Source organism: Pseudomonas paracarnis (genome assembly GCF_904063055.1).
GTDB classification, from domain to species: domain Bacteria; phylum Pseudomonadota; class Gammaproteobacteria; order Pseudomonadales; family Pseudomonadaceae; genus Aquipseudomonas; species Aquipseudomonas paracarnis.
In genome coordinates, this window is record NZ_CAJFCN010000001.1 from 227186 (window position 1) to 688558 (window position 461373).

Consider the following 461373-nt stretch of genomic DNA (forward strand, 5'->3'; position numbering starts at 1 on the left):
AGACGCGGTGTGCCATTGACGCGTTGGTGGCCGCCACCCCCAGTTGCCTGGCGGGTAGCTAGCCCCATTCAATCCTAAACACACCGACAATCAACTGTGGGAGGCGTTGCAGTCTGCAGATTGCAGTCAGAACGCGATAGAGGTTTGCACATACACCGTGCGCGGCTCACCCACGTACTTGCCCTTGTTGTTGTCGTCGAACGAGCGGGTGTAGTACTGCTTGTTGAAGATGTTCTTCACCCCCACCGCCACATTCAGATCCGACAACTGCGGGCCGAAGTCATAGGCTGCGCGGCTGCTGAACAGCATGTAGCCGGGGATGCGGCCATTGGCACCGTCGGCGCTTTCGGCCTGGGTGTTGGCATTGTCGGCGAACTGGCTGCTCTGGTAGCTGCTGTCCACATTCAGCTTCCATGGGCCTTCGGTGTAACCCACGCCGAGGGTGCCTTTGTGCTTGGAGGAGAAGGGCACGCGGTTGCCTTTGTTCGGGCCGTCTTCGCGGATGGTCGCATCCACATAGGCGTAGGCGGCGTACACATCAAACCCTGCCAGCGCCGGGCTCAGGCCGTCGAGGGCGTAGTTGATGCTCGACTCGATGCCTTGGTGGCGAGTTTCACCGCGGGCGATCACCGTGTCGTTGGTCTGGTTGCTGTCGTACTGGTTGTCGAAGTTGATCAGGAACGCACCGATTTCCGCGCGCAGGTTGCCATTGTCATAGCGCGTGCCGAGTTCCCAGGTGCGGGCTTTTTCCGGTTTCACTTCGCCACTGTTCACACGGTTTGGCATCTGGCTGTACTGCACGCTGCCGAACGAGCCTTCGGTGTTGGCGTACAGGTTCCAGTCGTCGGTGAGGTGGTAAAGCACATTCAGCGCCGGCAGGGCAGTGTTGTAGTCGCCCTTGTATTTGACGTTGCTCAGGTTGTTGGTCTGCTGGGACTCGATCATCTCGTAGCGAATACCAGGGGTGAGGGTCCACTTGCCGATGTCGATGCGGTCGTCGATGAAGAACGCATTGGCTTCGGTGCCGCCGCGCGTATCGCGGTCGTTGCGGCTGTTGGTGGTGGGGATTTGCTGGTTGGCGGCAATCGGAGTGCGGTAGCGCAGTTCGTGGCCGGCTTCATTGATGTAGCGGTAGCCCACACCCACTTCATGGCTGGTGGGACCCAGGTCGAAGCCCTGGGCGAAGCGCGTCTCCAGGCCGCGCACCCAATATTCCCGTGGCGACAGCGACAGGAAACTGCCCTGGTCCAGGTAACCGCTGCGCAGGGTCTTGGTGAAGAAACTGTTGACCGTGAATTCGCGGCGGTCCTGCTCGTAGCGGTAGCCGACGTTGAACATCGTGCGGCGGCCCCAGAACTTGTCGTAGGGCCGAGTGGACTGATACGGGTCGGCCTTGTAGTCCTTGACGTTCAAACCGCCCGGCATATCGGCCTGGCCTTCGTAGTACTGTGCCATGGCGTTGAAGCTGTTGGCATCGTCCAGTTGGTATTTGCCCTTGAGGATCAGGTCATCGATGCGCGTGTTGCTGTTTTCGCGCCAGTCGCCGCCGCGGGTGCCGGAGTACAAAATCGCGCCGCCCAAGCCGTTGTCGGCAGTGCCGCCGGCCAGCAGGTTGCCGGTGGTCTTGAAGCCGTCGTGGCTGGAGGAGGGGCTGGTCTCGGTCTGCAAACCGCCCTTGACCGTCGGCGCATCCGGGATGGCACGGGTGACGAAGTTGACGATGCCACCGACGTTTTGCGGGCCATAGCGCACCGCACCGCCGCCGCGTACCACATCCACCGCGTCCATATTGCCCATGCTGATCGGCGCAAAGGAGAGTTGCGGCTGGCCGTAAGGCGCGAAGGGCACCGGGATGCCATCCATCAGCACGGTGGAGCGCGACGCCAGGCGCGGGTTGAGCCCGCGAATGCCGAAGTTCAGCGCCATGTCGTGGCTACCGGTGCCGTTGTTGTCCGGGGCGTTGACGCCAGGGATACGGTTGAGCACATCGCGAGCCTGAGTGGCGCCCTGGCGTTCGAATTCTTCGCGGCGGATCACATCACGGGCGCCGGGGTGCTCGAACACATTGGTTTGCGCCGCGTCACCGAGCCAGTCGCCGACCACGTTGGAGGTCTGCAGCTCCAGGGTCGCAGGGGCGCCAGCCGGTTGCAGGCTGTAAGCGTTGTCACCCTCGGCGCGGGCTTGCAGGCCGGTGCCTTCCAGTAGTTTTTGCAAGCCCTCGGCAGCGCTGTAGCTGCCCGACAACCCAGCGCTTTGCATCCCGGCCGTCACGGCGGAACCGAAGGACACCAACACGCCGGCTTCGCGACCGAATTGATTCAGGGCCGCTTCCAGGGTAGTAGGTGCGATGTGGTACGCCTTGGCGTCGGCTGCCATCACCGCCGGCAGTGTGGTCAGGCTGAGGCTGGCACCGAGCAGGAGTTGGCGCAGTGTACGGGCGAGAAGCGTCGGGTGCTGGGGCATGAAGGGCGGTCCTGAGAAGGAAGGATCAAGGTGGCTTTCCTTCTCTGTCACGCCAGGTGCGGAAAACGGCTCACACAAAAGTAAAATAAATTCAGACCCGTGCCTGCACGGTCACCCAATAACGCGTAAAGCGCCGCACTTTCACCGGCAGGCTGATTTCCAGTAGGTCGAGGATGCGTTCGCTGTCGTCCAGCGGGTAGCTGCCGGACAGCAGCAGGTTGGCGACGTGTGGATCGCACTGGAGCTGGCCGCGACGGTAGCGTCCCAGTTCATTGAGGAAGTCTTCGAGGCGCATGTGTGCGGCCACCAGCATGCCGTCGGCCCAGGCGCCGCTGTTGGCGTCGGTGGGGCGTGGGGTGTCCCAGCCTTTGCGGGTGAAATTGACCTGCTGCGCGGCATCGACCCTCAGCGCCAAGCCGTTGTAGCGGTTGGGCATCACCTCGACCTGGCCGGCCAGTACCGCCAGTTGGGTGTGGTCGTTGAACTGGCGCACAGTCAAGCGCGCCGCCTGGCTGCTGAGCAGGCCCTGGCCGGTCAGCACGTGCAACGGCGCCTGGCCTGCACGGGCGGTGAGCAGGATTTCACCTTCAAGCAAGCGCACCAGGCGCTGTTGGCCGTCGAAATGCACATCCACCGCGCTGCCGGTGTTGAGCTGCAACTGGCTGCCGTCGGCCAGTTGTACTGTGCGGCGCTGGCCCACCGGGCTGCGATAGTCAGCCGTCAGCGGCGGCAGGATATGTTGCTGGCGCAGGCTCCAGGCGGCGGCCGAACCGGCACCCACAATCAACAGTAATTTAAGCGCCTGACGCCGGCTGCGGGAGGTAGGCGCGTTCAACGCCGCGTGGGCCAGAGGGGAGGGCACGCCGCGCAGGCGTTGGTTGACGCGCTGGATCTGCTCCCACGCGCGTTGGTGTTCGCTGTGGGCATTCAACCATTGCTGCCAGGCCGCCTGCTGGCGTGGGTTGAGCGTGCCTTGCTGCATTTCCAGCAACCAGTGCACGGCTTGTTCGGCGACTTGGCTGGAGACGTTCATAGGGCGAAGTAGCAGCGCATGGCCGCTTTGGTCAGGTGGCGTTTGACGGTGGCGATGGAGATGCCCAGTTGCGCGCCGATTTGCGCGTAGGTCAGGCCGTCGAGTTGGGCCAGCAGGAAAGCGCGTTTGACCTGCTTGGGCAAGCCGTCGAGCAGTTGGTCCAGTTCCAGCAGGGTTTGCAGGATGATTGCGCGGTCTTCTTCCGACGGTGCCACGTGTTCGGGCATCTGAGCCAAGGCCTCGAGGTAGGCGCGCTCCAGGTCCTGGCGGCGGTAGAAGTTGAACAGCACGCGCTTGGCCACGGTGGTGAGGAAGGCGCGCGGCTCGATCAGCGTTGGCGCTTCCCGGGCACTGAGCACGCGGATAAAGGTGTCCTGAGCCAGGTCGGCGGCGTTTTCCGGGCAGCCGAGCTTGCGTCGCAACCAGCCGGTGAGCCAGTGGTGATGGTCGTTGTACAACACTTCGACGGGGTTGGACGGCTGCAACGCGATCACTCCGCAAGCATTCGACATGCTTTAGAGAACAAGAATTGTTCGCATTGTAGGGCGCATGACAAGGTTCGGCAATCGGCCAAGGCAGGTGATTCATCCGTTCTCTTTTGCTTATGAGAATATTTATCATTAATATTGCGCGCTGATGAACCAGGCGCCTGCCGCATGAAAAGCAAAACCTCATTGCCCGTTTCCTACCGCCTCGCCGTCACCTCGCGCGTGCTGGCGGCGGTGATTGGCGGTTATCTGATGGCCTCCCTGGCCGCCATCTGCCTGGCGCTCTGGCTGCCCACCTCCCGTGCCGATGCGGTGGTCACCGGCATGATGAGTTCCTTTGTGTTCTACCTGCTGGCGGTGCTCTGGTGTTTTGCCTGCCGCACGGCATGGCGCGCCTGGGCAGGGGTGATGGTGCCGAGCGCACTCTTGGCCACCCTGGCCGGCATCGGTTTCTGGATGGCTCGCACATGAAAGAGGGCTTTCGCCAGGCCATGGCCTGGCTGCACACCTGGGCAGGCTTGATCTTCGGCTGGCTGCTGTTCGCGATTTTCCTGACCGGCACCCTGGCCTATTTCAAAGATGAAATAACCCACTGGATGCAGCCCGAAGTGCAGGCCCATCCCCTGGACGATGGGCGCAGCCTCGCCGTCGCGCAAAACTACCTGCAACAGCAGGCGCCTACCGCCGCACGCTGGTTCATTACCTTGCCGAACCGCCGCGACCCCGGTTTGTCGGTGATGTGGCAAGACAAGCTCGAACCCGGCAAGCGCGGTACCTTCATCCAGAAAGTCCTCGACCCCGTCACCGGCCAACCGGTGCAGGCCCGCGAAAGCAAGGGCGGCGAGTTCTTCTATCGTTTCCACTTCCAACTGCAAATGCCTTACCCGTGGGGCCGCTGGCTGTCGACCATCGCCGCCATGGTGATGTTGGTCGCACTGATCACCGGCATCATCACCCATAAAAAAATCTTCAAGGACTTCTTCACCTTCCGCCCGCGCAAAGGCCAGCGCTCCTGGCTCGACGGGCACAACGCGGTGGGTGTGCTGGTGCTGCCGTTTCACCTGATGATCACCTACAGCAGCCTGGTGATTTTCATGAGCATGGTCATGCCTGCGCCCATCGTGGCGTCCTATGGCGACGACAGCCGGGCGTTTTTCAGTGAGCTGTTCCCCGCTACTGACAATGCGCCGGCCCTCGGCCAGCCGGGCAAACTGCTGCCGTTGATGCCGATGTACCAGCAGGCGCGGGAACAGTGGGCGGGCGGGCATGTGGGGCGTGTGGCGGTCAACAACCCCGGCGATGTCAACGCGTCGATCAACGTGTCGCGCGCTGGCTCCGACAGCGTGGTGCATGCCTCCGGCAGTACGTTGTCGTTCAACGGCACCACCGGCGAGCTGTTGCGAGGCAGTGCCGAGCCGTCATTGGCGACGGCCATCGGTGGCAGTTTCTACGGTTTGCACATGGGCCATTTCGCCGGCCCGGTGCTGCGCTGGCTTTACTTTATCTGCGGCTTGGCGGGTACGGCGATGATCGGCACAGGCTTGGTGATCTGGCTGGGCAAGCGCCAGCTCAAGCATGCCAAGGCCTCGGTGATGCCCTTTGAACTGCGGTTGGTGGAAGTGCTGAATATTGCCAGCATGTCTGGCTTGATGATCGCCATCGCGGCGTTTTTCTGGGCTAACCGCCTGCTGCCGGTGAGCTTCACCGCGCGTTCCGACTGGGAAGTGCAGGCGTTCTTTATCGCCTGGGCCCTGAGCCTGTTGCACGCCTTGCTGCGGCGCGGTCGCCAGGGCTGGGTCGAGCAACTGAGCTTCGGCGCGCTGTTGTTTGCCGCCATTCCATTGCTCAACGCCATCACCACCTCGCATCACTTGGGTGTCTCTGTGCCAAGCGGCGACTGGGCGATGGCCGGCTTCGACCTCACCTGCCTGGCCAGTGGCGCGTTCCTCGCCTGGGCAGCCTGGAAGATGCACCATCGCAGCGCGCCGCTACCCAAGGCTGAGCGTGCCCGCGGGTTAACACTCAAGCAGCAGGCCAACTGATGCTTCTAGCGCTATTGATGTGCTACGCCGGGTTCATGGCACTGTGCTTGTCCACCGACCGTCACCACGGCGAATTGCTGCACAGCAAACCCACAGCCATTCGGCGCCTGGGGTTGCGGGTGGGCGGTTGGTTGTTGCTGGGCGTGTCGATCTGGCCGTCGGTGCTGGGCGCCGGTTGGAGCCAGGGCCTGGTGGAGTGGTGCGCGGTGTTGATGCTCAGCGCCTTGCTGCTGGTGTTGCTGTTGCCGTATCGGCCAAGGCTGGCCTTGATCCTGGCGGGGCTCGCCCTGTTGGCCAGCCCTGTTGCGGCGTTCGCCCTCTCTTGAGCCGGCCATGAGGAGCCATCGACCGCAATCTCCTCAGGACACTCCGCACGCGGATGCAGCGGGGGGACGCGCGCATTTCCTGCAGGTGTTTTTGTCCCAGCGCTCGCAAATGGAGGCGTTGGTCAGCCGCCGTGTGGGTTGCCGCGCCACGGCAGCCGACCTGGTGCAGGATTTGTTCCTGCGCTTCTGGCGTCGCCCGCTGGTGCAGGTCGAAGAATTGAGCACCTACCTGCTGCGCTGCGCCGGCAACATCGCCATCGACCACCTGCGCAGCGAAGGCGCGCGAGCACGCAGCAGCGAAGGCTGGCTGCCGGAACAATCTGACCACCAAGGCTGCGAACCCCAGGCAGCGTTGGAGGCGGGCAATGATCTGCGCCATGTGGAAGCCGCCTTGCGCAGCTTGCCCGAGCGCACCCGCCAGATTTTCCTGCTTAACCGCATCCACGGCCGCAAGTACGCCGAAATCGCCAAGGCCATGGGCCTGTCCCAAAGCGCCGTGGAAAAACATATGATGCGCGCCCTCGAAGCCTGCAAGGCCAGCCTTCGCGAACCACCGCCTCCACGCATGCCAGGGAAAGCCCCGTGAACCTCACGCCCACGCCCGCCCAGGAACAGGCCGCACTCGATTGGTTGTGCCTGCTGCATGACCAGCCTAGCAGCGGCGACCAGGCCACGTTCAGCCGCTGGTTACGTGCAGATCCCGCACACGTTGAGGCGTACTCCCAAGCCCAGGTGCTCTGGGAATTAAGCGAAGTACCGGCGCGCCAACTGGCCGATGAGGACGCGCTCGCCTTGCAGCGCTACCTCAATACGATCAACGCCTCCAAACGCTCCCGGGTAGCGCGTTGGTCTGGTGCCTTGGCCGTCGCCGCCTGCCTGCTGCTGATGGTGTCGATGGGCGCCGGTTGGCAGCCGTCACGCTGGGTCGATGAGTGGGGCGCCGATTATGTGACGGCGCCGGGTGAGGTAAAGACCTTCACCCTGGCCGATCAATCCAAGGTCACCCTCGACGCCGACAGCGCCATCTCTGTAGATTTCAGCCAGGGCGAACGGCACATCCAATTGCGCCGTGGTGCAGGTTTTTTCAGTGTGACCCACACCGGCCAACCCTTCGTGGTGGAGGCGAGCGGCGGTGAAACGCGGGTAATGGGAACGCAGTTTGAAGTGCGCCTGCAACCTGACGGCGCCGAGGTCACTGTGCTGTCCGGCCGTGTGGGCGTGACGCCCTCCAAACAGGGCCAGCAACAGGTGCTGACAGCGGGCCAGCAAGTGGCCTATGCCGACGGTATTGCCGACCCTTTGCATGGGGTCGACAGCGCCTCACGCCTGGCCTGGCGCGAAGGTTGGCTCAACTACTACAGGGCACCCCTGGCCGATGTGGTCCAGGACCTGAGGCGTTATTACCCCGGCCGAATTCTTCTGCTTAACGAAAACATGGCCGCCAAACGCGTCAGCGGCAGCTTTCCGAGCCAGGACCCTGTAGCGGTCTTGAACGCCTTGCAAGCGGTGTTGGGCTTTGAACAGCACACCTTGTTGGGCCGAATGATTGTGTTGCGCTAGGCCCGCAGCGCCTTCATCGAACCTTCATCGCAATCGCCAAAACCTGTCACCAAACGGTTACACGTGCCGTGGATCATCCCTGGGTTCCTGAACAAGTGGTCAGGAAGCTCGCATCTGCCCCATACAACACAACAATGTCAGTAAGGGATCTACACGTGAACCACAACACTCTTTATGCCCTGCTCCTCGCATCGGGCCTGGGCGGCTTTGCGCCGCTGGTTTTGGCTGATGATGCCCAGGATGTAGGCTCGGTGAACATCGCCGGCAAGCAAACCCTTGGCAGCGGCCACATGATTCTCGAAGAAAGTGCCAAGGCACGCTCGACGGTGACCAAGCAAGCCATGGACGAAATGTCGGCCACCGCCAACGCCATCGACAAGCTCAAGTACACGCCGGGCATCAACGTTTCCAGTGATGACGCCAGCGGTACCAGTGGCACCAGTTTTACCATGCGGGGCATGAGTTCCGACCAGGTCGGCGTCTCGGTGGACGGCGTGCCGATCAACGATTCGGGCAACTACAGTGTGTACTCCAATCAGTTAGGCGACCCGGAAAACCTGGCCGAAGTGTTCGCCACCCAAGGTTCCTCCGAGGCCGACGGCCCGCACATCGGCTCCAGCGGCGGCAACATTGGCATGATCACCATCCGCCCGACCAAGGACGCCGGAGTTTTCGCCAAACAGATCGTCGGTGCCAACGCCCTGCGCAAGACCTTCGTGCGAGCGAACACCGGGGATGTGGGGGGCCTGAAAACCTGGGTGTCGGCATCCCACCTGGAAGGTGACAAATGGCGCGGCAAGGGCACTCTGCGCAGCGACAAGATCGAGTGGAGCAGCCTGTTCGAAGGGGATAACGGCAACTCCACATTGGCCACGATCAAGTACAACAAGCAGGAAAACTACAACTACAACAGCCTTAGCAAGGCGCAGTTCGACACCGAAGGACGGCGTAAGGATTACGCGCAAAGCCCGGTGTACAAGGCTGGTTTGCTGTCGGCGTCCTACAAGCTCAACCGCAACCCGTTCGAAAGCGTCAACGCCACGCTGACCCAGCGCTGGCAACTGCAGGACAATTTGTCGCTGACGCTCACGCCGTATTACTACTGGGCCAACGGTGGCAGCTTCAGCGGCCAGACGGCTTCCAACCTGGGGCCAAAGTCCGACAAGGCCGGCAACTACGACCTGAGTAACCTGCAATCGGCCAACTATTACCGCCCTTCGTGGACCGAAACCTGGCGCCCTGGCTTCACGGCGAAAATGAAGTGGGACATCAACGAAGAACACAGCCTGGACTATGGCTACTGGTACGAACGCGCACGCCAGCGCCAGACCCAGCCCTTTATCGGTATTAACAACGAAGGTGCCCCCGACGATGTGTGGGGCGACTACAACAGCGGCGGCCAGGTGGTCGACAAAAACGGCGCTACGGTCCAGGGCCGCCACTACTACACCGTCACTCCCGCGCAGAAGCTCTGGGTACAGGACAACTGGCAAGCCACACCGGACCTGAGTTTTGTTGGCGGTGTGGCCTACCAATATGTCGAGCGTGACGGCAACAACCTCGGCAGCCTGTACGACACGCCGGAAAAGCGTAACACCCGCTACCACCAGTTCCTGCCCAACTTCAGCGCCAAGTACCAGGTCGATGAAAGCAACCAGGCGTTCTACAACGTCACCCGCAATATGCGCACGCCGCCCAACTACGTGCTGTACAACAAGGGCGACTCCGTCAGCCTCAAGTCCGAATTGAGCTGGAACCAGGAACTGGGCTGGCGCTACACCGAAGACGACATGGCCTTGAGTGCGACCCTGTTCTACATCAGCTTCAAGGATCGCCAGGTCTCGACCACCGACGCCAGCGGTGACTACATGGTGCTCAACGTCGGCACTGTCGATAACAAAGGCCTGGAGCTGGAATGGAGCGGCCTGTTGCCGCACAACTTCAATTACTACGCGTCCTATACCTACACCCAGTCTGAGCAGAAGGACGACCTGCTCAGCAAGAACGTGCTGCTACCAACCTCGGGCAAGCAATTGGCCAACGTGCCGGAAAACATGTTCAACCTGGTGTTCGGGTATGACGATTCGCGGTTCTACGGCAACATTGCAGGCAAATATGTCGGCAGTTTCTATGGCGATTTGACCAACAAGGAGAAGATTGAAGGCCGTACGGTGTTTGACCTGAACGCGGGTATTTATTTGCCGGTGGATAAGAAGGTCATCAAGTCGGCGGCACTGCGGTTTTCGATGCTCAACGTGTTCGACAAGGAGTACTTGAGTTCGGCGCGTACGGTGGCGTTCAACTCGGCGCCGGTGAACGGGTTGGGGGCGAGCACGGCGTATTACAACGTGGGTGAGGAGCGCACGGCGATGGTGTCGCTGGAAGCCAACTTCTAAGCCCACCCGCAAGCCCAATGTGCAGAGCTGACTTGTGTGGGAGCTGGCTTGCCTGCGATAGCGGTGTGTCAGTCACAGGTATTGAACCTATTACACCGCCATCGCAGGCAAGCCAGCTCCCACATTTGATTGGGTGTTACTTCAGGGCGGCCATGATCGCTTCAGGGTTGTAGTCGCGAATCAAGGTCCCGTTTACATCCACAAACGGAATCCCGCCACCGCCCAGTGCCTCGTACGCCTTGCGCGCCTCGGCATCCTTCTCTATATCGACGGCCTGGTACGGGATACCCTTCTGGTCCAGAAAACGCCGGATCTGCTTGCAGTACCCACACCACTCGGTGGCATAGAGCACCACCCGCGCAGAGGCGCGTACGTGCTCGGGCGCCACCTGGGACGGGTTGAACAGCCGTTCCACCTTGCCCCAGTTCTGGATCGCAACCACCACCAGCAACACCAGCAGGACTTTCTTGAGTACCCCGCCCAGCATCAGTTACGGCGCTTGAGCTGGTCGGTCAGTTGGGTCGGCAGGCCCTTGATGATCAAGGTGCCGGCGGCTTCGTCGTACTCGATCTTGTCGCCCAGCAGGTGCGCTTCAAAGCTGATGGACAGGCCCTCGGCGCGCCCGGTGAAGCGGCGGAACTGGTTGAGGGTGCGTTTGTCGGCCGGAATTTCCGGCGACAGGCCGTAATCCTTGTTGCGGATGTGGTCGTAGAAGGCTTTTGGCCGGTCTTCATCGATCAGGCCCGAGAGCTCTTCCAGGCCCATGGGTTCGCCGAGCTTCGCCTGGCTGCTGGCGTAGTCCACCAGGGTTTTGGTTTTCTCGCGGGCGGACTCGTCGGGCAAGTCTTCGCTTTCGACGAAGTCACTGAACGCCTTGAGCAGGGTGCGGGTTTCGCCCGGGCCATCCACGCCTTCCTGGCAGCCGATAAAGTCGCGGAAGTACTCCGAGACCTTCTTGCCGTTCTTGCCTTTGATGAACGAGATGTACTGCTTGGACTGCTTGTTGTTCTGCCACTCGGAGACGTTGATACGCGCCGCCAGGTGCAACTGGCCCAGGTCCAGGTGGCGCGAGGGCGTCACGTCCAGCTCGTCGGTCACCGCCACGCCTTCGCTGTGGTGCAGCAGGGCGATGGCCAGGTAGTCGGTCATGCCTTGCTGGTAATGGGCAAACAGCACATGGCCGCCGGTGGAGAGGTTGGATTCCTCCATCAGCTTCTGCAGGTGCTCTACCGCCGTGCGGCTGAAGCTGGTGAAGTCCTGGCCACCGTCAAAGTACTCCTTCAACCAACCGCTGAACGGGTGCGCGCCGGACTCGGCATGGAAGAAACCCCAGGCCTTGCCTTGTTTGGCGTTGTAGCTCTCGTTGAGGTCGGCAAGCATGTTCTCGATGGCGGCGGACTCGGCCAGTTCCGTGTCGCGGGCGTGAAGAACTGCGGGTGTGCCGTCGGGTTTTTTGTCGATCAGGTGGACGATGCAATGACGGATCGGCATAGGCTTCTCGGCTGGTTGAAGGGGGAGCGGTTGGCCTCCCCGAAAAGTCGCCCAGTGTACCGCACCCATTGGTCAAGACGTGCCCCGAACGGCATTTTGCACGCCCTGTGACTGGCCATATGCCTTTTTTTCACGGTTTAGAGCGATAAAGCTGACCAAATGGGTATGTTGAGGCGGATATTTCCCCGTCTCTGTGCTAGTTTTGCCCCGTCTTACGCCAAGTCTCGGCGTTAAGCGTGCATTCAGCATTTGTCAGGTCGAACCAATCCCCGTTTCAAGCATCTATAACCCCGATCTCCGTGGTTATGGCCGGGGATGCCAGGCCATGACGGTCGGGCTCGACGGCTGACACTGCACTCTGCAATCCATATGAATTTGATAGGGAAGGAACACCACAATGGCTATTACTAAAGACCAACTGATCGCTGACCTGGCTGAAGCAGTAGACGCACCGAAAACTACCGTGCGTGCTCTGCTGGACCAACTGAGCCAAGTTGTTGCTGATCAGCTGGAAAATGGCGGCGAAATCACTCTGCCAGGCGTTGGCAAACTGAAAGTGACCGAGCGTCCTGCCCGTACTGGCCGTAACCCTTCGACTGGCGCTGCCATCGAAATCGCTGCCAAGAAAGTTATCAAGCTGGTTGTGGCTAAAGGCCTGACCGACGCTGTTAACAAGTAAGACGCAGCAAAAAAACCGTGCTTCGGAGTGATCCGGGCACGGTTTTTTATTGCCTGCGTTTTTATTGTAGAGCGCGGTTATTGTGGCGAGGGAGCTTGCTCCCGCTGGAGTGCGCAGCGCTCCCAGGATTTTGGGGCCGCTGCGCTGCCCAGCGGGAGCAAGCTCCCTCGCCACAATGATTCTTATCGAACCCAGCGCTGGCGCCAGATCTGCTGCTCGTTCTTGGTCTGGAACGTCCAGGCCACAAAGCGGCTCTGCTTCTGCCCCTGGGACATCTCCACTACCTGGCTTTCCAGCACGCCGGCTTTTTTCAGCGCCGTTTCGATCGCCGGCAAGTTGGAGGCTTTGGATACCAGGGTGCTGAACCACAGCACTTTATGCGCAAAGTGCGCGCTTTCGGCGATCAACTGCGTCACAAACCGCGCTTCGCCACCTTCACACCACAGTTCGGCCGATTGACCACCGAAGTTAAGCACCGGCAACTTGCGTTTCGGGTCGGCCTTGCCCAAGGCGCGCCATTTACGCTCGCTGCCTTTGGTGGCTTCGTCCATGGATGCATGGAAGGGCGGATTGCACATCGTAAGGTCAAAGCGCTCACCCGGCTCCAGCAGGCCCAACAGGATCTGCTTGGGGTTGGGTTGCTGGCGCAGTTGGATGACTTTGTTCAAGTCGTTGGACTGCACGATGGCCTTGGCGGCGGACACAGCGATCGGGTCGACCTCCGAGCCCAGGAAGTTCCAGCGGTACTCCATATAGCCAATCAGCGGGTACACGCAGTTGGCGCCCATACCGATGTCCAGCACCTTGACGATCGAGCCCCGCGGGATCTTGCCGTCGTTGACGCTGGCCAGCAGGTCGGCGAGGAAATGCACATAGTCAGCACGCCCCGGCACTGGCGGGCACAGGTAGTCCGCCGGGATATCCCAATGCTGGATGCCATAGAACGACTTGAGCAGCGCCCGGTTGAACACCCGCACTGCATCCGGGCTGGCGAAGTCGATGCTCTCTTTGCCGTAGGGGTTGATGATCACGAATTTGGCCAGTTCAGGCGTGGTCTTGATCAGCGCCGGGAAGTCGTAACGGCCCGTGTGGCGGTTGCGCGGGTGCAGGGTGGCCTCTTTGCGTGGCGCGACGGGTTTGGCCGTGGCGGCGGTTTTAGGCTTCTTGCGCGGAGGTTTGGGCGTAGTGGGGGCGGTCATGATGATTCTGGGTTTGGCTCAAGGTGGCGGTCATTGTCACACATTCCCGGGGACAACTCGGTCAAATGTGGGAGCTGGCTTGCCTGCGATGCAGGCGACTGGGTGTATCAGGCAGACTGAGGTGATGCTATCGCTGGCAAGCCAGCTCCCACAGGGATAGGGTTTTGATTGGGAAATGGTGTCGTTTGCCTGGACAAAAAAAGAGGCCCGAAGGCCTCTTTCTCTACATGGTTTCCCCTTACAGGCTGGAAATCCGCGCGTGTTGCTCCGCCAGCTTGCCCAAGGCCTGTTCAGCCTCGGCCAACTTGGCGCGTTCTTTCTCGATCACTTCAGCTGGCGCTTTGTCAACGAACGCCGCGTTGGACAGCTTGCCGCCCACTCGCTGCACTTCGCCTTGCAGGCGCGCAATTTCCTTGTCGAGGCGGGCAAGTTCCGCGCCCTTGTCGATCAGGCCGGCCATCGGCACCAGCACTTCCATATCACCGACCAACGCGGTGGCAGACAACGGTGCTTCGGCATCGGCAGCCAATACGGTGATCGACTCCAGCTTGGCCAGTTTCTTGAGCAGCGCATCGTTCTCGCTGAGGCGACGCTGGTCTTCGGCACTGGCGTTCTTGACGAACACGGCCAGCGGCTTGCCCGGCCCGATGTTCATCTCGGCGCGGATGTTGCGTGTGCCGAGCATCAGGGTCTTGAGCCATTCGATGTCGCTTTCGGCGGCATCATCGATGCGCGCTTCGTTGGCCACCGGCCAAGGTTGCAGCATGATGGTCTTGCCTTCGATACCGGCCAGCGGCGCCAGGCGCTGCCAGATTTCTTCGGTGATGAACGGCATGAACGGATGCGCCAGGCGCAGCGCCACTTCGAGCACGCGCACCAGGGTGCGACGGGTGCCGCGCTGGCGTTCGACCGGGGCGTTCTCGTCCCACAGCACCGGCTTGGACAGTTCCAGGTACCAGTCGCAATACTGGTTCCAGATGAACTCGTACAGGGCCTGTGCGGCCAGGTCGAAACGGAACTGGTCGAGCTGGCGGGTCACTTCGGCTTCGGTGCGCTGCAGCTGCGAGATGATCCAGCGATCCGCCAGGCTCAGCTCATAGGCTTCGCCGTTCTGGCCGCAGTCTTCGCCTTTGTCCAGCACGTAGCGCGCCGCGTTCCAGATCTTGTTGCAGAAGTTGCGATAGCCTTCGACGCGGCCCATGTCGAACTTGATGTCGCGACCGGTGGAGGCCAGCGAGCAGAAGGTGAAGCGCAGAGCGTCAGTGCCGTAGCTGGCGATGCCGTCGGCGAATTCGTCGCGGGTCTGCTTCTCGATCTTTTTCGCCAGTTTCGGCTGCATCAGGCCCGAGGTGCGTTTCTGCACCAGGGTTTCCAGGTCGATGCCGTCGATGATGTCCAGCGGGTCCAGGACGTTGCCCTTGGACTTGGACATCTTCTGGCCCTGGCCGTCGCGTACCAGGCCGTGTACGTACACGGTCTTGAACGGTACCTGCGGGGTGCCGTCTTCGTTCTTCACCAGGTGCATGGTGAGCATGATCATCCGGGCAACCCAGAAGAAAATGATGTCGAAGCCGGTGACCAGCACGTCGGTGGAGTGGAATTTCTTCAGGAACTCGGTCTGCTGCGGCCAGCCCAGGGTAGAGAAGGTCCACAGGCCCGAACTGAACCAGGTGTCCAGTACGTCGTTGTCCTGTTGCAGCGCGATGTCGGCGCCGAGGTTGTGCTTGGCACGCACTTCGGCTTCGTCGCGGCCTACATAAACCTTGCCCGATTCGTCATACCAGGCCGGAATACGGTGGCCCCACCACAGCTGACGGCTGATGCACCAGTCCTGGATGTCGCGCATCCACGAGAAGTACATGTTTTCGTACTGTTTGGGCACGAACTGGATGCGGCCATCTTCCACGGCGGCAATCGCAGGTTCTGCCAGCGGCTTGGTGGACACGTACCACTGGTCGGTCAGCCACGGCTCGATCACGGTGCCGGAGCGGTCGCCCTTCGGCACTTTCAGGCCGTGGTCGTCGACGCTGACCAGCAAACCGGCGGCGTCGAAGGCAGCTACGATCTGCTTGCGCGCTTCAAAACGGTCCAGACCTGCGTATTCGGCGGGGATCTTGCCGTCGATGCTGTCGTTCAGCGAGCCGTCCAGGTTGAACACCTGGCAGGCCGGCAATACGGCGGCATTTTTGTCGAAGATGTTCAGCAGCGGCAGGTTGTGGCGCTTGCCGACTTCGTAGTCGTTGAAATCGTGGGCCGGGGTGATTTTCACGCAGCCGGTGCCGAACTCAGGGTCGCAATAGTCATCCGCGATGATCGGGATGCGGCGGCCAACCAGCGGCAGTTCGACAAACTTGCCGATCAGCGCCTGGTAGCGCTCGTCGTTCGGGTTAACAGCGACGGCGGCATCGCCGAGCATGGTTTCCGGACGGGTAGTGGCGACGATCAGGTAATCATTGCCTTCAGCGGTCTTGGCGCCGTCGGCCAGCGGGTACTTGAGGTTCCACAGGAAGCCTTTCTCGTCGTGGTTTTCCACTTCAAGGTCGGAAATGGCCGTGTGCAACTTGGTGTCCCAGTTGACCAGGCGCTTGCCGCGGTAGATCAGGCCGTCTTCGTGCAGGCGCACGAAGGCTTCCTTTACGGCTTCGGACAGGCCGTCGTCCATGGTGAAGCGCTCGCGGCTCCAGTCTACGGACGAACCCAGGCGACGGATCTGACGGCTGATATTGCCGCCGGACTGGTCTTTCCATTCCCAGACTTTCTCCAGGAATTTCTCGCGACCCAGGTCGTGACGGTTCTGGCCGGTGGCTTCCAGTTGGCGTTCCACCAGCATCTGGGTGGCGATACCGGCGTGGTCGGTGCCCGGTTGCCACAGGGTGTCGCGACCCTGCATGCGGCGGAAGCGGATCAACGCATCCATGATCGCATTGTTGAAGCCATGGCCCATGTGCAGGCTGCCAGTGACGTTCGGTGGCGGAATCATGATGGTGTACGAGTCGCCCGCACCTTGTGGGGCGAAATAGTTCTCGGACTCCCAGGTGTTGTACCAGGAAGTTTCGATAGCGTGGGGCTGGTAGGTCTTATCCATGCGCGGCGGGACCCTAGTTGGCATTTATTCAGGAAAGCCGGCAAGTATAACGGGGGATAGGGGCGAGGGCGAGGCGAAGACGGTTAAGACCGATGCAGAATTAATGTGGGAGCTGGCTTGCCTGCGATGGCGGTGTTTCAGTCAGCATCTTCGGCGACTGATGCGCCGCCATCGCAGGCAAGCCAGCTCCCACAAGGATGGGGGGGACTTTCAGTTCTGGTATTGGCTGAGCAACCGCTCCATCCGCGCATCCATCCGACGCTTGATCTCGGCTTCGATATGCGGCGCAAAGTCGTCGATCACATCCTGCATGATCAATTGCGCGGCGGCGCGCAGTTCGTTGTCCAGGTGCAGCAGCAGGGCATCGGGGGCTTTTTCGGCGGCTGGGGCGGGTTCAGCAACCACAGGTGCCGGCGCGGCAGGCTTGCCGCCGACCATGTCGAACAGCAGCGGGATCTGTACCTCGCCATCGGCCGTCTCGGTCAGCAGCGGCGGTTGCAGGTTGTCATCACCCAGCAACTGACGGATCGACTCCAGGTCATCCAGCAGGTGGTCGTCTTTTTTCAGCGGGTTTGGAGTGTCCATCATGTACTCAAAGTCGTTGTAGCCGGTGATCTTGCAGAGGATAGCCCTGTTCGCGGTAGAAACGGAAACTCTCCCGCGCGGCCTGACGAATAGCCGGGTCTTCCACCACCACTTCCGCCACACGGGCGAACGCTTGGGCAAAGGCCGGTACTTTCAGGTCGAGGTTGACCAGCAAGTCATGGTGATCGCCGCAGTTGTCTCCCAAGCCCAGCACAACCAGGCTTTCAGGTTCGGATTCGGCGTGGCCGTGGGGCACGAAGCTTTCGCCCTTGAAGCGCCACAGACGGGCATCAAGTTCGTCACGTTGGGCGGCATCGCTGCAGTGCAGGTAGATGCGATGGCCCATACGCCAGGCTTTTTCGGTGAGTTTGCAGGCAAAGTCCAGGCGCGCGAGGGGATCGGCGCTGGGCAATATATAGAAGTCGACTTGGGGCATTGAAAATCCTGGGGTTGGCCTGATGGCCCCTCTGGAGGAGCAAGCTCGCTCCTACAGAGGGGCGCAGGGGCCGCTTAAGCCTTGGCGCGATCCAGCAGGTATTGGGTCAACAGGGGCACCGGACGGCCAGTGGCGCCCTTGTCCTTGCCGCCGCTGGTCCAGGCCGTGCCGGCGATGTCCAGGTGAGCCCAGTTGAAGTTCTTGGCAAAGCGCGACAGGAAGCAGGCCGCCGTGATGGTGCCGGCTTTCGGGCCACCGATGTTGGCGATATCGGCGAACGGGCTGTCGAGCTGTTCCTGGTACTCATCGAACAGCGGCAGTTGCCAGGCGCGGTCGTCGGCGGCCTTGCCGGCGCTGAGCAGTTGCTCGATCAGTTCGTCGTTGTTGCCCAGCAGGCCCGAAGTGTGGGCGCCCAGGGCAACTACGCAGGCACCGGTCAAGGTAGCGATGTCGATCACGGCCTGGGGCTTGAAGCGCTCGGCGTAGGTCAGGGCGTCGCACAGCACCAGACGGCCTTCGGCGTCGGTGTTGAGGATCTCTACGGTCTGGCCGCTCATGGTGGTGACGATATCGCCCGGGCGAGCCGCGCCGCCGCTCGGCATGTTCTCGGCGCAGGCCAGGATGCACACCAGGTTGATCGGCAGCTTGAGTTCCAGCACGGCACGCAGGGTGCCGAACACGCTGGCGGCGCCGCCCATGTCGTACTTCATCTCGTCCATGCCGGCGCCCGGCTTGAGGCTGATGCCGCCGGTATCGAAGGTGATGCCTTTACCTACCAGGGCGTAAGGCTTCTCGGACTTCTTGCCGCCGTTGTATTGCATCACGATCAGGCGTGGCGGCTGGTCGCTGCCCTGGCCCACGGCATAGAACGAGCCCATGCCCAGGTCCTTGATCTTCTTCTCGTCCAGCACGTCAACCTTCAAGCCCTTGAACTCTTTGCCCAGTGCCTTGGCCTGTTCGCCCAGGAACGTCGGGTGGCAGATGTTCGGCGGCAGGTTGCCCAGGTCGCGAGTGAACGACATGCCGTTGGCGATGGCCTGGGCGTGGGTGACGGCGCGCTGGACTTCAGCCTGGGCAGCCTTGATGGTCAGCAGGGTGATTTTCTTCAGGGCGCGGGGTTCGGCTTTCTGGCTCTTGAACTGGTCGAAAATATAGCCGCCGTCCACCAGCGACTCAGCCAGCAGTCGGGTCTTGCCGTAGCTGTCGCGGCCCTTGACCACGATTTCATCGAGTGCCAGCACCGCATCGCTGCCGCCCAGGCCCTTGAGGGTGGTGAGGAGACCGCTGACGATCTTGCGAAACGGACGGTCGCCCAGTTCGGCATCCTTGCCCACGCCCACCAGCAAAACGCGCTCGGCTTTAAGGTTGGGCAGGCTCTGCAGCAGCAGGCTCTGGCCGACCTTGCCGGCCAGGTCACCGCGCTTGAGCACTGCGCTGATAGCGCCGCCGCTCAGTTCGTCCAGTTGCTTGGCGGCGACGCCGAGTGTGCGGCCTTCGCCGACAGCGACCACGAGGGTGGCGGTTTTCAACGTTTCGGGGCTAACGCTTTTTACAACCAATTCCATTTTCGGGTCCCTTATCAAGGTCTGTGAGCCGGGAGCTTGTACTCCGGCTTTAAAGCTCGGCAGCGTTGTAAACCGCCAGCGACAAAGGCCGCAGTTTGAACCTCGCCAGCGGAGCCTGACAACCCTTGGCGCACGCTTTGTGCGTGCGCATGAGTAAGCTCCGTGACAGGCGCGGTCAATCACAGGATAATGCGCCATCTTTTTAGCCGGCCCGTGGTAAACGGGTCGACTCGGTATGCTTGCTTGTTTGGCCGCCTTAGCCTGACAACCCTGGAGTGTCTGGTTTGATTGTCTTCCGTTATCTGTCCCGCGAAGTCCTGTTGACCCTGAGTGCCGTGAGTGCGGTGTTGCTGGTCATCATCATGAGTGGTCGTTTCGTCAAGTTCCTGGCCCAAGCCGCCGCTGGCGCCCTGGATCCGGGCTCACTGTTCCTGATCATGGGCTACCGGATGCCCGGCATGCTGCAGTTGATCCTGCCGCTTGGCCTGTTTCTCGGCATATTGCTGGCCTATGGCCGGCTGTACCTGGAAAGCGAGATGACCGTGCTGTCGGCCACCGGCATGAGCCAGCAGCGCCTGCTGGCCATGACCATGGTGCCTGCCGCCGGTGTTGCCCTGGTGGTGGCCTGGTTGAGCATGAGCCTGGCGCCCCAGGGGGCCATGCAATTCCAGCTGCTGCTGAACAAGCAGGATGCGATGACGGAGTTCGACACCCTCGAGCCCGGTCGCTTCCAGGCGCTCAGCGACGGCTCGCGGGTGACCTACACCGAAACCATGACCGACGACCGTTCCAACCTCGGCGGCGTGTTCATTTCCCAGAAGAACCTCGGCCAGAACCAGAAAGACCGTGGCATTACCATCCTGGTGGCCGACAGCGGTCGCCAGGAAATCCGCCCCGATGGCAACCGCTACCTGATCCTGGAAAACGGCTACCGCTACGACGGCAGCCCTGGCCTGGCGGATTATCGGGCGATCAAGTACGACACCTACGGCGTCATGCTGCCCAAGGCCGAGATCAGTGACGAGGTCACCGACCGCGACGCACTGCCCACCTCATCGCTGTTCGGCAGCCCGGAGTTGCGCTCCATCGCCGAGTTGCAATGGCGCCTGTCCCTGCCGCTGTTGGTGTTTATCGTGACCTTGATGGCCGTGCCGCTGTCGCGCGTCAACCCGCGCCAAGGGCGTTTCCTCAAGTTGCTGCCGGCGATCCTGCTGTACATGGCCTACCTGACCATCCTGATTTCTGCCCGTGGTTCCCTGGAAAAGGGCAAGTTGCCGCCAGCGCTGGGCCTGTGGTGGGTGCACGGGGTTTTCCTGATGATCGGCCTGGGGCTGCTCTACTGGGAACCTATCCGTTTGAAAATGAAGAGCCGTCGTGGCCTGAAGGAGTTGGCCCGTGGCTAAGCTTGATCGCTACATCGGCATTAGCGTACTGATCGCCATCCTCGCGGTACTGGGCATCATCCTCGGCCTGGCCTTGTTGTTCGCCTTCATTGATGAAGTGGGCAACGTTACTGACACTTACACAGTCACGGACGTGCTGAGCTACGTCGCACTGACCGCGCCGCGTCGTCTCTACGACATGATGCCAATGGCCGCGCTGATTGGTTGCCTGATCGGCCTGGGTACCCTGGCCAGCAACAGCGAGCTGACCATCATGCGCGCCGCCGGGGTGTCTATCGGCCGTATCGTCTGGGCGGTGATGAAGCCGATGCTGCTGCTGATGGCGTGCAGCGTGTTGATCGGTGAGTACGTCGCGCCACCGGCCGAAGCCACCGCCCAGGCCAATCGCGCCCTGGCCCAAGGTTCGGGCGATGCGCAAAGCGCCAAGCATGGCCTGTGGCACCGCCAAGGTGACGAGTTCATCCACATCAATGCCGTGCAGCCGGGTGGCCTGTTGATCGGGGTGACCCGCTACACCTTCGACAAAGAACGGCACATGCTGTCGTCCAGCTTCGCCAAGCGCGCGCAGTACAGTGGCGAGCAATGGCAACTGAGCGACGTCACCACCACGCACTTCCGTAACGTGGGCCAGGGCACCCAGTCGAGCACCGAAGTGGTCAACGTGCCGACCGAACAGTGGGATATCGCCCTCAAGCCGGAATTGCTCAATACCGTGGTCATGGTGCCGGAAGCCCTGCCAATCTCCGGTTTGTGGAGCTATATCCACTACCTCAAGGAACAGGGTTTGAACAATGGCCGCTACTGGCTGGCGTTCTGGGTAAAAGTCTTGCAGCCGGTGGTTACCGCCGCCTTGGTGTTGATGGCGATTTCCTTCATTTTCGGGCCATTACGCTCCGTGACCCTGGGCCAACGGGTATTTACCGGCGTGCTGGTGGGCTTCACCTTCCGCATCGCCCAGGATTTGCTTGGGCCGTCGAGCCTGGTATTCGGCTTCTCGCCGCTGTTTGCGGTGCTGGTGCCTACGGCCATCTGTGCCGTGGCTGGGTTCTGGCTGCTGCGCCGGGCGGGTTGAAGCCGCGCTCGCGAACGTCTGCGAAACGCCGCGTTTATCCAGAATAAGCGCGTTATCGTTGGCGATTTTCGCGAGCAAGCTCGCTCCTACAGTTTTAAGCCCCATTAAAGTGGGGCTTTTTTGTATTGGTCAGCAAAGATGACGTCTGGCCTGAGCATCAGGTACAATTCCCGGCTATTTTTCAGCGGGCAATCTGCCTGCAGCCTTTTTGAGTGTTGATCCGTGAGTGATTTGAGTCATATCCGCAATTTCTCCATCATCGCCCACATTGACCATGGCAAGTCGACGCTGGCCGATCGATTTATCCAGATGTGCGGCGGCCTTGCCGAGCGTGAAATGGAAGCCCAGGTACTGGACTCCATGGACCTCGAACGCGAGCGCGGGATCACCATCAAGGCCCACAGCGTCACGCTGTACTACAAGGCCAAAGACGGCATCACTTACCAACTGAACTTCATTGACACCCCTGGCCACGTTGACTTCACCTACGAAGTCAGCCGTTCGCTGGCGGCCTGTGAAGGTGCGTTGCTGGTGGTCGATGCCGGCCAGGGCGTCGAGGCGCAGTCGGTTGCCAACTGCTACACCGCGATCGAGCAGGGCCTGGAAGTCATGCCCGTGCTCAACAAGATCGACCTGCCCCAGGCCGAGCCTGAGCGCGTCAAGGAAGAGATCGAGAAGATCATCGGCATCGATGCCACCGACGCCGTCACCTGCAGCGCCAAGACCGGCCTGGGTGTCGACGAAGTGCTCGAACGCCTGGTGCACACCATTCCCGCGCCGACCGGCAACTACGAAGATCCGCTGCAAGCGTTGATCATCGACTCCTGGTTCGACAACTACCTGGGCGTTGTGTCCCTGGTGCGCGTGCGCCATGGCCGTGTGAAGAAGGGCGACAAGATCCTGGTCAAGTCCACCGGCAAGATCCACCTGGTGGACAGCGTCGGTGTATTCAACCCCAAGCACACCGCTACCGTTGATCTGAAAGCCGGTGAAGTAGGCTTCATTATCGCCGGCATCAAGGACATTCATGGTGCGCCAGTAGGTGACACCCTGACCTTGAGCTCCACGCCAGACGTCGACGTGCTGCCCGGCTTCAAGCGCATCCAGCCACAGGTCTACGCCGGCCTGTTCCCGGTCAGCTCCGATGACTTCGAAGATTTCCGCGAAGCCCTGCAAAAACTGACCCTCAACGACTCGTCGTTGCAGTACACCCCGGAAAGCTCCGACGCCCTGGGCTTCGGCTTCCGTTGCGGGTTCCTGGGCATGCTGCACATGGAGATCATCCAGGAGCGCCTTGAGCGCGAATACGACCTGGACCTGATCACCACCGCGCCAACCGTTATTTTTGAGTTGCTGCTCAAAACCGGTGAAACGATTTACGTCGACAACCCCTCCAAGCTTCCGGACCTGTCGGCCATCGAAGACATGCGCGAGCCGATCGTGCGGGCCAATATCCTGGTACCGCAGGAACACTTGGGCAACGTCATTACACTGTGTATCGAAAAGCGTGGCGTGCAGCGCGACATGCTGTTCCTCGGTACTCAGGTACAAGTGACCTACGATATGCCGATGAACGAAGTGGTCCTGGACTTCTTCGACCGTCTCAAGTCCACCAGTCGCGGCTATGCTTCGCTGGACTACCATTTCGATCGTTACCAATCGGCTAATCTGGTGAAACTGGATGTGCTGATCAACGGCGACAAGGTAGATGCCCTGGCACTGATCGTGCACAAGGACAACGCGCATTACAAAGGTCGCCAACTGACCGAGAAGATGAAAGAACTGATTCCGCGCCAGATGTTCGACGTCGCGATCCAGGCCGCCATCGGCGGGCAGATCATTGCACGGACCTCCGTCAAGGCTCTCAGAAAGAACGTACTGGCCAAATGCTACGGCGGTGACGTAAGCCGTAAGCGCAAACTGCTTGAGAAGCAAAAGGCCGGTAAAAAACGCATGAAGCAAGTAGGCAACGTGGAAGTTCCACAAGAAGCCTTCCTTGCGGTGCTCAGGTTGGATAGTTAGGTCCTATGTCACTAAATTTCCCGCTGTTGCTGGTCATTGCCGTTGCCGTCTGTGGTCTCCTGGCGTTGCTCGATCTGGTGTTCTTCGCCCCGCGTCGTCGGGCGGCCATTGCTTCCTATCAGGGCAGCGTCAGCCAGCCCGATGCGGTGGTGGTCGAGAAGCTGAACAAAGAGCCCTTGCTGGTTGAGTACGGCAAGTCGTTCTTCCCGGTGTTGTTCATCGTGCTGGTGTTGCGCTCGTTTCTGGTAGAGCCGTTCCAGATCCCTTCGGGGTCGATGAAACCGACCCTGGATGTGGGCGACTTCATCCTGGTGAACAAGTTTTCCTACGGCATTCGCCTACCGGTGATCGACAAGAAAGTCATCCCCGTGGGTGACCCGCAGCGCGGCGATGTGATGGTGTTCCGCTACCCAAGCGACCCGAACGTCAACTACATCAAACGTGTGGTCGGCCTGCCGGGCGACGTGGTGCGCTACACCAGCGACAAGCGCCTGTTCATCAACGGTGAGTCGGTGGCCGAGAAGCTGCTGGGCGCCGAGCCGAATACCCTGGGCAGCGCCGAGCTGTACCAGGAAAAACTCGGCGCGGTGGAGCACCAAATCCGCAAGGAAATGAGCCGCTACCGCGCGATGCCGGATGGCCAGTGGAAAGTGCCTGCCGGGCATTACTTCATGATGGGCGACAACCGCGATAACTCCAACGACAGCCGCTACTGGGATGACCCCAACATTCCCAAGGACCTGCTGGGCATGGTGCCCGACGAGAACATTGTCGGCAAAGCCTTCGCGGTCTGGATGAGTTGGCCGGAACCCAAGCTCAGCCACCTGCCGAACTTCTCGCGGGTCGGGCTGATCAAGTAATACAAGCGGCGCTGTGAACACAGCGCCGAATGCTTTTCTGGGGCTTGGACATTTTCCGATGCCCGGTACCCATCAGGATTTGAATTTGAACACTGCGTCAATCGTCGATGGCCGCCGGTGCCATCAACTAGATATGGATAAACCGTGACCGTTTCTCTAAGTCGTCTCGAGCGTCAGCTCGGCTACACCTTCAAGGACCAGGAATTGATGGTCCTTGCCCTCACACACCGCAGCTTTGCAGGGCGCAATAACGAGCGCCTGGAATTCCTCGGTGACGCTATCCTCAATTTCGCCGCCGGCGAGGCGCTGTTCGAGCGCTTCCCCCAAGCGCGAGAAGGCCAGCTGTCGCGCCTGCGCGCACGCCTTGTGAAAGGCGAGACCCTGGCTGTGCTGGCTCGAGGCTTTGGCCTGGGCGAGTACCTGCGGCTGGGTTCCGGTGAGTTGAAAAGCGGCGGTTTCCGTCGCGAGTCAATCCTGGCTGATGCCCTGGAAGCCTTGATCGGTGCGATCTACCTCGATGCCGGGATGGAGACGGCCAAGGAACGCGTTGTCGCCTGGCTGGCCTCGGAAATCGAAAGCCTGACGCTGGTAGACACCAACAAGGATCCCAAGACCCGCCTGCAAGAGTACCTGCAGTCCCGCGGTTGCGAACTGCCACGCTACGAAGTGGTGGATATCCAGGGCGAGCCCCATTGCCGGGTGTTCTTCGTGGAATGTGAAATCACTTTATTGAACGAAAAAAGCCGAGGTCAGGGTGTGAGCCGTCGTATTGCCGAACAGGTAGCGGCCGCTGCAGCACTGATTGCCCTGGGCGTGGAGAATGGCCATGACTGATTCAACCGCAACACGCTGTGGCTATGTTGCCATCGTCGGCCGCCCGAACGTGGGCAAGTCCACGCTGCTCAACCACATCCTCGGCCAGAAGCTCGCGATCACCTCGCGCAAGCCCCAGACCACCCGCCACAACATGCTGGGCATCAAGACCGAAGGCAACGTGCAAGCGGTGTATGTCGATACCCCTGGCATGCACAAAGGCGGCGAGAAAGCCCTGAACCGCTACATGAACAAGACCGCCTCGGCCGCGTTGAAAGACGTCGACGTGGTGATCTTCGTGGTTGACCGCACCAAGTGGACCGACGAAGACCAGATGGTCCTCGAGCGTGTGCAATACGTGACCGGCCCGTTGATCGTCGCGCTGAACAAGACCGACCGTATCGAAGACAAAGCCGAGCTGATGCCGCACCTGACCTGGTTGCAGGAGCAACTGCCGAACGCCCAGATCATGCCGATCTCGGCCCAGCACGGCCACAACCTCGAAGCCCTGGAGCGCGTGATCGCCGGTTACCTGCCAGAAAACGAGCACTTCTTCCCGGAAGACCAGATCACCGACCGCAGCAGCCGCTTCCTCGCCGCCGAACTGGTCCGCGAGAAAATCATGCGCCAGATGGGCGCCGAGCTGCCGTACCAGATCACCGTCGAAATCGAAGAGTTCAAGCAGCAGGGCAAGACCTTGCACATTCATGCGCTGATCCTCGTCGAACGTGACGGCCAGAAGAAAATCATCATTGGCGACAAGGGCGAGCGTATCAAGCGCATCGGCACCGAAGCGCGCAAGGATATGGAGTTGCTGTTCGACTCCAAGATCATGCTCAACCTGTGGGTGAAGGTGAAGGGTGGCTGGTCCGATGATGAGCGTGCGTTGCGCTCCCTGGGCTACGGCGACCTGTAACGGGCCTCGAACACACTGCAAAACTTTGTGGGAGCGGGCTTGCCCGCGATGAGGATGTAACATTCGGCAGAGATGTTGACTGTGACGCCGCCATCGCGGGCAAGCCCGCTCCCACATTGGATCGGCGCTGTTTCACGTTCTGCGAGAGAGCCTCATGTCCGCCTCCCCCCCCAGCCAACTTGCCTATGTCCTGCACAGCCGCGCCTACCGCGAAACCAGTGCGCTGGTGGACTTCCTCACGCCCCAAGGCCGCCTGCGCGCGGTATTGCGCAGCGCGCGGGGCAAGGCGGGCACCTTGGCGCGGCCGTTCGTGGCGCTGGACGTGGAGTTTCGCGGCAAGGGCGAGCTGAAAAACGTCGGCCGCCTGGAAAGCGTTGGCACCTCTGCCTGGCTCAATGGCGATGCGTTATTCAGCGGCCTTTACCTCAATGAGCTGCTGATCCGCCTGCTGCCCGCCGAAGACCCGCACCCGGCAGTCTTTGATCACTACGCTGCCACCTTGCTGGCCCTCGCTGAAGGCCGTCCGCTGGAACCGCTGCTGCGCGCTTTCGAATGGCGTTTGCTCGACGACCTTGGCTACGGCTTCGAACTGGCCAACGACTTGCACGGAGAGCCCATCGCCGCCGATGGCATGTATCGCCTGCAAGTCGATGCGGGGCTTGAGCGCGTGTACCTGCTGCAGCCCGGCCTGTTTCAGGGCACCGAACTGCTGGCCATGAGTGAAGCCGACTGGCACGCTCCCGGTGCGCTGTCCGCCGCCAAGCGCCTGATGCGCCAGGCCCTGGCCGTGCACCTGGGCGGGCGGCCGCTGGTCAGTCGCGAGTTGTTTCGAAAGCCCTGACATCCCCGTGTATGCTGTGCACCGATTCTTTCCCTTTTCAGGAGCGCTTCCGTGACCACCAGCAATCGCATTCTTCTTGGCGTCAACATCGACCATGTCGCCACCCTGCGCCAGGCCCGGGGCACCCGTTACCCTGACCCGGTCAAGGCCGCGCTGGACGCCGAAGAGGCGGGCGCCGACGGCATCACCGTGCACCTGCGCGAAGACCGCCGTCACATCCAGGAGCGCGATGTGCTGCTGCTCAAGGACGTGCTGCAAACCCGCATGAACTTCGAAATGGGCGTCACCGAAGAAATGATGGCGTTCGCCGAGCGCATTCGCCCGGCGCATATCTGCCTGGTACCGGAAACTCGCCAGGAGCTGACCACCGAAGGCGGCCTCGACGTCGCCGGCCAGGAAGCGCGGATCAAGGCCGCGGTGGAGCGCCTGTCGCGGATCGGCAGCGAAGTCTCGCTGTTTATCGACGCCGACGAACGCCAGATCGAAGCCTCCCGCCGCGTCGGCGCCCCGGCGATCGAGCTGCACACTGGCCGTTATGCCGATGCCACCACGCCGACCGAAGTGGCAGACGAACTGCAACGCATCATCGACGGCGTGAACTGCGGGCTCAACGAAGGCTTGATCGTCAATGCCGGCCATGGCTTGCATTACCACAATGTCGAAGCCGTGGCAGCGATCAAGGGCATCAACGAACTGAACATCGGCCATGCGCTGGTCGCGCACGCGCTTTTCGTCGGTTTCAAAGGCGCCGTGGCCGAGATGAAAGCCCTGATTCTGGCCGCTGCCAAGCACTGATAAACAATGAAGATCATTGTGGGAGCTGGCTTGCCTGCGATAGCGGAGTGTCAGTTGACGCATTCGTAGCTGGCCCACTGCAATCGCAGGCAAGCCAGCTCCCACATGATGAGTCGTCGGCGTTTTTGGCATGCGGCAATGCGAAGCCTTACTGTTTAGCCGACGCAGGTGTATCGTATCAGCCCTTTGCGGGCCCTTGGCCTGCGGCAGATACGCGAGGTTGTTGTGTCCCGATCCTTTTCCCGTCGACAAATCCTGGGTGGTCTTGCTGGCCTGGCCGTAGTAGGCGTCGGTGCCGGTGGTGGCTACCGCTACTGGCTGGGGAAAGTCGCTGAGTCCGAGGCAGGGCACGATTACGAGCTGATCGCCGCGCCCCTGGACGTAGAGTTGGTGCCGGGGCACAAAACCCCAGCCTGGGCGTTCGGCCCTTCGGCGCCAGGCACCGAGTTGCGGGTGCGCCAAGGCGAGTGGCTGCGGGTGCGCTTTATCAACCATCTTCCAGTCGCCACTACCATCCACTGGCACGGCATCCGCCTGCCGCTGGAAATGGACGGCGTGCCCTACGTCTCGCAATTGCCGGTGCTGCCTGGCGAATACTTCGACTATAAATTCCGCGTACCCGATGCCGGCAGCTACTGGTATCACCCTCACGTGAGCAGCAGCGAAGAACTCGGCCGTGGCCTGGTCGGCCCGTTGATCGTGGAAGAGCGCGAACCCACCGGTTTCAAGTACGAACGCACCTTGAGCCTGAAGAACTGGCACATCGACGAAGAGGGCGCGTTTGTCGAGTTCAGCATCCCCCGTGAAGCGGCGCGTGGCGGCACGGCCGGGCGTCTGTCGACCATCAATGGGGTGCCCCAGGCGGTCATCGACCTGCCGGCGGGGCAAATCACCCGCGTGCGCCTGCTCAACCTCGATAACACTGTGACCTATCGCCTCAATATTCCCGGGGTCGAAGCGCAGATCTACGCGTTGGACGGCAACCCCATCGAGCCGCGCCCGTTGGGCAAGGAATATTGGCTGGGCCCGGGCATGCGCATCTGCCTGGCGATCAAAGCGCCACCGGCGGGCGAAGAACTGTCGCTGCGCAACGGCCCGGTGCGCCTTGGCACCTTCCGCTCTGTCGCCAATACCGACGCGCCTACCGCATGGCCACCGGCATTGCCGGCCAACCCGGTTGCCGAGCCAGACCTGGCCAATGCCGAGAAACTCAACTTCAATTTCGAATGGGTCGGTTCAGTGTCGGTCAATGTCGAAAACGGCAAGCCGCCGAGCCTGTGGCAGATCAACGGCCAGGCCTGGGACATCACCGACAAGACCTGTGCCGACCGCCCGATTGCCAAGCTGGAGAAGGGCAAGAGCTACATTTTCGAATTGAAGAACATGACCCAATACCAGCACCCGATCCACCTGCACGGGATGAGCTTCAAGGTGCTTGCGTCCAACCGCCACAAGGTGATCCCGTATTTCACCGACACCTACCTGCTGGGCAAGAACGAACGCGCCCGCGTGGCCTTGGTGGCGGATAACCCAGGGGTGTGGATGTTCCATTGCCATGTGATCGACCATATGGAAACCGGCCTGATGGCCGCCATCGAGGTGGCGTGATGCGCCAGATTCGCCCCGCCGCGATTATCGACCGCAGCCGCGACCAGGACTTTATGCGCGAAGCCCTGGCGCTCGCCGCCCAAGGTGCTGCATTGGGCGAAGTGCCGGTGGGTGCGGTGCTGGTGCAGGGCGGTGAAATCATCGGCCGCGGCTTCAACTGCCCCATCAGTGGCAACGACCCCAGCGCCCATGCCGAAATGGTCGCGATCCGCGCCGCTGCTCAGGCGATCAGCAACTATCGGCTGGTGGGCAGCACGCTGTACGTGACGCTGGAACCGTGCAGCATGTGTGCCGGGCTGATCGTGCATTCGCGGGTGGCGCGGGTGGTGTATGGCGCGTTGGAGCCGAAGGCGGGCATCGTGCAAAGCCAGGGGCAGTTTTTTACCCAGGGTTTTCTTAACCATCGGGTGTTGTTTGAGGGCGGGGTATTGGCCGAGGAGTGTGGGGCTGTCCTGAGCGAGTTCTTCAAGGCTCGCCGGGCCAAGCCACCACTCTAAAGAACACTGAAATATCAATGTGGGAGCTGGCTTGCCTGCGATAGCCATCTGTCAGTCAGCCCAATATTGACTGACCCACTGCTATCGCAGGCAAGCCAGCTCCCACCGTTGATCTCCATTTTTTCAGGACGAGCGTTGTGTTATTTGCGCGCGATGATCACCGCCCGCATCGGTGCCGGCAGCCCTTCAATGGTCTTGCTGTGATCCTCAGGGTCCAGGAAATCACTCAGCGACTGATACTTCATCCACTGCGTTCCACGCTGCTCCTCAACCGTGGTCACGCTCACATCCACGCACCGCACGTCACTGAACCCGGCCCGGCGCAGCCACAGCATCAACGCCGGCACCGACGGCAAGAACCACACGTTGCGCATCTGGGCGTAACGGTCTTCTGGCACCAGCACTTGTTGTTGGTCGCCTTCCACCACCAATGTTTCCAATACCAGCTCGCCGCCCTTGACCAGGGTGTCCTTCAACGCCAGTAAATGTTCGATGGGCGAGCGGCGGTGGTAGAACACGCCCATGGAAAATACCGTGTCAAAGCCTTCCAGGTTCGCCGGCAAGTCTTCGAACGGGAACGGCAGGTGCCAGGCCTTGGGCTCGGACAAGTAGCGCTGCACTGCCTGGAACTGGCAGAAGAACAGCCAGTTGGGGTCCACGCCAATCACGCTGTCGGCCCCGGCGCCGAGCATGCGCCACATGTAGTAGCCGTTGCCGCAGCCCACGTCGAGGATGCGCTTGCCTTTGAGGTTCAGGTGCGGCGCGACCCGCGACCACTTCCAGTCCGAACGCCACTCGGTGTCCACATGCACGCCGAACAGATGGAACGGGCCTTTGCGCCAGGGGCTCAGGCCCATCAGCGCCGTGTGCATCTGTTCGCGGGTGGCGTCGTCGCAATCGGTGTCCAGCACCAGGCCGTTGAGCAAATCTACGCTGTTGGGCTGGATCTTCGGCAGTGCATCCAAGGCGCTCTGCCAGCGCTCCAGGTCGCCATGGCCTTTTTCCATCTTGCTATCGAGCTGCGCTTGCAGGCCCTGGGCCCACACGGCCAGGGGAGTGCCGACCAGATGGCGGGCGAGGGGGGACAAATCAATCATGGCAAGGCAATCAACGAGGCAAAGTTAAGACACTGGAACCACGGCACGACTTTCGAGAACCCGGCCGCCAGCAGGCGTTCGCGGTGTTCTTCGAGGCTGTCGGGCTTCATGACGTTTTCGATGGCGCTGCGCTTCTGGGCGATTTCCAGTTCGCTGTAGCCGTTGGCGCGTTTGAAGGCGATATGCAGGTCGGTCAGCAGCGCGTGCTCTTCAACATCGTTAAAGCGCAGCTTTTCCGAGAGGATCAACGCCCCGCCCGGCAGCAGCGCCTGGCGAATGCGCCCCAGCAACGCCAGGCGCTCCTGGGGGGCGATAAATTGCAGGGTGAAGTTCAGGGCCACCACCGAGGCGGGCTTGAATTGCAGGGCGAGGATGTCGCCCTCGATCACCTCCACCGGCAGCAACTCCTGGAACATCGAGTCTTGGCCATTGAGGTATTCGCGGCAGCGCTCGACCATCGCGGCGGAGTTATCCACGGCGATCACCCGGCAACCCTCGGTGCGTACATGGCGACGCAGGGCTTGGGTCACGGCGCCCAGGGAAGAGCCCAGGTCATACAGCACGCTACCCGGTTGGGCAAATTGCGCGGCCAGCACGCCGAGGTTTTCGACGATGGTGGGGTAGCCCGGCACCGAGCGCTTGATCATGTCCGGGAACACCCGCACCACATCCTCGTTAAAGGCGAAGTCCGGCACCTGGGGCAGGGGCTGGGCGAATAGGCGATCGGGTTCTTTGCTCACGGCTGTTCCGGCGACGATGGGGGAAAGGCCGGCATTTTAGCCAAGTTGCTCCTCGGATGCGCGGGTTGTCTGATGGAAAGCCGAGGCGGTGATGCCCCACTGCCCGAGCCAGTAGGTGGTGATCAGCAAATACGGCGCTGCCTCGAACGCCAGCACAAACCGGTTGATGCCGATCAGCGCGTCGGAAACCACAAACGACACCGCACCCACCGCCGCCAGCCACGCTGAACGTTTGGGCACCTCGCTGCCCAGTCGTGCCAACGCACGCCAGAGCATGGCGCTGATCACCAGCGCGTAAACCACCACCGGTATCAGCAGTTCACCGAGGCCGTGGGAGATCAGGATGCTCAGCAAGATTGCGCCTACGCCGAGGGCCAGCACCAGCGGCAGCAGCGCCAAGCGCCGACAGTCACTGAAATAAGCTTTGAGATAAGCCAAATGCGCGAACAGAAACGCGCCCAGGCCAAAGATAAACAGGTCGCCTGGCCAGGCAAGTAACACGTCGCCCACCACGGAAAAAATCAACCCCAGGCTGATCCAGCGTCGATACTCGGTGGGCGGCGCGTCATGCAGCCAACCCAGCAGCGCCAGCACCGGCAGCGGCTTGACCAGCAGGCACAGCAGCGTTGCATGGGTCGCCAGGCCGTAGACAAAGGTGCCGGCGCCCATCAAGGCAAGGATCAGCCAGGGCATATCAGTTCACCGTAATGGCGCAGTCAAAGGTTTCGACAGGTTCGGCCTCTGGCTCCCAGGGTTGCTGGGATGTCAGGCGCAAACGCCCTTGCCCTGCGGCAAACGCCTGGAAGCGCCAGGTGGACTGGCCGCCCCCGCCGATCACGCCGGACTCGGTGCTGCTGTAGACCTCAGGGCTCAAGGCGCGCAACACGCCGCCCGCGGAGTCCTGGATGGCCCAGCGGTAACCGGTGGTGGGGTTGCTGGGCAGGGTGAGGATCAGGTTTTGCCCGTTTTTAAGCTGGAGCGGGCAGGCGCTCTGGTTGTCCACGCTGACGTTTTGCTTGGGGGCACTGGCGCATGCGGCCAGCAGGGCAAGGCTCAAGGGGAGAAACAGGCGGGCAGCGGTCATGAAGGCTCCGTTAATACACGACGAAGGGGGAGCATAACCGAAGATGAGACAAGGTGTGACAAGGTGGGTTTTTGCGTTGGCCGATCGTTCCCACGCTCTGCGTGGGAACGTTGCCTTGGACGCTCCGCGTCCGCTTTGTGACGCGGAGCGTCACGGGACGTATTCCCACGCAGAGCGTGGGAATGATCAGGTCTGGATATTTATCAGAAGAGCACCTTCGCCACATCCGCAAACCGCTTGGCAAAGTGCACCGTCATCCCTTCCTTCAAATAATCCGGCAACTCTTCAAAGCTGCCACGGTTGGGCTCCGGCAAGATCAACTCGTGAATCTTCTGGCGCCGCGCCGCGATCACCTTCTCGCGCACCCCGCCAATCGGCAGTACATGCCCGGTCAAAGTCAGTTCGCCGGTCATCGCCACGCCTTTTTTCGGCGGTTGGTTGCGGGCCAGGGACAGCAACGCACTGGCCATGGTCACGCCGGCACTCGGGCCGTCTTTCGGCGTGGCGCCTTCCGGCACGTGCAAGTGCACGAAGGCCTCGTCGAAGAATTTCGCATCGCCGCCAAACGACTTCAGGTTGGAACTGATGTAGCTGTAGGCGATTTCGGCGGACTCTTTCATCACTTCACCCAACTGCCCGGTGAGCTTGAAGCCGCGATTGAGCGTGTGGATGCGCGTCGCTTCGATCGGCAAGGTGGCGCCGCCCATGCTGGTCCACGCCAGGCCGGTAATCACGCCGGTGCCGGACAGCACTTGCTCATTACGGAATACCGGCATGCCCAGGGAGCTTTCCAGGTCCTTGTTGCCGATCTTGATCACCGACTCCGGTTCATCCAGCAGCTTGACCACCGCCTTGCGCACCAGCTTGCCCAGTTGCTTCTCCAGTTGGCGCACGCCGGCTTCCCGAGCATAACCATCGATCAATGCGCGCAGGGCGCCGTCGGTGATGGTCAGGCTGTTTTTGGCCACGCCGGCTTTTTCCAACTGCTTGGGCCACAGGTGGCGCTTGGCGATGGCGACTTTTTCTTCGGTGATATAGCCCGACAGGCGAATTACTTCCATGCGGTCCAGCAACGGGCCCGGGATCGAGTCCAGGGTGTTGGCGGTGCACACAAACAGCACTTTGGACAGGTCCAGGCGCAGGTCCAGGTAGTGGTCGAGGAATTCGACGTTCTGCTCCGGGTCCAGGGTTTCCAGCAGCGCCGACGCCGGGTCGCCCTGGAAGCTCTGGCCCATCTTGTCGATCTCGTCGAGCATGATCACCGGGTTCATCACTTCCACGTCTTTCAGCGCCTGCACCAGCTTGCCGGGCAGGGCGCCGATGTAGGTGCGCCGGTGGCCCTTGATCTCGGCCTCGTCGCGCATGCCGCCGACACTGAAGCGATAGAACGGCCGCCCCAGGGATTCGGCGATGGACTTGCCCACACTCGTCTTGCCCACGCCGGGCGGGCCCACCAGCAACACGATGGAACCGGCGACTTCGCCTTTGTAGGCGCCCACGGCGAGGAATTCGAGGATGCGGCTCTTGATGTCATCCAGGCCCGCATGGTGCTTGTCGAGCACTTTGCGCGCGTGCTTGAGGTCGAGTTTGTCTTCACCGTATACGCCCCACGGCACCGAGGTGGCCCAGTCCAGGTAGTTGCGTGTGACGGCGTATTCCGGCGAACCGGTTTCCAGGATCGACAGTTTGTTCAGTTCTTCATCAATGCGTTTTTTCGCTTGCGCCGGCAGCACCTTGCCTTGCAGGCGCTGTTCGAACTGTTCGACATCGGCGCTGCGATCGTCCTTGGTCAGGCCCAGTTCCTGCTGGATGACCTTGAGTTGTTCCTTGAGGAAGAACTCACGCTGGTGCTCGCCGATCTTGCGGTTTACCTCGGCGGAGAGCTCTTTTTGCAGACGCGCGACTTCTACCTCTTTGCGCAGCATCGGCAGCACTTTTTCCATGCGTTTGAGCATGGGCACGCAGTCCAGCACTTCCTGCAGTTCAGTACCTGTCGCCGAGGTGAGTGCGGCGGCAAAGTCGGTGAGCGGCGACGGGTCGTTGGGGCTGAAGCGGTTGAGGTAGTTCTTCAACTCTTCGCTGTACAGCGGGTTGAGGGGCAGCAGTTCCTTGATCGCATTGATCAGCGCCATGCCGTAGGCCTTGACCTCATCGGTCGGCTCGCTGGGCTGGTGCGGGTATTCGACTTCCACCAGGTACGGTGGGCGGTGGTGCTTGAGCCAGGTCTTGATGCGCACGCGGGTCAGGCCCTGGGCGACGAACTGCAGCTTGCCGTTCTCGCGGCTGGCGTGGTGCACCTTCACCAGGGTGCCGTACAACGGCAGGGCGGAGGTGTCGAAGTGGCGTGGGTCTTCGGGCGGCGTGTCCATGAAAAACAGCGCAAGGGAGTGGTGGTCGGATTTGCTCACCAACTCCAGGGTTTCGGCCCAGGGCTCTTCATTGACGATCACCGGCAACACTTGGGCCGGGAAAAACGGCCGATTGTGGATCGGGATGATGAAGACCTTGTCCGGCAGGTTTTGCCCAGGCAGGGCCAGGCCAGTATTGGACGAGGGGGCTTCAGCGTTTTCGGGGTCGGCGTAATCGTTGAGGTCGTAATCTGGAAATTCTTGCTGGTCGCTCATGGGGCACCTGCATCAGTAAGTATGCAGGTTAGATGGGGCGGGGTTGCGGTGGTTTCAATGGGGCGGCGTCGTTAGCAACAATTTGCATGAAATAACGGGGGAAGCGCGGAGTGGGGGGGCATGCAAGGGGTGAATGCCCCGTCTCGCGGGAGACGGGGCATCTTGGCAAGTGTTTAGACGCTTACTACGGCTACGGTATTGTTGCCGAAATTGCAGACGAACAAGTACCTGCCATCCTCGCTGCAAGCCAGGCCGGTGGGTTGGTTGAAACCAGGGATACTGCCAACCAGTTCCTCGGTGGTGGTGTCGATGATGCGGACGGTGTTACTGGCGTACTCCGTCACGTAGGCCAGCGGTTTGACTGGGTGGAAGGCGACGCCTCGTGGGGTTGCCAGCCCGGTCAGGGATTTGACGTAGGTAAGGCCATCGTTGTAGGTGTTGTAGATATCAACTTTTCCTAAGTTGGGAACACAGACAAATAGCCGTTCGAGGGTGGCGAACAGTGGGGAGTGGGCGAGGGCACTTGCGATTCCATTATTAGCGACCACGTGAGTGCGAGTGCGAGTGGTGATATTATATCGATGTGTTTGTTCAGTAACTGAATATAACGCAGTGCCTTGTGGGTTGGTTATTATAGCTCTGGAGCTATTTTGTGCGTGGAGATAAGTTTCGTTTCGTTCTGTTTGTGTATTCCAATAGTAAATGGTAGTGGCGCCTAAATGCCCTATAAAGAGTCGCGATCCCCCTGGGTTTAAGCATATTGCTTGGGTAGGACCGCCAAGCCAATAAGGGTAGCGAAAAGTGAAATTACTAGTGTTTAGTATGGGAGTAGTTTGGGTATAGTGCGAGCCTTCAACCGAAAAATACAGGTTCGAGTTCGAAGGATGTAACGCCAAACCATGAATAACACTCCCAACCGTATTCACCGTCCGGGCCGTATTGTTCTCTAGATCAATCACCGAAATCGACGGCGTCCGTCCATTCGCCACACAAACCTTTTTACCGTCCCGACTGGCCACGATATACGTCGGCCCATTCCCCACTTCAATCTCTCGCACAATCTCCCCCGGTGCCTTGCGCGTGCGGTAAGTCGCCTCATTAAAGTATATGGCTGTGTCCAGGCAGTTGGTCCCATCCAACGATATCCAACCTCGGATTCTGACCTGGCTGTTATCCGGCAACTCCCTCAAATAATCGGCCGGTATCAAGTCCAGAGTACGCCCGGCACTGGCTTCTGCCGGGGTTATATCAATGGCACGCCGCAGCGGCAAGTCGGTCGTACTGAACAGGTCAATGCCGACCGCAAGCCCGGCCCGGAAAAACGGCAAGGCGCGAATCTGTACCGAGTTCGCCTTGTTGGTATCGATCACCCCACCCGCGGCCGCAGGCACGCTCAGCAGATTAAGTGTCTGGTCAGAGAACTTATCCACTTCAACCGTGAGTCGTCTAGAGTCCGTCCTGATGTTGTCGCGCAGTACCTCGAAATAAACTTCAAACGACTCCCCGACGTAAGCGCCAACAAAGTTACTCAGGTAAGAGAACGAAATGTAATCATGGCCAGCTTCTGGCTTGCCGGGTTTGCTGGGAATGGCGGGTGTACCCACCCCGTGTTTTCCGACTACACGCAGAGTGACAAGATCACTCTCCAGCATGGGGTACTTGACCCGGAACGTCGTGATGCGAGGAGAGGGCGTCCAGACATTCAGCGGGTCAAGCCGCATGATGCAAGACGACACCGGGGTGGCCTCCAGCAAGGTCGGACATTCGCTGAGCTGTAGCGCCGCCCCCACTTTGACCACCAACGGCAGGGACTTTAGCGGGATGTCCGTAGGCAGTGTGCGGACCTCCCAGTGCAGCGCCATGCTTGCATCTTTGTTAGCCAGGACGATCGCGCGGGCAATGGTAAAGGGCAAGGCCGAGCCATACCACACGCTGGTCACCTTCAGCCATGCTGAGGTAATGCTGCCCCCCGGCTTACTGCCTGTCGCAACCATCCGTACCTCATCATTCAACCAGATGCTCGGGTGGGGATCCACGAACGCTTTGAGGTTGCCTTTGTTGATAAGCTCGTCAAATTGGTGGTCAGGCGGTGGAGCTTCAGGTGATCGTGGTGGAGGGAGTGAGATTGAAATATCACCGACCGGTACAGTCACCGATTGCGAGGGGTTTGCCGCATCGTTGTTGACTAGATAGTAGGCGGTGAAGGTGGAGCCCTCCAATGGCTCAAATGTGCGGTAGTCCAATAAGTAGTCAATATCGCCACCGCTGGAGATTTCGGTGAAGCGCTCGTACACGATGTTGCCGTTGGCTGCTCTGCCTTCAATGATTAGGTCAACTTTGTCACTCAGAGGCAGTTCCGCGCCGGGTACGGTGATATGCACTGGGTTGGTATCAGGCAGCGTCCCCCCCACCAGGCCGTGTACCAGTGGCGCCGGGCGACGGTTATCGACCGGCGTGCCACGCACGCTGTAAATGGCAGCGTTAGAAGGTGTATTGGGCTGCCCTGCGCGAATCCGCTCATAGAAAGCCATTAAACGGCCTTCCGCCAGTTGTTTTACAAAGGGCAATGGCAACGGAATGGATACGCGAACCAGGTTTGGCTGCAGCACTTCATAAGATTCAGTGTGCTTAAGGCTTCCCGTATGAGTCAGCCCTAAATAGGTGACATGTATTTCATCGTTGACCTGCCACCCATGATTTCTTAACGGTACCTCGAAGTTCAGGTCATTGGAGTGCGCGTCCTTATCGATGTATTCCTCGTCTGAAACAGGGTCGTATTCGGACTCGGTAACGTGACCCTCTATCAGTTGCGGGTTGGTGCCCCCGCTCACCCTATTTTGTATGACCCTTGGGATGGAAAAACCGATGGATTGGTTTCCGGCCTTGTCCCTTACATACCACTCAAGAATATTCGGCCCCGGTGTCACTTTCTGCCAGTCGCCGAAATTGATGGTCATAATGATGGGGGCGTTCCCGGAGGCTTCAAAATGGGTCACCGTGTGAGTAACAAGCCAACCGCCAATACTCATATAGATCACATCACCTTCTTTGCGGTGGTGAACCTGATCCACTAACGGGTTCAGCGGGTAATTATCAACGATGACCCTGACGCCTTTTTGCGCATCCGCGGGATTCACGATGCCAAAGGCCTCAATGGTTGGATCTTCGAACGTAACGCGTGCCAGGTTTTCGTTGATAATCGGCGTACTGGCCTGAGGGTCCAGCCCCCCGGGGGCTTTGGTATCCACCCAGATACTGAACGTTTTGGTCCTGTCAGTGGTTCCGCTTAGGCGTCTGACGAAAGCTTGTAGTGTGTTATGGGCCTGGTCGATAAACCTGACGCTCTCTATGGCCAACTTAACGTGTTTGTTTTGCTTTTCATCATCTTCTGTGAGGGTGTAGTGGGCCACTCGTATGCCGTTGAGCTCCAGATAGACGAAATCCCCCTCATCTTGTTGGGCCCACGCAAGGAGGATGCAAATCACCCCGAGGGCGTTGACCGTCAATGCGGCGTTGTTCAGTGCGCCGTCAGTGTTTGGGATGGAAGTAAGGTTGGGGATGATCAGCTCCAGATCGGAGAAGGGTATTTGGGTGCAGCCATTGGGAACAAGTGCATCGGGCAAGCGCCCGATGGAGTCCTGGCTACGTTTTTTGCGCGCTACCGCAGGCAGGCAGGCGAGGGGCGGGGGTAGGATAGGCAGTTGATCGTAGGTCACGGTTGAACACCTCAATAAATGTAAGCAAGACGCGACCCAGGATCCTCCTTAGGTCGAGTGGCTCCTTATTCAGGGCGCTTACGACGCAGGTTGCCTAGCTGTGAGAAATGACAGTGCCGACGAGCGGCGAGGCATGGCTATGCTTATATTTATGTTGTTTTTGTCAAAAATATGACTACGAAATCCTTGTGTTTATTGGGTTTACTTATCCTCAGTCCCAGCTAACCTGCCTAAATAAAATAATCCATTAAAAAGGATGTTTTTTTGACGCCGGTTAGCAGTCGGCAGGGACGCGTATGACACAAGGAAAGCACGGCCAAGAGCGACGAGCACGGCCCGAGGGCGCGGCCATGCACTGGCGCCACACGTTTCAGACCCGCATAGCCGGGGTGCTGGCGCTGTTGTTGCTGGTGGTCGTGGCCGCCACCTATTTTGCCGTGAACGCTGCCACCACTCGGGCGGTGGAGAACCAGGCCGACGTACAGCTGAACACGGGGCGGCAGGTGTTCGAGCGCCTGCTGGACCTGCGCGGGCGGCGCTTGCAGTACGGGTTGGACTGGCTCACCGCCGATGGGCCGTTCAAGCAGGCGGTGGCCGGCGGCCGGACGCTGCCGATCCTGGAGGCCCTGGGCACCCATGGCACCGGGGTCAGTTCCAGCGAAGTGATGGTGCTGGGCCTGGATGACAGGGTCATGGTCAGTACCCTGCTGATGCAGACGCGCGGCCAGCTGTTCCCGTATGCCGATGCCTTGCGCAAGGCGCGGCGCAGCGGCCAGCAAATGTTGATCGTCGCCATGGCCGGGCGCCCCTATTTGCTGGTGCAAAAAGATGTGCTCGGGCCTGTGCCGATCGCACGCGTGGTCATGGGCTTTCCCATGGACACGCAATTCGCCCATGAACTGCGCTCCATGAGCAACCTGGAGGTGTCGTTCCTCAGTGTGCAGGACGGCCATCTCGGTCAGCTGTTCACCACCCACCATGGCAATTGGCGCCCAAGCATCATCAGCCTCTTGCATGGCACGCAGGTCGATCCTGAGGCGAAGATCCAGCTGTTCCATGGCCAGCGTGTGCTCAGCCAAGTGTTGCCCTTGGCCAACAGCGGCGAAGGCGATGAAGTGCGCGTGTTGCTGCAAAGCCCGCTGGACCATGCGCTGGAATCCTTCGCGCCGCTGGACCGGCAGTTCATGGGGATTGCCCTGGCGGTGCTGCTGGTCTCGCTGGCGGTGGCATTATTCCTGGCGCGGCGAGTGTCACGCCCCCTCAATGCGCTGGTGCAAGCCGCTGAACGGATCGGGGCCGGTGACTACCGCACCCCGGTGCGGGTGCGCAGCCACGATGAGTTCGGCCTGCTGGCGCGTGCGTTCAATGCCATGCAAAGCGGCATCGCCCTGCGCGAGCGGCAACTGGCCCACAATGCCTTGCATGACCCGCTCACCGGCCTGCCCAACCGCGCCCTGGCCATGGAGCGCCTGGGCAGCGCGATCAGCGCACGGCGGCCGGTGGTGTTGCTGTACGTGGGGATTGAAAACTACCGAGTCATCAACGAAGGGTTTGGCCCCGAAGGTGTCGAGCACATGTTGTGCGAGGCCAGCCGCTGCTTGTCCAGCAGCCTGTTGGCCAGCGACACCGCAGCACGCATCGCCGGCAGTGAGTTTCTGTTGTTGCTGGAAAACACCGAGATCGACTCAGCCGTGGCCCGCGCCGACCAGTTGCATGGGGCGTTGACCCAACCCCTGCGCATCGGCAATGACGAAGTGCGCCATGAAGTGAGCATCGGCATCGCCGCGTACCCTGCTGATGGGCAGCAGGTGGAAGAGTTGATCAACCGCGCGGCCATCGCCCGGCACGACGCGGCCAACCTGCCGGGGCATTTGCAGATCTACCAACCGGACCGCGACCTCGCCCACCAACGCCAGATCACCCTGATTCGCGACTTGCGCCGCGCCGTGATCGAAGGCGAGTTGTACCTGTGCTACCAGCCCAAGCTCGATCTGCGGCACGGCCATGTGAGCCAGGCTGAAGCCTTGCTGCGTTGGCAACACCCGACGCTGGGGCAAGTGTCCCCCGGGGAGTTCATTCCCCTGGCCGAACGCACCGGTAGCATGAGCGCGCTAACGCTGTGGGTGATCGAGGAAGCCATCCGCCAGATTGCCGAATGGGCGCAGCGTGGGCTGGTTATCCAACTGTCGGTGAATATCTCCGTGAACGACTTGGCGGATGATGACTTGGCCATTCGCGTCACTGCGCTATTGGCCCAATACCACGTGGACGCCGAGCATTTGATTTTTGAAATCACCGAGAGCGCCATCATGCACAACCCGCAGCAGGCCCTCAGCGTGCTGGAGCAGCTGCGCAATTGCGGAATCAGCCTGTCGGTGGATGATTTCGGCACCGGCTACTCGTCCCTCGCCCAATTGCAGCGCCTACCGGTGCAAGAGCTGAAGATCGACCAGTCCTTTGTGCGCAACCTCGACAGCACCAGCGGCGACGGCGTGATCGTGCGTTCCACCATCGAGATGAGTCATAGCCTGGGGCTCAAGGTGGTGGCCGAGGGCGTGGAGTTCGAGCACAGCCTCACCTTGCTCAAACGCTGGAACTGCGACACGGCCCAAGGCTACCTGATCAGCCGGCCGCTCAATGCCTTGGCGTTCGAGCGGTGGATGCGGCGTGAGCAGGTGCCAACCTAGACAGTTTGACTGTGGCGAGAGAGCTTGCTCCCGCTGGAGTGCGAAGCGCTCCCAGGATTTTGGGGCCGCTGCGCAGCCCAGCGGGAGCAAGCTCCCTCGCCACAGGGGGGCTACTTTGGCAGCGTTCAAGCGACCAGGGTTTGCAATCGCACCCACAACCTCTGGACATGCTGATGCTCGGTGCCCAGCGCGCCGATGGACACCCTCACCATCCAGCGCTCATCGAGGAGGGCGGGGGTGACGTAGGCATCGCCTGACTGGTTGAGTTTTTCTGCCCAGGCTCGGGTGTGATGGTCCAGTGCCTGGCCTTGCAAACCCGGCGGCTCATGGCGAATGCACAAGGTTTGCAAGGCGGGCGTGGCCACCAGCGTCCAGTGTTCGCTGGCTTCGATCTGCTCTGCCAGCCAGCGCGCATTGGCCAGGTCTCGCCGCAACCGCGCTTGCAGGCCGCTGACGCCTTGCTCGCGTATCAGGAACCACAACTTCAAAGCGCGGAAACGGCTGCCCAGAGAGATCCGCCAGTCACGGTAGTTTCGCACTTGGCCGTCTGCGCTGGACTGCAGGTAACTCGGGTTGGTGGTCATGATGCGAATCAAATGCTCGGGGTCGCGCACGAAATACACCGAGCAATCGAAGGCCGCGCCCAGCCATTTGTGCGGGTTGAGCACTAGGGAGTCAGCCTTTTCGATGCCATCCCACAAGGCCCGGCATTCTGGCAGGATCATCGCGGCGCCAGCCATGGCCGAGTCTACATGCAGCCACAGGCCGTGGCGTTGGGTCAGGTCGCCAATGGCCGCCAGAGGGTCGATCGCCATGGCGGCCGTGGTGCCGGTGGTGGCAATCACCACGCAGGGCGTGTTGCCGGCGGCCAGGTCCTGTGCGATGGCGTGCGCCAGTGCCTGGGGCGACATTGCATTGTGTGCATCGGTGGCGATGGTGCGGATATGGTTCTGGCCGAATCCGGCCAGGATCGCCGCCTTGTTGACCGAGCTGTGGGCATGGGCTGAGGTGTAGACGATCAGGGGCGCGCCGCTGTTTTGCAGGCCGTTGTGCATCAGCGCGTAATCGGAGCTGCGTTCCCGGGCGCTGATAAGCGCCACCAGCGTGGACGTGGACGCAGAGTCCTGGATCACACCGCTCCACGTGCTGCCCAGGCCGAGCATGTCGCGCAGCCAATCGGTGGTGACTTCCTCGATTTCGGTGAGGGCCGGGCTGGATTGCCAGGACAACCCAATCACACCCAGGCCGGTGCTCAGGCAATCGCCCAGCACTGAGGACAGTTCCACATTGGAAGGGAAGAACCCGAAGAAACTGGGATGCTGCCAATGCAGCAAGCCGGGCATGATCAGTTTTTCGACATCGCCCATGATTTGTTCGAACGGTTCGGCGGTTTCAGGCGGGCTGACCGGCAGGGCGGCTTTGATCTCGCCAGGTTGGGTGGTGGGCTGCACGCCGCGTTGTTCGATGTTCTGTCGGTAGTCTGCAATCAGGTCGATCATGGCATAGCCATGTTGGCGGAATTCTTCGGGGGTCATAGATAAACGTCCATGTGCACGAGCAATAAAAGTATTAGCACCAGAAGTAAAACGGTTCGCCGGCGTTATAGCCAATAAACGACTGCATGCTGACGCGTTTTCCCGAATCGAACCCACAGATGGCGTGGGGGCGGCGGGTATTGATGAGCACCAGTTCGTTCTGGCGTGGGCGGATGCGCAGCGGTTTTTGTAAACACTGTTCGGGCAGTTGGGCACCCTCGAAGCGCTTGACCTCCTCATAGCCAAAGGCTTGGGTATCCCAGATGACCAACTCGCCCCCCAAAGGCGGTGTTTGCAGGTAGATATTGGCGCTGAATTGATGCTGCAGTTCAGCGACTGTGCGGGGCAGGCAATCCACATGGGGCACCGTTTCCGAGAGGTGCGCCGTCTCCGGGAACATGACGCGGATGATCCCGCAAAACATTGGGCGGCCCTGGAACGCAGCGGCTGTTGCACCTTGCGGCCAGAGCGCCTGGAACTGTTCCATCAGCTGTTGAATGGGCGGCGTTTGCGGCGCACAGAGGCTGTCGATAAGGCCGCGCATACGGGCCGCGTCTGCATAATATTTTTCTTGGGCGTCACCGCCGGCGGCCTTGCCGTACGTGGAGTTGAACGGCGTGCCCCAGCGATGCACACCGTAGAAGTGCTGAACGACGCGCCCCTCTTCGTAGGTTTCATGGCCGTAGTGTTCCAGGGTGGCGGTATCGTCGATGGCCTGAATCAACCGTGCGCTGGTGGTTGCGTTGGCAAACTCAGGTACCCGAATGGCAAGCACTTCGCCACTGATGAGTTTTTTCAAACTGGCAGTATTGAGGTGTTCAAGCTCCAGGATTTTTGTGGGGGTGGAAAGCATCGGTTTTGTAGCGACATGGTCCGTCATGCAGTGAAGCTCCCTTTAAAGTTTTATCCGTACGCCTTTTGTATTACGCAGGGCGTGCGCACTAAATTAGTTTTAAAGGGTTGAGGGGAAACGCTGGGGCATTATCAGCAGGCAAAAAAAAGCGGCTGCCCATTCGGGCCGCCGCTTTTTTGTACCGCCAGCGTTGCTTAATCCGGCAGTTTGAACGCCATTACATAGTCACCCTGCTTGGTCCCCAGGGAGCCGTGACCGCCCGCCATGACCAGCACGTATTGCTTGCCGTCCTTGCCGGTGTAGGTCATCGGGGTGGTTTGCGCGCCTGCAGGCAGGCGGCCTTCCCACAGTTGCTTGCCGTTTTTCACGTCATAGGCACGCAGGTACTGGTCCAGGGTGCCGCTGAGGAACGCGACGCCACCGGCGGTGGTGAACGTACCGCCCAGGCTAGGCACGCCCATGGTCAGTGGGATTGGAACCGGCGAGCTATCACGCACGGTGCCGTTCTTGTGCATCCAGATGGTCTGGTGGGTGGTCAGGTCGACCGCCGCCACGTAGCCCCAGGCCGGTGCCTGGCACGGCAGGCCCATCGGCGACAGCAGCGCTTCAAGGATCACACCATACGGAGCGCCTTTGTTCGGCTGCACGCCTTCGGTTTCGCTGACGCGTGGGCCTTGCTTGGCAATGTCGGCAGCTGGGATCAGCTTCGATTTGAACGCCATGTAGCTTGGGTTCACGAAGGCGATCTGGCGCACCGGGTCAACCGAGATGCCGCCCCAGTCGAACACGCCGAAGTTGCCTGGGTATACGATCGAACCTTGCAGGGACGGCGGTGTGAACGGGCCGTCGTAGCGCATGGATTTGAAATCGATCCGGCACAGCATCTGGTCGAACGGGGTCACGCCCCACATGTCGCGTTCTTTCAACGGCGGCGGCATGAAGTTCAGGTCGGACTTGGGTTGGGTAGGGGAGGTGCGGTCGCCCGCCACTGCGCCCTGTGGCACCGGGATTTCATTGACGGGCACCACTGGCTGGCCAGTGGCGCGGTCCAGCACGTAGATGCTGCCTTGCTTGGTCGACGCCATCACTGCCTGCTTCACGCCCGCAGCGGTCTTGATGTCGATCAGCGAAGGCTGGCCGCCCACGTCCATGTCCCACAGGTCGTGGTGGGTGAACTGGAAGGTCCACTTCACGTGGCCGGTGTCGATGTCCAGAGCGGTCAAGCCAGCGGCGTACTTCTCAGACTCATCGGTACGGTCGCCGCCGTACTGGTCGGGCATCTGGTTGCCCATCGGCAGGTAGAGCATGCCGAGTTTTTCATCCACGGCGAACATGGACCACATGTTCGGCGAGTTGCGGGTGTAGGTCTTGCCCTCGGCCAACGGGGTGGTGTCGTCCGGGTTGCCGCTGTCCCAGTTCCACACCAGCTTGCCGGTGTGCACGTCGAACGCGCGGATCACGCCGCTTGGCTCGTCGATGGAAACGTTGTCGGTCACGTGACCGCCGATCACGACCAGGTTTTTGGTCACGGCCGGTGGCGACGTGGAGTAGTAACCGCCTGGGGCGAAGCTACCGATGTTGGCACGCAGGTCGACCTGACCTTTGTCACCGAAGTCTTCGCACATCTTGCCGGTGTCGGCGTTCAGGGCGATCAGACGGGTGTCGGCGGTCGGCACGAAGATACGTTTCGGGCAGGCATTCGGAGCGGCGGCCGGGCTGGCAGTGCCCGTCGGGCTCTGCTCGGAAGCGTAGGCGGCGTCATCGTGGTACGACACGCCACGGCAGGTCATGTGCGCCCAACCTTTGAAGCTCTCAGCACCCTGGGTCGTGATCTTCGGGTCGAAACGCCAGATTTCCTTGCCGGTATCCGGGTCCAGGGCAATCACTTGGCTGTGCGGTGTGCACACGTAGAGCATGCCATTGACTTTCAGCGGGGTATTTTCCGCGGTGGTTTCACCGGGATCGCCTGGGCCAGGGATGTCGCCCGTGCGATAAGTCCACGCCGGCACCAGCTTATGGGCGTTCTCCGGGGTGATCTGTGCCAGTGGCGAGTAACGGTCACCGAAGGCCGAGCGGCCATAGGAGTTCCAGTCGCCATCGGCCTGGGTTGGCGCAGCGCTGGCCATACCCGGCACCGCGTCGCGGTCCAGTTGGCCGGTCTTGACCATTTCACCTGGGTTGGTGAATTGGCTGGCCAGGGCGGTCGCGCCCGCCAGCACCACGGCAACGCTCAGCGCGCCGGTACCCAGCGGGGCCGCTTGGCCACGCAGCAACGGACGACGAAACCACGGCAACAGCATGACGATGCCCAAGGCGAACAGCAGGGCCAGGCGCGGCACCAACTGCCACCAGTCCAGGCCGACTTCCCACAAGGCCCACACGGTGCTGGCGAACAACACCAGTGCGTACAAGCCCAGCGCGGCGCGGCGGGTGGCCAGCAGCAACACGCCGGTCAGGGTGATGCCGATACCGGCGAGCAGGTAGTACAGCGACCCGCCGAGCATGCTCAGCTTGACGCCGCCAGCCAGCAAGGCCAGCCCCATGATCAGCAGCAAGACGCCTAGCAGCCTGGGCAACAGGCGGCTTGGGCTTGAGGCACCATCAGTGCTCATAGTGTGTTTCTCCGTTACGTTGGAATTATGTAACCCCGTGCTTCACTCACTGTAGATGACGATTCGGCTCGGGCTTGGTTCATCGTTATTTTTGGTTTTTTCTGTGGGTAACCGGGTTATCCACAGGCAGGCAATAAACTCCCGAGCGCAGGTCGGATTAAGACAGCGCTGTCTTTGAGCAAAAAGAGATTCGGCAAAAGGAGTCGACCGGGAGCTGAAGCGTTTCAGATTGTTGCGAAGGATAATGCGGCGGGGCGTTTTGAGAAAGGGTGAATCGCAAGATGCATCATTTCAGTTTTGGTAACAGTGACAGATAGTCGCCCCGATCCCGATCAGTCAAGCGAACGCAATGCTCAACGCAACGACGTTCAAATGTGGGAGCTGGCTTGCCTGCGAAGACGTCGGCCCAGCAAACATTGATGTTGACTGACCCAACGCTTTCGCGAGCAAGCCCGCTCCCACAGGGGATTTTCGGTGATGATTAGAAGGTAGTGCGAACGCCGAACTGCACGCTTCTACCTGGCGCCGGCGCGATATCGCGCAGGATCGAGCTGGCATAGCGCACGGTCTGGTTGGTCAGGTTTTCTCCGTTGACGAAGGCCAGCCACTGGCTGCCACCCACATTGAAGCGATACCCCGCGCTGGCGCCGAGGGTGGTGTAGCCATCGGTGCCGCTTTCGTTATCCGGCACACGCCCTTGGCCCGCGGCATGTTCCACGTCGATACGCGCTTGCCAGCGATCCAGTTCCCACAGCAAGCCGCTGTTCAAACGCAATGGCGCAATGCGCGGCAAGGCTTCGCCGGTGTCCAGGTTGGTGGCGCGGGTGTAGTCGCCCGACAGTTCCAGCGCAAACTTGCCGTAGGCGCCTTCGCCGAGCTTCCAGTGATCCTGGGCTTCGAAGCCGGCGAAGCGTGCTCGTACGCCAGAATATTCGTACTCGGGAATACCGCCCGCGTCCTCTTCACCTTCGTCGTTTAGCGTACGGCCAGTGCCGAGCAAACCGATGTAATTGGAGAAGCGGCTATAGAACACGCCAAAGCTGCCCTTGTGGGTGCCGTTGTCAAAGCGCAGCGCCAGGTCGCTGGACACGGCTTTTTCTTTCTTCAGGTTGGCATCGCCCAACTCATAGGTGCCGGTGGCGACGTGGGCGCCGTTGGCATACAGCTCGTAGAAGGTTGGTGCGCGTTCGGTGTAGCCCAGGGTGGCGGCCAGGGACCAGACCGGCGTAAGGGTGTAGACAGCGCCAGACGACAAGCTGCCGGCGGTGAAGTTATTGCTCTTGTCGGCATTGGCAAAACGCTCGTTGCCTTTGGCGTTCGGGTCGACGCTGGTGTGTTCCAGGCGTGCGCCGAGGCTAAGTTTCAGGCGTTCAGTGGCTTGCATTTCTTCGAGGATAAACAGCGCGCCGGCGTTGGTGTCGCTCTGTGGCACGAAAGCTTCTTCGCCCAGGGCCGAGAATTCGTTGCGCGTCACTTGGGCGCCGACCACGCCATCGAACGGGCCAATCGGTTGGTGTCGGGCTTCAACGCGGGCTTCATAGCCTTTGTTCTTGAAGGTGGTGCCGGTTTCGCCGCCTTCGATTTCCCGGTGTTCGTAGTCAGTGTAACCGGCGTCTATTTTCACCGAGGTAAACGGCCCTTGCAGGTTGCGGATCTCGGACGCAAAGGCGTAGTGGTCCTGTTTCATGCGGATGCGCACATCCTGCTCGGCGGGTGAGCCGTAGTTACTGTCGTAATTGCTGTATGACAGCCCGGCATAACCATCGTCCCAGGTGTAGGAACCGCCCACCGCACCGCCGTCCTGGCGCCCATTGCTGTTGCCCAGGCGCCCGTTTTTGCCGGGGCCGTCCTCGCTCTCCGGTGCATGCCGGCTGCGGGCATAGCCTGGGATTTTCAAGTCATTGAACTCGCGCCCATTGGCATCCAGATGCAAAGCGAAGGTACCGTTACCGGCCTCCAACTTGCCCGCGCTGCTGCGGGTGGTGTCGGCACCGCCGTAGCGCAACTCGCCAGCGCCATGGATGCCCTCGATGGCCTCGGTGGGGATGCGATTGTCGAAGGTGTTGACCACCCCGCCGATGGCGCTGCCGCCGTACAGCAGGGCGGCCGGGCCCCGCACGATTTCGATGCGGTCAACGTTGATCGGGTCCAGCGGTACCGCGTGGTCGTAGGACAGCGACGAGGCATCCAGCGCCCCCACACCGTTGCGCAGAATACGAATGCGGTCGCCGTCCTGGCCGCGAATGATCGGGCGGCTGGCCCCCGGGCCAAAGTACGAAGACGACACACCCGGCTGCTTGTTCAGGGTTTCACCGAGGCTGCCTTTTTGTTGCAGGGTCAGGTCATCGCCTGTCAGCACAGTGGTGGGCGAGGCCAGCTGTTCGCTGCCCAGCGGGTTGCCGGTGACCACTTGGGGTGGCAGTTCCAGGGCATGGGCCTGGGAGCCAATCAACAGGGCGGCGGCGAGGGGCGACAAGCGCCAGAGAGAAGGCAGCGACATCGGAGATTCCTGGGCAAAATGACTGATAATTTAAGTTACAATATAACATCTCTTTTTTGTGTAGAAGGGGAACTTTTCCTGGCGGGCTATATTCAATGCGATGCTTCCACCTGCACGCCCCGTCGGCTAAGGTGCGCGGCTGTGTTTCCTCTTTTTGCAAAAGGCCTGGCATGACCGCGACAAGCAACGACCCGCTCCACGGTGTGACCCTGCAACACGTGCTCACCACCCTGGTGGAGCATTACGAGTGGAGCGGCTTGGCCGAGCGCATTGATATCCGCTGCTTCAAGAGTGACCCGAGCATCAAGTCGAGCCTGACTTTCCTGCGCAAAACCCCGTGGGCGCGGGAAAAGGTCGAAGGTTTGTACGTCAAGCTGATGCGTACCAAGCGCCCCCTGGATTGAAAGCATGAAGCGCTTTGTCGCGACGGCAGCCTTGGCCGGTTGGGTGGGGTTGGCGATCCAGCAATACCTGATTCTCTATTCGCGCTGGACCAGTGGCGCGAGCTTGCTGGGCGGCCTGATCAGTTTCTTCAGCTTCTTCACCGTGCTGACCAATACCCTGGTGGTCGTGGTGCTCAGCTACGCGCTGGTCAAGCGCGACTCTGGCGCCAAGCGGTTTTTCCTCGCGCCTCGCATCAGTAGCGCGATTGCCGCGAGCATCGTGGTGGTAAGCCTGGCCTACAACCTGCTGCTGCGGCATCTGTGGAGCCCGCAAGGCTTTCAATTTATCGCCGATGAGTTGCTGCACGACGTCATGCCGTTGTTGTTTGTGGTGTATTGGTGGCGGTGTGTGCCCAAGGGTACGTTGCGGCTCAAACACATTGCCGGCTGGGTGATCTACCCATTGGTGTACTTCGGTTATGTGCTGCTGCGGGGGCATATGCTCGGGCAGTATCAGTACCCGTTCATGGATGTGGACAGCCTCGGTTATCCACAGGTGTTTGTGAATGCCGCAGGGATTTTGGCAGGGTTCATCGTCATCGCGTTGGCGATCATTGGCCTGGACAAGCGCCTCAAATCCCCCTCGATTTAAAGTGAGCACCATTAATGTGGGAGCTGGCTTGCCTGCGATAGCATCACCTCGGTGTACCTGATAAACCGAGGTGCTTGCATCGCAGGCAAGCCCGCTCCCACCTTAATCATTCTTCTTCGCTGCCCTCAGCACGCCAGTAACCCACGGCCTTGAGGTATTCCTCGTTGACCTTGTGCGTATCCAGCAGCACCCGCCGTACCTGGCGCGACAGCTTGGTTTCGGTGGCGACGAAGCTGTACAACGCCCCGCTGGGCAGCGTCAGGTTGCGCACTACATCGAGCAGGTCATCGTGGCCGCGCAGAACCCAGATCACCTCGACTTCGGCTGCGCTGCCGAGCACCTGTTGTTCCGCCGCATCGGCGATTTCAATCACCGCCAGAACCTTGCGCCCGGCCGGTAATTCTTCCAGGCGTCGACCGATGGCGGGCAGGGCGGTTTCATCACCGATCAGCAGGTAGCTGTCGAAGATGTCCGGCACGATCATCGAACCCCTTGGCCCACCGATATAAAGATGCTGGCCGACCTGTACCTGCTCGGCCCAGGTGGAGGCAGGGCCATCGCCGTGCAGCACGAAGTCGATGTCCAGCTCGCCGATGTCCAGGTCGTAACGCCGTGGCGTGTAGTCGCGCATGGCGGGTTGCGGGCCGTCGCCCTTGATGGCGAACGTCGGGCTTTCCAGCGCCGCTTGTTCGGCGGCGTTCTGCGGGAACAGCAGTTTGATGTGATCGTCGCTGCCCAGGCTGATGAAACCTGCCAGTTCCGGCCCACCCAAGGTGATACGGCGCATACGCGGGGTGATATCCACCACCCGCAGTACTTGCAGGCGGCGGCGTTTGATGTCGTGGGTCACGCGATGGATGGCTTGTGTGTTCATTGATCTCTCCCGTCGGCAATAGCTTGGGCGGTGCCGTTGAGCAGCGCCGCGACACGAACGATTTCTTCCGGGCTCCAGTGCCCGTGGTGTGAGTGCAAGGCATGGCGCAGGTTGTGCACCGCCTCGTGGATCTCGGGTGGGCGGTCGTGCCCGCGCAGCGAGCGCTTGCTGACATCGATACGCATGCGCACGCCGTCCAGGGCAACGGCTTGCTCGCTTAAGAAGAGACGACCGGCGTCGGTGATTGTGTAGCGCTTTTTTCCGCCATCGGCGTCGCCGCTGATCAACTCGCTCTCTTCAAGAAAGGTCAGGGTGGGGTAGATCACGCCGGGGCTGGGGCTGTAGGCGCCGTCGAACAAGCCTTCGATGCGGCGGATCAGGTCGTAGCCGTGGCAGGGCTGTTCAGCGATGAGGGCTAATAGCAGCAGCTTGAGGTCGCCTGGGGCGAACACCCGGGGGCCACGGCCACCCCGTTTTTCAAATTCGCCGCGATGATCATGCTTCATGTAGGGCTTCTCTGCTCAGGTTTAGATATAACGTAAGATATATCTTATTTCGTTGGTAGCCTATGGCGACCAACGGTCGTGGCAGCGTGAGACGCAGCCGGAAATCGGAATATGTGAATAGACGAATAGCGTCTTTAGAGTTATAAGTTTAATTAGAGTTGGCGCTCCAATTCAAGCTAAGTGTCGTGAGTTTTTTATCGAGTGTATGTATGGTGTAGTCCAGTTCTTACAGTTGTTTTCAGGTTATGCTTTTACTGCCGTGTAGCCTGTTTCTTACAGCGGATTTTAAAGTTTGGTCAAAGTGCCATGTTTTTCCCGCGCGCCCTGATTACAAGGGCTACGAGCGTGTGAGAAGAAGCCTGCATACCTGCTTTTAATTTTATTGAATGATTGTTTGGCGTTGTGTGGTTCAACTAACCAGCGGCGTAATTCGTTGTTGAGGTGGTACTTGGCAACGAACCAATCAATGTTAATAAATGCAGGTACTGATCATGTTCAAGAAGTTTGCTGTTGCTGTTCCCCTGGCTGTTTTGGCTTTGTCTTCCTCGGTAACAGCTATCGCTGCAGGTGAAGCCAGTCACACCGTCAACCTCAAGGCAAACATCCCGACCACCGTGTTCCACGCACAACCGCGTGACCCGAACTGGGGCCGTGACGAAACCATGAGCTACAACCTGGTCAGCGGCGAGTTGGCTCCGTTGAGCGCCATCTACGATCTCAAGAACACCAACGGTTCGGTACACGCTTACATCGAAGGTGGCCCGGCTGTGTTGTTCAATGGTGACGTGTCGCAGAACATCCCGCTCACCACCAGCCTCAATGGCGTCACGCTGACCGGCACCCCCCAGGAAGTAGTCAATGAAGCCGACTCCACCCCTGGCGTGGGTGCTGAAATGCGCATCGTCGCGGCCAAACCGTCGGCCACCCAGCGTGGTTCCTACACCGCGGTGATGCCGGTGGTGTTCGACGCGGTATTGCCAACGCCTTGAAACCCATAAGTGCCCGCGACGTACGGGCACCCCTTGTATGACTTGCAGGTCGGCTGATTTTTCCTCCTCGGTCTGCCGACCTGATTTTCATTTTTGGCCCTGGCATTCCGAGTATTCCGTTCATGTTTCCGATGACGCCTATCGCGGCAGCGCTTGCGCTGTTGGTGTGTACGAGTGCCCTGGCAGCGCCCGCCACTTCTGGCGCTGCCACCCCCGGCAGCCTGATTTCTCAGGCCCAAGGCTTGCCCGCAGGGTTTGCCGACCATTTTTTTGATGTGCCGCTGGCGGTGCGTGTGGACCTGGACCAACAACTGCTCGGCGAAGCCTTGATCGTGTTGTCTCAAGACGACCGCGTGACCCTTCTGGAATTTACCGATACCGGTGACAGTAAAGTCCCGGCGGCCACCCGCGACACCTGGCAGGCCGTGCTGGAACAAGGCGTGGCGCTGGGCGCCTGCACCCAGTCCTGCCCGCAAAAAATGATCTCGGCGTACTACAACCTCGAAAGCTCGCAGTTGTCGATCCTGACGCAAAACGTCGAATTGGCAGACGACACCCCGCGTTTCTATGACCAACCGGAAGGCGGCAGCCTGGGGTTGATCATCAATAACCAGCTCAATCTCAATGGCAGCCAGCAAGACAGCCTGGGTGGCCGCTATGGCCTGCAAGCCAGCTCCAGCGTGGGTAACTGGAGCCAGGTGTTCAACCTGCAGTTGGCCCGCCAGAGTGGCGATGAGGCGCAAATGCGTCATGCGATCCACGAGCTGTACACCCAGCGCGAACTGCAAGGGCAGTTTTTCCGCCTGGGCCACTTCACGCCGAATTCCGATGGCCTCACCCGTCAACTGCGCAGCTTCGGCGCCAGCCCCGATACGGCGCTGGGTGTGATGTATGGCAGTTCCGACACGTTGGCGATCAATGACGCCAAGCCCAGCGTGTATCCGATCTATGTCACCGCCAGTCGGCAGGCGGCGGTAGAGATTTATCGCAATGGCTTGTTGATCAACACCCAGTCGGTGACGGCCGGCCTGCAAACCCTGGACACCCGGCCACTGCCGGGCGGCATCTATGAGGTCGAAGTGCGCCTGGTGGAAGATGGCCTCACCACCAGCACCAGCCAGGAACTGGTGTACAAGCCCAGCAACTGGCGCAACGCCGACGACCCGTGGCGCTACAACCTGTTTGCCGGGCGCGAGACCAAGCTGTTCAGCAACTGGGATGAGCAGGCCTCCGGCGCGATCACCGCCGGTGCGTCACTCAACTACCTGGTGCATCCGCGCGTGATCCTCGGCCTGTCCGCTCGCCAGGTGCGCGAGCAACTGCAGTACGGCGGCTCGGTGGATTGGACCGTGGCCGGCAATACCAGCCTCTACGCCAACCTGTATCAAACCCAGGAACATGGCACTGACATGGACCTGCAAGGGCTTTACAGTTTCGGTGCGACCAACCTGGTGTTCAGCCATAACCGCAGTTGGCTCGACACTCGCGACACTTACGAAACCCTGCCCGACGGTACACGCCTGCGGCGCAACACCTTCGTCGGCCAGGCGAGCAATTCTGCCCTGTCGGTCAACCACCGCCTCGACGCACAGAACACCTTGAACCTGCGGGTTTCCCACAGCCAAGGCAATGTGGAAGGGGCAGGCGTGGACTTGGGTTGGAGCCGCCACGACAAACTGTTCGGCAGTGATGCCAACTGGCGTTTCTCGGTATTCGACCGACCGGGCAGCAGCGGCACCAACGACCAACGCAACCGTGGCGTCGACGTGACCCTGAGCATGAACCTGGGCACAGACGGCCGGCAGATTTCCGGCAGCGTCGGCACCCGCACCGCCCGCGATGGTGGGCGTGACAACAACGCCTCGCTGACGATTCGCCAGGACCTCACCGACCACGTGCTGCAAAGCGTTTCGGCCACAGCCATAACCGACACCTACGGCGTCGGCTTGTCGAGTATGGCCAGCTTCAGTACCGATGCGCTCAGTGGTGACGGCTTTGTGCAGCGCAGCTCCTTCAACGGTGATTTCAGCGGTGGCTTGAACCTCAACAGCACGTTCGTCGCGGGCGCCGGCAAGATGTTGCTGAGCAGCCAGTACCAGGGCAATGGGGCAGGCATGATCATCGATGTGGAAACCGACCTCGACGAAATTGCCCTGCGCGCCGACGACCTGGGCGGCGGCAGCGCCGTGTTGCGGCCAGGACGCAACTATGTGCCGGTCTCGGCCTACAAGAGCAGCAGCGTGAGCTTCGACTTCGAAGGCAATCACCCGCCGGCGGCCAATATCCAGCCCACCCGTTCCAGTTACCACTTGAACAAGGGCGGTGTGGACTACCGCAAGGTCACCGTGATGAAAACCGTCACCGTACTCGGTCGCTTGCTGGACGGGCGAGGCGCGCCGCTCAAGGGGCATCACGTGATCAACCACGCCAGCCGTGGCGTCAGCGAAGTGGACGGGTTTTTCTCCATGGAGATGAGTTCCAGTTCACCGACCCTGCAAGTGCGCTACCAGAACCAGTTGCTCTGCCAGTTCCGCCTCGACCCGAGGCATACGACCAATGAAAACGATGTGTTGATGATCGGTGATCTGCGTTGCACGCCGGACACGCTGGCTGAAGCTAACCACAAGGCCGACACCGCCGGTTGACGGCGGCTTGGATGGAATTCGATGACTTTTATCACTGCAATAAAAACACTGTTGAGGCCGATGCCCCTGGCACTCGCACTCGGCTGTACGAGCTTGACGGCGCAGGCGTTCGTTGAGGACATCACCGCCGTGTTTCGCCCTGATCCGACGAACCCGATGAGTAACAAGTTCAAGAACACCACGGCTCACAGTGGCGTATGCGCCTGGCACATACCGACGCGATGTGAGGCCCTTAATATCTTCAGTATTCGCAACATGGAGTTCCGGGCTGAATCTGCCACACCGATTGCGGCCGGGCATACCGACCCGCGGCAAGGCGCCTATTTCAAAGTGCCTTCAGCGTGGCGCGACGTGCAGGTGACTCACACGGGCACAGGCGAAAGCGCCACCGTGCAGATGCGTATTGCCGGGGTGGGGACCCGCTGGGATATTGCCTACCCGCCCGGTGTCAGTGCTTGGCAGTATGAGGGCAAACCGTGGGATTTTTATTGGAAGGCCGGCGCCCCGCCGTGTGTGGGGCTGGGCTATCACGCGGCGTGGATCAATTTCGGGCTGTTTTTCTGGAGTGTTCCAGAAAATGCCGGGGCGTGCAGCCTCACGCCGGGGTACGACATTCCATGGCTCAAATACAGCTATATGGAATACGGTTACGAGCTCAGAACGCCCAACCCATTGACCATGACGGCCGGCGAGTATCGCGGGTCGTTGACTTACAGCATGGGGCCTGGCGGTGACTTTGACTTCGGTGACGTGATGATTCCCAGCGACAACATCGCCACCTTCAATTTCACCCTGCAAGTCGAGCACATCCTCAAAGTCACCCTGCCTCCGGGCGGCAACCGTGTCGAACTGCTCCCCGAAGGCGGCTGGCAAGCCTGGCTCAACCGCGGGCGGCAGCCCTCGCGATTGTCCCGTGACCAGACTTTCAGCATTTTCTCCAGTGGGCGTTTCAAGATGACCCTTGAATGCGGCCTGGCGATCGGCAACACCTGCGGCCTGCGCAACGGCGCGGGCGATGAGGTGCCGTTGCAGGTCGCGGTCAGCTTGCCGTTTGGCCTGCACAACCAGCGCGACGAGCCCGTAAACCGGCAGCCGTTACGCCGGGATGGGGTAGGCACCGAGTTGATCCAGTCCGTGCACTACGTCAACAACCGTCCCGGCACGCTGCACTTTCAAGTCGACAAAGAAGACGTGGGCGACATGCTCAAGCATCCCGGGAGTACCTATTCAGGCGTAGTCACCGTGATCTGGGATTCGGAAGTCTAGGCGGGTTTTGCCCGCACATCGGCCCGCTGTCGTGGCGGGCCGCGTTCAATCAACAAGGCGTAATCAACTATGAAACATGCAGTGCTATGGGCCGGGCTTTTCCTGATGTCGTTGACGGCGCAGGCGGGGCCGGCAATCAACGTCGGCGTCGTGTACGACTACCTGGAAGGCGACCGCAGCTCCTACCTCAAGCGGGTATTCAACGGCGGCACCAGTACCGCGTTCATCAAGGTCAATGTGCTGGAGATTATCTATAACGCCGACGGTACCTCCCGGGAAGTGCCGGTCGCCTCGATGACCGACGCCAAGGGCAGCACCACCAATCGCGACGGCCTGATGGCCAGCCCGGCGCGCCTGATCGTGCCGGCCGGCGGACGCCAGGGCACTCGTCTGTTGTACATGGGCCAGCGTGACAAGGAGCGTTACTTTCGTGTGCGCTTTATCCCCGTCGTGCCGGAAAAGGAAGATGACTTTGCGGTCACCGACGCAGAGCGCAGCGAATACAAAAAAGACCTGGCAGCCGGGGTCAACGTCATGGCGGGCTATGGCACGGTGTTCTTCGTGCGCCCCAAGGATACCCGCTTCGATACGCAGATCAGCGAGACCGCCAGCCAGTACACCCTGCGCAATGCCGGCAACAGTACGGTCGTGCTCGATGAGTTCCGGGACTGTTCAGTGGCAAAGAAAACCGACTGTGAACCCACCACCAAGCACCACATCCTGCCTGGCCGCCAGCTGGTATTCGAGAAGAAAGTCGAACGCCAATTCAGCTTCCAGTTGGTTGAAGGCCGGGACAAAAAACCGATGAAGGTCACCCGATGATATTTAGACAATTGACGCGACTAGCGGCGCTGATGGTGCCGTTGACCCTGGGCGGGCAAGCGATGGCGTTTCAGGAACGCCAGAGCTTTGATGTGTCGGTGACCATCCCGATCCACGAAGCCTATGTCTTGCCTTCCGAACCCGACTGGATGGGGCAGGATCAGTTGCTGGCCTGGGACTTGACGACCTCCCGGCTTGGCCGCCTGCGCAAGCATTTCGACGTCAAGAATCTCAATGGCGGCGTTGCGGCACGCCTGGGAGACGTGCCCTATCTGTTGAGCGGCAATGACCGTATCGATTTGCGCGTGCTGTTCAACCGGGTGCCCCTGACCCTGGACTCGACCCAGGTACTCAGCGCTGACGAAGCGGGCATGGGCCGGCGCGTCGAGCTGGATATTTCGGCGATCGAGCCGCAGGGGGGTTACCAGGGCGGGGCCTACTACGGCACGGTGCATCTGATGTTTGATTTTCTTGCGCCTTGAACGCCAGGGCCGCATCAAGCCCGGTTTTTACGTGCTCCGGCCCGGTTCAGCGCAACACGCGTCAGATCTCGCAGCCACTGATTGTGCCGGTACCCCAGCTCATTGAGTGCTGTGTCGTACTGTGTTGAACTCATAGGGTTGCCGGATAACACGCTGTCTTCGTCCAATCCCAGGGCTTGCGCCAGGCCGCGCAGTTTTACCCGCTGGGTTTGCCGATCAATCTCCGGCAGCGTCTGTGACTGGGCGTATTGCGCTTGCAGTGCCTGTAATTCATCGAGTTGGAGGTACTTCAAGTCGAAGGCTGTGTCATTGTTCCATTTGGCGGTGGGGTTGTGCTGCTCAAGGTAACGCTCCCAACCTTTGTCCAACAGCATCTGGTTCACCAGCCCGTCACCCTCTTCCAACCTGGCTACTGCGGCGGCCACCTTTTCGATCTGCGCGGGGGTTACATCGGCGAGAGTGCGGTAAGTCATATGGGTCGATAGCCACGGCAGGTCCAGCCGGTCTGCCAGGGTGCTGCGATAGGCTAAGTGAATGCCGGCCTCGTCGACCTCGCCATGCTCGCCGTCGATGACCTGCGACCATAGCCGTTGCCCCAGCCCGCCCTGATCTTTGGGTTTGAGGCGGTGGGCGATGTCTTCACCAATGGCTTTGCCCATGTAGGCATCGCGCGCGGCTCCGCGGGCCAGCACCACCAGCCTGGCCTCGAGTTCTGCCGGTGTGGTGCTGGTTCGATAGGCTTCGCTGGCGAGTACTTCGACGCCCAGTTTCTGGAATATCAGCGCGCCGGCGTCGGGGCACAAGCCGGGGTAGCGAGTATCCTTGAACACGCGCTCGCGCAGGTCGCTGTCGGCTTCGACCGCCCTCAGCAGGCGCCATACCCTCTGGCTCAGCTCAGGCCGGTTGTTCTGATAGGCCAGGCGGTCTTCCTCGGCCTGGAACTCGTCCGGCTCTTCGAGCGATTTGATCACCTCAAACAGACCTTGAGAGCCGGGTTCCTTTTCAATCGCGTCCCACAGCTGCCGGTGCTGCTCATGCTCCTCAGGCTTGATGTCACTCAGCCAGGGTGCGCTTTCACCTCTAGGCGCGTAGAAGCGCAGCGGGTCCAGCCCCACAGACTCGCGGTATTCAGCGAGCAAGTCCTGAAAGTCCGAGGTGAGCCTGCTCTGGTCCAGGCGGGTACGGGCAATGATGTCGGCATCATCCGAACCTGGGGCGACATGGGGTAACTGGGTGATCGGGTTCTCGCTCAGGTCCAGTTGGAACCCGCGCGCGCGTGAGCGACCGACGAGCCCGACGGGCCAGTCCTTTATTTGCGTATTGCGCAGGTTCAGCAAGGTCAAGGCCGGCATTTGGCTGATATCCGGTGTTTGCCCCAGTGGGTTGCCGGCCATCTCAAGCTGTTTGAGACGCTTGAGCCGTCCAAGTGTTGCAATGGCGGCATCGTCCAGAACCAGGGCATTTGCTTCCAGATGCAAGCGTCGAAGACGTTTGAGCTTGCCCAGGGTCGCAGGTAACTGGGTGAGCTGGTTGTGACTCAGATCGAGGTCGCGCAGATGCGGGAAATTGTCTAGAAAGGCGGCGTGGTGATCGGAAAAATCACAACCACGCAGGTCCAGGTCGCTGATGTGGTTCAGTGGCACGTTAAGGGTGGGCAGTTCGTCGGGCATGGGCGTATTGAACAAGTCCAGAGCGATACCGCCGCGGTGTTCGAAGCTTTCGTCCAGATGCACCGTCAGGCCATTGCTCCAGCCATCATAGAGGCGGGTCGCGACTTGCGCCCGGCGTTTGCGGACTTCCGGCTCCAACAGCGTGCCCGCCCTGGGCGTCGGACCCTTTATGTAGGCGTCGAGCTGATTGAACAACTGCTGTTTTTGCGACTCCATCTGCATCAGCGTTTGCTCGCCTTCGGCTGTGCTCATCGTGATTGATAAGCGTCGAACGCTGTCGTTGCTCATCGCGGGCAGTAACTGTTTGATGCGTTCTTCAATGGTTTTGGGTTGCATGTCATAGCTGTCGACCCGGGACATTTTGCAGGATGCGCCTCCGCCCAGCAGCACCTCGGTTTCGGGAGCGGGCCGCATGCGTAAGGGCGGCTCAGCCAATGCCAGGCGTCGCTCGGCCGGTGCCTGGTTATGTTCGATCACCCACTGCCTGAGCTGTTCACCTTCGCCGACGGTGTAGGGCGGGGCGCGCTGCGGATCCTGCGCCAGGGTCCAGAGCAGGGACTCGTACAGCGTGGTGGCTGGGTTGAGTGGGTTGGCATCGGCGTCGAACACGGTGTAGGTCCCGTCTGCGCTGCGTACCAGTGTGCGGGCCTGCGGCGCGTCGGGTTCACCGACACTGCAGCGCAACGGGCCGGTGGGGCTGTTGTCCCGGATGTCGATGTTCAGATGGCTGAACACGTCGCTGTGCAGGCGCAGGGTATTGAGCACCAACCGTTCGCTGTGCGCCGAGGGTAGCCGGGGAGGGTAAAGCCCTTCGACAGCGCGGCTGGCCTGATGGTCGAAGTCCAACTCCCGTGCCAGGCTTTTGAGGCGCAGGGGCAGGCGCTGTGTGTCGTTCATCACCGTTGTTTCTTCAGGCCAGGCCTGCTTGAGCAACGCGTTCGCACTGCTCAGCGCCAGCTCTGGAAAGTCCTGGCGCAACAGGGCCACGTGTGGGTCGCTGCTGGCTTGGCCCAATTGGTAATGACTTTTGGCGACATGCCCGCCATAGCCCTCTACGTAGTTCGCCAGTTTATTGCGCAGCGCCTGGGCCTGTTGAGCCTGGGGCAAGGTTTCACCCAACAACGTATTGACCTGAGGTTCGTCCAGAAAACCCAGCACGCGCTCGGGCAGCTTGGCAGCCATCACGTCAGCCAGGCTGATGCGCAGAGTATCGGCGGGCGCGGCGTGGGTATCGCCGTATTTGCGCGACTCGCCGCTCAGATCGCTGTTGTGAAACACCTCCAGGGCTTTGCTCGGCGGCCAGCCGGGGAGGTCGGTAACGGCTTGTTCGAACCAGTAGGAATAGGGGGCGAGTGTCTGGCCCGTACGTATTTTCTGGACAGACGCCTGGGCGAAACGGTCTGCGCTAAAGCGTTCGATGCTGTCGGCCAGCAGCGGCGGGGACGGCTGGTTGCGCACATACATGTGGCGCAAATGGTCTGGCTCGCTGCCGCTGATGATACGGATCTGTTCAAGCTGCTCGTTGGTGAGCGCCTGGGTGGCGGGGCTGATGCGGCGCATCAGCGTGTGATCGTCCCAGCTGCGCGGTTGTTCGCCTTCATGTACCCAGGCGCCGTGACCATTGAAGCGCACTTTCGGTTGATAGGCGTGTGGCCGGCGGGGGTGCACGATTCGGTGATGAGGCAACTGCGGGTCCGGTTCTACCTGGTAGTGATGGTCGGCATGGGCCAGCCAGTGTTTCTGGGCATGCTGATACAAACCCTGTGTATCAGCGGCGATGCCTTGGGGCAGGCTGATGGTCTGCTGGTAAGGCGAAAGATCGGGGTTCCACAAGCGCTTATCTCCGCCATCCAGCGTCACCGGGTGCAGGCCCTCGACGAAGGGCGACAGCTTGAGGGTGACAGCCTGGCCGACGGTGCCGGCCCCCGCCCAAATGCCTAGTTGCACAACCGTTTCCACCACGTCCATGACATGCCCGATGGCTTCCAGTCCGTTGCCTTGCGCCCAGTCAACAATACCTTCGAACACATCGCTGGCCACCTGGTAGGCGGTGTAGGCGAGCATCAACTCCCCCAGGAACGGCACGAAGGGGGTGACCACCAGGAGCGCCGCATTGAAAATATCCGAGAGGATCTTGCCCAGGTTATCCCACCAGGCCCAGCGCGCCATCAAGTCGGCGTAAGCGGTGCTGATCGCCACTTCCCGGGTATCGTTGACAATTTTATTGACGTTGACCCGGTACAGGTAGTGCCACAGCGTGTCAGGCTCCGAATGCCCGGAAGGCGCTCGGTTCTCGTGGTCGTCAAAAATGTTTTGCACGCTGAAGTGCAACCGCGGCGTGTCCACCGCGATGGTTTGCCAACTGGGGCCACTATCGGTGCGCTTCTTTTCGTGCCACTGCACCTTGAACAGGCGGCTTTGCAGCTCGGCAAAAAAATGCCCGCGTTGTTTATGGTCGACAAATCGACTGAAAAACTGCCGGTAGGTGGTCTTTGCAGGCGCTTGGCCGTGGGCATCCAGGGTGGCGGTGCTGTCGCGAAGTTGGCGCGTCAACTCATTCATGAATTCAATCGGCGAGGGGTACTCCTTCAACGGGTGCTCCGGGTCTTCAGGAACATAGGCAATCAGGCGTTCGATGTGTTTGTCGCTGCCCTGTGGCGCGGCAATCAGCACGATACCGCTGAGCCGGGCATCCAGCAGGCTGAGGTTGTAGTACTCCACCGGTATGCCGTCCAACGCTGGGTCGGGCTTGTCCTCGACAATATCGAACAGCAGACGTCGGGCGTCCTCCTGGATATGCTGCTGCGACCAGGCGATGCAGGCGGCGTTTTTCAGCGTGGCCTTGTCGCAGGCAATCACTTTGCGCCGTAGCGTATCGGCCTGGACTTGATTGCCGAAGCCAAGGGTGCGCAATAACCGTGTCTGGTATTGGCGGCCTATATCCAGGGTGCGGCACAGATTTTTGAATACTTGCGCGGTCAGGGGCTGGCCGCTGGTATTGGAGGTGAACGTCAGGAGGGGCTGCTGGCCACGGGCGTCGGGCTTGGACAAAAACCCATAGTCGGCAAACTGCTCGCTGGCGGAAAAGTTATGCAGAGCGGCGTCCAGTAACGTTACGGTCCGGCTGGTTACGCCTTTGCGAACGCCAATGACCCACCAGCTTTTTTCGGCCGGGGCATACAGGCGAATGAACGTGTTTTTTACATCAATGTCGCCATATTCACGCAAGGCCTTTTTGAGCAGAGGCTCTGCGAATGAGTACACGTCCTTGATGTATTTGAAGTGTTCATCCAAGGCATTCCTGGCGGTCCACTGCTCGGCCATGGCCTCTGTGGAAACCGTATCTGCGCGCGTGTCGAGCGAGTTGAGTCGGGTATAGACAAAAGGGCTTGCGGCTTTCAGTGCGCGAGCGCGTGTCAGCGTGGTTGCGCAGAGCCAATCTGGAATGGAGCGCTGGATAACATCAAAGTGCATACCCTTCTGGGCATGGCTCGCAGCGTGTGGGGAGGGGCGTTCGAAGAACATGGTTGTGTTGCCTTGAGATGAGTAGTGGGGGGGTCAACCCGATCTACACTAATCACCCTCATGAAACGTTCAGGCATACATAAGCACTACTTGGCCCCTCCCTGGAAAAATCAAACGCAGGGCTCGAGAAATGGGCGTTTTGGATCAATAAGCCAGGAGCAAGCAACAACGGATTACCACTCTGGCGCGGCGCTCATCGAGGCAGGCATGTGCTCTGACTCTCACCTTGCAGATAAGGCATCAATATCGGGGCCATGCCTTTAAGCACTTGTACCGGCAACGCCGAGGTGAACTTGAAGCCCTGCGCCGAACTGCCCGGTACGAACGCAGTGAGTGTGCCGAAGTGGCGCTCGCCGATGTAGAACACGAAAGTGGCGGTGCGGTTGATCGCCTTGGAACTGATGATACGTCCGCCCGAACCGATCGCTTCGATGCGGTTATCGCCGGTGCCGGTCTTGCCGCCCATGGCCAGTGGTGTGCCGTCGGCCTGTTTGAAACTGCCGGCGACGCGTTTTGCAGTGCCGGCGTCCACCACTTGGGATAACGCGCCGCGCAAGGCCGTGGCAACTTCGGAGGGCATGACACGATGCGCCCGGTCGGGGTCGTTGATCACGCGGGTGTCGTACGGTGTACCGGCGGCAAAGTGCAGGCTGTCGATGCGCAGTACCGGGATGCGCACGCCGTCGTTGAGAATGATGCCCATCAACTCGGCCAGTGCGGCAGGGCGGTCGCCGGAGCTGCCGATGGCGGTCGCCAGGGACGGCACCAGATGATCGAAGGGGTAGCCTACGTCCTTCCAGCGTTGATGAATCTCCAGGAACGCTTCGATCTCCAGCATGGTGCGGATACGGCTGTCGCGTGCGCTCTGGTGGCGGCTCTTGAACAGCCAGCTGTACACCTCCTGGCGCTCGAACTGGCTGGCCTTGACGACTTCGCTGAACGTCGCCTCCGGGTGGTTGATCAGGTAGCCCAGCAACCACAGGTCCAGGGGATGCACCTTGGCAATATAGCCCTGGTCGGGCAGGTCGTAGGCGCCGGGGCCGTAGCTGTCATAGAGTGCATCGAGGCGCTTGTCGGTCAGCGTCTGCTCGCCCTTGGTGCCGGCCAGGCGCGCGCGCACGAAGCTGTTGAAGCTGTCGCGGCTGGCCTCCGGCAGCAGATAACGGTGGACCGCGGCCAGGCGGATCGCCGTGGGATGCAGGCTGTCGAGGAAGGTTTCCAGGCGCGCCTGGGTGTCTTTCTTCTGGTATTTCTTCCAGAACTTGAGCAGGAACGTGGTGCCTTCGCGGTCGGCGAATTGCGCCAGGTATTCCTGACGGCGCGGCTCGTTGTCGTCCTTGAGCAATTGCGCGCTGTTGTTGGCACTGGTGTAGGTGGTGTAGCGCACCAGATCGCGCATCAGGCGGATAAAGGGCAGGTTGATCGATTCACGCAGGGCGTCGCGCAGGGTCGGGTTGCGGCCATTGTCTTCGTTGCGAAAGTTATGGAAGCGGTGCAGGCCACCACCGGTGAAAAAGCTCTCGCCCGGGCTTGCCGAATAGGTGCGGTCAAGCGCAGCGTCGAGCATGTCGGCCAGGGATTTGCCGGGGTTTTGTAGCAGGTAATCGACGGCCCAACGGCTGATGCGGTCCTGCTCCGCAACCTCGATTTTTTTCAGTGCCGCAGGTGTTGCGGCGCCGTAGCGCTCATGCAGTTCGGCGACGATTTGCAGGTAAGTGGTGAGCACCCGCAGCTTGGCGGTGGAGCCCAGTTCCAGTTTGCTGCCGTTGTTGATGTCGAAGGGTTGGTCCGTGTTGTCGGTCTGCACCCTTACCCGTGCGCCATCATCGGTGCGCTCGAACAAGGTGAAGCTGTAGCGTACCTGCGGGGTACTCGCCGGGGTGAGCAAGCGCTCGCCGAGTAACCCGACTTCGGCGGCATAGTCAGGGGCGGCAAGGCGTTTGAGGTAGGCGGTGACTTGCTCTTGCAACTGGCCCTGCAAAGTACTGGTGGCCGACAGGTCCAGGCGGTCCAGGTCGTACAGTGGGCGGTCGAGCAGGGCGGCCAGGCGGCTGCGCGCGACGCTGATACCTTTGTTGGTCTCGACTTTTTGCAGGGTTGGCTGCTGCTGCCAATCACGGTAGCTGACCTTGCTTGCCAGCGCCGCCGTCACCCACTCGGCCGGCACCACACCATTTTGCGCCAGCAACCGTAAGTGGCTGTCGGTCAGTTGCACCAGGTCGTCACGGCCCTTGGTCAAGTAATAGGAGGGGCGGCGCTGGGCGAGGATCAGCGAGAGCACTTGGCGCAACGCCAGGCCGCGCGCTGCGAGGCTGGCCGGGGTTTGTGCGGTGTCGTTCAAGGCCCGGTTGACCTGGGCAAACTCGGCGCCGTACCACACCCGCAACCCCTCGGCGATGCCATGCACTTCGCCGTGCCCAGGGACCGCCGACAGGGGCACGCTGTTGAGGTAGTCGCGCACTACGTTTTGCCGTGCGGTGAGGGTGTCGGGCCCGTGCTGGTAGGCGCGTACGCTGGCGGACAGCATCTGGCGGATCTTTTCGCTGCCCGACAGGGTCAAGCCGTCCGGGGAGTGGCGGTACTTCTCCAGTTGCGTCGCCAGGGTACTGCCGCCCGCCGATTGCCCTGGCAGGTGCAACTGACGGGCGACTTGCGACCAGGCAGCCTTGGCAAAGCGCGGCCAGTCCACGGCGGGGTTCGCCTGGGGCGGGTCAGGGTCGAGCAGTTGACGGTTTTCAATGAACAGCAGGCTGTGGACCATCAGCGCTGGCACCTCGTTGAAGTGCTTATACAGCTGAGGCGGATAGTTGAATTGATAGAGCGGTGCGGCGCGGCAGTCGGTGATGGTCAATCCGGCTTGCAGCTTTTCGGCATAGGGAATGAACAGGCCATGGCGGCTGTAGTCTATCAGCGCGTCGGAAAAGCGCGCCTGGGATTCGATCAGATAGTTGCGCTTGAGCAGGCGCGGCAGGAACTCACCCAGGGCGCTGTAGCCCAGGCGCCGATCGAACGGACCGTCGCCGGGGTATACCATGGCATCGCTGGCGCCGGGGGCCACCGTGTAGGTCAGTTGGGCCGCCCACTGGCTGAATGTGCGGGCTTGCCAGTGGGCCGTGTGCATTTCACGGGTGGCGGCAAACCCCAGGGCGATCAGGGCCATTAACAGAATCATCCAGTAGAGCCGGCGCCACGACTGGGCGGGTTTGAGTTTTTTTGCCAGCGGCGTGGCTGACGGGCTGTCAGCTTGCGCCTGGTGTGAGTCGGTTTGCCACAGTGCGCCCATAGTCGATTGACCATTCTTATAGATTGATCGGACTTGTCTGAAGCGTAGACGCTGATTGACTGCACTACGAAGTTTGTAGGGCGCTAAAGATCGAGTCGTCAGACGGGAGGGTAGATAACTACCGCGTCGCCAGGATGGCAGCGGGTAGCGTTCGTGATTTAAACCATCATAGAGCTCTGCCATGACCCTTTCCGACACCGCTTCAGGCTCGCCGCGCCAAGCCACCATTGAGCAAATCCAAACCTTGTTCGGCGAGCCGCCGAGCCTGCTCACAGTCGCGAACGACAGTGTCCAGGCTTATCTGGACGAGCATTTGGGCGCTGGAAAATGGCAGGTTGGCTTGATTTACATCGCCACCCCGACCGATGACGACGACGCGCTGGCCTACCGGTCTTTGCCCGAGTGGGTGCTGCAACGCTTGGCCAGCAGCAAGCCCTTGCTGTTGGTGGCGGACTATCACGTCGTGGTGCAGCGCGTGCGGGAAGTGTTTGTGGTCGGTGGCCCGACCCTCAGCGAGCTGGAGCCGCTGCTCAATCGCTGCGGCGCGGGGTTGTTGGGGGCGTATGCACAGCGCTTGCAAGCCTGGTGGCGTGAGGCGTTGCCGGTGGAGATGACGCGTTGGGGCTACCTGTCGGATGATCTGCTGACGTTGCTGTACGATGCCGGCAAACCACCTGGTTTCAATGACGAGGGGTTTGCCCGGCTGTTCCCCAAGACCCTGCTGCACCCGACGCGGCCCGACCGCGAGTGGAGCGCCCACGGTGAGGCGTTGCGTGTACAGGCGGTGTTCCTGGCCGGCGCGACGCCGCTGATGTTGCCGTTGCTGATCCTCAGCCACGGGCAACAGACGTTGCTGTTCAGCCCGGCCAGCGGTGTTCATCCATTGGGCAGCATTGACGATGTGGCGGCGCTGTTACCGGCCTGTGTGCCCGAAGACGCCGACACTGAGCAGTGGTTTGCCCAGGACGTGGAAAGCGATCCCTTCGATGCGTTGGCCGCCAGTTACCTGGCGCTGCAGCTGCGGGAAATCGATCGCATCGACCGCAACCTGCCCCTGGCGCCGGGCCAGCACCAAGCGTTGCTTGCGTACATCACCAACCCCCACCGCTGGTTTGTTGCGCACCTGAGTGCAGGCCAGCGCAAGCTGCGTGAGGCCCTGCCGTTGTGGCTGGTCCATGCCAACCGTGACGACAGCATCACCTACGCACGTCTGGTCCAGGCGCTGGTGCTGGCCCGTGAGCACAGTGGCGGGCAACATTTTCTGGACGGGATTGATTCAATTCAGGTGTTTGCCGACCGGGCCTTGCGCACTTGCCTGCAAGCCGAACCCGCCACCAAAACAGTACGGCCCGCCGACGTTCAGTTGACCTTCAACCGCGTGATCGCTGCGGCGATTCCAGTCCCAGGGGGCTTTGTCGCCGGTGAAGTCGACCCGGTCACGGTGAGCCTGACCGAGCTGGCCCTGGAAAACCTGGCCGGCTTCCCGCACACCGTCACCGAGATCACCCTCAAGGGTGCCCAAGCCCCCGAGTGGTTGACCTATGGCCTGCTTCAAGGTTGTGTGGAAAAAGCCGATGTGGGCCAGGCCTACCCGGATCTATTGAAGAAAAAACTGCTGGATGACCCGTTGGAACGCAGTCGTCGCTCAGGGTTGTTCACCCGCCAGTTACGGGTGCAACTGCCGATGCTGGCGCTGGAACTGAAACTCAAAGGTGAGCACGGCCTGACTCAGGAAGGTGTCGACCGCGTACAGGCCGCGTTGCAAGCCAGCCTTGCCGAGCGCAAGGTGCAAGGCCAGGCGATGACGTTGTGGCCGCTGGCATTCAAGGCTTCGCCTGAGGCTGCGCAGGATGTGGTCACTAATCACTTCATCATTGGGCCGGCTACCGGGAACGCTGGCGTTCATCTGCTGTACCGGCCCTTGCTCAAGCCGATGTTGCAAGGGTTCGAGTCGATCAAGGCTTTGTTTGACGCCATCAAGGCTAACGGCCCGCTGCAGGATGACGTGCTGACGTGGCTCGCCCCGGCACGCCAGGCGGTATATGCCAACGGCGGCTTCCTTGAACCGCATATCCGCCGCTTTTTACCCGGTGATGAATTTACGCTGTACGAGAAACCTGCCCCGGTCCAGCTCAGCAAACAATTGAACGACGAGGACGCTTGCAGCCTGGTCTTTGAGGGCACGGCCCAGGCCCTGGTGGCTCTGGCTGATCGGCAATCGGTATCGAATGCCGAGCAGCGCTGGGCCAGGCTTAAAGAGGTGGGGTGGCTGCTGTTTGGCAGCGTGCTGCCGTTTGCCAGCGGGCCCTTGCAACTGGGGGGGTGGCTGGTGCAACTGATCGACAGCCTGCAGCAAGACATTCAGGACTTGGCCAGCCAGGATGAACAGGTCAGGAACAAAGCGGTCATGGACGTGTTAAGCAATCTGATGGTTGTCCTTGCCCATCAAGCCACGCCCCATGATCCTTTACCGCCATTGCAGCTGGAGCATCCGGTGTTCGCCCCCCTGGCCCGAGCCACTGCCACCACCAGGGTGCCCACACGTGGCGCACCGCCCGTGACGTTCAGCTCGCCGACCCGTTGGAGTAACGCCCGCGATACCCTGACCGCCGCGCAACATGCACGGGCCCGTACCTTGAGCCTGGGCGCGTTCTCAGGCGGCTGGGACCACGCCGAGTCAAGCGGCCCGCGCCGTGGCTTGTTGCGTGACACCGCTTATTCGCCGCCGCAATGGCGAGCCTTGGTGCGTGGGCATCTTTATCGGGTGGTGGACGAGTCGGGCGCGTGGCGGGTGATCAGCGCCGATGGTGCCCAGAAAGGGCCGTGGCTCAAGCCGTTGGGGGACGGGCATTGGGATTTCGATGGGCGCTTGCGCTTGGTCGGCGGCAATGCCGATGCGGCGATGGAGGCTCAGTTGCAGGCGCTGGAGCTTTCACTGCCACGCCTTGAAGAACAGTACCGTGAGGCTGGACGTTCGCGTGCCAAAGCGGCTGCCGCCATGCAGGTGGCGCGCAAGCTGGTGGTTGAGTCCAAAGATATAATCGACGCCCAACAGCTTGCCAGGCTTGAGCAGCGTTACCAGCAGGAACTGCGCAACAAGGTCGAGTTTTCCGAGAAGGAACTGCAACTGCTCATGCGTCTGCGGGCAATCAAGCCCCGTCCCCGTTACGAGGAAAATCTGTGTGAAATACTCGAGTCGCTGATTCTCACCTTGCGATTGATGGACGCTGACACCCGTGAGCGCATGATCCAGATCAATCGGCGGATCAAACCTTTGTTGGATCTGCTGCAAGACGAAACCGATGACGAAGCCGGCTCCGACCTTAACCGTCAGGCCCATGCCAACCTGAAAAAAAACATGCGCGAACAGGTGACGGCCGAGGACGCAGCTATCAGCAATCGCAAGTTGGAAAGCGCCTATATGGAGCAGTTGAACAGCGTACCGCGCCTGGGCCGTGACAAAGCCCGGGCGCTGGACGCACAGCTGCCTTCGCGCCCCTCCATTCTGGATTTGCAGGCGTTGCAGGTCACCACGCTGTGGGGCATCACCATCGACATTGAAGGGCCGCCCCTGGAAGCAGAGTTTTTCGACAGCTTGAACCGGGTGATCAATCGGGCCCGTTGGGCCAGCCGCTCCCTGGCCGAATTGGAGAACCTGACCACCACTGTTGAGGAGCGTATCGAACTGCTTAAAAGCCTCAGTCATGTCTACGCGGTGACCGACGACCATATTCAGTTCTGGCGAGCCATGGCACCGGACACCTTTGACTTGCCCAACCTGGAAAAGCTGCAGGCGCTGTTGGCCGACCTGCACCAGCAAGCCAATGGGCAACTGGCTGATCTGCTGGCACCGTTGCCTGGCGGCAGACAACCCAGACAACCCAGGCCGCCCAGCGCAGCAGGGACGCGGGTCAAAAAGATCATCCGCACCCGTAACCGGGATGTTTATGTGGCACGCATCAAGACGCCAGCGGGCACGGCAGAGCTGGTGGATGACAAAGGCAGTGTGCTTGCCACCTTCACCGAGGCTGAAGACGGCATATGGGAGCCGGTTGAGCCTGCGCCCCAGCGCACGGCCAACCCACAATTGGGCGCGCTGCTGAACAAGGGCCAGCGATTGTTGGAAGATGTCGATATCGCCATCCTCAAGGTGCAGGCCTTGGCCAGCCAATGCGAGCCTTCATCTCTGCAAGCCTTACTGGCGGCTCAGGCCAACAGCCGGCGGATGGTCGCTGCGGATATCGACAAGAAACTGCTGACCTTGAACCCGTCACGGCTGAAGCCTACCCAGCAAAACACGGCGAGAGTGCGTGCCACCCAGTTGCGTGCCGCCGCGCTGCGGTTGGACGCAGCGGGTGTGGAGGCGCGGGTGCGCGCGAGCAAGCTGAAGTTGAGTCGCGCCGAAGACGTGGACTTTCTGCACGGGCTCAATGAAGTTCGCATCGTTCGCCAAGACGCGCGCGTGCCCATCAAGGACAAAGCCCGGGATTTTATCCAAGTGTATGTCGTGCTGGATACGGACACTGGGCTGCCCCTGTGTTACGCGCATTTTCACTATGAAAACCGCCAGGGGCCGGACGACCACTACACCGCTGCCCACCTTAAGAGCCCTGAACAGGAACGCCTCGGGCGCCAGGCCCAGGCCCAGGCCGAAGCCCAGGCGTTCGCGCGGATTCGCACCGGCCAGACCGGCCGTGTACAGCAGACCCTGGAGATCGAACGGGCGAGCATTTCCAGGCTGTTGGCGCGGCGTTTGTTCTTCAGTGTTGACTGACTGCCAAGGTGGGCTCGCTCGCGCCTGCGGCGGATGAGCGAGCCCAACCGGTAACAGGTTATGCAATACTCTGCGCCGTTTTACCCTGGGAAGGCCGGTTTAGAGGCCTGGTACTTCCCCCGCCCAAGGACTTTTTTACGGGGCATATCGCCAAATTTGTGTGTTTATAGAGTGAAATATCCTACCGCTTGCTTTTTATACTGACGCCCCGCTGACCTGGCCGCCTACGCCCGCCAGGCGGGTTTGCCCACGAGGCAGACCCGGTCAAGCCGGTGTATCGGCCTACACGCTGCTGCACCACAGGCTCGGTGGCTTAATCCAATAACAAAATGAGGTTGTATCCCTATGCCTGTCGGCAAACCACTGCCCCCTGGCGAGACCGCTCAAGGCGGACCGCTCAAACGCGAACTCGGTGAACGGCATATTCGCCTGATGGCGCTTGGCGCCTGCATCGGTGTGGGCCTGTTCCTGGGTTCGGCCAAGGCGATTGAAATGGCCGGCCCGGCGATCATGCTCTCGTACATCATCGGTGGCCTGGCCATTCTGGTGATCATGCGCGCCCTCGGTGAAATGGCGGTACACAACCCCGTGGCCGGTTCGTTCAGCCGCTATGCCCAGGATTACCTCGGGCCGTTGGCGGGTTTTCTCACCGGCTGGAACTACTGGTTCCTGTGGCTGGTGACCTGCGTCGCGGAAATCACCGCCGTAGCGGTGTACATGGGCGTCTGGTTCCCCGACACGCCGCGTTGGATCTGGGCCCTGGCGGCACTGATCAGCATGGGCACCATCAACCTGATCGCGGTAAAGGCTTTCGGTGAGTTCGAATTCTGGTTTGCACTGATCAAGATCGTCACCATCATTGCCATGGTAATCGGCGGCGTCGGCATCATTGCCTTCGGCTTCGGCAATGACGGCGTTGCACTGGGCATTTCCAACCTGTGGGCCCATGGCGGCTTCATGCCCAATGGCGTGCAGGGCGTGCTGATGTCATTGCAGATGGTGATGTTCGCCTACCTGGGCGTCGAGATGATCGGCCTCACCGCCGGTGAGGCGCGCAACCCGCAGAAGACCATCCCCAGCGCCATTGGCTCGGTGTTCTGGCGCATCCTGTTGTTCTACGTCGGCGCGTTGTTCGTGATCCTGTCGATCTACCCGTGGAATGAAATCGGCACCCAGGGCAGTCCGTTCGTGATGACCTTCGAGCGCCTTGGCATCAAGACTGCTGCCGGCATCATCAACTTCGTGGTGATCACCGCCGCGCTGTCCTCCTGCAACGGCGGTATCTTCAGCACCGGGCGCATGCTCTATAGCCTGGCGCAGAACGGCCAGGCGCCAGCTACCTTTGGCCAGACCTCCAGCAATGGCGTGCCGCGCAAGGCGCTGCTGTTGTCAATCTTTGCCTTGCTGCTCGGCGTATTGCTCAACTATCTGGTACCGGACCAGGTGTTCGTCTGGGTGACCTCCATCGCCACCTTCGGCGCGATCTGGACCTGGCTGATGATCCTGCTGGCTCAGCTCAAGTTCCGCAAAGGTTTGAGCCCTGCCGAGCAGGCAGGCCTCAAGTACCGCATGTGGCTGTACCCGGTCAGCTCCTACCTGGCGCTGGCGTTCCTGGTACTGGTGGTGGGCCTGATGGCGTACTTCCCGGACACCCGCGTGGCCTTGTATGTGGGGCCTGCGTTCCTGGTATTGCTGACTGTGCTTTACCATGTGTTCAAATTGCAGCCAACGGCTACCCATAGCACTGCAACGCGCTCGGTTTAACCTGTTGCAACGGCCTGCCGCAGCAGGCGGGCCGTTTTCTTTCAGGGCCGGGTGATTGACGCCCGTATGGCTTGCGTCAGTTGTCGCAGCAGCGAGGCCAACTCCTCCTTTTCATCGTCGATGATTGCCTGGCGCCGGTCCAGGTAGGCGTCCGAGCGTCTGTCCAATTCCTCCCGATTAAGCCTTTCGATTTTGTGGCGCGTGGTGTCCCGAATGGCCGTGAATGGCTCTGGCAGGTGGCGCGTCATGAACTCGATCCAGAAGGGTTCGGTCATCAGCGCTTCGTACGCGGCGTCGGTGTTCTTGAGCGCTTGCAGCCGCTGGCGAGCGCGGGTGACGTCTGCGGCGCTGACCCAGCTGTCGACCGAGTACAGCATTTCCTCGCGACCTACCGGCAGGCTGAACTCCTGAGCCAGCGCTATGCGCAAGTAAAGCTTGATTTCAACGTCGTCCGGGTTTTTGTCAGCGGCACGCAGCGCCAGAATATGTTCCTCGGCGAATTGGTCCAGTTCACGCAGGAAGAATACGCTGATGCTCAGTTCCATCAGTTCGCGGCTGGCTTGCAGAGTGGCGGGTTGCACCTTGGCCTGGTGACGCCGGTGCGCGATTTCCATATCAATGAAGGTCAACAGCGCACCGTCGCCGCAGGTGCCTGCCAGGTAGGTGTTGAGGAAGATTTCATTGCGCAATTCAGTGGAGTTGCCCATGGCCTCCATCAGTTTCCAGACGCGTTCGGTCAGTGCTGGGCGCAGATGCGTATTGCGGTAGGCATAAGCGCTGGTCAAATCCCGGAATACCCGAAAGGCGTCATCGGGCCTGGGCTCTTCGATCTGCAGCAGTTGGTCCCAGAGGGTGCGGCGTTGTGCGTGTTCAGCCTGCGGTATGCCGCTCAACCAATCGGAACAATCTGCCGGGAGGAGTTGATGGACAATTCCGGGTAGTGGCCCACCGGCGGTGTTCCCGGTGCGCAGGCGGTATTCACCTATCAATGCCAGGGACTCGGCATTCAGCGGGTTGTCATGCAAATTGATATTGCGGCTGGAGCGGACCCTTCGATCGGATTGGAACAGGGTCGGCGGTAACGTCGTCAGTTGATTCTCCTGCAGCAGCAGTTGGGTCAGGAGAGGCCTGCTTTCAGCTCCGGCGGGCCATTGATCGAGCTGGGTGTTACGCAGGTTGAGGATTCGTAAACGCTCCATGGCGCTGACGTCCGGAGCCAGGCGCAACGGGTTGTCGTTCAGGTTCAACTCCTGCAACGCCGTCATTTGCCCCAAGCGTTGGCGAGCCTCCTCGGTCAAGGTGATGTTGTTGCCACCCAGATTCAGAATTTGCAGCTGGCGCATCTGGGTGATTTCGACGGGCAGCTCGTTGAGCAGGCAATCGATATTCAGCGTACGCAGATTGGAAAAGCGACTCAGAAAGGCGTTGCCGGTGGGCGGGAAAGCATTGCCCGAGATGTTCAGGTATTCAATGTGTTCAAAGCCCCGTGTTCCCAGGATGAAGTCGGCGTCGGGCAGGTTGTTGTCATCCAGACGCAGGATCATACAGTGCGTATCGAACTGGCCGTGGATATGGCCGCGCCAGGTTTCCCGGCGCCAGGCCCGACGAATGTGCTGGGCCAGGTGGCGCCGCCGGCCCATGTTCAGCCCCAAGGGGTCGGTGGCAGAGTCGTCAATGGGCTGCGGGGTTTCTGCCCACCGGGTCAAACCGTAATCCAGGCTGGCGTATTCGACTCTGCGCCGTTCCAGTTCCAGCAGCAGGGCGGGTTGTGACAGGCCCAGTGAGTCGATCAGATCACCGGCGTGCATCGCATTGAGGCTGGGGTAGAGCGCCTGGACTTTGCTGATCAGGTCTGGCGACCGAAGGGGGCGGGCTGGCCACAGGTTTTGCAGCGAAAGCGGGTACACCACGAACGAGCTGTTTACCTGCATGGGCGGCTGCAGCCATGGCGGAATATGGGGCAGGTCGAGCAACCGTTTGATCGACACCCGCTGGTTGAGCGCCAGGTCGACGATACGCGCCTGCAGCGCCGTTGGGTCCAGCCGGTCAGCCACGCCCAAGGCCTCGCATTCGCGTGTCGACAGCAGCAGGATAATCGCGCTCAACAGGTCACAGGTACTGTCTGCCGGATCGTGGAGTGAACGGCCTTGTGCGTCGAGCGCACGGTAACGCCCACCCTCCCGGATAAGTGAGCGGCGATCGGTGCCGTTCAGATTACCGCCGCTCTCGAGCAGGCGCCCCGGGTCGCGTTCAGAGTGAACATCCAGGCGCAATTGTGCAGGCCAGCCCGGAAGGGTTTTGAGCAAGTGCAGGATGATGGAGTCGCTGTCGGGGTTCATCAGGGTGGTCAGGTACAGGCCTTCATACGCACGGTTGAGGCGCAGGTCGTTGGCGGTCAGCCGGGCTTGTTCGGCCAGGCGCAGGCCGACCTGATCCTTGTCCTGGAGCTGGCGCTGTTCTTTGAGCGTGGCCTGGCCGAGGATGGCCCTGACGGCACTGACGGGCAGATGGGGATGCTGAGCTTTCAGGCGCGTCTCCAGAAGTGTGCCGGGCTGTTCGCTTTGCGTGTAAAACTGCTCGAACAACTGGGCCCGTTCCTGGTAGGCGTACTCGGCGATTTTCTTTGCCAACTTGAACTGGCGTTCTTGCACGGTGCCTGGCAGTTCCCCCAGCAGTGCCTGGACCAGGGTGTCATTGAGTGCCGCATCGTGCAGCGGCGTCGGCCCTCGGGCGTCGGCTTCTGAAATCAAGATCTTCTCTATGGGGTTTTTGACCCTGGCCGGGTATTGCGCCAGTACTTGGCGTTGTCTGCCCACCACTTGCAACACATGGGTCTCAGGCCAGCCCGGCAGCAGGCTCAGCAACATCAATTGCAGGGTCGGGCGGGCGTTGTGGCGGGCTGACGCCGTGCGCATGGCCTCGATGAAGTGCAGGATTTGCCGCTCGATAGCCACCCGCTTACGGGTATCGGCAAGCAGCGGCGGTGGCGGCAGGCCGGCGCTGTGCACTTCACGCAGGGCCCGAGCCGGGGTATCGGTGATGGCGAGGATGCGTGCCGAGGTTGGCCGGTCGATGTGGAGCTCTTGCGGGCCCAGGCGATAGAGCAATGCATGGTCATCCCAGCTAAGCGGGTCTTCGCTGGCCAAGCGCCAGGCACCGTGGCCATTGTGTTCGAGCCGTGGTGTATCGACGCCGACTTTCTGCGGATGCTTGAGCCGCCACTTGAGCACTTGTTGATCGAATGTGATCGGATACAGCGAGCCGTAGAGGGCAATCAACTGCTGGTCTCGCCATTGATAGATGCCCTCGGCGTTGGCCTGCACGTGCGCCGGCAGCAGCACATTCTGTTCGTACTGCCCCAGAGAACCGTTGAGCAGGCTGACACCTTCGGGGCCGCGCCGTTCGCTCATCAGGTCGCCCAGGGTTTTGCGCAGGCCCTTGGCATCGGTGTCGGCGGTCATGCCCAATTGGGTGCGTTCGTGAGGTTGCAGCACCGAGGCAATGGCCAGGTAAAAACTGTCGGTGGTGGGCGATACAGGAATGGTGCCGCCGTTGCGCATGTCATACGCTTCGTAGCGGCCTTCGCCGTAATGGCGCAGTTCAACGGTGGTGTCATCGGGCCCCGTCGAGACATAGGGCCGGGTGATAACGCCATCGACGACCTCGGTCACTACGAAAGCGCGGTTGAGCCGCGTGCGTAGCAGGCTGGATGCAAACTCCCGGGCCCACTGGTCGTTGTCTGGATTGAACGGGCGCGAATGGTACAGGCCGTCGATGGCGGCATCGAGACGCAACGCGATGCGGTGTTGTTCCAGCCCTTGATGGACTGTGGGTGGCAGGGTGGCGTCCTGTAAAAAGCGTGCTTGCTGCTCTGAGGTCAGTGGGTGTTGCTTAAGCAGTTGTGCCAGGTTGGCTGGCGTGAGCGGGGGATAGCGTTCGTGCAGTTTTCGCAGCAATGGCGTGATCGCTACCAGCGGTTGAGCCACCCTGGTGGGTACAAGCGAACGGGCCGGATGGTCCGCAGGCATTTCGTGGCGGGCGTAACCGGCGAAACGAGTCATGGCGTTGAACAGGTCGGCACGTCGGGCCTGGGCCAGGGCGCTGATTTGCAGGCGCAAGCGGGCGATACGCTGGGTATTGTTGAGCAGCGGGCTACCGGCCTTGCCCAATACGGAACCGGCGGGTTGCTGACGCAGGATCAGCTCAAACAGTGCCTGCCTCGTCGTTTCGCTGTCAGCAGGATCATCAAGCCCCGCGTAGCGGCCATCGTCGCGCCGCTTGATATTAATGGCCGTGGTCGTCTGCTCACTGGCGCTGTAGGTTTCGCTCAGATTGCCTTGGCCGTCATACACATTGATTGCCGCGCCCGCCGGCCACTCCGGTAATTGAGTCAGCAGGCACAGCACGGCACCGTCGGCGTGGGGCGGCATGTGGCCGCGTCGATGAAAGGTGTGGATGAGTTGTTCGATCACACGGTCGGCCTGCAGTCGACGCACCCCTTCGGTAAGGTTGACCGGCGTCGGCTGGCCTGCCCAGATACCATCCAGGGTACTGCGGCTGGTGGCCGTGCTGCGCAGCAGGTTTTCCATGGACTCAATGGGCACGGCGGCAGCGCCATTGGGCAGCATGCGTTCGGCCAATTGCACGTTGGACAGGGTGTGTGCGTTTTGCAGGTCCAGCGTCCACGCGTCCAGGTGCGGGGTGAACACAATCGGTGGGGCAAAGCCGCCCTGGTGGTCGTTCTTGAGCACAAAGCGCATCAGGCGGTTGTCGTAGCCCACCTCCACCACGTGTTTTTGCTCGGCCGCTTGAAGCCACACGTACTGTTTGCCCCTGAGCGAATAGATCCCCTGGGCATTGGCTATCTGGCCGTTGAGCAGGTGCTGGTCGAGGATCGCGTAGGGGCTGATGTCGGGTTTCCACAGCGCAGGGCTGCCATCGTTGCGCGTGACTTTGCGCGGGTTGCCCAGTTGCTGGAGCAACTGGTTCATGCGGCGACGATGTACTCGGCCGGCGGTAGAGATCAGCAGGCCGCTGATTGCCAGGTCGGCGACGTCACCTATCGCGGCGGCAAAGGTACTGGCCTCGCCCTTGAGCGCTTCGTTGACGCCCTGCGTGACGCTGTGGGCCAGGCTGCCGAATACCGCCACTTGCATGACCCGGTTCAAGCCGGTGACGCCGCCCGGTACAGGCGTCAGCAACAATTCCAGGACTTCGGCGGCAATCGCGGCGGCGCCATCGATGACGGCTTGCACGTCGCGGTCCGTACGGGTATTGGCCAATGTGGCCAGGTTGGACTGCAATTGTTGCACCATCGAGGCGGTCAAAGTGTCGACCACTGAAACGGGACGCGGGCTCTTGGGCACGGGTGTGAAGCGCAGGTCAGCCAGCGTGTGCTCGGGGAACAGGTAGTGCAGGCTGTCGTACAGAAAAGCGGCAGCGGCAGACAAACCCTCGGGGCGCTCTTGCGCGTACAACAGGCGTTTGAACTCGTTGAGTTCGGTGATCGGCAACTGGCGAGAAAACCAGCCCAGGTCGTGTTTGCGATGGCTTTCTTTGAGTTGCGCCAGAAATTGGGCATGGGCGCTGCGTGCATCGGGATGGAAACGCAGCGCGCCACCGGGGCGGAAAGGGAAGTAGGAGACTACTCCAAGGCTGGCGACCGGAATCAGCAGCAGCGGCAATGGAACAGCGCTGGCGGGCGGCGTGAGGGTGACCTGCGGAAACACACCTGACGGTTTGCTCAGTGCCAATTGCTCAATGTGCTGGACCGTTTCATCCTTGTCGATGGCCTCGATCAACGTGTTGTAAAGCCCAAGGGTCAGGCCAGAGCTGCGGCGATTGCGATAGGCTTCTAGGGCCTCGAAGCGCAGGCAGGCGCGTGCACTGGTGCGCAACAGGGCATGCAGGTTGCCGTCCGGGCGCAACTGCGCATTGAGGGTTGCTTGCAGCGCGCCGCCCAGGTCCAGCTCGCGGGTGATCGCGATAAACGACTCCACCGTCAGCGACTTGTCGTGGCTGCCGGACAGGTAGGAAGCGTCGACGAATGTGTGGCCGGAAGCCTGGCGCGTCTGGGTGGCGAAACTGAAGTTCAGGCACGCGGCTTCCCACAATGACATCGTCGACAGGTGCGGCCGGTATTTCCATTCGTCATACGCCCTGCGAAAGCGCTTGGGGTTCAGGCCGTTGACCGTGCTGGCACGGGGCTCCCACGGGAGGGGCGGCGAGACCGGTTCCAGATAGCGTGTGTGCAGGTAGATTTTTTCTGGATCCTGGCCGCCGACCTTCGCCCTCAGGCGTGCCAGGCCCTGCGCCTTGAAGGTGCTGATCAGGGTGTTGTTGGCGGCTTCCACCGCCATGAGTGCGCGATGTGCCTCGCGCTGCAGCTTCACATACTCACGTTGTTGGGGGGGCGTGAGGCTGGCCAGGGTCTGGGCGACGGTGTCGCGGATCATTGCCAGGGCTTGTTGCCGGTTCCAGGACTCGCTGTCTTGCAAGGTCCCGGATAAACCGTTGAGCAGTAACTGGGTGGGCATGGCGCCATTTCCTTTCACGGTGAGGTGGAAGGGCAATGGAACCATCCCGCTGATGGGCGCCGTGGCTAACTATGTAGCGATGCGGCGCGGGCGGCGGCGCGTTGGTTCAGTTGCTTATTCACGTCCAGCCACCCCGCGAGTGCCGCCATCAGCGCCGCCCCTGCCAGGGCCGTGGTCAGCTTGATCGCCAGGGAGTCGCCGGCCATGGCATTGAGCATATCGGCCAACGGTGCCAACACCACCCCCAGGCAAAACACTTCCAGTGAATAACGCCCCATCCGCGCCAGTTGTCGGGCCAGCCACTGTTGCGTCCAGCCGACATCGGGAAGGAGTTTGGCGGTGACGTAGGCCAAGGCCAGGAAGTGCAGCAGGCGCACGGGGGACAGGTCAGTCTTGCTGATCGGGTACAGCCATTCGCCAATCGCCCTCGGCATCCAGGCGTCGTGCACCTCGGGCCAGCGCCACGACAAGGTGATCACGCAGGTCACCAACACGTAGACCGCAGCGGCCACCAATAGCGGTTGGCGCAGCAGCGGGCGTGCATCGACCGGGCCTGGCGAACGCAAGGCCGACGCACCGCCGAGGATAAACAGGCATTGCCAGGTGACAGGGTTGAAGTACCACACGCCGCCGTTGCTGGCCGGCAGGTTCCAGCCTTGCCAAGGCGCCAGCAGATACACCGCTAACGATATCGCCACCATCAGCGTGGGCGCTCGCACCAGCAGCGGCAGGGTAATGGGCAGGCTCATCATCAGCACGATATACAGCGGCAATGGGTCGGTCAGGTTGGGTTTGAAGCGCAGCAACAGCTCATCGAGCAGGGCCTGCTGGGTGTGAGTGAGGAAATACTCGAGGCCCATCTCCTGCACCAGATCGCGGGTTTCGATATGGCTGTTGGCAAAAATCACGATGCCCATCAACAACGCCAACAGGAAAATATGCACCACGTAAAGCGTCCATACCCGGCGCAGGACCTTCACGCAGGCAAACACGTAGCCGTCGCGCAGCAGGATCTTGCCGTAGGCCAGCACCGCCGCGTAGCCGGCCAGGAACACGAAGATTTCGGCGGCGTCACTGAAGCCGAAATTCTGCACGGTGACATTGGCCAGGGGGTTGTGAGGCACGTGATCCCAGAAAATGAAGATCAACGCCAGGCCCCGAAAAAAATCGATGCGCGGGTCGCGTCCGTTCAGCATGGCAGCGGGCTCTTGAACAAGTAGTTGATTGACGATAGGTGAGCGTGGGCGTCGCCGCACGTAGGGCGGGCGCAGGTTGGCGGTATTTGTAAGCAATTGCAAAGGCTGGGTATTACTGAATGTCTCTAGAGATCAATGATCACCAGGGTGCCCTGGCTGCCTATGAGCACACCGTGGGCAGTGCCGGCTTCCACCAGGTACATCTGGCCGGCGTCCACCCTGATGGCTTGATCACCGATGCGCAGGTGCAAGTACCCGCTGATCACCAACAACCCTTCGTTGTAGTCGTGGGTCTCTTCCTCGTACGCCTGTTCATCCATGCGCAGTACTTTGATCCGCGCCGGGCCAACCTGGCCCAGACGTGTGGATGTCCAACTGTCGGGCAGTTGCGCGGCGATAGCGACGAAGTCCAATAACGGCATGTGAATCTCCTTGTTTCAACGATGCCGTCGGTGGTCCGGTTCAGCAGGCGGCGGGTCTTGTCAGAAAGCGTCCATCAACAAGACCCGGCATGGCTTGGCTTGATGCTCATTGATCTGGGGCACCAACCGGGTGAAGTGCTCGGTCTGGCAGTGCGCATCCAGCGCCGCTTGATCCGGCCATTGCTCGATAAAAATGAAGTGCCCGGGGTCTTTTTGATCGACAAACAAGTCGTAGGCAATGCACAGCGGTTCCTGGCGGGTTTTTTCCACCAGTTCGGCGTACCAGGGGCGCACGGTTTCCACATGTTCGGGCTTGATAAAGTCCTCAGCGATGACTTTCAGCATGGCAGGCGTCCTTCAGGCTGCTGCGGTTTCATGAGGCTCGAAACTGTCCGCCCGCGCCATCTGCCACATGCGCGAATAGAACTCGCCATTCACTTCACCGGTGAGCAACTCCCCAGGCTTGAGGAACACATGCAACTGAGAGAACAGCTTGATCTCCGTCGCCGACATCCGACGTACCAAATGCTTGGCCGACAACTGCGACGGATGCTCCAGCCCGGCGGCGGCGAGCATTTCTGCCAGGGCGTGCAGCGTGTTGCGGTGGAAGTTGAACACGCGCTGGGCCTTGTCCGGCACCACCAGCGCGCGTTGGCGCAGCGGGTCTTGGGTGGCGACGCCAGTCGGGCATTTGTTGGTGTGGCATGACTGCGACTGAATGCAGCCAATGGCGAACATGAAACCACGCGCCGAGTTGGCCCAGTCGGCGCCGATGGCCAGGACGCTGGCGATGTCGAACGCACTGACAATCTTGCCGCTGGCACCCAGCTTGATCTTGTCGCGCAGGTTCAGGCCCACCAGGGTGTTGTGCACGAACAGCAAGCCTTCACGCAGTGGCACGCCAATATGGTCGGTGAACTCCACGGGGGCGGCGCCGGTGCCCCCTTCCTTGCCGTCCACCACGATAAAATCCGGAAGGATGCCGGTTTCGAGCATGGCCTTGGCGATGCCCATGAATTCCCACGGGTGGCCCAGGCAGAACTTGAAGCCCACCGGTTTGCCGCCGGACAGTTCGCGCAATTGGGCGATGAATTGCATCAGCTCGATGGGCGTGGAGAACGCACTGTGGCGTGACGGTGATATGCAGTCTTCGCCCATCATGATGCCGCGCGTATCGGCGATTTCCTGGGTGACCTTGTGCTTGGGCAGGATCCCGCCATGGCCGGGCTTGGCACCTTGGCTCATCTTGATTTCGATCATGCGCACTTGCGGGTTCTGGGCCTGCACGGCGAAGCGTTCGGGGTCGAAACGGCCGTCGCTGGTGCGGCAGCCGAAGTAACCGCTGCCCAGTTCCCAGGTCAGGTCGCCGCCGTTTTCTCGGTGATAGGGGCTGATGCTGCCTTCGCCGGTGTCATGGGCAAAGTTGCCGAGCTTGGCGCCGTGGTTGAGTGCCCGGATCGCGTTGGCGCTCAATGAGCCGAAACTCATGGCCGAGATATTGAACACCGACGCCGAGTATGGCTGTGCACACTGCGGGCCGCCGACCATCACGCGAAAGCTGCTGGGGTCGCTCAGTGGCGCAGGGCGCATGGAGTGGCCGATAAATTCAAAGCCTGACTGGTACACGTCAATCAGGGTGCCGAAGGGTTTGTCCGCCGTTTCGTTCTTGGCGCGCGAATACACCAGCGAGCGCTGGGCGCGGGAGAAGGGCAGGGCGTCGCTGTCGGACTCCAGCAGGTACTGGCGGATTTCCGGGCGGATGGTTTCTACCAGGTAACGGATATTGCCCAGGATCGGATAGTTACGGCGCACCGCATGGGGGCTTTGCAGCAGGTCGACAATGCCGATCAGGCTGAGTACGCCGGTGACCAGCGTGATCGGCCACAGCCATTCATGTTCGATAAAGGGGAGGGTGGCGAGGGTGAAAATGACGCACACAGCAAAGAAGGCGTAGCGGCTTAACAAGGACAGGCTCATACGGTTTCCTTGGGTTCGGACTCTTCAGGTCGATCCGCCATTCTGCGCCTGTCAGGAAACCATAGACAACCTGTGGGAATATTCAGTTTGGCAACGCGGGTGGGACAGACTGGCCTGGGATAGACATCTGTCGGCGCTTGATTCGGTTCAACCCTTGTCAGCATTGATAGTTTCGGGCGGCTCTCAGCATCGGCTTACTAGACGCAACAAGCCTAACCTTATTGCAAAAGGTTCTCGTTTGGATGCTTGATGTTGTGTTACTGTATAACAAATCAACCGCACCCAGACGCCCCGGAGGCCTCATGAAAGCTGGTATCCACCCCGACTACCGCACCGTGCTGTTCCACGACACTGCCGCCGACGTGTTCTTCCTCATCGGTTCCACCGCCGACAGTGATCGCACCCATAAGCACAGCGACGGCAACACCTATCCCTACATCCCGCTGGACGTCTCCAGCGCCTCGCACCCGGTCTACACCGGTCAGCAGCGCAAGACCCAGGCCGAAGGCCGGATTGCCGGGTTCAACAAGCGTTTTGCATCGTTTGGGTCGAGCCCGAAAAAAGCTGACGCATGAGCATGATTCGGCGGCGTGCCCTACGCCGCCGTCTGCCGAATCGGCAGTACTACCCGAAACTTCGTACCCTTGCCTACCTCACTGCTGACGCTGATATCGCCACGGTGTTTCTTGACGATCCCGTAGGACAACGACAACCCCAACCCCGTCCCTTCGCCCACCGGCTTGGTGGTGAAGAACGGGTCGAAAATCTTCTGCACGGTGTCGGGGGCAATCCCACAGCCGTTGTCTGCGACTTCCAGCCACACGTTTTCGCCTTCCACTCCGTTGCTGATGGTAATGGTGCCGCGCTCAGGGCCCATGGCTTGTGCGGCGTTGATCACCAGGTTCATCACCACCTGGTTGAGTTGGGAGGCCAGGCATTCGATTTCCGGCAGCGGCGTGTAGTGCTTGACCACATCGGCCTTGTACTTGAGTTCGCTGGCGACGATGTTCAGCGTCGAATCGATGCCTTGCTGCAGGTTGGCGAATTGCCAGGTCTGGTCGTTATCCACCCGTGAGAAGTTCTTCAGGTCCTTGACGATTTGCACCACACGGCCGATGCCGTCCTTGGATTCGCGGATCAGGATCGGAATGTCGTCCTTGAGAAAATCCAGGTCCAGCTCGTTGCGCAATGCCGTGAGCGGTTCGCGATGTTCTGGCGCCCCGATGTGCGCTTCGCTGCGCTGGTAGGCATCGAGCATCTGTTGCAGCTGCTTGAAGTAGCTGTCGAGGGTGCTGAGGTTGGAGGAAATAAAGCCCACCGGGTTGTTGATCTCATGGGCGACACCGGCCGCGAGTTGCCCCAGTGAGGCGAGTTTTTCCGACTGCACCAGTTGGCTTTCCAGGAGCTTGCGCTCTTCAATTTCCAGTTGCAGCGCTTGGGTGCGTTCTTCCACCAACCGCTCCAACTGCGAGGTTTGCAGGGAAGCGCGGCGCGCCATGTCCCATTTGTTGGCCAGGGTGTTGGCCATTTGCTGGACTTCAATGTTGTCGAACGGCTTTTTCAGGATCAGCAGGCGGTCGTGGGCGTGCAGGCGAAACAACAGGTCATCCCAGGAATAGTCCGAGTAGGCGGTGCACACCACCACTTGCAGGTCGGGGGCGACTTTCCACAGTTCTTCAATGGTCTTGGCGCCGTCCCAACCCTGTGGCATCCGCATGTCAACGAAGGCCAACGCATAGGGGCGCTCTTGCGCCATGGCGCTGGTCAGCAAGCCCAGGCCTTCTTCGCCGCCATAAGCGCCGTGCAGTTCGAATGCCTGGGCTTGAGGTTTGGCCGCGTCGCCAAACAGTGCCGACTCCATCTCATCCAGCGCTTCGGTTGAGGCTTCGTCGGGCATCAGGATCTTGCGAAAATCCTCATGGATGGACGGTGTGTCATCGATCAGCAGGATGCGCCGGTTGGGAGGTTGGTTCATGAGCTGCTTCCGGCAAGGGTCAGGGGGATGGTCAAGGTGAAGACGGCGCCAAGGCCCGGCCCGTCGCTGTGGGCGCTGAGCTGGCCGTTCATTTCCACTGCGGCCAGGGCGCAGCTGTGCAGGCCGAAGCCGTGGCCTTCCTTGCGGGTGGTAAAACCGTGGGTGAAGATGCGTGCCATGTTCTCGGGCGGTATGCCTTCGCCATCGTCCTTCACACTGATCTTCAGGGTCTCATCGCCTACCGATTCCACCGCCAGGGTGATTTGCCGTGGCCGCTCAGACAGTTTGTCCATGGCGTATTTGGCATTGCTGATCAGGTTGACCATGATCAGCAGTAACCGGTGCTTGTCCGCCAATATCTCCGGCACCGGGGCGTACGCCTTCACAACAGTGACATGGTGACGGCTCAGCGCGCCGGCGTTCATGCGCAGGGCGTCATCCATCAAGGCGCTGATATTGACCGGCTCCAGCAAGGTAGACGCACCCGCATAGGATTGCTGGGTCGAGACGATGTCCTTGATGTGGTCCACGCTTTTGCTCAACTGCGCCAGCTCATCGCTCATGCCTTGCTGTTCGGTGGCAATCGCTTCGACCAACTGGTTCAGATAGCCCGGCAGCAACTTGCCCTTTTCATCCTCGGTAAGGAAGGTACCCAGGTCGCCTTGGTGAGCGTTGATCAGTTGCATGGCCTTGCCCAGGCCGAGCGCCTTGCTGCTGCGCAACTTGCGGCTGACCAGGTCGGCGGAGATGTTCACACTGTTGAGCACGTTACCGACGTTGTGCAGCACGTTGGTGGCGATCTCCGCCATGCCGGCCTGGCGGGCGCTGTCCATCAGCTCGCTCTGGGCATCCTTGAGCTGTTGCGTGCGCCGCTCCACCCGTTGCTCCAGGGTTTCGTTGGCGGCCTGCAACGCGCGGTTGACGCGGTTGATCTCGGCGAAGCTGCGCAGCAGGCGCACCGCCAGATAAAGCAGTAACACCACCAGCAAGGTCGAGAAGATCAGCAGGTAGCGATGGTACTGATGATCGATGAGGTCAGTGGCCTGCTGGTCCTGATTGAGGTGAGTGGTCAGGTCATCGAGGTGTTCGGCCACCGGTACGGCGGCAATCCGCTCGAGCAGGCTGTTGACCAGTGGCTGTTCGCGCAGGATCAGCGAAATATGATTGCTGAGAATCTCCACCGGTGCCTGGAACTCGCTGGGCAGGCTCTGTTGGTTGATGGCCAGCTTGCCCAGGCCCACCAGGATATCGGCGGCACGTTCGTCGCTGGTGACTTGGGCGAACTCCAGGCTGCTGAGCAGCAGGTCGTAAGTGTCGGTGGCCACGCTTTGCAGTTGCAGGCGGCCTTCGTCGGTCATGCTGTTGAATTGGGCCTGGATGTCGTCTTCGGCCGTCGGCAAAAAAGCCAATGAGTTACGCAGCACTGCGTTGTGGGATTTGAACTGGTCGACGAGCCGGGCTTTTTCCTCGATGGCCGTCAGGTACGCCGCATGGCTGGCTTGCCAACCGGGCAGGTCGGCAGCGCTGTGGTAGGTGTCGCGGCTCTCCAGTTCAGCGCCGATGCGGGTCATTTCGGTCAGCGGTGTGACCAGTGGGTCGTAGTTGTGGGTGATCGCGATGCGGGCCTTGAGTACTTCGCTGTCCCACTGGGCATTGAGCTGCTGGAGTTGGCGGATCAAGTCGCGCGACTGGGTATAAGTGGCTGTCTGGTCGCGTGAAGACTTGAGGTACAAAAACACCAGGGTGGAGGCCAGGAGCAGGGTGATGAGGCCTAGCAGGATCTGACTGGTGCGTCGGCGTGACAAGGGTCTCATAACGGCTTGCCCGCCCATTCACCGGTCAGGGTCTTGAGAAACTGGATAATCAGGTCCTTGTCTTCCTGGGACGGGTTGCGCCCCAACTGGTACTTGAACATTACGTCAACCGCCTCTTCAAGGGTCTTGGCCGAGGCGTCGTGGAAGTACGGCGCCGTGACGGCCACATTGCGCAGGCTGGGCACCTTGAACACATGGCGGTCCTCTTCATCCTGGGTCAGCAGGTAGCGCCCCAGGTCTGATTCCAGCGGGTTGCCGCGGGCCTTGAAGTAGTCGCCCATCACGCCGAACTTCTGGAACATATTGCCGCCAATGTTCACGCCCTGGTGACAGGCGATGCAGCCGTAATCCTTGAAGCGTTGGTAGCCGTATTTTTCCTGGCGGGTCAGGATATCGGTGTTGCCCAGCACGTATTGGTCAAACCGCGAGTTGGGTGTCAGCAGCGTGCGCTCGTAGGTGGCCAGGGCATTTTGCACATTGGAAGCGGTGACGCCATCGGGATAGGCCTGTTCGAACGCGTTCTGGTAGGCGGGCAGGGCAGACAGGTTGCGCACCACGGTTTTCCAGTCGCTGCCCATTTCCACCGGGCTGATCACCACCTGCTCGACCTGGGCCTCCAGCGTGTCCACCCGACCGTTCCAGAACTGTTTGAAGTTCAGGCTGGCGTTGAACACGGACGGGGTGTTGATCTGCACCGGTTTGCCGTCAAAGCCAATGGAGAATGGCTTGTTGTCGGCGCCGCCGCTGGTCAGTTGGTGACAGCTCGCGCAGGACAAGGTGTTGTTGACCGACAAACGCGGCTCGTTGAACAGTTGGCGACCCAATTCAACCTTGGCAGGGTCCAGTATTGGAACCGCCGGCAAGGGCTTGAGTGCTTCGTCCAGCGGCGCGGCTGACAGCGATGCGGTGCCCAGGCATAACGCGAACATCAGGCCGGAACGGTGGTTTACGACATTGCTCAAGCGAGCACTCCTTGCAGGCCCAGGGCTAATGATTTTATTGATCCGGCATCAGTGTCGCGCTATCCGTTTGCAGCAACTGCACGAAATCTTTCGAAGGCAGCGCCTTGCTGAACAGAAAACCCTGGCCCTCCTCACACTGCTGGGCTTTGAGGAAATTCAGTTGGTCGACGGTTTCCACGCCTTCGGCAATGATGTTCAGTTCCAGGCTCTTGCCCATGCCGATGATAGCGCTGATCAGTTGTTCGTCCTGGCTATTGATGCGCAGGCCGCGCACGAAGGATTGATCGATCTTCAGCACGTCGATGGGAAAGCGCCGCAGGTAGCTGAGGCTGGAGTAGCCAGTGCCGAAATCGTCCAGGGCCAGGCGGATGCCCATGGCCTTGATCTTTTGCAGGGTTTCCACGGTTTCGTCGACGTTCTGCATCAGCACGCTTTCGGTGATTTCCAGTTCCAGTTGGGTGGGCGGCAGGCCGGTGTCCTTGAGGATGGCGGCCAGGTTGTCGACGAAGTCCCGTTGGCGAAAGTCGATCGCCGAGATGTTCACCGACATGCGCAGGGGCGCCAGGCCCATCTCGCGCCAGGCTTGGGCCTGTGTACAGGCTTGGCGCAGTACCCACTGAGTCAGGCGTACGATCAGGCCGCTGTCTTCGGCGACCGGAATGAACTCCGCCGGGCTGACCCAACCCGACTGCGGTCGAAACCAGCGTGTCAGCGCTTCCGCACCGACGATGCGCCCGGTCTCCAGCGCCAGCTTGGGCTGGTAATGCAGCACAAACTCATCGCGGTCCAGCGCCTGGCGGATCGCGCTTTCCAGGTTTTGCTGGTGCTGGGCGCGCAGGTTCATGTCTTCGGTGTAAAAGCTGAGATCCCCCGGGCCGCGTTCTTTGCTGGTGCGCATCGCGGTTTCAGCGTGCTTGAGCAAACCCACGGCATTGTCGCTGTCATCGGGGTAAATACTGATGCCCAGGCTGGCGCTCACACTCAGGTCATGCCCCGCGACATGGCGAGTCGCGCTGACGGCATTGAGTACCTTTTGCGCAATGTGCTGGGTTTGCTGGGGGTGCTGGATATCGTTAAGCAGCACCACGAACTCATCGGAGCCATAACGAAACACCGAATCCGACGCCCGCACCGCCGCCACCAGGCTCAGGCTCACCTGCGCCAGCACCTCGTCGCCTGCCGGATAGCCTAGGGCGTTGTTGATGCGCTTGAAGCGGTCGAGCCCCAGAAACATCACCGCCAGTTGCGTGTCGTGCCTGCGGGCCAAGGCGATCGCCTGGGTCAGGCGGTCGCCCAGCAACGTGCTGTTGGGCAACTCCGTCAGGGCGTCGTATTGCAATAAGTGCGAGACCTTGAGCAGCTCCTGCACGCGTTCCTCGATGGTGCGCTCCAGGCTGATCACCTTGAGGGCCGCGTCCTGGGCCAGTTGCCATTTCCAGGTCAGGGCGCTGGCCATCTGGCGGATTTCCAGGTGGTCGAAGGGCTTTTTCAGGATCAGCAGTTGGTCGTTGTACTTCAGGCGCGCTTCGATGGCCTCGAAGGAATAGTCGGAATAGGCCGTGCAGAGCGCGATTTGCAGGTTGGGGTCCACCTCCCACAACTGTTCGATGGTGTGCAGGCCGTCCCAGCCAGGGGGCATGCGCATGTCGATAAACACCATGGCGTAGGGCGAGTGGGCGTCCAGGGCTTTCTTGACCAGCGCCAAGGCTTCCTGGCCCTGATAGGCCGAGTCCAGGTCAAACGCCTGGCGCACCGGCACCGTGGTGCCGAACAGGGCGGACTCCAGAGTGTCGAGGGAGGGCTCGCCGTACTCGTCGGCACAAAGGATCTTGCGGAAATCCTGGTGGATCGAAGCCGTGTCATCCACGATCAGGATGCGCCGGTTGGCCCGGCCCGATTCCGTCCTCATGGCGCACTCGGCACGTGCAAAAGGCTTGATGGCATGACAATTCCTTCCCTGGTTCTACAACTGAACGGGGCGCGAGCATGCAGTGCAGCATAGTTGAGTTCCCTTGATATCGACGGCCAGTTGGCGTCAAATCAATCGCGCTTTGTATTGCGCGGATTCAATTTAGCCTAACTTCGTTTAATTTGAAGGCAGAGTCGCCATGGATGAACAACTCGCTACGAAGTCCGTTGTTTTGCTGGTCGACGATGAAGAGTCGATCCTTAACAGCCTGCGCCGCCTGCTGCGCGGCCAGCCCTATGACGTGGTATTGGCCACCAGCGGCGCCCAGGCGCTGGAGATCATGGCGACCCGGCCTATCGATCTGGTGATGAGCGATGCGCGCATGCCCGGCATGGACGGCGCCACGCTGCTGGCCGAGGTCCACCGCCTGTATCCCGCCACCAGCCGCATCCTGCTCACCGGCTACGCCGACCTGACCACCATCATCAAGGCGATCAACGACGGGCAGATCCACCGCTACATCAGCAAACCCTGGAACGACGAGGAGTTGCAACTGGTGTTGCAGCAAACCCTCGAGCACCAACGGCTTGAACGCCTGGCCCGAGACCAGACCGAACAGCTCAAGCTGCTCAACGCCACCCTGGAAAAACGTGTGGCGGCGCGTACCGCCGAGTTGCAACAAACCGCCGACATGCTCGACCTGGCCTACGACGAGCTCAAGCGCAGCTACGTGACCGGCACCGAAGTCTTCTCGCTGCTGGCCAACCTGCGCTTGCCCAAGGACAAACAGACCAACCGTGCGTTGATCGAGTTGATCCGCGTGTATTGCGCCGCCCAGTCCATGGACGAATCCAGCACCCGTGACCTGACCATGGCCGCCGCGTTGTACAACATCGGCAAGTTGAGCTGGACCGACAGCATGATGGTTGCACCGTCGGACAAACTGCATAGCACCGACCGCGGTTTGTACCGTGAGTATCCGGGGCAGAGCGAGTCGTTGCTGATGACCCTGGAGCCGATGAAGGACGCGGCGCGGATCATTCGTCATCACCAGGAACGTTGGGACGGCACGGGGTTTCCCGACCACCTCAAGGGCGATACCATCCCGCCCGGTTCACGGCTGCTGAAGCTGGCGGTGGACTTTATCGAATTGCAGAAAGGCCTGATCCTGGAGCGACACCTCAACAGCGACGAAGCGCTGTTGTATATCCGCAAGTACGCCGGGCGCCTGTATGACCCGGCGTTGGTGGAAGATTTTGTGCAAGCCTGCGCCACCTTCCTCAGCGACGTGACCCTGGGCGACCCTACGGTCAAAGTCCTCACCACCCGTGAGCTTGAGGCCGGTATGGTGTTGGCCCGTAACCTCAACGCCGATAACGGCATGCTGTTGCTCAATGCCGGCAAAGTGCTGAACTTGCCGCTGGTGGACAAATTGATCGCGTTCGAAGCGATGGAAGGCGCCAAGTACAGCGTATTTATCAAACAGCCCGAAGAGACCTCGATTCTTTCATGAATGATTCAACCATCCGCATCGCCGCCGCCATCCTCATTGATCAAGCCGGCCAGACCCTGCTGGTGCGCAAGCGCGGCACCCAGGCGTTCATGCAACCTGGCGGCAAGATCGACACAGGCGAACAACCCGTCCAGGCGCTGGCCCGTGAGCTGTATGAAGAGCTGAACCTGCACATCAAGGTAGAGGACGCCACGTACCTGGGCCAATTCTCGGCGCCTGCCGCCAACGAACCGGGCTTCACCGTGCAGGCCGAGCTGTTCCAGGTGCAGATCGACGTTGCGGTGATGCCAGCGGCGGAAATTGAAGAAATCCGCTGGATCGACCCCTCGGGCGATGGCGGCCTGCAATTGGCGCCGCTGACCCGCGATACGATCCTGCCGCTCTACCGCGCGTCGCTGATCGACGCATGATCATTCGCGCGCTGGAGGCTAAAGACGCGCCTGCTTACCGGGCGTTGATGCTACAGGCGTATGGCGCTTATCCCCAGGCGTTCACCTCCAGCGTGGCCGAGCGTGCTCTGATGCCCCTGAACTGGTGGGAAAAACGCCTCGACAGCCCGCTGGACCGTCTGTTTGGCGCCTTCGACGGCGATCAGTTGGCGGGTATTGTCGGCCTTGCGTTCGAGCCACGGGAAAAGGCCCGGCACAAAGTGACCTTGTTCGGCATGTACGTGACCGAGGCTTATCAACAGCAGGGGCTGGGGCGGCAACTGGTGCAAGCGGCACTGGAAGAGGCCCGCCGCCACCCGCGCCTGAAGCTGATCCAACTGACGGTCACCGCCGGCAATGACGCCGCCTTTGCGCTCTACCAGCGCTGCGGTTTCATTCAGTACGGCCTGGAGCCACTGGCGGTGCGGGTAGGTGTCGAATACTTCGACAAGATCCACATGTGGCGTGAATTGCACGTTGACTGAAATTCACTGTGGGAGCTGGCTTGCCTGCATCGCTGGCAAGCCCTGATCCCGGTCAGTTAAGCGAACGCAATACTCAAAGCAACGAAGATCAAAATGTGGGAGCGGGCTTGCTCGCGAAAGCGCGATACCAGTCACTGGATACGTTGACTGACCCACCGCATTCGCGAGCAAGCCCGCTCCCACAGGGGGGGCTGCGTTTAACTGACCGGCATTACTCACACAAGGCCACACACTTGAAGCCCGTTCAACGCGCCGCGCTGACGCCATCCAAGGTGGAAAATGAGGTGTCCTTGGCCGTCAGCAAAAAGTCGCGCATGTAAGGCGCATCGAGCATGTCGGCACGAATGCCCGCATACAAGGTGGCGAACAAACCCTTCTCACCCAAACGCTTGGCCTTCACATACCCGCGCGAGCTGTATTCATGCAGCGCCCAGTGGGGCATGCCGCACACCCCACGGCCGCTGGCCACCAGTTGCATCATCATCACCGTCAGCTCCGAAGTCCGTACCTGGGCCGGTTCAACGTCGGCCGGTTCCAGGAAGCGGGTGAAGATGTCCAGGCGGTCACGTTCCACCGGGTAGGTGATCAGGGTTTCTGTCAGCAGGTCTTCCGGCACGATGTAGGACTTGTTCGCCAACGCGTGCTGGTTGGCCACCGCCAGCATGGCTTCGTAAGTGAACAGCGGCACGTAGGTGATGCCCGGCAGTTCCAGCGGGTCGGAGGTCACCACCAGGTCCAGGTCGCCACGGGCCAGGGCCGGCAGCGGCGCGAAGGCAAAGCCCGAGGCCAGGTCCAGCTCGACTTCCGGCCAGGCATCGCGGAACTGGTCGATGGTCGGCATCAGCCACTGGAAACAACTGTGGCATTCGATCGCCATGTGCAAACGCCCGGCGGTGCCCCCTGCCAGCCGCGCAATATCGCGCTCGGCGCCGCGCAGCAAGGGCAGGGTGGCGTCGGCCAATTGCAGCAGGCGCAGGCCGGCACTGGTGAAGCGCACAGGCTTGGTCTTGCGCGCGAACAACTGCATGCCCAGGCGCTCTTCCAGCTCCTTGAACTGATGGGACAGGGCGGACTGGGTCAGGTGCAGGCGTTCGGCGGCCTCGACCAGGCTGTCAGCTTCGCGCAAGGCGTGAAGCGTCTTGAGGTGGCGAATTTCGAGCATGGCGGCCTTCATGAGTGCAATTTGCGTTCAATGATAATGCATTGAGCTTTGTTCATGTTGGCCGCAGCGTAACGGCGTCAACCCAATGGCAGGAAGTGGGTTTCGGCGATCGACTTGTCGATGTTGCCGCGCCAGATCCTGGTGTCGGCAAAGGCAGCGCCAGCACCCTCTTTGGCGGCTTGCCATTTCATCCCGAGATATTGCTGATGTTGCAGCTTTAAATGTGCTTTGCGAAAACTGTCGAATGCCGAGTTCGGCGCATCGTAATGAAAATGGGCGTACCAGATCGGTTTGTCGGTTTTCGCCTGCTTGCTCGCCTCGTATATTTCATATTCTTGCAGGTAGTCGTCTTGTCCATCGGGACGCTTTTCGCGCATTTTTTGCCGTGTGCCTTTCTTGCGGATTACCACGCGACCTTTGCCCATCAGGTAATCCAGGTAGCCCTCGGTAGGCGTACTGCTTTGCAGGCTGCGCGTGATACGCAACGCTTCACCGGACTTTTCAAGCGCACTGGCTCGAGTGTTCAGTTGTTCGATGATCGGGTTGTTTGCATCCAGGCTCTGCACTTTGCTGGCGCGGGCACGCAGATCGTTGGCCTCGGTCACCAGCATATGTTCAAGATTGATCGGTTCCATGGTTTTGTAGCTTCGCACCTTATTTTCAAAGGCATCCGCCGCCGCCAAGCGTGCACGGGCGTTCGCGAGCAAGGCGTTTACGTCGGTGGGGAGCTTCGGTGGGGCGGCAACCGTTCGGCTTTGGTTGGTGTTCAAGCGAAAGGTGTTGCTGTCGCCAATCTTGTCCCACACTTCAACAGTCGCCCCATCCGCATCGTTGATGATCAATTGCCTCGGCGACTGCTGGCCGGCCGGCTTCTCGATACCAATCAATAACTGACCCTCTTCAGTTTCAAACACCGTTTGGGTGGTGTTCGATGTTGACTGGGAAGCGGGCTTTTTTATCGTGCGCTGGGCTTTTCGTATCAGGCGGGCAAGATCCTTCTGCAGCAGCGCCAGAAAGCTTTGGTCGAAATGGCTGGGCGATTTTTCGTTCCAGGTTATCAAGTCAAGCGACAAGTCTTCATAGACCTTGATGCAGTTTTGCAGGACCCGGTTGCGTTCGACACGGCTGATGTTGGCATCGGGCAACGTCATGTGGCTGGTGACGGCACGATCGAACTTGCTTCTGGCTCGATGCACTGCGGCCTCCAGAAACAGCCAGTCAATGCTCAAGGTGTCTGGCCGCAGGCTGAGCGCTTGCATGAGATTGCTGCTTCTCGTGCTCGCCATGCGCAGGTCGGTAAACCTGTTTTTCCAGGCATCCAAGTAGGTGGAGACCTCCGTGCGCGTGTGCCTGACGGTGATGCGTTTGACCCACGTGCTCATGTCTTTCATCGAGGCCTCTATCCGGTTCAGCTCATCGAGCAAGTCAAGGCGACACTGTCTGATTTCCTGGGTCAGTGCTTGAAGAGCCCCTGGTGTGTGAGATGAGCGGTTCAGTTGGTGGTTGATCTCGATGATTCGATCGATAAGCACACCGGCCCGGTCTTTTGCATTCTGGATCAGGTGGTTCAGGCGGTCCGCTACGATGTGGGCTGTCCGGTTCAGTTCCTCGGAATAGTCGAGGTCGCGAATATGCACTTGACGCTGTTTAGCCGTTTCGAACGATGCATACAGGTGCTTGGCATCGTCGACGTCTCTGGTCAGCGCGATATCCAGGATTTTGCTGTCCGTTAATTTTTGTGGTGATACGTCTGACGGGGCCGGATAGTCACTGGCAAATTTCTTTAGCTTGCTGGTGGTCTCGCTGACCTGACCGTAACAGGCACGGGCCTGGTTTTGCAGGGATTGGCCGAGTTCGAGGCGCTGCATATTGACCTCAAGCGCGTCTGCAGGCAGTTGCCGAGCGACGGTTGCTGGCACGTTGGCCCGCGCCCGCGATGCGTCACGTCCTGTGCGCCTGCTGCCGCCGCCATAACCCGTGAGGTGGCCGCCATGCAGTGCCGAGTAAGTGTCCCACTGCAACGCGTGGTCCAGGGCAACGGCCGGTGAGTAATACTTGCCCTTGGCGACCAGACGCATCTCGTGAGCCGTTGGATCAAACTTGACGTTGTAATAGCGCCCCTCACTGAGGATGAAATGCTCGCCAGAGGTGTGGCGCAGGGTATGGCGATAAGGCCCGGTATGTACCGGTTGCAGGCTGTCGATACTGAAGATATGCGGGTGTTCGTAACCGGCAAAACGCTGGCGTGCGGTTGTGCGCTGGTGTGTTTTGACAGAGCGCCAAAAGTTTGGGCGTCGCGGATGCTTGAGCTGGTGGGCGGCGCTCAATCGCCGGGCCGAACTGCCGCGTGAGCCGGGCACGGCCGCCAGCGCCAGGGTATCCATCGCCGCGTATACCAGGCACTCGAACACCGAGGCTAATTGTTCGATGCCATGCCCGCTGTCACCGCGCCTGAAGGCAGCTACGGCTTGGTACAGGCTGGTGGTGGCGTCTGCCAGGGACACTGCAGTGCCGATGAAGGGTACGAACGACAGAGCGATTTTAATGCCGTTGAACACCTTGCCGCTTTTGAGAGAATATTTTTCGTGGGCCAGGTCATCATTGGATCGCGCATCATTACGATGCGCTTCCAGCAAACGGCCCATCTGAGCATTCAACTGATGGGCGGCCAACGAAGTGGTGACTGGCCAGGGGAGTCCGGCCTGTATCATCGCGTCGTAGCCTTTACCGGTGGCATGGTCGATACGACCCAGGTGTGCTCGCACATCACCCTTGATTGCGCGACCCGCCACGTATAGCGCCATGCTGTCGAGACGGCAGAGTTCGAACAGGGCAATGCGCGCCTGCTCAAGATTGGCATAACGGCGCAGGTAGCGTTCGTCAGGCGCGTCCGGAAGGTAAAGCAAGGTGCTGCCCGAGTTTTGTTCCTCGATGAATGTGATGCCCGACAGGGTAATCTGGCTCTCCTGCCGGGTGTCCGCACCACCAACACTCAGATGAGCCGGCAGCAGACGGATGCGCTTCGCGCTGGCGTGCCAGGCGGCCTGGGTATCGGCGTCGATGGCAGTGTTCAACACCTGTACTTCGTCGGCGCTGATGTGGTTCTGCATGTGCGCCAATATGCCCTGCGTTTTGAGCATCAGGCGCAAAGGCTCCACCAGGCATTCGCGGCGGTAGAGTTTTTGATGGATGGATTCGCCCTGGGCGCCCTTGAACGCGTCGAGGATGCGGACTTCGTACTGTTTAGCCAGGTCAAGGCCGGTAACTAGATTCTTCAGGTAGCTTTTTGTGATGCCAGCCTTGAGGGTGTCACGCTCCTCGACATCGTCGGCTGTCACCTGGACAGTCACGAACCCCAGGCGCTGGCTCAGTTCGGCGTCGATGTTGCGTAGCGCCAGGTCGTCCAACGTCATCTGGCTGCGCCTGGCACTGGGTACATCAATGATTTTGACCGGAGTACCCGGTGCGGCGCCGGCAATGATGTCGCGTTTATGCTCCACCGAGTCAGGCAGTTCCAGTTGAAGAGTAAAGCCTTTGCGGATGGAAAAATCCTTGCGTATACGCGCATCGAGCTTGTGCCTGACGAACGCGTCACGCGGTGGCAGGGAGCGCTCCAGCAGCGTCTGGGCATTGTTCAGCGCCGGTATATAGGCGCGTAGCAGGGCCTTGAATGCCTCGCGTTTTTCAACGGGTTGAGTGATCAGCCATGACGGCAGTCGTTCGGCCAGCAGCCGCGCATTATGTTGTTCGACAAGTAGCAGAAACGCCGCCTCACGCGCCGAGTTTTCGGGCGCCAACAAGCCAGGCAGCGTTTGCTCCACCCGTTGCTCCAGTTCACCGACGCGCTGTGACGCGTGTTCATCGGCTGACCACGTCTGGCGCACGCGGGCGGCCTGTTCTTCAAAGGCGGCCTGTTGACTGCTCAAGCTGTAGTCGAATGGGTCCTGGGTCAGTGTCGTGAATTGCAGCGCCAGTTGTTGATCCTCGGGCTGAATGCCAAATATCCCATCCTCCAGTGCCTGGCGCGACGAGAAACGCTGCAAACCACCGTCCCTGCCGGGCCAGTAAATGATATGCACGCCTTCACGTGTCCCGGCCGTGGATTCGTCCTGGGGTGGAAGGAAAACCAGTGGCCCGTTGAGTTCGGTGCGGGAAGGCGTTGGATTCCCGGCCTGAGTGACCGACAAGGTCAATGCGACGACATCCGGCGAGGGTGCGGCCAGGGCGTTTTCGATCAGTTGCAGTTCGTCCTCACTTAGTTGATCGAGGGTTCTCTGGATACGCGCTTCGGTCTTGACCCCCTGCAAACGTGCCTGGTACAGCGCGGTGTAGTGGGTGTTGAGCGTGTCGAAATCCAGGGGCGCTCGGTTGAGCATGGCCCGCGCCGCCGCTTCGGCAGCGTGTTGTAGCGCCTTGAGTGCGTCCAGTTGTTGCTTGAATGACTGCCAGCGCTCACTCGTTGGTGTGTCGTTGCCCAACAGGTTTTCCAGGGCGCGCCGTTGGTGCTCGATCAAAGCTTTGCGTTGGCGGGTATCGACACCGTTATGCAGCCGGCCGAATTGGGGAACGGGTGGGGTGCTAGTGGTGCCGACGGCCGATTCCGGGTGTTCAGGCTCCGAGGCAAACAGACAGCGGGTTTTACGCATGTCATCAAGCCGGTCGACGTGCTGGAGGGCCAAGTAAGCGTTGTGGATCTGTACGTTCGCAAGCGGGCTCAGCGCGTCCTGATATTGCGCCTCGGGCAATTGCTTCAGCCAAAGGGTGATGCCCGTTTCCAGCGGGTTGTGGCTGGCCTTATAGTCGATCCTTGCCAAAGGATCGACCTCGGTGATGCCGAACAGCGCTGGCTGTCGGTCGAGCAGCCAGCGTTCCAGGTCTTCGCGTCTGCTCAATACCTTCCATGTCGGAACCTGAGTGGGCAGGTACAGCAGTTGACTGGCCGGCGTTTCCGTATCGAGGCTCAATACCCAGGCACCAGGCAGGGCGATGGCTGGGGCGTCGTGGGGCTTGAGAAATAGGTGTTCGGTGTAGCGGCGAGGTGTCTGCGCTGTAGCAGACTGCGAATGGAGCAGTGAAAACACGGGATCGAGGACTTCGGCATGCACCTTCCCCGAGGCGAGTGACCGCTCAGCGCTGGCTTCAATGTGAATCCGGTACAGCTCCAGCACCCGCTTGTAGCAAGTTACCGGCGAGCGGGGCGCTCGCTCTGTACGCCAGTAGCGCAGCCAGTGGTCATCCAGGCTTTGTTCCAGGTCCAGGCCCTTGAGCTCGTCGAGCAGCATCGCCGCGGTGTAGCGCGACAACGCGTGGGACTGCGGCAGGTTGAGCACACGTGCGTCCGGCACCTGCGCTGTATCAAGGGCCGGATGCTGTTGCATATAGAGGCAGGCATCTGTCAGGACAATGCGGCTGCGCCCACGTCGCTCGGTGGCGGGAAACTCCAGTGCCACGCGCTCGCCGTCCAATTGAAGCTGCGCTTGGAGCATCCGATTGATGGTGTCGCGCACCGTCGGGATACCCTCCATTAGCACGAGCAGCTCGGCGCGGCAGTTCTGCAAGCGTTGCGTGGCATCGGCGAGCAGGTGTTCGTCGATGGCCGGTTGCATCAGTGGGTGTGTCGCAGGAGGTAGGGCAATGGAAGAAGGCATGGGGCGGATTCGCTCTATCTAAAAGGCCAAAGCCCTATTAGAGATCGACATGCCAAGTGGGCTGCGGCACATAGCTATCGACATGACCGCTGGGCACTCTTCATCAAACTGTCATCGAACTGTGGCAGCGCGCTTGAACAAACTTCATCAGACTCGCGCTCTACTGGGGTTCTGCGTTTTGGTGTTTTTCATGCGTGCGTTGTTTTTAGTGGCCGCTCTCCTGTTCGGCCTGCCGTCTTTTGCGGCTTCTCGGTGTGATGTCAATGTCCCGACCCAAACGGTCGACCTGGCTCAGGTGAGCATCGCCTATCAAAGTATCGGCCGTGCGTCCGACCCTGCGTTGCTGCTGGTGATGGGGCTGGGCGGGCAGTTGATTCACTGGCCGGATGAAGTGGTGGTGGCCCTGTGCGAACAAGGCTTTCGGGTGATTCGCTACGACAACCGCGACGTCGGCCTGTCCACCTGGCGGCAGGCGCCGGCGAGCGCCAACCTGACCTTCGAAGTGCTGCGCTACAAGCTCGGTTTGCCGGTGGCGGCACCCTATACGTTGACCGACATGGCCGACGACGCGCTGGGCTTGATGGATGCATTGCAGGTGCAGCAATTTCATGTCCTTGGCGCAAGCATGGGCGGCATGATCGCTCAACACCTGGCGGCCATGGCGCCACAGCGTGTGGAAAGCCTGACCCTGATCATGACCAGCTCCGGCGCCGAGGGCCTGCCCGCACCGAACGCAGCCCTGGTGCAATTGCTGTCGCGGCGCAGCGCGCCCAATCGTGAGGTGGCGCTGGAGCAACAGGCAGACTTGCTCGCGGCGTTGGGCAGCCCGGATATCAAGGACGATCGCCAGGCGTTGCTGCACCAGGCGGCGCTGTCCTATGACCGCGCCTTCAACCCCGAAGGCGTGAAGCGCCAGATCATGGCGATCCTGGCCGAGCCGAGCCGTGTGCCCTTGCTCAACCAGCTGCGGGTGCCGACCCTGGTCGTACACGGCACCGCCGACCCGTTGTTGCCGGTAATGCACGGCGTGCATCTGGCCGCGCATATCCAGGGCAGCCAGTTGAAATTGATTCCCGGCCTGGCCCACCGTTTTCAGGAAGCGTTCAAGGCGCCCTTGCTGGCGGCGGTGTTGCCCTACCTGCAAGCCCATCGCCAGGATGCCGCGCACTGGGCGCAGATCGATTTGAGCGAGCCTTCGAAGGTGCTGTGAAGGTGGTGTATCGTGCAACCTTTATGTATGCGCATGACTGCCCGCGAGGTTGCCCACCATGAGTACCCCCCTGAAAATCGATTTCGTCAGCGACGTATCCTGCCCCTGGTGCATCATCGGCCTGCGCGGCCTGACCGAAGCCCTCGACCAGCTCGGCAGCGAAGTGCAGGCCGAGATTCATTTCCAGCCGTTCGAACTGAACCCGAACATGCCCGCCATCGGGCAGAACATCGTCGAGCACATCACCGAAAAGTACGGCTCCACGGCGCAAGAGTCCCAGGCTAATCGTGCGCGTATCCGCGACATGGGCGCCGCATTGGGCTTTGCGTTCCGCACCGACGGCCAGAGCCGTATCTACAACACCTTCGACGCGCACCGCCTGTTGCATTGGGCCGGGTTGGAAGGTTTGCAATACAACCTCAAGGAAGCGCTGTTCAAGGCGTATTTCAGCGATGGCCAGGACCCTTCCGACCACGCGACCCTGGCGATCATCGCCGAGAGCGTAGGGCTGGACATTGCGCGCGCCGCCGAGATTCTTGCCAGCGATGAATACGCCGCCGAAGTCCGCGAGCAGGAACAGCTGTGGGTTTCTCGTGGGGTGAGTTCGGTGCCGACCATTGTCTTCAATGACCAATATGCGGTGAGCGGTGGGCAACCGGCGGAAGCCTTCGTCGGCGCGATTCGCCAGATTATCAACGAATCGAAATCCTGAGGCCGAGCACGGAGCAAAATGTGGGAGCTGGCTTGCCTGCGATAGCGGACTGTCAGTTGCAAATGGGCTGGCTGACACACCGTTATCGCCGGCAAGCCAGCTCCCACACGTGATACTCATTGTTTGCAAACATGGCGCTCATCCGAGCGCTGGCCCATCCCTTGCATTACACCCCTAAAGCCCAACCGGCCTGCGGTTGGGCGCTGCCATTAGGGGTGAAACTTACCTTGAACATTCTAGACCTTGACCACAGCCTCACCGGCCAGGCACCGATTGCCCGGCGGTTGGCCAGCGGTCGGGCCACGCGCCTGGACCTGCTGGACCTGGGCCCGAAATTGCGTTTGTGGTCCACCGAAAAAACCTGGAAGCGTTTCGTCGAGCGCCTGGCCCAACGGCCACGGCCCCGTGACGCGCGCCCGGAAATCCTGTTTGTCGGTTCCGGCGATTATCACCACCTTACGCCGGCGTTTTTGGCCGATCTCAAAGAGCCCGTCAGCCTGATTCACTTTGACAACCACCCCGACTGGGTGCGCTTTGCGCCCAAGCGGCACTGCGGTTCGTGGGTCAACCGGGCGCTGAAGATGCCGGCGATCCAACGCATCGTCACCCTCGGCCCGTGCAGCGATGACCTGCATAACCCGCAACTGCGCGGCGGCAACCTTGGCGCCCTCAAGCGCGGGCGTTTGCAGTTGTTTCCCTGGCAGCATCCGCCGTCCAAGGTCTGGGGCCGGGTGGGGGACGGCGCCGGCCACCAGCAACAGGAAAACCACCTGCATTGGCGCAACCTGGCGGACCTGGATTGGGCAGCCTTCCTCGACCAGATGATTGCCAGCCTGCCCACCGAGGCGATCTGGATCACCATCGACAAAGATGTGCTGGCCAGTGAAGACGCCGCCACCAACTGGGACCAGGGCGGCATGCGCCTGACCCATTTGCTCCAGGCCCTGCGGGCGTTGGCGGCGGGTAAACGCATCATTGGCATCGACATCTGCGGTGAGTTCGCCACACCGGCGTTCAGCAACGCGTTCAAGCGCTGGGAAGCCAAGTCCGACCAGCCGCCACCGGAGCGCTGGAGCCCGCAAGACTTGCAGCGCAATGCTGCAACCAATGAAGCCTTGATCGACCTGTTTGAGGAGCTGTTCCCGTGACCCTGACCGTGGTGTTGTTACTGGCGTTTTCCATCGTCCTCGATGTGATTGGCCAGCTGTGTTTCAAGTTGGGCGTGGACCGTTTGCCCCAACTCGATGGCGGTTTTCGCCTGCGTGCGTTCTGGGGCCAGGTGTTCAATGCGCCGCTGCTGTGGGCCGGCGTCGGCGCCTATGTGATTGAGTTTTTTGTGTGGCTCGAAGCGCTGTCCCGTGCGCCCTTGAGTCTGCTGTTTCCGCTGGCGGCGTTGGCCTATTGCCTGGTGGTGTTGGCGGGCAGGGTGGTGCTCAAGGAAACCGTCAGCGGACGTCGCTGGCTGGGCACATTGGTGATCACTTTGGGTGTGATGTTGGTAGCAATCGCGGGGAACCAGGCATGACAACGCAAACAATCAATACCGGCTGGCTGCATGGGCGGCTTGGCACCCTGGTGCTGTGGGCACTGCTGATCGCCACCGAAAGCGCCGGGCAGTTGTTCACCAAGGTGGCCGGCGATCAATTGGGGCCGATGGACTTCAGTTGGCAATGGCTGGCGGACGTGGCGCGCAACCCGGGGATTCTGGCGGCGATTGCCAGCTATCTGGGTGCGTTTTTTGTGTGGATGCTGATCCTGCGGCGTAGCAGTTTGTCCCTGGCGTTTCCGCTGAGTTCGCTGGTGTTTGTGGCCGTATTGCTGGGATCTTGGCTGGGGCTGGGCGAGCACATCAGCGTGCTGCATTGGGTGGGCGTGGTGGTGATTATCGGTGGTATCGCGCTGTTGGCTGAAGGCGAAGAACACTGAAGTTAGTGCTATGAAACACAGGCTCAATGTGGGAGCGGGCTTGCTCGCTAATGCGGTGGGTCAGTTAAGTAGCGGGTGACGGACACACTGCTTTCGCGAGCAAGCCCGCTCCCACAATTTTGCTCCCGTGTAATTCAGTCGAAGGTGTAGCTGATCGCCGTCTGCACCTGGCCCTGATTCACATGGCCAGCCTCCTTGACGATGCTGCTCTTGGCCGCCGACCCCACCAGGTGTACCCAGCTGGCGCTGGTCAGCAGCGACCAATGGGGCGCCAGGGGGAAGGCGAAGCTTTGGCTCAGCGTCACATTCTGGAAGCCCCCGCTCGCGTTATAGGGCCGCAAGCCTGAAGCGACGGCTTCGTTGTTGTCCACGCCGAAGAAGGTATTGGTCTGGCGCGCATCGGCAAAATGCGCAACCAGGCTATTGCTGCCGATAATCCCGCCACCCACGGGGTAACCCAGTTCGCCGCCGATTTTACCCAGGGCGCCGCTCTGGGAATGCCCGCCGCCCACGGCCTGGCCCAATTGCGCATAGACCCGCCAGAAATTGGCCGGGGCGTATTGGACGAAGCCGCCCACCTCGGCCATGTCCGACACGTTGCGCAGGCCCTGCAATTCGCCGTTGGAAGTACGCCCCGGAAGGTAGTTGATATAGGGGCCAGCGGTCAGGCCGTGGGTATCCAGGGCGCTCCAGGTGAGGCCGTCATCGGTACTCAGGCTGACGTCGCCCCAATCCAGGTCCAGGTAAGGCACAGGCCGGGTTTCGTAGCGGCTGGCGCTGGGGTCGTGGGGCTGATAGCTGAGGCCCGCGCCCACGTCGCCCGTGATGCCTTCTGCCCACGCGGCACTGCAAAGGCCCCACCCTCCAAGTAAACCGGTGAATACAGCAGCAGCGAGCTTGGACATGGAGACGTTTCCTGAAGGTGGGCAGGCGCGCATGAACGCGCAAACCGACGCGCCTGCGCAAGCACTCATGTTGTTTGTAGCAAGCTACAAAAATTGTAGCTCCTGCGACATATATCGCTGCGCATTTCGCGCTCACCCCCAGCCCTGCGGGGTTTTGGCCAGTTGGCACAGTCCCTGCTCTATCCCTTGGCAAGCGCAGACAGCGCGCTCCTCCAAGGCCCTTTACCTAAAGGAAAGGCAGATGATCAACTGGCATATCGTGTGTGACTTCGACGGGACCATTACTCCCACGGATGTCATCGACAACGTCCTCCAACGCTTCGCCGGCCCCGAGTGGGAAACCATTGAGCAGGAATGGCTGGATGGGCATATCGGTTCACGCGAATGCCTGAGCCGCCAACTGGCGCTGATCAAGGCCACCCCGGCTGAACTGCTGGCGTACTTTGACAGCGTCGAGATCGACCCGGACTTCCCGGATTTTGTCGATCACGTCATGGGCCTGGGTGCTTCCATCGAAGTGGTCAGCGATGGCATCGAGCAGGGCATTGCCCGCATCCTTTCGCGCAACTACGTGACCTTGTTGCCGATCCTCGCCAACCGCCTGCGCCAGGTCGACCAGGACAGCTGGCGCATCGACTTCCCGTATGCCAGCGATGCCTGTCGCGCCGCTGCCGGCAACTGCAAGTGCAAATCCACGCCGCGCAACAAGCGCGTGCTGGTGATCGGCGACGGCAAGTCCGACATGTGCGTGGCCTCCACCGCCGACTTCGTGTTCGCCAAGGGCAGCCTCGCCGACTACTGCGTCGCCCACCAGATTCCTCATGCGCGCTTCGACAGCTTTGCGCAAGTGCCGGCGTTGCTGGCCAAGCTGCCACAAGGCCTCGCCGCCAACGCCACCACCTTCAACACCTCTTCTGACAATCAGGAACTCTTCCATCATGTCTGATATCCGTATCGCTACCGCTGAAGACCAGGTGCTTCTGGATAAAGAAGCCAAGTATTGCTCCTACGGCGACACCGTTCACTACATCGAGCCGCCGCGTATTTTCAGCCGCTGCGAAGGCTCCTATGTGTGGGACACCGAAGACCAGGCCTACCTCGACCTGCAGATGTGGTACTCGGCCGTCAACTTCGGCTATGCCAACCCGCGCCTGAACAACGCGCTGAAAAAGCAGATCGACACCCTGCCGCAAATCGCCAGCCAGTACCTGCACAAAGGCAAGATCGAGCTGTCGGAAATGATCGCGGTCGATGCCAAGAACAAGTTCGGCCTCGACGGCCGTGTGCACTTCAACGTCGGCGGTTCGCAGTCCATCGAAGATTCCCTGAAGGTGGTGCGCAACGCCAGCAACGGCAAAAGCTTGATGTTCGCCTTCGAAGGCGGCTACCACGGGCGCACCCTCGGCGCCTCGTCGATCACCTCTAGCTTCCGCTATCGTCGTCGCTACGGCCACTTTGGCGAACGCGCCAATTTTATCCCATTCCCTTACCACTTCCGTGGCCCTAAGGGCATGACCAAGGAAGAGTACGGCAGCCATTGCGTGCAGCAGTTCGCCCGCTTGTTCGAGACCGAATACAACGGCGTGTGGGACCCTAAGACCAACCAGTGCGAATACGCAGCTTTCTATGTCGAGCCGATCCAGGGCACCGGCGGCTACGTGATCCCGCCGATGAATTTCTACCGCGAGCTCAAGCACGTCCTGGACCAGCACGGCATCCTGATGGTGTCCGACGAAATCCAGATGGGCTTCTATCGCACCGGCAAACTCTGGTCGATCGAGCACTTCGATGTACAGCCGGACGTGATCGTGTTCGGCAAGGCGTTGACCAATGGTCTCAACCCATTGGGCGGTATCTGGGCCCGTGAAGAGTTGATCAACCCGAAGGTGTTCCCGCCAGGTTCGACTCACTCCACCTTCGCCTCCAACCCGTTGGGTACCGCGGTGGGCCTGGAAATGTTCAAGATGACCAGCGAAGTCGACTACGGCGCCATGGTCATGGCCAAGGGCAAATACTTCCTGGAAGGCCTGCAAGACTTGCAAAAACGCTTCCCCATCATCGGCGATGTGGACGGCCTGGGCCTGGCGCTGCGCTGCGAAATCTGCGGCCCGGATGGCTTCACCCCGGACAAGGCGACCCTGGACTACATGGTCGAAGAAGGCATGAAAGGCGACATGCTGGTAGACGGCCAGAAGCTCGGGTTGATCCTCGATGTGGGCGGTTACTACAAGAACGTGATCACCCTGGCGCCGTCCCTGGAAATCAGCTACCCGGAAATCGACCTGGGCCTGAAGTTGCTGGAGCAACTGCTGGTGCGAGCGACCACGCGGTGAATGCTCAAGGGATCGACCTCGGTGAAGGCACTGCCGGTTTCGTTCTCGGTGATGGTCCGGTCGGGATCCTGTTGATCCACGGCCTGACCGGCACACCGACCGAGTTGCGCCAGGTCGCCAAGGGCCTGGCCAAGGCGGGCAACTGCACGGTGTATGTGCCCACGCTGGCCGGGCACTGCGGCGACAACAGCGACTTGCAGGCCACCGGCTGGCAGGACTGGTACGAAGGCGTGCGCAAGACCTTCGTACAGGTCAAGCAACGCCACGGGCAGGTGTTTGTCGGTGGCTTGTCCATGGGCGCGGTGATGTCGATGTATGTGGCGTCCGAACACCCAGGGCAAGTCGCCGGGTTGCTGATGTATTCCACCACCTTGAAGTACGACGGCTGGAGCATCAACAAACTGGCGTTTCTCACGCCCTTGCTGATGAAGATTCCGTTCGGCGTGCACATTTGCAGCTTCGAAGAGAAGCCGCCCTATGGCATTAAGAACGAGCGCCTGCGGGCCATCGTCGAGCGGCAGATGAAGGAAGGCGAGAGCAGCGAGGCGGGGTTGCTGACCATGGAAGGCATCACCGTGCGCGAGCTGCACCGCATGAACGCGGTGGTCAAGAAACGCATGCCCCAGATCAAGGTGCCGGCGCTGGTGCTGCATTCCATCGAGGACGACATCACCAGCCGCTGGAACGCCGATTACGTGGAGCGCCACCTCGGCGGGCCGGTGACCAAGATCCTGCTGGACAACTGCTACCACATGATCACGGTCGATTTGCAGTACCGCCGGGTGATCGAGTTGAGTGCCAGGTTTGTCGAGCAGCACGCAGTTCTAAAATCAACGCAGGCCCCTGTGGGAGCTGGCTTGCCTGCGATGGCATCACTGAGGTCTGCCTGACGTACCCAGGCGCCTGCATCGCAGGCAAGCCAGCTCCCACATTGGATCGAGAAATAAGGGCAATCTGTGATAACCACCCAAGCCTACCCGACCATCCGGGCTATCCAGCGCGATGCCTGGAACGATTGTTTTCCCGGTGCCCTGGAGGATTGGGACTATTACCTGGCCGTGGAAAACGCCGCGATCGATGACTTTCAGTGGCGTTACCTCGCGGTCTTCGAGGATCAAACGCTGGTGGCCGTGGCTGCCGCGTTCATCACCCATTATCGCCTCGACACTACGCTGTCGGGGGCCGGCAAACGCTTGACCGAGCGCCTGGAGCGGCTGTGGCCGGGCGTTTTGCAACTGGCGTTGTACGCCATCGGCTCGCCGGTGGCTGAGCGCTGTGATGCCGGTGTCGCCAGCCATGTGGCCGAATCCCGGCGCCCGTTGCTGTTGCAGCAGTTACTGGCGGCTGCGCGCAGCGATGCCAACGCGCTCGGTATCGGCTTGCTAGCGGTCAAGGATGCGCCCACCAACGACCCGCATTGGGCCCAGAGCTGCCTTGCCGCAGGCTTTCAAAGCATGCCCAGTTTGCCCACGGGGGTGTTGCCCCTGCCTTATGGCTCGGTGGATGCCTACCTGGGGTCGCTGGGCAAATCCACGCGCAAGGACCTGCGCCGCAAACTGCGCGCACCAGGGCCGCGGGTCGAGTGGCGGCGCAATATCGATGACGTGCTGCCCGAGGTCATGCGCCTGTACGAGGCCACGCTCGCGCGCGCAGACTTGCAGTTCGAACGCCTGCCCGCCGGTTACTTCACGGGGGTGCTCGAACACCTGCACGAGCGGGCGGTCTGTGTTCTGTACTGGGTGGACGAGCGCCTGGTGGCGTTCAACCTGATCCTGCTGGATGAGCATCGGCTGGTGGACAAGTTCTTTGGCCATGACCTTGCGTTCAGCCGCGAGTACAACCTGTACTTCCGTAGCTGGTTGACCAATGTCGACTACTGTATTGAACACCGTATTGCGCTGTACGAGTGCGGCCAGGCCGGGTATGCCAGTAAACTGCGCCTGGGGTGCGAGTTCGAGGGCAACAGCCTGTTCTTCCGCCACCGTAACTGGCTGGTCAACGGCCTGCTCAAGCTTGTAAAACTGTTTATTCGACCGGATCGTTCCGACCCTGCCATGGCTGCTGCGATAAGCGAAACCTGATGATTACCAAGACCCGCCAGAAAGCCCGCCCCTTTGCCATCTCGCGTTGGAGCGTCCAGCGCAAGCTGGTGCTGGCGTTCTGGCTGGTCAGCGTGATTCCCACCATGATCGCGGCTGAGCTGGCCGCCACCACGTTGTCGCAGATTTTCGACAGCAACGTGCGTATCTGGCTGCAAGAGTCGACCAAGATCGTCAAGGACGAAATCGGCGACATCCTTCACGACAACGCGCGCATGGCCAAGCTGTTCCTGCGCTATACCAGCCCGCCGTCGTCCAAAAATGCCGAAAAGCATGACCGGCTCACCGCCGACATTGCCGATGCCACCGATATCGACGTGGTCGCACTGATTCGCACCAGCGACCGCAAAGTGATGTTCAGCACGGCCGCCGATGACATCGTCAGGCAGATCAACCTCACCAGCAACGCGGTGCTGCAAACCGTGCAAGTCGCCGGCGTGAGCACGGGCCTGGTGGTGTCGACCTTCGAAACCAGCCGTGACGGCGTTGATTACTTGTTGCTGGTCGCCACTTACCTGGACAGCAGTTTCCTCACCAGCGTGGCCGATGTGCATTCCCTCGACCTGCGTCTGTATTTGGCCAACCCTGCCGGTTTTTCCGAAATATTTTCCACCCAGCGCTTCGCCAATCATCCCTCGCGCATCCCCAAGAATGTCGAGGCCTACCTGCGCAGCACCAAGCAGCCCAGCGAGCAGTTCACTAACCAGTACAGCGGTTTGTATTGGCCGATTTTCAATGACGCCGGTGAGTTGCAAGGCGTGATCTTCAGCGGCCTGCTACGCCATACCAGCCTTGTGGGGTTGGTGAACCAGAGCAACCTGTTCGTGCTGATCTTCCTGGTCAGCTCGGCGCTGTCATTGGCGGCTGGGTTGTTGGTGTCGCGGCGCCTGACCAAGCCTCTGCGCGATTTGTCCCAGGGCGTGGATGCGGTGATCTCGGGCAGTTATGCACACCGTGTGGTGGTCAGTGGCGGTGACGAACTGGCGCAATTGAGCAGCACCTTCAACCACATGACCGAACGCCTGGGCGAGTTGCATCATCTGGAAGCCCAACTGCGCCGGCGTGACCGCTTGCATGCCCTGGGTGAAGTCGCCATGGGCCTGGCTCACGAAATTCGCAACCCATTGGGCATCATCAAGACCGCCACCCAACTGTTGCATCGGCGCGCTGACCTGGCGGAAACCGACAAGCGTCACCTGGAATATGTCATCAGCGAGGTCAGCCGCATCAACGAGCTGATTACCGAGTTCCTCGATTTCGCCAAGCCCAACCCGCCGATACGCGTGCAGCAACCGGCACGCGCCCTGGTGGAAGAAATCCTCGGTTTCTGCGGCCCGGAGCTGAGCAGCCATCGCATTGACGCGCAGATCGACGACCAGGCGCCTGGCGCGACGATCTACGCCGATGCCAAGCAGCTCAAGCAGGCCTGTCTCAACCTGATTCTCAACGCCATCGACGCGATGCCCGACGGCGGGCGCCTGACCCTGGGCATTCGCAGCGTGGGCGACAACACCGTGATCAGCATCGCCGATACCGGCGAGGGCATCCCTGCGGACATGGTGGAGCGTATCTTCACGCCATTCGTCACCACCAAGGCCTCGGGCACAGGCCTGGGCCTGGCCAAAGTCTATTCGATCATGGAAAGTCACGACGGCAGCATCGAATGCGCCAGTGAGAAAGATGCCGGCGCGACCTTCAGCCTGTACATTCCGGCTGACGGTGAAGACGACGGTGAAGATGAGGAAGGGCATGACGCATAACGTATTGGTGGTCGACGACGAGCCCAAGCTCTGTGATCTGCTGACCCAGGCCTTGAGCCAGAACGGCATCCAGGTGTTCAGCGCGGGCAATGGCCTGCATGCGCTCAAGGTGCTGGGGGAGGAGGACATCGACCTGGTCATCAGCGACTGGCGCATGCCGGGCATGGACGGGCCGGCGTTGCTGGCCGAAATCAAGGTGCGTTATCCGACCTTGCCGGTGATCGTGATGACGGCCTACAGCACGGTGAAAAACGCCGTGCAGTCGATGCGTAACGGTGCCTATGACTACATTGCCAAGCCGTTCGACATCGACGAGCTGGACATCACCGTGGCCAAGGCCCTGCAATTTCGCGACATCATGCGCGACAACGCGCGCATGCGCGCCGAGCTGGACGAGCATGCGCAGTTCGACAGCCTGGTGGGCGATAGCCCGGCGTTTCGCCAAGTGCTCCAGGCGGTCGATTCGGTGCGCGACAGCAACGCTACTATCCTGCTGACCGGCGAAAGCGGCACTGGCAAGGAAATGGTCGCCCGCGCCATCCACAAGCATGGCAGCCGTGCCGACCAACCCTTCGTGGCGGTCAATTGCGCGGCCATCCCTGAAGGCTTGCTGGAAAGCGAGATGTTTGGCCATCGCAAAGGCGCGTTCACCGGCGCCGTGGCTGACCGGGTAGGGCGCTTCATGCAGGCCGACAAGGGCACGCTGTTTCTGGATGAGGTGGGTGATATGCCCTTGGCGTTGCAGGCCAAGATTCTGCGCGCCTTGCAGGAGCGGGTTATCGAACCGGTGGGCGACCCCCGCGAGCGCAAGGTGGATGTACGGGTAATTGCCGCCACCAACAAGAACCTGCTGGATGCGGTGGCAGCCAAGGAGTTTCGCGAAGACTTGTATTACCGCCTGAATGTCTTCCCGATTCCGTTGCCGTCGTTGCGCGAACGTGTGGAAGACATTGCGCCCCTGGCGCGCCACTTCGCCCACACCCTGAGCGCCACCACGGGCAAGCGCATCACCGGTTTCAGCCCCGAGGCCTTGCAGGCCATGGCGGCGTATCACTGGCCGGGCAACATCCGCGAGCTGCAAAACTGCGTGGAGCGCGCGACCATCGTGGCGGCTTCATCGGTGATCGAAGATATTGATTTGCCGGGGTATCTGTTTGCTTCCAAACCAAGCGAGGGCGATGTGACCGCGATCCTCAGCGACGGGCCGGGCGTGCCGCGGGATCTGGATGCGGCGCTGGCCGAGGTGGAGAAAGCCTACATTCTTGCAGCGTTGCAGGAGAGCAATGGGGTGCAGGCCGCAGCGGCGCAGCGGATCGGGATTTCCGAGCGCAGCTTCTGGTATCGCCTGAAAAAGCTGGGGATTCAGGTAGACAAGATCGTGCGCTGATCTGAGTGTGGGAGCTGGCTTGCCTGCGATGATCGCTCCCACGCTTCGCGTGGGAGTGCCTCTGGTGACGCTCTGCGTCACGCGCGTGGACGCGGAGCGTCGTTGGCTGCATTCCCACGCGGGAGCGTGGGAACGATCTGCCGCGTTGTGTCAGGTGTGCAGGCGTACCCACACGCTGACCAACACCGTCGCGGCCATCAACCAGGCCACGGCGGCGACTGCCAGCGATGCCTCCAACCGCAGCCGATCGACCATTACATACAGCGTCGCCAAATACACAAAGTACGGAATGATCGACCACATCCCGAACAAGATGGTGGTCTTCAAATCCGCAACTGTTCGGCCTTTGCCGACGATGTAATGGGCGATCAGCGCAAAAGTGGGAAACAGCGGCACCAAGCCTGCGATGTAATAGTTTCTGGTCTTGGCCAGCGCCGCCAGGATCAGCACCACTGCGGCGCCAAGTGCAGCCTTCAAGAACAGATCCATCAGTGACTCAACCCGTATTTCTTGACCTTGTCGAACAGGGTGGTCTTGGCCATCCCCAGTTCCTGGCTGGCCTGGGTCAGGTTGCCGCCGCTGCGTTGCAGGGCATCGTTGAGCAGGTTGCGCTCAAAGGCTTCCACCGCCTCGGTAAAGGCAACCCCTTGGTTGCCGCTGCCGGCGCCGCTTTTCTTGAAGGCGGGCAGGCCCAGGGCGAAGCGTTCGGCGACGTTGCGCAGCTCGCGCACGTTGCCCGGCCAGTCGTGGCTCATCAGGCTGGACAGGGTCTGGTTGTCCAGCTCCGGCACGGCGCGGTCGAAGCGTAGCGACGATTGCTGCAGGAAGTGTTCGAACAGTTGCAGGATGTCTTCGCGCCGCTCGCGCAAAGGCGGCAGTTCCAGGGTGACGACATTGAGGCGGTAGTACAGGTCGCTGCGGAACTGGCTGGCGCGGCTCAACTCGTCGAGGTCGGACTTGGTGGCAGCGATTACCCGACAATCCACTGCCACGCTCTGGTTCGAACCCAGGCGTTCCAACGTACGTTCTTGCAGCACCCGCAGCAATTTGATCTGCAGGTTGATCGGCATGCTCTCTACTTCATCGAGGAACAGCGTGCCTTGATGGGCATGCTCGATCTTGCCGATGCGACGTTTGCCGGCGCCGGTGAAGGCGTTGGCCTCGTGGCCGAAAATCTCGCTTTCGAAGAGGTTCTCCGGCAGGCCGCCGCAGTTGAGCGCGACGAACTGGTGGGTATGGCGTCGGCTGAAATCATGCAGGCAGCGCGCGACCAGTTCCTTGCCGGTGCCGGTTTCGCCTTCGATCAACACGTTGGCCGAGGTGTCGGCGACGTTGGCGATCAGTTCACGCAGGTTTTGCATCGCTGGCGAGCGGCCGATGATGCGGCCTTCCAGCGAGTCGCGCTCGGCCAGTTGCCGGCGTAACGACCAGACTTCCCGCGCCAGGCCGCGCTGTTCCAGGGCGCGGCGTGCCACGTCCACCAGGCGTTCGGGCGAGAAGGGTTTCTCCATGAAGTCGTAGGCGCCGTTACGCATGGCGCCCACCGCCATGGAGATATCGCCATGCCCAGTGATCAACACCACCGGCAGGCTTTTATCCATGGCCTTGAGGCGGGTCAGCAGTTCCAGGCCATCGATGCCCGGCAGGCGGATATCGCTGATGACGATGCCAGCGAAGTTCTCGCCGATGCGCTTGAGCGCTTCTTCGGCGCTGCCCACGCCGACGCTGGTGATGTCTTCGAGCGCCAGTGCTTGCTGGCAACCGAGCAGTACGTGGGGGTCGTCTTCGACGATCAGGACGGTAAGGTCTTGGGCTTGTGTATTCATGTCGACTCAGCTCGTTGAGCGCCCACCAATGGCAGGTTAAGGACAAAGGCGGTACCACCATTGGCCGGATGTTCCACGGCAAGGCTACCGCCGGTAGCGGCCGCGAGGCTTGCGGAAAGGGTCAGGCCCAGGCCCAGGCCTTGTTCGCCGGGCTTGGTGGTAAAAAAGGGTTCGAACAAATGCTTGCGCGCCTCGGGGTCGATGCCGTGGCCATTATCACGCACCAACAGGCGGTATTTGCCATCGCCGCTCTGGCCTTCCAGCCACAGTTGCGGCACCGCTTGGGCTTGCATGGCATCGAGCGCGTTACCGATCAGGTTGACCAGGATCTGCTCCAGGCGGGTCTGGTCGATCTGCAATTGGGCGTTGGCAAAGTCACGGTGCACGGTCAACGGCAGGCTGTCCAGGCGCGCGCCGAGCACCTGGAACGCGGCGTCCACGGCCTTGCCGAGGCTGGCTTCGCCCTGGTCGTCGCCGCGCCGAGCAAAGGAGCGCAGGCTGGCGGTGATGCGGCCCATGCGGTCGATCAGTTCGTTGATGGTCTTGAGGTTGGTGCTGGCGGTGTCCAGGGCGCCGCGCTCAAGGAAGCGTACGGTGTTGCCCGACAGCGTGCGCAAGGCCGCCAGCGGCTGGTTCAGTTCGTGGGCGATGCTGGTGGACATCTGGCCGATGGCCGCGAGTTTGCCGGCCTGTACCAGTTCGTCTTGGGCGCGGCGCAAGGTTTCTTCGGCCTGGCGTCGTTCGCGAATCTGGCCCTTGAGCCGTTCGTTGCTGGCGCGCAGGTCGGCGGTGCGTTCGGCAATCCGACGCTCAAGCTGGCTGTTGGCTTCCTGCAAGGCTTCCCGTGCGGCGAGGCGGGTGGCGATGACCTTGCGTCGCTCGTTCCAGGCAATCAGCAGGAAGGCGACCAGGCCGAAGGCGACGGCCACCAGGATGCCCTGGTTGATCGCGGCGCGGCGCAGGTCGTTGAGCGGGGTGAGCAGGGTGAAGTTCCACGGCGTGTCGTTCAGCGGGCGGGTCTGCGCCAGGTAGCTGACCGCGTGCTGGTCGTTGACCACTTCGGTGTTGGCCGGGAAGGTCAGTTTCTCGGTGCCTTCGTTCAGGCGCTCACGGGCCAGGGGTTGCAGTTCATTGAGCGTCGCCCAGTAATATTGCAGGCTGTGGGCCAGGCGGTCCTTGGTGTCATCGCTCAGCGGGCGTACGGCCTTGAGGCGACGCGCCGGGTCGCTGGAAAGAATAATGATGCCGTTCTCATCGCTCACGAAAGCTTCGAGGCGCGCACGTTGCCAGCGCTCTTCTAGCGCTTCGAGGCGTACCTTGACCACAGCGACGCCGATGATCTTGCCGTGCTCTTCCAGGCCATGGGCCAGGTAATAGCCGGGTTCGCCGTTGGTGCTGCCGATGCCGTAGAAACGACCGGGCTGGCCGCGTACGGCGTTCTGGAAATAGGCGCGAAAGGACAGGTCCTCACCTTGGTAACTGTCGGCATCGCGCCAGTTACTGGTGGCCAGCACGCGGCCGGTGGTGTCCATCACGTAGATGGCGCGGCTGCGACTGCGGCGGTTCAGGCCTTCGAGGTAGTCGTTGACCGTCTTGCGGGTTTCCTGGTTCGGGTCGGCGAGCAGTTGGGAAACACTGGACTCCAGTTCCAGCAGGCTGGGCAGGTAGGTGTACTTGCTCAGTTCGCTTTCGACGGTGCGGGCGTGCAGCTCCAACTGGCGTTCGCCGTTGTCGCTGAGGGTGCGGATGCCGTAGTAGTCACTGACCCAGAAGCCGATATAACCCAGGCCGACCATCAGGGCGATGATCAACGGCGGCAAGAACAGTTGGCGTATCAGACGAGGCTTCACGGCAAGTGATGGCGGCGCGGCGCGATATTGATTGGGGTCGCATTTCATCACAGATGCCTTGGGTCAGCTACTTCTCGCCAGTGTAAGAGCGGGCTTGTGTGGGAGTCGGGCTTGCCCGCGATGCAGGCGCCTCGGTGTAACAGTTGCACCGAGGCGATGCCATCGCAGGCAAGCCAGCTCCCACACAAGCCCGGCTCCTACAGGACGAACGGTGTTGCTTTTAGTGCTGCAGGATTTTCTCGAGGAAGTGCTGCGCACGCTCGGAGCGTGCGCTGATGTCGCCGAAGAACTCTTCCTTCGGGCAGTCTTCGATGATCTTGCCGGCGTCCATGAAGATCACGCGGTCGGCCACTTTGCGCGCAAAGCCCATTTCGTGGGTCACACACATCATGGTCATGCCTTCGTGGGCCAGTTGCACCATTACGTCGAGCACTTCGTTGACCATTTCCGGGTCCAGCGCCGAGGTCGGTTCGTCGAACAGCATGACGATCGGGTCCATGGCCAGGGCGCGGGCAATCGCCACACGTTGTTGCTGGCCGCCGGAGAGCTGGCCAGGATGCTTGTGGGCGTGAGCCGACAAGCCCACGCGGTCGAGCAGTTGCAGGCCCTTCTTGGTGGCTTCTTCCTTGCTGCGGCCCAATACCTTGATCTGCGCGATGGTCAGGTTTTCGGTGATGGTCAGGTGCGGGAACAGCTCGAAGTGCTGAAACACCATGCCCACGCGCGAACGCAGTTTTGGCAGGTTGGTCTTCGGGTCGGCGATGGAGGTGCCGTCGACGACAATGTCGCCTTTCTGGAACGGTTCCAGCGCGTTCACGCATTTGATCAGGGTGGATTTGCCCGAGCCGGACGGCCCGCACACCACGATCACTTCGCCTTTTTTAACCTCAGTGCTGCAATCGGTCAGCACCTGGAAGTCGCCATACCACTTGTTGATGTTCTTGATAGAGATCATACGGCAAACCTTTTTTGCAGACGCTTGACCAGCAGCGAGGCGGAAAAGCTGATGATGAAGTAGACGACACCGGCAAAAATCAGGAACTCGTTGGAGCGGCCGATGATGTCGCCGTTGGAGCGGGCGGAGTTGAGGAAGTCCACCAGGCCCACGGTGTAGACCAGGGAGGTGTCCTGGAACAGGATGATCGACTGTTGCAGCAGCAACGGCGTCATCTTGCGGAACGCCTGGGGCAGGATGATCAGGCGCATGGTCTGGCCGTAGGTCATGCCCATGGCTTGTGCTGCCGCCATCTGGCCCTTGGGAATCGACTGCACGCCGGCTCGTACGATTTCGCAGAAGTACGCAGCCTCGAACATCATGAACGCCACGACGCAGGAGGTGAACGCGCCGATCGGGGTGTCTTCGCCGGTGATCCAGCGCAGCACGAACGGCACCGCCAGGTAGAACCAGGTGATCACCAGCAGCAGCGGGATCGAGCGGAAGTAGTTCACATAGGCGCCGGCCACGCGGGACAGCAGTTTATTGGACGACAAGCGCATCAGGGCCAGAATGGTCCCGATGATGATGCCGCCGACCACACCCATGACCATCAGCTTCAAGGTCATGACCATGCCGTTCCACAGGCCCGGGATGGCGGGGATGATGCCGCTGAAATCGAAGTCCATTATTTGCCCCCCACGGAGATCAGGCCGGGCACTGCGACTTTCTTCTCGACCACGCGCATCAGCAGCATCAGGCTCATGTTCAGGGTGAAGTAGATCAGCGTGGCCAGGGTGAAGGCCTCAAACAGGTTGGCCGAGAACTCGGCGGTCTGTTTGGTTTGCGCCAGCAGTTCCATCAAGCCGATCAAGGACGCCACGGAGGAGTTCTTGAACACGTTGAGGAATTCCGAGGTAAGCGGCGGAATGATGATGCGGTAAGCCTGGGGCAGCAGCACGTTCCAGTAGATCTGCGGCAGCTTGAAGCCCATGGCGCGCGCCGCGGATTCCTGGCCCCGTGGCAGCGCCTGGATACCGGTACGCACTTGCTCGCACACACGGGCGGCAGTGAACAGGCCCAGGCACACTACGACACTCAGGTAGGCCGAAGTGGTCGGGTTCAGGTCTTGTTTGTACCAGTCCTGCAGGTTCTGCGGCAGCATGTCCGGTACCAGGAAGTACCAGATGAACAGCTGAACCAGCAGCGGCACGTTACGAAACAGTTCCACGTAGCAGGTCGCGATGCCCGATACGAGGCGGTTTGGCACCGTGCGCATGACCCCCAGAATGGAGCCCAGCAGCAAGGCGATAATCCATGCCACGACAGCAATGGCGATGGTCCAGCCCAGCCCGGAGAGGTACCAGTCGAGATAAGTCTCGCTGCCCACGCCGGTGGACTTGAAGAACACGCCCCAGTCCCAGTTGTAATTCATTAGGGTCTCCCCTCGAGATCGATCGATGTACAAGCACCCGCTTGGGGAAGATCCGTTCCCGCCTGACGTTGAACGCCAGGCACACACGATCGGCTCGAAAACCGCCAGGTCGAGTGTTCCAAGTTAAAACCAGCAGGTAATTACAGACGCCTGAGGGAGGGTTGGCTCCCTCAGGACATAAGCTTAGTCAGGTATCAGATTTTTACTTCTGGCGCTGGTTTGTCGCTAGGGTTAGCGATCAGCTCCTTGACCTTGTCGCTCATCGGGAAGTTCAGGTTCAGGCCTTTCGGTGGGATCGGGCTTTCGAACCATTTGGCGTAGATCTTGTTGATCTCGCCGGACTTGTACAGGGCGACAATGGCGTCATCCACGGCTTTCTTGAAGTCCGGGTCGCCTTTGCGAACCATGCATGCATAGGCTTCGAATGACTGCGGAGTGCCGGTGATAACCCAGTCATCGGGCTTCTTGGCCTTGGCTTCTTCACCGGCCAGCAGGGCGTCGTCCATCATGAATGCAACGGCACGGCCGCTTTCGAGCATCTGGAAGGATTCGCCGTGGTCTTTGGCGGAGATAACGTTCATGCCCATCTGCTTGTCGGCGTTCATCGCCTTGATGATGCGCTCGGACGTGGTGCCGGCGGTGGTCACGACGTTTTTGCCTTTCAGGTCGGCAAAGTCAGCGTAGGACGGCTTGCCTTCCTTGTCTTTCTTGACCAGCAGGCGGGTGCCGATTTCGAAGATGTTGACGGTGAAGTCAACTTGCTGGGCGCGTTCGGCGTTATTGGTGGTGGAGCCGCACTCCAGATCCGCGGTGCCGTTCTGGATCAACGGGATACGGGTTTGCGAGGTCACCAGGTTGTACTTGGCTTTGAGGTCGGGTTTGTTCAGGTCTTTTTTCAGTTGCTCGACAACGGCCAACTGGATGTCGTGGGAGTAGCCCACGGGTTTGCCCGAACCATCCGCGATGTAGGAAAACGGAATGGAGCTGTCGCGGTGAGCGAGAGTGATGGTGCCGGAGTCGTTGATTTTCTTCAGTGTGCCGGTGAGTTCGGCGGCAAAAACTGGAGTGCTGATCAGAGCAGCAGCGATAGCTGCGCCCAGGATATGGGGAACGATGCGCATCAATACTTCCTCGACATTTGTTTTTTTTATGAAGCCAGCTGAACGGCTCTCTTGTACAGCAACTGCCCGTGACGGCTCCTAAGGCGCCTCAGGCAATCGTTGAAGAGTGTAGAGCATGAGTCGTGCCATACCGAAAATAAAAGGATAACTGCATGATTTATATGGAAATTAACTTTTTGTTTCGATGATATTTTCGGTCTTTGATCCGGCAAACCGAATAGAGTTGAGGGGCACGTTCGGAAAACCGAATAGTCTGTAGGAGCGAGCTTGCTCGCGAAAAACGCAAAAACGCCGCGTTTATGCTGAATAAACGCGGCGCTCTCTAGTTTTTCGCGAGCAAGCTCGCTCCTACAGTCAGGCGGTCAGGCCGCTTCGATCTTGCTGCGGTTCTGCTCGACCTTGGACAAATAGCGTTGCAGGTTTTCCTGCTCCTGCTCGGTGGTGAACAGGCCAAGCTTGGTACGGCGCCACAGCACGTCCTGCGGTTGCGTCACCCACTCTTCGGCGCACAGATAGTCGACTTCGCGGCTATACAGGCCGCCACCCAGGTGGTCACCCAGATCGGCGAGCGTTTGCACGCCCTCCAGCAAGCGCCAGGTGCGGCTGCCGTAAGTGGTGGACCAGCGGCGGGCGATCTCGCTCGGTACCCAGTCGAACTTGGCGCGGATGGCGTCAGCCAGGGCTTCAGGGGTGGTCATGTCTTCACCGCCGGGCAGGCTGGCCGTGGCGGTCCAGCTAGGGCGCATCTGGGTGAAGTACGGCGCCAGTTGGGCCATGGCCGACTCGGCCAGTTTGCGATAGGTGGTCAGCTTGCCGCCGAATACCGACAGGATCGGCGCTTCGCCGGTGCCGCCGGACAAGGCCAGGGTGTAATCGCGCGTGATGGCCGATGGGTTGTCGGACTCGTCGTTGCACAGCGGGCGCACGCCGGAGTAAGTGTGGACGATATCGTCACGGCTCAGTTGTTTCTTGAAGTGCGCATTGACCACTTTGAGCATGTAGTCGGTTTCGCCTTCGGTGATCGCCACTGCAGCCGGGTCGCCGGTGTATTCGCGGTCGGTGGTGCCGATGATCGTCAAGTGGTTCAGGTACGGAATGGTGAAGACGATGCGCTGGTCTTCGTTCTGCAGGATGTGCGCGTGGGCGCCTTCGTACAGGCGCGGCACGATCAGGTGGCTGCCTTGAATCAGGCGGATGCCGTAGGGCGAATCCAGCTTCAGGTCGTCCTTGATGAATTTGGCCACCCAAGGGCCGGCAGCATTCACCAGGGCGCGGGCGCGGATCGAGAACAGGCTGCCGTCGGCACGCTCCATGTTCATTTCCCACAGGCCGTTACTGCGATGGGCGCTGACGCAACGGGTCTGCGTGTGGATGTGCGCGCCTTTCTCGCGGGCCGCCATGGCGTTGAGCACGACCAGGCGAGCGTCATCGACCCAGCAGTCGGAGTATTCGAAGCCTCGGGTAATTTCACTTTTCAGCGGGCTGTCGGCACCGAACTTGAGGCTTTTGGAGCCTGCCAGTTTTTCGCGCTTGCCCAAGTGGTCATACAGGAACAAGCCAGCGCGAATCATCCACGCCGGGCGCAAGTGCGGGCGGTGCGGCAGCACGAAGCGCATTTGCTTGACGATGTGTGGGGCTTTGCCTAGCAGCACCTCACGTTCGGCCAGGGCTTCGCGCACCAGGCGGAATTCGTAGTGTTCCAGGTAACGCAGGCCGCCGTGGATCAGCTTACTGCTGGCCGAGGAGGTGTGGCTGGCCAAGTCATCCTTTTCGCAAAGGAATACCGACAAACCGCGACCGGCTGCGTCTGCCGCAATCCCGACGCCATTGATCCCGCCACCAATTACGGCAACGTCATAGACTTCGGCAAGCGGTGGAGCAGGCAAGGTGGAAGGGTTCATCGGCTGGCCTCGCGATCTTTTCGTCTTGGAATTCGAACATTAATGTTCATTTGCGAAAATGGTAGCTGATAATTGCGGGCACAGCCACCCGACTTCGATTGAAAAAACTCATCGAAGGGCGGAGAAAGGAAGAATTATGAACAAAGGTGAATGTATGGGTGTGAGTGAGGCCGTCATCGCGGGCAAGCCCGGCTCCCACATTTAATCGCATTTCAAACTGTGGGAGTCGGGCTTGCCCGCGATGACGCCTGAACAGGCGCTAAACGACTTCCAGCCGCACCTTGTGCTCATTCAGCACTTGCACCAAGGCCGGCACCGGCTGCTGGTCAGTCACCAGGCAGTCCACCAGGCTGATCGGCCCCAGGCGAATCATGGCATTGCGCCCGAATTTGCTGGAGTCTGCCGCCAGAATCACTTGCCGCGCATTGGCGATGATGGCCTGGGAAACCCGCACTTCTTGGTAATCGAAGTCCAGCAGGCTGCCGTCCTCGTCGATCCCGCTGATGCCCACCAGGGCAAAGTCGACCTTGAACTGGTTGATGAAGTCGACACTGGCCTGGCCCACCACGCCACCGTCACGGCGTACATTGCCGCCGGTGAGCAACACATCAAAGTCGTCCTTGGCGCTGAGCATGGTGGCAACGTTGAGGTTGTTGGTGATGATTTTCAGGTGGCTGTGATTGAGCAGCGCACGGGCGATGGATTCGGTGGTGGTGCCGATGTTGATGAACAGCGAGGCATGATCGGGAATCTGCGCGGCGATGGCTTCACCGATGCGTTGCTTCTCGTCGCGCATCTGGTCGGCACGCATGGCGTACGCGGTGTTCTCGACACTGGAGTCATAGGCTGCGCCGCCGTGGTAGCGGCGCAACAGGTTGGCGTCCGCCAGCTGGTTGATATCGCGGCGGATGGTTTGCGGGGTGACAACGAATAGCTGCGCCATTTCCTCGATACTGACGTAGCCGCGTTCGCGGACCAGTTCGAGGATTTGTTGTTGGCGGGGAGGCAGATTCATGGGGCGTCCTTTGGGCTGCCATACAAAAGTGGCCCATGATGACGCAGGAATCCGCTCCCTGCCAGTTACAACCTGCCGTAAGCCAGCGCTTGGCTTATTCGGCGCCTTCGTGCGGCTCCCAGTCACGGGTGCGGCTCACGGCTTTTTGCCAGCCGGCATAGAGTTTTTCTTTGGCCGCTTCATCCAGCTGTGGTTCGAACTCGCGCTCGATCACTGCTTTGCCGCGCAACTCGTCCAGGCTGCCCCAGAAGCCACACGCCAGGCCGGCCAGGTAGGCTGCGCCCAAGGCAGTGGTCTCACGCATTTGCGGGCGTTCTACCTGGGTGCCGAGGATGTCGGCCTGGAATTGCATCAGGAAATTGTTGGCAACCGCGCCGCCGTCCACGCGCAAGGCCTTGAGGCGTTCGCCCGAGTCCTGTTGCATGGCGTCGAGGACGTCGCGGGTCTGGTAGGCAATCGATTCCAGGGCTGCGCGAATAATGTGGTCTACGCGTACGCCACGGGTCAGGCCGAACAGTGCGCCACGGGCATACGGGTCCCAGTAGGGCGCGCCGAGACCGGTGAAGGCCGGTACCAGGTACACGCCGTTGCTGTCCTTGACCTTGCCGGCAAAGTATTCGGTGTCGTGGGCATCGTTGATGATCTTCAGCTCGTCACGCAGCCATTGCACGGTGGAGCCGCCGTTGAAGACCGCGCCTTCCAGGGCATAGGCCACCTCACCGCGCGGGCCGCAGGCAATGGTGGTGAGCATGCCGTGCTTGGATTTCACCGCCTTGTCGCCGGTGTTCATCAGCAGGAAGCAGCCGGTGCCGTAGGTGTTCTTGGCCTGGCCCGCCTCCACGCACATCTGGCCAAACAGGGCCGCTTGCTGGTCACCGGCAATGCCGCCGATAGCGATGCCGCTCTTGGTACGGCCGTAGATTTGCGATGATGACTTCACTTCAGGGAGCATTTCCCGTGGGATGTCGAGAATCTCCAGCATCTTCGCATCCCACTCCAGGGTGTGGATGTTGAAGAGCATGGTGCGCGACGCGTTGGTGTAGTCGGTGACGTGGGTCTTGCCGCCGGTGAATTTCCAGATCAGCCAGCTGTCGACGGTGCCGAACAGCAGTTCGCCATTGCGCGCACGTTCGCGACTGCCTTCGACGTTGTCGAGGATCCACTTGAGCTTGGTGCCGGAGAAGTACGGGTCGGTCACAAGGCCCGTGGTGTCGCTGATGTATTGCTCATGGCCGTCGCGCTTGAGCTGCTGGCAGATCTCGGTGCTGCGACGGCACTGCCAGACGATGGCGTTGTAGATCGGGCGGCCGGTGATCTTGTCCCAGACCACCGTGGTTTCACGCTGGTTGGTGATACCGATGGCGGCCACCTGGTCATGGTGCAGGCCGGCCTGGGCCAGCGCCTCAACCATCACCGCGCTCTGGGTGGCGAAGATTTCCATCGGGTCATGTTCAACCCAGCCCGCCTGCGGGTAGTGCTGGACGAATTCACGCTGGGCGGTACACACCACGTTGGCGTCACGATCGAAGATGATCGCCCGGGAACTGGTGGTGCCCTGATCAAGGGCAATGATGTAGTTCTTATTCTGAAGGTCGGTCATGTCAATTGCCTTGGACGAAATAAGGAAGTCAGAAATCAGCCTGGGCCGCGAAGGGCAGGGGACCAGGGCTGGCGCTTTCAGGAAATACGAGTCTTGCCGTTGACAGCCGTGTCAGGTGTTTCTTCAGCGATAGCCGGTGCTGCGCTCGGCAGATGGCGGGCAATCAGCCCGCGATAGGCCGCAGCACCCAGGCATGCGCCGACAATCGGGGCGAAAATCGGCACCAGGAAGTAAGGAATATCTCGACCGCCAGTAAAGGCCATTTCACCCCAACCGGCGAAAAAGGTCATCAGCTTGGGGCCGAAATCCCGTGCCGGGTTCATCGCAAAGCCGGTCAGGGGGCCCATGGCGCTACCAATCACCGCGATCAGCAAACCGATCAGCAGGGGGGCCAGGGGGCCGCGTGGCAGGCCGTTCTTATCGTCGGTGAGGGCCATGATCACGCCCATCAGGATGGCGGTGATGACCATTTCCACCAGGAATGCCTGGGCCGTGCTCAGCAGCGCATGAGGATAGGTGGAGAACACCGAGGCCAATTCCAGGCTGGCTTGGGAGCCGCGGACCATGTGGTGGGTTTGTTCGTAATCGAAAAACAGATTGCTGTAGAGCGTGTACACCAGGGCGGCGGAGCAAAAGGCGCCGGCGACCTGGGCAAGAATATAGAAGGGCAGCTTGCGCTTTTCAAAATCGGCAAAGATGCACAGGGCGATACTGACCGCGGGGTTGAGGTGAGCCCCGGAAATACCGGCACTCAGGTAGATCGCCATGCTCACGCCGACCCCCCAGATGATACTGATTTCCCACAAGCCAAAGCTCGCACCCGCGACCTTGAGCGCGGCGACGCATCCTGTGCCGAAGAAGATCAGCAGCGCGGTGCCCAGGAATTCGGCCATGCATTGGCTCGAAAGTGAAGGCTGTTGAAGAGCAGTTGTCATGGAAAACCTCAATTGTTGTTCTTGTCTTGCGCACGGCCTCAACGGGCAGTTGCGCGATATTCACCACGAGAAGGATCCCCATCCTGGATCGCGGCTTACTGCGGAGTACCAGAGGATTATTCCTACGGTATTCGGAAACGAAAAAATATAGACAAGAATGACCGCTGTCAAAGGTCGAAAGTGAACCATTGGTCATTTCCGAACTATTGGTGTGATGAATGATCATGGCCAAGGCGCGTTGCTTAAGCGGTAATAGGTCTGTGCTAGAGCGTTTTAGGTAGGCTTGGCCTAGAATTGGCCATCAGTTTGCCCGCCCGGAGCCGCTATGACCCCTGCATTGGACCTGTTGAAAAAAGTTCGCGCCGAACATCGTGTGCATAGTTATGAACATAATCCCAAGGCAGCCTCGTATGGGCTGGAGGCCGCGGAGAAATTGAGCCTGGACCCGGCCCAGGTGTTCAAGACGCTGCTGGCGAGCAGTGAGAAGGGTGAATTGTTGGTGGCGGTGGTGCCGGTCGTCGGAAGTCTGGACTTGAAAGCCCTGGCTCACGCTGCGGGTGTGAAGAAAGTCGAAATGGCTGACCCGGCAGCGGCGCAGCGCTCCACGGGTTATCTGCTGGGCGGCATCAGTCCGTTGGGGCAGAAAAAGCGGCTGCGCACGTTTATCGATGAAACGGCGCAACCCTTTGCAACGATTTTTGTCAGCGCGGGCAGAAGAGGCCTGGAAGTTGAATTGCCAGCGGCGGTGCTGGCAGAACACACCCAGGCCAAATTCGCACCGATCGGTCGGGCCTGATAATCATCTTTGAAGTCTATGAGGATCAAATGTGGAAGCTGGCTTGCCTGCGATAGCATCAACGCGGTGTAACAGATAACCCGAGTTGTCTGTATCGCAGGCAAGCCAGCTCCCACAGTTTGATCCGGTTTTATCAGTGAGCGACGCTGTGGCGGCGCACGCCTGACTCAACGGCAGGAATCTGCGCCGCTGTGCTGCCGGATGCCTGGAACACCACCAAATGTTCAGCCGCCACACGGATCCCCACCTCTGCGCCCACTTGGTGATCGGCATGGCTGGGGAAAATCGACTCTAATTGCGCGCCGGTCGGCAGCTGTAACCGGTACAGCGTTGAGGCGCCGAGGAAGGTCTTGCCGACGATCCGGGCTTTCAACGCGCTGTCCGGCGCATACACGATGTCGTCCGGGCGCAGCAGCACATCCACTGCTGCACCGGTCGGCAAGGTATAGGCTCGGTTTCCGCGCAAGTCGCCCAGTTCAGTGCTGACCGATTCCGGTGAGTTCAGCCGCCCACGGATGAAATACCCCTGGCCGATGAAACTGGCAACGTAAGGCGTCTGCGGTTCGTGATAGAGGTTGTAGGGTGTGTCCCACTGCTCTAGTCGGCCTTCCTTGAAGACCCCGACGTGATCGCTGACGGCGAAGGCCTCTTCCTGATCATGGGTCACCAGGATCGCGCTAGTGCCGCGTGCCTTGAGGATGTCGCGCACTTCATGGCTGAGCTTGCGGCGCAGTTCCCCATCGAGGTTGGAAAAGGGTTCATCCAGCAACAGCAGCTGCGGCTCCGGCGCCAGGGCGCGGGCGAGGGCGACGCGTTGTTGCTGGCCACCGGAAAGCTCATGGGGGAAGCGCTTGCCCAGGTTCTTCAAGTTGACCAGTTCCAGCAACTCGGCGACCACGCGCTCTTTTTGCGGGTGTTTGCGAATGCCAAAGGCGATGTTGTCAGCCACGCTCAGGTGCGGGAACAATGCGTAGTCCTGGAACACCATGCCGATGCGACGCTTCTCCGGCGCGAGGGTGAAACCGGCGCGGGAGATGACGTCGCCCGCCAGGCTGATTTCGCCTTCATGCACCGGCTCAAAGCCTGCGATCGCGCGCAGGGTAGTGGTCTTGCCGCAGCCCGAAGAGCCGAGCAGGCAACCGATATCACCGGCGTTGAGGTGCAGGTTGAGGTTCTGCACCACCCGCTGGTCTTGATAGCCGCATGCCAGATTGCGCAGGTTCAGCAGTAATGGCTGGCTCATGCGTGGTGGTACGACGGCGGGACGAGGAATTCGAGCAAGGCTTTTTGCGCATGCAGGCGGTTCTCGGCCTGATCCCACGCGACTGAGCGCGGATCGTCGAGCAGGTCCTGGCTGATTTCTTCGCCCCGGTGGGCGGGTAGGCAGTGCATGAACAGCACGTCCGGCGCGGCCAGGTCGAGCAACGCGCGAGTCACCTGGAACGGCGCGAACCGGGCCAGGCGCTTGGCGGTTTCGTCTTCCTGGCCCATGGAGGTCCAGACGTCTGTGCTGACCAGGTGCGCGCCGACCACTGCGTCTTTTGGATCGCGCAGCAGTTGCACACGGCCATCGGCCTTGGCCATGAACTCGGCGCTGGGCTCGTAGCCTTCAGGGCAGGCGATACGCAGGTGGAAGTCGAACTGGATCGCCGCTTCTATATAGCTGTTGCACATATTGTTGCCGTCGCCGATCCAGGCCACGGTCTTGCCTTGGATCGAGCCACGGTGTTCGAGGAAGGTTTGCATGTCGGCCAGCAACTGGCAGGGATGCAGGTCATCGGACAGGCCGTTGATCACGGGCACACGGGAGTTGGCGGCAAATTCGGTCAAGGTGCTGTGGGCGAAGGTACGGATCATCACGGCATCGAGCATGCGCGACATCACGATGGCGCAATCGCTGATCGGCTCACCACGGCCCAACTGGGTGTCGCGCGGTGACAGGAAGATGGCCTGGCCACCCAGCTGGATCATGCCGGCTTCGAACGACAGGCGTGTGCGCGTCGAGGACTTTTCGAAAATCATCCCGAGCACCCGGTTTTTCAACGGCTCAAACAGTACACCGCGGTTACGCAGGTCTTTAAGCTCAATGCCGCGACGGATCACGCTGACCAGCTCTTCGGGCGTGCAATCCATCAGGGAGAGAAAGTGCCTTGCGCTCATCATTAACTACCTTTTGCAACAGACCGCAGATACTCAAAGCCTTGTTTATTGCGACAACGGGCGAGACCTGCGGCGAAAGCCGCACGGGGCGACGAAATAGGGGAAGACGCGATATTGACATTAAATGTCGCGTTTTACCAATAGGGCTACGGCTTTAGGGATGTTCAAGCAGGGCGCTGGCGCGCGTTTGAAGACGATTTCCTGACAGCAGCGAGCCATTTGTACACTGGCGTCCAGGCCTTTTGCAATGCGCGGGGGCGGGCTTGGGCCAGGCCGCGTCGGTTTCAGCGCCTGCTGGCAAGGTTTCTGAAACATTTGCTCATGCTTAGCCATGCCCTGGCCTATGCCTGTCGATTCACAACGCGAAGGTTGCTGGCGCCCCAAGTGGTCGCGGCCCATAGTTGAGCCAAAGCCCCTATAAAAGAGACTGGCCATGACCAAGACTCTCCACCACCGTGCCTGCCACCTGTGCGAAGCCATCTGCGGCCTCACCCTGGAAACCACCCAAGGCGAAGACGGTCGCCTGGCGATCACCTCGATCAAGGGCGACCCTCTGGACAGTTTCAGTCGCGGCCACATCTGCCCCAAAGCCGTGGCCCTGCAGGACATCCAGAATGACCCGGACCGCCTGCACCAACCCATGCGGCGGGTGGGCAGCGAATGGCAGCCGATTGGCTGGGATGAAGCCTTTGCCCTGGTGGCCGAGCGGCTTGCGGGTATCCAGGCGCGGCATGGGCAGAACGCGGTGGCGGTGTATCAGGGCAACCCAAGCGTGCATAACTATGGGTTGATGACCCACAGCAACTACTTTCTAGGGCTGTTGAAGACGCGCAATCGCTTTTCCGCGACCTCGGTAGACCAGTTGCCTCATCACCTCACCAGCCACCTGATGTACGGCCACGGCCTGTTGTTGCCCATCCCCGACATCGACCAGACCGACTTCATGTTGATCCTCGGCGGCAACCCGCTGGCCTCCAATGGCAGCATCATGACCGTGCCCGATGTGGAAAAACGCCTCAAGGCCATCCAGGCGCGGGGCGGAAAAGTGGTGGTGGTCGACCCGCGGCGCAGCGAGACGGCAGCCATCGCCGACCAGCACGTATTCGTACGCCCCGGCGGCGATGCGGCGTTGTTGTTTGGGGTGCTCAACACGTTGTTCACAGAAGGGCTGACACGCGACAGCCATTTGCCGGTGGAAGGCCTGGATGATGTACGCAAGGCGATTGCCGGCTTCGATGCCGAGGCCATGAGCCGCCAGTGTGCGGTGCCTGCCGAGCAGATCCGCCAGTTGGCCAGGGACTTCGCCGGCGCTGACAAGGCCGTTTGTTATGGCCGCATGGGGGTCTCGACCCAGGCGTTTGGCACGCTGTGCCATTGGCTGGTGCAACTGATCAACCTGGTGACCGGCAATCTGGACCGCGTCGGCGGCGCGCTCTGCACCAGCCCCGCGGTGGACCTGGTGGCCTCCACCAGCGGCGGCCATTTCAACCGCTGGCAGAGCCGCGTGTCCGGACGCCCGGAGTACGGTGGAGAACTGCCGGTGTCGGCGCTGGCCGAAGAAATGCTGACCGAGGGTGAAGGGCAGATCCGCGCCCTCGTGACGGTGGCCGGCAACCCGGTGCTGTCCACACCTAACGGTCGCCAATTGGAGCAAGCACTGGACGGGTTGGAATTCATGGTCAGCATCGACCTGTATATCAACGAGACCACGCGTTATGCCGACCTGATCTTGCCCTCCACCTCGGCGCTGGAAAACGATCACTACGACACCACCTTCAATCTGTTTGCGGTGCGCAATGTCACGCGTTTCAATCGTGCCATCCTGCCCAAGCCTGAGGGGGCGTTGCATGACTGGGAGATTTTTGTCGGCTTGGCCAAGGCGTTTGCGGCGCACACTGGCGCGGTGCTCAAGCCCACCCTGCCACCGGCACAGATGATCGACTTCGGCCTGCGTGCGGGCGCCTATGGTGACGCATCCAGTCATAAACTGTCGGTGGCCATGCTGGCGGATCATCCCCATGGCGTGGACCTGGGGCCGCTCAAGCCCAACCTCGGGGCACGTTTGAAAACCGCGGATGGCAAGGTGCAAGCGGCACCGGCCGTGATCCTGGCAGACCTGGCGCGTTTCACCGCGCAGCCGTTGCCGGTGGCCGACGAACTGCTATTGATTGGCAGGCGGCATGTGCGCAGCAATAATTCCTGGATGCATAACTATCACCGGCTGGTGAAGGGTAAGCCACGCCATCAACTGCTGATGCACCCCGATGATCTGGCTAGCCGTCAGTTGAGCGATGGCCAGCGGGTGCGGGTGAGTTCGCGTATCGGTATGGTCGAAGTGGAAGTAGCGGCCAGCACGGACATGATGCCGGGTGTGGTCAGCTTGCCTCACGGCTGGGGCCACGGTCGCCCGGGCGTGCAGATGAGCATCGCGAGCAACCAGCCGGGGGCGAGTGCCAATGACTTGACCGACGAGCGGCAATTGGATGAGTTGTCGGGTAATGCGGCGCTCAATGGCGTACCGGTGAAGGTGGCGGCGGCCTGAGCATCCTGCTGGATTTTTGCGTTACAATGCGCCACCGTGCCGACCCGTGAGTCGCAAAGTTCCTGCAGAGGTGTTCCATGGATATCATCGAAACGATCAAAGAGCAGATTGCCAACAACACCATTCTGCTTTACATGAAAGGCGCTCCAAACGCGCCTCAGTGCGGTTTCTCCGCGAAAGCGTCCCAGGCAGTCATGGCATGTGGCGAGAAGTTCGCTTACGTGGATATCCTGCAAAACCCCGAGATCCGCGCCAACCTGCCAAAGTACGCCAACTGGCCGACTTTCCCGCAGTTGTGGGTAGCCGGTGAGCTGGTTGGCGGTAGCGACATCATCACTGAAATGGCAGCTGATGGTTCGCTGCAAGCGCTGATCAAAGACGCAGCGCAAAAAGCAGCAGTCAAGACTGACGCCTAATTGGCGAACAATAAAAAAGCCCCGCTTCTCACAAGAGAGCGGGGCTTTTTTTGAGCTTTTCTTTAGGAGCGAGCGCAGTTATTCGCCCATCTGCGATTGCAGGTAATTCTCCAGGCTGACCTTGTCGATCAGGCCCAACTGGGTTTCAAGCCAGTCGATATGCTCTTCCTGATCTTCCAGGATATCTTCCAGCAGTTCACGGCTGCCGAAATCGCCCTTGGTTTCGCAGTGAGCGATAGCGGCTTTCAGATCGCTGTGGCTCTTGCGCTCGAAGCCCAGGTCGCTGCTGATCATTTCCTGGGTGTGCTCGCCGATGTTCAGCTTGCCCAAGTCCTGTACGTTCGGCAGGCCTTCCAGGAACAGGATGCGCTTGATCAGCGCGTCGGCGTCCTTCATGGCCTTGATCGACTCTTTGTATTCACGCTTGCCGAGCTTTTCCAGGCCCCAATCGTCGTACATGCGCGCATGCAGAAAGTACTGATTGATCGCGACCAGTTCATTGGCAAGGATTTTGTTGAGTTGCTGGATGACTGAGATGTCGCCTTTCATGACTGGGGTCCTGCCCTGTAATAGCTGTGTATAGGGCGGAGTCTGAGCGGTGAAAATCCTAGTGTCAAACCTAAGTTATTGAATAATAAATGAAAATTAATCGGAATAAGAATGTTTGTGTTCCGCGTCTTGGCGCTAACTATTTGAATTGATGGCATAAAAAAACCGGACACTAGGTCCGGTTCTTCAAAACATGCCTATTCAGGCGTGTTTAAATTCTGCTGGGTAGGGGAGCGCGGCCTGGGCTGTTTGCAGCTGCGTCAGGGTTTCCCGTACCACTTGCTTGGCCAGGCAAGCACATTTGCCGCACTGGCTGGCAACGCCGGTGGTTTCACGCACTTCTTTGTAGCTGCAGCAACCTTCATAGATTGCTTCGCGGATTTGTCCGTCGGTGACGCCAGTGCAGAGGCAGACATACATAAGTGAGAACCGTCGCGGGTTTATGGCTTAAGTGCGATGGATCTTAATGTTAACGAGAATGATTGTCAAAATAGTTTCAGCAGCAATCCGGGGGGAATTGCCCGTGCGCTGACGAACGGTTTTTTCGGTGTATGATGGTCGGTCTTCACGAAGCGTGATTGCGTCATATTTCTGTCTGTTTCCACAGGCAGACTCGACCGGTCCTTTTACTTCAATCGTCACCCCTATATCAGGAGATATCCAATGAGCGTACTCGTCGGTAAACAAGCCCCGGATTTCGACGTACCAGCCGTCCTCGGCAATGGCGAAATCGTAGACAGCTTCAAGCTGTCTGAAGCCATCAAAGGCAAATACGGCCTGGTGTTCTTCTACCCGCTGGACTTCACCTTCGTCTGCCCTTCGGAGCTGATCGCCCTGGACCACCGCATGGACGATTTCAAGGCGCGCAACGTTGAAGTGGTCGCGGTTTCCATCGACTCCCATTTCACCCACAACGCCTGGCGCAACACCGCCATCAATGACGGCGGTATCGGTAAAGTCAAATACACCATGGCTGCCGACATGAAGCACGACATCGCCAAGGCCTACGACGTTGAGTCCGAAGGCGGCGTGGCGTTCCGTGGCGCGTTCCTCATCGATGACAAGGGCGTTGTGCGCTCGCAGATCATCAACGACCTGCCGCTGGGCCGTAACATGGAAGAGCTGATCCGCCTGGTCGACGCGCTGCAATTCCACGAAGAGCACGGCGAAGTCTGCCCTGCCAACTGGAAAAAAGGCGACAAAGGCATGAACGCTTCGCCAGAAGGCGTTGCGGCTTACCTGACCGAGAACGCTGGCAAGCTGTAAGCCAACGTCACGGTAAAAAAAACCGGCCTGAAAAGGCCGGTTTTTTTATGCGCGGGATTTGACTTCAGTCGTTGAAGTCTTCCCAGCCGCCCATCTGCTTCCAGCGGTTGACGATGCCGCAGAACAGCTCGGCGGTCTTCTCGGTGTCGTAGCGGGCCGAGTGGGCTTCACGCCCGTCAAAGTCGATACCGGCCGCCTGGCAGGCTTTGGCCAGAACGGTCTGACCGTAGGCCAGGCCGGCAAGCGTTGCGGTGTCGAAACTGGAGAACGGATGAAACGGGTTGCGCTTCATGTCCAACCGCGCCACGGCGGCGTTCAGGAAGCCCAGGTCGAAACTGCTGTTGTGGCCGACCAGGATCGCACGTTTGCAGCCATTGGCCTTCAATGCCTTGCGCACGCCACGGAAGATGTCGGTCAGCGCCGCTTCTTCACTTACCGCCATGCGCAGTGGGTGGTCGAGCTTGATCCCGGTGAATTCCAGGGCAGCGGCTTCGATATTGGCGCCTTCAAACGGCTCGACGCGAAAGAAATGGGTGTGCTCCGGGTACACAAAGCCCTGTTCGTCCATGCCGATGGTGGTTGCGGCAATTTCCAGCAAGGCATCGGTGGCGCAGTTGAAACCACCGGTTTCTACGTCGATGACGACCGGCAGATAGCCGCGAAAACGCTCGGCCATCGGATGGCGCGAGCCACCACCGCCGTGCTCTTGTTCGTCGTCGTAATGGTCTTCACTCACTTGCTTTCCTCCAGCAGGCGCCAGCGCAGTGTTTCACCGGCGCGCAGCGGGATAACGGTCAGCTCGCCAAACGGCAGGCTGGCAGGGGCGGTCCAGTCTTCACGAACCAGGGTAATGCGGTCGGTATTCGCCGGCAGGCCGTAGAAACGCGGGCCGTTGAGGCTGGCGAAACCTTCGAGCTTGTCCAGAGCATTACGTTGTTCAAACGCTTCGGCGTACAACTCGATGGCGGCAAACGCGGTGTAGCAGCCGGCGCAGCCGCATGCGGCTTCCTTGGCGTGCTGGGCGTGGGGCGCCGAGTCGGTGCCGAGGAAGAACTTCGGGTTGCCGCTGGTGGCGGCATCCAGCAGGGCTACCTGATGGGTGTTGCGTTTGAGGATCGGCAGGCAGTAGAAGTGCGGCCGAATCCCGCCCACCAGCATGTGGTTGCGGTTGTAGAGCAGGTGATGGGCCGTGATGGTCGCGCCAACGTTGGCCGACGCCTCGCTGACGAACTGCACCGCATCGGCGGTGGTGATGTGTTCAAACACCACCTTGAGCGTGGGGAACAGCTCGACCACACGACGCATGTGTTCATCGATGAAGATTTTTTCGCGATCGAACACGTCCACATCGCCACGGGTGACTTCCCCGTGGATCAGCAATGGCATGCCGACCTCCGCCATGGCTTCGATTGCCGGCAGGATCTTATCGATGCTGGTCACGCCGGAATCGGAGTTGGTGGTCGCGCCTGCCGGGTACAGCTTGGCGGCGTGCACGTAACCGCTGGCCTTGGCTTCACGGATTTCTTCAGGCTGGGTGCGGTCGGTGAGGTAGAGCACCATCAACGGTTCGAAGCGGCTGCCGGCCGGTCGCGCAGCGAGGATGCGCTGGCGATAGGCGTCGGCTTCTGCGGCATTGCGCACCGGAGGTACGAGGTTAGGCATGATGATGGCGCGGCCAAACGTGCGCGCGACATCGGCCACGGTTTGAGGTAACGCAGCACCATCGCGAAGATGAATATGCCAGTCGTCGGGACGCAGCAGGGTCAGGCGGTCGGACATTGGGGATTCCAGGCGGGTCAATCTGGTGGGAATGCTACCGGAAAAGACTCTTGCAGGCACTCGCTATCAAGTTTTGCCGGATGCTACCGATATCTCCGGGTATGCCTTAACGATGTATGACGCTTTGAAGTGTTGTAGAAACCAGTGGAGCCTCCCGTGCGCCAGTATTATCTAGCCCTGCTCAGTGTGTTCGCCAGCCTGCCTGCGGCTGCCCTCACGTTCCAGACACGTCTGGAGAATATTGAGTGGAAGGTAGAGGGCGATCAGTTCGAGTGCCGCCTGACCCAGCCGATCAGCGATTTCGGTTCCGGTGAATTCGTACGCCGGGCCGGCGAACAGGCGACGTTTCGTCTGAAAACCTATGGCGGCACCCTTGGCGCCGGCTCGGCAACCTTATTGGCCGCGGCCGCGCCGTGGCAGCCGGGCCGAGGTGATATCAACCTTGGAGCCGTGCGTGTCGGCAGCGGCGACGTCCTGTTCAATAGCTCCCAGGCCCAGGCCGGCCGCCTGTTCACGGGTTTGCTTGAAGGGCGCAGCCCGACCGTGCGGCATTACGGGCGTCAAGGCGGCTACTCGGAAATTCGCCTGCTGCCTGTGAAGTTCAACAAGGCGTACAACGATTATCAGGTGTGCACCACCAAGCTGCTGCCCATGAATTACGACCAGGTCAAACAGACTGAAGTGGGCTTCCCCGGTGGTGGTATTGAGCTGGACGCGGCGGCCAAGAAGAAGTTGTCGGTGATCCTGGCATTCATGAAAGCCGATCCCACGGTCAATCATGTCGAGTTGAACGGTCATTCCGATAACAGTGGCAATCGCCTGACCAACCGTGACGTCTCACGGCGCCGCGCCCTGGCGGTGATGGACTACTTCAAGGCCAACGGCATTCAGGAATCGCAAATCACGATGCGCTTCCATGGCGAAAGCTACCCCTTGGCGCCCAACACCAATGCCGCCAACCGTGCGCGTAACCGCCGTGTGAATATTCAGCTGGAGCGCGTGGCTGCCCCCGAGAAACCGGCGCCCCAGACCATTGCGCCAAGCAACCCGGCGGCTACCTCATAAGGGCGACCATCGGTCGCCCACTCGACATAATCTGTCGCTTTATCTTCATTTGCTGTCGCGCCCCTGTAATTTCACGGTTTTGATCGGTAGAATCGTCGCCTTTCCGTACAACCCCGTGGAGTGATGGCATGGCCGACGTAAACAAGGTCGTTCTCGCGTATTCCGGCGGCCTGGACACTTCGGTGATCCTCAAGTGGCTGCAGGATACTTATAACTGTGAAGTGGTGACCTTCACCGCTGACCTGGGTCAGGGTGAAGAGGTCGAGCCTGCACGTGCCAAGGCGCAAGCCATGGGCGTGAAAGAGATCTACATTGACGACCTGCGCGAAGAGTTCGTCCGCGATTTCGTCTTCCCGATGTTTCGCGCCAACACTGTCTACGAAGGTGAGTACCTGCTGGGTACCTCCATCGCACGTCCACTGATCGCCAAGCGCCTGATCGAGATCGCCAACGAAACCGGCGCCGACGCCATTTCCCATGGCGCCACCGGCAAGGGCAACGACCAGGTCCGTTTCGAACTGGGTGCGTACGCACTCAAGCCAGGGGTGAAAGTCATTGCGCCGTGGCGGGAATGGGACCTGCTGTCCCGTGAAAAGCTGATGGATTACGCTGAAAAGCACGCCATCCCGATCGAGCGCCACGGCAAGAAGAAGTCGCCGTACTCAATGGACGCCAACCTGCTGCACATCTCCTATGAAGGCGGCGTGCTGGAAGACACCTGGACCGAGCACGAAGAAGACATGTGGAAATGGACCGTCTCCCCGGAGAACGCTCCAGACAAGGCGCAGTACCTGGAACTGACTTACCGCAACGGCGACATCGTTGCGCTGGACGGCGTTGAAATGACCCCGGCCACCGTACTGGCGACCCTGAACCGTATCGGCGGTCAGCATGGTATCGGCCGTCTCGACATCGTCGAGAACCGTTACGTGGGCATGAAGTCCCGTGGCTGCTACGAAACCCCAGGTGGCACCATCATGCTGCGCGCCCACCGCGCCATCGAATCCATCACCCTGGACCGCGAAGTCGCTCACCTCAAAGACGAGCTGATGCCCAAGTACGCCAGCCTGATCTACACCGGTTACTGGTGGAGCCCTGAGCGTCTGATGCTGCAACAGATGATCGACGCCTCCCAGGCTCATGTGAACGGTGTTGTGCGCCTGAAGCTGTACAAGGGCAACGTGATCGTCACCGGCCGCAAGTCCGATGAGTCGCTGTTCGACTCCAACATCGCCACCTTCGAAGAAGACGGCGGGGCCTACAATCAGGCGGACGCGGCAGGCTTCATCAAGTTGAACGCACTGCGCATGCGCATTGCTGCCAACAAGGGCCGCTCGTTGTTCTGAACCGTGCGCCTGTCGTGAAAAATGGCCCCTTATGCAAGGGGCCATTTTTTTTGCCTGGATTTTAGATGTCGCACTGTTTATTAGCGTTTAGCGTGTGTTTAAGGTTTTTTCGTAACTTGCGCAATTATTTACCGGTTTATCTTTTTTTAAGGCTGAAACATTTTTTACATCTGGGGAGGAACTATGTCTGACAGAAAATTCACTCATGTAGTTGCAATGGAGATGTGAGTTGTTGAATTTTCTGTAGGAATTGCGGAAGTGTTGAAATATGTTAAATGGAACTAATGCGGACGGTTTTTCCGGGTCGGTTTGCGGGCGTCATTGCGACAAGCAAGGGGCATTTCCTGAAAGTCTTGTGCGGCACGTTTACCTTCAGGGGCTCATGCCCCAGACATTTCACTCAAAATATGTGCGCGCCGGGAAAGGTCTGAAAGCAACCATAAAGCTACATGCATCTAAGTTGGCGAGTTTTTGTAGGTTAATTCCTATCTTCTTGTGGGTTGGGTCTCTGCCTGCTCTTGCTCGGGGTGGAATGCTATGCCAACTAGTAATCGACTAGGCTATTGTGTTTGCTCTAAATAATTCGAACAGCGAAATTGGACTTTCTCATGAATAAAGTGCTGATCGTGGATGATCATCCCGTCATTCGTCTTGCTGTGCGCATGCTAATGGAGCGTCATGGTTATGAGGTCGTTGCCGAGACTGATAACGGTGTCGATGCGTTGCAACTTGCACGGGAACATATGCCGGATATTGTGATACTGGATATCGGAATCCCCAAGCTCGACGGCTTGGAAGTTATTTGTCGGCTGGCTTCGACCAAGCAAGCCGTCTCGTTCAAGGTGCTGGTGCTGACGTCCCAGGCGCCTGGCCATTTTTCCATGCGCTGCATGCAGGCGGGTGCCGCCGGCTATGTGTGCAAGCAGCAGGATCTGACAGAGTTGCTCAGTGCCATCAAGGCGGTGCTTTCCGGCTATAGCTATTTCCCGAACCAGGCGCTCAACTCAGTGCGGTCAACCATGGGCAATGCCAGTGAAGCCGACATGGTCGAACGCTTATCGGGGCGGGAGATGATGGTGCTGCAGCAACTGGCCCGTGGCAAAACCAACAAGGAGATTGCCGATGGCATGTTCCTCAGCAACAAAACCGTCAGTACCTACAAGACGCGCTTGCTGCTCAAGCTCAATGCCAGGTCCCTCGTGGACTTGATCGAACTGGCCCAGCGCAACGGCCTGGTCTAGGAGGATATTGCATCTCTTGAATACCCGTGTAACCGGCAGAAAAAAGCCTCCGTCAGGGAGGCTTCCGGCCGCCAACGGCTCGATCAGAGATCGAAGTCGTAATCGGCCAGCTGTTTTTGCAAGCGTCGCTCTTCCAGAAGATTGTCGATAGTGCGGCGTTTGCTTAAATTGGTCTTGGCCACCTCTGCCACAGGTGCCTCTACCACATCGTCATCCGACTCAACGAGGTCGTCTTCCACTTCCAGTTGTTCGTTGCCAGCGCTCATAAGGTCAACTCCAGGCTAAGACTGCCGTTGGGGCTCCTTATAGCGATAATCCGCGAACGGGTAAAAAAGATTTTTTCAATCGCCTGATCACAAAAAGCAATGATCGCTCAATCGTCGGAGGTCTTGTCCTTGTATTCGCACAAGTCTTCGATACGGCAGCTGCCGCAGCGCGGCTTGCGGGCCTGGCAAACGTAGCGTCCGTGCAGGATCAGCCAATGGTGGGAGTCGAGCAAATAGGGCTTGGGCACGAACTTCATCAATTGCTTTTCCACCTCAACCACATTCTTGCCCCGTGCAATGCCGGTTCGGTTGCTGACGCGGAAAATGTGCGTGTCCACCGCCATGGTCAACTGCCGAAACGCCGTATTGAGCACCACGTTCGCCGTTTTGCGGCCCACGCCTGGCAAGGCTTCGAGGGCTTCGCGGGTTTGTGGCACCTCACCCCCATGCAGCTCCAACAACAGGCGGCACGTTTCGATCACATTCTTGGCCTTGCTGTTATACAGGCCGATGGTTTTGATGTATTCGGACAAGCCTTCCACACCCAGGGCGTAAATCGCGGCGGGTGTATTGGCCACGGGGTACAACTTCGCCGTGGCCTTGTTAACGCCTACGTCTGTGGATTGAGCCGATAGGATCACCGCAATCAGTAATTCGAACGGTGAGGAGTAGGCCAGTTCGGTTTTCGGTTCCGGATTGTCTTCGTGAAACCTGCGGAAGATTTCCAGGCGTTTTGCGGCATTCATAGGGACAGGCGTTTCCTTGCAGGCGGTCGGCGTGATGTTAGCAATACACAGCGCACTGGGTCAGCCGTTGGCCTCGGCATCTTGCAGCGTTTGCTCGGCAGCATTCAATGCGGCTTTCAAGGTTGCCAATTGATGCTCGTCGGCATGGTGATCCTGAGCCTTTTTCAACGCTGCACGGCGCATGGCCAGCTGGATTTGTGCGCGCTTGAACTCGGCGCTTTTAGTGGTCGTCTTTGGTGGCTGCGGTGAGCTGTTGGCCTCCAGTGCGGCAAGCGCCTGCTCGGATGCCTCGAACTGTCGCTGCAGCATAATCAATTGCGACTGTTGCTCAAAGGTCGGCGGATGCCCAAACGCTTTCAAGGATTTGTGCAACTGAGCGCGACTCATGGCGACGCTGCTTTTGGCCTGCTTGATCGCAGCGTCCTGAGCGGCCTGAGTGTTATCAACCGGTGCCACCTCCATCGGCGCTGTGCGCTTGGCTCGTGCCAGGCGTTCGGCGAGCTTGTAGGCTTCTTCACGTTGCAGGCGGGCGTTACGTTGCTCGAAGCGCCGCCGCGCCCGGTTGCGTTTGCGGTCGCGTACACGCCGTTCATCATCGTTGCTGGCCAAGTCACCGACGATAGGCAGAACGTCAGCAAGTGGGCGCATCTCGATACAGTCGACAGGGCAAGGCGCAACGCACAGGTCGCAACCGGTGCACTCGTCGACAATCACGGTGTGCATCAACTTGGCGGCACCCACAATGGCGTCCACCGGGCAGGCCTGGATGCATTTGGTACAGCCGATGCATTCGGCCTCGCGGATATAGGCGACTTGCGCAGGCGCATCTCCACGGCTGGTGTCCAGCTCCAGTACCGGCAGGCGCAGCAGTTGCGCGAGCCCGGCAATGGTTTCCTGCCCACCGGGCGGGCACTTGTTGATGGCTTCGCCTTTAGCGATGCCTTCTGCGTAGGGCTTGCAGCCCGGGTGCCCGCACTTGCCGCATTGAGTCTGCGGCAGCAGCGCGTCGATACGTTGAATGAGGTTCATGCTGTGATCATAGCGTTGATGCCCGGTCCAGGGAGGAGGGCAAGCTGAGAAGCCCCGCTGTAGCAACAGCGGGGCATTTTGCAGAGGTTACTTGATGCGTTGACCCGGCTTGGCACCGCTGTCCGGGCTCAGCAGGTAGATTTCTTCGCCGCCAGGGCCCGCAGCCATCACCATGCCTTCGGAAATGCCAAACTTCATTTTTCGTGGCTTGAGGTTGGCGATCATCATGGTCAGGCGACCATCGAGCTTGGACGGGTCCGGGTAAGCGCTCTTGATGCCGGAGAACACGTTGCGCTGTTCGTCACCGATATCCAGCGTCAGGCGCAGCAGCTTGTCGGCGCCTTCCACGGCCTCGGCCTTGATGATCAGCGCCACGCGCAGGTCCACGGCAGCAAAGGCGTCGAAATCGATTTCCGGGGAAATCGGGTCCTTGACCAGCTCGCCATTGCCCGCCGGCGCGGATTGGCCGGTATCGGTCTGGCTGGCCACCAGGTCTTCTTTCGAAGCATCGGTCATGGCCTGGACTTTCACCGGGTCAATCCGGGTCATCAAGGGCTTGAACGCGTTCAACTGATGATTACCGAGCAAGGTGGTGTGATCGTTCCAGCTCAACGGCGCCACGTTGAGGAACGCCTCGGCATCGGCGGCCAGCAATGGCAGCACCGGCTTGAGGAAGATCACCAACTGACGGAACAGGTTGACCCCGGTGGCGCAGATCGCCTGAACCTCCGCTTCCTTGCCTTCCTGCTTGTTCAGCGACCATGGCGCCTTGTCGGCGATCCAGGCGTTGGCGCGGTCGGCCAGGCCCATGATCTCGCGCATGGCGCGGGCAAAGTCGCGGGCTTCATAAGCGTCGGCGATGCTCGGCGCGGCGGCCAGGAAGGCGTCGGTCAGTTCCGGTGCGGCGTTCTCGGCTACCAGTACACCGGCGTTGCCCTTGTGGATGAACCCGGCGCAACGGCTGGCGATGTTGACGACTTTACCTACAAGGTCCGAGTTGACCTTCTGTACGAAGTCTTCCAGGTTCAGGTCCAGGTCGTCCACACCACGGCCCAGCTTGGATGCGTAGTAATAGCGCAGGTATTCCGGCGACAGATGGTCCAGGTAGGTGCGCGCCTTGATAAAGGTGCCACGGGACTTGGACATTTTCTGGCCGTTGACCGTCAGGTAGCCGTGCACGGCGATGCCGGTCGGCTTGCGGTAGCCCGAGCCTTCAAGCATTGCCGGCCAGAACAGCGCGTGGAAGTTGACGATGTCCTTGCCGATGAAGTGGTACAGCTCGGCGGTGGAGTCCTTGCCCCAGAACGCGTCGAAGTCCAACTGCGGGGTGCGGTCGCACAGGTTCTTGAAGCTGGCCATGTAGCCGATCGGCGCGTCCAGCCATACATAGAAATACTTGCCTGGCTCGCCCGGAATCTCGAAGCCGAAGTACGGCGCGTCGCGGGAGATGTCCCACTGCTGCAGGCCACTGTCGAGCCATTCGGAGAGTTTGTTGGCCACGGCGTCCTGCAAGGTGCCGCTGCGCGTCCAGGTTTGCAGCATTTGCTGGAAATCCGGGAGCTTGAAGAAGAAGTGCTGCGAGTCCTTGAGCACCGGCGTGGCGCCGGAGATCGCTGACTTGGGATCCTTCAAGTCGGTCGGTGCGTAGGTCGCACCACATTTTTCGCAGTTGTCGCCGTACTGGTCTTCGGTGCCGCATTTCGGGCAGGTGCCCTTGATGAAACGGTCGGCCAGGAACATTTTCTTTTCCGGGTCGAAATACTGGGTCACCGAACGTTGGTCGATGTGCCCGGCTTCCTTCAACCGCAGGTAGATCTGGCTCGACAGCTCGCGGTTTTCGTCGGAGTGGGTCGAGTGAAAATTGTCGAAGTCCACCAGGAACTCGGCAAAGTCGGCGCTGTGTTCAGCCTGCACATTGGCGATCAGCTGTTCCGGGGTGATGCCTTCCTTTTCGGCGCGCAACATGATGGCCGAACCGTGGGCGTCGTCCGCGCAGACATAAATGCATTGATTGCCGCGATGCTTCTGGAAGCGCACCCACATATCGGTCTGGATGTACTCAAGCATATGGCCAAGATGGATCGAACCATTGGCATAGGGCAGGGCGCTGGTGACGAGGATCTTGCGTGGCTCGGACATGGGGCTCGGCTACTTGATGAAACGGAGGTCGGCCACTATAAAGCGCCGGGAAATTTATTTCACCCCGTGACGCTGTTTCAGAATCTTCCGTACCTTCGAAAGCATGCCGTTCGGCGGCTGGAACGGTTAGGATAGCCGCCTGTTTCAGTCAGTCTTTTTTTCGGGAGTAGCCCATGAGCGCCGTCAATCGCGCAGCGGTGGAAGCCGTTCTTCGCCAGTACACCGACCCCTATTTGAACCAGGACCCGGTCAGTGCCGGCTGTGTACGTGCCATCGAGGTCCAGGGCGACCAGGTGTCGGTGCAGTTGCAACTGGGTTATGCCGCGGGCCTGTTCAAAAGCGGTTGGGCGCAGATGCTGCAAATGGCTATCGAGGGCCTCGACGGTGTGGGTTCGGCCAAGGTCGACATCCAATGCGTGATCACGCCGCACAAGGCCCAGGCGCAGATCCCGGGTCTGGCCAACGTCAAGAATGTGGTGGCGGTGGCTTCCGGCAAGGGTGGCGTGGGTAAATCCACCACCGCGGCCAACCTGGCCCTGGCCTTGGCCCGGGAAGGGGCGCGCGTGGGCATTCTCGATGCCGATATCTACGGGCCGAGCCAGGGCGTGATGTTCGGCATCGCCGAAGGCACACGGCCGAAGGTCAAGGATCAGAAATGGTTTGTACCGATCGAGTCGCTGGGTGTGGAAGTGATGTCCATGGCGTTTCTCACCGATGACAACACACCGATGGTCTGGCGCGGGCCGATGGTCTCCGGTGCGTTGCTGCAACTGGTCACACAAACAGCTTGGGGCGACCTCGACTACCTGGTGATCGACATGCCGCCAGGCACCGGCGACATTCAACTGACCCTGGCGCAGAAAGTGCCGGTGGCCGGTGCGGTGATTGTCACCACGCCTCAGGACCTGGCGCTGCTGGACGCCAGGAAAGGTGTGGAGATGTTCCGCAAGGTCAACATCCCGGTGCTGGGCGTCGTGGAAAACATGGCGGTGCACATCTGTTCCAACTGCGGGCATGCCGAGCATCTGTTCGGTGAAGGTGGGGGAGAGAAGCTGGCTACTCAATATGGCGTTGAACTGCTGGCATCGCTGCCATTGGCGATGGAGATTCGCGAGCAGGCCGATGGTGGCAAACCTACCGTCGCGGCAGAGGCCGATGGGCAGATCGCGATGATCTATCAGGAATTGGCCCGTCACGTCGGTGCGCGGATTGTTTTGCAGGAAGCGACGGCGCCGGCAATGCCGACCATTACCGTGAGCGACGATTGATTAGGCTTTAACGGTTACGCGAAAAGCCTGACGATCCGTGGTGCTCTCAGGTTTTTCGCGAGCGAGCTCGCTCCTACAGGTGGGGCGCCAAAAGGGCTTGTTGCTACTTTGCGCAATGCACGTGTAAGCATTCGCTTACTTTTTCGTAAGTGTTTGGTTTTTTTAGCGGTTGCGTACGTCTTGAATCGACGAAGCTATTATCTATCTATTTGAAAAATAACGATTATTTTCATGCTGGCGAGCGGCAACGTTTGTCAGCCCGCCGTGGGGATCGCGTTGAACTTCCCTTGGAACGCTCTAACATCAGCCCTGTGTCCACGGATTGGCACAGCCATCAAGGAACGATGGTTTGAAGGAACGTCGCAGGATGCGATTCATCAGGATGATGAAAAGGAATACAGGGACTAGGGAAAAAATGTGGGCGGGTCATACCGCCCCTTTTTTTGCCTGTAGAAAAGTGAACCCAGGCACCCGAACGCAAAAAAGGCCCTCAAGGGCCTTTTTTTGTTGGGCAGTGGCGCTTTAGCGCTCTAGTTGCTCAATCTTGTTGGGCTTGCCATCCCATTCGGCGGCGTCCGGCATCGGATCTTTGCGCTCAGTGATGTTTGGCCAGATGTCTGCCAACTCGACGTTCAACTGAATGAATTGCTCCATGCCCGCAGGCACTTCGTCCTCGGAGAAAATCGCGACGGCCGGGCATTCTGGTTCACACAGGGCGCAGTCGATGCACTCATCCGGGTGGATAACCAGGAAATTCGGGCCTTCGTAGAAGCAGTCCACCGGACAGACTTCTACGCAGTCGGTGTACTTGCACTTGATGCAGTTGTCGGTGACGACGAAGGTCATTTCTAATTTTCTCCTCAGGCGGCGGCAGCGAAACCCCTTGTGGTGGGGTTCGCGAGGTTTGAGAGCGATAGTCTGCGGACCAGGCTAAAAGCCCGCAGCATCCCAAACCGCGCGAGATTCTATCAGCTTGCAAGCGTCTGCGTTATATCCGAGTCTTCAGTGCATATAACATTTCGAGCGCTTTACGCGGCGTCAAGTCATCCAGGTCAAGCTTTGCCAACTCATCCAGCACCGGATGGGGCAGGCTGGCGAACATATCGCTCTGATGCGGCGCGGCAGGTTTCTTGCTGGCCTTGGCCGGGCTGGCGACCACGGTTTCATGGGGCAGGGCCGTGGTTTCCAGGCGGCTGAGGTGTTCGCGGGCACGGGTGATCACCTCGTTCGGCACACCGGCCAACTGCGCCACGGCCAGGCCGTAGCTCTGGCTCGCAGGCCCTGGCAGCACATGGTGCAGGAACACGATGCGCTCGTTGTGCTCGGTGGCATTGAGATGCACGTTGGCCACCAGCGGCTCGCTTTCCGGCAACACCGTCAGCTCGAAGTAGTGCGTGGCGAACAGCGTGTACGCACGCAAATGCGCCAAGCGTTCGGCCGCGGCCCAAGCCAGGGACAGGCCGTCGAAGGTGCTGGTACCACGACCTACTTCGTCCATCAGCACCAGGCTGCGCTCGGTGGCGTTGTGCAAAATGTTGGCGGTCTCGCTCATTTCCACCATAAAGGTCGAACGGCCACCGGCCAGGTCATCGCTGGAGCCGATCCGCGTGAAAATGCGGTCCACCAGCGACAACTCGCAACTGGCTGCGGGTACAAAGCTGCCGATATGCGCCAACAGCACGATCAACGCGGTCTGGCGCATGTAGGTGGATTTACCACCCATGTTCGGACCGGTGATCACCAACATGCGGGTATCGTCGTCCAGCGACAGGTCATTGGCGACGAACGGCGTGGTCAGCACCTGCTCTACCACCGGGTGACGGCCTTGCACGATGCGCATGCACGGTTCGCTGACAAACCGTGGGCAGTTGAGGTCCAGGTTCAGCGCCCGTTCGGCGAGGTTGCTCAACACATCCAGCTCCGCCAGGGCGGCGGCGGTGTCTTGCAACGGCGCCAGGCGGCTGATCAGGTCCTCGAGCAAGGCTTCGTACAGCATCTTTTCCCGCGCCAGGGCGCGGCTTTTGGCTGACAACGCCTTGTCTTCGAACTCTTTGAGCTCTGGGGTGATAAAACGCTCGGCGCCTTTGAGGGTCTGGCGACGTTGATAGTCGATAGGCGCAGACTCCGCCTGCTTGCTCGGCAACTCGATAAAGTAGCCATGCACGCGGTTGTAGCCGACTTTCAGGTTAGCCAGGCCGGTACGGGCTTTTTCGCGGGCTTCCAGGTCGATCAGGAACTGCCCGGCGTTTTCGCTCAGGGATTGCAGCTCATCCAGCTCGCTGTCGTAGCCGGTTTTCAACACGCCGCCGTCACGAATGATCGCGGGCGGGTTGTCGATGATGGCTTTTTCCAGCAGTGCCGCGAGGTCCGGGTACGTGCCGGCAGTCACTGCCAGCTGTTGCAGGTGCGGCGTGTCCAGCTCGGTCATCGCCACTTGCAACTGCGGCAGGGCGCTCAAGGCATCACGCAGGCGCGCCAGGTCACGGGGCCGTGCATTGCGCAAACCGATCCGTGCCAGGATACGTTCGATATCGCCGATTTCTTTCAGTTGCGGCTGCAGCTTTTCAAAGCGATAGCCGTCGAGCAGGCAAGTAATAGAAGACTGGCGTGCTTGCAGCACGGTCAAGTCCCGCAGCGGACGGTTCAGCCAACGGGTCAGCAAACGGCTGCCCATGGCGGTCTGGCAACGGTCTACCACCGATTGCAGGGTGTTATCGCGGCCACCGGCCAGGTTGGTGTCCAGTTCCAGGTTGCGACGGCTGGCGCCATCAAGCACCACGGTATCGTCCAGACGCTCATGGCGCAGGCTGCGCAAGTGCGGCAGGGCGGTACGCTGGGTTTCCTTGGCGTAGCTGAGCAGGCAGCCGGCAGCGCCGATAGCCAGGGTCAGGGTTTCGCAACCAAAGCCTTTAAGGTCCTGCACCGAGAACTGCTGGCACAGACTTTTCAGTGCCGAATCACGTTCAAAATCCCACGGTGCACGACGTTTGGTTCCCCGACGCTTCTCGGCGGGCAAGTCCTTGGGCCAATCATCCGGGATCAACAACTCCACCGGATTGATACGCTCCAGCTCCGCCAGCAGGTTTTCCCAACCCTTGATCTCCAGCACGCTGAAGTTGCCGCTGGTGATATCCAGCACCGACAGGCCGAACAGACGCTCATCGCCCAACACCGCCGCAATCAGGTTATCGCGACGCTCATCCAGCAACGCCTCATCACTCACCGTGCCTGGGGTGATGATGCGCACCACCTGGCGCTCCACCGGCCCTTTGCTGGTGGCCGGGTCACCGATCTGCTCACAGATCACCACCGACTCGCCCAGCTTGACCAGCTTGACCAAGTAGCCTTCCAACGAGTGATAAGGAATCCCACACATCGGAATCGACTGCCCCGCCGACTGCCCGCGCGCGGTCAGGGTAATGTCCAGCAGCTTGGCGGCCTTCTTCGCGTCTTCGTAGAAGATCTCGTAGAAGTCGCCCATGCGATAGAACATCAACTGATCAGGGTGCTGGTTTTTCAGGCGCCAGTACTGCTGCATCATCGGGGTGTGGGAGGACAGGTCTGAAGTGTTTTTACTCATTGGGTAGTAGGCAAATTCGTTGAAAGTGATGGGGCAAAGGGGGCGCTTGGCCCAGCATTTTTTGCGATGGCGGCAAGGTTAACACGCGAGGTCGGGGGTTCGCAGGTCGCAAACGGATAGGTAAAAAAGCAAAAGCGGTGCCGCCCCGATATCCACCACTAAAGGAGCGGCGCCGCCACAGGTTAGCGGTTACCCGCCTTTTCTATTTTCGCGGCTTACTGGGTATTAACCGGCGAATCCAACACCTTCACCCCATCATCAACCACCGCCTCGACCATTTCCTGCAAATCATGCGAAGCCCAGGCGTAACGGTCCGTCTCCATGGTCATCGCCGCATCTTCTGCGAGCAGCTTGGCGACGTGGAGAAGATTGGAGGTGTGGTGCAAGGCGTTTTGCAAGGAGACACCGCTGTTAACGCGTGAACCTGCTCTGGCTTTTCAGAAAGTTGTGTTTATGAAGAATTGTTTAAGTTGCGCTCGCAGGTCGTGCCTTCGCGAGATTCTTTCCGGGGCGAGCGTTTTTGAGCGGGTGAATATAATTTCGAATAATCAGGGTTTTAGAAAAAACATCCGCACTAAAAAGAATCGTTGATGTGATTTTTATTAGCTTCCTATCATTTTTTTCTGGCTCTCTATTCCAAAAAGGTCTTTTGTCGAAAAATTCGGAGCATGTTTTATTGCTCACAGATGTAACAAATTGTTTCATTTTTTTGCCGTTTTTCGGTATCGACAAGGGGGCTTTCTGTCGGCGAACAGGTGAGTTCCGTTCGTTGCGACGCAGTGGGTTAAGCCTGGGACATTGATGATTTTGCGTGTGTCTGTTCGGCGCACTGCAAACAAGGGATTTGACAATTATCGAGGCTTGAACCCATGAATCATGTGATCAACTCCATACTGGAAAATGCATCAACTCGCCCCTCAATCGGCCATACCAACCCCGCGCTACTGCATGACGTCCTATGGCGAGCCCTGGAGCACGCACTCAAGGCCAACACGGATGATGCTTCCCACACCCCGCATGCCCGTGCCTGTCTCAGGATCTATGCTGAAATCGATACGCTGTCGTATCTGGACAAGGGTGATTCGAAATTGGCCGCAGCTCTGGGCAAGGCGTTCTTCGAATCGCGCTCCAGCAAAGACGTCGAGGCATTCTGGAAGTTGTTACTGATCAAGCAACTGCTGTTCGAATTGTCGGTCAGGGGTGTGGCGACCCAGATTGCTTCGCAAGCCAGTCTGCCTCGTCAGTTGCTCACGCTCGATCCGCAGTTGATTGCAGCGCCTGCGGGCGTGAATATCAGCCTGGGAGTGCTGTGCAAAGAAACCGACCAGCTCAAGCATTCCGTTGTGCTGGTCTTGCAGAAACTGGCACAGCACGTCGAGGATCGTGGCCTGAAAAAGCCTCAAGTCACTGCGCAGCTTCTGCTGGAGTTGTACAACGCCGTGTGGTCGGGCAGTAATGGCACCGATATCGAGTCACAGATTTTTTACGCCGACAGTGTGTATGACGCGTTGCCCGACGTGCATCACGCCCTGGGCCTGGCGCCGCAGGAAAAATGGCTGACATTGTTCACCTGGTTATACGGCGACAAGGATGGCCGCCCCTATGACACCAACCAGCACACCGAAACCCTGGTGGTGGCGCTGGAAACGGCGCTGCGCAATCGCTACATCGCTGATATCGACAGTCTGATCAAGGACGGCGGCGCACGGCATCGCCTTGAAGAGATTCGTGCTCGCGTGGGCAAGGATCATCCCGAGCATTTCAAGCGTCCCGCCGAACTGATCGACGCACTGAGCAGCATCCGTTTTACCCAGCCCGCCGCCATCGACCGTCTGCTGCTGCGGGTGCATGCGTTTGGCTTTCACTATCTGGATATCGAGTTTCGTGAAAACGCCGAGATGTTCAGCTGCGTGGTCGATGAGATCCTTTCCAGTCAGTGGCTGGAAACCATCGGCCTGGGCCAGGGCCGGCACTATCACGAGCTGGATGAGCGTGCGCGTCAGGCCGCCCTTGAGGTCGCGCTGGAGGGCGGGGCGGCCCGGACGCCCGCTGCCCTGTGGCAGGAGTATTTGCAACGCACGACGCCGATTTACACGCGGAAAGTCGAGCAATATGCCGGCCAGGATTACATTGCGCTGATGGAGCAGGATGCGAGCTATATCCGCATGCACGATGCGCGCAACGCGGTGGAACGGTTTGAAATGATTGACCGTTATCGCGACCGGATGAAAATCCACGGGATCGCCGAGTACACCTCGGCCCTCAGCGCGCTGGAGGTGCTGTTCCTGATGAAAGCGGCCCAGGTACGGGACGGGATTGACATCGCTCTGCAACCTGAAGACCTGGCAGGTGCCGAGCGCACGGTGGCCACGGTGCATGAGGTGTACGAAAACCCGGTGTACCGCCAGCACCTGGCAACGCGCGGCAACCGCCAATACATCACGTTTGGCCCCAGCGACACGGGCAAGCAAGGCGGCAAGGCCATGCACAAGCTGAACATGGCGATTGCCAACCAGCACAAGTTGATCGCGGCCCGTTATGGCATCGAGGTGGTCGTCCACGTCATCATGGGCGGGGAACACGCACGGTGTAATGGGGTGATCGCCGAGACCTTGCAGGAGTTCGGCGCGCTGGAGGGCCCGGAAACCCGCTTCATGCTGGCCGGCTGCGCGGAGATGCGCGCTCATCTGCTGACCCGCAACCAGTCCGTCAACTTTCTCAGCCAGTTGTACCGTATGCACGCCGAGCCCAAGCCGCAGCCGTCCGAGGAGGTCATTGCCGGCAGGGTTCAACGTTGGGGGGGCGTGGTGCGCCGCTACCAGGCGACGTTCTTCGAGCATCCGGCGCTGCCTTCCCTGCTGCGGGACCTGGCACGATTCGATGTGGTCAGGGCCACCGCCAAAGGCACCCGGCCGCCTTCTCGTATCTTCAACATCAAGGTGTTCGAGTCGCGTCCCGATGCCATTCGTGCGATTCCCTGGACCCGCGCCTTGCTGGCCGGTGGATTGCACAGCGAACTGATCGGCGTCGGGCAGTTTGCGCAAGAGCCGGCAACTTGCTTGTCCAAGGCCTTCAACGAGGATGAGAGCTTTCACACCTACGTCAAAGGCATGGCCTACGCCATTGCGCGAACCGACCTCAAATGCGCCTGGCTGACCCTGACCGGCAGCATCCCGGAAAAGGCCCACATCCAGAGGCTGGCGCAAGCCTTGAAGGCCGAAGCCGTCGGTACCGCCGAACAGCTGCTGGCCAGCCTGCACCTGGAAGTGATTGAAGGTAAGCGCTTCGTGTACAAAGCCACCAACGGCACCGAGCCGGCGGATCCATGGAAAATCAAGGAAGGCAGCTTGCTCAACCTCTGGCCCAGCCTCAGGGCCGAGGTCTATCTCAAGGAAAAGAACTTGCGAATCTATCGCTTGTTTCTGCTCTACGCCAAAAGCAATCCCGCGTTCATCCAGTCGTCATCGCTGAATGATTTCTACAGCGGGTTCCTCGCGGCCGTGAGTACCGATGCAGGTTTGGTCGATCCCGCAAGCGCCCACCATTTCACCTGGTGATTAACCCCGATGCCCAGGGCAACCTGGGTATCGGCAGGCGCTACCCTCCAAGAGGATCAACTGTATGGCATTTACCACCTTGATACTGGATGCCCCCGGGCCGCCGTTACTGTTTGAGGAAGTCGATCGCTTTCTTGAACTGGGCCTGGGCGTCACCCTCAACCTGCATTATTTCGCGGACAAAGAGCGCATCCGGCAGCACTACGGCACGCGCATTCACTATGCCGAGATCAACTGCCATGACGAACCTGGCTTTATTGCCGCCGTGAGTCAGGCCGGGGGTTACAGCGTGTTCAAGACGCGCCTGAACATCCCGTTGGGCGCTGGCCTGATCCGCGCTGCCACCTCGCCGGCGTTGGCCACGCCACTGCGCGCCCTTGCCCAGGCGGGCACAGGGATCAATCATATTGATCGGCTGGCGTGCGAGCAGTGTGGCGTGGCGATCCTCAACACACCGGGCTCCAACGCGACCGCTGTTGCCGAATACGTCGTGGCCCAGGCGCTGTTTCTGTCGCGCGACCTGGATGACTACAACGCTGAAACGCACAACGGCCATTGGGCAAAAGGCTCCTTGGCACCTGCCTGCGAATACGCCGAACTGACGCTTGGGCTGGTGGGCACCGGCAGCATTGCCCGGCAGGTGGCGCGCAAGGCTGCGGCGCTGGGCATCAAGGTGATCGCCACCGGGTCCGAACGTTTTACCGAACCGGTGGCGCACAGCCTTGGGCTTGAACGGCGGGCAGGTCTTGAACAGTTACTGGCCGAGGCGAACATCGTCTCGATCCACGTACCGCTCACCCCGCAGACCCGAGGCTTGTTCGGCACCGCCGAGTTCCAGCAGATGCGCCAGGGATCAATCCTCATCAATACCGCGCGCGGCGGGATCGTCGACGAACACCGGTTGGCCGCTTTCATGCGCCAGTTTCCCAGGCATATCAAAGCCGTCGCCATCGATACCTTTGCCCTTGAAAAAGACCGCTTCGACTCGCCATTGACCGCTATTGCCAATGCGCAATTGACGCCGCACATCGCTGGCAATACCACCACGGCAATCCGGACGGCGTCACGCCAGATCGTCGACAATATCCACGCATTCAGTGCCGACGCCACCGCGCGTTAACCCACAGGACACAAGGAAGGCCACATCATGCAAACCTCTATTGTTACCCGCCTCGACGCCCTGAGTTGCACCGACCTCAGCGATGCGATGGACCGCCTGAAAATCGTTTGCCAGTGCACCGACATCATGCCTCTGGACCGGTCGTTCAACCTCACAGGCAAAGCCTGGACCCTGCGCTACGGCCCTATTGGCCTGGACGGCGGCTCGGTGGGTGACTACATCGACGACCTTGAGGCTGGCCAGGTGGTAGTGATCGACAACCAGGCGCGGCTCGACACCACCGTGTGGGGCGATTTACTAACCTCTACCGCCGCCCGTAAGCAGTTGGCCGGGACGGTGATTGACGGTATCTGCCGCGATGTCGACCGTGCGTTGGAGCTTAACTACCCGATCTTTTCCCGGGGGAACTGGATGCGCACCGGCAAGGATCGCGTGCGTGTCGAAGCGATCCAGGCGCCCGTTACGCTGGGTGGCGTGCGGGTACAACCCGATGATTGGTTGCGCGGCGACGCTGACGGCCTGGTGGTGATTCCGGCCGGCTCACTGAGCGAAGTGCTGGAGGTGGCCGAAGAAATCCACCAGGCCGAAGAACATATTCGTACGGCTATCGAGGAGGGCGTTCCTTTACGCAAAGCTCGCGCCGATTACGGCTACCACGCCTTGCAGACTCCGCGCCGCTGACTGGCCGACGACAGAAGCCGCCGCGGGTGCGGCTTCAGTTGATGCTGGTCGGGGTGGTCAATAGCACCGACCCGGTTAAGCGGGACCGGGTCTTGCGCAATACAGACGTGGCGGAAATCCGAGGTGTTGGCCGCAAGATGAAACTCCACCTCGGTGCGATTTTTGCAGCCGGTCGCTGCTGGATAAGCTCGGCAAAAACTAAAAAACCGATCAGTGCCTTGAAGATGATTAACTGACTTTTGCGTGCTCACACCTTAATGCCGGATAGAGAGAAGTCAGGGTATGAGTACGACCAGACTATTTGGATTTACGCCCACTAGCCGGAAACAACCCTCTGATCACCCCAAGAAACGCCGCAAACAAGTTGATTGAAGTCGCCGTAGTGATGGCAATCAACACATTGTCCGAGAACGGCGCTTTACCCGAGTAATACGTCGACCAGCCATTCCACACCAGCAGGACCCCCCAGAAGATCACCCCGCACGCAGCGAACCAAAACGCACGTCCCGCATATTTCTTGCGCAGTTGCCTTTCAGCCTTCTGGTCTTTGAGGTTCTGGCTTCTTTCATCGTCGGTGCCTATGGCTTGCTCGCCACCGGCTTGGGTGTCCTGGTCAGGCCCTGCCACGGGGGGCAAGGTGAGTTCCAGGTTGTCGAGTTCTTCACTCACGGATGCGGCTCTTTGGGTGAATGAGTGTGGCCATGTCTTCCCAGTCGATGGCCGAACCGTCGGCGCCCTTGAGGGCCCAGGCTGTGCCGTCCTCGTGGGAGAGGTTGGACAGTTGGGTGCCAGACCACTTGCCGTATTTGTTGATGATCCGGTCAATCAAACGATGGGTGTAGGTATCGCTCTCAGGCACTCTCGGTGTCACGAAGACAATGTCTTCGGCGTCGGGCTTCAGGTTGCTGAGCAACGCGGTCACCGGGCGATTACCGTAGGATTTTAACTCATGGTAAAGCGACGGAATGACCGGGCCATATTGCCAGCGGGCGAAGTGATCATCCATGAGGGGCTGATCCCGTTCGCGCAAATGCCAGGACTGCGTATAAAACAGCAGTTTTTGCAGCTTCATGGGCGTCAGGCCCGAAAGCTTGCCTTCCTTCGCACGTTCAATGAAGGCGTTAGCGACAGCTAGCGCTGAATAAGCCATGAGCACCTCCGTCGTTGCTGGCTACGTTGTCAAAGAGTTTTATACATAGGCCTTGAGTTGTCGACATGCAAGGTGTTGATCGGCAGCAATACCAAGCTGTCGGAATAATAGAGTGTCGATAACTGGTTGTATATACAGTGTTCTGATTCGAATTAAGTGAGGTCCAGATGTTTAATGCATAAATATGCAAATTAGCATTTGCCAACCCCCCAAACTCCCGTCACTATCCGCGCTATGCAAAAACGCAACGTTTCTATCGTCTTAAGAGAGCTGCTGGACCGCGACCGGATCTCCCCCACGGAGCTTCACCGACGCACTGGCGTGCCTCAATCCACACTGTCCCGGATCCTCAGCGGCAAGATCGTTGATCCGTCGGATAAACACATCTCCCGTATCGCCGAGTATTTTCGCGTGAGCACTGATTACCTGCGCGGGCGCGCAGCAGTGGGCGCTTTGCGCGATGACGGGCGCGACCCGATGCATTCGGAACTCAAGGACATAAGCCTGTGGGACGACGACACCCCCGTCAATGATGACGAGGTGTCGATCCCCTTTCTGCGCGAGGTTGAATTGGCTGCTGGATCAGGAAGATTCGTCATCGAGGAAAGCGAAAAGGCCAGCCTGCGGTTCGGCAAGCGCAGCCTGCGGCATAACGGTGTGCAGTTCGACCAGGCCAAGTGCGTGACGGTGCGCGGTAACAGTATGTTGCCGGTGTTACGAGACGGCGCCACGGTGGGGGTCAATGCCGGCAAGAGCGGCATTGGCGATATCGTCGATGGTGACCTGTATGCCATCAATCACAACGGCCAGTTGCGGGTTAAACAGCTCTACCGCCTGCCTTCCGGTATCCGCCTGCGCAGCTTCAATCGTGATGAACACCCCGATGAGGACTACAGCTTCCAGGATATCCAGGACGAGCAGATTAGCATCCTCGGTCATGTTTTCTGGTGGGGTATGTACGCCCGCTAACTCCCACTCGTAAGAAGAAACCCGCCCATGTGCGGGTTTTTTTTCACCCGCAGAAAACCGGCAAACCCCAAGCCAGTAGGCCTTCTAATGCATATGCGCATTTCCGCAGCAAAAATAAATGCATTTGTGCATTGACTGTATATGCATACATGCATATTCTTCATCTCAAGCCAGCCAACAAGGCCTGGTGGAGGCGGCAAGGATGCTGCCAAGGAAGACAAGGAAGGCACGCAACATCGGCAAGGACGCCATCGAAGCGATGGCAGGGATGCCAGGCAACACCGGCAAGGATGCCGACGCTCTTTAGTTTCACCGCTTCAACAACAGGCAGCGATGAACCGGCCTTAACGGTTCAGAGGGTTGGCAACTGACCCGGGTGTGCAGCGTAAAGCACCAGAAGCAGTTATCCGGCAGACAGGGATCGTGGTCGGAAAAACATCGAGGAAAGGACCGTACCGCGCCAGTAGCGCCGAAAGTCCGAGGACATCATTACTGAAAAGCCCGGGCGACCGGGCTTTTTGGAATGCCTACCTACTCAAGCATTTGTAAATGAAATACGGACTATCTATTGCTCAGCCAGGAGGCGTGACATGACAAATGAACAGCAAGCGTTAGCGGAAATGCCTATCTGGCTGGTGATCGTATTGGCAGTGATCGGCGGCGTATCCGGCGAGATGTGGCGGGCCGACAAGGAGGGCGCCCGCGGTTGGTCACTGATCCGCCGTCTGGCCCTGCGTTCCGGGGCGTGCATGGTTTGCGGGGTTTCCGCCCTGATGCTGTGCTACGCCGCCGGAATGTCGATCTGGACCGCCGGCGCCATTGGTTGCCTGACCGCCATGGCCGGTGCCGACGTGGCCATCGGTCTTTATGAACGGTGGGCAGCCAAGCGCATCGGGATCAACCAAGGCTCCCGCCAGGACCCGCAGTAATTGTTGCAAGGACGCTACTTAAAATGACGCTTATCGAAAAGCCATCCCAACTGCCCCAGGCCATCGGCGCGGTGCTGCACGCGGCCTTCCCCGACATCAAGGTCGGTAGCCACCAGGACTTTAAGGGCGACGCCGAAAAAACCGGTGTGCAGGTCACGGTCGAAGGCAATGGCCCGGGCATTCGCTCTCGCGAAGGGCGCAAGGCTCACGTGCTGAGCATTTCACTGAGGGCCATGGTCGCCCCCGGTGCATTGCCGTTCGATGCCTGCGACCTGGCCAGCCAACTCATGGACCTGGTGTTGGATAACCGTTGGAACCTGCCCCAGACGCAGTGCGATTTGCCGGCGAATATCGTCGCCGCTCCCGCTGCGCGCACTTCCGTGGAAACGGACTACGACACCTGGACGGTTTCCTTCACGCAAACCCTCTATCTGGGGCCGGTGTTACTCGACGATCCCACAGGCCAACCGCTATTTGCCTGCACTTGGGACGTCTCCAACATCGACGACCCAACCCAATACCAGCCACTGGCGGAGTAGCCCATGTTCGACGCGCTGTTACGCATGCAATTGGGACCGATCGTCGAACGCCTGGCTGAGATGGAGTCCCAGCTTGAGGACCTCTACCGCCGCGCCGAGAGCTTCTGCCGGATCGGCATCTGCCAGCACGTCGATGCGGCCAGCAACACCTGCAAGGTCAGCCACGGTGACCTGCTCACCCCGGCGATCCGCTTTTTCAACCCCAGTGCCGGTGCACAAACCGAAACCCGCATCCCCACGGTGGGTGAGCAATGCCTGCTGCTCAACTACGGCGGGGGGGAGGGCGGTGTGCAATCCGTGGCCCTGTTCGGCCTCAACAGTGATCGCTTCCCGCCGGTCTCCAGCGTGGCAACGCTGACCCGGCGGCGCCATCAAGACGGCACCCAAAGCGACTACGACGATGCCAGCCATACCTTCAACTGGGTCAACGGCCCAACCACCGTCAGCGGCTCCCGTGAACAGGTCGACATTAAAGTCGGCGCTGCCAGCCTGACCATGAATGCCCAGAGCATCACCCTGCAAATCGGCGGTACCAGCCTGTTGCTGGATGCCGGCGGCGCGCACTTCAGCGGCCCGGTGGTGGACCATCAAGGACGCGTCATCAGCCCCCGATAAGGACACCCCATGCTCGGAATCGATAGGAACACCGGGGCGGCCGTCGACGACTGGCTGCAATTTGTGCAGCGCGCCACCCGCGCGCTGACCACCCCCATCGGAACGCGGCAAAAACGCCCGCTGTACGGCTCACTGATCCCGCAATTGCTCGGCCAGAACCTGGGCGATGACTTGCTGATCCTCGCCCAAAGCCACGCCGCCCAAGCGTTCTACAACATTCATAACGGCATTGGCGATTTTGACCCTCAGGTCATTGTCGCTACCCGCCAGGGCGCCGGCCTGCTGCTGCGGTTTGCCGGCACCTGGAAAAACCGCCAACAATCCTTCGAGGTCGTGACATGAGCATGCTGATCCCCGGCCAGAACCAACTGGCGGAACCGGCCATCATTAAGGTCGATGAGTTCGAACCGTTGCTGGCCGAATTCAAAGCGTTCGTCATCGACTACGTCGCCACTCGCGCGCCGCAAAGCGCAGCCAAACTCCAGGTCAGCCTCGACAACGAAAGCGAACTGCTGACCCTGGCCCTGGAAGCGTTTTGCGTGCGCCTGCAAACCCATGAGCGCAAATACAACGCGCGCATCAAGCAGATGCTGGCGTGGTGGGCCACCGGCAGCAACCTGGATGCGCGCCTGGCCGATATGGGCCTGGAACGCCAAGTGCTCGACCCAGGCGACCCGGCGGCTTTCCCGCCGGTGCCGCCCACCTTGGAAAGCGACGACGACGCCCGCCTGCGCTACTACTTGGCACCCCACGCCCCAGCGGCGGGCTCGCGCATGCAGTATCGCCGCGAAGTGTTCACCTTGGGCGAGCGCCCAGCAGTGAAAGTACAAAGCGCGACGCCCGGTGTGGTCACGGTCACCTACACCTTCGACCCCGACGGCTACGCGGCCCAGGTCAAGGACGGCAACGCTCGCCGCACCGCACCGGGGGAAGTCATGGTCACCGTGCTTTCCAGGGAGGGCGACGGCACGCCATCTGTCGACTTGCTTGACGGTGTACGTCGACATTTCGCACGGCCGGATGTACGGCCAGAAACCGATCTTGTCAGCGTCCAAGGCGCGCAGATTCAACCCTATAAAATTCGTGTGGTGGCCAAGATCAACGCCGGCCCGGACTCGGGGCTGACCCAAGTGGCCGCGCAGAAACTGCTGCAAGACTACGCCGAGTCCTGCCACCGTCTGGAAGGTCGGGTGGACCCCAGCTGGATCGACTACGCCATCCACAGTGCCGGGGCCGCGCAACTGCACATCCTCGAACCGCTGGCGCCGATTGTCAGCACGGCGTTCCAGGCCCCGTATTGCACGGGCGTCGAGGTGGAGGTGCGCACACTATGAGTGAACCCAAAGCGAGTTTGCTGCCCGCCAACAGCTCACCGCTGGAAAAGGCGTTGGACTTGGGCTTCGGCACATTGCTTGAGCGTGTCGCCCCGCCGTTTCCGGCGCTGATGAACCCGCTGTATACCCCTAGCGAGTTCCTGCCTTACCTGGCCGCCGACCGTGGCGTCAGCGAATGGGATGCCGAGGCCAGCGAAGCGGAAAAACGCCTGACCGTGGCCTTGTCCTGGCAGATCCAACGCCAGGCCGGCACACCCAAGGCACTGAGCCATGCGGTGGAGTCATTGGGCTTCACGCCGAATATCAGCGCCTGGTACCAGCAACGTCCGCTGGGCGTGCCTTACACCTTCGACGTGCAGGCGATCATCGGGCGCAGTTGGTCCAGCGGCGACCACAACCGGCTGATCCGTCGCATCAACGCGGCGAAAAGTGAGCGCGATCAGGCGACGATTACCATCGTGCATGAAACCGAAGGCCAGCTCGCGCTCACGCAAGTGCTCGACGCGCCTTTAAGCGACGGCGAGTTCTACCTGAACGGCGCATTGCCGGACCTGGCGCTGGTGGCTCGCCTAAACAGTGCCGGGGTTGCCCAGCACTACACCATTAACGATTACGACCTCAGGGCGCAGCCATGACAGATGAAATCACGCGCCTGGTGCGCTTCACCTCCAAAGGTTTGGATGAAGTGCTGCAGGCAAAGAACCAAGGCCTCAAAGGCGAAATCACCCACATCGGCGCCGGCACCGGCCGCTACAACCCCGACGGCACGGAAGTGGCCTTGCGTGACGAGCGTCAACGGGTGGCCATCGTCGATTACGAAGACCTGGGCGAGCGCCAACTCAGGATGGCCGCGCTGTTTGATGGCGACGGTGAGTATGAGATTGGCGAGTTCGGGTTTTACCTCGCCAGTGGCACCTTGCTGGCGGTGTATTCCGTGGCGGGGAAGTTGCTGACGTATAAAGCGGCGGCGGCGCGGGTGCTGCAGAAGTTTACGCTGGATGTTTCGCCTTTGCCGGCGGATAGCGTGACGATTGTGGTGGGGAATGACAATTTGAATGTGTTATTGACTGATGAAATTGCGGCCTTATCGGCCGCGAGCATAGACAATATGGCACGCGGTGTAGGGGTTCTATTTCGGGTGATGGAAGTCGAAAAGAAATAGGGCGTTTTTAATTGATTTCATATGACGCTCATCAGGCGTTTAGGAGCATCCATTTGAGTACTGAACAGCAACTTGCTGCCGTCGTTAGTGCGGCAAACAACTTAACTAACGTTATTACTGGAAAAGTCGGAGAAATTGACAAGGCGATAGCTAATGCCCGCTTGGCGTATGACGCACAATTGGCGGAGTTGAAAAATAGACTCCCAAGGTTAGCGGTCACCAAGAACTTCAATCTTTCCCCCAACGCCGACGGAACACTGATTGAAAATTGGGGGATTCATGCTGAAGTGACGCCCACTAAGCTGCGAACTATTACCCCTGTTTCTCAAGCGGCCGGACGCCCGCAAGCTGATGTGGATTTCATGCTCCAGGTGCAGGCAGATGTGCGGGAACAATATCCAAGCTTTGAAATCAGGGCGAGCGACTATTGGCGCACGTTTGTATATCTGTGGCAAATGAAGTGGTCGGTGTCAGACGTTAGTCCTTGGCTTGCGTTCCCATACACGGTCGATATGGCGCTCGCGAATGGCTCTGGTGCAGTACCGCAGAACTCCTACCTGACGGTAGGCGCCTTCGTGCGTCTTTTGGAAGGTAACGTGTCTGGAGCATGGAGTAATGGCGTTGAAAAAGGTAAATGGCGCTGGTGTTCCAGTGTTATTTCTCCTACTGAACTTTTTGGGAGTTATTACCATCTGCACCCAATGCGCACCTCTTCCACTGGCGTTGTTGAGGTGATGCTGGCAGGGGCTTGCACAGGCGTTGTAACCAACCCAGGTGATTGGGGAACGATGTTGGCTCTAGGCTAAGGAGAAAATATGAAACCGCTATTTGTACCTGCTGAACTTCATCCGATTATCAAGTGGGAAATGATCCGTAAGGCAAGGGATCAAGACTTGTCGGCGAGTGATTATGCTGCAATGCCAGACTATCCGATGCTCGAAACCCATAAGCTCATATTCGCTGAGTATCGTAAAAAACTGCGTGATATTCCAGATCAGGGAGAAGATCCAGACGCAGTGCTCTGGCCATCCAAACCCGATTTCCTGAAATAACTGATTACCGCGAAAGCGGTTTTTTTTCGCCTCCCCAAAGCCCCTCCCCGCAGGGGCTTTTGCATTTCCCACCCGGAGATTTCCACCCATGCCCACCCGCCAAACCTACACCGTCCTCATCCCATTCCCCATCGGCAACGGCCATTGGTCTACCGCCGGTGAGGAGCTGGAACTGCTCGACGTCGAAGCATCCGCCCTGCGCACCGCCGGCCGTCTGGAACTGACCAGCGTCCTCAACTCCACCCCCAAGAAGGCTGAATAACCATGGCAGAAGTCCTGAACTTCGAGCACAACGGCATCACTGTGAATGCCACTGAATCCCCCGAGGCCATGGGTGGCCTTGGCGATAACGTCATCGGCCTGGTCGGCACTGCGCCGAATGCCCATGCGTCGATCCCCAAAAACGCGCCGTTTCGCATCAACAGCTTCACCGCCCAGGCGCTGCTGGACCCTACCGGCACTGAGTCGGGCACCTTGTTCCAGGCGGTGTACCAGATCCTCAAAGTGGTCAAGGTGCCGGTCTATGTCGTGATCGTCGAAGAGGGCGCCACCCCGGCCGATACGATCAATAATGTGATCGGCGGCAACGACCCGGTCACCGGTCGCAAGCTGGGCCTGGCGGCCCTGAGCAGCGTGCCTGAAGACCTGACCATCATCGGCGCTCCAGGCTTTACCGGCACCAAGGCCGTGGCTGGTGAGTTCGCCTCCTTCGGCAAGCGCATCAAGGCCCGTGTGGTACTGGATGGCAAGGACGCGTCCGTTGCCGACCAAGTGACCTACAGCGGCGAACTGGGCGGGGCCGACCTCGGCTTCGACCGTTGCCTGCTGGTGCACAACATGCCGTCGGTGTACTCCAAAGCCGCGAAGAAGAACGTGTTCCTGTCGCCATCCTCGCTGGCCATCGCCGCATTGGCCAAGGTCAAGCAGTGGGAGAGTCCAGGTAACCAGGTGACCTTCGCCGAGGACGTTTCCCGCGTGGTCGAGTACAACATCCTCGACACCTCCACCGAAGGCGACCTGCTCAACCGCTACGGCGTGAGCTACTACGCCCGCACCATCCTCGGCGGCTTCTCGCTGTTGGGCAACCGCTCCATCACCGGCAAGTTCATCAGCTACGTCGGCCTGGAAGATGCCATCAGCCGCAAGCTGGTCAAGGCCGGCCAGAAAGCCATGGCCAAGAACCTCACCAAGTCCTTCATGGACCAGGAGGTCAAGCGTATCAACGACTGGCTGCAAACCCTGGTGGCCGACGAAACCATCCCCGGCGGCAGCGTGTACCTGCACCCGGAACTGAACAGCGTCGAGAAGTACAAGAACGGTACCTGGTTCATCGTCATCGACTACGGCCGCTACGCGCCGAACGAACACATGGTTTATCAACTCAACGCCCGCGATGAAATCATCGAGCAGTTCCTGGAGGACGTTCTCTAATGTTTACCAACCGAGTCAGACAGGCCATTGCGGCCACCCTTCAAGGCCTGCCGTTGTCCGCAACCGTGGAAGAATTCACCCCGCCGAAGATCGAGTTCGACATGGAGGCCATGTCCGGCGGGCGCTTTATCGCCGAGGAAATGGCCAAGAGCGGCAAGGTGCTCAATGCCAAGCTGGTGCTGCAAGGTGCCGGCCCGCAAATCATGCTGGCCCTGGGCGTGCGCATGGGCGACGACATTTTGCTGAACGTGCGTGAAGCCGGCCAGGATCAAGACGGCAAGACCTATTTCACCTACCACACCGTGGGCGGCAAGCTCAAATCCCTGGAGGAGGCGAAGCTGAAAATGGGCGACAAGGCCACCACCACGCTGGAGCTGTCCTGCCGTACCTACAACCGTCTGGAAAATGGCATTTCGGTGATCGATATCGATGTGCGCACCCAGAAGTTCGTGCTCAACGGCGTCGACATCCTTGGCGATGCCCGCCGCGCCGTGCTGATGCCTTAAGGGCCGGCGCAATCTGAAGCGAGCACGGTCAAGGTGGGAGCTGGCTTGCCTGCGATGCAGGCGACTCGGTATCTCTGGAGCATCGAGTGGATGCCATCGCAGGCAAGCCAGCTCCCGCAGGGGCCGTGCTCAGGTTTAGATTTTTTGCACTTTTCAACACCGCTCAACAAGGAATTCCCCATGGCCTGGATGCCACCGTTGCACATCCTGCTGTCCCCGATCACCGCCGACACCGGTGCAATGATCGAGCAGGTTCAACTCAAACCGTTGTTCTATGCCGCGCAAAAAGACGCGCTGGCCCGGGCCGGTGATGACGAGGACGACCAGTTCTTCGAACTGGCGAAACTCGCCACCGGCCTGTCGGAAAAAGAGCTCGACCAACTCAAGCGCCCGGACTACGTGAGCATTGCGCAGTACGTACACGAAATGTCGACACGCCCGGCCTCGTTCTTCCTGAAAGAACAGGACGTGACGACCCACGACCAGCCTGTCCACCTGCTATTACCCCTGGAAGCCGCCGGCCGAAACCTGTCGGAACTGCCCCTGGAAATGCCCGCCCTGCGCGCTACCAAGGTGATGAAAAAACTCGCCACTAACAAAGAGCGCGCCGAGTTCATCACCGCCCATTGCACGGGCCTGATGATTCCCGATCTTGCCGGCCTGACCGTGCCCGACTGGACCGAGCTGCAGGAGCGCATCGACGATTTTTTAAACAAACCGGCGGACTTCTTTCGGAGCGCGACATCGAAGTGATTCTCGATGTAGTGCCGCTGGTTTACTCGGTGAACGAAGCGGAAATCCTCGATTGGGAAGCCGGCAAAGCATTGCGCCGCTACGACATCGCAATCAGTCGTCTTGGCGTCAAACAGGAGTAGAGCGCAATGGCAGATAGTAATCATGGAGCAGGGTCAGCCATTGCCAAGGACGGCGTGATGACTCAGGGCGCCCTTCAGATGGCAGGAATGCAGGCCAGTCTCAAACCTATCACTCAAGCGCTGCCGAGCCCGCTTGAGGTGGCCCCGGGGAGTGCGGCGAGTTTGGCCCTGGCATTGGCCGATGCCAGCTTGCAGATCAAGCATCTGGCGGACGGGCAGGTACGGTTGGTCGATACGCTGGAGCTGTTCAACGTCTCGTTGCTCAAGGTGATGGACGCCCGGCAAGCTCAAACTGCCGGGAACGCAGAGGGCACGAAGACCGTCGCGGCTACAGACAAGCGTACACCCTCGCAGGCGCTGGACGCCGCGATGACTGATATTGATCAACTGTTGATGTTTGCCCGGCATGAGCGCAAGGCATTGCGTGAAGCCAACCTTGCCATGGCGTCCGAGCCGGTGGTAGCTGCCAGTGGTGCCAATGCCGTCGACCTCGCGAAGGTCGAGTATGCCGCCGCCCGTTCCGGTATCGGCAGTGATCGTAAGGACGCTTCGGGCAATATCGACCCCGTTGGGCGCCGGGCAGACCTGCAGCAGTTCGCTCGCGACGCTGCGATCATGGCGACGGCGTTCAAGATCGACGTCAAAAATGCCGGCGAAATCATGGGCGGCTGGCGCGAGTCAATGCACCTTGATCGCGCACAAGCCTTGGACCTTGCCGACGCAACAAACGTGCTGGGCACCCAGGTATCGCTCAAGGCCGAATCGGCGGATATCGGCGCTGTTGTGCAACTCCAGGGCGCTGCCGCGAAGGCTGCGGGCATGAGTCCCGAACAGGCTGCAGCGCTTTCGGCGGCGTTGTTGAGCGCAGGTAACAGCAAGGCTGTTGCTGGTGCCGGGCTGGAAAAAATCAGCACCGTCCTGGCTAAAGGCGACAACGCCTCTGCAGGGCAACGCAGTGCCTGGGCAGAGCTCAAGCTTGATCCAAAAGTACTCGCGGCGGGCATGAAACAGGACGCCCCACAGGCCGTGCTTACGGTGCTGGAGGCGCTCAAGTCGCAACCTGCCGAAAGGCAGGCGGTGCTGGCGACGCAGTTGTTCGACGGCAACCAGACGATTCTGAGCCTGGTACCGGTGATCGACAGCGTGAAACAGGCCTTTTCGCTGGTCGCAGAAAAATCCACCTACGCCACTTCGACGCTGGGCGACCAAGGTTCGGTGCTGCGTTCGGCCGCGGTTCGTGCGGACTCTACTTACGCGCGTCGGCAAGCCTACGAGGCCAGTACCACACGCTTGAGCACCGCCTCTGATACAGCGCTTGCCCCCGTTGTAGATGCCTCGCTGACCGCAATGAACGGCCTGGTCAGTGGCGTGGCTTGGCTCGCGGAAGGCCTGCCCAAGGCTGCCGCTGCCGTCGCCCTGGCGGGGGCGGTGCTGATCCCGGTGGTTTCTGGTGTTTTCGGTGCCGTGAAGGACAAGATTTTCGAAAAGGTCGCAGGGAAAGTGCTCGGAGAGGGGCCGGCAGCAGGGAATAAAACCACACCGCCGGACAGCCAGCGCAAAGCCCCGAGCAATGACGAGCACAGCGGTAATCGCCCGCCTGCTTCCGGCCCTGGCATCTCTGGCAAAGCGGCGAAGGTGAGCAAGCTGGCCAAAGGGGTCCCCCTGGGTTTGGTGGTGGCCCAGGCCGGTGTCGAGATGACGCAAGGCGCGATGACCGGAAACCTGGGTCAAGCGGTTGGCACTAGCGTGGGCTCTATCGGCGGCGGTGTTGCCGGCGGTGTCGTCGGTGATGTGGCTGGGATGGCGATAGGCCGAGCGGTCGGCACGCTGGCGGGAGCTGTTATCGGTTCGGTCGTTCCGGGTGCCGGCACAGTGTTGGGCGGTGTGATGGGCGGCGTCGCCGGGGGCGCAATCGGTAAGGTAGTCGGTGGTGCCGTGGGCACTTTCGTGGGCAGTGACGTCGGTGCGTGGCTGGCTGAAAAAGTGATGGGGGCGGGCGATCGCCTGCCATCCCCCACAGAGGTCAGCAAAAACCTCAACGCCCCTCAAGCCGACAACCGCCAAATCAACTTCGCCCCGCAAATCACCATCACCGCGCCTGAGCAAGCCAGCCATCAACAACTGGCGGCGCTCGTGGTGCAACAGATCGAAGCGCAATTTACCCCGCTGTCGATGGACAACCTGCTGGCGACCCGACGCGGCGCAGCACTCACCGATGGAGCTGTGTGATGCGACAACAGATGGTCTTGGGTACTTTTATTTTCGGGCTGTCCCGTGGGTTCGCCTACGACACGCTTGATCGTGGTAGCAGCGGGGGCTGGGTCAGTCTCGACATCATTGCCGGCAAACCTAAATCCAGCCAGGTCGGCCAGGGGCTCGAAACGCTGGCATTGGGCGGCAAGGCTGCGCGTGCCAATGGCATGGCGCGCCTGGATGAGTTGCGCACCCTGCAGGCCCTGCGTGCGCCGTTGCCTTTGGTGGACGGGTTAGGGCGTAACTGGGGGCTATGGACCATCCAGTCGATCAGTGAAAAACAAGCCAGCGTGATCGACGACGGGACGGCCATGGTGATCAATTGGACATTGTTACTGGAGGAGTTCGTCAATGCGTAGGGTTCGAAGTATTGCCGGCGACTCGGTGAACCTGTTGCTCTACCGCGAACTGGGGCGCAGTGACGACGCCGCAGAAGAAGCGTTGTGGCGCTTGAACCCGGAGTTGGCCGAACAGGGCGCGGTACTGCCGGCGGGCGTCAGCGTGCTGGTGCCCGAATTGGACGCGCAACCAGTTGCGAGCCGGCCGGTTTCCGCCTGGGATTAAGGAGCCATCATGGCACTCGGATTTACACCTGTAGTGGAGCTATACGGAGCCAATGCCGCGTTATTCAACGAGCGGCTCTTGGAGTGGGAACATACCGACGCAGCGGGGTTTGTATCTGATCAACTGAAGCTGACCCTCGATATCGAGGGGCTTGAAGGGCTGCCCGATCTGGGCGGCAAAATTGGCCTGCGTATTGGGTACCTGGAATCGGGCCTGGTGGATAAGGGCGTGTTCAATATCACCCAGCGCACGCCCTCGATGTTCCCATTGCGACTGGTGCTGGTGGCCACGGCGGCACCGTTCGACGAGCACGAATTCAAACAGCGCCGCACCGCCAGCCATGGTCCGATAACCCTGGGTGCGCTGTTTCGCCAACTGACCACCCGATACGGTTTTTCACCGCGTGTGGCGCCTGAACTCGACGGTGAGCCGATCGCGCACATCGATCAGACCAATGAAAGCGACATGGCTTTTCTGACGCGCCTGGCCAAGCGCTTCGATGCGGTGGCCAAGCCTGTCGATGAGCTGTATGTACTGGGGCGCAAAGGCCAGATCAAGACGCTGTCGGGCAAGGCATTGCCGGATGTACGGTTGTCGATCACCCATGATAATCGCCCAGGTGACCGCGCGTTCATCAGCGCCAGTTTCACCGAAACCAGCCGTGCCAAATACAACGGCGCGCAAACGTCATGGTGGGACGCGGCAGCCGGAAAACAGCGTGTCGTCAAGGTGGGCATCGCACCCTTCAAAGTGGTGACACAGCGCTACCAGAGCGAGGACGAAGCACGCTCGGCGGCGCAGGGAGAGATGCGGCGGGTGGGGCGCGAAGGGTTGCAGATTGATGTGGTCTGCCCTGGTAATCCTTCGTTGGCTGCTGAAGGCCTGTTGCTGCTGGATGAGTCGTGGCCGGGGTTCATGCAAGGGCGCTGGTCGATTAAAACGGTGACATCCAGGGGCGAGCGAAAAGGTGGCTATCGGAGTACGGTCCAGGCCAGCGGTTTGTCGGTGTAGATCCTTCCTTAGAGTAAAACCCATGGTAATCACACATGCTCAGCTTCTGGGTGTCATGCCTGGAGCCCGCCTTCGCGCGGGCATTTTTTTAACCTTTCTAAATGCGGCCTTTGCGGGGCATCAGATCAATACGGCCCGTCGCGTCGCCGCCTTCCTCGCCCAAATCGGCCACGAGTCTGCCCAGTTGCAGTACGTGCGCGAATTGGGCAGTGATCAATACTTGAGCAAATATGACACCGGCGTCTTGGGCGCGCGCCTGGGCAACACCCCGGAAGCGGACGGAGATGGACAAAAGTATCGCGGCAGAGGGTTGATCCAGATAACCGGCCGCCGTAATTACCTTGCGTGCAGCCAAGCACTGTTCGGCGATGATCGCCTGCTGCTCCAGCCGCAACTGCTGGAACAACCGCAATGGGCCTGCGAGTCCGCCGCCTGGTTCTGGCAAAGCAACGGCCTTAACGAACTTGCCGACAACGATCAGTTCACCACCATCACCCGTCGGATCAACGGCGGCCTCAATGGCCTGGACGACCGTTTGCAGTTGTGGGCGCGGGCGAAGGCGGTGCTCTGCGTTTCTTAGGTGCGTTTCGCCTGATCGGTGCGCGCCTGCTCATGGCGCATGTGTGGCAGGTGCAGGCCGTCGCGCATTAGCCTCTTGATGCACTCTGTACCTTGCATGGCCGATAGGCTCCTGTAGGGTAGGCGAACCCCCGCCCACTCCTGGAGACGACCGTGAAGGAAATCACTCAACTGGCTGCCGAACTGGGGCGCCGTTTGCAGGTGCTCAGTGCCCACGTGACCACTGCCGAGTCCTGTACCGGCGGCGGCATTGCCGAAGCCATCACGCGAATTCCGGGCAGCTCGGCCTGGTTCGAGGCGGGCTATGTCACCTATTCCAACCGGCAGAAGACCCGACAGTTGAATGTGCCGGAAAAACTGTTCGTCAAGGTCGGGGCTGTCAGCCAGGAAGTGGTGGAGGCGATGGCCCGCGGTGCGCAGGAAAAAAGCCTGGCGCGATTTGCCGTGGCGGTCAGCGGTGTGGCCGGCCCCGATGGCGGTTCGCCGGACAAGCCGGTGGGCACCGTTTGGCTGGCCTTTGCCGTGGGCGACGAGGTGACCGCCGAGCTTGCGCACTTCCCCGGCAACCGCGACGAGGTCCGCCGACAAACGGTAAAAGCCGCGCTGGAGGGCTTGTTGCGACGAGCTGCAGCAGAAATAGACAATCAGGGGTAGGCGATCACCGATCTTTGTGGAACAATACTGTCTACTTATACAGGTGTTGGCCGTCAGGCCTTATTGATTACGTGAGGACTTTAATGGACGACAACAAGAAGAAAGCCTTGGCTGCGGCCCTGGGTCAGATCGAACGTCAATTCGGCAAGGGTGCCGTAATGCGTATGGGCGATCACGACCGTCAGGCGATCCCGGCTATTTCCACTGGCTCTCTGGGCCTGGACATCGCGCTCGGCATTGGTGGCCTGCCAAAAGGCCGTATCGTTGAAATCTACGGTCCTGAATCTTCCGGTAAAACCACCCTGACCCTGTCGGTGATTGCCCAGGCGCAAAAGATGGGCGCTACCTGCGCGTTCGTCGACGCCGAGCACGCCCTGGATCCTGAATACGCCGGCAAGCTGGGCGTCAACGTCGATGACCTGCTGGTTTCCCAGCCGGACACCGGCGAGCAAGCCCTGGAAATCACCGACATGCTGGTGCGCTCCAACGCCATCGACGTGATCGTGGTCGACTCCGTGGCGGCCCTGGTGCCCAAGGCTGAAATCGAAGGCGAAATGGGCGACATGCACGTGGGCCTGCAAGCCCGCCTGATGTCCCAGGCGCTGCGTAAAATTACCGGTAACATCAAGAACGCCAACTGCCTGGTGATCTTCATCAACCAGATCCGTATGAAGATCGGCGTGATGTTCGGCAGCCCGGAAACCACCACCGGTGGTAACGCGCTGAAGTTCTACGCTTCGGTCCGTCTGGATATCCGTCGTACTGGCGCGGTGAAGGAAGGTGACGAGGTTGTCGGTAGCGAAACCCGCGTCAAGGTCGTGAAGAACAAAGTGGCCCCGCCATTCCGTCAGGCTGAGTTCCAGATTCTCTACGGCAAGGGTATCTACCTGAACGGCGAGATGATCGACCTGGGCGTACTGCACGGTTTTGTCGAGAAGTCCGGTGCCTGGTATGCCTACAACGGCAGCAAGATCGGTCAGGGCAAGGCCAACTCGGCCAAGTTCCTGGCAGACAATCCGGATATCGCTGCCACGCTTGAGAAGCAGATCCGCGACAAGCTTCTGACCGCAGCGCCGGACGTGAAAGCGGCTGCCAACCGCGAGCCGGTAGATGAAATGGAAGAAGCCGACACTGACGTCTGAAGCAAACGATGACTGTTGTACTGGATACACTCGTCGCCGTTCGGCGCACTGCGATGGACCTGCTCGCTCGCCGCGAGCATGGTCGAGTCGAGCTGACACGTAAGTTGCGTCAGCGCGGCGCAGAGCCAGAGATGATCGAAACAGCCCTCGACCGGTTAACGGAAGAAGGGCTGTTGTCGGAAGCCCGTTACCTTGAAAGCTTTGTGTCTTACCGCGCACGTTCCGGTTACGGCCCTGCGCGGATTCGCGAGGAGTTAAGCCAACGTGGACTGCAACGTGCCGATATTGACCTTGCGCTACGTGAGTGCGGTATCAATTGGCAGTCGCAGTTGGAAGACACCTGGCGTCGCAAATTTGCGGGGCATCTTCCGATTGATGCCAAAGAACGTGCGAAGCAAGGTCGCTTCTTGAGTTATCGCGGGTTTTCGATGGACATGATCAGCCGCTTGTTGAGCGGCCGGGATATGGACGACTGAACGCCAAAAAACAAAAGGCCCACTATGAAAATAGTGGGCCTTTTTTTTTGCCTGCAAAAAATCACGCTGTCTCTGGCGTCATCCGTTGCTGGGCCTTGCCCTGAGCCTCTGCCCAGTTCTCCGGCAGGTTGATGTAATCCACCAACTCCCGCAATCGCCCCTGATCGCGACCGTTGAAATTGAACACCAGGCGCGTCAAATGGCTGAATCTCGGTTCGTCATGGTCTTCGCCCGTATAGGCGAGTTGCTGGAATTCGCCACTGAGCCGCAGGCTGGCAAACGCTTGCTGCATATGGGCGAGGGCGCGCTCACTCAGGGGATGATTCATGCGCACCACAAACTCACGCTTAAGCCAGCGGGTGGAGTGGAAGTTGGCGTAGAACTGGTTGATTTCGTCTACGGCCTCTTCGGCGCTGTAGACCAGGCGGACCAGTTTGAGGTCGGTGGGCAGGATATAGCGATTGGCTTCCAACTGACTGCGGATGAAATCCAGGGCGCCTTGCCAGAACCCACCGCCCGGCGCATCCAGTAGCACTACCGGCACCAGTGGGCTCTTGCCGGTCTGGATCAGGGTCAGCACTTCCAATGCCTCGTCGAGGGTGCCGAAACCGCCAGGGCACAACACCAGCGCGTCGGCTTCCTTGACGAAGAACAGCTTACGGGTAAAGAAGAAGTGGAATGACAGCAGGTTGTCGGTGCCATCAATGGTTGGGTTGGCATGCTGTTCAAAGGGCAGGGTGATATTGAACCCCAGGCTGTGCTCCAGGCCCGCACCTTCGTGGGCCGCGGCCATGATGCCGCCACCGCCACCGGTGATGACCATCAGGTCGGACCGTGCCAACGCCGCACCTACCTCTCGGGCTAGCGCATACAGCGGGCTTTCCACTGGCGTACGCGCCGAGCCGAATACCGTGACTTTGCGCCGGCCCTTGAATTGTTCGAGCACCCGAAAGGCATGGTCCAGTTCGCGGATGGCCCGCAGGGTGATCTTGGCGTTCCAGCGATCACGGTCGTCCTGGGCCATGCGCAGGACGGTGAGGATCATGTCTCGATAAAGGGAGATATTCGGGCTGTTGGGGGCGATCAACTGAATTTGTGCGTCGACCTGCTGGGTGAGGTCGGTCCCGTTTTCTTCAAAATGACGAAGCAACAAATCATTCGATTCATAAGGCATTCAATTTCTCCTTCTCTACAGGGCCTGGGTAGTCGACGAGAACGTCGCCTGGGCCACGACACTGCTTGTGTCGCGGCATGCCGCAGGAGGGCAGGCCTTTTTTGCCCTGAAAATGTGACAGAACAGCGTTAAAAACTGTGGTGGGCGGGCATCTGGGATGCGCTGATCATGGGCCGAAAAACCCTTGGCTGGCAACCGCTTATTGATGGCTCATTAGGCAGTTTAGTCGTTGACAGCAAACGCAGCGGGGGCGTGCGCGCCGCTGGGCAGCGGCGCGGGAGGGGCAAGCAAAGGTTACTTTTTCTTCTTCGTCGGAGCCGGGCAATCGGCCTCTGCGAACTTGACCGAGGCCACCGGGCGATTGGTCTTGTTCTCGGTGATTTCATAGCGCATCACTGCGCCCTTGGCCATCAGCTCGCGGTAGCCCGGGTTGGTGCATACACTGCGGCCCAGCTGGAAATACACAGCCTTGGGGTTGGCGCGCATCTGTTCGGCACGGTCAGGCAACACGCTGAGGTGATCGATCAGTTGCATCCCTTCAACGGTGTAGGCGACTTCCAGGGTTTTTTCGTCGATTTCCCGGGGCAGGTCCTTGTTGCTTTCGGCCGCGACGCTTTGCAGCTTCTTGTTCATTTGAGCCTCCAGCAGCGAGGCCGCGTGGGCGCCCATAGGCAAGACCAGCGCAAGGGCGACGGATGGGGCAACAAGGCGCAGCATGGAACGCAGCATGAAACTCTCCTGATTCGGTTACTGGTGCATAGACCAGCCACTGGGCTGTGCGTTCAGTGGCGCGCAATTATAGGTGAGCCCTTGCCACTACAGCCAGGCGTATCGCTGGTAAACTGCGGGACTTCTGTTTTTCACGAGTTTGTTCCGTGTCGATTTCTTCTACTTCGCCGCGTGCCCGATGAGTCACGCCGTCTCCCGTTTGCGTACCCAGCGTCTGGCGCGTGCCGTCAGGCCGTTTCTCAATCGGGGTTCCCGTGCTGAGCGCTGTCCCGGCTGTCGGGTCATTCCTGAGTACTGCCTGTGTGCCTGGCGGCCTCAGGTAGAAGCCAAGTCCGCCATGTGCCTGTTGATGCATGACGTTGAACCGATGAAGCCCAGTAACACGGGCTGGCTGATCGCCGATGTCATACACGACACCACCGCGTTTGCCTGGTCGCGTACCGAAGTCGACCCCGAGTTGCTCAGGTTGCTGGCCGACCCGCAGTGGCAACCCTACATCGTATTTCCCGGTGAATTCGTGGCGCCGCAACGGGTGGTCAGTGAAGTGCGCGTGGAGGAGGGCAAGCGCCCACTGTTCATCCTGTTGGACGGCACCTGGAGCGAAGCGCGCAAGATGTTTCGCAAAAGTCCCTATCTGGAACATTTACCGGTGCTGAGCCTGGCGCCCGAACAGTTGTCACGCTACAAACTACGGCGCTCCAAGCGCGATGACCATTTCTGCACCGCCGAGGTGGCGGCGCTGTGCCTGGAGCTGGCCGATGACCTGGCCGCCAGCGAAGTGCTGGATGCCTACCTTGATGTGTTCAGCACCCATTACCTGGCTGCCAAATTCCAACTGTCATTGGATGCGGAGGACACCGTGCATACCCGCCTTGCACCCTACATCCCGGCGGGATAACCAGACGACGTTTGCATGATGGCACTGTAAGCCCGCAACCCGCTAAAATCCCCACGGGCGTAGTGCTTGACCCTCCAGGCTACGCTGGGCATGCTGTGCGCCGATTGGGCGCAACCGTGAATTATCGACGTCGTTTCATGTGTTTTTGACGTTGAGCGGGCCCTGTGGCGATCGCTGCCTGGCCGTCGCCTCGTGTATTGGTGAACCCTGAACCCATCAGGGCTCCCATAAAAAACAGGATCATTTAACCAATGGCCACATACGAAATCCTGATTGCCGATGACCACCCGCTGTTTCGCAGCGCACTGCATCAGGCCGTAACCCTGGGCCTTGGCCCCGATGTACGTCTGGTCGAAGTGGCCAGCATTGCCGAACTGGAAGCCCGCCTGACTGAAAAATCCGACTGGGATCTGGTGTTGCTCGACCTGAACATGCCGGGCGCGTACGGTTTCTCCGGGCTGGTGCTGCTGCGCGGCCAATACCCGCAGATCCCCGTGGTGATGGTGTCGGCCCAGGAAGAAGCCGACGTGGTGGTGCGCTCCAAAGAGTTTGGCGCCAGCGGCTTCATTCCCAAGTCCAGCGCGATGGAGGATATCCAGAAAGCCGTGCGCACGGTGTTGGACGGCGATGTGTCCTGGCCACCCCAGGCGTTTGAAGAAATCAATGTGTCCGATGAAGCCAAGGCCGCCCGCGATGGCCTGGCCAGCTTGACGCCCCAGCAGTTCCGAGTATTGACCATGGTCTGCGAAGGGTTGTTGAACAAGCAGATTGCTTACGAATTGAGTGTGTCGGAAGCGACCATCAAGGCCCACGTTACGGCGATTTTCCGTAAGTTGGGCGTGCGTACGCGCACTCAGGCGGCGTTGCTTTTGCAGCAACTCGAGTCCATCTCGCAACATTAAGTTACAGCCGCTTCACGCTTTTTTGACTTTGCGTGATCTAGCTTCCCCACTTCTTTGGTTCAGTTGCCTACATCTATGTCGCCTTTCAAGGGTCAAACCGGTATCAAACGTATCTTCAATGCAGGGGGCTATTCCCTGGATGGCCTGCGTGCGGCTTTCACTGGCGAGGCGGCATTCCGCCAACTGGTATTGCTGAATGTCATCCTGATTCCCGTGAGCTTTTTCCTGCAGGTCAGCCGGGTTGAACGGGCGCTGCTGATTGCAGTGTGTTTGTTGGCGCTGATCGTCGAATTGCTTAACTCAGCGGTAGAAGCGGCCATTGACCGTATTTCCCTGGACCGCCACCCGCTGTCGAAAAACGCCAAGGACATGGGCAGCGCCGCGCAATTCGTGGCACTGACCATGATCACACTGGTATGGGCGGTGATCCTGATCTGACGATCACGCGATACTCGGCAGCACGATCTCGTCGCTGCGCTGCACCCCAGCGGTGAAGGCGCGGCACAGTTCGAGAAACTCGCGCATCGCCGAGGTCTGGTACTTCTGCTTGTGCCAGATGAAGTAGAACTGCCGGGCCAGGTCCAGGTCCGGGGTTTCTACCGGCACCAGGCTGCCACGGCGGAAGGCATCGCGCAGCGCCAGCCGCGAAATGCAGCCAATCCCCAAGCCCGACTCCACTGCCCGTTTGATCGCCTCGGTGTGTTCCAGCTCCAGGCGGATATTCAGCGCGCTGCGGTGATGACGCATTGCCTGATCAAAGGTCAGTCGCGTGCCCGAGCCCTGTTCCCGCAGGATCCACGCTTCGTGGGTCAACTCGTCCATGGTGGCCACGCCACGCTTGGCCAAATGATGCTGGGGCGCACAGAACACCACCAGCTCATCTTCTACCCAGGTCTGCACCTCGATATCCGGGTGGCTGCAGTCGCCTTCAATTAGACCCAGGTCAATTTCGTAGTGGGCAACCTGATGCACGATATGGGCAGTGTTCTGCACATGCAGCTTTACCTGGCTCTCGGGGTGTTGCTGCATAAAGCTGCCAATCAGCAGTGTCGCCAGGTAATTGCCTATGGTCAGCGTGGCGCCGACCGCCAGGGAACCGAAGCCTGACTTGCCGTTGAGCAGGTCTTCGATCTCCTTGGCCTGGTCCAGCAATGCCACCGCCTGGGGCAACAGCTGGTGACCGAGGGCGTTGAGGCTCAGGCGTTTACCGGCGCGGTCGAATAATTGACAGCTGGATTGACGCTCCAGCTCGGTGATTGAGGTGCTGGCGGCGGATTGAGATAAGGCCAGAAGGCCAGCAGCGCGCGAGACGCTTTCCTGCTGGGCGACGGCGACGAAAACTTGCAGTTGACGGAGAGTAAATCGCATATCGATATAACCGATAACCCTTATCTTAATAATCCAGTTAACAGATATTGTCGCCGCCATTAGAATGCTGTGCAATTGCGCATCCTTACCTTTGGCGCAGACCCATTTCCAGGAGTCCCCCGTACATGAGCAACATGAACCACGAGCGTGTCCTCAGTGTTCATCACTGGAACGACACTCTGTTCAGCTTCAAGTGCACCCGCGATCCGGGCCTGCGCTTCGAGAACGGTCAGTTCGTGATGATCGGCCTGCAACAGCCCAACGGCCGCCCGCTCATGCGCGCTTACTCCATTGCCAGCCCGAACTGGGAAGAGCATCTGGAGTTCTTCAGCATCAAGGTGCCCGATGGCCCGCTCACTTCCCAGTTGCAGCATCTGAAGGAAGGCGACGAGATCATCATCAGCAAAAAACCGACAGGCACCCTGGTGCTTGACGATTTGAAGCCGGGCAAGCATCTGTACCTGCTCAGCACCGGTACTGGCCTCGCTCCATTCATGAGCGTGATCCAGGACCCGGAGACCTATGAGCGTTTCGAAAAAGTCATCCTGTGCCACGGCGTGCGCTACGTCAACGAAGTCGCCTACCGCGAATTCATCACCGAGCACCTGCCGCAGAACGAGTTCTTCGGTGAGGCCTTGCGTGACAAGTTGATCTACTACCCGACCGTGACCCGCGAGCCGTTCGAAAACGAAGGTCGCCTGACCGACCTGATGCGCAGCGGCAAACTGTTCAGCGACATCGGCCTGCCACCGATCAACCCCGAGGACGACCGCGCCATGCTGTGCGGCAGCCCAAGCATGTTGGATGAGACCAGCGAAGTGTTGAACAGCTTCGGCCTGAAAGTTTCGCCACGGATGCGTGAGCCGGGTGATTATTTGATCGAGCGTGCGTTCGTCGAGAAGTAATACAGAGTCAGTAACACCAGCGATCCAAAAAGTGTGGGAGCTGGCTTGCCTGCGATAGCATCACCTCGGTTCAACTGAACCACTGAGGTGTCTGCATCGCAGGCAAGCCAGCTCCCACATTTGGTTTTCGCCCTATTTAGCCGAAACCACTTCCAGCACACAAATCATCCCCGGCTCCGGGTAGTGCCAGCGCACATCCACATCCCAGAACCGCACACCGTATTCCCGTTCTGAGGTAGGAACCTGATACGCCGGCCGCGGATCCTGTGCCAGACACTGTTCAATCAACTCCACCAACGGTTCACCAAGGCGCTGTGCATGGCCTTGCGCCTGTTGCAGTGCAGCCTTGAGCCATTGCACGCCGATCAGCGCGGGCGCATTGCTGGCGATGCCGTTGGTGGCCGCATCCACGATATCGGCATACGGCACATACGGCTTGATATCCAGCACCGGCGTGCCATCGAGCAAATCTATGCCCGATATCCACAACCGCCCCGGTTCCACCTTGTCCAGCTTCACCACCGACTGGCCGATGCCATTGGGACGATGGGTTGCGCGGGTGGCAAACACACCCATGGACGTATTGCCGCCCAGGCGTGGCGGGCGCACTTTCAGGCGTGGCTTGTCTTCCAGTGCCTGATGAAACAGAAACAGCAGCCACACATGGCTGACCTGCTCCAGCCCCTGCACCGCCTCACCCTGGTCGAACGGCGCCACCAGCTCCAGCACGCCACGGGCAGCCGGTGCCAGTTGCGGTTGGCGCGGGATGGCGAACTTCTCCTTGAAACAGGAGCGTACGAAGCCGACGGGCGAGACCTGGTAACTCATGGGCTTAGGCACGGACCCGCAAGGTCAGGCCCTTGAGGAAGTTACGCAGCAACTGATCGCCACAGGTGCGGTAGTTGGTATGACCAAACTTACGGAACAGCGCGCTCAGCTCTGGCTTGGACACCGGGAACTCCGCCGCCTTGAGGATTGCATGCATGTCGTCTTCCTTCAGTTCGAAGGCCACACGCAGCTTTTTCAGGATGATGTTGTTGGTCACCGGGGTTTCGATTGGTTGCGGCGGGCGGCTTTCGTCCTTGCCGCGCTTGAAGATTACCAGACCATCGAGAAAGTGGGCCATGACTTCATCCGGGCAGAACACAAAGCCTTCTTCCTCATCTTTCTTGAGGTAGGTCAGCAGGTCTTCCTTGGTCACGTCCATGCCGCCGAGCTTGATGATCTCGACCATCTTGTTGTCGCTGATGTCGAGCATGTAGCGCACGCTGCGCAGTACGTCGTTGTGAATCATGGTGGGCAATCCTGGTATTCAACTGATGACACCGCCGGAATCAGGCGGTGTCGGGAAAAGGGAACGGCTTAAAACTTTTCTTTGCCGGACAGGTAACGCCATTGGCCCACTGGCACCTTGCCAATGGACACGCCGCCGATGCGGATGCGGCGGATGGCGATGACTTTCAGGCCAACGGCTTCGCAGAACAGCGCGATCACGCCGGGTTGCGGGTTTTTCAGCGCAAAGCGCAGGCGGTTCTCGTTCTGCCAGCTGGCTTTGACGGCAGGCAGCTCTTTGCCTTTGTAGGTCAGGCCGTGGTTCAGGCGGTTAAGGCCGTGGGCAACCATGTCGCCTTCGACTTCCACCACGTATTCCTGCTCGATCTTGGCGGCATCGGCGGTCAACTTGCGCAGAATCTTCCAGTCTTGGGTGAACACTAGCAGGCCACTGGCCTTAGCTTGCAGGTCGGCGCTGGCGCTCAGGCGCAGGAAATGCCCCTTGAGCGGACGCTTGCCGAAGCGGTGTTCTTCAGAGAGGGTTTCGGCGCTGATCGAGGCCATGGCGGTTTCAGCATCCATGCCTGCGGGGGCGTGCATCAGGATGGTCACCGGCTCTGGCGCGGTGGCTTTAGCTTCCGGGTCCAGCTCGACCTTCTCGTCAGTGACCTTGAACTGCGGCTCGTCGATCACTTCGCCGTCCACCGAGACCCAGCCGCCTTCGATAAACAGCTCAGCCTCCCGACGGGAGCAACCGACCAGTTCGATAAGGCGTTTGGAGAGGCGTATGGGGTCAGTCATGACAAGGGCCGTAACAAAAGGGGGCCACTATTGTACCTGCCTGGCGCCGGTTAATCCCGGCCCCATTTCAGCCCATGGGCCATAACAATTACTTAACTGACGCAACACGGGCCAAATGTGGGAGCTGGCTTGCCTGCGAAGGCGGTATACCAGCACCGGATGGGTAGACTGACCCGACGCCTTCGCGGGCAAGCCAGCTCCCACAGTTCATGCATTACGGGCCTGTTGCTGCTGGCGCAGACGCAGGTGCAGCAATGGATAAGGCTGCCCAAGCCCATCATGTTCTGTTCGCCCGATTACCTCGAAGCCTTGCTTGAGGTAAAAACCCAGGGCCTGGGGGTTCTGTTCGTTGACGTCCAGTTCATCGGCGTTCATGTGTTCGATCGCGTAGCCCAGCAATTGCCGGCCCAGCCCCTGGCCACGGTAGCGCGGGTCGATAAACAGCATTTCCACCTTGCCCGCCGACACCCCGGCGAAGCCGGTAATGTGCTGGCGCACGTCCTTGGTGCAGATCAGCATGACCGCATCGAGATAGCGGCTCAGCACCAGGTTTTTCAACATGTCGATATAGCTGTCCGGGAGGAAGTCGTGGGTGGCGCGTACCGAGTCCTCCCAGATCTGCACCAGGCGTGCGTAGTCGCTGGTTTTAGGTGTGTGAATCACCGAATGCTGACGCATACCCGCTGTCCCTTGCTGTATTCGGGGTTGATGGACAATACGATAGACCTAAAAAAGCCCCGCATCTTCTCAGAGGCGAGGCTTTTTTATCACCGTGCGATCAGTCGCGCTTTTCAGCCCACAAGTCGTACTCGTCGGCGTCGGTCACGGTGCACCACACTTTGTCACCCGGCTTCAGGCCGCTGGCATCGTCGATAAACACGTTACCGTCAATTTCAGGGGCGTCGAAGAAGCAACGACCCACCGCGCCTTGCTCGTCGACTTCATCGATCAGCACTTCGATTTCCTTGCCGATGCGCAGTTGCAGGCGTGCCGAGCTGATCGCCTGCTGGTGCGCCATGAAGCGCTCCCAACGGTCTTGCTTGACGTCGTCCGGCACCACGGCCAGGTCCAGCAGGTTGGCCGGAGCACCTTCCACCGGCGAGTACTGGAAGCAACCGACGCGGTCCAGCTGCGCTTCGGTCAGCCAGTCCAGCAGGTACTGGAAGTCTTCCTCGGTCTCGCCGGGGAAACCGACGATGAAGGTGGAGCGGATGATCAGCTCCGGGCAGATCTCGCGCCAGTTCTTGATGCGTGCCAGGGTCTTGTCTTCAAACGCCGGACGTTTCATCGCCTTGAGCACTTTCGGGCTGGCGTGCTGGAACGGGATGTCCAGGTACGGCAGGATCTTGCCGGCGGCCATCAACGGGATCAACTCGTCCACGTGCGGGTAAGGGTAAACATAGTGCAGGCGCACCCACACGCCCAGGCTGCTGAGGGCTTCGCACAGCTCGGTCATGCGGGTTTTCACCGGCGCGCCGTTCCAGAAACCGGTGCGGTATTTCACATCGACGCCGTAGGCGCTGGTGTCCTGGGAGATCACCAGCAGCTCCTTGACGCCAGACTTGACCAGGCGCTGGGCCTCGTCGAGCACATCACCCACCGGGCGGCTTACCAGTTTGCCGCGCATCGACGGGATGATGCAGAAGCTGCAGCTGTGGTTGCAGCCTTCGGAAATCTTCAGATACGCGTAGTGGCGTGGGGTCAGCTTGATGCCTTGAGGCGGCACCAGGTCGATCAGCGGGTTGTGATCCTGGCGTGGCGGCACCACCTCGTGCACAGCGTTGACCACTTGCTCGTACTGCTGCGGACCGGTCACCGCCAGCACACTCGGGTGCACGTTGCGGATATTGCCTTCTTCCACCCCCATGCAGCCGGTCACGATGACCTTGCCGTTTTCCTTGATGGCTTCGCCGATCACTTCCAGGGATTCGGCCTTGGCCGAGTCGATGAAGCCGCAGGTGTTGACCACCACCACATCGGCGTCCTGGTAAGTGGACACGACGTCGTAGCCTTCCATACGCAATTGCGTGAGGATGCGCTCGGAGTCGACAAGCGCCTTCGGGCAACCCAGGGAAACAAAGCCAACCTTGGGGTTGGCTTTTGCGATGGTGGTGGACATGTCTAACCTCGGTATTGAATGACGCTGCCGGTCGTGCACGACAAGGCAACGGATGGGCGCTTGGTGCGCCTCTGATCAAAAAGTGCGCAATTCTATCGGTGGGCAACGCACTTGACCAGCTTTATGCAGGGAAATGCGACGAGTGCTGCGCCGGGTCATCCCCATAGCCACTGGCGCGCGCTTAAGCCCGGATGTCTTGTTCGGTTCGGTGCGATACCACTTTAGACATGCCCACACCTAACGCCTGGAGGACTTTAAGCAAAGTGGAGAGCTTAGGATCGCCGCCGACGCCGATGGACCTGTAGAGGTTTGCTCTATTGAGTCCTGTGTTCTGCGACAAGCTGAGCATCCCACCACGGGCTTCCGCCACTCGACGGATAGCGACAAGGAAAGCGTCCTCGCCACCGGCTTCATCTATTTCCTCAAGCGCGACAGATAAATATTCGAGGGCGAATGCTTCGTCGTTGCGAAGCATTTCCAGAACGCTATCTTCGTGCGGGCGGGTACGAATGGTCATTTTTGCTGCACCTTGTAAGATTTCCAGAGAGCCTTGGCCTGATCGATATCGTTCTGCTGTCTGGCCTTCGAACCACCGCCCAATAGGAAAATGATTTTTCGATCCTGGACGGCGTAATACACGCGAAACCCCGAGCCGAAATCGAGCTTCATCTCAAAGACCCCATCACCCACTGGCTCGGTAACGCCAAAGTGACCAAGGGACGCTCGATCCACTCTGGTGGTGATTCTTGCTTTCGAACGCGTGTCCTGCACTGTATCCAGCCAAGCCTGGAAGATATCCACGCCGTTGATTGACAGTACGTGTTTCACTTCGTACATGAGGAGTGTACCTTAAAAGATACAGTCCGATAGTTGAGTTTTTATATCGACTGCGCGCCCTGCGAATGCACGATTGACTGATCAGGTAATCCGGCCAAGGCGCTCCTGCTCACACCACCCAGGCAGCACGACTGAGCCGGGGCAGGAATATACGGTTGGCCGTAAATGTGATCAATGCAGGCAAAAAGGCGCCAAAGTGCTGCTGTGCCCGCTATGACTGATTGCCTAAAACGACACCCCGTTCACTTGAACGGGGAAATACGACGAGTGCTGCGCTATGCTTCGCGCCGTTGCGCACGGGTAAAGCCCTTGGGTCAATAAAACGTCTGTTACGAGAAGTAAAACAGCGCATGCTAGGGTCAGCTTAGAAGCGCTGTTTATAAAAGACCTCAGGTCAAAGGGCAGGAGTGGTTGATGGGTCAGGCAAGTAGTCAGGCAGCAGGTGCCGAGCATTCAAAAGCCAAGCCGATTGGCATGCTAGTGGCGGCGGTCGGGGTGGTTTATGGCGATATCGGGACCAGCCCGCTCTACACCCTTAAAGAGGTGTTCAACGGCGGTTATGGGGTGCAGGTCAACCATGACGGTGTCTTGGGGATCCTTGCGCTGATCTTCTGGTCGCTGATCTGGGTGGTGTCGATCAAGTACGTGCTGTTCGTGCTGCGTGCCGACAACCAGGGCGAGGGCGGCATCATGGCCCTCACCGCGTTGGCCCGGCGAGCTGCCGGCAAGCACACGAAATTGCGCAGTTTCCTGGTGGTGTGTGGCCTGTGTGGCGCGGCGTTGTTCTACGGCGACAGCATGATCACCCCGGCAATTTCGGTGTTGTCGGCCATCGAAGGCTTGGAACTGGCGTTCGACGGCCTGGAAAAATGGGTGGTGCCCATTGCCCTGGTGGTGCTGGTGGCGCTGTTCCTGATCCAGAAACACGGCACCGACCGCATCGGCAAGCTGTTTGGCCCGGTGATGGTGACCTGGTTCCTGGTGTTGGGCGGCCTGGGGGTGTACGGCATCCTGCAGCAACCCGAAGTGCTCAATGCACTGAACCCGGCATGGGGTGTGCGCTTCTTCATGGTTCACCCCGGTATTGGCGTGGCGATCCTCGGCGCGGTGGTGCTGGCATTGACCGGCGCTGAAGCGTTGTACGCCGACATGGGCCACTTCGGCCGCAAACCCATCGCCCGCGCCTGGTTCCTGCTGGTGCTGCCGGCGCTGGTGCTCAACTATTTTGGCCAGGGCGCGATGCTGCTGGGCGATCCGGAGGCGGCGCGCAACCCGTTCTACCTGCTGGCGCCGAGCTGGGCCCTGGTCCCGTTGGTGGGCTTGTCCACCATGGCCACGGTGATTGCTTCCCAGGCGGTGATTTCCGGCGCGTTTTCGTTGACCCGCCAGGCGATCCAGTTGGGTTACATCCCGCGCATGCATATCCAGCACACCTCCAGTGCCGAACAGGGCCAGATCTACATCGGTGCGGTGAACTGGTCGTTGATGGTCGGTGTGATCCTGCTGGTCCTAGGCTTCGAATCCTCCGGTGCCCTGGCCTCGGCCTACGGCGTAGCTGTGACGGGCACCATGCTGATGACCACCATCCTGGTGTCGGCGGTGATGCTGCTGCTGTGGAAATGGCCACCGGTGCTGGCCGTGCCGCTGTTGCTCTGCTGCCTGTTGGTGGATGGCCTGTTCTTCGCAGCCAACGCGCCGAAGATCCTCCAGGGCGGCGCCTTCCCGGTACTGGCGGGGATCGTGCTGTTTGTGCTGATGACCACCTGGAAGCGCGGCAAGCAATTGCTCGTCGGCCGTCTCGACGAGGGTGGCCTGCCGTTGCCGATCTTCATCAGCAGCATCCGCGTACAGCCGCCCCATCGCGTTCAGGGTACGGCAGTGTTCCTCACCGCGCGGCCCGACGCCGTGCCCCATGCTCTATTGCATAACCTGTTGCATAACCAGGTGCTGCATGAGCAGGTGGTACTGTTGACCGTGGTTTACGAAGACATTCCACGGGTGCCAGCGGCGCGACGCTTCGAGGTGGATGCCTACGGCGAAGGCTTCTTCCGCGTGATCCTGCACTTCGGGTTCACCGATGAGCCGGATGTGCCTGAAGCGCTGAAACTGTGCCATCTGGATGACCTGGACTTCAGCCCGATGCGCACTACTTACTTCCTCAGCCGTGAAACGGTGATTGCCTCGCGCATCAAAGGCATGGCCCGTTGGCGCGAAGTGTTGTTTGCCTTCATGTTGAAAAACGCCAACGGCAACCTGCGGTTCTTCAAACTGCCGGTCAACCGTGTGATCGAGCTGGGTACCCAGGTCGAGATGTAAGGCGCTGCCTACCGGGAGCCGGCAATCGGCTCCCGCTTTCCTTCTGAACCCTGTGCAAACGATGGTTGTCGACTAGGCTGGTAGGAGCGAGCTCGCTCCTACAAAAATGCCTATGAAGCCCAGAAGAGGTGCGCCATGAGTCAGCTGCTCGAACCTTATACCCTGCGCCAATTGACCCTGCTCAACCGCATCGCGGTTTCACCCATGTGCCAATACTCCAGCGACGATGGCCTGGCCAATGACTGGCACCTGGTGCATCTCGGCAGCCGGGCCGTGGGTGGCGCCGGGCTGATTTTTACCGAGGCCACGGCGGTGACCGCCGATGGCCGTATCACCGCCCAGGACCTGGGCCTGTGGAACGACGCCCAGATCGAACCGTTGCGGCGCATCACCCGTTTTATCGCGGCCCAGGGCGCGGTGGCTGGGATCCAGCTGGCCCATGCCGGGCGCAAGGCCAGCACCCATCGGCCATGGATCGGCAAACACGGTAGCGTCAAGCCGGAGGAGGGCGGCTGGGTGCCGGTGGGGCCCTCGCCGATTGCCTTCGACCCCAATCACACCCAGCCCAAGCCACTGGACGAAGGGCAGATCCAGCAAGTGATCGCTGACTTTGTCGCCGCCGCCAAGCGCGCCTTGACCGCAGGCTTTGAGGTGGTGGAAATCCACGCCGCCCACGGGTATCTGCTGCACCAGTTCCTCTCGCCGATCAGCAACCAGCGTCAGGACCACTATGGCGGCTCCTTCGAAAACCGCATTCGCCTGGTGCTGGAAGTGACCAGGGCCGTGCGTGCCGTGTGGCCAGAGGAGCTGCCGCTGTTTGTGCGCGTGTCGGCCACCGACTGGGTGGAAGATGGTTGGAACCCGGATGAAACCGTGGAGTTGGCGCGCCGCCTGAAAGACTTGGGCGTTGACTTGATCGACGTGTCCTCTGGCGGCACCGCTGCCAATGCCGAGATTCCCACCGGCCCCGGCTATCAGACGCGCTTCGCCGAGCGAGTGCGCAAGGAGTCGGGCATGGCCACCGGCACGGTTGGCATGATTACCGAACCGGCCCAGGCCGAGCATATCCTGCGCACTTGCCAGGCCGACATCATCTTCCTGGCCCGGGAACTGCTGCGCGACCCGTACTGGCCTTTGCATGCCGACGATGATCTGGGTGGGCGCAAGGCCATCTGGCCCGCGCAATACCAACGGGCCACCCACCGCGACCAGCCGATTCATGAGTCGGATCTGCGCGATTGATCCTGCACACGGCCCTACCGGACCCACCCTGACACGGTGGGTTTTTTCTTGCTCGCGTTTATAGGAAGGCTGATCCTTGGCGGTTGTTAAGCAGGAGAAGCTTATGCTGGTGGAACGCGCGTTAACCGAAGACGATATCCCTTTGCTGGCAACCATCGATCGTACGGAGCTGATCCCGGCGTGCTATCGCATGGACTGCGGCGAACTGGTGTTGTATGCCACACATCATGATATGCGCGGCTGGCCCGAAGGCGAGGCTGAACAGGATGCGGTGGCGCTGCGTGCCTGCCTCCAGCGCGGCGGGTGGTTGTGGGGCGTATTCGACGGCCCGGTGCTGGTCGCCGCAGTGGTGGTGGACAATCGGTCCTTCCATCACCAGGGCTTGCTGATGCGGCAGTTGAAATTCCTGCATGTCAGCCATAGTGCCCGCGGTACTGGCCTGGGCGGTCGGTTGTTGGCGCTGGCTTGTGAGCACGGCCGGCAAGTGGGGGTCCAAGCGCTCTATATCTCGGCGACGGAGTCGCGTAACACCGTGGACTTTTACCTGCGCCATGGTTGCCATTTGTTGCAGCAACCCCACGCTGAGCTTTATGCGCAAGAACCGCTAGACATCCACCTGTATCGACCCCTGCGTGAGTAATGGCTGTAGGCTTTTATTACCGACGTTATTTTTTTAAGTTAATACTCTAAAAAAATCCCACGAATGGTGAGATAGTTTCTACGCTAAGGGTAAGCCCGACTCCTGGCCCAGGGAGACAGGCGGTTGGTCCGCGAAGCCGTTGCGCTTCCCGGGAGTTGGGAAATGGGCACCAGGAGTGTTTGACTGATATCAGGAGTAGCGGTCCATGGCCAAGTCCTATGGCGTAGCGGGTGCGGTGGCGTCTTTTCTGAGTCGCCGGATGTCCTTGCGGGGTCGAAGGTTGAGTTCAGATGAGATGGAGTTGCTGGTGCAATACCGGGCGCTGACCGAGAGCGATCAGGTGGCGATGCGCTATCTGATTGGCGCGATGAAAAGCGTGTCGCGATTCTGAGCCAAATCCGATCATTCCCACGTTATTGCGTGGGAATGATCGTGCAGTGTGGCATCAGGTGTATTTGCGTTGCTCTGGGGCAGGTGGGAAGTACTGATACAGCCAGGTTTCACTGAGGGTGCGGTCCTGGGTTCGTATAAACAGGCGCAATTCGACGGGTTCCACGCTGTCGCTGGTGGGGTACCAGTCGAACAGGATGCGGTAGCCCTTGATGTTGTCCAGCACCAGCACGCTGAAGTCCTTCACCTCACCATGGGAACAGGTCACCACGGGTTCGATGCCGGTGCCCGCTGGCAAGCGATCCAGGCCGCCGCCCTTGAAGTCCACGGCGAAACGCCGCGCCCATACCTTCGGATAATGCTCGCCGGGTGCCCAGCCTTCGGTAAAGCCGCCCATGCCGGAACGGGTCGCATCGACCTGTGCCAGCGGCGTGCTCACTGGCGGCAGTGCGCTCCAGTACAGCTTGTAGCCGTAGTTGAGCGAATCACCGGCGGCCACAGGCTTTTTCGGGGTCCAGAAGGCCACGATATTGTCCAGGGTTTCGCCAGTGGTGGGGATTTCCAGCAAGTCGATGGAGCCTTCGCCCCAGGCCGTGGTCGGTTCAACCCACAGGCTTGGGCGTTTGCTGTACCAGTCGACGGTGTCCTGGTAGCTGGCGAACTCATGGTCGGTCTGCACCAGGCCGAAGCCTTTGGGGTTGGTGTCGGCGAACGCGTTGAATTGCAACTTGGCCGGGTTGTTCAGGGGGCGGCAGATCCACTCGCCGTTGCCGCGCCACATGGCCAGGCGGTCCGAGTCGTGGATTTGCGGGTGGATGGTGTCGCACATGCGGCGCTCATGGGTGCCGCAGCTGAACATACTGGTCATGGGCGCGATGCCCAGTTGTTCGATGGCCGTGCGCGCATTGATGTGCGCGTCGATCGCCATCACCACTTGGTTGGCCTGGCAGTCGATATCGAAGCGGTAGGCGCCAGTGGCGCTTGGCGAGTCGAGCAGGGCGTAGACCACAAAACGCGTGGCGTTCTTGTCCGGGGTTTCGAACCAGAACTGCGTGAAATCGGGGAACTCCTCGCGTTTTTTCGCGTAGGTATCAATCGCCAGGCCACGCGCCGAGAGGCCGTACTGGCCGGTGGAATCCACCGCACGGAAGTAGCTGGCGCCCAGAAACGACAGCACGTCATGGCGGTCCAGCTCCGGTGCCTTGAACAGCTTGAAACCGGAGAAACCCAGGTCGCCGGTCAATTGCTGGGTGTCCACCGTGGTTTTTTCATAGTTGAACAACGACGGGCGAAAATGCACTTCGCGGGCTTCACGGGTCTTGGGGTCGACGCTGTGCATGCGCACCGGCGTCTTGAAGCCCATGCCGACGTGGAAGAACTGCACGTCCAGTTGGCCGTTCAACTCTTTCCACAGCGAATGGTTACGGTCATAGCCGATGGCGTTGAAATTCTGCGGGGTCATGGTAGCCAGGGTCGGCGGCAGCACCTGCTTAGTGTCCTGGTAGCCACGGGTGGCCAATTGCTTGGCCTGGGCCTTGAGCGATTCGAAATCGAACGCCACGGCCTTGCCATCGGCAGCCCGATTCCCGGCCCAGGCCTGCGCGGCCAGCAGGCCACTGGCCGACAAACCGGTGTAAGCCGCAATGGCCATGGATGCTTTGAGCAAATTCCTGCGGTGCATAGAGACAACCTGTCGTGAGCAAATCCCGCGCCGTTCCTGGCACGTAGCGGATCAGAAATAACGGTTCGGACATGCCTTCGGCCAAACGCAACGGACAATAAACAGACGCCGGATAGCTTAAGCGGTTCGATGAACAAGGAAAATTGATTGATGGCGGGATGATGGCGTTGCATATGCAACAAGACATTTCCAGCATCGCAGTAGAACGTTACATCTGGAAGCACTCTAGATCGCGGCTTTTTGGCACTTAGTTTTACGCTGAAGGCCTATTGGTCCTACGAACCCAAGTGTCTGGAGGCTACGAATGAATACCCGTGGATTGCTCGATCAGTTGCTCAAGTCTGGCCAGGACATGTTGCAAAAAAAGGCCGGCGGCCAACGCAAATCCAATGACAAGGGCGCCCTCGGCGGCTTGCTCAGCGGTGGCGGGCTCGGCAGCATGCTCGGCGGTGCAGGCGGCGGGGCCCTGGCGGCGGGAGCCATGGGCTTGCTGCTGGGCAACAAGAAGGCGCGTAAATTCGGTGGCAAAGCGCTCACCTACGGCGGTCTGGCCGCACTGGGTGTGATTGCCTACAAGGCTTACGGCAACTGGCAAGCCCAGCAAGCCAGCGCGCCCCAAGGCGAGCCGCAAACCATCGACCGCCTGCCAGCGGCCCAGGTCGAACAACACAGCCAAGGCATTCTCAAGGCATTGGTGGCCGCGGCCAAGGCTGACGGCCATGTGGATGAGCGCGAGCGTGCCTTGATCGAAGGCGAGTTTACCAAGCTGGACAACGATCAGGAGTTGCAACACTGGCTGCACGCCGAACTCAACAAACCCCTGGACCCCACCGACGTCGCCCGCGCCGCCAGCACCCCGGAAATGGCCGCCGAAATGTACATCGCCAGCGTGATGCTGGTGGACGAAGAAAACTTCATGGAAAAAGCCTACCTGGACGAACTGGCCCGCCAACTGAAACTTGAGCCCGGCTTGAAGCTTGAGTTGGAAAAACAAGTACGGCTTAACGCATAAACAAGGCCGCACGCCAATCAAAAATGTGGGAGCGGGCTTGCTCGCGAATGCGGTAGACCAGTCACTCTATTTCTGGCTGACTCACCGCATCCGCGAGCAAGCCCGCTCCCACTTTTGCATTCTGTGCACTGCACATCAAAAGCCTTGATAAAAGCGCGCAGCCGCTCAGCTATACTCCCCTCCATTTGAATGGCCCTGCGAGGAATTACTGTGAAGAACTGGACCCTGCGCCAAAGGATTTTGGCGAGCTTTGCGGTAATTATCGCGATCATGCTGCTGATGGTCGTGGTCTCGTATTCGCGCTTGCTGAAAATCGAAATCAGCGAAAACTCAGTGCGGGACGATGCGGTGCCCGGGGTGTTTTTCAGCTCGATGATTCGCAGCGCCTGGGTCGACAGCTACCTGCAAACCCAGGAGTTGGTCGGAATCCACGAGAACCAGGGCATTTCCGAAACCGACAAACAGGATTACAAGTCTTTCGAAGCTCGGCTTGAGCAGCATATGGCCAGCTACGCGGGGACGATCAATATCACCCAGGATCGCACCGAATTCGATGCCTTCGAAAAACTGCACCAGAGCTACAACCAGATTCTCGCCCAGGTTTTGGCGGCCCATCAGAGCAATAACGCCGCCGAAGCACTGAGGTTGTTCAACGAGCAACTGACCCCCGCCTGGACAGCAGGCCGCATGAAGCTCAATGACATTATCAATGAGAACAAGCAGGTCGCCGACAACGCCACCGCCGCCATCGATGATGCGGTAGCGGCCGCGAAGATCAGCATGGGCGTCTCGCTGTTGCTGGCGATTCTCGCCGCCGCGCTGTGTGGCCTGTTGCTGATGCGCGCGATCATGGCGCCGATGCAGCGCATCGTTCAAATCCTCGAAGTCATGCGCACCGGTGACCTGAGCAAGCGCCTGAACCTGGAGCGCAAGGACGAATTCAACGCGGTTGAAACCGGCTTCAACGACATGATGACCGAGCTGACTGCCCTGGTGTCCCAGGCGCAGCGTTCATCGGTGCAGGTCACCACCTCGGTCACCGAGATTGCCGCGACCTCCAAGCAGCAACAGGCGACCGCGACAGAAACCGCAGCCACCACCACCGAAATCGGCGCCACTTCCCGCGAGATTGCCGCCACGTCCAAGGACTTGGTCCGCACCATGACCGAAGTGTCCACCGCCGCCGACCAGGCCTCGGTGGCTGCCGGTTCCGGCCAGCAGGGCCTGGCCCGCATGGAAGAAACCATGCACTCGGTGATGGGCGCCGCCGACCTGGTCAACGCCAAGCTGGCGATCCTCAATGAGAAGGCCGGCAATATCAACCAAGTGGTGGTGACCATCGTCAAGGTGGCCGACCAGACCAACCTGTTGTCCCTGAATGCGGCCATCGAGGCTGAGAAAGCCGGTGAGTACGGGCGCGGCTTTGCCGTGGTTGCCACCGAAGTGCGCCGCCTGGCCGACCAGACCGCTGTGGCGACCTACGACATCGAGCAGATGGTGCGTGAAATCCAGTCGGCGGTGTCGGCGGGGGTGATGGGCATGGACAAGTTCTCCGAGGAGGTGCGCCGTGGCATGTCGGAGGTGCAGCAAGTGGGCGAGCAACTGTCGCAGATCATCCATCAGGTACAGGCCCTGGCGCCGCGGGTGTTGATGGTCAACGAAGGCATGCAGGCCCAGGCCACCGGCGCCGAGCAGATCAACCATGCGCTGGTGCAATTGGGCGATGCCAGCAGCCAGACCGTCGAATCCCTGCGCCAGGCCAGCTTTGCCATTGATGAACTGAGCCAGGTTGCGGTCGGTCTGCGCAGCGGCGTCTCGCGTTTCAAAGTCTGATGAGTGAGCTCGCGGCTAAACGCGGTGCCGTCCCGGCAGCGAAAAAGGCATTGTTTCTGGTGTTTCGCATCGGCAACGAACGCTTTGCCCTCAAGGCCACGGAAGTGGCCGAGGTGCTGCCGCGCCTGGCGCTTAAACCTATCGCCCAAGCGCCCTTATGGGTGGCGGGTATCTTCGCCCATCGTGGGGCGCTGGTGCCGGTCATCGACTTGAGCGCCCTGACGTTCGGCACTTCGGCCCAGGCGCGTACCAGTACGCGCCTGGTGTTGGTCAATTATCAGCCGCAGCCTTGGAGTGAGGCGCGTTGGCTAGGGCTGATCCTGGAACAGGCCACCGACACCCTGCGTTGCGACCCCGCCGAATTTCAGCCCTATGGCCTGGACAATCAGCAGGCGCCATACCTGGGGCCGGTGCGCGAGGACGCACAGGGCTTGATGCAGTGGATTGGCGTCGCGGATCTGTTGACCGCGCCAGTGCGTGCCTTGCTGTTTTCCGCCGAGTTGAGCCTATGAGCAATGACCCGCGGTTTTTCGCGTTCTTGAAAGAACGCATCGGCCTGGACGTCGCTTCGGTGGGCGAGGCGATCATCGAGCGCGCGGTGCGCCAGCGCTGCCAGTCGTCCCAGTCGCCGTCGGCGGAGGCTTACTGGCAACACCTGCAAACCTCCCATGACGAGCAGCAGGCGCTGATCGAAGCGGTGATCGTCCCCGAGACCTGGTTTTTCCGCTATCCCGAATCCTTTGCAACCCTGGCTCGCCTGGCCCAGGCACGCTTGGCCGAGATCAACCAGATGCGCGCCCTGCGTATTCTCAGCCTGCCGTGTTCGACCGGCGAAGAGCCCTATTCGATTGCCATGGCCTTGCTCGATGCGGGGTTGGCGCCCCACCAGTTCAAAGTGCAAGGCATGGACGTCAGCCCGCTGTCGGTGGAGCGCGCGCGGCGGGGCGTGTATGGCAAGAACTCGTTTCGCGGCGCCGATCTTGAGTTTCGCGACCGCCACTTCACTGAAGACGCAGGCGGTTACCGCATCGCCGACCGGGTGCGTGAACAAGTGCGCCTGCAAGTCGGCAACTTGCTGGACCCGGCACTGCTGGCGAACGAGCCGACCTACGATTTTGTATTCTGCCGCAACTTGCTGATCTACTTCGACCAGCCGACCCAGAAACAGGTCTTTGATGTGCTCAAGGCATTGACTCACGTGGACGGTGTGCTGTTTATCGGCCCGGCCGAGGGCAGCCTGCTGGGGCGTCACGGCATGCGCTCCATCGGTGTGCCGCAGTCCTTTGCCTTCAGTCGGCATGTAGAACCGGCCCCGCCGGTTGCACCTGTGGTCAAACCGACGCCCGCGCCGCTACCGCAGCGCAGGGCGGCGCCGATACCGCTCAAGCCGCGGCCGTTCAGCACCGTCAGCCCCAACGTGCCACCGGTCAAAGTGATGCCTACCGATGCCGGGGATTTGCTCAGCCAGATCGCAACCCTGGCCAACGAGGGCAAAAGTGCCGAGGCCCGAGCGGCCTGCGAGCGGTATTTGAGCAGTCACCCGCCGGCCGCCCAGGTGTTTTACTGGTTGGGGCTGCTCAGCGATGTGGCTGGCAGTGCCCTGGAGGCCCAGGGGTATTACCGAAAAGCTCTGTATCTGGAACCGCAGCATCCCCAGGCCCTGATGCACCTGGCCGCGTTGCTCGAGTCCCAGGGTGACAGTGTCGGCGCGCGTCGTCTTCAGGCACGCGCCGCCCGTAGCGAGCGAGCTGACAGTGAGACCAAACGATGAGTAGCCCTGACGCGCTCGACACCGCAGGCCTGGACCTGACGCTGACCGATACCCAAGCCATTGACGACTGTTGGAACCGCATCGGTATTCATGGCGACAAGTCCTGCCCGCTGTTGGCCGAGCATATCCACTGCCGCAATTGCTTGGTGTATTCCGCCGCCGCCACACGCCTGCTCGACCGCTACGCACTGCAACAAGACGACCATCACGCGCAGGCAGCTGCCGAAGCGGATAGCGATGTGGTCACCCGTTCGCTGTTGATGTTCCGCCTCGGCGAAGAATGGCTCGGTATCGCCACCCGTTGCCTGGTGGAAGTGGCGCCGTTGCAGCCGATCCACTCGCTGCCGCACCAGCGCTCCCGAGCGCTGCTGGGCGTGGCCAACGTACGCGGGGCGCTGGTGGCGTGCCTGTCGTTGGTGGAACTGCTGGGCCTGGACAGCACCAGTGCCGGCGCCAGCGGCGGGCGGATCATGCCGCGCATGCTGATCATCGCTGCCCAGGACGGCCCGGTCGTCGTACCGGTAGATGAAGTAGACGGCATCCACGCCATTGATGAGCGCACCTTGAACGCTGCGTCGGTGTCCGGCACCCAGGCCAGCGCACGCTACACCCAAGGCGTGTTGCAGTGGAAAGGCCGCAGTCTGCGCTGGCTGGACGAAGCGCAATTGTTGTCCGCCGTGACCCGGAGCCTCGCATGACCCCCGACCAGATGCGCGATGCCTCGCTGTTGGAACTGTTCAGCCTGGAAGCCGATGCGCAGACCCAGGTGTTGAGCGCGGGCCTGCTGGCGCTGGAACGCAACCCGACCCAGGCCGACCAGCTCGAAGCCTGCATGCGCGCCGCGCATTCACTTAAAGGGGCGGCGCGGATTGTCGGCGTGGATGCCGGGGTCAGCGTGGCCCACGTCATGGAAGACTGCCTGGTCAGTGCCCAGGAAGGCCGCCTGTACCTGCAACCTGAACATATCGACGCGTTGCTGCAAGGCACCGACCTGCTGATGCGAATCGCCACGCCGGGCAATGACGTGGGGCCGGCGGATATCGAGGCGTACGTAGCGCTGATGGAGCGCTTGCTCGATCCCTCGCAGCCGATTGCCACGCCCGTGCCAAATCCCGAGCCCATCCCCACGCGGGTTGACGCATTGCTGCTGGAGCCCGAGCTGGAGCCCGCGCCGGTCAGCAGTGAAGCGCCGCGCCAGAGCAAACGCATGACTGAAGGCGGCGAGCGCGTGCTGCGGGTGACGGCCGAGCGCTTGAACAGCCTGTTGGACTTGTCCAGCAAATCCCTGGTGGAAACCCAGCGGCTCAAGCCGTACCTGGCCAGCCTGCAACGCCTCAAGCGCATTCAGAGCAACAGCTTGCGTGCACTGGATGCCCTGGATGGCCAGCTAAAATCCCTGGATCTGAACCTGGAAGCCCAGGAAGCCCTGGCCGATACCCGTCGCCTGCTGAGTGAAGCTCAGGCCCTGCTGGCGGAAAAAAACGCCGAGCTGGATGAGTTCGGCTGGCAGGCCGGCCAGCGCGCCCAGGTGCTCTACGACACCGCGTTGGCCTGCCGCATGCGGCCGTTTGCCGATGTGCTGGCCGGGCAGGTGCGTATGGTGCGTGACCTCGGTCGCAGCCTGGGCAAGCAAGTGCGCCTGGAGATTGAAGGCGAAAAGACCCAGGTCGACCGTGACGTGCTGGAAAAACTCGAAGCGCCGCTCACCCATTTATTGCGCAATGCCGTCGACCACGGCATCGAAACCCCTGAGCAGCGCGTGCTGGCGGGCAAGCCGGCGGAGGGCTTGATTCGCCTGCGCGCGTCCCATCAGGCCGGGTTGCTGGTGCTGGAATTGAGCGATGACGGCAACGGTGTCGACCTCGAGCGCCTGCGCGGCACTATTGTCGACCGGAATTTGTCTCCGGTGGAAACGGCTCTGCGCCTGAGCGAAGAGGAGCTACTGACCTTCCTGTTCCTGCCGGGGTTCAGCCTGCGGGACAAAGTCACCGAAGTGTCCGGGCGCGGTGTGGGCTTGGACGCGGTGCAGCATATGGTTCGCCAGTTGCGCGGCGCAGTGGTGCTGGAACAGACGGCGGGGCAGGGCAGTCGCTTCCATCTTGAGGTGCCGCTGACCCTGTCGGTGGTGCGCAGCCTGGTGGTGGAAGTCGGCGAAGAAGCCTATGCGTTTCCCCTGGCGCATATCGAACGCATGTGCGACCTGGCCCCCGACGACATCGTGCAGTTGGAAGGCCGCCAGCACTTCTGGCATGAAGGCCGACACGTCGGCCTGGTTGCCGCCAGTCAGTTGCTGCAGCGCCCGCCGGGGCAGACCCCTTCAGATACCTTGAAAGTGGTGGTGATCCGCGAACGCGATGCCGTGTACGGGATTGCCGTGGAGCGCTTTATCGGCGAGCGCACGTTGGTGGTGTTGCCGCTGGATGATCGCCTGGGCAAGGTCCAGGACATTTCTGCCGGGGCCTTGCTCGATGACGGCTCGGTGGTGTTGATCGTCGATGTCGAAGACATGCTGCGTTCAGTGGACAAGCTGCTCAATACCGGCCGCCTGGAGCGCATCGCCCGGCGCAACCAGCAGGCCACCGAAGCGCCGCGCAAGCGCGTGCTGGTGGTGGACGACTCACTGACGGTGCGCGAGCTGCAACGCAAATTGTTACTCAACCGGGGTTATGAAGTTGCCGTGGCGGTCGATGGCATGGATGGCTGGAACGCATTGCGCTCCGAGGACTTCGACCTGCTTATCACGGATATTGATATGCCTCGCATGGACGGTATTGAATTGGTCACACTTTTGCGCCGTGACAGTCGCCTGCAATCATTGCCGGTGATGGTGGTTTCCTACAAGGATCGTGAAGAAGACCGCCGCCGTGGCCTCGACGCCGGGGCCGACTATTATCTAGCCAAAGCCAGTTTCCATGACGACGCCTTGCTCGACGCCGTGGTTGAACTGATTGGAGGCGCCCGGGCATGAGGATTGCGATCGTCAATGACATGCCCCTGGCCGTAGAGGCCTTGCGCCGTGCCTTGAGTTACGAGCCCGCCCACGAGGTGGTGTGGGTAGCCAGCAATGGCCTGGAAGCGGTGCAGCGTTGCGCCGAGCTGACCCCGGACCTGATCCTGATGGACTTGATCATGCCGGTGATGGACGGCGTGGAAGCTACCCGCCAGATCATGGCCGACACGCCATGCCCGATCGTGATCGTCACCGTTGACCGCCAGGCCAACGTCAGCCGTGTATTCGAAGCCATGGGCCACGGCGCCCTGGATGTGGTGGACACCCCGGCACTGGGCGTGGGCAACCCCAAGGATGCGGCGGCGCCCCTGTTGCGCAAGATCCTCAATATTGGCTGGCTGATCGGCCAGCGCGGCACGCGGGTGCGTGCCGAAACCCCGCCGCAGCGGGTCACCGGCAAGCGTCAACGGCTGGTGGCGATTGGTTCTTCGGCCGGTGGGCCGGCGGCCCTGGAAGTTCTGCTCAAGGGGTTGCCCCGGGATTTCCCTGCCGCCATCGTGCTAGTGCAGCATGTGGACCAGGTGTTTGCCGCTGGCATGGCCGAGTGGCTGAGCAGCGCTTCCGGCCTGCCGGTGCGCCTGGCCTGTGAAGGCGAGCCGCCTCAACCCGGCGTGGTATTGCTGGCCGGCACCAACCACCATATTCGCTTGTTGAAAAATGGCACGCTAGCCTATACCGCAGAGCCGGTGAACGAGATTTACCGGCCATCGATCGACGTGTTTTTCGAAAGCGTCGCCAGCCACTGGAACGGTGACGCCGTCGGTGTCTTGCTCACGGGCATGGGGCGCGACGGCGCCCAGGGCCTCAAGCTGATGCGGGAACAAGGATATTTGACCATCGCCCAGGACCAACAGAGTTCGGCGGTGTATGGCATGCCCAAAGCGGCGGCGGCGATTGATGCCGCTGTTGAAATTCGCCCACTGGATAGAATTGCGCCCCGATTGCTGGAGGTCTTTGCAAAATGAACAAAAATCTCCCGCCGTGCTGGCTTGCAGGTAGTAATTCAGGTGACTGCACATGAATGATTTACAGCTCGACGACTTCAAGACCGACGAAAACGCCGCCATGGTGTTGCTGGTCGACGACCAGGCCATGATCGGTGAAGCCGTGCGGCGTGGCCTGGCCCATGAAGAAAACATCGACTTCCACTTTTGTGCCGACCCGCACCAGGCGATTGCCCAGGCGATCCGCATCAAGCCCACGGTGATCTTGCAGGACCTGGTGATGCCGGGCCTGGACGGCCTCACTCTGGTGCGCGAATACCGCAATCACCCGGCCACCGCGAATATTCCGATCATCGTGCTGTCCACCAAAGAAGACCCGCTGATCAAGAGCGCGGCCTTTGCGGCCGGGGCCAACGATTACCTGGTCAAGCTACCGGACAACATCGAGTTGGTGGCGCGCATCCGCTACCACTCGCGCTCCTACATGACCCTGTTGCAGCGCGACGCGGCCTACCGCGCGTTGCGCGTCAGCCAGCAACAGTTGCTGGACACCAACCTGGTGCTGCAACGCCTGATGAACTCCGATGGCCTGACCGGGCTGTCCAACCGCCGCCACTTCGACGAATACCTGGAGTTGGAATGGCGCCGCGCCATGCGCGACCAGACCCAACTGTCGCTGCTGATGATCGACGTGGATTTCTTCAAGACCTTCAACGACAGCTTCGGCCACGTCGAGGGCGACGAAGCCCTGCGCAAAGTCGCCAACACCATCCGTGAAGCCAGCAGCCGCCCTTCGGATTTGCCGGCGCGCTACGGCGGCGAGGAGTTCGCGCTGGTCCTGCCCAACACCTCACCGGGCGGCGCACGCCTGGTCGCGGAAAAGCTGCGCATGGCGGTAGCGGCGTTGAAAATCCCGCACATCGCCCCGGCTGAAGGTGCCAGCCTGACCATCAGTATTGGGCTGTCGACGTTGACGCCTGTCCAGGGTACCGATTGTCGGCAGTTGATCATGGCGGCGGACAAGGGGTTATACACGGCCAAGAATAATGGGCGTAATCAGGTGGGCATCGAATAATCCCAAGCGCCGGGCGCCTCTGTGGGAGCAGGTAAGCCAGCTCCCACATTTGATCGCTATCTGGCTATGGATCCTGTACAAACCACCGCCTTTTCGGCCAAGCGGACTGCCGTTCGCAGCCGTTTGCCGTTATACTCGCCGGCTTTCAAAAGTTCGCCAACGAGTGCTGCCCGCCATGGAAATCAACCCGATCCTTAACACCATCAAGGACCTGTCCGAGCGCTCCGAAACTATTCGGGGGTATCTTTGACTACGATCAAAAGCATGAGCGTCTGACCGAGGTCAATCGCGAGCTTGAAGATCCGAGTGTCTGGAACAAACCTGAGTACGCCCAGGAACTGGGGCGCGAGCGCGCTGCGCTGGCACAGATCGTCGATACCCTCGACGAACTGAACACCGGCCTGGGTGATTGCCGCGACCTGCTGGACATGGCCGTCGAAGAAAACGACGAAGGCGCAGTGGGCGATGTTGTCGCCGAGCTGGCCCGTCTCGAGGAAAACCTCGCCAAGCTTGAATTCCGCCGCATGTTCAGCCATGAAATGGACCCGAACAACGCCTATCTGGATATCCAGGCCGGTTCCGGTGGCACCGAGGCCCAGGACTGGGCCAACATCCTGCTGCGCATGTACCTGCGCTGGGCCGACAAACGCGGTTTCGACGCGACCATCATGGAACTGTCCGCCGGTGAAGTGGCCGGTATCAAGGGCGCGACCGTGCACATCAAGGGCGAATACGCCTTTGGCTGGCTGCGCACCGAGATCGGCGTGCACCGCCTGGTGCGCAAGAGCCCGTTCGACTCCGGCAATCGTCGCCACACCTCATTCTCTGCGGTGTTCGTCTCGCCAGAGATCGACGACAAAGTGGAAATCGAGATCAACCCGGCCGACCTGCGGATCGACACCTACCGTTCCTCCGGCGCCGGTGGTCAGCACGTAAACACCACCGACTCGGCCGTACGTATTACCCACGTACCGACCAACACCGTGGTCAGCTGCCAGAACGAACGTTCCCAGCATGCCAACAAGGACACCGCCATGAAAATGCTGCGGGCCAAGTTGTACGAGCAGGAAATGCAGAAGCGCAACGCCGCTTCCCAGGCGCTGGAAGACACCAAGTCGGATATCGGCTGGGGCCACCAGATCCGTTCGTACGTGCTCGATGCCTCGCGGATCAAGGATCTGCGCACTAACATCGAACGCAGCGACTGCGACAAGGTACTCGACGGCGATATCGACGAATACCTGGAAGCCAGCCTGAAATCCGGCCTCTAATACCCTCTGTGGGAGCGGGCTTGCCCGCGATCCCCCGCCGAAGGCTGGGGGCAACGAACCTGATGGAATATTTAAAGACATGAGCGACCAACAACTCGACCCGCAAGCCCTGCAACAGGAAGAAAACTCCCTGATCGCCCTGCGCAAGGAAAAGCTTGCTGCCGAGCGCGCCAAGGGTAACGCCTTCCCCAACGACTTCCGTCGCGACAACTACTGCGATGCCTTGCAGAAGCAATACGCGGACAAGACCAAGGAAGAACTGGCAGAGGCTGCGATCCCGGTCAAGGTGGCAGGTCGCATCATGCTCAACCGTGGTTCGTTCATGGTGATCCAGGACATGACCGGTCGCATCCAGGTCTACGTCAACCGCAAGACCCTGTCCGAAGAAACCCTGGCCTCGGTGAAAACCTGGGACATGGGCGACATCATCGCCGCCGAAGGCACCCTGGCCCGTTCCGGCAAGGGCGACCTGTACGTCGAGATGACCAATGTGCGCCTGCTGACCAAGTCCCTGCGCCCGCTGCCAGACAAACACCACGGCCTGACCGACACCGAACAGCGCTATCGCCAGCGCTACGTTGACCTGATCGTCAACGAAGACGTGCGCCAGACCTTCCGCGTACGCTCGCAAGTCATTGCTCACATCCGCAGCTTCCTGATGCAGCGTGACTTCCTGGAAGTGGAAACGCCGATGCTGCAGACCATCCCGGGTGGTGCCGCAGCCAAACCGTTCGAAACCCACCACAACGCGCTGGACATGGAAATGTTCCTGCGTATCGCGCCGGAGCTGTACCTCAAGCGCTTGGTGGTGGGCGGCTTTGAAAAGGTGTTCGAGATCAACCGCAACTTCCGTAACGAAGGCGTCTCGACCCGTCACAACCCTGAATTCACCATGTTGGAGTTCTACCAGGCCTACGCCGACTACGAAGACAACATGGACCTGACCGAAGAACTGTTCCGCGAGCTGGCACAGCTGGTGCTGGGCAGCACTGACGTGCCGTACGGCGACAAGGTGTTCCACTTCGGCGAGCCATTCGTGCGCCTGTCGGTGTTCGACTCGATCCTCAAGTACAACCCCGAGCTGACCGCTGACGACCTCAACGACATCGACAAGGCCCGTGCCATTGCCAAGAAAGCCGGCGCCAAGGTGCTGGGCTTCGAAGGCCTGGGCAAGCTGCAGGTGATGATTTTCGAAGAACTGGTGGAGCACAAGCTGGAGCAGCCGCACTTCATTACCCAGTACCCGTTCGAAGTGTCGCCGCTGGCCCGTCGCAACGACGACAACCCCAACGTCACCGACCGTTTCGAGCTGTTCATCGGTGGCCGCGAAATCGCCAACGCCTATTCCGAGCTTAACGACGCGGAAGACCAGGCCGAGCGCTTCATGGCCCAGGTGGCCGACAAGGACGCCGGTGATGACGAAGCCATGCACTACGACGCCGACTTCGTTCGGGCCCTGGAGTACGGCATGCCGCCGACTGCCGGTGAGGGTATCGGCATTGACCGTCTGGTGATGTTGTTGACCAACTCGCCGTCGATCCGCGACGTGATCCTGTTCCCGCACATGCGGCCGCAAGCGTAACCGTAGCGAAATCCGAAGCCGCCTTTTATAAGGCGGCTTTTTTATGTGACCTGTTCAAGTGGTGCTCGTCAGTGATCGTTCCCACGCTCCGCGTGGGAATGCACCCTGTGACGCTCCGCGTCACCTCTAAAGGAAGAAGTGTGGTGAACCGCGTAATAGCTCAAGAAGGTGCCGCCGGCATTGCTGCTGCCGTGGCTGAAAGCGTTCAGTACCAGGGCCGCAAGGCCAGCCGACGGGGCAGCGAGCAACGCCGGCAAGACATTCTCGATGCGGCCATGCGTATCGTCGTGCGCGATGGCGTGCGGGCCGTACGTCACCGGGCAGTGGCGGCAGAGGCGGGGGTGCCGCTGTCGGCCACCACCTATTACTTCAAAGACATCGACGACCTGCTCACCGATACCTTCGCCCAGTACGTGGAACGCAGCGCCGCTTTCATGGGCAAACTGTGGGTGCGCAACGAAGGCCTGTTGCGCGAGATGGTCGCCTATGGCGATGGCAGTCCGGAGTCGCGCTCGCAACTGGCCGATGATATCGCGCGCCTGACCGCTGACTATGTACTGCGCCAGCTGACCAACCGGCGCGAATACCTGATGGCTGAGCAGGCTTTTCGCCAGGAAGCCCTATTGAACCCGCGGCTGGCCGAACTGGTACGCTCCCATCAACAGATCCTGTTGCAGGGTACCGGGCAGTTTTTCCAGGTATTGGGCTCCCGTGAGCCGCAGCAGGATGCCAAGGTGTTGACGGCTATCATCAGTCGGATGGAATATCAGGGCCTGTTGGGCGGCGCAGAGCCTCTGACCGGTGATGAGATGCTTGAAATTCTCAAGCGTTACATGCACCTGGTATTGGCCTCGGTCTAGCCCTGTGCGCAATCTGCTTTGGGGGAGCTGGGCTTGCTGCTGAAGCCGTGCGCTACCTGCGCGTGGGCCAATAACGTTTAAAGAGGAAGCACCGGGTGGACGATTACCAGCAGACGATACGCACCTTGTCCGATCGCATTGTGCTGGCGCAAACACCGATCCGCGTTCTCGATGCGGTGAAATGGGACGAAAACATTCGCCAGGGATTTCTCAAGGCCAAGGGCAACGCGATGCCTGCCGTAGACCGTGATTACTACCTGAACCGACCGCTGTCGTTCGACTCCAGCGCGGTGAAGCTGGAATTCCAGAACATCGAGCGCGACATCACCCGTCGCCTTGGACAATTCAGCCCGGTGGGGCAGATCATGCGGCGCATGTGCCGCGAATACCGCATGGTGGTGCGCATGCTTGAAGCGCGCGGCACCGAGGACTTCGGTCTGATTTCCCAAGAGCTGTACGGCGCCGCCTCCGATGCGTTCCACGCTGGCGACCCGACCCTGGCCGACCTTGGTCTGATGCTCTCCGATTACCTGAACAACATTGATGGCCGGGGTGACCTCAAGGACGAAGCCAAGACCCTCACCGCCAAAGATGCGGTCAGCCTGCTGCAAACCCGTCTGAACAAAGTGTTTGGCGAAGCGGAGGAGACCATCCGCGTATTCGAGTCCGATGGCATTGTCGCCGACGCAGCGGCGGGCGCTGACTACATCAAGATCCGCGCCGACGCGATGTTCAACGACCGCGACGTGCGCGCTTTGGAAGTGCATGAGGGCCTGGTGCATGTGGGCACCACCCTCAACGGCCAGAACCAGCCGATCTGCACGTTCCTGTCCAAAGGCCCGCCGTCGTCCACCGTCACCCAGGAAGGCCTGGCGATCCTGATGGAAATCATCACGTTTGCCTCCTACCCCAGCCGCCTGCGCAAACTCACCAACCGGACACGCGCCATCCATATGGTGGAGGAGGGTGCCGACTTCCTGCAGGTGTTCGAGTTCTTCCGCGAGCAAGGCTTTGAAATGGCCGAAAGCTATGGGAATGCCAGCCGGGTATTCCGTGGTTCGGTGCCCACCGGTCTGCCATTTACCAAGGATTTGTCCTACCTCAAGGGCTTTATCATGGTCTACAACTACATCCAGCTCGCTGTACGTAAAGGCAAGCTGGAGCAAGTGCCGCTGCTGTTCTGCGGCAAGACCACCCTTGAAGACATGCGTACCCTGCGCCAGTTGGTCGACGAAGGCCTGGTGGTGCCGCCCAAGTACCTGCCGGAGCAGTTTCGCGACATGAACGCGCTGGCGGCCTGGATGTGCTTCTCCAACTTCCTCAACCACTTGAGCCTGGACCGGATCGAGGCGGATTACTCCAATATCCTTTAACTGACGAAACCGGATCAAAATGTGGGAGCAGGCAAGCCATCTCCCACATTTGATCTGCACGGGTCTTCAGAACTTTCGCGAGGCTTCAACGGATGAGAATCCTCGGCATTTTATGCCTGCTACTCACACTGAACGGCTGCAGCTCCTTGCTGTTCTACCCCGAGCCCGGCCTGCCCTTCACGCCGGAAAAAGCCCATCTTCCCTACCGCGACGTCACGCTCACCACCGCAGATGGCGTGAAACTGCACGCCTGGTGGCTGCCGGCCAAACCCGGTGTACCGCTCAAGGGCACCGTCCTGCATTTGCACGGCAATGGCGGTAACCTCGCCTGGCACCTGGGGGGCAGTTGGTGGTTGCCGGAACAGGGCTATCAAGTGCTGTTGCTGGACTATCGTGGCTATGGGCTTTCGGAAGGCAAGCCATCGTTGCCGGCGATCTACCAGGATATCGACGCCGCTTTCAGCTGGATCGACAAGGCGCCTGAAACCCAGGGTCAACCGCTGATTATCCTCGGCCAAAGCCTGGGTGGTGCACTGGCAGTGCATTACCTGGCAGCCCACCCGGAGCGCCAATCCCAACTCAAGGCGCTGGTATTGGACGGCGTACCCGCCAGTTATCGTGACGTAGGACAATTCGCCTTGAGCACTTCCTGGTTAACCTGGCCGTTGCAGGTGCCGCTGTCATGGCTGGTGCCTGACGGCGATAGTGCGATCAAGGCCATGCCAGGGCTGACCGGCGTGCCCAAGTTGCTGTTCCACAGCCTGGATGACCCTATCGTGCCGGTGTCCAATGGCATCCGCTTGTATCAGGCCGCCCCCCCGCCCAGGGTGTTGCAACTGACCCGTGGCGGCCATGTGCAGACCTTTGCCGACAAAACCTGGCAAACCGTCATGCTGCGTTATCTGGACGACCCGCAGCACTTCAACGGCTTGCGCCGCCTGGGAGAAATCCCGAATTACCCTGTTCCTAAAGTTGATTCATCAGAGAGCCCGCAATGAGCGAAGAACGCAATATGATCCCGCTGATTCTCACCGGCATCGGCACCATCATCGGCACCGTAGGCTGCCTGTGGTACTACGGCTACCTGCACTTCGCCAAGCCCGAAGATGCGTTGCTGCTCAGCGACTTCACCATGCTCAAGACAGTGCCGGGCGAGGATTACAAGATCTCCCTGACCCCGGCTGCGCAAGTGGCGCAGTGCGTTGACGGCGTGTTGGTGATGTTTGATACCGAACAGAAAGGCTTGAGCGGCGTGCTGGTCAATAACAAGAAGCAGGCCGTGCGTTGCATGGGGCAGGAAACCCCGCAGTTGCAACAGTGAGCCCAAAAACCATCCGGTGTGCAGCTTAGTTGCTCAAGGGCTTTCGAGCCTTTACAGATTGGAACCATCTTCATTCGTACGCCACAGATGAGGTACTGATTGGCCTGGCTGATCAGCGCACTTTATTTCATCAATCTGGAGTACGAGTTTTATGAATGGTATTGGCGCAGCACCTTCAATTGGCGTCGGCAATTCGGGAGGTTCTCAGGGGGCTTCGCAAGGTCTTGATCAGCAAATCCAGCAACTTCAAGAGCAAATCCGCGCTAAGCGCGGTGAAGGTTCGCAAGGTTCTGGTTCCGGTGGTTCCCAGGGGGGTGGAGGCGCTCAAGGTTCCGGAGCAAGCCAAGGCGCTGGTGGGGGAGAAAGCATTGAAGAGCTGCTTGAAATGCTGAAGCAACTGCTGGAAAAAAAAGCGGCTCAAAGTGGCCAAGCCGGTGAAGGTGGCTCAGCTGGCCAAGGCCAGATTCAGGCCGGCGGTGGCGAGAATCAAGGCTCAGTCACCTACTGATAGGCAACCCTTAAAAACCTGTCAGTTATCGACAGGTTTTTCATGTCAGCGGCATTGCACTTATCGGCGTACCGGGGGCGTGTAACGAAATTGTTTGGAACCTAATTGCGTCAGGTACCACAAAGGGCGATGTAACTTACGCACAGTGGGGGCGGGAAGGCAGTGATAAGAATTGATGCGATATGCAATATGCTGGCTATGGCCAGGGCGCATCAGGCGTTGGAGCGGGCGGATGCGCAAGAACAGGCGCGTAATCAGTTGGCAGGTTGCTCATCTGATACCTCCCGTCATAACAAAAAGATAACGCCGCCGGATGAAGATACTGATCGCATGATCAAGTTTCCCTAGTCAAAAAAACCACCGTTTCTGGTGGTTTTTTTGTGGCAATCGCATCACCTTCGGATACCTCAATGACTAAAGCTTGAATACGCTTTCATGAATGGCAACGAAAAAGCCCCGCCTGAAGGCGGGGCTTTTTACCAGACCAATGATCAGTTAGCGACGGAAGACCGTGGCTTGACCGGCTGGTTGTCGTTGGAGATTGTCACCTCAACGCGACGGTTCATGGCGCGGCCGGAAACGCTGCCGTTATCGGCAACCGGATATTCCTTGCCATAGCCCTGGGTCACGATGCGCGAGATATCCACGCCTTGTTGAGCCAGTGCACGTTGAACGGAAGCGGCACGACGCTCCGACAGGCTCTGGTTGTACGAGTCAGAACCGGTGCTGTCGGTGTAGCCTTCGACGATCACTTTACGGTCTGGGTTGTCGCGCAGGAACTGAGCCAGCTTGGTGATGTTCACCAGGCCGCTGGATTTCAGGTCGGACTTGTTGGTGGCGAACAGCACGTCACCGAAAGTCACCAGGGTGCCACGATCGGTTTGCTTGGCGTTCAAGCTGTTTTGCAGTTGCTTGATCTGCGCATCACGCGCGTCCAGCAGGGCACGGGCGCGTTCGTCACCGGCATTTTTCAGCTTGGCTTCGGATTCGCGCAGGACGATGGTGTCCTTGGCCACTTCAACGCGCTGGTTGGTCAGGTATGCGAGTTGGTCGACTTTCTTCTCGTCTTCTTTGTCGCGGTAGGCCTTGTCAGCCTTGTCCAGCCAGTCGCTGGCGTCTTTGGTTTCCAGCGCAGCCAGCTTGGTGGCTTGTGGGTTGGTTTGCAGGGACGAGAAATTGGTCCGCGCATTTTCCAGGTTCGCGTTCGGCGGGGTGGAGCAGGCCGCCAAGGCAACGCTCATCGCCAGCAGGGCAGGGATCATCAATTGTTTACGCATAGTCGTGTCGTCCTTTCAATTCGATATCAGGTGCGATGCAGTCAAGTGGCAGCGGCTTACTTCTGCATGATTGCAGCCGGGCGCATGCCTTCTTTACGCAGTTCGTCAACAGCCTTCTGGGAATCCTTCACAGCCTGTTGAGCCTTGGCAGCCTGGGCTTTACGCTCAGCGACGCGAGCATCCCACTCGGCTTGTTCAGCCAGTTGGCGAGCTTTGTCGTAGTTCTTGTCGTGCATGGCAATCTCAGCTTCTTTGAGCTTGTCCTGGGCCGACTTCATTTCCACCGCCGCATACTCGGTACCGCCGGCGCTGACTGCGCTGTTGACGGCCGATTGGGTTACGGCGTACTGCTCGGTTGGAGGGTTGCCGGCGCAGCCCGCCAGAACGAAGCTGGTGCCGATTGCCAGCGCGGCCAATTTGAGCCCGCGCAGGTGGTTAAACGAGGATTTGGCAGTGCTGGTGTTCATCGTCTTCAACTCCATTGGATAACTCCTGAAAAACATCAAAATCCATCGGGGCGTATCGATTTCGGGCCCGTCGGTAAAGCACATGGCGTCCGTTCAAACGACCGTTCCACAAGTGATGGCTACTGGCTGTGACCGGAGGCTTTTTTCAAAAGTTCAGCGGATATGGCGATTTGCCTAAAAAAATATCTGACTGACTGGTCAATGTTTAAAAAATGGAACTTTCGCGGCGGGCAGCGGTACCTCCGGGCCTGTAAAAGGCCCGGAATACGTGGGTTTAATTGACGTCAATAAATGTTTATCAGTGTTTTTGTTCGTCAGCAACGGCTGATAAATCATGCAAATGGCGACGGGATAACGTGAGAAAACGTGGGGTGGGGCCGACGTCTTCATACAGCGGATCACCCTCTTCGTCGGTGGCAATCACCTGCTGGCCCTGGATGTAGGGAAAGCTGGCTTCCAGCTCTTCCAGTGCGGCGCCGATCAGCTCGCCGAGCAGTTCTTCGACGTGGCGCTTGGGGTACATCTCGGCAATGGCCGCCAGCCGGGCAGCGGCTTCTACATCCAGATGAATGGCGTATTCAGTCTTGGTCAAACGACCCTTGGCGGTTTCTTCCCAATGCTGGGCCAGTTCTCGAATTTTCATGGCTACCTCAATAAAGCCTGCGATGGCAGGCGGTGATGAGTGACCAGCCGCCTGCGTGAAAATAACGCGGCGACTCATCGTTGAGACTAGCTGTAAGCGCCAAGGTTTAAAGTCGTTCGCGTTCGGCCTTGTCAGAAACCGACGTCGGCGGCACTCTGAAGCACCTGCGCGTCCCGGATTTCTGGCTGGAGATTGGCTGATGAGTGATATCGATGCACGCTTGCGTGAGGATGTTCACCTGCTGGGTGAGCTGTTGGGCAACACCATTCGAGAGCAGTACGGCGAGGCTTTCCTCGATAAGATCGAGCAGATCCGCAAAGGCGCCAAGGCCGACCGCCGTGGAGCCGTTTCGCAAAATGCCGCTGGTGATGAACTGAGCGCCAGCCTCAATCAGTTGCAGGAGGAGGAGTTGCTGCCCGTGGCGCGGGCCTTCAACCAGTTCCTCAACCTGGCCAACATTGCCGAGCAATATCAGTTGATTCATCGGCGCGATGAATCGCAATCTTCGCCGTTCGAATCCCGCGTCTTGCCAGAATTGCTGGCCCGTCTGCAAAGCGAAGGGCACAGCAATGAATCCTTGGCCCGGCAGCTGGCGCGGCTGGACATCGAGCTGGTGCTCACCGCCCACCCCACCGAAGTGGCCCGCCGCACGCTGATTCAGAAATACGATGCCATTGCCGCGCAACTGGCCTTGCAGGATCACCGCGATCTCACCACCGCCGAGCGCGAGCAGATTCGCGAGCGCTTGCAACGCTTGATCGCCGAAGCCTGGCACACCGAAGAAATCCGGCGCGTGCGCCCCACGCCGGTAGATGAAGCCAAATGGGGCTTTGCGGTGATCGAGCATTCGCTGTGGCACGCCATTCCCAATTACCTGCGCAAGGCCGACCAGGCCCTGCACGCCGCCACCGGCTTGCGCCTGCCCCTGGAGGCTGCGCCGATTCGCTTTGCTTCGTGGATGGGCGGCGACCGTGACGGCAACCCCAACGTCACCGCGCCGGTCACCCGCGAAGTGCTGCTGCTGGCGCGTTGGATGGCGGCGGATTTGTATCTGCGTGACATTGATCAACTGGCTTCCGAGCTGTCGATGCAACAGGCCAGCCCGGCGTTGCAAGCCAAAGTCGGCGACAGCGTCGAACCTTATCGTGCCTTGCTCAAGCAACTGCGCGAACGCCTGCGCGCCACGCGCCAGTGGGCCCACACCTCGTTGACCAGCACCACCCCGGCGCCGGCCGAGGTGTTGCAGGACAACCGCGACCTGCTCGACCCGCTGCAGCTGTGCTACCAGTCCCTGCATGAATGCGGCATGGGCGTGATCGCCGATGGCCCGCTGCTCGACTGCCTGCGCCGTGCCGTGACGTTCGGCCTGTTCCTGGTGCGCCTGGATGTGCGTCAGGACTCCAGCCGTCACTCGGCGGCCATGACCGAAATTACCGATTACCTGGGCCTGGGGCGTTATGAGGACTGGGATGAGGATGCGCGTATCAGCTTCCTGACCCAGGAACTGACCAATCGGCGGCCCTTGCTGCCGGGTTACTTCAAACCCTCGGCGGACACTGCCGAGGTATTGAATACCTGCAAGGAAATCGCCGCCGCACCGGCGGCGTCATTAGGTTCGTATGTCATCTCTATGGCGGGCGCCGCGTCGGATGTGTTGGCGGTGCAACTGCTGTTGAAAGAGTCGGGCGTACAACGGCCGATGCGCGTAGTGCCGTTGTTCGAGACCCTGGCCGACCTGGACAACGCCGGACCGGTGATGGAGCGTCTGCTGCAATTGCCGGGTTACCGCGCACGCTTGCAGGGCCCGCAGGAAGTGATGATTGGCTACTCGGACTCGGCCAAGGACGCGGGCACCACGGCCGCCGCCTGGGCGCAGTACCGGGCGCAGGAACGTCTGGTGGATATCTGCCGCGAGCAACAGGTGGAGCTATTGTTGTTCCATGGTCGCGGCGGCACCGTTGGTCGTGGCGGTGGCCCGGCACACGCGGCTATCCTGTCGCAGCCGCCGGGCTCGGTGGCGGGGCGTTTCCGTACCACTGAGCAGGGCGAGATGATTCGCTTCAAATTCGGTCTGCCGGATATCGCTGAGCAGAACCTCAATCTCTACCTGGCGGCGGTACTGGAAGCGACCCTGTTACCGCCGCCCCCTCCCGAGCCTGCCTGGCGTCATCTGATGGACGAACTGGCGGCAGACGGTGTCAGCGCTTACCGGGCCGTGGTGCGGGAAAATCCGCAGTTCGTCGAGTACTTCCGCCAGTCCACGCCGGAGCAGGAGTTGGGCCGTTTGCCCTTGGGCAGTCGCCCGGCCAAGCGCCGTGCGGGCGGGATAGAAAGCTTGCGCGCCATCCCATGGATCTTTGGCTGGACCCAGACGCGTCTGATGCTACCCGCCTGGCTCGGCTGGGAAGCGGCACTGAGCAAGGCGCTGGAGCGCGGTGAAGGTCAATTGCTGGGGCAGATGCGCGAGCAGTGGCCATTCTTTCGCACGCGCATCGACATGCTGGAAATGGTGCTGGCCAAGGCCGATGCCGATATCGCCCGTCTTTATGATGAGCGTCTGGTGCAGCCGGACCTGCTGGCATTGGGTGCGCACTTACGCGACCTATTGTCGCAGGCGTGTGACGTGGTGCTTGGCCTGACCGGCCAGTCGCAGCTGCTGGCCCATAGCCCCGACACCCTGGAGTTCATCCGCCTGCGCAACACCTACCTGGACCCCTTGCACCTGTTGCAGGCCGAGTTGTTGGCACGTTCCCGTCAGCAGGAGGCTGCGCAAGACAGCCCTCTGGAACAGGCGCTGCTGGTGTCCGTGGCCGGTATTGCGGCCGGTTTGCGCAACACCGGTTGAGGTTTTTTGCGTGCACTCAATGGCTTGCGGATAAACCACGACGACCGCCCGGAAACGGGCGGTCGTCTTTTGAGCAGGCGGGTTGCGCTCAGGCACACCCTGGCGCTGACGCATGTGCGGCGCGGGTTTCTCCTACTTTTGGCGGCTTGTATGGTGAGGGCCCGCTGTGTATCTTGATCAGCCTTTGGCCGTTTGATCGGCCTAGAACCACATTTTTACGAGATTGGCCCCACGCGGCGAATCCGAGCGTCATCTCTATAAAAAATTGAGGAGCACATCGATGCGCGTCATTCTGCTGGGAGCTCCCGGGGCCGGTAAAGGTACTCAGGCAAAGTTCATCACTGAAAAATTCGGCATTCCACAAATCTCCACCGGCGACATGCTGCGTGCGGCCGTCAAGGCTGGCACCGAGCTGGGCCTGATCGCCAAGAGCGTGATGGACAGCGGCGGCCTGGTCTCCGATGACCTGATCATCAACCTGGTCAAGGAACGCATCAGCCAGGAAGACTGCAAGAACGGTTTCCTGTTCGACGGCTTCCCACGCACCATTCCCCAGGCTGAAGCCTTGGTGAAGGCGGGCGTGGAGTTGGACGCCGTGGTCGAGATCGCAGTTGAAGACGAAGAGATCGTCCAGCGTATCGCTGGCCGTCGCGTTCACGAAGGCTCGGGCCGCGTGTACCACATCGTCTACAACCCGCCGAAAGTCGAAGGCAAGGACGATGTCACTGGCGAAGACCTGGTGCAGCGTAAAGACGACACCGAAGAAACTGTGCGTCATCGCCTGTCGGTCTACCATTCCCAGACCAAGCCCCTGGTGGACTTCTACCAGAAGCTGTCCGCAGCCCAGGGCAAGCCGAAATACAGCCACATCCCTGGTGTGGGCTCGGTAGAGGCCATCACCGCCAAGGTGCTGCAAGCACTGAGCTGATCCTGTGATCGGCGGCACAGACAACGGCCCGCTTGCGGGCCGTTGTTGTTTATACTGGCGCACTTTTTTCCGACTTGGACACCCACACCGATGAGCACCCTGCTGGCCCTGGACACCGCGACTGAAGCTTGCTCCGTTGCCTTGCTGCACGATGGCAAGGTCACGAGCCACTACGAGGTGATCCCGCGCCTGCACGCGCAGAAATTGTTGCCGATGATCAAGCAACTGCTTGAAGACGCCGGTACCACCCTGGCTGCCGTGGATGCCATCGCGTTCGGCCGTGGCCCCGGTGCATTCACTGGCGTGCGCATTGCCATTGGCGTGGTGCAGGGCCTGGCCTTTGCGCTGGAGCGCCCGGTGCTGCCGGTGTCCAACCTGGCGGTACTGGCCCAGCGCGCGTTGCGTGAGCACGGGGCGTCGCACGTGGCAGCGGCAATTGATGCGCGCATGGATGAAGTTTACTGGGGTTGCTACCGTGAGACCGCAGGCGAAATGCGCCTGGTCGGCACGGAAGCGGTGCTGGCCCCCGAAGCGGCGCAACTGCCCGCTGACGCCAGCGGCGATTGGTTCGGTGCCGGTACGGGCTGGGGTTATGGCGAACGCATCAAGGTGACCTGCGCCGAACAGGACGCGGCGATGTTGCCCCACGCCGAAGACCTGCTGGCGTTGGCACGTTTCGCATTCGAGCGCGGCGAGGCGATTGCGGCGGACCAGGCAGCACCGGTGTACCTGCGCGATAAAGTCGCGCAGACCAAGGCCGAACGCGGGATTATTTGACGCCAAAAATGTGGGCGTTACGCGGCAAATTTCGCCAATCGTCAGAATTTGCCTGGGTTTTTAAACCTTTTACAAATTATGTGTTCTAGTTATCACCAGAGCATTTGCGCGCCATGGAAAGTGCCGCTAAATTGCCATCATTGATACCGAGTCTGCATGTATGCGTATAGACGGTTTTTCCTCACAGTCGTACCCCCTCAAGCGTAAGCCGCGCAAGGCGAGCGTGACGGTAGACGAGTCCGTCGAGGATTCACCGGACTTCATCGAAGTACACACCGATACGCCTTCCAAAGCTCAAGGCGCCTCGAGCGCACGTATCAGCGGCGTTCCTGCCCGTCAGCAAGACATGGTCTTTCCCCGTTCCATGAGCAAAAGCGTTGCCACCGCCCTGGCCAGCTACCTGACCACTGCCGGCTTTGTCGAATGGGATATGGAAGTGCTGGGTCTCGATATCCATATCTGATGCGTTTGCCTTATTACATCGGCTGCCCGTCCTGGAGTGAAAACGCCTGGCGCGAGTACCTGTATCCCGTTGAGGCACGTTCCAGCGATTACCTCGGGCTCTATTCCCAGGTCTTCAACGCCGTTGAGGGCAATACCACTTTTTACGCTCGCCCCTCGGCCGCCACTGTGCAGCGCTGGGCCGAAATCATGCCTGATGATTTTCGCTTCACCGCCAAATTCCCCGGCGATATCAGCCATGCTGGCGATTTGCGTGAACAGTTGCCGGCGGCAGAAAGTTTTGTCGGCTTGATGAGCCCGTTGGGTGAGCGCGTTTCACCGCTGTGGCTGCAGCTCTCGAAGAGCTTTACGCCGCCACGCCTGGCGGAGCTGGCTGGATTTCTCGATGGCATTGATCGGCCGCTGGCCGTGGAGGTGCGTCATGAACAGTTCTTTGCCAAGGGTGATGCTGAGCGCATGCTCAACCGCCTGTTGCGCGATCGCGGTGTCGAGCGCATCTGCCTCGATCCCCGTGCACTGTTCAGTTGTACTTCTACCTCGGAAGCGGTGCTGCATGCCCAGTCAAAAAAGCCCCGGGTGCCACCGCGCCCGGCGGCCCTGACGCAGTTTCCCCAGGTGCGCTTCATCGGGCATCCGGACCTTGAGGCCAATGACCCGTTCCTGATTCCCTGGGTGGAAAAGATTGCCACTTGGATCGAAGAGGGCCGCACGCCCTATATGTTCCTGCACACGTCGGACAACCGTCTCGCGGCACAGCTGGCGCTGCGCTTCCACGCCAAGCTGATGGTGCGCCTGCCAGGGCTACCGCCGCTGCCTGCCTTGCATCGAGAACCCGTGGCGGAGCAGCTCGGACTACTTTGAGGGTTGAGCCGTGGGTGTGGTCAAGACATTGAGTGTGTTGCTGTTGTTGGTGGGGGCATTTGCGTTGGCTGTCTGGCGCGGTTGGGTGCCGATGCCGCCTGAATGGAACCCCTGGGCGCCCTTGGATGTGCGAGCGAGCCCCAACCTGTTGACGCGCTACAAGCTCAGTCGTTTGCAGGATGATCCAGCGCTGTGTGACCAGGTGTTGAACACCTCTGGTCTGCGCGTGAGCCGCCAGGCTGATACACCGACTGATGCAGCGTGCCCCTTGCGCAGTGTCCTGCGCGTGCAGGGCGCTGACGTGGCCTTGAGCAGCAGCTTTCTTGCCAGTTGCCCGCTGGCGGTGGCGTTCGCCTTGTTCGAGCGACATAGCCTGCAACCGGCGGCCCAGGCCGTGTTTGGCCAAGCGGTGAGCCGCGTCGAGCATTTGGGCAGTTTTGCCTGCCGTAATATCTACAACCGTGCCGACGGTCGACTCAGCCAGCATGCGTCGGCCAATGCCCTGGATATCGCCGGTTTTCGCCTGGCGGATGGGCGCAGCATCAGCGTGCTCAAGGATTGGCCGGGCCAGGGCGACAGTGCGCGTTTCCTGCGCTTGGTACGCGATGGCGCCTGTGATGATTTCAACGTGGTGTTGAGCCCGGACTACAACGCCGCCCATCGCAACCATTTCCATCTGGACATGGGGCGTTGGTGGGTGTGTCGCTAAGGTTCAGGCGGCCAGGCGCAGGTTGTGGGTCACCAGCGGGCGCGCCCAGTAGTAATCGAAATCCAGGGCCTTTTGCTGCGCCAGCAGTTCTTCTTCGGGGTACGGCGTGGCGGCCGGTGGCAGCAGGTCCAGCTCGAATTCGGCAATCGGCAGGTGCAGTGGGCGTGGTTGTGGCGCCGGGCCCGGCGCGGGTAGCGGTTGGCCGGCGTTCAGCACAATGGGGCGCACCCACTCGCTCTCAAACGCTTGTTGGCGTTGCTGGACGATGACTTCTTCTTCCGGGAACGGCGTCGCGGCCGGTGGCAGCAGCTCGGTTTCGAACTCGGCAATTGGCAGGAAGAGCGGTTCCGGCGGGGCGATCTCGGTGTCTTTCACATCGCACTCACGCTGGGTGAGGATCTGCGCCAGCAGGTCGGCGCCTTCGCGGGGTTCAACCGCCGGGTCTGCCGGGGCAGGCGTCTTGGCGGCGAGCGCGTCCGACGTTTCACCGAGCTGCTCGGCCAACGCACGGGCGAAGAAGTCCTGCCACACATGACTCACCCCGGCCAGCGCTTGGGTATTGCGCAGGCCGTAATGGTTGTGGGTCGGCAGTACACCGATGGAAAGGGGAAGAATGTCTGACATTTTTCTCGGTCGACGCTCAGCTCTGGCAAAATACCTGACTGTGATTTTTATCGGCCGTTGTTTGCCGATCCTTAATATTTTTGAGCGTGGCGATTGATGAACGAACAACCAGCGGCCAGCCGCATCCAGGTCCAAGCCTTGGCTGACAGCTTCCAGGCCCGCGCTGAACAGTGGGCTTCGCTGCTGGGGTTGCCTCTGCAGGTGGCCGATGCGGATTTTTCCCTGCAAGTGGGGGAGCACGGCTTGCAGTTGCAACAGCTTGGGCCTGATGCGCCAGGGCCGGTGCGGGTCGACTTTGTCGAAGGCGGCGCGGCGCATCGGCGGTTGTATGGTGGCGGCAGCGGGCAGATGATCGCCAAGGCGGTGGGCATCGCCCAGGGCGTGCGCCCGCGGGTGCTGGATGCCACGGCTGGCTTGGGCAAGGACGCGTTCGTGCTGGCCAGCCTCGGGTGTGAGATGAGCCTGATCGAGCGCCAGCCGCTGATCGGCGCCTTGCTCGAAGATGGTCTGGCCCGCGCTGCCGAGGATTTTGACGTGGCGCCGATTGTGGCGCGCATGAAGCTGCTCAAGGGCAACTCCATCGACGTGATGCTCAACTGGCAGGGCGAGCCGCCTCAGGTGATCTACCTGGACCCGATGTTTCCGCACCGTGAGAAAACCGCCCTGGTGAAGAAGGAAATGCGCCTGTTCCGCCCATTGGTGGGCGATGACCCGGATGCCCCGGCGTTGCTCGCGGCGGCTCTGGCCCTGGCCAGCCATCGTGTGGTGGTCAAGCGTCCGCGCAAGGCACCCTGCATTGAGGGGCCGAAGCCGAGCCATGCGCTGGATGGCAAGTCCAGCCGCTACGACATTTATCCCAAGAAAGCGCTCAAGCCGTAAGCTGCAAACAGCAGCACTTATCTCCCAGGTGCGGCGAGATCCAACTGTGGGAGCTGGCTTGCCTGCGAAGACGGCCTGACAGCCGATGCCTATCTCTCTGGCGCGCCGCAATCCAAATGTGGGAGCTGGCTTGCCTGCGATGACGGCCTGAAAGCCGACACCTGTCTACCTGACGCCCCGCTATCCAAACTGTGGGAGCGGGCTTGCTCGCGAAGGCTGCCTGGCAGTCAACACAGTTGGATTGTGTACATATCCATTCCTGCGGTAACGGCCACCTAGGGTTCCGCTCTGACAGCGGCTCACTTTTGAAAAGCGCAAAAGTAAGCAAAACGCTCTTGCCCCACCACTCGGCACCTCGCCTGGGCTCGGTGTGCCCATAATCCGCCAGTGAGTTGGGGGGCCGCCGCCACGCGCCATCCATGGCGCGGGGCGGCTAAACCGGCATCCCTGCCGGTTTACCCCCCAAATCCCTGTCGAATTCCGGCCAGCGTGGTTTGACGGGGCGCTTAAGATCAAAATCAAAAGCAGATCAAGAGCAGATCAAGAGCGACTCGCTTCGCATCGTGGTTACCGTCGGTTGCTACCGCCTATGCGGTGCTGTCGAGCCCCGTGCTGCGATAGGCCCGCATAAACAACTGCACCACGTCCTGCACATGCTCTTCGGCCTCTTGCGCGCTCAATTGTCCGCCGCAGCCATACAACAAGCGAAAGTTCGCCGTGCCCTTGAGCAGGCAAAAGAAGTGTTCCGCGGCCTTGAACGGTGTGTCGATGCTCAAGGCACCGCTCTGGTGAATCTTGCCGAGCAAGCGCTCCATGCCTTGCAGCATGCGCATGGGGCCGGCGTTGAAGAAGATCTGGGAGAGTTTCACGTCCTGATTGCCGGTGGTCATCATCAGGCGATGCAGGTTTACCGACTCCTCGCTGTTGATCAGCCGATGAAAGCCGCGTGCGATGTTGAGCAACACCGTCTCGACGGGCATGCCTTCGGGAAGCTCGAAGTACATCACCGGCAATTGCTCTTCACATTTGGCCACTACCGCCGCGGTGAACAGCGTCTCCTTGTCGGTGAAGTGGCTGTAGACCGTGAGTTTCGATACGCCGGCCGCCAGGGCGACGGCGTCCATGCTGGTGTTTGCATAGCCCTTGTCCAGGAACAGCGATTTTGCCGATTCGAGGATTGCCTGGCGTTTTGCCATGTCCTTGGGGCGCCCGGGGCTTGCGGTGTTCAGAGGATTGTCGGACATTTTCACCTTTAATACTGGACTGGTGAGTTTGGTATTAATAACATACCGGCCAGTATAATTATTCCAAGCTCTATTTGCGAAAGGTCCTTCAGCATGCGCAGCGCTTTCCTGCCCCTTGCTTTGCCTGTCAGCCTGATCTTCCTGTTGGCCGCTTGCGGCCATGAAGAAGCGGCCCAGACCACCGTGCGCCCGGCCATGGTGGTGCAACCGCAGCCGTCGGCGCAGGCAATGGACAGCTACCCCGGTGAGGTGCGTGCCCGTTATGAGCCGGACCTGGCCTTTCGCATCGGCGGCAAAGTCAGCAAGCGCCTGGTGGAGGAGGGCGAACGGGTCAAGGCCAACCAGCCGCTGGCCGAACTCGACCCCCAGGACGTGCGCCTGCAACTGGAGGCCACCCGCGCCCAAGTAGCCGCCGCAGAGGCCAATCTGAGCTTGGTACGTGCGGAGCGAGATCGCTACAAGACCTTGATGGACCGTCAGATGGTCAGTCGGTCGCAGTACGACAATTCCGAAAACCTCTACCGAGCCGGTGAAGCACGCCTGAAGCAGATCAAGGCCGAGTTCGATGTGTCCAGCAATCAGGCGGGCTACGCCGTGCTGCGTGCGCCTCAGGATGGGGTAGTCGCCAAGCGTGCCGTCGAGGTGGGGCAAGTGGTTTCCGCTGGCCAGACGGTGTTCACCCTGGCCACCGATGGCGAGCGTGAAGTCTTGATCAGCCTGCCCGAGCAGGGCTTTGGCCGCTTCAAGATCGGCCAGCCGGTGTCGGTGGAGTTGTGGAGCCAGCCAGAGCAACGCTTCGCCGGGCGCATTCGTGAACTGTCTCCTGCCGCCGACCCCAAGTCTCGCACCTTCGCCGCGCGCGTAGCCTTCACCGGCGGCAAAGTGCCCGCCGAACTGGGCCAAAGCGCACGGGTTTTCATCCAGGTCGACGGTGTCATTCCCCTATCGGTACCGCTGTCTGCCCTGAGTGCCGAGAACGGTGCGTCCTACGTTTGGCGTGTAAAACCGGACAACACCCTTGAACGCACCCCTGTACGCATTGGTGCGTTTGGCGAAAACACCGTGCCGGTACTCGAAGGCTTGGCCGCCACCGATTGGGTGGTGGCCGCAGGCGTGCATGTGCTCCATGAGGGCCAGTCAGTGCGCCCGGTGGATCGCTCCAACCGTGTAGTGAATCTGGCGGCCAAGGAGTAGTCCCCATGGGTTTCAATCTTTCCGAATGGGCGTTGCGTAATCGCCAGATTGTACTGTTCCTGATGATCCTGCTGGCCGTGGTTGGCACCTTGTCCTACACCAAGTTGGGACAAAGCGAAGACCCGCCCTTTACCTTCAAGGCCATGGTGATCAAGACCAACTGGCCTGGAGCCACGGCCCAGGAGGTCTCGCGCCAGGTCACTGAGCGAATCGAGAAAAAACTCATGGAGACCGGTGAGTATGAACGCATCGTGTCGTTCTCCCGTCCTGGTGAATCCCAGGTCACCTTTATTGCCCGTGATTCGATGCGTTCGGCGCAGATTCCTGAGTTGTGGTACCAGGTGCGCAAGAAAATCAGCGACATCCGCCACACCTTGCCGCCGGATATCCAGGGGCCGTTTTTCAACGACGAGTTCGGCACCACCTTCGGCAATATCTACGCCCTGACCGGCGACGGCTTTGACTATGCGGTGCTCAAGGACTACGCCGACCGCATCCAGATCCAGCTGCAACGCGTCCCGGATGTGGGCAAGGTCGAGCTGCTCGGCCTGCAGGACGAGAAGATCTGGATCGAGCTGTCCAACCTCAAGCTCGCCACCCTCGGCTTGCCTCTGGCTGCGGTACAACAGGCGTTGCAGGAGCAAAATGCGGTGTCCACCGCCGGCTTCTTTGAAACCCCCACCGAGCGCGTGCAACTGCGCGTTTCGGGCAACTTCAAGACAGTAGAGGAGATCCGCAACTTTCCGATACGCGTGGGGGATCGCACCTTCCGCATCGGTGACGTGGCTGACATCCATCGAGGCTTCAACGACCCACCGGCACCGCGCATGCGCTACATGGGCGCAGATGCCATCGGCCTGGCCGTGGCCATGCGCGACGGTGGCGACATCCTCGTACTGGGCAAGGCCCTTGAAGCGCAATTCGCACGCCTGCAAAAGAACCTTCCGGCAGGGATGGAGCTGCGCAAGGTGTCGGACCAGCCGGCAGCTGTGAAGACCAGCGTCGGCGAATTCGTCCAGGTATTGGCTGAAGCGCTGGCGATTGTTTTGCTGGTGAGCTTTTTCTCCCTCGGCGTGCGCACCGGCATGGTCGTCGCCCTGGCGATTCCGCTGGTACTGGCGATGACCTTTGCCGCCATGTATTACCTGGGCATCGGCCTGCACAAGATTTCCCTGGGCGCCTTGGTCTTGGCCCTGGGCTTGCTGGTGGATGACGCGATCATCGCCGTGGAAATGATGGCGATCAAAATGGAACAGGGCTACGACCGCCTCAAAGCCGCGAGTTTCGCCTGGACCAGCACCGCATTCCCCATGCTCACCGGCACCCTGATCACGGCCGCAGGCTTCTTGCCGATTGCCACCGCGCAATCGAGCACTGGCGAATACACCCGTTCGATCTTCCAGGTGGTGACCATTGCACTGCTGGCCTCCTGGGTGGCGGCCGTGGTGTTTGTGCCCTACCTGGGGGAAAAACTCCTGCCCGACCTGGCGAAGATTCATGCGGCCAAACACGGCACCGACGGCCCGGACCCTTACGGCACACCCTTCTATCAGCGTGTAAGGCGTCTGGTGGAGTGGTGCGTGCAGCGGCGTAAAACCGTGATCGTGCTGACCCTGCTGCTGTTTATCGGCTCGGTTGCACTGTTTCGCTTCGTGCCGCAACAGTTCTTCCCGGCTTCCGGTCGCTTGGAGTTGATGGTCGACCTGAAACTGGCCGAAGGCGCTTCCCTGAGCAACACCGCCGAACAGGTCAAGCGCCTGGAGGCGTTGCTCAAGGAGCATGCCGGCATCAATAACTATGTCGCCTACGCGGGCACCGGTTCGCCACGGTTTTACCTGCCACTGGACCAGCAATTGCCCGCTGCCAGCTTCGCCCAGTTTGTGGTGCTGGCTAACACCATCGAGGAGCGAGAAAGCCTGCGCACCTGGCTGATCGAAACCCTCAACGAGCAATTCCCCGCCCTGCGTTCGCGGGTCACGCGCCTGGAGAACGGCCCGCCCGTAGGCTACCCCGTGCAGTTTCGTGTGACTGGCGAGCACATCGAAGAAGTCCGTTCGCTGGCGCGCAAAGTGGCGGCCAAGGTTCGCGAAAATACCCATGTGGTGAATGTGCATCTGGACTGGGAAGAACCGAGCAAAATCGTATACCTGAATATCGACCAGGACCGTGCCCGTGCCCTGGGTGTGAGCACTGCCAACCTGTCGAAATTCCTGCAGAGTTCCCTGACCGGCGCCAGCGTCAGCCAGTATCGGGAGGACAACGAATTGATCGAGATCCTCCTGCGCGGCACGGTGCATGAGCGTAGCGAGCTGTCGCGCCTGCCAAGCCTGGCCGTGCCCACCGACAATGGTAAAAGCGTGGCGCTGTCGCAAATTGCCACCCTCGAATATGGATTCGAAGAAGGCATCATCTGGCGTCGCAACCGTCTGCCCACAGTGACCGTACGGGCCGATATCTATGGCAAGGAACAGCCGGCGACCCTCGTGCAGCAGATCTTGCCGACGCTCGCCGATGTGCGAGCCGAGCTGCCGGACGGCTATCTGTTGGAGGTGGGCGGTACGGTTGAAGACTCTGCGCGGGGGCAAAACTCGGTGAAGGCCGGCGTGCCGCTGTTTATCGTGGTGGTGCTGACCTTGCTGATGCTGCAACTGCGCAGCTTTTCGCGCACGGCCATGGTCTTTCTCACCGCACCGTTGGGGCTGATCGGCGTGACCTTGTTTCTGTTGGTGTTCCGCCAACCCTTCGGTTTCGTCGCCATGCTCGGCACCATCGCGCTGTCGGGCATGATCATGCGTAATTCGGTGATTCTGGTGGACCAGATAGAACAAGACATCAAGGCCGGCCTGGCACCCTGGCAGGCAATTATCGAAGCCACCGTCCGACGCTTTCGCCCGATTGTGCTGACGGCGCTGGCAGCGGTGCTGGCGATGATTCCGTTGTCGCGCAGTGTGTTCTTCGGGCCCATGGCTGTGGCGATCATGGGCGGGTTGATCGTGGCGACGGCGTTGACACTGTTGTTCTTGCCGGCGTTGTACGCGGCTTGGTTCAGGATCAGGAAGGACGTGGAGTAAATCTGTGACTGTTTTTGGGTGGGCCCAATGGGAACCTTTTTTTCAGGCTTGCCACAGATAGTTACCTGTTCGCAGGTACTTTATTCGGTGGTTTTTATCACGTGGATAACATTTCCAGAACGTTCATAGAGGCGAAATAGATATGCTCCTACAAGCAGTGGGAAACTTTTACTCGGTGATTGGTATGATACTGGGCGGCGGTCAGATGGGCGGCGCTTGCGCCAAACATTCACATAATGACTCCGTCAGTCGGCGTGAGCTTTCGGACGCGCTCAAATCGTTCAAATACGATCATCCCCAGCCCACCACTAATTTTACGATCAACAACAGCGTTTCCAACGCGAACAGCAATGCGAATACCAACGCTCAAATCGGCCGTTGAATGCGCTGAGTTCTGATATTCAGCCATTGCAAACACTCTGCACCCGCAGAGTGTTTGCCGCGTTACGTCCCGGTACAAGTCGCTGGCGAAGGCTTAAAGTGCCCCAAACACCTTCTTGGCCAAGCTGGTGGCTGCCGCCGCCGGGTTCTTGCGAATGGTTTCTTCCTGCTGCGCAATCATCTTGAACAAACCATCCAGCGCCTGCTCGGTCACGTAGTTTTCGACGTTGGCGCTCTTGGCATCCACGGCGCCAAAGGCTGCGGCCTTGCCGGCCAGAGCGTTGTACTGCTGAGCCACGCCGACTTTGTCGGTGGCGGCCTTGACGATGGGCAGGAACTTGGCGCGAATTTCTTCACGGCTGCTTTTGTTCAGGTACTGGGTGGCGGAGTCCTGGCCTCCACTGAGAATGCCCTTGGCGTCGGTCACGCTCATGTTCTTCACGGCGTTGACCAGAATTGGCTGGGCCTGGGTCACGGCGGTTTCTGCGGCCTTGTTCATGCTGGTTTCCAGTTGCGTGACCTGGTCACCCATACCAAACATTTTAAGCTTGTCCGCGACTTTGCCGAGTTTGCCCGGCAGGCCGATCTTCACGTCCGGGTTGTTGCTGAAACCACCGGGCGTCCCGAGTTGTTTCACAGCAATCTGTGCACCTTGGGTCAAGGCATCCTTGAGGCCGCCGCTGGCGTCACCCTGGGACAGGCTGCCCAGATCCAGGGCCATGGCGTTGGCGCCGAACAGCAAGCCAGCACACAGGGCGGTGAGGCGAAGAGATTTGCGGAGCATGGGCGCTTCCTTATGAAGTGGGAATGATCAATGTGCGGCCGCATCTACCCGCAGGCGCAGCGGTTGTGGGTCCTGGCCGTTGAGTTGCACGGTGTGCCGCTCGGTGGTGATAAACAGTAGCTTGCCGTCCAGCTCGATGCGAGCGCTGACCGAATAGGTGTGGCCCGGTTTGACCTGAGCCGGGTCATAGCTCAGGTGAAACGGCAGCGGCACCTGGCCTTTGACCGGGCCTTTCTGTTCGGCGAGGGTCACGGCCGGGGCGTCCATCAGGGACACGTCCTGCAGGCTGACACTCAAGGTGGCGGCCGGCGGCAGGGCGATGCGTTGCAGGTAGAACACTTCGCCGTCCAGACTGGCCTTCGGGGTTGGGGTCATCGAGTGGCAGGCTCCGAGCAGGGCGGTCAGGCCCAGAAGGATGAGTTTTTTCACGGTGCAACTCCTTTTCAACGGCGCCGGAATCCGCCCGACGCCTCGTTCAATTTAGCGGTTTTCTTCAGGAGGGGCGGCAACCGGTTCAGGCGCGGTCTCGGTTGCGCCGTCCACGCGGTGCAAGGCCACCTGGCGGATCGACAGGCGAATATCCGCCGGCAACACGCGTTTGGCCGCACCTTCTGCCAGTTCGCCGAGCAGGTCGTGATAGCCCAGCTTGCCGGCTTCATCGCGGCGCAGCACATCTTGCTCCAGCAACGTCTGGATGAAATGTCGGAAAAGGCTCTTGTCGAAGAATTCCGGAGCGTTGAGGCCGTGCAGGATTGACAGGCGCTGGGCCATGATCGTGCACAGGTCTTCCAGCTCTTCGGCGCTGATACTGTTCTGGCCGCTGTTGAGCAGCAACGAGATCGCCATGTAGAAGCGTTGCAGGGTCTGGGCGATGCTCTTGGACAGCAGCGTCAGCAGCACAAAGTGCCGCGAACTCGGCGCCGGGCGCAGGTACACGGCGTTTTCGAAACGCAGCAGGCCTTGTTCGACAAACGCGTCCAGCCATTGATCGACCACGTTGTCCAAGTCGTCCAAGGACCAACGAATAAACAGTTCCGATTGCAGGTACGGGTAAAGCGCGTGGGTGTAGCGCAGGATCTGTTCGCGGCTCATCCGCGAGCTGCTCTGGAAGAAGCTCGCCAGCAACGCCGGCAGGGCGAAGATGTGCAGCACGTTGTTGCGGTAGTAGGTCATCAGGACGGCATTCTGCTCATCCAGATAAACGATTTTGCCCAGGGCGTCACTCTGCTCGGACAACAGGTTCATGTCCTTGACGTGCTTGATCAGCGCCAGGCCATCGCCTTCCGGCAGGGTGGTGTAGGGCGAGTAGGGCACACGACGCAACAGCGCCAGGTACAGGTCCAGCTGGCGGGCCATGGCCTGTTCATCCAGCGCCAGGCGGGTGGTGGACAGCAGGGCCAGCGCCACCAGGTTCACCGGGTTCACCGCAGCGGCTTCGTTCAAATGACGCGCCACCTGTTCGCCGAGGCGATTGGTGGTTTCGTTGAGCCAGGCCGGTTTGTAGTTCGGCCCCAGTTCCTGGGCGCGCCAGTCCGGTTGCTCGGCGTCGAGGAACTCTGCCAGCTTGATCGGTTCGCCAAAGTTGACTGCCACTTGGCCGAAGCGCTGCTTGAGCGCGCCGACCACTTTGAAGATATCGAAGATCGACTCTTTCTTCTTGCTGGCGCCACGCAGTTCGCCCAGGTAAGTGCGGCCTTCGAGGACACGCTCATAGCCGATATACACCGGCACGAACACGATAGGCATGCGCGAGGAGCGCAAGAAGCTGCGCAGGGTGATCGCCAACATCCCGGTTTTCGGTTGTAGCATGCGCCCGGTGCGCGAGCGGCCGCCTTCGACGAAGTACTCCACCGGGAAGCCCTTGGTAAACAGGGTGTGCAGGTATTCGTTGAACACCGAGGTGTACAACGGGTTGCCCTTGAAGGTGCGGCGCATGAAAAACGCACCGCCACGGCGCAGCAGGCTGCCGATCACCGGCATGTTGAGGTTGATGCCGGCGGCTATATGCGGTGGGGTCAGGCCGTTCTTGAACAGCAGGTAGGACAGCAGCAGGTAGTCGATATGGCTGCGGTGGCAAGGCACGTAGATCACCTCGTAGCCTTGGGCCACCTTTTGCACGCCTTCGATGTTATTGACCTTGATGCCGTCGTAGATCTTGTTCCAGAACCAGCTCAAGACCACTTCCAGGAAGCGGATCGCGGTGTAGGTGTAGTCCGAGGCAATTTCGTTGCCATAGCGCAGGGCCAGGGCCTTGGCTTTTTCCGGCGAGATTTTTTCGCGTTCGGCCTCATCAGAAATGGCCTGGCGCACTAGCGGCATATTGACCAGGCCCTTCACCAGATTACGGCGGTGGGACAGGTCGGGGCCGATCACCGCCGTCTTCAGGTTACGAAAGTGCACACGCAAGATGCGCTGGGCCATGCGCACGGTGCGTTCGTGGCCTTTATTGTGCTCGATCAATTCGCGCAGGTTGATAGGCGCGGAGAATTGCACACGGGTCTTGCGCCCCAGGATCAGGATGCTCAACAACCGGCGTAGACGCCCGGTGACCGCCCAGCTGTCGGCGAATAAAAGCTTCCAGGGGCTGGACTCGCTTTCGGGGGATTGGCCCCAGAACACACTGACCGGAATGATTTGTGCATTCTCTTCGGCGTGTTCGGTGAGGGTATTGACCAGCCGCGTCAGGGTGGGTGGTGCGCCACGCTTGTCCTGGCGCCCAAGCCAATCCGGATCCGGCGTGAGGTAGAAGAACGCCGCAGGCTCCATCAACGGCCCCACTGACACTGGCAGCACCGGGCGTGGCAGGCCGGCCTTGGTGCACTCGGCGTCGACCACTGCCAACTCGGTGAGGGAGGGTGATTGCAGGACGTAGAAAACCGGCCGGCTGCGGTCCAGGTTAAGGGTGAGGGACGACTGGTTGATCGTCTCTGAGCGAACCCAGAGGTACAACAGTCGGCGCAAGGTGCCAAACACCAGACGGCGGAACGGGGAGCGGGTCATAGGCGAACTGCTTCAAGTGGAAAAAACCGAGCAGGCGCTCGGGCGGGTAGTGTGCCGTATTCGCCGAAAATCGGCAAAAAAGCAGCGATGTAAAGTTGAGTTGATGGTTTTTGAGCCTGTCTTATACTCGGCAGTTCAATGCGAGCGACTCAACAATAAAAAAACCAGTGGGAGTGAACAGATGACAACGCGTGAAACCGGCAATGTGAAGTGGTTCAACGATGCAAAGGGCTACGGCTTTATCCAGCGTGAAGATGGCAAGGATGTGTTTGTGCACTACCGCGCCATTCGCGGTGAAGGCCACCGCTCGTTGGCCGAAGGCCAGCAGGTGGAATACGCCGTGGTGACCGGCGAGAAGGGCTTGCAGGCGGAGGATGTGGTCGGCCTGTAACAACTTGGTCTTGATAACCCAATCAACTGTGGGAGCTGGCTTGCCTGCGATAGCATCACTGTGGTCTGACTGATAGACCAAGGTGTCTGCATCGCAGGCAAGCCAGCTCCCACATTGATTGGGTTGGCAATGGGCTGTCAGGCGGTTTTCCAAGTGATCTGTTCTTCACCGTCTACGCTGATGCGAATCCAGGTGTCGGCACTTTCCTCACCCTCTTCTTCAACCCAGGTGCCCGGCGCGCAGCGCACTTCAACGTTCAGCGCGGCAAACGCGGCGCGGGCGCAGGCGATGTCGTCGTCCCACGGGGTCTGGTCGCTTTCCAGGTACAGGCTGTTCCATTTGCCCACCGCCTTGGGCAGCCAGGTCACCGGCACGCTGCCGGCCTTGCACTTGTAGGTCTGGCCTTTCTGGACCCAGTCGGTGCACGGGCCCAGGGCGGCGCCCAGCCAGGCGGCGATGGCCTTGTGATCGACGTCGGCGTCCTTCAGGTAAATCTCAATATCGGGTTGGCGCATGGATGTTCCTCGTTGCGGGATTCGAAAATCCATTCGCGGGTGGGTGAACGTCAGTCATTGAAGCACGAAATAATCGTAACGCATCGACACCGTGACCTGCAGCGGCTCGGCCGCCTCGATCACCTCGTGGCGGCGCTCGGCACTGGCTCGCCAGCCGTGGGGCGTCATCGCCAGCAGGTTGGCGCGGTCCTGGGCTTCGGCCAGGCTCAGGGTGAATTCCAGTGTTTCACTGTGTGCCAGGTGCATGCCATTCGGCACCAGGGCCAGATGTTTATCGTCGGTATACTCGCGTACCTCGTCGTAAAGACGCTCGCGCAGTTCCATCAAGTGGCCGCTGGTCGGGCCGACCTTCATCAAACCGCCGCCGGGACTGAGCAGGCGCTTGGCCTCTTGCCAATCCAACGGGCTGAACACGCTGGCGAGGAACTGGCAGCTGGCATCGGCCAATGGCACGCGGGCCATGCTGGCGATCAACCAGGTCAGCGCCGGGTTGCGTTTGCACGCGCGCTTGACCGCTTCCTTGGAGATATCCAGGGCATAGCCATCGGCGTGGGGTAGGGCCTGGGCAATTTGCGCGGTGTAGTAACCCTCGCCACACCCAATGTCGACCCAGCGCTGCGGTGCACGCTCGGCGGCCAGTTCGGCCAGGCGCTTGGCCACCGGGGCGTAGTGCCCGGCGTTGAGGAAGTCGCGGCGCGCCTCGACCATGGCCAGGTTATCGCCTGGGTCGCGGCTGTTCTTGTGCTGCACCGGCAACAGGTTCAGGTAACCCTGGCGCGCGCGATCGAAACGGTGCCCGGCCGGGCACGCCACGCCACTGTCCACCGCATTGAGCGGTGCGCTGCAAATGGGGCAGGCAAGCATCAGGCGAGCAACTTGATCAGGGTCTGGTAGTAGATTTCGGTCAGCACATCGAGGTCGCTGGCCAGGATGCGTTCGTTGACCTGGTGGATCGTCGCGTTGACCGGGCCCAGCTCGACCACCTGAGTGCCCAGCGTGGCGATAAAGCGCCCATCGGAGGTACCGCCGCTGGTGGATGCCTTGGTCTCACGCCCGGTGATCGCCTTGATACTGGCAGATACCGCATCCAGCAGCGCACCCGGCTCGGTGAGGAACGGCAGGCCCGATAGCGCCCAGTCCACATGCCAGTCCAGGCCATGTTTATCCAGGATCGCCGCGACCCGCTGTTGCAGACCCTCGACGGTGGACTCGGTAGAGAAGCGGAAGTTGAATACCGCCGTCAGGTCGCCGGGGATCACGTTGGTGGCGCCGGTACCCGAATTGAGGTTGGAAATCTGGAAACTGGTCGGCGGGAAGAAGGCGTTGCCGTCATCCCAATGCTCGGCAGCCAATTCAGCCAGGGCCGCCGCAGCCAGGTGGATCGGGTTCTTCGCCAGATGCGGGTAAGCCACATGGCCCTGTACACCGCGCACGGTCAAGGTGGCACCGAGGGAGCCACGACGGCCGTTCTTGACCACATCGCCCACCAGGGTCGTGCTCGACGGTTCGCCGACGATGCACCAGTCCAGGCGTTCCTTGCGCGCGGCCAGACGTTCGATCACCGCCTTGGTGCCATGGTGCGCCGGGCCTTCTTCGTCGCTGGTGATCAGGAAGGCGACCGAACCCTTGTGGTCCGGGTAGTCGGTGACGAAACGTTCCGCTGCCACCAGCATCGCCGCCAGGCTGCCTTTCATGTCAGCCGCGCCACGGCCACAGAGCATGCCGTTTTCATCGATCAACGCGTCGAACGGGTCGTTCTGCCAGGCCTGTACCGGACCGGTCGGCACCACGTCGGTGTGACCGGCAAAGCACAGCACCGGACCTTCATGCTTGCCATGGGTGGCCCAGAAATTGTCCACATCTTCGATGCGCATCGGTTCAAGCGCAAAACCGGCGTCGCCCAGGCGCTGCATCATCAGCTTCTGGCAATCGGCGTCGATCGGCGTGACCGACGGGCGACGGATCAGGTCGATGGCCAGTTGAAGGGTCGGCGAAAGGTCGGCATGGGCCGTCATGGGGGGAACTCCGGAAAGCGTGTGATGGGCGCAGGACGAATGTGGAAATACAGAGCCTGGAGCGACGCAACTCCAATGTGGGAGCTGGCTTGCCTGCGATAGCATCGCTGCGGTGTGCCTGTCAGACCGCGGCGTCTGTATCGCAGGCAAGCCAGCTCCCACATAGAATTGGGCCAGGCCAAGTCTCACAAACGGCCGTTATCTTATAGCAAAACGGCGGCCAAGGGCCGCCGTTTAGTGCATCGCGTGACTTTTTACGCCGCCGGCGCAGCCTCAGGCGCCGTCGAAGGTTTGGGCAGCGACGACAAGAACGCCATGATCAGCGCCGCCACGTACGGCAGCGACTGCACCAGCAACATCACCACCCAGAAGCGAATGTCGTTGCTCGGCAGGCCTTGCACCAGGTAGATCCCCAGCGCCGCGCCCCACAGCAGCAGCATGATGAACATTTCTTCGCGGGCTTCGGAAATGGCCACCCAGAAGCCGTGGTTATCGGCGTTTTTCGGCGTGCGAAAGAACGGAATGCTGGTGGTGAAGAAACCATACAGCACCGCCTTGGCGATGGTATGGGACAACGCCAAACCGGCCAGGGCCGCGCAGAACGCATCTTTCAAGTTCACGCCTACCGCACGACGGTAGAGGAAGATGATCTTGCCGACCTTGAACACGAACAACGCCAACGGCGGGATCGCGAAAATCAGCAATGGCGGGTCGACCCGAGTCGGCACGATGATCATCGCCGCAGACCACAACAGGGCGCCGACGGTAAAGAAGATGTTCATACCATCGGCCACCCACGGCAACCAGCCCGCGAGGAAGTGGTAGCGCTGACCGCGGGTCAGCTCGGTGTCCTTGCCACGTATCAGGCTGGCGGTGTGGCGCTTGATGATCTGGATCGCGCCATAGGCCCAGCGGAAACGCTGTTTCTTGAAGTCGATAAAGGTATCCGGCATCAAACCCTTGCCGTAGCTGTCGTGGTAGTACGCCGCCGACAAGCCTTTCTCGAACACACGCAGGCCCAGTTCGGCGTCTTCACAGATGCACCAGTCGGCCCAGCCCAGCTCTTCGAGCACCGAGCGGCGTGTCATGGTCATGGTGCCGTGCTGGATGATCGCGTCGCGGTCGTTACGGGTGACCATACCGATATGGAAGAAGCCCTTGTATTCGGCGTAGCAGAGCTTCTTGAAGGTGCTTTCGTTCTGGTCGCGGTAATCCTGGGGCGACTGCACCACGGCGATTTTCGGGTCGGCGAAGTGCGGCACCATGTGCTTGAGCCAGTTGGGCGATACGCAGTAGTCCGAGTCGATCACCGCGATCACTTCGGCATCCTTGGCGGTGTGCGGGATCAGGTAGTTCAGCGCGCCGCCCTTGAAACCGGCCAGGGGCGCAACGTGGAAGAACTTGAAGCGCGGGCCCAGGGTTTCGCAGTAGTCGCGTACCGGCTCCCACACTGCCGGGTCCTTGGTGTTGTTGTCGATGATCAGGACTTCGTAGTCCGGATAGTCGAGGGCGGCCAGGGCGTCGAGGGTCTGTTTGACCATTTCCGGCGGCTCGTTGTAGCACGGCACATGGATCGACACTTTCGGGCGGTAGTCCGAATCGCCTTCCACGGGCAGGAATTCACGCCGACGCTTGTGGGTCCAGACTGCTTCCGCCAGCTCATGGGCTTCGGTCAGCAACACAATGAACACGCCCAGGGCGCCGAGTGCCAGCAACACCCCGACCGTCACGCTGAACCAGGTGCTGTATTGCTGGCTGTAGTCGTAGCCGATCCAGACCAGCACCGACCCGCACAGGAACGCAATGAAGGTCAGGAAGGTACGGCCCCGCTGGCGCAGGGCCGAGCCATCGATCATCAACAGGGTCAGGGACAGCAGCGCAAGCACCACTGAACCGATGGCCAGTACCCGCCATTGCGGAATCGCCACCACCGGGCCGTCAAAATTGAATTTCTGCTGGCGCGCGGCGTTGAATACACCCCAATACGCACCCGCCGAACCTTCATCGCTGACCTTCCACGGCTGGTCGAAGGCCTCGATCACGAAGTAGTTGTAACCCTGGCGATTGAGCTTGTTGACCAGTGTACGCAGGTAAATCGCCTGGTCTGCCGGCGACGATTCATTGCCGCCGCGCATACGGCCGTTGCTCGGCCAGCCCACTTCCGACAGCAGCAGTGGCTTTTTCGGGAAGGCTTTCTTCAGGTCCTTGGCGCGGTCCAGGACGTACTGGCCGGCCTTGTCCATTGGGATGTATTCCCAGAACGGCAGGATGTGCGCGGCGATCAGGTCGACGTGCTTGGCCAGTTGCGGGTTCTTTTCCCAGATGTGCCATTGCTCGGAGGTGGTCACCGGGACTTTCACGGCGGCGCGCACGCGGTCGAGCAGCACGATCAGGGCTTCGGGGGTGATTTCTTCCCGGAACAACGCTTCGTTGCCCACCACTACGCGCACGACACTGCGCGAGGTGTTGGCGATCTCGATAGCGCGCTGGATCTCCCGCTCGTTACGCTCAAGGTCCGGGCTGATCCAGATCCCCAGGGTCACGCGCAGGCCGAACTCTTCGGCCAGCTTGGGAATATCGCCCAGGGGGCCGTCCACCGAGTAGGTACGGATGTTGTCCGTCAGCTTGCTCATGATCGCAAGGTCCTGACGCATCTGTTCGTCGGTAGGGTACTGGCCTTTCTGCGGGTACTGGCCTTGCTGGAACGGCGAGTAGGAAAAACCGGAGATCTGATCGGGCCAGTTGGGAGCGGTGACCGGGCGGTTGATCAGCGCCCAGAAACCGGTGAACAGCGCGGCAATCGCCACCACCACCACCAGGTTGAGTCCAAATTTACGCGATGCCATGGTTATGTCGGGTTCCAAAGGGTGCGGAACGAAAGAGGTGTCGGCCTACGCCGAACGGCGCGCATCCTACACCGGCCCTTCCCTGAGCGTACAGCAGACAGAGAAAAGCCGGACGTTAGTCTGCGAAACTCCATCTAAGTTCTTCACTTGTAACTTGTAGCTTAAAACTTGCTGCTGCGTAGCCCTATAATGCGCGCCGGTTTTTGGGGTAATGATGATGAGTACAGAAGATCCGCGGTTTGCAGGCGTTGCCCGCTTGTACGGCCTTGAGGGCCTGGAACGCTTGAAAGCGGCCCATGTGGCGATTGTCGGCGTCGGCGGCGTGGGTTCCTGGGCGGCAGAAGCGATTGCCCGCTGCGGGGTGGGTGAGATTTCGCTGTTTGACCTGGACGATGTCTGCGTCAGCAACAGCAACCGCCAGTTGCATGCCCTGGACAGCACCGTGGGCAAGCCCAAGGTCGAAGTGATGGCTGAGCGCCTGCGCGGCATCAACCCCGATTGCACCGTGCACGCGGTGGCAGACTTCGTCACCCGCGATACCATGGCCGAGTACATCACGCCGACTATCGACTGTGTGATCGACTGCATCGACGCGGTCAACGCCAAGGCGGCGCTGATTGCCTGGTGCAAGCGCCGCAAGATCCAGATCATCACCACCGGCGGCGCCGGTGGGCAGATTGACCCCACGCTGATCCAGGTGTGTGACCTGAACCGCACCTTCAATGACCCGTTGGCCTCGAAAGTGCGCTCTACCTTGCGCCGCGATTATGGCTTTTCGCGCACCGTGACTCGTCATTACAGCGTGCCGTGCGTGTTTTCCACCGAGCAACTGCGCTATCCCAAGCCCGATGGCAGCATTTGCCTGCAGAAGAGTTTTGTCGGTGATGGCGTGAAGCTGGACTGCGCGGGCGGGTTTGGCGCGGTGATGATGGTCACAGCCACGTTCGGCATGGTGGCGGCCACCAAGGCGGTAGACAAGATCGTGGCGGGAGTGCGCAGGCCGTCGGAGCGCATCAAACCCAGCTAAATCTCATTGCCGAACATAGATCCAAATTGTGGGAGCTGGCTTGCCTGCGATAGCGGTGTGTCAGCCACTGAAAATACTGACTGATTCGCCGCTATCGCAGGCAAGCCAGCTCCCACATTATTTCTGTGTACGCGTCAGGTCTCGCATGCGTTGCAGTACGGCATTCAAGCCATTGCTGCGCGACGGCGATAACTGGCGCGACAAGCCCAGTTGATTGAACCAGTCAGGCAGGTCAACCGCTTGCAGTTCATCAGCCGACAGCCCATTGACCCGCGCCAGCAGCAACGCCACCAACCCACGAATCATCCGCGCCTCGCTGCTCGCCGTAAACTGCCAATGGCCGTCCTGCAAGCGCCCCACCAGCCACACCAGGCTTTCGCAACCGTGCACCAGATTAGCGTCGACCTTTTCGTCATCAGCCAGGGCGGGCAAGCGTTCACCCCATTGCATCAGCACCCGGGCGCGCTGCTCCCAACTGCCAATGGCCTGGAAGGCTTGCAGTGCGGCGTGTGCCCCCAGCGGCAAGCTCATCGCAGCATGTCCAGCGCCTGGTCCAACGCTTCAAAAAAGCGCTCCAGGTCGTCGGAATCGTTGTAGAGCGCCAGTGAAACGCGGATGGCGCCTGACAGATTCATCGCCTTCAACAGCGGCATTGCGCAGTGGTGACCGGCACGCACAGCAATGCCTTGCTCGGTCAGCAGGTGGGCGAGGTCGGCGTTGTGCACGCCCGCCACCACAAAACTCACCAGCGCCACCTGCGGCGATCCCAGCACGCGTACGCCATTGCGGGCCTTAAGCCCACGCAGCAGGTAGTCATGCAGGGCGGCTTCGTGGGCGATCACCGCCGAGGGATCCAGTGAACTCAGGTAATCCAGGCTCGCGCCCAGGCCGATCACACTGGCAATCGGAGGAGTGCCGGCCTCGAAACCCAGTGGCGCGGGGCGAAAGCTGGCGCTGTGGTAGTCGGCCTGTTGCACCATCTCGCCGCCGAACTGCCAGTGGCGCAGGTGGTGCAGGGCCTCATTACGGCCGTACAGCACACCCACGCCGTCCGGGCCGTAGAGTTTGTGGCTGGAAAACACGTAGAAGTCGCAGCCCAGGGCCTGCACGTCGTGACGGCCATGGACGATGCCTTGGGCGCCGTCCACCACCGTGAGGGCGCCGTGTGCCTGGGCCATCGTCAGCAAGGCTGGCAGCGGCTGCCAGGCACCGAGCACGTTGGATAACTGGCTCACCGCCAGCAAGCGTGTGCGTGGGCCAACCAAGCTGGCCGCGGCGTCCAGGTCGATGACGCCGTCATCGTCCAGAGGCAAGACCACCAGTGTGAGTGCGCGGCGTTTGGCCAATTGCTGCCAGGGCAACAGGTTGGCGTGGTGTTCCAGGGCGCTGATGGCAATCTCATCGCCCGCATTGAATAAGTGCTCCAGGCCATAGGCCAGGAGGTTTAGCGCAGAGGTTGCGCCGTGGGTAAACACGACCTGCCCGCTGTCACCTGCGTTCAACCACTGCGCGACCTTGCTGCGGCTGTCTTCGAACGCCTGGGTCGCATGGGCTCCGGGCAAATGCTGAGCACGGTGCACATTGGCTGCGCCATTGGCGTAGTAATGACTGATGGCATCCAGCAGGGCTTGGGGTTTTTGCGTGGTCGCGGCGCTGTCCAGATAGGTCTGGTCTTGCCGTTGCAGGGTGGCGATGGCCGGGAAATCGGCGCGCCAGGGGGAGGGCACAAGCATGGTTATCAAGACTCGTATAAGCGAGCCGCCCCCGAAGGTGCGGCCGCTAGTGGCATCGAGTGGCTGCTTAGTTGTGAGCGTGCAGCGCTTCGTTCAGTTCGATGGCCGATTTGTGGGTTTTGCACTCCACGGCACCGGTCTCGGAGTTACGACGGAACAGCAGGTCTGGCTGGCCAGCCAACTCACGCGCCTTGACCACCTTGACCAGTTGGTTCTGCTCATCCAGCAGGGCAACCTTGGTGCCGGCGGTGATGTAGAGGCCCGACTCCACGGTGTTGCGGTCGCCCAATGGGATACCGGTACCGGCGTTGGCGCCGATCAGGCAGCCTTCGCCCACCTTGATCACGATATTGCCGCCGCCCGACAGGGTGCCCATGGTGGAGCAACCGCCGCCCAGGTCCGAGCCCTTGCCGACGAATACGCCCGCCGATACGCGGCCTTCGATCATGCCCGGGCCTTCGGTGCCCGCGTTGAAGTTGACGAAGCCTTCGTGCATCACGGTGGTGCCTTCGCCTACGTACGCGCCCAGGCGGATACGAGCAGCGTCAGCGATACGCACGCCAGCCGGTACGACGTAGTCGGTCATTTTCGGGAACTTGTCCACCGAGAACACTTCCAGCAGGTCGCCACGCAGGCGCGCTTCCAGTTGGCGCTCGGCCAGTTCATTGATGTCGATAGCGCCCTGGCTGGTCCAGGCCACGTTCGGCAACTGCGGGAACACGCCGGCCAGGCTCAGGCCGTGGGGCTTGACCAGGCGATGGGACAGCAGGTGCAGCTTGAGGTAGGCCTCAGGCGTGGAGGTCAGCGCTGCGTCTTCGGCCAGCAAGGTCGCGACCAGCGGGGTGTGGCTTTCGGCCAGGCGGCTGAGCAGGGCGGCCTGGGTAGCATCGACGCCTTTGAGCGCGTCGGCCAGTTGCAGGGCCTGGCTCACGGTGAAGGTGATCGCCTGGTTGCCTTCGGTGTAACCGAGGATCGGTGCGATGGCGGCAACGATTTCAGCCGACGGGTTGAGCAAGGGCTGTGCGTAAAACACTTCCAGCCAAGCACCTTGGCGGTTCTGAGTGCCGACGCCGAAGCCCAGGCTGAACAGGGAATTGGACATGCTGTTACCTCTACAAAAATGGAAGGCTGGCCTACTTGAGGGCCGCCGAATAACTATCTGGCTTGAAGCCAATCAGGGTTCTGTCACCGAGATCGAGCACCGGGCGCTTGATCATCGAGGGTTGTGCGAGCATCAATTCAATGGCTTTCGACTGATCGAGATCGGCTTTGCGTTCGTCTTCGAGTTTGCGAAAGGTGGTGCCCGCACGGTTCAAAACCACCTGCCAACCGTGCTCGTTGCACCATTGGGTCAAGTGTTCGCGGTCGATACCGGCTGTTTTGTAGTCATGGAACTCATAGCTCACCCCGTGCTCATCGAGCCAGGTGCGCGCCTTTTTCATGGTGTCGCAGGCTTTGATGCCGAAAAGGTGCAAGGTTTTGCTTGAAGCACTCAAGGAATTGCCCCCCTTTGGACGTATGAAAATGAAAGATCGCCGATTATGCCACGACCAGCGGGTTTCGGCGCCGCTCGTCAACAGCGTGCGACTTTTGCGCAAAGTGCCAGTGCGCAGCATAGGCGAGTAACATAGCCAGGTAACATAGCCGGGTAATATGGCACTTCAACGGCCAGTTGTTGCCTGATGTGTCGTTGCAAGTCGATTGTCCGGGAAACCCGCGTTATGCAAACCGCCTACACCGTTCTTATCCTGCTGATGCTGGTCAGCCTTTCGCGCCTGGTCGGGCGCATCATCCCACTGCCGTTGCCCCTGGTGCAGATCGCCGCCGGCGCCTTGCTGGCCTGGCCCACGTTGGGGCTGCATGTGGCGCTGGACCCGGAGCTGTTCCTGTTTCTGTTCCTGCCGCCGCTGCTGTTTTCCGATGGTTGGCGCATGCCCAAGCGCGAGTTGTGGCGCCTGCGTGGTCCGATCCTGACGTTGGCGGTGGGGCTGGTGCTGTTCACCGTGGTGGGCGCTGGTTACTTTATTCATTGGTTGCTGCCCTCGATCCCCTTGCCGGTGGCCTTTGCCCTGGCAGCGGTTTTATCCCCGACGGACGCCGTGGCAGTGTCGGCCATTTCCCAGAACCGTTTGCCCAAGCCGCTGATGCACATGCTCCAGGGCGAAGCCTTGATGAATGACGCGTCGGGCCTGGTGACCTTCAAATTTGCCCTGGCCGCGGCGTTGACCGGGGTCTTTTCCCTGGCGGATGCCAGCCTGACGTTTGTACTGGTGGCAGTGGGTGGGTTGGCGATCGGCGTGGCGCTGAGCTGGCTGGTCGGCCGCCTGCGCGCCTGGATGATCGCGCGCGGTTGGGATGACCCGGCGACCCATGTGGTGTTCATGTTGCTGCTGCCCTTTGCTGCGTACGTACTGGCTGAACGCCTGGGCGCGTCCGGCATTCTCTCGGCGGTGGCGGCGGGCATGATGCAAAGCTGGCTCGACCTGCTGCCGCGCCAGACCAGCACGCGTTTGCTCAACCGCAGCGTCTGGTCTCTGCTGGAGTTTGCCTTCAATGGCCTGATTTTCCTGCTGCTCGGCCTGCAACTGCCGGACATCATCAAGGCTGTGGTCAGTCATGAAACCACGCTGTGGCCCACCTTGATGTATCGCTGCCTGGATGTGGTGGCGATCTTCCTGGTGCTGGTGGTATTGCGCTTTATCTGGGTGCAGAGCATCTGGCGGCTGTCGGGGTTGCTGCGCAGGCTGCGTGGCAAAAGCGCGCTGACCCTGGTGCCGACGGCCCGCTCCTGCTGGTTACTGACCGTCGGCGGTGTTCGCGGAGCGGTGACCCTGGCGGGCGTCATGTCGGTGCCCTTGTTGCTGGCGCCGGGCCAGGATTTCCCTGAGCGTGACCTGCTGATCTTTATCGCTGCCGGGGTGATCCTGCTGTCGCTGGTCGCTGCCTGCATCGCGCTGCCGTTACTGCTGCGTGGCGTCGAAAAAGGCCCGGATGAAAAACGCCACAACGAAGTGCGCGAGGCCTGGAAAAAGACCGCCGTGGCTGCAATCCATGCACTGGAGGCCCAGGAACCCGCTGAAGCCGAAACACCGGACGCCGCTCAAGCGGCACTGGCCACCGAGCTCAAGGCGCGGCTGATGGCGGAGTATCGTCATCAGTTGGATGTGTTTAATGATTCGGCTGAAGCCCAGGCGCTGGCGCTGCAGATGGACCAATTGGAGCGCAAGCTGCGGCTCAAGGCCCTACGCGCGCAACGGTTGGAGTTGTACAGCTTGAGCCGTCATCACCAGATTGGTGATGACGTGTTGAGGGAGGTGTTGGCGGAGTTGGATATGAGCGAGGCGAATTTGGGTCACATGAAGTGACCGGTAGGCCCTTAACGGCGACGCTGGATAAAGTCGCGAATCCGCTCAGCCGCTTCCACGCATTCGGCTAACGGCGCAACCAATGCCAGGCGCACACGCCCCGCGCCAGGGTTAAAGCCGTCCACTTCGCGCGACAGGTAAGAGCCCGGCACCACCGTCACATGTTCTTCCACGAACAAATCGCGGCAGAAAGTGGCGTCGTCACCCTCTACATTCGGCCACAGGTAAAAGCCGCCGTCCGGGCTTTGCACGTCCAGCACCGGCTTGAGGATCGCCAGCACCGCGTCGAACTTCTCGCGGTACAGGTCGCGGTTGGCCAGTACGTGGGCTTCGTCCTGCCAGGCCGCAATGCTTGCAAGCTGGGTTTGCACGGGCATCGCGCAGCCGTGGTAGGTGCGGTACAGCAAAAAGGCCTTGAGGATCTCGGCGTCGCCGGCCACGAAGCCTGAGCGCAGGCCTGGCAGGTTGGAGCGCTTGGACAGGCTGTGGAACACCACGCAACGCTTGAAGTCCTGGCGCCCCAGCTCGACGCAGGCGCTGAGCAGGCCCGGCGGTGGGGTTTGCTCGTCGAAGTACAACTCGCTGTAGCACTCGTCGGCGGCGATGACGAAGTCATATTCGTCGGCCAGGGCGATGAGTTTTTTCAGGGTGTCGACCGGGATCAGCGCGCCGGTCGGGTTGCCTGGGGAGCACAGGAACAGGATCTGGCAACGTTTCCAGATGTCGGGGGAGACGGCGTCGAAGTCCGGGTTGAAGCCATTGCTGTCCAGGCACGGCAGGTAATGCGGCTTGGCCCCGGCCAGGAACGCGGCGCCTTCGTAGATCTGGTAGAACGGGTTGGGGCTCACCACCAGCGCGTCGTCGCCACGGTTGACCACGGTCTGGGTGAAGGCAAACAGCGCCTCGCGCGTACCGTTGACCGGCAGGATGTTGCGTGCCGGGTCCAGCCAGCCCTTGGGCACGTTGAAGCGACGTTCGCACCAGGCGCCGATGGCTTCGCGCAGGGCCGGAATACCCAAGGTGGTGGGGTACACCGCCATTTGATCGAGGTTATTGCTCAAGGCCTCGGCAACGAAGGCCGGTGAGGTGTGCTTGGGCTCGCCGATGGATAGCGCAATCGGGCGCTTGTCCGGGTTCGGCGTCACGCTGCCGAGCAGAGCGCGCAGTTTCTCGAAGGGGTAGGGCTGCAACTGGTTAAGGGCGTTGTTCATATAAGCCTCTGTCACGGTGAGCGCGGATCCTGTGGGAGCTGGCTTGCCTGCGATGGCCTCACTGCGGTCGACCTGACGCACCGAGGTGTCTGCATCGCAGGCAAGCCAGCGCCCACATGACTCCTGTTCACAAAGTTAAGAATTCAAATGGTCAGGCGCGTCAGCTCGACGCCGGGTTCCTGGCTCACGCTCAATTGCTCCACGATCGCCGCTTGCAAACGCAGGCACAGCTGCGGGTCGGACAGCGGCTGGTTATCGGCATCGGTGATAAAGAACACGTCTTCCACACGCTCGCCCAGGGTCGCAATCTTGGCGTTCTGCAACGACAGGTCGAACTCCAGGAAAATCCCGCCGATGCGTGCCAGCAGGCCCGGGCGATCCGGTGCGCTGAGCTCCAGCACCGTCACCGGTCGCTGTGCGTCGTTGGAGATGGTCACCTGGGGCGCAAAGGCAAAGTGCTTGAGCTGGCGCGGCACCCGGCGCTGGATGATGGTGGGGTAGTCGTCGGGGTTGCGCAGGGCTTCGGTAAGACCTTCGCGGATCTTTTTCACCCGCGCCGGGTTATCGCCAATTGAGTCGCCGTCGGTGTCGAGCACGATGTAGGTGTCGAGGGTGAACTGGCTGCTGGAGGTGATGACCCGGGCGTCGTGGATGTTCAGGTTGAGCTGGTCCATGGCCGCCACGGTCACGGCAAAGAAGTCGTGCTGGTCGGGGGCGTAGATGAAGATCTGCGTGCCGCCTTCGAATTCGCGCTGGGTGGTTTCCTTGATCAGGACCAACGGGCCGCCATCGGCGGGTTGCTGCAGGATCGCGTCGCTGTGCCAGGCCACGTCGCCGGCGGTGTGGCGCAGGAAGTAATCGTCACCCAGTTGCGACCAGAGTTGCTCGACGTCGTCCGGGTCGTTACCGCCGCGCACCAGGATATCCAGGGCTGCGCTTTGGGTGCGGCGGATCTGCTCTTCGCGGTCCACCGGGTTCTCCAGGCCACGGCGCAGGGCGCGCTTGGTCTCGGTGTATAGCTGGCGCAACAGGCTGGCGCGCCAGGAGTTCCACAGCGTCGGGTTGGTGGCGTTGATGTCGGAGACGGTCAGCACATACAGGTAATCCAGGCGGGTTTCATCGCCGACGATGCCGGCAAAGTCGTGGATCACCTGCGGGTCGGACAAGTCCTTGCGCTGGGCCGTGGTCGACATCACCAGGTGGTTCTGCACCAGCCAGACAATCAGGCGGCTGTCCCACACCGGCAACTGGTGGCGCTGGCAGAAGGCTTCGGCATCGACCGCGCCGATCTCCGAGTGGTCGCCATGCCTGCCCTTGCCGATGTCGTGGTACAAGCCGGCCAGGTAAATCAACTCGGGCTTGGGCAGCTTGGCCATCAGCTTACTGGCCAGCGGGAATTTCTCTGACACCTGGGTGTACTGCAACTTACGCAGATGCTTGATCAGGTTCAGGGTGTGGGCATCGACGGTATAAATATGGAACAGGTCGTGTTGCATCTGCCCGACGATAAAGCCGAACTCCGGCAGGTAGCGCCCGAGAATGCCGTAGCGGTTCATGCGCCGCAGGTTGCGATGGATGCCGATGCGGCACTTGAACAGCTCGATAAACAGGCTGGTGTTGCGGATATCGTTGCGAAAGTCGTCGTCGATCAGGTGACGGTTTTCCCGCAGCAAGCGGATGGTGTCAGCGCGCACGCCTTTGATCTCCGGCTGCTGGGCCATCAACACAAAGATTTCCAGCATGGCGAACGGTGTGCGGCGGAACACGTTGTCGTTACGCGCTTCGATATAGCCGTCATGCAGTTGGAAACGCGCGTTGATCGGCTGCGGCGGCGCTTCGTCTTCGGGAGCCAGGATCACTTCTTCGAAGTGCTGGATGATCAAGTCGCTGAGCTGAGCAATGCTCATGACCACCCGGTAGTACTGCTGCATGAAGCTTTCAATGCTGGTCTTCGCATCTTCGCCTTCAAAGCCCAGAAGGGTAGCGATAGAGCGCTGGTGGTCGAAGAGCAGGCGGTCTTCGGAACGACCAGCCAGCATGTGCAGGGCGTAGCGCACCTTCCACAGGAACTCCTGGGACGAGGCCAGCAGAGTGTTTTCGCTCTCCACCAGAAAGCCTTCGCCAGCCAGGGCGCGCAGGTTCAGCGTGCCGTATTGGCGGCGCGCTACCCACAAAATCGTCTGGATATCCCGCAGCCCGCCCGGTGAGCCTTTGACGTTGGGTTCCAGGTTGTATTCGGTGTCGTTGTACTTGTGGTGCCGGGCTTTTTGTTCGGCGCGCTTGGCCAGGAAAAAGTCTTTGCTTGGCCACATGTGTGCGGTGCTGGTGACTTCGAGCATGCGCTGGCGCAGGCGCTCGGGGCCACAGATGGTGCGGCTTTCCATCAGGTTGGTGACCACCGTCAGGTCCGCACGGGCCTCTTCCGCGCATTCGTCCACCGAGCGTACGCTCTGGCCGACTTCCAGGCCGATGTCCCACAGCAACGTCAGAAAGCGCTCGATGGAATCGCGAAAGGTCTCGTGATCGGCTTTGTCCAGCAGGATCAGCAGGTCAATGTCGGAGTAGGGGTGCAGTTCGCCGCGACCGTAGCCGCCGACCGCCACCAGGGCGATATCGGCGTCGAAACTCCAATTGAACTGCTCCCAGGCCTTTTGCAGGATGTTATCGACGAACCAGGCGCGGTCTTCGATCAGGCGGCGAATATCCCGGCCACTGCGAAAGCGCGCATCGAGCACCTCGCGGGCTTGGCGGATGGCCTTCTTGAAGGCGGCGATGGGGCTTGCCTTCAATGCCAGCTCGGCCTGGAACTGGCCACGGTCGAAGAGTTCGGGATCCACCTGGGGCATCGATCGGCTTTCCTTTCTATCTATCAGTCAGTCACAACACGCTGTGGGAAAACCTGGGCAGCCTTCAGGCCGAAACGCGTGGGATGGTGTCGTCGGCGCGCAGGGTGAAGATCTCATAACCGGTGTCGGTGACCAGCAGGGTGTGTTCCCACTGGGCCGAGAGCTTGCGGTCCTTGGTGATGGCGGTCCAGCCGTCGCCCAACACCTTGGTGTCGGCCTTGCCCTGGTTGATCATCGGTTCGATGGTGAAGGTCATGCCGGCCTTGAGTTCCATGCCGGTGCCCGCACGGCCGTAGTGCAGAATCTGCGGCTCTTCGTGGAACACTTTGCCGATACCATGGCCGCAGAATTCGCGCACCACCGAGAAGCCGTTCTTTTCCGCGTGCTTCTGGATCACTTCGCCAATGTCACCCAGGCGGCAGCCGGGTTTGACGATCTCGATGGCCTTGTACATGCATTCCTGGGTGACCTGGGACAGGCGCTCGGCCCACACTGGCACGTTACCGACGTGGAACATGCGGCTGGTATCGCCGTGGTAACCATCCTTGATCACCGTAACGTCGATGTTCAGGGTGTCGCCGTCTTTCAGTGGTTTGTCGCCCGGGATGCCGTGGCAGACCACGTGGTTGATCGAGGTGCAGATCGACTTGGGGAAACCTTTGTAATTCAGCGGGGCAGGGATGGCTTTTTGCACGTCGACTATATAGTCGTGGCAGATACGGTCCAGCGCTTCGGTGGTGACGCCGGGCTTGACGTGTTCGGCGATCATTTCCAGCACGTCGGCAGCCAGTTTGCCGGCAACGCGCATGCCTGCGATGTCTTCGGCGGTTTTCAAGGTAACGGTCATACAGGCTCTCTCTAGCGCGACGCGCTGAAATCAATACGGTTCACGGGGGCGCGACAAAGGGTTACAACATTCGCGCAAGTCCCAAAAAACGCGATTCTAACAGACGATGCTGGCAAATCATGCGCGTCTGGTGATCGCTTCTCTCTATGAGGTAGAGGCATGTTGGCTGTATTCAAGGGCTTACGCAAAGGCGGCGACCGGCAAATGTGATTGCGGGTTTCGTTTTTGCCGATGCTGTGGTATAAAATGCGCCGCTTTCCGGGGATACCCCGCAAAGCTTAAATCCACACACGTGTCGACACGATGACCTGGGTGCCGGAGGCCTTGATGCCGCTGGTTGGTCATTGGGATACGTGGAGGCCAAACCCGACTTATTAAGGAACTATCATGTCCCAAGTCAACATGCGCGATATGCTGAAGGCCGGTGTGCACTTCGGTCACCAGACCCGTTACTGGAACCCGAAAATGGGTAAGTACATTTTCGGCGCGCGTAACAAGATTCACATTATCAACCTTGAAAAAACCCTGCCAATGTTCAACGAAGCGCTGACTTTCGTAGAGCGTCTGGCCCAGGGCAAAAACAAGATCCTGTTCGTCGGCACCAAGCGTTCCGCTGGCAAGATCGTCGCTGAAGAAGCAGCACGTTGCGGTTCTCCGTACGTCGATCACCGCTGGTTGGGCGGCATGCTGACCAACTTCAAAACCATCCGTGCTTCCATCAAGCGTCTGCGTGACCTTGAAGTACAAGCCGAAGACGGTACTTTCGCCAAGCTGACCAAGAAAGAAGCGCTGATGCGCTCCCGTGACCTGGAAAAGCTCGATCGTTCCCTGGGTGGTATCAAGGACATGGGCGGTCTGCCTGACGCACTGTTCGTGATCGACGTTGATCACGAGCGCATCGCGATCACCGAAGCCAACAAGCTGGGCATCCCGGTTATCGGCGTAGTCGATACCAACAGCAGCCCGGAAGGCGTTGACTACATCATCCCAGGCAACGATGACGCAATCCGCGCTATCCAGCTGTACATGGGTTCGATGGCTGACGCTGTAATCCGTGGCCGCAACCACGTTGCTGGCGGTACCGAGCAGTTCGTTGAAGAAGCTCCGGTAGCTGCCGCTGAGTAACTGACGCCCTGGCGTTGACTCAGTAAGCAAAAAGGGGGCTTGGCCCCCTTTTTGCCACCTCGAAAACCATTTGTCGGCAGCGCAGCTACATTATTTGTAACGTGCAGCGGCCTACAACGGAGATTCGGGAAGAATTGATCGCCCGTTTGATCGGGTGGAATGGTTGAAAACCTATCCAAGAGGATTTTGAAATGGCAGAGATTACTGCAGCGTTGGTTAAAGAACTGCGTGAGCGTACCGGCGAAGGCATGATGGATTGCAAAAAGGCCTTGACCAAGGCCGGCGGCGACATCGAAAAAGCCATTGATGACATGCGTGCTTCCGGCGCCATCAAGGCTGCCAAGAAAGCAGGCAACGTGGCTGCTGAAGGCGCTATCGCTCTGAAAGAAGACGGCAAGTCCGCCGTTCTGCTGGAAGTGAACTCCCAGACCGACTTCCTGGCTCTGCAGGACGACTTCAAGGCATTCGTGGCTGCCAGCGTTGAAAAAGCGTTCGCCGAGAAAATGACTGACGCCGCTCCGCTGATCGAAGCTCAAGAAGCTGATCGCCTGGTACTGGTCGGCAAGGTTGGCGAAAACGTCAACATCCGTCGCCTGGTTCGCGTTGAGGGTGATGTGGTTGGTGGTTACCTGCACGGTAACAAGATCGGTGTTGCAGTTGTTCTGAAAGGCGGCGACGTTGAGCTGGCTAAAGACATCGCAATGCACGTTGCTGCGAGCAACCCTGAGTTCCTGCTGCCTTCGGAAGTTTCGGCCGAAGCGATCGAGCGTGAAAAAGCTGTGTTCCTGCAGCTGAACGAAGAAAAAATCAAAGGCAAGCCAGAAAACATTGTTGAGAACATGGTCAAGGGCCGTATCAGCAAGTTCCTGGCCGAAGCAAGCCTGGTTGAGCAGGCGTTCGTCAAGAACCCTGAAATCAAGGTTGGCGAACTGGCCAAGAAGGCCGGTGCTGAAATCGTTTCCTTCACTTACTTCAAAGTAGGCGAAGGCATCGAGAAGCCGGTCGACAACTTCGCTGAAGAAGTTGCTGCCCAGCTGGCTGCCGCCAAGCAATAAGACAGTTCCAAACTGTCGCCGAAAGAGGCTGCCCGCTCACGCGCGCAGCCTCTTTTCAAATGGGAAGGCCAATTTTATTTGGTTTCCTCTCGGAACTGGCTTACAAAGCCGTGTTCCGATGGCGCTGTGACAGCGTCCAGCTAGAGTGAACGCAAGCCGTAAACGGCTCGCCAAGAATTTTTTAAAAAATACGCCGCAGGAGAGATTCGCAATGGCTCAGCAGGGCAGTGGTTATCAGGCTCGCTATAAACGCATTCTACTCAAGCTCAGCGGCGAGGCCCTGATGGGCTCGGAAGAGTTCGGGATCGACCCCAAGGTGCTTGACCGCATGGCGCTGGAAGTCGGCCAATTGGTCGGTATCGGTGTGCAGGTCGGCCTGGTGATTGGTGGTGGCAACCTGTTCCGCGGTGCGGCACTCAGTGCTGCCGGTATGGACCGGGTTACCGGCGACCACATGGGCATGCTGGCCACTGTGATGAACGCCCTGGCCATGCGCGACGCCTTGGAGCGCGCCAATATCTCGGCCATCGTGATGTCGGCTATTTCCATGGTTGGCGTGACCGATCATTATGATCGCCGCAAAGCCATGCGCCACCTGAACTCCAAGGAAGTGGTGATCTTTGCCGCTGGCACAGGTAACCCGTTCTTCACCACCGACTCGGCCGCATGCCTGCGTGCTATCGAAATCGATGCCGACGTGGTGTTGAAGGCGACCAAGGTGGATGGCGTTTACACTGCAGACCCATTCAAAGACCCGCATGCCGAGAAGTTCGATCATCTGACCTACGATGAAGTACTGGATCGCAAGCTGGGTGTCATGGACCTGACCGCTATCTGCCTGTGCCGCGACCACAAGATGCCGCTGCGCGTATTTAACATGAACAAGCCCGGCGCCCTGCTGAATATCGTACACGGCGGCGCAGAAGGGACTCTGATCGAGGAAGGCCAACAATGATCAACGAAATCAAGAAAGACGCCCAGGCGCGTATGCAGAAATCCCTGGAATCCTTGAGCCATGCCTTTGGCCAGATCCGTACTGGCAAGGCGCACCCAAGCATCCTGGGCAGCGTGATGGTGCCTTACTACGGTTCCGACACCCCGCTGAGCGGTGTAGCCAACGTGACCGTGAAGGATTCGCGCACCCTGCAAGTTGTGGCCTTCGAGCGCAACATGCTCGCGGCTGTCGACAAGGCTATCCAGAGTGCCGGCCTGAACCTCAACCCGACCAACCTGGGCGAGTTGCTGCTGATCTCCATGCCAGCCCTGACCGAAGAAACCCGAAAGGGCTTCACCAAGCAGGCGCGCAGTGCTGCTGAAGATGCGCGCGTTGCCGTGCGTAACATCCGCCGCGATGCGCTGGGCGACCTGAAGAAACTGGTCAAGGATAAGGAAATCAGCGAAGACGAAGAGCGCCGTGCCGTCGCTGATATCGACAAGCTGACCAAGGACGCCGAAGCCCAGATTACCAAGGCGACCGAAGAAAAAGAAAAGGACCTGATGGCCGTATAAGGGGTCAGGACGCCTTCATGGAAAAGACCAAGCAGACTGTGCCCTCCGTGGTGCCGCGCCATGTCGCGATCATCATGGATGGGAATAATCGCTGGGCGAAAAAACGCTTTATGCCGGGTGTTGCCGGGCATAAAGCGGGTGTTGACGCGGTAAGGGCGGTGATTGAAGTGTGCGCCGAGGCCAAGGTCGAAGTGCTGACCTTGTTCGCGTTCTCCAGTGAGAACTGGCAGCGGCCCGCCGATGAGGTCAGTGCCTTGATGGACCTGTTCTTCAAGGCCTTGCGTCGTGAGGCCAAGCGCCTCAATGACAACAACATCAGTCTGCGCATCATTGGTGATCGTTCGCGGTTCCATCCGGAGCTGCAAACGGCCATGCGCGAAGCCGAGGCCATCACTGCCGGCAGTAACCGTTTTGTACTGCAGATCGCAGCCAACTACGGTGGCCAGTGGGATATCGCCCAGGCTGCACAGCGGCTGGCCCGCGAAGTGCAGGCCGGCCATCTGCGCCCGGACGACATCACGCCCGAACTGTTGCAAACCTGCCTGGTGACCGGCGACCTACCGTTGCCGGACTTGTGCATTCGTACCGGTGGCGAGCATCGCATCAGCAATTTCCTGCTGTGGCAGCTGGCCTACACCGAGCTGTACTTCTCCGACCTGTTCTGGCCGGACTTCAAACACGATGCCATGCGTAATGCACTGGCCGATTTCGCTTCCCGTCAGCGTCGTTTCGGTAAAACGAGCGAGCAGATCGAAGCTGGAGCCCGGGTTTAAATGCTTAAACAACGAATCATCACGGCGCTGATCCTGCTGCCGATTGCCTTGTGCGGTTTTTTCCTGCTCGACGGTTCCGGCTTTGCGCTGTTCATCGGCTTGGTCGTGACCCTTGGGGCGTGGGAATGGGCGCGCCTGGCAGGTTTCGTCAACCAGTTGCCGCGTGTGGCCTACGCCGCCGTGGTCGCGCTGTTGTTGTTCTTCATGTACATCCTGCCGGACATCGCGCCCTGGGTGCTGGGAGCAGCAGTGTTGTGGTGGGCGTTGGCGACGTTCCTGGTACTCACCTATCCACGCACCAGTGGCCAATGGTCCAGCGTGGCCTGCAAGCTGGTGATCGGCCTGGCGATCCTGTTGCCGGCCTGGCAAGGGCTGGTGGAAATCAAGCGTTACCCGCTGGGCAACGAATTGATCCTGGCTGTAATGGTGTTGGTATGGGGTGCTGATATTGGTGCCTACTTCTCGGGTAGAGCCTTTGGCAAACGCAAGCTGGCCCCGGCCGTAAGCCCCGGCAAGAGCTGGGAAGGCGTATACGGCGGCCTGGCCTTGACGCTGCTGATCACCTTGGTGGTCGGTGTGGTGCGTGACTGGCCGGTAAAGGAAGTGCTTCTGGCCTTGCTGGGGACGGCTATTGTCGTCTTCATCTCGGTGGTGGGCGACCTTACCGAGAGCATGTTCAAACGCCAGGCGGGCATCAAGGACAGCAGTAACCTGCTGCCAGGCCATGGCGGTGTGCTTGACCGTATCGACAGCCTCACCGCTGCGCTGCCTATTTTTGCCGTGCTGTTGTGGATGATCGCTTCGTGAGCCGCCTGCAGCAGGTTACGGTGCTGGGCGCGACCGGCTCGGTCGGGCTCAGTACCCTTGACGTCATAGCGCGTCACCCCGATCGCTATCAAGTTTTCGCCCTGACCGGCTTCACGCGTTTGCGCGAGTTGCTGGCCTTGTGCGTGCGTCACTCGCCGCGCTTTGCCGTGGTGCCTGAGGCGGCTGCGGCTCGTAATCTGCAGGAGGATCTGCGGGCTGCCGGGCTGGCTACTCAGGTATTGGTCGGCGAGGCAGGGTTGTGCCAGGTCTCGGCCGATGCGGACGTGGATACCGTCGTGGCGGCGATTGTCGGTGCAGCCGGTTTGCGCCCGACCTTGGCGGCAGTCGATGCTGGCAAGAAAATCCTGCTGGCCAACAAAGAAGCCTTGGTCATGTCCGGCGCACTCTTTATGCAGGCGGTGCGTAAGAGCGGCGCGGTGCTGCTGCCTCTGGACAGCGAGCACAACGCCATCTTCCAGTGCATGCCCGGTGATTTTGCCCGCGGCTTGAGCCAGGTCGGCGTGCGCCGGATTTTGCTGACGGCATCGGGTGGCCCATTCCGCCAGACTCCGTCGGCCGAGCTGGACCATGTGTCTCCCGATCAGGCATGCGCTCACCCGAACTGGTCCATGGGGCGCAAAATCTCCGTGGATTCGGCGAGCATGATGAACAAGGGCCTGGAGTTGATCGAGGCATGCTGGCTGTTCGATGCGCGGCCTGACCAGGTTGAGGTGGTCATTCACCCACAAAGTGTGATCCATTCCCTGGTCGATTACGTGGATGGCTCGGTGTTGGCGCAGTTGGGTAACCCGGACATGCGCACACCGATCGCCAACGCCTTGGCGTGGCCTGAGCGGATTGATTCCGGCGTAGCACCGTTGGACCTTTTTGCAATTGCGCGCCTGGACTTCGAAGCTCCGGACGAGCAGCGTTTCCCTTGTTTGCGCCTGGCGCGGCAAGCGGCCGAGGCGGGTAATAGCGCCCCGGCGATGCTTAACGCGGCCAACGAAGTGGCCGTGGCGGCGTTTCTTGAACGGCGCATCCGCTTTCCGCAGATCGCGAGTATCATCGAGGACGTCCTGGCGCGTGAGCCGGTAGTGGCAGTGAATGACCTGGAGGCGGTGTTTGAGGCCGACACCAAGGCCCGAGCCCTGGCCGGGCATTGGTTGGATCGCAATGCGGGTTAGGCCGCGGGCAGGTTTGAGTCTTCAGGCATTGGATTGAAATGCGGAGAAATTAGATGAGTGCGCTCTACATGATTGTCGGCACCCTGGTTGCTCTGGGTGTGTTGGTGACCTTCCACGAATTCGGCCACTTCTGGGTGGCGCGTCGTTGCGGCGTCAAGGTATTGCGCTTTTCCGTCGGTTTCGGCATGCCGTTGTTGCGCTGGCATGATCGCCGCGGCACTGAGTTTGTCATTGCTGCTATCCCGTTGGGCGGCTACGTCAAGATGCTCGATGAGCGCGAAGGCGAAGTGCCTGCAGACCAACTGGACCAATCCTTCAATCGCAAGACCGTTCGTCAGCGTATCGCGATTGTCGCGGCGGGGCCGATTGCCAACTTCCTGTTGGCGATGGTGTTCTTCTGGGTTTTGGCCATGCTGGGCAGCCAGCAGGTGCGCCCGGTCATTGGCGCGGTCGAAGCCGACAGCATCGCGGCCAAGGCGGGCCTGACGGCAGGGCAGGAAATTGTATCGATTGATGGCGAACCCACCACAGGGTGGGGCGCGGTCAATTTGCAGTTGGTGCGTCGCCTGGGTGAAAGCGGCACCGTCAATGTGGTGGTGCGTGACCAGGACTCCAGCGCCGAAACCCCGCGGGCATTGGCGCTGGACCATTGGCTCAAGGGCGCCGATGAGCCCGATCCGATCAAATCCCTGGGGATCCGCCCTTGGCGTCCGGCCTTGCCGCCGGTGCTGGCCGAACTCGATCCAAAGGGGCCGGCCCAGGCTGCTGGCCTGAAAACCGGTGATCGCCTGTTGGCCCTTGATGGTCAGGCGCTGGGTGACTGGCAGCAGGTGGTCGACCTGGTGCGTGTGCGCCCTGATACCAAAATTGTGCTGAAGGTTGAGCGCGAGGGTGCTCAAATCGACGTCCCCGTGACCTTGTCGGTGCGAGGGGAAGCCAAGGCGGCCGGCGGATACCTGGGTGCCGGGGTCAAAGGTGTCGAATGGCCGCCATCGATGGTGCGAGAGGTCAGTTTCGGGCCTTTGGCCGCGATTGGCGAGGGTGCGAAACGCACCTGGACCATGAGCGTGCTGACCCTCGAATCCCTCAAGAAAATGTTGTTCGGTGAGCTCTCGGTAAAAAACTTGAGTGGACCGATAACCATTGCTAAAGTGGCGGGCGCTTCTGCCCAGTCGGGTGTCGCGGATTTCCTGAATTTCCTGGCTTATCTGAGTATTAGCCTTGGGGTTCTGAATTTGCTGCCCATTCCAGTATTGGATGGGGGGCATCTGCTGTTTTATCTGGTCGAGTGGGTGCGTGGTCGCCCCTTGTCGGATCGGGTGCAGGGTTGGGGGATACAGATTGGTATCAGTTTGGTGGTCGGGGTGATGTTGTTAGCCCTGGTCAACGATCTGGGACGTCTGTAACGCTTCGCTGAATTGCGAATCTGCCGCATTTTGCGGCAGTTTGTTTATTGCCAGTTGGAATAAGAAAGGACTTCATGAAACGTCTGCTGCTAACTGCGGTTCTCACCGTATTGATGATCGCCGAAGTTCACGCCGAGTCCTTCACCATCTCCGATATTCGCGTCAACGGCCTCCAGCGGGTTTCCGCGGGTAGCGTCTTTGGTGCCTTGCCGTTGAACGTCGGGGAACAGGCGGATGATCGTCGCCTGGTGGAATCCACTCGTGCGCTGTTCAAAACCGGGTTCTTTCAAGATATCCAACTGGGTCGCGAAGGTAACGTCCTGGTCATCACGGTCGTCGAGCGACCTTCCGTCGCGAGTATCGCGATCGAAGGTAACAAGGCCATCTCCACTGAAGACCTGATGAAGGGCCTGAAGCAATCGGGCCTGGCCGAGGGCGAGATCTTCCAGCGCGCAACCCTTGAGGGTGTGCGTAACGAGTTGCAACGCCAGTACGTCGCCCAGGGCCGCTACTCCGCGACCGTGGAAACCGAAGTGATCCCCCAGCCTCGTAACCGTGTGGGCCTGAAGGTCAACATCAACGAAGGCACCGTGGCCGCCATCCAGCACATCAACGTCGTGGGCAACACCAAGTTCCCTGATGAAGACCTGGTCGACCTGTTCGAACTCAAGACCACCAACTGGTTGTCGTTCTTCAAGAACGATGACAAGTACGCCCGTGAAAAACTCTCCGGTGACCTGGAACGCCTGCGCTCTTACTACCTGGACCGTGGCTACATCAACATGGACATCGCTTCGACCCAGGTGTCCATCACCCCGGACAAGAAGCACGTCTACATTACCGTCAACGTCAACGAAGGTGAGAAGTACAAGGTTCGTGACGTCAAGCTCAGCGGTGACCTGAAAGTGCCTGAAGACCAGGTCAAGTCCCTGTTGCTGGTGCAGAAGGACCAGGTGTTCTCGCGCAAGCTGATGACCACTACCTCTGAGCTGATCACCCGCCGCCTGGGTAACGAAGGCTATACCTTCGCCAACGTCAACGGCGTGCCGACCCCGAATGATGAAGACCACACCGTGGACATCACCTTCGTCGTCGATCCGGGCAAGCGTGCCTACGTCAACCGCATCAACTTCCGAGGCAACACCAAGTCTGCGGACGAAGTGCTGCGTCGTGAAATGCGTCAGATGGAAGGTGGCTGGGCTTCGACCTACCTGATCGACCAATCCAAGACCCGTCTTGAGCGCCTGGGCTTCTTCAAGGAAGTCAACGTCGAAACCCCGGCCGTACCGGGTGTGGATGACCAGGTTGACGTGAACTACGCCGTTGAAGAACAAGCCTCGGGTTCGATCACTGCCAGTGTCGGTTTCGCCCAGAGCGCCGGTTTGATCCTGGGTGGTTCCATCACGCAGAACAACTTCCTGGGTACCGGTAACCGTGTGTCCATCGGCCTGACCCGCAGCGAATACCAGAGCCGATACAACTTCGGCTACACCGACCCCTACTGGACTGCAGACGGTGTGAGCCTGGGCTACAACGCCTTCTACCGCACCACCGACTACAAAGACCTCGATGTTGACGTTGCAAGCTATGCGATCGACAGCCTGGGTGCTGGTGTCAACGTGGGTTACCCGATCAGCGAAACCTCGCGCCTGACCTTTGGCCTTACCGCCCAGCAGGATGAGATCAAGACCGGTGTGTACACCGTGGACGAAATCTTCGACTTCACCCGTCGTGAAGGCGACAAGTTCCTGAACTTCAAGGCGTCTGCCGGTTGGTCCGAGTCGACCCTGAACAAAGGCGTACTGGCAACCCGCGGCCACTCCCAGAGCCTGACTGCGGAAGTCACCACGCCGGGCAGCGACCTGTCGTTCTTCAAGCTCGACTACCGCGGCCAGTTGTTCCAGCCGTTGAGCGATAACTACACCATGCGCCTGCACACAGAGCTGGGCTATGGTGACGGTTATGGTTCGACCGATGGCTTGCCGTTCTATGAAAACTACTATGCAGGTGGTTTCAATTCGGTACGCGGTTTCAAGGACAGCACCTTGGGTCCGCGTGGTACGCCAAGCCGCGGTGTTGACCGGACTGGTAACCAGGGCACTGTCGCTGACTCGGACAACGACCCGCTGCCATTCGGTGGTAACGTGTTGATCCAGGGTGGTGCGGAGATTCTGTTCCCGCTGCCGTTCGTCAAGGACCAGCGTTCCCTGCGTACTTCGGTCTTCTGGGACGTGGGTAACGTGTTCGACTCCAAGTGCGAACAGATCAAGAACCCAAGTGGCTTGAAGTCCAACACTCAGTGCAACGACGTAAGCCTCAGCAACCTGGCGAGCTCCGTGGGCGTGGGTGTGACCTGGGTGACTGCGCTGGGCCCGTTGAGCTTTGCTCTGGCCATGCCGATCAAGAAACCGGATAACGCTGAAACCCAGATTTTCCAATTCTCCCTCGGCCAGACGTTCTAAGCGTCTGACCTAAGATAACGACAACGGATTCTGTAGGAGTACATCGTGCGTAAGTTGACTCAATTGGTCTTGCTGGCCACTGTGCTGGTCACCACCCCGGCCTTCGCCGAAATGAAAATCGCGGTCCTGAACTATCAGATGGCCCTGCTGGAGTCCGATGCGGCCAAGCGATATGCCGTGGATGCCGAGAAGAAATTCGGTCCGCAACTGACCAAACTCAAGACGCTGGAAAGCAGCGCCAAGGGTATCCAGGACCGCCTGGTAGCCGGTGGCGACAAGATGCAGCAAGGCGAGCGCGAGCGTCTGGAGCTTGAATTCAAGCAAAAGGCCCGTGACTACCAGTTCCAATCCAAGGAGCTGAACGAAGCCAAGGCTGTGGCCGACCGCGAAATGCTCAAGCAGCTCAAGCCTAAATTGGACAGCGCTGTGGAAGAAGTCATCAAGAAGGGTGCCTTTGACCTGGTGTTCGAGCGTGGCGCCGTGATCGACGTCAAGCCTCAATACGACATCACCCGCCAGGTGATCGAGCGCATGAACCAGCTGAAGTAAACCATGACAGCGACTATCAAGCTCGGCGAGTTGGCCGAGTTCCTGGGGGCCACCTTACGTGGCTCCAAGGAGAAAGAAATCACTGGGCTAGCCACCTTGCAGGAGGCTGGCCCAGCTCAGTTGAGCTTCCTCGCAAATCCTCAATACCGTAAATACCTGGTCGACTGCCAGGCCGCAGCCGTGTTGCTGAAGGCCGCTGACGCCGAAGGGTTTACCGGGGATGCGCTGGTGGTGGCCGACCCGTACCTGTCGTACGCCAAGGCGTCGCACCTGTTCGATCCCAAGCCGAAGGCGGCTGGCGGTATTCACCCGTGTGCCGTGATCGCCGAGGATGCCCAGGTTGACCCTGCCGCCAGCATCGGTGCGTTTGCCGTGATCGAGAGCGGGGCGCGTATTGGTGCTGGTGTCACCGTGGGTGCCCACTGCTTTATCGGTGCACGCTGTGAAATTGGTGCCGATGGTTGGCTAGCCCCCCGCGTGACTCTCTACCACGATGTGCGTATTGGTCAACGTGTGGTCATACAGTCCGGTGCTGTTATCGGCGGCGAAGGCTTTGGCTTTGCCAACTCCAAAGGTGTCTGGCACAAGATTGCCCAGGTCGGTGGCGTACTGATCGGCGACGATGTGGAGATCGGTGTGAACACTGCTGTGGATCGCGGAGCCTTGGCCGATACCGTGATCGGTAACGGTGTGAAGCTCGATAACCAGATCCAGATCGCTCACAACGTACAGATTGGCGATCACACCGCCATGGCCGCCTGCGTGGGTATTTCCGGCAGCACCAAGATCGGCAAGCATTGCATGCTCGCCGGTGGCGTGGGGCTGGTGGGGCATATCGACATTTGCGACAACGTCTTCATCACCGGCATGACCATGGTGACCCACTCGATCACAGAGCCAGGGGCCTATTCATCCGGTACCGCGATGCAACCTGCGGCCGAATGGCGCAAGAGTGCCGCGCGTTTGAGGAAGATCGACGACATGGCACGACGTATCAAACAGCTTGAAAAGCGTGTCGGGGACGTGACCCCTGGCGGTAATGCTTCATCAGAAGGCTGATACCATTTCCATATCAAGTGTGCGCGGCCGCTAGACGGCCTCCTTGATTTGCTAGCGGGGCGTGCGCCTGGTGCGCCCGCCCCCAATCTTTATTACAGGCTTCCCCCCGAAATGATGGACATCAACGAGATTCGCGAATACCTGCCTCACCGTTACCCGTTCCTGCTGGTGGACCGCGTAGTGGACCTCAACGTCGAGGAAAAGCGCATTCGTGCCTACAAGAATGTCAGCATCAACGAACCATTCTTCAATGGTCACTTTCCTGCGCATCCAATCATGCCAGGTGTGTTGATCATCGAAGCCATGGCCCAGGCTGCCGGTATCCTTGGTTTCAAAATGCTCGACCTCAAGCCTGCCGACGGCACGCTTTACTATTTCGTGGGTTCGGACAAGCTGCGTTTTCGCAACCCGGTCACCCCGGGTGACCAGTTGATCCTGGAAGCCAAGTTCATCAGTTGCAAACGCCAGATCTGGAAGTTTGAATGCCAGGCCTCGGTAGATGGCAAGCCGGTGTGCTCTGCCGAGATCATCTGTGCGGAACGCAAACTATGAGTTTGATTGACCCTCGCGCAATCATCGATCCGTCGGCCGTACTGGCCGCCGACGTTGAGGTCGGCCCTTGGTCGATCGTCGGCGCAGGTGTGGAAATCGGCGAGGGGACTGTCATCGGGCCGCACGTGATCCTCAAGGGTCCCACCCGAATTGGCAAACACAATCGTATCTACCAGTTTTCCTCGGTAGGCGAAGACACCCCGGACATGAAGTACAAGGGTGAAGAAACACGCCTGGTCATCGGTGACCACAACATCATTCGTGAAGGCGTCACCATTCACCGCGGCACCGTGCAGGATCGCGCCGAAACCACCTTGGGTGATCACAATCTGGTCATGGCCTATGCGCACATCGGCCATGACAGCGTGATCGGCAACCATTGTATTCTGGTCAACAACACTGCGTTGGCAGGCCATGTGCACGTTGATGACTGGGCGATCCTCTCCGGTTTTACCCTGGTGCATCAATACTGCCACATCGGCGCCCACAGCTTTTCCGGCATGGGCACCGCCATCGGCAAGGATGTCCCGGCGTTCGTGACGGTGTTCGGCAACCCTGCCGAAGCCCGTAGCATGAACTTCGAGGGCATGCGTCGTCGCGGTTTCAGCGAAGACGCCATCCACGCCCTGCGCCGTGCCTACAAGACGGTTTACCGCCAAGGGTTGACCGTGGAACAGGCCTTGGCCGAGTTGGCCGAGCCTGCCACGCAGTTCTCGGAAGTCGCGGTGTTCCGTGACTCCATCCAGACCTCGACTCGCGGCATCACTCGCTGATCATGGCCACTCTGCGTATTGCGCTCGTGGCCGGTGAAGCTTCCGGCGATATCCTGGGTGCCGGCTTGATGCGGGCGCTCAAGGCCCAGCATCCGGCGGTGGAATTTATCGGGGTCGGTGGCCCGTTGATGCAGGCCGAAGGCCTGACCTCCTACTTCCCCATGGAGCGCCTGTCGGTCATGGGGCTGGTGGAAGTCTTGGGGCGCCTGCGTGAGCTGCTGGCTCGCCGCAAGCTGCTGATCAAGACGCTGATCGAAGAAAAACCTGACGTCTTTATCGGCATCGATGCGCCGGACTTCACGCTCAATATCGAACTCAAGTTGCGCCAGGCCGGGATCAAGACCGTGCATTACGTCAGCCCATCCGTGTGGGCGTGGCGCCAGAAGCGTGTGTTGAAAATCCGCGAAGGCTGCGACCTGATGCTGACCTTGCTGCCATTCGAAGCCCGGTTCTACGAAGAGAAGGGCGTGCCGGTGCGGTTTGTCGGCCACACCCTGGCTGACGCCATTCCCTTGCAAGCTGATCGTGCGGCTGCGCGTGCCGAGCTGGGCTTGCCCGATGGCCCCTTGGTTGCGTTGATGCCAGGCAGTCGTGGCGGTGAGGTGGGGCGCTTGGGAGCGCTGTTTTTTGATGCCGCCGAACGTCTCCAGGCGCAAAAGCCGGGGATCCGCTTTGTACTGCCCTGTGCCAGCCCACAACGCCGTGCCCAGATCGAAACCCTGCTGGAAGGTCGCAGCCTGCCGTTGACGCTGCTCGATGGCCAGTCCCACCTGGCCCTGGCAGCCTGCGATGCGGTGTTGATCGCCTCGGGCACTGCCACGCTTGAGGCCTTGCTGTACAAGCGGCCGATGGTCGTGGCCTATCGCCTGGCGCCACTGACCTTCTGGATCCTCAAGCGCATGGTCAAGAGCCCTTACATTTCCTTGCCCAACCTGCTGGCCCAGCGCCTGCTGGTCCCGGAGTTGTTGCAGGACGATGCAACGCCCGAAGCGCTTGCGCAAACCCTACTACCCTTGATTGACGGCGGCGAAGAGCAGACCCGTGGTTTCGACGATATTCACCGCACGTTACGCCGTGATGCCTCGAACCAGGCGGCCGACGCCGTGTTGACCTTGATCGGCCATAAACAGGAAACCTTATGACCATGCAAATGGGCCTGGATTTCAGCCTCGTTGCCCAGGCCCACGAACTGGTGGCGGGTGTTGACGAAGTCGGGCGCGGTCCGCTCTGTGGCGCAGTGGTTACGGCGGCGGTGATCCTTGATCCGAACCGCCCGATCCTGGGGCTCAACGATTCGAAGAAGCTCACCGAAGCCCGTCGCGAAAAACTCTATGACGAAATCTGTGAAAAAGCCCTGAGCTGGCATATCGCCCGGGCTGAAGTCGAAGAAATCGACGAGCTGAATATCCTGCACGCCACCATGCTGGCGATGCAGCGTGCTGTGGAAGGGCTGCACATCACCCCGAAAATGGCGATGATCGACGGTAACCGCTGCCCTAAACTGACAATGCCGTCCGAAGCGGTGGTCAAGGGCGATAGCAAGGTTCCGGCCATTGCGGCTGCCTCGATCCTGGCCAAGGTCAGCCGCGACCGTGAAATGGCCGCGTTCGAATTGATCTATCCCGGCTACGGCATTGGTGGCCATAAAGGCTACCCGACCCCCGTTCATCTGGAAGCTCTGGCTCGGCTCGGCCCCGCCCCGATCCATCGCCGCTCGTTTGCCCCGGTGCGCCAGGCTTATGAGGCCCGTGAAAGCCTGATCGAGGTTTAGCAGCAAGGCTGATGTTTTTACCCAGGCCCGGTACAATCCGGGCCTTGTTGTTTTCATGTATCAAGACAGGATCACTATGCCGGCTTCATTCGTTCATCTACGCCTGCACACTGAGTACTCCCTGGTCGACGGCCTGGTACGGATCAAACCGCTGGTCAAAACCCTGGTGGGCATGAACATGCCTGCGGTCGCGGTTACCGACCAGAACAACATGTGTTCCCTGGTCAAGTTCTACAAGAACGCCATGGGCGCCGGCATCAAGCCGATCTGCGGCGCCGACCTCTGGCTGTCCAACAAAGACCCGGATAACCCCCTGAGCCGCATCAGCCTGCTGGCGATGAACGGCGTGGGTTATCGCAACCTCACCGAACTGATCTCCCGTGGCTTTATCGATGGCCAGCGTAACGGCTCGATCATCATCGAGCGCGAGTGGGTGGCCGAAGCCAGCGAAGGCCTGATCATGCTCTCGGCGGCCAAAGAGGGCGAAATCGGTATCGCGCTGCTGGGCGGCAACCCTCAGGAAGCCGAAGTGCTGGCGCGTGAGTGGATGCAGGTGTTCCCAGGCCGGTTCTACCTGGAAGTCCAGCGCACCAACCGTCCCAACGATGAAGAGCATCTGCACGCTGCCGTCGCCCTGGCCGATAAGCTGGGTGCGCCGCTGGTGGCGACCAACGATGTGCGCTTTATCAAGAAAGAAGACTTCGAAGCCCACGAAACCCGCGTGTGCATCGGTGAAGGCCGGGCCCTGGATGACCCGCGCCGCTCGAAGAACTACAGCGAAGAGCAGTACCTCAAAAGCGCCGAGGAAATGGCGGAGCTGTTCAGCGACTTGCCCGAGGCCCTGGAAAACTCCGTCGAGATCGCCAAGCGCTGCAACATCGAAGTAAAGCTGGGCAAGCACTTTTTGCCCAACTTCCCGATTCCCGATGGCATGACCATCGACGAATACTTTCGCAAAGTGTCGTTCGATGGCCTGGAGGAACGCCTCAGCGTCCTGCTGCCCAAGGACACCACCGAGGACTACGAAGCCAAGCGCCAGGTGTATGTCGATCGGTTGAATTTCGAGCTGGATATCATCATCCAGATGGGGTTCCCCGGCTACTTCCTGATCGTAATGGACTTTATCCAGTGGGCGAAAAACAACGGCGTGCCGGTAGGTCCGGGCCGGGGGTCAGGTGCTGGCTCGCTGGTGGCCTACGTACAGAAGATCACCGACCTTGACCCGCTTGAATATGACCTGCTGTTCGAACGGTTCCTGAACCCGGAACGGGTATCCATGCCCGACTTCGACGTCGACTTCTGCATGGATGGTCGTGACCGCGTCATTGAATACGTGGCCGAGAAATACGGCCGCAACGCAGTAAGTCAGATCATCACCTTCGGTTCTATGGCCGCCAAAGCGGTAATTCGCGACGTGGCGCGGGTGCAGGGCAAGTCCTACGGTTTGGCCGACCGCCTGTCGAAGATGATCCCGTTCGAAGTCGGCATGACCCTGGAAAAAGCCTACGAGCAGGAAGAAATCCTGCGCGACTTCATCAAGGTCGATGAAGAAGCCGCCGAAATCTGGGACATGGCGCGCAAGCTCGAAGGCGTGGTGCGTAACGTCGGTAAACACGCTGGTGGCGTGGTTATTGCGCCGACCAAGCTCACCGACTTTTCGCCGATCTATTGCGATGAAGAAGGCGACGGCCTGGTCACCCAGTTCGACAAGGACGACGTGGAGGCCGCCGGCCTGGTGAAGTTTGACTTCCTCGGCCTGCGGACCCTGACGATCATCGACTGGGCACTCAAGACCATCAACCGCGACCGTGCCAAGGTCGGCGAAGAACCGCTGGATATCGCGTTTATCCCGCTGGACGACAAACCGACCTATAGCCTGCTGCAAAAAGCCGAAACCACGGCGGTGTTCCAGCTTGAATCCCGGGGCATGAAGGAGCTGATCAAAAAGCTCAAGCCCGACTGCCTGGAAGACTTGATCGCACTGGTGGCCCTGTTCCGTCCGGGCCCGCTGCAATCGGGCATGGTGGATGACTTCATCAACCGTAAACACGGCCGCGCCGAGCTGGCTTACCCGCACTCCGACTACCAGTACGAGGGCCTCAAGCCCGTACTGGCGCCGACCTACGGCATCATCCTGTACCAGGAACAGGTGATGCAGATCGCCCAGGTGATGGCCGGCTACACCCTCGGCGGTGCGGACATGCTGCGTCGCGCCATGGGTAAGAAAAAGCCCGAGGAAATGGCCAAGCAGCGCGGCGGTTTCATTGAAGGTTGCGCCACCAACAACATCGATGCCGACCTGGCCGGTAACATCTTCGACCTGGTAGAAAAATTCGCCGGTTATGGCTTCAACAAATCCCACTCCGCCGCCTATGGCCTGGTGTCGTACCAGACCGCCTGGTTGAAAGCCCACTACCCGGCACCGTTCATGGCGGCGGTACTCTCGGCGGATATGCACAACACCGACAAGGTCGTGACCTTGATCGAGGAAGTGCGCACCATGAAGCTGCGCCTCGACGCGCCGGACGTGAACGCTTCGGAGTTCAAGTTCACGGTGAACGACGAAGGCCGCATCATCTATGGCCTCGGCGCGATCAAAGGCGTGGGCGAAGGTCCGGTGGAGGCCATTACCGAAGCGCGTCAGGACGGGCCGTTCAAGGACCTGTTCGATTTCTGCGCGCGGGTGGATCTCAAGCGCATCAACAAACGTACCCTCGATGGCCTGATCCGCAGCGGCGCACTCGACCGTCTTGGCCCGTATTTTCATGATGAGCCCAAGGCTTACCAGGCCAATATCGATCGTAACCGGGCGGTGCTGCTGACCGCCATGGAAGAGGCGATCAAGGCCGCCGAGCAGACCGCTCGTACCCATGACAGCGGCCACGCCGACCTGTTTGGCGGGCTGTTCGTCGAAGAGGATGCGGATGTCTACGCGAATCACCGCAAGGCCAAGGAGCTGACTCTGAAGGAACGCCTCAAGGGTGAAAAAGACACCTTGGGCCTGTACCTCACCGGTCACCCGATTGACGAGTACGAAGGCGAAATCCGCCGTTTTGCCCGTCAGCGCATCATCGACCTCAAACCGGCGCGGGATACCCAGACCGTCGCCGGTATGATCATCGCCCTGCGGGTGATGAAAAATAAGAAGGGTGACAAGATGGGCTTCATCACCCTCGATGACCGCTCGGGCCGCATCGAAGCGTCATTGTTTGCCGACGCGTTTCACTCCGCCCAATCGCTGTTGCAGACCGACGCCATGGTGGTGGTGGAAGGGGAGGTCAGCAATGATGACTTCTCCGGTGGCCTGCGCCTGCGCATCAAGCGCGTGATGAGCATGGAGGACGCCCGCACCAACCTGGCCGAAAGCCTGCGCCTGAAGGTCAAAACCGAAGCGCTTAAAGGCGATCAGCTACGCTGGTTGGGTGACCTGCTAAAACGCCATCGTGGCGCATGCCCGGTGACCATGGAGTACACCGGCAGCGATGCCAAGGCCATGTTGCAGTTTGGTGAGACGTGGCGAATTGATCCCGCTGATGGCTTGATTCAAGCTTTGCGTGACCAGTTCGGGCGAGACAACGTCTTCCTCCAATACCGTTGACGGTCAGATAGATCTGATCTCGACTAAACATTTAATCTCGACCTAAACGCGCCTCTCCCTTAAGGTAGGGCGCGAATAGACAACCGGCTGGCCAGGCACCCCTTGGCCGTCGACCCAAGACGGACGCTTATGAACCCGAATTTTCTTGATTTCGAACAGCCGATCGCTGACCTGCAAGCCAAGATCGAAGAGCTGCGCCTGGTCGGCAATGACAATTCGCTGAACATCGGTGATGAAATCGCTCGCCTGCAAGACAAGAGCAGCACGCTCACCGAAGACATCTTCGGCAAGCTGACCAGCTGGCAGATCGCGCGCCTGGCTCGCCACCCGCGCCGTCCCTACACCCTGGACTACATCGAACACATCTTCACCGAGTTCGACGAGTTGCACGGCGACCGTCATTTCTCCGACGACGCAGCCATTGTGGGCGGTATCGCTCGCCTGGACGACCAACCGGTGATGGTGATCGGTCATCAGAAAGGCCGTGAAGTGCGCGAGAAAGTACGCCGCAACTTCGGCATGCCGCGCCCGGAAGGCTATCGCAAGGCGTGCCGCCTGATGGAAATGGCCGAGCGCTTCAAGATGCCTATCCTGACCTTCATCGACACGCCGGGTGCCTACCCGGGTATCGACGCCGAAGAGCGCAACCAGAGCGAAGCGATTGCCTGGAACCTGCGCGTCATGGCGCGCCTGAAAACCCCGATCATCGCCACTGTGATTGGTGAAGGTGGTTCCGGCGGTGCCCTGGCCATTGGTGTCTGCGACCAACTGAACATGTTGCAGTACTCGACCTACGCGGTGATCTCGCCGGAAGGTTGTGCCTCGATCCTGTGGAAAACCGCCGAAAAGGCGCCGGACGCTGCCGAAGCCATGGGCATCACCGCCGATCGCCTCAAAGGCCTGGGTATCGTGGACAAGGTCATCGCCGAGCCACTGGGCGGCGCCCACCGTGACCCGGCTGCCGCCGCTGCGACCATCCGTGCCGAGTTGGGGTCGCAACTGGCGATGCTCAAGAAGTTGGATAACGAAGCGCTGCTGGCTCGTCGTTATGAGCGCCTGATGAGCTACGGCCTCTAAGCCGACGCTGTACCCAATGTAGTAGCCGGCTTGTGTGGGAGCTGGCTTGCCTGCGATAGCATCACCTTGGTATCACTGATACACCGAGGTGCCTGCATCGCGGGCAAGCCCGGCTCCCACATTTGCTTTGTGTATGCTGACGAACGTATTCAAGCTTTGCGGCGGTGACGTGTGATGAAACCAACCCTGCCGGCCACACTCCTGCACACCCTGGCCCCCTGGCGCAACGCCCCGGCCTGGCATATCGCGTTCTCCGGCGGTCTCGACTCCACCGTCCTGCTGCACCTCCTGGTCTCACTGGCCAACATCGAAAATCTGCCTCCTGTCAGCGCCGTCCATGTCCACCATGGCCTGCAAGCTGCTGCCGAGGCGTGGCCTGCTCATTGCCAATCGGTCTGCGACAGCCTGGGCGTACCCTTGCGCGTCATGCGTGTGCAGGTGAGGCCCGGCGCGAGCCTTGAACGTGCGGCGCGCGATGCGCGCTACCAAGCGTTCATGCAAATCATGGGGGCAGGGGAGGTGCTTTTCACTGGCCAGCATCGCGACGATCAAGCCGAAACCCTGCTGTTTCGCCTGCTGCGTGGCGCCGGTGTGCGAGGGTTGACGGCTATGCCTGAGCATCGCCCGTTGGCCCAAGGCCGCTTGGTGCGGCCGTTGCTGGCGTGCACCCGTAGCGAGCTGGAAGCCTACGCCCATCAGCATCAGTTGCAGTGGATCGAAGACCCCTCCAACGTTGATTCCCGGTTTTCCCGCAATTACTTGCGTCACCGTGTACTCCCTGCCGTGACGGAGCGCTGGCCCCAGGCCATCACCCACCTGGCTCGCACGGCTGAACACATGGCTGAGGCTCAGGGGCTGCTCGACGAATTGGCGCTGATGGACCTGCAGCGCGCCGATCAGCCTTCTGCGTTTCCCTGGTTGCCTCTGCAGTCCCTGGCGCTTGAACCATTGCGTGAATTGTCCGATGCCCGCCAGCGTAACGCCCTGCGGCATTGGCTCATGCCACTGACCCGTTTACCCGACAGCGATCACTGGGCCGGTTGGCATGCCCTGCGCGATGCCAAGCGTGACGCACAGCCTCTGTGGCGCCTGGCCGACGGCCAAATGCAGCGTAGCGGTGAACGCATCTGGTGGTTGCCCACAACATGGTCGGAGTTTTCCGACGCATCGGTGAACTGGCCCGATCCGCAAAATCCACTAGAGTTATCGGGTAATGGCCAACTGAGATTTATCGGCAAGGCCCCCGAAGGCCCGCTGCAGGTGCGTTATCGCCAGGGTGGCGAAATCATCGACGTACCGGGCCGAGGCCGGCGCGATCTCAAGCGTCTGCTGAATGAAAGCGGCATGCCGGGCTTCGTCCGTGGCAGATTGCCGCTGGTCTATCGGGGCGAGCAATTGCTGGCTGTGCCAAGCGTTGCGGGGGCATGGGCCCGGTCGATGGGTGAGGTGCAATTGGATTGGTTGCCACAGACCTGCGATCAAGATTTGAGCTGATAGCGCCTTTCCGGTAGACTACGCTCCCTTCTTGATACAACTTCTGTGGATTCGCCTGAATCGCAGTCGTTGCCGATTACCAAGCAGTCTTTGCTGGGCGATTCCAAAAAATGTGTAGCGATCAACGTACCGGTGTTTCATTGCTGGTCTGTCACAACGCGGCGGTTTTTTTGAAAGGTGCACTGTGATTAATGCAGGTGATCGGGGGCTTCGGCCTTCCTTCGCTTTCCCCGGCGGCTCGGACCGCTTTAACGCAGACTTCTAGGGTTTTTCATGACGCGCTACATATTCGTCACGGGCGGTGTTGTTTCTTCATTGGGGAAAGGCATTGCCTCCGCTTCATTGGCGGCCATCCTGGAGGCGCGGGGACTTAAGGTCACCATGCTCAAGCTGGACCCGTACATCAACGTCGACCCGGGCACCATGAGCCCGTTCCAGCACGGTGAAGTGTTCGTCACCCACGACGGCGCCGAGACCGACCTGGACCTGGGCCACTACGAGCGGTTCATCCGCACGACCATGACCCAGAACAACAACTTCACCACCGGCCGTGTCTACGAGCACGTGTTGCGCAAAGAGCGCCGTGGTGACTACCTGGGTGCAACCATCCAGGTGATCCCGCACATCACCGACGAAATCAAGCGCCGCATCATCAAGGGTGCAGGCGATGCCGACGTGGCCATGGTCGAGATCGGTGGCACCGTGGGTGACATCGAGTCCCAACCGTTCCTCGAGGCCATCCGCCAGTTGCGTTTCGAAGTCGGCGCCAAGCGCGCGATGCTGATGCACCTGACATTGGTGCCGTACATCGCCACTGCCGGCGAAACCAAAACCAAGCCTACCCAGCACTCGGTCAAGGAACTGCGTTCCATCGGCCTGCAGCCGGATGTGCTGGTATGCCGCTCCGATCACCCGATCGATATTTCCTCGCGCCGCAAGATTGCGCAGTTCACCAACGTTGAAGAACGTGCGGTGATTGCCCTGGAAGACGCCGACACCATCTACAAGATCCCGGGCATCCTGCATTCGCAAGGCCTGGATGATTTTGTGGTCGAGCGTTTCGGCTTGCAGTGCGGCGGTGCAGACCTGTCCGAGTGGGAAGCGGTTGTCGACGCCAAGCTCAACCCAGAGCATGAAGTCACCATCGCCATGGTCGGCAAATACATGGAACTGCTGGACGCGTACAAGTCGCTGATCGAAGCCATGAGCCACGCCGGTATCAGCAACCGTACCAAGGTCAACCTGCGCTACATCGACTCCGAAGACATCGAGAACCAGGGCACCGCGCTGCTCGAAGGTGTTGACGCTATCCTCGTTCCCGGCGGTTTCGGCCTGCGTGGTGTGGAAGGCAAGATCACTGCCGTGCAGTACGCCCGTGAAAACAAGGTGCCGTACCTGGGTATCTGCCTGGGCATGCAAGTGGCCGTTATCGAGTTCGCCCGTAACGTGCTGGGCTGGAAAGACGCCAACTCTACCGAGTTCGATCACAGCAGCGGCCATCCGGTCGTGGGTCTGATCACCGAGTGGGAAGACGCCACTGGCGCGGTTGAAACCCGTACCGAAACGTCCGACCTGGGCGGCACCATGCGCCTGGGTGCACAGGATTGCCTGCTGGAAGCTGGCTCGCTGGTACACGACTGCTACGGCAAGGACGTGATCGTCGAGCGTCACCGCCACCGCTATGAAGTGAACAACAACCTGCTGCCGCAGATCAAAGAAGCTGGCCTGAAAATCTCCGGCCGCTCCGGTGATGGCAAGCTGGTTGAAGTGGTCGAGGCACCGGATCATCCGTGGTTCGTGGCGTGTCAGTTCCACCCGGAGTTCACCTCGACGCCGCGCGACGGTCACCCGTTGTTCAGTGGTTTCGTCAAAGCAGCACTGACGCAACATCAGAAGAAGGCGTAAACCTGATGGCCCAGAAGATCATTCGCGTAGGCGACATCGAGATTGCCAACGACAAGCCCATGGTGCTGTTCGGCGGCATGAACGTGCTGGAAAGCCGTGACATGGCGATGCAGGTGTGTGAGGAGTACGTGCGGGTCACCCAGAAACTGGGTATCCCTTACGTCTTCAAGGCCAGCTTCGACAAGGCCAACCGTTCGTCCGTCACCTCCTATCGCGGCCCGGGCCTTGAAGAAGGCATGCGGATCTTCCAGGACATCAAGCAAGCCTTCGGCGTGCCGATCATCACCGACGTCCACGAGCCTGAGCAGGCTGCCGTGGTCGCCGAGGTGTGCGACATCATCCAGTTGCCGGCCTTCCTGTCGCGCCAGACCGACCTCGTAGTCGCCATGGCCAAGACCGGCGCGGTGATCAACATCAAGAAAGCCCAATTCCTCGCTCCTCAGGAGATGAAACACATCCTGAGCAAATGCGTGGAAGCGGGTAACGACCAGTTGATCCTCTGCGAGCGGGGTTCGAGCTTCGGCTACAACAACCTCGTGGTGGACATGCTCGGTTTCGGCATCATGAAACAGTTCGAATACCCCGTGTTCTTCGACGTGACCCACGCGCTGCAAATGCCCGGTGGTCGTTCGGACTCCGCTGGCGGGCGACGTGCCCAGGTGACGGACCTGGCCAAGGCGGGCATGAGCCAGTCCCTGGCGGGCCTGTTCCTTGAAGCTCACCCGGACCCGGACAACGCCAAATGTGATGGCCCATGCGCCCTGCGCCTGGACAAGCTGGAGCCATTCCTGGCCCAACTCAAGCAGTTGGACGAGCTGGTCAAGAGTTTTCCGACGGTAGAGACCGCGTAACTGGCATTTCTCCGGTAGAATTTCCCACGCTTTACGCTCAGGCCCCCGGGCCTGAGCCTTGTCGTCTGCAAGCCTGCCCCGTTGTTCCACCCTTGCGGTCGGTCAAAAGATTTCCTTCAGCTGCGTCGTTTTCGTCAACTTTGGAGTGTTTACAACAATGGCAAAAATCGTCGACATCAAAGGTCGTGAAGTTCTCGACTCCCGTGGCAACCCCACCGTCGAAGCCGACGTGCTTCTCGATAACGGCATCATCGGCAGCGCCTGCGCGCCGTCCGGTGCTTCCACCGGTTCGCGCGAAGCGCTGGAACTGCGTGATGGCGACAAGAGCCGTTACCTGGGCAAGGGTGTACTCAAGGCTGTGGCCAACATCAACGGTCCGATTCGTGACCTGTTGCTGGGCAAGGACCCGCTGGACCAGAAAGCCCTGGACCACGCGATGATCAAGCTCGACGGCACTGAAAACAAAGGCAGCCTCGGCGCCAACGCCATCCTCGCAGTGTCCCTGGCAGCTGCCAAGGCGGCTGCGCAGGACCAGGACCTGCCGTTGTACGCACACATTGCCAATCTGAATGGCACCCCGGGCGTCTACTCGATGCCGGTGCCGATGATGAACATCATCAACGGTGGCGAGCACGCAGATAACAACGTCGACATCCAGGAATTCATGGTACAGCCGGTTGGCGCCAAGTCCTTCTCCGAAGGCCTGCGCATGGGTACCGAGATTTTCCATCACCTCAAGGCTGTACTGAAGGCTCGTGGCCTGAGCACTGCCGTGGGTGACGAAGGCGGTTTCGCGCCGAACCTGGCCTCCAACGAAGACGCACTGAAAGTCATCTCCGAAGCCGTGGCCAACGCTGGCTACAAGCTGGGCACCGACGTGACCCTGGCCCTGGACTGCGCCGCCAGCGAATTCTATGAAGACGGCAAGTACAACCTGTCCGGCGAAGGCCAGGTGTTCAACTCCGAAGGCTTCGCTGAATACCTCAAAGGCCTGACCCAGCGCTACCCGATCATCTCGATCGAAGACGGCCTGGACGAGTCCGACTGGGATGGCTGGAAAATCCTCACCGACAAGATCGGCGAAAAAATCCAGCTGGTGGGTGACGACCTGTTCGTGACCAACACCAAGATCCTGAAAGAAGGCATCGACAAGAAGATCGCCAACTCGATCCTGATCAAGTTCAACCAGATCGGCACCCTGACCGAAACCCTGGAAGCCATCCAGATGGCCAAGGCCGCGGGCTACACCGCCGTGATCTCCCATCGCTCCGGCGAAACCGAAGATTCCACCATTGCCGACCTGGCCGTGGGTACTTCGGCGGGCCAGATCAAGACCGGTTCCCTGTGCCGTTCCGATCGCGTGTCCAAGTACAACCAATTGCTGCGCATCGAAGAGCAGTTGGCAGGTAAAGCCAAGTACAACGGTCGCGGCGAGTTTCGCGGCTAAGCAGTAAATGGTAAAAAGTCGGCGGATTGCGTCAGAAATCTCACGTCAGTGTGAATTTCGGCGCTAATCTGCTGACTGACAAGCGCAAGCCTGGTTTTTCCAGGCTTTGTGCTATCAGTTGCTGCAAAAGGTTTGCATGACTGTCTTTTTTAACTGGATACCCGGATTTCGATGCGCAGTCCCAATTGGTTGTTCCTCGTCTTGCTCTTGTTGCTGGCTGGCCTGCAGTACCGCCTATGGGTCGGTAATGGCAGCTTTGCGCAGGTGGAAGAACTGACCCAGCAAATTGCCGACCAGCGTGCCGAAAACGAACGCCTGCTGGAGCGCAACCGTGTCCTGGACGCTGAAGTGCTTGAGCTGAAAAAAGGCACGGAGACCGTTGAAGAGCGGGCTCGTCATGAGTTGGGCATGGTCAAGGAGGGCGAGACCCTCTACCAGTTGGCCCAATGAGCCACGATTTACCGGCCTTCTGGGCCGTGATTCCTGCCGCGGGCGTCGGTGCCCGTATGGCCGCAGACCGTCCCAAGCAGTACCTGCAACTGGGCGGGCGCACTATTCTCGAACACAGCCTCGGCTGTTTTCTCGACCACCCACGCCTCAAGGGCCTGGTGGTCAGTCTTGCAATTGACGATCCTTATTGGCCCACCTTGGCATGCGCCACTGACCCGCGTATCCAGCGTGCCGACGGGGGCTCGGAACGTTCCGGCTCGGTGCTCAATGCGCTGCTGCAACTCAACGCCCTGGGCGCCAGTGATGACGACTGGGTGTTGGTGCACGACGCTGCGCGGCCTAACCTGAGCCGTGATGACCTCGACAAATTGTTGGCGGAACTGGCTGACGATCCGGTAGGCGGCCTGCTGGCGGTGCCGGCGCGCGACACCCTCAAGCGTGTCGACAAGCATGGCCGTGTGGTGGATACCGTTGATCGCAGCCTGATCTGGCAGGCTTACACGCCGCAGATGTTCCGCCTGGGCGCCTTGCATCGCGCCTTGGCCGACAGCCTGGTGGCCGATGCGGTGATCACCGATGAAGCGTCGGCCATGGAATGGTCCGGGCAGGCGCCGCGCCTGATCGAAGGGCGTTCGGACAATATCAAGGTGACTCGGCCGGAAGACCTGGAGTGGTTGAAGTTGCGCTGGGCTAACCGGCGGTAACCTGTCAGACCGGGTCTGCTTCATCGCAGGCAAGCCAGCTCCCACATTTGATCGCTGCCACATCAAACAACACGTCCAACTGTGGGAGCCGGGCTTGCCCGCGATGAGGCCGGTGCAGACCACCTCAATTCAATGCTTGTACTCGGGCCTCTGCGCCAACCCCACCTTCAAAAAGTCCACCAGCTTCCTCACCTTCGGCGACAAATGCCGCTGCTGCGGATACAACGCCCACACCGCAGTATTTGGCGGTTGATGAGCCTCCAGCAACGACACCAACGCCCCGCTGTGCAGATGCTCCAGCACGTAGTAATCCGGCAACTGGCACAAGCCCATGCCTTGTAACGCCGCATCCAGCACCGCTTGCCCGCTGTTGCAGCGCCAATTGCCTTGCACGCGCTGGGAAAATTCCCGCCCATCCTGGGCCATTTGCCAGATATCCGAGCTGCCAATCAGGCAGTTATGCCGGCTCAACTCCGACAAACTGTGTGGCCGACCGTACCGTTCGAGGTAGGAGGGCGACGCGCATAGGTACATGCGTCGAGGTGCCAGGCGGCTGGCAACCATGCGCGAGTCTTGCAGGCGTCCCAGGCGGATGGCCAGGTCGAGGCCTTCATGCACCAGGTCCAGCGAGCGGTTGGTCAACTCGATGTCCACGCGCAGTTGCGGATAGTGCGCCATGAATCGTGTCACCAGCGGCACGATAAAGCGTTCGCCATAGGCCACGGCGCAGGTCATGCGCAACATGCCCTTGGGTTCGCTGGTCAGGTCGCCCACCGCCCGCAACGCTTCCTCGCGACCGTCCTGCAGGCGTTGGCAGTGCTGCAGGAAGGTCTGACCGGCTTCGGTCAAAGTCACCTTGCGCGTACTGCGGTACAGCAATCGGGTTTGCAGGCGTTCTTCAAGGCGCGCCACTTGCCGGCTGACATGGGATGAAGACACCCCCAACCGTTCGGCCGCCGCCGTGAACTGGCTGCATTCGGCCACCGCGACAAACTCGTCAATGCCTTCCCAGCGGTTCTCCAGCATGGTGATTGTCCCTGTACAGCAATAATGTTTTGCTTTAGTCCGAATTATTCATCAATAGGTGATGATTTACACTCACCGTCTCAGTTTTTAACCCGATGGAGAAACCCGGATGATCAAGTCCCGTGCCGCCGTAGCCTTCGAGGCCAAGAAGCCCCTTGAGATTGTTGAAGTGGATGTCGCCATGCCCAAGGCTGGCGAGGTGCTGCTGCGGGTGGTCGCGTCCGGCGTGTGCCACACCGACGCCTACACCTTGTCGGGGGCGGACCCGGAAGGCATCTTCCCTTCGATCCTCGGCCATGAAGGCGGCGCAGTGGTGGAAGCCATCGGCGAGGGCGTAACTTCGGTGGCTGTGGGCGATCACGTGATCCCGCTGTACACCCCGGAATGCGGCAAGTGCAAGTTCTGTCTGAGTGGCAAGACCAACCTGTGCCAGGCCATTCGCGCCACGCAGGGCAAGGGCTTGATGCCGGATGGCACCACGCGTTTCTCCTACAAGGGCCAGCCGATTTTCCACTACATGGGCACCTCGACGTTCTCCGAGTACACCGTGCTGCCGGAAATCTCCGTGGCCAAGATTCCTAAAGAAGCGCCGTTGGAAAAAGTCTGCCTGCTCGGTTGTGGTGTCACCACCGGCATCGGTGCGGTGATCAACACCGCCAAGGTCAAGCCGGGCGACACCGTGGCCGTCTTCGGCCTGGGCGGTATTGGCCTGTCGGCGATTATCGGTGCAGTCAAGGCCAAGGCCGGTCGCATCATTGCTATTGATATCAACCCGGCCAAGTTCGAAATCGCCAAGCAACTGGGTGCCACCGATTGCATCAACCCGAAAGACTACGACCGCCCAATCCAGGACGTGATTGTCGACCTGACTGACGGCGGCGTGGACTTCTCTTTCGAGTGCATCGGCAATGTGCAACTGATGCGTGCGGCCCTTGAGTGCTGCCACAAAGGCTGGGGCGAGTCAGTGATCATCGGCGTGGCCGGTGCTGGCCAGGAAATTGCCACTCGCCCATTCCAGCTGGTCACCGGTCGCGTCTGGCGTGGTTCGGCGTTTGGTGGCGTGCGCGGTCGTACCGAATTGCCAAGCTACGTGGAAATGGCTCAGTCCGGTGAAATTCCGCTGGATACCTTCATCACCCACACCATGGGCCTGGAAGATATCAACAAAGCGTTTGACCTGATGCATGAAGGCAAGAGCATTCGTACCGTCATTCACTTCTGAGGTCGGCCATGAGTCTGGAGAACCTGTCATGCCAGAAGAGCTTCGGCGGCTGGCATAAACGCTACAAGCATCATTCCGATGTGCTCGGTTGCGACATGACCTTTGCCGTCTACCTGCCTCCGCAAGCGGAGCAGGGCGGCAAGCTGCCGGTGTTGTATTGGCTGTCCGGTTTGACCTGTACTGACGAAAACTTCATGCAGAAGGCCGGCGCCCAGCGCATGGCCGCCGAGTTGGGCTTGATTATCGTCGCGCCGGACACCAGCCCCCGTGGCCCCGGCGTGCCGGGCGACCCGGACAATGCCTGGGACTTCGGCCTCGGCGCCGGCTTCTACCTCAATGCCACCCAGGAACCCTGGGCCAAGCACTATCGGATGCATGACTACGTGGTGCAGGAATTGCCGGCACTGGTGGAGGTGCATTTCCCTGCGTCGGATAAACGCGGCATCAGCGGCCACTCCATGGGCGGTCACGGTGCGCTGGTCTGTGCGCTGCGCAACCCTGGACGTTACCTGTCGGTGTCGGCATTTTCGCCGATCAACAATCCGATGGACTGTCCGTGGGGCCAGAAGGCCTTTTCCCGTTATTTGGGGGAAGAGCGCTCGAAGTGGCGTGAATGGGATGCCTGCGTGCTGATCAGCGAAGCCTCGGAAAAGTTGCCGCTGTTAGTGGACCAGGGCGATCGCGACGATTTCCTCGCCGTTCAGCTCAAGCCCGAAGCCCTGCTGCAAGCAGCCAAGGCAGCCAACCATCCGCTGGAACTGCGCCTGCAGCCTGGCTACGACCACAGCTACTTCTTCATCGCCAGCTTCATCGAAGACCATTTGCGGCATCATGGTCGTGCTTTGCTCGGTTAATCTGAGGCAAAAGTAGGTAGAATCACGCCCTGAATTAAATCGGGGCGTTTTTTTATGCGTATTGGCCACGGCTACGATGTGCACCGTTTCGCTGAAGGCGATTTCATCACCCTGGGCGGCGTGCGTATTGCACACCACCATGGGTTGCTGGCTCATTCCGACGGCGACGTGGTCTTGCACGCCTTGAGCGATGCCTTGCTCGGCGCGGCTGCATTGGGCGATATCGGCAAGCACTTCCCGGACACCGATCCCACCTTCAAGGGCGCGGACAGCCGTGTGTTGCTGCGCCATGTGGTCGGCCTGATCCATGTCAAGGGCTGGAAGGTTGGCAACGTCGATAACACCATCGTCGCCCAGGCGCCGAAAATGGCCCCCCATATCGAAGCGATGCGCACAGCGATCGCCGCAGACCTGCAAATTGAATTGGATCAAGTCAACGTGAAAGCCACCACCACCGAAAAGCTCGGGTTTACCGGTCGTGAAGAGGGCATCGCGGTGCACTCCGTCGCCTTGTTGCTGCGCGCATGAACGACCTGCAACTGCTGGGCCCGAGGGCCTATGGCGAGGCCCTGGGCAGCGCGGTACTCAAGGCCACAGCCGAAGACTTCCAGGTTGATGAGGTGCTGGACATCCCGCTGACCGGCGACGGCGAGCACCTGTGGCTGTGGGTGGAAAAGCGCGGCTTGAACACTGAGGAAGCGGCACGGCGTATCGCCAAGGCTGCTGGGGTGCCATTGCGCACCGTCAGCTATGCCGGGCTCAAGGACCGTCAGGCCCTGACCCGCCAGTGGTTCAGCGTGCAATTGCCCGGCAAGGCCGACCCGGACATGAGCGGCGCAGAAAACGACACCCTCAAGATCCTGAAAACCGCCCGTCACAAACGCAAGTTGCAGCGTGGGGCTCATTCGGCCAACGGCTTCACCTTGCGCCTGACCCAACTGGTCGGCGACACCGCTGCCATCGACGCACGTCTGCAGTTGATTGCCCGGCACGGCATCCCCAATTATTTCGGCTCCCAGCGTTTTGGCCACAACGGCGGCAACGTGGTGGATGCTCGCGAGTGGGCCGCCCGCAAGGCCCTGCCCGAGCAGCGCAACGTGCGCTCGCGCTTGCTGTCCACCGCTCGCAGTTACCTGTTCAACCAAGTGTTGGCGGCTCGTGTCGCCGACGGTTCATGGCAGCGAGCCCAAGTTGGCGATCTGCTGGCGTTTACCGACAGTCGCAGTTTTTTTCCGGCCGGGGAAGCTGAGTGCAGTGACCCGCGCCTGGCGATTCTGGACCTGCATCCCACCGGCCCGCAGTGGGGCGAGGGCGATTCGCCGGCGAAAGGTCTTACATACGAGCTGGAACAATCTGTCGCCGCTGGCGAAGCTGACCTACGTGATTGGCTGGTGAAGGCGGGAATGAGCCAGGAACGTCGCATTCTGCGACTGCCCATTGGCGGGTTGACGTGGCATTATCCCGGGCCTGACATTCTGCAATTGGAATTCGTCCTGCCGGCCGGATGCTTCGCCACTGTCTTGGTGCGCGAGCTTGTTGATCTGGTGCCGGTGGGGCAGACGGACAGCCCATGCGTATTCTGATATCAAACGATGACGGTGCCACCGCACCCGGTCTTGCCGCGCTCCATGCTGCGCTGCAGGATTACGCCGAGTGCGTGGTGGTTGCCCCCGACCAGGACAAGAGCGGCGCCAGCAGTTCGCTGACGCTCGACCGTCCGCTGCACCCGCGGGTCCTGGCCAATGGCTTTATCAGCGTTAACGGCACCCCCACCGACTGCGTGCACCTGGCGATCAACAGTCTGCTGGAGCACCAGCCAGACCTGGTGGTCTCGGGGATCAACCTGGGCGCCAACCTGGGTGATGACGTGCTGTATTCCGGTACCGTGGCGGCCGCCCTTGAGGGGCGCTTCCTGGGCCGCACCGGCTTTGCCTTTTCCTTTGCCTCGCGGCAATTGGATAATCTGGCGACGGCGGCGTATTACGCGCGCAAGCTGGTGGAGGCCCATGGCTCCCTGGACCTGCCGCCGCGTACGGTGCTCAACGTCAATATCCCCAACTTGCCCCTCGACCATATTCGCGGTATCCAACTCACGCGCCTGGGCCATCGCGCCCGTGCTGCGGCGCCCTTGAAGGTGGTCGACCCACGCGGCAAGGAAGGATACTGGATCGCCGCGGCCGGTGACGCCGAAGATGGCGGCGAGGGCACGGACTTTCATGCGGTGATGCAAGGCTATGTCTCCGTTACCCCGTTGCTGTTTGATCGCACCTTCAGTGATGCCTTCAGTGGCCTTGATGGCTGGCTGGAGGGACTGCGTTGATGGCTCGTGAACAAGACGACTTGTTGCGCCGCGGCATCGGGATGACCTCCCAGCGCACCCGGGAGCGGTTGATCCAGCGTCTGTATGAAGAAGGCTTGTCCAACGCACAGGTGCTGGAAGTAATCCGACGCACGCCGCGGCATCTGTTTGTCGATGAGGCGCTGGCACATCGCGCCTATGAAGACACAGCGTTGCCCATCGGCCACAACCAGACCATCTCTCAGCCCTATATGGTTGCGCGTATGAGCGAGCTATTGCTGGCGGCGGGGCCGTTGGACAAGGTGCTGGAGATTGGTACCGGTTCTGGCTATCAGACGGCCGTGCTGTCGCAATTGGTAGAGCGAGTGTTTTCGGTCGAGCGCATCAAGGTGCTACAGGACCGGGCCAAAGAGCGTCTGGTGGAGCTGAACCTGCGCAACGTGGTATTCCGCTGGGGCGATGGCTGGGAGGGCTGGCCGGCGCTGGCGCCCTACAACGGTATCATCGTCACCGCCGTGGCCACCGATGTGCCGCAAGCCTTGCTGGATCAATTGGCACCTGGCGGGCGGCTGGTCATCCCAGTGGGCTCCGGCGAAGTGCAACAGTTGATGCTTATTATCCGTGAGGACGAAGGTTTTTCCCGGCATGTACTCGGTGCCGTGCGTTTCGTCCCCTTGCTCAACGGCCCGCTGGCCTGATCATTTATTCGCGGGCAGTGAATTCTGTAAGCGGGGATGTGTCTTACGGCGGGGTCTATTGAATCAACACACCTGGCAGCCACGATTAAACATGATGAATTTTTCCTTTCAGTCAGGTGCCAGTAAAAAGCCAATGCCCAGTTATACTTGCGTCATATTTCAAGCCTGATCCAGGCGTTAACGTTCAGCCACCACAAAGGGAGCGGCGGGTGAGTCTCACAGGTCCTGCGCAGCGAATGAGTAAAACAAGCTTTCAGCGACTGGTGCTTGGCCTTGTCTTGAGTTCCTTATTGGCAGCCTGCTCGAGCACGCCATCCGGCGGTGCGCGGGTCGTTGACCGTACCAACGCAACCCCCCAGAGACCTACGGTCACCACTGGCCAATACGTGGTGCGCAAAGGCGACACCCTGTTCTCGATTGCCTTTCGTTACGGCTGGGACTACAAGGCGCTGGCCGCCCGTAACAACATTCCTGTGCCGTATACGATCCATCCGGGGCAGACCATTCGTTTCGATGGTCGCTCAGGTTCTGCACCTACGGCAGTTGTGACAAAGTCGGGATCTTCGCCATCGTCCTCGAGCAAGACCACCATCATTACCCGGCCTGCAGGCAGCGCCGCGCCTACGGTTGCGAGCAAGCCGGCACCCGCGCCGTTGCCACCCGCCGGGCCTGCGCCGACCGGTTGGGGATGGCCTTCAAACGGAGTGTTGATTGGAAAATTCTCTTCAAACGGTAGTTTGAATAAAGGCATTGATATCGCCGGGGATTTGGGACAGCCTGTTTTAGCTGCGTCTGATGGGACAGTGGTGTACGCCGGGAGTGGTTTGCGGGGCTACGGCGAGCTGGTCATCATCAAACACAGCGATACCTACGTCAGTGCCTACGGTCATAACCGCAGGTTGTTGGTTCGGGAGGGGCAGCAGGTCAAGGTCGGACAGACGATTGCCGAAATGGGGTCAACGGGCACAGACCGGGTGAAACTGCACTTTGAGATTCGCCGCCAAGGGAAGCCTGTAGATCCGCTGCAATTCCTGCCCCGTCGTTGATGTGTTGCACAGCCTGTTCCCTCACGTAGAAGGAACAGGCTCCAGCGTTGCCAAGGATAGAGGCGTCGCTTGAGCTTGAGGTCGAACTCACCAAAGGACTATAACAATGGCTCTCAGTAAAGAAGTGCCGGAGTTTGACATCGACGATGAGGTTCTCCTTATGGAGGCCGGTATCGATTTGGAAACGATGTCAGATAATGAAGGGGTATCACCACCTTCAGTTCGCACCAAATCCAAGAATGCTGCCGCGTTGAAGCAGCACAAGTACGTTGACTATACGCGGGCGCTCGACGCGACCCAGTTGTACCTCAATGAAATCGGCTTTTCCCCTCTGTTGACCCCCGAAGAAGAAGTCCATTTTGCGCGTCTGTCGCAAAAGGGCGATCCGGCTGGGCGTAAGCGCATGATTGAAAGCAACCTGCGCCTGGTGGTGAAAATCGCCCGACGCTACGTCAATCGTGGGCTGTCCCTGTTGGACCTGATCGAGGAGGGCAACCTGGGCTTGATCCGGGCTGTGGAAAAATTCGACCCTGAGCGGGGCTTCCGTTTCTCCACCTATGCCACCTGGTGGATTCGCCAGACCATCGAACGGGCGATCATGAATCAGACCCGCACGATCCGGTTGCCGATCCATGTGGTCAAGGAGCTCAACGTCTACCTGCGGGCGGCGCGTGAGCTGACGCAAAAACTCGATCATGAACCTTCGCCTGAAGAGATCGCCAACCTGCTGGAAAAACCGGTAGGGGAGGTCAAGCGCATGCTCGGCCTTAACGAGCGTGTCTCTTCGGTCGATGTCTCGCTGGGGCCGGACTCGGACAAGACCCTGCTGGACACCCTGACCGATGATCGTCCGACGGACCCTTGCGAGCTGTTGCAGGACGATGATCTTTCCCAAAGTATTGACCAGTGGCTGTCAGAGCTCACGGACAAGCAGCGTGAAGTGGTGATTCGCCGCTTCGGCCTGCGCGGTCATGAGAGCAGCACCCTGGAGGATGTAGGTCTGGAGATTGGTCTGACCCGTGAGCGGGTGCGGCAGATCCAGGTAGAGGGCCTCAAGCGCTTGCGCGAGATCCTGGAGAAGAATGGCTTGTCGAGTGAGTCGTTGTTCCAATAACGATTGGTAGGGCAGCGATGACAAAACGCCCGATGCATGTGAATGCACCGGGCGTTTTGCTGTGCTCTGATCGTTCCCATGCTCTGCGTGGGAATGCAGCTCTGGACGCTCGGCGTCCCAAAGCGCGACGCCGAGCGTCACAAGAGGCGTTCCCACGCAGAGCGCGGGAACGATCAGGCATAAAAAAACCCCGCTTTTAAGGGCGGGGTTTTTTCGACTAAGTCAGTACAAGTTAGATAACTTGAACTTCTTCAGCTTGCATGCCTTTCTGACCGCGGGTAGCGATGAAAGAAACCTGTTGGCCTTCTTTCAGGCTTTTGAAGCCGTCGGATTGGATAGCTTTGAAGTGAACGAACAGGTCGTCACCGGATTGTGGAGTGATGAAGCCGAAGCCTTTTTCATCGTTGAACCACTTAACGGTACCAGTTTGGCGATTAGACATGGTGTATCTCCTTGGACAAAGTTAACTGCGACTCAGGAAAAGCCCTGGCCGAGACTGAGTGCAAAGAGCAGGAAAAATTCTTGGAGATGGTTGGATCGAAATTCAACATATCGTGTAGAGATTCTCAGTGACACAAGCAGCACAGTGGCGCCACCTTAACCCTTTTTCCGGAACGTGCCAATGGTATTTCCGAAGGTTTCTCTATTTTCGTGACTGGCGGTGGTATTTACAGTCATTGGCGCCTGCCGTCCGGGTCCCGGCCACGCTCGCTATGGCTTATAACCGGCCGTGCATTGATCAAGAAAACCCGTACGGCCTTTGAACCCCAACGCCGGCCCCGGTAAGATGGCCCACAGATTTTTTTCGCCTCGCTATTCAGGACACCGCCATGAGCATCAAATCGGACAAGTGGATTCGCCGCATGGCGCAGGAACACGGCATGATCGAGCCGTTCGTCGAACGTCAGATTCGTGGCGAAGGCGACGAGCGCGTGATTTCGTACGGTGTTTCCAGCTATGGCTACGACGTGCGTTGCGCCGATGAATTCAAGGTGTTCACCAACATCAATTCGGCGATCGTCGATCCAAAGAACTTCGACGAAAAGAGCTTCGTCGACGTCAAGAGCGACGTGTGCATCATCCCGCCCAACTCTTTCGCCCTGGCGCGCACCGTGGAATTCTTCCGTATTCCGCGCGACGTGTTGACCATCTGCCTGGGTAAAAGCACCTATGCCCGCTGCGGCATTATCGTCAACGTCACACCGCTCGAGCCGGAGTGGGAAGGCCACGTGACCCTGGAATTCTCCAACACTACCACCTTGCCGGCGAAAATCTACGCCAACGAAGGCGTGGCACAGATGCTGTTCCTGCAGTCCGATGAGGCTTGTGAAGTGTCTTACAAGGACCGTGCGGGCAAGTATCAGGGCCAACGCGGCGTCACTCTCCCACGCGCTTGATCGAAAGCGCCTTCGGGTAAAGGGAATTTGTCTGCAGAAAGTGACTCTATCTAGGTGTACTGCTTCGGCGCGTGTGAAACGCGCCGGGCCATACTTGAGGAGTACCTTATGAAGATCGACCCGCGAATCAGCGCAGAACTCGCCCGGCTTGAACCCAACCAGATTGGTGTTCTGGCCTGGTCCTTGATGGCCAACCCCGCGCACGCGGGGGGCATCCCTGGTCAACCCGAACCTGATTACCCACAGCCTACCGAACCGGGTGAGCCGACCTTACCGGACGAGCCGCCACCCGCGCCCGTTGCCTGATCCCTGAGCAGGCCTTATCGATCATTGAATCGGCCAGACCTGGTGATCGCCGATCACATAGATTCGGCGGTCTGGGGCCTGCTCCACGGCATAGCCCCCTGTAAACGCGCCAAAGGCTGGCAGCAGGCTTACCCGCCCGCCGACCTGGAAGCACGGCAGGCGTAGCCGTTGGCGCCCTTTACCGCGCAGGTGGTACACAGGATGCACATGCCCCGCCAGTACATGATGGCTGGCATGGGCGTCGGGTTCATGTTGCAAGGCGAAAGGGCCCGTCAGCAGAGGCTCCGCGACCACGTCGATGCCCAAGTCCAGTGGTGGGTCGCCGGCACGTTTGTCGTGATTGCCGCGAATCAAGATCAAGGCCAGTGTGCGATTGCGCTCACGCCAGGCCCGGATTGCGTTCAGGGTGGCGCTGGCGTGAGAGCCGGGGCCGTGCAGGAAATCGCCGAGAAAGATCAACTGTTCGCAGGGTAGGGCCGATAACAGCCTGTCCAGGCCTTCCAGGTTGGCCGTAGTCGTGCCCTGTGGCACCGGCTGCCCCAGGCTGCGATAGGCCGACGCCTTGCCAAAATGCGCGTCGGCGATCAGTAAACATTTACGCGCGGGCCAGTACACAGCTTTCTCCGGCAATAGCCATAGCTCTTCACCTTCTAGCGTCAGTGGGTAATGCATCAGCCTTGCCCTTTGTCGGCGACTTTTTCCAGGTCCTTGACCATCCGCGCGATGCGCTCCGAGAGTTTTTCCGAGCTCATGCTTTCGCGCATCCGTTCTACCAGCAGCGGAAAGGCCAGGGGCGTGGGCCGCTGGATCCTGTGCAGGTCCAGCTTCAGCGTCGACAGATGATTCAGCGTCTGTTCCAGTCGGCGAATATCCAGCTCGTCCCGCAGAACTTCTTCTCCTGCCTGGGCCAGCAGCAGATTTTGTGGGTCATATTGCTTGAACACTTCAAAGAACAAACCACTGGAAGCCTGCACTTGTCGCGTGCTTTTTGGCGCGCCGGGATACCCGGCAAATACCAGCCCGGCGATTCGCGCAATCTCGCGAAAGCGGCGCAGGGCCAGTTCGCCGGCATTGAGGCTGGCGACCACATCCGCCAGCAGGCCTTGGGGGCTCAGCAACCTTGTATTCAACAACTGGGGCCACTGCACCTCGGTGGCGCTCAACAGCTCCAGGCCATAATCATTCACCGCAATCGAAAAGGTCAGCGGCTGCTGCTGGCTGACCCGCCATGCCAGCAAACTGGCTAGGCCCAGGTGTACCTGGCGGCCAGCGAATGGGTACAGAAACAGGTGCCAGCCCTCTCGCGACCGCAGGGTTTCAGCCAGCAAATGCTCGCGGGTCGGCAGCCCGGACCAGCGCAATTGGGTATGCAGCAACGGTTGCACCGCCTTCATCTCTGGGCCGTCGAAGTGCCCATGCGCGGCGGCATCAAAACGCTCGACCACCGCCTGGGCCAGTTCGTTGGAAAGGGGCATGCGCCCGCCATTCCAGCGTGGCACGGCGGCTTTTTTCGCGTTGCTGCGGCGTACGTAAGCGGTCATGTTTTCCACGCGCACCAATTCCAGCAACCGCCCCGCGAACAAAAATCCATCCCCCGGCTTGAGCCTTGCAATAAAGCCTTCCTCGACACTGCCCAGGTTCTTGCCGCCGCCGCCTTTGCTCCAGAACTTGAGCTGGATGCTGGCGTCACTGACGATGGTGCCCACGCTCATGCGGTGGCGGCGTGCCAGGCGGGCATCCGGAACGCGCCAGATGCCGTGCTCATCGGGCTCCACCCGGCGGTAATCCGGATAAGCGGTGAGTGACAGGCCACCATGGCGCACAAACCCCAGGGCCCAGGCCCAGTCCGCTTCGGTGAGGTCGCGATAGGCCCAGGCGCCGCGCACTTCGTCCAACAGTGCCGCCGGAGTAAACCCGCCACCCAAGGCCATGCTGACCAAGTGTTGGACCAGCACATCCAGCGGCTTGTACGGTGATTCCCGCGCTTCGATGCGCCGTTGGGCGATCGCATCCTGGGCGGCTGCGGCTTCCACCAGCTCCAGGCTGTGGGTGGGCACCAGCGTTACCCGTGAGGGCCGCCCTGGTGCGTGGCCGGAGCGCCCGGCGCGTTGCATCAGCCGCGCTACGCCCTTGGCGGAGCCGATTTGCAGCACCCGTTCCACCGGCAGGAAGTCAACGCCCAGGTCGAGGCTGGAAGTGCACACCACTGCCTTGAGCTGTCCATCCTTCAACGCTCGCTCCACCCAGTCCCGGGTCTCTCGCGATAACGAACCGTGGTGCAGGGCAATCAAGCCGGCCCAGTCCGGACGAGCGCCCAGAATCGCCTGGTACCAGATCTCGGATTGCGCGCGGGTGTTGGTAAACACCAGGCAACTGCTGCTGGCCTCTACCTCGGCGACCACTTGCGGCAACATCTTCAAGCCGATATGCCCGGCCCAGGGAAAGCGCTCGGTGACGGGCGGCAGCAAGGTGTCGACCTTCAGTGCCTTGGCCGTTTGCCCCTGTACATTGATGCCGCCGCCCTGTGGGGCCAGTACCTCCAAGGCGTGGGCCTGATTACCCAGCGTCGCGGAAATACCCCACACCATCAACTCAGGATGCCAGCGCCGCAAGCGTGCCAGTGCCAGTTGCAACTGCACGCCACGCTTATTGCCGATCAGTTCGTGCCATTCATCCACGATGACCATGCGCAGGTGCGCCAGGCTGGTTTCACTGTCGGCACGGGCCAGCATCAGGGTCAGGCTTTCCGGGGTGGTGACCAGGGCGGTGGGCTGGCGGCGGGTCTGGCGTGCGCGTTCGCTGCTGCTGGTATCGCCGGTGCGCAGGCCCACGCTCCAGGGAATCTGCAGGGCCTCCAGCGGTGCTTGCAGGGCGCGTGCGGAGTCGGCGGCCAGGGCGCGCATCGGCGTGATCCACAGGACGGTCAGCGGCTGGGCAGGCGGTTTGCGCTTGCTTGTAGCGGGCGGGCGGGTAATGGCGAAACGGTTGAGTGCGGCAAACCACAAGGCATAGGTTTTACCCGCCCCGGTGCTGGCATGCAGTAACCCCGACTGGCCGGCCTTGACCGCGGCCCATACCTCTTTCTGAAAGGCGAATGGCTTCCAGCCTTGGGTGGCAAACCATTGCTTGGCGAAGTCGTGGGTTTTTGCCATGCGGCAGCGGACGCTCTGGAGGGGTTAGTTCAAAGACCCTTCAAGCAGTGCTGACGTTCCAACTGTAGGCGCGGGCTTGCCCGCGAACAAAGCCCAGGCGCCGCGTTTAATCTGGAGGCCCGCGTTATCGTTGACGATTTTGGCGAGCAAGCTCGCGCCTACTTCAAATTGCCACTCAGAAACTGCTGCAGGCGTTCGCTTTTCGGATTGCCCAGCACATCCTCCGGCAAGCCCTGCTCCTCCACCAGACCCTGGTGCAGGAACAGCACCTGGCTTGAAACCTTGCGCGCAAAGCTCATCTCGTGGGTCACCATGATCATGGTGCGGCCTTCCTCGGCCAGGCCCTGGATCACCTTTAACACTTCGCCCACCAACTCCGGGTCCAGCGCCGACGTGGGTTCATCGAACAGCATCACCTCCGGCTCCATGGCCAGGGCGCGGGCGATGGCGACACGCTGCTGCTGGCCGCCGGAGAGGAATGCCGGGTATTGATCAGCCACCCGCGCCGGCAGCCCGACTTTGTCCAGGTAGCGGCGGGCACGGTCTTCGGCGTCCTTCTTGCTGCAACCCAGCACGCGGCGGGGGGCCATGGTGATGTTTTCCAGCACGCTCATGTGGCTCCACAAGTTGAAGTGCTGGAACACCATCGCCAGCCGTGTGCGCAAGCGTTGCAGCTCGGCGTCGTCAGCCACCCTCATGCCCTGGCGATCGCTGACCATGCGGATCGCTTGGCCGTCCAGGGTCATGGCGCCATCGTTGGGGGTTTCCAAAAAGTTGATACAGCGCAGGAAGGTACTCTTGCCTGAGCCACTGGCGCCGATCAGGCTGATCACATCACCGGTCTTGGCCTTGAGCGACACACCTTTGAGCACTTGATTGTCGCCATAGCTTTTGTGCAGGCCTTCAACGGTCAGTTTGTACATGGGGCATGCATCCTCAAGGCGAAAGTAGATAACCGCTGCGGTAGGCCTGTGTGCCGGCGACATGGCAGATCACCATGCCGGCCGTGGCCATGCGGCGTAGCGAACGGGCGTAAAGCAGCCCGGCGTGCTGGCAGTGCACAGGCGTTACGCGGTCTGTAATGGGGTCGATGATGTCGGCGACCCATTGCCCGGCCTCCAGGTATTGGCCTGGCAGGGCGTTGAATACCAGCAAGCCACCCACCGCCGTGGTCACCGGCTCCACCGCCGCCAACGGCGTAGCCGGGTAGGCCAGGGCAGGCAAGGGGGCTGCATTGTCGCGAATGGCGCCGAAGTGGATCAAATAATCAATGATGGCCTGGCAGTCCAGCGCGGCGAGGCCGTGGTTGACATCGCCCTGGCCACGCAGCTCGACGGTCACCGACAAGCTGCCCATGGGGATCGGGTAGCGTTCGCCGAAGCGTTGCTGCAACTGCCACCACACCAGGGTGAAACACTCATCAAAAGACTGCCCGCCGGAATCGGTGGCCAACAGGTTGGCCTGCGAACCCAGGTAGCGCGCCAACGGCTCTACCTGTGGCCAGGCTTCGGGCGTGGTGTACAGGTGCGTCACGGCTTCGAAGTCGCAATGCAGGTCCAGCACCACGTCGGCATCACAGGCCAGGCGTTGCAGCACCAGGCGTTGGGAGTGCAACTGGGTCTGGGCGGTGTGCGCGGCCAGGGCGTGGGACAGTGCGCTGCGGATCAATTGGGCATTGCGCTGGGGATCATCGCCCAGCAGGTCTTCGACCTGGTTACCGACGTCTTCGCTGAGATCGACGAACAGGCGATTGAAGTTCTGCCCGCTTTCCAGTTCGTAGCGGCCCAAGGGGATATCCATCAATACCTGTTCCAGGCCCACCGGGTTGGCGACGGGCACCAGCACGATTTCGCTACGCAAGCGCCCGGCCGTTTCAAGTTCTGCCAGGCGCGCCTTCAGATGCCAGGCCACCAGCATGCCCGGCAATTCATCGGCATGCAGGGAGGACTGGATGTACACCTTGCCTTCGGGCTGCTGCGGGCCGAAGTGAAAACTGTGGATCTGCCGCGCCGTGCCGGGCACCGGCGCGATCAAGTCATGTAGCTGATGGTGCATGCAAACTCCTTAGTGGCTCGGCCCGAGAAAGGCCAGCCAACGGCGTTCCGCCAGGCGAAACAGGCCGACCAGGGCAAAGGTCACCGTCAGATAGATCAGTGCGGCAATGCCAAATGACTGGAAGGTCATGAAGGTGGCGGAGTTGGCATCCCGGGCCACTTTGAGGATATCCGGGATCGTCGCGGTAAAGGCCACGGTGGTCGAGTGCAGCATCAGGATCACCTCGTTGCTGTAGTAGGGCAACGAGCGTCGCAACGCAGAAGGCATGATCACGTAGGCGTACAGCTTCCAGCCGCTTAGGCCATAAGCCTTGGCCGCCTCGACTTCGCCGTGGGCCATGCTGCGGATCGCCCCGGCGAAAATCTCGGTGGTGTAGGCGCAGGTGTTGAGGGCGAAGGCGAGGAGGGTGCAGTTCATCGCATCGCGAAAGAACGCATCCAGCACCGGTTGTGCTCGTACGGCGGCAAGGCTGTAGATGCCGGTGTAGCAGATCAGCAGTTGGATATAGAGCGGCGTGCCACGAAACAGGTAGGTGTAGAACTGCACGGGCCAACGCACCAGGCGCTTGCGCGAAACGCGGGCGATGGACAGCGGGATCGACACCAGAAAGCCGATGACCAGTGAGGCGCTGAGCAGCCACAAGGTCATGGCCAGACCGGTGATGTGCTGGCCGTCGCTATAAAGAAAGGGGCGCCAGTATTCCTGCAATAGCTCGATCATCGCACGGCCTCCCGGGCGCCTGCGGAGTAGCGACGTTCAAGTCGGCGCAAGACAAAGTTGGACGCGCTGGTGATCAACAGGTAGATCAGCGCCGCCAGCACCAGGAAATAAAACAATTGATAGGTGCTCTTGCCAGCGTCCTGGGCGGCTTTTACCAAGTCTGCCAGGCCGATGATCGACACCAGTGCGGTGGCCTTGAGCATCACCATCCAGTTATTGCCGATGCCCGGCAGCGCAAAGCGCATCATCTGCGGGAAGGTCACATAGCGAAACCGCTGCCCGCGCTTGAGCCCGTAAGCGGTGGCGGCTTCGAGTTGGCCACGGGGCACGGCGAGGATCGCACCGCGAAAGGTTTCGGTGAAATACGCACCGTAGATAAAGCCCAGGGTGATCACCCCGGCGCTGAACGGGTCGATCTCGATGTATTCCCATTCCATAAAGTCGGTAAAGCCACTGAGCCAGGTTTGCAGGCTGTAGAAAATCAACAGCATCAGCACCAGGTCCGGTACCCCGCGAATCAGGGTGGTGTAGAGCTGGGCGGGGATACGCACAATGGCCAGGCTGGACAATTTGGCGCTGGCGCCGAGCAGGCCCAGCACTACGCTGACGGCCAGGGACAGCACCGACAACTTGATGGTCATCCAGGTGCCTTGCAGCAACAGCGGGCCGAAACCCTTCAGGCTGAATGCGCTCAGCCCGAGGGTTTGCAACAGATCTTCGAACATAAATCAGGACCTATGGCGATAAAAAAGCGCCCCACCCGAAGCAGGGCGCCCCAGGCATTATTTGCCGCTGTACAGGTTCAGATCGCCAAAGTGTTTCTTCTGGATAGTGGCGTAGGTGCCATCATCGTGTAACGCTTTGATACCTTTATCCAAAAGCGCCTTGAGTTCAGTGTTACCTTTTTTGATACCGATGGCGGTTTTCGACGGCAGCAGCGGGTCGTCGATAGCGGCGCTCACTTCATAGCCAGCACCGGCGGGCGACTTGAGAAAGCCCAGTTCGGCTTGCAGCATGTCCTGCACGGAAGCGTCGAGGCGCCCGGAGGTCAGGTCGGCGTACACCTGGTCCTGGTTGGCGTAAGCCTTGGTGGTCACCCCGGCTTTATCCAGTACGGCCTTGGCGTAGGCTTCCTGGATGGTGCCTTGCTCATAACCCACGGATTTGCCCTTGAGAGATTCTGGCGTCGAATAGCCAGCGCCTTTCTTGAACACCAGCGAAGTCGGGCCGGAGAACAGCTCGGAGGAGAAGTCGATGGCCTTCTCGCGCACTGGAGTCACGGTCATCGACGAAATCACGCCATCGAATTTATTGGCTTTCAGGCCCGGGATCATGCCGTCGAAGTCACTTTCGACCCACTTGCACTTGACCTTCAGCTCTGCGCAGATCGCATTGCCCAGGTCGATATCGAAGCCCACCAGGCTGCCGTCGGCGGCCTTGGATTCGAACGGTGCGTAGGAAGGGTCGACACCAAAACGCAATTCCTTGTATTCCTTGGCTGTAGCAACACCAGCAGCCATGCACAGAGCCAGTGCAGAAAGGGTCAGCAATGCTTTTTTCATTAGGTAATCCCTGGAAACCAAGATAAGCGCTTGTGGCGCGATTAGGACTGTTACTGAACGGTGTCAGACCCACCACAAGTAGCAATTTCTGCACCATAGTTCCGGATGGGCTTTTTAAACGGTGGGGTAAGGCAGTTCCAAGTGTAGGCGGTGCCCAAAAATGGGCATGGAATTTCCAGTGCACCATTCTGGATCTTTCATTTATCAAGAAGGTGGGAGGTGGATCAGGCCAACAGGTCTTGTAGCGTGGCCAGGTTGTCCGCTTCCTCCACCGCCTTGTCCTGGCGCCAGCGCAGCATCCGCGGAAACCGCACCGCAATTCCGCTCTTGTGCCGCTTGGACAGAGCAATCCCTTCAAAACCCAGCTCAAACACCATGCTCGGCGTCACGCTGCTGACCGGGCCGAACTTCTCCACTGTGGTTTTGCGCACAATGGCGTCGACCTTGCGCATTTCCTCGTCGGTCAGCCCGGAATACGCCTTGGCGAACGGCACCAGAGTGCGCTCGCTGCCTGGCGGGCCGTCCCATACCGCAAAGGTGTAGTCGCTGTAGAGGCTGGCGCGCCGGCCATGGCCGCGCTGGGCGTAGATCAACACGGCGTCGACGCTGAAGGGGTCGACCTTCCACTTCCACCACAGGCCCATGTCCTTGGTGCGGCCCACGCCGTAGAGGCCGTTGCGATCCTTGAGCATCATGCCTTCCACGCCCAGGCTGCGAGAGGCTTCGCGCTGTTCGGCCAAGGCTGCCCAGGTCTTGCCTTCCAGCAAGGGCGAGGGCAATAACACCGGTTGGTTGCACGCAGCGATGACCTGTTCCAATTGGGTACGGCGTTCGGCTTGGGTGTGGTTGCGCCAGTCGTCGCCCTGATACTCCAGCAGGTCGTACGCGAGCACCGCCACTGGCGCATCCTCAAGGACTTTTTTACTCAAGGTTTTACGGCCAATGCGCTGTTGCAGCAGCGCGAAGGGTTGCACCGAGTCTTTCCACACCACGATTTCGCCATCAATCACCGTACCATCGGGCAGGCCACTGACCAGGCTGTGGAGTTCAGGGAAACGTTCAGTCAGCAACTCTTCCCCGCGAGACCAGACCCACAGGCGGCCCTCGCGCTTGACCAGTTGTGCGCGAATGCCATCAAACTTCCATTCCACCTGCCAATCGGCGGGTGAACCGAGCAGGGTGTCGAATTGCTCCACCGGTTGCGCCAGCCCGTGAGCCAGAAAAAACGGATAGGGTTGCCCGCCACGTTGCGCGTGCTCGTCGGATGATTCGGCGGCAATCAGCTTGAGGTAGCCTTCGGCTGTGGGACGGTTCGACAAATCGGTGTAGCCCACCAACCGCTGCGCCACGCGCTTGCTGTCGAGGTCGGCCATGGCAGCGAGGGCGCGGGTCACCAGCAGTTTGGATACGCCCACCCGAAAGCTGCCGGTGATCAACTTGATGCACACCATCAGGCTCGGTTGGTCCAGTTGCGCCCACAGCGCCGGCAGCCGGTCTGCAAGGTCCAAGGGTGGCAGACCGCGCAGGGGCAGCAGTTTTTCTTCCAGCCACACGGCCAGGCCGTCTTCGGATGTGTAGGTGGATTCTGGCAGGAGCAGTGAGATCGTCTCGGCCAGGTCACCTACGGACTGGTAGCTCTCTTCGAACAGCCAGGGTTCGATGCCGGCCGCTTCGGTGGCCATGTCCCGTAGCAGGCGCGTCGGCACCAGTTGCCGCGGCCTCCCGCCGCTGAGAAAGTACACCGCCCAGGCCGCATCGGCTGGCGGCGCCTGCAGGAAGTAGGCTTGCAGAGCCGCAAGCTTGGCATTGCTGGAAGTGGTGGCGTCGAGGTTGGCGTACAGCTCGGCGAAGGCTTTCATGCAGTAGCCTCTTCTTCGTCATCGCCGTATTCGGTGCTGAAGCCTTGGGCATCCAAGCCCTTTTCCCGCAGGTGACGCACCAACACACCGACCGAACCATGGGTGACCATTACCCGTTGTGCGCCGGTTTGTTCGATGGCCCACAACAAGCCGGGCCAATCGGCGTGGTCCGAGAGCACGAAGCCACGGTCCACACCGCGTCGCCGTCTGGTACCACGCAAGCGCATCCAGCCGCTGGCGAAGGCGTCGCTGTAGTCGCCAAAGCGGCGCATCCAGGTACTGCCTCCGGCGGAGGGCGGGGCGATGATCAGGGCTTGGCGCAGCAGTGGGTCGGTCTTTTTGAAGTCGCCGGCATACAGGGTCTCGGGGATGTAGATGCCCGCTTCGCGGTACACCCGGTTCAACGGCTCGACCGCGCCGTGGCTGAGGATCGGGCCGATGCTGGCGTCCAGCCCATGGAGAATGCGTTGGGCCTTGCCGAAGGAATAACAGAACAACACGCTGGCTTTGCCGCTGGCGATATTGGCCTTCCACCAGTCATTGATCCCGGCAAAAATCTGCGCCTGAGGCTGCCAGCGGTAAATCGGCAGCCCGAATGTGGATTCGGTGATAAAGGTGTGGCAACGCACCGGTTCGAAGGGTGCGCAGGTGCCATCGGGCTCGACCTTATAGTCGCCGGACGCCACCCAGACCTCGCCCTGGTATTCCAGGCGCACCTGGGCCGAGCCCAGAACATGCCCGGCTGGATGAAAACTCAAGGTCACGCCGTGATGCACCAACCGTTCGCCGTAGGCCAGGGTTTGCAGGTTGATGTCCTGGCCCAGGCGCCAGCGCAGGATACCTTCGCCGGGGGCGGCGGCCAGGTAGTGTTGATTGCCGGTGCGGGCGTGGTCGCCGTGGGCGTGGGTGATGACTGCACGTTCTACTGGGCGCCAGGGGTCGATGTAAAAATCACCGGCAGGGCAGTAGAGGCCTTCGGGGCGGGCGATGACAAGGTCCATGGGGGTGCCGGGGCGGTGGGCTTGTTAGTTATGAGGCGGGGCTGGGTGCAGAAGTTCTATCTGAATGCAGGTAGTGCAAAGGTGGGAGTTGGCTTGCCTGCGATGACGGTCTGAAAGCCGACACCTATCTACCTGACACCCCGGCGATCCTACTGTGGGAGCTGGCTTGCCTGCGATGGCGGCCTGACAGCCGAAGCTGTTATCCGTGTACTTATCCATTTCTGCGGTAACGGCCACTTAGGGTTCCGCTTTTACAGCGGGTCACTTTTGGAAAAGAGCCCCAAAAGTAACCAAAAGGGCTCTTGCCCCACCACTCGGCACCTCGCTTGGGCTCGGTGTGCCCGTAATCCGCCAGTGATTTGGGGGGCCGCCGCCACGCGCCATCCATGGCGCGGGGCGGCTAAACCGGCATCCCTGCCGGTTTACCCCCAAAATCCCTGTCGAATTCCGGCCAGCGTGGTTTGACGGGGCGCTTAAGATCAAAATCAAAAGCAGATCAAGAGCGACTCGCTTCGCATCGTGGTTACCGTCGGCTGCTATCGCAGCAAGCCACACAGCGTTATCCGGTTTCGTCAAGGAAGCCCGGTTACTTACCGGGCGTCAGGGTCAACCTTGTCTTGCCATACACCTTTTCAAAGTTCTGCGGCTGCATCGGAAAGCTCAGGTATTGCGCCTTCAACGACGGGTCGATGCCGCTGACATAGTTCGGGCTGGCCGGGTTGCCGGATTGGCCGATGCCGCCCTGGCCCATCATCGGTTCCGCCTGGCCGAAGTCGATGATCATGCGCAGCGCCGACACCTGGGTCGCGTTGAAGTCCTGGCCCCAGCTATAGGGCGCCGGGTTCAAGGTGTTGTGGTCGCCACCGCTGGCAAAGGGGCCGCGGAGGACCTGGTCGCTGGTGTTTTTCCATGTGGTGCTGTGCAGTTTGCCCCACTGCCAGGCCTTGTGGTCGGCGCCCAATTGGCTGTCGCCGGTAGCGATGGCGGCGGCCAGGGTACGGGCCAGGATCGCGGGTTTGTCTTCTTTTTGCGGTGTACGCGTGTCATCCCAGAACGGGCTGTCTTCACGGCCCAGCAGATGGTCGGCGATGGCCGAGTAGGACAGGCTGGCGTTGCTGACGAAGGCTTTCCAACTGGCGCTGTTTTCCGGGCCGAGTTTGTCGAGGAAGATTTGCCGGGCGCTTTCTTGCAGAAACAGTTCATAGATCGCCGCGTCAGCCGAGGTGGTTGCCAGCCGACCATCGAAGGCCATCAGGCGCTCCAGTGCTTCGCGGGCCTTGGCACGCTCCGCTGCCGGCAGGGCCTCGATGGCCTGCTTGAGGGGCTGGGCCATGCCGGGTGCCTGGAACATGCCCTTGAGCTTGGCGGCGAAGAGGGTGGTCTGGTCGTATTGCATGGCAATCAGGCTGCGGCTGTCATGCTTGCCGGCGTTCGCCAGTTGCGCCAGGCGTTCGCTGCGCTCCGGTGCATCCCAGGCGTTGGACAGTTGCATACCGTAGCCACGCGGCGCGGTGCGCTGGTTGGCGGTGCCGATCCAGCCTTGGGCCGGGTCCTGGTCGTACGGGTGCAGCATCGCGTCGGCGTAGCCGTCCCAGTCAAAGCGCGTGTCCCAGCCCGGCGATGGCAGCAGGCCTTCGCCTTCGCGGCGGTTGGGGAAGCGGCCGGTAACCTGCCAGCCGATGTTGCTGGCGTCGGCGAAGATCATGTTCAGGGCGATGGCGCGAATCTCGCGGGTAGCATCCGAGGCCTTGCCGGCGTTTTGTGCGCGGGACAGGTCGAAGAACGCATCCAGGCTCTTGTCGTCCTTGAAGTCGGCGGTTTGCAAAGCCAGGCCTAGACCGCTGGTGAGCGCCTGGCTGCTGTTGAGCAGGGCGCCGTGGCGGGTTTCGTACACCACTTCGCGAATCGAGCGCTGGCCCTTGATGAAGAAGGTTTCGTTGCGCACGCCGGCCGGCAGCCATTTGCCGTTGTTCTCGTAGTAAAGCGCGTTGCCCTGGCGTTTGACCTTCTCGAGGAACAGGTCCTGGGTGTCGCCCTTGACCGCGCTCATGCTCCACGCGACCTTGCCGTTGAAACCCGACAGCAGGGTCGGCAGGCCGGCAATCGAAGCACCGACAGCCTGGTATTTGGGCGCACGAATCTGCACGTAGTTCCACGGCGACGGTGCTTGTGGCTGCGCGGCGATGTCGTTGGCCAACAGGCTCTTGCCGCTGCGGCTGCGTTGCGGGCCAATGGCCCAGTTGCTTGAGGTGGTGACGCCCAGGGCATTAAGGCTGCGCAATTGCTGGCCCACCGTCTCTAGCCCGGCGAGGCCGGTGATCTGGCTCAGGTTGACGCCTTTGAGCTTGTCGGCTTCGGCCAGCGGGACGGGTTCGTCCGGTGCGCTTGGGGTGAGCCAGGCGAGTTTGTCGACGCCGACCTTTTGCGCCAGCACCAGGGCCGAAAGCTCCTCCTGCAAGTTGCTCGACTGGCTGAAATTGAGCAGGCAGAACAGCAGCGCCGAATCTTCCGGCTTCCAGTACTCGGGCTTGTAGCCGCTCTGGGACAGGTCCGTCGGCAACTTGTCGCGATAACGGAACAGGTAGGCGTTGACGCCTCGGGCATACACTTCAAAGAAGCGTTTGAGGCGCGGCGACGAGGCGTTGTACAACTCGCCAGCGTTTTTCTTGAGGTTGACCGCCCGCATGAAACGGTCGACGTCCAGCACTTGCGGCCCCGACATTTCCGCCAGACGGCCCTGGGCCAGCAGGCGCAGCGTGACCATCTGGGTGATGCGGTCGCTGGCGTGCACGTAACCGAGGCTGAACAGTGCGTCGTGGAAGGTGTTGCTTTCGATCAGCGGCATGCCTTGGGCATTGCGGCGCACCGACACATTCTGTGCCAGGCCCTTGATTGGCTGCACGCCAGCAACGGGCGGCAGGGTGTCCTGGGTGTTCTGGAGCTGGCAACCGGCCAGGCCCAAGGCACTGACCACTGCCGCGGCAACGCCGAACCGGGGAAGAAAATGTAAGAGGGCTGGCGAGGCCATGGCAAAGCTCCTGCGGGGGGTAGCGTCAGTAAAGGCGCTACGTTAGTGAGCGCGGCGAAACGACGCAAGCGGGAGTTTTGGGTTAAGCATTAGAACTTGAGTCAGGCGCAGACCTGTGTGGGAGCGGGCTTGCTCGTGAAAGCAGTGTATCAGTCAGTGTCTGTATCAACTGACGGAACGCGTTCGCGAGCAAGCCCGCTGCCACATTTGATCGCCTGCAACCTTGGATCAAGGCTGGGGCGGGGGGCCGCCGGCATTTTGATCTTCAGTACGGTTTAAGCGCCGTGGCACTTCTTGAATTTTTTCTCGCTGCCGCACGGGCAAGGATCGTTGCGACCGACGTCCTTCAACGCATTGCGCACCGGCTCTTGATGAGCGTGGCCGCAGTTCGGGCCGTGGACATGGCCGTGGTCGTGATCATGGTGGTCGTGATCGTGGTTGCAGTCAGGACCATGGACATGAGGTTGCTGTGTCATCGATGTTGCTCCGGAATAAAATCGCCGGGGATTATCTCGCCATTGTGTGCCACCTGCACGTCATTACCGATGAATAATCCGGTTTTCAGTTCGCCTTCCAGGCGATAAGGCACGGGCTCGTCGGGATTTTTCAACATCTGCACCACCTCGCGCACCTGCGGCCAGAGGTTGGTGCGCACCGAGACCTTGAAGAATTTATGACCGCGTGGCGGTACGGTCAGCCACTCGTTGGACTCGCCTTCGGTCAACACCAGGTTGCCCAGGCTGACCTTGTAGACCAGGCCGCGCACGGTCAGGTCGGCGTCGTCGCGGTTGTCCACGCGAAAGTACAGCTTGAATTTCTGTTCCAGCAGCTTGGCCCGTACCACTTCGACCTTGACCAGGGAAACGTGGGGTGGCGGCGCGTCGTCTTCGAACCAGGACGCGCAGCCGGTCAGGCCCAGGGTCAACGCCAGTATCAAGCTATACATCCGAAGCATGGCATTATCCCCGTCGAGTCATTAGAAGTAGCTGGAACAGCACTTCTTGAATTTCTGCCCACTGCCACACAAACAGGCATCGTTACGTCCGGCCTTCACTTCTACCGTAGGGTCGATGAAGTACCAGCGCCCTTCATTCTGTACGAAAGAAGACTGCTCGCGGTGACTATGTTCACCGGTAGCGTCATGCCAGCGCGCAGTAAAGGTGACAAAGGCGTGTTCCGGCTGGCCGCCGAACACCTCGGAGCTTTCAACCTCCAGCCCCAGCCAGGTGCTCTGGGCACTCCAGGCGGCAATGGCGTCGCGGTCCAGGCCGGCCTGTTGCGCAGGCAGCGTAGTGGCGACCAGGTAATCGACCAGGCCCAGCACATAGGCGCTGTAGCGCGAGCGCATCAACGCGCTGGCACAGGGGGCCGGGTGACCGGCGTGATAATGGCCGCAGCAGGCATCCAGCAGATTGCCGCTGCCACACGGGCAAATGGATGTACTCATCGGTTACCACCAATACTTTCCGAAGTTTTCCGGGTTGGCCCAGAAGCGGGCGTTGAGCCAGTCCGGCACCTGTTTATAGTCAAGCAGATCATAGGTAAACAGCGTGAGTACCTGATCATCGCGTTGGAAGCGTTCACCGGCTTGCAGGGCCAGGGAGAAAAAGTCGGTGTCCTTCCAGTCGCAGGCACTCAGGTCGACCAGCACCGCAATGCGGCTGGCGTTGAGGTTACGAATGCCACCGAGCAAGGTCAGGCCTTGGGGTTTGGGCAGGTGCTCCAGGCAGTCGACCACCAGCGCGAGGTCAAAACGCTGCACCGCGAGGTCTTCCGACAACGGCCCTGGCGCGGCATAGAACACCTCGGTGTCCGGGTGCGCAGCTTTGAAGGCATCCAGCGCCGGAAATTGGCTGGCGCCCACTAACAACAGGCGTTTTGGCCTGTGAAGGTCCAGCAGGGCCGCCAAGGCGTGTTGGGGCGTACGGGCAGAAATTCCAGCGGTCATTGCAGATCCTCGCATCAAGACCGTAGAGACTAGCGCGGCTAGGCGCGTGGGCCTAGAGCGCGACGGTCGATACCCACCGAGGCAGAACTGAAGTTTTTTGATCCTTCACTGGCAAATCGCCGGTAGAAGTCGTTACTGTGCGCTCAAAGAAAAATTTGAAAACACTCAGGAGCCCCATGATGCGTAAGGTTTTTCTGCTGGCCCTGTTGGTCAGCCCCGTTGCCCTGGCCCAGAGCGTCAGTGTCGAAACCAATTCCTTGATGCGCCTGCCCAGCAGCACCAGCGTGTTGCAGCTTGAACGCCTGGACGTAGCGGACTACGGCACCTTGCTGATTCCGGCCACTATCAGCCAGGTCACGGTGGATGAGCTGCACTTGGGGCGCGACGCACGCATCACCATTGTGCCCGGCAATACCGCCTTGCAAATGCAAGTGCGCGAGGCGCAGTTGGAGCACGGTAGCCAGATCACCTCACGGGGCGCCCCCGGCACCCACGAAAAACCCGCCAAAGCTGGGCGTGACCTGACCTTGCGCATTAACTCGCTGACTGCCCAAGCGCTGTCGGTGGATGCCCGTGGCGGCGCTGGCGCCCAAGGATATGCGGGCCTGGACGGTGCCAACGGCGTGGACCCGGGTTGCACCTGGGGCTCAGCCGGGCGCGGCTTTAATGGCGATAACGGCGGCGATGGCCGGCCAGGGGCGGCGGGCGCCCAGGTACGCCTGGAGTTGCCGCAGGCGTTCCCGGCTGAACAGATCAAGGTCTGGGTCGATGGCGGGCCGGGCGGCCTGGCTGGGGTGGCGGGTAAACCCGGCAAGGGCGGGCAATCCAAGGGCTGCCTGGTGTACCGCGCGGACGGCGGCGAAAAGGGCCGGCCAGGGTTGGAAGGGCAACCGGGGCCGGCTGGGCCTGCGGGGTCTGTGACTATCCAGCGGCTCTGAGTCGCCTGGCCTGACGCTATTGCGGGCAAGCCCGGCTCCCACATTTGGAATGCATTCCAGTGTGGGAGCCGGGCTTGCCCGCGATAGCGGTGTAAGGCTCGCCTCAGAACATCGGCCGAGCCGAAGCCACCGCCACCACCACCAACCCCACGATCAAATTAATCCCCACCAACCTGCGAATCTGCCCCAGCGCAGCCGCGCCCGCCGGCCAATTCTCAGCCGCCACCGCGGCCTTCAGCTCCGGGAACTTCAACGCCTGGATGCGGATAAACAACGCCGTCATCACCAGATACAACCCCATCATTACCTGCACATAACGCGGCGCGGTCTCAAAACCACTGAAACGCAGTTGCAGCAAACCAATGCCGCTGATCGGCAAAAGCACCACCGCCACCCATACCCATACAAAAAAACGTTGAAACACATTTGCCCATAGCTTGAGCCGGGCAGGGCCCTCAAGCGCCGCCATGGCGGCGGGGCGCAGGATCATCCAGGCGAAAAACATGCCGCCGACCCAGATCAATGCGGCCAGTACATGCAGGGTATAAGCGAGGCTAAACGCGGTCATTGTGGTACTCCGTTCTGCGCGGGATTAATTAGCGGGGTATGATAGCGGCCGATCCGAACCACTGAAAATTTATCCAGCGTTTTTTGCGCCCGACTATCCATGATCAGCACTGAACTCAAAACCACGATCCAGGGCGCCTATTCGCGTTTTCTCGAAGCCAAGAGCTTGAAACCGCGCTACGGCCAACGCCTGATGATCGCCGAAGTGGCAAAAGTCCTCGGGGATATCGACACCGACGACGAAGGCCGCCGCGAGGGTGAGCCTGCGGTAGTGGCCGTCGAGGCCGGTACCGGTACCGGCAAGACCGTGGCCTACAGCCTGGCTGCGATCCCTACGGCCAAGGCTGCTGGCAAGCGCCTGGTGATCGCCACCGCTACCGTCGCGCTGCAAGAGCAGATCGTCTACAAAGACTTGCCCGACCTGATGCGCAACAGCGGCTTGAGCTTTACCTTCGCCCTGGCCAAGGGCCGTGGCCGCTACATGTGCCTGTCCAAGCTCGACGTATTGCTGCAGGAAGGCCACGCCCAAACCGCCACCGCCTCCTTGTTCGAAGAAGAAGGCTTCAAGATCGAGGTGGATGAGGCCAGCCAGAAGCTGTTTACCAGCATGATCGAGAAGCTGGCCGGCAACAAATGGGACGGCGACCGCGACAGCTGGCCCACTGCCCTAGAAGACTCCGACTGGGCGCGCCTGACCACCGACCATAGCCAATGCACCAACCGCCATTGCCCCAACTTCGGCCAGTGCGCGTTCTACAAGGCGCGCGAAGGCATGGGCAAAGTGGACGTCATCGTCACCAACCACGACATGGTATTGGCTGACCTCGCCCTGGGCGGCGGTGCGGTACTGCCCGACCCCCGCGACACCCTCTACGTCTTCGACGAAGGCCACCACCTGCCAGACAAGGCCATTGGCCATTTCGCCCACTACACCCGTTTGCGTTCCACGGCCGACTGGCTGGAAACCACTGCCAAGAATCTCACCAAGTTGCTGGCCCAGCACCCGTTACCCGGCGACCTGGGCAAGTTGATCGAGCAAGTGCCGGAGCTGGCGCGCGAGATCAAGACCCAGCAGCAATTCATGTTCAGCGCCTGCGAGCAGGTGGCGGACTTCAAGCCCGGTGAAGACGTCGAAGGCCGAGAGCGCCCGCGCCACCGTTTTGTCGGCGGGATGATTCCCGAGCACATGCGCGAAATGGGCATCGAGCTGAAGAAAGGCTTTTCACGCCTGACCGACCTGTTCACCCGCCTGACGGATTTGCTCAAGGAAGGCATGGATGGCGAGGTCAATATCGGCATCGCCAGCAACCAGGCCGAAGAGTGGTATCCCTTGTTCGGCAGTTTGCTGTCTCGTTCCCAAGGCAATTGGGAGCTGTGGACCGCCTTTACCGTCGAAGACCCGGAAGACAACCCGCCCATGGCCCGCTGGCTGACGTTGTCGGAAAGCGGTGCGTTGTTCGATATCGAGGTCAACGCCAGCCCGATCCTCGCCGCTGAAATGCTGCGCCGCAACCTGTGGAACGTCGCCTACGGCTGCCTGGTAACCTCGGCCACGCTGACGGCCCTGGGCACCTTTGACCGCTTCCGCATGCGCGCCGGCCTGCCGAAAAAAGCCGTCACCGCCGTGGTGCCCAGCCCGTTTCATCACGCTGACGCCGGCGTGCTGCGGGTGCCAGACCTCAAGGCCGACCCACGGGACGCGGCGGCGCACACGACGGCGATCATTCGCGATTTGCCGTCTCTGGTGGAAGGCTCCCGCGGCACCCTGGTGCTGTTCTCGTCGCGCAAACAGATGCAGGACGTGTTCGACGGCCTCGACCGCGACTGGCGCAAGCAAGTGTTTATCCAGGGCAATCTGTCCAAGCAGGAAACCCTGAACAAGCACAAGGCGCGGGTCGACGGTGGGGATTCCAGCGTGTTGTTTGGCCTGGCCAGCTTTGCCGAAGGCGTGGACTTGCCCGGTGCCTACTGCGAACACGTGGTGATAGCCAAGATCCCATTCTCGGTGCCGGATGACCCGGTCGAGGCCGCACTGGCCGAATGGATCGAAGCCCGGGGCGGCAACCCGTTCATGGAAATTTCGGTGCCGGATGCTTCACTGAAGCTGGTGCAGGCCTGCGGGCGTCTGCTGCGTACCGAAGAAGACCGCGGCACCATCACCTTGCTCGACCGTCGCCTGGTTACCCAGCGCTATGGCAAGGCGATCCTCAATGCCTTGCCGCCGTTCAGGCGCGAAATTTCTTAAGCCACCGTGGGCGGATTCGCCCACTCTGTGGTCTATCTCATCACTATCATCAGGCCAGTCATCGGCCGTTTGGGAGAACCTTGTTCGTATGATCCGCACGCTGCCCGCTCTTTTTGCCCTGCTGTTCGCTGCGCCTTTGATGGCGGCGCCCGAGGGGCAACAAACGCTGTTCAACTTCGTCCGGCCTGCCGATGTGGTCAAGGTGGCGACCCAGGACGCCAGCCTGCCGCAATACAACGCCGAACAAACCCCCGAAGGCGAGGTGCTGCGCCGCATCACCTTCAACCCAGCGGCCGAGCCGAGCCTGGTGCTCAGCCCGCAGACGGGGACGTGGGATTGGTCGCAATCGAGCGCCATGAGCCTGCGTATCCAGAGCGCAATGAACTGGGCGCTGACCCTTTACGTCAAGGTGCAGAGCGCCGACGGCAAGACGCTCGTCAGCCGCATCGACCTGCCGGCCGGCCCGGCCCAGACGTTGCTCGTCCCGCTGCAAGCCAACGCTCCCCTGAGCCAGGGTATGAAGGCCGGCCCGCCGATGCCGATGACGGTGGATGGCCAACGGGTATTGCTGGCCGCCAGCGCCGGCGAAATCGACCGCAGCCAGGTGGTCTCGGTGACCCTGTCGATGCTCAAGCCCAATGCCGCCCAAAGTATCCTGCTGGAGCGCTTTGGCGTGCAGGACAGCGAGCCAGTATTGAAGGCTGCCTACACTGAACTAGTGGATGCCTATGGCCAATCCAACCGCGCGCGCTGGCCGGAGAAGGTCAGCAACGACGAGCAACTCAAGGCATCGGCCGCCAAGGAACAACAGCAGCTCAAGACCTGGCTGGCCGAGCGGGACAAGTCCTCCCTGGATCAATACGGTGGCTGGAAGAAGGGCCCGGCCTTCGACGCCAGCGGCTTTTTCCGCACCCAGAAGCGCGACGGCCGCTGGTACCTGGTGACGCCGGACGGGCATCCGTTCTACTCCCTGGGTGTGAACACCGTGGCGCCGGACAACAGCCAGACCTACGTGGCGGGGCGCGAGTGGATGTTCGCGGCGCTGCCCAAGGCCGGCGAACCCTTTGACAAGTACTACGGCAGCGACGACAGCCGCACCGGCAACGGCGCCGGCGAAGGTCGCGGCTTTGGCTCGGGGCGTTGGTACGATTTCTACGGCGCCAACCTGCAACGCACTTACGGCGGTGACGCGTTGGACCAGCCACGCTGGGTGACCCATACCCTCGATCGCCTGCAAGCCTGGGGCTTTAACACCGTCGGCAACTGGAGCGATCCGGACCTGGCCACTGCCGACCGCGTGCCGTACACCTTGCCGCTGTCGATTGTCGGTGACTATGCCAGCATCAGTACCGGCACCGACTGGTGGGGCGGTATGCCCGACCCGTTCGACCCGCGTTTTGCCATGGCCACCGAACGCGCCGTGGCCATCGCGGCCCGCGATCATCGTGACGACCCGTGGTTGATCGGTTTTTTTGCCGACAACGAATTGGCCTGGGCCGGCCCCGGCGAGGATGCAAAATCCCGTTACGCCCTGGCCTACGGCACCCTGCGCATGACCACCGACGTGCCGGCCAAGCGCGCCTTCCTCAAGCAACTGCGCGATAAATACCGCAATGAAGAGGGCCTTTCCAAAGCCTGGGGCATTCAACTGGCCGGTTGGGAGCTGATGGAAGATCCCGGCTTTGAGCCGCCGATGCCCAGCCCTGAACACCCGGAGATCGAAGCCGACTTCAAGTATTTCCAGAAGACCTTCGCCGATGCTTACTTCAAGACCATTTCCGACTCGTTGAAGTGGCACGCGCCCAACCAGCTGTTGCTGGGCGGCCGTTTTGCGGTGAGCACGCCGGAAGCGGTCGCTTCGTGCGCGCAGTATTGCGATGTGCTGAGCTTCAACATGTACACCTTGAAACCCCAGGACGGGTATGACTTCGCCGCCCTGCGTGCGCTGGACAAACCGGTACTGATCACCGAATTCAACTTTGGCTCTGCCGACCGTGGCCCGTTCTGGGGCGGCGTGACGCAACTGGCCCGCGAAGAAGACCGCGGCGCGGCGTACTCCACCTTCCTCAAACAGGCGGTGGCCGAGCCGTCGATTGTCGGGGTGCACTGGTTCCAGTACCTGGACCAGCCGGTCACCGGGCGTCTGCTGGATGGTGAAAACGGCCATTTCGGCCTGGTCGGCATCACCGATGTACCCTTCCAGGGCTTTGTCGAGACGGTGCGCAAGAGCAACCTGGCCGCGCTCGACCAGTTGGGCCGTGAGGCGCAAAAAGCCAAGGCCACCCAAGCGATGCGTGAAAGTGAAGCCGGCAAGCCGGGGCGCGACGGCAAAGGCGCGGGGCAGGGCGCTGGGCATGCCGGTGGACACGCTGGAAACGGTCATTGATTCATCGTTGACGGGTTCACAAAACCCACAATGGCTGAAAGAATGGCGACCAATTTTCATGGTGTTTTCCGAGGGGACTTAGGTGCAGATTCAGGGTCATTACGAGCTGCAGTTCGAAGCGGTGCGCGAAGCCTTCGCCGCCCTGTTCGATGATCCTCAGGAGCGTGGTGCCGGGCTGTGCATCCAGATTGGCGGGCAAACCGTCGTCGACCTGTGGGCCGGTACTGCCGACAAGGACGGTGCCGAAGCCTGGCACAGCGATACCATCGTCAACCTGTTCTCCTGCACCAAGACCTTCACGGCAGTGACTGCCCTGCAACTGGTGGCCGAAGGCAAGCTCAAGCTCGATGCGCCGGTAGCCGAGTACTGGCCGGAGTTTGCCGCTGCTGGCAAGGACGCGATCACGCTGCGCCAGTTGCTCTGCCACCAGGCCGGGCTGCCCGCCATCCGCGAAATGCTGCCCACCGAGGCCCTGTACGATTGGCAATTGATGGTCGATACCCTGGCGGCGGAGGCCCCGTGGTGGACACCGGGCCAAGGCCATGGCTATGAAGCGATCACCTATGGCTGGCTGGTTGGCGAACTGTTGCGCCGCGCCGATGGGCGCGGGCCGGGGGAGTCGATTGTGGCGCGGGTGGCACGCCCCTTGGGGCTGGACTTCCATGTGGGCCTGGCGGATGAAGAGTTTTATCGCGTCGCCCATATCGCGCGCAGCAAAGGCACTATCGGTGATGAAGCCGCGCAACGGTTACTTCAAGTAATGATGCGCGAGCCTGCGGCGATGACTACCCGCGCATTTGCCAACCCACCGTCTATTCTGACCAGCACTAATAAGCCCGAATGGCGGCGCATGCAGCAGCCTGCGGCGAATGGCCACGGTAATGCGCGCAGCCTGGCCGGGTTTTATAGTGGTTTGTTGGACGGTAGTTTGCTGGAAAGCGACATGCTCGAACAATTGACCCGCGAGCACAGTATCGGGCTGGATAAAACCTTATTGACCCAAACCCGTTTCGGCCTGGGCTGCATGTTGGATCAACCGCAGTTGCCCAATGCCACGTTCGGCCTTGGGCCACGTGCATTCGGGCATCCCGGGGCAGGGGGATCAGTCGGGTTTGCCGACCCTGAACATGATGTAGCCTTCGGTTTCGTGACTAATACCCTGGGGCCTTACGTACTTATGGACCCGCGGGCCCAGAAGTTGGTCGGAATATTGGCCGGTTGTCTATAAACCCCTTGCTGTTTCACAATTTTTTGTTACAAAGGCAAGTATAAAAAAGATGCTGAACGACATGTTGTAACTTGAATGTTCTTTTAGCGTCTGTTTAACGGGTCCCGCGACCCCCCTGGTTTTTTCTCATTTTGTGGATATCTCATGTTATCGAACAAGTCTTTGGCACTGGCGCTGTGCCTCACTATTACGGGTTGTGCACAAACTCCACAAAATGATGCCGAAGCTGGGCATTGGTGGTCATTTGGATCTGACAAAGCTGCAACCAAGGATCCAGTGGCCCAGACCGACGCCAAGCCGGATGCCAAACCCGACGCCAAGCCGGCCGCTGGTGCCAAGCCTGTTGAACCTGTCACCGCTGCTGCCGCTACCCCGGCCGCCAAAGCCGACACCGGTTACAGCTGGTGGCCGTTTTCCACCAAGACCGCCGAAGAAAAAGCCGCCGACGCCAAGGCTGACCTGAAAGCCGACCTCAAGGCGGCAACGCCGGCCTCTGACGCAGCGCCTGTCGTCGCCAAGACCGACAGCGAGCCGCGCTGGTGGTGGCCGTTCGAAAGCAAGCCAAAGCCTTTGGCCAAGGTCGATGTGACCAACGTACAAATGCCTGACCCGAAAGTCACCCAAGCCTGGCTGGACGAATACGAACCACGCCTGCGTGCGGCCATCAAGGACAGCAACCTGCAACTGGAGCGCCGTGACAACACCCTGGTAGTGATTGCTCCGGTAGACGGTTCCTACAACCCGAAGCGCCCGGCCATGTTACTGCCGGTGACCCTGGGCCCGTTCACGCGGGTGGCCAAGGCTGTTGAAGCTGACCCGAAGACCGCCGTACTGGTGCTGGGCCACGTTGATGCCACTGGCAGTGCTCCCGCCAGCCAGGCGTTGAGCAAGGAGCGTGCGCAGTCCATCGCCTCGATTTTCAGCCTGAGTGGTCTGAAACAGGATCGCTTGATGCTGCGTGGCATGGGCGACCTTATGCCGCGTGCCGCCAACGACAGCAATCAGGGGCGTGCGCTGAACCGTCGCATGGAAATCATGTTCACTCAGCGTACAACGATGTTGGCACTGCTGAGCAAGTACAACTCCGGCAAGACCCCGCCCGTAGCCGAAATGGTCGCGGTGCAGAATGTGCCTGCACCAGCACCGGCGGCAAAAGCGCCTGCCAAAAAGGCCACGACCAAGAAAGCGGCGGCCAAGCCAGCGGCTAAAAAGGCTGCGGCCAAGCCGGCTGCCAAGAAGCCGGCTACTGCAAAAGCCAAGGCGGCACCCGCTTCGAACGACCAGGCGAAAAACTGAGCTGTTGAACCACAAGGATAAAGCCGCATGACCCAGGCACTGGCCGATATGCGCCGTGACTACACACGGGACGGTTTGAGCGAGGCCCAGGCCCCGGACGAGCCGTTTGCGTTGTTCCACCAATGGTTTGCTGATGCGGTGAAAACTGAACAGCCGCCAGTGGAGGCCAATGCCATGACGCTGGCGACGGTGGATCAGGACGGTCGCCCGCACTGCCGCATCCTGCTGCTCAAGGGCCTGGATGCACAGGGCTTTACCTTCTTCACCAACTATCAGAGCGCCAAGGGTGAACAACTCGCGGCGCGGCCGTTTGCGGCCATGACCTTCTTCTGGCCAACCCTGGAGCGCCAGGTACGCATTGAAGGGCGCGTGGCCAAGGTCACGCCTGAAGAGTCGGATGCTTATTATCAGGTGCGCCCATTGGGCAGCCGCCTGGGCGCCTGGGCCTCTCCGCAGAGCAAAGTCATTCGTGATCGCGAAGAGCTGCAGGCGCTGCTCAAGGCCACTGAAGAGCGTTTCAGCGATACCCAGCCCGATTGCCCCGAGCATTGGGGAGGGTACCGTTTACTGCCTGAGCGAATCGAGTTCTGGCAAGGCCGGGCCAGCCGCCTGCATGATCGCCTCAACTACCGTTTGCAAGACGGCCAATGGTCCCGCGAGCGTCTGGCGCCCTGAGCGTCACCTTTCGTCATCCCACCTGAATCAACACCGTTGCGTCGAAGTCTCTGTTCAAGAGACTTCGGACGCTTTCGGCTGTGCGGCTACACTGATCGAGCCGGTTATGGCATCGTTCCGTACCCTGGCTTGGTTACCGTTCGTCGAGTTCTCTGGTGCTGGCAGTCTGTACTCAGGCTGAATGAAAGCAAGTTTCTGCCTGGTGCGCCGTGACACGCGCCAAGCCACAGCGTTTAATGAATACCTGTCCTTTGGAGTTGATGCTATGCGTAAGTCCGTTTTACTAGTTGCCTGCTTTACCACCCTGTCGTTGCTGCTGGGTGGCTGCGCCTCGAGTCTGACCGGCGACTCGTACTCTCGTGATGAGGCGCGTCGTGTACAGACCGTTCGCATGGGCACCATCGAATCCCTGCGTCCGGTGAAAATCGAAGGCACCAAAACCCCAATCGGCGGCGCCGCGGGCGCAGTCATCGGCGGCGTTGGCGGCAGCGCCATCGGTGGCGGCCGAGGCAGCATCGTTACTGCTGTGATCGGCGCAGTTGCGGGCGGCCTGCTGGGCTCGGCCACTGAAGAAGGCCTGACCCGTACCCAGGGCGTGGAAATCACCGTGCGCGAAGACGACGGCAGCATGCGTGCTTACGTACAAGCCGTGCAGGAAAATGAAATCTTCCGCATTGGCGACCGCGTACGCATCATGACCGTCGACGGTACCAGCCGCGTTACTCGCTAAGCCTTAAGCTTCAGGCGAAGAAAAACCCCCAACCGGGTGACCGGTTGGGGGTTTTGTTTGTAGGAGCGAGCAAGCTCGCTCCTACAACTGACTGACTTCAATCATGCAACGACGGCTTTCTTGCGACTTGCCATCGCCGTCACCGCATACCCGATAAAGGCCGCCAGGATCGACCCGGTCAGAATCCCCATGCGATCTTCACCGGCAAACTCACTGGCGCCTGGCACAAACGCCAGGGAGCCGACAAACAGGCTCATGGTGAAGCCGATCCCGCACAGAATCGCCACGCCCATTACCTGACCCCAGTTGGCGCCGCTGGGCAGTGAGGCGATGCCGGTTTTGATCGCCAGCCAGGTGAGGCCGAACACACCGACGGTCTTGCCGATCAAGAGACCGGCGGCGATGCCCATGGGCACGGAGTGGGTGAAGCTCTCCAGGCTGACACCTGTCAGAGAGACCCCGGCATTGGCAAACGCGAACAGCGGCAGGATGGCGTAGGCCACCCACGGGTGCAGGGCGTGTTCCAGGCTCAGCAGCGGTGAGGTTTCGGCATTTTTGGTGCGCAGTGGAATGCAGAACGCCAGGGTTACACCCGCCAAGGTCGCATGCACACCGCTCTTGAGCACGCACACCCACAGGATCAGGCCGATGATCATATACGGCCCCAGTTTGATCACGCCCAGGCGGTTCATCGCAATCAGCGCAATCAAGCACGCCCCCGCGCCCGCTAGGGATGCCGTGGACAAGTCAGCGGAATAGAACAAGGCAATGACGATGATGGCGCCAAGGTCATCAATGATCGCCAGGGTCATCAGGAACAGTTTCAGTGACACCGGTACGCGCTTGCCCAGCAGGGCCAGCACGCCCAGAGCGAAGGCAATGTCGGTGGCCATGGGGATCGCCCAGCCAGCGAGGGCGGCCGGGTTGTCCTTGTTCAGCGCCCAGTAGATCAGCGCCGGCACCACCATGCCGCCGATGGCCGCTGCGCCAGGCAACACCACTTGCGAAGGCTTGGACAGGTGACCATCGAGCAGCTCACGCTTGACCTCCAGGCCGATCAACAGGAAGAACAGGGCCATCAAGCCATCGTTGATCCAAAGCAGCGCCGGCTTGGCGATTTTCAACGCGCCAACCTGAGCCACCACCGGCGTGTCGAGAAAGGCGTTGTACAGGTGCGACAACGGTGAGTTGTTGATAATCAGCGCCAAAGCGGCAGCGGCGATCAACAACAGACCACTGGCGGCTTCCAGCTGGAAGAAACGGGTGAAAGTGCTACGCAGAGGCAAGGGATGCTCTCCAATCCAGGTTCAATAGGTGGGTACCCTAACCCGTACCGTTAGTTGTTAAAACAAAAGTTATATTCTTATTTGTTATAAGGGATGGGCCGGGGCATCGGTGGGCTAAAGACTAGCAATTGTGTGTCCAATTGCGTCGTCACTGTATCTGTGTGAAGCGTGGGAAACATCCTAAGATCACCGCTGAAAACCTTTAGAGAACCCACCATGAGCGACCACCGTACCTGGGCCCGCGAAGCCATTCGTATCATTGAAGCGGACTTCCAGCGGAGCGCCGATACCCACCTGATCCCGCTGCCATTACCGGGTTTGCCAGGCATCGAGTTGTACTTCAAGGATGAGTCCAGCCACCCCACCGGCAGCCTGAAACACCGGCTGGCGCGCTCGCTGTTCCTGTATGCGCTGTGCAATGGCTGGCTCAAGCCGGGCGCCCCCGTTATTGAAGCGTCCAGCGGCTCTACGGCGATCTCGGAAGCCTACTTCGCGCGCTTGCTCGGCTTGCCGTTTATTGCCGTCATGCCCGCGACCACGTCCCAAGAGAAGATCGCCCAGATTGCCTTCTACGGTGGCAAGAGCCATCTGGTCCAGGACCCGACGCAGATCTACGCCGAATCCGAACGCCTGGCCCAGGAAAGCGGGGGGCACTTCATGGACCAGTTCACCTACGCCGAGCGTGCCACCGACTGGCGGGCAAACAACAACATTGCCGAGTCGATCTTCCAGCAGATGCGCTTTGAGCAGCACCCGGAGCCGAGTTGGTTGATTTCCAGCCCTGGCACCGGCGGCACCACCGCGACCCTGGGCCGTTATGTGCGTTATCGCCAGCATTGCACCCGGGTGCTGTGTGCCGATGCCGAACGCTCGGTGTTTTTCGATTTCTACCAGAGTGGTGATGCCAGCCTGCGCCTGGACTGTGGCTCGCGGATTGAAGGGATTGGTCGCCCGCGGGTGGAGGCATCGTTTCTGCCCGCGGTGATTGACGCCATGGTCAAAGTGCCGGATGCAGTGTCCCTGGCGGCCATGCATTACCTGGCTGAGCGTTTGGGGCGACGGGTTGGCGGGTCCAGCGGAACCAACCTGATCGGTGCGCTGATGGCGGCGCAACAGATGAAAGCGGCGGGGGAGTCGGGGTCGATCGTTGCGATCTTGTGCGATGGCGGTGAGCGCTATGCCACGACCTATTACGATCAAGCGTGGCTGGCGGGGCAGGGCTATGAGCTGGAAGGGTTGATCGCGGCGGTTGCGGCGAGTGTCGAACGCGGTGAGGCGCTACCCGCTAACATCCTGCGCGCTAATATCTGACACCCCACTATCCAACTGTGTGCGGGCTTGCCCGCGAAAGCGGAGTGTCAGTCACTGAATTTTTAACTGCACCACCGCTATCGCAGGCAAGCCAGCTCCCACACTGGTCGTGTATTGCCCCCAGGATCAACGCCCGGCACAGATCCCCTGTGGGAGCGGGCTTGCCCGCGAAAGCGGCGTGTCAGTCACCGAGTCTTTAACTGCACCACCGCTTTCGCAGGCAAGCCAGCTCCCACACGGGATTTATGCTGGCCGTCAGCGTGCTTCAGGCCTCGATGCCGAGCATATCCCGCGCCAACGCCTCGGCGATCCGAATCCCGTCGACACCCGCCGACAGAATCCCACCGGCATAGCCTGCGCCTTCACCGGCCGGGAACAAGCCTTTGACGTTCAGGCTCTGCATCGACTCGTTGCGGGTAATGCGCAGTGGGGACGAGGTGCGGGTCTCGATGCCGGTCAGCACCGCATCGTGCAGCGAGTAGCCTTTGATCTGTTTCTCGAACGCTGGCAAGGCTTCGCGGATGGCTTCGATGGCGAAGTCCGGCAAGGCCAGCGCCAGGTCACCCAACGACACGCCGGGTTTGTAGGACGGCTCCACGCTGCCCAGCGCCGTGGAGGGTTTGCCAGCGATGAAGTCGCCCACCAGTTGCGCGGGGGCCTCGTAGTTACTACCGCCGAGGATGTAGGCGTGGGACTCCAGGCGTTCCTGCAACTCGATACCGGCCAGCGGGCCGCCTGGGTAATCCACCTCGGGGGTAATGCCTACCACGATGCCAGAGTTGGCATTGCGCTCGTTACGCGAGTATTGGCTCATGCCGTTGGTCACGACGCGATGGGGCTCCGAGGTCGCAGCCACGACGGTGCCGCCCGGGCACATGCAGAAGCTGTAGACCGAACGGCCATTCTTGGCGTGGTGCACCAGTTTGTAGTCCGCTGCGCCCAGCTTGGGGTGGCCAGCGTATTTGCCCAAGCGTGCGGCGTCGATCAGCGACTGCGGGTGCTCGATACGGAAACCCACCGAGAATGGCTTGGCTTCCATGTACACGCCACGGTCGTGGAGCATGCGGAAGGTGTCACGGGCGCTGTGGCCCAGGGCAAGAATCACATGCTTGGAGAGGATCTGCTCGCCGCCGTCGATGACCACGCCGTTCAACTGGCCGTCTTCGATCAACACGTCGGTGACCCGTTGTTCGAAGCGCACTTCACCGCCCAGGGCGATGATCTGCTCGCGCATGTTTTCTACCACGCCGGTCAGGCGGAAGGTACCGATGTGCGGCTTGCTGACGTAGAGGATTTCTTCCGGCGCACCGGCCTTGACGAACTCGTGCAGTACTTTGCGACCGTGGAATTTCGGGTCCTTGATCTGGCTGTACAGCTTGCCGTCAGAGAAGGTACCGGCGCCGCCTTCACCAAATTGCACGTTGGACTCTGGGTTGAGCACGCTTTTGCGCCACAGGCCCCAGGTGTCCTTGGTGCGTTGGCGCACTTCCTTGCCGCGCTCGAGGATGATCGGCTTGAAACCCATCTGTGCCAGCAGCAGGCCGGCGAAAATCCCGCAGGGACCAAAACCTACCACGATCGGCCGCTCAGCCAGGCCTTCCGGCGCCTGACCCACCACCTTGTAGCTGACATCCGGTGCCGGGTTGACGTTGCGGTCGTCGGCAAACTTGAGCAGCAGCGCGGCTTCACCCGTCACGTTCAGGTCGACGGTGTAGATGAAGCACAGCTCGGAGGTCTTTTTGCGCGCATCGTAGCTGCGCTTGAACAGGGTGAAATCGAGCAGGTCATCACTGGCGATGCCCAGGCGCTGCACGATGGCCGTGCGCAGGTCTTCTTCGGGATGGTCGATGGGCAGCTTGAGTTCGGTGATTCGTAACATGACAGGATCCGGTAGGCGGCGGGCAAGAAGGCCGGCTGTTTTGCAAACCGGCGATTATAAGCCCCAATGGCAAGTTTCCGTCAGGTTAAAACAGCACAGGGGCTAATCAGTCGTCCCGCGAGCCGCCGAACGCCGCGCAACCACGCTGCACCTGGCCGTTCACGCGCAGCTCGGCGCTCATGTGCTGCAGGCTGCCGCTCACACTGTCGACGCAGCGCTGGGGCGCCACCCATAGTTCGATGTGCTGGTTATTGGCTTCGGTCATCAGGTTGAAGCGGCCGTCGCCCAGTTGTTCCTCGACGTACGGCACTGCCAAAGGTGGCTGGCCTTCGCGCTCCAGCACCATGCCCTTGGCCGTGACGTTCATCGCCCAGGCGGGTTTATGGCCGTTGGCCCGCAGGATCATGCGCTTGAAATCCGGGTCAGAGCACGCTGAAGTCGAGCGTTCGACGCGATACAGCTGTTGCAGGTCCACTGAACCCTGGGTGCCGCTGGCGACCCCGGAAAACTTGCCACGCAGGTCGGCAAACAGTATGCCCTGCTGGCCAGCCAGCGAGGCGGCTTCCTGCAGGACGCTGGTGCCGCCGGTATCGTTGACCACGTAGCTACGCTGGTCGCCACAGGGCTGGAACAGCAGTTTGCCGTCCACCGCCGTCAACTCACCCTGCATACGGGTCAGCCCGACAGTCGATGGCTTGGCCGGCTCGCTTTCGAACAATTGGCAGGCGGCGAACACAGGAAGCAAGGCAAACAGGGCGAGGGTACGGGCGGCGCGCATTATCGGGTCTCCAGGCAAGTGCCGCCACGTTACGCAGGCTGGCCGTGCATCACAAGCCCGCTTGCCAGCTTCAGGCGTTTCTTACGGATCTCACCCTCAACCTACGATAAAGGTCTGACCGGTTTGCAGGCCCTCGACGCTTTTGGCGTAAGCCAGTGCCACATCGGCGGCCGGGGCAGGTTTGTAGCCACGGAAATAGGGAGCATAGCTGCCCATGGCTTCCAGCAACACCGTCGGGCTGACCGAGTTGATGCGCAGGCCGCGTGGCAACTCGATGGCCGCCGCTTTGACGAAGGCGTCCAATGCACCGTTGACCAAGGCCGCCGAAGCACCGGTGCGGATCGGGTCACGGTTCAGAATGCCGCTGGTGAACGTGAACGAAGCACCGTCGTTGGCGTGTTCACGGCCGATCAACAGCAGGTTGACCTGGCCCATCAGTTTGTCACGCAGGCCCAGTTCGAAATCGCTGTCGTTCATGTCTGCCAGGGGCACGAAGTTGACGCTGCCTGCCGCGCAGATCAGCGCGTCGAACTTGCCGGTCTGCTCGAACAGCTTACGGATCGAGTTGCTATCGCTGATATCCACCTGGAAGTCACCGCTGGTGCGGCCGATGCTGATCACTTCGTGGCGCTGGGCCAACTCTGCCTTGACTGCTGAACCGATGGTGCCGCTGGCACCAATCAATAGGATTTTCATCGTGCTGTTCCTCTGGGGCTGACTCCCTGCAGGAGCGAGCTTGCTCGCTCCTGCAGGGGTTGGGATTTGCATTCAGTCTAGTGTGGCTTTTTAGCTGGATAAACGCGCTAATAGGCAACCTTTGGTTTTCAAATGGAAACAGTCCATGAGCGAAATGGATGACTTGGCGGCGTTCGCCGTGCTGATCGAAGCCGGCAGTTTCACTGTGGCGGCCGCACAATTGGGCTGCAGCAAAGGGCAGTTGTCCAAGCGCATCAGCCAGTTGGAAGCGCAGTTTGCCGTGGTTTTGCTGCACCGCACTACGCGCAAGCTGAGCCTTACTGCTGCCGGCGCGGCGTTGCTGCCCCAGGCACAAGCATTGGTGGTGCAGGTGGAACGCGCGCGCCAGGCCTTGGCGCGGCTCAAAGATGATTTGGCCGGCCCTGTACGTATGACTGTCCCGGTGTCGTTGGGTGAAACCTTTTTCGATGGCTTGTTGCTGGAATTTTCCAAGCAATACCCGCAGGTGCAGATCGAGCTGGAGCTTAACAACAGCTACCGGGACCTGGCGCGCGATGGCTTTGACTTGGGCGTTCGCTCGGGCGCCCTCGAGAATGAACGCCTGGTAGCCAGGCCTTTACTGGCCTGGCATGAGATGACCTGCGCCAGCCCGGCCTATCTGGAACAGCATGGCGAGCCGCAGACCCCGGCGGACCTGGCGGCGCACAGCTGTTTGCTCAACAGTCATTACAGTGGCCGCGAGGAATGGTTGTACCACCAGCAACACGAATTGCTGCGGGTAAAGGTGAGCGGCACCTTCGCCTCCAACCACTACAACCTGCTGAAAAAAGCCGCCTTGGTCGGCGCCGGTATTGCTCGCCTGCCGTCCTACGTTTTACCCACGGAGCTGGCTGATGGCCGATTGCGCTGGCTGCTGCGCGACTATCAGACGCGCAGCATGCCGATGTACCTGGTGCATCCCTACCAAGGCGGCCTGCCACGGCGTACCCAAGTGTTGGCCGACTACCTGGTGGACTGGTTCAAGCGCAGCGGCGAGGCACTGGATCGACTTCAGCGATAACGACGGGCAATCAGGTGGTCGATGGACAGCCAACCTGGGCCTTTGGCAAGCAACAGCAATAACAGCGCAAGCCAGGTGCCATGAGTGGGATAGGCGTCGGGGTAGACGAACAGTTGGATGGTCAGGGTCATGCCGATCAAGGCCAGGGCCGAAAAGCGCGTGGCGAACCCCAGCAGGATCAATACCGGAAAAAAGTGCTCGGCAAAGGTTGCCAAGTGCGCGGCCACCTCGGGCGACAGCAGAGGCAATTGGTATTCGCTGCGAAATAAAAACAGGGTCGAGGCGGCAAGTTTGGGCTCACCCCATTGGAAGGTGCCGCTGATCAGGTCAATGGCAAAGCCTTCGACCTTGGTCTGGCCAGACTTCCAGAACACCGCCGCAATGGAGAAGCGCGCGATAAAGGCGATCAGGCTGTAGGGGATTTTTTCAAACAGTGCGACGGTTCGCTTTACCAGGCAAGGAGCGGGAATGTTCATGGCAATACCTCGGGTTGCAGATGCAAATGAGTGATGGCGTCGTGGCTGATCAACAGCGTGAGACATTGGTGCAAATCGAATTCGGTGGAGGCTTCCAGGGCATCAGCGATGGCCATTTCCAGCCCGGCGCCTTGGTTGAGGCGGTTGATAAAGGTCACAGACCCGCGGTCGATGGCGAACACCTTGACCGCTAAGCCTTGGCGCACGACCAGCGCGCCTTGGGCATACCAAGGGTGCAAAGTGGCGATAGCCCCGTCGACCTGATGCGCCGCCCAGACCGATACCACCGCGTAGGAAGATTCCAGCGTGGCAAGTGACGGATGCAGTCGTACACGCAGTTGCCCCAGTTGCGCGCAGCCTTGCAGTTGCCGAAGTACGCTGTGCTGATCCAGAACCTGGCAATCCGCCGCGTGATAAGCGCGAACCCTCAAGCGTTCCAGCCGGGCGACATCGGCCAGGTAGGGCACGCTCGAGGCCGGTTCGAAACCTTGGATAAAGTCAGAGAACGTGCTGCCGTACTCACTGATCAACGGGCTGGTGGGCGGATGAGCCTGGGCATACAGGCCGGCCATGGCGCGGAAAAATTCATCGCCGACCAGTTGCCGGGCCACCGGGTAGGCGGCCGCCAAAGCATTGATCAACGCGCTATGGACATTGTTTCGATACACCGCAAAGCGGCTCGTCGGCTCAGCACCGTTGCTGCTGAACACGCCCTCGGGGCAGGTTGCTTGCGGGGCCAGTAAAGCCTCGGCGAATGTTTGCTGAATACTCATCTGTCCACCTGCGACAAATACCATTCGGCCTGCCGGGCCTCTGTTTGCAGCACGCTGAACGCGGGCACCTGGTTATCCCGCTCGATCAGCGTCGCCACCGCTCCGGTTCGCGCCAGTACCTGTGCGTACAGCTGCCACACGGCGTTATCGATCGGCGCGCCGTGGTCGTCGATTAGTAGGCGGTCGCCCAGGCTGTCGGTGTCTTCGGCAAAACCGGCCAGATGAATCTCACCCACCGCGTGCAATGGCAGGGCATCGATGTAGGCCAGCGGGTCGCGCTGGTGATTGATGCAGGACACGTAGACGTTGTTGACGTCGAGCAGCAGGCCGCAACCGGTCCGGCGGACGATCTCGCTGATAAAGTCGGTTTCGTCCAAAGTAGAGCGCTGGAACTGCAGATAAGTAGACGGGTTTTCCAGCAGCATCGGGCGCTTGAGCGTGCTCTGTACTTGGTCCACGTGTTCGCATACCCGCTCCAGAGTGCTGGCGTCGTAGGCCAGGGGCAGCAGGTCGTTGAGAAACACCGGGCCGTGGCTGGACCAGGCCAGGTGTTCGGAAAAAGACTGGGGTTGGTAGCGTTCGATCAGCGTGGCCAGGCGTGCCAGGTGCTCGCGGTCCAGAGGACCTTCGCCGCCAATAGACAGGCCGACGCCGTGCAGTGACAGGGGGTACTGCGCACGAATCAACCCCAGGTAGTGATGAAACGGGCCGCCGGCCACCATGTAGTTTTCGGCGTGTACTTCGAAAAAACCGATGTCGGGGCGGGTCTCGAGCACCTCGGTGAAGTGCTCGGTCTTGAGCCCCAGCCCGGCCCGATAGGGAAGGCCGGGCACCTGAGCCGGTGAGACCGCGTGTTGGGCTGTAGGCGTCATCATCAGTACTCAGGCTGCGCGGGGTTCAGGATTTGGCGGTGAAGGCCGCTTCCTGGCCAAAACCGGTCGGCGAGGTGGTGCTTGGGGTCTGGGTGCACGTGCCGGCGGGGACCAGCTTCCAGGCATTGGCCTGGTCTTTGGTTTTGGAGGTGCCAGCGCAGGAAGTGCCGGCGCCCGCGGCGCAGTCATTCTTGCCGGCTTCAGCCACGCCGAAGCATTTCTGCATGTCGTCGGCCGCGTGGGCGGTGGTGGTCAGGGCGGACAGGCTCAGGGCAGACCCAAGGGCCAGGACGAGGGTGGCAGCGGACAGTTTGGTGGTCATGGTGTGTCTCCAGCAGTGGTTGAATGCGCAGGCTTGATTGCCTGCATGCACCACTAGAGAAAGGGGGAGGGAATTCGTTACAAAGCCATCGAAAAAAACTGCAAAACAACACCTATTTAATGGCTTATACAAAGAAAATGTGGGAGTCGGGCTTGCCCGCGATGCAAACGCCTCGGTTCTTCAGATACACCGGGGTGATGCTATCGCAGGCAAGCCAGCTCCCACACAAGCCAGCTCCCATTTAGAACTTGCTCTTTCTTAGCCGCCGAGGTACGCCTCCCGCACCTTCGGATCCGTCAGCAATTGCTCGCCAGTGCCCTGCATCACCACCCGGCCATTCTCCAGCACATAGGCACGGTCAGCGATTTTCAGCGCCTGGTTGGCGTTCTGCTCCACCAAAAACACCGTCACACCGTCCTTGCGCAGTTGTTCGATGATGTCGAAGATCTGCTGGATGATGATCGGTGCCAGGCCCAGGGAAGGCTCGTCCAGCAACAACAGCTTGGGCTTGCTCATCAGCGCCCGGCCGATGGCGAGCATTTGCTGCTCGCCGCCGGACATGGTGCCGCCGCGCTGGCTGAAGCGTTCCTTGAGGCGGGGGAACAGGTGCAGCACCTTGTCCATCTGCTCCTGGTAATCGCCCTTGTCGGTAAAGAACCCACCCATGGCCAGGTTCTCTTCCACGGTCAGGCGCGAAAACACCCGACGGCCCTCCGGCACCACCGCAATGCTCTTGCGCATGATCTCGGCGGAGTGCTTGCCCACCAGTTCTTCACCCATGTAGCGGATGCTGCCACTGTAGGCTTGCGGCGAACCGCACAAGGTCATCAGCAAGGTCGATTTGCCAGCCCCGTTGGCGCCGATCAGGGTCACGATCTCACCCTGGCGTACTTCGACGTTGACGCTGTGCAGGGCCTGGATCTTGCCGTAGAAAGTGGAAACGTTTTCGAATTGCAGCATTTTACGCTTCCCCCAAGTAGGCTTTGATCACTTCAGGATTGTCGCGGATCTGCTCCGGCGTCCCATTGGCCAGCGGCGTGCCCTGGTTGATCACCACGATGTGGTCGGAGATGCTCATGACCAGTTTCATGTCGTGTTCGATCAACAGCACCGTGGCATTGTTTTCCTCACGCAGCACACTGATCAGCGCCTTGAGGTCTTCGGTTTCCTTGGGGTTCAGGCCCGCGGCAGGTTCGTCGAGCATCAGGATGCGCGGGCGGGTCATCATGCAACGGGCGATTTCCAGGCGACGCTGCTGGCCGTAGGCGAGGGTGCCTGCCGGGCGGTTGGCGAACTCGGTCAGGTTGACCTTGTCCAGCCAGTACGCCGCGTATTCCATGGCCTCGCGCTCGCTCTTGCGGAACGCCGGGGTCTTGAACAGACCTGCGAAGAAGTTGGTGTTCAAGTGACGGTGCTGGGCGATCAACAGGTTCTCGACCGCCGTCATGTCCTTGAACAACCGCACGTTCTGGAAGGTACGCACCACGCCCTTGCGAGCGATCTCGTGACCGGCCAGGCCCTGGATCGGCTGGCCGTCCAGCAGGATGCTGCCGCCGCTCGGCTTGTAGAAGCCGGTGAGGCAGTTGAACACCGTGGTCTTGCCGGCGCCGTTGGGGCCGATCAGTGCTACCACTTGTTTCTCTTTGACGGTCAGGGCCACGCCATTGACCGCTAGCAAACCGCCGAAGCGCATGCTCAGGTTTTCGACTTTCAGGATCTCGCGGCTCATTTGCGCAGCTCCATGTGTGGACGTTGCATGGGCAGCAGGCCTTGAGGGCGCCAGATCATCATCAGCACCATCATGGCGCCGAACATCAACATGCGGTATTCGCTGAACTCACGCATCATTTCCGGCAGCAGGATCATCACGATGGCCGCCAGGATCACGCCCAGTTGCGAGCCCATGCCACCCAATACCACGATGGCGAGAATGATCGCCGACTCGATAAAGGTGAACGATTCCGGCGTCACCAGGCCTTGGCGAGCGGCAAAGAAGCTGCCGGCAAAGCCTGCGAACGCAGCGCCCAGGGTGAACGCGGATAGCTTGATGATGGTCGGGTTCAGGCCCAGGGCGCGGCAGGCGATTTCATCTTCGCGCAACGCTTCCCAGGCGCGCCCGATGGGCATGCGCAGCAGGCGGTTGATCACGAACAGAGCCGCCAATGCCAGCAACAGCGCGACCAGGTACAGGAACACCACTTTGCTCACCGGGTTGTAGGCAATCCCGAAGTACTCGTGGAAGGTCTGCATGCCTTCGGCGGCGGTGCGGTCGAACGACAGCCCGAAGAACGTCGGCTTGGGAATGCTGCTGATACCGTTGGGGCCACCGGTGATATCGGTGAGGTTACGCAAGAACAGGCGAATGATTTCCCCGAAGCCCAGGGTCACGATGGCCAGGTAGTCACCGCGCAGGCGCAGCACCGGGAAGCCCAGCAGGAAGCCGAACGTAGCCGCTGCCATACCGGCCAGTGGCAGGCAGATCCAGAAGCTCCAGCCCAGGTAGTGCGAGAGCAGCGCGTAGGTGTAGGCACCCACGGCGTAGAAGCCCACATAACCCAGGTCGAGCAGGCCGGCCAGGCCCACTACGATGTTCAGGCCCAGGCCCAGCAACACATAGATCAGGATCAGGGTGGCAATGTCGACCGCGCCGCGCGAGCCGAAGAACGGCCAGATCAGCGCCGCGATGATCAACCCGATGATGATGTAGCGCTGGGTGCGCGGCAGGGTCAGAAATTGGCTGACCTTGGGCGACACCAACGGGCCACGGTTGCCCTTGAACAAGGCACCGACCTGCTGCGTGAACAGTACACGCAGGAACATCAGCACCGAACACAGGGCGATGATGGTCAGGGTCACTGGCCCGGTGCCGTGCACCTCCAGGTTGATGCCGACAATGCTCAGCTTGAGGCCGAGTACCGGAAAGGCCACGGCCCATACCAGCAAGGCGCTGAAAAACGCCGATTTAAGATATCTGCTCATACTTTCTCAACCTCCGGACGGCCCAGGATGCCGGTCGGACGGAACAACAACACCAGAACCAAAAGGCCGAACGCGACGACGTCCTTGTACTGGTCACCGAAGATATCGGCGCCAAAGGCTTCGGCCACACCCAGCACCAGCCCGCCGAGCATGGCGCCCGGAATGCTGCCGATGCCGCCCAATACCGCTGCGGTAAAGGCCTTGAGGCCCACCAGGAAGCCGGCGTTGGGGTTGATCACGCCGTATTGCATGCTCAGCAACACGGCCGCCACGGCCGCCAGCGCAGCACCAATGACGAAGGTCAGGGCGATGATGTTGTTGGTGTTGATGCCCAGCAGGTTGGCCATCTTGATGTCTTCGGCGCAGGCCCGGCAGGCGCGGCCCAGACGGGAGCGAGAGATGAACAGCGTCAGGCCCAGCATGGCCACCAGGGTGACCACGAAAACCAGAATCTGCATGTACGAAATCAGCACTTCTTGTGCGCCACCCGGGCCGAAGGAGATGCTCCCCGGAATCAGGTTGGGAATGGACTTGTCCTTGGAGTCCTGGGACAGCAATACGGTGTTCTGCAGGAAAATCGACATGCCGATGGCAGAAATCAGCGGGATCAAACGGTTGCTGCCACGCAAGGGACGGTAGGCAACCCGCTCGATGCTGTAGCCATAGGCACTGGTCACGATGATCGACGCCAGGAACGCAGCGGTCATCAACAGCGGCAGGGAGTGGATCCCCATCATGGCCAGCCCGGCAAGGGCGATAAAGGCCACGTAGGAACCAATCATGTACACCTCGCCATGGGCGAAGTTGATCATTCCAATGATGCCGTAAACCATTGTGTAGCCAATGGCTATCAAGGCATAGGTGCTGCCAATGGTCAGGCCATTAACCAGCTGTTGGAAAAAATGATAGATCTCAGGCATTACAGCGCTCCTAAAAACCCGATACGCATTTCACTGGTGGAGTCATTTCCGGCTCGGTGCCCTGTTCTGTGACCAGGTTGCACAAAGCGTTTGCCAGCGAACCGCTGGTGACGGTTTTAAGATTTTCAGGTGAGCCAGCGCCCGGATCGCGGGTGACATGGCCCATAAACCTCGTAAAACAAAGCCCACTGCTTGCACAGTGGGCTTGTTGACCAGTAACGCCTGGCTTACTGAGGGGAAACTTCGGTTTTTGGTTTACCGAAGTGCCATTCGTAGACCACGAACTTGAAGTCCTTCAGGTCGCCCTTGGCGTCGAAGCTCAGGTCGCCCGTAGGGGTCTTGAAGGTACCGGCATGGATGGCCTCGGCCACTTTGGCGGTGTCTTCGCTCTTGGCGGCCTTGATACCGCCGGCAATGACCTCAACCGCCGAGTAGGCCGGGAACACGAACGGACCGGTTGGGTCCTGCTTGTTCTTGGCGAACTCTTCAACGATGGCTTTGTTGGCCGGGTCGGTGTCGAAGGACTTCGGCAGGGTCACCAGCAGGCCTTCGGATGCACCTTGGGCGATTTGCGAGATGGAGTCGTTGCCGACGCCTTCCGGGCCCATGAACTTGGCGTTCAGGCCTTTTTCCTTGGCTTGGCGCAGGATCAGGCCCAGCTCAGGGTGGTAGCCGCCGTAGTAGACGAAGTCGACGTTGGCTTGCTTGAGTTTCTGGATGATCGAGGAGAAGTCTTTGTCACCGGCGTTCAGGCCTTCGAAGACGGCAACCTTGGTGCCTTTTTCTTCAAGGGTCTTCTTCACGGCGCTGGCGATACCTTCACCGTATTGCTGCTTGTCGTGCAGGACGGCGACGATTTTCGGTTTCACGTGGTCGGCGATGTAGTTGCCGGCTGCCGGGCCTTGTGCGCTGTCCAGACCAATGGTGCGGAAGATCAGCTTGTAGCCACGGGAAGTGATTTCAGGGCTTGTGGCGGCCGGGGTAATCATGATGACGCCTTCGTCTTCATAAATATCCGACGCTGGCTGAGTGGAGCTGGAGCAGAGGTGGCCGACGACGAACTTGACGCCATCATTGACCACTTTGTTGGCAACGGCCACGGCTTGCTTTGGATCGCAAGCGTCGTCGTATTCCTTGGCCTCAAGCATCTTGCCGTCTACGCCGCCCTTGGCGTTGATGTCTGCGATGGCTTGCTTGGCACCCATGAATTGCATGTCGCCGTATTGCGTCACCGGACCGGTCTTGGGGCCGGCGATGCCGATCTTGATGGTGTCGGCTGCGAACGAATGGCCGGCAACCCCAGCCAGGACCATAGCGGCAAACAGTTTGGAAATCTGCTTAGTAGCCTTATTCATAGTGCTCCACTCTTACTGTTGTATTTTTTATAGTTCTAGCGGCCTTGTGAGCTGCAGAACCGGATTAGATATCGCGGATATCCCCCCGGCATTGCCCTGGCAACTGTACCGGTACAGTGTAGAGCGCCGGTTGATCGCTTGAAAAGCTGGCAGCTGGGGGCAAAACCTGGGTGTGTCGCTTAAGTGAAAGAAAAAGACAGAATTGCGCCGGGTTGCTGATAGCTTTCAAGGCATTCCGTGGCTTTCCTGGCAGTTTCAATCGCTACTTCATTTGCTACTGGGTTTTTCTGCCTGAGCGACGGGGCTATGATTGCGCCGATTTTTTACTCAGGTGAATTCCCATGACGCAAGAACCAAGCACCCTCTATGCCAAGCTGCTCGGTGAAACCGCCGAAATTTCCTGGAAGGAGCTTGAACCGTTCTTTGCCAAGGGTGCCCTATTGTGGGTCGATGCCGGCCTGGATTTGATCGAGGCCGCCGAAGGAATGGCCGAAGACAACCGTGACAAAGTCGCCGCCTGGCTGGCTGCAGGCACCCTTGGCGAGGTGTCTGCGACGCGGGCATTAGACCTGGTGGAAGGGGATCCAAGCTTATGGGCTGTAGTGGTCTCGCCGTGGATCCTGATCCAGGAAAGGGCGCGGTAATAATGGCGCGCACGAAAAAGGTGCGTATTTTTCACGGAGTGAAGTGTGTAGCCGAGTAACCGCTCAACGCGTGATGGCACCTTGCCGTAGAGAAAGGTCACAGCCGAGGGTGACGTAAGCGTCACGGGAACAGTTGAGGGCAGAAGGAATGAGTGGGGCAATTGTTTCCGGGTATGACGCGGCGTGAAGAGAAGCAACGATCACACCACCACTCCCCGTGCCCGGGTCTCAGCGAATCGGCCTGACAATAGAAGGCGAGCCGATACGCCCTGGCGCCGGGTCTTTTGGCTGCGCAGCGTCGTTGCCTTCCACGCTTGGCAGATATAACGGATTGCGCATGGCAATGCCCTGCATCACGCCGATGATGTCATCGAAAGGCACCGCCGGGCTGAGCAGGTAGCCCTGGATGTAGTCGCAGCCATGCTTGAGCAGCAGCTCGAACTGCGCCTGGGTTTCCACGCCCTCGGTGACCACCTGCAAGTGCAGGGTGTGGGCCATGCCAATAATCGCCTGGACAATTTCACTGTCTGCGGTGGACTTGGGGATGTCCTGGATAAACGAGCGGTCGATCTTCAAAGTGTTGAGCGGCAAGCGCTTGAGGTAAGCCAGCGACGAATAGCCGGTGCCGAAGTCATCAATGGCCAGCGACACACCCAGGGCGCGGATCTGCCGCAACAGCGCCAAGGTACTGCTGATGTTGCCCATCAACGCGTTTTCAGTGACTTCCAGTTCCAGGCGGTTGGTGCCTATGCCGGCGAAGCGCAGGGCGTCTTCGATTTCATCGGCCAGTTCGTCACGCGCCAGGTTCAGCGCCGAGCAATTCACGGCCATGATCAGCTCGGTGTAGCCCCGGTCAGACAACAGGCTCAGGTCGTGACAGGCCTGACGCAATACCCAGTGGTCCAGCTCGGCGATCAGTCCGTTGTTCTCGGCGATGCCGATAAAGCGGTCCGGGGCCAGTAGCCCGTGTTGGGGGTGCTGCCAGCGCACCAGGGCTTCCAGGCGTGTGACCTTGCCCAGTTTCATGTCAAAGATCGGTTGATAAAACAGCACCAGCTGGCTGCGCGTACGCAAGGCGGCGCGCAGTTCTTCTTCCAGTTGCAGCTCAAGAAAGGCACGGGTTTTAAGGTTGGAACTGAAGAAGTTCAAACAATTGCGCCCCGCATCCTTGGATTGGTACAGCGCCAGGTCGGCGGTTTTCAGCAGCTCTTCGCAGGTGTGGCCGTCCTCGGGGAACAGGCTGATACCGATACTGGTGGTCATCACCATGCGTCGGCCGGCCAGTTCGATGGGCTCTTTCATCTTCTGCATGATGCGCTGGGCCATGTGCCGGGCTTCGTCGCGGTGATGAATATTGACCAGGATGCAGAACTCATCGCCGCCAAAGCGTGCCACTACATCTTCATGGCTGCGTATCGAGCCCTTGATATGCCCGGCGAGCACTGTGAGCAACTGGTCGCCCGCGTCATGGCCCAGGCTGTCGTTGATACGCTTGAAATGGTCGATATCAAGGAAGATCACCGCCAGCATGCCTTGGCTGCGGGTTTTTTGCGCGACTTTTTCCGCAAAGATCTGATTGAAACCACGGCGGTTAAGCAGGCTGGTCAATGCGTCGAAGTGGGCCACTTGTTGCAGCGAAGCGCGGGCCTGGTCGAGTTCGCTGAGCAGCGCGTTGACCCGACGCAGGTCACGCTCCTTGTGTTGCAACTTCTTGTCGGCCAGGGCTGCGCTGATGCTGCTGCCGATTACCAGCAAGGTGATCATGGCGACCGACAGGCCCAGTTGAATCGGGTTGTTATCCGCCGGTAACGAAAGATCCGCGCCACTGGGCACCAGCATTTGCATAGCCGCCATGCCGGTGAAGTGCATGCTCAGAATCCCGGCGCCCAGCACCAGGCTGGCGGCGTATTTGAGCAGTTGGTGAAACACGCCGGCACCGTTGCGCAGGTAACTGGACAGCAACAATGCGGCCAGGCTGGCGCCCATGGCAATCGCCACCGAGGCCAAAAACAGCCGTGTTTCGAAGTACACCTGGGCCTGGGAGCGCATGGCTGACATGCCCACGTAGTGCATCAACGCGATACCCAGCCCCATCCACACCGAAGCCACCAGGTACTGATGAAAGCGCAGGTGGGTATGACTGAGGGTCTGCATGGCAAGCAACGAGGCGATCAGGGCGATCAGCAGCGAGGCGAACGTCATGATCAGTTCGTAGTGAATGGCGATGGGGGCCTGGAAGGCCAGCATGCTGATGAAGTGGGTCGACCAGATGCCGCCTGCCAGGCAACCGGCACCCAGCCAGCGCCAATGGCGGCGGGCGGTGGGGTCTTCGACATGGCCCACACGTTCGGCCATGTCCAGGGTACCGAAACCCGCCGCGCAGGCGACCAGGTACGCCAGCAGCACCAGAAACGGGTTATGACTGCAGTTGAGCAATAAATGCCCGCTGTCTGGAAGGTCGGTAAAAAAATGCTGCCCCAGCCATTCCATAGCTTATCCCGTCACAGAGCCATGTCACTGCCAGCGGCGATGACCTATGAGGTCGAGTATAGAAGTCTCTCGAGATTTGCCATGAGTAATGGCGTTTTGATCTCAAATTATTTTGATATGCCGTCCATAGCGTTTGGTGCTAAGCGCTGATGGGCAGGTCGAGTTCGAAGTGCGGGGCCTCCAACGGGGCCAGGCCGAATGCGGCACGGGCGGCGTCGCAATCGACATTTTGCACGCCCTGGCTCCAGGACGCCTCGAACTCGCGACACACGCTGGAGCGCTGCTCATAAATTGAGCAGCTGGTGGCCTGTCCGACTTCACCTTCAAGGCTGCAACACCGTGCCGGTTTGCGGTCGGTGCCGATCATCGCCACGCGGCTGGGGTTGATCTGCACCACCAGGTCATCGGGCACCGTGCCCCCGGACGAGGCGCACTCACCCCAAAAGAAGGACACGCGAAAGTGTGAACAGCAGGCACCGCAATTCAGACACGGACTGGCTTCGGACATGGGCGTCATCAATAAGAAAGTAGGGTGGGGGTGTTACAGGAAGGCTCGCCATTCTATCCGTGCCATGGCCGTTGGGAAGGGGGGTACGCACTTATATTTTCGTGGGACAAATCCCCGTGTTGCCGGCTGAAATCATGCCCTATCAGCTTTACGAATCATTACAGACAACCCCGCCTTACCTGACTATGTTGCAGGTACCGGGCAGGATGCATCGGGCATCACAGCTCTCATAACAATAAAAGAGACGGACCCATGCAGAACTCGACCCAAGCGGCGAATGCCTGGCGCATTCTGTTCCTGCTGTTCCTGGCCAACCTGTTCAACTTCTTCGATCGCACCATCCCCGCGATTATCATCGAGCCGATCCGCATGGAATGGCACTTGAGCGACTTTCAGCTCGGTATCATCGGCACCGCCTTTACCATCGTCTACGCCATTGCCGGGCTACCGCTCGGGCGCCTGGCCGACACCGGCTCACGCAGCAAGTTGATGGGCTGGGGCTTGTTCGCCTGGAGCGGGCTGACGGCGGTTAACGGCATGGTCGGCAGTTTCTGGACCTTCCTGCTGGTGCGCATGGGCATTGGCATCGGCGAAGCCAGCTATGCACCCGCGGCCAATTCGCTGATTGGCGACCTCTTTCCCGCCCACCGCCGTGCCCGAGCCATGGGGATTTTCATGCTTGGCCTGCCGTTGGGCCTGTTGCTGGCGTTCTTTACCATCGGTGCGATGGTCAAGGCGTTCGACAGCTGGCGCGCGCCCTTCTTTATCGCAGCGGTGCCGGGGCTGATCCTGGCGGTGTTTATGTTCTACATAAAAGAACCCAAGCGCGGCGCGGCGGAAACCGTGCAGGTCTCCCAGGCGCGCGTCGACCGCCCGATCCGCCGCGTGCTGGCCGTGCCGACCTTCCTGTGGCTGGTGCTGGCCGGGCTGTGCTTTAACTTTGCCACCTATGCGTGCAACTCATTCCTGGTGCCGATGCTGCAACGCTATTTCCTCATGCCGTTGCAGGACGCGGCCGTCGCGACGGGCGTCATTGTCGGCCTGACCGGCTTGGTGGGCCTGACGCTGGGCGGCTGGATTGCCGACAAGATTCATCAGCGGGTCGCCAATGGTCGATTGTTGTTTGCCGCCTTCAGCTTGATCATCTCCACGGGCACCACCGCCTGGGCATTGCATGCCGGGCGCGTCGAAATCGGGGTGTTTGTCGCGCTGTTCAGTGTGGGCTGGTTGTTTGCCTACAACTTCTATACCTGCGTGTATACCGCGATCCAGGACGTGGTCGAACCGCGTTTGCGCGCGACGGCGATGGCGCTGTTCTTTGCTGGGCTGTATTTGCTCGGCGGTGGCATGGGGCCGGTGGTGGTTGGGGCGCTGTCCGATCACTTTGCCCATTCGGCGATGTATGCGGCCGGGGCGCAGCAGATGACCGAGGCTTATAAAGCGGTGGGCTTGCATGACGCCATGTACCTGATTCCGGTAGCGCTGTTCTTGACCATGCTTTTTCTGTTCCAGGCCTCGCGCAGTTTTGTGCGTGATGCCAAGCGGATGAAGGAAGGGTTGAGTGCGGTTGAGGTGCCGGCAACTGCGGTAACGGCGTGAGACCGAGTGATCGTTCCCATGCTCTGCGTGGGAACGCCGCTCTGGACGCTCTGCGTCCGCTTTAAAGTCGTGACGCAGAGCGTCACATGATGCATTCCCACGCAGAACGTGGGAACGATCTCTAAAAAGGCCCGCACTAAGCGGGCCTTTTACGTTCAGCGGTTTATCAACCTGCCACCAGCACCCGAATCGCTTCCAGTCGCAGTGCCGCTTTATCGAGCATGGCCAGGCCTTGCTCGCGCTGGTTGCGCAAGGCGACCAGCTCGCTGTCACGCACGGTCGGGTTGACCGCTTGCAACGCGGTCAGGCGCGCCAGCTCTTCGTCAGTGTCTGCCGCGAGGCGACGCTTGGCTTCGGCGACACGCTCGGCGTGACGCGGGGCGATCTTCTCTTCACCGGCGTTGATGCGCGGGGTGAGTTGGTCGCGCTGCGCCTGCACGAATTTGTTCGCGCTGGCCCGTGGCACGCTTTCCAGCTGGTCATTCAAGGTCACGAACGACACGCGGCCCGACAAATCATTGCCGTTGGCATCCAGCAGGCAGCGCAAGGCGGCCGGTGGCAGGTAGCGGCCCAGTTGCAGGGAGCGCGGGGCGACCACTTCGCTGACATATAGCAGTTCAAGCAATACGGTGCCTGGCTTGAGCGCCTTGTTCTTGATCAGCGCCACGGCGGTGTTGCCCATGGAACCGGACAGCACCAGGTCCATGCCGCCCTGCACCATCGGGTGTTCCCAGGTGATGAACTGCATGTCTTCGCGCGACAGCGCCTGGTTACGGTCGTAGGTAATGGTCACACCTTCGTCGTCGCCCAGGGGGAAGCTGGCGTCGAGCATTTTTTCGCTGGGCTTGAGGATCAGCGCGTTTTCCGAATGGTCTTCGCTGTCGATGCCGAACGCGTCGAACAGGGTTTCCATGTAGATCGGCAGGGCGAACTGGTCGTCTTGTTCGAGGATGTCCTCGACCAGGGCATCGCCTTCGCCGGCGCCGCCGGAATTGAGCTCCAGCAAACGGTCCCGACCGGTGTGCAGCTCCTGCTCCAGACGCTCGCGCTCGGCGCGGGCTTCGTCGATCAGGGCTTGCCACTCGCCGTCATCGGCGGCTTCCAGCAAGGGCAGCAGGCGCGGGCCGAACTGATGCTGCAAGGCGTTACCGGTCGGGCAGGTGTTGAGGAAGGCATTGAGCGCTTCGTGGTACCACTGGAACAGGCGTTCTTGCGGGCTGGTTTCCAGGTACGGCACGTGCAGTTCGATCACGTGTTTCTGGCCGATCCGGTCCAGGCGCCCGATGCGCTGTTCCAGCAGGTCGGGGTGGGACGGCAGGTCGAACAGCACCAGGTGATGGGAAAACTGGAAGTTGCGGCCTTCACTGCCGATTTCCGAGCAGATCAGCACCTGGGCGCCGAACTCTTCATCGGCAAAGTAAGCGGCGGCGCGGTCACGCTCGAGGATGTTCATGCCTTCGTGGAACACCGTGGCCGGGATGCCGGAGCGCACGCGCAGGGCGTCTTCCAGGTCCATGGCGGTTTCGGCGTGGGCGCAGATCACCAAAACCTTGGTGCGCTTGAGCATTTTCAGCTGGTCGATCAGCCACTCGACCCGCGGGTCGAAGCGCCACCAGCGGTTCTCTTCCTCGACATCCGGTTGCGCCTGGAAGCTGACTTCCGGGTACAGCTCGGCGTGTTCGCCCAGGGGCAGTTCGAGGTATTCGTCCGGGTTCGGCAGCGGGTAGGCGTGCAGCTTGCGCTCAGGGAAGCCTTGCACCGCGGCACGGGTGTTGCGAAACAGCACGCGGCCGGTACCGTGGCGGTCGAGCAGTTCACGCACCAGGCGGGCACTGGCTTCGCTGTCGCCATCGTTGACGGCGGTGAGCAGGGCTTCACCTTCGTCACCGAGGAAGCCTTGAATGGTCTTGTGCGCGGTTGGCGACAGGCGGCCCTTGTCCAGCAGCTCCTGCACGGCTTCGGCCACCGGGCGATAGTTTTCGCTCTCGGCGCGGAAGGCTTGCAGATCGTGGAAGCGGTTCGGGTCCAGCAGGCGCAGGCGCGCAAAATGGCTGTCCTGGCCCAGTTGTTCCGGGGTGGCGGTCAGCAGCAGCACGCCTGGAATTACTTCGGCCAGTTGTTCGACCAGCGAGTATTCGGCGCTGGCCTTGTCTTCGTGCCATACCAGGTGGTGGGCTTCGTCGACCACCAGCAAGTCCCAGCCAGCGGCGAACAGCGCGTCCTGGGCCTTCTCGTCGTCCACCAGCCATTCCAGCGCAACGAGTGCAAGCTGGGTGTCTTCGAACGGGTTGGTGGCATCGCTTTCGATAAAGCGCTCTTCATCGAACAGCGCAACCTGCAGGTTGAAGCGGCGGCGCATTTCCACCAGCCATTGGTGCTGCAGGTTTTCCGGAACCAGGATCAGTACGCGGCTGGCACGGCCCGAAAGCAGTTGGCGATGGATCACCAGGCCCGCTTCGATGGTCTTGCCCAGGCCCACTTCGTCCGCCAGCAACACGCGTGGCGCGATACGGTCAGCGACTTCGCGGGCGATGTGCAGTTGGTGGGCAATCGGTTGGGCGCGTACGCCACCCAGGCCCCACAGCGAGGACTGCAACTGGCGGCTGGTGTGTTCCAGGGTGTGGTAGCGCAGCGAGAACCACGCCAGCGGGTCAATCTGCCCGGCGAACAGACGGTCACTGGCCAGGCGGAACTGGATGAAGTTGGACAGTTGGGTTTCCGGCAGGGTGACCTGCTCGTTCTGCCCATTGAGGCCGTGGTAGACCAGCAGGCCATCGACGTCGTCGACTTCCTGTACGGTCATTTTCCAGCCTTCGAAATGGGTGATGGTGTCACCCGGCGAAAACCTCACGCGAGTGAGGGGCGCATTCCGTAGCGCATACTGGCGAGTGTCGCCAGTGGCCGGATAGAGCACGGTCAACAAGCGGCCGTCCTGTGCCAGAACGGTGCCTAACCCCAGCTCTGCTTCGCTGTCACTAATCCAGCGTTGCCCCGGTTGATACTGCTGCGCCATGCTGCCTGACTCCCGCCGTGAAAAAGCCGACTATGTTAACGGAACACGGCCCGGCGCCCAAGAACTCTGACAAAAACTACGCTGTTTGTACGGGCCGGCGGAAATTGAATCGACGGATGGCGGGCACTTGAGAGTGTCGACTGAGTCACAGCTTGGCACGCGGGTGCTCAAGTCGCCCTGCCACCCGCCGACAGCCTGTTGATCAGGAGAATAATTATCATGCTGCCACCCATGCTGCCCGTCAGTGTTGTGCCGGTCACGTCGCAACTCGACCCGGCACGCCAGAAGCCGGATATTCCGCCGGTGGTGCCCGTTCAACCGGGCTCCAACGAGAGCACGATCGACCTGAAAAAAGGCGATGCCGAGCAATCGACCTTTCTGCTGCGCGAAGAGCAGCGTCGCCAGCAGGAGCAGCAGAAACGCCGGCGCGAAGCCGACGACGACGCGGAGCAGCATTTGCCGATTCCCGGCGACTTGCTCAACGCTGACAACACCGTGCCCGTGGCGCCGCTGATCGAAGACGCGCCGCGCCAGGGCCTGTGGGTGGATATCGAGGTCTAACCGTTCAGTTCGCGCAGGGCCTTCACCAGCAGCTCAATATCGTCATCGGTGTTGAGCGGGCTGACGGAGATGCGCGCAACGCTGCTCAACCCACGTGCTTGCATGTCCAGCGGGGTGTAGGCCACGCCATTGGCGCCGATGTTGATGCGCTTTACCCCCAGGCGTTGTTTGAGTTCAAAACTATCCCAGCCGGCCAGGTTGAACGCGATCAAGCCTGAATGCGTGCTGCCCAAGTCGTGCAAGCTGATCCCCGGTATCTGACGCAGTGCTTCGCGGATTCGCGCGCTGGTCTGCAAGACTCTTTGCCATACCCGCTCAATCCCCAGTTGATTGATCTCGTGCAACGCATTGCCCAGGCCGGCCAGCAGGGCGAAAGAGACTTCGCTGGTTTCAAAGCGCCGGGCGTCGTTGCGCAGGTCGAAGCCTTCGGCGGTCCAGGGCGCTGAAAACACGTCGCGTTGGGCCGGGTTCAGATGCGGCAGAAAATCCGGCCTGATATACAGCAGCGCGGTACCGCGAGGCCCGCGCAGGTGTTTGCGGCCGGCAGACTTGAGCACATCGCACTGCAACGCTTGCACATCCACCGGCAGTTGGCCGACGGCTTGGCCCGCGTCGATGAAGTAGGGGATGGCATGCCGCCTGGCCACATCGCCGATGGCCTGGGCCGGGTTGATCAAGCCACCGTTGGCCGGCAGCCAGGTGAGGTCAATCAGCTTCACCTTGGCATCCAGCATCGCCTCCAACGCCACCGGGCAGGCCGCGCCGCTGGCATCGCACGGGATGACCTCCACCCGCGCCCCGGCTTGAATGGCCAGTTCCATGCTCGCCAGGTTACCGCCCCATTCGTGGCGCCCCACCAGAATTCGATCACCCGGCTGCCAGGGCCCCAGCGCCTGGAAGGCCAGGCTCCAGGCCGTCGAGCCACTGCTGGCGAAGGCAATCGCTGAGGCGGGCGCATTGAGCAACTGCCCAGCGGCGCGGCGGGCCTTCTCCACTAAGATGGCACCCTGTTCTCCGGCCTCCATCGGGCCGTCGCGGGCTTCGCGTTGCAGCTGTTCGATGATGGCGTCGAGCGTCGCCTGGCTGGGCAAGGAGGCTCCAGCATGATTGAAGTGCACGAGGCCGGACTGGCAACCGGGCGTGGCTTCTCGCAAGTGCTGGATTTGCAGCGGGCTCATGGCTGCAGCTCGAAAATGGCGTCCACTTCCACGGCGACACCAGCCGGCAGACTGCAAACCCCTACGGCGGTGCGCACGTGCCGGCCCTTGTCGCCGAGGGCGTTGACCAGCAGGTTCGAAGCGCCATTGGCGACCAGGCTTTGGCGCTGGAAGTCGGCGCTGCTGGCAATGAACACGCCCAGGCGAAGGATGCGCACCACCCGCGACAGGTCATCGCCCAGCGCATCGCTTAATTGCCCCAGCAGGCCCAGCGCTGCCAATTCCGCCGCTTGGGCGCCATCTTCATCGCTGAGAGAATCGCCCAGCCGGCCAATGTAGGCGGGTTTGCCATCGATCATGGGAATTTGTCCCGAGATGAACAGCTGGTGTTGGCTGATCACATGATTGATGTAGTTGGCTGCGGGTTGGCTGTGCGTAGGCAGTGTCAGGCCGAGGGCGTGTACGCGCTGGCGGATGGAGTCAGTCATGGTGAAATCCTCTGGTGTCAGAAGGTTCCAGCATGTTGGTGGTGGCGAGGGGCGACAAACGGATAGATCTCAACCGACGTATCTAAAAAACTCACGCGTCGGCACACGCTTGCTTCAACCACTGACTGAAGCATTCAGCCGCCTCACTGAGCGGACCTTGAGGGGCGATCAGCCAATAGCCGATGTCGCTGTGATAGGGCGGCCTGTCAAAGGCCTCCACCAGGCTGCCGTCGTGGAGCCTGCGTTCAATCAGGCGATGGCGGCCCATGGCGATACCCTGGCCGGCCACGCTCGCTTCGACCACGATGTTGTAGTCATGCAACATCACGCGGGGGTGATGATCGAGGTTGATCTGGTAATGGGCGGACCAATCGGTCCACTCGAAAGGGCGGTGCGAGGTCGCCATCAACAACGGGCCTGTGGCGACCTGTCTGGCCTTGAACGCCGGGCTGCATACCGGTGACAGGGTTTCGGTCATCAGGCGTGTGGCGAGCACGTCGGGCCAGTCGCCCTTGCCGTAGCGGATGGCCAGGTCAACTTCGGCCGTGGCGACGTTGGCCAATTGAATCGCGGGCAGCAATTCCACCTGGATATGCGGGTGGCGCTGTAGAAACTCGGCCAGGCGCGGCGCCAGCCACAGCGTGGCAAAGGACGCCAGCAAGCCGATACGCAATACACTGGCGCACGGCGCTCCCCGCTGGCTGCGTGTTGCAGCGGCGATGGCGTCCAGGGCAGGGCGTATTTGCGCGTAGTAATCTTGCCCGGCCAACGTCAGGTCGATCGCACGGGTTCGCCGGATAAACAGCGGCTTGCCCAAGTGGTGCTCGAGCTTATGTACCTGGTGGCTCAGCGCACTTTGGGTCACCGACAACTCGTCAGCCGCCTTGATAAAACTCAAGTGCCGTGCCACGGCCTCGAAGGCGCGCAGGGCCAGCAGCGGTGGAAGGTCGTTGTGCAAGGCCACCTGGATGCACCTCCTGGGCAGGGTAGAAAGTGCCGATTTTGGTCGATGGCCTGCATTTTGTCGCCCGCTTAATTGCCGTCGGGCGGGGCAGGCCGCATTATTGAGGCATTCTCGCCACGACGTAAGCCAAGCCATGAGTGATGACGACAAGCTGATCGACCTGAACGCCGAACGTGCCAAGCGCGTTCACGACCTTAATGACAAGCGCCTGAATGAAGTGCGCCAAGCCTTTGAGCAAGCCATGCCCTTGGGCAAGCCCAAGAAGAAGTCGAAGAACAAGCCGAAAAAACGTTGAAACGTCCTGCCTCTATTGATGCAGGTCAGTTATTCCCCTTCTTTACGCCCCGTTGTGGGCGACATTGATCCTGGTCAATTTCCCACTGTGCCTTCTCTATTAACTTAGCCCTATCGCAACAGGGCAAGTGCAGGAGGCCGGTCATGTTTTTCGATAATGTGGTTTTTGCCGGAGTGCTGACTGTTAGCCTCATGGTGCTGTTTTTTGTAGGGTTTGGATTTTTTATCTGGAAAGACGCGAACAAGCGTAAAAAACCTTAAGTCTTTCCGGGTTACATGAGCACGCAAGGCATTTTGGGCGACTTCGGTCGCCCTTTTTTTTGGCTGTGACGCTCCGCGTCACCCGTGCGCCAGTGGGAGGCGGAGCGTCCGTGGCGGCATTCCCACGCAGAGCGTGGGAACGAACGATCATAAAAAAAGGTGCGACCCTCGCGGATCGCACCTTTTTTTATTGCCGGCTGGCTATCAGTTGCCCAAAGCCTTGGACGCCAACCAGAACAACCCGGCCGAGAGGCCTACGGTCGCTGGCAAGGTCAATACCCAGGCCATCAGGATGGTCTTGACGGTGCCACCTTGCAGGCCGCTTTTGTTGGCAACCATGGTGCCTGCCACGCCAGAAGACAGGACGTGGGTGGTGGACACTGGCAGGGCGAAGATGTTGGCGAAGCCGATCATGGTGGCCGTGGTGATTTGCGCCGACATGCCCTGGGCATAGGTCATGCCTTGCTTGCCGATCTTTTCACCGATGGTCAGCACCACGCGCTTCCAGCCCACCATGGTGCCCAGGCCCAGGGCCAGTGCGACCGCGAGGATCACCCAGAACGGGGCGTACTCGGTGGTGGCGGTCAGGTCTTTGCGCAGCTTGTCGAGGTCGGACTTCTCACGGGAGTCCAGGCCTGGCAGCTTGCCGACCTTTTTCGCGGTGTCATCCAGGCAAAGCAGGTAGCGACGTACCTCGATGCGGTGGTCGGCCGTCAGCGAGTGGTAGTCCGAGACGCCCTTGAGGGTGCCCAGCAGCGCGTTGATCGTCGGTTCGGTCTGCTGCGGGTTGCAGCGGAACTTGCCCGGCAGGTCATCCTTCACGCTTTTGCCCAGGGCCAGGAATTCACCGAGGGTCTCGTGGTTGCGCTGGTAGAACTGGTTCAGGTGCAGGGTGGCGTCGCGGGTACGTTCGATCTGGTAAGTGGTGCTGCCCAGGTCCAATACGAACTGCGCCGGCACGATACCGATGAGCACCAGCATGATCAAGCCGATGCCCTTCTGGCCATCGTTGGAGCCGTGCACGAAGCTCACCGCCATGGCCGAAATCACCAGGACGAGGCGGTTCCAGAATGGCGGGTGCTTTTTGTCGTCAAGCTTGCGGCGCTGGTCCGGGGTCTTGTGCATCTTCGACAGCGGACGCCACCACTTCAGACCGATCAGTACCAGAGCGGCGACCAGAAAGCCCGCCATCGGCGAGAATACCAGGGACGCGCCGATATCCACGGCCTTCTGCCAGTTCACACCGTCAGCCAGGGGGATGTCGTTGATCAACGCGTTGGCCAGGCCGACACCAAGGATCGAGCCGATCAGGGTGTGGGAGCTGGAGGCGGGGATACCGAAGTACCAGGTGCCCAGGTTCCAGGTGATCGCTGCTGCCAACAATGAGAAGACCATTGCCAAGCCATGGCCGGTGTTCACATTGATCAGCAACTCCACCGGCAGCAAGTGCACGATGGCGTAGGCGACACCGACACCACCGAGCAATACGCCGAGGAAATTGAACACCCCGGAGAAGAACACGGCCAGGTGTGGCGGCATGGCTTTGGTATAGATGACTGTGGCCACCGCGTTAGCGGTGTCATGAAAGCCATTGATGAACTCGAAGGCGAGGACAAAGGCCAGGGCGAGCAACAGGCTCACTAGAACCCAAGCATCCAGTCCGCTGAATAAATCGATCATGAAGGTTTTCTGACCCGGTCGTAAGGGGGCGCGATTATGCCAGAAAACATCAGTAATCGATGCATTAGCTGCTCATCGGTAACAATCTTCCTGGAAAAAAACGCGGCAGGACGCACGCATCCCAGGGTTTTCGGGGCTTTGGCAAGTCTTTGATTTATAAAGCGCAGGCCGCAGAAGGCGGGCTTTAGTCATGAAAATGCCATACCTGAAACATTTGTATGAAATTTCGTAGGTGGCTGTAGGTTACTGACCAGTGGACGCTAAAGCGGGTGCCCTCTGCCAGTACTTCACCGGCAGAGACAGCACGACCCTTAAGGCTCGAACCGAAGCGCTTATGGCTCCTCGGTCTTGAGCTCCTGCTCGATCTTTTGGATTTCCTGGGCAAATGCCTGGTCTAGCAGGCTGGCGCGTTTACGCCATGGCTTGCGTTCCGGCTCGGGTTGCGCGGCGTAGGTGGTGACTTCCCCGCCGTAGACATCCTTGTAACGTTGCTCCTGGCGCTCAAGTTCCGCGCGCAGTTCATCTTTCGTCACAGTATTACCTAATTGAGTTGAGTTGAGTTTATTGATTGCGCAGCGTCATGCCTGAAAGTCGTGCTCGGGCGATTCCAAATGGAACAATAAAACGTTCAAATGGGTAAATAGGCCTGAGGGCAGTTCTTTTAAGCGAGTACTTGTGTCCGGCCCTGCATACAACCCGCAACGCCCGGTGAGCTCCACTCCCGATACATACCGGGCTGACCTCTGCACAGGTTGCATTATAGCGGCGCATTTGAATAACACTATCATCATGAAGTTAAAAAGCGTCAACGATGTGTCAGAGGTTTGTTACATGCTGGCGTGGGTATTTGTGAACACCGTCATCATCCTGGCAGGGTAAATGCCCCTGCTTTATAGATGCATCAGGCAAATCTGAAACCATGGCCGCGAGGTGTGCGCCAGCGCCGGCCAAATTGCGATAATCGCATGGTCGTTCGATAATCGCCCAATGTTGCCGACGCTGACTTGTGCAGGGCAACCGGCACGGCTTGTAATAGCCGCCAACCCTCCCGTGGTGATAACAAGAGAAGGCCCCTTGAAATGAACGATCAATTGCGCAACTCCTTTGCATCAGTGGCGCCGCCGATCGTGGCTTCACCGGCCAAGCGCATCCAGGCATTCACCGGTGATCCGGATTTCATGACGTCCCTGGCCCGTGGCCTGGCCGTGGTGCAGGCATTCCAGGAGCGTAAGCGTCACCTGACCATCGCTCAGATCAGCCATCGCACGGAAATTCCCCGCGCCGCCGTGCGCCGTTGCCTGCACACCTTGATCAAGCTCGGCTACGCCACCACGGATGGGCGCACCTACTCGCTGTTGCCCAAGGTACTGACCCTCGGTCATGCCTATCTGTCGTCCACACCGCTGGCTGTTTCGGCCCAGCCTTACCTGGACCGCATGAGCGAGCAACTGCATGAAGCCTGCAACATGGCCACCCTGGAAGGCGATGACATTCTTTATATCGCCCGTTCCGCCACCACCCAGCGTCTGATCTCGGTTGACCTGTCGGTGGGTGGGCGCTTGCCTGCATATTGCACGTCCATGGGCCGCATTCTGCTGGCCGCCCTCGACGACGCTTCGCTGCAGGATTATCTCGACCATGCCGACCTGCAAACCAAGACCAGCCGCACCCTGACCACGCCGCAAGCGTTATTGGAATGCCTGCAACAGGTGCGTCAGCAGGGCTGGTGCATTGTCGACCAGGAACTGGAGCAGGGCCTGCGTTCCATCGCGGTGCCGGTGTATGACGCGTCCGGCCAGGTGTTGGCCGCGCTTAATGTCAGCACCCATGCCGGGCGGGTCAGCCGCAGCGAGTTGGAGCAGCGCTTTTTGCCGAGCATGCTCAGCGCCAGCCGTGAGCTGAGTGCGCAGCTGTTTGCCTAAGCTGTTCGGTGACCGCACAGATCCCGGCTGGCTCGATTGACGGTGTTTCCCTTGGCTTATTAATGTGCGGCAGCGCTCTGAGGAGCTGCCCAATAAGAATGATGACCCCAGGTCGTCAGCCCGCCATCGGTGTGGAATAAAAATAATGAATCAGCCTTCTGTCGGTACCACCCTGGACGTACAGTCCTTTATCAACAGCCAGCCACTCTCGCGGTATCAGTGGCGCGTGGTGATCCTGTGTTTCCTGATTGTCTTTCTCGACGGCCTCGACACCGCCGCGATGGGCTTTATCGCGCCCGCGCTGTCCCAGGACTGGGGCATCGACCGCGCCAGCCTCGGCCCGGTGATGAGCGCCGCGTTGATCGGCATGGTGTTTGGCGCACTCGGTTCCGGCCCCCTGGCCGACCGCTTTGGCCGCAAAGTCGTGCTGGTCGGCGCGGTGTTGGTGTTTGGTGCGTTCAGCCTGGCGTCGGCCTACAGCACCACTGTCGACCAGTTGCTGGTGCTGCGCTTTCTCACCGGCCTGGGCCTGGGCGCCGGCATGCCGAATGCCACCACCTTGTTGTCTGAATACACCCCCGAGCGGCATAAATCCTTGTTGGTGACCAGCATGTTCTGTGGCTTCAACCTCGGCATGGCCGGTGGTGGGTTTATTTCGGCCAAGTTGATCCCGGCCTTCGGCTGGCACAGCCTGTTGCTGATCGGCGGCATCCTGCCGTTGATCCTGGCTGGGGTGCTGCTGGTATGGCTACCGGAATCGGCGCGTTACCTGGTGGTGCGCAATCGCGGCACCGACAAGGTGCGCAAGACCCTGGCCCCTATCGAGCCAAACATCGTTGCCCAGGCCTCTCACTTCAGCGTACCGGAGCAAAAAACCGTCAAGGCCCGCAATGTGTTCGCGGTGATCTTCTCGGGCACCTACAGCGCTGGCACCTTGCTGTTGTGGCTCACGTACTTCATGGGCCTGGTGATCGTTTACCTGCTGACCAGTTGGCTCCCCACCTTGATGCGTGACAGTGGCGCGAGCATGGAGCAAGCCGCGTTCATCGGCGCGCTGTTCCAGTTTGGTGGGGTATTGAGCGCGGTGGGCGTGGGCTGGGCGATGGACCGGTTCAACCCGCACAAAGTGATCGGCATGTTCTATCTGCTGGCCGGGGTGTTTGCCTACGCGGTGGGGCAGAGCCTGGGCAACATCACGTTGTTGGCCACCCTGGTGCTGGTCGCCGGGATGTGCGTCAACGGTGCGCAATCGGCGATGCCGTCGCTGGCGGCGCGTTTCTACCCCACCCAAGGCCGTGCCACCGGTGTGTCGTGGATGCTCGGCATCGGCCGCTTCGGCGCGATCCTGGGGGCGTGGATGGGCGCAACCTTGCTGGGCCTGGGCTGGAACTTCGAGCAGGTGCTCACCGCATTGGTGATACCGGCGGCCTTGGCCACGGCAGCGGTAATGATTAAGGGCATGGTCAGCCATGCCGATGCGACCTGAAACCGATCACTACCCCTGTGGGAGCTGGCTTGCCTGCGATAGCGGTGCTGAATCCACTCGCGCCATCGCAGGCAAGCCAGCTCCCACATTGACCCTGTTCCTTGCGATGGTTAGTTAAGCAACAATCGGTTCGATAATCGAACGCTCAGTCGATTATCGGATTGTTTGGCCTATTTCCCCGGCTTAATCTTCTAGCACTTCGGCGCCACCTCAGCGCCTTTTTCGATCAACACCGGGAGCCCAACCCCATGGCTGAAATCCTCACCCTGCGTGATGCGGTCAAGCGCTTCGTGAACGACGGCGATACCGTCGCCCTCGAAGGCTTCACCCACCTGATCCCTACGGCCGCAGGCCATGAAATCATTCGTCAGGGCAAGAAAGACCTGACGCTGGTGCGCATGACGCCTGACCTGATCTACGACCAGTTGATCGGTGCCGGCTGTGCGCGCAAGTTGATTTTCTCCTGGGGCGGCAACCCGGGCGTGGGTTCCCTGCATCGGCTGCGCGACGCGGTAGAGAAACAATGGCCGCAAGCGCTGGAGATCGAAGAGCACAGCCACGCCGACCTGGCCAATGCCTACGTCGCCGGTGCCTCCGGCCTGCCGTTCGCGGTGTTGCGGGCCTATGCCGGTTCCGACTTGCCCAAGGTCAACCCGCTGATCAAGACCGTCACCTGCCCCTTCACCGGCGAAGTGCTGGCGGCGGTGCCATCGGTGCGTCCGGACATCACCGTGATTCACGCGCAGAAAGCCGATCGCAAAGGCAACGTGCTGCTCTGGGGCATTCTGGGGGTGCAAAAGGAAGCGGCGCTGGCGGCCAAGCGCTGCATCGTCACCGTCGAGGAAATCGTCGACGACCTGAATGCGCCGATGAACAGCTGCGTGCTGCCGACCTGGGCGCTGACGGCGGTGTGTCACGTACCCGGTGGTGCCCATCCTTCCTACGCGCACGGCTACAACGAGCGGGATAACCGCTTCTACCAGGCGTGGGACCCGATTGCCCGCGACCGCGGGACCTTTACCGCCTGGATCGACGAATACATCCACGGCACTGCCGACTTCAGTGAATTCCAGGCCAAGCTGGCCGCCGCGCAGGAGGCTAAGTAATGGCTTATTCCACCAATGAAATGATGACCGTCGCCGCCGCACGCCGCCTCAAGAACGGCTCGGTGTGCTTCGTCGGCATCGGCCTGCCATCCAAGGCGGCCAACCTGGCGCGCCTGACGTCCTCGCCGGATGTGGTGCTGATCTACGAGTCCGGCCCGATTGGGGCCAAGCCCAGCGTGTTGCCGCTGTCCATCGGCGATGGCGAGCTGGCGGAGACCGCCGACACCGTGGTGCCCACCGGTGAGATCTTTCGCTACTGGCTGCAGGGCGGGCGCATTGATGTCGGTTTTCTCGGCGCGGCCCAGGTCGACCGTTTCGGCAATATCAACACCACCGTGGTCGGTGATTATCACCAGCCCAAAGTGCGTTTGCCGGGTGCCGGTGGCGCGCCGGAAATCGCCGGTTCGGCCAAGAGCGTGTTGATCATCCTTAAGCAATCGTCCCGTTCGTTTGTGGACAAACTGGACTTCATCACCTCCGTCGGTCACGGCGAAGGTGGCGACTCACGCAAGCGTCTGGGCCTGCCCGGCGCCGGCCCGGTGGGCATCATTACCGACCTGTGCATCATGGAGCCGGAGGAGGGCAGCCATGAGTTCGTGGTCACTGCACTGCATCCCGGCGTGACCCGCGAGCAAGTGGTCGCCGCCACCGGCTGGGCGATTCGCTTTGCCGACCAGGTGAGCACCACCGCTGAACCCACCGAGACCGAACTGACCGCCCTGCGTGACCTCGAAGCACGCACCGCCGCCGCCCATGGCCAAGCACCGGGAGAAGCCTGATGCGCGAGGTTTATATCTGTGATGCCATTCGCACGCCCATCGGCCGTTTCGGTGGTGGCCTGTCCACGGTGCGCGCCGATGACCTGGCGGCGCTGCCGATCAAGGCGTTGATCGAGCGTAACCCGTCGGTGGACTGGAGCGCCGTAGACGAAGTCTTCCTCGGCTGCGCCAACCAGGCCGGTGAAGATAACCGCAACGTGGCACGCATGGCGTTGCTGCTGGCGGGGCTGCCGGAAAGTATTCCCGGCGTGACGCTTAACCGCCTCTGTGCCTCGGGCATGGATGCCATCGGCACCGCCTTTCGTGCGATTGCCTGCGGTGAAATGGAGTTGGCGATTGCCGGTGGCGTCGAATCGATGTCCCGTGCTCCGTTTGTGATGGGCAAGGCCGACGCGGCGTTCTCGCGCAACATGAAGTTGGAAGACACCACCATTGGCTGGCGCTTTATCAACCCGCTGATGAAGGCCCAGTACGGTGTGGATGCCATGCCGCAGACCGCCGATAACGTGGCCGATGACTATCAGGTTTCCCGCGCCGACCAGGACGCTTTCGCCCTGCGCAGCCAGCAACGCACCGCCGCTGCCCAGGCCGCCGGGTTCTTTGCCGAGGAAATCGTTCCGGTGCGGGTCGCCCATAAAAAAGGCGAAACCCTGGTGGAACACGATGAACACCCACGGGACACCACGTTGGAAGCCCTGGCCAAGCTCAAGCCGGTCAACGGCGCGGACAAGACCGTCACTGCCGGCAATGCCTCGGGCGTCAACGACGGCGCCGCCGCGCTGATCCTCGCCAGCGCCGAGGCCGTCAAGCAACACGGCCTCACCGCCCGCGCCCGTGTGCTGGGCATGGCCAGTGCCGGAGTCGCCCCGCGGGTGATGGGCATCGGCCCGGTGCCGGCGGTGCGCAAACTGGTGGAGCGCCTGGGGTTGGCGGTCACCGACTTTGATGTGATCGAACTCAACGAAGCCTTCGCCAGCCAAGGCCTGGCGGTGCTGCGCGAGCTGGGTATCGCTGACGATGCGCCCCAGGTCAACCCCAACGGCGGCGCCATTGCCCTCGGTCACCCCTTGGGGATGAGTGGTGCGCGGTTGGTGATGACGGCCCTGCACCAATTGGAAAAAACCGGCGGCCGCAAAGGCCTGGCGACCATGTGCGTGGGCGTCGGCCAAGGCCTGGCCCTGGCGATTGAACGCGTCTGATAACTAAAAGAGGATTGCTCCATGAGTGACAAGCCCGGTTACCGGCGCCCGCAAGCGGGCACTCAACCTGATTACCTGCACCCGGCCTACCAGTCGACGAATCTGCGTTCGCCTTCACAGCCTTTGGTGTTCCTGCCCCATTCCTTGTCGGAAATCACTGGCCCGACCATGGGCGCCGAACGTATCAATGAGAAGGACAACGACCTGACAGCCCAGCATGAGGGCGAGCCGCAAGGCGAGCGCATCATCATTCATGGCCGTGTGCTGGACGAAAACGGCCTGCCAGTGCCGGGCATCCTTGTGGAGATCTGGCAGGCCAATGCCGCCGGCCGCTACAACCACAAGCGCGACCTGCACGATGCACCCCTGGACCCGAATTTCACCGGCACCGGGCGCACCGTCACCGACGCCGACGGCTGGTACCAGTTCCAAACCATCAAGCCCGGCGCCTACCCGTGGGGCAACCACCACAACGCCTGGCGCCCGGCGCATATCCACTTTTCGCTGTTCGGCCCCAGCGTGCTGACGCGTTTGGTGACGCAAATGTATTTCCCGGGTGACCCGTTGCTGGAATACGACCCGATCTACAACTGCGTGCCGGATACCAGTGCCAAGCAACGCTTGATCGCTCGCTTCGACCTGGAAAAAACCATTCCTTCCTATGCCCTCGGCTACCGCTGGGACATCGTCCTGCGCGGCCGCGACGCCACGCCGATGGAGAAATGAGATGACACTCAACGCGACCACGTCCCACACCGTCGGGCCGTATTACCACATTGGCCTGACCTGGCTGAACCGTGAAGATCTGACCGTCACCGCTACCCTCGGCGAACGCGTGGCAATCAGCGGCCAAGTGGTGGACGGCAACGGTGATGTCGTCAACGATGCCATGCTGGAAGTCTGGCAGGCCAATGCCGCCGGCAAATATGCTCACCCCGAAGACGAGCAGGACAAAGCGCTCGACCCGAACTTCGAAGGCTTTGGCCGCGTGCCGGTGGATGCCGAAGGGCGTTTCCGCTTTACCACCGTCAAGCCGGGCAGTGTGCCGGGGCTGAAGGGCACCACCCAGGCGCCGCATTTGGTGGTGCTGGTGTTTGCCCGTGGGTTGGTGAAGCACTTGCTGACGCGGATTTATTTTGACGGTGAGGCCTTGAACGGCGATGACCCGTTGCTGGCGTGTGTGCCGGCAGAACGTCGGGGCACCTTGATTGCCCAGGCGGATGCGGCAGGGGTTTATCAGTGGAATGTGATTTTGCAGGGCACAGATAAGGAAACGGTGTTCTTCGACTATTGAGTTGGCTGTAGGGCCCCATCGCAGGCAAGCCAGCTCCCACCTTGAATGTGTTCACAACACAAAATGTGGGAGCCGGGCTTGCCCGCGATGAGGCCCTCTCAGGCTCCACCTATCCAAAAGTCTGCTTGCGGAACAGGGTTGTTGCAAAGTATGTCTAGGCTATAACCGTTCCCACTGAGTAAAAAAACATGACAACAAAAACCAGCCACTACACCGGAGAAGAACGCAGCAAAAGAATCTTTGCGATTGTCGGTGCGTCCTCCGGCAACCTGGTCGAATGGTTCGACTTCTACGTCTATGCCTTCTGCGCGATTTATTTTGCTCCGGCGTTTTTCCCCTCGGACGACCCCACGGTGCAGTTGCTCAACACCGCCGGGGTGTTTGCCGCCGGGTTCCTGATGCGACCGATCGGTGGCTGGTTGTTTGGCCGGGTGGCCGACAAGCACGGGCGCAAGAACTCGATGATGATCTCGGTGCTGATGATGTGCGGCGGCTCCCTGGTCATCGCCTTTCTGCCGACCTACAACGCCATCGGTGCCTGGGCGCCAGCGTTGCTGTTGGTGGCGCGGCTGTTCCAGGGCTTGTCGGTGGGCGGCGAATACGGCACCACGGCCACTTACATGAGTGAAGTCGCGCTCAAGGGCCAGCGTGGCTTCTTTGCTTCGTTCCAGTACGTGACCCTGATCGGCGGCCAGTTGCTGGCGGTGCTGGTGGTGGTGATCCTGCAACAGATCCTCACCGAAGAAGAACTGCGCGCCTGGGGCTGGCGCATCCCGTTTGTGATCGGCGCTATAGCCGCCGTGATCTCCCTGCTGCTGCGTCGCACCCTGAAAGAAACCACCAGCAAGGAAATGCGTGAAGACAAGGACGCCGGCAGTATCGTCGCGCTGTTTCGCGACCACGGCAAAGCCTTCATTACGGTGCTGGGCTACACCGCCGGCGGCTCGCTGATTTTCTATACCTTCACCACCTACATGCAGAAGTACCTGGTGAATACCGTGGGCATGCACGCCAAGACGTCGAGCTACATCATGACCGGCGCGCTGTTTCTGTACATGTGCATGCAGCCGTTGTTCGGCATGTTGGCCGACAAGATTGGCCGGCGTAATTCCATGCTCTGGTTTGCCGGCCTTGGCACGCTGTTTACCGTGCCGATCCTGCTGACCTTGAAAACCGTGACCAGCCCGTTTTTGGCGTTTGTGCTGATCACCCTGGCCTTGGCGATTGTCAGCTTCTACACCTCCATCAGCGGCCTGGTCAAAGCGGAGATGTTCCCGCCCCAGGTGCGTGCATTGGGCGTGGGCCTGGCGTATGCGGTGGCTAACGCGGTGTTTGGCGGTTCGGCAGAAGTGGTTGCGCTGAGCCTCAAATCCATCGGCATGGAAAACACCTTTTATTGGTACGTCACCGCGATGATGGCGGTGGCCTTCCTGTTCAGCTTGCGCCTGCCGAAACAGGCGGCGTACCTGCATCACGATCTGTAAGGGATGAGTTATGACGCTGCGCACGAGCAATCAACTGTTCGACGCTTATTTCACCGCTGACAGCATGGCCGAAGTGTTCTGTGACCAGGGGCGTTTGCAGGGCATGCTGGATTTCGAGGCCGCACTGGCCCGGGCGCAGGCCCGGGTCGGGTTGATTCCTCAGGCCGCTGTCGCACCGATTGCCCAGGCGTGCCTGGCGTCGCTGTATGACGTGGACGCCCTTGGCAGCGCGATTGCCATGGCGGGCAACTCTGCGATTCCATTGGTGAAGGCGTTGGGCAAGTTGATCGCCAGTGAGGACGCCGACGCCGAGCGTTATGTACACCTGGGCGCAACCAGCCAGGATGTGATGGACACCGGCCTGGTGCTGCAACTGCGCCGTGGGGTGGAATTGATCGAAGCCGACCTGGCTCGCCTGGGGGAGGTGTTGGCCGCCCAGGCCCAGCGTTATGCCACCGTGCCGTTGGCCGGGCGCACCTGGTTGCAGCACGCGACGCCGGTCACCCTGGGAATGAAAATCGCCGGTTGGCTGGGCGCGGTGACGCGCAGTCGCCAGCGCCTGGCTGAATTGAAACCGCGCCTGCTGGTGCTGCAATTTGGCGGCGCCTCGGGCACCTTGGCAGCGCTGGGCGAACACGCCATGCCCGTGGCCGAAGCCGTGGCCGCCGAGTTGCAACTGGGCTTACCGGAACAACCCTGGCACACCCAGCGTGACCGCCTGGTGGAGTTTGCCAGCCTGCTTGGCCTGATCGCCGGTAGCCTCGGCAAGTTGGGCCGCGATATCAGCCTGTTGATGCAGACCGAAGCGGCCGAGGTGTTCGAGCCTTCGGCGCCGGGCAAGGGCGGTTCGTCCACCATGCCGCACAAGCGTAACCCGGTGGGCGCCGCAGTGCTGATCAGCGCGGCCACCCGCGTACCGGGCCTGGTGGCAACGATGTTCAGCGCCATGCCTCAAGAGCACGAACGCAGCCTGGGCTTGTGGCACGCCGAATGGGAAACCTTGCCAGAGATTTGCCGCTTGGTGTCCGGTGCCTTGCACCAGGCAATTCTGGTCAGTGAAGGGCTGGAGGTGAATGCCGAACGTATGGCACACAACCTCGACCTGACTCAGGGCCTGGTACTGGCCGAAGCGGTGAGTATCGTGCTCGCCCAACGCTTGGGCCGCGACACTGCGCACCATCTGCTGGAGCAGTGCTGCAAACGTGCGGTCGCCGAGCAGCGCCATTTGCGCGCGGTACTGGCGGATGAGCCGCACGTCACCGCCGAGCTGTCGGCGGCTGAATTGGACCGCCTGCTCGACCCGGCCCATTACCTGGGCCAGGCGTCTACCTGGGTCACGCGTGCGGTGACCGAACATTTTGCTTTGACTGCCTGAGGAGACCGCTGTGGCTTTTGTACAACTCGCCGAGGGCGAACTGCATTACCAACTCGAGGGGCCCGCCGACGCACCGGTACTGGTGCTGTCCAATTCCCTGGGTACCGACCTGCATATGTGGGATATCCAGATTCCGGCCTTTACCGAGCATTTTCGTGTGCTGCGTTTCGACACCCGTGGCCACGGCCAATCCCTGGTGACCGAGGGGCCTTACAGCATCGAGCAACTGGGGGCAGACGTGCTCGCACTGCTGGATGCGCTGGATATCCAGAAGGCGCATTTTTGCGGATTGTCCATGGGCGGCTTGATCGGCCAATGGCTGGGCATTCATGCCGGCGAGCGCCTGCAACGCCTGGTGGTGTGTAATACCGCGGCCAAGATCGGCACGCCCGAGGTGTGGAACCCGCGTATCGAAATGGTCCTGCGTGATGGCGCCGCCGCGATGGTGGCGCTGCGCGATGCGTCCATTGCGCGCTGGTTCACCGCAGATTTCGCCGCTGCCAACCCGCACCAGGCCAAGCAGATCACCGATATGCTCGCGGCCACTTCGCCCGAGGGGTATGCCGCCAACTGCGGCGCCGTGCGCGATGCGGATTTTCGTGAGCAATTGTCCTCGATCAAGGTGCCGACCCTGGTGATTGCCGGCACCGAAGACGCGGTGACGCCGCCAGCTGGCGGCCGTTTTATCCAGAGCCATGTGCAGGGCGCCGAGTACGCCGAGTTCTATGCAGCGCACCTGTCCAACGTTCAGGCCGGTGCTGCGTTCAGCGACCGGGTGATCGAATTTCTGCTGGCCCGCTGAGGAGCTATTTGTGGACGAGAAACAACGTTACGCCGAGGGCCTGCAGGTGCGCCGCGAAGTACTGGGCGATGCCCATGTCGACCGCAGCCTCAATGCCCTGACCGAGTTCAACAGCGAGTTCCAGGAAATGATCACCCGCCACGCCTGGGGTGACATCTGGACCCGTCCCGGCCTGCCTCGGCATACCCGCAGCCTGATCACCATCGCGATGCTGATCGGCATGAACCGCAGTGAAGAACTGAAGCTGCACCTGCGTGCCGCCGCCAGCAACGGCGTAACCCGCGCCGAGATCAAGGAAGTGCTGATGCAGAGTGCGATCTACTGCGGGATTCCGGCAGCGAATGCGACGTTTCATTTGGCTGAGTCAGTGTGGGATGAGTTGGGTGTGGAGTCCCGCCAACAAGACTGAATGTGAAAGGCGATCACCTGTGGGAGCTGGCTTGCCTGCGATTGCAGCGACGAGGTCTGACTGGGGACCGTGTTGTCTGCATCGCAGGCAAGCCAGCTCCCACAGCGGATCGTCACAGGTTTAAGGTATTAGTGGGAATCAGCATCCCACAGCCAATTCCACACCCCAGGCAGATGCACCGGCTCGTTCACAGCCTTGACCGTACGGGCCAGCGCTGCGCGTTCCAGCGCGGCGTGGTCGGTATAGAACGGCTCGGCTGCGGTCTTCAAACCGTTGACCCGTGCGCTGTCCATCAGAATCTGCAAGTACTCCTGCATATGCCGCGCGGTGTAGCGGTTGATGTCATGGAAGGTCACCACTACCGGGATCACACCCTCCACTGTCGGTAGTTCACCCAAGGCGATGCGTTCGCGTACCACCGACAGTTGCCGATACAGGTTGGCGCGCCGACGCGGGCTGGCGTTGAAGCCCCAGATCTTGCCGTCATTGGCACTCAAATCCGTCAACAGTACCTGCATGCCGTGGCGTTGGTAGGCGGCGAAGGTGCGCTTGTCGTAGTTCCAGAAGGGGGGGCGTACCAGCACGGGGGGCGCGCCCGTGATGGCGGCAATGTCTGCGGCGCCTTCGGTAAGGGTGTGTTCCAGGGTGGCGTCGTTCAGCCAGCGATGATTGGTGTGAAACGCGGTGGCCGTGTGGAAGGCCAGGATATGGCCAGCGGCGAATTCTCGTTCCATGGTCTTGCGGCCTCGGGAACTGCCGCCTGCGCGAGCGGCTTCGGTCTGCAGGAAGAACACCGCCTTGATCCCCGGCAGCACCGGGTTGTTGGCCAGGTCCGCCACTACCGAACGGCTCGGATTGTTGTAGCCCGAGGCGCTTGGGCCATCGTCGAAGGTCAGCAAAAAGCGGATCGGCGCCTGGGCCAGCAGGCGTTGTTCGGTCTGTGGTGTCAGGGCGATGGGTGCGCTGATACAGCCCCCCAGGCTCAAGACCAGGGCAAACAAAGCGATTGCTGTAGCGAAGGATTTCATGCCGTGCAGGGCCCGAGTAAAGGCCGCTGCTGGGGGGATCAGCAGCGGCAGGCGCGCACCATACAGTAAGTGCTATGCCGGTTTACAGCAGACTGATCGGATAGCTGACGATCAACCGGTTCTCATCGAACTCGTTGTTGCTGTAGTCCCTGCGCATGCTCGAATTGCGCCAGCGCACGTTGAGGTTTTTCAGCGTGCCGCTTTGCACCGTATAGCCTACTTCGGTCTCGCGGCCCCACTCCTTGCCGTCGGTGATGGTGCCGGTGTGCACGTTGCTGCCGCTGATATAGCGGTTCATCAGGGTCAGGCCTGGTACACCGAGGGCGGCGAAGTTGTAGTCGTGGCGAACCTGCCAGGATTTTTCCTGTGCGTTGTCATAGCTGGAGTTGTAGCTGTCGTTGGCCAGGGTGCCGCCGCTGGTGCCGTTGACGCGCATCCAGGCACTGTCGCCGGTGAGTTTTTGCAGGCCGACGTAGAAGGTGTTGCCACCGTACCTGGCCGAGAACAAACCGGACCAGGTTTTGTTGTCCAGGTCGCCGGCGCGGGCGCTGCCGTCGTCCTTACCGTAAAAGAAGCCCAGGTTGGCGCCCAGGGTCCAGTCGCCCACAGGCTGGCTGTGGATCAGATTGACGAACTGCTGGCTGTAGATGTCCTTGAGCTGGGCATTCCACACGCCGACTTGGGTGCGTTTGTCGTTGAACGCGTATTCGGCGCCCTGGAAGTTGAAACGGTCGGAGGTGAAGGCGGTTTTGCCGAACATCGACATGTCGCTCATGCTGCCGTCGTCCCGCGGGCTATTGGCGCGGAATTGGCCGCCATAGAGGGTCAGGCCGTCGATTTCCTTCGAGGTGATCTGCCCGCCACGCAGGGTCTGTGGCAGGGAGCGGCCATCGTCGGAACGCAGGATCGGCAGCACCGGCATCCATTCGCCCACCTTCAGCTCGGTCTTGGAAAAGCGCGCCTTGAATGCCACGCCCAGCCGGCCAAACTCATCGGCTGGCCGGCCGTCATGGTCCAGCGGCAGCAACTGCGTGCCGCCTGTGCCACGCCCGCCATCGAGCTTGAGCGAGTACAAGCCCAGCACATCCACACCAAAACCGACTGTGCCTTGGGTGAACCCGGACTTGGCGTCGAGAATGAAACTTTGCGTCCACTCCTGCGCGCCACCCTGAGCCTTGGTCGGGTTGGTGTAGTTGCGGTTGAAGAAGAAATTACGCAGGTTGAGGTTGGCGCTGGCGTCTTCGAGAAAGCCGTGATCCTGGGCGAGAACGGGCAGGGCAGAACTGGCGACAGCAGCCGCCAGCAACAGCTGGCGCGGTTGGAAAGTGCTCATGGTGTGAACCTGTTGTTATTGGGTTTATGCAGGTGGCGGCCATGGTGCGCGGCGGTGCGGGGGCGATGAAAGTAGGGGAAGGTGGGTTGTGGGCGATGATCGAACGCAAGTTGTAAGGGCAACAATGCAGGCATAAAAAAACCGCTTCCGGCGAGGGAAGCGGTTTTCACACCCGCGCTATCAGAACAACTTCAACGGCGGTGCTTGTTCTTTCAACGGCTCGTTCTTCGCAGTCTGCTCGTTCCAGCCACCGCCGAGGGCCTTGTACAGGTTGACCTCGCTGGTGAGCTGCGCCAGGCGGTCGGTGATCAGCGATTGCTGGGCACTGAACAGTTGGCGCTGGGCGTCGAGGAAGGTCAGGTTGCTGTCGACACCAATGCGGTAGCGACGCTCGGCCAGGCGGTAGTAATCCTGGTTAGCCTCGACGAAGCCGCGCTGGGCATCCAGTTGCTGCTTGTAGGTCGCACGCGCGGCCAGGCCGTCGGAGACTTCCTGGAAGCCGGTCTGGATGGCCTTCTCGTAGTTGGCCACGTTGATCTCTTTCTGGATCTTCGAGTAGTCCAGGCTTGCGCGCAGGCTACCGGCGTTGAAGATCGGGATGTTGATCTGCGGGGCAAACGCCCAGGTTCCCGAACCGCCTTTGAACAGGCCACCCAGGGTAGGGCTGGCAGTACCGGCGCTGGCGGTCAGGCTGATGCTCGGGAAGAACGCCGCACGGGCCGCGCCGATGTTGGCGTTGGCGGCCTTGAGGTTGTACTCGGCTTGCACAATGTCGGGACGACGTTGCAGCAGGTCCGATGGCAACCCGGCCGGCACTTCGCTGAGCAGGTCATCGGACAGCGGCTTGCTGGCGATATTCGCCGGCAGGCCGGTGCCCAGCAGCAGGGTCAGGCTGTTTTCGTCCTGGGCCACCTGGCGGGTGTAACGCGCCAGTTGCACACGGGCGTTTTCCACCGAGGTGCGTGCCTGGCTGAGGTCGAGGGCCGAGGCCACGCCGACTTCATTGCTGCGCGAGGTGAGCTTGTAGCTTTGCTCGAACGCGGCCAGGGTGTCCTGGGTCAGCTTGAGCAGCTCCTTGTCGGCCTGCCAGGTCAGGTAGGCATTCGCCACGCTGGCCACCAGGCTGATTTGGGTGCTGCGACGTGCTTCTTCAGTGGCGAAGTACTTCTGCAGCGCTTCTTCACTGAGGCTGCGCACGCGACCGAACAGGTCCAGCTCATAAGAGCTGATCCCAAGGCCCGCCGAGTACTGGCTGGCGATGGTCGATTCGCCGGTCTGCGACAGCTTGGCCGGGGTGCGCGAACGGCTGCCGTTACCGGTGGCCGACACGGCCGGGAATAGGTCGGCACGTTGGATCTGATATTGCGCCGCATAGGCGTCGATGTTCAGCGCCGCGACACGCAGGTCACGGTTGTTCACCAACGCGGTCTGGATCAGCTGTTGCAGGGCAGGGTCATGGAAAAACTGCTTCCAGCCTTGCTCGGCAGCGGCCTGGCTCGGCGCCTGGGCCGACGAATACGCCGGCCCCTGCGGGAACTGCGCGGCCACCGGCGCTTCGGGGCGCTGATAGTCAGGTATCAGCGAGCAGCCACTGAGCACGAATGCGGTGACGGCTAGGGAAAGTAGCGACTTGCTCATTGGCCAGCCTCTTTAGGAGTTTCAGTAGTGTCTTTCTTTTTGCGTTCGCCAGCGGCGGACACGGTTGCGTAGAACAGCGGCACCCAGAAGATCGCCAGCACAGTGGCCGTGATCATACCGCCGATAACGCCGGTACCGATTGCGTGCTGGCTGCCTGAGCCGGCGCCGGTGGAGATTGCCAGCGGTAGTACGCCGAGCATGAACGCCAACGAGGTCATGATGATCGGGCGCAGACGCATACGGGACGCTTCGATAGCCGCCTCGACGATGCCTTTGCCTTGCTCGTGCAGTTCCTTGGCGAATTCCACGATGAGGATGGCGTTTTTCGCCGCCAGGCCCACCGTCACCAACAGGCCCACCTGGAAGAACACGTCGTTGGACAAGCCGCGCATGCTGGTGGCGATCAGTGCACCGATCACACCCAGTGGCACAACCAGAATCACCGCAATCGGAATCGACCAGCTTTCGTACAGTGCTGCCAGGCACAGGAACACGACCAAAAGCGACAGTGCGTACAGGGCTGGCGCCTGGGAACCGGAAAGGCGCTCTTCGTACGACAGGCCTGTCCAGGCATAACCGACACCGGCCGGCAGTTCTTTGGCAATGCGTTCGACTTCGGCCATCGCATCACCGGTACTGTAGCCCGGTGCCGGGGTACCGAGGATTTCCATCGCCGCTACACCGTTGTATCGCGAAAGCTTGGGCGAACCATAGATCCACTGGCCCGACGAGATAGCCGACAGCGGCACCATTTTCCCGTCGTTGCTGCGCACGTACCATTTGTCCAGATCTTCGGGCGACATACGGCTGGCGGCGTCACCTTGTACATACACCTTCTTCACGCGACCACGGTCGATGAAGTCGTTGATGTAGCTACCACCCAAGGCAATGGCCAGGGTCTGCTGGATATCGGCGAGGCTGATGCCTTGGGCACTGGCCTTCTCGTCGTCAACGGTCAGCTCGTACTGCGGCTCATCGTTCACGCCGTTAGGGCGTACGCCGGCCAGCACCTTGCTTTGTGCCGCAGCGCCCAGGAACTGGTTACGTGCAGCCATCAGCTTGTCGTGGCCGACGCCACCCTGGTCTTGCAGGAACACGTCAAAACCGGTGGCGTTACCCAGCTCCAGCACCGAAGGCGGCACGATGGCAAATACCATGGCGTCCTTGAAGGCCCCGAAGAAGTAACCCTGGGCACGCTTGGCCACTTCGAACACCGACTGGCTCGAATCCCGCTCGTCCCACGGCTTGAGCATCACGAACGCAAGACCCGAGCTCTGGCCACGGCCAGCAAAGTTGAAGCCGTTCACGGTAAACACCGATTTCACTGCCTTGCCTTCGCCTGGCTCGCCTTCCTTGTCGTTCAGCAGGAAGGCGCGCATGTCGTCGACGACTTTTTGCGTGCGCTCAGCCGAAGCACCGACCGGTGTCTGCACCTGGGCGAAGATCACACCCTGGTCTTCCTCAGGCAGGAACGCGCTTGGAATACGGGTGAACATCCAGATCATGCCGGCCAGGATCAGCGCGTACACCAGGAATGCCGGGATCTTGTGCTTGATCATGCCGCCCACGCCGCGCTCGTACTTGAGTACGCCACGGTCGAAGGTGCGGTTGAACCAGCCGAAGAAGCCGCGCTTGGGCTGGCCGTGTTTTTCCGGATCAATCGGCTTGAGCATGGTGGCGCACAACGCCGGGGTGAAGATCAGGGCAACCAGCACCGACAACGCCATCGCCGAAACGATGGTGATGGAGAACTGCCGGTAGATCACACCGGTAGAACCACCGAAGAACGCCATCGGCAGCAGTACCGCCGACAGTACCAGGGCAATACCCACCAGGGCGCCCTGGATCTGGCCCATGGACTTGATCGTTGCTTCCTTGGGCGACAGGTGCTCCTCAGCCATTACCCGTTCGACGTTTTCCACCACGACGATGGCATCGTCCACCAGCAAGCCGATGGCCAGGATCATGCCGAACATGGTCAAGGTGTTGATGGTGAAGCCGCACGCCGCCAGGATCCCGAAGGTGCCCAGCAATACCACCGGTACGGTCATGGTGGTGATGATGGTGGCACGGAAGTTCTGCAGGAACAGGAACATCACCAGGAACACCAACACAATCGCTTCGACCAGGGTGTGAACCACACCGGAGATCGATTCGGTCACGACCGGCGTGGTGTCATACGGCACCACCGCCTTCATGCCTGGCGGGAAGAACGGCTCCAGGGACTTGACTGTTTCGCGGATGGCCTTGCCAGTGTCCAGTGCGTTGGCACCGGCCGCCAGCTTGATCGCCATACCCGAAGCCGGCTTGCCGTTGAACTGTGCACTGATGCTGTAGTTCTGGCCGCCCAGTTCGATGCGCGCGACGTCACCCAGGCGAACCTGGGAGCCGTCGGTGTTCACCTTCATCAGGATCTTGGCGAATTCCTCGGTGCTTTGCAGGCGCGTCTTGCCGATGATCGTGGCGTTCAGCTGGGTGCCGGGCAGGGCAGGCAGGCCGCCCAGTTGGCCGGTGGCCACCTGCACGTTCTGGGCCTTGATGGCATTGCTGACGTCCACTGGCGTGAGCTGGTAGTTGTTGAGCTTGGCCGGGTCGAGCCAGATACGCATGGCGTACTGCGAACCGAACACCTGGAAGTCACCCACCCCCGCGGTACGGGAGATCGGGTCCTGGATGTTGGACACGATGTAGTTGGAGAGGTCGTCCTTGGTCATGCTGCCGTCTTCCGACACCAGACCGATCACCATCAGGAAGTTCTTCACCGACTTGGTCACACGGATACCCTGTTGCTGCACTTCTTGCGGCAGCAGTGGGGTGGCCAGGTTCAGCTTGTTCTGTACCTGGACCTGGGCGATATCCGGGTTGGTACCCTGGTTGAACGTCACGGTGATGGTCATGCTGCCGTCGGAGTTACTGTCCGAGGAGACATAACGCAGGTTGTCGATACCGTTGAGCTGTTGCTCGATGACCTGCACCACGGTGTCCTGCACGGTTTGTGCGGACGCACCTGGGTAGGTCACCTGGATATCAATGGCCGTTGGCGCAATGGCCGGGTATTGGTTGATGGGCAACTTCAGGATCGAGAGTGCCCCGACCAGCATGATCACCAGGGCAATTACCCAGGCGAAAATGGGACGGTCGATAAAAAATTTCGACATGGATTACTCCCCTTGACCAGCAGCGGCAGCAGGCGCTGCGGCAGTACCGGCGGGTTTAGCGTTGGAGGCTTCCGTGACCTTCACCTCGGCGCCTGGCTTGACGTACTGCAAGCCTTCGGTGATGACGCGATCACCGGCATTGAGGCCTTTTTCCACCAGCCAGTAGGCACCGGCGGTACGGTTGGCAACCAGTTCACGTTGCTCGACCTTGTTGTCCTTGTTCACGATCAGCGCCGTCGGAATGCCGCGCAGGTCACGGGTCACGCCTTGTTGCGGAGCCAGGATGGCCTTGCTGTTCACACCGGCCAGCAACTGGGCGTGTACGAACATGCCCGGCAGCAGCACGTGGTCAGGGTTCGGGAACACGGCGCGCAGGGTCACGGAACCGGTGGTCTGGTCGACCGACACTTCGGAGAACTCGAGCTTGCCGTCCTGGGCGTAGGCCGTGCCGTCTTCCAGGGTCAGCTTGACCTTGGCAGCGTTGTCGCCGGCTTTTTCCAGTTGGCCACTGGCCAGGTCGCGACGCAGCTTGAGCATTTCAGCTGAAGATTGCGTGACGTCGACGTAGATCGGGTCCAGTTGCTGGATCACCGCCATGGCGTCGGCCTGGCCATTGCTGACCAGTGCGCCTTCGGTGACCGAAGAACGGCCAATACGCCCGGAGATCGGCGCGTACACCTTGGTGTAGCGCACGTTGATCTGGGCGGTTTGAACGTTTGCCTCGGCAGTCATGCGGTTGGCAACGGCGGTGTCGTATTCCTGACGGCTGACGGCCTGCTCCTCGACCAATTGCTTGTAGCGATCGGTGATGGATTTGGTCTGGGTCAGGCTCGCCTGTGCGCTTTTGAGCGTGGCTTCATACACCGACGGGTCGATCTGGTAGAGCTGTTGCCCTTCCTTCACGTCGGCGCCTTCCTTGAACAGGCGCTTGAGAATGATGCCGTTGACCTGCGGCCGAACTTCCGCAATGCGGAAGGCCGTGGTGCGGCCTGGCAGCTCGGTGGTCAGGGTATAGGCTTGCGGTTGAATGGTGACCACGCCGACCTGAGGGGTTTGAGCGGGCGGTGCCGCTTCTTCCTTTTTACATCCGCTGAGCAGCGATGCCAGGGCGACGGCAGTGACCAGAGCGGTAACAGCTGGCTTAAGTTGCATGAAGATCCTCGGGTCAGGCGCGCAGAGTGCGCACAAGAAGTGTGGAAGGGTAAAAAACAAGCCGTGAGTGGATAAGTAGCTTGCTACGCAATATACTTACGTTCATGGTTGTTTGTAAACTCTTGACAGGCTTCGCGCAATGCTGACAAAGCACCGCTGCAAGCCTCGATTCTAGTACGTTCGGCGCCCATGACGGCGTCGTCCCACAATTATTCAGATGATGGTCAAGTACCATCCACAGTGTCCTGATTGAGGTTTTACTGCCATGGTTCGTCGCACCAAAGAGGAAGCTCAGGAAACGCGCAGCCAGATTCTCCAAGCCGCCGAGCAAGCCTTTTATGAGCGTGGCGTGGCGCGCACCACCCTGGCGGACATCGCCGCGCTGGCAGGGGTGACGCGCGGGGCTATCTATTGGCATTTCAGCAATAAGTCCGATTTGCTCCAGGCCCTGCTCGACACGCTGCACGAACCGCTGGACGAACTGGCCCGGGCGAGTGAAAGCGAGGATGAAGCCGACCCGCTCGGCTGTATGCGCAAGCTGCTGATTCATCTTTACCACGAAGTGGCCCTGGACCCGAAAACCCGGCGCATCAACGAGATTCTGTTTCATAAGTGCGAGTTCACCGATGAAATGTGCGACATGCGCCGCCAACGCCAGACCCACAGCCTGGAATGCAACCTGCGTATCAGCCTGACGTTGCGTAACGCGGTCAATCGCGGGCAACTGCCTGAAAATCTCGACACCACCCGTGGGGCTGTCTGCATACATGCCTTCATCCACGGTTTGATCGGCCAGTGGCTGCTGGTCCCCGATAGCTTTGAACTGCACCAGGACGCCGAGCGCTGGGCTGACATAGGGCTGGACATGCTGCGCCTGAGCCCCAGCCTGCGCAATTGAAACAAAATGCGTAATTGCAACCCGTTGTGTCAACAGTAAAGCCTAAGGACGGTCAATCGTCCTTCTGGCTGATTTGTGGGGTGACTTTATATACGGCCTGGCGAGCGGTTGATAGGTAGCCGGCTAAGTATTTTGTAGCGATATTGTTGCCGTTCTGTGAAGCGATGTTTCCAGGGGACTACAGACAGGCACAAATGTAGGAGGGGGACTTGCCTCTGATACTGTAGGAGCGAGCAAGCTCGCTCCTACAGTATTTGCGGATGACGTTAGATCGGCAGCGTCGGGTAGTCGATGTAACCTACCGGGCCTTTGCCATAGAAGGTCTCCGGATGCGGCTCGTTCAACGGCGCATCAGCCTTCAGTCGCGCCGGCAGGTCCGGGTTGGCGATGAAAGGAATACCGAAGGCCACTGCATCCGCCTTGCCCGCCGCCAGCCAGGCATTGGCGCTGTCTTTGGTGAAACGTTCGTTGGCGATGTACGCGCCGCCGAAGGCTTTTTTCAGCTGCGGGCCAAGGCTGTCTGCGCCTTCTTTTTCACGGGAGCAGATAAAGGCGATACCGCGCTTGCCCAGTTCGCTGGCGACGTAGGTGAAGGTCTCGGCGAGGTTGTCGTCGCCCATGTCATGCGCGTCAGCACGCGGTGCCAGGTGCACGCCCACGCGGCCGGCGCCCCAGACTTCGATGGCGGCGTCGGTGACTTCCAGCAACAGGCGCGCACGGTTTTCCAAAGAGCCGCCGTACTGGTCGGTGCGCTGGTTGGTGCTGCTTTGCAGGAACTGGTCGAGCAGGTAGCCGTTGGCGCCGTGGATTTCCACGCCGTCGAAGCCTGCGGCCTTGGCGTTCTCGGCGCCGGTGCGGTAAGCGTCGACGATGTCGGCGATTTCAGCGGTTTCCAGGGCGCGCGGGGTCGGGTAGTCGGCCAATGGGCGAACCAGGCTGACGTGGCCTTTAGCCTGAACCGCACTCGGAGCCACCGGGGTTTCGCCGTTCAGGTAGGACGCGTGGGAGATGCGGCCCACATGCCACAACTGCAGGAAGATCTTGCCGCCCGCGCCATGCACGGCCTTGGTGATGTTGGCCCAGCCGCGCACCTGGTCGTTGGACCAGATGCCGGGGGTGTCCGGGTAGCCCACGCCCATCGGTGTCACGGAAGTGGCTTCGCTGAGGATCAGCCCGGCGGAGGCGCGTTGCACGTAGTACTCGGCCATCAGCGCATTGGGCACGCGGCCGGCATCCGCGCGGCAGCGGGTCAGCGGCGCCATGATGATGCGGTTCGACAGTTGCAGGTCGCCCAGTGTGATCGGATCGAAAATAGTCGTCATGGGAAAAACACCTTCTCTTTCAAGTTGATCAGTGGGTCGCGGGGGCCAGGTCGGCATTGGCGCCCTGACGGAAAGTGATCAGGGTCACCAGCAGCGCGAGGATGGCCAGCGCCGCGGCGGCCAGTGGCACGCGGGTCAGGCCGAAACCGTGGGCAATCACGCTGCCACCGACCCAGGCGCCGAGGGCGTTGCCAATGTTGAAGGCCCCGATGTTCAGGGTGGACACCAGGTTCGGCGCGGCCTTGCCGAAGGTCACCACGTTGATTTGCAGCGCCGGCACGGCGGCGAACGAAGCGGTGGCCCACAGGAACAGGGTGATTTCAGTCGGTATCACCGCAACGCTGGTCCAGCTCAGCACCGTGCAAACCACCGCCATGCTGATGAACACGCCGATCAAGGTGGCCGCCAGGCGCTTGTCCGCCAGTTTGCCGCCGATGATGTTGCCCACGGTGAGGCCCAGGCCGATCAGCAGCAGCGTCCAGGTCACGCCTTTGGGCGACACGCCAGTGACATCGCCCAGCAGCGGCGCGACGTAGGTAAAGAGGGTAAACATGGACGCGGCAAACAGCGCAGTCATGCTCAGTGACAACCAGATACCGGCGCCCTTGAGGGCGGCCAGTTCGGCACGCATGTCGAGTTTTTCTTCGTCACGCTTGGCGGGCAGGAAGCGAATAAGGCCGATCAAGGCGATCACGCCAATCACGGTCACGGCCCAGAAGGTCGAGCGCCAGCCGGCTTCCTGGCCCAGCGCCGTACCCAGGGGCACGCCCAGCACGTTGGCCAGGGTCAACCCGGTGAACATCAGCGCCACCGCCGACGCACGTTTGTTGGCCGGCACCAGGTTGGCCGCCACCACCGAACCAATTCCGAAGAAGGCTCCGTGGCACAACGCCGTGACCACACGGGCAAACATCAGCACGTTGTAGTCGCTTGCCAGGGCGCAGAGCAGGTTGCCGATAATGAAAATACCCATCAACGCTACCAGCGCCGCCTTGCGTGGCAGCCTGGCGGTGGCCAGTGCCATGAACGGTGCGCCGATGGCCACGCCCAAGGCGTAACCGGTGACCAGCCAGCCGGCGCCGGGAATTGACACACCCAGGTCTGCCGCCACATCGGGCAGCAAGCCCATGATGACGAACTCGGTGGTGCCGATGGCGAAGGCGCTCAGGGCCAGTATGAGTAGCGAGAGGGGCATGTACGTGTCCTTGGTGATTACGGTGCGCTGAGTTCGGTAATGAGCGCAGTGAGAAAGGCTTGGATCACTTCCTCATTGCGCTTGAAAAAGTGCCACTGTCCAGCCTTCTGGCTGCTGATCAGACCCGCACGTTGCAAGGTGGCCAGGTGGGCCGACACCGTCGACTGGGACAAGCCGCAGCGCTGGTCGATCTGCCCGGCGCAGATGCCGTATTCGTGGTTGTGCAATTGCTCGGGGAACTGCACTTTCGGGTCTTTGAGCCAGGTGAGGATGTCTCGTCGTACTGGGTGCGCCAGGGCTTTTATTATTTCGTCGAGGTCGATGGACATGGCAGGGTGCTCGGTGTCGTAAAGCGTTATATCGCGATAAGGCGAACTTTAGATCGTAATATCCCGATATACCAATATAATTTTGATCTGAGGCCAGGTCGAATCGGTATATCGGGTTATAACGATATATTGGTGGCAGTGGTAGACTGCGCGGCATGAATTATCTCGCACATCTGCACCTGGGCGGCCAACTTCCTGCGCAATTGCTGGGTAGCCTTTATGGTGACTTCGTCAAAGGCCGCCTGCAGGGCCAGTTCAGCCCGCAAATCGAAGCGGCGATCCAGTTGCATCGTTCCATCGACCGCTTTACCGATAGCCATCCGCTGGTGGGCGAGGCCTTGTCGCGCTTCAGTCTGACCCGCCGGCGCTATGCCGGGATCGTCCTCGATGTGTTTTTTGACCATTGCCTGGCGCGGGATTGGGCGCTGTATGCCGACCAGCCTCTGGAGCGTTTCACGTCCCAGGTGTATCAGGTGTTGGCGGCTGAACCCGCGTTGCCGGGGCGGCTGGCGCAGATTGCGCCGTATATGGCCGCGGATGATTGGTTGGGCTCGTACCGCGAGTTTGCGGTGATGGACCAGGTGCTGCGCGGGATTTCGCGGCGGCTGACGCAGCCTGAGGAGTTAGGATATGCGATGCAGGAGTTGCGGGTTTTGTATGAGCCCCTGAGTGAGGACTTTCGGCTGTTCTACCCAGAGTTGCAGAAATTTGCACAATCTCAACTGACTACATGAGATCTGAATGTGGGAGCTGGCTTGCCTGCGATAGCGGCCTACCTGTTGAGAATGCTGTGGCTGACCCACCGCCATCGCAGGCAAGCCAGCTCCCACATTTGGATTGTGTTCACATTGCTTCAGGCTGCGAATGCAGGTCGAGCAGCCACTTGCTCTGCTTCCGGCACTGGTCCAAACAACGCCTTCTGCACCGCTTGCTGCGCCTGATACGCCAACGCCGCACGTTCCTGCCCAGTGCAGGCAATCGGCTTGAGCACATGAATCTCTACATCGCCCTGGTCATTGGAAAACAAGCGCATCAGGTGCGAGAGCAAATCATCATCGCCAATAAAGGGCGCCAGCGGGTCGACCTGGCCGTCGCGCAGATACCGAATCGCCACCGGCTGCAGCGACACATCCGCATCGATCGCGCTGGCCAGCAAGCGCCCGTGGAACGTGCGCAGGCCGCGACCGTCGGTGGTGGTGCCTTCGGGGAACATCAGCAAGGGGTGCTGTTGTTCCAGATGACGGGTCATCTGCTTGCGAATCAGTTGGCTGTCACCTGAACCGCGACGAATAAACAGGCTGCCAGCCTTGGCCGCCAGCCAGCCCGCCACCGGCCAGGTACGTACTTCGGCCTTGGACAAAAACGACATCGGCGCCACCATGCCCAGCAACGGGATATCCGTCCAGGACACATGATTGCTCACCCACAGCATCGGCGTTTGCGGCAACTCGCCATGCACCGTCACGCGAAAGGGCAGGGCGTTGGTCAGCCGTGCCATGAAGAAGCGCGACCAACGCTGGCGCCGCACCATCGAGTTAGCCACCCCCAGGCGCTCGAACAGGCCGAACACACTGGCCATGCTCAATCCCAGCCCCACCACTAACAGCACGCGGGCGATGCGCCCGTAAATGCGCAGGCGGTTCATCACATGGCCGCCTTGAAGTGGCGCGCGTAACGCGGGCACAACTCGTCGCGCTTGAGCAGGATAAACACGTCGGCTACCTGGAAGTCTTCATCCCAGCACGGCTCGCCGCAGATCTTCGCGCCCAGGCGCATGTAGGCCTTGAGCAGCGGCGGCATTTCGGCGATGACGTTGGACGGCAAGTCCAGGGCCGGCAGCGGTTTTTTCGGTTCGGCGCGCAGGTGTTCGTTGCACAGGTAGCGCTCGCGCAAGCGCTGCATGATCGCGTGGGCCTGGATGCCGCCATCGTGCATCGGGATGCTTGCGCAGCCCATCAGGTAGCTGTAGCCACCCTGGTTGAGTACCTCGGCCAACTCGCCCCACAACACCGCGATGGTGCCGCCATTGCGATAGGCCGGGTCGACGCAGGTGCGGCCAATCTCCAGAATCGGGCCCTGCAAGTGCAGCAGGCCATGCAGGCTGAATTCTTCTTCGCTGTAGAACCGGCCCAGGGTGCTGGCGGCCTGGTGGTCGAGCAGACGGGTAGTAGCGACGAGTCGACCGCTGTTCAAATCCCGCACGCCGATATGGCTGCAGTGAACATCATAGTCATCCATGTCCAGACCCAGTTCCGCGCCTTTCAGCTTGGCGTTGAACTCGCCGCTGAACACGTTGAACCGCAGGGCCTGGGCTTCCTGCAATGCCTGTGCGCCTACCAGGCGTTCGGCTTGCAGACGGCGTTCATTGCCTTTGTCGCTGATGCGGGCGATCTGAGTCATAGCGAGTCTCCGGGTGCCGGCCAGGTTGCGGCCAGTCGACTTTGTTGTCCAAAGTCAGGCTATGTAGCCTCGGTGTCAGCTCCATGAAGTTACGGTGACGGTTGGATGACAGCCCCCTTGTCGCAAATCTGTCACTGGCGTGAGCTAGGCTCGCGGGCTTGAATGCCCCCTTGAGTTTGCGTCCATGGTCCGAGGCCTGTTGTGCGTTGCCCTGCTGTTTGTCACCCTTAATGCCCGCGCTGAAATCTGGCCTGATAACGAGTGGGCCCTGGGCACAGCCCTCGCCGGTCCCGCTGTCGATGCCCTGGACGCCTACGCTTTCCCACCCCGCGACGATGTCACCCGCACCGGTATTCGCACCGATGCGTTGCTGGTCATTCGTGACGGCCAAATCATTTATGAACGCTACGCCGCGCCCACCACTGCCAGCACGCCGCACCTCACCTGGTCCGTCAGCAAAAGCCTGATGGCTACCGTGCTGGGCGTGGCCTATGGGCAAGGCCGCTTCAAACTCAGCGACCCCGCTGCACGTTTCTACCCGCCGATGAAGCAGCATCCCAAAGTGAGCATGGCCGACCTACTGCACTGGGCCTCGGGGTTGGATTGGCAGGAAGACTACGAATACGCCCCGTTGAAATCTTCGGTGGTGGCGATGCTCTACACCCGTGGCCACACCGACATGGCGCAATTCGCAGCGGATACCGATGCGGTCGCCGCCCCTGGCCAGGCTTTCCGTTATTCCAGTGGCGACAGCAATATCCTGTCCGCCGCGCTCAAGGGCATGCTCGGCCACAAGGCCTACATGACCTACCCGTGGGACGCGCTGTTCCAGCCCCTGGGCATTCGCGACGCAACCTGGGAAACCGATGCTGATGAGACGTTTGTCGCGTCGTCCTATGCCTACCTCACGGCCCGGGATCTGGCACGAGTAGGGCTACTGATGGCGCGGGATGGGCGCTGGGGCGAGCGGCAACTGCTGCCCAAGGACTGGGTCGCCTTCAACCGCAGGCCCTTCGACCACTACAAAGCCGGCCAGGATGAAGCCGTGCCGGGCGGCCATTGGTGGCTCAACACCGGCGCCCCCCAACCCTGGCCCGACGCACCGGCCGCCACCTTTGCCGCGCTGGGGCACTGGGGCCAGGCGCTGTTTGTGCTGCCCGATGAACACCTGGTGATCGTGCGTTACGGCGATGATCGGGATGGTAGTTACCGGCATAACGAACTGCTCAAACGAGTGCTGGCGGCGGTGCGCTCATGATGCGTCGTCATCCGTTCATCAGCGTTTTACTGGTGTTGTTTATCGCACTCTTGGGCTGGGTTTGGCACGAGCGCGTCAACCTGCAAGCCTTCCCTGACATCATCGCGGCGTACACCGCCAAGGAGTATTGCTCGTGCCGGTATGTGGCCAACAACCCTGCGCAGTATTGCCTGGGGTATGTGAAGCAGTACGTGCCAACCAGTGCGTTCACTGACTCGCCGGAACGCAGTGAAGTCACGGCAAGCGGTTTAGGGCGTACGCAGACGGCGCGGTGGTTGGGCGACCGTCAAGGCTGCCGCCTCAACCCCTGACACACCCAAATTCCCCTGTGGGAGCTGGCTTGCCTGCGATAGCGCCAGGTCAGTCAACATCACGGGTGCCTGTGCCGCCGTCATCGCAGGCAAGCCAGGTCCCACATTTAGATTATCTGCGTGGGTTCTCGGAAAAAGAACCGGCCCTGAGGTTCCACAGAGTGGAACCACCTTTGATTGTCCTCACGCGCACATCGCGCTTAGCTGTCGATGTGTCGCCAACAAGAACGGGACCACCCGCCTGTGAGGAGAATCACCATGCGCCCGCACCAGCACATCCTGGATTGGCTCAGTGACGTTGCCAGCGACTTGCACGCTGTGCGTCACGATATCCACGCCCACCCCGAACTCGGCTTTGAAGAGAACCGCACCTCAGCACTGGTCGCGCAGTCATTGCGGGAGTGGGGGTATGAGGTGCATACCGGCATCGGCAAGACCGGTGTGGTCGGCGTGCTGCGTAACGGCAGCAGCTCGCGCACGTTGGGGATTCGCGCCGACATGGACGCCTTGCCCATCATCGAAAATACCGGCGCGGTCTATACCAGCCAGCATGCCGGCTGCATGCACGCCTGCGGCCATGACGGCCACACCACCATGTTGCTCGGTGCCGCGCGTTACTTGGCGGCGACGCGGCAATTGGACGGCACTTTGAACCTGATTTTCCAACCCGCCGAAGAAGGCCAGGGCGGTGCCGAGGCGATGTTGGCGGATGGACTGCTGGAGCGCTTTCCTTGCGACGGGTTGTTCGGCATGCACAATATGCCGGGTTTGCCGGCGGGGCATCTGGGCTTGAGAGTTGGCCCGATGATGGCGTCCCAGGATTTGCTTACCGTGATCCTCGAAGGTGTCGGTGGCCACGGCTCCATGCCACACCTCACTATCGATCCACTGGTGGCGGCAGCCAGCATGGTCATGGCTCTGCAAACGGTGGTGGCGCGCAATATCGATACCCAGGAAGCCGCCGTGGTCACCGTCGGCGCCTTGCAGGCCGGCCAGGCGGCCAACGTGATTCCCCAGCAAGCGTTATTGCGCCTGAGCCTGCGCGCACTCAACCCCAAGGTGCGTGAACAAATGCTGGAACGGGTCAACGCGATCATCCAGACCCAGGCCGCGAGCTTCGGCTGCACGGTGCAGATCGAACACCGCCCGGCCTACCCGGTGCTGGTCAACCACGCCGAAGAAACCGAATTCGCCCGTCAGGTCGGCGTGGCCTTGCTCGGTGCCGACGCCGTGGACGGCAACACCCGCACGCTGATGGGCAGCGAAGACTTCGCCTGGATGCTGCAACGCTGCCCAGGCAGTTATCTGTTTATCGGCAACGGCGTGTCGCGGCCGATGGTGCACAACCCCGCCTATGACTTCAACGACGACATCCTGCTGACCGGCGCAGCCTACTGGGGCGCGCTGGCCGAGAGCTGGCTCAAGCCGGCCTGACGACCTCTTTTTTCTGCCGCTGGACCCTTTCCCTGATCGGTTGAATGGAGTGTTCCTCATGCAGACTGCAAAACCTGGTGTTTCGCGCACCCGCCAAGTGGTGGCGGCGGTGATTGGCAACGCGTTGGAATGGTATGACTTCATCGTCTACGGCTTTCTCGCCAGTATCATCGCCCGGCAGTTCTTCCCCTCGGAGGACGAATACGCCTCGCTGCTGATGGCCCTGGCCACCTTCGGCGTGGGCTTTTTCATGCGCCCGGTGGGCGGCATCCTCTTGGGCATCTACGCCGACCGCAAAGGCCGCAAGGCGGCGATGCAGTTGATTATCCGGTTGATGACCGTGTCCATCGCGCTGATCGCCTTCGCGCCGAACTATGCTGCCATCGGCATGGGCGCGCCGTTGCTGATTGTGGTGGCGCGGATGCTGCAGGGGTTTGCTACCGGCGGTGAGTACGCGAGTGCCACGGCATTTCTGGTGGAAAGTGCACCGGCCCATCGCAAGGGATTGTATGGCTCCTGGCAACTGGTGGGGCAATGCCTGGCGGTGTTCGGTGGGGCAGCGATGGTGGCGCTGGTCACGCATTTCTTTTCGCCCGAAACCCTCGACTTGTGGGGCTGGCGCCTGCCGTTTGTGCTGGGCTTGCTGATCGGCCCGGTGGGGTTGTGGATTCGTCGGCACATGGAAGACCCGGAAGAGTTCATCGAAGCGCGCAAGCAAGCCACTGGCCCGTCGCCGAGCCTCATGCAAGTGCTGCGTGAGCATCGGCGCAGTATTCTGGTGTCGATGGGGCTGGCCTGCGGCGCGACGGTGTCGTTTTATGTGGTGCTGGTGAACATGCCGACCTTCGCTCACAAGAACCTTGGCCTGCCGCTGGACCAGGTGCTGATGGTGCAGATGTTTGCGGTAGCGCTGATGACTGTGGTGATTCCGTTGTCCGGCCTGCTCTCGGATCGATGGGGACGGCGGCCGGTGTTGATGGCCTTCACCTTGGCGTTCTTCGTGATGGTCTACCCGTTGTATGTGTGGGTGGCCGCCGCGCCGTCTATCGAGCGCCTGCTGGTGATGCAGGTGATGTTGTGCACGGCGATTGGCGGGTTCTTCGGGCCAGCGCCGACGGCATTGGCCGAGCAGTTCCCTATCGAGGTGCGCTCGACCGGTGTGTCGGTGGCCTATAACGTGGCGGTGATGGTGTTCGGTGGTTTCGCGCCGTTGATCGTGACCTGGCTGAGCAAGGTACTGGGCACGCCGGTGGCGCCCTCGTTTTATGTATTGTTTGCGTGCGTGCTGACGCTGCTGGGCACTTACTGCATGCGCGAGGCACCTCGTGCGAGCAAGCCGCTGCCGTTTTCCAGAGAGGTGAAGCCTTGAGTATTGTTGATTGGGATGCCACTGAGCTGTCGCGGGCCGTTCATGGGCGGCAGGTGTCGTGCGAAGAGGTGATGCAGGCGTACCTGGCACAGATTCAGCGCTTTAACCCTGGCGTGAATGCGCTAGTGTCGTTGCGCGACAGCGAGGCCGTGCTGGCCGAGGCGAGGGCCTGCGATCGTGAGTTGGACCAGGGCCACTCCCGTGGCTGGATGCATGGCATGCCCCAGGCCATCAAGGACCTGGCGGCCACCCAGGGTTTGCGCACCACCCTGGGCTCACCGCTGTTCGCCGAGCATGTGCCGGGCGAGGACGCCATCAGCGTGGCGCGGGTGCGGGCCAGTGGCGCGATCATCATCGGCAAGACCAACGTGCCGGAGTTCGGCCTGGGCTCCCACACCTACAACACGCTGTTCGGTACCACCGGCAACGCCTATGACCCGCGCCTGGCGGCCGGCGGCAGCAGTGGCGGAGCGGCGGTGGCCCTGGCGCTACGCATGCTGCCGGTGGCCGACGGCAGCGACATGATGGGCTCGCTGCGCAACCCGGCGGCGTTCAACAACGTGTTCGGCTTGCGCCCCTCCCAAGGGCGGGTGCCCCACGGGCCGATGCCGGAACTGTTTGTGCAGCAACTGGGCACCGAAGGCCCGATGGGGCGCAGCGTGACGGATGTGGCGCGGTTGCTGAGCATCCAGGCCGGTTACGACCCCCGCACGCCGCTGTCATCCCAGGCCGATCCGACGGTGCTTGGCCAGCCGTTGCTGCATGACTTCAAGGGTGCGCGCCTTGGTTGGCTGGGGGACTACAACGGTTATCTGCCGATGGATGATGGCGTGATGAGCCTGTGCGAAGCGGCGCTGGATGATTTCGCCAGGTTGGGCTGTGAAGTGCACAGCTGCCAACCGGACTTTTCCATGGCGCGCCTGTGGCGCTGCTGGTTGGTACACCGCCATTGGCTGGTGCACGGCAACCTCGGCGCGGCCTATGCCAACCCGCAAAAACGCGCACTGCTCAAAACCGAAGCGCAATGGGAAGTGGAGGGCGGCCAGGGCTTGAGTGCTCAGCAGGTTTACCAGGCGTCGGTGGACCGCAGTGAGTGGTACCGCGCCTTGGGCAAGCTGTTCGAACGTTACGATTTCCTGCTGTTGCCCACCGCCCAGGTGTTCCCTTTCGATGCACAACAGCCTTGGCCACGCCTCGTCGGCGGGCGTGAAATGGACACTTATCACCGTTGGATGGAGGTGGTGATCGGCCCGACCCTCGCCGGTTTGCCGAGCATGAGCATTCCGGTGGGCTTCAACCCCCAGGGCTTGCCCATGGGCCTGCAAATCATTGGCCCGGCCCAGGCCGACAGGGCCGTGCTGCAATTGGCCTACGCCCATGAACAACTGACCCAATGGGTACAATGCCGGCCACCGGCGTGCCTTGCAACGACCCGTTGAGCGCTGACCGGGCCTGTATCTTGCTGTGAAAAAAGATCATCCACCGGCAACAGGGAGATCGAACATGGAGACAGGCACCGTACGCTCGGTTGAACGCGCACTGGCAATTGTCGAGTTGCTGGGCGAGCACCAGGCCCTGGGGCTGGAAGAGTTGCACTACCTCACGCGCCTGCCCAAGGCCACGGTGTCGCGCATGTTGCTAACCTTGCAGGAACAGGGTTGGGTCTATCGGGGCCTGAGTGATCGACGTTACCGCCTGCGTGCCCGGCGCTTGTTCGGCGATACCCAGCAACGCTTCAAGCGCCAGGTGGTGGAAAGCGCCGCCCCCTGGTTATTGGAGCTCAGCGAGCGCACCGGGCTGGTGGTGGATTTGTCGTGCTTCGATGGTGAGCGCCTGGAGGTCATGGAGAGTGCGATTCCCAGTGTGTTGCGCAAGCTGTACCCGAACAACTGCCAGATCGTCGGCCAGTATGCCAGCCTGTTCCATTCCGCGATGGGCAAAGCCTGCTTGACGCAATTGCCGGCCGAAGAAGTACATCGCCTGGCAGGCCGTAATCATGTGGCGGCAGACGAGCACTATCGCGCATGCGAGCAAACCCAGCACCAGGGCTTTGGCCAGCGTACCGAGGGCTATTGGGAATATCCTGTGCGTTTGCCGTTCCTGATCCGGGCGGTGGCGCTGCCGGTGCGCGCCAATGGCCGCCTGGTGGGGAGCATGGCGCTGCATTGGCCAATGCATCAGGCGCCGGTGGAGCGAGTGTTGAATTTGCATATGGGCAGCCTTGAACAGGCGGTGTGCGAAGTGCAGCGAACGCTGGATTAAAAACACCGCAAAACCCTGTGGGAGCTGGCTTGCCTGCGATGGCGGTGTGCCAGGCGAGAAATGGTTGACTGATACACCGCCATCGCAGGCAAGCCAGCTCCCACATTTGAATTTGCGCCGGTTGTGAGATTGCGCTTAAGGTTCGCCCAGGTTTTTTGCCCCATGAGTCTTTATGTTCAATGTCAAACCTCTGGTCTTCGCGCTGCTGACCTGTGCTGCCGTGCCCGCCCACGCCGACTGGTACCTGGATAACGAATCCTCACGCCTGTCCTTCGTCACCACTAAAAACACCGAAGTGGCTGAAGTCCAGCGCTTCCTGGTATTGCATGGCAAGGTCGACGCCAAAGGTGCGGCTCGGCTGGAAGTGGAGCTGGACTCAATCAACAGCGGCATCCCGCTGCGCGACGAGCGCATGCGTAAAGAGCTGTTCGAGATCAAGACCTTCCCCGAAGCGCAGATCAGCGCGCAAATCAATCTGCAGCCCATCAATGACCTGGCATCCGGCGCGCAGTTGGAATTGCGCCTGCCCTTGAGCGTCACGCTGCACGGCAAGACCCAGACCTACAGCGCCGAACTGCTGGCCACGCGCCTGGATGAGCGGCGTTTCCAGGTGGTAACCCTGGAGCCCGTGGTGCTGCATGCCGAAGATTTCGACCTGGCGCCCGGTGTGGCTACCTTGCGCAAGGCGGCGGGGCTCAAGTCGATCAGTTTGTCGGTGCCGGTGGGTGCGGTGCTGATCTTCACGGCGCGCTGACATGAGCGGCGCGGTGTTCCCGTGGCGCAGCGCCAATCAGTTCGAATTGCTGATCGACGGGCCGAATTTCTTCCCGCAGATGCTGGTGGGCATCGCCCGGGCTGAGCAGCAGGTTGACCTTGAGTTGTACCTGGTCGAAGCCGGGGCCTGCGCCGAGGCCATGGTGCAGGCACTGGTGCTGGCCGCTGAACGCGGCGTGCAGGTGCGTTGCCTGTTTGACGATTACGGCAGCCTGGCGTTTACCCTTGGGCTGCGCAAGCGCTTGACCGACGCAGGCGTGACGCTGCGCTTTTACAACCGCCTGAATTGGCGGCGCTGGATGCGCAACCTGTATCGCGACCATCGCAAGCTGCTGCTGATCGACCAGCGCATTGCGGTGGTCGGCGGCACCGGTGTCACCGACGAGTTCTGGACGCCGGGGCAAGACAGCGCCGACTGGCATGAAGTGATGGTGCAGATCAGCGGCCCGCTGGTGCTGGACTGGCAGGCCCTGTTCGACCGGCAATGGCACGCTAACGCCGCGCGCCGTGAATGGAAACCGGCGACCCATTTTGGTTTGCCCCGCTTACCCAAGGTGCCCGCCACCGGGCCGGGGCTGGGTCGCGTGGCGTATGCCGATGCGCGTCAGCACCGTGACATTCTGCAATCGTTGATTCGCGCCTTGAACAGCAGCAAATCGCGTATCTGGCTGGCGACCCCATACTTCCTGCCCACCTGGAGCGTGCGCCGTGCCTTGCGCCGGGCGGCTGGGCGTGGTGTGGATGTGCGTCTGTTGCTCACCGGCCCGCGCACCGATCACCCGTCGGTGCGTTACGCCGGGCACCGTTATTACCCGCGTCTGCTGCGTTCAGGGGTGCAGATCTTCGAATACCAGCCGTGCTTCCTGCACCTGAAGATGGTGCTGGTGGACGATTGGGTGAGCATTGGCTCGTGCAATTTCGACCACTGGAATTTGCGCTTTAACCTGGAAGCCAATCTTGAAGCGCTGGACCCGGGATTGACGGCGGCGGTGGTGGGCAGTTTCGAAGCGGACTTTGCCCAGAGCCAGGCGGTGAGTCTGGAGGCATGGAAGGCGCGGCCATTGTGGCGGCGGGTAAAGCAGCGGGTGTGGGGCTGGATTGATCGGTTGGTGGTGAACCTGCTGGATCGGCGCGGCTAGTCGGGCCAACTCAATCAACTGTGGGAGCTGGCTTGCCTGCGATAGCATCACCTCGGTACACCTGACAAACCGAGGTGCCTGTATCGCAGGCAAGCCAGCTCCCACAAAAGCCAGCTCCCACCCAGACCGTGTTGACAGCTTCAGATCAGAGCAGTTCGAAGGTTTGCTGCTGCACATCCTGGGAATCCAACCCGATCTGTACATTGAACTCACCGGGTTCGGCTGCGTACTTGAGCTGGGTGTTATAGAACTTCAGGTCGTCCTCGGTGATGGTGAAGTGCAGCGTGCGTGCTTCGCCGGCCTTGAGCATGACCTTCTGGAAGTTCTTCAGCTCCTTGATCGGGCGGATCATCGAACCGGCCACGTCCTGGATATACAACTGCACAACCGTTTCGCCATCGACCTTGCCGGTGTTCTTCACGGTGACGCTGGCGTCGAGCTTGCCGGTCTTGTTCAGCGTGGTGGACGACAGTGCCATGTCCGACAGGCTGAACGTGGTGTAGCTCAGGCCATAGCCAAACGGAAACAGGGGACCGGTGGTGTCATCGAAGTACTGTGAGGTGTAGTTGCCCGGCTTGCCTGGGGTGAATGGCCGGCCCACGGTCAGGTGGTTGTAGTAAGTCGGAATCTGCCCCACCGAACGAGGGAAGGTGATCGGCAGTTTGCCCGACGGGTTGTAGTCGCCGAACAGTACATCGGCGATGGCGTTGCCGCCTTCGGTACCTGCGAACCAGGTTTCCAAGATGGCATCGGCCTGTTGGTTCTCTTCGAGAATCGACAGCGGACGGCCGTTCATCAACACCAGCACCAGCGGTTTGCCGGTGGCTTTGAGGGCCTTGATCAAGTCGCGCTGGCTTTGCGGGATGTTCAGGTCGGTACGGCTCGACGATTCGTGGGACATGCCACGGGACTCGCCCACCGCCGCGACGATAACGTCGGCGTTGTTCGCCGCCTTCACCGCTTCATCAATCAGCACCTGGGCAGGGCGCGGGTCATCCACCACTTCCGGGGCATCGAAGTTGAGGAAGTTGAGGTAGTCGAGCACCGCTTTGTCGCTGGTGATGTTGGCGCCACGGGCATAGATCACTTTGCCTTTTTCGCCGATCACGGCGTTCATGCCGTCGAGCAGGGTCACCGACTGCGCAGGCCGGCCGGCAGCAGCCCAACTGCCCATCATGTCGATGGGTGCCTTGGCCAGCGGGCCGACCAGGGCAATGGTCGCGGATTTTTTCAGCGGCAGGGTGTCGTTGTGGTTCTTGAGCAACACCAGGCTGCGGCGCGCAATGTCGCGGGCCTCGGCGCGGTGCAGGCGGCTGTCGGCGTAGGTGTCGACCGGGTCATCCTCGGCCTTGCCGATGCGCAGGTATGGGTCCTTGAACAGGCCCATGTCGTACTTGGCACCGAGCACTTCGCGCACGGCGTTGTCGATGTCGCTCTGCTGGATCTCGCCGGACTTGAGCAGCCCCGGCAATTCCTTGCCGTACAGCGAGTCGTTCATGCTCATGTCGATGCCGGCCTTGATCGCCAGCTTGGCGGCTTCACGCCCGTCCTTGGCCACGCCGTGCTTGATCAGCTCGAAGATCGCGCCGTGGTCGCTGACGGTCAGGCCCTTGAAGCCCCAGTCCTTGCGCAGCAGGTCGTTCATCAGCCAGGTGTTGGCCGTGGCGGGCACGCCGTTGATCGAGTTGAGCGCCACCATCACGCCGCCGGAGCCAGCCTTGATCGCTGCGTGGTAGGGCGGCAGGTAGTCCTGGTACATCTTGACCGGGCTCATGTCGACCACGTTGTAGTCGCGCCCGCCTTCCACCGCGCCATAGAGGGCAAAGTGCTTGACGCTGGCCATGAGGCTGTCGGCATTTGCGGGGCTGGTGCCCTGGAACGCCTTGACCATGACTTCGGCAATGCGTGACACCAGGTAGGTGTCTTCACCGAAACCTTCGGAAGTGCGGCCCCAGCGCGGGTCGCGGGAGATATCGACCATCGGCGCAAACGTGATGTCGAGGCTGTCGGCGGCGGCTTCCTGGGCGGCGATGCGCCCGGAGCGGCCAATGGCGTCCATGTCCCAACTGGAGGCCAGGGCCAGGCTGATCGGGAAAATGGTGCGGTGGCCGTGGATCACGTCATAGGCGAAGAACATCGGGATCTTCAAGCGGCTGCGCATGGCCGCGTCCTGCATCGGACGGTTTTCCGGGCGGGTGATGGAGTTGAACGTGCCACCGATGCGACCGGCGGCGATTTCCTTGCGGATCAGCTCGCGGGGCATTTCCGGGCCGATACTGATCAGGCGCAATTGGCCGATCTTCTCATCCAGGGTCATTTGCTTGAGCAGGTCGCTGACGAAGGCGTCCTTGTCGTTAAGCGCAGCAGGCTTTGTTTCTGCCCATACGGGGTGGCTGGCCAGAGTGGCAACAAGGCCGAGCAAACACAGCTTTTTCATGAATATCCTTTTTCGGCGACTGCGCAGCATTCAGAGAGATGCTGTCGGCCAAAATGTGGGGAACGTCTATTGTTGTTCGGGGGTTGTTCAGATAAATGCAGCACACTCTGAACTCTTTTTCGCGCTGGGCATCTTTGTAGCTGATTGGCTCGAAGCATTCCAGTGGTGGCGGATTATGCCCCAAGCGCGTGGTTTATAGGGTTAGTCGTCACATTCCATCAGATCGGGCAGGAGAAACACTATGCAAGCAGCACACACTTATCGCTGGGGCTTCAAGGCTGCGGCGCTGTTACTGATCAGCAGCGTGCTGAGCGGTTGCGGCATCAACAACATCCCGACCCTGGACGAACAGGCCAAGGCCGCCTGGGGCCAGGTGCAGAACCAGTACCAGCGCCGTGCCGACCTGATCCCCAACCTGGTGGAAACGGTGAAGGCGTATGCCGCCCACGAACAGGAAACCCTCACCGCGGTGATTGAAGCGCGGGCCAAGGCCACCTCGATCCAGGTGGATGCCAGCACCCTGGACAACCCCGAGAAGCTCAAGCAGTTCCAGCAAGCCCAGGATGGCCTGAGCGGCGCACTCAGCCGTTTGATGGTGGTGTCCGAGCGTTACCCGGACCTGAAGGCCAACCAGAACTTCCTGGCCTTGCAATCGCAACTTGAAGGCACCGAGAACCGTATCGCTGTGTCTCGCCGTGACTTTATCCAGGCCGTACAGGCTTACAACACCGAGATCCGTACTTTCCCGGGCCGCCTGTGGCACAGCGTGATGTACAGCGATTTGCCGATCCGCGCCACGTTTGAAGCCACCAGCGCCGATGCCGATAAAGCGCCGCAAGTGAAGTTCAAATAAGGCTGCACTGAGGTGTCGATGCGTTTATTACGGATAGGCCTGGCGCTGTGGCTGTTGGCCTGCGTGGGCGTGGCCCAGGCGGCACTGAGCTTCCCGGCGCTGACCGGGCGGGTGGTGGACAGCGCGCAGATGATCGACCCGGCGGTGCGCGAGCAACTGACCCAGCAATTGCAGGCGCTGGAGCAGACCTCGGGCGACCAGCTGGTGGTGGTCACCGTGCCCGACCTGCAAGGCGTGCCTATTGAGGATTACGGTTATCAACTGGGCCGCCAGTGGGGCATTGGCCAGAAGGGCAAGGACAACGGCGCGCTGTTGATCGTCTCCCGTGATGACCGCCAATTGCGCATCGAAGTCGGCTATGGCCTGGAAGGCGTGCTGACGGATGCGCAATCCTGGGTGATCATCAACCAGGTGATCCTGCCCAAGTTCAAGGCCGGCAATTTCAGCCAGGGCATCAGCGACGGCGTGGCCGCGATGATCCAGGTGGTGGGCGGTGAGCCCTTGGCGGTGCCGGCTCATGTGGCGGATGCGAACTTCGCCATGGATAATCCCGGGTTTTCCATCGGCCTGTTTATTCTGCTGATCGGCGTGCTGTGGCTGTGCAATCGCATGGGCTTGCCGGTGGGCGCTATCCTGCTGGCGATTCTCAACAGCAGCGGGCGCGGCGGTGGTGGGGGCGGCGGTGGCGGTGGTTTCCGCGGCGGTGGCGGTGGTTTTGGCGGTGGCGGGGCTTCGGGCAGCTGGTAATGACAATAACGAGAATAGAGCATCTACAACCATGGCATTACTGACTGAACACGAGCAGCGCCAAGTCGCCGAAGCGATCGCCCGGGTCGAGAAAACCACCGACGCGGAGTTGGTCACCGTGCTGGCGGCGCGCGCCGACGACTACGCCTACATTCCGTTGCTGTGGGCGAGCTTGATCGCGTTGGTGGTGCCGGGCGTGGTGCATTACCTGTCGGGTTACCTGACCATGTACACCTTGCTGGTGGCGCAGTGGGCGACGTTCATTGTGCTGTGCCTGGTGTTCCGCTTGCCCAAGGTCACTACTCGGCTGATCCCGCGTTCGGTACGCCACTGGCGTGCGTCCAACCTGGCGCGGCGGCAGTTTCTGGAGCAGAACTTGCACCACACGCTGGGCAGCACCGGGGTGCTGATTTTTGTCAGCGAGGCTGAGCGTTATGTGGAGATCCTGGTGGATGAGGGGATTTCCAAGCGCCTGGATGACAGCAATTGGGACGCTATTGTCCAGGCGTTTACCCAGCAGGTGAAACAGGGGCAGACGCTGGCCGGGTTCATCGCCTGCGTTGAAGCCTGTGGCGAGTTGCTCAAGGTGCATGTGCCCGTTACTCACACCCGCAACGAACTGCCCAATCGCCTGGTCGTACTCGAATAACTGCTTTCTGTGGGAGCCGGGCTTGCCCGCGATGGCATCGCCTCGGTTTGCCTGATTAACCGAGTGGCCTGCATCGCAGGCAAGCCAGCTCCCACACAAGGCAGCATCCTTATTCGGGTTGATTGACCGTTGATCAAATAACCCCGTGCCCTGAACCCCCATCCCGCCTAAAATGCCCGGCATTCTTTACCCGAGGCGTTTTTGTTCATGTCCGTCACCGCTCAACCTGCCCGCCCTGCGCCGGATCATCATGCCCAGTTCATCGAACTGTTGAGCGCAAGCCTGGCCCAGAACGCTTTTATCAAGCTGGTGCTGGCCAAGTACGTCGGTGAGGAAGCCGAGTTGCAGCGGCTGATCATCAAGCCGGTAGTCGTCAAGGACCGGCCATGCCTGTCGTTCGTCTATCGCTACAAGACCCGCGATATCACCAAGAACTTCCCCTTGGACGACGGCGTTGCGGCGATCGGCGAGCTGTTGCCCAGCGCGTTCAAGAACGCGCACTTGCTGGCGCTGACCGACGAAGCCCAGTTGGAATACAGCAAGAAGAACAAAAGCTCGCTGTTCAAAAGTAAACCGCAGCAACTGCGCGAGGCGCCTTCGGCTGAGCATAACCGCGAAAAAAATCGCTTCCTCGACCTGAGCCGGCCGTTCCTCGCCGATCTGGGCGTGACCGACGCCAAGCAGACGCTGATCCCCTCGATGTCGCGCAAGTGGAAGCAGATCAACAAGTTCATCGAAGTGTTCAGCCATGCGCTGACGTCGTCGCCGTTGCAGCTCGACCGCCCGGTGCGTGTCGCCGATTTCGGCTCGGGCAAGGGCTACCTGACCTTCGCCATTCACGATTACCTGCGCAATACCCTCAAGGCCGAGGGCGAGGTCACCGGTGTCGAGTTGCGTGAAGACATGGTCACCCTGTGCAACAGCGCCGCCGCACGCCTGGAACACCCGGGGCTGGTGTTCAAATGCGGCGATGTGCGCAGCGTGGCGCCCAGTGAGCTGGACGTGATGATTGCCTTGCATGCCTGCGACATCGCCACCGACTACGCGATCCACACCGGCATCCGTTCCGGTGCGTCGATCATCATGTGCTCGCCGTGCTGCCACAAACAGATCCGCCTGCAGATCCAGAGTCCGGCGTTGCTCAAGCCGATGCTGCAATACGGCCTGCACCTAGGCCAGCAGGCAGAAATGGTCACCGACAGCCTGCGTGCATTGTTGCTTGAAGCCTGTGGCTATGAGACCAAGGTGTTCGAGTTCATCTCGTTGGAACACACGAACAAGAACAAGATGATCCTGGCGGTCAAACGTGCCGAGCCTGTGGACAACGCGCAGCTATTGGCAAAAATCCAGGAGCTCAAGGCGTTCTATCACATCACCGAGCACTGCCTGGAAACCCTGCTGCGCGGGGATGGCTACCTGGCTTGAAATGGGCGCGGTTCCCTGTGGGAGCTTGCTCCCGTGACGGCCCCGGCGGCCAGCGCATATCTACCTGACGCCCCACGATCCAAATGTGGGAGCTGGCTTGCCTGCGATAGCGGCCTGACAGCCGACGCCTATCTGCCTGACAGCCCACAATCCAACTGTGGGAGCGGGCTTGCTCGCGAAGGCGGCCTGGCAGTCAACACCGTTGGATTGTGTGTATATCCATTCCTGCGGTAACGGCCACCTAGGGTTCCGCTCTGACAGCGGCTCACTTTTGAAAAGCCGGAATGCCGGCCCAGACAAAAGTAAGCAAAACGCTCTTGCCCCACCACTCGGCACCTCGCTTAGGCTCGGTGTGCCCGTAATCCGCCAGTGATTTGGGGGGCCGCCGCCACGCGCCATCCATGGCGCGGGGCGGCTAAACCTGCCGGTTTACCCCCCAAATCCCTGTCGAATTCCGGCCAGCGTGGTTTGACGGGGCGCTTGAGATCAAAAGCAGATCAAGATCAAGAGCGGCTCGCTTCGCATCGTGGTTATCGTCGACCGTTACAGCGTTGTGTAGATACTTTTGGCTATCGCAGGCAAGCCAGCTCCCACAGTTGGAATACGTGCGTGCTTAGAAGAAACGCGTCACGCTGATCTTCGCATCACGCCCTTTCGTGTACGCCCGGTCGCCGCTCAAGGCCGGGCGGAAGTTTTTGTTGAACAGGTTGTCTACCGTGAAGTTCACCTCGGTGCCTTTGAGGTACGCCTGCTGCGGTGTCCATTTGGCGAACAGGCCCTGGGTGTTGTAGCGCTTGTTGCCGTACTGGTCGTAGAACAGATCGCCGACGCTGGAGCCCGGGCCGCCCGAGTATTTGTCGCTGGGCAGGCGGTCGGTGGCGCCGATGAACTGGCCCATCCAGCCCACCTGGGCATCCCAGGCCGGGATGTGGGTACCCAGTACCAGCACCCATTTGGTCGGCGGGATGTCCCGCGCTGCCACGTCCGGGCCCCAAGGGTTGGTGTAGGCGCCTTGGTGCTGGCCCTTGGCATAGGCGAACGACACCGAGCCAAACAGGTAGGTGGAGTTGTAAATCGATTCGAGCTCAACGCCCTTGATGGTCAGGCTGCCGATATTGCGGTAGTTGGACATCGGCCCAGGCGGGCAAGCTGAAGCGATGCTGCCGCCATTGACTGCCTGGTTCTGGCAGCCCACGCCGGTGGCCTTGAAGATCTCGTCTTCGACCTTGTTGTGAAACAGGGTGGTGCGCAGTTGCAGGTTATCGTCCTGGGCGATCAGGTTGTCGAAGCTGGTGATGTTGCCCAGGGTGATCGAGGTGATGCGCTCCGGGTCCAGGTCGACGCTGGTGGCGGTGCGACTGCCCACGCCCTGCACTTCGTATTGTTCGTCGATCACCGGGGCGCGCCAGGTCTGGCTCCAGTTGGCGAACAGCCCCACGTTCGGCGTCACGGTCCAGAACAGCGCCAGGCGTGGCGACCAGCCTGTGTAGGTGCGGTCGCTGTAGTCGTGACCCACTGCCGGGCTGGGGTTGTTGTAGTAGGGCGCATCGTTGCCTTCGCCGCGGTTGCGCACATGGTCATAGCGCAGCGACGGCGTGATCGTCACGTCGCCCAACGTCACCGCGTCCTGGATAAAGAAGCTGTTGGTATCAACTTTGCCGTGGGGCATGAAGCCTGGCTGGAAGTGCCCGTAGTTGTAGCGCGGCGTGTTGTAGGTGGCGCCGGGCATCCACATTTCGGTTTCGCGGGTGTGCTTGCGGATTTGCCCGCCAACCGTCACGGCATGCTGCAAGGGGCCGGTGTCAAACAGGCTGACGTTGCGGATGTCCAGGAGCTTGTCGGTGTAGGCGGTGTCCATCTTGCGCCCGCCGGTGGCCAACTGGAAAAACGCCGTGGCGTCACGCTCATCGGTCTGCTCGGTGTTGGACTGTGAGTACTTGACGGTCAAGTCCACCAGCGGGTTGTCCAGCGGCTGGTATTCATACTTGCCCGACCAGGTGGTGTCGACCGTGTCACGGTGGGCGAGGAAGCGCTTCAACGCGCCTTCGTAGCCGTAGCGGTCGATGTTGAACTGGGTTGGCGGCGTGGGGTAACTGGCGGCGGAAAACGGGGTCCAGCGGTTGCTGTGGGAGCGCGAGTATGACAGCCCGACACTGTGCTCATCGGTAAAATGCGCGTTGACCTTGAACAGCTTGCCGTCCACATCCTGGGCGCTGTTGGGCAAGCGCTGGGGGTTGATCGGGTACTCATTGTTGTCGTTGGGCAATTTGGCGGCCACTTTCATATCGCCGCCGTCGCGTTGGGTCAGGTAGGCCAGCGCATCGAAACGGCCGTCGTCGGTACGGCCATACACGGCACTGCTGTAGACCTGCTCATGGTCGTTGCTGGAGTAGCCATATTTGAGCATCGCACCGCTGTTGCGGCCGTCCTTGAGCAGGTCCGGGGCGTCCTTGGTGACCATGTTGACCGTGCCGCCGAAGCCGCCATTACCGGTGAACGGCGAGTTGGGACCTTTTTCCACTTCGATGCGCTTGATCAGCTCGGGCTCGATAAACACCGTGCCTTGCTGGTAACGCTCAAAGCCTGTCTTGGTGGCACCGTCAACGGTCAGCGGCACGTCTTCGGCATCGCCGAAACCGCGGATGTTGATGGTCTGGCCGCCGGGTTTCAGCGAGCCGCCCTGGCTGACACCGGGCAAGGTCTGCAACAGGCTGGGAATGTTATTGGACTGGTAACGGTCGATGTCGGCCTGGGTCAGGGTGGAGCGGTTGACGGTGCTGGCGTTCACCTCGTTGCCGGTGCCGATCACGCTCAAGGTGTCCAACTGGATTGCGCCACCGGTGGTGGTGGTTTTACCCTCATCGGGGCGCACCACGTAGGTACTGCCGACCTTGAGCAGGATGAGTTCACCGTTTTTGAGCAGGGAGCGGATGGCCACTTCCGGGGTGTAGTCACCGTTAAGCGCCGGGGCCTGCACATTCTTGAGCAGGGTTTCATCGAACAGCAGCTGGATTTTCGCCTGCTGGGCCACCTGGCTCAGGGACGTGGCCAGCGACTGGGCAGGCAGGTGCAGCTTGAATGACTCGGCTTCGGCGCTGAGGCTCAAGGCCAGGCACATAGCCATGAGTGTCGGTCGAAGAAACAGGTGCGAAGCGTGACAAGGCGCGCGAAACATGAAATCCCCCGGAGCGGCTAAATAGCCAAAAAGGTGTGCGTATCAAACACGGACAGGAGGAAGACGGGGCAGGCAAAAAAAACCACACATGCGAATGCAAAATATTCTCATGTGTGGTGTTGCCGCCTATTTGCTTGGCTCGATTCTCATGATGCCGTCCGCCGAGAGTACGGTTTTCACCGGCAACAGCGCGGGCAAGGCATTGAGCAGGGCGTCCGGGTCATTCACATCCAGGTTGCCCGAAACCTTGAGTTGCGCCACGGCCTTGCTCACCTGCAACGACGCCTGTGGACGGTACAGGCTCAGTTCGTCGATCAGGCTGGCCAGCTCGCGATTGCGAAACGACAAGTGCCCGCTGCGCCAATCGGCGACCTCTTCGGCGCTGAGGCTTTGCGGTTGCACGGTGCCTTTGGCGTAGTTGTATGAGGCCCGTTGCTGGGCGCCGAGCAGGGTGGCGGGGCTTTTGCCATTGGGCGCGAAAGCGACCTGGCCATGGGCAACGCTGACCACCAATTGCTGCTGCCCTCGGCGCACATCGAAAGCAGTGCCCACCACCCGTACGCTCGACTCGCCGGCTTGCACGTAGAGGGGGCGTTCCTTGTCGGCGGCCACTTCGAGGTACAGCTGACCTTTGTCCAGGTGCAGCACCCGTAGATGGGCGCTGAAGTCCACGCGGATATGGGTGTTGGCATTCACATACAAGGTACTGCCATCCGGCAGATTCAACGTGCGCATGCCCTTGGCCTGGGTGGCAACCTGGCTGTGATACAGCTCGCGCGGTGCGCCGATAGAGGTCGCCAACACGGCGCACACCAAGGCAGCGGCCACCGCCAGGGCAGGGCGCCACAAAGCGGGCTTGCGCTTGGGCAGTGCCAACGGTTTGTTCAGTTGTTGCAACTGGGCGAGGTCGGCCCATAACTGTTCGAATTCGGCATAGGCGCGCGCATGGTCGGGCACCGCCTGCCAGGCAGCAAAGGCTTTACGGTCGGCGCGGCTTACTTCGTTGCGGTTGCGTGCAAACCAACTGGCGGCCTGGGCATCGATGGAATCGCTCGCTTGGCTGTCCAGCGCGTTTGTGTCGCTCGGGCGGTTCATTCTGGCTGCTCCGTGCCGGTGTCGGGTTGAAGGCGTCGCTTGCAGTGCAGCAGGGCAAAGGCGATGTGCTTTTCCACCATGCTGGTGGAGATGCCCATGCGCGTTGCGATCTGCGCCTGGCTCAAGCCTTCGAAGCGGTGCAGCATAAGGGCTTCTCGCCGGCGGGGCGAGAGTTCGGCGAGGACTTCTTTCAACTGTTCCAGGCGTTGCAGGCGAAGGGCGGCGGCCATGGGGTCGTTGTGCTCGTCGGTGACCGGCTCGGCATCCATTTCGGCGTGATCAGGGTGGACGGTTTGCCGTACCTTCTGTTTGCGCCAGTGATCGCGCAGCAGGTTGCGCGCCATCTGGAACAGAAACGCCCGTGGCTGCTCGACCTTGGCACGGTCGCGGTAGCCCAGCCATTGGGTAAACACATCCTGGGCCATGTCCGCCGCGTCGCTGGCGTTGTCCGTGCGTTTACGCAGGAAATACAGAATGTCTGCATAAAACCCGCGACAGGCATCGGCCGCCGACGGGTCGGGCTGGGGACGAGACATGGATACCCTTCTTGACGAAGTACGACGTGGAAAAGTCGCGAATGATATCGAGAATTATTGTCATTTGTCTCCAGCTAAATAGATCTCCCGTGTTTGGCTGGAAAAAATTGGGGCATGGCCTTTAATCCTACAAGTTTGGGAGCGATATCCCACTCAAAGGAGAAAGTCATGGCTGGATGGTATGAGTTGAGTAAAAGCAGTAACGGGCAGTTTCGTTTCGTGCTTAAGGCGGCGAACGCAGAAACCATATTGACCAGCGAGCTTTACACCACCCGCGGTGCTACTGAAGCCGGCATTGCTTCAGTGCAGACAAACAGCCCACATGATGAACGTTATGAGAAAAAAGTGGCCAGCAACGGCCAACCGTTCTTCAACCTCAAGGCGGCCAATCATCAAGTGATCGGCAGCAGTGAGCAGTACACCTCTACAGCCGCACGAGACAATGGCATTGCCAGCGTCAAGACCAATGGTTCCAGTGTCACTATCAAGGACAAGACCTGACAGTTGTGCAAGAAGACCTGCACCCGGCTCGCGAGAGCCGGGCGTTTTTATACCGATGACAGCAACGCTTTGAGCTGTCCGATCCCTGCTTCGCCCAACGGGAACACCGGCAAGCGCGGATGACCCACCTCCAACCCGGTCAAGCGCAACCCGGCCTTGATCGTCGCCGGCAGCCCGCCTTTGAGGATGAATTGCAGCAAGGGCAACTGTCGGTAGAACAGCTCCCGCGCCTTGTTCAAATCATCGGCCAGTACGGCCTGATACAAGCTCAGGTTCAGTTGCGGGATCAGGTTCGGCGCCGCGGTGCACCAGCCTTTGGCGCCAGCCGCGAAGGCTTCCAGCGCCAGCGGGTTGCAGCCGTTGTAGAACGGCACGTCACTTTGCAGTTTCAACTGGTGCATGCGCTGGATGTCGCCAGTGCTCTCCTTGACCATCGTCACGTTCTCGACCTGCTTGAGGATGCGCAGGATCAGCTCCACCGACATGTCGGTGCCGCTGGTGGCCGGGTTGTTGTAGAGCATGATCGGCACGCCGATGCTGTCGCCGATGGCGGCGTAGTGAGCGAGGATTTCCGCCTCACTGAGTTTCCAGTACGAGGCCGGCAGCACCATGACCACATCGGCGCCGTGCTCTTCGGCATAGCGGGCGCGGCGTACGGCTTTGGCGGTGGTCAGGTCGGACACGCTGACAATGGTCGGCACGCGCTTGGCGACTTTCTTGATGCTGTAGGCGCTGACTTCATCCCACTCGGCATCGCTCAGGTAAGCGCCTTCGCCCGTGCTGCCCAAGGGCGCAATGGCGTGGACGCCGCTGTTGATCAAGCGGTCGATGGAGTGCCCGAGGGCGTCGAGGTCAACGCGTTGGCCGTCGGCACTGAAGGGGGTGATGGTGTAGCCGATAATGCCGTGAATGGTTGGGTTGGACATGGGAAAAACTCCGGTTGAAAAGGGGGACAATCAGTTCAGGCAGTCGGCGTGCTTGCGCAGGTTTTGCCGGGCGTAGTAGTTGAACGCGGCGCCGTGGCGTTTGGGCTTGGAGATCCAGTCATGGGCCTCGCGCCCCAGCTCCGGCAGGATCGGTTTGACGCTGCCCGCAGACATCGCCAGCAACTGCAACTTGGCAGCCCGTTCGATCAGTTGCGCAATCACGCAGGCTTCTTCGATGTTGGCCCCGGTGGACAACTGCCCGTGGTGCGAGAGCAGGATGGCGCGCTTGTCGCCCAGGGCCGTGGTGATGATTTCCCCTTCTTCGTTGCCCACCGGCACGCCGGGCCAGGCCTCCAGGAACGCGCAATCTTCGTACAGCGGGCAAAGGTCCATGTGCGACACCTGCAACGGCACTTCCAGCATCGACAGCGCGGCAATGTGCGTGGGGTGTGTGTGGATGATGCAGTTTACATCCGGGCGGCCGCGGTACACCCAGGTGTGAAAACGGTTGGCGGGGTTGGGAATGCCATGGCCTTCCAGTACTTCGAGGTCTTCGTTGACCAGCAGCAGATTGCTGGCGGTGATTTCGTCAAAACCCAGGCCCAGTTGCTGGGTGTAGTAGGTGCCGGGCGTCGGCCCACGTGCGGTGATCTGCCCGGCCAGGCCGGAGTCGTGGCCGTACTCGAACAGGATTCGGCAGGTCAGCGCCAGCTTTTGCCGGTCGGTCCACGTATTATCTGCCAGGCTGTTTTGCATCTGGCTCAGTGCTTGCTTGACCAGTTGGTCTTTTGGGAGTGCTAATGTCTTGGCCATATTGATGTCCTTTGGATGGTTCAATGGACGTCGGATTTGCTGGTCGCCCGCTGCTCGCAAGGTCGTTGGGTGAGTGCAAATGACACTAAAGATGCTATATGACACTTTGTGTCATTGGCAAGCCTGTCTCATCGCTTTCTGCATGGATTAACCGCAGCAAATGTCTATCCGCTTGAAAATATTAAGAAAAAAGCTTGGCGTAACCCTGGAGGCCCTGGCCGAAAAATCCGGGATGACCAAGAGTTACCTGTCGAAAGTCGAGCGCGGGCTCAATACGCCCTCCATCGCCGCGGCATTGAAACTGGCCAAGGCTCTGAACGTGAAGGTCGAAGAGCTGTTCAGCGAAGACAACGTCAGCCTCGACAGCTACAGCCTGGTGCGCAGCCATGAGCGGCCCGACACCTCGCCGGGTTATGCGGTGCTTGCCCACCAAGTCAGCGAGCGCAGCCTGCTGCCGTTCATCATTTATCCGCCGGCGGAGTTCACCGACAAGACCTTCAAGGAGCACTTGGGAGAGGAGTTTTTATTCGTGCATGAAGGCCAGGTTGAGGTGGATTTCATGAGTGAGCGCGTGCTGTTGGCGCGCGGCGATGCGCTGCATTTCAACGCGCAGAAACCCCACCGGATTCGCTCGGTGGGAGAGGTGCAGGCGCAGTTGCTAGTGGTGGTGCACAGCGCTGAGGAATGAGGCTGATCCCGACTTGAAATGCAGTCAATGTGGGAGCTGGCTTGCCTGCGATAGCGGTTTATCGGTGCCCGATCTGTCGCTGACCCACCGCCATCGCAGGCAAGCCAGCTCCCACATTTTGCTCAGCGTTCCACAGGGACGGACAATGCCGGATTACCCAGTGGGTGCGTACGCGCTGTAAAGAACCTCAGTTCCACAGCAGAGCCCTCGAACAACTCCAGATACCGCCGCTTCTGCTGGCGAATAAACCCATCGCTGCGCCCCGACACCGAGATCGCCAGGGTGTTGATGCTGGCCTGGCCGATAGCATCCACCAGGTGTTTATCCTGCGGCCCCAAGTCATGGCCGAAGATGCACAGCGCGCCTTCATGGCTCAACAGCTGTTCATAACAGAACGACAGATAATCCGAACTGCGGATACTTTTGAGTTTCTCCTCCACCTTGCCTTCACTGACAAACAGCGGCACATCGTCGAGGGTCTTGATCGTGTTGTTGATGGCAAAACTGCTGAGCAGGGTGCTGTCGGTGGACGGCAATTTGCGCGCCGTGCCGTCGAGGTTGCGCACCAGGTGCAGGCCGCCGTGCAGGTACAGGATGCGGGTGGCGTCGGTGTGCGTATTGCGCAGGTCGAAGCTTGAGTCGGCGCTGCGAAACAGGTCGTCAATGCCCGGTGCGTGCAGGGTCGCCCAATAGTTGAGCAAGTCGTAGTTACTGGTGAAGACGGTGGCGTAGGTGGTCAGCTCCGCGTTGATCGTCGTCAGCGTCGACGGCTGCACCAGGCGCCAGGGAATGTGCACGGTATGAATGGTGTTGATCAGCGCTTCCTTGATCGCGTAGTAACGGTTACGCGGCGCCGCCGAGCTGACCGCCAGGGCCTTGTTGACCCGGCTGGTGGTTTTCAAGGCGCCCAGCGCTTGCTCGAAACTGCGGGTCTGCAAGGCGTCGAACACGCTGAGTTCGGAGGCGCTCAGGGGTTTTTCTTCGACGGTACGGGCGTTTTCGAACAGCGAGTCGTAGGCAAAGTCTTCCCAAATCGTACGGCTGGCGCCGTTACCGATCAGTATCCCGCTGAAGTCGACGGCAGCGCGCAGGGCACTCCAGTCTTCAAGGTGGGCGTCAATATCCTGGAAATCCTTCATTGCGGCGGGTCTACTCGAAATCGGCTGGGGGGTGACTTTATCACGAGCCGGCATTGATCCTGATCAAGATGCGCCACGCGGTACAGGTTGATTCTGTCGGCATAAAGCCTTTGAGGATTGATCATGAGCAGCACGTTCTTCATCCCCGCCGTCAACATCATGGGTATCGATTGCCTCGACGAAGCGATGACCGCCATCCGCAACTACGGCTTTGACAAGGCGTTGATTGTGACCGACGTGGGCCTGGCCAAAGCCGGTGTGGCCGGCATGATCGCCGAGAAGCTGGCGATGCAGGATATCGACTCGGTGATCTACGACGGCGCCAAGCCCAACCCCAGCGTGGAAAACGTCGAAAAAGGCCTGGCGTTGCTGCAACAGAGCGCCTGCGATTTCGTCGTGTCCCTGGGTGGCGGTTCGCCCCATGACTGCGCCAAGGGCATTGCCCTGTGCGCCACCAACGGTGGGCGTATCGGCGACTATGAAGGCGTCGACCGATCGAGCAAGCCACAACTGCCGCTGGTGGCCATCAATACCACCGCTGGCACGGCCAGCGAGATGACGCGTTTTTGCATCATCACCGACGAAAGCCGCCACGTAAAAATGGCCATCGTCGATCGCAATGTCACGCCGTTGCTATCGGTCAACGATCCGGCGCTGATGGTCGGCATGCCCCAGGGCCTCACTGCCGCCACGGGCATGGATGCGCTGACCCACGCCATCGAAGCCTACGTGTCCACCGCCGCGACACCGATCACCGACGCCTGCGCGATCAAGGCCATCGAGTTGATCAGCGCCAACCTGCGCCTGGCGGTCCGCGACGGCACTGACAAGGCCGCACGGGAAAACATGGCCTATGCGCAGTTTCTCGCCGGCATGGCCTTCAACAATGCGTCCCTGGGTTTCGTGCATGCCATGGCTCACCAATTGGGCGGCTTGTACGACCTGCCCCACGGCGTGTGCAACGCCGTGCTATTGCCCCATGTACAAAGCTTCAACGCCAGCGTCTGCGCCAAACGCCTGAGAGACGTGGGCCGCGCCCTTGGTGCGGATATCAAGGGCATCACCGCCGAGGAGGGCGCCCAGGCTGCCATCGCGGCGATTCGTCGGTTGTCCCAGGACGTGGAAATCCCTGCGGGCTTGCGTGAGCTTGGCGCTAAGTTGCAGGACATTCCATTGCTGGCCAGCAATGCGTTGAAAGATGCCTGCGGGCTGACCAACCCACGGCGGGCGGACCAGCGTCAGATTGAGGAGATCTTTCGTAGCGCGTTTTGATCCGAGCTGCAGCGGGCAAGGCATACGCATGTGCCGCCCGCCAACGCCACACACAACACCGCCAGCGGCCACGCCTGCTGGCTCACCAGTAGGCTTGCCGCACCGCCGATCATGGCTGCCATCAACTGATGCACAAAACCGCCGAGGGCCATGGCGTAGGGGCCGCTGATGGGGGCCTCATCATTGGCGAGAGATAAACTGATAGGGTAACTGATCGACTGCCCCAGCACCGCCACGCAATAGGGCAACCACAGCAGCACCGCGAGCCCACTGGCAAGCACGCTGCCTAGCAACATGGTCGCCGTACCGAGCAGTACCAATGCAACGCCTGCACGCATCATTCTCAAGCGACCTGTGCGTGCAACGAAGCGATTGACCATTAACGCACCTGCCAGGTAAGCCCCACTGATCGGCCAACCCAGCCAGCCGTATTCCATTGCGCTCCACTGAAAACCTCCCTGAAAAATCAACGGTGCGCAGGTATTGAATGCAATGATCACCCCATAGCCCAAACCGCCGGCCAGTGCGGCGTGCAGAAAGGGAGGATGTCGCGCAATCGCGTTGTAAACACGCCAAGCGCGGACCGGGGAGCCAGCTTTTGCTTGCGTCGCAAATACCACCCGCTGCAACACCCCTATCAAAGCGACAGCCCCGATTGCCAACGTATAGAAAATTGCCTTCCAGCCAAACGCCATTTGCAATAACGAACCCACGAATTGGCCAATACCCAAGGCGACCACGAAGGTCATCCCCAGCCACGATAGTCCTTTGGCCAACTGTGCACCGTTGAAGTTGTCGCGCACTAATACCCGTGCCATGACGGACATCCCACCAGCCCCCAAGCCTTGAAGCAGGCGTAAGGCTAGAAATGACTCAACATTGAACGCTGATGGGATCGTCGCACTCGCCAGGGCATACACCGCCAAGGCTGCAAGTAACACCGGTTTTCTGCCAAGTCGCTCAGCCAGACTACCCCACAGCAGCATTGGCAAGGCCATGCCCACCAGATACACCGCTAGAGCCAGAGCAACATGCTTTTCGACGGCTAAAGCTTGCGCGATTGCTGGGACTGCGGGCAGATAGCTGCTGATACCGGCTTGAGCGAGGAAGGCAGCACTACAGGCGAGGAGGAGAGCGATATTGCTTTTCAATAAAAATCGTCCTATATCCTAAGTAAGGAAGAAACTGCTAGTTCGGCATCGTTTACACAGTTTTTAATCCGTTTCAGTAATCGTGGCCATTAATGAACGTCCCCATTAGGTAGCTTCTGACTGGGAGTGCAAGCTGGTGCTGGTTTTTGAGGCCGTGGTTAGTTGGGTTAGCTGTGCGCAAAACGACTCTATCGTTGTAGGGGACATATCTGCTCGGAGCGTTATGCGTACGGCTGATTTTCCTTTTGGCACTACCGGAAAAAATACAGCAGATGTAAAAAAGCCAATGTCCGAAAGTCGGGTGGCGAGCTCATTCGCTTTTTCAGCTTCTCCACAGTTAATTAAGCGTATGGCAGTCTGGGTGCCGTGCTGCTCTGTATATATTAATTTGTCAAATAGTTGAATGTTAAATTGAAGTTTTTCTTGAAGCTCGTATAGCTCTTCAGTCTGGTGTATTTTTAGCGACGCCAGCCCAGCGCCAATAGCCGCTGAGTTCAGACTTTGCGACCAGTTGCTCGGGCCACCATAACGGTACATCAGACTTTTTTGTCGTTCGCTGCCAAACATGATCAACCCGCCGCTAGCACCGAAAGACTTTCCTAAGGACGCGACTATTAATGTCTGATCGTCTTGCGCATGCACAAATGGCCGGATGTAACCACGTCCTCCCTCTCCGAATGCCGACAGCGCATGCGAGTCGTCCATATAGAGAAATAGCCCATAACGAGCTTTTAAGTAAAGTAAACCGTCAACGTCCGCAACGCCGCAGGGTTTTGGCCTCCCTTATTCCCTGCATCGCACCTTCTATTATGGCCGGGTGGTGATCGAGCCCAACATATGAGGTTGTGCAGAAGTGATGGAAGTCGCGCCCATATTGATCTGTCAGGTAATTATTACTTTTGACGGTGACATTGAGCTCGCATATTCGCCCGCTCTTTGCCGAGTGCCAGTCCGTTTCGGCCAATGCTATGAGTTTTTTGTAATTTGAGAATTTGTGTGTGAGTGATGAGTTTTCCATTTCTCTAGCGTCCTTTGGGGGGGGCTGGAAAACACTATCGGGAAAATTTTGATTCGATAAGTCAGACGATTCCCAGGCACGATAGTCCGGATGGAGTATTTCGTGTAGGTCCATTCCTGCTTTTAGGATGGCACAGTAATGTCATTCGATAGCTGCCTACAATGTCCTGGTGTGTCAATGGACCTGAAGGGGGGTGATATCATGCGATTTAATGGGGTTGTGCGTCAGTAAATTAGGTAAGGTGCCGGCGTGCAGGGCGGATGTGCCGGTAGCCTTCAAGAGGCTCGTCTATCGACTCGCCAAGTCAGTGGGATGAAGGAATATTTGATGAGAGTTCTGTTATTCGGCGCCACCGGCATGGTGGGCCAGGGTGTGCTGCGCGAGTGCCTGCTGGCGGCCGATGTGCAGGAAGTGGTAGCCGTCGGCCGCACGCCCCTGACTCAGGAGCACGGCAAGCTGCATCAGGTATTGCACAACGACATGCTGGATTTCCAACCCCTGGAAAACCTGCTGCAGGGTTTTGATGCCTGTTTCTTTTGCCTCGGCGTTTCGTCGGCGGGCATGAAGGAAGCGCGCTACACCCACCTCACCTATGACCTGACCCTGGTGGCGGCCAGCACCCTGGCGCGGCTCAATCCGCAGATGACCTTTATCTATGTGTCCGGCGCCGGCACGGACAGTTCCGAAGCCGGCAAGTCGATGTGGGCGCGGGTCAAGGGCAAGACCGAAAATGCCTTGCTGCGCTTGCCGTTCAAGGCGGTGTATCTGTTCCGCCCGGGGATCATCCAGCCGTTGCACGGTGTGCGTTCGAAGACGCCGTTGTACCAATCCTTCTATAGCGTGCTCGGGCCGGTGCTTTCGTTTGTGCGGCGACTGAAACCGGATTGGGTGGTGAGCACCGAGACCGTCGGCCGTGCGATGTTGCAGGCGGCCAGCCAGGGCGCGCCGCAGCCCGTGGTGGAGCAGGCGCAGATCAATCGCCTTGCGGCTGAGCGCCGCTGAACTGAATCAGCGCAACGCCGCTGATCAGCAGTAGCGCGCCCAACACCCGGGAGGTTGTCAACTGACGTTCCACCAGGCCGAACAGGCCGAAATGGTCCAGCAGCAATGACGCGAGAACCTGCCCGGCCATGGCCAGCGCAATGAAGCCCGATGCGCCGAGCTTGGGCAGCAGCATCAACGCCAATGAAATAAAACACACGCCAAAGGCACCGCCGGCCCACATCCACAACGGTGCCTTGCTGATAAAGGCCAGGCTCGGCAGGGGTAAACGCAGCGCCACAATCACCGGCAGCAGCACGATGATGCTCACCAGTAACGAAGCCAGGGTGGCCCACAAGGGATGGCCGAGGCCGCGCCCGAGGTTGGCGTTGATCGCACTCTGAAACGGCACCACCGCGCCGGCGAACACCGCCAGCGCTAACAAACCTACCCAATGCAACACAGTCATCTCGACGCTCCCAAAGGTTTTGCTGGACTCTAGGGTATTCGTCGCGCAAATTTAAATTCCGAATTATTATGCCGAGCATGCAGCTGATGAATGATCTGCGTCGCATCGACCTGAACCTGCTGGTGATCCTCGACGCTTTGCTCAGCGAGCAACACGTCACCCGCGCCGCCGAGCGCCTGCACCTGAGCCAGCCGGCGGTCAGCCATGCGTTGGCGCGGCTGCGCGATATGCTGGGCGACCCGCTGCTGATGCGTCAGGGCGGCACATTGGTGCCAACCGCCCGAGCCATGGAATTGGCGGCGCCATTGACCGAAGCCCTGGCCCAGGTGCAGGCCTTACTGGCGCCGAATCGTTTTGACCCCACTTCTGCCAAGCGCCGCTTTCGTGTGGCGATGTCGGACTACAGCGCGGCGATATTCCTGCCCGGCCTGGTTCGCCTCCTACGCCATGAAGCGCCCGGTATCGACTTGCAGGTCATCCAGGCTAGCCGCGAAGGCATGGTTGAGGGTGTGCTCAATGGCGATCTCGACCTGGCTGCGGGCGTATTCCCCGACATGCCCGCCGAAATGCGGACTACGCCGCTGTTCGAGGAGCATTACACCTGCCTGGTCGACCGCGATAGCCTGGCGCCCGCCGGGGTGCTGGACCTGCCGGCCTATCTATCGCGCCCCCATGTACTGTTGGAGATGCGCGGCAGCGGCACGCCGGAAATCGAACGGGCGCTGACGGCCATTCGTGAACGCCGCCATGTAGCCATAAGCCTGCCGCACTGGGGTGTGGCGCCTCAGTTGATCCAGGGGACGGACCTGATTCTGACGGTGTCGTCCCGGGGTTTGATAAATATTGACGCTCGGCAATTGCTGGCCGTGCCTCCGCCGTTTCATATTCCGTCGTTTGCCTTTGAGCTGGCCTGGCATACGCGGCGGGGTGGGGATGTGGGGTTGCAGTGGTTGATTGGCAGGGTGGTGGGTGTATTGTCCGCAGACCCACGATAACGCGAGAACACCTAGATGCTCAGCGGTTTCAACCACCTGACCCTGGCCGTCACCGATGTGCCGCGCAGCGTCAGTTTCTATCACGATCTGCTGCGCCTGCAGCTCGACGCAACCTGGGACAACGGTGCCTACCTCTCACTGCCTGGGCTTTGGCTGTGCCTGTCGCTGGACCCGTTGCGCTCGACTGCTCCGGCGGTGGATTACACCCACTATGCCTTCACTGTCGATGCTGCTGATTTCACTCCCTTGGTCGAACACCTGCGCGCTGCCGGGGTACAGGAATGGCGAGACAACCGCAGCGAAGGCGCATCGTTTTATTTTCTCGATCCCGACGGCCATAAGCTGGAGGTTCATGTCGGCGATCTGGCCTCGCGGCTGCAAGCCTGTCGCGCCCAGCCCTATGCTGGAATGAAGTTTTACCCACCGCGCTGAAACATGCAGAATCAATCACCTTTTAGCGTCTGTCGGAGCGTCTATCCATGACCCCATCCTTGCTGCTCGCCGTGCTGGCTTCGGGTTTTATCTACGGCATTACCCCAGGCCCCGGTGTCCTGGCCGTATTCGGCATCGGTGCGGCTCGTGGCCGGCGTGCCGGGGCAGGATTCTTGTGCGGTCATTTGCTCGGCGATGTGGTGTGGTGCAGCACGGCGCTGATTGCCATCGTCGGTGCGCGGGAAGTCGGCAGCAGTGCCTTTGACGTACTCGGTGTACTCAGTGGAATGTATTTGTTCTGGCTCGGCTGGCGTGCGATCCGCACCCAGCGGCGCAATAGCGATGCCCCTCAGGGCGCGGCGCGCCATCCGTTCTGGCACGGTATTGTGTTTGGCTTGACCAACCCCAAGGCCTACCCGGTCGCCGTGGCGACGTTCACCGCGTTACTGTCCAGCCGAGCCGAGTTGTTGACTTGGTCGATGTTGCCGACGTTGATTCTGCTGAGCTTTATCGGTGGCTTGCTGGCCTACGCGATCCTGATCGGCGTGGTGGGTGCCCAACGGGTGCGCACGCTGTATCAACGCCATGAAATCCTGATCACCAAGCTCTGCGGCGTGATGTTTATCGGCTTCGCCCTCAATGCCCTGGCGCACGCATTGCCGGGCCTGTTCGGCAGCAAAGCGGCCTGAGGCGACGACGACCGTTCGTCGCACAGGTAAGTTTTTTCTAAACCTTTACCGCCGTGAAAATTCGAATTCAGGGCGGGTTGTATGCTCCCGCGCCTATTTTTGCCCTGGAGGAACCCATCATGAGCCGCATGGCTACCCGGTTACGCACCGCCAGTTTCGCGATGCTGCTGGGCCTCGGCGCCAGCAGTGCTTTCGCCCAGTCGCCTGCAGAATTCATCGAGCAGGCTTCGGCCAAAGGCATGGCCGATATCGAAACCAGCCGCATGGCCCACGCCAAGACCTCGTCCCAGGAAATCAAGGACTACACCATTGAGGTCATCAACGAGCGCACGCTGGCCAACCAGCACTTGGCGGCGATCGCCAAGAAGCTTGATTTGCCAGTGGCCCCACGGGAGAAGATCGTTGATAAGGCCGAAACCCTGATGCCTGAACTCAAGGACGGCGATTCGTTTGACGCTGCCTATACCGCGCAGCAGGTCAAGGAGAACGAAGACGCCATCGCCCTGTTCAAGAAAGAAGGCGCTGCGTCGGATGTGCCAGAGATAAAGGCACTGGTGGATGAGACGCTACCCAAGCTTGAAGAGCGCCTGCAAAAAGCCAGGGCCCTGGCCTCGACCTACGGTAAGGGCCATCAAGGCGACGGTTGAGGCGACTACTGGAAATGAAAAAACGGCGGTTGGAGAGGATCCAACCGCCGTTTTCATATCAACAGGACTGTGGGTTTTTCTGCCGTGCTTTTAGGAGCGAGCCTACGGTATCTCAAGGCGGCGAGCGCAAGACTGGGTTTTTACCTGGATAACCCCTATGACCGCATATGCCACCTGCGACCTGCGCACACTTTATCACCTGACCGAAGATCACTATTTTTCTGCCACCTGCGGCCTGCATCGCCGTTATAGCGCGGCTATCAACGCTTATTTCGTTGACGTATGTTCTGGCCTGTATGACTTGTTATTTATTCGCGTGGGCAGCGCTCCATTGGGCGAAGCTTTTGCTGCCCCGTTGGGCTTGATCCATGGTTCCGTCCTTGCAATACGCATTGTGGTTCATGAGGAAAAGGTCGCTGAGCTACGCGAGGCGCTCTGCGCAATCGGTTTCCAGCCTGCTGAACAGACAACCGCGATGGTTCTCGAGCTGTCGCGTTTTATTCCAAGGATGAGCGAGGGGACTCTACAGGTCTGCCTGACGCGGGATTTGAACGAATGGGCGGGTCCAGTTGGCAGCGCATATTCGATGCTTCCCGAGGTCGTTGTGAACTATCAGGCACGGCACCAGAGGGCGCTTGATGCGGGTGAGGCCCTTTACCACTTCACCCTGTCCGCCGAGGGGCGTGTGAGCTGTTCGTTGACGTTGTCACTGTGTGAAGGCGAGGCCCGTCTGAATGATGTCGGCACGCTCAAGGGCTTTCGTGGAAGAGGCTATGCCACTTGCCTGATTCAAGCTGCCCTGCTTCACGCCTCGAGCCTGGGGGCTCACCGATGTTTTCTCGAGGCCTCGGCGGAGGCCATCTCGCTGTATCAACAGTTGGGCTTTGCACGTTTGTTCGAGTATCAGGCTTTCACTCGCGGAGCGCTCGCTGACCGGTAATCAAAAAGCCATTTTTGCCTGGCTGCGATCCTCAAGCGTCAGTAGATACTGCTTGGCCTCAAGCCCTCCGGCAAACCCGGTCAGCCCGCCCGAAGCCCCCACCACTCGGTGGCATGGCGCAATGATCGAGATCGGGTTGCGCCCATTCGCGGCCCCGACTGCGCGCACGGCTTTGGGGTTGCCGATCTGCTCGGCGATCTGGCTGTAGCTGCGGGTTTCGCCGAAGGGAATGGTCAGCAGTGCCTGCCAGACCTGCTTCTGGAAGTCAGTGCCGGCGAAATCCAGCTCCAGTTCGAACTGGTTACGCGTTCCGGCAAAGTATTCCTTCAATTGGCGTTCGGTTTCTCGCAGCACCGGGCTGTCGTTGGCCTCAATCAATTCACCCAGGCGTACGCGATTGGCGCGTTCTACTTCCCAGAGGATGGCGCTGAGTTTGCCATCGCGCGCCACCAGGGTGAGTTCACCGACAGGGGAAGGCATGAGCTTGTACTGGTAGGTCATGAGCTGTTTCCTTGAAGGGCGTTGAGGGGGGACGACGCCACTGTAGTTCCACCAAGGGGTTAGGGAACTACGTTTCTTGCGGTCAAATTCTTCGCCCCATTAGAAATTCCAGTAAACCCAGTTGGAATAATAGGGGTACCCGTAGAGCCAGGCGATAATGTAAAGGGCCTTGAGTACTGACGCGGTACCTAACATGAACATAGAAATGACGTTGAGCAGGGTGACAAACAAAGCGAACACAGCCACGCGTGGGGTTGCGTGACGCCAGGCAAACCTCACGCCATACGCTGACGCGGCAATCACTCCTAACTCCAGCAAAAATCTAAGGGGGAAGGGGAAGGGCAGCCGTACAAACGAGATCAGCAGCGGCAAAACCAACACCCAGCCGACTACTTGGCGCAGGATGATGTTGGGTGTGGTTTTTTGGGTGTCCAGCATTGCCATATTCCGAACTCTGGGCCGATGAGCCTACATTATCGCGCGGTGTTGCCGGCCTTGCCGTAAGACTTTGCTTAGGCGTACCTACCGCTCCTGCTGCAATACCTGGAGCGCTGCGGATGCCAGAAAAGAAATCCCGAGCAGCTTTTTTTCCTGTGGATGATTCAACACAAGGTGCTTCACACCCTCAGGCTCGACTGCCGAGGACCAGATGGGCGCTGCAGAACAAATTTCAGACATAAAAAAACCGGTCACCAAGGACCGGTTTTTTGTGCATCCTGCGTCAGAACCTTCCTGACGCCAGCGCAAATCTGAGTGGAGCGGGTAGAGGGAATCACCCAAAGCAGCCAACCCATTGATTAATAAAGATTTTTTCTGGTTATTCAAACCAGAAGTGGCCTCTGAATGTACCACATCACCCCTCTTGGCGAAAGGCATAAATCCACCGCCTTCTGCTGGCAGCTACCGACAGCCACTGCGATCAGGAAGGGAGCGCTTTTGCGATCTGCAGTGCCCAACTTGGCCGGAGTCGTCCCGAACAACGACAGCAGCAGTGCCTCGGCGGGCAACCCGCCAGGTATAGCGCCACACTGGCGATGATGGGGTTCTCGATGGCTTTTGCAAAATCCTCCGCCTGTTCGGACATCGTCGCGCTGAAGGCAAAAATCAAGAGCATGAACAGCACGAACCCCGCCCTGCAGATGTCAACCGTGCGCGCGAACAACCGCCGCCACGGGTGATGCTGCCCGCCCAGAAAGGTCTTGCTCTGATCGACGGGCGCGGAAGGTTTTGGGGCGTAGTCGCCGGACGTGGGCGATGGGGCGTTGGGATCTTCGCACGTAGGCCATGGGCTGTTCCTGTTCCTGTTCTTGTTATCGAATCGCGATGCTGCTTTTCAATCGGTTGTGCGCTGCCATCGCCTTCTGGTGGTCGCCCTCGATGTACGAAAGCGTGATCAGTGCTTTTTCAGCGCCCAGCGGCACGTGATACTGGGTCACTCTCATGGTCTCAGCCGGATTGGCAGTTGATGTGCGTGCGTAGCGAATAATCAAGGCGAGCTGGCCGCCAAGTGGCTCCACGGCAACGCTGGCGCGCCCCACTTCTTTCACACCGTTCTTTGCCAAACCCGCCCACATCATCGGGGCCTCTTCCCGCCAGGTATCAGCCAAGTCCTTCAACACCTGCTGCTTGTTCGCTTGGACTTCCTGCCGCACATCGGCCTGAGTGATTGGTGGCTCCATAGGAATGAACGACACCCTCACCATCGTTCGTGACGGCGTAGGGTAGGACTGCGCCGCAAGTGAGGCAATGTGCTGAGTTGGAATCCCGATGAGCTTCTCTCCAAACTCCTTGACGCGCTTTCGCTGTTCCGCATCGCTGATTGTCCAGTCGCTCGGAATTTCGAGTTGCACCCTACCTTTGACGTTGAGCTTGGTATAGCCCGCCGTCTGCGCGGCGACCGGCAGGGCGACCATAGCCAGCAAGCAGAAGCACAGGAAAAAAAATGACGCTCTTGCTGTTTTCATCATCAGTTCTCGGTGAGCAGGCTGTTCAGTAATTCCTGCTGGACGGCTTGCAACTGGCCACGGCTGCGCGCAGAGCCGCTGCCTTCATAGACGTTGATCGACAGGGGAAGGGAATTCAAGAGCGTGATGGCGCTGATTCCCGTGACCGGTCGGCTGGTGTCTCCAATGCTCATGCTCATCTGCATGGAGAAATAGACCGCGTTTCCATCCCGCCCAATCGGCTCGAACTTCATGTCGGACAGGTTGATGTCGCTGTTCTCGAACGATGCCTTCAGCCGTTGATTGAGTTCGGCGGCGTTCACCCGTGGACTCGACTTGGAAAGGCCGGAAAGGAATGCCTCACGCGGCATCTCGATTCGCTGGAAGTTCCCCTTCGGGCCGATAAGCTGAATTTGCAGCCAGTGATCCAGCATGTCCCTGCGCCCCTTACGGTAGTCCTCCAGTTCGGAGCAACGGACTGCCGCATGTACGAGGCGGGAGCCTTCGCCGAGGGAGCGCCGTGCCAAGTCCATCAGCTCCACTTCGCGCGCCGACTTGCCCGGCGTGCAGTAGCCGATCGGATTCGAGAACACGGCCTGCTGGCCGAGCACGTTCACCGATTCCGTGGCGGCGCTTCGCTGGACAACTGCCTCTTGAACAGGCGGCTGCCTCGGTGGGACTGGCGCGGGTACGGGCGGTTGATAGGCGGAGGCGACCGTGGTGGGTGGTTGCGCAACCGAGGCCGTCGTCGAACGGGTGGACTCGTGCTTGGTCGCGTTGACGAAAATGATGAGCAGAAGCCCGATGCCCAAGCCGATGCCGATGCCGACCATCCACTTGCCAGTGGTCACATCGGAAGAGCTGTCGCTCTTTTCTTTGGGCGGTTGAGGCGCTGCGGGTGCGGCAGGAGCTTGCTCGGCCCGCGCGGGGGGAGGTTCTGGAGGCGGTGGCGCGCTCGGCGGCGGGGCGACTTCCGGCGCGGGCTTGCTGGCAGGACGGCTGTCTTCGACATCCGAGACGAGTGTCGAGAGACCGGAGAAGCCTGTAGCGTTTCCCTTTTGTTTGTCGTCAGCAGCCACGGCTCCTCATCCCCATCTCACAGCCGCAGCTTGGTGTAAACGGCTTCGACCATGCAATCGTCGCCATCTTTGAAGCGCAGCCGCCCGAAGCCGGAAGGTGCAATCGTCAGGTAGGCCTCCTCTCCCAGCGCGAGAGACAGGCAGCTCGAAGTCTTGATGTAGGAATTCGTTCCGAAGACCTCATACCAGTCATCGTCCTCGCGGCTGACCGTCACCACGTATTTGCCCGGTTCCTGCTCCGACACGCCAAAGACCGCCTTCACGTCGCACTTGTCCTTGCTGTCGAAGAAGATGACCTCGCCGCCATAGCCCGACGTCTTGAAGATCGCATCCTCGGAGTAGGCATAGACGTAGCAGTGGCGCGTCTGGATGATGATGTCCTTGCCGTCCACCTTGTAGACGTTGCTGCTCTTGCGGGTCAGATTCACCTCGTAGTTCTCGGCCAGAGCAGGCGCGGCATGAAGGGACATCAATGCGGCAAGCGTCACCAGAAGGGTCTTCTTCATCGCCATCGCCTATTGGGATTGGAAGCTCGACAAACGGCTCTTCACGAGCTCAAGCTTGGCCTTGTGAGCTAATGGCCTGTTCGGGTCTTTGTCGTAGGCCGGAGCGGATTCCAGCATCGCCTTCATCACCGGATGAACGAGTTCCAGTTGAAACGCCTCGTCATCAAGGATGCGGTGAATGTGTGCCATTGCTTCGCGCAACGCCTTGTCTTCCTTGTTACCACCGAACAGGCTTGATAAAAATCCCATTCTCGACCTCCTCAGCCATTACTGAACATGAACAGGATCAATCCAATCGAAATTGCGATATGCAGATAGTCGAATGGGCGGAGCGGCCCCTTGCCCAAGAATCTGTAACCAACGCCCGTAGAGATCACTCGATATCGTGCAATCGGAAAAATGGGAATGCCAAAGAACACGAAGTAATAGGTCGCCATGCGCGACCCATCAGGCTTCGGGTCGGTTCCTCCATAAATCGTGGTACCGATCCCGTTGATTGTTCGCAGTGAGGGTGCCTTCTTGATCGGCTCAAGGTCTCCCAGGCTATCGTGATTCTCCCGAACGACGATCAGGTTCTCGTTCAGTTTCTTCCTAAGCTCCGTATCTGAAGCGATCTCCAATGCTTTTTGCAGAAGAGATATGCAAGGCACCCACTTAGAAGTCTGATTCCCAAAAGCAATGGCGCATTGCATGATACCCGCCGCGAGAATGTTCTGAGCTTCACGATACGTCGGGGAGTTGGTCTTGATCTGCGCGGCTCTCAAGAGGGACATGCCTTCAGTCAGTAATCTTTCGCCGTCGTTGTTTGCTGTACTTGGACAGCGATCAATACTCTTAAGCACTTCCGCAACAAGATTTTGGATTGGTTCAATTGCAGCCGATTCGTTTCGACGCTGTCGAATGTCAGCAAGGGCTTCTGCATCTTCCCCAACCTTCTCAGAGACGTCCGGCACCTCGGCAAAGATTTCCTGCACCAAACTTGTGAGCCGCTGGGCCTCCTTCAGCATGTCGTGTTCGTTAAACAGATCGATGGCAAGGCTGCGAATCTCGTAGGCCAAGTCACGACTCGCTTTGTGGTCGATGCCGCGCGCCTTCGAACTCAGTTGAATGGGCTGGGCGATCTTGTCCCAATTGCGCGCAACGGCATCCAGCTTATCCACGTAGGGCTTGACGGCGGATTCGCCGGAGCCAGCATGGTCTCTGGCCGCCTTGATGAGCTTGTGGACGTTCTCAGCCTCCTTGTGCAGAACGCCTTGAGTTTCCACCTCGTAGCTGTCCACAAGGTCGTCGATCAGCCCAGGCGCATGATCCTCACCGCCGGCGGTCACGCCATCCACGGTTTCGGTCATCACTTGGATGAGCGTCATCGGCGGTAGCCTGTCGAGCGCATCTTTGATGGCAGTCCGGTAGTACCGCTTGCGCTCGGTCAGTTCGGCCTCAATTTGATCAAGCGAATTGACCTCGGGAAAACGGGATGCGACGCGATCCTCATTGATGTCGCGTAGAACCTCTTCTGGGGTCAGCTCCTCGGCGAGGTAGGCTGTCTCCACAATGAACTCGGCCAAGTCGTCCGCATCGTGCTTGCCATCTACTGCTTCGAACGCGGCAGCCAGCAGATTCAGGTGCGCGAGCGTTGGCAGGCCCGATTCCTCTCGGATGGCCATCGGGTCGTTGAGCAGGCCCCCGACCAACTGGGTCGCCTTGCGCGGCGAAACGCCGGGAAGCCATGCGATCTCCACACCCAAGCGGGTGCGCGGATTCGTCAAGTCGGAGCGCGCCTTCTGGCAAACGTCGTGAGCGAGTTCCAGCGACTTCTCTTCCGCCAGTTCAACGATGCGCCTGCGGTCGTCGCGGGTCGTCACGCCCAAAACCGCGAATGCCGACTGATGCAGCGCGGTCGTGGTGAGACGGGGTTCCGGTTTGACCGGCGGTGGTGGTGGCGCAACCCGCTGCCGGGCTGCCGGAGGAATGGGCGGATGCTGGCGAACCGCTGCGGGTGCTTGCGCAGGATCTGCTGGTTGGGGCTGCGCACCGAGCATCGCCAGAAGTTGCGGGTCTTTCAGCGCATCAAGCGCCTGCACGAGTGCTTCACGCGGCACGGACAGCTTCTTGCCATTGCGCAACTCGTGGCTGTATTGCGCGAGTTGATCTTTGGACGACACGTGATCGGACAGGGCGAGCGAAACGGCGTACTCGCTGTTCGCGCGCGGGGCAGCATTGCAGCTCCGGCAGGCAACCAGTGCGCCGGACTTCGCGGAACCACATTTGAAGCAGATTGCCATTGTCATATCGAAGCTCTATCACCTGCCTAATGCGCGAAGCTCCGCGACTACACATTTGTTGTAGCTAGCGGCGCCATTGGATTTTTTCAGGATGCAAGCCTGCTGTATCGCAGATCGTTCTGCATAGGCCAATTTCGACAGATCTGGCAGCCGTGGCGCGTTGGCCAATTCATTGAGTTGAGCGGCTACGCATCTGTTGTAACTGGCAGCACCATCAGACTTTTTCAGGATGCACGCCTGCTGTATTGCAGATCGTTCTTCATAGGCCAGTCTCGACAGGTCTGGCATCCGTGGCGCGTTGGCCAATTCATCGAGTTGGGTTGTTACGCATCTGTTGTAACTGGCGGCACCATCAGACTTTTTCAGGATGCACGCCTGCTGGATCGCCGATCGTTCTGCATAGGCCAATTTCGACAGATCGGGCAGCCGTGATGAATTGGGTAGTGCCGGCGGAGAAGATTGCGTCGAAGGAGTGGTCTCGGCCGTGGTTTGGCGCGAAGGCGCACGCTGAAGCTGAAGCAGCAACGCTTGATCTGCCACGCCGGTCGCGGCCAAGCCTCTGTCCTGCTGGAAGGCAATGACGGCGGAACGTGTGCCTCGCCCCATCAGCCCGTCAGCGGCGCCAGCTTTGTAGCCAAGCTCGTTGAGCTTGCGCTGGATGGCTTGCACGGTTGCGTCTGGTGTTGGGCGCGACGGCGTTTGGGGCGATAGCGCCCCTGTGGGACTGCGAGCAAATCTGCTCCTCCCCTCGGATTGAAGCTGACTCCGGAATGGCTCAATGTCTCGTTGAGCGCTATTCAAATCATTGCGCCCTCGATTGTTGGTCTGATATTGAAATGAACTGCAACGGCTGTTGTAGTCGGCCACCATCGCGTTGAAGCGAGCCACATCGGCATCGATGTAGTTGTTGATGGCCGACTTCGCGCCGTCCATGCGGATGTCTTCGGCCAAGCAATAGCGAATTTGCTCCCTTGAGAGCACGAGATTTTGTCCGACTGGCGGCTTGGCTTCCGTCGGCCGCGATGGAGCTTGCTGTGACGTGGAAGGGCTCGGATACGCCTGTGGTGCGGACTCAGCCGATGATGCAGGCCCAGAATCGTCTTCCTTGACAACAATGGTCTTGACGTGAACGAACTGGTCGTTCTTCAACTCATAAAAGTGAGCGCCGTATTTTCCGCCTTCATTTATCAACCCTGCAAGAACAAGAAGTCGACTATTTTTTTTGAAAATTACACGTTCGCCTTCACCTTTCCAGCAACAAGCAGTTCCAGGAAGAGCAACCACACGTCCTGTTCGAGAACTGACTGCAACCCCCATCGAACAAGACGTACCACAGCCCCAGGTAGACAAAACGTACTCGCCTGCAAAATTAACAGGTTGCGACTGCGTGCCACGAATTCTGGTTCGGAAATTTTTATCAAAATCACTCACCAGATTTACACTCGCACGCGGCCCATCATATGGTTCAGATAAATAATCGCTAAATTTAGGAGGCTCTGATTCAGAAGACTTTTTGGAAACCTCATCCTGATCAAAATTCGATGCCTGTTTTGATGGGTCATACACCGGGGTCGTGGATGTCCCTGTGTTATCTGAATGACTGGCCAGCCAAATAATTACACCAATGACAGCAATAATGCCAAGCAACCATTTACCGCCGGATGAGTCGGAAGACGGTTGGGCAGGCGCTTGGTGCGTCTGGTGTTGAGTTGGTGGCGGCTGTGGTTGAGTAGGCTGCGGAGCCGGGCGCGGGGCGCTAGGTGCAGCAGTAGGTTCCTTCTTGGCAGCAGGGGGCGGCGTCGTGTCCACATCGGACACGAGCGAGGAAAGGCCTGCGAAACCTTTGCCTTCTCCGTTCTTCGGTTTTTCTTCTCCCCCCGTCACTATCATCTCCCCTTAAACAAATCCGATGCGTCGTTTGGTTTCGCTACCCTCGCGCTCCCGTGCCGGTGATGCACGCATGGCGGACAACAGGCTAGCCTGATCCAGTTTCTCCTTGCCGGATCGTGCGGCCAGTCGCGCGCCTTCGCGCACCACAAAGGAGACGTCGGACAGCGGTCTGCCCGCCAGTTCCTTCGCCAGCGGCTTGGCGTCCACGTCCGATTCCTTCGGCAAGGAGGACAGCAGTTTGTCCAGCAGCGACTGCACTTCGACCTCGCTGGCGAAATCCACCTTGATCACGTGATCGAAGCGCCCACGGCGCTGGATGGCCGGGTCGATCATCTCGATGCGGTTGGTCATGGCGATGATCAACACGTCGTTTTTCACTGCCTCCGGAATACGGCGCAGGAACTCGGCCACTTCCTCGACGCGGTGATGACCCGACCCCATCTCGCGGTCGGCAAGGAAGGCTTCCATCTCGTCGATCACCAGGACGGACGGCGCGTTCTCCATCGCCTTGTCGAACACCTGCGCAACCTTCTTGCTGGTCTCGTGGATGTAGGGGCTGGCGACGCTAGATGCGTCGATCTGGAAACTGGGCCAGCCAAGGAAGTCCACCAGCCGGTCGACCGCGAAGGTTTTGCCGCAGCCCGGAGGGCCGTGCAGGATCACTGCCGACGGGAACTCGATGCCGAGTGCCTTGTAGCGGTCGCGGTGCAGGATGATGTCGACGATGTGCTCGTTGAAGAAGGCCGCCAGTTCGGGACGCCCGGCGAGCTCGAAGACCTTGTTGGGTTCCGGCTCGGCCCGTTTGAGTTGCTCCACCTTCTCGACTGGGGCGGCTTCCGTTTTCTCGGCAGTGGTCGCAGGCTTGCGCTCCAACGGGATGATTTCTGCGACCTCGAAGCCCGCCGCCTGCACGACATCCTTCAAATGGCCCGCACCGAGCCAGCTCATGGACTGACGCAACCGACGAAAGGATGTGGCCGGGATGTTCGTGCCACCCGTCAGCCAGTAGCCGAGCACCACATCGTCGCCGGCTCTGGAACTGATGCTGTAGGTGGGCAGCAGCCGCGTGATCTTCTCGACATACAGCGCGTCTTGCAACGGCGATTCCGCATCAATATCGCGCGTTGCCTTCAACGCCAAAGCGAAGGACAGCGCTTCGGATTTATTGTCGGGAGACTTCCCCTCGCCGACCGGGCAAAGCGTCTGGCTCGGCGCGCTGGAGATTGACCGAAGCTGGCGGTCGCCGAACTGCGCGGCGTTGAGCGTGCCGTCTTCAATCAGACCCGCGACCAGCCAATGCTGCGCCAGCGCATCCAACACGACGAGCGCCCGCCCGCCACCCATCGTTTCGTAGATCTGCCAGTCCACGCCCTCGAACAGCGCGGCGCGTACTTTCGCACCGTCTGGCAGCTTGAATCCGATGGGAAGCCATGCGTCGAGGGCCATGAGATCAACTCCGAACGATATTGGCGCCGGCCATCATGTCATCGTCTCCCGCAGAGCCAACTTGAATCGAGAAGAGTTGGCCAACTACTGCGCGCAACTTGTCGATATCGTTGGCCTTGATGGCTTCGGTTCCCATCGCCACAAGCTGCGCATGCTCTCTGGCGTCAGAGAACAGGTAGCTTGCTTGCGCCATGCGTTTGAAGTGGTCGATCACGAACCAGTCCTGACGCCACAGGATCATGAAGTTACGGCTGCGCAGATCGTCTAGGTGCGACTCGAAGTCGCTGCTGTTGTTTTCGAGCGCGCGCTGTGCCGTTTTGACCAAGTTGTCGAAGGACGTGGCTTCGGTGGGGCGGGCGTGCTGGCGCACAACCTTCTCGAAGAAATCGACCGCCCTGTCCAGTTCAAGCTGGCGGATGTCCTTCAGGTGCTCCTTGCGGGTCAACGCCAGCAGGCGCTTGGCCTCCTGCACGTTGTCCATTGCCTGCTTCGCCGTTTCCGGATCAGCCTCACCCGACTCAATGGTGCTGGCCTGCTCCAGCTTCTCGCGGGCCTGCTCAAGACGCGGGTCGTCCACTTTGGACGCCATCTCTTCGAGGCGCTCCAGCGCGTGCTCCGACTGCTCCTGAATATTCCTTGCCTGATTGGAGTAGTCGAGCTTGCCTTCCTGACTGGAGTAGAAGTTGCGACCGCTCTGGAACGAGCCGCTAATGGAGGGAACTGAAACTTCCAGCTTGATGTTGCCGGAGTCGAGCACTTCGAACTCGCAGACCATCTCTGCGCCAGCGGCGATGACGCCGTCGTCGAAGTCCGTGCCCTTGATCTCGAACATGCCAATGAAGCGGTTGTCGTTGATAGGGTCGGAGATTTCGCCTTCCCACAGCTTGAACTTGATCGACCCGGCGCTTCCGGCCTTGAGGGATTCACCCGCCTTGAATGACTTCTTGCCCTTCTTGGGCAACTGGTCGCCTTCACGCACGAGGTAGTCCAGCACCAAACGCCCGCCGACCTTGTCGCGGGCTTCCACGCCAACGGAGTGAGACGCAGGAATCGCGTCAATGCTGGCGGCCGTGCGGGCGATGACGATCTTGTCTTCGCCCAGGGCAATCGGAGCCCCATTCGAGTCGAACACGAACACCTTGAAAATGTTGTCGCCTGGTTTGGACAGGCTGAGTTCAAGACTTGCGCCATCCTTCAGCGCGACACGCCCCGACGACCAACCCGTATCAAGGCTGTCGATCTGAAACTCGATGCCGGCAGGCGCACGCGACAACTTGGCGACGATCTTGGCCTTGTGATCCGGCGTGCGTGCGATGTAATTGAACGAAAGGTCGAGCGCGCCACCGGCGCTGAGTGCGCCGCGAGAACTCTTGCGGCCACGACTTTGCGAAGCCCAGTCAATGGACTCGGCAAATACTGCCGCACCTTCGGCAACGGCGGTCATCGGGTTCACGTCGGTGGATGGCGCAATGCCAAGCTCGAATGCGACTTTGTCACGCAAGTTTTTGTACTGCGCTGGCCCACCCACAAAGACAATCCGCTCCACGTCGTGCGAGCTAAGGCCTGCCTTTTCGATGCTCTCGCGGGTGGCTTGAATGGACTCGTCGACCTTGGATGCAATCAAGCCGTCGTACAGGTTCCGGGTGATCTGAATGTCAAGGTAGATTTCCTCGCCAGCCTGATCACGTACACCGAGCTCATTCTCGGCAAGGCTGATGACAGATTCTTCGCTTTGCGACAGCGCAATCTTTGCCTTTTCGGCAGCCCAGGTCGCAATGGTGCGCAACGATTTGTACTGCGGGTTGGTCGCCAGATCTTCCGGCAAATCAAAGTTGTCGAGCAGCCATGGTTTGACGACGTTGTCGAACAGAATGCGGTCAAAGTCGCGCCCGCCGCACATGGCTATGCCGCCGTGGGCAAGCAAGTTCACGCGACCGCCGATGCTCTCCGCGATGGCGACATCCAGCGTGCCGCCACCAATGTCGTACACGACAAAAATGCCGTCGTTCTTGCGCTGGCGCATGACGCTCATCACCGCAGCGACCGGCTCTTGCATCAACGCAACCCGCCCGAGCCCGGCTGCATCAGCGGCAGCCATCGTGGCGTCCTTCTGCATCTGGTTGAACGCGGCCGGAACTGTGATGACAGTGCCGGTGTCGCCATCGCCACGAATCTCCTCCGGCAGGTAGCCAAAGAGTGAGCGCAACACCTCGGCGGAACATTCCTCCGGCGTCATCATGAGGTTGACCGCAGGCAGCTTCACGGGCGTGCTCGTGCCCATGAGTCGCTTGAACAGAACCGCCGCGTTGTCGGGATTCTTGGCAGCGCTGTTGTAGGCACGCGAGCCGACGTACTTGTTGCCGCGCCGGTCGATGAAGATGGCGGACGGGGTAACGTCGTGCTGTTCGGGACTCTTGTAGAGGTGAATCTTGTCCCCATCGAACGAGCAGATGGCACTGTTGGTCGTGCCGAGGTCGATACCGACGTATTTCATGCTTCCACCTTCCTGAGCATTACCGTGCCTTGCTTGCGCAGCCCCTTCGGCCCCATGATGATCGGCTCCAGCATCTGCTCGACGAGCAACACATCGTCCGGGCCGAAGTCACCCAAGTTCAGGGCAGAAGCCGCCATCCCTGCGTCGTAGGGTTGCCCCTCGACATTGACCAGCTTCAGACCGTTCGAGTCCAGGCTTTCCTCGACCTTCTTCTGGAAGTAGCGGATCTGGTTGATGTAGCGGCCTGACTCGCCCGCGTCGAGCTTGCCGACCACCTTTCCGAACAGACGCGAGAAGCGCCAACTCTCGACAGCGATGTCGATCAGCGATTGCTCCATCTGTTCAGTGCCTTCGGTCTGCTGAGTCATCAAGCCCTCCTGTGAGTTACGTCTTGTCGGCTTTGCCGACTTCTTGCTGCCGTTGAATCCATTGATTGATCTCAGCCTTGGAGAAACGCCACGTTCCACCAACTTTGAACGCGGGAATCTGCTTGGCGGCAGCCAACCGATAGATCGTCCTCTCCGTGACCTTCAGGAAGTCAGCGACCTGCTTGAGGGTGAGAATCTTCCCCTCGTCAGCACTGGATGTCATGGTTGCAACCAATCGTGAGAAACGTGTCTAGGATAGTACAAAATTTTCATACCCGCACCATCTTGGTGCCATGCGACGGGAATTTTTAGCAATAAGGACTGATCGTGATCTTTTCGCCACTGACGCACCTCATACCAACAACCTCAAACGAGCATTCGGCAACGCTGTCAGATGCCTCCGAAGAAACTCCTGCAGACGATCTGCGATTCGCGTTTGAGGATCGAACCGCAGACCGTTCGCTACCCACGACAGCGAGCAAATGCGCCTATGCCCAACGTGCGTTTGCCAAACAGGGAAATGGTGTAATAGACGATACACGCCCCAGCCCGGTCTTGATCAGCCCCCGGGAGATCATCACCGCCACCGCGATCAGCCAGATCAGCGAGCTGCTGAAACTGCTCAGGGCATCACGGATAGCGGTGCCCGGGTCCTCACTGGTAACACGAGCGGCGGCGACCAGCACAACTCCCAGGATGGATAGCCCGCCCCGTGGAGCACTCGTGATGATCAGCAAAAACACAATATGCCTCTGGTATGACACTGCTGCACTGGAGGCAGCAACCTTCTATGCCGACACCTTCCCGGATAGCAGCGTAGGCAACATCTACCACGCCCCAGCTGACTACCCGTCAGGCAAAGAGGGTGATGTCCTGACCGTCGAATTCACCGTCATGGGCATCCCCTGCATCGGCATCAACGGCGGGCCGGTATTCCCCTGCGCTCGAACCGCTCCGAAACAGGGTTCGCTTGCCCCTGGGGCCTATGCAGGTGCGTCACGATTTCGTAGGGGCCGTCGTCCAGTGGTCGCATGCTGACTCCCCATCCATGGGCGTGCTTGATACGCGATTGTGCGGATACCCCGACACCGTAGCCGGCAGAAACCCATAGCGCCATCATCTCGAAGGAAGTCACGTACTGAAGATTCTGCTGGTCAGCCGCCTGGAGTGAGAGCAGCCGACGATCCAGCGAAGAACACGCCTCATCCCTCCAGCGAAAGATCGGGTAGTTCTGGAGGTCGGCGATGGTGAGCGATGCCTGCTCAAGCAAGGGAAACCTCAGCGGTATCGCAACGGCCATGTGCTCAATCCACAAGGGCTGGGTTTCCAGGGCTGGATCGCTCGCTCCTTGAAGCGACATTCCCACGTCGTAGCGGCCTTCACGAAGTCCATCAAGCAGCTCGTCACCTGCCACCTCAAAGAACGCGATGCTGACCTCGGGTTCTTCCGCTCGTTGCAGCGCGAGCAGCGCCGAGAGCTGAGATGACGATACGCCTGGCGCAATCGCAAGCCTGAGGTGGGCGGGTTGGCTGGTGATGTTGTCCACGGAGAACCTACAGAAGCGACGAAGCAGGTCAAGGGCAAACCAGCATCATAGTAAAGAGAGAAGTTTAACGTCTATATGTTTAACGTGGTTAATTTAAGAGGATTGTTTGACGCTTCTGTTGATGCAGAAGCTTACTATTCAGCCAGGTCGTCCACCTGGCACACCCACATATGAATCCGAACCAGCATTAGCTTTCGGGCGGGCCGTGCGTGCCGCTCGCGTCGCGCAGGGGGTCGCTCAAGACGATTTTGCGTATCAGGCGGGAATATCGCGTTCGCACATGGGCAAGATCGAACGCGGGGAGCATGTGCCGACGCTGCCTTTGATACTGAAAATTGCTGCCGCGCTCGGAATCAGCGCCAGCGAGTTGATGGCGGCGACTGAAAAGAACCTCAACTCTGGCAGTGAGCCGCCAGGCTCGCCATAACAGCCCGAGCTTCAGTAGCAGCTCTTGCCGCCCGATCAATCGCCCGAGTGCTCGTGCAGGCGCGCGATGAACCGCGCAGCCGACACCGGCAAATCCTCGCTGACGGGCCGAAGCAAGTAGGTCGTGATGACTGCGGAATCCATGGCCAGGGGGCGGATCACCACATCGGAGCGCTGGCTCGCCGCGACCCTGGTTGCCCTGATGAAGCCAACTCCGTAGCCCGCACCGACCAGGGTAAGCATCATGTCCAGCGAAGACACATGCTCGGCGACGTCAGGCTCACGCTCCAGCGGCCGCAGGAGCCGCGCCAATTCACGGTAGTAGCCTTCGTATAGCTGTGGATCGCATAAGACCAGAGGGTAGCTCGCGAGCTTGTGCAGCGGAACGGTCTTATGCGAAAGCAAGGGGTGCCGGGCGGGCACCGCGACCACCAGCGAGTCGTGCCAGAGTGGCTCAGTCAGGATGTCATCGCCGACCTCCGCAGTGTGCGCGAAGCCGATCGAGAAGTCGCCCGAGCGTAGCCCGCGCAACTGCTCGGCCAGCGGCACTTCGGACAGGCGAATTTCGATCTCTGGCTCTTCCTCGCGACAACGGGCCAGGAGGCCTGACAGCCGGGGATCGATTGCGCCGTCGGAGATGGCGATTCGAAGGCTTCCGCTCAGGCCCGACGCGACCGCCCGGACATTTTCCTGAGCCAATTTCAGCGCGGCCAACACCCTGTGCACGTCTTGCAGGAACGTTGCGCCCGCCTCGGTAAGCGCCGTACCCCGGCGGTTGCGCACGAAGAGCACCGCGCCCAGGTCGTCCTCAAGCTCCTTGATGGCGCGGGACAAGGGTGGTTGTTCGATATGCAGGCGCTCGGCGGCCCGTGTGAAGTGCAGCTCCTCTGCGAGAGCCACAAAGCAGCGAAGGTGTCGCAGTTCCATGGGCCGTGCTCCTGTTCCATATCAAGGATCTATTCGCATCAGTTTTCGTCCGCGATGGCCTGCTGGATGCACCCCATTCCACGCCGTTCCTGGTGCGCTCCGCTGGGCTGATCGCCTACTCGTCCGTGACAGATCATTCATTTGCGCCTCAAAAAATGGTTATCATAATGCAGCGTACTAGCAAACTCGCTTGGATTCATAGACGTCTTTTCAAGCAGCTCATATACTTTCTGCAGAAATCTGCATAAGCATTCGCTAACCCGAACGAGCCAACCAGGATGCCCCACGAACAGCTTGCCGATCTAACCCAGCCACAGCGTGACCGGCTCGCGTTCGTGGAGTTGCGCGTGCGCTTCATTGGGGAGATGCGCCGCCAGGACTTGGTCGCGCGGTTTGGTATCCAGTCCGCTGCTGCGTCCAGGGACCTGGCGCTGTACAAGGAACTCGCCCCCGGCAACATCGACTACGACGGCAAAGGCAAGTTCTACGTCCTCGGTCCGAGCTTCCAGCCGATCTTCGATTTCCCGCCCGAGCGAGTGTTGTCGTGGCTGACACAGGGGTTTGGCGACGGTGAGCCGATGCACATCAAGGCCTGGGTGGCCAGCGAGAGCCCGTCCCGGCTCACCCACCCTGACCTGGACATCCTGGCGAGCGTGACCCGTGCCATCCACTATGAATGCCCGATGGGGATCGAGTACCACTCCATCTCCAGTGGCCGCACCGTGCGGGAGATCGTCCCGTTCGCGTTGATTGACAACGGCCTGCGCTGGCACGTCCGTGCCTTCGACCGCAAATCGCAGGAATTCCGGGATTTCGTCATCACCCGGATCAAGCGTCCGGTGGTGCGCAAGGGGCAGCCCGTGGCGCCCCATGAAATGAACGATCAGGACATTCAGTGGACTCGGATCGTCGAGCTGGAGCTGGTTCCCCACCCAGACCAACCCCGGCCAGAAATCACCGAAATGGACTACGCCATGCAGGGCGGCGTGCTGCACATGAAGCTGCGCGCCGCCACCGCCGGCTACATCCTGCGCAAATGGAGTGTGGACTGCTCCTCAGACCATAGCCTGCGCGGCCCTGAGTACCGGCTTTGGTTGAAGGATCACCTCGCCATCTATGGCGTGCGCAATGCGGTGCTGGCGCCGGGGTATGCGCCGCCAAGCGCAGAAACGTCGACTGATGACTGAACGGAAACGACCATGAAGCTGATCCAAAACACCGGAACACAGCGCGTCATCGACTTGATGAGGCCCAACCTCAAACACGGCAACCGACTCGACTGTGTAACGCCTTCGTTTTCTCTCTACGCCTTCGCGGAAATCCAGGAGGCGTTGTCCGCTCTGGATCGAGTCCAATTGATCGTGCCTCCAGATAACGAGGCGCTCGAACTCCTGGGCACGGAGGGCGACCGCGCTGCGCGCAATCGTCTGCAGGCACGTTGGCTGGCCAATCAGTGCGCGAAATGGATCAGTGAAAAAGTAGCGCTCCGGCGGGCATCGAGGTCGGTGCCACAGGGGGCTGCTGTCATGCGCGGCCCGGACGGGGCACCTGCACAAGTGGTTCTGGGCTCCTTTGCCTTCAACACATCTGGCCTTGGCCTGACGCCAGGCAATCCATTGAACCTGATTCAGGCGTCAGAAACGGCCGAGGAAGCCGCGCAGCTCGCCCAATGGTTCGAGCACCAGTGGGCAGCCTTGCGAACTGCTGCTTCAACCGACTCCGAGGGTCAGGGAGAAGAGCACGAATCCGTTCTTGAGGCGTTGCGAGCCCTTGGCGAACACCGTGACCCGTTCACTATCTACACCTTGATGCTGCACCGCCTGTTTCAGGACAGCGGTGACGAGATGGACGAGGAGCGCATCGTCAAGTCTGCCACTGGCATCCGTAATACCGTGGTGTGGAAAAAGCTCTTCAAATTTCAGCGCGACGGGGTGGTGGGTGCCATCGACAAGCTGAACCGCTTTGGCGGCTGCATCATCGCCGACAGTGTAGGGCTGGGTAAAACCTTTGAAGCACTGGCCATCATCAAGTATCACGAGCTGCGCAACGACCGCGTTCTGGTGCTGGCGCCCAAACGCCTGCGCGACAACTGGACGCTCTACAAGGCCAACGACAAGCGCAACATCCTTGCGGCTGATCGGTTCAACTACGACGTGCTCAACCACACCGATTTGTCGCGCGATGGCGGCCTGTCGGGTGACATCGACCTGTCTCATGTGAACTGGGGCAACTACGACCTGGTGGTGATCGACGAGTCGCACAATTTCCGCAACAAGGCCACGCACAAGGGCAAGGAATCACGCTACGACCGCCTGATGCGACGCATCATCCGTGAAGGCGTCAAGACCCGCGTGCTGATGCTCTCGGCCACGCCGGTGAACAATCGCCTGGCCGACCTGCGCAACCAGATTGCCTTTGCCACCGAAGGTGATGACACCGCCCTGTTGGAGCATGGCATCGTCAGTATCGAGGCCACGACCCGCAAGGCGCAGGCGCAATTCAATCGCTGGCTGGCGCTGGACGAAGCTGAAAAGACCCCCAGTCAGTTGGTAGAAATGCTGGGGTTCGACTACTTCACCCTGTTAGACCATCTCACCATTGCCCGCTCCAGGCGGCATGTTGAGAAGTACTACGGCACCAGCGAGACCGGCCGCTTCCCTGACAGACTGCCGCCCATCAACATCAAGGCCGACGTGGACCTTGCGGGCGAATTCCGTGCCATCCGCGACATCAACCAGGAAATCCGTCGGCTCACGCTCGCCAGTTACGCGCCGCTGCGCTATGTGCTGCCCCACAAGCAGGCGGCCTACGACGCCAAATACAGCACCCAGGTGCGTGGCGGCGAAGGTTTCTTCCGCCAGGCGGATCGCGAGGAAAGCCTGATCCACCTGCTGCGCGTGAACGTGCTCAAACGCATGGAAAGCTGTGTATCGGCCTTCACCCTGACCGTGCAGCGCCAACTCAAGGATGTAGAGAACACACTGGCACGCATCGAATCCCATGCCGAAGCACTGGAGGAAATCGACATTGCCGACGTCGATATCGACGACCCGGCGTTCGAGGCCTTGCTGGTCGGTCGCAAGGTCAAGGTGCTGCTGGGCGATGTGGATCTGATCCGCTGGAAGCAGGATCTGCTGGAAGACCGCAACCGCCTGGCGACCCTGCTGGCGGCAGCGCGCCAAGTGGATGCCGCACGTGATGCCAAGCTAGCGGCCTTGCGCGACATGATTGCCCGCAAATGTGCCGAACCCATCAACACCCACGATGGCAAAGCCAACCGCAAGATCATCGTGTTCACGGCCTTCTCGGACACGGCGCACTATCTCTACGCCCAACTTGCCTCCTGGGCCAGGGATACGCTGGGCATGCACGCGGCGGTCGTCACCGGCAGCGCCGGCATCCAGGCCACGTTGCCGGGCCTGCGCAAAGGCATGGGCGATGTGCTTTCGGCCTTCGCGCCGCGCGCCAAGGAACGTCCGCAAGAGATGGCGGATGAAGGCGAAATCGACCTGCTGATCGCCACCGACTGCATCTCCGAGGGGCAGAACCTGCAAGACTGCGACTGGCTGATCAACTACGACATTCACTGGAACCCGGTGCGCATCATCCAGCGCTTCGGGCGTATCGACCGCATCGGCTCGCCCAACCAACGCATCCAGCTGGTGAACTTCTGGCCCAACATGGAGCTGGAGGAATACATCAACCTGGAACAGCGCGTCAGCGGGCGCATGGTGCTGCTCGATATCTCGGCCACCGGCGAAGAAAACCTGATCGAACAGCAGTCCGGCAACGCCATGAACGACCTGGAGTACCGGCGCAAGCAACTGCTCAAGCTGCAGGACACGGTGATCGACATGGAAGATCTGTCCACCGGCGTGGCGATCACCGACCTCACCCTGACCGACTTCCGCATCGACCTCGCGCAGTTCCTTAAAAGCCACCCCGGCAAGCTGGACACCCAGCCGCTGGGGGCTTTTGCGGTCACCACCACGCTGGATGCCGACATTCCCCCTGGCGTGATCTTTTGCCTGCAAGCCTGCGGCCCGACGGCAAAATCCGCCGCGTCGTCCGACTACCCGCTCGCGCCGCACTACCTGGTGCATGTCGGCGATGACGGCCACGTATTGCTGCCCTACCCGCAGGCCAAGCGCATCCTGGATCGCCTCAAGCGCCTGGCGCTGGGGCGAGAACGGCCGGATGACAGTGCCTGCGCGCGCTTCGACAAGGCGACAAAAAGCGGTGAGGACATGCGCCACGCCCAGAAGCTGCTCGCGGCGGCCGTGGCATCCGTCGCCGGCAAGCATGAGGAACGGGCCGTTGCCAGCCTCTTCACACCTGGCGGCACGCACGCCATGAAGGGCGAGTTCGCTGGCAGTGACGACTTCGAGGTGGTGGCATTTCTCGTCGTGCTGCCCGATGAGCAAAGTATTTGATTACAAGGACCCGCATGAGCTTTCGCACCGCCGAACCCGCATTGAAAGATGTCCTCGATGGAATCGCATCGGGGCAGATCCAGCTTCCGGACTTCCAACGCGGCTGGGTGTGGGATGACAACCATATTCGGTCGTTGATCGCGAGCCTCTCGCTGTCCTACCCGATCGGCGCGGTCATGTTTCTGGAAGCAGGTGGGGTACCGTTCAAGCCCCGACTGTTTGCCGGCGTCAACCTGCAGCCTGCGCCTACTCCAAAGACCCTCGTACTTGATGGTCAGCAACGCCTGACCTCGATGTACCTGGCGCTGCGCAGCGGCCAGCCCGTGCCGACGCGCACGGAGAAAGGCGCGAACATTCGCCGCCTGTATTTCCTTGACATGGCCCAATGCCTGGACGAATCGGCAGACCGCGAAGAAGCCGTTCTCTCGGTGCCGGAGACGCTGCAAGTCACGTCCGATTTCGGTCGCAAGGTTGAGCTGGACGTCAGCACGCCAGACTTGCAATACAGCCAACGCCTCTTCCCTGTGGCATTGCTTTTCGATATTCAGGGTTTCATGGCTTGGGAAAGCGGCTTCAGCGCCCATCACCAGTTCGCAGCGGAAGCGATGCAGTTCATGCAACGATTCCGCAACGACATCTGGCTACGCTTCCAGCAGTTCAAGGTTCCCGCCATCGAACTGACCCAGGACACGCCACGCGAAGCCGTGTGCCAGGTGTTCGAGAAGGTCAATACCGGCGGCGTGACGCTCACCGTTTTCGAGCTGATGACGGCCACCTTCGCAGCCGATGAATTCAATCTGCGTGACGACTGGGAGGCCCGGCGGGATCGGCTGACCGCCAAGCATGACGTGCTCAAGGCGGTGGATGGCACCAGCTTTCTCACCGCAGTGACTCTGCTAGCCAGTTATCAAAGGCACAAGGCACAGGGCACGCCCGTCAGTTGCAAGCGCGCCGACGTGCTGCGGCTGCCGTTGGCGGATTTCAAGGCGTTCGAACCCGCGCTGGAGCAAGGGTTCAAGCGCGCAGCAGAGTTGCTTGCAGAAGAAAAAATCTTCGACGACCGAAGCCTTCCCTATGCCACACAGCTCATACCGTTGTCGGCCATCTGCGCTCACCTGGCAGACCGCACGACGCAACACGGCGTCAAACAGAAGCTGCTGCGCTGGTACTGGAGTGGTGTGCTTGGCGAACTGTACGGTGGCGCCAACGAAACCCGTTTTAGCATGGACATCCAGGATGTGGTCGCCTGGGTCGAAGGCGGCAGCGAACCGCGCACGGTCCGCGATGCCAACTTCGCACCGACAAGGCTGCTCTCCCTGCAAAGCCGCCTCGCTGCGGCCTACAAAGGGCTGGCCGCCTTGCTCATGAAGCACGGTGGCCGTGATTTCGCCAGCGGCACGCCCATTGATCTCAATACCTACTTCAACAACGCCATCGACATCCACCACGTCTTTCCCCGCGCCTGGTGCGAAAAGCAGAAGCTGCCCAAGGAAAAGTGGAACAGCGTGGTCAACAAGGCCCCTCTGGCTGCTGGCACCAACCGCTTCATCAGTGGCGATGCCCCCAGCGTCTACCTCGCCCGTATCCAGAAGGCCAAGCAGGTTGCCCCCGACAGTCTCGATGAGTTCCTGACTTCGCATGTGATTCCGGTACAGGCACTTCGCTCGGACGACTTTGATACTTTCATCCGCCAACGCGCTGCTGCGCTGTTGAAGCTCATCGAACAGGCCATGGGCAAAGCCATTGCCGGACGCGACAGCGAAGAAACCATCAAGGCCTTTGGCGCGGAACTGTCGTCATGAACCGGACGGATGTCGTTGCAGCACTGTGTCTTCCCGACAGCGCACGGGTGGATCAGCGCGTCCCCAAGAAGCTGTTGCTGGAGAACGGTGCGCCCACGGCATCCGACAAGCGCCTGATCACGGACGCCATTGAAGAAATCCAGTGGCTTGCCGCACTCAAGCCCAACACCATTGGCGTACCCAGCTACCGGGACGCGCAGCGTGAATACCTGGAAGTCACCGTGCTTGGCTTGACCCTGCGTGGCACCGTCAAGCCCGCCAGTCTCGCTCGCCTTGCCGAATTGATGCATCGGGCCGTGCCGTATCCCGTGTTGCTGCTTGTGCAAGGCCAGGCACTGACCCTCTCGCTGGCGCACAAACGCTGGGCGCAGAACGAGGCAGGTAAGGTCGTGCTCGACGGCGACCCCGTGTTGGCCTCGCTGCCCCACGCAACCGAAGATACCGCCGCAGTGGAAGACGCAATAGCCCCCGAAATCGAGCGCGCCTTCGTGCAGTCCCTGTCGATTGCACGCCAACCCCAGACCACGCTGCATGCCCTTTATCAGGGTTGGATGGAGCGCGTGTGGGCCTTGCAGGCGGCACGGCTGACGGGAACCTACCAGGCTGACACAACCCCGGAACAAGCGGCTGCCCGCTGGCAGGCGCTGGCTGATTGTGAGCGGCTGGAGAACGAGATCGGCCGCCTGCGAGCGCAAGCCACCAAGGAAAAACAACTGGCGCGCCAGGTAGAACTGAACCTGACGCTCAAGCGCATTCAGGCCGAACTGGCCGCTGCGCACCTAAAACTTTGAAGATTGAACCAATGACGGAAAAGACCATGAAAAAAATCACGGCAGCCAGCCCCGACGCCCAGTCCGCCGACCTGGTGGCGGCAAATATCGAACAGCTCAAGGCGCTGTTTCCTGAGCTGATCACCGAGGGCGCGGGCGGCGTGGCCGTGAATGTGGACGTGCTCAAGGCGCTGGTGGGTGATGCCAGCGTGACCGACGCCGATGAGAAGTACGGCCTCAACTGGCACGGCAAGCGTCGTGCCCGCCAACTGGCGCTCACGCCCAGCACCGGCACCCTGCGCCCCTGCCCGGAAGACAGCGTGGATTGGGACACCACCCAGAACCTGATGATCGAGGGCGACAACCTCGAAGTGCTCAAGCTGCTGCAAAAAAGCTATGCCGGCAAGGTCAAGCTGATCTATATCGACCCGCCCTACAACACCGGCAAGGATTTTGTGTACCCGGACAATTTTCAGGACAACATCAAAAACTATCTGGAATTGACCGGGCAGGTGGACGGCGGGCAGAAAATCAGCAGTAATACCGAAGCCAGCGGGCGGTTTCATACCGACTGGCTGAATATGATGTATCCACGCTTGAAGGTGGCGAAAGCCATGCTTCATCCGGCGGGAGCAGTCATGGTGTCCTGTGACGACAATGAATTGTCTCGACTCCTGATTGTGATGGATGAGCTGTTTGGCGAAGAAAATTTCGTTGCTCAAGTAATTTGGCAGCGATCAAAGAAAGGAGACGCCAAACTCATCGCAGCTGTGCACGAGTACATCGTCTGCTATGTACGTGACAAGTCGGCAGTTCTTGAGCAAGGCGTGTGGCGGCGACCGAAGGAAGGGGCAGATGAGGTGCTGGCGAAGTACGCAGAGCTAAAAATTGCGCTGAACTCAGATCATCAGGCAATCAGAACCGCCCTGATGGAGTGGTATCGTCAACTGCCAGATGGCGATCCACGAAAGTCGCACAAGCATTACAACTGGTCCGATGATCGGGGCTTGTACTTTGCGGCTGACTTCGCTGGCCCGGATGATGGACGTGAATCACGCCCCCGACACGACATATTGCATCCGACAACGGGTCTGCCGTGCAAAAAACCATCCACTGGTTGGCGATGGGACGAAGAGAAGACGAACTGGGCATTGACCCAAGTGCCTCCACGCATTCACTTCGGGCCAGACGAAACCACGATTCCGACTCGTAAAAGCTATCTTTTTGAGATTGATAGCGAGCCGTTCTCGTCCGTTTTCTATCGGGATGGCCGCTCGGCAACGCTCGAAGTAGAAGATCTCGTTGGCAAAGGATGGTTCCAGTTCCCAAAAAACACCGATGTACTGGCTGAGCTGATCGAGTTGACTACGAATGCCGACGACATTGTTCTTGATTTCTTCGCCGGTTCGGGTAGCACAGGCCATGCGGTTTACAAGGTGAACGCGGCTCATGGATCAAAGCGGCGATTTGTACTGGTCCAGTTGCCAGAACCAACAGGTAAAGATCAGTTCAAAACCATCGCGGACATTACCCGGAAGCGGTTGCGGGAGGCCAGTGCCAAGATCGGAAAGGCTGGTGATCTTGAGGCTGGCGACACCGGCTTCCGCGTCTTCAAGCTCGATACTTCCAATATCCGCGCCTGGAACCCGAAGCCGGATGATCTAGAAGCCACACTGTTCGACCATCAGGATCATCTGCTCGAAGGTCGCAGCGAGGCTGATGTGCTTTACGAACTGCTGCTCAAGCTCGGGCTCGACCTGTGCGTACCCATCGAAAAGCGCAGCATCGAAGGGCTTGATGTGCATGCCGTGGGCGGCGGCGTGCTGCTGGCTTGCCTGGCCGAAAAGATCACCCGTGAGCAGGTGGAGCCACTCGCCCAAGGCATCATCACCTGGCACAAGGAACTGGCACCCGCCGGTGACACCACCTGCGTGTTCCGCGACAGCGCCTTTGCCGACGACGTTGCCAAAACCAACCTCGCCGCGATTCTGGAGCAGCACGGCATCCAGAACGTGCGTAGCTTGTAAGGGAGGTTCGCCATGAAACTTCACTTCGAGCCGAACCTCGACTACCAGATGCAGGCCATCGAGGCCGTGTGCGATCTGTTCCGTGGTCAGGAGGTCTGCCGCACCGAATTTACGGTGACGATGAAGGTGCCGATGCCGGTGGGGCTGGACCTGCTTCCCGGAACCCAGCCTGAGCAAATGACGCTGGGCATGGCCGAGTCCGACCTTGGCGTTGGCAACCGCTTGACCCTGCTGGACGATGAACTGCTCAAGAACCTCGCGGACATCCAGTTGCGCGGTGGCCTGCCGCCTTCCGGCTCGCTGACTTCCGGCGACTTCACGGTGGAAATGGAGACCGGCACCGGTAAGACCTATGTATACCTGCGCTCGATCTTCGAGCTGAACAAGCGCTACGGTTTCAGCAAGTTCGTGATCGTGGTGCCCTCGGTGGCGATCAAGGAAGGCGTCTACAAGACCCTGCAAATCACCGAGGAACACTTCAAGGGGCTCTACGCGGGCGTGCCCTTCGATTACTTCCTGTACGACTCGGGCAAGCCCGGGCCGGTGCGCAATTTCGCCACTAGTTCCAACATCCAGATCATGGTGGTGACGGTGGGCGCCATCAACAAGAAGGATGTGAACAACCTCTACAAAGAGACCGAGAAGACGGGCGGCGAGAAGCCCATCGACCTGATCAAGGCCACCCGGCCGATCATCATCGTGGATGAACCGCAAAGTGTGGACGGCGGCCTTGAAGGACGCGGCAAGGAAGCGCTGGATGCCATGAACCCGCTCTGCACGCTGCGCTATTCCGCTACCCATGTGGACAAGCACCACATGGTGTTCCGCCTGGATGCCGTGGATGCTTATGAGCGCAAGCTGGTCAAGCAGATCGAGGTGGCGTCGGCCACGGTGGAGGATGCGCACAACAAGCCTTTCGTGCGCCTGGTGAAGGTGGAAAACAAGCGCGGCCGCATCAGCGCCAAGGTCGAGCTGGATAAACAGACCGCCACTGGCGTGCAAAGGACTGAGGTGACGGTCAGCGATGGCGACGACCTTCAGCAGAGCGCCGATGGCCGTGCGATCTACGCCGATTTTCGGGTGGGCGAGATCAATACGGCCAAGGGCGAAGCGTTCATGGAGCTGCGCTGCCCCGGCGGCGAAGTGTTTTTGCAGCCGGGTCAGGCCCACGGTGATGTGGATGCGCTGGCCGTGCAACGCGAGATGATCCGCCGCACGATCAAGGAGCATCTGGACAAGGAAAAGCACCTGCGTCCATTGGGGATCAAGGTGTTGAGCCTGTTCTTCATCGACGCGGTGGACAAGTACCGTCAGTACGATGCGGACGGCCAGCCGGTCAAGGGCGTGTATGCGCAGATGTTCGAGGAAGAATATCGCCGTGCCGCCAAGTTGCCGGCCTACCAGAGTTTGTTTGCCGAGATCGACCTGGAGTCCGCCGCCGAAGAAGTGCACAACGGCTATTTCTCCATCGACAAGAAGGGCGGCTGGCTTGATACCGCCGAGAACAATGCGGGTAACCGGGAGAATGCCGAACGCGCCTACAACCTGATCATGAAAGAGAAGGAGAAGCTGCTGTCCTTCAGCACGCCGCTGAAGTTCATCTTCTCCCACTCCGCCCTCAAGGAAGGCTGGGACAACCCCAACGTGTTCCAGATTTGCACCTTGCGCGACATCCAGACCGAGCGCGAGCGCCGCCAGACCATTGGTCGCGGCCTGCGCCTGTGCGTCAACCAGGATGGCGAGCGGGTACGGGGCTTCGAGGTCAACACCCTGACCGTGGTGGCCACGGAAAACTACGAACAGTTTGCCGAAAACCTGCAGAAGGAAATCGAGAAAGACACAGGCATCCGCTTTGGCATCGTGGAGCAGCACCAATTTGCCGCCATTGCCGTGACTGGCGCTGATGGGCACGCCGCACCGCTGGGCATCGAGCAATCAAAGGCACTGTGGGAGCACCTGAAAGCCGCCGGCCATATAGATGCCAAAGGCAAGGTGCAGGATTCACTGAAAACGGCGCTGAAGAACGGCACCTTGGAACTGCCGGACGAGTTTGATGCGCAAAAGGCCCAGATTGCTGAAGTGCTGCGCAAGGTGTCGGGCCGGCTCGATATCAAAAATGCCGATGAACGCAGGCAAGTGCCGCTGCGCAAGGGCAAGGATGGCAAGGCCGTTTATCTGAGTGACGAGTTCAAGGCACTGTGGGACCGCATCAAGCACCAAACAACGTACCGCGTGCAGTTCGATAACGCCAAGTTGGTGACGGATTGCATCGCAGCCTTGCAGAAGGCCCCGGTGATTGCCAAAGCACGACTGCAATGGCGCAAGGCCGACATCTCTATCGGCAAGGCGGGTGTCGCCGCGACGGAGAAAGCGGGCGCGGCGACCGTGGTGCTGGACGAGGCGGATATTGAGCTGCCGGATTTGCTGACCGACCTTCAGGATCGCACCCAGCTCACCCGGCGCACCATCGTCAGCATCCTGACGGGAAGCGGTCGCCTGAACGACTTCAAACGCAATCCGCAGCAGTTCATCGAATTGACTGCCGAAACCATCAACCGCTGCAAGCGCTTGGCCCTGGTCGATGGCATCAAGTACCAGAAGCTGGGTGACCAGCATGTCTATGCGCAGGAGCTGTTCGAGAAGGAAGAGCTCACCGGCTATCTCAAGAACATGCTGCTGGATACCCAGAAGTCGATCTACGAGCACGTGGTGTACGACTCGACCACTGAGCGGGATTTCGCCGATGGGCTGGAGAAGAACGACGCCATCAAGCTCTACGCCAAGTTGCCAGGCTGGTTCAAAGTGCCCACGCCGCTGGGCACCTACAACCCCGACTGGGCCGTGTTGGTGGAAGAAGACGGCACTCAGCACCTGTACTTTGTGGTGGAAACCAAAAGCAGCCTGTTCACCGACGACCTGCGCGACAAGGAAAGCGCCAAGATCGAATGCGGCAAGGCGCATTTCACGGCGCTGGGGGTTGGTGAGAACCCAGCCCGGTATGTGGTGGCGCGCTCGGTTGACGATCTTTTGACCGAGGCGGCAAAGGGGTAGGTCCTGCCGTCGCGACGGCACGATAAGTTTTCGTCATGCACACGAGCGGACACCGTAGCTTTGAATAAAGGAGTTTTTATATGAGCAATATCCCATTCGACCCGTCGAAATTCACGGCACCGAAAGCGAAGCCTCTACCAGTCGTGCTTCTTCTCGATGTCAGCGGCAGCATGAGCGGAGAGAAAATCCGCAATGTGAATGATGCCGTTCGCGATATGTTGGATACGTTCAGCGACACCGAGAACGGTGAAACTGAAATCCATGTTGCGATCATCACTTTCGGTTCTCAGGTAGCGCTGCATCAGCCGCTTGCCAGCGCCAGCGATATTCATTGGCAGGACCTTTCAGCTGGCGGCATGACTCCGCTTGGCACGGCATTGCAAATGGCCAAAGCGATGATCGAAGACAAAGATGTCATTCCTTCGCGTGCGTATCGTCCAACGGTCGTATTGGTCTCTGATGGTGGGCCTAATGATGCGTGGGAAAAACCTCTGAACGCGTTTATTAGCGACGGACGCTCTGCAAAATGTGACCGTTTGGCAATGGCGATAGGCGCTGATGCTGACGAGGCGGTACTTGGGAAATTTATCGAAGGCACCTCGAATCGCCTCTTCTACGCAGAGAACGCCAAGCAGCTACGTGACTTCTTCAAGTTTGTCACCATGTCGGTGACCATTCGCACGAAGTCACAGACGCCAAATAATGTACCTGAAGCGAGCACCATTGACATCCAGCCGGCCACAATCGAAGCACGCCAGGATAAACAGAACTCTGTGACACAAAGTTCTTCGACAGAAGATGGAGGGTATTGGTAATGGCACAAGCAATCGGCGATCCAGAAGAACTTGAGCGCTTCGCATATTCGTTACAACAATTTATTGATTCGCTCAACGATGCTGTCGGCAATCTTAACGGTGCCTTTGCTTCACTCGGAGACACCTGGCAAGACGAAAAGCGGGTGCGATTTGAGGAGGATTACAACGCGCTCGTTCAGCAGTTGCAACACTTCAACGACAACGCGTCTGAGCAGGTTCCATATCTGGCAGCGCTCGCGGCGCGGCTGCGGGATTATTTGCAAAGCTAAGGGCAGCGAGGTCGCAATGGCACAAGTTTCAATTGGGCAAGTGGAGAATTTGGAAGACCTCGTGCGCGATCTGCAGTCAGTGCGCGAGGCGCTAGAGGCCGCATGCCGCGAACAAATTGCTGTTGCGGAGCAGAAATGCGCAGAGGCTCGTGAAGAAGCGCAGAACAGCGCAAGCATGTTGGAAAGTGCCATCCAGCAGGAGCAAGCCGCCACGCAAAATGTTGACGGCGCTGAGCAAGCGCTCGATAGCAGTCAGAGCTCGCTTTCTTCCGCCGAGTCTGCGCTATCTGCTTGCCTTGCTCAGCCGCACGATGACGATGGACGTTGCCCGGACTGCTCCGGCGAGGACTCTGCCGTGGCTGAAGCAGAAGCCGCTGTTGAGCAGGCTCAGAGCATGCTGGAGCAAGCAAGAGCAGAGCTTGAGGTGGCGAAAGGAGATCGCATATCCATGGAGCAGCGCGTGGATCTTGCGAATCAGGCCGAGGCGATGGCGGAACATACCCTGGAGCAGACCCTACAAGCATGCAATGCGCACTTGGCAACTGTCGATCAGGCGATTGAAGCTGGCACTGCACGCTTGATATCCGCGCAACAAGCACTGGATGCTTATCTCGCGACAAACCCGTCCGCTGCGCAATTCCATGCTTGGTTGAAATGGGACCCTGCCAAAGATGGCCGCCCTGTGACTCCGGATATGTTGCGAGACCGCATGAACCTATCGTCAGAGCAGAGACGATTGCTTCAGGAATATCTTTACGACCGTGATCCAGCGTATCGCAAGCAGGTCGATAAATTTCGGAACCAATGGGTAGCCGCCAAGGGTGATGCAGAGCGAAACATCGTCGCACGTAAGGCACGGATACACCTGAGCGGTGAATTCGGGGAGCAGATAGTTCGGCACGCACTTGCGCCACTTGGCGGCCGGATCGAGACGCAAGGGCGAACCTTTGTGGGCGATAACGGACGCTACACAAAAACAGATTTGATAGTCACTGACTTGCGGGTTCCGGTCATTCTGGGACGTGGTGAGGGCATGGGGGCTCCTGTGGGAGGCTCGATGGCATTCGAAGTGAAATGCGGCAAGGCGGAATACCTCTATTCGCAGAAAGATCACATGATTTTTCAGGCCGAAGGGCACAAGCAAGCAGACGCGCAATGCACTCTTTGCTCACGAGACATCCACGATTTGCCAGAAGAAAAACAGAAAGAACTGCGCGATGCCCTGCGCGAAGCTGGCTCACCGATGGTGGGAATGTTGCCAAGGAAAAATGAAATAGATCAGTCCTGTCTTGATTTCATCCGCCAAAACGAGGAGGAGCAACCATGAAAATACGTTTCGCAATTATTAGCCATGACCTTCTCGCGCAAGTTCGAGCTGAGGTTGATGTTCTCCTGCGTGCAGTCAATGTCGGAAATATGGACGGTGTGGATGCGTCCACCGCACGCCTCTTGGAGCTGACAGTTAATTGCAGATCGATTGAGTTGTCCGAGCAAGAGTGGCGCGCATTTCTAAGCGAACTCAGGGCCAAGAGCCCGGAGTTCGAATCGAGCTACCTTTTGCCTGGGACTATTTGCGCACCCCTGTTTCCCAAAGTCTCGGTAGCTGACCACTATGTTCTCGAACTTCCAATCGATGGTGATATGGAAGAGGAGGAAGCTGATGTTTGATGAGGCTTTTGGAATGGCTGCGATGTGTGCTGGAAAATTTCGCGAGGGAGTGCGTGATACGTTCGGCGCGTCCATTGTTGCCGATGTACTTGATCCGATTCTCAAGGAAGTCGATTCACTCTGCATTTTCAATGCTGCTTTTCAGCAACAATCGCTCGCCATTGATCGAACTTTGAATGACGTTCGCGAGCTTCAATTCAAAGACAGCGGGTGGAATCAATGAGTGGAAGCGCAAAGGATTTTCAGAGCATCATTTCCAAGCTACACAAGGCAGTTGCGGACTATCAAGAAGGTTGTGCGCGCATCGACCGCGAATTCGATACCACCAAAAAAGCATTAAGCGAAGACCAGGAACGCAATCGAAACATAAGGAGGTCGAATTGGCAGGCAGGTTTTTCCAAAGAGTGGGAAAGAAATGCAACTGCTATAGCGAACGCAAGCTCGCAGCTCAGACAACAACAACCTGCCTTCGTGGATTTTTGTGTAGATAAGCCATTGATGGCATCAGAAATTCCAGCAGGTCTTGTGCTTGGCACGGAGCAAGTCTCTTTTGAGAAGCTATCTTGTCAGGCCCCTAAATTCATCTCATTCCCCTTATCCAGTGCTCTTGTTTTTTCACAAGGCGATGCAGAGCAGAAACGCCTCGTGCATTGTCTCTTGTTACGGTTGCTGCAGGCTTTGCCAGTAGGTCAAGTAGAGTTGACACTGATTGACCCCCTGCAGCAGGGGCAATCGGTCGAGCCGTTCCGGCCATTGCTGAAGGTAGAGCAATTGGTGCCGCAAGGTCATGTTCTTACTCGTTCGGATGAAATCGAAGCTGCGCTCGGAAAGCTGACGGACGAAATTGAGGAGTTGATCCAGCAGCGGTTCAATGACAAGGCATCCAACTGGTCGGAATACAACGCGATCAACCCCGGCAATTCATTACCTTACAAGGTGGTGGTGCTTTTTGATGTGCCAGAGCAGATGTCGGAAAAATCTCTCTGGTTTCTTGGCCGCATTTTTGAAAACGGTCCACGCTGCGGCGTGCTGCCCATCGTTGCAATTGATGAGCAGCGCATGGAAGACCGGCGATATGAAAAGCTCAACGCCACGCTGAAAAACTCAACCATGCAACTGAATGATCTGTTGCAACGCGCTGGGGCTGGCGAGCTGTCATTCACATACCAGCCGGAGCAATGGCCGCGACAGGATGTGCTGGATGGCTTTCTCGCAAAGCTCGTTGAAGATTGTGCTGCTAAGACGCGCTTCAAGAAAACGATGCCTGATCTCTGGACGAGCTTCGGCAAGGGTGAGACGACTCTTGCTGGCTTTGATATTCCCATCGGCTGGACGACCACAGGCGACTTCGCTCCCCTGAGACTGGGCGCGACGGACTCCGAGCATCATGTACTGCTTGCGGGGAAGACAGGCTCGGGAAAATCCAATCTGCTCCATGTTTTGATTCACACGTTATGCGAGAAATACCCGACCGAGGAGCTTGATCTTTATCTACTGGATTACAAGGAATCGACTGAGTTCAATATTTACGCAACTCCCCCAGTCCCACAAGCCCGCCTTGTCGCTACGGAAAGTGACCCTGAATATGGCGTCACTGTATTAAGGCATCTTGTGGATGAACTGGAAACGCGTGCACGCATATTCAAGTCAAAAAATGTCAACGATTTCAGCGAATACCGAAAATCAAGCGGGATACGGTTGCCACGCGTCCTGCTAGTCATAGATGAGTTCCAAATTCTGTTCTCAGAAAGTCGCCAGGTGGCAGAAGCTGCTGAGCAGTTGCTGTCGAAGCTCTTGAAACAGGGGCGCTCGTTCGGTATTCACATCCTCCTGGCTACTCAGACTTTGAAAGGCATCAACGCACAGTCAATCGGAAGCATCATCACCCAGTTGGGATGCCGTATTGCACTGGCTTGTGGGCAGGAAGACTCCGCAATGATCCTCGGGGGCGGGAATTGGGCAGCCGCAGAGCTGCGCAGCCCACCTGAAGGCATCATCAACAATGCTAATGGTGCCAAATCCGGCAATGTGAAGTTCATGATTCCATTCGCCGGAGAAAGTGAGCATCGACGTGATTTGTTGACGAAGTTGATAGCGCGTACATCTCTTTCTGGGGTGGCTGAAAAAACCAAAATCTTCAGCGGTGCATTCCTTCCGCAGATACCGTCTCCCTTTGAATATCAGACAGCTTGTGCGCATGAAGAAGCTCTTCTTTTGGGCGAAAACCTCGCATTCGATTCAAAACCGTTGACGGTATCACTTACTCGTCGATCCGCGTTCAATGTTCTATTCAGCGGCTACAATGACCACATTCACGATGGACTCCTGTCCGCTACGCTTTTTAGTCTGACTTTCGTCGATGGCTTTGATGAAATCGTGTACTTCAACGCGCGCGGGATCCCCCCAGGAGGAGGATTCTCAGCCGCAGCGCAGATGCTCGGTGCACGCCTCAAGATATTCGACGATATATCCGAGCTACCACTTCAAGCGATATCAGACGATATTGGGAATCGCCGCGTAGCATTGATTATCGATGGCCTGGATTCCGAGAAAGTACTACAGCCAGCCCCAGCGTTTAGATCGCCCAAGCCTGGCGAACCACCTACCCCGGCTGACTTGTTAAAGCGTCTCGCCGAGGACGGCCCAAGAAAGGGGACGTTTGTATTTATTTTTGTTGACCGTTGGCAGCGCTGTGCCAGTGCCTGCAAAGACCTTTTCTCCTTTTTCGAATTGCGCGTGGCGTACTGCATGAATGAAGACGATGCCGGATCGCTTGTGAGTGGCGGTGTTGGTAAGTTCAAAGGTATTGAAAAACCGAGCCGAGCTGTATTCGTAAACAAAATGACGAATGACATCACATGGTTCCGGCCATATGTTCAGGAAAGCACTCAATGAAGAGATTTCTGCTCACGTGGTATGGAATCACCGATTTTCGCGCGTCTCTGGGGTTTGAGAATACCGACGGCCCTATTGCGAGCGCCCTTGCGGGCGCGTCCTACTCGGACATCATTATCCTGGGTTACACCCGGACGGATAATGATGCCAGCGAATTGATCGAGGCACAGAAGACGTTCACGCTTGAATTGGCGTCAATACGAAGCATGGGGCAAGAGAAAGACTGGAAGCTTACTAATCAGTTTGTCTCCAGGTTCGCCAATACCTCTGTCGCACATGAACATTTTGAAGCCTGGCTGAAAAAGAAAGCCGCCGCCCTGGGCTGCAACGCAAGGATCCGTTTAAATAGCGAGAAACTTTACCAGCTCAACGACACCGAAGGTATTTACGCTAGCGCAATGCGGGCGCTGGATGGGGTTGAACAGGAGCCAGGTGAAAAGCTCGTCACGCTCTATCTCAGCCCAGGAACTCCGGTGATGGCCTTTGTCTGGGCGCTCGCGGCGCTGAGCTACCCTGAGCTCAAAAAAAGACTCATAGCATCGTCCATCATTGGCAAAGCACCTGAAGTCATAGCGTTGCCTGCTGAGTGGCTTGAGCGACACAGCTCAAAACAGGCTGCGATCCGAGGCATCTCCAACGGGTTCGATGTGACATTCCATCTTTTTGGTGAGCAACGGATGCCTGCCTTGTTGAGCATCCGGCAATTTGAGTCGGCGCATCACATTTTTGTCAACTCAAAAGACTTCCCTGCTGCATGTATGCAAACCTTTATTGGCTCTCGGGACCTGCATGAACTTACCGTTGACCCCTGGGATGATCGCGCTGTTCACGAACAAATCACCGAGCTGGCAAAGCAATTTCCAGAAAAAACACGAATTGGAATCAATTTAACTGGCGGCACAAAATTGATGTTTGCTGGCGCGCTCTCTGCTGCACGTGAACTGGGCGCTGTTCCGTTTTATTTTGACAGCAAGAATCGTCGCGTCATATTCATTGACAGTGTTCGGCGCGAAAAAATCAGGCAGATTGATTCAATCGAGACATTTTTGCACCTGAATAGCGATGGTTTGGAGATTGCAGGCAGTTCCTTCATGAAGGATATATCGCCAAGTCGCCAACTTCTGACCGAGACCCTTTGGCTGCATCGTGACAAGGTGCGTAGATTTTATAGAGAACTGACCGACTATAACAATGCATTCAGGCCATTCGAGATTTGTCGTGACGGCTTCAATTTCAAGCTGGATGACATGGAGGCAGTATCCGTCCAGGGCTACGGATTAGATCTGAGATTTGAGAAATGGCCTGATTTCGCCAAATACCTATCTGGCGGCTGGTTCGAGGAGTTTGTTTATTTGCAGTGCAAACCCTACGAGGATGCTGGAGTCATTCAAGACTTGCGCATCAATGTCAAGCTGAACTTGAATTTAGAAGAGTCAAAAGGCTATTCGAGCTTCGGTGTTGAATACAACGAGCTGGACATCACATTCACCGACGGTTATTCGCTTTATATCGTGGAATGCAAGGCGGGCAATGTAACGCAAGAGCAGATTATGAAGCTGCAGAACCTTGTGCGCTTCTACGGAGGAATTGAAGGTCGCGGTATCGTTGCCTGCTGTGTTCTCCCAAATACTGAGTCGGTCAAGAAAAAAATAAAAGATGCCAGGCTGATGCTTTGGAGTGGTGCATCATTTTCTGAGCAGATAACGGCAATGATGAACAGCATCACTGAGCGGGCTGAAGCGAGTGAGGCAACGCCATGATGCTCCATTTGGTTTGCGACATCTCCGGCAGCATGAGTGAAGGAGGCAAGCCCTTCATCCTGCGAACCTTGGCCACGACCGTGGCGCAATGGGTGCGGCATGGGTATGGACAGGCGGAAATCCGCCTTTGTGCTTGGAGCAGCGAGGCACGCAGCATCCCGAACTGGAGCGTCACGGACGATCTCCCGGTGGAAATGCTGGTTTGCCATGGAAGCACCAATGGCGAGGCGCTGGTTCAACTGTTGGGTAGCGAGCCGGATGGAAAGGTTCTGATTCTCACGGATGGATTCTGGACAAGAGACGGCGTGAAGACTCTGAGCCGCTGGCAGGAAGGCCTACCGCCGGATACGCTGCGCGTCATCCAAATCGGCGCGGATGCCAACCCGCATCTTTCCAAGGGGCTCAAAGGCGCAAAGGTGTTTGCCGCAGAAGAAGTGCTCGCCGTACTCGATAACTGGCTGCAGGCGGATGAGGAATGGGCATGACGCTTTGGAAAAGTTTTGGGGCAAGCGTTCGCGGCCCGAGCCATATCGCCGAAGGTTTGCCAAATCAGGATGCATGGGCGAAGTTTCACCATGTTTGGGGTGATGGCATCGTCGTGTCCGACGGGGTTGGCTCCAAGCCCTTCTCCAGCTTCGGCAGCCATGCTGCCTGTCTCGCCGTCGAGTTCGCAGCCCGGGCTTGTTGCACCAGTGGTGAAATCGAACACAACGCGCTGTTTAGCAACATCCAAGCTAACTGGCTGAGGCTTGTCGCTCCGCTGGAACCTCGCGATTGCGCGGCCACCTGTCTTTTCGCACTACGCCTGGATGGCGTAATCCACCTAGGGATGCTTGGCGACGGACTTGCCGCTATTGCCAAGTCCGATGGATCAGTCGTTTCGCTGTCGGAAAACAAGACACAAGGCTTCTCCAATATCACCATTGCGCTGTCCTCCAAGGTCTCCGCCAAAGACTGGCAGTATTTGTCGCTGCCGGGGGAGCAGTGCATCGCAGTATTGCTCTGCACTGATGGGGTGGCTGACGATTTGGATAACGCTGACGGGTTTGTGAGCAGTTTCGCCGAAACGCATCGAACCCTCGCGCCGGTAAGTGCCAACCGGCGCATCCACGAGATGCTCGAAAACTGGCCCACGCCCAAGCACAGCGACGATAAAACCCTCGCCTGCCTGTGCAGTGAGGAGGTTGCAGATGAGTAACGCCGAACACCAGGCTCTGAAGCCACTTGTGGATGAATACGACAATGTTCATCAGATGGCCGATGAGCTTGCGCGCGGTGGACAAGGCGTGGTCTATCGCACCAAGGATGCGGATTTGGCCGTCAAGCAGCCGCTGGACGCAGCCGGCCAGCCGGACAAAAACGCCAATCTGCGCGAGCGCTTCCAGCACGTCCGCCTGTTGCCCATACCACGGCGCATCCCCGTTTCCCTGCCACTCGCCATCCTGCGCGACGAGCCGGGCTATGTGATGCGTCTGTTGAGCGGCATGAAGCCCTTCGCCAGTTTCGATTTGGACGGCAGAAGCAAAAAGAAGCTGGAAGATCAAAGCCAAGCCTTGCCCCAATGGCTGACGAAGATTCCTGACAAGGACCTGGCGCTGCGACTGCTGCATTACGCACAAACTGGCTCCACCCGCCGCCGTTCGCTCGCGCTTGCCAAGTGCGCTGCCATCCTCGCCCGCCTGCACAGCGCGGGACTGGTCTATGGCGACATTTCCACCAACAACGCTTTCATTGGCGAAGACGACACCACCGATGTCTGGCTCATAGATGCCGACAATATGCGCCTGGAGTTACCCAGCGGCGACGTGTCCGTCTATACGCCGGGCTACGGTGCACCGGAGGTAGTGCTGGGCCGTGACCAATCCCGCCCGCGAACCGACTGCTGGGCTTTCGCTGTGATGACATTCAAGCTACTGGCGCTTTGCCACCCTTTCATTGGCAAGAAAGTACTGGAGCCCGAAGATGAAGAAGACGGCTGGGATGCCGACCCTGCGCCCAATGGCACTGCCACCGATCTGAACGAACAGGCATTCGCTGGTTTCTTGCCTTTCGTGGATGACGAAGATGACGATTCCAACGAAGGAGTTGGAGGCCTGCCCCGAGTATTAGTCGCAACAGAAGGATTACGCCGCCTGTTTCAGGAAACTTTCGGTGCAGGACGTGAACTGCCGCACCGCCGCCCGACAATGGCGTTCTGGATATTGGAGCTTGCGAGGGCGGCGGATCAGTCGCTGGATTGCCTCGAATGTGGCATGAGCCATTTCGCCGATGAATACGCGCAATGCCCGTATTGTGGCGCGGCGCGCCCGGCTTTCATTCGCGTCAAAACGCCACGTTGGGAAATCCTGATTCCTGGTGGTGCCACGGAGTTCAGATTGCCGCAGCGGCTTTTTCACCCGTTTTCATTCGAGTATTTCGATAACACAGCATACGAAGCCATGCTGAACTTCGCGGCCAAAACCGCAGTCCCCGTGCGGGGCACGCTGCCTTTCCCGGACAACCTCACCTTTGAGTTCGTGGAGGCCTGCAAATGAAGTTTCAGGACATTCCTGTCAACATCATAACTGTCCGCATCAAGCGGTCTGACAATGTCGAAGCCCTGCAAGAGCAGCCAGTATTCTCGGTAGAGGCCAGCCTATCCCGCGCAGATGAATTTGAAATCCGCCTGAGAGACGCGGTTGTTTTCGTTCGCCCCGTCGCGGCTGTTGACATCCGCCGCCTCAACGCTGAACTTGCCAGTGGGCGTTCCCTGCTTGCACAACTTGAAAACCCTGCCGCCGATGGCAGCATCGAGCTGAAGATCGGTTTTTTCACCGGCGTCTGCCTGGAAATGGGCGATGTTGAAATCGGTGTGGATGAGTATGTGCAAGAAAAGATGCGGACGAAGGGCGAGGCACTTTACAAGAGGCTGGGCGAACTTTGCTGCTTCCAACTGGGAAACGACGCATTTTTCTTCCTGACTGCTGGCCCGGCGATTGATGAAGAACTGAAACCTGTCGGCGAGGACACGCCACGCGATGCAGCTGCGGAGCCGACCCGAATAAACGCTTTCTGTGTTACTGGCGAAGGTATCCGCTTCATTGCCACCGAAAAAGCAATGCCAGGCGGCCAAACCATCTACATCGCCACACGCATAACCAGGACCAAAAAAGAACCCGACCGCGCCCTGCGCCTCGCCAAAGGCCGGCTGCGTTTTGCCGATTGGACACAAGCAGGGCAAGTGCAAACTCTTGCCAAAGCGCAAATGCGCGCTCTTACCCAAGACGACAACAGCTACCTGAAAAAGTGGGATGAATTTGGTGACATGGAGGGCGAATTGCTGCTCAAGCAAGCGCGCGAAGTGGGGGCTTTACAATTCACAGAGATGGCTCAGGAGCGGGATGGAACCGTCACGGTTCGCATTTCACAGGCACTTGACTCTGCATTGAAAGCGCTGGGGAACGGTGCCGTACCTGAAGTCGAGTTGGTGGATGAACTGCCGGACTATTTGAAAGATGAACGCTTGAGCTTCAAGGATTTTGCAAGTGGAATTGAGCAAGCGGAGAAGATCAAGCAGGGCGACGGAAATCGCGAGCAACGTGAAGGAAAGACCTACCTTGATGTCGTCGGGTTTGACCAGGAAACCCGTGTACTTACGCTCAAAATCGAGGCTCTGCCCAAGGAATCCGGCACGCTCATCCTGTCGCTGGCCGGTGAAACCACCCAGATCAAACGGCGTATGGCGGCCCGTCAAGCCATTCTGGAAGGCCGTTCCGCCAATCCACAGCTTGGGCTATTGATTGAGGAACAGGGGCAAATCACACAAGTCCGCCCGCCGCAAAAAGTCCAGTCACTCACCGCATTCGTTCGCAACAAGGTCTTTCGCAATCCGCCAACCGTCATGCAGGAAAGGGCTATTGAGGTTGCGCTGAATACGCCAGATCTCGCGCTTATTCAGGGGCCGCCGGGAACGGGAAAAACCACCGTCATCGCCGCCATTCTGGAGCGGCTGAACGAGATGGCCGACAAGCGCGGCGCGAACATCAAAGGCCAAGTGCTGCTGACCGGCTTTCAGCACGATGCGGTGGAAAACATGATCGAGCGGCTCTCGCTCAACAGCCTGCCCGTGCCGAAATTCGGCAAACGGTCTGGCGCGACGGAAGACGATCTCAGCACCTTCGAGCGCAATCTTGAAGCCTGGTGCAGCTCGCTTGCCACCGAACTGCGCGAGCGCAATCCCCAGATTGCGGAAGCCGAGCAGGAGCGGGAAATAAAAAACCTGTGCCTGCAATATGTCCAAGCCCCGTCACGCGCGCTCGCCGCCAACCTTGCTGGGAAAATCACAGCGCTCGGCAGTGTAATTCTTGGCGAAGACGGCGCTCGGCGGTCGGCGAATTTGGCGAAAAAGCTCGCGCACGAGGAAAACCTCAACGATGGCTCCACCCAATGGCTTGATGCAGCGCGCCGTCTGCGTGTTCGCCATGAAAGCTTTTCTGACGACGGGCCAGAAAGGGCGATGGACGCACTGGATGACCTGCGTGATGTGCTTGAAGAAGACGAACGCAAACTGCTGGACAAAGCCAGTCTGTGGCGCAATGAAGATGGCCCAGCGCCATTTTTGGACAACCTGGTCGCGTTGAAAAAGAGGCTCTTCGCCCGGTTCACCGCTCCACCGATTTTTCGCGTGGAAAAGCAGAACGACGCAGTGCTTGCATTGGCAGAATTCGCCATACAACGCATCAAAAACGCCGAGTATTCGGCTAAGGATAAAAAATCTGCTGCGCTGGCCGAGTTTCTGGCCGAACTGGAAGGCAACCCCTATGGCATGGTAGATGCCCTGTCCGAATACAGTTTTGCCTTTGCCGCCACCAGCCAACAGAGCGTCAATCGTGATATGCAAAAGCGCAAAGGGCTTGTCGGGCGCGACGTCAATGAAAACCAGAAAGGCATGGAATACGAATATGTCATCGTGGATGAAGCCGCTCGCGTTTCACCCCGCGACCTGATGGTTCCGATGGCGCAAGGCAAGCGCATCATTCTGGTGGGCGACCATCGGCAGTTGCCGCATATCATTGATGAGGAGGTAGCACGCCAAATGGAGGCTGGCGAGGCAGCATCGGCCGACGAACCGGCACAGAATGAAACTGACTGGCTCAAGAAATCCATGTTCCAGTATCTGTTCGCCACCCGCTTGAAAACGCTGGAAGACGGCGACGGTATCTCCCGCCGTGTCACGCTCGACAAGCAGTATCGGATGCACCCACTGCTCGGCAGCTTTATCAGCCGCAATTTTTATGAACGCTTCGATCCGACGGAACAATTCGGCTCTGGACGGCCTGAAAGCGATTTCGCCCACAACCTGCCCGGCATAAACGGTAAACCTGCTGTGTGGCTGGACGTGCCAGCGGCGAAAGGCAGACACCAGCGCAGCGGAACCAGTTGGACGCGCCCGGCAGAGGCCACCGTTATTGCCCGCCAATTGCAGGCGTGGATGAGTTCAGATGCAGGCAAAGACCTCTCGTTCGGCGTGATTTCGTTCTACAAGGCGCAGGCCGAACTCATCAAGAGACAACTCGGCAGCATCGCGGACGACGAGAGAAAACTCCGCGTCGGCACGGTGGACTCATTCCAGGGCATGGAGTTCGATGTCGTCTTCCTCTCAATGGTGCGAACCTTGCCGCATAACTGGAAATCCAAGAGCGATGACCGTGAAAAGCAGGCCACAGGGTTGTTCGGACACCTTTGCCTTTACAACCGCCTGAATGTCTCGATGAGTCGTCAGAAGAAGCTACTGGTGGTCGTTGGCGATACGGGTTTGCTGCAAAGTGAACTCGCGGCGGACTTTGTGCCGGGACTGGTGGATTTCCTTCGACTATGCCGCGAGCAAGGAGTGGTGCTGCCATGCTGAAGCTCCTTGATTACGGTAAACCTGCCCCCTTCGGAGGGATCATCGGCAGGCCTCGCCACCTCGCGTGGCCGGTGAACGTATACCGCGTGACCTTGCCCAGAGTTCTTGACGATGGCGATGGCTTGAACGCATTTGAACGCGTCATCCTGAAACTGCTTGAAACTGTCGGCTTGATGAACGCCGATGCGCTGGCGGATGAAACCCGCATTCCAGTCGATTTGGTCAAGAGCGTTCTGCTCCGTTTGCAAGACAAGGACTTGATTGACGACCACCATGCCATCATTGAGCGGGAGCGCGAAGAAGAATGTGCCCCGGCATTCGTTACCGCGCTTTTGTTCCGCGAACTCGCCACTGGAAAAATTCTGCCCTTCCTGCATTGGCTGGACGACAGAAACCCCATGCGGAAAAAGGAAAACGAGGACAAAGACTTCCGGATAATCCGCTGGGATGGTGTCCAAAGAAAAGCGATACCCGCGCCGCGTGATGTAATCAGAACTTTGCGCGCAATGAAAAAGCGCTCGTCTGCGTTCGGCAAGGACACCAAGATGCCCGTAGTCCAGCAGATCACGATAGTCGCCGAGCCCGACCTGCTTCACCTTGACTGCCCTATCGCCATCCAGAAAAGCGATGGCGAATTCCGCATCGCCGACCCATTCGGCAACGGTTTTTCCTTGATTCTCGAAAAATCGTTCGAACAGTTGCTTGAGCAGGAGGAAAGCCTGACCACGTGGCTGCATGGTTGGAAGCAGTCATTGAGCACTCCTCGTCCAGAAAAGCAGGATGCCACGGTCAAAGAGCCGTTCGACAACGATGCCAACCGGCAACGCTACCCGAAGCTCGTCGCCAATTTGCGCCCCTTGCGGAATAGCCCGTTCCGCTCCATCGCCCAAATCCATGCCGCAATCGAATGGGCGCTGTTCTATACCTGCTGCCGCAGACCGGTTGATTCCGTTATTGCAAGGCTGAAATTCACTACGCAAGACCAACACGCAGCCCTGCTTGAGCAGGCCGCGAAAGCCCTCGGTCTTGAGCAGCCGCCGATTGGCTTCAGGCCGATTCGGGAAGGTAAGCTGCGGGAATTTGAGGACGGCGGCGCGTTCCAAGAGACGGTTCTTGCCATAGCTTTGCTTCAAGCGCAAGACGACGCTTTGCATCCCTTGCGCCGTGTTGCGGCCGCGTATTCAGACCTCATCACTCGCCTGTTCGCTATCAACGCCAAACGCAACGAGAAGGGCCACGGCAAGGGCGGCGCAGACGCACCGCAGCAGGCACTAACTGACGATTCGTTCATGCGCGAAGTCGTTCATGCGCTTGTGCCAGGCATCGTGTTTACCGACACGCCTCCTACCGCGCCAGACAAGGACGAGCAGGGTGATGCACTGCTGGATGCCCGCACTAGCATTCAGGAGGAGTTCGGCCACCAGTTGTTCAACCGCCTGGGCGCAAACTTGCAAGACCGGCTGGTTCACGCGGAACGTTTTTTCCAGTCTTGCCATGACGGGGATGACGCTTTGGCCTATGTCCGCGACCTTTATGCCGCAATCCAGTCATCATTTGAGAGAGCTTTGACAGGCAGGCTGCCGTCCGATACCAGTGACGCGCAGCTCAAAGACACGGCTGAACGCAAGGCTGTTGAGGCTGGTTTCTGCGAAGGCTTGTCGGAGAGCCTGCGAACCGTCAAAACATCGGCTGTGCGCCAGGCATTGCAAGGCGGCAGCCAAACGCTCGGGGCTTGCGTTCTTGCATGGCTGCTGGTGAGCGATGCTGATGAACTTGCCGCAATTCATGACACGCAGCCGTCCTTGATCGGCGATATGGCAAACCTTATCGCTCGGCGTGGGCATGGCAACGAGCCGCTGCCATTGCCCAAAGAGAACATCGCACAGCTTCGCAAAGCTGCTTTCACAACTATCAGAACACTTATGGAATCTTGAAAATGAACAGCCCCGTCCAACCCGACACCGAAGCCCAGCGGCTTGCCGATTTGAACGCGCGTGAGAGCTGGATAAACACCAAGGAAAGCGAAATCGCCAGCCGTGAAACCGCCGTGGCTACACGTGAAAGGGATGCGACTGCAGAGCGTCAAGTCATCGAGCAAGACAAGGCCAAGCTGGCGCAGCGCGAGCAGGCCGTCACGCAGGCTGAGCAAAAGTGTGATGCAGGTTTTGCCGATGAACGAGCCGCGCTGAATGATGAGCTGCGTGAAAAGCGCGCCCAGGGCGAAAGAGCAATTGCCGAGATGCGAGAGAAAAACCTTTCAGCGTTGGAGGTTGAAATTTCCGAGCTGAAAGCAAAGCGACTGGGTGCGGTTGCCCATGCCGAAAACGCCGAACGGGAGCGCATTCGGACAGAAATCGCCCAAGAGCGCGATGCATGGACAAAACAACAGGGTGACGCTCGAAAGCAGTTGAATGCAGAGCGCACGGAATTTGAGAAACAAAAAGGCGCACTCTCCGCCTTGCAAAGCGAAGTCGAAGGAAGACAGGCAGAGCTTGAGACTTCAGAGCGGACACTCGAACGCAAAGAACAACGGCTGGAACAGCAGAACCAGAGGCGCAGCGAGCAACTGGACGATGAGGTTGAGAGGCGTGTTGAGGATCGCCGAAAATCGCTAGAGGCTGCTCTGCAATCTGCCAAAGAGGAAAACATTCGACTGCGCGAGGCGTTTAAAACTCAAGACGAACTTCTCGGCGCGTTCGAACAGTTAAAGTTGCAACTTGGTGGCAAAGACCCTGCTGAAATTCTGCGTGCGCTGAACAGCCAGGCTGACGAACTCAAACGCCTACGAGAGGAGCTTGCTACCCGACCTACTGAGGAAATGCGCGAGCGGTATCAAGCCCTTGAATCAGAAGCCAAAAATCAGAAAACACGGGCAGACCAGTTAGAACGGCAACTTTCCACCAATGAGGCTGCGGTCGCTGAAATTGGCGAGCTGCGCCGTCAAGGCTCGGAGCTCAACGCCGAAAACAAATCTCTGGCGCAAAGGGCATCCATCTTCGAGGGAGCAGCCAACGAAGCGCAAGCCGAACTCAAGCGTTTGCGTGCAGCTTATGAGCGCCCTGCTGAAGTTACCGCTCGCTACAAAGAAATTGAGATGCCGCACATCAGTGTGGATAAGGTCAAGCAGCCGGTGCAGCACGAGATCGATGAGCTAACTTGGCTCACTGGGATTGGTAATGCTTGCGATACATACGGACTACATTTCAATCCACGTATTTTGAAAGCTTTTCATACAGCTCTCAAAACAGCGGAATGGTCGCCGCTCACTGTCCTGGCAGGGGTTTCCGGAACCGGAAAATCCGAACTGCCGCGCCTCTACTCGCACTTTGGCGGAATTTATTTCGAGCCGCTGTCTGTCCAGCCTAATTGGGATTCGCAGGAATCCATGCTGGGCTTTTTCAATTCCATAGACAATAAATTCGATGCACAGCCGGTGCTGCGTTTTCTCGCGCAAAGTCAGATATCAGGCCGCGAACAATATGAACAGCGCATTAGACGTTGGCAGAGTATGTCGCCAGATCAGCAAATAGCACTTGACCCTGAGAAGGACAAAGAGCTGATTGAAGCGTTGAAACAAGCAGATTATCCAGGATTGCAGGACGCAGTGTGTCTTGTTCTGCTTGATGAGATGAATCTGGCACACCCTGAGCTTTATTTTGCAGAGTTTTTGAGCAAGCTAGAACTGCGGCGTGGCAGAAAGGGTGATGATGTTCCGTTCATACCGGTGAAAATTGGCGCCGGCATGGAACCCTATAAGCTTCCCCTCGGTCGTAATGTACTCTGGACAGGGACGATGAACCAGGACGAAACCACCAAGTCCCTTTCGGACAAGGTGCTTGACCGTTCCATCATCATCAACTTTCCGCGCCCGACGGAACTCAAACGCCGCCTGAAGCTTGCTCCACTTGATGACAAAAATCGAGGCCCGGCGCTACACAAAACGTCGTGGCAGAGTTGGCTAGCACAGGGCAGCAACTTCTCCGACGATCAAGTCAGCCCGTTCAAAAAATTCATTGAAGCAATCAATGCTTCTTTAGCGGTTACAGGCCGTGCCCTCGGTCACCGCGTTTGGCAATCCATTGAATACTACATGGCCAATTACCCGGATGTCCGTGCTGCACGCGATAAAGATGCGCTTGCCAGAGCTATGCATGTCGCCTTCGAGGATCAACTCGTGCAGAAGGTCATGCCCAAATTGCGGGGTATTGATACACGCGGCAAGAGCAAGACAGAGTGCCTGGACAGGATTCGTGGACAACTCGTTACAGGAATCGGCAGTAACTCATTCAATCTGACAGAGGATTTCGACCTTGCCTGTGATCTTGGCTATGGTCAGTTTATTTGGCAGTCGGCAAATTACCTAAACGTCGGTGACACGGAAACCAATGATAGATCCACGGCCAGTCGAGACTCGGACAATGCTGAATTGCCACACTCCCTTTTTATGAAAGATGAACCAGATTCAGACAAGCGTCATAAAATGTGGAACTTAAAGACACCAGAGCAACGAGATGAGCTGCGCGTGAAACTTGAAGAAAATGCCAGAGCAGGAAGGATTCACGCCAAGCAATGAGTATTACTCTAGAAAAAATCTATACCGACTTCCGTGCCAAAGAAAAACTTGCCAAAAAACTGCTTGAGCAAATGAATTGGTTTGGTTCAATCACGGATTTCGATCCTAAGACCGGCGCGGCTCTGCCGAAATCCTTGTCAGGGTTCCTCGCCAAAGTCGCACAGCCAGAAGCGAGTGAGATAACCCGTGACCGCCTTTGGCGCATAACGGAACACTGCCGCGCTTCTGTCGAGCGATTATTTCATTCTCTCAACGAAAGTCCTCGCCGCGAACACGCTCTACTGCCTGTTCATGCTGTGCGTGAACTGGATGCCAACAGTTTTATTAAGCTGAGTAATCGTCCGGGTCGTACCATTCGGGAAAAACTGGCAGGTAACCCCTACATACAGGCTGTGCGTCGTTTTCAATCCGTCGACCTGCCGGAAAATCGCTTGCTGAAAACCTTTGCCATTCGCCTTGCGGAAATGCTTGATTTACGCGGTGATTGTCTCGGTCAAGAGGATGAGCTTCTATCAAAAATCTACTTATGGTTGCGTTCTGATGAGGCGCAAGCCATCGGCAATTGGGAAAATCTGCCACCTAACAACACGCTACTAGCACACCGAGATTACCGTCACGTGTGGGATGCATGGCGCTGGCTGCAAACCCTCGATGAGGACATCACCAGCGACCTTTCTCAACTGGATGTCCGCGAGAAAACCATGCGCCTTTGGCAGCAATGCGCGCAAATGTGGCTTGATGGAAAGCATCTTTTTGCTGAGATACCGTTACTATTCGATTATGAAAAGTTTGAGATTCTTCCGTGGACTTCCAAGCCACCTTTGTTCAAGGAAGTGAAGTACAAGATGCCCCGGCATTTGCGACAAAGCGCGAGTGCCGAACCAATTTGTGTTGATATCACAGCCCTGCATCCCCGCTATGCCAGTGGTGACGGAAAAGGAGCGCAGTCGCTGGCGGCCCCCTTTCTTTGGCAGAGGTGGCAGCGCGAAAATGAAACCGTTGACATCGAACTCTTTGGTTCCGATGCCGTTTGGCTGAATCCCGATGCGACCACCATTTCTGCGCCAGATCTGTTTTTCGCCAAAGACAACGCCACTGAGCTTTTTGACCCCGCCGCCCGCGCGTTCACTACTCGGCTACGCGAAGAGTTCAAGAACGATACACTCATCTGGCTTGCGCCTGACTTTCTCAACGATTTCGAGCTTGAAGTCATCCGTCGCAACCTCAACGCGCGTTTCCCGAATGCCGAGCCGTTGCCGCGAAGTGTGGCGGCCGTGTTCGCTCAAGCTGACCCGGCCAAAATCACGGGCGAGGGTTACGCCATCATCGTCGTTGATTCCATTGGCGGCAAGACGACCGCCACCAAGCTCATCGCCAAGCGCGACAAAGACCTGGCGAAACGTCTTCCCATCACCAAAGGCTTTTATTGGGAGCGTTGCCCGCCGGTTGTTATCCCTGGCGAGGAAGCAGAAAGGCTAGGTGGCAGCGGCTACGACATCATCACGCTGGATGCCAACGGGCGGTGGCACGATGCGATCCGCCCGGCAAAGCCCCCATTCATTGAGGCAGCACACCTGAAGGGTATTCCAAACATCGGGAATTTCGCGTTCTGCATCAATTTGATGGAAAGCCCCGTTATGGGCGGAATCCATCTACATGCTTTACAACAACAGGTGGCTGATATTCCACTTTGGCGCGACCAGATTCCTGAGCTTTCAGTCAAAGTGATGAAGGATGGACATCAGCAACGATTCCACCTGGTTTTGCGCGGAACGACAGTCAAACCCATTCGGGGTAAACCCGTCACCATCCCGGTTGATGAATTCTTCACACTGCCCGCTGGCAGGCCGCATTACTCGTTTCCGCTCTATGTCGGCGATAAGGGTGACGACTTCGGTTTCTCTGCTCGTCTCGATTCATCCGCCTTCCCATTGGAAAACAAGGTTGACTGCGAGTTGAACCTGACCTTTGAATACGGCGCGGATGATCCCTATAAACTCGTCTTCACACCGCGCGACAAATCTTTCCCACCCATCCGCGCTACCTGGCGACGCACGGAAGAAATCACCGATGCCCCTGCGCCGGAATATCCGCAGCCAATGACTTGGGCGGAGTTGCAGCGGTTTCCGAAGCAAGACAGTAATAAAACCTCTGATCTGTTGGACTGGGTGGAAAGGGCAATTGAACAGCTTGACCGTGATTTTTACATCCGCCCCAAACAGAGGACGACTGGCACGGTAAACAGAAAGTGGCTGACCGACAAAATAGGCGGGCAGTTTACCTTTGCTACATGTAAATCCACCGATGAGTCTGTATTCATTCATCAGAACAGTTTTGTTCATGAACTGAGCTACGCCGACTTCACTGAGGGGACAGAAATTTCATTCGAGCTTCAGGAGCGCGATGGGAAATTCTCTGGCTGGAAAGTGGCAGGGCCGAGATACAAAGATGAAGTGCGTCTGAAAAACTTTGACGAAGAATCAGCAAAAAATCTGGTTGCCAGTATACGCAAGAGACTTTACTTTCCTGTCATTCAGGTTTGGCGCGATGGGCGCTCGACTGGAGACCGTGAATGTCCGAAAGGGTTTGCCGACGCAATAAAGGCCAGAGGAGAACACCTCGTTGCCCTGCTGAACGAGAGTGGCATTCCTGAGCAAGTAAAGAATGAAATTCGATTTCTAATGGCCTGTATGCACAAGGATGCGCCTGAAAATTGCGTTCAGTGGATAACCGGGCAGGTTGAGGGTCAGAAAATTCGTGACCTGCGAGCCGTCGGCTTCGCGCTTGGTGATGTTTCGCAGCAATGGCAGAAAGATTTGCTATCTCAGCTCGTTGCGAATCCGTCAAATGACGCGCTCAGTATTTTGGCCTATGCCATCTGGCGAGAGCAGCAGTTTGTTGAGAAATTCAGCCTCGCCAACTTGCAGTCCATTCTGAATGCTCTGAACATCATGCTCAACATCAAGCAATATCCGCCCCGGAAAGACGAGTGGACTGCTCGCAACTGGATTCGCGCCACGACAGAACCGCTTGAACTTCTGCTCGGCCTGCTTCGCACCCGTGCATCATCCACCCCCGAAATCAAGATTCTCCTTCAGCCGCATCAAAAAATCACCAAGGAATTGGCCAAGAAAATCGAGCGAGTGACAGAAATTGTCACACTGTCCAACATCAAGCTCTTCTCCCGTGTGAAAATCAACATCCAGAAACCCTCAGGCGACCGCACCCCCGATCTGCTCTACGCGCTGCGCCTGTACCTCACTGGTGACGATGGTGCGAACGCTATTCACATATCTAGTGTTTCTGATGGAAATACTGATGAGACCATTTAATTTTGATAGATGATTTTCATATCTTGATCTTCATAGGCCGGGAAATTTCATTGAAAATAGATATGGGTTATTTGGAGGCGTAAATTCGAAAACCATTTCTGGTTTGATAAGTAAATAGCCATGTAGCTTCCTCGATTTTCTGGCGCCTGTGACTTCGCAAGTCCAGATGTTCAGGCCACTTGGTTGCTTGCGATGCAATTGCAGTCGCTCGAAGCGCTTCTGCACCCACTGCCAATCCTGCAGGTTCTCCTGTTTGGCCAGTTTGCCTACCTGCGGGTGTTCCTGCGCATAGCGCTGGAACACGCCAGGGCTGACCAGGTAGGCGGTGTCGCTCACGGTATGCACCAGCGCTTTCGCATCGTTGATGATGAGCCGCCGCGTGGCGATGCCATGTTTCAGCCACGCCATGAAGTGCTCGCCGGATGGCTGTGTCGCCGAGGACGTGAAGGCCGGTGACGAAGGCGCAGCGGCGGCCAAGGGCGGCTGGGTCGCATCGGGGAGAGCTGCGGGTACTTCGTCCGGGGCGGTTTCCACATCCTGCTCGGTGGTTGACGAATCCCCCATTCCCACCATCGCCAGCATGTCCGCCATGACGTCGGGGCTGGCCTGGGCCTTGGGTGGAGAGGCCGAGACGATGCCACTACCTTCCGCTGGCGGAGCGTTTTGGTTCTCGGAGGCGGACGCTGCGCCGTCCGCAGAAAGCGTGGCCGCTGCCTCGGCAGCTTCGCCCGCCAGTGCCGCGTCGGTCGTCACCGTCCCGGCAAAGGGCGCTGGTCGCTCACCAGATTCCCAGATCAGCGCGGGTGCCAGCCGTAGCAACGTAAACAAGTGGGTCCAGCCGGTGGAACTGGTCACGGTAGCGCGCCAGATCGCTTTGCCGTCCGGCGTGGGCTGCAACATGCCGTGATCCTGCAGCACGTTGAACACGGCGGTGTTGTTTGCCGGGATACCGTCAACGCCCTGCGACAGCAGGTGCGCGCGCAGCTTGTCGGAAACTGTCTTGCTCACCAGCCAAAGCGCGCCATCGGTGAGCCAGCCATCGGAGGCTTCGGGCTGGTTCAGCTTCAGCTCCTCCTTGAGCAGGTAACGCAGCCCTTCCAGCAGCTTGCGTTGCAGCGCGTGCTTGGGCGCGGCCATGGCACGTGTGGGGTCGCCGCCCAGTTCCTGGGCCACGGAAGCACGGTCGGCCTGCACCACCAATTCGCCCAGCACGCCAGCGTGCTCGTACTGCCCGGCCAGGACGTAGAGCAGCGGTGCCCACAGCGACGGATAGCAGCTGAGCCAATCCAGGACTTCACGGTCAAGCAGTTGCCGGTAGAGCAAGCCTGTCGCGGCGCTGTGGAGCCGGTACTCGCGATCGTCACGGTAGCGGAAGCGGTATGGTTGACGCAGCGGGCCGTGCCACGGATGCCAGGTATTGCCGTCGGCTAGCTCGACGTGCAGATCGACAGCGATCTTGCCGACGTCGTGCAGTAGCGCGGCATAGGCAACTGCAGCGGTCCAGGCTTCCTCCTGCGCCGCTTGGTCCTCAGGACTGGCGCCAATGGGCAGCAGATGGGACTGCCGCAGCTTCAGGCTGTAGGCGACGATTTCGAGACCGTGGTCGAGCATGCCTCCCGGGTAGGCATGGTGATGCGCCTCGGAGGCCGGGAAGGCCTGGACCAGCTCGGCGTAGCGTTCCAGGGGCGTGCGGTACAGGGTGGCGAATTGCCTGCGCGAGAGCGAGGTTCGCTGCCAGATGTGTTCCAGCAGCTTCTGCCGGCGCGGTGTCGCCAGCAGCGATGCGGCCGATTCCGGTTGCAGCAGCCCTTTCGGGAGATCGGTGACGGGTGCTGGCGACGGAGCGGCAGCGACCGGAGGCCGTTTCCGCTGGAACAGAGAGAGCATGTGGGTGTCCTGGTGGCGGGCAAGCGGGCGGCCTTTTCGCCTTTTCGGGTAGGGCCTTTCCCCTTGCACCCCATTCCCTTGCCATTTCGGCCCTTTACAGCCTTTGGGTATAGGGCGACGGGTGCCGGCCGTCCACCTCCAATACGAGTTGCGGCAGGCCGGATTGATGCAGGAAGGCTGGCTGTTTACGCCTTACGATGGACCGATTCTTGGACTCGGGAGAACGCCGTGAGACCTCAGATTGACAAAGTAAGGGAATTTCCTTACCGTGCGGGTATCGCAATCAGGAGAGCCACCATGCCTGCCATTCACGAAGTTGCCACGCTGACCTCCAAAGGCCAGATCACGCTGCCCAAGTCCATCCGGCAGGCGCTGGGGGTGGATACGGGCGGCAAAGTTGCGTTCGACCTGCGCGGCGGCGAAGTCGTCGTGACCCGCGCTGATGCCGAGCACGAGGACCCTGCCATTGCCGCGTTTCTGACCCTGCTGGCCCGCGACATTGAAGCGGGCCGAAATGTGCGTGGCCTGCCCGAGGATCTGGCTCGCACCATGCTGGAGCACGCTGGGCACAAGGTGGACCTGGGCGATGATTTCGATGAGGACGTGGAGATCTGATGCAACAGCATGGCTGGTCACTGCTGTTCCACGACAACCTGATCGAGCAGATGATGAAGCTGCGCGCGGCCGTGCTGCGCGCCCAAGAGAACGACCCGGAAGGGTTCGGATCGAACGCCAACGTCAAGTTCTTCCGGGCCTTGGTCCAGTTGATGCAAGACGTGGTGCCGAGTGATCCGGCGCGCGACGAATACCGCCAGGGCAACACCATGGGATCGGCCTATCGCCACTGGCGGCGGGCCAAGCTCGGAAGGCGATACCGACTGTTCTTCCGCTACGACTCGAAGGCCAAAGTCATCGTGTACGCCTGGGTCAACGATGAGCAGACTCTGCGGTCTTCGGGAAGCAAATCAGACCCGTATGCCGTGTTCGAGAAGATGCTCGGGCGCGGGAACCCGCCGGACGAATGGAGCGCATTGGTACAGGCAAGCAAGCAGGATTGGAGCAAACTGGAGTAGCGATTTCACATGTAGCAGGTGACGACCATGAGCACGACGACCCGCATCAGCACCGCAGAACGCCTCGGCCGCAGCTTTGGCCGTGGGTGGCGCGCCTATGCGCGTGGCGAACGGCGGGCGTCGAACTGGTTGGTATCCAAGGGCGTGCCGATGGCAGGTGCCACCGTGCTGCTGTGGACGGTCAAGCTGGTTGTGCTGGGATTGCTGTTCTATGCAGTCTTCTGGATGGCGCTGCTACTGGTGTTCGTCATGGTGGTTGCCTGGATGGCGCGCAATGCCGACTTGAACGATGAACTGCCCGAACCAGAATGGCGAAACGGGCCTGCCGGATTCGGCCTGTACACCTACGATGGTTTTCGCATTGACCCTCATGTCCAGGACGATTAGCTGTGCTCACTTCTTCGGCACCGCGCTGATTGCGGTACTTCCTCCCTTTCCGCCAGCGGCCTTGGCATCTCCGGTAGCTCCAGCCAGGCCTTGTAAGACGTTACCGGCGCGAACGCCCGCCCAAGCCAGGGCCATGATCCAGAACGTAGGCAGCACAATAAACATCGTTCCCGTGACGAACATCAGGAGCATGTCGCCAAAGGCGTTGTTCAGCCCCACCAGCGGGTCGAAGTTGCTGTGTGGCCGGTTCCAGCCGAAGCCCCAGCCGTAGAGCGCATCGAGGATGGTGCTGTCGATCCAGCGCGCGAGCTGGAACCAGAAATCGACGAAGAATAGCGCGAACTGCACGACGCTCACGGTAACGACGGTCTTCAGGTCGTAGGTGCCCACGACCAGCACCAGCGGGATGCAGATGACCAGCGCCATCTTGAGCAAGGCGAGCACCATAGGCAGCGCCTGGCGCACCACGTCCATGGCGGGAAACGCGGCAATCGCGCCGAAAGCCATGCCGACGTCGCCCGTGGCCCGCGTTACGATGTTCGGCAGGGTCTTGTCGATCTGACCGCCGTAGTCCGTATAGACGCTGCCCTGGTTCAGTTTCTGCTGCCTCGGCGAGGCGATGGTGCGGATCACCGAGTCGTCCACATCGGCACGGGTCAGGAATCCGGCCCAGCCCGCCAGGCGATTCAGCAGGCTTGGGTTTACCTGCCCCAGCAGGCGTGCACGCAGGCCATTGCTGCCATCGGCCCACCACTGCCTGCAGGACGGATAGCCGCCACCGCTGGCCACCTGCGCAAGCCCAGCATCACGGTTGCTGTCGTAAGGCCAGTCATCGCGTGGTGTGCTGGAGCGGTAGGTGTCGTAGTAGCCGCCCGTGTCAGTGAAGAAGCGCGAGCCGATCCAGGTCACGTCGTGCATCTGCGCCTCATCGAGGTTCGGGCGCTGCATGAAGAGTTTGGCGCGCGCCGGTCCGTAGCAGTCGCGCGAGAAATCCGCCACTTCCTGAGCCAGCACCGGGTTGTCGATGCGGGTCGCGTCGATCTCCATGCGCATCTGCCGCAAGTCGGTGCCGCAGGGAATCGCCGCCACAGAGGCACCGGTCACTGCTCGCGAGAGTGTGTGCATAAAGGCCCACCAGACGGGCACCTTCGCCGACTGGTTGTTGATAGTGCTGAAGGACTGCGACCAGCCGGTATCGGTGGGCTGCGGCACGCTGACCTGGCATTGGGCCGAGCGCGAGCTGTCGTAGCGGATGGTGTTGAGATCCACGTCGATGAATGGGATGCCGGCGAACATCACCACCACGATGGCGACGAAGACCCGGTTCTCGATGCGCGCAGCCGAGAGCACGCCCTTGTTGCCTTCGTCGGCGCCTTCCGCGCGGGCCTTCAGCCACTCCTGCACGATGATGGCAATGAAAGGCAACGCGAATACACCGCTCGCCACCAGCACGGCCCAGATGCCGTTATGGACGATCCACGACACCAGCGTCAGGTAGTACTCCAAGTAGTCGGTGGTGAAAAGCGTCATGACCCCGATCTCCCCTCAAGCGGCCTGCAGCAACAGGCTGGCTTCCAGCGCCACAATGGCGGCGACGCCAGCGATCTCGCTGCGCAGCAGTCGCCGCCGCGCCTGCCTATCCGCCCCGCGTTGGGCCTCACGCGCCAGCAGCCGGCGACGCATCCAGACCCAGCCGTAGGCGGTTGCGCCATACAGGCACAGCCGCCACACCAGGAAGTAGCCCGCCGTGGCCGTCAGCCAGCGCTCCCAGTTGTCAATGCTGCCGACGAGAAAAATGCCGACGATGTTGGCGCCCACGGCAGCGGCGACGAGCACCACCGTCCACAGCAATGCCTTCGCCGCGCGCCGATTCAGCAGCCAGCGCGGGCGCAGCCAACTGGCGCGCGTCGGGTTCATGGGTTGCCTCCCGGATTGCCCTTCTGGAGCCGGTCAAGGCGGTCGGGAATGGGATCGCCTTCGTAGATGCCACGCGAGCCAGCCGCGCGCGTGCCGTGGCGCTGGATGATGGCCATGGGGGAGTTGTTCGCCAGCTCGCGGCGCAGCTCCAGCTCGGTCTTGAGGTTGCGGATTTCCTGGTCGAGCGTGTCGCTCTCGTGGTTCACGGCCTCGACCGCCAACTGGTTCGCCGCGACGTTGGGCTCCTTCTTGCCGGTCAGCAGGGTGCGCTGGAGCAGCAATGCCTTCTCCAGCACCGACGCCAGCGCGACCTCCGAGGCCAGGCGCCGCGCCAGCAGGTCTTGATCCGGCTCGTCGCGCAGCGCCTCGATGACGCCGCGTGTGATGGGCAGCGAGGTGCTGCCAGCCGCACGCAGGTTCTCGAAGGTGGTGTTGCGCGTTCCCGAGACCAGTTCCTGCAAGGCTTCCAGCTTTGCCTCGTACTCCTCCTGGATCAGCGGCGTCAGCCCGACGCCGGGCACCGTTTCGGTCTTGGTGCAGGCATCGCAAGTGCGCTGCACCTGTTCGCCGAGAACCCGTGTGGCCCATTCGGTCGCCTGCTGTGGCGAGGTCCAGGTCTGGCAAGACAGACTCGCGCAACTGGCGGCAGCGATGGACGATGTGTCGGTCACGCTGCGGCCGTTGACCAGGTTGTAGCCTGCGCGGGTGACGTCGCCGACCACGCGGATGGCCGACTGGCCTGCGCCGCCCGCATTGCTACCACCCACCCAAGGCACGCCGTCGTTGCCGCGGCGCGTCTCCGCCTGTTCAATTGCCGACACGGCATCCGTGCTCGACACCGCATCGCGCAGTGCCATGCCTTCGGCCATCTGGCTCCAGCCGAGTTGTCCGCCCGCCGTGTCAGCCATCTTCTCGGCCATGGCACGGCAGGTCAGCTTGGAGCGGTCGAAATCCAGGCGCGCCTGCAGCACGCCGTTGGTCAGCAGGTTGTACAGGCCGGGATCGGCGCGCTGGATGATCAGCGCAGGCAGCGATGCCACCGCGCTGGTGGCGCTCTGGATCACGTTGCTCATGATCTGCTGAAAGCCGTTGGTGACGCCGTTGAGCTGGTTGCGCAGCGTGGTCTGGATGCTCATGTCGCCGCAGATCAGGTTGCTGTTCCAGCCCACGCCAACGCCGATCGAGCGCATGCCGGCCGCGCGGCCCATGGACACCGCGCTGCCGCCGCCAATCGAATACATCACTTCGTCGCCGATCACGGAGCCGCCGGTCTGAAATCCGGCCTGCGCCCACGCCAGGCCGCCGCCAAGAACGAGTGCGCCAGCCAGCAGCCCAGCCAATACCGTGGGACGCAGCAGGCGGCACGCCTTGGTGGAGAGGTTTGTCAGTTCAGGACGCTTCATCGCCGTACCCTCATTGGAAATCGACGCTGCCGAGGAATACCTGGCCGCGACGTTCGCAGCACGCATAGGGCCGCCACAGCGCCCAGGCGTAATCGCCCTGCTGCGCCTGGGTCAGGAAGCCGCTGCGCGGGAACACCGTGCAGGACGAGGACAGGACGGGCGTGAGTTCCTGCCACTTGCCCGTCGAGGCATCGCCTTCCATCAGCGCGCCGGCAGGCCAGTAACCGGGCCGCGAGTTGGCGAGCAGCGGCTGATAGACGTGAATCTGCCCACGGCGCGTGACGACATCGCCGGCGCGCTGGGCCACCACGGCGCCGGCCTTGTGGTCGTCGGCCTGGTGCAGGAAGCCGCCGCGCGGATAGACGTTGCCCCACAGGTTCATCGTGGTGCGCGCGCCGACCTCGCGCCTGCCCGGAATTAGTGCCTCCGGGTAGGCCATCTCCGGCACGTTGTAGCGCCAGGCCAGTGTGTCCAGGGTGCTGAGCAGATACGGCATGAACGCCGTGCCCGCGCCCTCGCAGAAGTAGCCCGACGATGAGACGAACTGGTTGAACACCTCGACGCCGGGATGGCCGATGACGTCCGCGTTCTTGAACTTGGCGAGATTGTTTTCGTGGTCTTCGTTGGTGGTGCCGTCCCCGCCGGCCTGCGCGGATGGGTTGGGCGCGCTCATCGCCCGGACTTCGACCCAAGGGTTCTCGCCGGTGTTGCTGTAGCTGGAGACGACCGCATCGGGGATGTAGTGGCGGACCTTGATGGATGTGCGCACCGTGCAGCCCGTCCAGGTGCAGTAGAGCCAGTAGCAGATGCCGACGACGCGGTATTCGAGGCAGTCCGGCGATGCCACTGAGCCAACGATGGTTGCGGTGTTGAGGGCGTAGCTGCCCGTGGCGCTGAGCAGCAGCACTGAGACCACGCCAGCACGCAGGCGGCGCATCCGCTCGAAGGGTCGGGTCATGGCTGCGGCCTCCGGTGTTGCTCGATGCGCGCGACGGCACGGGCCACGTCCGGCTCGCCATAGACCACGTAACGCTGATCCACCACGACCGCCGGGATGCTGGTGACGCCCAGGCTCCATGCGTCGGCGACGCCCTGGTATGCGGAAGCAATGCGGCGCTGGAGGTCGGCACCGCCGTTGTTCAGACGGCGCTTGACGATGGCCGTGGCCTGCTCAGGATCGGCGGGCAGCTGTGCGGAAAGCTCGGCTTCGATGCGCGGGCCTTCATCCAACTCGATCAACCGCTCGCCACCCATGGTCTTGACCGGGTGGCGGCTGTCGGTGACGACCACCACATCGGCGGCGAAGGTGGCTGGGCTGAAAACGGCCAAGGATGCCGGCAGTGCAACGGCCAGGCCAAGGGTTCGCCAGCCGGATGCGAAGCGGAATAAAGATGCTGGCATGTCGCGTGCCCTGGAAGTTGATCAGAGCCATAGTCGAACGCGAACCCGCTGCCGCCCCAACAAACAATGCGCATCGCGGGCACCCCGCATACCTGTTCGGTGCTGCCGCATGGAAAAAAGCGGAGGCCGAAGCCCCCGCTGTGATCAGTGAACCACGGGCCTTCCTACAAAAGACCAGACTCGGCGAACGAGTACGGTGTGCCCTGACCAATCACGAAATGGTCAAGTACCCGCACGTCGATAAGCGCCAAGGCCGTCTTCAACTGCTCGGTCAGCAAGCGATCCGCATTGGATGGCTCGGTGGTGCCCGAGGGGTGCTGATGGGCGAAGATGACCGCAGCGGCGTTCAGTTGCAAAGCGCGTTGCAGCACGACACGCGGATAAACCGAGGTCGCATTGATCGTTCCATGGAACATCGGCTCCACGGCCAGCACGTCGTGCATGCTGTTCATGAACACGACGACGAATATCTCATTGGGCTCGGCGACCAGCTTCAAGCGAAGGTAGTCCCTGACCGCAGCGGGCCGTTCAAGACGTGGCCCTGCTTTGAAAACCCGTCGCTCCAGCAACACGATGGCTTGCTGGACGATCCAGTCCTCGTTCTGAACAGAAATATCGGAAAGCGACTCCAGGCAGGAGTCATTGATGACGACAGACATGGCGAACCTCCAGGCAGGGAAATCGGAGGGCGCACATGCCCCTGGAGGGCAGGCCCTCCAGGGAATGGAACAAGGTGCATCCATCACCGCAGCAGCGGTGATCGTTCGCGGCCAGGATGCGGGGCGAACGGGTAGCGGTCAGCGCAGCGTGCTGCGCCGTAGCCTCAATGACCGCGGGCTACCTGGGCATGTCGCCGACGACGTCGGCAGGCATTTCCGTAGTGGGTGAAACGACCGAATCCTCAGCTGCCAGCATGTCCATGGCCGACAGCAGTGCATCGCCTTCGATAGGCCCCTGCAGCAGGATCGCCTGGCTGGTCTGGCGATCGTGTAGTCGCAGGGATGGCGTCGCGGTCACGCCGCCCTTGGTGGCTTCCTCGGCCTGAGCGCGAATCAACGTTTCGGGCCGCTCGCTGGCCAAACACTGCTCGACGGCTGGGTTTAGGCCGGGATAGCGCAGGCCCTCGGGCAAGCCCAGGCCGTCACTGCGCGTGTGCGCATAGACCCATTCAATGGCCTGCCAAAAGGCCACATGCCCGCCACTTTCGGCGGCGCACTCGGCCAGGCGTGCCTCGGCAGAGGCGGCCGGTTCGTGCGCGGCCAGCGGCTGGTGCTGCCATTGCAGGGCTACGTCCGCGTTGGCGCCCACCCAGCGTTTGAGTTGCGGAAAGTACTCCCGGCAGAACGGACATTCGAGGTCGGCATAGAGCGTCAGCGTGAACCGGCCCTGCGCGTTGCCCATTTGCCAGGGCGGCCCGGCCACCTGCGCGGTACTGACCGGCGCGGGAGCCAACGACGCGGGTTCGCTGGGTGCGCGGGACACGAGCCAGATCAGCAGCAGCGCGATCAATCCAGCGGCCAAGAACCAGGGCCAGCGCTTGCGCGAGCGCCGATGGCGGAGCGCCTGGACTGGCATCGGAATGGAAGGATGTTTCGGTTTCACGGCAGTCTCCGGCGGCTATTGCGGCAGGCCCAAGGCCGGCGACTCGATGCCGCGCGCCTGGTCGATCTTCTCGGCCACCTTGAAGGCCGCGTCGAGTTCACTGATGCCGTGCTGTTGCATGAGTTGGTAACGCTCGGCTTTCTCCTCGGGTTCGGTCTGCGCAAGCGCGAGATAGAGGCTCGGTGGCACGGCCCGAAACAGCACTTCCAGGCTCTTGGAGAGGATGACGCCCTCGGTGAACTTCCCGGCTTCCTTGCGCGCCGAAAGCATCAGCGCCTTCTGCGCAGGCGAGAGTTCGCGGAACCGGGCGATCTTCTCCACCTCATCGGGCGGCATCGACAGACAGATCCACCACTCGATCATGTTGAGCATGGGCTCTGCGGCGCGCGGCAAGTCGTCGATGTTTTGTGTGGCGAGCCAGAACCAGGCCCCCAACTTGCGCCACATCTTGGTGATCTTCACCACGTAGGGGGCGAGCAGCTGGTTCTTGGTGATGATGTGCCCTTCGTCGGTGACGTTGATGATCGGGCGGCCCAGGTACTGATCGCGCTCGGCGATGTTGTTCACCGTGCTGATCAGGCTGATGTAGGCAATGGAGAGCTGAGCGTTGTAGCCCTCGCGGGCATAGGTCGCCAGATCGACCAGGGTGATGTCGGCTTCGGGCCACGGCGAACCGTCACGGTCGAACATTTCACCGTCCGTGCCTTGGCAGAACATGTCCATGGCGTCGGCCATCTCCAGCAGTCGCACACGCCGCATTTCCGGCAGCGTCGAGTCCTGGCTGCGCGTGCGCAGCGCGTTGCGCACATCGCGCGTGAGCACGGTGCGCTTCTCGTCATCCTTGCTGTGGCAGTGCTCTGCGGCATCGAGGATGCACTGGCGGATCAGTGAGCGGTCGGCCCGCGTCATCCGGGCTTCTTCCTTGTCTTCGCCGCCGGTGATCATCAGCCTCGCGGTGATCTCCAATTCGCCCAGCACGTCGCGCTGCTCATCCGCCTCCATGGCCACAGCATCGGGTGGCAGGTCTTCATCCAGCGCATCGGCATCGAGCGTCTGCACGTCGCTGGGCGTCTCGATCAGCCGCCGCGCATCCGCGAATGGCGCCAGGGTAACGCCCGAGCCCGGCGCGAGCTTGACCCGGTTCACGGTCAGGCCCAGGCGCCGGGCAAAATCGCTGAACAAGCCGAAGCTGTTGCCGGCCTCGACAATGAACAGCCGTGGCCGGTAGATCGCCGTGACCTGATTCAAGAGGTTGTTGAGGGTCGCCGACTTGCCCGAACCCGTCGGGCCGAACAGAAACAGGTGGGCATTCATCTGCCGATCCAGGCGGTTGAGCGGATCAAAGGTGATCGGCCCGCCGCCGCGGTTGAACATCGTGATGCCGGGGTGCCCCGTACCCTGGGCGCGGCCCCACACGGGGGAGAGGTTCGCCGCGTGCTGGGCGAACATCAGTTGGGTGTACCACTTGCGCCGATCCTGACCGGGGTTGTAGCAGCACGGCAGCCAGCGCAGGTAGCTGTTCAGCGGGGCCACCTCGTCATCCTCGCGCACCGGCTGCAAGCCAGCGTTGAGCATGACGTTCGCCAGGTCCAGGCCGCGTCGATCCAGTTCCGTCTCATCGCGCCCGCGCAGGTAGAACGCCAGCGTGCCGCGATAGAGCTTGTGCGCGCTGCCGATCAGGGAGCGGGCTTCATGCACGTCCTTGAGCGTCTGCTCCGACGCCAGGGTTTCGCCGACCGCTTTCTTGGCCAGGTGGTTCAAGTCCGCTTCAAGGACATCCTGCGGCGTGGCGACCATCGTCAGGCAAAGGGTGGTGTCCTCGGGCATCTGGTCGAACAGCGTGTTGATGGCGTCGCCTTTGCGGGTTTCGCCGGTCAGGTGCCCCGTGCCCGGCGGCATGCGCAGGCGGTCGGTGATCAGCACGCGGTGCGGCATGCCGTCGAAATGCCAGGTGCCGTGCGCCACGTCGGAACGCGGCTGGCCGAAGAACAGCCGCTGGCTGAAATCCCGCCCGCTCGCCAGTTCGATCTCGCCGTCCTCGCCGGCCTCCGTACTTTCGGGGTAGCGCGCCAGCGCATAGAAGCGCTCCCGGTCTTCGGCCCCAGGCCCGAGCAACGTGGGACGCGGGTTGAACCAGCGCAGCAGCCAGTCGTGAACATCCGCAGCCACCATGCGCCTGGCCTGAATGCCGGCGTTCGCCAGTCCGCCGCACAGGCGGTCGCAGACGATATTGAGCATCTGCTCGGGCGTCTGCCCGCGGCGGCTGTTTTGCCCTTGGCCGGTCACGCGGCGATAGACCACCATGCGCACGCGTCGGGTCTGGCCGCGCCAGCGCAGCCGCGTGACCACCGTGTCCTCGAACAGGCCGCCCGGCTTGGCTACCGCGCGCAGGTGGTGACCGAAAAAGCGCAGGTAGAACTCGGTGAACGCCGTATCACGGGCGCGCGGCTGCACATAGTCGCGCAGGGTCTGCATGTACTGGTCGAAACTGGGCTCGTCCTGAGCGTAGAGCTGCAGCACCCAGGGGTTCTCGTCCAGTTCATCGAAACTGTCCTGCAGCGCGTTTTCCAAGGCATCGCGGGCCTGCGCGAGCCAGCCGGGTTCCCGGCCCTCGGTGCCCAGCGGCACCAGCTCGTAGAACGCCGCCACTGATTGCCCGTCTTCCAGCAACATGGCTTTCGACTGCGGCAGGAACTCCACCCAGGGCAACAGTTCCACGAACGACGGCGCGACCTCGTACAGCGTCTGCTCGTCTGCCAGGGTCGCCGGCCTGCGGCCTTGCACCGTCGCGCCGGGTTCGGGGATGCCGGCCTGGCGCAGTGCCTCGACGTGGCGCTGCCAGCCGTCCGGCTGCTCGTCAGCGCCAGCGCCGGACGCGTCCAGCTTCGGTGCGGCCAGCTTCGGCCAGGGGAGTCTCCAGCGCATCAGTAGTCCTCCACGCGCTCGCCTGGCATGGCGTACTGCACGCGCTGGTACAGCGGGAACACGGTCGTATAGCCCGGAATCGGCACCGGGTCGGTGCCCGCCAAATGGGGATACACGTACATCACGAGGTCGGGGTTGGGCAGGCGCTGGAACTGGCGATAGACCTCGTTGCGCGCCGTGCGCGTGTAGCGCATCTGCTCGGCAGGTGCGGCCTGCACATCCATCTCGGTCAGCGGCCTGCGCAGGCTCTGGCGTACATCGAGCAACTGCCTGCGCGCCACCTGGCCGGCGCCACCGCCGCCGTCACCGGCGTTCTGTTGCCAGATGTCCATCATCGTGCTGTCGCCGTGGGTCAGCAACTTTTCCTTGCTGGTGGCGCAGCCGCCGAGCAGCGCGACGGCCAAGGCCAGCGCCAGGCCTTGAGCCCAGCTATTCAAGTTCGAGAGCATGGCTGTCTCCTGCGCGGTGATCGACCTTGCGGCCTTCTGGGTCGAAGTCGATGGCGAGCGGCTTTTCGAGGTGGACGGCGACCTTGGCACCGGGCTGCACATAAACGGCAGCGAAGGCCTGGCCGTAGAGCTTGTTGACCCAGCTCGACATGTCCTGGACGCCACTGGCGAGAATCCGCCCCACGGCCTCCTGGCCGCTGATGCCCACGCTGCCGATGGAGCCGTCGGCGCCGACATAGGACGCCCTGCCGTTGTCGGATTCGATGAGTGAGGCCACGCCAGCGCCAGCCGCCGTGATCAGCGCCTGGGTGCCAAGGTACTGCTGCGCATTGCTGCGCCGCTCGCCGCTGACACAGGGAATGCCGTGCGGGTCGCTGATCCAGCCCAGGCCGTCACGTTGTTGGTTGTTCTGCTGGTTGCCCTCGCGATCCTCGGGAATGGTGCGGATGGTCCCGTCATGGAACACGAAGGTGATGCTGCGCACCTGGCCGCGCACGCACGAGAGCGTCCAGTCGCCCGATGCGGTGCCGGAGAACACGGCTCCGGCCACATCGGGAATGTCGATACCGTTCGCGGTCAAATTGTCAGGCCCGACCAAGACCTTGAAGGGGTATGGATCGTTCACCGTGCCGTCGATCGGCACGCGGCCAATCAGCGCCGTCATTGCCACCGACCCCATCAGCGTCGAGTTGGTCGGCACGGTATAGACGGGCGTCGCGCTCTTGACGCCAGCGGCGCGTGCGCCCGCGTTCGCCACGGTTTGCGCTGTGGTTTCCAGCGTGCTCTGTGCGGAACCGAAGCTGGTGGGGAAGCTTATGCCGCCATTCGACCTGCCGCGCCCGTCGCTTTGTTTCGCGTCGTCGGGCTCCACCCAGCGCATACCGCCTTCCATGCCGGCCTCGTCGCCGTCACGTAGGCCCAGCCCCACCGGCAAATCGGCATGGCCACCGCCACGTCCGCCGATGCTGTCCAGGCGCTGCTGCAGGTCGGCGAGCAGCCCCTCGGTCTGCTGGCGCGTGCTGGCCGCCTGCTGCTGGTCACGGCGCAGGTCGGAGCGTTCGGATTCGAGGGCCGAACTGATGCGCTGGTCGATGGCGCCCTCGCGCTGGCGCAGTCGCTGATTCTCCTCGCGCTGCGACCTGTTGTCGGACAGCGCGGTCTGAAGCTCGGTGCGCAACTGCTTCACCTGGGCAACCAGCGTCGCCACGGTGTCGCGCGGGGTATCGCCCTCGATGCCCAGCGCCTTCATTTCCTCCGGCGTGAGCCTGCTGCTGCCATCTGCGGTGGGCGGCGCCGACGCACCGCCACCGGAGAACAGCCGGATGGCGACGAACAGCACCAGCAGGGCCACGGGGATCAGCAGCCACTTCAGGAGACCGTTACTGCGCATGGCGGGCCTCCCTGTCGTCGCTGGCTGCTGCTTTGGGCTGCGGGAGATGCACAGCGGGGTCGAAGCGATGGATCGCCGGCAGCAGCGATTGCGCGAGGCCGTGCCCGCGCGTCACCAGGTACAGGACGGTGGTGTCCTCGGGGGTTCCGCGCGGGCCAAGCGCCTCGTGCTGGAAGGTGGCGGTGAGAAAGTCACCTTGCAGCACGCGCGGGTCGAGGCTGATCCAGTCGCTGCTGTTGTTGGTCAGGCGCACGGCAGTGACCCACTGGTCTTCCAGACGCCACGACGCGAGCGCCACAGCGCGCACCGGCAAGGTCGGCATCAGCGTGCCGAGGTCGAGGTCGCGGCGCAGGTTGACCCGCATGACGCCTGGCAAGGCTTCCACGGTGCGCAGCGGCGCGTAGAGGTTCTGTGCGGCAAAGCGTGTCAGCACGACGGGAATTGGCGTTTCGCGTCGCGCCATACGGGTGTCAGATTGATTCTGGGCGCGCGCCTGGGGCGCATCGACACCGTCAGGCTGATCGCCATAGCGCGCTGGTGTGCTGTTGCCCTCGACGATGCGCACCGGTTCCAGCTCGGCCTCGCCGTCCTTGGGCGGCTCCGCCGCAATGTCGAGCAGGATCAACGCGCCCGTGTCGGCGTCCTGCAATTGCAGCCGTGTGGGCTCGATCGGCTCGTTGGCACGCAGGTATATCGCGCCACCTGCGCTCTGCACGCGCAGTCGCTCACCGACGCCCGCAGGCACGCCCACGCGGACGTTTCGGTCGATGAACACGATGCGCTCCTGGCCGACCTTCAACGGCACCGCCAGCGGCATGCGCTCCCAACGCAGGATCTCCACAGCATGGGCTACAGGTGCTGCGACCACGGCCAGCAGCCCCAGCAGCGCGAACACAGGATGCTTCATGGGCTTCATGGGCTTCATGAGGAATTACCTCCTTGAGGCGCTTGCGGCGTCAGGCCACCAGGCACCGGGCGCGTCGGCTCCGGTGCGCTGATGCGCTGGGGCGTGCCCTCGTAGCAGTCGAGCACCAGGCCGAACGGGTTGCGTGCTGGATCGACGTCCACCCGTGCGACCTTCACGGGGTAGCGCACCAGGGCGCGCTTGACCTGCTCGGCGCCGTAGTACTCGTCGGCGCTGATGTCCAGCGTCACCACCCAGTCGCGGTCGGAGATCACACGCACGCGCGCCGTGGGGTTGTCGCCATAACTGCGGCCGGGGATTTCGTAGATGCCGCGCACCCGCTGGCGCAGTTCGCCCGTGCTGCGGCGATAGTCGTAGTCCGCCTTGAGGAATGCCTGGCAGGACGGGGTGAGGTACGGCGAGAGCGTATGGAGGTTGCGCTGGTAGTCCTCTTCGCCATTTGTGGGCCAGCGATTGAGTGTCTGGAACACGTAGAACGTGAACGCATAGACCGATTCAGGCGGTACTTCCCACCACTTGCGGGTACTGCCGGAGCGCAGGTCAGGCGGAACGTGGATGGTCAGATCACGCGGTGCGCTCCACCATCCTCCGCCCATGACCAGGGCGACGATGACCAGCGCGCCAGCACCCAGGCGAAGCGTCTTGATGTGCGCCTGCAGGTGGGTGATCTCGTTCTTGAAACGGCTCATCGTGCGTCCCCGTGCGTGCCCCTGCGGGTAGTCCAGAAGCCAGAGCGCGAGATCAACACATGGCCGCCCACCCAGCCGGCCATCAGCGGATGGCGCGTGGCGATGCGCCACTGCAACTGCCGGTACAGCCAGGTGTCGGGACGCCCACGCTTGAGGCGGCGCAGGATGCCGCCGCCGATGAACACGCCCAGGGCCACGCCCAGGACAACAAAGGTCGGCGCGATGGCAATCGTGCGGAACACCCAGGACAGCGGCACGCCGACCACCAGGCCGGCAGCGCCGGACAGGCCGCAGCAAATCCACAACTCGTCGGCGGTGAGGCCGCGCACGACCACCGGGTGCCTGTTGAGCCGGTGTGGAAGGAACGTGACCGTCCCATCGGCACGGACATGCTGTTGCTCGGACATGGCCCGTCCTCGCTTACAGGATGCCGGTGGCTTCGGTGAGCAGCCAGATGCCGATCACGAGCAGGACAGCGCCGATGGCGACCGTGAGGCCGAACTGGCCCCAGGTCTTGCGGCCGGTGTGGATTTCCGCGTAGGTGCCGTAGGCGTGGTAGCACACGCCAATAAACATCGACGCCACCACCAAGAGGGCCACGAGCATGATGATGTCGTAGCCGTAGTTCCTGATCGTGTCCATGATGCCGCTGCCGGCGCCGCGGGTCGGGTTTTCCAATTGCGGCAGACCTTGCGCGAACGACAGCGCGGGCAGCGCAACGGTACCCAGCGCCACAGCGGCGCGTTGGGCAAAACGAGTAGAGAGGATGCGGTTTTGCATGGTCAAACCCTTCAGGTCAGGAGAGGAGGAAGAAGGTCAGCACGAGGTACATCGCGATGAAGCGGATGCAGACGCCGAGGAACTGGCGTTGGTTGAGGCGGTTCTCGGCCCACCCCACGTAGGCCGTTCGGATGGCCCAGACGCCCCAGACGAGCAGAACCGCGAACACGACGCCGACCAGGACGGTCGCCATCGCGGCCGGCGCGATGCCGCTGTTGGCTTGAAATGCCGAGACTTGGGCACCGTTCATGGTCTGCCCTGCGCAGTCGTCGGCAGCGATGGCGGGGCGGCCCGCTCGGTGCGGTACTCGCCAGCCAGTTCGAAAAGGTCGCGCGGCTGGGCGCGCGACGGTGTGAGATAGGCCTGGATGCCGGCGCGCACGCGCGCCAGGTCAGCCAGCAGTTGCGGGTAATCGAAGTGATAGCGCTCGCCCGGCTGGATGGGAACCTGTGCAGCGCCGCCCGCGACGGTGCGCTCCAGCGCATCGAGCTGGCGCAGCGCAGCGACCAGCTCCTGGCGCTGTGCCGGGGATTCGGCCAACGCCATCGAAGACTGCCCCAGCAGCAGGGCAGTCACGAGAAAAGTGGGCACGCCGCGATACGCGGCGCGCAGCCAGATCGGAGCCAACATCGCGCCATTCCTGTGTGATCAGCAATGGCTTGATCGTGGCGATCAGAGGCGTATCAGGCCGCAAACAATAAGAACCTGCGGATGACCGGATTGATGGCCTAGAGATACTTCTTGAAGCTCCCTGCAGTCAGGCTCACGGCCAGCCCCAGCAAGCCGGCGCTGGGCAGCAGGATCAGCAGCGGATGCACCGAGATCGGTAGCGCCAGGTACGTCACCCAAGGCAGCACGGCCAGCGGCATCAGACTGGCTTTCGCTCGGTGGTAGATGAAGCCGGATTCGCGGCCCGCGCCGAACCGGCGAACGTCACGCCTCACCAAGCCGTCGATCAAACCAACAAACGCTGCTGTGAAGATCAGCGGCAGCGTGAGCGCCAGGACCAGCAGGCGCACGAGGAAAGTAAGCGTCGTGAAGGCTGCGGCGATCAAGTAACTCTCCGTCCAGACATAGACCTGACTGATGAAGTAGCGGAAGTTCCGCGCTTGCCCCTGGCTGGGCGCACGGGCGCGCTCGGCGGTCTGGCTCATGCGCTCCAGCAGCCCCGATCGCACGAACACCCATTCGTAGCCAGTGTCCACCAACTCATGCGCCGTGCGCCCCGGCTCCTGCACGACTACGCTGCGCGTGAAGTGGTTGGACAGGTGCCCCAGCTCGTACTGCAACATTTGCTGAGAGTGCTGCCAGCCTTGATCCTTCCAGAACAGGTGCATGCCGATGCACTCCATCAGGATAGAGAACAGCAGCGAGCCGACCAGCACCCCGAGCAGCCGGAACGGCAAGGTAATGGTGCCGACGATCAGGCCCTGGCGACGGTTCTGCTCACGCTGCGCAGTCGAGGCGGCGTCGCTCATGGCGCGGCCTCTTCGCTGGCCGTGTCGCCCGTGTCGGTGATGGGTGTGGCGATGGCCGCCTCATCGAGCAGGTCGTTCGGCAAGGCCGCGTCCTGCAAGACCGGGGAGCTGGTGAACTCCCACCACTGCGTGGCCTCGCTGTAGCTCTGGCGCATGTGTCCGGCCAGTTGCTGCAAGTCCGCCGGCATCACTTCATCCGGGTCTGGCGCGGGCAACGGCATGCGAACCTTCCAAAGCTGGCCACCCTGCAGCAGCGCGAAGCACTGGCCTTTGGGCAGGCCGACGACGTGCGATGGCTCGATCATCGGCACGCTGGACATGCTGATGCGATCCTGGGTGTTTGACGTAAAGTCTGTCGCTCCACGAATGTCGGAGCTGTCGGTCGCGCCGCTGACGATGGTGGTCGTATAGACCTCGACCTTCGGCAATTGCCGGGTCAGCAATTCAGCGGTAGCCGTCTCGCGCACGCGCAGCATGAACAGGTTGTTGAAGTTGCCGATCACCTGACCGGCCTTCGCGCGGTTGCCGATGCGGGCCTCGATGTCCGAGAGGGTCTGCGTGTACGCGGTGACTTGCAGTCCAGCGCCGCCGCCCTTGTTGATCAGCGGGACGAACTCGTCGCCCATCAACTCGTTGAACTCATCGGCATGGACGTTGATCGGCACGCGCGTACCAGCCGATGCGCCCGGCAGGCCGTCGTCGATCCCGTGCTTGTAGATGTGGCCGGCGACCGAAACCAAGTCGGAGAACATGGAATTGCCGACCGCCGCAGCGACCTCGGCATCGGACAGCGCATCGAGGCCGACATAGACCACGGCGCGCTTTCGGATCACCTGCATCCAATCGAAGATCGGGCGTGGGTCGGCCAGGTCGGAGTAGTTCGGAGCCAGAAGCTGGGCGATCTTGCCGCTGGTGAGCTTCTCCAGCAGCGGCAGCAGCGATGCGACGATCTTGTCGAAGTAGGTCTTGTCGTAGCGCACTGCCGAGCGCAGGCCGTCGAGCACCGGGTCGTAGTTGCGCGCCTGCGAGAGGTACTGCTCCAGCGCCACCACGCGCTTTTCGCGCCCGATCATGTTGCGCGGGATGTTCTTCTCGTTGAGCTTGGCCTCAATCTGGACGATCACCTCCCATGCCTTGGGCTCGGTCTTGGCGAAGTAGTGCTGGGCATATTCGATGAACAGCGCGTCAATGTTGATCACATGGCGCTGGATCAGCATGTAGTCCGGGCGCTGCCCCAGTTCCACCAGGGCGCGGGCGATGATGTTGACGAAGCGCCACGCAAACTCGCGAAATGCCGCGCTGTTGCCTTCGCCGGAGAGTTGTCCTGCAACACGGGTGGCCACCTCGCTGATGCGCCCAAAGCGGCCCACGGCGTTGTAGCGCGCGGAAATGTCCGGCCAGCCCAAATGGAAGACATAGAACTCGCCATCGCGGCCCGCACGCTTGGCCTCGACGTACACCCGTTTCAAAAGATCGGCGTCGCCCTTGGGGTCGATGACGATGACGACCTCGTGCTCGCCGTCGGCGTTCTTGCGCCGGATGTCCTGGGTCACGAACAACTCGGCCAACCGCGTCTTGCCCACGCGCGTGGTGCCCAGCACCAGCGAATGCCCGACGCGCTCACCCAGCGGCAGGCTGACGTCCACCTCATCGGGTTCGATGCCGTGCAGGCGCGGCAGGCCGCCCACAGGCGGCAGCGGGCGCACCGGGTTGAAAGGCACATCCCAGCCCGTGAGCGCAGGCAGCCGGGACAGCGGGAACGGCGCGAACTCCAGCCGTTCCTCCAGCCTGCGCGCCAGCCGGTAAGCCGGCGTTGGTTCGACGTAGCGGCGAAATTCCGGTCGGTACGTCTGCATCAGCCTATGGGTGTGTTTCTGCTCCCACAGAAACCCCCGCCCGACGAACAGACGCTGCTGGCTGACCGGCACGTCCTTGCTGGTCATCACGTAGCGCGGCAAGCGGCGAATGTTACGCCGGTAGCGCAGGATGACGCGGGCATCGCGGTAGCGAATGGCACCGTAGGCGCAGAACGCCAGCGCACTGCCGACGCCCATTGCGGGGCTCAGCGCGAGCGACCACGGGGCCACCAGGGACAGAAACGCGGCGCCTGCACACGCCGCGACGGTATAGAACTCCACCGCTGGGCGCAGCAAAACCTCGACCGGCTGTTTCCCCGACATGGCTTCATTGCTCGATGCCGGTGGCTGTGATCAGCACCGGGTAATGCCGCAGACCCAGGCGCTCGGCCAGGTCGTCGCCGGCCACAGGCGCAAGGGGCATGCCGGGCACCAGGGTGCGCAGCCGTGCCAGGCCCTGCACGGTCTCGACGTTAACCACCAGACCCACCGCGCCGCGCTCGCGCAGCGATGTTGCCTGGCTGCGCAGCCAGGCGTGGGACGCCGCGTCGTCGCCGACGACCACGAAAGGCCGCAGGCCCGGTGCCTCGATCACCCGCCGCGCGACGGTGCCAGGCGTGAGCTTGGCACTGCGCACCGGCAACATCGCGGCCTCGTCCATGGGCGTGGCGGGCACCGGGAGCATCGGGATGGGCGGTCGGGCCGGGGCATCGGCGCGCGGCTGAAGGTTCAGAGCCTCGTAGTACGGCAGCGCCGACGTGCCGCCACGGTCTTCGACCACAATCAGCGGCTCTCCGGCACGCGAGGCCAGCGGCAGAGCCGCCAGCAGCACGAGCAGGCACTTCAGTGTGAGGTTGGCCAGAGGGAACTTCGTCATGGGGATGTCTCCAGGTGCGCGGCGAGGGCCGCAGCGATTGGGCGCGTGCCCTGCACACGGGCAAGGTGGCGCGACACGCTGCGCCGATAGCGGGCGGCAGGCTCTCCGCCCGCAGGACGGTGGTAGCGACCGATTGCCAGTAACCAGTCCTCGCCAGTGGTGTGCTGCTCCTTCAGGATTTCAGCGGCGATGGCGAGGTTGCTGTATGGGTCGAGCAGGTCGCACGGGCTGGCGTAGCGCTGCTGGTGGTAGCCGAGGTTGATCTGACCCAGGCCCGCGTCGATGCGCGTGTGCGACGTGGAGCGCATCGCCTGCTGCAAACCGGCGCAGGCGTCGGCACGGGTGGCGAAGCGGTGAGACTGACCGGCGACGTTGAGCGACCACGGCCACGGGACGATGCGTCCATTGCGTCGGATGCCGCTCTCTTGCAAGGCCACGGCGTAGAGCACCGACGAGGGGATGCCCGCGCGCTGTGCGGCAAGCTGGTAAGCCGGTGGCGGAAGCTCCTGGGCATGGGCGGCGCAGGCGCACAGGCCCGCCGCGATCACCAGTGCGCGCAAGCACTGCGAAACGGAGGTGGCCGCTACGGCTGGCGCTGCCATTGACCGTTCACCTCGCGCACGACCGCAGGAAGGTCTCCGGGCAAGCTCAGCGACAGCCACCGCCCGCCATCATGGTTGAGCGTGATGCCACCGCTGCGCACGCGCGCCGGATCGACGTTCGCGCGCTTGGCCCAGTCGCGGATACGTGTGTCGTCCTGGCGGCTGCCGACCATGTACAGGTCGAACTCGGTACCAGAGGATTGCAGGCGCTGCACGATTTGCCCGCAGGCCGCGCAGCCGTCCTTGATGAACACTGCCGTGCGGCCTGAACCGCGCAAGGGATTGGCGCTTGTGCCGGTGTCGGACTTGTCGTCAGGCAGGTTCACCCGCTGCATGCCGGGATTCAGGCGCTGCCAGGCCTCGTCGTAGGCACGCTGGTAGGCGAGCAGCTTCTCGACACGGCGTGCCTCGATCTGCACCTGCAGCTCTGCGTAGCGGAGCCGTTCCTCGTCGGTGCGCGCCTCGATGCCCAGGGCGGACAGCGGGTCCAGGTTGGGCGAGTAGATGCCCAGCGGCCCGTCCATCAGTTCGCGATAGCGCGCCCACTCTTGCGGTTGCAGGCCCCAGTTGCTTGCCACACGGTCGTTCAAGGCGCGAGTGACCAGCGGACGCTCCTGGCTCTGGGTATTGCCGGCGGGAGCCGTGTCCGGCTGCTGCGCCCAGGTGGGCAACTGGGCAGACGCGAGCAGAAGCGCGGAAAGGATGATAGCGGGCTTCATGTCGTGTCCTCAGCTCAAGGGATCGCCACGCGACGGGTCTGGTCGCCGGCCTGAAACACGGCGGAGTTGCCCTCGACCGCCTGAAAGCGCCATGGGCCGAGCGAATCGCCGGGCAGCAGCACCTCAAGCTGGTTGGGCGTGTAGTACCCGGCGCTCGGCGCAACGGACAGGCTGCGTTGACCAGCGCGAAGCTCGGCACCGACGATGCGAAATGGCAGTGGCGGCGGTTCTGGTTTGGCGGTGGGCCTGCTCGGTGAGCGCGGCTGAGCGGGTGCTGCGGCGCGCGCAACGGTCTGGCGCGTCTTGATTTGCTCGACCTCGGTGCGCAGCGCCTGAAGGTCTTCGGCAGCGGCATAGCCACTCAGCGTTTTCTCGACCTGAGCAGCGCGCGCTTCCAGGAGTTCGCGGGTGTCTTTGAGGTCAGCCGCCGTTGCGACGGCTGGACGCTGCTGGATGGCCCCAATGGCCTCGGCCAGGCTCGCCGCCTGCGCTTCGAGACGTTGCAGGCGGGAATCAAGCCGCTTCTGGTCGGCCTGCTCGTTCACCGCCTGGTAGCCGAGAGCGACGAAAACGCTAAGACTGATCAGCCAGAGCCACATCAGGCTTTGCAACACCACGGCGGTGATCGGGCGGCGGGGAGACTGCGCGGCATTCATGGCTGGCCCCCCGAAACCGAAGGCATCAGCGGAAACGTCTGCACCGCCTCGGCAGCAGACGGCTCGTGTGCGTGCTCGGCGGTCGCACTGCCTCCAGGCTGCTCAAAGCAAATCTGTCGTGCCCGTTCATCCGCATGCAGTTCCCAGGCCGGACCAGCCAGGGTGAGCAGCGCATCGCGCAAGGTCATGGGGCCAAGATGCAGGTGCGCCGCCGGCAGCGGGAGCGCATACAACTCGGTCACGGCGCGAGGCGTCTCGCAAAGCTGGTAGCCGCTGCGTTTGAGCACATGCCGCAGGCCATCGCCCACCGTGGTGCGGGTGTCCTCGGGCATGGACACGTCGATGGTCTGCAACAGCAAGTCACGCTGCGCCGCCGTGGGTGCCAGCTCGACCAGCGTGTAGCGGCCATAGCGCACGACGGGAATGAACTCGGGTGCCTCGGGTTCGAGAGCGGAGGAGACGCCTTCTATGGCGTCTGGCACCAGCGGCGCGGTGGTGGTCGCGCAGCCGCTGGCCAGCGCTGCGGCCAGGAGACCAGCGCCGACCAGACGTCGGGATACATAGGTTGCGGGCATGGCATCGGCTCTTCTGTTGCGATGCCGATACCTTGGCGGCACGGTGCCGTGCGGTCAGCCAGGAATGCGAACTGGGTGGTGCCCGGTTTCAGGGGCGACCCGGATGCCTACTGCGTATCGTCCAGGCGGTACAGACGCACCCGTTGTTGCGCACAACCAGTAGCTCATGGATCAATAGGCGGATTTGCAGTTAAGCCGCAATATGGGACGAAAAACGGTGTACTTCGCGAATCAATTGCAGGGTGGCTGCCGTAGCACGCCAAAGAAAAAACGCAGCCCCGCCCACGAAGAACGCGAGTGGGGCTGCAAGTTGTGAACAATAGAAAGCCGGCGGCGCTAGGCCGGCGATGGCGTGGAAATCAGGCGGTGACCAATTGCCGGGCCAGTGCGACCTCGACGGAATCACCGTCCTGATTCAGAACATCCAGCCCCGATTCGGGCACGTCGCCCGAGGTGGACTGCGAGACCATGATCTTCTTGGCCATCAGTTCCAGGCAGGTCATCTGCGAGGAACCGGCATAGCCGAGGTAGATCACGCGCACGGGCTGTTTCTGCCCGATGCGCCAGGAGCGGCGTGCTGCCTGTTGGA

At 60.3% G+C, this 461373-nt stretch carries 408 protein-coding genes and 3 pseudogenes (2 of these 411 only partly in view); 220 read left to right on the plus strand and 191 right to left on the minus strand.

The genetic code is table 11. From position 1 onward, the window contains the following. Positions 1-62: the 3' end of a LysR family transcriptional regulator gene (locus JMV15_RS01065; protein WP_038449017.1), read on the plus strand. The gene continues 811 nt to the left of window position 1, outside the view; the window shows 62 of its 873 coding nt (coding positions 812-873); the start codon falls outside the window, past its left edge; its stop codon occupies positions 60-62. A 64-nt stretch (positions 63-126) separates the two neighbouring features. Here the strand turns inward: JMV15_RS01065 and fecA are convergent, their stop codons facing one another. The 3 genes from fecA to JMV15_RS01080 form a co-directional block, all read right to left on the minus strand. Beyond that, positions 127-2463, minus strand: coding sequence for a TonB-dependent Fe(3+) dicitrate receptor FecA (gene fecA / locus JMV15_RS01070; protein ID WP_038449019.1), 2337 nt, complete (start codon positions 2461-2463; stop codon positions 127-129). A gap of 91 nt (positions 2464-2554) precedes the next feature. Continuing rightward, the gene (locus JMV15_RS01075) at positions 2555-3496 is read right to left on the minus strand and encodes a FecR domain-containing protein (protein WP_020301215.1); all 942 of its coding nucleotides are present in this window, start codon (positions 3494-3496) and stop codon (positions 2555-2557) included. Further along, the gene (locus tag JMV15_RS01080; RefSeq protein ID WP_014717061.1) at positions 3493-3981 is read right to left on the minus strand and encodes a sigma-70 family RNA polymerase sigma factor; all 489 of its coding nucleotides are present in this window, start codon (positions 3979-3981) and stop codon (positions 3493-3495) included. Before JMV15_RS01080 ends, JMV15_RS01075 begins: the two co-directional genes overlap by 4 nt. A gap of 171 nt (positions 3982-4152) precedes the next feature. On the opposite strand from JMV15_RS01080, the gene JMV15_RS01085 reads away from it, so the two are divergent. The 6 genes from JMV15_RS01085 to JMV15_RS01110 all read left to right on the plus strand — a co-directional run bounded on the left by JMV15_RS01085 (position 4153) and on the right by JMV15_RS01110 (position 10308). Continuing rightward, positions 4153-4455 (plus strand): DUF3649 domain-containing protein, encoded by a 303-nt coding sequence (locus JMV15_RS01085; RefSeq protein WP_014717062.1) that lies wholly within the window; start codon positions 4153-4155, stop codon positions 4453-4455. Then, the gene (locus JMV15_RS01090; protein ID WP_038449021.1) at positions 4452-6026 is read left to right on the plus strand and encodes a PepSY-associated TM helix domain-containing protein; all 1575 of its coding nucleotides are present in this window, start codon (positions 4452-4454) and stop codon (positions 6024-6026) included. Before JMV15_RS01085 ends, JMV15_RS01090 begins: the two co-directional genes overlap by 4 nt. Further along, on the plus strand, positions 6026-6352 hold the full coding sequence (locus JMV15_RS01095) for a DUF3325 domain-containing protein (protein WP_019817655.1): 327 nt from the start codon (positions 6026-6028) through the stop codon (positions 6350-6352). The genes JMV15_RS01090 and JMV15_RS01095 overlap by 1 nt, the downstream gene beginning before the upstream one ends. A gap of 7 nt (positions 6353-6359) precedes the next feature. Continuing rightward, entirely contained in the window at positions 6360-6938 is a 579-nt protein-coding gene (locus JMV15_RS01100; RefSeq protein ID WP_014717065.1) for an RNA polymerase sigma factor, read from the plus strand. Further along, on the plus strand, positions 6935-7912 hold the full coding sequence (locus tag JMV15_RS01105) for a FecR family protein (RefSeq protein ID WP_032903315.1): 978 nt from the start codon (positions 6935-6937) through the stop codon (positions 7910-7912). The genes JMV15_RS01100 and JMV15_RS01105 overlap by 4 nt, the downstream gene beginning before the upstream one ends. A 155-nt stretch (positions 7913-8067) precedes the next feature. Further along, positions 8068-10308, plus strand: coding sequence for a TonB-dependent receptor (locus tag JMV15_RS01110; protein WP_020301211.1), 2241 nt, complete (start codon positions 8068-8070; stop codon positions 10306-10308). 136 nt (positions 10309-10444) lie between these two features. On the opposite strand, the gene JMV15_RS01115 is transcribed toward JMV15_RS01110, so the two are convergent. Both JMV15_RS01115 and yejK read right to left on the minus strand, forming a co-directional pair. Then, positions 10445-10795 (minus strand): glutaredoxin family protein, encoded by a 351-nt coding sequence (locus tag JMV15_RS01115; RefSeq protein WP_020301210.1) that lies wholly within the window; start codon positions 10793-10795, stop codon positions 10445-10447. Then, entirely contained in the window at positions 10795-11799 is a 1005-nt protein-coding gene (gene yejK, locus JMV15_RS01120) for a nucleoid-associated protein YejK (protein WP_014717069.1), read from the minus strand. Before yejK ends, JMV15_RS01115 begins: the two co-directional genes overlap by 1 nt. Before the next feature lie 397 nt (positions 11800-12196). Between yejK and JMV15_RS01125 the strand changes: the two genes are divergently transcribed. After that, positions 12197-12478 carry an HU family DNA-binding protein gene (locus JMV15_RS01125; RefSeq protein WP_003188840.1) on the plus strand — a complete coding sequence of 94 codons (282 nt, stop codon included), beginning with the start codon at positions 12197-12199 and terminating at the stop codon, positions 12476-12478. A 182-nt stretch (positions 12479-12660) separates the two neighbouring features. Here the strand turns inward: JMV15_RS01125 and rlmF are convergent, their stop codons facing one another. The 5 genes from rlmF to JMV15_RS01150 form a co-directional block, all read right to left on the minus strand. Further along, positions 12661-13677, minus strand: coding sequence for a 23S rRNA (adenine(1618)-N(6))-methyltransferase RlmF (gene rlmF, locus JMV15_RS01130; protein ID WP_038449024.1), 1017 nt, complete (start codon positions 13675-13677; stop codon positions 12661-12663). 238 nt (positions 13678-13915) lie between these two features. Then, a complete protein-coding gene (locus JMV15_RS01135; RefSeq protein ID WP_038449026.1) occupies positions 13916-16762 on the minus strand; it encodes a valine--tRNA ligase in 2847 nt (948 codons plus the stop codon). A 210-nt stretch (positions 16763-16972) separates the two neighbouring features. Continuing rightward, positions 16973-17347 carry a hypothetical protein gene (locus JMV15_RS01140; RefSeq protein ID WP_003188844.1) on the minus strand — a complete coding sequence of 125 codons (375 nt, stop codon included), beginning with the start codon at positions 17345-17347 and terminating at the stop codon, positions 16973-16975. Between the two features lie 7 nt (positions 17348-17354). Continuing rightward, positions 17355-17783, minus strand: coding sequence for a DNA polymerase III subunit chi (locus JMV15_RS01145; protein ID WP_014717072.1), 429 nt, complete (start codon positions 17781-17783; stop codon positions 17355-17357). Between the two features lie 74 nt (positions 17784-17857). Then, positions 17858-19348 carry a leucyl aminopeptidase gene (locus tag JMV15_RS01150; protein ID WP_038449029.1) on the minus strand — a complete coding sequence of 497 codons (1491 nt, stop codon included), beginning with the start codon at positions 19346-19348 and terminating at the stop codon, positions 17858-17860. Between the two features lie 284 nt (positions 19349-19632). Here JMV15_RS01150 and lptF point away from each other — a divergent pair, with 284 nt between their 5' ends. From lptF to tadA, 10 genes are all read left to right on the plus strand, one after another. Beyond that, a complete protein-coding gene (gene lptF / locus JMV15_RS01155; protein WP_003188848.1) occupies positions 19633-20751 on the plus strand; it encodes an LPS export ABC transporter permease LptF in 1119 nt (372 codons plus the stop codon). Further along, positions 20744-21823, plus strand: a complete 1080-nt coding sequence (gene lptG, locus JMV15_RS01160) for an LPS export ABC transporter permease LptG (protein WP_003188851.1) — start codon at positions 20744-20746, stop codon at positions 21821-21823. Before lptF ends, lptG begins: the two co-directional genes overlap by 8 nt. 222 nt (positions 21824-22045) lie before the next feature. Continuing rightward, positions 22046-23845 carry a translation elongation factor 4 gene (lepA, locus tag JMV15_RS01165; protein WP_003188853.1) on the plus strand — a complete coding sequence of 600 codons (1800 nt, stop codon included), beginning with the start codon at positions 22046-22048 and terminating at the stop codon, positions 23843-23845. A gap of 5 nt (positions 23846-23850) precedes the next feature. Beyond that, positions 23851-24705: a signal peptidase I gene (gene lepB / locus JMV15_RS01170; protein WP_003188855.1), complete on the plus strand. Its 855-nt coding sequence runs from the start codon at positions 23851-23853 to the stop codon at positions 24703-24705. A 144-nt stretch (positions 24706-24849) separates the two neighbouring features. Then, entirely contained in the window at positions 24850-25539 is a 690-nt protein-coding gene (gene rnc, locus JMV15_RS01175; RefSeq protein WP_003188856.1) for a ribonuclease III, read from the plus strand. Continuing rightward, positions 25532-26434 (plus strand): GTPase Era, encoded by a 903-nt coding sequence (era, locus tag JMV15_RS01180; RefSeq protein WP_005785147.1) that lies wholly within the window; start codon positions 25532-25534, stop codon positions 26432-26434. Before rnc ends, era begins: the two co-directional genes overlap by 8 nt. Positions 26435-26588: 154 nt before the next feature. Next, a complete protein-coding gene (gene recO, locus JMV15_RS01185; protein WP_019817662.1) occupies positions 26589-27275 on the plus strand; it encodes a DNA repair protein RecO in 687 nt (228 codons plus the stop codon). A gap of 51 nt (positions 27276-27326) precedes the next feature. After that, positions 27327-28070, plus strand: a complete 744-nt coding sequence (pdxJ, locus tag JMV15_RS01190; protein WP_003188860.1) for a pyridoxine 5'-phosphate synthase — start codon at positions 27327-27329, stop codon at positions 28068-28070. Between the two features lie 225 nt (positions 28071-28295). Next, the gene (locus tag JMV15_RS01195; RefSeq protein ID WP_038452078.1) at positions 28296-29678 is read left to right on the plus strand and encodes a multicopper oxidase family protein; all 1383 of its coding nucleotides are present in this window, start codon (positions 28296-28298) and stop codon (positions 29676-29678) included. Further along, positions 29678-30175 carry a tRNA adenosine(34) deaminase TadA gene (gene tadA / locus JMV15_RS01200; RefSeq protein WP_019817664.1) on the plus strand — a complete coding sequence of 166 codons (498 nt, stop codon included), beginning with the start codon at positions 29678-29680 and terminating at the stop codon, positions 30173-30175. The genes JMV15_RS01195 and tadA overlap by 1 nt, the downstream gene beginning before the upstream one ends. A 140-nt stretch (positions 30176-30315) precedes the next feature. Here the strand turns inward: tadA and cmoB are convergent, their stop codons facing one another. The 6 genes from cmoB to JMV15_RS01230 all read right to left on the minus strand — a co-directional run bounded on the left by cmoB (position 30316) and on the right by JMV15_RS01230 (position 39436). Then, positions 30316-31272 carry a tRNA 5-methoxyuridine(34)/uridine 5-oxyacetic acid(34) synthase CmoB gene (gene cmoB, locus JMV15_RS01205; protein ID WP_020301206.1) on the minus strand — a complete coding sequence of 319 codons (957 nt, stop codon included), beginning with the start codon at positions 31270-31272 and terminating at the stop codon, positions 30316-30318. Continuing rightward, complete coding sequence (cmoA, locus tag JMV15_RS01210; RefSeq protein WP_014717080.1) at positions 31269-32012, minus strand: carboxy-S-adenosyl-L-methionine synthase CmoA; 744 nt, start codon at positions 32010-32012, stop codon at positions 31269-31271. The genes cmoB and cmoA overlap by 4 nt, the downstream gene beginning before the upstream one ends. A 36-nt stretch (positions 32013-32048) precedes the next feature. Next, positions 32049-32705, minus strand: coding sequence for a lysoplasmalogenase (locus JMV15_RS01215; protein WP_014717081.1), 657 nt, complete (start codon positions 32703-32705; stop codon positions 32049-32051). Between the two features lies 1 nt (position 32706). Next, the gene (locus JMV15_RS01220; RefSeq protein ID WP_014717082.1) at positions 32707-33096 is read right to left on the minus strand and encodes a protease inhibitor I42 family protein; all 390 of its coding nucleotides are present in this window, start codon (positions 33094-33096) and stop codon (positions 32707-32709) included. Positions 33097-33299: 203 nt separating this feature from the next. Then, positions 33300-35720: an endopeptidase La gene (gene lon, locus JMV15_RS01225; RefSeq protein WP_201491228.1), complete on the minus strand. Its 2421-nt coding sequence runs from the start codon at positions 35718-35720 to the stop codon at positions 33300-33302. Between the two features lie 173 nt (positions 35721-35893). Beyond that, the gene (locus JMV15_RS01230) at positions 35894-39436 is read right to left on the minus strand and encodes a YncE family protein (protein WP_038449035.1); all 3543 of its coding nucleotides are present in this window, start codon (positions 39434-39436) and stop codon (positions 35894-35896) included. Between the two features lie 350 nt (positions 39437-39786). Between JMV15_RS01230 and JMV15_RS01235 the strand changes: the two genes are divergently transcribed. Further along, positions 39787-42123, plus strand: coding sequence for a putative bifunctional diguanylate cyclase/phosphodiesterase (locus tag JMV15_RS01235; RefSeq protein ID WP_201491229.1), 2337 nt, complete (start codon positions 39787-39789; stop codon positions 42121-42123). A 125-nt stretch (positions 42124-42248) separates the two neighbouring features. On the opposite strand, the gene JMV15_RS01240 is transcribed toward JMV15_RS01235, so the two are convergent. From JMV15_RS01240 to JMV15_RS01255, 4 genes are all read right to left on the minus strand, one after another. Continuing rightward, positions 42249-43658, minus strand: coding sequence for a pyridoxal phosphate-dependent decarboxylase family protein (locus JMV15_RS01240; protein ID WP_069868287.1), 1410 nt, complete (start codon positions 43656-43658; stop codon positions 42249-42251). Between the two features lie 34 nt (positions 43659-43692). Then, positions 43693-44538 carry a 2OG-Fe(II) oxygenase gene (locus tag JMV15_RS01245; RefSeq protein WP_019817672.1) on the minus strand — a complete coding sequence of 282 codons (846 nt, stop codon included), beginning with the start codon at positions 44536-44538 and terminating at the stop codon, positions 43693-43695. Positions 44539-44705: 167 nt separating this feature from the next. After that, on the minus strand, positions 44706-47123 hold the full coding sequence (locus JMV15_RS01250; RefSeq protein ID WP_014717088.1) for a glucose/quinate/shikimate family membrane-bound PQQ-dependent dehydrogenase: 2418 nt from the start codon (positions 47121-47123) through the stop codon (positions 44706-44708). A gap of 481 nt (positions 47124-47604) precedes the next feature. Next, on the minus strand, positions 47605-49623 hold the full coding sequence (locus JMV15_RS01255) for a TonB-dependent receptor (protein WP_073453826.1): 2019 nt from the start codon (positions 49621-49623) through the stop codon (positions 47605-47607). 170 nt (positions 49624-49793) lie between these two features. On the opposite strand from JMV15_RS01255, the gene JMV15_RS01260 reads away from it, so the two are divergent. Next, the gene (locus JMV15_RS01260) at positions 49794-50027 is read left to right on the plus strand and encodes a VF530 family protein (RefSeq protein ID WP_003188882.1); all 234 of its coding nucleotides are present in this window, start codon (positions 49794-49796) and stop codon (positions 50025-50027) included. A 4-nt stretch (positions 50028-50031) separates the two neighbouring features. Beyond that, entirely contained in the window at positions 50032-50658 is a 627-nt protein-coding gene (locus tag JMV15_RS01265) for a Pr6Pr family membrane protein (protein WP_014717090.1), read from the plus strand. Positions 50659-50764: 106 nt separating this feature from the next. Here the strand turns inward: JMV15_RS01265 and JMV15_RS01270 are convergent, their stop codons facing one another. Together JMV15_RS01270 and JMV15_RS01275 are read right to left on the minus strand one after the other, a co-directional pair. Next, positions 50765-51532, minus strand: a complete 768-nt coding sequence (locus tag JMV15_RS01270; protein WP_020301197.1) for a siderophore-interacting protein — start codon at positions 51530-51532, stop codon at positions 50765-50767. Then, positions 51529-52038, minus strand: coding sequence for a PadR family transcriptional regulator (locus JMV15_RS01275; protein WP_014717092.1), 510 nt, complete (start codon positions 52036-52038; stop codon positions 51529-51531). Before JMV15_RS01275 ends, JMV15_RS01270 begins: the two co-directional genes overlap by 4 nt. A gap of 491 nt (positions 52039-52529) precedes the next feature. Here JMV15_RS01275 and JMV15_RS01280 point away from each other — a divergent pair, with 491 nt between their 5' ends. The 5 genes from JMV15_RS01280 to JMV15_RS01300 all read left to right on the plus strand — a co-directional run bounded on the left by JMV15_RS01280 (position 52530) and on the right by JMV15_RS01300 (position 58242). Beyond that, entirely contained in the window at positions 52530-53027 is a 498-nt protein-coding gene (locus JMV15_RS01280) for a CS1 type fimbrial major subunit (RefSeq protein WP_172832672.1), read from the plus strand. A gap of 122 nt (positions 53028-53149) precedes the next feature. After that, positions 53150-55672 carry a CS1-pili formation C-terminal domain-containing protein gene (locus tag JMV15_RS01285; RefSeq protein ID WP_201491230.1) on the plus strand — a complete coding sequence of 841 codons (2523 nt, stop codon included), beginning with the start codon at positions 53150-53152 and terminating at the stop codon, positions 55670-55672. 60 nt (positions 55673-55732) lie between these two features. Then, positions 55733-56938 (plus strand): hypothetical protein, encoded by a 1206-nt coding sequence (locus JMV15_RS01290; RefSeq protein WP_231125700.1) that lies wholly within the window; start codon positions 55733-55735, stop codon positions 56936-56938. 69 nt (positions 56939-57007) lie between these two features. Beyond that, positions 57008-57760 carry a hypothetical protein gene (locus JMV15_RS01295; protein ID WP_014717096.1) on the plus strand — a complete coding sequence of 251 codons (753 nt, stop codon included), beginning with the start codon at positions 57008-57010 and terminating at the stop codon, positions 57758-57760. Then, positions 57757-58242: a CS1 type fimbrial major subunit gene (locus JMV15_RS01300; RefSeq protein ID WP_014717097.1), complete on the plus strand. Its 486-nt coding sequence runs from the start codon at positions 57757-57759 to the stop codon at positions 58240-58242. The genes JMV15_RS01295 and JMV15_RS01300 overlap by 4 nt, the downstream gene beginning before the upstream one ends. 14 nt (positions 58243-58256) lie before the next feature. On the opposite strand, the gene JMV15_RS01305 is transcribed toward JMV15_RS01300, so the two are convergent. Beyond that, complete coding sequence (locus JMV15_RS01305; RefSeq protein ID WP_235991925.1) at positions 58257-63236, minus strand: dermonecrotic toxin domain-containing protein; 4980 nt, start codon at positions 63234-63236, stop codon at positions 58257-58259. Positions 63237-63630: 394 nt separating this feature from the next. Continuing rightward, the gene (locus tag JMV15_RS01310) at positions 63631-66720 is read right to left on the minus strand and encodes a transglycosylase domain-containing protein (protein ID WP_201491232.1); all 3090 of its coding nucleotides are present in this window, start codon (positions 66718-66720) and stop codon (positions 63631-63633) included. A gap of 181 nt (positions 66721-66901) precedes the next feature. On the opposite strand from JMV15_RS01310, the gene JMV15_RS01315 reads away from it, so the two are divergent. Both JMV15_RS01315 and JMV15_RS01320 read left to right on the plus strand, forming a co-directional pair. Beyond that, complete coding sequence (locus JMV15_RS01315) at positions 66902-71494, plus strand: coiled-coil domain-containing protein (RefSeq protein ID WP_201491233.1); 4593 nt, start codon at positions 66902-66904, stop codon at positions 71492-71494. 345 nt (positions 71495-71839) lie between these two features. Further along, positions 71840-73258 (plus strand): amino acid permease, encoded by a 1419-nt coding sequence (locus JMV15_RS01320; protein ID WP_014717102.1) that lies wholly within the window; start codon positions 71840-71842, stop codon positions 73256-73258. A gap of 41 nt (positions 73259-73299) precedes the next feature. On the opposite strand, the gene JMV15_RS01325 is transcribed toward JMV15_RS01320, so the two are convergent. The 5 genes from JMV15_RS01325 to JMV15_RS01345 form a co-directional block, all read right to left on the minus strand. Continuing rightward, the gene (locus tag JMV15_RS01325) at positions 73300-79794 is read right to left on the minus strand and encodes an NEL-type E3 ubiquitin ligase domain-containing protein (protein WP_201491234.1); all 6495 of its coding nucleotides are present in this window, start codon (positions 79792-79794) and stop codon (positions 73300-73302) included. Positions 79795-79859: 65 nt separating this feature from the next. Then, a complete protein-coding gene (locus tag JMV15_RS01330; protein WP_102666051.1) occupies positions 79860-80990 on the minus strand; it encodes an OpgC family protein in 1131 nt (376 codons plus the stop codon). Positions 80991-81115: 125 nt separating this feature from the next. Then, on the minus strand, positions 81116-81412 hold the full coding sequence (locus JMV15_RS01335; RefSeq protein ID WP_014717105.1) for a cupin domain-containing protein: 297 nt from the start codon (positions 81410-81412) through the stop codon (positions 81116-81118). A 60-nt stretch (positions 81413-81472) separates the two neighbouring features. Next, on the minus strand, positions 81473-81757 hold the full coding sequence (locus tag JMV15_RS01340; RefSeq protein ID WP_014717106.1) for a putative quinol monooxygenase: 285 nt from the start codon (positions 81755-81757) through the stop codon (positions 81473-81475). 12 nt (positions 81758-81769) lie between these two features. Then, positions 81770-83389 (minus strand): FMN-binding glutamate synthase family protein, encoded by a 1620-nt coding sequence (locus tag JMV15_RS01345; RefSeq protein WP_201491235.1) that lies wholly within the window; start codon positions 83387-83389, stop codon positions 81770-81772. A 302-nt stretch (positions 83390-83691) separates the two neighbouring features. Between JMV15_RS01345 and JMV15_RS01350 the strand changes: the two genes are divergently transcribed. Beyond that, on the plus strand, positions 83692-83964 hold the full coding sequence (locus tag JMV15_RS01350; protein WP_014717108.1) for a type B 50S ribosomal protein L31: 273 nt from the start codon (positions 83692-83694) through the stop codon (positions 83962-83964). Positions 83965-83984: 20 nt separating this feature from the next. On the opposite strand, the gene JMV15_RS01355 is transcribed toward JMV15_RS01350, so the two are convergent. The 4 genes from JMV15_RS01355 to JMV15_RS01370 all read right to left on the minus strand — a co-directional run bounded on the left by JMV15_RS01355 (position 83985) and on the right by JMV15_RS01370 (position 90049). Then, positions 83985-85364, minus strand: a complete 1380-nt coding sequence (locus tag JMV15_RS01355) for an ATP-binding protein (RefSeq protein WP_014717109.1) — start codon at positions 85362-85364, stop codon at positions 83985-83987. Beyond that, positions 85361-87178, minus strand: coding sequence for a DAHL domain-containing protein (locus JMV15_RS01360; RefSeq protein WP_060767101.1), 1818 nt, complete (start codon positions 87176-87178; stop codon positions 85361-85363). The genes JMV15_RS01355 and JMV15_RS01360 overlap by 4 nt, the downstream gene beginning before the upstream one ends. Continuing rightward, positions 87175-88107, minus strand: coding sequence for a cytochrome-c peroxidase (locus JMV15_RS01365; RefSeq protein ID WP_408003961.1), 933 nt, complete (start codon positions 88105-88107; stop codon positions 87175-87177). The genes JMV15_RS01360 and JMV15_RS01365 overlap by 4 nt, the downstream gene beginning before the upstream one ends. Before the next feature lie 67 nt (positions 88108-88174). Then, entirely contained in the window at positions 88175-90049 is a 1875-nt protein-coding gene (locus JMV15_RS01370; RefSeq protein WP_020301183.1) for a putative bifunctional diguanylate cyclase/phosphodiesterase, read from the minus strand. A 199-nt stretch (positions 90050-90248) separates the two neighbouring features. Between JMV15_RS01370 and JMV15_RS01375 the strand changes: the two genes are divergently transcribed. From JMV15_RS01375 to JMV15_RS01385, 3 genes are read left to right on the plus strand one after another with little or no spacing between them, the layout of a single operon-like run. Continuing rightward, positions 90249-91562, plus strand: a complete 1314-nt coding sequence (locus tag JMV15_RS01375; protein ID WP_014717113.1) for an HD domain-containing phosphohydrolase — start codon at positions 90249-90251, stop codon at positions 91560-91562. After that, positions 91559-91972 carry an NUDIX hydrolase gene (locus JMV15_RS01380; RefSeq protein WP_103451499.1) on the plus strand — a complete coding sequence of 138 codons (414 nt, stop codon included), beginning with the start codon at positions 91559-91561 and terminating at the stop codon, positions 91970-91972. The genes JMV15_RS01375 and JMV15_RS01380 overlap by 4 nt, the downstream gene beginning before the upstream one ends. Next, positions 91969-92475: a GNAT family N-acetyltransferase gene (locus JMV15_RS01385; protein ID WP_014717115.1), complete on the plus strand. Its 507-nt coding sequence runs from the start codon at positions 91969-91971 to the stop codon at positions 92473-92475. The genes JMV15_RS01380 and JMV15_RS01385 overlap by 4 nt, the downstream gene beginning before the upstream one ends. 244 nt (positions 92476-92719) lie before the next feature. Here the strand turns inward: JMV15_RS01385 and metR are convergent, their stop codons facing one another. Further along, positions 92720-93637: a transcriptional regulator MetR gene (metR, locus tag JMV15_RS01390; RefSeq protein ID WP_014717116.1), complete on the minus strand. Its 918-nt coding sequence runs from the start codon at positions 93635-93637 to the stop codon at positions 92720-92722. 77 nt (positions 93638-93714) lie between these two features. Beyond that, a complete protein-coding gene (locus JMV15_RS01395) occupies positions 93715-99285 on the minus strand; it encodes a dermonecrotic toxin domain-containing protein (protein WP_235991926.1) in 5571 nt (1856 codons plus the stop codon). Between the two features lie 190 nt (positions 99286-99475). Between JMV15_RS01395 and JMV15_RS01400 the strand changes: the two genes are divergently transcribed. From JMV15_RS01400 to JMV15_RS01420, 5 genes are all read left to right on the plus strand, one after another. Then, positions 99476-100495, plus strand: a complete 1020-nt coding sequence (locus JMV15_RS01400; RefSeq protein WP_019817689.1) for an alpha/beta fold hydrolase — start codon at positions 99476-99478, stop codon at positions 100493-100495. Positions 100496-100553: 58 nt separating this feature from the next. Then, positions 100554-101207 carry a DsbA family oxidoreductase gene (locus JMV15_RS01405; protein ID WP_014717119.1) on the plus strand — a complete coding sequence of 218 codons (654 nt, stop codon included), beginning with the start codon at positions 100554-100556 and terminating at the stop codon, positions 101205-101207. Positions 101208-101434: 227 nt separating this feature from the next. Then, complete coding sequence (locus JMV15_RS01410; protein WP_032872911.1) at positions 101435-102355, plus strand: arginase family protein; 921 nt, start codon at positions 101435-101437, stop codon at positions 102353-102355. Continuing rightward, entirely contained in the window at positions 102352-102732 is a 381-nt protein-coding gene (locus tag JMV15_RS01415; RefSeq protein WP_014717121.1) for a DMT family transporter, read from the plus strand. Before JMV15_RS01410 ends, JMV15_RS01415 begins: the two co-directional genes overlap by 4 nt. Next, on the plus strand, positions 102729-103133 hold the full coding sequence (locus tag JMV15_RS01420) for an EamA family transporter (RefSeq protein WP_014717122.1): 405 nt from the start codon (positions 102729-102731) through the stop codon (positions 103131-103133). Before JMV15_RS01415 ends, JMV15_RS01420 begins: the two co-directional genes overlap by 4 nt. Positions 103134-103267: 134 nt before the next feature. Here the strand turns inward: JMV15_RS01420 and JMV15_RS01425 are convergent, their stop codons facing one another. Further along, positions 103268-104038, minus strand: coding sequence for a MipA/OmpV family protein (locus JMV15_RS01425; RefSeq protein ID WP_020301179.1), 771 nt, complete (start codon positions 104036-104038; stop codon positions 103268-103270). A gap of 241 nt (positions 104039-104279) precedes the next feature. Here JMV15_RS01425 and JMV15_RS01430 point away from each other — a divergent pair, with 241 nt between their 5' ends. From JMV15_RS01430 to JMV15_RS01455, 6 genes are all read left to right on the plus strand, one after another. Next, positions 104280-104984 carry an MtnX-like HAD-IB family phosphatase gene (locus JMV15_RS01430; protein ID WP_020301178.1) on the plus strand — a complete coding sequence of 235 codons (705 nt, stop codon included), beginning with the start codon at positions 104280-104282 and terminating at the stop codon, positions 104982-104984. After that, on the plus strand, positions 104977-106371 hold the full coding sequence (locus tag JMV15_RS01435) for an aspartate aminotransferase family protein (protein WP_003188936.1): 1395 nt from the start codon (positions 104977-104979) through the stop codon (positions 106369-106371). The genes JMV15_RS01430 and JMV15_RS01435 overlap by 8 nt, the downstream gene beginning before the upstream one ends. Continuing rightward, complete coding sequence (locus JMV15_RS01440) at positions 106368-107261, plus strand: alpha/beta hydrolase (protein WP_014717125.1); 894 nt, start codon at positions 106368-106370, stop codon at positions 107259-107261. Before JMV15_RS01435 ends, JMV15_RS01440 begins: the two co-directional genes overlap by 4 nt. A gap of 66 nt (positions 107262-107327) precedes the next feature. Beyond that, positions 107328-108452, plus strand: a complete 1125-nt coding sequence (locus JMV15_RS01445; RefSeq protein ID WP_197865022.1) for a GNAT family N-acetyltransferase — start codon at positions 107328-107330, stop codon at positions 108450-108452. Further along, positions 108452-110230: a sensor histidine kinase gene (locus tag JMV15_RS01450; protein ID WP_032903293.1), complete on the plus strand. Its 1779-nt coding sequence runs from the start codon at positions 108452-108454 to the stop codon at positions 110228-110230. Before JMV15_RS01445 ends, JMV15_RS01450 begins: the two co-directional genes overlap by 1 nt. Continuing rightward, positions 110220-111617 (plus strand): sigma-54-dependent transcriptional regulator, encoded by a 1398-nt coding sequence (locus JMV15_RS01455; protein WP_014717128.1) that lies wholly within the window; start codon positions 110220-110222, stop codon positions 111615-111617. Before JMV15_RS01450 ends, JMV15_RS01455 begins: the two co-directional genes overlap by 11 nt. A 150-nt stretch (positions 111618-111767) precedes the next feature. Here JMV15_RS01455 and JMV15_RS01460 read toward each other — a convergent pair whose 3' ends face one another. The 11 genes from JMV15_RS01460 to JMV15_RS01510 all read right to left on the minus strand — a co-directional run bounded on the left by JMV15_RS01460 (position 111768) and on the right by JMV15_RS01510 (position 124234). After that, positions 111768-112106, minus strand: coding sequence for a GlpM family protein (locus tag JMV15_RS01460; RefSeq protein WP_014717129.1), 339 nt, complete (start codon positions 112104-112106; stop codon positions 111768-111770). Further along, positions 112106-113443: a two-component response regulator AauR gene (gene aauR / locus JMV15_RS01465; RefSeq protein WP_014717130.1), complete on the minus strand. Its 1338-nt coding sequence runs from the start codon at positions 113441-113443 to the stop codon at positions 112106-112108. The genes JMV15_RS01460 and aauR overlap by 1 nt, the downstream gene beginning before the upstream one ends. Then, positions 113440-115341 (minus strand): two-component sensor histidine kinase AauS, encoded by a 1902-nt coding sequence (aauS, locus tag JMV15_RS01470; RefSeq protein ID WP_014717131.1) that lies wholly within the window; start codon positions 115339-115341, stop codon positions 113440-113442. Before aauS ends, aauR begins: the two co-directional genes overlap by 4 nt. Positions 115342-115513: 172 nt before the next feature. After that, positions 115514-116248: an amino acid ABC transporter ATP-binding protein gene (locus tag JMV15_RS01475; RefSeq protein WP_003188952.1), complete on the minus strand. Its 735-nt coding sequence runs from the start codon at positions 116246-116248 to the stop codon at positions 115514-115516. Further along, entirely contained in the window at positions 116245-116916 is a 672-nt protein-coding gene (locus JMV15_RS01480) for an amino acid ABC transporter permease (RefSeq protein WP_003188954.1), read from the minus strand. The genes JMV15_RS01475 and JMV15_RS01480 overlap by 4 nt, the downstream gene beginning before the upstream one ends. Further along, complete coding sequence (locus tag JMV15_RS01485; RefSeq protein ID WP_014717132.1) at positions 116916-117662, minus strand: amino acid ABC transporter permease; 747 nt, start codon at positions 117660-117662, stop codon at positions 116916-116918. The genes JMV15_RS01480 and JMV15_RS01485 overlap by 1 nt, the downstream gene beginning before the upstream one ends. A gap of 194 nt (positions 117663-117856) precedes the next feature. Then, positions 117857-118783: a glutamate/aspartate ABC transporter substrate-binding protein gene (locus JMV15_RS01490; RefSeq protein WP_005785249.1), complete on the minus strand. Its 927-nt coding sequence runs from the start codon at positions 118781-118783 to the stop codon at positions 117857-117859. A gap of 362 nt (positions 118784-119145) precedes the next feature. Continuing rightward, the gene (glpD, locus tag JMV15_RS01495; RefSeq protein WP_020301173.1) at positions 119146-120684 is read right to left on the minus strand and encodes a glycerol-3-phosphate dehydrogenase; all 1539 of its coding nucleotides are present in this window, start codon (positions 120682-120684) and stop codon (positions 119146-119148) included. 259 nt (positions 120685-120943) lie between these two features. Further along, on the minus strand, positions 120944-121699 hold the full coding sequence (locus JMV15_RS01500) for a DeoR/GlpR family transcriptional regulator (RefSeq protein WP_003188962.1): 756 nt from the start codon (positions 121697-121699) through the stop codon (positions 120944-120946). A gap of 94 nt (positions 121700-121793) precedes the next feature. Further along, positions 121794-123299, minus strand: a complete 1506-nt coding sequence (gene glpK / locus JMV15_RS01505) for a glycerol kinase GlpK (RefSeq protein ID WP_014717135.1) — start codon at positions 123297-123299, stop codon at positions 121794-121796. Between the two features lie 77 nt (positions 123300-123376). Then, positions 123377-124234 (minus strand): MIP/aquaporin family protein, encoded by an 858-nt coding sequence (locus JMV15_RS01510; RefSeq protein WP_201491237.1) that lies wholly within the window; start codon positions 124232-124234, stop codon positions 123377-123379. A 325-nt stretch (positions 124235-124559) separates the two neighbouring features. Here JMV15_RS01510 and ybaK point away from each other — a divergent pair, with 325 nt between their 5' ends. Continuing rightward, complete coding sequence (gene ybaK, locus JMV15_RS01515) at positions 124560-125030, plus strand: Cys-tRNA(Pro) deacylase (RefSeq protein ID WP_069868300.1); 471 nt, start codon at positions 124560-124562, stop codon at positions 125028-125030. 133 nt (positions 125031-125163) lie between these two features. Here ybaK and JMV15_RS01520 read toward each other — a convergent pair whose 3' ends face one another. Beyond that, a complete protein-coding gene (locus JMV15_RS01520; RefSeq protein ID WP_014717138.1) occupies positions 125164-126273 on the minus strand; it encodes an ABC transporter ATP-binding protein in 1110 nt (369 codons plus the stop codon). After that, entirely contained in the window at positions 126270-127190 is a 921-nt protein-coding gene (gene argF / locus JMV15_RS01525) for an ornithine carbamoyltransferase (protein WP_014717139.1), read from the minus strand. Before argF ends, JMV15_RS01520 begins: the two co-directional genes overlap by 4 nt. A 433-nt stretch (positions 127191-127623) precedes the next feature. Between argF and JMV15_RS01530 the strand changes: the two genes are divergently transcribed. Together JMV15_RS01530 and grxD are read left to right on the plus strand one after the other, a co-directional pair. Then, complete coding sequence (locus JMV15_RS01530; protein WP_014717140.1) at positions 127624-129732, plus strand: molybdopterin oxidoreductase family protein; 2109 nt, start codon at positions 127624-127626, stop codon at positions 129730-129732. A gap of 77 nt (positions 129733-129809) precedes the next feature. Beyond that, positions 129810-130148, plus strand: coding sequence for a Grx4 family monothiol glutaredoxin (grxD, locus tag JMV15_RS01535; protein WP_054898038.1), 339 nt, complete (start codon positions 129810-129812; stop codon positions 130146-130148). Positions 130149-130226: 78 nt separating this feature from the next. Here the strand turns inward: grxD and bfr are convergent, their stop codons facing one another. Both bfr and JMV15_RS01545 read right to left on the minus strand, forming a co-directional pair. Further along, the gene (gene bfr, locus JMV15_RS01540; RefSeq protein WP_012722487.1) at positions 130227-130697 is read right to left on the minus strand and encodes a bacterioferritin; all 471 of its coding nucleotides are present in this window, start codon (positions 130695-130697) and stop codon (positions 130227-130229) included. A gap of 201 nt (positions 130698-130898) precedes the next feature. After that, on the minus strand, positions 130899-131117 hold the full coding sequence (locus JMV15_RS01545; protein ID WP_003188977.1) for a bacterioferritin-associated ferredoxin: 219 nt from the start codon (positions 131115-131117) through the stop codon (positions 130899-130901). A gap of 243 nt (positions 131118-131360) precedes the next feature. Between JMV15_RS01545 and JMV15_RS01550 the strand changes: the two genes are divergently transcribed. Beyond that, on the plus strand, positions 131361-131963 hold the full coding sequence (locus tag JMV15_RS01550; protein ID WP_003172097.1) for a peroxiredoxin: 603 nt from the start codon (positions 131361-131363) through the stop codon (positions 131961-131963). A gap of 64 nt (positions 131964-132027) precedes the next feature. On the opposite strand, the gene rnt is transcribed toward JMV15_RS01550, so the two are convergent. Beyond that, positions 132028-132699, minus strand: coding sequence for a ribonuclease T (gene rnt / locus JMV15_RS01555; RefSeq protein WP_003188980.1), 672 nt, complete (start codon positions 132697-132699; stop codon positions 132028-132030). After that, positions 132696-133742, minus strand: coding sequence for a dihydroorotase (gene pyrC / locus JMV15_RS01560; protein WP_014717142.1), 1047 nt, complete (start codon positions 133740-133742; stop codon positions 132696-132698). Before pyrC ends, rnt begins: the two co-directional genes overlap by 4 nt. 156 nt (positions 133743-133898) lie before the next feature. On the opposite strand from pyrC, the gene JMV15_RS01565 reads away from it, so the two are divergent. The 3 genes from JMV15_RS01565 (at position 133899) to JMV15_RS01575 (ending at position 137394) form a co-directional block, all read left to right on the plus strand. Further along, complete coding sequence (locus JMV15_RS01565) at positions 133899-134807, plus strand: flagellar protein MotY (protein WP_019817696.1); 909 nt, start codon at positions 133899-133901, stop codon at positions 134805-134807. Between the two features lie 128 nt (positions 134808-134935). Continuing rightward, positions 134936-136153, plus strand: coding sequence for an argininosuccinate synthase (locus tag JMV15_RS01570; protein ID WP_003188984.1), 1218 nt, complete (start codon positions 134936-134938; stop codon positions 136151-136153). Between the two features lie 608 nt (positions 136154-136761). Beyond that, entirely contained in the window at positions 136762-137394 is a 633-nt protein-coding gene (locus tag JMV15_RS01575) for a response regulator transcription factor (RefSeq protein WP_003188986.1), read from the plus strand. Between the two features lie 83 nt (positions 137395-137477). Here the strand turns inward: JMV15_RS01575 and JMV15_RS01580 are convergent, their stop codons facing one another. The 4 genes from JMV15_RS01580 to metG all read right to left on the minus strand — a co-directional run bounded on the left by JMV15_RS01580 (position 137478) and on the right by metG (position 141574). Beyond that, positions 137478-137660: a PA3496 family putative envelope integrity protein gene (locus tag JMV15_RS01580; protein ID WP_014717144.1), complete on the minus strand. Its 183-nt coding sequence runs from the start codon at positions 137658-137660 to the stop codon at positions 137478-137480. Positions 137661-137767: 107 nt separating this feature from the next. Beyond that, complete coding sequence (gene nth, locus JMV15_RS01585; protein WP_003188989.1) at positions 137768-138406, minus strand: endonuclease III; 639 nt, start codon at positions 138404-138406, stop codon at positions 137768-137770. A gap of 60 nt (positions 138407-138466) precedes the next feature. Next, entirely contained in the window at positions 138467-139435 is a 969-nt protein-coding gene (gene rsxB / locus JMV15_RS01590) for an electron transport complex subunit RsxB (RefSeq protein ID WP_201491238.1), read from the minus strand. A gap of 87 nt (positions 139436-139522) precedes the next feature. Then, positions 139523-141574: a methionine--tRNA ligase gene (metG, locus tag JMV15_RS01595; protein ID WP_060767092.1), complete on the minus strand. Its 2052-nt coding sequence runs from the start codon at positions 141572-141574 to the stop codon at positions 139523-139525. 173 nt (positions 141575-141747) lie between these two features. Between metG and apbC the strand changes: the two genes are divergently transcribed. Then, positions 141748-142842: an iron-sulfur cluster carrier protein ApbC gene (apbC, locus tag JMV15_RS01600; RefSeq protein WP_014717147.1), complete on the plus strand. Its 1095-nt coding sequence runs from the start codon at positions 141748-141750 to the stop codon at positions 142840-142842. Positions 142843-143364: 522 nt separating this feature from the next. Here the strand turns inward: apbC and fdxA are convergent. From fdxA to JMV15_RS01615, 3 genes and pseudogenes are all read right to left on the minus strand, one after another. Further along, complete coding sequence (gene fdxA / locus JMV15_RS01605) at positions 143365-143688, minus strand: ferredoxin FdxA (RefSeq protein ID WP_014717148.1); 324 nt, start codon at positions 143686-143688, stop codon at positions 143365-143367. A gap of 142 nt (positions 143689-143830) precedes the next feature. After that, positions 143831-146422, minus strand: a complete 2592-nt coding sequence (mutS, locus tag JMV15_RS01610) for a DNA mismatch repair protein MutS (protein ID WP_038449077.1) — start codon at positions 146420-146422, stop codon at positions 143831-143833. A 215-nt stretch (positions 146423-146637) separates the two neighbouring features. After that, positions 146638-146841: pseudogene (locus JMV15_RS01615) on the minus strand (DUF3077 domain-containing protein); the annotation flags it as partial. Positions 146842-147291: 450 nt separating this feature from the next. On the opposite strand from JMV15_RS01615, the gene JMV15_RS01620 reads away from it, so the two are divergent. The 3 genes from JMV15_RS01620 (at position 147292) to JMV15_RS01630 (ending at position 151780) form a co-directional block, all read left to right on the plus strand. Further along, positions 147292-149979 (plus strand): phosphoenolpyruvate carboxylase, encoded by a 2688-nt coding sequence (locus tag JMV15_RS01620; RefSeq protein WP_038449079.1) that lies wholly within the window; start codon positions 147292-147294, stop codon positions 149977-149979. Between the two features lie 64 nt (positions 149980-150043). Next, positions 150044-151099 carry an NAD(P)-dependent oxidoreductase gene (locus JMV15_RS01625; RefSeq protein ID WP_038449082.1) on the plus strand — a complete coding sequence of 352 codons (1056 nt, stop codon included), beginning with the start codon at positions 150044-150046 and terminating at the stop codon, positions 151097-151099. A gap of 27 nt (positions 151100-151126) precedes the next feature. Further along, positions 151127-151780: an RraA family protein gene (locus tag JMV15_RS01630; protein ID WP_038449083.1), complete on the plus strand. Its 654-nt coding sequence runs from the start codon at positions 151127-151129 to the stop codon at positions 151778-151780. 297 nt (positions 151781-152077) lie between these two features. Here JMV15_RS01630 and JMV15_RS01635 read toward each other — a convergent pair whose 3' ends face one another. Next, entirely contained in the window at positions 152078-152449 is a 372-nt protein-coding gene (locus JMV15_RS01635) for a hypothetical protein (protein ID WP_014717155.1), read from the minus strand. Then, positions 152442-152930, minus strand: coding sequence for a Panacea domain-containing protein (locus JMV15_RS01640; protein ID WP_014717156.1), 489 nt, complete (start codon positions 152928-152930; stop codon positions 152442-152444). Before JMV15_RS01640 ends, JMV15_RS01635 begins: the two co-directional genes overlap by 8 nt. 225 nt (positions 152931-153155) lie before the next feature. On the opposite strand from JMV15_RS01640, the gene JMV15_RS01645 reads away from it, so the two are divergent. From JMV15_RS01645 to recX, 23 genes are all read left to right on the plus strand, one after another. Next, positions 153156-153899, plus strand: coding sequence for a LexA family transcriptional regulator (locus JMV15_RS01645; protein ID WP_172832690.1), 744 nt, complete (start codon positions 153156-153158; stop codon positions 153897-153899). A gap of 590 nt (positions 153900-154489) precedes the next feature. Continuing rightward, positions 154490-154828 (plus strand): phage holin family protein, encoded by a 339-nt coding sequence (locus JMV15_RS01650; protein ID WP_005785384.1) that lies wholly within the window; start codon positions 154490-154492, stop codon positions 154826-154828. 23 nt (positions 154829-154851) lie between these two features. Next, positions 154852-155367, plus strand: coding sequence for a hypothetical protein (locus JMV15_RS01655; protein ID WP_014717158.1), 516 nt, complete (start codon positions 154852-154854; stop codon positions 155365-155367). A gap of 3 nt (positions 155368-155370) precedes the next feature. Then, the gene (locus tag JMV15_RS01660) at positions 155371-155982 is read left to right on the plus strand and encodes a phage baseplate assembly protein V (protein ID WP_038449087.1); all 612 of its coding nucleotides are present in this window, start codon (positions 155371-155373) and stop codon (positions 155980-155982) included. 9 nt (positions 155983-155991) lie between these two features. After that, positions 155992-156324, plus strand: a complete 333-nt coding sequence (locus JMV15_RS01665) for a phage baseplate protein (protein ID WP_014717160.1) — start codon at positions 155992-155994, stop codon at positions 156322-156324. After that, positions 156321-157316: a baseplate J/gp47 family protein gene (locus tag JMV15_RS01670; protein ID WP_014717161.1), complete on the plus strand. Its 996-nt coding sequence runs from the start codon at positions 156321-156323 to the stop codon at positions 157314-157316. The genes JMV15_RS01665 and JMV15_RS01670 overlap by 4 nt, the downstream gene beginning before the upstream one ends. Then, complete coding sequence (locus JMV15_RS01675) at positions 157313-157951, plus strand: phage tail protein I (RefSeq protein ID WP_014717162.1); 639 nt, start codon at positions 157313-157315, stop codon at positions 157949-157951. The genes JMV15_RS01670 and JMV15_RS01675 overlap by 4 nt, the downstream gene beginning before the upstream one ends. Beyond that, on the plus strand, positions 157948-158478 hold the full coding sequence (locus JMV15_RS01680; protein ID WP_014717163.1) for a tail fiber protein: 531 nt from the start codon (positions 157948-157950) through the stop codon (positions 158476-158478). Before JMV15_RS01675 ends, JMV15_RS01680 begins: the two co-directional genes overlap by 4 nt. 53 nt (positions 158479-158531) lie before the next feature. Beyond that, entirely contained in the window at positions 158532-159284 is a 753-nt protein-coding gene (locus JMV15_RS01685) for a hypothetical protein (RefSeq protein WP_020301162.1), read from the plus strand. A gap of 9 nt (positions 159285-159293) precedes the next feature. Beyond that, positions 159294-159530: a phage tail assembly chaperone gene (locus JMV15_RS01690; RefSeq protein ID WP_014717165.1), complete on the plus strand. Its 237-nt coding sequence runs from the start codon at positions 159294-159296 to the stop codon at positions 159528-159530. Positions 159531-159618: 88 nt separating this feature from the next. Continuing rightward, a complete protein-coding gene (locus tag JMV15_RS01695; RefSeq protein ID WP_003189022.1) occupies positions 159619-159792 on the plus strand; it encodes a hypothetical protein in 174 nt (57 codons plus the stop codon). Positions 159793-159794: 2 nt separating this feature from the next. Then, positions 159795-160961, plus strand: a complete 1167-nt coding sequence (locus tag JMV15_RS01700) for a phage tail sheath protein (protein ID WP_014717166.1) — start codon at positions 159795-159797, stop codon at positions 160959-160961. Beyond that, the gene (locus JMV15_RS01705) at positions 160961-161467 is read left to right on the plus strand and encodes a phage major tail tube protein (protein ID WP_014717167.1); all 507 of its coding nucleotides are present in this window, start codon (positions 160961-160963) and stop codon (positions 161465-161467) included. Before JMV15_RS01700 ends, JMV15_RS01705 begins: the two co-directional genes overlap by 1 nt. 180 nt (positions 161468-161647) lie before the next feature. Then, entirely contained in the window at positions 161648-162220 is a 573-nt protein-coding gene (locus JMV15_RS01710) for a phage tail assembly protein (RefSeq protein ID WP_014717168.1), read from the plus strand. Then, a complete protein-coding gene (locus JMV15_RS28545) occupies positions 162217-162342 on the plus strand; it encodes a hypothetical protein (protein WP_014717169.1) in 126 nt (41 codons plus the stop codon). Before JMV15_RS01710 ends, JMV15_RS28545 begins: the two co-directional genes overlap by 4 nt. A 6-nt stretch (positions 162343-162348) precedes the next feature. Next, positions 162349-164571 carry a phage tail tape measure protein gene (locus JMV15_RS01715; protein WP_038449089.1) on the plus strand — a complete coding sequence of 741 codons (2223 nt, stop codon included), beginning with the start codon at positions 162349-162351 and terminating at the stop codon, positions 164569-164571. Beyond that, positions 164571-164954, plus strand: a complete 384-nt coding sequence (locus JMV15_RS01720) for a phage tail protein (protein WP_014717171.1) — start codon at positions 164571-164573, stop codon at positions 164952-164954. Before JMV15_RS01715 ends, JMV15_RS01720 begins: the two co-directional genes overlap by 1 nt. After that, positions 164947-165159 carry a tail protein X gene (locus tag JMV15_RS01725; RefSeq protein WP_014717172.1) on the plus strand — a complete coding sequence of 71 codons (213 nt, stop codon included), beginning with the start codon at positions 164947-164949 and terminating at the stop codon, positions 165157-165159. The genes JMV15_RS01720 and JMV15_RS01725 overlap by 8 nt, the downstream gene beginning before the upstream one ends. Positions 165160-165168: 9 nt before the next feature. After that, positions 165169-166170 (plus strand): contractile injection system protein, VgrG/Pvc8 family, encoded by a 1002-nt coding sequence (locus JMV15_RS01730; RefSeq protein ID WP_032872893.1) that lies wholly within the window; start codon positions 165169-165171, stop codon positions 166168-166170. A 22-nt stretch (positions 166171-166192) separates the two neighbouring features. After that, a complete protein-coding gene (locus tag JMV15_RS01735) occupies positions 166193-166750 on the plus strand; it encodes a glycoside hydrolase family 19 protein (protein WP_014717174.1) in 558 nt (185 codons plus the stop codon). Between the two features lie 152 nt (positions 166751-166902). Then, positions 166903-167403, plus strand: a complete 501-nt coding sequence (locus JMV15_RS01740) for a CinA family protein (protein ID WP_014717175.1) — start codon at positions 166903-166905, stop codon at positions 167401-167403. Positions 167404-167486: 83 nt separating this feature from the next. After that, a complete protein-coding gene (gene recA, locus JMV15_RS01745; protein WP_014717176.1) occupies positions 167487-168545 on the plus strand; it encodes a recombinase RecA in 1059 nt (352 codons plus the stop codon). An 8-nt stretch (positions 168546-168553) separates the two neighbouring features. Next, a complete protein-coding gene (gene recX / locus JMV15_RS01750; protein WP_014717177.1) occupies positions 168554-169021 on the plus strand; it encodes a recombination regulator RecX in 468 nt (155 codons plus the stop codon). 61 nt (positions 169022-169082) lie between these two features. Here recX and JMV15_RS01755 read toward each other — a convergent pair whose 3' ends face one another. Both JMV15_RS01755 and JMV15_RS01760 read right to left on the minus strand, forming a co-directional pair. Then, a complete protein-coding gene (locus JMV15_RS01755) occupies positions 169083-170195 on the minus strand; it encodes an LOG family protein (protein WP_014717178.1) in 1113 nt (370 codons plus the stop codon). Between the two features lie 294 nt (positions 170196-170489). Next, positions 170490-170924: a PA3611 family quorum-sensing-regulated virulence factor gene (locus tag JMV15_RS01760; RefSeq protein WP_014717179.1), complete on the minus strand. Its 435-nt coding sequence runs from the start codon at positions 170922-170924 to the stop codon at positions 170490-170492. 178 nt (positions 170925-171102) lie between these two features. Here JMV15_RS01760 and JMV15_RS01765 point away from each other — a divergent pair, with 178 nt between their 5' ends. The 3 genes from JMV15_RS01765 to JMV15_RS01775 all read left to right on the plus strand — a co-directional run bounded on the left by JMV15_RS01765 (position 171103) and on the right by JMV15_RS01775 (position 173162). Further along, positions 171103-171822, plus strand: a complete 720-nt coding sequence (locus JMV15_RS01765) for a tRNA-uridine aminocarboxypropyltransferase (protein WP_014717180.1) — start codon at positions 171103-171105, stop codon at positions 171820-171822. Positions 171823-172073: 251 nt separating this feature from the next. Beyond that, complete coding sequence (gene erdR / locus JMV15_RS01770) at positions 172074-172724, plus strand: response regulator transcription factor ErdR (protein WP_003189050.1); 651 nt, start codon at positions 172074-172076, stop codon at positions 172722-172724. A gap of 75 nt (positions 172725-172799) precedes the next feature. Next, complete coding sequence (locus tag JMV15_RS01775; RefSeq protein WP_019817716.1) at positions 172800-173162, plus strand: diacylglycerol kinase; 363 nt, start codon at positions 172800-172802, stop codon at positions 173160-173162. 3 nt (positions 173163-173165) lie between these two features. Here JMV15_RS01775 and JMV15_RS01780 read toward each other — a convergent pair whose 3' ends face one another. Continuing rightward, positions 173166-174092 carry a LysR family transcriptional regulator gene (locus JMV15_RS01780; RefSeq protein ID WP_003189054.1) on the minus strand — a complete coding sequence of 309 codons (927 nt, stop codon included), beginning with the start codon at positions 174090-174092 and terminating at the stop codon, positions 173166-173168. Positions 174093-174217: 125 nt separating this feature from the next. Between JMV15_RS01780 and fpr the strand changes: the two genes are divergently transcribed. Beyond that, on the plus strand, positions 174218-174997 hold the full coding sequence (fpr, locus tag JMV15_RS01785; RefSeq protein WP_003189055.1) for a ferredoxin-NADP reductase: 780 nt from the start codon (positions 174218-174220) through the stop codon (positions 174995-174997). A 132-nt stretch (positions 174998-175129) separates the two neighbouring features. Here the strand turns inward: fpr and tsaA are convergent, their stop codons facing one another. The 7 genes from tsaA to JMV15_RS01820 form a co-directional block, all read right to left on the minus strand. After that, entirely contained in the window at positions 175130-175825 is a 696-nt protein-coding gene (gene tsaA / locus JMV15_RS01790) for a tRNA (N6-threonylcarbamoyladenosine(37)-N6)-methyltransferase TrmO (RefSeq protein WP_038449092.1), read from the minus strand. Positions 175826-175829: 4 nt separating this feature from the next. After that, a complete protein-coding gene (locus tag JMV15_RS01795) occupies positions 175830-176291 on the minus strand; it encodes a YehS family protein (RefSeq protein WP_005785469.1) in 462 nt (153 codons plus the stop codon). 68 nt (positions 176292-176359) lie between these two features. Beyond that, positions 176360-177070 carry an rRNA pseudouridine synthase gene (locus JMV15_RS01800; RefSeq protein WP_032903270.1) on the minus strand — a complete coding sequence of 237 codons (711 nt, stop codon included), beginning with the start codon at positions 177068-177070 and terminating at the stop codon, positions 176360-176362. A 207-nt stretch (positions 177071-177277) separates the two neighbouring features. After that, positions 177278-177748 (minus strand): GNAT family N-acetyltransferase, encoded by a 471-nt coding sequence (locus JMV15_RS01805; RefSeq protein ID WP_020301153.1) that lies wholly within the window; start codon positions 177746-177748, stop codon positions 177278-177280. Positions 177749-177848: 100 nt separating this feature from the next. After that, complete coding sequence (rimO, locus tag JMV15_RS01810; RefSeq protein WP_003231334.1) at positions 177849-179189, minus strand: 30S ribosomal protein S12 methylthiotransferase RimO; 1341 nt, start codon at positions 179187-179189, stop codon at positions 177849-177851. Between the two features lie 181 nt (positions 179190-179370). After that, entirely contained in the window at positions 179371-179706 is a 336-nt protein-coding gene (locus tag JMV15_RS01815) for an addiction module antidote protein (RefSeq protein ID WP_014717185.1), read from the minus strand. Next, on the minus strand, positions 179703-180026 hold the full coding sequence (locus JMV15_RS01820; protein ID WP_102666028.1) for a type II toxin-antitoxin system RelE/ParE family toxin: 324 nt from the start codon (positions 180024-180026) through the stop codon (positions 179703-179705). Before JMV15_RS01820 ends, JMV15_RS01815 begins: the two co-directional genes overlap by 4 nt. A 414-nt stretch (positions 180027-180440) precedes the next feature. Between JMV15_RS01820 and JMV15_RS01825 the strand changes: the two genes are divergently transcribed. The 4 genes from JMV15_RS01825 to JMV15_RS01840 all read left to right on the plus strand — a co-directional run bounded on the left by JMV15_RS01825 (position 180441) and on the right by JMV15_RS01840 (position 184615). After that, the gene (locus tag JMV15_RS01825; protein WP_014717187.1) at positions 180441-182342 is read left to right on the plus strand and encodes a potassium transporter Kup; all 1902 of its coding nucleotides are present in this window, start codon (positions 180441-180443) and stop codon (positions 182340-182342) included. A gap of 135 nt (positions 182343-182477) precedes the next feature. Continuing rightward, positions 182478-183584, plus strand: coding sequence for an NADH:flavin oxidoreductase/NADH oxidase (locus JMV15_RS01830; RefSeq protein ID WP_130174751.1), 1107 nt, complete (start codon positions 182478-182480; stop codon positions 183582-183584). 103 nt (positions 183585-183687) lie between these two features. After that, complete coding sequence (locus JMV15_RS01835; protein WP_201491239.1) at positions 183688-184224, plus strand: GNAT family N-acetyltransferase; 537 nt, start codon at positions 183688-183690, stop codon at positions 184222-184224. A gap of 205 nt (positions 184225-184429) precedes the next feature. Then, positions 184430-184615, plus strand: a complete 186-nt coding sequence (locus JMV15_RS01840) for a hypothetical protein (RefSeq protein ID WP_014717190.1) — start codon at positions 184430-184432, stop codon at positions 184613-184615. 54 nt (positions 184616-184669) lie between these two features. Here the strand turns inward: JMV15_RS01840 and JMV15_RS01845 are convergent, their stop codons facing one another. Continuing rightward, positions 184670-186295, minus strand: a complete 1626-nt coding sequence (locus JMV15_RS01845) for a glucan biosynthesis protein D (RefSeq protein ID WP_054897106.1) — start codon at positions 186293-186295, stop codon at positions 184670-184672. A gap of 304 nt (positions 186296-186599) precedes the next feature. Between JMV15_RS01845 and JMV15_RS01850 the strand changes: the two genes are divergently transcribed. The 15 genes from JMV15_RS01850 to JMV15_RS01920 all read left to right on the plus strand — a co-directional run bounded on the left by JMV15_RS01850 (position 186600) and on the right by JMV15_RS01920 (position 202855). Next, the gene (locus JMV15_RS01850) at positions 186600-187307 is read left to right on the plus strand and encodes a tellurite resistance TerB family protein (RefSeq protein ID WP_060767079.1); all 708 of its coding nucleotides are present in this window, start codon (positions 186600-186602) and stop codon (positions 187305-187307) included. Between the two features lie 210 nt (positions 187308-187517). Beyond that, a complete protein-coding gene (locus JMV15_RS01855) occupies positions 187518-189140 on the plus strand; it encodes a methyl-accepting chemotaxis protein (RefSeq protein ID WP_014717193.1) in 1623 nt (540 codons plus the stop codon). Continuing rightward, a complete protein-coding gene (locus JMV15_RS01860; RefSeq protein ID WP_014717194.1) occupies positions 189140-189652 on the plus strand; it encodes a chemotaxis protein CheW in 513 nt (170 codons plus the stop codon). The genes JMV15_RS01855 and JMV15_RS01860 overlap by 1 nt, the downstream gene beginning before the upstream one ends. Next, positions 189649-190911, plus strand: coding sequence for a CheR family methyltransferase (locus tag JMV15_RS01865; RefSeq protein ID WP_201491240.1), 1263 nt, complete (start codon positions 189649-189651; stop codon positions 190909-190911). Before JMV15_RS01860 ends, JMV15_RS01865 begins: the two co-directional genes overlap by 4 nt. Next, positions 190908-191609, plus strand: coding sequence for a chemotaxis protein CheW (locus JMV15_RS01870; protein ID WP_201491241.1), 702 nt, complete (start codon positions 190908-190910; stop codon positions 191607-191609). Before JMV15_RS01865 ends, JMV15_RS01870 begins: the two co-directional genes overlap by 4 nt. Next, positions 191606-193879: a hybrid sensor histidine kinase/response regulator gene (locus JMV15_RS01875; protein WP_014717197.1), complete on the plus strand. Its 2274-nt coding sequence runs from the start codon at positions 191606-191608 to the stop codon at positions 193877-193879. The genes JMV15_RS01870 and JMV15_RS01875 overlap by 4 nt, the downstream gene beginning before the upstream one ends. Then, positions 193876-194886, plus strand: a complete 1011-nt coding sequence (gene cheB / locus JMV15_RS01880) for a chemotaxis response regulator protein-glutamate methylesterase (protein WP_003189079.1) — start codon at positions 193876-193878, stop codon at positions 194884-194886. Before JMV15_RS01875 ends, cheB begins: the two co-directional genes overlap by 4 nt. 52 nt (positions 194887-194938) lie before the next feature. Then, on the plus strand, positions 194939-195940 hold the full coding sequence (locus JMV15_RS01885) for a response regulator (protein WP_014717198.1): 1002 nt from the start codon (positions 194939-194941) through the stop codon (positions 195938-195940). A gap of 175 nt (positions 195941-196115) precedes the next feature. Beyond that, positions 196116-197211 (plus strand): peptide chain release factor 2 gene (gene prfB / locus JMV15_RS01890; RefSeq protein ID WP_096001736.1). Its coding sequence is split into 2 segments (ribosomal slippage): positions 196116-196187 and positions 196189-197211, totalling 1095 coding nucleotides; the frame shifts between segments, so codons are not numbered across the junction. Between the two features lie 79 nt (positions 197212-197290). Further along, the gene (lysS, locus tag JMV15_RS01895; RefSeq protein WP_003189082.1) at positions 197291-198793 is read left to right on the plus strand and encodes a lysine--tRNA ligase; all 1503 of its coding nucleotides are present in this window, start codon (positions 197291-197293) and stop codon (positions 198791-198793) included. Positions 198794-198936: 143 nt separating this feature from the next. Then, entirely contained in the window at positions 198937-199653 is a 717-nt protein-coding gene (locus tag JMV15_RS01900; protein WP_014717200.1) for a TetR/AcrR family transcriptional regulator, read from the plus strand. Between the two features lie 95 nt (positions 199654-199748). Continuing rightward, entirely contained in the window at positions 199749-201026 is a 1278-nt protein-coding gene (locus tag JMV15_RS01905) for a flavohemoglobin expression-modulating QEGLA motif protein (RefSeq protein WP_102666024.1), read from the plus strand. A gap of 92 nt (positions 201027-201118) precedes the next feature. Next, positions 201119-202024 (plus strand): alpha/beta hydrolase, encoded by a 906-nt coding sequence (locus JMV15_RS01910; protein ID WP_014717202.1) that lies wholly within the window; start codon positions 201119-201121, stop codon positions 202022-202024. Beyond that, a complete protein-coding gene (locus tag JMV15_RS01915; protein ID WP_003172217.1) occupies positions 202021-202347 on the plus strand; it encodes a hypothetical protein in 327 nt (108 codons plus the stop codon). Before JMV15_RS01910 ends, JMV15_RS01915 begins: the two co-directional genes overlap by 4 nt. Before the next feature lie 151 nt (positions 202348-202498). Continuing rightward, on the plus strand, positions 202499-202855 hold the full coding sequence (locus JMV15_RS01920) for a hypothetical protein (protein ID WP_014717203.1): 357 nt from the start codon (positions 202499-202501) through the stop codon (positions 202853-202855). Positions 202856-203346: 491 nt separating this feature from the next. Here JMV15_RS01920 and JMV15_RS01925 read toward each other — a convergent pair whose 3' ends face one another. From JMV15_RS01925 to JMV15_RS01935, 3 genes are all read right to left on the minus strand, one after another. Beyond that, positions 203347-204132 carry an OmpA family protein gene (locus JMV15_RS01925; RefSeq protein ID WP_003189093.1) on the minus strand — a complete coding sequence of 262 codons (786 nt, stop codon included), beginning with the start codon at positions 204130-204132 and terminating at the stop codon, positions 203347-203349. Positions 204133-204188: 56 nt separating this feature from the next. Next, positions 204189-204614 (minus strand): DUF4398 domain-containing protein, encoded by a 426-nt coding sequence (locus tag JMV15_RS01930; RefSeq protein WP_003189094.1) that lies wholly within the window; start codon positions 204612-204614, stop codon positions 204189-204191. Positions 204615-204897: 283 nt separating this feature from the next. Next, positions 204898-205242 carry a hypothetical protein gene (locus tag JMV15_RS01935; protein ID WP_014717206.1) on the minus strand — a complete coding sequence of 115 codons (345 nt, stop codon included), beginning with the start codon at positions 205240-205242 and terminating at the stop codon, positions 204898-204900. A 199-nt stretch (positions 205243-205441) separates the two neighbouring features. Here JMV15_RS01935 and ppc point away from each other — a divergent pair, with 199 nt between their 5' ends. The 6 genes from ppc (at position 205442) to JMV15_RS01965 (ending at position 211824) form a co-directional block, all read left to right on the plus strand. Continuing rightward, positions 205442-208087, plus strand: coding sequence for a phosphoenolpyruvate carboxylase (ppc, locus tag JMV15_RS01940; protein ID WP_201491242.1), 2646 nt, complete (start codon positions 205442-205444; stop codon positions 208085-208087). A gap of 280 nt (positions 208088-208367) precedes the next feature. Continuing rightward, positions 208368-209015, plus strand: coding sequence for an adenylate kinase (gene adk, locus JMV15_RS01945; protein WP_003189104.1), 648 nt, complete (start codon positions 208368-208370; stop codon positions 209013-209015). 90 nt (positions 209016-209105) lie between these two features. Beyond that, positions 209106-209792 carry a tRNA (adenosine(37)-N6)-threonylcarbamoyltransferase complex dimerization subunit type 1 TsaB gene (gene tsaB, locus JMV15_RS01950; RefSeq protein WP_014717208.1) on the plus strand — a complete coding sequence of 229 codons (687 nt, stop codon included), beginning with the start codon at positions 209106-209108 and terminating at the stop codon, positions 209790-209792. 160 nt (positions 209793-209952) lie between these two features. After that, positions 209953-210255, plus strand: coding sequence for a hypothetical protein (locus JMV15_RS01955; RefSeq protein WP_034126521.1), 303 nt, complete (start codon positions 209953-209955; stop codon positions 210253-210255). Continuing rightward, entirely contained in the window at positions 210255-211115 is an 861-nt protein-coding gene (locus tag JMV15_RS01960) for a DUF72 domain-containing protein (RefSeq protein WP_019817731.1), read from the plus strand. Before JMV15_RS01955 ends, JMV15_RS01960 begins: the two co-directional genes overlap by 1 nt. 10 nt (positions 211116-211125) lie before the next feature. Continuing rightward, complete coding sequence (locus tag JMV15_RS01965) at positions 211126-211824, plus strand: extensin-like domain-containing protein (protein ID WP_014717211.1); 699 nt, start codon at positions 211126-211128, stop codon at positions 211822-211824. Positions 211825-211827: 3 nt separating this feature from the next. On the opposite strand, the gene JMV15_RS01970 is transcribed toward JMV15_RS01965, so the two are convergent. Further along, positions 211828-212448 carry a hypothetical protein gene (locus tag JMV15_RS01970; protein WP_032903259.1) on the minus strand — a complete coding sequence of 207 codons (621 nt, stop codon included), beginning with the start codon at positions 212446-212448 and terminating at the stop codon, positions 211828-211830. A gap of 96 nt (positions 212449-212544) precedes the next feature. On the opposite strand from JMV15_RS01970, the gene JMV15_RS01975 reads away from it, so the two are divergent. Next, positions 212545-213327 (plus strand): class I SAM-dependent methyltransferase, encoded by a 783-nt coding sequence (locus JMV15_RS01975; protein ID WP_014717213.1) that lies wholly within the window; start codon positions 212545-212547, stop codon positions 213325-213327. A 587-nt stretch (positions 213328-213914) separates the two neighbouring features. Here the strand turns inward: JMV15_RS01975 and JMV15_RS01980 are convergent. Beyond that, on the minus strand, positions 213915-214571 hold the full coding sequence (locus JMV15_RS01980) for a TetR/AcrR family transcriptional regulator (RefSeq protein WP_014717214.1): 657 nt from the start codon (positions 214569-214571) through the stop codon (positions 213915-213917). A gap of 93 nt (positions 214572-214664) precedes the next feature. Here JMV15_RS01980 and JMV15_RS01985 point away from each other — a divergent pair, with 93 nt between their 5' ends. The 3 genes from JMV15_RS01985 to JMV15_RS01995 all read left to right on the plus strand — a co-directional run bounded on the left by JMV15_RS01985 (position 214665) and on the right by JMV15_RS01995 (position 219218). Then, positions 214665-215765, plus strand: coding sequence for an efflux RND transporter periplasmic adaptor subunit (locus JMV15_RS01985; protein WP_102666731.1), 1101 nt, complete (start codon positions 214665-214667; stop codon positions 215763-215765). A gap of 5 nt (positions 215766-215770) precedes the next feature. Next, on the plus strand, positions 215771-218836 hold the full coding sequence (locus JMV15_RS01990; protein WP_020300957.1) for an efflux RND transporter permease subunit: 3066 nt from the start codon (positions 215771-215773) through the stop codon (positions 218834-218836). Positions 218837-218978: 142 nt separating this feature from the next. Further along, positions 218979-219218, plus strand: a complete 240-nt coding sequence (locus JMV15_RS01995) for a hypothetical protein (protein WP_019817869.1) — start codon at positions 218979-218981, stop codon at positions 219216-219218. A 93-nt stretch (positions 219219-219311) separates the two neighbouring features. Here the strand turns inward: JMV15_RS01995 and JMV15_RS02000 are convergent, their stop codons facing one another. From JMV15_RS02000 to plsB, 3 genes are read right to left on the minus strand one after another with little or no spacing between them, the layout of a single operon-like run. After that, positions 219312-220001, minus strand: coding sequence for a DUF4197 domain-containing protein (locus JMV15_RS02000; protein ID WP_003189124.1), 690 nt, complete (start codon positions 219999-220001; stop codon positions 219312-219314). Positions 220002-220028: 27 nt separating this feature from the next. Continuing rightward, positions 220029-220430 (minus strand): YbaY family lipoprotein, encoded by a 402-nt coding sequence (locus JMV15_RS02005; protein ID WP_014717218.1) that lies wholly within the window; start codon positions 220428-220430, stop codon positions 220029-220031. 51 nt (positions 220431-220481) lie between these two features. After that, complete coding sequence (gene plsB / locus JMV15_RS02010) at positions 220482-223001, minus strand: glycerol-3-phosphate 1-O-acyltransferase PlsB (RefSeq protein ID WP_201491243.1); 2520 nt, start codon at positions 222999-223001, stop codon at positions 220482-220484. 181 nt (positions 223002-223182) lie between these two features. Between plsB and JMV15_RS02015 the strand changes: the two genes are divergently transcribed. Next, a complete protein-coding gene (locus JMV15_RS02015; RefSeq protein ID WP_003189131.1) occupies positions 223183-223392 on the plus strand; it encodes a cold-shock protein in 210 nt (69 codons plus the stop codon). 137 nt (positions 223393-223529) lie between these two features. Here JMV15_RS02015 and JMV15_RS02020 read toward each other — a convergent pair whose 3' ends face one another. The 4 genes from JMV15_RS02020 to JMV15_RS02035 all read right to left on the minus strand — a co-directional run bounded on the left by JMV15_RS02020 (position 223530) and on the right by JMV15_RS02035 (position 228768). Then, on the minus strand, positions 223530-223907 hold the full coding sequence (locus JMV15_RS02020) for a hypothetical protein (RefSeq protein WP_014717220.1): 378 nt from the start codon (positions 223905-223907) through the stop codon (positions 223530-223532). 54 nt (positions 223908-223961) lie between these two features. Further along, entirely contained in the window at positions 223962-224771 is an 810-nt protein-coding gene (locus tag JMV15_RS02025; protein WP_019817867.1) for a putative RNA methyltransferase, read from the minus strand. Then, entirely contained in the window at positions 224771-225922 is a 1152-nt protein-coding gene (dapE, locus tag JMV15_RS02030; RefSeq protein ID WP_005785553.1) for a succinyl-diaminopimelate desuccinylase, read from the minus strand. The genes JMV15_RS02025 and dapE overlap by 1 nt, the downstream gene beginning before the upstream one ends. A gap of 254 nt (positions 225923-226176) precedes the next feature. Next, on the minus strand, positions 226177-228768 hold the full coding sequence (locus tag JMV15_RS02035; RefSeq protein WP_201491244.1) for a glycosyltransferase: 2592 nt from the start codon (positions 228766-228768) through the stop codon (positions 226177-226179). Positions 228769-228985: 217 nt separating this feature from the next. On the opposite strand from JMV15_RS02035, the gene tcdA reads away from it, so the two are divergent. Further along, positions 228986-229795, plus strand: a complete 810-nt coding sequence (gene tcdA / locus JMV15_RS02040) for a tRNA cyclic N6-threonylcarbamoyladenosine(37) synthase TcdA (protein ID WP_019817865.1) — start codon at positions 228986-228988, stop codon at positions 229793-229795. Positions 229796-229912: 117 nt separating this feature from the next. On the opposite strand, the gene JMV15_RS02045 is transcribed toward tcdA, so the two are convergent. The 4 genes from JMV15_RS02045 to JMV15_RS02060 all read right to left on the minus strand — a co-directional run bounded on the left by JMV15_RS02045 (position 229913) and on the right by JMV15_RS02060 (position 232970). Continuing rightward, positions 229913-230326 (minus strand): SufE family protein, encoded by a 414-nt coding sequence (locus JMV15_RS02045; protein WP_019817864.1) that lies wholly within the window; start codon positions 230324-230326, stop codon positions 229913-229915. Beyond that, positions 230323-231528, minus strand: a complete 1206-nt coding sequence (locus JMV15_RS02050) for an aminotransferase class V-fold PLP-dependent enzyme (protein ID WP_019817863.1) — start codon at positions 231526-231528, stop codon at positions 230323-230325. The genes JMV15_RS02045 and JMV15_RS02050 overlap by 4 nt, the downstream gene beginning before the upstream one ends. A 67-nt stretch (positions 231529-231595) precedes the next feature. After that, positions 231596-232630, minus strand: coding sequence for a 2,3,4,5-tetrahydropyridine-2,6-dicarboxylate N-succinyltransferase (gene dapD / locus JMV15_RS02055; protein ID WP_014717226.1), 1035 nt, complete (start codon positions 232628-232630; stop codon positions 231596-231598). Between the two features lie 31 nt (positions 232631-232661). Continuing rightward, a complete protein-coding gene (locus JMV15_RS02060) occupies positions 232662-232970 on the minus strand; it encodes an arsenate reductase (protein ID WP_229999207.1) in 309 nt (102 codons plus the stop codon). 279 nt (positions 232971-233249) lie between these two features. On the opposite strand from JMV15_RS02060, the gene JMV15_RS02065 reads away from it, so the two are divergent. Beyond that, positions 233250-234893, plus strand: a complete 1644-nt coding sequence (locus tag JMV15_RS02065; protein WP_014717228.1) for a Na+/H+ antiporter — start codon at positions 233250-233252, stop codon at positions 234891-234893. An 11-nt stretch (positions 234894-234904) separates the two neighbouring features. Here JMV15_RS02065 and dapC read toward each other — a convergent pair whose 3' ends face one another. The 3 genes from dapC to map form a co-directional block, all read right to left on the minus strand. Further along, positions 234905-236104 (minus strand): succinyldiaminopimelate transaminase, encoded by a 1200-nt coding sequence (gene dapC, locus JMV15_RS02070; protein WP_020300963.1) that lies wholly within the window; start codon positions 236102-236104, stop codon positions 234905-234907. Between the two features lie 143 nt (positions 236105-236247). After that, positions 236248-238950 (minus strand): [protein-PII] uridylyltransferase, encoded by a 2703-nt coding sequence (locus JMV15_RS02075; protein ID WP_014717230.1) that lies wholly within the window; start codon positions 238948-238950, stop codon positions 236248-236250. A gap of 64 nt (positions 238951-239014) precedes the next feature. After that, complete coding sequence (map, locus tag JMV15_RS02080; protein ID WP_003189156.1) at positions 239015-239797, minus strand: type I methionyl aminopeptidase; 783 nt, start codon at positions 239795-239797, stop codon at positions 239015-239017. A gap of 387 nt (positions 239798-240184) precedes the next feature. On the opposite strand from map, the gene rpsB reads away from it, so the two are divergent. The 23 genes from rpsB to ispD all read left to right on the plus strand — a co-directional run bounded on the left by rpsB (position 240185) and on the right by ispD (position 266351). Further along, positions 240185-240922, plus strand: a complete 738-nt coding sequence (gene rpsB / locus JMV15_RS02085) for a 30S ribosomal protein S2 (protein ID WP_003189158.1) — start codon at positions 240185-240187, stop codon at positions 240920-240922. Between the two features lie 191 nt (positions 240923-241113). After that, on the plus strand, positions 241114-241977 hold the full coding sequence (gene tsf, locus JMV15_RS02090; protein WP_019817860.1) for a translation elongation factor Ts: 864 nt from the start codon (positions 241114-241116) through the stop codon (positions 241975-241977). A 211-nt stretch (positions 241978-242188) separates the two neighbouring features. Beyond that, positions 242189-242932: a UMP kinase gene (gene pyrH, locus JMV15_RS02095; protein WP_003189161.1), complete on the plus strand. Its 744-nt coding sequence runs from the start codon at positions 242189-242191 to the stop codon at positions 242930-242932. Further along, the gene (gene frr / locus JMV15_RS02100) at positions 242929-243486 is read left to right on the plus strand and encodes a ribosome recycling factor (protein ID WP_003189163.1); all 558 of its coding nucleotides are present in this window, start codon (positions 242929-242931) and stop codon (positions 243484-243486) included. The genes pyrH and frr overlap by 4 nt, the downstream gene beginning before the upstream one ends. A gap of 17 nt (positions 243487-243503) precedes the next feature. Then, on the plus strand, positions 243504-244259 hold the full coding sequence (gene uppS / locus JMV15_RS02105) for a polyprenyl diphosphate synthase (RefSeq protein ID WP_003189167.1): 756 nt from the start codon (positions 243504-243506) through the stop codon (positions 244257-244259). Then, entirely contained in the window at positions 244260-245066 is an 807-nt protein-coding gene (locus tag JMV15_RS02110; protein WP_014717231.1) for a phosphatidate cytidylyltransferase, read from the plus strand. Next, positions 245063-246253: a 1-deoxy-D-xylulose-5-phosphate reductoisomerase gene (gene ispC / locus JMV15_RS02115; RefSeq protein WP_014717232.1), complete on the plus strand. Its 1191-nt coding sequence runs from the start codon at positions 245063-245065 to the stop codon at positions 246251-246253. The genes JMV15_RS02110 and ispC overlap by 4 nt, the downstream gene beginning before the upstream one ends. Positions 246254-246306: 53 nt before the next feature. Then, a complete protein-coding gene (rseP, locus tag JMV15_RS02120; RefSeq protein WP_014717233.1) occupies positions 246307-247659 on the plus strand; it encodes a sigma E protease regulator RseP in 1353 nt (450 codons plus the stop codon). Between the two features lie 74 nt (positions 247660-247733). Further along, the gene (bamA, locus tag JMV15_RS02125; protein ID WP_014717234.1) at positions 247734-250121 is read left to right on the plus strand and encodes an outer membrane protein assembly factor BamA; all 2388 of its coding nucleotides are present in this window, start codon (positions 247734-247736) and stop codon (positions 250119-250121) included. 45 nt (positions 250122-250166) lie between these two features. Beyond that, the gene (locus tag JMV15_RS02130) at positions 250167-250670 is read left to right on the plus strand and encodes an OmpH family outer membrane protein (RefSeq protein WP_003189173.1); all 504 of its coding nucleotides are present in this window, start codon (positions 250167-250169) and stop codon (positions 250668-250670) included. Positions 250671-250673: 3 nt separating this feature from the next. Continuing rightward, the gene (gene lpxD, locus JMV15_RS02135) at positions 250674-251729 is read left to right on the plus strand and encodes a UDP-3-O-(3-hydroxymyristoyl)glucosamine N-acyltransferase (RefSeq protein WP_201491245.1); all 1056 of its coding nucleotides are present in this window, start codon (positions 250674-250676) and stop codon (positions 251727-251729) included. A gap of 111 nt (positions 251730-251840) precedes the next feature. Beyond that, complete coding sequence (gene fabZ / locus JMV15_RS02140) at positions 251841-252281, plus strand: 3-hydroxyacyl-ACP dehydratase FabZ (protein ID WP_003172281.1); 441 nt, start codon at positions 251841-251843, stop codon at positions 252279-252281. Continuing rightward, positions 252278-253054 (plus strand): acyl-ACP--UDP-N-acetylglucosamine O-acyltransferase, encoded by a 777-nt coding sequence (gene lpxA, locus JMV15_RS02145; protein ID WP_014717236.1) that lies wholly within the window; start codon positions 252278-252280, stop codon positions 253052-253054. Before fabZ ends, lpxA begins: the two co-directional genes overlap by 4 nt. Positions 253055-253056: 2 nt before the next feature. Beyond that, a complete protein-coding gene (lpxB, locus tag JMV15_RS02150) occupies positions 253057-254196 on the plus strand; it encodes a lipid-A-disaccharide synthase (RefSeq protein WP_014717237.1) in 1140 nt (379 codons plus the stop codon). 2 nt (positions 254197-254198) lie between these two features. Further along, positions 254199-254825, plus strand: coding sequence for a ribonuclease HII (gene rnhB, locus JMV15_RS02155; RefSeq protein ID WP_162471687.1), 627 nt, complete (start codon positions 254199-254201; stop codon positions 254823-254825). Between the two features lie 76 nt (positions 254826-254901). Continuing rightward, entirely contained in the window at positions 254902-258423 is a 3522-nt protein-coding gene (gene dnaE, locus JMV15_RS02160; RefSeq protein WP_003189180.1) for a DNA polymerase III subunit alpha, read from the plus strand. Between the two features lie 129 nt (positions 258424-258552). Continuing rightward, positions 258553-259500: an acetyl-CoA carboxylase carboxyltransferase subunit alpha gene (locus JMV15_RS02165; RefSeq protein ID WP_003189182.1), complete on the plus strand. Its 948-nt coding sequence runs from the start codon at positions 258553-258555 to the stop codon at positions 259498-259500. A gap of 174 nt (positions 259501-259674) precedes the next feature. After that, positions 259675-260994 carry a tRNA lysidine(34) synthetase TilS gene (tilS, locus tag JMV15_RS02170; protein WP_201491246.1) on the plus strand — a complete coding sequence of 440 codons (1320 nt, stop codon included), beginning with the start codon at positions 259675-259677 and terminating at the stop codon, positions 260992-260994. Positions 260995-261267: 273 nt separating this feature from the next. Beyond that, positions 261268-262899 carry a CTP synthase gene (locus JMV15_RS02175; protein ID WP_003189189.1) on the plus strand — a complete coding sequence of 544 codons (1632 nt, stop codon included), beginning with the start codon at positions 261268-261270 and terminating at the stop codon, positions 262897-262899. 5 nt (positions 262900-262904) lie between these two features. Continuing rightward, positions 262905-263750, plus strand: a complete 846-nt coding sequence (gene kdsA, locus JMV15_RS02180; protein WP_003189190.1) for a 3-deoxy-8-phosphooctulonate synthase — start codon at positions 262905-262907, stop codon at positions 263748-263750. 157 nt (positions 263751-263907) lie between these two features. Continuing rightward, complete coding sequence (eno, locus tag JMV15_RS02185) at positions 263908-265197, plus strand: phosphopyruvate hydratase (RefSeq protein WP_003189193.1); 1290 nt, start codon at positions 263908-263910, stop codon at positions 265195-265197. Between the two features lie 171 nt (positions 265198-265368). After that, a complete protein-coding gene (ftsB, locus tag JMV15_RS02190; protein ID WP_003189195.1) occupies positions 265369-265647 on the plus strand; it encodes a cell division protein FtsB in 279 nt (92 codons plus the stop codon). After that, the gene (ispD, locus tag JMV15_RS02195) at positions 265644-266351 is read left to right on the plus strand and encodes a 2-C-methyl-D-erythritol 4-phosphate cytidylyltransferase (RefSeq protein WP_014717241.1); all 708 of its coding nucleotides are present in this window, start codon (positions 265644-265646) and stop codon (positions 266349-266351) included. The genes ftsB and ispD overlap by 4 nt, the downstream gene beginning before the upstream one ends. A gap of 129 nt (positions 266352-266480) precedes the next feature. On the opposite strand, the gene JMV15_RS02200 is transcribed toward ispD, so the two are convergent. Beyond that, positions 266481-267377, minus strand: a complete 897-nt coding sequence (locus JMV15_RS02200) for a LysR substrate-binding domain-containing protein (RefSeq protein WP_019817856.1) — start codon at positions 267375-267377, stop codon at positions 266481-266483. 109 nt (positions 267378-267486) lie between these two features. On the opposite strand from JMV15_RS02200, the gene JMV15_RS02205 reads away from it, so the two are divergent. From JMV15_RS02205 to rpoS, 8 genes are all read left to right on the plus strand, one after another. Continuing rightward, the gene (locus JMV15_RS02205) at positions 267487-268599 is read left to right on the plus strand and encodes an S-(hydroxymethyl)glutathione dehydrogenase/class III alcohol dehydrogenase (protein ID WP_014717243.1); all 1113 of its coding nucleotides are present in this window, start codon (positions 267487-267489) and stop codon (positions 268597-268599) included. A gap of 8 nt (positions 268600-268607) precedes the next feature. Beyond that, positions 268608-269453 (plus strand): S-formylglutathione hydrolase, encoded by an 846-nt coding sequence (gene fghA, locus JMV15_RS02210; RefSeq protein WP_014717244.1) that lies wholly within the window; start codon positions 268608-268610, stop codon positions 269451-269453. A gap of 54 nt (positions 269454-269507) precedes the next feature. Then, complete coding sequence (gene ispF, locus JMV15_RS02215; protein WP_201491247.1) at positions 269508-269981, plus strand: 2-C-methyl-D-erythritol 2,4-cyclodiphosphate synthase; 474 nt, start codon at positions 269508-269510, stop codon at positions 269979-269981. Further along, on the plus strand, positions 269978-271036 hold the full coding sequence (gene truD, locus JMV15_RS02220; protein WP_032903247.1) for a tRNA pseudouridine(13) synthase TruD: 1059 nt from the start codon (positions 269978-269980) through the stop codon (positions 271034-271036). The genes ispF and truD overlap by 4 nt, the downstream gene beginning before the upstream one ends. Further along, positions 271024-271773 carry a 5'/3'-nucleotidase SurE gene (gene surE, locus JMV15_RS02225; RefSeq protein ID WP_014717247.1) on the plus strand — a complete coding sequence of 250 codons (750 nt, stop codon included), beginning with the start codon at positions 271024-271026 and terminating at the stop codon, positions 271771-271773. The genes truD and surE overlap by 13 nt, the downstream gene beginning before the upstream one ends. 41 nt (positions 271774-271814) lie before the next feature. After that, the gene (locus tag JMV15_RS02230; protein WP_169850588.1) at positions 271815-272450 is read left to right on the plus strand and encodes a protein-L-isoaspartate(D-aspartate) O-methyltransferase; all 636 of its coding nucleotides are present in this window, start codon (positions 271815-271817) and stop codon (positions 272448-272450) included. 209 nt (positions 272451-272659) lie between these two features. Then, positions 272660-273496 carry a peptidoglycan DD-metalloendopeptidase family protein gene (locus JMV15_RS02235; RefSeq protein WP_032893170.1) on the plus strand — a complete coding sequence of 279 codons (837 nt, stop codon included), beginning with the start codon at positions 272660-272662 and terminating at the stop codon, positions 273494-273496. Positions 273497-273602: 106 nt separating this feature from the next. Continuing rightward, a complete protein-coding gene (gene rpoS / locus JMV15_RS02240; RefSeq protein WP_003189214.1) occupies positions 273603-274610 on the plus strand; it encodes an RNA polymerase sigma factor RpoS in 1008 nt (335 codons plus the stop codon). A 232-nt stretch (positions 274611-274842) separates the two neighbouring features. Here rpoS and JMV15_RS02245 read toward each other — a convergent pair whose 3' ends face one another. Continuing rightward, a complete protein-coding gene (locus tag JMV15_RS02245) occupies positions 274843-275052 on the minus strand; it encodes a cold-shock protein (protein WP_002554837.1) in 210 nt (69 codons plus the stop codon). Between the two features lie 388 nt (positions 275053-275440). On the opposite strand from JMV15_RS02245, the gene dcd reads away from it, so the two are divergent. Both dcd and JMV15_RS02255 read left to right on the plus strand, forming a co-directional pair. After that, a complete protein-coding gene (dcd, locus tag JMV15_RS02250; RefSeq protein WP_003189215.1) occupies positions 275441-276007 on the plus strand; it encodes a dCTP deaminase in 567 nt (188 codons plus the stop codon). A 108-nt stretch (positions 276008-276115) separates the two neighbouring features. Beyond that, positions 276116-276313 (plus strand): hypothetical protein, encoded by a 198-nt coding sequence (locus JMV15_RS02255; protein ID WP_005785769.1) that lies wholly within the window; start codon positions 276116-276118, stop codon positions 276311-276313. A gap of 21 nt (positions 276314-276334) precedes the next feature. On the opposite strand, the gene pdeM is transcribed toward JMV15_RS02255, so the two are convergent. The 14 genes from pdeM to JMV15_RS02325 form a co-directional block, all read right to left on the minus strand. Then, the gene (gene pdeM / locus JMV15_RS02260; RefSeq protein ID WP_201491248.1) at positions 276335-276985 is read right to left on the minus strand and encodes a ligase-associated DNA damage response endonuclease PdeM; all 651 of its coding nucleotides are present in this window, start codon (positions 276983-276985) and stop codon (positions 276335-276337) included. Beyond that, entirely contained in the window at positions 276985-279465 is a 2481-nt protein-coding gene (locus JMV15_RS02265) for a ligase-associated DNA damage response DEXH box helicase (RefSeq protein WP_201491249.1), read from the minus strand. Before JMV15_RS02265 ends, pdeM begins: the two co-directional genes overlap by 1 nt. Positions 279466-279623: 158 nt before the next feature. Continuing rightward, positions 279624-280388, minus strand: coding sequence for an ABC transporter ATP-binding protein (locus tag JMV15_RS02270; protein WP_014717251.1), 765 nt, complete (start codon positions 280386-280388; stop codon positions 279624-279626). A 13-nt stretch (positions 280389-280401) separates the two neighbouring features. Continuing rightward, on the minus strand, positions 280402-281520 hold the full coding sequence (locus JMV15_RS02275) for a succinylglutamate desuccinylase/aspartoacylase family protein (protein WP_072434311.1): 1119 nt from the start codon (positions 281518-281520) through the stop codon (positions 280402-280404). Between the two features lie 9 nt (positions 281521-281529). Further along, complete coding sequence (locus JMV15_RS02280) at positions 281530-282240, minus strand: ABC transporter permease (RefSeq protein WP_003189226.1); 711 nt, start codon at positions 282238-282240, stop codon at positions 281530-281532. Further along, positions 282237-282965: an ABC transporter permease gene (locus tag JMV15_RS02285; RefSeq protein WP_014717254.1), complete on the minus strand. Its 729-nt coding sequence runs from the start codon at positions 282963-282965 to the stop codon at positions 282237-282239. Before JMV15_RS02285 ends, JMV15_RS02280 begins: the two co-directional genes overlap by 4 nt. 57 nt (positions 282966-283022) lie before the next feature. Beyond that, entirely contained in the window at positions 283023-283802 is a 780-nt protein-coding gene (locus JMV15_RS02290; protein WP_014717255.1) for a transporter substrate-binding domain-containing protein, read from the minus strand. A gap of 224 nt (positions 283803-284026) precedes the next feature. After that, the gene (locus JMV15_RS02295) at positions 284027-285661 is read right to left on the minus strand and encodes an ATP-dependent DNA ligase (RefSeq protein WP_032903242.1); all 1635 of its coding nucleotides are present in this window, start codon (positions 285659-285661) and stop codon (positions 284027-284029) included. Further along, positions 285658-286662, minus strand: coding sequence for a ligase-associated DNA damage response exonuclease (locus JMV15_RS02300; protein ID WP_014717257.1), 1005 nt, complete (start codon positions 286660-286662; stop codon positions 285658-285660). Before JMV15_RS02300 ends, JMV15_RS02295 begins: the two co-directional genes overlap by 4 nt. 586 nt (positions 286663-287248) lie before the next feature. Then, a complete protein-coding gene (locus tag JMV15_RS02305; protein WP_201491250.1) occupies positions 287249-289690 on the minus strand; it encodes a penicillin acylase family protein in 2442 nt (813 codons plus the stop codon). 275 nt (positions 289691-289965) lie between these two features. Next, positions 289966-290166 carry an SEC-C metal-binding domain-containing protein gene (locus JMV15_RS02310; protein WP_003189235.1) on the minus strand — a complete coding sequence of 67 codons (201 nt, stop codon included), beginning with the start codon at positions 290164-290166 and terminating at the stop codon, positions 289966-289968. After that, positions 290163-290645, minus strand: coding sequence for an LEA type 2 family protein (locus tag JMV15_RS02315; RefSeq protein WP_014717259.1), 483 nt, complete (start codon positions 290643-290645; stop codon positions 290163-290165). Before JMV15_RS02315 ends, JMV15_RS02310 begins: the two co-directional genes overlap by 4 nt. Positions 290646-290666: 21 nt before the next feature. Continuing rightward, positions 290667-291137, minus strand: coding sequence for a YchJ family protein (locus JMV15_RS02320; RefSeq protein ID WP_003189238.1), 471 nt, complete (start codon positions 291135-291137; stop codon positions 290667-290669). Between the two features lie 3 nt (positions 291138-291140). After that, positions 291141-291638: a DUF6231 family protein gene (locus JMV15_RS02325; protein ID WP_014717260.1), complete on the minus strand. Its 498-nt coding sequence runs from the start codon at positions 291636-291638 to the stop codon at positions 291141-291143. Positions 291639-291817: 179 nt separating this feature from the next. Between JMV15_RS02325 and JMV15_RS02330 the strand changes: the two genes are divergently transcribed. After that, positions 291818-292576: a collagen-like protein gene (locus tag JMV15_RS02330; protein ID WP_019817848.1), complete on the plus strand. Its 759-nt coding sequence runs from the start codon at positions 291818-291820 to the stop codon at positions 292574-292576. Positions 292577-292679: 103 nt separating this feature from the next. On the opposite strand, the gene JMV15_RS02335 is transcribed toward JMV15_RS02330, so the two are convergent. Further along, positions 292680-293144 carry a CopD family protein gene (locus tag JMV15_RS02335; protein ID WP_014717262.1) on the minus strand — a complete coding sequence of 155 codons (465 nt, stop codon included), beginning with the start codon at positions 293142-293144 and terminating at the stop codon, positions 292680-292682. A gap of 99 nt (positions 293145-293243) precedes the next feature. Between JMV15_RS02335 and dinG the strand changes: the two genes are divergently transcribed. The 6 genes from dinG (at position 293244) to JMV15_RS02365 (ending at position 301703) form a co-directional block, all read left to right on the plus strand. Continuing rightward, on the plus strand, positions 293244-295388 hold the full coding sequence (dinG, locus tag JMV15_RS02340; RefSeq protein WP_130175126.1) for an ATP-dependent DNA helicase DinG: 2145 nt from the start codon (positions 293244-293246) through the stop codon (positions 295386-295388). A gap of 88 nt (positions 295389-295476) precedes the next feature. Beyond that, positions 295477-297774 (plus strand): beta-galactosidase, encoded by a 2298-nt coding sequence (locus JMV15_RS02345; protein WP_038449331.1) that lies wholly within the window; start codon positions 295477-295479, stop codon positions 297772-297774. Between the two features lie 82 nt (positions 297775-297856). After that, positions 297857-299002 (plus strand): EstA family serine hydrolase, encoded by a 1146-nt coding sequence (locus tag JMV15_RS02350; protein WP_014717265.1) that lies wholly within the window; start codon positions 297857-297859, stop codon positions 299000-299002. Positions 299003-299146: 144 nt separating this feature from the next. Then, positions 299147-300298, plus strand: coding sequence for an OmpA family protein (locus tag JMV15_RS02355; RefSeq protein ID WP_081339057.1), 1152 nt, complete (start codon positions 299147-299149; stop codon positions 300296-300298). Positions 300299-300325: 27 nt separating this feature from the next. Then, a complete protein-coding gene (pdxH, locus tag JMV15_RS02360) occupies positions 300326-300973 on the plus strand; it encodes a pyridoxamine 5'-phosphate oxidase (protein WP_038449335.1) in 648 nt (215 codons plus the stop codon). Positions 300974-301238: 265 nt separating this feature from the next. Then, complete coding sequence (locus JMV15_RS02365; RefSeq protein ID WP_003189251.1) at positions 301239-301703, plus strand: outer membrane lipoprotein; 465 nt, start codon at positions 301239-301241, stop codon at positions 301701-301703. A 101-nt stretch (positions 301704-301804) separates the two neighbouring features. Here the strand turns inward: JMV15_RS02365 and nhaA are convergent, their stop codons facing one another. Further along, positions 301805-302989 (minus strand): Na+/H+ antiporter NhaA, encoded by a 1185-nt coding sequence (gene nhaA, locus JMV15_RS02370; protein WP_019817842.1) that lies wholly within the window; start codon positions 302987-302989, stop codon positions 301805-301807. A 216-nt stretch (positions 302990-303205) separates the two neighbouring features. Between nhaA and JMV15_RS02375 the strand changes: the two genes are divergently transcribed. Then, complete coding sequence (locus JMV15_RS02375; RefSeq protein WP_014717269.1) at positions 303206-304300, plus strand: PLP-dependent cysteine synthase family protein; 1095 nt, start codon at positions 303206-303208, stop codon at positions 304298-304300. A 265-nt stretch (positions 304301-304565) separates the two neighbouring features. On the opposite strand, the gene JMV15_RS02380 is transcribed toward JMV15_RS02375, so the two are convergent. The 3 genes from JMV15_RS02380 to JMV15_RS02390 form a co-directional block, all read right to left on the minus strand. Further along, a complete protein-coding gene (locus JMV15_RS02380) occupies positions 304566-306179 on the minus strand; it encodes an NAD(P)/FAD-dependent oxidoreductase (RefSeq protein ID WP_014717270.1) in 1614 nt (537 codons plus the stop codon). A 106-nt stretch (positions 306180-306285) separates the two neighbouring features. After that, complete coding sequence (locus tag JMV15_RS02385; RefSeq protein WP_014717271.1) at positions 306286-306957, minus strand: COG3650 family protein; 672 nt, start codon at positions 306955-306957, stop codon at positions 306286-306288. A 96-nt stretch (positions 306958-307053) separates the two neighbouring features. After that, positions 307054-307653, minus strand: a complete 600-nt coding sequence (locus tag JMV15_RS02390) for a short chain dehydrogenase (protein WP_019817840.1) — start codon at positions 307651-307653, stop codon at positions 307054-307056. Between the two features lie 145 nt (positions 307654-307798). On the opposite strand from JMV15_RS02390, the gene JMV15_RS02395 reads away from it, so the two are divergent. Next, on the plus strand, positions 307799-308713 hold the full coding sequence (locus tag JMV15_RS02395) for a LysR family transcriptional regulator (RefSeq protein ID WP_019817839.1): 915 nt from the start codon (positions 307799-307801) through the stop codon (positions 308711-308713). Here JMV15_RS02395 and JMV15_RS02400 read toward each other — a convergent pair. The 9 genes from JMV15_RS02400 to JMV15_RS02440 all read right to left on the minus strand — a co-directional run bounded on the left by JMV15_RS02400 (position 308704) and on the right by JMV15_RS02440 (position 316410). Then, positions 308704-309189: a DoxX family protein gene (locus JMV15_RS02400; protein WP_014717274.1), complete on the minus strand. Its 486-nt coding sequence runs from the start codon at positions 309187-309189 to the stop codon at positions 308704-308706. The genes JMV15_RS02395 and JMV15_RS02400 overlap by 10 nt on opposite strands. Next, positions 309186-309962 (minus strand): HvfC/BufC N-terminal domain-containing protein, encoded by a 777-nt coding sequence (locus tag JMV15_RS02405; protein WP_014717275.1) that lies wholly within the window; start codon positions 309960-309962, stop codon positions 309186-309188. Before JMV15_RS02405 ends, JMV15_RS02400 begins: the two co-directional genes overlap by 4 nt. Then, a complete protein-coding gene (gene bufB, locus JMV15_RS02410) occupies positions 309959-310837 on the minus strand; it encodes an MNIO family bufferin maturase (protein ID WP_014717276.1) in 879 nt (292 codons plus the stop codon). Before bufB ends, JMV15_RS02405 begins: the two co-directional genes overlap by 4 nt. Positions 310838-310859: 22 nt before the next feature. Next, positions 310860-311156, minus strand: a complete 297-nt coding sequence (locus JMV15_RS02415; RefSeq protein WP_014717277.1) for a BufA1 family periplasmic bufferin-type metallophore — start codon at positions 311154-311156, stop codon at positions 310860-310862. Between the two features lie 258 nt (positions 311157-311414). Next, positions 311415-312116 (minus strand): ABC transporter ATP-binding protein, encoded by a 702-nt coding sequence (locus JMV15_RS02420; RefSeq protein ID WP_003193540.1) that lies wholly within the window; start codon positions 312114-312116, stop codon positions 311415-311417. Between the two features lies 1 nt (position 312117). Further along, positions 312118-312885 carry a high-affinity branched-chain amino acid ABC transporter ATP-binding protein LivG gene (gene livG, locus JMV15_RS02425; RefSeq protein ID WP_003193538.1) on the minus strand — a complete coding sequence of 256 codons (768 nt, stop codon included), beginning with the start codon at positions 312883-312885 and terminating at the stop codon, positions 312118-312120. Continuing rightward, positions 312882-314135 (minus strand): high-affinity branched-chain amino acid ABC transporter permease LivM, encoded by a 1254-nt coding sequence (locus JMV15_RS02430; RefSeq protein WP_014717278.1) that lies wholly within the window; start codon positions 314133-314135, stop codon positions 312882-312884. The genes livG and JMV15_RS02430 overlap by 4 nt, the downstream gene beginning before the upstream one ends. Further along, the gene (gene livH, locus JMV15_RS02435) at positions 314132-315055 is read right to left on the minus strand and encodes a high-affinity branched-chain amino acid ABC transporter permease LivH (protein WP_003193535.1); all 924 of its coding nucleotides are present in this window, start codon (positions 315053-315055) and stop codon (positions 314132-314134) included. The genes JMV15_RS02430 and livH overlap by 4 nt, the downstream gene beginning before the upstream one ends. A gap of 227 nt (positions 315056-315282) precedes the next feature. Then, a complete protein-coding gene (locus JMV15_RS02440) occupies positions 315283-316410 on the minus strand; it encodes a branched-chain amino acid ABC transporter substrate-binding protein (RefSeq protein WP_038449342.1) in 1128 nt (375 codons plus the stop codon). Between the two features lie 341 nt (positions 316411-316751). Between JMV15_RS02440 and JMV15_RS02445 the strand changes: the two genes are divergently transcribed. After that, positions 316752-317054 carry a DUF2288 domain-containing protein gene (locus JMV15_RS02445; protein ID WP_201491251.1) on the plus strand — a complete coding sequence of 101 codons (303 nt, stop codon included), beginning with the start codon at positions 316752-316754 and terminating at the stop codon, positions 317052-317054. 228 nt (positions 317055-317282) lie between these two features. Here JMV15_RS02445 and JMV15_RS02450 read toward each other — a convergent pair whose 3' ends face one another. Continuing rightward, positions 317283-319544, minus strand: coding sequence for a putative bifunctional diguanylate cyclase/phosphodiesterase (locus JMV15_RS02450; RefSeq protein WP_201491252.1), 2262 nt, complete (start codon positions 319542-319544; stop codon positions 317283-317285). Between the two features lie 139 nt (positions 319545-319683). After that, a complete protein-coding gene (locus tag JMV15_RS02455) occupies positions 319684-320052 on the minus strand; it encodes a YkgJ family cysteine cluster protein (RefSeq protein WP_014717283.1) in 369 nt (122 codons plus the stop codon). Positions 320053-320304: 252 nt separating this feature from the next. On the opposite strand from JMV15_RS02455, the gene JMV15_RS02460 reads away from it, so the two are divergent. After that, positions 320305-321651: a spinster family MFS transporter gene (locus tag JMV15_RS02460; protein ID WP_038449346.1), complete on the plus strand. Its 1347-nt coding sequence runs from the start codon at positions 320305-320307 to the stop codon at positions 321649-321651. 166 nt (positions 321652-321817) lie between these two features. On the opposite strand, the gene rapA is transcribed toward JMV15_RS02460, so the two are convergent. Further along, entirely contained in the window at positions 321818-324664 is a 2847-nt protein-coding gene (gene rapA / locus JMV15_RS02465) for an RNA polymerase-associated protein RapA (RefSeq protein WP_014717285.1), read from the minus strand. A 219-nt stretch (positions 324665-324883) separates the two neighbouring features. Between rapA and JMV15_RS02470 the strand changes: the two genes are divergently transcribed. Continuing rightward, positions 324884-325225: a hypothetical protein gene (locus JMV15_RS02470; protein WP_014717286.1), complete on the plus strand. Its 342-nt coding sequence runs from the start codon at positions 324884-324886 to the stop codon at positions 325223-325225. On the opposite strand, the gene JMV15_RS02475 is transcribed toward JMV15_RS02470, so the two are convergent. The 3 genes from JMV15_RS02475 to JMV15_RS02485 form a co-directional block, all read right to left on the minus strand. Next, positions 325222-326403 carry an aminotransferase class V-fold PLP-dependent enzyme gene (locus tag JMV15_RS02475; RefSeq protein ID WP_038449349.1) on the minus strand — a complete coding sequence of 394 codons (1182 nt, stop codon included), beginning with the start codon at positions 326401-326403 and terminating at the stop codon, positions 325222-325224. The two genes, JMV15_RS02470 and JMV15_RS02475, sit on opposite strands and share 4 nt — an antisense overlap. Continuing rightward, positions 326400-326870 carry a RidA family protein gene (locus JMV15_RS02480; RefSeq protein ID WP_038449351.1) on the minus strand — a complete coding sequence of 157 codons (471 nt, stop codon included), beginning with the start codon at positions 326868-326870 and terminating at the stop codon, positions 326400-326402. The genes JMV15_RS02475 and JMV15_RS02480 overlap by 4 nt, the downstream gene beginning before the upstream one ends. A gap of 91 nt (positions 326871-326961) precedes the next feature. After that, positions 326962-327834 carry a LysR substrate-binding domain-containing protein gene (locus JMV15_RS02485; RefSeq protein ID WP_020300990.1) on the minus strand — a complete coding sequence of 291 codons (873 nt, stop codon included), beginning with the start codon at positions 327832-327834 and terminating at the stop codon, positions 326962-326964. 133 nt (positions 327835-327967) lie between these two features. Here JMV15_RS02485 and JMV15_RS02490 point away from each other — a divergent pair, with 133 nt between their 5' ends. Both JMV15_RS02490 and ccoM read left to right on the plus strand, forming a co-directional pair. Next, positions 327968-328129, plus strand: a complete 162-nt coding sequence (locus JMV15_RS02490; protein ID WP_005785860.1) for a hypothetical protein — start codon at positions 327968-327970, stop codon at positions 328127-328129. A 143-nt stretch (positions 328130-328272) separates the two neighbouring features. Then, entirely contained in the window at positions 328273-328389 is a 117-nt protein-coding gene (gene ccoM / locus JMV15_RS28615) for a cytochrome c oxidase subunit CcoM (protein ID WP_019817835.1), read from the plus strand. Between the two features lie 204 nt (positions 328390-328593). Here the strand turns inward: ccoM and JMV15_RS02495 are convergent, their stop codons facing one another. Together JMV15_RS02495 and JMV15_RS02500 are read right to left on the minus strand one after the other, a co-directional pair. Further along, positions 328594-330069: an inorganic phosphate transporter gene (locus JMV15_RS02495; protein ID WP_003189291.1), complete on the minus strand. Its 1476-nt coding sequence runs from the start codon at positions 330067-330069 to the stop codon at positions 328594-328596. Positions 330070-330401: 332 nt separating this feature from the next. After that, positions 330402-330602, minus strand: a complete 201-nt coding sequence (locus JMV15_RS02500; RefSeq protein WP_003189295.1) for a hypothetical protein — start codon at positions 330600-330602, stop codon at positions 330402-330404. A gap of 546 nt (positions 330603-331148) precedes the next feature. Between JMV15_RS02500 and pcaR the strand changes: the two genes are divergently transcribed. The 11 genes from pcaR to pcaC all read left to right on the plus strand — a co-directional run bounded on the left by pcaR (position 331149) and on the right by pcaC (position 341925). Beyond that, the gene (gene pcaR, locus JMV15_RS02505; RefSeq protein ID WP_014717290.1) at positions 331149-331991 is read left to right on the plus strand and encodes a pca regulon transcriptional regulator PcaR; all 843 of its coding nucleotides are present in this window, start codon (positions 331149-331151) and stop codon (positions 331989-331991) included. A gap of 145 nt (positions 331992-332136) precedes the next feature. Beyond that, positions 332137-333477, plus strand: coding sequence for an MFS transporter (locus JMV15_RS02510; RefSeq protein ID WP_038449354.1), 1341 nt, complete (start codon positions 332137-332139; stop codon positions 333475-333477). A 248-nt stretch (positions 333478-333725) separates the two neighbouring features. Beyond that, a complete protein-coding gene (locus JMV15_RS02515) occupies positions 333726-334583 on the plus strand; it encodes a CoA transferase subunit A (protein WP_014717292.1) in 858 nt (285 codons plus the stop codon). Continuing rightward, complete coding sequence (locus tag JMV15_RS02520) at positions 334583-335362, plus strand: CoA-transferase subunit beta (protein WP_003189301.1); 780 nt, start codon at positions 334583-334585, stop codon at positions 335360-335362. Before JMV15_RS02515 ends, JMV15_RS02520 begins: the two co-directional genes overlap by 1 nt. After that, positions 335359-336561 (plus strand): 3-oxoadipyl-CoA thiolase, encoded by a 1203-nt coding sequence (gene pcaF, locus JMV15_RS02525; protein ID WP_172832689.1) that lies wholly within the window; start codon positions 335359-335361, stop codon positions 336559-336561. Before JMV15_RS02520 ends, pcaF begins: the two co-directional genes overlap by 4 nt. 21 nt (positions 336562-336582) lie before the next feature. Then, positions 336583-337287 (plus strand): protocatechuate 3,4-dioxygenase subunit beta, encoded by a 705-nt coding sequence (gene pcaH, locus JMV15_RS02530; RefSeq protein WP_038449358.1) that lies wholly within the window; start codon positions 336583-336585, stop codon positions 337285-337287. Position 337288: 1 nt separating this feature from the next. After that, complete coding sequence (pcaG, locus tag JMV15_RS02535; protein ID WP_014717295.1) at positions 337289-337855, plus strand: protocatechuate 3,4-dioxygenase subunit alpha; 567 nt, start codon at positions 337289-337291, stop codon at positions 337853-337855. 188 nt (positions 337856-338043) lie between these two features. After that, positions 338044-339339: an MFS family transporter gene (locus JMV15_RS02540; RefSeq protein ID WP_014717296.1), complete on the plus strand. Its 1296-nt coding sequence runs from the start codon at positions 338044-338046 to the stop codon at positions 339337-339339. Positions 339340-339349: 10 nt separating this feature from the next. Then, positions 339350-340714, plus strand: coding sequence for a 3-carboxy-cis,cis-muconate cycloisomerase (locus JMV15_RS02545; protein WP_038449361.1), 1365 nt, complete (start codon positions 339350-339352; stop codon positions 340712-340714). A gap of 10 nt (positions 340715-340724) precedes the next feature. Next, positions 340725-341516 (plus strand): 3-oxoadipate enol-lactonase, encoded by a 792-nt coding sequence (gene pcaD / locus JMV15_RS02550; RefSeq protein ID WP_201491253.1) that lies wholly within the window; start codon positions 340725-340727, stop codon positions 341514-341516. A 10-nt stretch (positions 341517-341526) separates the two neighbouring features. Beyond that, the gene (gene pcaC, locus JMV15_RS02555) at positions 341527-341925 is read left to right on the plus strand and encodes a 4-carboxymuconolactone decarboxylase (protein WP_003189316.1); all 399 of its coding nucleotides are present in this window, start codon (positions 341527-341529) and stop codon (positions 341923-341925) included. A gap of 128 nt (positions 341926-342053) precedes the next feature. Here pcaC and JMV15_RS02560 read toward each other — a convergent pair whose 3' ends face one another. The 5 genes from JMV15_RS02560 to JMV15_RS02580 all read right to left on the minus strand — a co-directional run bounded on the left by JMV15_RS02560 (position 342054) and on the right by JMV15_RS02580 (position 350234). Further along, the gene (locus JMV15_RS02560; RefSeq protein ID WP_032903221.1) at positions 342054-342953 is read right to left on the minus strand and encodes a polysaccharide deacetylase family protein; all 900 of its coding nucleotides are present in this window, start codon (positions 342951-342953) and stop codon (positions 342054-342056) included. Between the two features lie 82 nt (positions 342954-343035). Beyond that, positions 343036-344286 carry an OprD family porin gene (locus tag JMV15_RS02565; protein ID WP_019817827.1) on the minus strand — a complete coding sequence of 417 codons (1251 nt, stop codon included), beginning with the start codon at positions 344284-344286 and terminating at the stop codon, positions 343036-343038. 180 nt (positions 344287-344466) lie between these two features. Next, positions 344467-345924, minus strand: a complete 1458-nt coding sequence (gene adeC, locus JMV15_RS02570; protein ID WP_003189337.1) for an AdeC/AdeK/OprM family multidrug efflux complex outer membrane factor — start codon at positions 345922-345924, stop codon at positions 344467-344469. Further along, a complete protein-coding gene (locus JMV15_RS02575) occupies positions 345921-349082 on the minus strand; it encodes an efflux RND transporter permease subunit (protein ID WP_014717302.1) in 3162 nt (1053 codons plus the stop codon). The genes adeC and JMV15_RS02575 overlap by 4 nt, the downstream gene beginning before the upstream one ends. A 3-nt stretch (positions 349083-349085) precedes the next feature. Beyond that, positions 349086-350234 carry an efflux RND transporter periplasmic adaptor subunit gene (locus JMV15_RS02580; RefSeq protein WP_014717303.1) on the minus strand — a complete coding sequence of 383 codons (1149 nt, stop codon included), beginning with the start codon at positions 350232-350234 and terminating at the stop codon, positions 349086-349088. A gap of 265 nt (positions 350235-350499) precedes the next feature. On the opposite strand from JMV15_RS02580, the gene JMV15_RS02585 reads away from it, so the two are divergent. Then, positions 350500-351132: a TetR family transcriptional regulator gene (locus JMV15_RS02585; protein ID WP_014717304.1), complete on the plus strand. Its 633-nt coding sequence runs from the start codon at positions 350500-350502 to the stop codon at positions 351130-351132. A 266-nt stretch (positions 351133-351398) separates the two neighbouring features. Here the strand turns inward: JMV15_RS02585 and JMV15_RS02590 are convergent, their stop codons facing one another. Genes JMV15_RS02590 through JMV15_RS02600 form a run of 3 tightly spaced genes read right to left on the minus strand, consistent with a single transcriptional unit; the run spans position 351399 to position 353978 of the window. Further along, positions 351399-352454 carry an alkene reductase gene (locus tag JMV15_RS02590; protein WP_038449371.1) on the minus strand — a complete coding sequence of 352 codons (1056 nt, stop codon included), beginning with the start codon at positions 352452-352454 and terminating at the stop codon, positions 351399-351401. Between the two features lie 28 nt (positions 352455-352482). Continuing rightward, a complete protein-coding gene (locus JMV15_RS02595; RefSeq protein WP_014717315.1) occupies positions 352483-353649 on the minus strand; it encodes an MFS transporter in 1167 nt (388 codons plus the stop codon). Positions 353650-353666: 17 nt separating this feature from the next. Next, positions 353667-353978, minus strand: a complete 312-nt coding sequence (locus tag JMV15_RS02600) for an ArsR/SmtB family transcription factor (protein WP_003189349.1) — start codon at positions 353976-353978, stop codon at positions 353667-353669. A 155-nt stretch (positions 353979-354133) separates the two neighbouring features. Between JMV15_RS02600 and JMV15_RS02605 the strand changes: the two genes are divergently transcribed. Then, the gene (locus tag JMV15_RS02605; protein ID WP_014717316.1) at positions 354134-354712 is read left to right on the plus strand and encodes an acyl carrier protein phosphodiesterase; all 579 of its coding nucleotides are present in this window, start codon (positions 354134-354136) and stop codon (positions 354710-354712) included. Positions 354713-354831: 119 nt separating this feature from the next. Here the strand turns inward: JMV15_RS02605 and JMV15_RS02610 are convergent, their stop codons facing one another. Further along, a complete protein-coding gene (locus JMV15_RS02610) occupies positions 354832-355623 on the minus strand; it encodes a lysophospholipid acyltransferase family protein (protein WP_014717317.1) in 792 nt (263 codons plus the stop codon). Continuing rightward, on the minus strand, positions 355623-356378 hold the full coding sequence (gene olsB, locus JMV15_RS02615) for an L-ornithine N(alpha)-acyltransferase (protein ID WP_003189352.1): 756 nt from the start codon (positions 356376-356378) through the stop codon (positions 355623-355625). The genes JMV15_RS02610 and olsB overlap by 1 nt, the downstream gene beginning before the upstream one ends. 184 nt (positions 356379-356562) lie before the next feature. Here olsB and JMV15_RS02620 point away from each other — a divergent pair, with 184 nt between their 5' ends. The 8 genes from JMV15_RS02620 to JMV15_RS02655 all read left to right on the plus strand — a co-directional run bounded on the left by JMV15_RS02620 (position 356563) and on the right by JMV15_RS02655 (position 364925). Next, complete coding sequence (locus tag JMV15_RS02620) at positions 356563-357636, plus strand: serine hydrolase domain-containing protein (protein WP_038449374.1); 1074 nt, start codon at positions 356563-356565, stop codon at positions 357634-357636. Continuing rightward, positions 357633-357947, plus strand: coding sequence for a hypothetical protein (locus JMV15_RS02625; protein WP_014717319.1), 315 nt, complete (start codon positions 357633-357635; stop codon positions 357945-357947). The genes JMV15_RS02620 and JMV15_RS02625 overlap by 4 nt, the downstream gene beginning before the upstream one ends. 258 nt (positions 357948-358205) lie before the next feature. Then, a complete protein-coding gene (locus tag JMV15_RS02630) occupies positions 358206-359381 on the plus strand; it encodes a M20 aminoacylase family protein (protein WP_038449376.1) in 1176 nt (391 codons plus the stop codon). 58 nt (positions 359382-359439) lie between these two features. Next, the gene (locus JMV15_RS02635) at positions 359440-360750 is read left to right on the plus strand and encodes a citrate-proton symporter (RefSeq protein WP_038449379.1); all 1311 of its coding nucleotides are present in this window, start codon (positions 359440-359442) and stop codon (positions 360748-360750) included. Further along, complete coding sequence (locus tag JMV15_RS02640; RefSeq protein WP_038449387.1) at positions 360747-362189, plus strand: amidase; 1443 nt, start codon at positions 360747-360749, stop codon at positions 362187-362189. The genes JMV15_RS02635 and JMV15_RS02640 overlap by 4 nt, the downstream gene beginning before the upstream one ends. Positions 362190-362253: 64 nt before the next feature. After that, positions 362254-363012, plus strand: a complete 759-nt coding sequence (locus JMV15_RS02645) for a helix-turn-helix domain-containing protein (RefSeq protein ID WP_014717323.1) — start codon at positions 362254-362256, stop codon at positions 363010-363012. A gap of 172 nt (positions 363013-363184) precedes the next feature. Further along, a complete protein-coding gene (locus JMV15_RS02650) occupies positions 363185-363766 on the plus strand; it encodes a YceI family protein (protein WP_003189365.1) in 582 nt (193 codons plus the stop codon). Position 363767: 1 nt separating this feature from the next. Next, the gene (locus JMV15_RS02655) at positions 363768-364925 is read left to right on the plus strand and encodes a phospholipase D-like domain-containing protein (protein ID WP_038449389.1); all 1158 of its coding nucleotides are present in this window, start codon (positions 363768-363770) and stop codon (positions 364923-364925) included. A 145-nt stretch (positions 364926-365070) separates the two neighbouring features. Here the strand turns inward: JMV15_RS02655 and bglX are convergent, their stop codons facing one another. Continuing rightward, on the minus strand, positions 365071-367362 hold the full coding sequence (bglX, locus tag JMV15_RS02660) for a beta-glucosidase BglX (protein ID WP_038449392.1): 2292 nt from the start codon (positions 367360-367362) through the stop codon (positions 365071-365073). A 241-nt stretch (positions 367363-367603) separates the two neighbouring features. Between bglX and JMV15_RS02665 the strand changes: the two genes are divergently transcribed. The 4 genes from JMV15_RS02665 to JMV15_RS02680 all read left to right on the plus strand — a co-directional run bounded on the left by JMV15_RS02665 (position 367604) and on the right by JMV15_RS02680 (position 371036). Next, on the plus strand, positions 367604-368215 hold the full coding sequence (locus tag JMV15_RS02665) for a LemA family protein (protein WP_014717327.1): 612 nt from the start codon (positions 367604-367606) through the stop codon (positions 368213-368215). 18 nt (positions 368216-368233) lie between these two features. Beyond that, on the plus strand, positions 368234-368962 hold the full coding sequence (locus JMV15_RS28550) for a TPM domain-containing protein (protein WP_003189373.1): 729 nt from the start codon (positions 368234-368236) through the stop codon (positions 368960-368962). Between the two features lie 31 nt (positions 368963-368993). Next, entirely contained in the window at positions 368994-369611 is a 618-nt protein-coding gene (locus tag JMV15_RS02675) for a TPM domain-containing protein (protein ID WP_032903207.1), read from the plus strand. Between the two features lie 207 nt (positions 369612-369818). Beyond that, a complete protein-coding gene (locus tag JMV15_RS02680) occupies positions 369819-371036 on the plus strand; it encodes a class I SAM-dependent methyltransferase (protein WP_038449395.1) in 1218 nt (405 codons plus the stop codon). Between the two features lie 613 nt (positions 371037-371649). Here JMV15_RS02680 and JMV15_RS02685 read toward each other — a convergent pair. The 3 genes from JMV15_RS02685 to JMV15_RS02695 all read right to left on the minus strand — a co-directional run bounded on the left by JMV15_RS02685 (position 371650) and on the right by JMV15_RS02695 (position 375842). Further along, complete coding sequence (locus JMV15_RS02685) at positions 371650-374211, minus strand: TonB-dependent receptor (protein WP_038449398.1); 2562 nt, start codon at positions 374209-374211, stop codon at positions 371650-371652. A gap of 126 nt (positions 374212-374337) precedes the next feature. Continuing rightward, complete coding sequence (locus tag JMV15_RS02690; protein ID WP_038449400.1) at positions 374338-375306, minus strand: FecR family protein; 969 nt, start codon at positions 375304-375306, stop codon at positions 374338-374340. Continuing rightward, complete coding sequence (locus tag JMV15_RS02695) at positions 375303-375842, minus strand: RNA polymerase sigma factor (RefSeq protein WP_014717332.1); 540 nt, start codon at positions 375840-375842, stop codon at positions 375303-375305. Before JMV15_RS02695 ends, JMV15_RS02690 begins: the two co-directional genes overlap by 4 nt. A gap of 168 nt (positions 375843-376010) precedes the next feature. Between JMV15_RS02695 and JMV15_RS02700 the strand changes: the two genes are divergently transcribed. Beyond that, positions 376011-376343 carry a YegP family protein gene (locus JMV15_RS02700; protein WP_038449402.1) on the plus strand — a complete coding sequence of 111 codons (333 nt, stop codon included), beginning with the start codon at positions 376011-376013 and terminating at the stop codon, positions 376341-376343. Positions 376344-376390: 47 nt separating this feature from the next. Here the strand turns inward: JMV15_RS02700 and JMV15_RS02705 are convergent, their stop codons facing one another. Both JMV15_RS02705 and JMV15_RS02710 read right to left on the minus strand, forming a co-directional pair. Beyond that, the gene (locus JMV15_RS02705) at positions 376391-377269 is read right to left on the minus strand and encodes a dihydrodipicolinate synthase family protein (RefSeq protein ID WP_038449404.1); all 879 of its coding nucleotides are present in this window, start codon (positions 377267-377269) and stop codon (positions 376391-376393) included. A gap of 30 nt (positions 377270-377299) precedes the next feature. Then, positions 377300-378082: an aldolase gene (locus JMV15_RS02710; RefSeq protein ID WP_014717335.1), complete on the minus strand. Its 783-nt coding sequence runs from the start codon at positions 378080-378082 to the stop codon at positions 377300-377302. A 160-nt stretch (positions 378083-378242) separates the two neighbouring features. Here JMV15_RS02710 and JMV15_RS02715 point away from each other — a divergent pair, with 160 nt between their 5' ends. Continuing rightward, positions 378243-378770 (plus strand): helix-turn-helix domain-containing protein, encoded by a 528-nt coding sequence (locus JMV15_RS02715; protein ID WP_014717336.1) that lies wholly within the window; start codon positions 378243-378245, stop codon positions 378768-378770. Between the two features lie 122 nt (positions 378771-378892). Here the strand turns inward: JMV15_RS02715 and JMV15_RS02720 are convergent, their stop codons facing one another. After that, complete coding sequence (locus JMV15_RS02720) at positions 378893-379909, minus strand: DUF4917 family protein (protein WP_014717337.1); 1017 nt, start codon at positions 379907-379909, stop codon at positions 378893-378895. Positions 379910-380032: 123 nt separating this feature from the next. Here JMV15_RS02720 and yiaY point away from each other — a divergent pair, with 123 nt between their 5' ends. Next, entirely contained in the window at positions 380033-381181 is a 1149-nt protein-coding gene (gene yiaY / locus JMV15_RS02725; RefSeq protein ID WP_038449406.1) for an L-threonine dehydrogenase, read from the plus strand. On the opposite strand, the gene JMV15_RS02730 is transcribed toward yiaY, so the two are convergent. Both JMV15_RS02730 and JMV15_RS02735 read right to left on the minus strand, forming a co-directional pair. Further along, entirely contained in the window at positions 381148-382332 is a 1185-nt protein-coding gene (locus JMV15_RS02730; RefSeq protein WP_038449408.1) for an MFS transporter, read from the minus strand. The two genes, yiaY and JMV15_RS02730, sit on opposite strands and share 34 nt — an antisense overlap. A gap of 105 nt (positions 382333-382437) precedes the next feature. Beyond that, positions 382438-383350 (minus strand): annotated as a pseudogene (locus JMV15_RS02735) (aminotransferase class I/II-fold pyridoxal phosphate-dependent enzyme). A gap of 327 nt (positions 383351-383677) precedes the next feature. Between JMV15_RS02735 and JMV15_RS02740 the strand changes: the two are divergent. Further along, entirely contained in the window at positions 383678-384352 is a 675-nt protein-coding gene (locus JMV15_RS02740) for an NAD(P)H-binding protein (RefSeq protein ID WP_019818511.1), read from the plus strand. Here JMV15_RS02740 and JMV15_RS02745 read toward each other — a convergent pair. Beyond that, entirely contained in the window at positions 384324-384800 is a 477-nt protein-coding gene (locus JMV15_RS02745) for a DMT family transporter (RefSeq protein ID WP_014717341.1), read from the minus strand. The two genes, JMV15_RS02740 and JMV15_RS02745, sit on opposite strands and share 29 nt — an antisense overlap. 77 nt (positions 384801-384877) lie before the next feature. On the opposite strand from JMV15_RS02745, the gene JMV15_RS02750 reads away from it, so the two are divergent. From JMV15_RS02750 to JMV15_RS02770, 5 genes are all read left to right on the plus strand, one after another. Further along, complete coding sequence (locus JMV15_RS02750) at positions 384878-385795, plus strand: LysR family transcriptional regulator (RefSeq protein ID WP_374227211.1); 918 nt, start codon at positions 384878-384880, stop codon at positions 385793-385795. A gap of 15 nt (positions 385796-385810) precedes the next feature. Continuing rightward, positions 385811-386227, plus strand: coding sequence for a fosfomycin resistance glutathione transferase (gene fos, locus JMV15_RS02755; protein WP_019818507.1), 417 nt, complete (start codon positions 385811-385813; stop codon positions 386225-386227). Positions 386228-386274: 47 nt separating this feature from the next. Further along, complete coding sequence (locus tag JMV15_RS02760) at positions 386275-386916, plus strand: LysE family translocator (protein WP_038449410.1); 642 nt, start codon at positions 386275-386277, stop codon at positions 386914-386916. Positions 386917-387035: 119 nt separating this feature from the next. Beyond that, positions 387036-387563: a DUF4142 domain-containing protein gene (locus JMV15_RS02765; protein WP_014717345.1), complete on the plus strand. Its 528-nt coding sequence runs from the start codon at positions 387036-387038 to the stop codon at positions 387561-387563. Positions 387564-387720: 157 nt separating this feature from the next. After that, positions 387721-388503 carry a GNAT family N-acetyltransferase gene (locus JMV15_RS02770; protein ID WP_014717346.1) on the plus strand — a complete coding sequence of 261 codons (783 nt, stop codon included), beginning with the start codon at positions 387721-387723 and terminating at the stop codon, positions 388501-388503. Here the strand turns inward: JMV15_RS02770 and JMV15_RS02775 are convergent, their stop codons facing one another. From JMV15_RS02775 to JMV15_RS28235, 3 genes are all read right to left on the minus strand, one after another. Beyond that, positions 388504-389004, minus strand: coding sequence for a methylated-DNA--[protein]-cysteine S-methyltransferase (locus JMV15_RS02775; RefSeq protein WP_014717347.1), 501 nt, complete (start codon positions 389002-389004; stop codon positions 388504-388506). A 99-nt stretch (positions 389005-389103) separates the two neighbouring features. Then, the gene (locus tag JMV15_RS02780) at positions 389104-389442 is read right to left on the minus strand and encodes a hypothetical protein (protein ID WP_014717348.1); all 339 of its coding nucleotides are present in this window, start codon (positions 389440-389442) and stop codon (positions 389104-389106) included. A gap of 84 nt (positions 389443-389526) precedes the next feature. After that, on the minus strand, positions 389527-389880 hold the full coding sequence (locus JMV15_RS28235) for a hypothetical protein (RefSeq protein WP_235991927.1): 354 nt from the start codon (positions 389878-389880) through the stop codon (positions 389527-389529). A gap of 173 nt (positions 389881-390053) precedes the next feature. Here JMV15_RS28235 and JMV15_RS28555 point away from each other — a divergent pair, with 173 nt between their 5' ends. After that, positions 390054-390182: a hypothetical protein gene (locus JMV15_RS28555; protein ID WP_256989194.1), complete on the plus strand. Its 129-nt coding sequence runs from the start codon at positions 390054-390056 to the stop codon at positions 390180-390182. 132 nt (positions 390183-390314) lie between these two features. On the opposite strand, the gene JMV15_RS02790 is transcribed toward JMV15_RS28555, so the two are convergent. The 11 genes from JMV15_RS02790 to JMV15_RS02840 all read right to left on the minus strand — a co-directional run bounded on the left by JMV15_RS02790 (position 390315) and on the right by JMV15_RS02840 (position 401755). Beyond that, positions 390315-390971, minus strand: a complete 657-nt coding sequence (locus JMV15_RS02790; protein WP_201491254.1) for a hypothetical protein — start codon at positions 390969-390971, stop codon at positions 390315-390317. After that, positions 390971-392026, minus strand: coding sequence for a type IV pilus inner membrane component PilO (locus JMV15_RS02795; protein WP_146207107.1), 1056 nt, complete (start codon positions 392024-392026; stop codon positions 390971-390973). Before JMV15_RS02795 ends, JMV15_RS02790 begins: the two co-directional genes overlap by 1 nt. Before the next feature lie 17 nt (positions 392027-392043). Then, positions 392044-392532 carry a hypothetical protein gene (locus tag JMV15_RS02800; protein ID WP_058163698.1) on the minus strand — a complete coding sequence of 163 codons (489 nt, stop codon included), beginning with the start codon at positions 392530-392532 and terminating at the stop codon, positions 392044-392046. Between the two features lie 9 nt (positions 392533-392541). Next, positions 392542-392781: a hypothetical protein gene (locus JMV15_RS02805; protein ID WP_058163693.1), complete on the minus strand. Its 240-nt coding sequence runs from the start codon at positions 392779-392781 to the stop codon at positions 392542-392544. 11 nt (positions 392782-392792) lie between these two features. Continuing rightward, positions 392793-394820 carry a hypothetical protein gene (locus JMV15_RS02810; protein ID WP_181377782.1) on the minus strand — a complete coding sequence of 676 codons (2028 nt, stop codon included), beginning with the start codon at positions 394818-394820 and terminating at the stop codon, positions 392793-392795. Positions 394821-394832: 12 nt separating this feature from the next. Further along, entirely contained in the window at positions 394833-396698 is a 1866-nt protein-coding gene (locus JMV15_RS02815) for a peptidoglycan-binding domain-containing protein (protein WP_196496121.1), read from the minus strand. 12 nt (positions 396699-396710) lie between these two features. After that, positions 396711-398150 (minus strand): ATP-binding protein, encoded by a 1440-nt coding sequence (locus JMV15_RS02820; protein WP_058163692.1) that lies wholly within the window; start codon positions 398148-398150, stop codon positions 396711-396713. 4 nt (positions 398151-398154) lie between these two features. After that, positions 398155-400644, minus strand: a complete 2490-nt coding sequence (locus JMV15_RS02825) for an Hsp70 family protein (protein ID WP_094226384.1) — start codon at positions 400642-400644, stop codon at positions 398155-398157. Further along, positions 400641-401012 (minus strand): hypothetical protein, encoded by a 372-nt coding sequence (locus JMV15_RS02830; RefSeq protein ID WP_058163690.1) that lies wholly within the window; start codon positions 401010-401012, stop codon positions 400641-400643. Before JMV15_RS02830 ends, JMV15_RS02825 begins: the two co-directional genes overlap by 4 nt. A gap of 16 nt (positions 401013-401028) precedes the next feature. Further along, complete coding sequence (locus tag JMV15_RS02835; RefSeq protein WP_201491255.1) at positions 401029-401235, minus strand: helix-turn-helix domain-containing protein; 207 nt, start codon at positions 401233-401235, stop codon at positions 401029-401031. A gap of 265 nt (positions 401236-401500) precedes the next feature. Further along, positions 401501-401755 (minus strand): anion permease, encoded by a 255-nt coding sequence (locus JMV15_RS02840; RefSeq protein ID WP_235583346.1) that lies wholly within the window; start codon positions 401753-401755, stop codon positions 401501-401503. Here JMV15_RS02840 and JMV15_RS02845 point away from each other — a divergent pair. Then, positions 401739-401948 (plus strand): annotated as a pseudogene (locus JMV15_RS02845) (VOC family protein); the annotation flags it as partial. The gene JMV15_RS02840 and the pseudogene JMV15_RS02845 sit on opposite strands and share 17 nt — an antisense overlap. Here JMV15_RS02845 and JMV15_RS02850 read toward each other — a convergent pair. Continuing rightward, positions 401929-402558: a LysR family substrate-binding domain-containing protein gene (locus JMV15_RS02850; protein WP_058163688.1), complete on the minus strand. Its 630-nt coding sequence runs from the start codon at positions 402556-402558 to the stop codon at positions 401929-401931. The pseudogene JMV15_RS02845 and the gene JMV15_RS02850 sit on opposite strands and share 20 nt — an antisense overlap. A gap of 106 nt (positions 402559-402664) precedes the next feature. On the opposite strand from JMV15_RS02850, the gene JMV15_RS02855 reads away from it, so the two are divergent. Further along, the gene (locus JMV15_RS02855; protein ID WP_456239184.1) at positions 402665-402985 is read left to right on the plus strand and encodes a helix-turn-helix domain-containing protein; all 321 of its coding nucleotides are present in this window, start codon (positions 402665-402667) and stop codon (positions 402983-402985) included. Between the two features lie 35 nt (positions 402986-403020). Here JMV15_RS02855 and JMV15_RS02860 read toward each other — a convergent pair whose 3' ends face one another. After that, entirely contained in the window at positions 403021-403911 is an 891-nt protein-coding gene (locus JMV15_RS02860) for a LysR family transcriptional regulator (RefSeq protein WP_008268675.1), read from the minus strand. A 278-nt stretch (positions 403912-404189) separates the two neighbouring features. Here JMV15_RS02860 and JMV15_RS02865 point away from each other — a divergent pair, with 278 nt between their 5' ends. The 20 genes from JMV15_RS02865 (at position 404190) to JMV15_RS02960 (ending at position 437193) form a co-directional block, all read left to right on the plus strand. Next, the gene (locus JMV15_RS02865) at positions 404190-405098 is read left to right on the plus strand and encodes a WYL domain-containing transcriptional regulator (RefSeq protein WP_201491256.1); all 909 of its coding nucleotides are present in this window, start codon (positions 404190-404192) and stop codon (positions 405096-405098) included. A gap of 12 nt (positions 405099-405110) precedes the next feature. Then, complete coding sequence (locus tag JMV15_RS02870) at positions 405111-408344, plus strand: DEAD/DEAH box helicase (RefSeq protein ID WP_201491257.1); 3234 nt, start codon at positions 405111-405113, stop codon at positions 408342-408344. 14 nt (positions 408345-408358) lie between these two features. Continuing rightward, entirely contained in the window at positions 408359-410146 is a 1788-nt protein-coding gene (locus tag JMV15_RS02875; RefSeq protein WP_008266060.1) for a DUF262 domain-containing protein, read from the plus strand. Further along, a complete protein-coding gene (locus tag JMV15_RS02880) occupies positions 410143-410937 on the plus strand; it encodes a DUF4391 domain-containing protein (RefSeq protein WP_201491258.1) in 795 nt (264 codons plus the stop codon). The genes JMV15_RS02875 and JMV15_RS02880 overlap by 4 nt, the downstream gene beginning before the upstream one ends. A 26-nt stretch (positions 410938-410963) precedes the next feature. Beyond that, on the plus strand, positions 410964-412943 hold the full coding sequence (locus JMV15_RS02885) for a site-specific DNA-methyltransferase (protein ID WP_201491259.1): 1980 nt from the start codon (positions 410964-410966) through the stop codon (positions 412941-412943). A 12-nt stretch (positions 412944-412955) separates the two neighbouring features. Then, positions 412956-415994 carry a type III restriction-modification system endonuclease gene (locus JMV15_RS02890; RefSeq protein ID WP_153425797.1) on the plus strand — a complete coding sequence of 1013 codons (3039 nt, stop codon included), beginning with the start codon at positions 412956-412958 and terminating at the stop codon, positions 415992-415994. Between the two features lie 80 nt (positions 415995-416074). Beyond that, positions 416075-416809, plus strand: coding sequence for a vWA domain-containing protein (locus tag JMV15_RS02895; protein WP_012206007.1), 735 nt, complete (start codon positions 416075-416077; stop codon positions 416807-416809). Further along, positions 416809-417078: a WXG100 family type VII secretion target gene (locus JMV15_RS02900; RefSeq protein ID WP_038404450.1), complete on the plus strand. Its 270-nt coding sequence runs from the start codon at positions 416809-416811 to the stop codon at positions 417076-417078. The genes JMV15_RS02895 and JMV15_RS02900 overlap by 1 nt, the downstream gene beginning before the upstream one ends. 16 nt (positions 417079-417094) lie before the next feature. Beyond that, entirely contained in the window at positions 417095-418405 is a 1311-nt protein-coding gene (locus tag JMV15_RS02905; protein WP_012206005.1) for a hypothetical protein, read from the plus strand. After that, entirely contained in the window at positions 418402-418746 is a 345-nt protein-coding gene (locus JMV15_RS02910) for a hypothetical protein (RefSeq protein WP_033940875.1), read from the plus strand. The genes JMV15_RS02905 and JMV15_RS02910 overlap by 4 nt, the downstream gene beginning before the upstream one ends. After that, positions 418739-418969, plus strand: coding sequence for a hypothetical protein (locus tag JMV15_RS02915; protein WP_031757235.1), 231 nt, complete (start codon positions 418739-418741; stop codon positions 418967-418969). Before JMV15_RS02910 ends, JMV15_RS02915 begins: the two co-directional genes overlap by 8 nt. Beyond that, positions 418966-421641, plus strand: a complete 2676-nt coding sequence (locus JMV15_RS02920) for an FtsK/SpoIIIE domain-containing protein (protein WP_008268248.1) — start codon at positions 418966-418968, stop codon at positions 421639-421641. The genes JMV15_RS02915 and JMV15_RS02920 overlap by 4 nt, the downstream gene beginning before the upstream one ends. After that, positions 421638-423401, plus strand: coding sequence for a Card1-like endonuclease domain-containing protein (locus JMV15_RS02925; RefSeq protein WP_023124775.1), 1764 nt, complete (start codon positions 421638-421640; stop codon positions 423399-423401). The genes JMV15_RS02920 and JMV15_RS02925 overlap by 4 nt, the downstream gene beginning before the upstream one ends. Then, positions 423398-423886: a hypothetical protein gene (locus tag JMV15_RS02930; protein ID WP_023124774.1), complete on the plus strand. Its 489-nt coding sequence runs from the start codon at positions 423398-423400 to the stop codon at positions 423884-423886. The genes JMV15_RS02925 and JMV15_RS02930 overlap by 4 nt, the downstream gene beginning before the upstream one ends. Beyond that, positions 423883-424599, plus strand: coding sequence for a PP2C family serine/threonine-protein phosphatase (locus JMV15_RS02935; protein WP_023124773.1), 717 nt, complete (start codon positions 423883-423885; stop codon positions 424597-424599). The genes JMV15_RS02930 and JMV15_RS02935 overlap by 4 nt, the downstream gene beginning before the upstream one ends. Then, complete coding sequence (locus JMV15_RS02940; protein WP_201491260.1) at positions 424592-425935, plus strand: protein kinase domain-containing protein; 1344 nt, start codon at positions 424592-424594, stop codon at positions 425933-425935. Before JMV15_RS02935 ends, JMV15_RS02940 begins: the two co-directional genes overlap by 8 nt. Further along, on the plus strand, positions 425932-429288 hold the full coding sequence (locus tag JMV15_RS02945; RefSeq protein WP_008266894.1) for a DEAD/DEAH box helicase: 3357 nt from the start codon (positions 425932-425934) through the stop codon (positions 429286-429288). The genes JMV15_RS02940 and JMV15_RS02945 overlap by 4 nt, the downstream gene beginning before the upstream one ends. After that, positions 429282-431222, plus strand: coding sequence for a hypothetical protein (locus JMV15_RS02950; protein ID WP_023124772.1), 1941 nt, complete (start codon positions 429282-429284; stop codon positions 431220-431222). Before JMV15_RS02945 ends, JMV15_RS02950 begins: the two co-directional genes overlap by 7 nt. Positions 431223-431224: 2 nt before the next feature. Beyond that, entirely contained in the window at positions 431225-433861 is a 2637-nt protein-coding gene (locus JMV15_RS02955; protein ID WP_008265595.1) for a chromosome segregation ATPase, read from the plus strand. Beyond that, complete coding sequence (locus JMV15_RS02960; protein WP_201491261.1) at positions 433858-437193, plus strand: cold shock domain-containing protein; 3336 nt, start codon at positions 433858-433860, stop codon at positions 437191-437193. Before JMV15_RS02955 ends, JMV15_RS02960 begins: the two co-directional genes overlap by 4 nt. Before the next feature lie 30 nt (positions 437194-437223). Here the strand turns inward: JMV15_RS02960 and mobH are convergent, their stop codons facing one another. Next, on the minus strand, positions 437224-439080 hold the full coding sequence (gene mobH / locus JMV15_RS02965) for a MobH family relaxase (protein ID WP_008264901.1): 1857 nt from the start codon (positions 439078-439080) through the stop codon (positions 437224-437226). Positions 439081-439377: 297 nt separating this feature from the next. On the opposite strand from mobH, the gene JMV15_RS02970 reads away from it, so the two are divergent. Genes JMV15_RS02970 through JMV15_RS02980 form a run of 3 tightly spaced genes read left to right on the plus strand, consistent with a single transcriptional unit; the run spans position 439378 to position 440540 of the window. Then, positions 439378-439695 (plus strand): type II toxin-antitoxin system PrlF family antitoxin, encoded by a 318-nt coding sequence (locus JMV15_RS02970; protein ID WP_008265574.1) that lies wholly within the window; start codon positions 439378-439380, stop codon positions 439693-439695. After that, positions 439695-440153: a type II toxin-antitoxin system YhaV family toxin gene (locus JMV15_RS02975; protein ID WP_012205993.1), complete on the plus strand. Its 459-nt coding sequence runs from the start codon at positions 439695-439697 to the stop codon at positions 440151-440153. Before JMV15_RS02970 ends, JMV15_RS02975 begins: the two co-directional genes overlap by 1 nt. Positions 440154-440180: 27 nt before the next feature. Continuing rightward, complete coding sequence (locus JMV15_RS02980) at positions 440181-440540, plus strand: DUF3742 family protein (RefSeq protein WP_008264713.1); 360 nt, start codon at positions 440181-440183, stop codon at positions 440538-440540. 6 nt (positions 440541-440546) lie between these two features. Here JMV15_RS02980 and JMV15_RS02985 read toward each other — a convergent pair whose 3' ends face one another. From JMV15_RS02985 to JMV15_RS03100, 24 genes are all read right to left on the minus strand, one after another. Beyond that, complete coding sequence (locus JMV15_RS02985) at positions 440547-442070, minus strand: conjugal transfer protein TraG N-terminal domain-containing protein (RefSeq protein WP_008266205.1); 1524 nt, start codon at positions 442068-442070, stop codon at positions 440547-440549. 15 nt (positions 442071-442085) lie between these two features. Next, positions 442086-442457: a hypothetical protein gene (locus tag JMV15_RS02990; protein ID WP_008264618.1), complete on the minus strand. Its 372-nt coding sequence runs from the start codon at positions 442455-442457 to the stop codon at positions 442086-442088. After that, complete coding sequence (locus JMV15_RS02995; RefSeq protein WP_008266424.1) at positions 442454-443860, minus strand: integrating conjugative element protein; 1407 nt, start codon at positions 443858-443860, stop codon at positions 442454-442456. Before JMV15_RS02995 ends, JMV15_RS02990 begins: the two co-directional genes overlap by 4 nt. A 10-nt stretch (positions 443861-443870) precedes the next feature. Then, positions 443871-444818, minus strand: coding sequence for a TIGR03756 family integrating conjugative element protein (locus JMV15_RS03000; RefSeq protein ID WP_012205991.1), 948 nt, complete (start codon positions 444816-444818; stop codon positions 443871-443873). Beyond that, positions 444815-445261 (minus strand): TIGR03757 family integrating conjugative element protein, encoded by a 447-nt coding sequence (locus tag JMV15_RS03005; RefSeq protein ID WP_008266034.1) that lies wholly within the window; start codon positions 445259-445261, stop codon positions 444815-444817. Before JMV15_RS03005 ends, JMV15_RS03000 begins: the two co-directional genes overlap by 4 nt. A 164-nt stretch (positions 445262-445425) precedes the next feature. Then, positions 445426-445920 (minus strand): RadC family protein, encoded by a 495-nt coding sequence (gene radC / locus JMV15_RS03010; protein ID WP_012205990.1) that lies wholly within the window; start codon positions 445918-445920, stop codon positions 445426-445428. A 178-nt stretch (positions 445921-446098) separates the two neighbouring features. Further along, on the minus strand, positions 446099-446863 hold the full coding sequence (locus JMV15_RS03015) for a DsbA family protein (RefSeq protein ID WP_014596091.1): 765 nt from the start codon (positions 446861-446863) through the stop codon (positions 446099-446101). A gap of 15 nt (positions 446864-446878) precedes the next feature. After that, positions 446879-449788 (minus strand): conjugative transfer ATPase, encoded by a 2910-nt coding sequence (locus tag JMV15_RS03020; protein WP_014603597.1) that lies wholly within the window; start codon positions 449786-449788, stop codon positions 446879-446881. Then, positions 449788-450237 (minus strand): TIGR03751 family conjugal transfer lipoprotein, encoded by a 450-nt coding sequence (locus JMV15_RS03025; RefSeq protein ID WP_008265628.1) that lies wholly within the window; start codon positions 450235-450237, stop codon positions 449788-449790. The genes JMV15_RS03020 and JMV15_RS03025 overlap by 1 nt, the downstream gene beginning before the upstream one ends. Continuing rightward, on the minus strand, positions 450218-451627 hold the full coding sequence (locus JMV15_RS03030) for a TIGR03752 family integrating conjugative element protein (protein ID WP_014603598.1): 1410 nt from the start codon (positions 451625-451627) through the stop codon (positions 450218-450220). The genes JMV15_RS03025 and JMV15_RS03030 overlap by 20 nt, the downstream gene beginning before the upstream one ends. Next, positions 451617-452534 (minus strand): TIGR03749 family integrating conjugative element protein, encoded by a 918-nt coding sequence (locus JMV15_RS03035; protein WP_033940524.1) that lies wholly within the window; start codon positions 452532-452534, stop codon positions 451617-451619. The genes JMV15_RS03030 and JMV15_RS03035 overlap by 11 nt, the downstream gene beginning before the upstream one ends. 14 nt (positions 452535-452548) lie before the next feature. Then, positions 452549-453241, minus strand: a complete 693-nt coding sequence (locus JMV15_RS03040; RefSeq protein WP_201491262.1) for a PFL_4703 family integrating conjugative element protein — start codon at positions 453239-453241, stop codon at positions 452549-452551. After that, positions 453238-453648, minus strand: coding sequence for a TIGR03750 family conjugal transfer protein (locus JMV15_RS03045; protein ID WP_033940520.1), 411 nt, complete (start codon positions 453646-453648; stop codon positions 453238-453240). Before JMV15_RS03045 ends, JMV15_RS03040 begins: the two co-directional genes overlap by 4 nt. A 13-nt stretch (positions 453649-453661) precedes the next feature. Beyond that, a complete protein-coding gene (locus JMV15_RS03050) occupies positions 453662-454021 on the minus strand; it encodes a TIGR03745 family integrating conjugative element membrane protein (protein ID WP_022579862.1) in 360 nt (119 codons plus the stop codon). Between the two features lie 16 nt (positions 454022-454037). Continuing rightward, the gene (locus tag JMV15_RS03055) at positions 454038-454271 is read right to left on the minus strand and encodes a TIGR03758 family integrating conjugative element protein (RefSeq protein ID WP_008266807.1); all 234 of its coding nucleotides are present in this window, start codon (positions 454269-454271) and stop codon (positions 454038-454040) included. Beyond that, the gene (locus tag JMV15_RS03060) at positions 454268-454651 is read right to left on the minus strand and encodes an integrative conjugative element protein, RAQPRD family (protein ID WP_008266900.1); all 384 of its coding nucleotides are present in this window, start codon (positions 454649-454651) and stop codon (positions 454268-454270) included. Before JMV15_RS03060 ends, JMV15_RS03055 begins: the two co-directional genes overlap by 4 nt. A gap of 98 nt (positions 454652-454749) precedes the next feature. Beyond that, on the minus strand, positions 454750-455499 hold the full coding sequence (locus tag JMV15_RS03065; protein WP_008267465.1) for a TIGR03747 family integrating conjugative element membrane protein: 750 nt from the start codon (positions 455497-455499) through the stop codon (positions 454750-454752). Then, entirely contained in the window at positions 455496-457679 is a 2184-nt protein-coding gene (gene traD, locus JMV15_RS03070) for a type IV conjugative transfer system coupling protein TraD (RefSeq protein WP_033940518.1), read from the minus strand. Before traD ends, JMV15_RS03065 begins: the two co-directional genes overlap by 4 nt. A 4-nt stretch (positions 457680-457683) precedes the next feature. Beyond that, entirely contained in the window at positions 457684-458232 is a 549-nt protein-coding gene (locus JMV15_RS03075) for an integrating conjugative element protein (RefSeq protein WP_008266518.1), read from the minus strand. Continuing rightward, positions 458229-458834, minus strand: coding sequence for a transglycosylase SLT domain-containing protein (locus JMV15_RS03080; RefSeq protein ID WP_014603601.1), 606 nt, complete (start codon positions 458832-458834; stop codon positions 458229-458231). Before JMV15_RS03080 ends, JMV15_RS03075 begins: the two co-directional genes overlap by 4 nt. Further along, positions 458816-459553, minus strand: coding sequence for a TIGR03759 family integrating conjugative element protein (locus JMV15_RS03085; RefSeq protein WP_014603602.1), 738 nt, complete (start codon positions 459551-459553; stop codon positions 458816-458818). The genes JMV15_RS03080 and JMV15_RS03085 overlap by 19 nt, the downstream gene beginning before the upstream one ends. Before the next feature lie 14 nt (positions 459554-459567). Continuing rightward, on the minus strand, positions 459568-460209 hold the full coding sequence (locus tag JMV15_RS03090; protein ID WP_033940516.1) for a hypothetical protein: 642 nt from the start codon (positions 460207-460209) through the stop codon (positions 459568-459570). Further along, positions 460206-460784 carry a PFGI-1 class ICE element type IV pilus protein PilL2 gene (gene pilL2, locus JMV15_RS03095; protein ID WP_014603604.1) on the minus strand — a complete coding sequence of 193 codons (579 nt, stop codon included), beginning with the start codon at positions 460782-460784 and terminating at the stop codon, positions 460206-460208. Before pilL2 ends, JMV15_RS03090 begins: the two co-directional genes overlap by 4 nt. 359 nt (positions 460785-461143) lie before the next feature. Then, on the minus strand, positions 461144-461373 hold the 3' portion of the coding sequence (locus JMV15_RS03100; RefSeq protein WP_014603605.1) for a helicase-related protein. Its footprint extends 2050 nt past the window's final position; only the last 230 of its 2280 coding nucleotides appear in the window; the start codon falls outside the window, past its right edge — the gene reads right to left on this strand; it ends in the stop codon at positions 461144-461146.

Bases quoted from the DNA above. Each gene is read 5' to 3' on its own strand.
- JMV15_RS01350 (WP_014717108.1), top strand. From the start codon at position 83,692: ATGAAAGCTGGTATCCACCCCGACTACCGCACCGTGCTGTTCCACGAC.
- JMV15_RS02520 (WP_003189301.1), top strand. From the start codon at position 334,583: ATGGCTTATTCCACCAATGAAATGATGACCGTCGCCGCCGCACGCCGC.
- JMV15_RS02445 (WP_201491251.1), top strand. From the start codon at position 316,752: ATGACGCAAGAACCAAGCACCCTCTATGCCAAGCTGCTCGGTGAAACC.
- JMV15_RS02925 (WP_023124775.1), top strand. From the start codon at position 421,638: ATGAAGAGATTTCTGCTCACGTGGTATGGAATCACCGATTTTCGCGCG.
- JMV15_RS02295 (WP_032903242.1), bottom strand. From the start codon at position 285,661: ATGAAAGCCTTCGCCGAGCTGTACGCCAACCTCGACGCCACCACTTCC.
- JMV15_RS02400 (WP_014717274.1), bottom strand. From the start codon at position 309,189: ATGAACATTCCCGCTCCTTGCCTGGTAAAGCGAACCGTCGCACTGTTT.
- livH (WP_003193535.1), bottom strand. From the start codon at position 315,055: ATGCCTGAGATCTATCATTTTTTCCAACAGCTGGTTAATGGCCTGACC.
- JMV15_RS02875 (WP_008266060.1), top strand. From the start codon at position 408,359: ATGAGCTTTCGCACCGCCGAACCCGCATTGAAAGATGTCCTCGATGGA.
- dnaE (WP_003189180.1), top strand. From the start codon at position 254,902: ATGCCGGCTTCATTCGTTCATCTACGCCTGCACACTGAGTACTCCCTG.
- pcaR (WP_014717290.1), top strand. From the start codon at position 331,149: ATGAACGATCAATTGCGCAACTCCTTTGCATCAGTGGCGCCGCCGATC.
- JMV15_RS01870 (WP_201491241.1), top strand. From the start codon at position 190,908: ATGAGTAGCCCTGACGCGCTCGACACCGCAGGCCTGGACCTGACGCTG.
- JMV15_RS02490 (WP_005785860.1), top strand. From the start codon at position 327,968: ATGAGTGATGACGACAAGCTGATCGACCTGAACGCCGAACGTGCCAAG.
- JMV15_RS01115 (WP_020301210.1), bottom strand. From the start codon at position 10,795: ATGCTGGGCGGGGTACTCAAGAAAGTCCTGCTGGTGTTGCTGGTGGTG.
- JMV15_RS02440 (WP_038449342.1), bottom strand. From the start codon at position 316,410: ATGAATAAGGCTACTAAGCAGATTTCCAAACTGTTTGCCGCTATGGTC.
- yiaY (WP_038449406.1), top strand. From the start codon at position 380,033: ATGAGCAGCACGTTCTTCATCCCCGCCGTCAACATCATGGGTATCGAT.
- JMV15_RS02060 (WP_229999207.1), bottom strand. From the start codon at position 232,970: ATGAAAAAGGCGCGCACCTGGCTCGATGAGCACGGGGTGAGCTATGAG.
- JMV15_RS01735 (WP_014717174.1), top strand. From the start codon at position 166,193: ATGGTAATCACACATGCTCAGCTTCTGGGTGTCATGCCTGGAGCCCGC.
- JMV15_RS01995 (WP_019817869.1), top strand. From the start codon at position 218,979: ATGCTCCTACAAGCAGTGGGAAACTTTTACTCGGTGATTGGTATGATA.
- JMV15_RS01315 (WP_201491233.1), top strand. From the start codon at position 66,902: ATGACCCTTTCCGACACCGCTTCAGGCTCGCCGCGCCAAGCCACCATT.
- JMV15_RS02990 (WP_008264618.1), bottom strand. From the start codon at position 442,457: ATGAACCCGACGCGCGCCAGTTGGCTGCGCCCGCGCTGGCTGCTGAAT.
- lon (WP_201491228.1), bottom strand. From the start codon at position 35,720: ATGAGCGACCAGCAAGAATTTCCAGATTACGACCTCAACGATTACGCC.
- JMV15_RS02890 (WP_153425797.1), top strand. From the start codon at position 412,956: ATGAAACTTCACTTCGAGCCGAACCTCGACTACCAGATGCAGGCCATC.
- pyrC (WP_014717142.1), bottom strand. From the start codon at position 133,742: ATGTCCGACCGCCTGACCCTGCTGCGTCCCGACGACTGGCATATTCAT.
- JMV15_RS01795 (WP_005785469.1), bottom strand. From the start codon at position 176,291: ATGATTCACAACGACGTACTGCGCAGCGTGCGCTACATGCTCGACATC.
- JMV15_RS01335 (WP_014717105.1), bottom strand. From the start codon at position 81,412: ATGCCGTTATTGGACTTCGTCGCTATCGCCGCGCAACTGCCCGACAGT.
- JMV15_RS01075 (WP_020301215.1), bottom strand. From the start codon at position 3,496: ATGAACGTCTCCAGCCAAGTCGCCGAACAAGCCGTGCACTGGTTGCTG.
- JMV15_RS03080 (WP_014603601.1), bottom strand. From the start codon at position 458,834: ATGGCAGCGCCAGCCGTAGCGGCCACCTCCGTTTCGCAGTGCTTGCGC.
- rnhB (WP_162471687.1), top strand. From the start codon at position 254,199: ATGCAAATGGGCCTGGATTTCAGCCTCGTTGCCCAGGCCCACGAACTG.
- JMV15_RS01755 (WP_014717178.1), bottom strand. From the start codon at position 170,195: ATGCCTTATGAATCGAATGATTTGTTGCTTCGTCATTTTGAAGAAAAC.
- JMV15_RS02565 (WP_019817827.1), bottom strand. From the start codon at position 344,286: ATGAGCACTTTCCAACCGCGCCAGCTGTTGCTGGCGGCTGCTGTCGCC.
- JMV15_RS01530 (WP_014717140.1), top strand. From the start codon at position 127,624: ATGACCAAGACTCTCCACCACCGTGCCTGCCACCTGTGCGAAGCCATC.
- JMV15_RS02450 (WP_201491252.1), bottom strand. From the start codon at position 319,544: ATGGAATGGCTGGGGCAGCATTTTTTTACCGACCTTCCAGACAGCGGG.
- JMV15_RS01380 (WP_103451499.1), top strand. From the start codon at position 91,559: ATGAATGATTCAACCATCCGCATCGCCGCCGCCATCCTCATTGATCAA.
- JMV15_RS01490 (WP_005785249.1), bottom strand. From the start codon at position 118,783: ATGCGCATCGTTCCCCATATCCTGGGCGCAGCTATCGCTGCTGCTCTG.
- kdsA (WP_003189190.1), top strand. From the start codon at position 262,905: ATGGCCCAGAAGATCATTCGCGTAGGCGACATCGAGATTGCCAACGAC.
- metR (WP_014717116.1), bottom strand. From the start codon at position 93,637: ATGCTCGAAATTCGCCACCTCAAGACGCTTCACGCCTTGCGCGAAGCT.
- JMV15_RS02775 (WP_014717347.1), bottom strand. From the start codon at position 389,004: ATGACCTACCAGTACAAGCTCATGCCTTCCCCTGTCGGTGAACTCACC.
- rpsB (WP_003189158.1), top strand. From the start codon at position 240,185: ATGTCCCAAGTCAACATGCGCGATATGCTGAAGGCCGGTGTGCACTTC.
- tilS (WP_201491246.1), top strand. From the start codon at position 259,675: ATGAAACCAACCCTGCCGGCCACACTCCTGCACACCCTGGCCCCCTGG.
- JMV15_RS02645 (WP_014717323.1), top strand. From the start codon at position 362,254: ATGGAGACAGGCACCGTACGCTCGGTTGAACGCGCACTGGCAATTGTC.
- JMV15_RS02305 (WP_201491250.1), bottom strand. From the start codon at position 289,690: ATGGCCTCGCCAGCCCTCTTACATTTTCTTCCCCGGTTCGGCGTTGCC.
- JMV15_RS01875 (WP_014717197.1), top strand. From the start codon at position 191,606: ATGACCCCCGACCAGATGCGCGATGCCTCGCTGTTGGAACTGTTCAGC.
- JMV15_RS02025 (WP_019817867.1), bottom strand. From the start codon at position 224,771: ATGCTTGCCTGCCCCATTTGCAGCGCACCGCTCAATGCGGTGGACAGT.
- JMV15_RS02050 (WP_019817863.1), bottom strand. From the start codon at position 231,528: ATGCTTGTGCCCTCCCCCTGGCGCGCCGATTTCCCGGCCATCGCCACC.
- JMV15_RS02885 (WP_201491259.1), top strand. From the start codon at position 410,964: ATGAAAAAAATCACGGCAGCCAGCCCCGACGCCCAGTCCGCCGACCTG.
- JMV15_RS01700 (WP_014717166.1), top strand. From the start codon at position 159,795: ATGGCAGAAGTCCTGAACTTCGAGCACAACGGCATCACTGTGAATGCC.
- JMV15_RS01835 (WP_201491239.1), top strand. From the start codon at position 183,688: ATGCTGGTGGAACGCGCGTTAACCGAAGACGATATCCCTTTGCTGGCA.
- JMV15_RS03085 (WP_014603602.1), bottom strand. From the start codon at position 459,553: ATGAAGCCCGCTATCATCCTTTCCGCGCTTCTGCTCGCGTCTGCCCAG.
- JMV15_RS01135 (WP_038449026.1), bottom strand. From the start codon at position 16,762: ATGGATAAGACCTACCAGCCCCACGCTATCGAAACTTCCTGGTACAAC.
- JMV15_RS28235 (WP_235991927.1), bottom strand. From the start codon at position 389,880: ATGCCTTTCGCCAAGAGGGGTGATGTGGTACATTCAGAGGCCACTTCT.
- JMV15_RS02280 (WP_003189226.1), bottom strand. From the start codon at position 282,240: ATGATCGAGCTATTGCAGGAATACTGGCGCCCCTTTCTTTATAGCGAC.
- JMV15_RS01360 (WP_060767101.1), bottom strand. From the start codon at position 87,178: ATGAGACCCTTGTCACGCCGACGCACCAGTCAGATCCTGCTAGGCCTC.
- JMV15_RS01550 (WP_003172097.1), top strand. From the start codon at position 131,361: ATGAGCGTACTCGTCGGTAAACAAGCCCCGGATTTCGACGTACCAGCC.
- JMV15_RS01570 (WP_003188984.1), top strand. From the start codon at position 134,936: ATGGCCGACGTAAACAAGGTCGTTCTCGCGTATTCCGGCGGCCTGGAC.
- JMV15_RS02390 (WP_019817840.1), bottom strand. From the start codon at position 307,653: ATGAAAATCCTATTGATTGGTGCCAGCGGCACCATCGGTTCAGCAGTC.
- JMV15_RS01860 (WP_014717194.1), top strand. From the start codon at position 189,140: ATGAGTGAGCTCGCGGCTAAACGCGGTGCCGTCCCGGCAGCGAAAAAG.
- tsf (WP_019817860.1), top strand. From the start codon at position 241,114: ATGGCAGAGATTACTGCAGCGTTGGTTAAAGAACTGCGTGAGCGTACC.
- JMV15_RS02020 (WP_014717220.1), bottom strand. From the start codon at position 223,907: ATGCGCCAACCCGATATTGAGATTTACCTGAAGGACGCCGACGTCGAT.
- JMV15_RS02420 (WP_003193540.1), bottom strand. From the start codon at position 312,116: ATGCTGCAATTCGAAAACGTTTCCACTTTCTACGGCAAGATCCAGGCC.
- JMV15_RS01690 (WP_014717165.1), top strand. From the start codon at position 159,294: ATGAAACCGCTATTTGTACCTGCTGAACTTCATCCGATTATCAAGTGG.
- JMV15_RS02665 (WP_014717327.1), top strand. From the start codon at position 367,604: ATGCAAGCAGCACACACTTATCGCTGGGGCTTCAAGGCTGCGGCGCTG.
- JMV15_RS02745 (WP_014717341.1), bottom strand. From the start codon at position 384,800: ATGACTGTGTTGCATTGGGTAGGTTTGTTAGCGCTGGCGGTGTTCGCC.
- JMV15_RS01260 (WP_003188882.1), top strand. From the start codon at position 49,794: ATGACCGCGACAAGCAACGACCCGCTCCACGGTGTGACCCTGCAACAC.
- yejK (WP_014717069.1), bottom strand. From the start codon at position 11,799: ATGCCGATCCGTCATTGCATCGTCCACCTGATCGACAAAAAACCCGAC.
- JMV15_RS02960 (WP_201491261.1), top strand. From the start codon at position 433,858: ATGAGTATTACTCTAGAAAAAATCTATACCGACTTCCGTGCCAAAGAA.
- nth (WP_003188989.1), bottom strand. From the start codon at position 138,406: ATGAATGCCGCAAAACGCCTGGAAATCTTCCGCAGGTTTCACGAAGAC.
- JMV15_RS02635 (WP_038449379.1), top strand. From the start codon at position 359,440: ATGCAGACTGCAAAACCTGGTGTTTCGCGCACCCGCCAAGTGGTGGCG.
- JMV15_RS02315 (WP_014717259.1), bottom strand. From the start codon at position 290,645: ATGCTTCGGATGTATAGCTTGATACTGGCGTTGACCCTGGGCCTGACC.
- JMV15_RS02205 (WP_014717243.1), top strand. From the start codon at position 267,487: ATGATCAAGTCCCGTGCCGCCGTAGCCTTCGAGGCCAAGAAGCCCCTT.
- JMV15_RS02290 (WP_014717255.1), bottom strand. From the start codon at position 283,802: ATGAAAAAAGCATTGCTGACCCTTTCTGCACTGGCTCTGTGCATGGCT.
- JMV15_RS02385 (WP_014717271.1), bottom strand. From the start codon at position 306,957: ATGCGCGCCGCCCGTACCCTCGCCCTGTTTGCCTTGCTTCCTGTGTTC.
- apbC (WP_014717147.1), top strand. From the start codon at position 141,748: ATGAGCGCCGTCAATCGCGCAGCGGTGGAAGCCGTTCTTCGCCAGTAC.
- JMV15_RS02430 (WP_014717278.1), bottom strand. From the start codon at position 314,135: ATGAGCAGATATCTTAAATCGGCGTTTTTCAGCGCCTTGCTGGTATGG.
- JMV15_RS02255 (WP_005785769.1), top strand. From the start codon at position 276,116: ATGAAGATCGACCCGCGAATCAGCGCAGAACTCGCCCGGCTTGAACCC.
- JMV15_RS02015 (WP_003189131.1), top strand. From the start codon at position 223,183: ATGACAACGCGTGAAACCGGCAATGTGAAGTGGTTCAACGATGCAAAG.
- tsaB (WP_014717208.1), top strand. From the start codon at position 209,106: ATGAGCACCCTGCTGGCCCTGGACACCGCGACTGAAGCTTGCTCCGTT.
- JMV15_RS02995 (WP_008266424.1), bottom strand. From the start codon at position 443,860: ATGAAGCGTCCTGAACTGACAAACCTCTCCACCAAGGCGTGCCGCCTG.
- glpD (WP_020301173.1), bottom strand. From the start codon at position 120,684: ATGAACCCTTCCACCTTGCCTGCTCCACCGCTTGCCGAAGTCTATGAC.
- dcd (WP_003189215.1), top strand. From the start codon at position 275,441: ATGAGCATCAAATCGGACAAGTGGATTCGCCGCATGGCGCAGGAACAC.
- JMV15_RS01840 (WP_014717190.1), top strand. From the start codon at position 184,430: ATGGCCAAGTCCTATGGCGTAGCGGGTGCGGTGGCGTCTTTTCTGAGT.
- JMV15_RS01475 (WP_003188952.1), bottom strand. From the start codon at position 116,248: ATGATCTCTATCAAGAACATCAACAAGTGGTATGGCGACTTCCAGGTG.
- JMV15_RS03055 (WP_008266807.1), bottom strand. From the start codon at position 454,271: ATGAACGGTGCCCAAGTCTCGGCATTTCAAGCCAACAGCGGCATCGCG.
- rimO (WP_003231334.1), bottom strand. From the start codon at position 179,189: ATGTCCACCACCATCGCAAAAGCCAACCCCAAGGTTGGCTTTGTTTCC.
- JMV15_RS02480 (WP_038449351.1), bottom strand. From the start codon at position 326,870: ATGACTGACTCCATCCGCCAGCGCGTACACGCCCTCGGCCTGACACTG.
- JMV15_RS02830 (WP_058163690.1), bottom strand. From the start codon at position 401,012: ATGACTCAGCAGACCGAAGGCACTGAACAGATGGAGCAATCGCTGATC.
- mobH (WP_008264901.1), bottom strand. From the start codon at position 439,080: ATGCTCTCTCTGTTCCAGCGGAAACGGCCTCCGGTCGCTGCCGCTCCG.
- recA (WP_014717176.1), top strand. From the start codon at position 167,487: ATGGACGACAACAAGAAGAAAGCCTTGGCTGCGGCCCTGGGTCAGATC.
- JMV15_RS02805 (WP_058163693.1), bottom strand. From the start codon at position 392,781: ATGGGATTTTTATCAAGCCTGTTCGGTGGTAACAAGGAAGACAAGGCG.
- JMV15_RS03040 (WP_201491262.1), bottom strand. From the start codon at position 453,241: ATGAGCCGTTTCAAGAACGAGATCACCCACCTGCAGGCGCACATCAAG.
- JMV15_RS03035 (WP_033940524.1), bottom strand. From the start codon at position 452,534: ATGAAGCATCCTGTGTTCGCGCTGCTGGGGCTGCTGGCCGTGGTCGCA.
- JMV15_RS01345 (WP_201491235.1), bottom strand. From the start codon at position 83,389: ATGAGCCTGTCCTTGTTAAGCCGCTACGCCTTCTTTGCTGTGTGCGTC.
- eno (WP_003189193.1), top strand. From the start codon at position 263,908: ATGGCAAAAATCGTCGACATCAAAGGTCGTGAAGTTCTCGACTCCCGT.
- JMV15_RS01825 (WP_014717187.1), top strand. From the start codon at position 180,441: ATGGGTCAGGCAAGTAGTCAGGCAGCAGGTGCCGAGCATTCAAAAGCC.
- JMV15_RS01220 (WP_014717082.1), bottom strand. From the start codon at position 33,096: ATGACCGCTGCCCGCCTGTTTCTCCCCTTGAGCCTTGCCCTGCTGGCC.
- JMV15_RS01765 (WP_014717180.1), top strand. From the start codon at position 171,103: ATGAGTCACGCCGTCTCCCGTTTGCGTACCCAGCGTCTGGCGCGTGCC.
- JMV15_RS02325 (WP_014717260.1), bottom strand. From the start codon at position 291,638: ATGACCGCTGGAATTTCTGCCCGTACGCCCCAACACGCCTTGGCGGCC.
- JMV15_RS02695 (WP_014717332.1), bottom strand. From the start codon at position 375,842: ATGTCTCGTCCCCAGCCCGACCCGTCGGCGGCCGATGCCTGTCGCGGG.
- JMV15_RS02285 (WP_014717254.1), bottom strand. From the start codon at position 282,965: ATGTTCGAAGATCTGTTGCAAACCCTCGGGCTGAGCGCATTCAGCCTG.
- cmoB (WP_020301206.1), bottom strand. From the start codon at position 31,272: ATGATTGATTTGTCCCCCCTCGCCCGCCATCTGGTCGGCACTCCCCTG.
- JMV15_RS02580 (WP_014717303.1), bottom strand. From the start codon at position 350,234: ATGCAACTTAAGCCAGCTGTTACCGCTCTGGTCACTGCCGTCGCCCTG.
- JMV15_RS02790 (WP_201491254.1), bottom strand. From the start codon at position 390,971: ATGATGAAAACAGCAAGAGCGTCATTTTTTTTCCTGTGCTTCTGCTTG.
- JMV15_RS03045 (WP_033940520.1), bottom strand. From the start codon at position 453,648: ATGTCCGAGCAACAGCATGTCCGTGCCGATGGGACGGTCACGTTCCTT.
- JMV15_RS01630 (WP_038449083.1), top strand. From the start codon at position 151,127: ATGCAAACCTCTATTGTTACCCGCCTCGACGCCCTGAGTTGCACCGAC.
- JMV15_RS02860 (WP_008268675.1), bottom strand. From the start codon at position 403,911: ATGGAACTGCGACACCTTCGCTGCTTTGTGGCTCTCGCAGAGGAGCTG.
- JMV15_RS02675 (WP_032903207.1), top strand. From the start codon at position 368,994: ATGGCATTACTGACTGAACACGAGCAGCGCCAAGTCGCCGAAGCGATC.
- dapC (WP_020300963.1), bottom strand. From the start codon at position 236,104: ATGAACAACGCCCTTAACCAGTTGCAGCCCTACCCCTTCGAGAAACTG.
- JMV15_RS01760 (WP_014717179.1), bottom strand. From the start codon at position 170,924: ATGCTGCGTTCCATGCTGCGCCTTGTTGCCCCATCCGTCGCCCTTGCG.
- JMV15_RS01670 (WP_014717161.1), top strand. From the start codon at position 156,321: ATGAGCATGCTGATCCCCGGCCAGAACCAACTGGCGGAACCGGCCATC.
- mutS (WP_038449077.1), bottom strand. From the start codon at position 146,422: ATGAGTAAAAACACTTCAGACCTGTCCTCCCACACCCCGATGATGCAG.
- tcdA (WP_019817865.1), top strand. From the start codon at position 228,986: ATGAGTACAGAAGATCCGCGGTTTGCAGGCGTTGCCCGCTTGTACGGC.
- JMV15_RS01910 (WP_014717202.1), top strand. From the start codon at position 201,119: ATGAGAATCCTCGGCATTTTATGCCTGCTACTCACACTGAACGGCTGC.
- JMV15_RS01990 (WP_020300957.1), top strand. From the start codon at position 215,771: ATGGGTTTCAATCTTTCCGAATGGGCGTTGCGTAATCGCCAGATTGTA.
- JMV15_RS01480 (WP_003188954.1), bottom strand. From the start codon at position 116,916: ATGGACTTCGATTTCAGCGGCATCATCCCCGCCATCCCGGGCCTGTGG.
- JMV15_RS02680 (WP_038449395.1), top strand. From the start codon at position 369,819: ATGTCCGTCACCGCTCAACCTGCCCGCCCTGCGCCGGATCATCATGCC.
- JMV15_RS02275 (WP_072434311.1), bottom strand. From the start codon at position 281,520: ATGCACCATCAGCTACATGACTTGATCGCGCCGGTGCCCGGCACGGCG.
- JMV15_RS01140 (WP_003188844.1), bottom strand. From the start codon at position 17,347: ATGGACACTCCAAACCCGCTGAAAAAAGACGACCACCTGCTGGATGAC.
- JMV15_RS02625 (WP_014717319.1), top strand. From the start codon at position 357,633: ATGATGCGTCGTCATCCGTTCATCAGCGTTTTACTGGTGTTGTTTATC.
- JMV15_RS01455 (WP_014717128.1), top strand. From the start codon at position 110,220: ATGACGCATAACGTATTGGTGGTCGACGACGAGCCCAAGCTCTGTGAT.
- JMV15_RS01215 (WP_014717081.1), bottom strand. From the start codon at position 32,705: ATGCCCTGGCTGATCCTTGCCTTGATGGGCGCCGGCACCTTTGTCTAC.
- JMV15_RS02395 (WP_019817839.1), top strand. From the start codon at position 307,799: ATGAGCGAAATGGATGACTTGGCGGCGTTCGCCGTGCTGATCGAAGCC.
- JMV15_RS01815 (WP_014717185.1), bottom strand. From the start codon at position 179,706: ATGACCATTCGTACCCGCCCGCACGAAGATAGCGTTCTGGAAATGCTT.
- JMV15_RS01085 (WP_014717062.1), top strand. From the start codon at position 4,153: ATGAAAAGCAAAACCTCATTGCCCGTTTCCTACCGCCTCGCCGTCACC.
- JMV15_RS02650 (WP_003189365.1), top strand. From the start codon at position 363,185: ATGTTCAATGTCAAACCTCTGGTCTTCGCGCTGCTGACCTGTGCTGCC.
- JMV15_RS02810 (WP_181377782.1), bottom strand. From the start codon at position 394,820: ATGACAATGGCAATCTGCTTCAAATGTGGTTCCGCGAAGTCCGGCGCA.
- JMV15_RS02455 (WP_014717283.1), bottom strand. From the start codon at position 320,052: ATGTCCGAAGCCAGTCCGTGTCTGAATTGCGGTGCCTGCTGTTCACAC.
- JMV15_RS01695 (WP_003189022.1), top strand. From the start codon at position 159,619: ATGCCCACCCGCCAAACCTACACCGTCCTCATCCCATTCCCCATCGGC.
- JMV15_RS01430 (WP_020301178.1), top strand. From the start codon at position 104,280: ATGATCAACTGGCATATCGTGTGTGACTTCGACGGGACCATTACTCCC.
- JMV15_RS02300 (WP_014717257.1), bottom strand. From the start codon at position 286,662: ATGGACCTTGTCATCGCCCGCCCCGAAGGCCTCTACTGCCCTGCCGGT.
- JMV15_RS02175 (WP_003189189.1), top strand. From the start codon at position 261,268: ATGACGCGCTACATATTCGTCACGGGCGGTGTTGTTTCTTCATTGGGG.
- JMV15_RS01355 (WP_014717109.1), bottom strand. From the start codon at position 85,364: ATGAACCAACCTCCCAACCGGCGCATCCTGCTGATCGATGACACACCG.
- JMV15_RS03005 (WP_008266034.1), bottom strand. From the start codon at position 445,261: ATGCCAGCATCTTTATTCCGCTTCGCATCCGGCTGGCGAACCCTTGGC.
- JMV15_RS01680 (WP_014717163.1), top strand. From the start codon at position 157,948: ATGACAGATGAAATCACGCGCCTGGTGCGCTTCACCTCCAAAGGTTTG.
- JMV15_RS02950 (WP_023124772.1), top strand. From the start codon at position 429,282: ATGCTGAAGCTCCTTGATTACGGTAAACCTGCCCCCTTCGGAGGGATC.
- JMV15_RS02470 (WP_014717286.1), top strand. From the start codon at position 324,884: ATGCTGCCACCCATGCTGCCCGTCAGTGTTGTGCCGGTCACGTCGCAA.
- JMV15_RS01395 (WP_235991926.1), bottom strand. From the start codon at position 99,285: ATGCCTTCTTCCATTGCCCTACCTCCTGCGACACACCCACTGATGCAA.
- plsB (WP_201491243.1), bottom strand. From the start codon at position 223,001: ATGACCCGCTCCCCGTTCCGCCGTCTGGTGTTTGGCACCTTGCGCCGA.
- JMV15_RS01275 (WP_014717092.1), bottom strand. From the start codon at position 52,038: ATGAAGCATGATCATCGCGGCGAATTTGAAAAACGGGGTGGCCGTGGC.
- JMV15_RS02715 (WP_014717336.1), top strand. From the start codon at position 378,243: ATGTCTATCCGCTTGAAAATATTAAGAAAAAAGCTTGGCGTAACCCTG.
- JMV15_RS02620 (WP_038449374.1), top strand. From the start codon at position 356,563: ATGGTCCGAGGCCTGTTGTGCGTTGCCCTGCTGTTTGTCACCCTTAAT.
- bamA (WP_014717234.1), top strand. From the start codon at position 247,734: ATGAAACGTCTGCTGCTAACTGCGGTTCTCACCGTATTGATGATCGCC.
- JMV15_RS02345 (WP_038449331.1), top strand. From the start codon at position 295,477: ATGATCCGCACGCTGCCCGCTCTTTTTGCCCTGCTGTTCGCTGCGCCT.
- JMV15_RS02825 (WP_094226384.1), bottom strand. From the start codon at position 400,644: ATGAAATACGTCGGTATCGACCTCGGCACGACCAACAGTGCCATCTGC.
- JMV15_RS01325 (WP_201491234.1), bottom strand. From the start codon at position 79,794: ATGCCCACCCAGTTACTGCTCAACGGTTTATCCGGGACCTTGCAAGAC.
- JMV15_RS01310 (WP_201491232.1), bottom strand. From the start codon at position 66,720: ATGGGCGCACTGTGGCAAACCGACTCACACCAGGCGCAAGCTGACAGC.
- JMV15_RS01625 (WP_038449082.1), top strand. From the start codon at position 150,044: ATGGCATTTACCACCTTGATACTGGATGCCCCCGGGCCGCCGTTACTG.
- JMV15_RS02585 (WP_014717304.1), top strand. From the start codon at position 350,500: ATGGTTCGTCGCACCAAAGAGGAAGCTCAGGAAACGCGCAGCCAGATT.
- dinG (WP_130175126.1), top strand. From the start codon at position 293,244: ATGATCAGCACTGAACTCAAAACCACGATCCAGGGCGCCTATTCGCGT.
- JMV15_RS02415 (WP_014717277.1), bottom strand. From the start codon at position 311,156: ATGACCACCAAACTGTCCGCTGCCACCCTCGTCCTGGCCCTTGGGTCT.
- JMV15_RS02380 (WP_014717270.1), bottom strand. From the start codon at position 306,179: ATGTTACGAATCACCGAACTCAAGCTGCCCATCGACCATCCCGAAGAA.
- radC (WP_012205990.1), bottom strand. From the start codon at position 445,920: ATGTCTGTCGTCATCAATGACTCCTGCCTGGAGTCGCTTTCCGATATT.
- dapD (WP_014717226.1), bottom strand. From the start codon at position 232,630: ATGTCCAATTCCCTGTTCAGCCTGGGCTTCGGCGTCGGCACTCAGAAC.
- JMV15_RS28555 (WP_256989194.1), top strand. From the start codon at position 390,054: ATGGCTTTTGCAAAATCCTCCGCCTGTTCGGACATCGTCGCGCTGAAG.
- JMV15_RS02915 (WP_031757235.1), top strand. From the start codon at position 418,739: ATGTTTGATGAGGCTTTTGGAATGGCTGCGATGTGTGCTGGAAAATTT.
- JMV15_RS02720 (WP_014717337.1), bottom strand. From the start codon at position 379,909: ATGAAGGATTTCCAGGATATTGACGCCCACCTTGAAGACTGGAGTGCC.
- JMV15_RS01575 (WP_003188986.1), top strand. From the start codon at position 136,762: ATGAATAAAGTGCTGATCGTGGATGATCATCCCGTCATTCGTCTTGCT.
- lysS (WP_003189082.1), top strand. From the start codon at position 197,291: ATGAGCGACCAACAACTCGACCCGCAAGCCCTGCAACAGGAAGAAAAC.
- JMV15_RS02075 (WP_014717230.1), bottom strand. From the start codon at position 238,950: ATGCCCCAGGTGGATCCCGAACTCTTCGACCGTGGCCAGTTCCAGGCC.
- JMV15_RS03060 (WP_008266900.1), bottom strand. From the start codon at position 454,651: ATGTTGGCTCCGATCTGGCTGCGCGCCGCGTATCGCGGCGTGCCCACT.
- JMV15_RS02545 (WP_038449361.1), top strand. From the start codon at position 339,350: ATGACGCTGCGCACGAGCAATCAACTGTTCGACGCTTATTTCACCGCT.
- JMV15_RS01295 (WP_014717096.1), top strand. From the start codon at position 57,008: ATGAAACATGCAGTGCTATGGGCCGGGCTTTTCCTGATGTCGTTGACG.
- JMV15_RS01285 (WP_201491230.1), top strand. From the start codon at position 53,150: ATGTTTCCGATGACGCCTATCGCGGCAGCGCTTGCGCTGTTGGTGTGT.
- frr (WP_003189163.1), top strand. From the start codon at position 242,929: ATGATCAACGAAATCAAGAAAGACGCCCAGGCGCGTATGCAGAAATCC.
- fpr (WP_003189055.1), top strand. From the start codon at position 174,218: ATGAGCAACATGAACCACGAGCGTGTCCTCAGTGTTCATCACTGGAAC.
- JMV15_RS02655 (WP_038449389.1), top strand. From the start codon at position 363,768: ATGAGCGGCGCGGTGTTCCCGTGGCGCAGCGCCAATCAGTTCGAATTG.
- JMV15_RS02880 (WP_201491258.1), top strand. From the start codon at position 410,143: ATGAACCGGACGGATGTCGTTGCAGCACTGTGTCTTCCCGACAGCGCA.
- metG (WP_060767092.1), bottom strand. From the start codon at position 141,574: ATGTCCGAGCCACGCAAGATCCTCGTCACCAGCGCCCTGCCCTATGCC.
- JMV15_RS01290 (WP_231125700.1), top strand. From the start codon at position 55,733: ATGCCCCTGGCACTCGCACTCGGCTGTACGAGCTTGACGGCGCAGGCG.
- JMV15_RS01100 (WP_014717065.1), top strand. From the start codon at position 6,360: ATGAGGAGCCATCGACCGCAATCTCCTCAGGACACTCCGCACGCGGAT.
- JMV15_RS02835 (WP_201491255.1), bottom strand. From the start codon at position 401,235: ATGACATCCAGTGCTGACGAGGGGAAGATTCTCACCCTCAAGCAGGTC.
- JMV15_RS01960 (WP_019817731.1), top strand. From the start codon at position 210,255: ATGCGTTTGCCTTATTACATCGGCTGCCCGTCCTGGAGTGAAAACGCC.
- bufB (WP_014717276.1), bottom strand. From the start codon at position 310,837: ATGATGACGCCTACAGCCCAACACGCGGTCTCACCGGCTCAGGTGCCC.
- JMV15_RS01725 (WP_014717172.1), top strand. From the start codon at position 164,947: ATGCGTAGGGTTCGAAGTATTGCCGGCGACTCGGTGAACCTGTTGCTC.
- JMV15_RS01300 (WP_014717097.1), top strand. From the start codon at position 57,757: ATGATATTTAGACAATTGACGCGACTAGCGGCGCTGATGGTGCCGTTG.
- JMV15_RS03020 (WP_014603597.1), bottom strand. From the start codon at position 449,788: ATGCGCTGGAGACTCCCCTGGCCGAAGCTGGCCGCACCGAAGCTGGAC.
- uppS (WP_003189167.1), top strand. From the start codon at position 243,504: ATGGAAAAGACCAAGCAGACTGTGCCCTCCGTGGTGCCGCGCCATGTC.
- JMV15_RS01865 (WP_201491240.1), top strand. From the start codon at position 189,649: ATGAGCAATGACCCGCGGTTTTTCGCGTTCTTGAAAGAACGCATCGGC.
- fabZ (WP_003172281.1), top strand. From the start codon at position 251,841: ATGATGGACATCAACGAGATTCGCGAATACCTGCCTCACCGTTACCCG.
- JMV15_RS02630 (WP_038449376.1), top strand. From the start codon at position 358,206: ATGCGCCCGCACCAGCACATCCTGGATTGGCTCAGTGACGTTGCCAGC.
- erdR (WP_003189050.1), top strand. From the start codon at position 172,074: ATGGCCACATACGAAATCCTGATTGCCGATGACCACCCGCTGTTTCGC.
- JMV15_RS03065 (WP_008267465.1), bottom strand. From the start codon at position 455,499: ATGAGCGACGCCGCCTCGACTGCGCAGCGTGAGCAGAACCGTCGCCAG.
- JMV15_RS01650 (WP_005785384.1), top strand. From the start codon at position 154,490: ATGACAAATGAACAGCAAGCGTTAGCGGAAATGCCTATCTGGCTGGTG.
- JMV15_RS01775 (WP_019817716.1), top strand. From the start codon at position 172,800: ATGTCGCCTTTCAAGGGTCAAACCGGTATCAAACGTATCTTCAATGCA.
- JMV15_RS01250 (WP_014717088.1), bottom strand. From the start codon at position 47,123: ATGAGCACTGATGGTGCCTCAAGCCCAAGCCGCCTGTTGCCCAGGCTG.
- JMV15_RS01845 (WP_054897106.1), bottom strand. From the start codon at position 186,295: ATGCACCGCAGGAATTTGCTCAAAGCATCCATGGCCATTGCGGCTTAC.
- JMV15_RS02245 (WP_002554837.1), bottom strand. From the start codon at position 275,052: ATGTCTAATCGCCAAACTGGTACCGTTAAGTGGTTCAACGATGAAAAA.
- aauS (WP_014717131.1), bottom strand. From the start codon at position 115,341: ATGAAATGCGACCCCAATCAATATCGCGCCGCGCCGCCATCACTTGCC.
- bglX (WP_038449392.1), bottom strand. From the start codon at position 367,362: ATGAAAAAGCTGTGTTTGCTCGGCCTTGTTGCCACTCTGGCCAGCCAC.
- JMV15_RS02000 (WP_003189124.1), bottom strand. From the start codon at position 220,001: ATGCTCCGCAAATCTCTTCGCCTCACCGCCCTGTGTGCTGGCTTGCTG.
- JMV15_RS02035 (WP_201491244.1), bottom strand. From the start codon at position 228,768: ATGGCATCGCGTAAATTTGGACTCAACCTGGTGGTGGTGGTGGCGATT.
- JMV15_RS01385 (WP_014717115.1), top strand. From the start codon at position 91,969: ATGATCATTCGCGCGCTGGAGGCTAAAGACGCGCCTGCTTACCGGGCG.
- JMV15_RS02165 (WP_003189182.1), top strand. From the start codon at position 258,553: ATGAACCCGAATTTTCTTGATTTCGAACAGCCGATCGCTGACCTGCAA.
- JMV15_RS02870 (WP_201491257.1), top strand. From the start codon at position 405,111: ATGAAGCTGATCCAAAACACCGGAACACAGCGCGTCATCGACTTGATG.
- JMV15_RS02560 (WP_032903221.1), bottom strand. From the start codon at position 342,953: ATGAAATCCTTCGCTACAGCAATCGCTTTGTTTGCCCTGGTCTTGAGC.
- JMV15_RS02710 (WP_014717335.1), bottom strand. From the start codon at position 378,082: ATGGCCAAGACATTAGCACTCCCAAAAGACCAACTGGTCAAGCAAGCA.
- pcaG (WP_014717295.1), top strand. From the start codon at position 337,289: ATGACACTCAACGCGACCACGTCCCACACCGTCGGGCCGTATTACCAC.
- map (WP_003189156.1), bottom strand. From the start codon at position 239,797: ATGACCGTTACCTTGAAAACCGCCGAAGACATCGCAGGCATGCGCGTT.
- traD (WP_033940518.1), bottom strand. From the start codon at position 457,679: ATGTCGGGGAAACAGCCGGTCGAGGTTTTGCTGCGCCCAGCGGTGGAG.
- lpxB (WP_014717237.1), top strand. From the start codon at position 253,057: ATGGCCACTCTGCGTATTGCGCTCGTGGCCGGTGAAGCTTCCGGCGAT.
- JMV15_RS02355 (WP_081339057.1), top strand. From the start codon at position 299,147: ATGTTATCGAACAAGTCTTTGGCACTGGCGCTGTGCCTCACTATTACG.
- JMV15_RS01420 (WP_014717122.1), top strand. From the start codon at position 102,729: ATGACAACGCAAACAATCAATACCGGCTGGCTGCATGGGCGGCTTGGC.
- JMV15_RS03000 (WP_012205991.1), bottom strand. From the start codon at position 444,818: ATGACCCGACCCTTCGAGCGGATGCGCCGCCTGCGTGCTGGCGTGGTC.
- JMV15_RS02265 (WP_201491249.1), bottom strand. From the start codon at position 279,465: ATGGCAAAAACCCACGACTTCGCCAAGCAATGGTTTGCCACCCAAGGC.
- JMV15_RS01715 (WP_038449089.1), top strand. From the start codon at position 162,349: ATGGCAGATAGTAATCATGGAGCAGGGTCAGCCATTGCCAAGGACGGC.
- JMV15_RS01665 (WP_014717160.1), top strand. From the start codon at position 155,992: ATGCTCGGAATCGATAGGAACACCGGGGCGGCCGTCGACGACTGGCTG.
- JMV15_RS02600 (WP_003189349.1), bottom strand. From the start codon at position 353,978: ATGTCCATCGACCTCGACGAAATAATAAAAGCCCTGGCGCACCCAGTA.
- tadA (WP_019817664.1), top strand. From the start codon at position 29,678: ATGCGCCAGATTCGCCCCGCCGCGATTATCGACCGCAGCCGCGACCAG.
- ispF (WP_201491247.1), top strand. From the start codon at position 269,508: ATGCGTATTGGCCACGGCTACGATGTGCACCGTTTCGCTGAAGGCGAT.
- tsaA (WP_038449092.1), bottom strand. From the start codon at position 175,825: ATGAGTTACCAGGTCTCGCCCGTCGGCTTCGTACGCTCCTGTTTCAAG.
- JMV15_RS02065 (WP_014717228.1), top strand. From the start codon at position 233,250: ATGCAAACCGCCTACACCGTTCTTATCCTGCTGATGCTGGTCAGCCTT.
- JMV15_RS01365 (WP_408003961.1), bottom strand. From the start codon at position 88,107: ATGTTCGCGTTATGCCTGGGCACCGCATCGCTGTCAGCCGCGCCGCTG.
- JMV15_RS01620 (WP_038449079.1), top strand. From the start codon at position 147,292: ATGAATCATGTGATCAACTCCATACTGGAAAATGCATCAACTCGCCCC.
- JMV15_RS01375 (WP_014717113.1), top strand. From the start codon at position 90,249: ATGGATGAACAACTCGCTACGAAGTCCGTTGTTTTGCTGGTCGACGAT.
- recO (WP_019817662.1), top strand. From the start codon at position 26,589: ATGTCCGCCTCCCCCCCCAGCCAACTTGCCTATGTCCTGCACAGCCGC.
- ppc (WP_201491242.1), top strand. From the start codon at position 205,442: ATGAGTGATATCGATGCACGCTTGCGTGAGGATGTTCACCTGCTGGGT.
- JMV15_RS01450 (WP_032903293.1), top strand. From the start codon at position 108,452: ATGATTACCAAGACCCGCCAGAAAGCCCGCCCCTTTGCCATCTCGCGT.
- JMV15_RS01485 (WP_014717132.1), bottom strand. From the start codon at position 117,662: ATGAATTACAACTGGGACTGGGGCGTGTTCTTCAAGTCCACCGGCGTG.
- JMV15_RS02955 (WP_008265595.1), top strand. From the start codon at position 431,225: ATGAACAGCCCCGTCCAACCCGACACCGAAGCCCAGCGGCTTGCCGAT.
- JMV15_RS01705 (WP_014717167.1), top strand. From the start codon at position 160,961: ATGTTTACCAACCGAGTCAGACAGGCCATTGCGGCCACCCTTCAAGGC.
- rapA (WP_014717285.1), bottom strand. From the start codon at position 324,664: ATGGCGCAGCAGTATCAACCGGGGCAACGCTGGATTAGTGACAGCGAA.
- ccoM (WP_019817835.1), top strand. From the start codon at position 328,273: ATGTTTTTCGATAATGTGGTTTTTGCCGGAGTGCTGACTGTTAGCCTC.
- JMV15_RS01125 (WP_003188840.1), top strand. From the start codon at position 12,197: ATGGCTATTACTAAAGACCAACTGATCGCTGACCTGGCTGAAGCAGTA.
- JMV15_RS02110 (WP_014717231.1), top strand. From the start codon at position 244,260: ATGCTTAAACAACGAATCATCACGGCGCTGATCCTGCTGCCGATTGCC.
- JMV15_RS02750 (WP_374227211.1), top strand. From the start codon at position 384,878: ATGCAGCTGATGAATGATCTGCGTCGCATCGACCTGAACCTGCTGGTG.
- grxD (WP_054898038.1), top strand. From the start codon at position 129,810: ATGGATATCATCGAAACGATCAAAGAGCAGATTGCCAACAACACCATT.
- JMV15_RS01320 (WP_014717102.1), top strand. From the start codon at position 71,840: ATGCCTGTCGGCAAACCACTGCCCCCTGGCGAGACCGCTCAAGGCGGA.
- JMV15_RS01655 (WP_014717158.1), top strand. From the start codon at position 154,852: ATGACGCTTATCGAAAAGCCATCCCAACTGCCCCAGGCCATCGGCGCG.
- JMV15_RS01970 (WP_032903259.1), bottom strand. From the start codon at position 212,448: ATGTCAGACATTCTTCCCCTTTCCATCGGTGTACTGCCGACCCACAAC.
- fghA (WP_014717244.1), top strand. From the start codon at position 268,608: ATGAGTCTGGAGAACCTGTCATGCCAGAAGAGCTTCGGCGGCTGGCAT.
- lpxA (WP_014717236.1), top strand. From the start codon at position 252,278: ATGAGTTTGATTGACCCTCGCGCAATCATCGATCCGTCGGCCGTACTG.
- livG (WP_003193538.1), bottom strand. From the start codon at position 312,885: ATGAGCCGCGAGATCCTGAAAGTCGAAAACCTGAGCATGCGCTTCGGC.
- JMV15_RS01305 (WP_235991925.1), bottom strand. From the start codon at position 63,236: ATGGCCGAGCAGTGGACCGCCAGGAATGCCTTGGATGAACACTTCAAA.
- JMV15_RS02495 (WP_003189291.1), bottom strand. From the start codon at position 330,069: ATGATCGATTTATTCAGCGGACTGGATGCTTGGGTTCTAGTGAGCCTG.
- JMV15_RS01955 (WP_034126521.1), top strand. From the start codon at position 209,953: ATGCGTATAGACGGTTTTTCCTCACAGTCGTACCCCCTCAAGCGTAAG.
- JMV15_RS02980 (WP_008264713.1), top strand. From the start codon at position 440,181: ATGAGCACGACGACCCGCATCAGCACCGCAGAACGCCTCGGCCGCAGC.
- lepB (WP_003188855.1), top strand. From the start codon at position 23,851: ATGTCACTAAATTTCCCGCTGTTGCTGGTCATTGCCGTTGCCGTCTGT.
- adk (WP_003189104.1), top strand. From the start codon at position 208,368: ATGCGCGTCATTCTGCTGGGAGCTCCCGGGGCCGGTAAAGGTACTCAG.
- JMV15_RS02800 (WP_058163698.1), bottom strand. From the start codon at position 392,532: ATGAAGAAGACCCTTCTGGTGACGCTTGCCGCATTGATGTCCCTTCAT.
- fdxA (WP_014717148.1), bottom strand. From the start codon at position 143,688: ATGACCTTCGTCGTCACCGACAACTGCATCAAGTGCAAGTACACCGAC.
- JMV15_RS02330 (WP_019817848.1), top strand. From the start codon at position 291,818: ATGCGTAAGGTTTTTCTGCTGGCCCTGTTGGTCAGCCCCGTTGCCCTG.
- JMV15_RS02375 (WP_014717269.1), top strand. From the start codon at position 303,206: ATGAGCGACCACCGTACCTGGGCCCGCGAAGCCATTCGTATCATTGAA.
- JMV15_RS01235 (WP_201491229.1), top strand. From the start codon at position 39,787: ATGCACTGGCGCCACACGTTTCAGACCCGCATAGCCGGGGTGCTGGCG.
- JMV15_RS02335 (WP_014717262.1), bottom strand. From the start codon at position 293,144: ATGACCGCGTTTAGCCTCGCTTATACCCTGCATGTACTGGCCGCATTG.
- JMV15_RS01520 (WP_014717138.1), bottom strand. From the start codon at position 126,273: ATGAGCCAGCCATTACTGCTGAACCTGCGCAATCTGGCATGCGGCTAT.
- lpxD (WP_201491245.1), top strand. From the start codon at position 250,674: ATGACAGCGACTATCAAGCTCGGCGAGTTGGCCGAGTTCCTGGGGGCC.
- JMV15_RS02230 (WP_169850588.1), top strand. From the start codon at position 271,815: ATGACCTCCCAGCGCACCCGGGAGCGGTTGATCCAGCGTCTGTATGAA.
- rseP (WP_014717233.1), top strand. From the start codon at position 246,307: ATGAGTGCGCTCTACATGATTGTCGGCACCCTGGTTGCTCTGGGTGTG.
- JMV15_RS02365 (WP_003189251.1), top strand. From the start codon at position 301,239: ATGCGTAAGTCCGTTTTACTAGTTGCCTGCTTTACCACCCTGTCGTTG.
- JMV15_RS01270 (WP_020301197.1), bottom strand. From the start codon at position 51,532: ATGAACACACAAGCCATCCATCGCGTGACCCACGACATCAAACGCCGC.
- JMV15_RS28550 (WP_003189373.1), top strand. From the start codon at position 368,234: ATGCGTTTATTACGGATAGGCCTGGCGCTGTGGCTGTTGGCCTGCGTG.
- JMV15_RS02705 (WP_038449404.1), bottom strand. From the start codon at position 377,269: ATGTCCAACCCAACCATTCACGGCATTATCGGCTACACCATCACCCCC.
- JMV15_RS02200 (WP_019817856.1), bottom strand. From the start codon at position 267,377: ATGCTGGAGAACCGCTGGGAAGGCATTGACGAGTTTGTCGCGGTGGCC.
- JMV15_RS01545 (WP_003188977.1), bottom strand. From the start codon at position 131,117: ATGTATGTCTGCCTCTGCACTGGCGTCACCGACGGACAAATCCGCGAA.
- JMV15_RS03050 (WP_022579862.1), bottom strand. From the start codon at position 454,021: ATGCAAAACCGCATCCTCTCTACTCGTTTTGCCCAACGCGCCGCTGTG.
- JMV15_RS01920 (WP_014717203.1), top strand. From the start codon at position 202,499: ATGAATGGTATTGGCGCAGCACCTTCAATTGGCGTCGGCAATTCGGGA.
- JMV15_RS03075 (WP_008266518.1), bottom strand. From the start codon at position 458,232: ATGACGAAGTTCCCTCTGGCCAACCTCACACTGAAGTGCCTGCTCGTG.
- JMV15_RS01280 (WP_172832672.1), top strand. From the start codon at position 52,530: ATGTTCAAGAAGTTTGCTGTTGCTGTTCCCCTGGCTGTTTTGGCTTTG.
- JMV15_RS02865 (WP_201491256.1), top strand. From the start codon at position 404,190: ATGCCCCACGAACAGCTTGCCGATCTAACCCAGCCACAGCGTGACCGG.
- JMV15_RS02685 (WP_038449398.1), bottom strand. From the start codon at position 374,211: ATGTTTCGCGCGCCTTGTCACGCTTCGCACCTGTTTCTTCGACCGACA.
- JMV15_RS02770 (WP_014717346.1), top strand. From the start codon at position 387,721: ATGACCGCATATGCCACCTGCGACCTGCGCACACTTTATCACCTGACC.
- JMV15_RS01820 (WP_102666028.1), bottom strand. From the start codon at position 180,026: ATGTACGAAGTGAAACACGTACTGTCAATCAACGGCGTGGATATCTTC.
- JMV15_RS02780 (WP_014717348.1), bottom strand. From the start codon at position 389,442: ATGCTGGACACCCAAAAAACCACACCCAACATCATCCTGCGCCAAGTA.
- JMV15_RS02920 (WP_008268248.1), top strand. From the start codon at position 418,966: ATGAGTGGAAGCGCAAAGGATTTTCAGAGCATCATTTCCAAGCTACAC.
- JMV15_RS02930 (WP_023124774.1), top strand. From the start codon at position 423,398: ATGATGCTCCATTTGGTTTGCGACATCTCCGGCAGCATGAGTGAAGGA.
- JMV15_RS01245 (WP_019817672.1), bottom strand. From the start codon at position 44,538: ATGACGGACCATGTCGCTACAAAACCGATGCTTTCCACCCCCACAAAA.
- JMV15_RS02045 (WP_019817864.1), bottom strand. From the start codon at position 230,326: ATGAGCTTGCCGCTGGGGGCACACGCCGCACTGCAAGCCTTCCAGGCC.
- truD (WP_032903247.1), top strand. From the start codon at position 269,978: ATGAACGACCTGCAACTGCTGGGCCCGAGGGCCTATGGCGAGGCCCTG.
- JMV15_RS03025 (WP_008265628.1), bottom strand. From the start codon at position 450,237: ATGCTCTCGAACTTGAATAGCTGGGCTCAAGGCCTGGCGCTGGCCTTG.
- JMV15_RS01265 (WP_014717090.1), top strand. From the start codon at position 50,032: ATGAAGCGCTTTGTCGCGACGGCAGCCTTGGCCGGTTGGGTGGGGTTG.
- JMV15_RS02320 (WP_003189238.1), bottom strand. From the start codon at position 291,137: ATGAGTACATCCATTTGCCCGTGTGGCAGCGGCAATCTGCTGGATGCC.
- JMV15_RS01340 (WP_014717106.1), bottom strand. From the start codon at position 81,757: ATGCTGAAAGTCATCGCTGAGGACTTTATCAAGCCCGAACATGTGGAA.
- aauR (WP_014717130.1), bottom strand. From the start codon at position 113,443: ATGAATACACAAGCCCAAGACCTTACCGTCCTGATCGTCGAAGACGAC.
- JMV15_RS02475 (WP_038449349.1), bottom strand. From the start codon at position 326,403: ATGAGCCCGCTGCAAATCCAGCACTTGCGAGAAGCCACGCCCGGTTGC.
- JMV15_RS01830 (WP_130174751.1), top strand. From the start codon at position 182,478: ATGAGTCAGCTGCTCGAACCTTATACCCTGCGCCAATTGACCCTGCTC.
- JMV15_RS02700 (WP_038449402.1), top strand. From the start codon at position 376,011: ATGGCTGGATGGTATGAGTTGAGTAAAAGCAGTAACGGGCAGTTTCGT.
- JMV15_RS02910 (WP_033940875.1), top strand. From the start codon at position 418,402: ATGAAAATACGTTTCGCAATTATTAGCCATGACCTTCTCGCGCAAGTT.
- JMV15_RS02765 (WP_014717345.1), top strand. From the start codon at position 387,036: ATGAGCCGCATGGCTACCCGGTTACGCACCGCCAGTTTCGCGATGCTG.
- JMV15_RS01675 (WP_014717162.1), top strand. From the start codon at position 157,313: ATGAGTGAACCCAAAGCGAGTTTGCTGCCCGCCAACAGCTCACCGCTG.
- JMV15_RS01805 (WP_020301153.1), bottom strand. From the start codon at position 177,748: ATGCGTCAGCATTCGGTGATTCACACACCTAAAACCAGCGACTACGCA.
- ispD (WP_014717241.1), top strand. From the start codon at position 265,644: ATGAGCCACGATTTACCGGCCTTCTGGGCCGTGATTCCTGCCGCGGGC.
- olsB (WP_003189352.1), bottom strand. From the start codon at position 356,378: ATGACTCAGATCGCCCGCATCAGCGACAAAGGCAATGAACGCCGTCTG.
- pilL2 (WP_014603604.1), bottom strand. From the start codon at position 460,784: ATGCCCGCAACCTATGTATCCCGACGTCTGGTCGGCGCTGGTCTCCTG.
- JMV15_RS01510 (WP_201491237.1), bottom strand. From the start codon at position 124,234: ATGACAACTGCTCTTCAACAGCCTTCACTTTCGAGCCAATGCATGGCC.
- JMV15_RS01850 (WP_060767079.1), top strand. From the start codon at position 186,600: ATGAATACCCGTGGATTGCTCGATCAGTTGCTCAAGTCTGGCCAGGAC.
- JMV15_RS01150 (WP_038449029.1), bottom strand. From the start codon at position 19,348: ATGGAATTGGTTGTAAAAAGCGTTAGCCCCGAAACGTTGAAAACCGCC.
- JMV15_RS02270 (WP_014717251.1), bottom strand. From the start codon at position 280,388: ATGTACAAACTGACCGTTGAAGGCCTGCACAAAAGCTATGGCGACAAT.
- JMV15_RS01930 (WP_003189094.1), bottom strand. From the start codon at position 204,614: ATGGAGTTGAAGACGATGAACACCAGCACTGCCAAATCCTCGTTTAAC.
- pdxH (WP_038449335.1), top strand. From the start codon at position 300,326: ATGACCCAGGCACTGGCCGATATGCGCCGTGACTACACACGGGACGGT.
- dapE (WP_005785553.1), bottom strand. From the start codon at position 225,922: ATGACGGCCCATGCCGACCTTTCGCCGACCCTTCAACTGGCCATCGAC.
- JMV15_RS01460 (WP_014717129.1), bottom strand. From the start codon at position 112,106: ATGGATCTGTTCTTGAAGGCTGCACTTGGCGCCGCAGTGGTGCTGATC.
- pdeM (WP_201491248.1), bottom strand. From the start codon at position 276,985: ATGCATTACCCACTGACGCTAGAAGGTGAAGAGCTATGGCTATTGCCG.
- JMV15_RS02515 (WP_014717292.1), top strand. From the start codon at position 333,726: ATGGCTGAAATCCTCACCCTGCGTGATGCGGTCAAGCGCTTCGTGAAC.
- JMV15_RS02985 (WP_008266205.1), bottom strand. From the start codon at position 442,070: ATGACGCTTTTCACCACCGACTACTTGGAGTACTACCTGACGCTGGTG.
- JMV15_RS02310 (WP_003189235.1), bottom strand. From the start codon at position 290,166: ATGACACAGCAACCTCATGTCCATGGTCCTGACTGCAACCACGATCAC.
- JMV15_RS01985 (WP_102666731.1), top strand. From the start codon at position 214,665: ATGCGCAGCGCTTTCCTGCCCCTTGCTTTGCCTGTCAGCCTGATCTTC.
- JMV15_RS02740 (WP_019818511.1), top strand. From the start codon at position 383,678: ATGAGAGTTCTGTTATTCGGCGCCACCGGCATGGTGGGCCAGGGTGTG.
- ftsB (WP_003189195.1), top strand. From the start codon at position 265,369: ATGCGCAGTCCCAATTGGTTGTTCCTCGTCTTGCTCTTGTTGCTGGCT.
- JMV15_RS02605 (WP_014717316.1), top strand. From the start codon at position 354,134: ATGAATTATCTCGCACATCTGCACCTGGGCGGCCAACTTCCTGCGCAA.
- JMV15_RS01330 (WP_102666051.1), bottom strand. From the start codon at position 80,990: ATGCTGAACGGACGCGACCCGCGCATCGATTTTTTTCGGGGCCTGGCG.
- JMV15_RS01915 (WP_003172217.1), top strand. From the start codon at position 202,021: ATGAGCGAAGAACGCAATATGATCCCGCTGATTCTCACCGGCATCGGC.
- JMV15_RS01975 (WP_014717213.1), top strand. From the start codon at position 212,545: ATGAACGAACAACCAGCGGCCAGCCGCATCCAGGTCCAAGCCTTGGCT.
- pcaH (WP_038449358.1), top strand. From the start codon at position 336,583: ATGAGTGACAAGCCCGGTTACCGGCGCCCGCAAGCGGGCACTCAACCT.
- bfr (WP_012722487.1), bottom strand. From the start codon at position 130,697: ATGAAAGGCGACATCTCAGTCATCCAGCAACTCAACAAAATCCTTGCC.
- JMV15_RS02905 (WP_012206005.1), top strand. From the start codon at position 417,095: ATGGCACAAGTTTCAATTGGGCAAGTGGAGAATTTGGAAGACCTCGTG.
- JMV15_RS02595 (WP_014717315.1), bottom strand. From the start codon at position 353,649: ATGCCCCTCTCGCTACTCATACTGGCCCTGAGCGCCTTCGCCATCGGC.
- surE (WP_014717247.1), top strand. From the start codon at position 271,024: ATGCGTATTCTGATATCAAACGATGACGGTGCCACCGCACCCGGTCTT.
- JMV15_RS02510 (WP_038449354.1), top strand. From the start codon at position 332,137: ATGAATCAGCCTTCTGTCGGTACCACCCTGGACGTACAGTCCTTTATC.
- cheB (WP_003189079.1), top strand. From the start codon at position 193,876: ATGAGGATTGCGATCGTCAATGACATGCCCCTGGCCGTAGAGGCCTTG.
- era (WP_005785147.1), top strand. From the start codon at position 25,532: ATGACTGATTCAACCGCAACACGCTGTGGCTATGTTGCCATCGTCGGC.
- recX (WP_014717177.1), top strand. From the start codon at position 168,554: ATGACTGTTGTACTGGATACACTCGTCGCCGTTCGGCGCACTGCGATG.
- JMV15_RS01400 (WP_019817689.1), top strand. From the start codon at position 99,476: ATGCGTGCGTTGTTTTTAGTGGCCGCTCTCCTGTTCGGCCTGCCGTCT.
- JMV15_RS02970 (WP_008265574.1), top strand. From the start codon at position 439,378: ATGCCTGCCATTCACGAAGTTGCCACGCTGACCTCCAAAGGCCAGATC.
- JMV15_RS01425 (WP_020301179.1), bottom strand. From the start codon at position 104,038: ATGTCCAAGCTCGCTGCTGCTGTATTCACCGGTTTACTTGGAGGGTGG.
- rpoS (WP_003189214.1), top strand. From the start codon at position 273,603: ATGGCTCTCAGTAAAGAAGTGCCGGAGTTTGACATCGACGATGAGGTT.
- JMV15_RS01885 (WP_014717198.1), top strand. From the start codon at position 194,939: ATGAATGATTTACAGCTCGACGACTTCAAGACCGACGAAAACGCCGCC.
- JMV15_RS02590 (WP_038449371.1), bottom strand. From the start codon at position 352,454: ATGACGACTATTTTCGATCCGATCACACTGGGCGACCTGCAACTGTCG.
- JMV15_RS01660 (WP_038449087.1), top strand. From the start codon at position 155,371: ATGTTCGACGCGCTGTTACGCATGCAATTGGGACCGATCGTCGAACGC.
- JMV15_RS01580 (WP_014717144.1), bottom strand. From the start codon at position 137,660: ATGAGCGCTGGCAACGAACAACTGGAAGTGGAAGACGACCTCGTTGAG.
- JMV15_RS02405 (WP_014717275.1), bottom strand. From the start codon at position 309,962: ATGAGTATTCAGCAAACATTCGCCGAGGCTTTACTGGCCCCGCAAGCA.
- adeC (WP_003189337.1), bottom strand. From the start codon at position 345,924: ATGAGCAAGTCGCTACTTTCCCTAGCCGTCACCGCATTCGTGCTCAGT.
- JMV15_RS02760 (WP_038449410.1), top strand. From the start codon at position 386,275: ATGACCCCATCCTTGCTGCTCGCCGTGCTGGCTTCGGGTTTTATCTAC.
- JMV15_RS01720 (WP_014717171.1), top strand. From the start codon at position 164,571: ATGCGACAACAGATGGTCTTGGGTACTTTTATTTTCGGGCTGTCCCGT.
- JMV15_RS01730 (WP_032872893.1), top strand. From the start codon at position 165,169: ATGGCACTCGGATTTACACCTGTAGTGGAGCTATACGGAGCCAATGCC.
- JMV15_RS02540 (WP_014717296.1), top strand. From the start codon at position 338,044: ATGACAACAAAAACCAGCCACTACACCGGAGAAGAACGCAGCAAAAGA.
- JMV15_RS01370 (WP_020301183.1), bottom strand. From the start codon at position 90,049: ATGAGGACGGAATCGGGCCGGGCCAACCGGCGCATCCTGATCGTGGAT.
- JMV15_RS02900 (WP_038404450.1), top strand. From the start codon at position 416,809: ATGGCACAAGCAATCGGCGATCCAGAAGAACTTGAGCGCTTCGCATAT.
- JMV15_RS01500 (WP_003188962.1), bottom strand. From the start codon at position 121,699: ATGAATCTGCCTCCCCGCCAACAACAAATCCTCGAACTGGTCCGCGAA.
- JMV15_RS01935 (WP_014717206.1), bottom strand. From the start codon at position 205,242: ATGAAAATTCGAGAACTGGCCCAGCATTGGGAAGAAACCGCCAAGGGT.
- pyrH (WP_003189161.1), top strand. From the start codon at position 242,189: ATGGCTCAGCAGGGCAGTGGTTATCAGGCTCGCTATAAACGCATTCTA.
- JMV15_RS01090 (WP_038449021.1), top strand. From the start codon at position 4,452: ATGAAAGAGGGCTTTCGCCAGGCCATGGCCTGGCTGCACACCTGGGCA.
- JMV15_RS02610 (WP_014717317.1), bottom strand. From the start codon at position 355,623: ATGAACCGCCTGCGCATTTACGGGCGCATCGCCCGCGTGCTGTTAGTG.
- JMV15_RS02940 (WP_201491260.1), top strand. From the start codon at position 424,592: ATGAGTAACGCCGAACACCAGGCTCTGAAGCCACTTGTGGATGAATAC.
- JMV15_RS02575 (WP_014717302.1), bottom strand. From the start codon at position 349,082: ATGTCGAAATTTTTTATCGACCGTCCCATTTTCGCCTGGGTAATTGCC.
- JMV15_RS03090 (WP_033940516.1), bottom strand. From the start codon at position 460,209: ATGAATGCCGCGCAGTCTCCCCGCCGCCCGATCACCGCCGTGGTGTTG.
- JMV15_RS02895 (WP_012206007.1), top strand. From the start codon at position 416,075: ATGAGCAATATCCCATTCGACCCGTCGAAATTCACGGCACCGAAAGCG.
- ybaK (WP_069868300.1), top strand. From the start codon at position 124,560: ATGACCCCTGCATTGGACCTGTTGAAAAAAGTTCGCGCCGAACATCGT.
- glpK (WP_014717135.1), bottom strand. From the start codon at position 123,299: ATGACCGACCTTCAGAATAAGAACTACATCATTGCCCTTGATCAGGGC.
- JMV15_RS02820 (WP_058163692.1), bottom strand. From the start codon at position 398,150: ATGGCCCTCGACGCATGGCTTCCCATCGGATTCAAGCTGCCAGACGGT.
- JMV15_RS01800 (WP_032903270.1), bottom strand. From the start codon at position 177,070: ATGACTGACCCCATACGCCTCTCCAAACGCCTTATCGAACTGGTCGGT.
- JMV15_RS01240 (WP_069868287.1), bottom strand. From the start codon at position 43,658: ATGACCCCCGAAGAATTCCGCCAACATGGCTATGCCATGATCGACCTG.
- rsxB (WP_201491238.1), bottom strand. From the start codon at position 139,435: ATGAACCTCATTCAACGTATCGACGCGCTGCTGCCGCAGACTCAATGC.
- JMV15_RS02945 (WP_008266894.1), top strand. From the start codon at position 425,932: ATGAAGTTTCAGGACATTCCTGTCAACATCATAACTGTCCGCATCAAG.
- rlmF (WP_038449024.1), bottom strand. From the start codon at position 13,677: ATGACCGCCCCCACTACGCCCAAACCTCCGCGCAAGAAGCCTAAAACC.
- JMV15_RS01145 (WP_014717072.1), bottom strand. From the start codon at position 17,783: ATGCCCCAAGTCGACTTCTATATATTGCCCAGCGCCGATCCCCTCGCG.
- JMV15_RS02460 (WP_038449346.1), top strand. From the start codon at position 320,305: ATGCAGAACTCGACCCAAGCGGCGAATGCCTGGCGCATTCTGTTCCTG.
- JMV15_RS02690 (WP_038449400.1), bottom strand. From the start codon at position 375,306: ATGAACCGCCCGAGCGACACAAACGCGCTGGACAGCCAAGCGAGCGAT.
- JMV15_RS01925 (WP_003189093.1), bottom strand. From the start codon at position 204,132: ATGCGTAAACAATTGATGATCCCTGCCCTGCTGGCGATGAGCGTTGCC.
- JMV15_RS01405 (WP_014717119.1), top strand. From the start codon at position 100,554: ATGAGTACCCCCCTGAAAATCGATTTCGTCAGCGACGTATCCTGCCCC.
- fos (WP_019818507.1), top strand. From the start codon at position 385,811: ATGCTCAGCGGTTTCAACCACCTGACCCTGGCCGTCACCGATGTGCCG.
- fecA (WP_038449019.1), bottom strand. From the start codon at position 2,463: ATGCCCCAGCACCCGACGCTTCTCGCCCGTACACTGCGCCAACTCCTG.
- JMV15_RS01255 (WP_073453826.1), bottom strand. From the start codon at position 49,623: ATGTCGCTGCCTTCTCTCTGGCGCTTGTCGCCCCTCGCCGCCGCCCTG.
- JMV15_RS01780 (WP_003189054.1), bottom strand. From the start codon at position 174,092: ATGCGATTTACTCTCCGTCAACTGCAAGTTTTCGTCGCCGTCGCCCAG.
- JMV15_RS03030 (WP_014603598.1), bottom strand. From the start codon at position 451,627: ATGCGCAGTAACGGTCTCCTGAAGTGGCTGCTGATCCCCGTGGCCCTG.
- JMV15_RS01980 (WP_014717214.1), bottom strand. From the start codon at position 214,571: ATGTCCGACAATCCTCTGAACACCGCAAGCCCCGGGCGCCCCAAGGAC.
- JMV15_RS01710 (WP_014717168.1), top strand. From the start codon at position 161,648: ATGGCCTGGATGCCACCGTTGCACATCCTGCTGTCCCCGATCACCGCC.
- JMV15_RS02935 (WP_023124773.1), top strand. From the start codon at position 423,883: ATGACGCTTTGGAAAAGTTTTGGGGCAAGCGTTCGCGGCCCGAGCCAT.
- argF (WP_014717139.1), bottom strand. From the start codon at position 127,190: ATGAGCGCAAGGCACTTTCTCTCCCTGATGGATTGCACGCCCGAAGAG.
- JMV15_RS02975 (WP_012205993.1), top strand. From the start codon at position 439,695: ATGCAACAGCATGGCTGGTCACTGCTGTTCCACGACAACCTGATCGAG.
- JMV15_RS01435 (WP_003188936.1), top strand. From the start codon at position 104,977: ATGTCTGATATCCGTATCGCTACCGCTGAAGACCAGGTGCTTCTGGAT.
- JMV15_RS01095 (WP_019817655.1), top strand. From the start codon at position 6,026: ATGCTTCTAGCGCTATTGATGTGCTACGCCGGGTTCATGGCACTGTGC.
- JMV15_RS01640 (WP_014717156.1), bottom strand. From the start codon at position 152,930: ATGGCTTATTCAGCGCTAGCTGTCGCTAACGCCTTCATTGAACGTGCG.